The sequence below is a fragment of the Streptomyces sp. NBC_01341 genome, assembly GCF_035946055.1.
Lineage (GTDB): Bacteria > Actinomycetota > Actinomycetes > Streptomycetales > Streptomycetaceae > Streptomyces.
In genome coordinates this window covers 965,155-1,426,527 of the sequence record NZ_CP108364.1, presented here as the reverse complement: position 1 = coordinate 1,426,527, position 461,373 = coordinate 965,155, and the positions used below count along the sequence as shown (strand labels likewise).

Sequence of the window (461,373 nt, the reverse complement as noted above, 5' to 3'; positions counted from 1 at the left end):
GACCGCTACCACCTGCTCGTCTTCCCGCTCCTGCTGGGCGCGGGCAAGCGTCTGTTCAGCGGCACGGACAAGGACACCCAGAAACTGCGGCTCGTCGAGCACGAGACCTACGCCAACGGTCTGCAGAAGAACGTCTTCGACGTCATCCACTGACCGCGCCCGCCTGACGGGGGGAACGGCGCCGTGGGCCCGCCGGTCCTCAGCCCTCAGCGCAGACGCAGGGCTTCCGGCCCTGCCGTTTCCGTGATGATGGAGACGAGTCGGCCGAACAGGGTCGGCCCCCGTCCGGCACGGGCCTCGGCGATCTCCCGTTCGACGCGCGCCCGATTCGACGGATGCACGCGGGGCAGCCGCTCGTCCAGTCTGCGAGCGGTCTCCGCATGACCGAGAGCACGGGCGGAGGCGGCGTGGTCGCGCCATTCGATGACGAAGCGACCGTCGTCCGGGGTGCCGAAGCCACCGCGCAGACAGTCCGCGAAGGCGTCCAGCCCACGGCCGAAATAGCCTCCGGGGCCGTTCACGGCTTCACCGATCCGATCCCAGAAGTCGTCAAGGCCGGTGATCCCGGCGCCGTCGATCACATAGGTCACGGTCATGCCCGGAGCCTACAAGCGCGTCTCCCGGAAGTGCCGGTGCCGGCCGGAGGCCCGCGTCGCAGGTGGGGGACTGCGGCGCGGGCCGGACCGGGGGTGCGGATCAGCAGTCGTGGTCGACGAGGTCGAACGACTCGTAGTGGTCCGCGGTGTAGTAGTCCTCCCGGACTTCCTCGCCCGTCACGATCCGGCGGGCCCCGCGGGTGGGGGAGCCGGGCGTGACGACCGTGTACTCGTGGTAGTAGCCGGTGCTCCGACTGGGCAGGACGGCCTCCCGGTTCTGGAAGACCGTGCCGTCCTCCTCGTACGGGAACGGGCCGCCGTCCTCGATCAGGCCGAGCGTGTCATGTGCCTCGGAAGGCAGCGCGGAGTAACAGACGCTGCCCACCGCCGTGGTCGAGGGAACGGTCGCGGCCGACGCCGTCACCGGTCCCGAGACGAAGAGGACGGACAGGAGGGCGGCGACGCCGCCGAGCGTGGTGATCCGTGGGGGGATTCGCATGCCCACCATGATGACGCGCGTAGATGCCCGTCCGTCAACGGCAACTCATGTGAATTTTCCGCATGTTAACAGTGAGTGCGCATCCTGATCCGCTCGTCCGCGGTGGGTCCTGAGCGGCCGTGTGTTCATCTGTTGACGCCCGGAATAGCTTGACCGCTCGCCGATGGGGAATGCATCGGGGGCAAGCGTTCGAGACATGACGGAGCGAAGCGAATCCGAGAGGGGCCGATTCATCGTGCGTGCGGGGGACATGACGAAGCGACGGGAGGGTCCGCCGGCGCGGCTGCATCGCAGACTCGGGCACGCCGACCTGTCGGCCGTGGGGGAGATACGCGGGGCGCTGCGGGATTTCCTGCGCTACCGGCGGCGGCCGGAGGACACCGAGGTCGCTGAACTCCTGCTCTCCGAACTGGTGACGAACGCGCTGATCCACACGCGGAACGGGGCCGTGGTCACCGTGACGTCCGCACCCGCGCGTTTGCGCGTGGAGGTGCGTGACTTCATGACGGAGCAGGAACCCGCGCCGTACGTACCGAACGCCGACGACGGTACGCACGGCAGGGGTTTGCTCCTCGTCCAGAGCCTGGCGGACTCCTGGGGAGTCACGACTCAGGCGCTGGGCAAGGTGGTCTGGTTCGAGCTGAGCGGCGGCATGGCATGACGCTCAGCCGAACTGCTGTTCCAGGTCCTTGAGTTTCTGCTCCAGCGAATCGAGCCGGGGCAGGGCCTGTGTGTCGTCCTCGGCGGTGAGGTCGACGGGCGCGGGTTCACCGCTGGTGGTCTGTGCCGAAGTACTCCTGGATTTCGGGCCGTTCACGGCTTGCAGGGATGGACGGGGGCGCAGGGGCAGTTGTCCCGGCCCTGCTATGGCGGGTTCCGCGACGGCCGGTGGGCCGCCCCCTGCCGCCGGGGCGATGGCCTGGACGTCCATCTGGCGGCCCGACCGTCCGCCGCGCCCCCATACCCGGTTCTGCCGGTTCAGGGCCTTGATGTGGGCCCGGTCCAGTTTGGCCTGATCCTTCCTGCGGTGCCGGTCCTGTTCTCTCTCCCGGCGGTCCTCGCGCACCTCGTCCACCGCCTCGTCCAGGGTCCGGACGCCTTCGAGGAGCATCAGCGACCAGGCGCCGAACGTCTCCCTGGGGGCGCGCAGCCACCGTACGATCCGGATCTGCGGCAGCGGACGGGGCACCAGGCCCTGCTCGCGGAGTGCCGCACGGCGTGTCTGCTTCAGCGCGCGGTCGAACAGCACCGCGGCCGAGAGCGACATGCCCGCGAAGAAGTGCGGAGCGCCCGCGTGGTCCATGCCGCGCGGCGCGTGCACCCAGTTGAACCAGGCGGCGGCACCGGCGAACGTCCACACCAGCAGTCGCGAGCCCAGAGCCGCGTCGCCGTGGCTGGCCTCACGTACGGCGAGCACCGAACAGAACATCGCGGCCCCGTCGAGGCCGAAGGGCACGAGGTACTCCCAGCCCCCGGAGAGGTTGAGGTTTTGCCGGCCGAAGCCGACGAGCCCGTGGAAGGAGAGGGCGGCGGCGACCGCGGCACAGCAGAACAGCAGGACGTACGAGGCGGTGGCGTAGAGCGCCTCCTTGCGCCGGCGGCGCTCCTCGCTGCGTTCCCAGCTGTCGTCGGCCCCGGCCTTCTCAGCGGCGCGCTTGCCGCGCGCGACCACCGTCACCGCCGCCATGACCCCCACGAGCAGCACGGCGCCCGGAAGCAGCCAGTCAAGCGATATGTCGGTCAGTCTCATGCACGGTCCCTTGCGTCACGTAGGGCGTTTCGGGCGCCATCGTGACGGAAATTCCGGGCCGCTCAGCGGGTTTCGGGACAAGTGAACGCCATTGGGTCGGCGGGCCTCATCGTTGGACGGAATCTTCTCGAACGTGCGTGAGGGAAGGCCGTGTTGTGTTCGAATTCCGGTCGCCCGGCCGGGTGGTGTGAGCCGCGTGCGGCTCACGCGGTGGCGGCGAGCCTGCGGACGCGGTCGTCGTCGCAGGTGCGGGGGCAGGTCACGCAGGTGTCCTCCGGCCGCAGGGTGTAGAAGAGGCAGCAGCTCGCCCGGTCCCGGGTGGGGAGGGACTCGCCGCCGGGTCCGGTCAGTTCACGGAAGCCCGCCGTACCCACGTACGGCTTGGTCGTGCCCGGGAGCAGCTCCTCCAGCTCGGCCATCGCCCGGTTCTCCTCCCCGAGCAGGTGCGCGATGTACCAGAGACCCTCGACGATCTCGTCGGTCGCCATGCCCCACAGGGCGCGCTTGCCGCGTCGCATGCGGGGCCCGAACCCGTCCAGCACGGGGCCGATGTGCTCGGCCACGGAGTCGCGGACCTCGGCCCGCAGCGCCGCTTCACCGGGCACGACCCGGGCGCCCGGCAGGGCTGCGGCGGGATCACCGGGAAGGCAGGCGAACTCGCCCACCCGCAGGGCCAGATGGCCCAGTCCCCGGTGGAAGGAGACGTCGGCCACGGGGATGCGGGGCACGCGCCGGTGCAGGAACCACGGCACGGTCACCAGGAGGCAGGCCGGCCACGCGTAGCGGTGGAGTCCGAAGCTCGCCACGACGTCGGGGCGGGCGCGGGTGCCGTAGTCCCGGAGCACCTGTGCCTCGTCCCAGGCCAGGAAGTCGTCCAGTGCCGCTCCGCCCTCGGCGAGGTCCGCCGCCCGGACCCAGCCCGCCCCGGAGGGTGCCGGCGCGTCGTGGGCGAGCACCTCGGCCCGCAGCCCCGGGAAGACCTCGGCCAGACGGGTGTACGCCGCCGCGGTCGGAGACGGGGCGGTCGTGGCGAGCAGGACGGGCACGGTCATGAGGGACCACCGAATCACGATCATTTACAGGTAAGCCTTACCTTACCCGAACTGACCGATAGGGGAACCGGCGCCCACTGCGCATATCGTGCACACGGGGCCCGGTGCGCGAGCCGGCCCCTCGTTCCGAGGAGGTCCCGGGTGGAGCAGGGCAGAGTGCGGGACGGCGTGGGCCCGTATGCGCCGGCGGGCACCCCGCCGGACGTCCGTGTGCCCGAACAGGCACGCGGCGAGCACACCCACAGCGAGCGCACCGTGTCCCGCACCGTGCAGCGGCACTCCGTACGCGGCCAGATCCTGCACGCCCTGCGCTCCGCGCTCGTCGGTGGCGAGCTGACCCCGGGGGAGGTCTACTCCGCCCCCGCGCTCGGCGCGCGCTTCGGTGTGTCCGCGACGCCCGTGCGCGAGGCCATGCAGCAGCTGGCGGTCGAGGGCGCCGTCGAGGTCGTGCCGAACCGCGGCTTCCGGGTCAGCCGACGGGGTGCCCGTGAACTGGCCGAGCTCGCGGAGGTGCGCGCCCTGATCGAGGTCCCGGTCATGCTGCGGCTCGCCCGCACGGTCCCGGCCGACGACTGGTACGCGCTGCGCCCGCTGGCCGACGCCACGGTCGCCGCGGCGGCCGTCGGTGACCGCGCGGGATACGCCGAGAGCGACCGCGCCTTCCACCGTGCGGTGCTCGAACTGTCCGGCAACCTGCAGCTCGTGGAGGTCGCCGACGATCTGCACCGCAGGTCCCAGTGGCCCCTGGCCGCCGGCCCGGCGGGCCGGCGGGCGGAGCTGCTCGCCGACGCCTCGGAGCACACCGCGCTGCTCGACGCGCTGATCGCCCGGGACCTCACGGTGGTGCGGTCCCTCGTGCGCGAGCACTACAACGGCGCCGACGTGTGACGCCCCGGGCACCCCGACGGGTGCCCGGCCGCCATGCCTCGGTCCGGCCCCTCAGTTCGCCTCGACCGTCTCCGGGGCCGGAGGCTCCAGCCGGGGCGCCAGCCAGGTCGGTACGCCGCCGAGGAGCCGGAACAGCCGCCCCGCCTCGGCCCGCAGCCGGGCCGCGGCCTCGGGTTCGGTCTCGGCGTCGGCGAGCGAGATGAGCGCCGGGGCCGTGCCGACGAGGTAGCCCAGCTCCTCCCGTATCCGCAGTGACTCGGCGAACCCGTGCCGCGCCTCGGCGAGCTCGCCCTCGCGCAGGGCGAGCGAGGCGAGATGGCGCCAGGTGAAGGAGAGCAGGAGTTCGTCGCCCCGGGCGGTCGCCCCGGCGTGTGCCCTGCGGTAGGCGGCACGGGCGGACTGGGGGGAATCGGCGATGTTCTGGGCGATCAGACCCCGGCGGAAGTCCAGCAGGGGCCGGCCGGGTGCAGCGGGGGAGAGCAGTGCGGCGGCCCTGCTGAGCGCCACGCTGGCCTCGTCGGCCCGGTCGCGCGCTCCGAGCAGTGTCGAGGCGTAGGCGAGATAGCCGCGCTCGCAGGCGGCCGCCCCACGCTCCGAATCCCCGTGCGCGAGCGCCTCCGCCGCGCGCAGGGCGTCCTCGGCGTCGGTCCACCCGGTGCCCGTGTACAGGCACCGCTCGGTCAGCAGCGAGGTCCGCTGGAGTGCGGCCGCGTGGTCCGTGGCCGCGTGGGGTTCGAGCAGCGCGGCCGCGTCCGTCCAGCAGGCTCGTGAACGCAGCCGCCATACCGCGGTCTGGAGCGGCGGATCGTCATCTGCAGTCGTTCCGGAACCAGACATGGCGGTATGCGCCACGTTGCCCTCCCCGAGCGCGCCGTCGAGCTGTGGAGGCCGGCGGCGAACGCCCGCCGGCCAGGGTCTGCGCGCATCTCAGCACGGAATGGCACGCCGGGCCAAGGGGTGGGATCAATGTCAGGTGAAAGATTTCACAATCACCCGGAGCCCGGCCGGGCCACGATTGGGCCGGGAAGTCACCTCATGCGCAGGGCGAGGAAGAAGTCGAGCTTGTCCTCGAGGCGCGAAAGGTCACGTCCCGTCAACTGCTCGATACGTCCGACGCGATAGCGCAGTGTGTTGACGTGGAGGTGCAGCCGGGCCGCACAGCGGGTCCAGGAACCGTCGCAGTCCAGGAATGCCTCCAGCGTCTCCATGAGTTCCGCGCGGTGACGCCGGTCGTAGTCGCGCAGGGGGTCCAGGAGCCGCGCGGTGAACGCCCGGCGCACGTCGTCCGGCACGAAGGGCAGCAGCAGGACGTGGGAGGCGAGCTCGTGGTGGCCGGCCGCGCAGACCGGGCCCGGCCGGGCCGCGGCGACGCGGCGGGCGTGCCGCGCCTCCTCGAGCGCTCCGCGCAGCCCTTCGGCGGAGTGCACGGCGGCGCTGACACCGAGTGTCAGGCGCCCGTCGTCGGCCAGCCCGGCGGAGAGCGGCGCGCGGACGGTCTGGAGCAGGGCATCGGCGTGCAGGGCGGCGTCCCGCCGCTCCGGCTCGTCCGCCGCGGCCTCGTCCTCCGCACCTGCGCCGGTGGCGGGCGGTGCGGGGAGCGCGGTCAGCGGCACCAGCGCGACGGCCTCCTCGCCGGTGTACGCCACGGCGATCCGGTCCGCCGAGTCGGGGCCGGCCACCGCGGGGTCGACCAGGATCTCCTCCAGCACCGCCTGGGCGGCCCGGCCGCCCGGGAGGTCCGTGTCCTCGCCCGCCCATTCGACCCGGGCCACGACGACCTGCCAGTGCGGCGCTGTGCCGAGACCCGGCAGCAGGACGGGGGCGGCGACCCGGAGCCGGGCCGCGATCTCGGCCGGGGCGGCGCCCGCCTGGACCAGCTCCAGGACCTCCTGGGCGAGCCTCCGGCGAACCGCCCGCGCCGCGTCGCGGCGGTCCCGCTCGACCGCGATCAACTGCGTCACGCCCTGGAGCAGGTCCAGGCGTGCGGCCGGCCAGTCGCCCGCGTCCGCCTCGACGGCCAGCAGCCAGTCCGAGAGGACGGACTCCCGCACGTCCCTGGACGGGAGCGGGGCGGCTCCCCGGCCGGTGTTCCGGATCGGGAACAGTGAATACGCCGTACCGTCCACCTCGGCCCGGTGCGGCCCCCGGCGGCCCGAACGGGTCGCGGCGAGGTGGTGGCCGGCCAGTTCCGCGCCGACGTGCGGGGGCAGCGGCTCACCGGCCCCGGCGATCCGGCGGCCCGTGGGGGAGAGGACCCAGGCGCGCAGGTCCAGGTCGGAGGTCAGCAGATCGAGGACCACCTCGGGGCCGCCGCCCGCCGGACCCGAGGTCATCAGGCGGCGGTGCCGGTCGACGACCGCGGCGAGGTCGCCGGCCCGTTCACCGGACACCTGCCGGACCACGTGCTCGGTGATCATTGCGAACGCGACGGTCTCGTGCACGGCGAACAGCGGCAGCCGGTGCCTCAGGCACGCCTCGACCAGGTCGTCCGGGATGTCCCCGAGTTCGGCCTCGCCGGCGGCCAGACCCGCGACGCCCGCGCCCGCCAGGATCCTGACGAAGGGCTCGGAGTCGGCGGCGTCCCGCCGCCAGGCGAGCCCGGTGAGGACCAGTTCCCCGCCGGAGAGGTAGCGGCTGGGGTCGCGCAGGTCGGTCGTCATGACGCCGCGGACCGACCGGTCCAGCTCGTCCTCGCCGCCGAGCAGCCGCAGGCCCAGCGCCTCGGTGTCCAGCAGTGCGCGCAGCCGCATCGTCGATTGCCGCCGATCTCTTCGTTGGTGCGGGGGACGTCAGGGGTTACCTGTGAATTGCGGTGAGGTCACCGGTACCCGCCATTCGTTCGAATCTACAAGACGGGGACGGGGACCAGCCAACTCCTTCATGGTTTCGGTGACTGCACCGAGTGGAGCAAGACTTGTGTACTGGGCCACACACCGCGTCAAACAACACAGGAACGACCAGTAATGGGCCGGCCGCACCCCGCCCCCAGCCGAACGACCCGATTGAGAAGAAGAGAGCCACTCATGGACTTCCTTCGCCCCGCCAGCTGGGAGGAGGCGCTCGCCGCCAAGGCCGAGCACCCGACGGCTGTGCCCATCGCGGGTGGCACCGACGTCATGGTCGAGATCAACTTCGACCACCGCCGGCCCGAACACCTCATGGACCTGAACCGCATCGGTGAGCTGTCCGAGTGGCAGGTGGGCCCGGACACCGTACGCCTCGGCGCCTCCGTGCCGTACAGCGCCGTCATGGAGAACCTGAGGGCCGAGCTGCCCGGCCTCGCCCTCGCCTCGCACACGGTCGCCTCGCCGCAGATCCGCAACCGCGGCGGTGTCGGCGGCAACCTGGGCACCGCGTCCCCCGCGGGGGACGCCCACCCCGCGCTGCTCGCCGCGGGAGCCGAGGTCGAGGCCGCGTCCGTACGCGGGACGCGGATGATCCCGATCGACGACTTCTACACCGGCGTGAAGCGCAACGCCCTCGCACCGGACGAGCTGATCCGGGCCGTGCACATCAAGAAGGCGGACGGTCCGCAGCAGTACTCGAAGGTCGGCACGCGCAACGCGATGGTCATCGCCGTGTGCGCCTTCGGTCTCGCCCTCCACCCCGGGACGCGCACGGTACGGACCGGTATCGGCTCCGCCGCCCCGACCCCGGTCAGGGCGAAGGAGGCCGAGGACTTCCTCAACGCCGCACTGGAGGAGGGCGGGTTCTGGGACAGCGGGAAGATCATCACCCCGTCCGTCGCCAAGCAGTTCGCCCAGCTCGCCGCGGGGGCCTGCAACCCCATCGACGACGTACGGGGAACCGCCGCCTACCGCAGGCACGCGGTCGGCATCATGGCCCGCCGCACGCTGGGCTGGACCTGGGAGCAGTACCGCGGAGCGGGACGCACCCTCGAAGGAGCTGCCTGATCATGCGAGTCAATTTCACGGTCAACGGCCGGAAACAGGAAGCCGACGACGTCTGGGAGGGCGAGTCACTCCTGTACGTCCTGCGTGAGCGCATGGGCCTGCCCGGCTCCAAGAACGCCTGTGAGCAGGGCGAATGCGGCTCCTGTACGGTCCGCCTCGACGGTGTGCCCGTCTGTTCCTGTCTCGTCGCGGCCGGCCAGGCGGAAGGCCGCGAGATCGTCACCGTCGAAGGGCTGGCCGACTACGCCAGGCACCGCGACGACGCCCACCCCGGAACCGGATGCGCCGCGGGCGCCTGCGGCACGTCTGTCGACGCGGCCCAGCGCTGGCAGGCCAAGCCCGCCGACGCGCAGAGCGCCGACGCGGCCGACCTCTCACCCGTCCAGCAGGCGTTCATCGACGCGGGGGCCGTCCAGTGCGGCTTCTGCACCCCCGGCCTGCTGGTCGCGGCCGACGAGCTGCTCGAGACGCACCCCTCGCCGTCCGACCAGGACATCCGCGAGGCGCTCTCCGGCAACCTCTGCCGGTGCACCGGCTACGAGACGATCCTCGACGCGGTCCGCCTCGCGGCCGCCCGTCAGGAAGAGGCGGTCCGATAGCCATGGCGCTGCACCCACGAGCCGCGACCGTACCGGCCGGCACCCCCGCCAAGATCACCCAGGGCTCCCACACCCGGGGCGGCATCGGCGAGTCCACCCTGCGGCCCGACGGGACCCTCAAGGTCACCGGCGAGTTCGCCTACTCCTCGGACATGTGGCACGAGGACATGCTGTGGGGCCACACGCTCCGCTCCACCGTCGCCCACGCCGAGATCCGGTCGATCGACATCGGCGAGGCCGTCGCCACGCCCGGCGTCTACGCCGTGCTGACGTACGACGACCTGCCCGCCGAGATGAAGAACTACGGGCTGGAGATCCAGGACACCCCCGTACTCGCCCACGGCAAGGTCCGTCACCACGGCGAGCCCGTGGCGCTCGTCGCCGCCGACCACCCGGAGACCGCGCGCCGTGCCGCCGCCAAGATCCGGATCGACTACGCGGAACTGCCGGTCATCACGGACGAGGAGTCCGCGACGGCGCCCGGCGCGGTGCTGATCCACGAAGGCCGCGACGACCACCACATCGGGCACGTACCGCACCCCAACATCGTCCACCGCCAGCCCGTCGTCCGCGGCGACGCCGACGCGGCCGCCGCGCGGGCCGACGTGATCATCACCGGTGACTACGTCTTCGGCATGCAGGACCAGGCATTCCTCGGCCCTGAGTCGGGCCTCGCGGTTCCTTCCGAGGACGGGGGCGTCGAGCTGTACGTCGCCACCCAGTGGCTGCACTCCGACCTCCGCCAGATCGCCCCCGTGCTCGGCCTGCCCGAGGACAAGGTGCGCATGACGCTCTCCGGCGTCGGCGGTGCGTTCGGCGGCCGCGAGGACCTGTCGATGCAGATCCACGCCTGCCTGCTGGCCCTGCGCACCGGCAAGCCCGTCAAGATGGTCTACAACCGCTTCGAGTCCTTCTTCGGACACGTCCACCGGCACCCGGCCAAGCTCCACTACGAGCACGGTGCCACCAAGGACGGCAAGCTCACCCACATGAAGTGCCGGATCGTGCTGGACGGCGGCGCCTACGCGTCCGCCTCCCCGGCGGTCGTCGGCAACGCCTCCTCGCTCGCGGTCGGCCCGTACGCCGTCGAGGACGTCGACATCGAGGCGATCGCGCTCTACTCCAACAACCCGCCCTGCGGCGCCATGCGCGGCTTCGGCGCGGTCCAGGCGTGCTTCGCCTACGAGGCGCAGATGGACAAGCTCGCCGCGGCCCTCGACATGGACCCGGTCGAACTCCGGCAGCTGAACGCCATGGAGCAGGGGACCCTGCTCCCCACCGGCCAGCCCGTCGACTCCCCGGCCCCGGTCGCCGAACTGCTGCGCCGCGTCAAGGCCAGGCCCCTGCCACCCGAGCAGCAGTGGCTCTCGGCCGACGCGGAGGGCAGCTCCGTCGACGTACGCGCGCTTCCCGGGGGTCTGTCCAACACGACCCACGGCGAGGGTGTCGTGCGGGGCGTCGGCTACGCCGTCGGCCTGAAGAACGTCGGCTTCTCCGAGGGCTTCGACGACTACTCGACCGCCCGGGTGCGCATGGAGGTCATCAACGGCGAGCCGGTCGCCACCGTGCACACCGCGATGGCCGAGGTCGGGCAGGGCGGTGTCACCGTCCACGCCCAGATCGCCCGTACCGAACTCGGGGTCAACCAGGTCACCATCCACCCGGCGGACACCCGGGTCGGCTCCGCCGGCTCCACGTCCGCCTCCCGCCAGACGTACGTCACCGGCGGCGCCGTCAAGAACTCCTGCGAGGCGGTCAGGGAACAGGTCCTGGAGATCGGCCGCCGCAAGTTCGGCACGTACCACCCGGCCTGGGCCACCGCCGAACTCCTCCTGGAGGGAGGCAAGGTGGTCACCGACGGCGGCGAGGTGCTCGCGTCGCTCGCCGACGTGCTGGAGGAGGAGTCCGTCGACGTCGAGCTGGAGTGGCGGCACAGGCCCACCGAGGCCTTCGACCTGCGCACCGGACAGGGCAACGGCCACGTCCAGTACTCCTTCGCGGCCCACCGCGCGGTCGTGGAGGTCGACACCGAACTCGGCCTGGTCAAGGTGATCGAACTGGCCTGCGCCCAGGACGTGGGCAAGGCACTCAACCCGCTGTCCGTCGTGGGTCAGATCCAGGGCGGCACCACCCAGGGGCTGGGCGTCGCCGTCATGGAGGAGATCATCGTCGACCCGAAGACGGCGAAGGTGCGCAACCCGTCCTTCACGGACTACCTGATCCCCACCATCCTCGACACCCCGACCATCCCGGTCGACGTGCTCGAACTCGCCGACGACCACGCCCCGTACGGGCTGCGCGGCGTCGGCGAGGCCCCGACCCTGTCGTCCACCCCGGCCGTGCTCGCGGCGATCCGGGCGGCGACGGGACTGGAGCTCAACAGGACCCCGGTGCGCCCCGAGCACATCACCGGTACCTGACGGCTCGTCAAATCCCTCCGGGCGGTGCGTGCCTGCAGTGAACGTCACGCTTCCCCGCGCCCACGCACCGTCCGGAGCCACCGCACAACCGATCCATCTGCACGAAGAGTTCGCCTCGGGCCGTCCCCCGGGTCGTGCGCCTCGCAGTCATCCCAAATCCCGCAGTCACGACAGCTCCACGCGGGTGCCCCTGTGAACCTTGGGAGTCAGGCAACATGACCCAGCAGTCAGTGGAACCCAGGACGAGCGCGGAGGACGCGGGCCCCGGCACGCGTGTCCCCGCCGGACGGTCCTGGCTCGACCGGTACTTCCACATATCCGAACGCGGATCGACCGTCGCACGCGAAGTGCGCGGCGGCGTCACGACCTTCATGGCCATGGCGTACATCCTCCTGCTCAACCCCCTCATCCTCGGCGGCAAGGACGTCGACGGCCGGCTGCTCGGGCAGTCGGGACTGATCACCGCGACCGCGTTCGCGGCCGCGGCCACCACCCTGCTGATGGGCTTCGTCGGCAAGGTGCCCCTCGCCCTCGCCGCCGGACTGAGCGTCTCGGGGGTCCTCGCCTCGCAGGTCGCACCGGTCATGACCTGGCCGCAGGCCATGGGCATGTGCGTCGTCTACGGGGTGGTGATCTGCCTCCTGGTCGTCACCGGCCTCCGCGAGATGATCATGAATGCCATCCCCCTCGCGCTGAAGCACGGCATCACCATCGGAATCGGCCTCTTCATCGCCCTCATCGGCCTCTTCAAGGCCGGCTTCGTGCACCAGGGCACCGCGACCCCGCTGTCCCTCGGTCCCGCCGGTGAACTCGCCGGCTGGCCGGTCCTCGTCTTCGCCGCGACCCTCCTGCTGATCTTCATGCTGCAGGCGCGCAACGTCCCCGGCGCCATCCTGATCGGCATCGTCGTCGGCACCCTGGCGGCGGTCGTCGTCAACGCCGTCGGCGACATCGACCCGAAGGCGTGGAGCAGCGGCCCTCCCGAGCTGAGCGGCAGCGCGGTCTCCTCACCCGACTTCTCGCTCTTCGGGAACGTCGAGTTCGGCGGCTGGGGCGACGTCGGCGTGATGACGGTCGGCATGATCGTGTTCACTCTCGTCCTGGCCGGCTTCTTCGACGCGATGGCCACCATCATCGGCGTCGGCACGGAGGCCAACCTCGCGGACGACAAGGGCCGGATGCCGGGCCTGTCCAAGGCGCTGTTCATCGACGGCGCGGGCGGTGCGATCGGCGGCGTCGCCGGAGGCTCCGGCCAGACCGTGTTCGTCGAGTCGGCGACCGGGGTCGGGGAGGGGGCCCGCACCGGGCTCGCCTCCGTCGTCACCGGGCTCTTCTTCGCCGCCTGCCTCTTCTTCACCCCGCTCACGGCGATCGTGCCGGCCGAGGTGGCCTCCGCCGCCCTGGTCGTCATCGGCGCCATGATGATGCAGAACGCCCGGCACGTGGACTGGGCGGACCGCTCGGTCGCCGTACCGGTCTTCCTCACCGTCGTCCTGATGCCGTTCACGTACACCATCACCACCGGCGTCGCCGCGGGCGTCATCTCGTACTCGGCCATCAAGCTCGCCCAGGGCAGGGCGCGCGAGGTCGGCGCGTTCATGTGGGTCCTGACCCTCGTCTTCGTCGTCTACTTCGCCCTGCACCCCATCGAGAGCCGGCTGGGCGTCAACTGACGTCCCCGCCCTCCGCACCTCAGCACGCAGAAGGAGACACGCCATGCTGGACATCGCCGAAGAGCTCCACCGGTGGGTCGGGCAGGGACGCGCCTTCGCCGTGGCCACCGTGGTGGCCGTCGGCGGCAGCGCGCCCCGGCAGCCGGGAGCCGCCCTCGCCGTGGACAGCGACGGCACGGCCATCGGATCGGTCTCCGGAGGATGTGTGGAGGGCGCTGTGTACGAGCTGTGCCGGCAGGCCCTCGCGGACGGCACCACCGTCCGTGAGAGCTTCGGCTACAGCGACGACGACGCCTTCGCGGTCGGCCTGACCTGCGGCGGCGTCATCGACGTCCTGGTGACACCGGTGCGCGCGGACGACCCCGCGCGCCCGGTGTTCGCCGCCGCCCTCGCCGCCGCCGCGACGGGCCGGGCGGCCGCGGTCGTCCGGGTCACCGAGGGGCCCGACGGCCTGCTCGGCAGGCCCCTGCTCGTCCACCCCGACGGCACCCACGAGGGCGGTCTCGGAGGCCACCCCGACCTGGACCGCACCGCGGCCGCGGAGGCCCGCGCGATGCTCGACGGCGGCCGTACCGGACAGATCTCCGTCGGTGCCGAGGGCTCCCGCTGCGGCAGCCCCCTGACGCTGCTCGTCGAATCGAGCGTCCCCCCGCCCCGGATGATCGTCTTCGGGGCCATCGACTTCGCCGCGGCCCTGGTGCGGGCCGGCCGTTTCCTCGGCTACCACGTCACCGTCTGCGACGCCCGGCCCGTCTTCGCCACGGCGGCACGTTTCCCGGACGCCGACGAGATCGTCGTCGACTGGCCGCACCGCTACCTCGCCGCCACCCGCGTGGACGCGCGGACGGTGCTCTGCGTGCTCACGCACGACGCCAAGTTCGACATCCCGCTGCTGGAACTGGCGTTGCGGCTCCCGGTCGCCTACGTCGGCGCGATGGGCTCGCGCCGCACCCACCTGGAGCGCAACGAACGGCTGCGCGGAGCCGGCGTCACCGATCGTCAACTGGCCGCGCTCCACTCGCCGATCGGGCTCGACCTCGGAGCGCGTACGCCGGAGGAGACCGCACTCTCCATCGCCGCCGAGATCGTCGCCGACCGGCGCGGCGGCAGCGGACTGCCCCTGAAGGGCGCGCACACCCCGATCCACCACGAGGACGGACGGCCGCTCGTCCGGGTGGCCTGATCGCGTCAGCGAGCAGCTGGTCACCGCGGGGCGGGTTGCCGCCACGGCGGTTTCACGCCAGGGGCGAAGCCGTCCGCAGTCCCGGATTTACCGGTAGATCAGCTGCATGACATTTTCCCTCTCCTCCGTTCCCGGTCGGGCGAGACCCGCTCGCGCGGGACGCAGGGCTCTGCTCATGGCGACCTCGGTCGTGCTTCTGAGCGGGGCCGTGCTCCCGGCGGCGGGCTCCGCCACCGCCGCTCCCCAGCCGTCGACCGCCGGGGCCCGCCACGGCTCCGAGGTCCGCGATCACGACGTCACCCTGATCACCGGCGACGTCGTCCACTTCGCGGACGGCGCGGGAAATCAGGACACCGTCACCGTGGACCGCCCCGACGGCGCGCGGGGCGGCGTACACGTGCAACAGGCCGGGAAGGACATCTACGTCATCCCCGACGAGGCGAGCTCCCTCCTCGCGGCCGGCAAGCTGGACCGCAGGTTGTTCAACGTCTCGGCTCTCATCGCGATGGGGTACGACGACCAGCACTCGGCCGGCATCCCGCTGATCGCCACCTACCCGCCGGACAAGGCACGTTCGCTGCCCGCGGCCCCGGACGGCAGCAGCACGGTCCGCCGGCTCGACTCGATCGACGGCGCGGCGCTGAAGGCCGACAAGGACGAGGCCCGGGCCTTCTGGAGCGACATCTCCCGCACGGAGAAGAGTCGTTCGCTGGACAGCGGGATAGCCAGGCTGTGGCTCGACGGCAAAGTCGAGGCCACGCTCAAGGACTCCGTGCCCCAGGTCAACGCCCCTCAGGCCTGGGCGGCCGGCTTCGACGGCAAAGGCACGACCGTCGCCGTGCTGGACACCGGCATCGACGCGGACCACCCCGACGTGAAGGACCGCGTCAGGCGGTCCAGGAGCTTCGTCCCGGGCGAGGAGGTCGACGACCGGAACGGCCACGGCACCCATGTCGCCTCCACCATCGCCGGCTCGGGCGCGGCGTCGGACGGGGTCAACGAGGGTGTCGCCCCCGGCGCCGACCTGATCGTCGGCAAGGTCCTCGACGACCAGGGGTCCGGCGCGGACTCCGGCATCATCGAGGCCATGGAGTGGGCGGAGGCCGAAGGAGCCGACGTCGTCTCGATGAGCCTCGGCTCCAGCACCCCCGACGACGGCAGCGACCCGATGTCGCAGGCGGTGGACGCGCTGTCGGCCGACGGAGGACCGCTGTTCGTGATCGCCGCCGGCAACGCCTACGGCGCGGGCACGATCGGTTCGCCCGGCTCGGCCGCGGAGGCGCTCACCGTCGCCGCGGTCGACAAGAGCGACGAGCGCGCGGCCTTCTCCTCGATGGGACCGCTCGTCCGCTCGTACGGTCTGAAGCCCGACCTGTCCGCCCCCGGCGTCGACATCAACGCCGCGGCCTCGCAGTCGGTCCCGGGCATCGAGGGCATGTACCAGCAGATGTCCGGCACGTCGATGGCCACTCCGCATGTGGCGGGCGCGGCGGCCATCCTGAAACAGCGTCACCCCGAGTGGTCCGGCCGGCGCATCAAGGACGCGCTGATGAGCTCCTCGAAGGAGCTGCCCGGCTACACACCGTACGAGCAGGGCACCGGCCGGCTGGACGTGAAGGCGGCCGTCGACACCACGATCGAGGCCACCGGCTCCGTCGAGGTCGCCGCCTACTCCTGGCCGCACAGCGCGTCCGACCCGGTGGCCGAGCGCACCCTCACCTACCGCAACACGGGTGACGAGGACGTCACGCTCGACCTGTCCACCGGTACGGACGGCGAGGCGTACACCCTGTCGGCGCGGAAGCTGACCGTTCCGGCCGGATCCACCGCCGAGGCCGTCCTCTCGATCGACCCGTCGAAGGTCGCGAACGACACCCGGTTCTCGGGCCAGGTCGTGGCCAAGGACGCGTCCGGCGCGACGCTGGCCCACACCGGTTTCGCCGTGTACAAGGAACAGGAGCTCCACGACCTGACCCTCCGGCTGCGGGACCGCTCCGGCGCGCCGATGGACGGCACCGTCGTCTTCGCCGCGCTCGGCGACACGCAGCTCGGCCTGGTCCAGGTCTCCGGCGAGACCACGCTGCGGCTGCCTCCGGGCAACTACACCGCGTGGACGTCCGCGGACATCGACGGTGACCGGGCCGACTCCAAGGCCGTGGCGTTCCTCGCCGCCCCCGAGACGATACTGAACAAGGCCACGACGGTCACCCTCGACGCCTCGAAGGCCCGCAAGGTCAGCGTGCGCACCCCGAAGGAGACCGAGACCCGGCAGCTGCGCTACGACATGGCCCGCACCTCTCCCGAGGGCGTGGTCCAGCGTGACGCCTACCAGATCCCGCTGACCTACGACCAGCTGTGGGCAGCCCCCACGAAGAAGGTCACCCAGGGCGGCTTCAGCTTCCTGACGCGCTGGCGTCAGGGCGAGAAGCTGATCGACCTGACGGCCGACGGCCACGACGTCCCGGTCACCGTGCAGGGCGGATCGGCCGTCGCCGAGGACACCGTGCAGAGACTGACGGCCGTCTTCGCCGGCGACGGCGCCGCGGCGGACTACGAGGGCCGCAGCGTCAAGGGCAGGGCGGTCGTGATCACGCGCAGCGACGCCGTCCCGCCCGCCGAGCGGCTGGCGAACGCCCTCGCCGCCGGTGCGAAGGCCCTCTTCGTCGTCAACGACGGCCGCGGGGTCACGATGGAGTCCTACGCCCCGTACGGCGAGCGGACCACCATCCCGGTCGCCTCGGTGCAGCGCCTCGCCGGCGCCACGCTGATCAAGGCGGCACAGCGAGGCAAGCAGGTCACCCTGGACCAGAAGAAGTACGCGGACTACCTGTACGACCTGGTCGACCGGCACGACGGCACCATCCCGGACCGCTCGCTGGCCTTCGCGCCCTCGGCCCGGCAACTCGCCACGGTGGAGAACACCTTCTACGGCCACAAGGCGACGCTCGGCGGCGGCTACCGCTACGACATCCCGGACTACGGCCCGGGGCTCGGCTTCGAGGAGTACGAGAAGTTCCCGGGCACCCGCACCGAGTGGGTCAACCCGCTGCCGGGCGCGTCCTTCTGGTACGAGAACCACTCCGTGCTGAACGCCGACGCGAGCGACACCGCCCAGGAGATGCGCAGCGCCGAGCTCGACTACACGGCGGGCCGCACCTACCGCGACGAGTGGTTCGCCCCGGTGGTCGGGCCCCGGCTCGGCACCGCCTACTGGGGGCCGTTCCGTACCGCCTACAACGACGTGCAGTTCAACATCACGCCGTGGACCGACTCGGGCGAGGGCCACTCCGGTTCGATGCCCGCGGACGAGTACGACACCACGTCGTACGCCTTCTACCAGGGCGAGAAGCTGATCAAGAAGGGTGCGGGCAGGGCGGGCAACGCCTGGGACCTGCCGGCCGAGAAGCTTCCGTACCGGCTCGTCATCGACTCGGCCCGGGACGACGTCACGTGGAAGACGTCGACACGGACGCACACGGAGTGGAACTTCCTGTCCGGCGCCCTGCCGGAGGGCACCGAACAGGCCGACATTCCGCTGCTGCAGCTCGACTACGACGTGGACACCGACCTCGCGGGTGACGTCAGGGCCGGCACGTGGGTAAAGGTCGGACTGGAGTCCGGCACCCAGGCGTGGCTGGACGGCGCGGTCAAGGCGACCGGCGCCGCACTGTCCGTCAGCTACGACGAGGGCGGGAACTGGAACGCGGTGGAGCTGCGCAGGAGTTCCTCGGGGGAGTGGACCGCCAAGCTGCGGACGCCCGCGAAGGGCGCGTCCTCGGTGTCGCTCAAGGTCCGTGCGACGGGTCCCGCCGGCCTGACCGTCGAGCAGGAGATCATCAAGGCCTTCGGCCTGAAGTGACCCGCCCTGCGGACTGACCGAGGGGGTTGTGCGTCCCGGCACGGGATGCGCAACCCCCTCGCTGCCGTGATCACTCAGCGGCCGAAGCGCGCCAGACAGTGCCACACCTTCTTCAGGTCCTGCGGGTCGTACAGATTCCGGCGGGCGGCCTCGCCGATCATCCGCGGGTCGAGGAAGCCGTCGACCGCGAGCGACGCGCCCAGTTCGACGTACTCCTGGCCCCGGTATTCCGGATGACGCCCCAACTCTACGGCGGAGAGCCGGAATCCGCCGTGCCACTCCACCGGGAACGGCAGCCGGGACGCGGCCTCCTCCACCGCCGTGCCTCTGAAGCACGGATCGAGGACCACAGCCTCCACATGACGGTCGAGCCGGACCGGGCCGTGCACATGTGCCTCGACGTAGTCGTCGAGGGCGTCCCTGTCGTCCGTCTCGGCGAGCGAGACGAGCCTGCTCCCGGTCGCCGCCACGCCGAAGTCGGACGGTTCGGCGGCGCTGTCCGGGTAGCAGTACGTGGACCGCGCCAGCGCCGGGGCGGTCAGTCTGAAGTGAGCGGAACCGAACCGTGGGGCCGCACCGAAGGCATGGCGCCGGAAGTTCAGCGCACCGTAGACGGGGCGCTCGTGAGCGTGCGCGCGGTCGTAGGCGCCACGGAAGATCCGGCTCTCCCAGTGCCACCGGTCACCGCCGGGACGGGCGGTGAGCCCGCCGTTGCTCGTGCCCGTCACGAACTGGGACAGGTAGAAGCCGTCGCCGGCGAGTCCGTCCAGGATTGTGCGGCCACCACTGACACGGTCCGGGTGGAAGTTCAGTGTCACCCGCAGGGAGGGGTCGAGAGGTGCTCCCCTCGACAGCGACGCCACGTGGTCGTGGGCGAGGGCAGGCGCGGGCGGATCGTCGACGCTCATCGGCACAGTCTGCCCCAACTCCGGCTCCGTCTGCCCGGACTCCGGGTCCGCCCGCGCGCAGCCCCTCCCCCCGGCGTCAGCTCCGACGGGCTGCCCGCGCCTTCGCCTTCCGCCGTGCGACGGTGTACGTGGACCAGTCGCCCCGGTGCCGGTCGCACCGGGACGCGTCCTTCATCGCCAGCCGTCGGCAGCGAGTGCCCTTCTGGGTGATTGCTCCGCATGCGGACTGCGTACGAGCCATGTGCGACCGCCCCCTGGTTTCCACCGGCCCGGTGCCGGCAGGGCCCAGAATTCCCGAGACCGGGCACCGGCGGAAGGCGCACCCGGGCCGTCCGGGTGCGCTCCGGAGCGCGGGGGGTGGGCCGGGGGTGCTGTCGGTGCGGGTGTCTTCGCCGGGTGCGCGGCGCCCGGCCGCAGGGAAGCTGGTGCCGGCACCGAGCCGTCCCGGCCCTCTCGTCTGGATCATGCGGGGGTCGCGTGCCCTGGTGGCCTGATCCAGCCTGATCCGAACGAACGACCCGAGGTCAGCGACCGGACTGCAGCGCCGCCCAGGTGTCTGGGCCCACGCTGCCGTCGGCGGTGAGACCGCGTGCGCTCTGGTAGGCGCGCACGGCCGTGTCCGTCGCGGTGCCGAAGGCCCCGTCGACGGCCACCGTTCTGCCCAGCGCCGCCGTCAGTGCCCGCTGCACCCGCTTCACGGCGTCACCTGAGCCGCCCTTGACCAGCGTCTCGGTGGTGCCGGCGGAGAGCAGCGCGGTCCAGGTCTTCGCGCCGACCACGCCGTCGGCGGAGAGGCCGCGCGCGGTCTGGAAGGCCCGGACGGCGCTCGTGGTGGCGGCCCCGAAGGCGCCGTCGACGGTTCCCGCCTCGTAACCCTGCTGGTTGAGCAGCGTCTGCACTGCCTTGACCTGGGCGCCGGTCGATCCCGCGGACTGCGTCGTGTAGGAGCCGAAGGTCAGGCCGTCGCTCCCGCTGCTGCTGCCGGACCCGCCGACCAGCTGCATGTAGTAGGTCCAGTTCCAGTTGGCGCCCGGGTCGGTGTGGTCGTTTCCGGGAGCCTCGCTGTGCCCGATGACGTGCGACCGGTCCTTGGGGATGCCGTACCGGTCGCAGAGGTACGCGGTCAGGGCGGCCGAGGAGCGGTACATCGGGTCGGTGAACCACGACGCGTCGTCGATGAAGCCCTCGTGCTCGATGCCGAGCGCCGAGGGATTGGCGGTCTTCGCGTGATAGGCGGTGTCCTTGTCGCGCACCATCTGGGTGATCTGCCCGTCCGAGGAGCGGACGACGTAATGGGAGCTGACCTTGGACGTCGCGTTCTGGAACCAGCTGATGGTTCCGGCGTACGAGCCCTGGGCGACGTGAATGACCACCTTGTCGATCGTCGCCGTACGGCCAGTGGCGTAGTTGGCGGAATTGGCGGCCACCCACAGGGCCGGGGAGTAGTCGGGGCTCTGTGCGGTGACGTCGGCCTTGGCCAGCGGGCCCTTCTCGGGCGCGACCGGGCGGGAGGTGACCGAGACGCGTTCGCCGCCCTGCACGGTGGTCCGCAGGCCCTCGGCGAGGAAAGTGTAGACGGTGTCCGCGTAGAGGGCGGCGATGGAACCGTCGGCGCCGCTGTAGCGGGCGACCGCCGGGTACCAGGCGTTGATGTCGGCCCGTTCCGACTTCTCCAGGCCCAGCGCGTCGGCGTGGTCCCGCAGCACGGCCGCGCCGCCCAGGATGTTGGTCCCGGTGTCCCGGCGCAGGTCGGCGGTGGACTCGCCCGTGAGCGCTGCGGCCTTTTCGAGGGAGTGGCTGACCGGGTTGCTGACGAGGTGCATCACCCCGTAGCCGTTGTCCTGGCTGGGGCGTCCGGAGTGTCCGTCGAGGTGGGTCTCGCCGTAGCCGACGGCGGCGAGCAGGTCGCGCGGTACGCCGTACGCCTCGGCGGCCCGTGTCAGGGCAGCGTTCATGGACATGCCCGCGGGGGCGGCGGTCGCCGGGTGGCCGGTGGCGAGGAGGACGGTGGCCGTGAATGGGGCCAGTACGGCTGCGCGTCCACGGGTGTGGCCGGCGGGACGTCGGGGCATACCTGCTCCTGGTTCGTGGGGGAGAGGGCGACCGCGGGCCGGGGTGGGGTGGGCCGGGGCCGTCGAGCCCGCACAGGCTATGCTTCTGGTCAGGGCATGACAACGACGCTGTTCGCGTGTCCAAAACCCCTTCACTCCAATGGAGTTGCCTGCCGGGAGCTGGCTTGCGGCGCTCTCGGGGGCCGGCCGCTCCTGCGGGCCGGCGCGTTCCGGGAAGGTGACGGCCCGGGAGCCTGCCCCCTGCTGGGCACGTGGTCCCTCGGCCCCGGATGCGGGTCAGCGTCGCCGCAGCCGTACCACCGGGATCTCGCGGTCGGTCTTCGCGCGGTACTCGGCGTACCGGGGGAAGACCTCCACCAGGTGCGGCCACACCCGTTCCTTCTCCCCGGGCGGGAGCGCCTCGGCGAGGGCCGGGAAACGCTCGGTGCCCACGCGGACGTCGACCGCGGGGTCGGCCAGCAGGTTCAGGTACCAGAGCGGGTGCCGGTCGGAGCCCCCGTTCGATCCGACGATCAGATAGTCGTCCCCGTCGCGCCCGTACATCAGGACCGTGCGTCGCAGGGTGCCACTGCGCCTGCCGACGTAGTCCAGCAGCAGGCAGGGCACGCCGAGCTGGGTGGTTCCCTTCGTCCCGCCCGAGGCCTCGTACAACTCGGCCTGCTTCGCGACCCAGTTGGCCGGGCTGACCTGTATCTCTCCGTCGCGCCGCTGCTGCGTCATGGCTTCGCCGTCCTCCGGTGCCGTCGTCCTGTCCGTACGTCCGTGCCCATGGTGTCACCCGTCCCCGCCGCGCGTCGGAATCGCACACCTGCCCGGCCTCCCTCCTCACGGGGGAACGGGGCGCGGAAATCCGGCCGCGAAGGCGTATAAAGGGTCCCTCCCGAGCAGCCGGCGTCCCCGATGGCCATCTCACCCACCACGCGGCCGGCGTCACCGCGTACCGAGAGCGGAGGAGCGTCCCCATGAGCACCTCGGAAGAGATCAGCGCCTTGCTCGTCACCAGGTTCGGAACCGATCCGCGGGACATCCGGCCCGAAGTGCCGCTCCGTCAGCTGCGCCTGGACTCCCTTGCCCTGGAGGAGCTCAGGCTGCTCATCGAGGACCGCATGGAGATCGACCTGGAGGACGTCGTCCTGTCCTCGCGCGACACGGTCGGCCATCTGGTCGCGGCCGTCACCGGCAAGGCCGGCGCGTGACGGGGCGGGGGCCGTTCGCGCGGCGGCCCGCCCGGCCGGGTATCCAGCCCTTCAGCGCGGCGGTCACCGGCGTCGGCCTGGTCACCGCCGCCGGAGTGGGAGCCGAAGCGGCCTGGCGAGGTGTGTGCGACACCGCGCTCGCCCCGTCGGTGCCGCACCTCCCCGAACTCGCGGGACTTCCCTGCGACTTCATGTACACCGTGAGCGGCCTGGACATGAAGGCGGTCCTGGGCGTCGCGGCGCAGAGGCTGATGGACCGGTTCTCACAGCTCGCCGTCATCGCGGCCCGCGAGGCGGTCGCCGACGCGGGCCTCGACCCCTCGGTCTGGGACAGCGGCAGAGTGGCCGTCGTCATCGGTTCCGCCCACGGCGGACTGCCGTTCTACGACGAGCAGCACACCCTCCTCACCGAGCGCGGAGCACGGCGGGTCTCGCCGAAGCTCGCGCCGCTCAGTGTCGTCAACGGCGCCGCCAGCAGTGTCGCCATGGACCTGGGCGTGCACGGGCCGAGCCAGGCGGTCTCCACCGCCTGCTCGTCGGGGACGGTGGCCATCGGCACCGCGCACCAGATGCTCCGCACCGGTGCCTGCGACATCGTCGTCGCGGGCGGCGCCGAATCGGTCCTGTCCCGCCTGCTGATCGCCAGCGCCTGCCAGATGCGTGCCGTCTCCACCCGCCGCGACGACCCGCAGGCCGCCTGCCGCCCCTTCGACTCGCACCGCGACGGGTTCGTCGTCGGCGAGGGCGCAGGCCTCCTCGTCATGGAGCACCCCGAGCACGCCCGGGCCCGCGGTGCCACGGTCCGCGCCCGGGTCGCCGGCTACGGGGCGTCCAGCGACGCCCACTCCGCCGTCGCGCCCGATCCCGACGGGCTCGGCATCGAGCGGGCACTGCGCACCGCACTGGCCGACGCGGACATCGACGCCCCGGACGTGGGACACGTCAACGCCCACGGGACCTCGACCGTCGCCAACGACATCATCGAGACGACGATGCTCCGCCGCGTCCTCGGCGAGGGCCCTCTCGTCACATCGACGAAGGCCATGACCGGGCACACCCTGGGCGCCGCCGGAGGCATCGAGACGGCGCTCACCGTCCTCGCGCTGCAGCACCAGATCGTCCCGCCGACCGCGAACCTCGACGCCCCGGACCCCGCGATCCCCGTCGAGGTGGTGAGCAAGGAGGCCAGGCACGCCTCGTTCGAGTGCGCGGTCAAGACGTCGCTCGGCTTCGGCGGACACAACGCGGCACTCGTGCTCACCAGGGCCTGACAGAAGACGAGGACACCATGCCCGAGGAGATCATCCGGTCCCTGACCGTGGACGGAGTGCGCTTCGCCTACCGGGTCATGCCCCGCGACCCGGCCGGGGGCGCACGGCCGGGCACCGAGCCGGTCCTCGTCATCGGAGGCGCGCTCCAGGGCATGTTCGGGTGGCCGCAGATGGACGACCATCTGGGCCCGCTGGCCGACGTGGTGACCGCCGACCTGCCGGGCATGGGCACGGCGGACCCCCTGCCGCCCGGCCCCAGCGCCCCGGTCCTGCGCGCCGCGGTCGGCGCGATCGTCGACGACCTGGGGGCGTCGCGGATCAACCTCTTCGGCTTCTCCTACGGCGCCGCCCTCGCCTTCGGATACGCACAGCACGATCCGGGGCGTGTCGCCCGGCTCGTCCTCGGAGGAGTGCCCGTGCACATCGGTGATGAGCGCCGGAACTACTGGCACCGTGCCACGGCGGCACTGGCGGAGGGTGACGCGGAAGGCTTCGCGGCGCTGGCCGCCGACGGCCTGATGTGCCTGGACCCGGAACGTCCCGTGCACCGCAGGGAGCTGGCACGGCGTTACGTCCGCAGGTCGTTCCTGCACGCACTCGCCCACTCCGGGCACGCCGCCGACTCGCTGCGGCGGGCGCTGGGCGACCGGCCGGACTTCTCCGGCGGGCTCTCGGGCGTACCGGCCCTGGTCTTCGCGGGGGAGCACGACACGGTCACCTCGCCCGGACTGCAGCGGGAGTTCGCCGCCACGATCGAGGGCAGCCGCTTCCTCACCCTGCCGGAGTCCGACCACTGGGTCGTGCTGGAGCGGTCCGACGAGGTCGCCGCCCTGGTGACCCGCTTCTTCACCGACCGGCCGCTCGAACACGCCGCGGCCCTTCTCCCGCACCAGCACGGGGCGCCGGCCGCCGCGGAACCCTCCCCCGCGTGAAGCCCGGCCGGGAGACCGGGCCGGGTGGCGGCCCCGTGGGGCCGCCACCCGGGGGCGTCAGTGCCGGTGCCCGTGGCCCTTCACGTCGATCCGCACGATCTGCGGGTCGTGGTCGCTCGCCTGGTCGGCGAACTCCGCGTTGATGTGCACCACGTCGTAGTCGAAGCGACGCACCGCGGGGCTGGTCAGGATGTGGTCCAGCGTCTGCGAGTTGCCGTCGTACACGTAGCTGTACTGCTCGCCCACGGGCAGCGTCGTGATGAGCGGCTTGAGCACCTTGCCGCTGGTCAGCGCCTTCATGGTGGGGGAGAACGCGAAGTCGTTCAGGTCGCCCAGGGCGACCACCCGGGCCGACTTGTCCGCCTCCAGCAGCGAGGTGACGAAGGTGTTGACCTCCGCCGCCTGCCGTACGCGCTGCGTCTCGGAGCTGCGTGCCGGCTCCTGGTAGCGGCCGTGCAGGGACTGGTCGCCGCCCTTGGACGCGAAGTGGTTCGCGATGACGAAGACCGGCTCACCGCGGAAGCGGAACTCGCCCACCAGCGGCTTGCGGCTGCTGTCCCAGGCCGTGCTCGTGGGGTTGATCCGGCCGGGAGAGACGGAGAGGGTGGCGCCCTTCCTGGTCCTGACCGCCGCCACCGCGGTGGTGGCGTCACCGCCCGGGCGGTCCACGAAGTCGACCCGTCCGGGGTTGAAGAGGAAGACGTTACGGATGTTGCCGCCGGGCTCACCGCCGTCCTTGCCGTCCTGCGGGGCCACATAGCGCCAGGAGTAGCGCGGGCCGCCCGCCGCGACGATCGCGTCCGTGAACCGCTTCAGAGTTGCCTCGGAGCCCACGGTGCCGTCGTCGACCGCCCCGTTGTCGTCCTGGATCTCCTCCAGCGACACGACGTCGGGGCCCGCGAGACCGGCGGCCACACCCCGGGCGAGCGTGTCGAACTTGTCCTGCGCGTCGCCCGCGTCCAGGTTCTCCACGTTGTACGTGGCGACGGCCAGCTCCTTGCGTTTCTGCTTGCGCGTCACCTCGCGCTTCAGGCCGTTGTCCTTCAGCGCGCCGAGCTCGGTGGCCTGGACGTTGTAGCCGCCGAAGGAGGCATAGTCGACGACGCCCGTGGTGCTGCCGGTCAGCACGTCGCCCACGTCGGCGACCGGGACGGGCCGCGCCGCGTCCAGCGACATCACCTTGAGGCGGCCGGTGTTCTGGTCCTCGTAGGAGGCGTAGAGCGTGCCGCCGCGCCGCGTGGGGTTCTCCCCCGGCTTCACCGTCACCCACACCTCGGCGTACGCGGTCGTCGCCCCCGTCACCCGGGTGTCCGCCATCGTGACGCGGGCGCCCTCGAGCGACTCGTAGAGGTCCAGGGCGTATGCCGACGGGTCCAGGGCCAGCGCCTCGATCGACCCGCCGCCGGCCGTGGGCACGTACGCGTCCGGTACCGAGGAGGCGCCGAGCACGACCGCGTCGGGCAGCACGTTGCCTGAGGAGAGGACCGTGACGAGCGGGGCGGTGATCTGGGTCAGTGACTGCGCGCCGGTGGCCGGGTAGTACTCGGCCACCTTGCCGCTGACCAGGACCGAGTCGCCGACGGCGACCGCCGGTGCCGCGGAACCGGTGTAGACGAACACGCCCTCGCTCGTGCGCGGGTCGGCGTCCGGCGCGGTGTCCTGGATCCAGAAGCCGCGCGATCCGGTGGTCCGCACGCCCGTGACGACGCCGGGGACACCGGTCACCGGCTGTCCCGCGAGCGGGGAGAGGCGGGTCGTGCCCTGGATGTCGTGCACCCGTACGGTGCCCGGCTCGGTCGGTCCGCCGGGCTCGCCGGGGCCCGTGCCGCCGGAGGTCTCGCCGGCCGCGTTGACCGGAGTCGGGGCGCCCGCGGTCAGGTCGGCGGCGTTGTCGTCCGTGTCCGCCAGGGCCGTGCCACGTGCCACGGAGGCTGTGGCGGAGGCACCCGCCGCCGGGCCGCTGCCCTCGCGGACGACAGCGGAGCCGTAGCCCACGAGGTCGACGATTCGGGTGTCGGCGGCGCATTCCGCCGGGGTCTTGCAGGTCAGCGGCGTGGTGCCGGAGACGAGCGCGACAGTGCCGCTCGCCGCGGACATCGCGACGCTGCCGGTCGCGTCGGGGGCCGGCAGGGCCACCGTGCCACCGGTGCCCGCCGCCTGGGCCACGAGGTAGCGGCCGCCGGGCGCGACGGTGCCGGACAGCGCGGAGACCTGCCACAGCGATCCGGCGGAGGGGGTCCCCGGCAGGTACTGGACGCTGAAGCCCGACAGGGCGAAGGCGCTCCCGCCGGCGTTGGCCAGCTCGATGTAGTCGCGGGTGAGCGTCGCACCGGAGTTGCCTCCGCCGCCGTACACCTCCGCGATGACGGCCGACGACGACGGTGCCGCGAAGGCGGCGGGCAGCGCGGTCACCGAAAGGGTCACGGCGACGGCGGTGGCCAGCAGGGCGGAGCCGGGTCTGACTATGTGCACGGGAACTGCCCCCAAATGTGTGGTGAGGGGCCAAAAGCTATGCGCGTAGACCGGTCGTGGCAAGAGACCCGAGGTTAATTCCGGACGTCATCGCCCGCCTTTCGGACGGGATTTCGGTCTCGGTCGGTGCCCGTCACTGCGTCGCGGCGGCGTCAGGGGACCCTTGACGCCACCGGCGTCTCCGCAGGTCCGCGCCTCCCGGTCAACGGCTCTCCGGGGCGCGGGCCGGGTAGACGGACAGGGAGAACGAGTGTCCGGCCGGGTCGGTGTAGACGCGGACGTCGCGCGGGCCGCTGTTGCTGTCGCCCGTGTCCACGGGCCGGGCTCCGAGTCCTATCGCCTCGCGCTCGGCCTCGTCCATGTCCCCCGCGTCCACCAGAATGCGCAGATGGGCCTGCTGGGAGTCCTCCGGGCGCGGCCAACTCGGCGGCGCGTAGCCGTGGTCGCGGCGTACGGCCAGGTGGACCCCGGTGTTGCCGACGATCTCGACGAAGTCGGGATCGCTGCCGATGCGCGTCTCCGCTTCGAGGAGGGACGCATAGAAGTCCGCGAGCTCCAACGGCTCGGCGCAGTCCAGGACCAGAACACTCGTTTTCCCGACAGTCATGCTCCATCGGTACCCCCGATGAGGCGTCACACGCCGGGTGTGCGTCACAACGTACCTGCTGGGTAGTCGAGTTGCTGAGCGCGAAGCGGAGAGGGTTCGTGGGGCGTCCCTGATCGTCTTCGCGATTTCAACCCATCGACTTCACCATATCTTCACTGGCAGCATGAAGGGATGACCCGTATAGCCAAGGGCGCCAACACCCCCGTGCCTGCCGCGCCGCTCCGTGTGGCTGTCTGCCGCCGCCACATCTCCGGCGGCCCCGTGGTGGATGCGTCCGTCCTGCTGCTCGACGAGGACGGAAAGGTCCGTGGCGACCGGGACCTGGTCTTCTACAACCAGCCGGTCCATCCGTCGGGCACCGTCCGGCACATGGGCACGGTGGAGGGCGACGGGCGGATCGCCGAGTGGCTGGAGATCGACCTCCCGCGGATCGAGCCCGCGGTGCGGCGTCTGGTGGTGGCGGGTTCCTGCGAGGGCGGTGTCTTCGGGCAGGTGGCGGACCTCGCCCTGCAGGGCATGACGCCGGACGGGGCGACGGTGGTGTCCTGCTCGGTCACGGAAGCGGCCACGGAGACGGCCTTCGTCCTGGGGGAGTTCTACCGGCGTGACGGCGGATGGAGGTTCCGCGCCGTGGGCCAGGGCTACGCCTCCGGACTCGCCGGTCTCGCCACAAACTTCGGGATCACCGTGGAGGAGGGCACCCCCGCGCAGCCCCCGGCGCCGGTTCCGCAGCCCCCGGCTCCGCGGCCCCCGGTGCCGCACGCCCCGTCCGCATCGGCCCGGCCCACGGCCCCGCGCCCACCGCAGACCCCGGTCCCGTTCGCCTTCGGTCCGGAGTTCGCTCCCGTCGTACGCCGGGGCAGGGGCGGCGACGTCGTCACCGTCCACGAGCCCATCGGGCGCGGACCGGTCGTGGTCGAGGCGTGGCACGAGGGCGACGGCTACTTCGCGACCCACACGCTCGACGCGCGCAACCGGGAGGACGAGCTCCTCTTCGACACGACCGTCCCGGGTTTCCGGGGGCGGGTACTCATCCACCACACGGCTGAGCACGCGCTGCGTCTGCGCGTCGAGGCCGACGACGCCTGGACCCTGGTCGTCCAGCCGGTCTCCGCCGCCCGGCACCTCACCGACGGAGTCCAGGGCAACGGTCCCGAGGTGCTGGTGTACCACGGGACCGCCGCCGACGTGGACGCGGCGCACTTCGGCGACGAGGACGACGGCGGCTCCTTCGCCGTCCGGTGCGTCGTACCCGCCCGGAACCCCGGACCCGACATCGGGGACCCGCTCATCAACGGGATCGGCACGGTGCGCCGCACCGTGCCGATCCCGGACGGCCCCCTGCTGCTGCGTGTCGAGGCGGACGGCCCCTGGTCCCTCGGCGTCCGGCCCCTGCCCGTACCCGACCCGGCCGCACAGGCGGCGGGCGTCCACACCGGCCGTGGCCGGGGCAGCGTCACGCTCTCCAATCCCGCCCCCGGCCGGCCCGCCCTCCTCGACTACGCCATCGACAGCGACGGATCGGTGTTCGGTCACACGGTCCGGATCATCGACGAGTACGGCGACGGCGAGCAGCTCCTGCGCGGCAGCCAGGACGGCGCACGTGGCAGGACCCTGCTGTTCCGCAACGGCGAGAGCGAGGTGGTCCTCGGGATCGAGGACGCCGTCGACTGGCGGCTGAGCCTGCTCCCCGTCGAGACGGCCCCCGCGCTCACCGGTCCCGTGCAGGGCACCGGCAGCGAGGTGTTCCGCTACGCGGGGCCGCCCGCGCTGCTCGGGCTGCGAAGACTCACCGGCGACGAGGACCGGCTGGCCATCCGCACGGTGCAGGCGCACGGCAGGACCGTCGTGTGCGCGGACACCGGCGGCCGCCGCCGCCCCGCCGTCGGGCCCCTGTGGGTGTCGGGCGCGGGTCACTGCTACCTCCTGGTCAACGCCCCGGACCACACCGGCTGGCACATCGAGCCGACGCCCCTTCAGGAGGCCCCCGCGTTCGGCCGCTCGGTGTCCGGCCACGGGTACGGCGTCGTCCACCACTCCGGGCCGGAGACCGACGTCATCCTCCGCCACGAACCCTGCGGAGGGCTCGACGTGCTCGTCGTCTGGGCACTCGACGAGCGGCTCGAACCCGTGCGCAGGGTGAGCATCGGCGGCGGCCTCCAGCGGATGCCCACCGGTTACCTCCAGATCAGGACCATGGGCCGCTGGACGTTCGAGGAACGCGGCTGACAGAAGCACGCGGCCCCGTGCCACGGCGCGCCCGGGGCCGTGATGGGCGTACCGCGGCCTAGGGTGCGGACCATGGCAGCGAGCGCGGGGGACCGGGACACAGCCACTTCCGGGCCCGGGGCCTCCGACCCCCGCCGCTGGCGCGCCCTCGCGGTCTGCCTGGTGGCGGGCTTCATGACGCTCCTGGACGTGTCCATCGTCAACGTGGCGCTGCCGTCCATCAAGGAGGGGCTCGACACCCCGGAGTCCGACCTCCAGTGGGTGCTGTCCGGCTACGCGCTCGCCTTCGGGCTGGTCCTCATCCCCGGTGGGCGACTGGGTGACGCCCGGGGCCGCCGCGCCGTGTTCATGGCAGGGCTGACCCTCTTCACCCTGGCGTCGGCAGCATGCGGCGCCGCCCAGTCCAGCCTCTGGCTCGTCGTCGCACGGCTGCTCCAGGGAGCGGCGGGCGGACTCCTCTCGCCGCAGATCTCCGCGCTGATCCAGCAGATGTTCTCCGGACGCGAGCGGGGCCGCGCCTTCGGGATGTTCGGGACCGTCGTCGGCATCTCCACAGCCGTCGGCCCCCTCCTCGGCGGGCTCCTGATCCAGACGGCGGGGGCCCAGGAAGGCTGGCGGTGGGTGTTCTACGTCAATCTGCCGATCGGCGCCGTCTGCCTCGTGCTGGCCCGGCGGCTGCTCCCCGACACGCCGTCCGCCACCCGGGTTCGGCCCCGCGACCTGGACCCCGTCGGCGTACTGCTGCTCGGCAGCGGAGTCCTCGTCCTGCTGCTGCCCTTCGTCCAGGCCCAGCAGTGGCCGGGCGACGACAAGTGGCTGCTCGTGCCGGTGGCCATCGTCCTGCTCACCGCGTTCGTCGCCTGGGAGTCCCGCTGCGCCGGACGCGGGGTCCAGCCGGTCCTGGACCTGGCGCTGTTCCGGCTGCGGTCCTTCTGGCTCGGCTGCCTGATGATCCTTCTGTACTTCGCGGGATTCACCTCGATCTTCTTCATCAGCACGCTCTACCTCCAGTCCGGGCTGCGCTACAGCGCACTCGAGGCCGGCCTCGCGATCACCCCGTTCGCCCTCGGCGCCGGCGGTTCCGCGAGCATCGGCGGACGGCTGGTGGGCCGCTTCGGGCGGCCCCTCATCGTCGTGGGGCTCACGATGGTCGCGGCCGGACTCGGCCTCACCGCGCTGGCCGCACACCTCGTCCCGGGCCGGGGCGCCGGGCTCGCCATGGCCGCACCGCTGCTGCTCGCGGGCCTGGGCAGCGGACTCGTCATCGCCCCCAACCAGACCCTCACCCTCTCCAGGGTTCCGGTGCACAACGCCGGCAGTGCGGGCGGAACCCTCCAGACCAGTCAGCGCGTCGGATCGGCCATCGGCATCGCCGCCGTCGGCTCGGTCTTCTTCGCACGGCTGGGCCCGGGCAACTGGGCGTCGGCGTACGACCACGGGCTCCTCGTCTCGGTCGCCTTCGTCCTCGCGGCCCTGGTCGTGGCGCTGGCCGACGTGGGAGCGGGCAGGCGGGAGAAGAAGCGCGCAGCGGAGTCCCACGCCACCGACCAGCTGAGGAGCAGACGATGAACGACACGAGCGCCGGGGAGAAGGACGGGAACACCGCGTACGGCCACAAGCCGTTCAAGCGTTCCCGCAGCCACTTCGCCGACCGGATCACCGCCGACGGCCGGGACGGCTGGCCCGTCGAGGCCGGGCGCTACCGGCTCGTCGTCAGCCGGGCCTGCCCCTGGGCCAGCCGTGCACTGGTCTCGCGGCGCCTGCTCGGCCTGGAGCCCGTCCTCTCACTGGCCGTCACGGACCCCATCCAGGACGACCGCAGCTGGCGCTTCACCCTCGACGAGGGAGGCAGGGACCCCGTGCTCGGACACCGCTACCTGAGCGAGGCCTACGACGCGCGGGAACAGGGCTACCCCGGCGGGGTCAGCGTGCCCGCGATCGTCGACGTGCCTACCAAGTCCCTGGTCACCAACGACTTCCAGCAGATCACGCTGGACCTGGCCACCGAATGGACCGAGCTGCACCGGCCCGGGGCACCCGACCTCTACCCGGAGCCGCTGCGCGACGAGATCGACACGGTGATGGAGGGCATCTACCGGGACGTCAACAACGGCGTCTACCGCACCGGATTCGCCAGTGGGCAGGACGAGTACGAGGCCGCCTTCACCGGGCTCTTCCGGCGCCTCGACCTGGTCTCGGAGCGGCTCACGGACCGGCGCTACCTCGTCGGCGACACCATCACCGAGGCGGACATCCGGCTCTTCACCACGCTGGTGCGCTTCGACCCCGTGTACCACGGCCACTTCAAGTGCAACCGCGCGAAACTGTCCGAGGACCCCGTCCTGTGGGCGTACGTACGCGACCTCTACCAGACCCCCGGCTTCGGCGACACCGTCGACTTCGACCACATCAAGCGGCACTACTACCAGGTGCACACCGGCATCAACCCGACCGGCATCGTGCCGCTGGGACCGGACCTGTCGGGCTGGCTGACACCGCACCACCGGGAGCAGCTGGGCGGCCGGCCGTTCGGCGACGGGACCCCGCCCGGGACGGTGCCGGCCGGCGAGGAGGTCCCCGCCGCCGGGCGCCCCTGACCGTCTCACTTCACCCGGGGCGGGGGCTGCGGCCCCCCCACCGCCAGGGGGGAATGCGCCAGGGCCACGCAGCCGACGGCGATCATGGCCAGTCCGGCCAGCTCGGGCACCAGCCACCACCCGGTGCGGATCGACTCCCCGAACAGGGTCAGACCGTACGCGATGCTGATCAGCGCGTCCCCCAGCGTCAGCATCGGCTGCACCGCCACGAGGGTGCCGGCCTGGAGGGCGTTCTGCAGGAGGAACAGCGCGCCCACCCCGGCCACCGCCGTGGCGTAGAGCTGCCACGCGGTGAGCAGGCCGGGTACGCCGTCGGCGTCGAGCCTGCTCATGGCGTCCTTCATCAGCGCGGCCGTAAGGGCGTAGCCGCACGCGGCGGAGAGTCCCAGGAGGGCGCCCCTCGTGTTGCCCGACGTGCTGAGCGCGGTGCCGATCAGCACGGCCTCGAAGATCACGGTCGCCACCAGGGCCGGGATCCAGGCCGTGTCCTGCACGTCGTCGCTGCCGCCGACCGGCGATGCGGCGATCATGCCCACGGCGAGTCCGACCGTCACGGCGGCGACGCCCGCCCAGACCGCACCCGGCATCCGGGTCCGCAGCACGAACCCGGCGATCAGCAGGGTCGCGGGCAGCTCGATCACGAAGATCGGCTGGACGACGGCGATGGGCCCCGTGGCCAGCGCCACGGCCTGGCAGACGGCCGCGACGACCACGAGGGCGATCCCGGCGAGCCACACCTTCTGGCGCAGCAGATGCCGGATGAGCGACAGGTGCATCGCCTCGCTGTCGGGCACGTCGAGGGCGGCACGGCGTTGGAGGACCGAGGCGGAGCCGTTGCTGAGCGCGGTCAGGACGGCGAACAGGACACTGATCACCGCCCCATCATGAGGGCCCGGACCCCCAGGTCCGCGGCGCCGCGGACCGCGCGAGTGTCGCCGTTTCCGGACCGCCGCACCCCGGCCCGCGTAACCTGCGGTCCATGGCCGCCCACAACGCTCCCGTGCTCTCCGACCGCGCGCTCAACAGGGCCACGCTGGAACGCCAGTTGCTTCTGAGGCGCTCGCCCGTGCCCGCGAAGGAGGCCGTCGGCGCGCTCGTGGGCCTGCAGGCGCAGAACACCCGGCCTCCGTACTTCCAGCTGTTCGCACGGCTGCGGGGCTTCGACCCGGCGGAGCTCTCGGGGCTGATGGAGTCCCGTGAGGTGGTCAGGATCGTCACCCTGCGCTCCACCATCCACACCCACACGGCCGAGGACGCGCTCACGCTGCGGCCCCTCGTCCAGCAGGCGCGCGACCGGGAGCTGAACATATTCCGGCGCGGGCTCACCGGCGTGGACCTGGAGCGGCTGGCCGCGCTCGCCGCAGAGCTCGTCGAGGAACGGCCGCGCACCATGAAGGAGCTGCGGGAAGAGCTGCTCGAGCACTGGCCGGACGCCGACCCCAGGGCCCTGGCGGTGGCCGCGCGCTGCCGCCTTCCGCTGGTCCAGGTGACCCCCCGCGGACTGTGGGGGCGCAGCGGACAGGTCGCCCTGACGACCGTCGAACACTGGCTCGGCAGGCCGCCGGAGCAGGCGGCGTCGCCCGACGCCACGGTCCTGCGCTACCTCGGCGCCTTCGGACCGGCGTCCGTGAAGGACATGCAGACGTGGGCTGGCCTCACCCGCATGCGAGAGGTCTTCGAACGGCTGCGCCCCCGGCTCGTCACCTTCCGCGACGAGCGTGGAACCGAGCTCTTCGACCTGCCCGACGCTCCCCGCCCCGACCCCGCCACGCCGGCGCCGCCCCGGTTCCTGCCCGAGTTCGACAACGTACTGCTCGGCCACGCCGACCGGACGCGGATCATCCCGCCCGCGTTCAAGGGGCGCAACGGCGTGGGCAACCAGTCCTACGGGACCGTCCTGGCCGACGGTTTCCTGGCGGCCCTCTGGCGCCTGGACGAGACGGCGGACGACGCGGTCGTCACCGTGCAGGCGCTGGGCACCCTCACACCGTCCGCGCGCGAGGAGATCACGCGGGAGGCCGTCGAGATGCTGATGGTGATGTCCACGGCGCCGGCCCACGACGTCCGCTTCGGCACCTTCATCGACTTCGGCGGCTGACACCCGCGGGAACGGTACGTCGCCCGGGGCGCGGAGGGCCCCGGCCGGCTCTCAGGGCAGCAGCCCCGCGCGGCGCGCGGCCACCACCGCCTCCAGCCGGGTGTGCGCCCCCAGCTTCCGCATCGCCGACCGCAAGTAGCTCTTCACCGTCTCCGGTCGCAGGCCGAGCCGCTCGGCGGCCGCTCCGTTCGTCGTGCCCGAGGCGACACACGCGATCACGTCGACCTCGCGCGGCGCCAGCCGCACCCGCCGGACGGCGGAGTCCGTGCCCGCCCCGCCCCCGCCCGCCGAGGCGAGCCGGCCGCACACGGCGAGCAGTTCGTCGCGCAGCACCGGGTCGAGGACCTTCGGGACCAGGGCACGCAGGTCGCGGTGCGCCTCGCGCACGTCCTCCCAGGTGCCGGGCCGCTCGTCGCTCTCGGCGGCCCGCTGCCGGGTGGACGCGAGGAGCCGCTGCACCTCGTCGCGGACGGCCAGGGCCTGTTCCACGTCCCGGGCGGCCGACACCGCCACGTCGAACGTGCGGTCACCCAGGGCGAGGGGCTCGCGCAGCGCCCCGTACAGCACGCCCCGCACCGTGCGGCCCACGACGACAGGCACGGCGACCACCGAACGCAGCCCCTCGGCGGCGACCGCGGTGTCGTACTCGTGGCTGATGTGACGGGACGCCCTGTAGTCGGTGACCGCGCACGCCCTGGACAGGGCCATCGCCTTGCCTCCGAGCCCGCTGCCCGCCGAGATGACGAGCCCGCGCAACGCGGGGGTCTGCGCCCCGCTCAGCTCCGCGATGCGCGCGTGGCGGGTGTCGGACAGCAGGCCGCCGAACACCACCGGCAGACCACTGGTGCGGCGCAGCCTCAGCAGGGCCGCCCGCAGCTCCGTCGCCTCGCCCGTGTCCGGCACGCCGATGTCCCCGCCCTTCCGGCCGTACCCCCGTCCGGGGGTGGTGAGATCCGGGTCACTGTTTACATGATGCTAAAGGACGCGTCCGCAACGAGGAGGGCACATGCCGGCAACCAGTGCGACGGAGACGTTCCGGGCGGCCCGGGACTTCCTGATCGAGCACCGCGAGGACTACACCGCGGCCTGCGAGGGCTTCAGCTGGCCCAGGCCCGACCACTTCAACTGGGCGCTCGACTGGTTCGACGTCATCGCCGAGGGCAACGACCGCACCGCCCTGTACATCGTGGAGGAGGACGGCGGGCGCACCGAGGTCTCCTTCGCCCGCATGGCCGCCCGATCCGCCCAGGCCGCGAACTGGCTGCGGGAGCAGGGGGTGTCCGAGGGCGACCGCGTCCTCGTCATGCTCGGCAACCAGGTCGAGTTGTGGGAGACGGCACTGGCGGCGATGAAACTGCGCGCCGTCGTCATCCCGGCGACCCCGCTGCTGGGACCGCTCGACCTGCGGGACCGGGTGGAGCGCGGCCGGGTCCGCCACGTGCTCGTACGGGCCGAGGACACCGCGAAGTTCGACGAGGTGCCCGGTGGCTACACGCGGATCGCCGTGGGCGCCGACGTCGACGGCTGGCTCTCCTACAGTGGGGCCGACCACGTGCCGGAGGACTTCACCGCGGACCGGCCCACGGACGCCGACGAGCCCCTCATGCTCTACTTCACCTCCGGGACCACGGCGAGCCCGAAGCTGGTCGAACACACCCACGTCTCCTATCCGGTCGGCCACCTGTCCACGATGTACTGGATCGGCCTCAAGCCCGGAGACGTGCACCTGAACATCTCCTCGCCCGGCTGGGCGAAGCACGCCTGGTCGAACCTCTTCGCACCGTGGAGCGCCGAGGCCACCGTCTTCATCTTCAACTACACCCGGTTCGACGCCACCCGGCTGATGGCGGAGATGGACCGCTCGTCCGTGACCAGCTTCTGCGCCCCTCCGACGGTCTGGCGGATGCTCATCCAGGCCGATCTCGGACAGCTGAAGACCCCGCCGCGCGAGGTCGTCGCGGCCGGTGAGCCGTTGAACCCCGAGGTCATCGAGAGCGTCCGGCGGGCGTGGGGCGTGACCATCCGCGACGGCTTCGGCCAGACGGAGACCGCCGTGCAGGTCGCCAACACCCCGGGACAGCTGCTCAAGGCCGGTTCCATGGGACGGCCCAGCCCCGGTTTCGACGTCGTCCTGCTCGACCCCGTCTCCGGGGAGCCGGGCGCGGCCGAGGGCGAGATCTCGCTCGACCTGTCGCACGCCCCCGTCGGGCTGATGACGGGCTATCACGGCGATCCGGAGCGCACCGCCGAGGCGATGGCGGGCGGCTACTACCGCACCGGCGACATCGGTTCCCGGGACGAGGACGGCTACATCACGTACGTGGGCCGGGCCGACGACGTGTTCAAGGCGTCGGACTACAAGATCTCGCCGTTCGAGCTGGAGAGCGCCCTGCTGGAGCACGAGGCGGTGGCCGAGGCCGCGGTGGTGCCCGCCCCCGATCCCGTCCGGCTCTCCGTCCCGAAGGCGTACGTCGTGCTGGCCGAGGGCTGGGAGCCCGGACCGGCCACGGCCAAGGCACTGTTCGAGCACTCGCGGGCGGTCCTCGCTCCGTACAAGCGCGTCCGCCGGCTCGAGTTCGCCGAACTGCCGAAGACCGTCTCCGGCAAGATCCGCAGGATCGAACTGCGGGAGCGCACCGCCCGGGGCACCGGCACCGAGTACGACGAGGGAGACCTGCGATGAGTGAGCTGTCCTACGCGCACGGCACCCGTGACACCCCGCTGCTCCGCGACACGATCGGACGGAACCTGGACCGCGCCGTCGCCGCCTTCGCGGAGCGGGAGGCCCTGGTCGACGTGGTGTCCGGACGCCGTTGGACCTATGCCGAGTTCGGGGCCGCCGTGAAGGAACTGGCCCGCGGGCTGATGGCGTCCGGGGTGGCCAGGGGCGACCGGGTCGGCATCTGGGCGGTCAACTGCCCGGAGTGGGTCCTCGTCCAGTACGCCACGGCCCGCATCGGCGCCGTCATGGTGAACATCAATCCCGCCTACCGGGCCCACGAGCTGAAGTACGTGCTCGACCAGGCCGGGGTCTCCCTCCTGATCGCCTCGCTCACCCACCGCACCAGCGACTACCGGGCGCTCGTCGGCCAGGTCCGCGCTGACTGCCCCGGGCTGCGGGCCGTCCACTACATCGGCGACCCGTCCTGGGACGAGCTGACACGGGCGGCGGACGCGGTGAGCGTCGAGCAGCTCACCGCGCGGGAGGCGGAGTTGTCCTGTGACGACCCGATCAACATCCAGTACACCTCCGGCACCACGGGTTTCCCCAAGGGTGCGACGCTCTCGCACCACAACATCCTCAACAACGGCTATTTCGTGGGGGAGATGGTCGCCTACACCGAGCACGACCGCGTCTGTCTGCCGGTGCCGTTCTACCACTGTTTCGGCATGGTCATGGGGAACCTCGGCATCACCTCGCACGGTGCCTGCATCGTGATCCCCGCCCCGTCCTTCGAACCCGCCGCGGTGCTGGCCGCCGTGCAGCAGGAGCGCTGCACCTCGCTCTACGGTGTGCCCACCATGTTCATCGGGGAGCTGGACCTCCCCGGTTTCTCCTCGTACGATCTCTCCTCGCTGCGCACCGGGATCATGGCCGGCTCGCCCTGCCCGGTCGAGGTGATGAAGAGGGTCGTCGCGGAGATGCACATGGAGGAGGTGTCGATCTGCTACGGCATGACGGAAACCTCCCCGGTGTCCCTCCAGACGCGCCGGGACGACGATCTGGAACGCCGCACGGGCACGGTCGGCCGCGTGATGCCGCACATCGAGGTGAAGGTGACCGACCCCGCGACCGGGGTGACGCTGCCGCGCGGTGCGGCTGGTGAGCTGTGCACCCGTGGGTACAGCGTCATGCTCGGTTACTGGGACCAGCCGGAGCGGACCGCCGAGGTCGTCGACGCGGGGCGGTGGATGCACACGGGGGACCTCGCGGTGATGCGGGAGGACGGATACGTCCAGATCGTCGGCCGGATCAAGGACATGATCATCCGCGGGGGTGAGAACGTCTATCCGCGCGAGATCGAGGAGTTCCTCTACGGCCATCCCAAGATCGCGGACGTGCAGGTCGTGGGCGTGCCGGACGCCGTGTACGGCGAGGAGATCCTGGCCTGCGTGATTCCCCGTGACCCGGCCGATCCGCCGACCCTGGACGAGGTGGCGGCCTACTGCCGCGAGCAGTTGGCCCACTACAAGGTCCCGCGGGCGCTGCGGATCCTGGACGCGTTCCCGATGACGGTGAGCGGCAAGGTCCGGAAGATCGAACTGCGGGAGGGTTACGGCGCCTAGGACCGGAGCCGTCGCGCGGGCCGGAGGGTCAGGCGGCTTCGGCGACGCCGAAACCGATGCCCTGGGTGGCCGCCGCCCACTCGATGAGCAGCACCTCGTACTCCGCGGCCTCCACCGGCGTCCAGTCCTGGCCCGCGCGCGCGTCGACGAGTGCGCGGATGGCGTCGTTGGCCTCGACGGCGGACGGGTGTGCGGGCTGGGTGAGGAAAACAGGGGTGGAGTGGGTGGGATGCCGAGGAGTTAAGACCATGCCTTCACTCTACGTCCTCATACTGACAACAGACCGAACATATGCGGCTCGGGGGGCACAGGTGACCGAAATCATCCTGCGGGAACTCGGCGGGCCCGGGGGAAGGCGTGTGTGGTGACATCCCGTCAGGGGCCTCTGCTTATCAGCTCGTCGGCGGATCCGTTCACGGGCTGCGGCGTCCCGGTGAGATCCAGGACGAACAGGGGGATGGCGAGCCCGTCCGCCCGGGAGCGCGCCTCGTCGGTGTAACCGGCCAGCGAGAAGAGCACGCCGGACACGGAGGAGTTGAGGGCGTTCAGCCATAAGCACTCGACGTCACGGAGGGGGGTCGGCCGCGTCGTCGCGTCGACCTGGGCGATGAGGCCGGCGGCCCTGAGGTCGATCCGGGAGCTGGGCCGCGCCTCGGGCTGCACCACGTCGCGGTAGCCCAGCCACCGCAGATACAGCGCGGCCGTGCTCACGGCGTCCCTGGCGGTGCGTATCACCAGGGGCCGGAACGACGGGCGCGGATGCGCGGCCGTGCGGGGCAGCGGTATGTGGGAGGGCCCGGGGGTGGTGGGCGGTGCCACCCCGTGCGTGGCCACGGGGCGTACGGGGATCCGCAGTACCGCGCCGCAGGGGCAGCAGAGCTCGGGGTGGGGCCACTGGTCGCGCCGCCCGCAGGAGTGGCAGCGCACGCTCACCCAGTCGTCGTCCCACGTGCGGTGCGTGAGGGGCACGGCCGGGGCGCCGCGCATGAGCGGCGGGGCCGTCGGGGCGCCGCAGGGGCAGGGGTACACCGGCGTGATGTAGGCGTGGTCCCGGCGGCAGACGGGGCATCGCACCGGTACGGACTCCACGTGTCGCCCCTTCCTTCGCCGCTCCCGCGGCGGTTGCGTTCCGTGCTCCCATCGTCCACCAGGAGCGACCCTCCGGGCGGAGAAACGGCGCACTCCGCCGCGCCCCGGTGCCGCGTTACCGCCCTCTCTTGACGGCTGCGCGAGGCCCCTCTAAGTTGATTCCGTATAGCAGAAGTAGATTTCCATAATGCGGAATTGGTGCTCTCAGGTGGCGCGACAGAGCCCGACTCCACCAGGTCCGAGCAGGAGCACTCATGCCTCGTATGACCGCTGCCCGAGCGGCAGTTGAGATCCTCAAGCGCGAAGGCGTCAGCAACGCGTTCGGTGTGCCGGGTGCGGCGATCAACCCGTTCTACGCGGCTCTCAAGGCGTCCGGAGGGGTGCACCACACCCTCGCCCGCCACGTCGAGGGCGCCTCCCACATGGCCGAGGGGTACACGCGTGCCGCGGCCGGCAACATCGGCGTCTGCATCGGTACGTCGGGGCCCGCCGGCACCGACATGATCACCGGCCTGTACTCCGCCATCGCCGATTCGATTCCGATCCTCTGCATCACCGGCCAGGCGCCGACCGCCGTCCTCCACAAGGAGGACTTCCAGGCCGTCGACATCGCGTCGATCGCCGCCCCGGTGACCAAGGCCGCGACGACCGTCCTGGAAGCCGCGCAGGTCCCGGGCGTCTTCCAGCAGGCCTTCCACCTGATGCGCACGGGCCGGCCCGGACCGGTCCTCATCGACCTGCCGATCGACGTGCAGCTCACCGAGATCGAGTTCGACCCCGAACTGTACGAGCCGCTGCCCGTCCACAAGCCCTCCGCGAGCCGCAAGCAGATCGAGCGGGCCGTCGAGATGCTCAACGCCTCGGAGCGGCCGCTGCTCGTCGCCGGCGGCGGCATCATCAACGCGGACGCCTCCGCGCTGCTGGTGGAGTTCGCGGAACTGACCGGGGTTCCGGTCGTCCCCACCCTGATGGGCTGGGGCATCCTCCCCGACGACCACGCGCTGAACGCGGGCATGGTCGGCCTGCAGACCTCGCACCGCTACGGCAACGCGAACTTCCTGGAGTCCGACTTCGTCCTCGGCATCGGCAACCGCTGGGCGAACCGGCACACCGGCAAGCTCGACGTCTACACGCGTGGCCGCACCTTCGTCCACGTGGACATCGAGCCCACCCAGCTGGGCAGGATCTTCGCCCCGGACCTCGGCATCGCCTCCGACGCGAAGGCGGCCCTCGCGCTCTTCGTCGAGGTTGCGCGGGAGCTGAAGGAAGCCGGCAGGCTGAAGGACCGCTCGGTGTGGGCGGCCTCCACGCAGGAGCGCCGGGCCACGCTCCAGCGCCGTACGCACTTCGACAACGTGCCGCTGAAGCCCCAGCGCGTGTACGAGGAGATGAACCGGGCGTTCGGCCCCGAGACCCGTTACGTCAGCACCATCGGCCTCTCCCAGATCGCCGGCGCGCAGATGCTGCACGTCTACCGGCCGCGCCACTGGATCAACTGCGGCCAGGCCGGCCCCCTCGGCTGGACGATCCCGGCCGCGCTGGGTGTCGCCACAGCCGACCCCGACGGCTCCGTCGTCGCGCTCTCCGGCGACTACGACTTCCAGTTCATGCTGGAGGAGCTCGCGGTCGGGGCGCAGCACCGCATCCCCTACGTCCACGTGCTGGTGAACAACTCCTACCTCGGGCTCATCCGGCAGGCGCAGCGCAACTTCGACATCGACTTCCAGGTCAACCTGGAGTTCGAGAACCAGAACTCCCCGGAGCTGGGCGTCTACGGCGTGGACCACGTCAAGGTCGTCGAGGGCCTGGGCTGCAAGGCGATCCGGGTCACCGAGCCGGACCAGTTGCTGCCGGCCTTCGAGGAGGCGAAGAAGCTCGCGGCCGAGCACCGGGTGCCGGTCGTCGTCGAGGCGATCCTGGAGCGGGTCACGAACATCTCGATGAGCGGGAGCGACATCGCGTCGGTCAACGAGTTCGAGGACATCGCGACAGAACCCGGCCACGCCCCCACGGCGATCCGCCCCCTGACGGTCTCCTGACCCCGCGGTCACCGCCGAGCCCGAGACCGGGGCCCGGCCCGCCGGTCCCCGCGAGGGACTGAGCGGGCCGGGCCCCGGTGCGTCGACGAGGGTTCCCTGCGGGCCGGACGGGCCGGGTGCGCCTCACTCCCAGTCCTGCACGGTCCTGCCGTCCTTGGACACGCTGTAGTACTCCACCGCGGACAACTCCAGGCGGAACACCATGCCGTGGTGTGCGCGGACGTCCGCCACCGTCGTCGACGCCGGCTCACGCAGGTGCCGGCTCACGGGAGGATCGCTCGCCGCCGGCCTACCCGGTTCTGCCGTCCGCGTCGGCGGGTCGCTGCGCACGGTGTCCCAGGAAAGGGTCTGCGAGGGGTCGGACACCTGGGCCGGTTCGGGCGCGTCCGGGCCCGTCGGGTTCGGGCCGCGCCCCTCGTAGTACGCGACGAGGCGCTCGCGGTGCTCGTCGTGACCGAACGGGATCGCGCCCGCCGCCCCGCCACCGGAGGCTTCGCGGTCGCCCGCTGTGAAAACGCCCTCCAGCGCGTTCGCGATCCGCTTCGGATCCCCTCCGTAGTACGCCGTCATCCGCACCGTGCACCTGATCCTGTAGCGGTCGTCCTCCGAGGACGGGAGCCACTCCTCGGCCGCACCGCCCGCGCACGTGTCGTCCAGGGACACCAGGCCGAGCGCGAGGGGCGTCTCCTCGTCGTACGCGCGCACGACGGACCTGAGATGTTCCTCGGCGCCCTCACGGGAGTGACGCGCCCGGGTGCTTCCGGCGAGTTCGCGTACCTCCTCGGGACCGGTGGCCCGGTCCTGCGCGGAACAGCCGGTGAGGGCCAGGAAGAGGCCGAGCGGGAGTGACAATGCGGCACGGACACGCGTCTTGGTCATGCGGCCAGTCTCGCCGCGGGAGCCGCGGTGTCCATCCGTCCGCGTACTCATCCGGCCGCGCCGGGGGCCGGACGAGTACGCGGGCGGCGAGCACACGGAACAGGGGTGCGGCGCACGCCGACCGGCGTACACCGCACCCCTGTTCCCCGTTCACAGCGACCGCGGCGACGGACCGTGGGCGTGGGCGGCCGGCTCCTTCAGGTCTGGAGCGGGCCGCCCGGCCCTTCGCCACCGCACTGGCGTCGTCCGCCGCCGCGGTCCCGTCCTGCCGGTGCCGCGCGCTGCCCCTCATCCGGGTACGCGGCACGGGCAGGGCCCCGGTAAGGAGGCTCAGTCCTCGCGCAGGGCGCGGACCGCCTCCTCCACGCGCTTGCCGTAGTCGGCGTCGGCGGCGTGGAAGTGGGCGAGGTTCTTCTCGATGACGTCGTCGCGGGTGACCTGGGAGAGGCCCCCGGCGATGTTGGCGACCAGGCGGTCCTTCTCGTCCGCCGACATCAGCCGGTACAGCTCGCCCGCCTGGAAGAAGTCGTCGTCCTTCGTATGGGCGGGTGCCTCGTGCGTACCCGTCCAGCCGTGGACGGCGATCGGGGCGGCCAGTGGCAGCCCGGTCTGCGCGGGACCGGCGTACGAGTTGGGCTCGTAGTTCTTGTCCTGGCGCGAGCCGTAGCGGGTCGCGTGGAGGCCGTCCCGGCCGTAGTTGTCGACGACGGCCGCCTTCGGCGCGTTGACCGGGAGCTGGGTGTGGTTGATGCCCAGGCGGTAGCGCTGCGCGTCGGCGTAGGCGAACAGCCGGCCCTGGAGCATCTTGTCCGGGGACGGGCCGATGCCGGGCACGAAGTTGTTCGGCGAGAACGCCGCCTGCTCCACCTCGGCGAACACGTTGTCCGGGTTGCGGTCCAGTACCAGACGGCCGACCCGCCGCAGCGGGTAGTCGGGGTGCGGCCACACCTTCGTGACGTCGAACGGGTTGAAGCGGTAGTCCGCGGCCTCGGCGGCGGGCATCACCTGCACGTGCAGCGTCCAGGACGGGTTGACGCCCCGCTCGATGGCCTGGAGCAGGTCCGTCTGGTGCGAGTTGGCGTCCTTGCCGACCTGCTCCGCGCCCTGCTCGGCGGAGAGCGAGCGCACGCCCTGGTTCGTTTTGAAGTGGTACTTGACGAAGAAGGTCTCGCCCTCGGCGTTCGTCCACTGGTAGGTGTGCGAGCCGAAGCCGTTCATGTGCCGGTAGGAGGCAGGGATGCCGCGGTCGCCCATCAGCCAGGTGATCTGGTGCGTCGACTCGGGGGAGTTGGCCCAGAAGTCCCAGACGTTGTCCGGCTCCTGGCGTCCCGTGAACGGGTCGCGCTTCTGTGAGTGGATGAAGTCGGGGAACTTCACCGGGTCCTTGATGAAGAAGACCGGCGTGTTGTTGCCCACGAGGTCGTAGTTGCCCTCGTTCGTGTAGAACTTCAGCGCGAAACCGCGGGGGTCGCGTACGGCGTCGGCGCCACCCAGCGAGTCGGCGACCGTGGAGAAGCGTATGAACGTCTCGGTGCGGCGGCCCACTTCGGAGAGGAAGTCGGCGCGGGTGAAGCCGGTGACGTCGTCCGTCACCTCGAAGTAGCCGTACGCGCCGGAGCCGCGGGCGTGGACCACGCGCTCCGGGATGCGCTCACGGTTGAAGCGGGCGAGCTTCTCCAGCAGGTGCTGATCCTGGAGGAGGACCGGCCCGCCGGCGCCGGCCGTGGCGGAGTTCTGGTTGTCGGCGACCGGGGCGCCTGACTCGGTCGTGAGCACACGCTGGGACATGGAGGCCTTCCGTACGGGGCTGCTGACGGCTTCAGGAGCGTAGATAAGCCGGGAACGGCACGTCAACAGTTTGTTGAAATTGGAGGATTGGATTCCGGGCCGCGGCGGCGCCTGGGCGCGACAGGACAGGTGTCAGCGCCACCGCGACCCGGAGTTCAGGGGCCCCTGGAAGGGCCGGGGTGTCAGACCTGGGAGCCGGAGAGCCGCTCGACCGAGCGCAGCAGTGCCGAGTGGTCGAGCCCGCCGTCGCCCTGGGCGCGCAGCGAGGCGACCAGCTGGGCCACGACCCCGCCGACGGGCAGGGCCGCGCCGACGTTGCGTGCGGCGTCCGTGACGATGCCCATGTCCTTGTGGTGCAGGTCGATCCGGAAGCCCGGAGCGAAGTCACGCTTGAGGAAGTTGTCCTTCTTGCGCGTCAGGACCGTCGAGCCCGCGAGCCCGCCGTTCAGGACGTCCAGGGCGGCGCCCAGGTCCACGCCCGACTTCTCGAGGAAGACCACGGCCTCCGCGCAGGCCTGGATGTTGACCGCGACGATCAGCTGGTTGGCGGCCTTCACCGTCTGGCCGGAGCCGTGGGGTCCGCACAGCACGATCGTCCTGCCCAGCACCTGGAGCAGCGGCTGCGCGGCGTCGAAGTCGGTCTGCTCGCCGCCGACCATGATGGACAGGACGGCCTCGATCGCGCCCGCCTCGCCGCCCGAGACCGGGGCGTCCAGCACGCGGATGCCCTTCTCCTTCGCCCGTGCGGCCAGGTCCACGGAGGTCTGCGGGGTGATCGACGACATGTCGATCAGCAGGGCGCCCTCGCGGGCGTTCTCCAGGATGCCGTCGGGGCCGTACGCGATGGCCTCGACCTGGGGGGACGCCGGGACCATCGTGACGACGACGTCGGCGTCGCGCACCGCATCGGCGATCGAGCCGGCACCCCGGCCGCCCGCTGCGACGAGCCGGTCGATCTTGTCCTGCTCCAGGGTGTAACCGGTGACCTGGTATCCGGCCTCGACCAGGTTCTCGGACATGGGGGAGCCCATGATGCCGAGCCCGATCCAGGCGACCTTGGGGAGGTTGCTGCTCATGAGGGTGCCTTCCGGTAAGCGTGTGTACGTGGGGCGGGGCCGTCAGCGGGCCGGCCGGTGCGCGGCCGCGAGCCAGGCGAACGACTCGGCGCTCTGGCGGTCGCCCGGCTTGTACTCCAGGCCGACCCAGCCGTCGTAACCGGCTTCGGTCAGCTCGTCGAGGAGCCTCTCCAGCGGGAGCGAGCCGGTGCCGGGCGCGCCGCGCCCCGGGTTGTCGGCGATCTGGACGTGGCCGGTCTTCGAGGCGTACGCCTTGATCACCTGGCTGAGGTCCTCGCCGTTCATCGACAGGTGGTACAGGTCCAGCAGGAACGTGGCGTTGCCCAGGCCCGTCGCCTCGTTGACGCGGTCGACGACCTCGATGCCGGCCGGTGCGCTCACCAGCGGATAGAGCGGCGACTCCGTGCCGTTGAGGGTTTCGATCAGGAGGGCCGCCCCGATCCGGTCGGCCGCGCGGGCGGCCAGGACCAGGTTCTCCAGGGCGAGTTCGTCCTGGGCGGCGGGGTCCACGCCCTCGACGCGGTTGCCGTACAGCGCGTTGAGCGCCCTGCAGCCGACCGAGGCCGCGAAACCGGCCGCCACCTCGATGTTGGCGCGGAAGCGGTCCGACTCGTCGCCGGGCACCGAGACCGCGCCGCGGTCGGGGCCGGGCAGCCGGCCCGCGTAGAAGTTCAGCCCCACCAGCTGCGTTCCCGCGTCGTCGAGCGCCTTCTTCAGGGCGTCGAGCTCGGCCTGCGCCGGGGTGGGGGTCTCGATCCAGGGCCACCAGAGCTCGACCGCGGTGAAGCCCGCCGCGGCTGCCGCCGCCGGACGCTCCAGGAGCGGGAGTTCGGTGAAGAGGATCGAGAGGTTCACATCGAAGCGCTGGTCCGAGAAACCCATTCTGCGCTCCTTCCGTATCGCGGAAGTTCGTTTCTGCTTAACGGAAGATTGCCCGGCGGGTGGCGCGGCTGTCAAGAGGCCACCCGAATTCCGGACACACGGAAGCGGGGTGGAGGCCCGCCCGGCCCACCACCCCGCCCCTGCTCACACCTGCCTGGTCAGACGCCCGGTACCGTGTCCCGGAAGGCCGTCCCGGCCGCCCGGTAGCCGCTCACCAGAGCCGACACCTGCGCGGGGGAGAGGACCTGGTCCTTCACGTGAAGGACGTAGTCCACCTGCTGGTCGTACGCCCGCGGAGCGGTGCTGCTCTGGCCCGCCAGATCGATGAGCCACTGGTTGAAGTTGATCGACATGGGCCGCTCCGGGAGGTAGGCCGCCCCGTGCGTGCCGAACGGCTGTCCGTCGACGTAGTACGTGATGGCGCTGTTGTCGATCGTCACCACCAGGTCGTGCCACCCGGCGTAGCTCTGGCGGGCCTCGCTGTGCTGGTTCACGGCCTCCCACGGATCGGGCCGGTAGGTCTCCCAGGACGTGGTGTAGAGGATGTTGGACGGCTCGCCCCAGCCGCCGTTCGGCAGGTACTCGAAGTCGTACTCGGCGTAGTCGTCGGCCATCGGCGCCTTCAGGTCGTTGATCGTGAAGAAGGTCTGCACGAGGTGGTCGCCGTCCGGACCGGACTTCGGGGCGTCGCTGAACTTCACACGTGCCGCGTAGGTGCCGTTGCGGAACTTCGACGAGCGGGTGAGGATCTCCGTCTGCACGGTCGAGGCGCCCGTGCCGGCGGTCGACGTCTCCAGATTCATGATCGAGTTGCCGCTCTGGCTCGCGAAGGTGACCTTCTCGGGCGCCCACACGGCACCCGGCACACCGGGGCCGCCCGAGTTCGAGCGGACGCTCCAGCCGTTCGCCGCGATCTTCGGGTCCGTGTGGCCGGAGTAGTTGAAGTCGTCGAAGAGCGTGGGCCCGTCGGCCGGCGGGTCGGTGGGGGGATCGGTCGGATCCGTCGGGTCGTCGCCTCCCGGGGCCTCACCCCAGGCCGTGACGCCCCCCAGCTGGGCCGTGATCCGGGACCAGTCGGCGTAGGTGCCCCGCTCGGCCCCGAAGGAGTAGTCGTCGCTCTGCCGCAGCGTCTGCCAGTCCGCGCGGTAGAAGCGCAGCTGCATGTCCCCGGTGTCCGCCCCCGGGGCGAGGCTGCCCGCACCGCCGCTGAAGGCGATCTCCAGGTAACGGTCCGCGGTGGCCGTCGGATTCGGCAGGGTCTTGAAGGTCCCGGTGATGTTCCCGCAGCCCTTGACCGCCCACGAGCAGGCGAAACGGTACGCGGCCGACGCCGAATCGGCCTTGAAGTAGTACCTCACCTTGACGTCGGCGAGCGGCACGCTCGTGCTGCCGGTGTTGCGGACCTTGAGCCACGGCTCGCTCTGGTCGGCGGTGGCCCCGGACGCGCTCGTGCGGTACTGGACGGCCAGCCCGGCCGCGGCCGCCGCGGCACCTGCCGTCGTGGGCAGTGCGGCCAGGGCCGTACAGCCCATGGCCAGGGTGACGGCGGCGGCCGCCGCCGCGCGGACACGGCTTCTGCGGAAAGCACTCATGGCGATGTTCCTCTCCGGAACGGTGGGAGATCGGGCTAAAGAGGGGGTCGCGCTGTACCTGTTGACGCGGTCGCGAGGGACCGCGCGGTCAGAGGCCGGTACCGGACACCGAGGGCGTCCAGCCGGGCGGTGTGATGGCGCAGGCGCTCGACGAAACCGGACCAGTCGCCGTTCCCGCCGGACCAGGCGCGGTCCGCCAGTGCGCACAGCCGGGGGTAGGTGAGGTACTCGATGCGGTCCGGCGTCGTCACGTACTCGGTCCACAACTGCGCCTGTGTGCCCAGGACACGGGACGCCTCGTCGGCCTCCCAGTCCAGCGGCACGGGTTCGTTGGCGTGGACCGCGTGCAGGGGGACCGGGTCGCCCGGCTGGGCCGGGGGCTCGTCCGGATCCGTGGACTGGGCGTAGTCGAGGTAGGTGGCACGGTGGTGCGCGGTCACCACGTGGTGACCGCGCCGCGCGGCGGTGCGGGCGTGGGCCGGGTCGCGCCACGTCATCACCGTGAACTCGGGCGGCAGTTCGCTGCCGCTCTCCGCCCAGCCCGTGGGCCGGCGGCCGTGCTCCACCAGGAACGAGCCGACGCGGCCCATGAACCAGCCGTGCAGCTCACCGGGGCCGTCGAGCCCCTCGGCCGCGGCACGTTCCCGGGCCGCCGGGCTGTTCTCCCACTCGGTCGTGGGGCACTCCTCGCCGCCTATGTGGATGTAGGGGGAGGGGAAGACGCCCATGACCTCCTCCAGCACGGCCCGGCAGAAGTCGAAGACCCCCTCGTGCACCCCGAGCACCGTGTCGCAGACGCCCCACCTGGTCCAGACGTCGAGCGGGCGCTCCGGGTGGTTGCCCAGCGAAGGGTAGGCAGCCAGCGCCGCGCGCACATGACCGGGCATCTCGATCTCCGGCACGACGGTCACCCCGCGCTCCGCCGCGTGGCGGACCAGGCCGCGGAGCTCGGCCTTGGTGTAGGAACCCCCGTGCGGCACCCCGTCGGACAGGGACTCGGCGCGCAGCCCGCCCACCGAGGTGAGCCGGGGGAAGGCGTCGACCGGCATCCGCCAGCCCTGGTCGTCCGTGAGGTGCAGATGGAGGACGTTCAGCTTGTGCAGTGCCATCAGGTCGACGTACCGGTGCAGATAGGAGACCGGCTGGAAGTGCCGGGCGACGTCGAGCATCGCACCGCGCCAGGCGTACCGGGGTACGTCGCTGATCTCCACGCACGGCAGCTCCCAGGCCGGGCGGTGCACACCGCCCGACAACGCCTCGGGGGGCAGAAGCTGACGGATCGTCTGGACACCACGGAGCAGACCCGCGGGCCGGGCGGCGCGCAGCAGCAGGGCCTGCGGTCCGACGGTCAGGCCGTACCCCTCGTCGCCGAGCCCGCCGAGGTCCGGGTCGAGGGCCAGGACGACGCGGCCCTCCGCCGACGGCGGCAACGGCAGCCCGGTGGTGGGGCCGACGAGCGCGCGCAGCAGGTCCGCCGCTCCCTCCGCACCCGGCAGGGCGCGTACGGAGGTGTCCTGGCCGAGGACGAACCGGCCCGGGCGTGGCGAGACCTTGTGGGGACGGGGGAGGAGTGAGGGCTCGGGGCGTGGTGCGGGCACGGGGGCCTCCGGGTTCGGGGGTCGGGCGGTTCGCGTGTGCGGGTTCGCGGGGGAGGCCCGGCGGGGCTCAGCCCTTGACCGCGCCGGCGGCGAAGCCGGAGGTCACATGGCGCTGGAGCAGCAGGAAGATGACGAGCGCGGGCAGGGCGAACAGAGTGGAGGCGGCCATGGTGGCGCCCCAGTCGGTGCCGAAGGTGTTCTGGAACGAGGAGAGCCAGACCGGCAGGGTGCGGTTGTCCTGCTGCTTGATGATCAGGAAGTTGGCGTACGCGAACTCGTTCCAGGCGGTGATGAATCCGAAGAGCGAGGTCGCCATCAGGCCGGGGGCGAGCAGCGGCAGCGCGACCCTGACGAAGGCGCCGGTCCGGGTGCAGCCGTCGACCTGGGCGGCTTCCTCCAGTTCCGGCGGGATGGTCGCCAGGAACCCCCTCAGCACCACGATCGTGAACGGCAGGGTGATCATGAAGTAGACGAGGGTGAGCGTCGGCAGCCGGTCGAGCATGTCCGTGTCGCGCGAGATGATGTAGATCGGGATGATCAGGGACTCCCAGGGCGCCATCTGGGCGATGAAGACCAGCAGCATGAACTGCCGCCGGCCCTTCCACCGCAGCCGTGCGACGGCGAACGACGCCCCGAGCGCGACGACGAGCGAGAGCAGCACGGCGCCCAGGGTGACCAGGACGCTGTTGCGCCAGAAGAGTTCGAAGCCGTCCGCCTGCACGGCCCGGCGGAAGTGGTCCAGCGTCCAGGTGTAGGGCACGAGCCGGGGCTCCGCGGACCGGATGTCCTTGGACGGCTTGAAGGCCGTCGACACCATCCAGTACACGGGGAACAGACAGACCGCGACGGTCACGACGGCGGCGGCGTTCAGCGGGATCCGCCGGACGCGGGGGCTGAGCAGGGTCATCGCGGGTCGTCCTCCTGGCGGAACATCTGGCGGAAGTAGGCGACCAGCACCCCGGACATCAGGACGACGGTGATCATCGACGCGGCGGACCCCAGGTCGTAGCGCTGGCTGGAGAGCGCCGTCTGCACCGCGTACACGGGCAGGATCGTCGTGGCGTCGCCCGGACCGCCGCGGGTCATCACCCAGATCTGGACGAACGCCTTGAAGGTCCAGATCACCTCCAGCGACAGGACCAGCATGAAGATCGGCCGCAGCATCGGGAAGGTGATCGAGCGGAAGATCCGGGAACCCGACGCGCCGTCCAGCCGGGCCGACTCGTACAGCTCGGCGGGCACGGTGGTCAGGGCCGAGTAGAGCGTCACCGCCGCGAACGGCACCGACTGCCAGACGATCAGGGCGACCAGGATCGTGAAGGCCGCCGTGCCGTTCGCGAACCACGGGTAGCGGTCGAACGAGTGGAAGCCGGCCGCGGTCAGCAGCTGGTTGACGATGCCGGACTCCGAGTGGAACAGCCACTGGAAGACCGTGGTCGCCGCGACCACCGGCATGGCCCACGCAAGCACCAGCGAGCAGAGCACGACGGTACGCCCGGCCCGGCGCAACCGCTCCGTCATGAGGGCGACCAGAGTCGATATGGCCATGATCAGTACGACGTTGACCGTCATGAAGACGAAGGTGCGGCCGGTCACCTCCCAGAAGCGCGGATCGGACAGCAGCGTCCGGTAGTTCCGCAGCCCCACGAACTCGGCGTCCCCGCTGATCAGCTGGCGGAGCCTGAAGTCCTGCAGGGAGATGACCACGGCCCGCACCAGCGGATAGACGAGCAGGTAGAGCATCCCGCCGATCGCGGGTGCGATCAGCGCGTACGGCCAGAAGCCGTGCGGGGGCCGCCCGGGCCGTCGCCGCGGCGGTGCGGATGCGGGGTGCCGCACACGTGGCGCGGTCCTTTCACGGACGACCTGCACGGCCGGCCTCCTCTCATCGGTGGAAGCCATCGGCCGGGATCAGGAACCGGCGTTCATGGCGCGGGTGATGTCCTCGGAGGCCTTCGCCGCCTCCTTGGCCGCGTCCCCGCCGGTCAGGACGGCGGTCATGTAGTCCTTGATCGGGTTCTCGGCCTCGACGGCGGCCCAGCCCGGCGTGTTCGGCGTCGCGTGCCCGTTTGCCGCGCCGACGGCCATCGCCGACGCGCCGGGGTCCTTCGCGACCGCGGGAGCCAGGGTCGTCCGGTTGGGCACGTAGCTCATGGCCACGGCGAGCTTCTGCTGCCAGGCGTCGCCCGTCAGCTCCTTGATGAACGTCAGGGCCGCGTCCGGGTGGCCGGCCGCGGCGGGGACGACCAGGTCGGAACCGCCGGTGAACACCGCCCCCGGAGTACCGGCCGTCTTCCCTGGGATGGGGAAGAAGCCCAGCTCGTCCTTGAGTTCGGGATTGTTCTCGGCGACCACCTTGGCCCCGCCCGGCGTGGAGATGACCTGGGCGACCTGGCCCTGCGCCATCACCTCGGCCTGCGGCGGGTCGTCCTCGTCGGAGTCCTTCGGTCCCTTGCCGAGCGCCTGGAGCTGCGCGTAGAAGGCCATGCCGCGCTGGGCCTCGGGTGTGTCGAGCGCCCCCTTCCACCGGCCCCCGGACTCCGTGGCGAAGTCGCCGCCCTCGTCCCAGATGAAGCCTGCGAGGGCGTACCAGAGCTGGCCCGGCAGGTAGATGCCCTGCGTGCCCCCCGTGTTGAGCTTCGTGGTGGCCGCGATCCACTGCTCGCGCGTGGTGATCGCGGCCGGGTCGACCCCGGCCTTCTCGAAGAGGTCCTTGCGGTAGATCACGACCCGGTTGGCCGCGTAGTAAGGGATGCCGTACTGCTTGCCGTCGTACGCACCCGGCTCGGCCAGGCCCTTCAGCCAGTTGTCGCCGTTCAGCTCGTCCTTCTTGTCGCTGAGGTCCAGCAGACCGCCGCTCTCCGCGAACTGGGCGACCTGGGTGTTGCCGGCCTCGATCACGTCCGGGGCGTCGTTGCTCGCCAGCGCGGCGGTGATCTTCTGGCCGATGCCGTCCCACTCCTGGATCTGGATCCGCACGTCGATGTCCGGGTGCGCGGCCTCGAACCCCTCGGTGAACTCCTTCTGGAACGCGGCCGACACGCTGTCGCGCATCAGCCAGACGTCGACCCGGGTGACGCCTCCGGCCTCGTCGGCGCCGTCCCCACCGGAACTGCAGGCACTGAGAGCGGCGGCTGTCACGAGCGCGGACACGCCGGCAAGCAAGCGGTACTTCACGGTTCACCTCAACGGGAGCAGGACCTGACCACCTGACCAGTGAAGTCCACTGGACAGCTCACCTCTTGATGGTGGATGAAGGTGGCATAGACCAATGGGGCCGTCAACCCCCTGTGTACAAAGGGGTTTTCGCGATACCTTGCCGACTTCCCCTGGTCTTCGGGGTGCAGCTGGTTACACTTTCCCTGACCAGTGGCCGTAAGGCGCCGAACTGGTAAAGCGAGCGGAACGCCGGAAAGGTCCTGCATGAAAGCCGATGTGCCGGGGACGGTGCTCAAGCGTGAACGGACCCGTGACGCGGTCCTCGAACTGATCGAGAGCCGCAGTCCCGGTGACGCGATCCCGTCCGAGCGTGCTCTCTGCGCCCTGCTCGGCGTGTCCCGGCCCACCGTGCGCGCGGCCGTCGACGAGCTGGTGGCGGCCGGGCTGCTGGTCCGTGAGCACGGGCGGGGAATGTTCGTCGCGCCGGAGAAGATCACCCAGGAACTGGTCTCCGCCGACCTCGCCCTGACCCTGCCCAAGGCGGCCGGGGCGTGGTCCAGCCGGCTGCTGGAGTTCACCACCCTCCAGGCCGGCGCCCGGGTCGGCCGCAAGCTGCGGATGTCCCCCGCCGAGGAGATCGTCTACGTCGCACGGCTCCGCCTGGTCGACGGCACCCCGATGGCGATCGAGCACCTGCACATCAGGGCCGCGCTGGTGCCCGGCCTGTCGGCGCAGGAGCTGGAGGACGGAGACCTCTACGAGCACCTGCGCCACACCCACGGAGTGCACGTCCGGGAGGCGGTGCAGGCGATCGAGCCCACCGTCGTTACGCGGGCGGAGGCCCAGCTCCTGGAAGTCCCCGAGCTCTCGCCGGCGCTGCTCTTCGAGCGCCTGACCTCGGACACCGGCGGACTGCCCGTGGAGTACGTCCACTCGCTCTACCGGGGCGACCGCTACCGGATCGTCTCCCGGCTCGCCCTCGGCCCGGCGGCCGCCGGCGCCCCACTGGTCAGGGACGGGCACCACCCGGGGATCCCGCCCGGGGACTTCGCGCACGGCGACCCGATCACGTCGTCCACCCGGGGGGACATCCAGGCGGCGCCATGAGGTGCGGGCGTGAGTGCCCGCGGTCAGGCCGCCGGGCCTCGGAGTCCCGTGCCGCGAGGCGCGGCCGGGTGAGCCGCCGGCACTGCCCCGGGCGCCGCGCCCTGCCCCCGGGGCCCCGTACGTACGTGCCATAGGGTCGGGGCGAGCCGTGCGAGCCGATGGACGCGGCGGGACATGAGGGAGGCACCGTGCGCTTGAGGGTGGAATTCACCACCGAGCCCTTCGATCTCGACGAGGCGCCCGCTCACGCGGTCGTGGCCCGGGAGGTCATCCAGGCGGCCGACCTCGACGCCGTGGACGTGGGCCCCTTCGGGAACACGGCCGAGGGAGGCGCCGACCAGGTCCTCACGGCCGTGGACTCCTTGCTGCGCAAGGCCCTGGCCTCGGGCGCCACCAGGGTGTCCCTCCAGGTCAACGTGATCGGGGAGGACACTCCGTGACCGAACCGGCCGACCACCCCCTGGTCTCCGCGGTGAAGCCGCTCGTCGACGCCATGGGCGCCGAACTGCTGGACCCGGGGCAGGCCGCCGCCGACGACGTGGTCCTCGCCTGGGAAGGGTCCGACGTCATCGCCGTACGTCTGCCGCAGCTCTCGGAATCGCTGGACCACATCCTGGCCGCGCTGGAGCGGCGGCACGGGATGCCGCTCGCCGACCTGGACAGGAAGACCAAGCAGGGTGTGGTGCGCACGCTGGAGGCACGCGGTGCCTTCTCTGTGCGACACGGTGTCGAGACGGTGGCCGGGGCGCTCGGCGTCAGTCGTTTCACCGTCTACAACTACCTGAACCGGGACAACTCGGCCAAGGGAGAGTAGCCGAGCGCAATGCGGGTCAATGCCGTCGTCCGGGAATCCGGGCGGCGGCATCATCTGTTCGTGGAATTTCAACAAACTGTTGACGTGGTGTTGCGAAGGGCGTTAGCTATCCGCAGCCCGACAACGCACAGCGAAAAACCGCCACGGAGGCTCCCGTGACTTCGAGCTCCACACCGGGCCTCGCCCGGTTCAACACCCTGGCGGCCTGCGAGGCCACAGCCGCGCTGCACGAGGTGTGTGCCAGTGCGGCGTGGGGGAACTTCGTCCTCGCCCACCGGCCCTACGCCGACGTGGACGCCCTTCTCTCCGCGAGTGACGCCGCCACGGCCGACCTCTCGGCGGAGGACCTGGCCGAAGCGATGGCGGGCCACCCGCCCATCGGCCGCCCGAAGCCCGGGGACCCGGCCTCCGCCCGTGAGCAGCGGGGGATGGCCGGTGCGTCCGAGGAACTCAGGACCGAGATGCTCGAACTGAACCTGGCCTACCAGGAGCGGTTCGGACACGTCTTCCTGATCTGTGCCACCGGTGCCACCGGTGAGCAGATGCGCGACGCGGTGAAGTCCCGGATCGGGAACTCGCCCGGTGAGGAGCGCGGACACGTGCGCACCGAACTGGGCAGGATCAACCGCATCCGCCTGACCCGCCTCGTGCAGGACTCCCCAGAACAAGGAGCGTGACGGTCTTGAGCACCGACACCACCGCATCGGTGTCCACCCACATCCTGGACACCAGCACCGGCCGCCCCGCCGAAGCCGTCGCCGTCTCGCTCGCCGCGCGCGGCCGCAGTGGCGACTACGTGACGCTCGGCGGATCCGCGACCGACGCGGACGGGCGCTGCAAGGACCTGCCGGCACTGCCGGAAGGCACCACCCACGTACGGCTCGCGTTCGACACCGAGTCGTACTTCACAGCCAAGAAGCAAGCCGAGGCGCAGCAGGACGCCCCCCGCGTAAGGGACAGCGGCGCGTTCTTCCCGGAGGTGGCGGTCGCGTTCGCCGTCACCCCGGGTGAGCACTTTCACGTACCGCTGCTGCTCAACCCGTTCGGCTACTCCGTTTACCGAGGGAGCTAGCAGACAATGCCCACGATTCTCGGCCAGAACCAGTACGGCAAAGCAGAGAACCGCGTCGTCAGGATCACGCGGGACGGCGACACCCACCACATCAAGGACCTCAACGTCTCGGTCGCCCTCTCCGGCGACATGGACGACGTCCACTACTCCGGCTCCAACGCCAACGTCCTGCCGACGGACACCACCAAGAACACGGTGTTCGCCTTCGCCAAGGAACACGGCATCGAGTCGGCCGAGCAGTTCGGCATCCACCTCGCGCGGCACTTCGTCACCTCGCAGGAGCCGATCAAGGTCGCCCGTATCCGGATCGAGGAGTACGGCTGGGAGCGCATCGCGACCGCGGACGGCAACTCGAAGTTCATCGGCGCCGACGAGGTCAAGCACTCCTTCGTCCGCACGGGCCAGGAGACCCGCGTCACCCAGATCACCTTCGACGGGACGAAGTGGGAGGTCGTCTCCGGCCTCAAGGACCTCACCGTCATGAACTCCACCAACTCGGAGTTCTGGGGCTACGTCAAGGACAAGTACACGACGCTGAAGGAGGCGTACGACCGCATCCTCGCGACCGACGTCTCCGCCCGGTGGCGCTACAACTGGACCAGCGACGAGGAGCGGATGCCCAACTGGGAGAAGTCCTACGAGCAGACGCGCAAGCACATGCTCCAGGCCTTCGCGGAGACGTACTCCCTCTCGCTCCAGCAGACCCTGTACCAGATGGGTTCGCGCATCATCAACAACCGCAGCGAGATCGACGAGATCCGCTTCTCCCTGCCGAACAACCACCACTTCCTCGTCGACCTGGAGCCCTTCGGCCTCAAGAACGACAACGAGGTCTACTTCGCGGCCGACCGCCCCTACGGCCTCATCGAGGCGACGGTGCTCCGGGACGGCGTCGAGCCGAAGATCCCGGTCGACATGACCAACCTCTGACGCGGAGCTGAACCGGCCCCCGCCTCCCAGCGGGGCGGGGCCCGGTCATCCCGGAGGGAAAATCCATGGCACAGCCTGCAACGGGGCCGGCGAAAGGCCCGTGTACCGCACCATCGACCGCTGCCGGTAGGGCAGTTCATCCGGTCGACGAAAAACTCCCCCTCTCGCGGCTCGTCCCCGCCGCGCTCCAGCACATCGCCGCCATGTACGCGGGCGTCGTCACCCCTCCGCTCATCATCGGTCAGGCCGTCGGCCTCGGCACGGCCGGCATGACCCGGCTCATCGCGGCGAGCCTCCTGATCGCCGGCCTCGCCACCCTCCTGCAGACCATCGGGGCCCGCGGCTTCGCCGGGAACCGGCTGCCGTTCGTCAACGCGGCGTCCTCCGCGGGCATCGCGCCGATGCTCGCCATCGCCGAGACCAGCGCGCCCGGCCACCAACTCCCCGCGATCTACGGGGCCGTGATCGTCGCCGGTGTCTTCTGTCTCGCCGTCGGACCCTTCTTCGGACGGCTGCTGCGCTTCTTCCCGCCGCTCGTCACCGGCGTCGTGATCACCCTCATCGGCGTCACGCTGATGCCGGTCCCCGTCGGCTGGGCGCAAGGGGGCGACGCGACCGCGGACGACTTCGGTGCCATGAAGTACCTGGCCCTGGCCGCCTTCACCCTCGTCGTGATCCTGTTGATCCAGCGCTTCGGGCGCGGCTTCGTCAAGCAGACCGCCCTGCTGGCGGGCATGTTCGCCGGCACCCTGGCGGCCGTCCCCTTCGGACTCGCCGACTTCTCCGCCCTCGGGTCCGCCCCCGTGGCCGCCCTGCCCACCCCCTTCGCCTTCGGCGCCCCCGAGTTCCGTCCTGCCGCGATCCTGTCCCTCTGCATCGTGATGCTCGTGCTCATGACGGAGTCCTCCGCCGGCATGCTCGCCCTCGGAGAGATCTGCGAACGGCGCACCGACGGGGCCACCATCACGCGCGGGCTGCGCACCGACGGCATCGCCACCCTCCTCGGCCCCGTCTTCGGAGGCTTCCCGACCAGCGCGTTCGCGCAGAACGTCGGCGTCGTGTCACTGACCCGGGTGCGCAGCCGCTATGTCGTCGCCGCGGCCGGAGGCGCCCTGCTGGTCCTGGGCGCCTTCCCCGTGCTCGGAGCCGTCGTCTCGCTCGTGCCGATGCCCGTGCTCGGCGGCGCCGGCATCGTCCTGTTCGGCTCGATCGCCGTGAGCGGCATCCGGACCCTGGCCGAGGCCGGGCTCGACGACAGCTCCAACATCATCCTCGTGGCGGTGGCACTCGGCGCGGGCATCATCCCGCTCGCGGCACCCGCCTTCTACGCCGGATTCCCCTCCTGGGCACAGACCGTGCTCGGCTCCGGGATCAGTGCGGGAGCGCTCGTGGCGGTCCTGCTCAACCTGTTCTTCCACCATCTCGGCACCCACGGCCGTAACGCTGTGGCACTCAAATCCTCCTAGGGTCCTGCCGTGCCCACATCGCCAGAGACAGAAGAAGGAAGCACCATGGCAGCTTCGGCGGACCTCAGGCCCACGCAACGCATCGTCATCGAGAACTGTTCGATCGCCACGGTCGACGCCCACGACACGGAGTACGCCTCGGGGCACGTCGTCGTCGCGGGCAACCGCATCGAGTCCGTCGGCGCGGGGAACGCGCCGCAGCAACTCGCCGACGTCGCACGCCGGATCGACGGCACCGGACACCTCGTCACACCCGGTCTGGTCAACACCCACCACCACTTCTACCAGTGGATCACCCGGGGCCTCGCGACCGACCACAACCTCTTCGACTGGCTGGTCGCGCTCTACCCGACGTGGGCCCGCATCGACGAGCCGATGGCCCGCGCCGCCGCGCAGGGCTCCCTCGCCATGATGGCCCGAGGCGGTGTCACCACCGCGATGGACCACCACTACGTGTACCCCCGCGGTTCCGGCGACCTGTCCGGCGCGATCATCGGTGCCGCCCGCGACATGGGTGTGCGGTTCACGCTAGCCCGCGGCTCCATGGACCGCAGCCAGAAGGACGGCGGTCTGCCGCCGGACTTCGCCGTGGAGACCCTCGACGGCGCCCTCGCAGCGACGGAGGCGACCATCGACGAGCATCACGACGCCTCGTTCGGCGCGATGACGCAGATCGCCGTCGCGCCCTGCTCGCCGTTCTCGGTCTCGACCGAACTACTCAGGCAGGGTGCGGTGTTGGCTCGGCGACGCGGTGTACGGCTGCACACGCACGGTTCGGAGACCGTCGAGGAGGAGCAGTTCTGCAAGGAACTGTTCGGCATGGGCCCGACCGACTACTTCGAGTCCACCGGCTGGCTCGGCGACGACGTGTGGATGGCGCACTGCGTCCACATGAACGACTCCGACATCGCCGCTTTCGCCCGCACCGGCACCGGCGTCGCCCACTGCCCGTCCTCCAACGCCCGCCTCGCCGCCGGAATCGCCCGCGTCCCCGACATGCTCGCCGCCGGTGTCCCGGTCGGGCTCGGCGTCGACGGCACCGCCTCCAACGAGTCCGGCGAACTGCACACCGAACTGCGCAACGCCCTCCTCATCAACCGTCTCGGCGCCCACCGCGAGAAGGCGCTCAACGCGCGCCAGGCGCTGCGACTCGGCACCCACGGCGGAGCCAGGGTCCTCGGCCGCGCCGACGAGATCGGCTCGCTGGAGCCGGGCAAGCTCGCCGACCTGGTGCTGTGGAAGCTGGACACCCTGGCCCACGCCTCCATCGCCGACCCGGTGACCGCCCTGGTCTTCGGTGCGGCGGCCCCCGTGGCCCTCTCCCTCGTCAACGGCAGGCCCGTAGTCGAGGACAACCACCTCACCACCGTCGACGAGGACGCGATCGCCCGGGCCACCCGCGACGAGGCCAGGCGCCTCGCACAGATCGCCGCCGGGGCCTGACGGCCCGGCACACCCCCATGAACAGGCCGGCCGAGGGGGACGGCCCTCGGCCGGCCGCTGTGGGCCGCACAGGCCCGCGGCAGCCCGTGCGGGTGCGCGTACGAGCCGTACGCGCACCCGCCACGGGTGAGCCCGAAGCTGCCCGCACCAGCTGCACGACCTGCACCAACGCACCACTCAGCACCACCTCCCTGACACCCACGTCGACCGACGTGTACCCGACCGGAGGAAGCCGTGGCAGCTACGCCCAGGTTTCGCAAGAACGCAGTCGAAGGAAAAGCGGCCGGAGCACGCGCGGTCCAAGAGCCCGGCCGGAAGCATCCGGTCGACGAGAAGCTTCCGCCCCTCAGGATGTTCACCAGCGGCCTCCAGCACGTGGCCGCCATGTACGCGGGCGTAGTGGCGCCGCCCATGATCGTGGGGCCCGCCGTGGGCCTCAGTGCGAAGGAGACCGCCTTCCTGATGGGGGCGAGCCTCTTCACCGCGGGGATAGCCACCCTGCTCCAGACCCTCGGCTTCTGGCGCATAGGCGCCAGGCTGCCGTTCGTCAACGGGGTCTCGTTCGCCGGGGTCACCCCGATGATCGCGATAGGCAAGGACCGGGGGCACGACGGCATCGCCGTCATCTTCGGCGCGATCGTCGTCGCCGGCCTGCTCGGCTTCGTGCTCGCCCCGTACTTCTGCAAACTGGTGCGGTTCTTCCCGCCCGTCGTCACCGGCACCGTGATCACCCTGATCGGTGTCTCGCTCCTCCCGGTCGCCTTCAACTGGTCGCAGGGCGGCAACGCCGGCGCCGACGACTACGGCTCGATGACCAACATCACCATGGCCGCCGTCACCCTCGTGATCGTGCTCGCCCTGCGCAAGCTGCTGCGCGGCTTTCTCCAGCAGATCGCGATCCTGCTCGGTCTCGTCGTCGGCACCCTGATCGCGATCCCCGCCGGCATCACCGACTTCGGGGCGCTCGGCGACGCCGGCCTGATCGGCTTCCCGACGCCCTTCCACTTCGGTGCACCGCGGTTCGAGATCGCGGCCATCGTCTCCATGTGCATCGTCATGCTCGTCTGCATGACCGAGTCCACCGCCGACATGCTGGCCCTCGGAAAGATCGTGGGCCGCCCGGCCGACGAGCGGACCATCGAGGGCGGCCTGCGCGCCGACACCCTCGGCAGCGCCGTCAGCCCGCTCTTCAACGGATTCATGTGCAGCGCGTTCGCCCAGAACATAGGGCTGGTCGCGATGACCAAGGTGCGCAGCAGGTTCGTCGTCGCCGCGGGCGGCGTCATCCTGGTGCTGCTCGGCCTGGTGCCCGTCGCCGCGTCCGTCATCGCCCTCGTCCCGCTGCCCGTTCTCGGCGGAGCCGGGATAGTGCTCTTCGGGTCGGTCGCCGCGAGCGGCATCCAGACCCTCGCCACCGCGGCCCTGGAGAAGGGTGAGAACGCCCTGATCGTCGCGGCGGCCGTCGGCGTCGGCCTCGTCCCGATCGCCGCGCCGGACTTCTACCACGCCTTTCCCGAGGACATGCTCGTGGTCCTGGACTCGGGCATCTCCACCGGCTGCGTCGTGGCGATCGTCCTCAACCTGGCCTTCAACCACTGGGGCCGCGAGCCGGACGCGGAGCCGGAGGCCGAAGTCGGGGCCGACGCACAGCCGAAGGATCCGATGGCCGTACCCGTGGCCCACTGACCCCACCGGTGCGCGTACGGGAACCCCGCGCGGGGAACGCGTACGCGCACCGGGCCGCAGGGCGTCAGCCGATGTGGAAGGCGTCGCCGTAGACGTGCCAGTCCAGTGGCGGATCGAGATTCAGGTTGCCGGCGCGCAGGAAGACACGCTGGGCGGTGTCCACCCGGCTGGTGTTCGAGTGGGCCTCCTCCTGCCTCATCGCCCAGACCCGGGCGTCCAGGAACGCGTCGAGATAGGCGACCTCGTCACCGCCCTGCGACGGAGGCCGGGCCTCTGACAGGGCCATGTCGCGAATGGCCCAGAAACCGGTGCGGTCGCCGCCGCCCCCGTGCATGACGATGGCGTCGTAGTAGGCGAACTGCCCCAGCGTCCCGATTCCGTCGGCCTTGCCCTGTTGCACCGCCGGGTTGAAGTACACCCGGTCGCGCTCGTCGTTCTGCGCCTGCTGGAAGGCGGGGTCCGACGCCGCCCTGGCCCAGGCCCCGGTGAATCCGGGGTCGAGCCCGTCGTGCGAATCCGTGCCGTCCACCTCGCGCAGGGCGGGCAGGTAGCCGGCCAGCGCGTTGCCGGGGACGCGCTCGGTGTACAGCTCGACCAGGTCGAGCATGTCGCCGGTTCCGGAGCAGAATCCGATGATTCCGGCGGTGTATCCGCGGCCGTCGTCGATGTCCTCGATGTAGCCGTACTGGCCCTTCCAGTCCAGCGTCGAGTTCTCGGCGCTGGATACCAGCTGCATGGCGATGTCCTTCTTCGCGGGGTCGTCGAGTCCGGTCGCGGCTGCCTCCAGGTGTGATGCCGCCGGCGTGGGGGCGCCGGCCTGGGCGGTCGCCGGAATCGCCGTGAAGGCGAGCCCGAGGGCCAGCACGGCGAATCCGACGCTGCGGGTGAGTCGGGTGGTGCGACGTGAGGTGCTGGTGTGGGGGTGATGCACCGGTCCTCCAACAGGAGTTCGTCGTTCCGATGTTCTGTTAGGAAACTTTCCTACCAGAGGTCGGAGCGCGTGGTAACCCCCTGTGCGCGTACCTGCCCCGCTCGTCAGCTCCCGTCGATGCGGTAGCTCTCCCCGTAGACCTTCCACTCCAACGGGGTCTCCAGCTGCAGTTTTCCCTGGCGGACGAACACGCGTTGCGCGGTTTCCACCCGGCTGGTGTCACTGTGCGAGGGTTCTTTCCGGATGGCCGCCACCCGGGCGTCGAGGAACGCGTTCAGATACGCCTCCTCGTCCCCGCCCTCGGCAGGTGCATCCTGCTCGGCGAGGGCCTGGGCACGTATCGTGCGGAAGCCGACCGTGCCCGCCGAGTCGGCGCCGCCGTGCATCACGTAGGCGTCGTAGTAGATGAACTGCCCCAGCGCGCTCAGCCCGTCGGCCTCGGCCCGCTCGACCGCGGGGCCGAAGTAGGTGTGGTCCCGCTCGGCGTCCTGGGCCGACCGGAAGAGCGGGTCGTCCGCCGCCTTCGCCCACGCCGACGCGTAGGCGTCGCCCAGCCCTTCGTGCGAGTCACTGCCCCGCACGACGCGCAGCGCGGGCAGGAAGGGCGCCAGGCCGTTGCCGGGGCGCTTCGCCGTGTAACGCTCGACCACCTTCAGCATGTCGCCGGTTCCGGAGCAGAATCCGATGATGCCGGCGGTGTATCCGCGGCCGTCGCCGATGTCCTCGATGTAGCCGTACTGGCCCTTCCAGTCCAGCGTCGAGTTCTCGGCGCTGGACACCAGCCGCATCGCGATGTCCTTCTTCGCCGGGTCGTCGAGCCCCTTCTCGGAAGAGCCGGGACCGGAGGCGGAACAGCCGGTGAGGACGAGGGCCGCGGCCGCGGCGAGGGCGAGACGTCTGTGCTTCACGCACCAAGCGTGCCAGGTCGGGGGGCGGGGCCGCCTGGGGTCCGTCGCCTGTAGCGTTCGGGATATGGAAGATCAGTCTGTTGTGGACGTCGGCGATGTACGGCTGGCGTACCGGACCTGGGGCGACCCGTTCGGCTCACCCGTGGTGCTGTTGCACGGCCTGGGCGGCTCGTCCCTGAGCTGGGAGGCGGTGGGCGGCCTGCTCGGCGAGGAGTGGCGGGTGTACGCCGTCGACCTCCGCGGCCACGGCGGGAGCGACTGGCCCGACGAGTACGGCTTCGAGCAGATGCGGGACGACGTCCTGGAGTTCCTGGACGCCTGCGAGCTCGACCGGGTCGGCCTCGTCGGCCACTCGATGGGCGGGGTGGTCGCGTATCTGCTCGCCGAGGAGCACGCGGACCGCGTGGAGCGGCTGGTGCTGGTGGAGACACCGCCGCCGTTCCCGGGGCAACCGGCCGGCGACGGCCGCCCGGGCGGCCCGGTGGACTACGACGAGAACGCCGTGGACGAGGTCCGGGGCCAGATCGCCGAACCCGATCCCCGGTGGGCGGAGGAGCTGGGCCAGATCGTCGCTCCGACGCTGATGATCGCGGGGGGCCCGGAGAGCACCATGCCGCAGGGGAGGCTCGCCGACATGGCCTCGCTCATCCCCGACTGCCGGCTCATCACCCTCGGCGGCGGTCACCACGTGCACAAGAAGCACGCCGACCAGGTGGCCCAGCAGATCAGCGAGTTCTTCACCAGCTGACGGGTACCTCGGGGCGGGGCAGGGGCGTCCGGGGCGCCCGGGCCGGCGGCGACCTTGCCGCCGGCCCGGGGCCCGGGCGCGCCCTGTGGGTCCGCGTGACGCGGCGTCCGGCACGCCGTGCGGGGTCGGAATGACGCCGTCACGCCGTGCCGGGCCGATGTCACATCGTCATGCCGGAGTGCATGCCCTTCGTTCCGCTCGTCCCCATGGCCCCGTTCATGGCCATCGACATGGCGTGGATCTCGTGGATCGCCGGCGGCATGATCACGAACGGCCGCATCATCCCCTCGTCCTCGTGGGACATGATGTGGCAGTGGTACATCACCTTGCCGGTCTGGTCGGCGAGGCGTCCGGCCACCGTGACAAGGCTGTTGGCGGTGACCGTGATGGTGTCCTTCCAGCCCGACTCCTCGGGAGCGACGGGCATCGGCGCACCCAGGGTCAGAGGCTTCTTCGTCCGGCCGGCGCTGACGTCCAGGCCCGAACCGTCCACGGCCCGCCGGTCGATGACCTGGAAGTTCATCAGGTGGATGTGCATCGGGTGGTAGATCGGCAGCTCCGCCGGACCCGCGCTGATGAAGTGCCACTTCTCCCAGGTGCCCGCGGCCGCGAAGAAGGTGGTGGTGTCCTCGAACATGGCGGCCGTACGGCGCAGCGTCCGGGTCCTGCCCGCCATCACGATCTGCACGATGCCGTCCTCGGACGGCGTGTCCGACGCCACCTCCTGCATCTCCCAGAGCTGCGGCATCCCGCCGGTCCTGTCGAAGGCCGTCATGACGAACCGCTCGGTGGCATTCGACGGGATGTCGGATGCCTTGAGCTTGCGGAACGATCCTGACAACGTTGTCGGAAGAGGGGTCGGCGCGTGTCGCTTCTTGCTGACGCGGAACTGCATGACTTCGGGGTAGGGGATGGCGAAGTCCGGAAGGGGCGCTCCGGGCTGCTGTCCCGCGATGGTGTTGACGAGCTTGAGCCGCTTTCCGGGGAAGGCGGCGAAGTCGATCACGACGTCCGCGCGCTCGGCGGGGGAGAGGGAGATCGCCTCCTCGACGGTCTGCGGCTTCCCGAGGAGACCCATGTCGGTGCCGATCAGCTTCATGGCGCCGGGGACGGCCTTCCCGGTCTCCTCGTCGACGACGACGAGCCGGTAGATCCGGGTGTCCGATGTGTTGACGGCGCGGAAGCGGTAGGCGCGGGCCTCCACTTCGAGGTGCGGCCAGACGACGCCGTTGACCAGGGTGAAGGGAGCGAGGACGGACAGCGCCGACGGCAGCGTGCCGGGTTCGGGGGCGCCGGACCCGCCGATGATCCGCTTGAAGACGACCTGCCCGTTGAGCCGTCCCTTCGTGTCCGTGTCGAAGTTGACGTCCTGGATCGCCAGCGGGATCTCGTAGTCACCGCTGGGCAGGTCCAGTCGGGACTCCTCCTTGTCGCGGACGATGTAGTTGCCCACGAGGCCCGCCGCCACGTTGAGCGCGGTCACCGCCATGGCGTGATCGTGGTAGAAGAGGTGCGTCGCCGCCTGGTCGTTGGCGTACTCGGCCAACTGTGTGGAGCCGGGGCCGACTCCGTACTCGGCCGCGCCGTCGTTGATGGCGTTCTGGTGTCCGCCGTGCAGGTGCACCGTCGTCCACGCGGTGAGCTTGTCGACCTCGGGGCGCGGGTACGCGCCCTCGGTTCCCGGGCGGTTGTAGGGCAGGAGGCCGGGGCCGGGGCCCTCGCCGTGCACCCAGACGGCCTTCACGGGCGTGGTGCCGGCCAGCCTGTTGTTCCAGGCGATCCGGAACGTGTGCCCGCGGCGCGCCTCGATCGTGGGGCCGGGGAAGTGTCCCTTGTAGGTCCACAGACGGGTGGTGGGCATCTGCGAGTGCAGGCGGAGACGGGCCTCGACGAGATCGATCTCCGTGACGCCCTTCTTCCCGGGCCTCAGCGTGGGAGGGATCCGCAGCGGGTCCGTGAACGGGGCCAGCGTGGAGTGTGTCGGCTCGCTCACGCCCGGGAGGACGCTGGCTGCCAGCACCGCGTCGTCGCCGGAGTCGTTCGAGCGGAGGATGCCGGTTCCGGCTACGGCGACGGCTGCCGTAGTGAAGCCGGCCATGCCCAGAATGGACCGCCTGGACGTGCCAGTCATGTGTGTGCTTGTCCTCAATCAGTAGTCGACGCGCGTGAGCGCATCCATGCAGAAGCCGTCATGGCCGCAGCGCCGGGATTGGCAGTGCGACAGGGAAGCGGGCAGCGCGCGACCACAGGGGTGCGTGGTGCGGCCTGCCCGGGCGATCGGTGCCAGGGTTTCGCCATGATTGTACGATTTTCCGGGTTCCGTTCGGGGGGAAGTAGACCATAGGCATGTTGAACGTGCAAATAAAGTGTGGTTCTCATGGAGACGTCCCACGCATCCCGCGCCCCGAACGGCAGTGGCAGAGGTGGTCGGAGTGCCCTGAACTGCCGCCCTGGCCTTCCGGGTTGAGGCCCTGGCGCGTTCGCATTCGCCTCCGGCCCTCTCTCGCGTGGCGAACTCGCCCCAGGTGTCGTGGAACGTTTCGATCCGCCCTCTTGTCCGCACCCCCGTCCCCGTGGGATATAGGTCTGGACCATTGCTCCGGATGGAAGGCATCACCGTGCAACGCCCCCACGCACGCACCGCGTTGACCTGCTCCACCGCGCTGCTCATAGCCGCGCTCACCTCCTGCGCGGGGTCCGCCGAAGCGGACACCGGAAAGCCGACCGCCCCCCAGGGGGTGACCGCGCAGGCCGGCAGCGCGACCACCGCCCACGTCATGTGGGAGCGGGCCTCCGACAACAAGGGGATCACCGGCTACGACGTCTACCGCGAGGGCGAGAAGGTCGCCACGGTGCCCGCCGCGAAGCTGATGACGGACGTCGACGGCCTGACCGCCTCGACCGCGTACACCTTCACGGTCCGGGCCCGCGACGCCGCGGGGAACCTCTCCGACCCGAGCGCCGCCGTCCCCGTCACCACGCCCGCTCCGACCCCCGCCGACGAGGAACCCCCCACGGCACCCGTCGCGTTGCGGGGAAGGGCGGACGGCAGCCGGACGGTCACGCTCTCCTGGGGCGGCTCCACCGACGACGTGGGCGTGACGTCGTACGACATCTACCAGGAGGACTCCAGGATCCACAGCGTCTCCGGCACGCGGACCACGGCCCGGCTCACCGGGCTGCGGCCCGGCACGGTCTACACGTTCACCGTGCGGGCCCGGGACGCCGCGGACACGTCGTCCCCGGACAGCGGCGCCCTCGACCTCACCACCCCGGCCGCTCCCGGCGCCCCCGCGAGCACGGCGCCCACCGGCCTGCGGGCCGAGACGCAGCCGGACGGCAAGGAGTTCCTCGTCGACCTCACCTGGGACCAGCCGGACACCGGCGGCACGATTCCCGCGTACCAGCTGTTCCTCAACGGGAGGATGACGACCACGATCGTCTGGGGCGGCACTCCGCCCGCGGGGCGGGCGACGTACCGGCTCACTCTCGCCGACCCGCCCGGCACCCGCTACTCGCTCAAGATCCGCCCCAAGCTCCCGGACGGCACCTGGGGCGACTTCTCGGCACAGCGGACGGTGGTGCTGCCGGGCTGAAGCCGACGGGGCGGTGCCTACCGGCGCCGGTTCCGGAGCACTCCCGAGAACAGGAAGGCGAGCAGTCCGGCGAGCGGGACCACGAGCAGCCCCACCCGGAGGCTTGTCGCGTCGGTGACCAGACCGACGACCGGCGGTGAGGCGAGGAAGCCCAGGCGCATCAGCCATGACACGATCGCCAGCCCCGAACCGGGCTTCAGGCCCGGCAGTTCATCGGCCTCGTGCATCGCGGCGGGCACCAGGGTCGCCACGCCGAACCCGGCCGCCGCGAAGCCGAGTACGGTCCCGGATACCGTCGGCACGGCCAGGGCCAGCCCCATGCCGCCCGCGGCGACGATCCCCCCGGCCCGTGCCACGGTGCGCTGCCCGAACCGGTCGACGAGCCTGTCGCCGATGCTGCGGCCGATGAACTGCGCCCCCACCAGGGCGATGTAGCCGAAGGCCGCCAGGGTCACCGACGCGTGCAGCGAGCCGGACAGGTAGAGCGTCGCCCAGGAGCTGCCCGCGTCCTCGACCAGCGTCCCGGCGGTGGCGATCAGGACGAGTGCGGTCAGCACCCACACGGTGCGGCGTCCCCGGGCGGCGGCCCCCGCCGCCCGTTCCGGTATGCCGTCGGTGGTGGACCCGGACACCGGATCGGTGTCGGGGCCGGAGAGGCAGAACCGCAGGGCGACGCACGCGGCGACGGCGAAGACGACGGCCGAGAGGGTCAGATGCTGCCCGCGCGACAGGCCGAGTGCGATGGCCGCCGCGGCCATGGAACCGCCGGTGACGGCACCGATGGACCAGATCGCGTGGAACGAGTTGATGACGGAGCGCCCGTAGCGGCGCTGCACCCGCAGACCGTGGGCATTCTGCGCGACGTCCGTGATCGCGTCCATCGCGCCGGCCAGGAACAGGGCCCCGGCGAACAGGGCGACGGAGTCGGCAAGGCCCGCTGCCAGGATCCCGGCCCCGGTCACAAGGGTCCCGGCCACCGCGGCCCGCGCCGACCCCAGCCGCCGTACGACCACTCCGGCGGCCGGCCCCGCGGCGATCGCCCCGGCGGGGAAGGCGGCGACGGCCAGCCCGTAGGCCGCGTTGCTCAGACCGAGGTCCGCCTTGATCTGGGGATACCGCGGCAGGAGGTTGGCGAACAGGGCGCCGTTGGTGAAAAACAGCACGGCGACGGCGATACGGGCATGCCGATCGGCCGTGGTCGGCCGACTCAGTACGTCGACAGTCATGCGGGGAGCCTACAGCCAGAGCGTACGAACGTACACTCCTGGTCGTGCGTCCTTTCCGGGGTGGCCGCCCCGTCCTTCGGAACGCCGCACCCCCGCCCGTCGCCCGGCGGGGGTGCGGCGCTCCGGGCCGCGCGTCAGCCCAGCTGCTCGTACGCCGGCAGCGTCAGGAAGTCCGCGTAGTCCTGGTCCAGGGAGACCTGGAGCAGCAGGTCGTGGGCCTGCTGCCACCTGCCGGAGTCGAAGGCCTCGTCGCCGATCTCCGTGCGGATCGCGGCCAGTTCCTCGGCCGCGACCTTGCGGGCCAGGTCCGCCGTGGCGTGCTCGCCGTTCTCGAAGACCACGTCCGCGTTGATCCACTGCCAGATCTGCGAGCGCGAGATCTCGGCGGTGGCCGCGTCCTCCATCAGGTTGAAGATGGCGACCGCGCCCATGCCCCGCAGCCACGCCTCGATGTAGCGGATGCCGACCGCGACCGCGTTGCGCAGGCCGTCGTACGAGGGCTTCGCGTCCAGCGTGTCGATGGCGATCAGGTCGCCGGCCGCCACGGAGACGTCCTCGCGCAGGCGGTCCTTCTGGTTCGGGCTGTCGCCGAGGACGGCGTCGAAGGAGGCCATGGCGATCGGGACGAGGTCCGGGTGGGCCACCCAGGAGCCGTCGAAGCCGTCGTTCGCCTCGCGGTCCTTGTCGGCCTTGACCTTCTCGAAGGCGACCTTGTTCACCTCGGCGTCGCGCCGTGAGGGGATGAAGGCGGCCATGCCGCCGATGGCGTGCGCGCCGCGCTTGTGGCAGGTACGGACGAGGAGTTCGGTGTACGCCCGCATGAACGGGGCGGTCATCGTGACCAGGTTGCGGTCCGGCAGGACGAACTTCGAGCCGCCGTCACGGAAGTTCTTGACGATGGAGAAGAGGTAGTCCCAGCGGCCCGCGTTCAGCCCGGAGGCGTGGTCGCGGAGCTCGTAGAGGATCTCCTCCATCTCGTACGCGGCGGTGATCGTCTCGATCAGGACGGTCGCGCGGACCGTGCCCTGCGGGATGCCGGCGTAGTCCTGGGCGAAGACGAAGATGTCGTTCCAGAGGCGCGCCTCCAGGTGGGACTCCGTCTTGGGGAGGTAGAAGTACGGGCCCTTGCCGAGGTCGATCAGGCGCTGCGCGTTGTGGAAGAAGTACAGGCCGAAGTCGACCAGGGCGCCCGGCACCGGGGTGCCGTCGAGCTGGAGGTGGCGCTCGTTCAGGTGCCAGCCGCGCGGGCGGGTGACGACGGTCGCGAGCTCGTCGGCGGGCTTGAGCGCGTAGGACTTGCCCGACTTCGGGTCGGTGAAGTCGATGTTCCGGTTGTACGCGTCGATCAGGTTGAGCTGGCCGGTGATCACGTTCTCCCACGTGGGGGCGGACGCGTCCTCGAAGTCCGCGAGCCAGACCTTGGCGCCCGAGTTCAGGGCGTTGATGGTCATCTTGCGGTCGGTGGGACCGGTGATCTCGACCCGGCGGTCGTCCAGCGAGGCCGGGGCCGGGGCGACCTTCCAGGTGTCGTCCACGCGGACCGCTTCCGTTTCCGGCAGGAAGTCCAGGGTGGAGGTGCGGGCGATCTCGGCCCGGCGCTCGCCTCGGCGGGCGAGCAGCTCGTCACGCCGGGGCGTGAACTGCCTGTGCAGCTCGGCCACGAACGCGAGGGCCGCATCGGTCAGGACCTCGTCCTGCCTCGGCAGGGGCTCGGCGTCGACGATGGCCAGCGGGGACGGCGCTGGTGCGGACATGAGCTGTCACTCCTTCAGCGGGGCGGCGCGGGCGACGTCCCACGGCCGCCGGGTCGCCTGAAGTGGCACGGGGTGCCCTGGCTCCGGGATGCGGCCGTGAGTGCCGTCCAGGTGCGGAAGCGGCGCGGCATCGGTGCCGCGTGCTTCTGATCAGTGGATATTAGTTTCCTCATGGTGGAAGTTCAATGGTTTGTTGATATCGAGATTCTCCGGGTCGACAGAGATGCGGTCCCGATGGCGCGGCGTGCCAGGCCGCGCGCGGTGCTCTCACGCGAGGTGCCTGAGGTCCTCGGCCGTGTCGATGTCGTACGCCTGCGCCACGTCGGAGCACTCGACGAGGGTGATGGCGTCGCGATGCGCCTTCAGATAGGCGCGCGCCCCCTGGTCGCCGACCGCGCCGGCCGTGATGTCCGTCCACCGGTCGGCACCGAACAGCACCGGATGGCCGCGCCTCCCGTCGTACGAGGCGGCCGCCAGGGTCATCCGCGAACGGTAGGCCGAGCGGACCCTGGCCACCGCCTCCGGCCCGATGCCGGGCTGGTCCACGAGGAGTACGAGCGCCGCGTCCGCCTCCAGCCCGGTGAGGTCGCCCAGGCCCGCCCGGAGGGACGAGCCCATGCCCTCCTCCCACAGGCTGTTCACCGTCACCGCGCACGCGGACAGGTCCGCCCGCGCCCGGACCTCCTCCGCCGCGGCGCCCAGCACGACGCGGACGGGCCCGCACCCGCCGTTGCGCAGGGAGCGCACCGCATGCTCGACGAGGGGACGGCCGTGATGTTCCAGCAGTGCCTTCGGCCGTCCGCCCAGGCGCCGCCCGCCGCCCGCCGCGAGCAGTACCCCTGCGACCACGGGGATCCGTTGTGTGTGAGCCATGCGCCCTGGATACCACTGTGCCCCTCGGATCCGCTTCATGGGCGTCACTCCTCGGGGACCCGGGTTCCGCGTCCGGAGAGTGGCGCGCGTCACCTTTCATAGCGTTAACTGACGGACACGCCCAGGCATTTGGCCGCCGTGGGGGGCGGGTCGACACACCGGCACGATGTTGTGCGAGGGGGAGTGCTTTGTTGCGAAGCGTGGGGCAGGAGCGATTGACCGGAAGCGGTGGGGATCCGAGGGCCGCGGAGTTGCGCACCGCCGTCTCCAGGCTCCGCCGGGAGCTGGCCGGACACCGGGCCGAGTTCCCGGACCGGGGCATCGCCGAGGACGAGCTGGCCGCGCTGGACTCGATGGCGGCCGGTGGCGCGCCCGAGGTTCCCCGGTTACGCCGCTCGCTGCTGCTGGTCGCCGGGGCCATCGGCTCGGTCAGCGCACTGGCCCCTGGGCTGCGCGAGGTGCGGAACGCCGTCGATCTCTTCGGGGAGTCACCGAAGACCTGACCTGACGATACGCCGAGGCGAACCGGGAGCCCCGGGCCGGAGGGGGTCTGCCGATCGCCCGGGAGCCCCGGTCCTGACGGGGTGTACCGCCGGCGCCGCGCCCTCGGGGCGCCCCCCGGGGGCGCGTCCACCTGGGCTGCATGCGGCCGTCGGCCCGGGGGGTGACGTCAGGAGGCGGGTCCGCTGCTGGCCAGGGCCTCGGACAGCTCCTTCGCGATCTGCTGCAGGATCGGCACGATCCGCTCGGTCGCCGTCTCGGTCACCCGGCCCGCAGGCCCCGAGATCGAGATGGCCGCCGAAGTGGGTGAGTCCGGGACCGGGACCGCGAGGCAGCGCACCCCGATCTCCTGCTCGTTGTCGTCCACGGCGTAGCCCGCCCTGCGCACCTGTTCCAGGGCGTCGAGGAAGCCGTCCGGAGTGGTGATCGTCTTCTCGGTGGCGGCCGGCATGCCCGTACGCGCCAGCAGGGCGCGTACCTCCTCGGCGGGGGTGTGCGCGAGGAGCGCCTTGCCCACGCCGGTGGAGTGCGGGAGCACGCGGCGGCCCACCTCGGTGAACATGCGCATCGAGTGCTTCGACGGTACCTGGGCGACGTACACGATCTCGTCGCCGTCGAGCAGCGCCATGTTCGCCGTCTCGCCGGTCTCCTCGACCAGGCGCTGGAGGTAGGGCCGCGCCCACGTGCCCAGCAGCCGGGACGCGGACTCGCCGAGCCGGATCAGGCGCGGGCCGAGGGCGTAGCGGCGGTTGGGCTGCTGGCGTACGTACCCGCACACGACGAGGGTGCGCATGAGCCGGTGGATGGTGGGCAGCGGGAGGCCGCTGCTCGCGGCGAGCTCGCTGAGTCCGACCTCGCCCCCGGCGTCCGCCATGCGCTCCAGCAGATCGAAGGCGCGCTCGAGGGACTGGACCCCGCCACTGGGACCGGCGGGCTTGGAGTCGGAAGTGCTGGCGTGGGACGGCGGCACGTCAACGGTCCTTTCGAAGCGGAGGCAAGGCAGCAGCCTACCGGGCCGTTCCCGATCGGCCCACTGCTCCCGGTGCGGCGTCCTTGCCGGTCAGGACCTGTTTTGTCCTGGTGTCGACGGTCCGGCGCGCGTTCGGCCGGCAGCCGGGTGACGCCTCTCCTGGTCCATTCTACGTTCCGTCTGGCGAAAATGAACTTTTACTTCGTGGAAATGTCCAATCGAGACGGTGTGCTTTCCAGGTTGCCGTCCGGCAGGGAGGGGGGCTCTTGACGGGTCGCTTCCCCGAGTGAAGACTCCTTCAACAGTTCGTTGAATTTCTGCGTGAGGAGCACAGGTGCCCGGTGTGGACCCGAAACTGGTACTCCGCTCGACGCGTGTCGTCACCCCTGAGGGAACCCGCGCCGCAGCGGTGTCCGTCGCGGACGGGGAGATCGAGGCCGTCCTGCCCTACGACGCCGAGGTGCCGGGCGGCGCCCGAGTCGAGGACTTCGGCGACGACGTGATCCTGCCGGGCCTGGTCGACACCCACGTCCATGTGAACGACCCCGGGCGCACCGAGTGGGAGGGCTTCTGGACCGCCACGCGCGCGGCCGCGGCGGGCGGCATCACGACCCTCCTCGACATGCCCCTGAACTCCCTCCCGCCGACCACCACGGTCGAGCACCTGCGGGTGAAGCAACAGGTCGCCGCCCCCAAGGCGCACGTCGACGTCGGTTTCTGGGGCGGCGCGCTGCCGTCCAACGTCAAGGATCTGCGTCCGCTGTACGAGGCGGGGGTCTTCGGCTTCAAGTGTTTCCTGTCGCCGTCCGGGGTGGAGGAGTTTCCCGAGCTGGACCAGGAGCAGCTGGCCCGGTCCATGGCGGAGATCGCCGGTTTCGGCGGTCTGCTGATCGTGCATGCCGAGGATCCCCACCACCTGGCCGACGCTCCGCAGCGGAGCGGGGAGAAGTACGCGGACTTCCTGGCGTCCCGGCCGCGTGACGCGGAGAACGCCGCGATCGAGGGTCTGATCGCCCACGCGAGGCGCCTGAACGCCCGGGTCCACGTGCTGCACCTGTCCTCCAGCGACGCTCTCCCGCTGATCGCGGCCGCCAGGCGTGAGGGTGTGCGCGTCACGGTGGAGTCCTGCCCGCACTTCCTCACGCTGACCGCCGAGGAAGTCCCGGACGGGGCAACGGAGTTCAAGTGCTGCCCGCCGATCCGTGAGGCCGCCAACCAGGACGCCCTCTGGGAAGGGCTCGCCGACGGCACGATCGACTGCATCGTCTCCGACCACTCCCCGTGCACCACCGACCTCAAGACGCCCGACTTCGCCTCCGCCTGGGGCGGGATCTCGTCGCTCCAACTGGGCCTGCCCGCCATCTGGACCGAGGCGCGCCGGCGTGGACACACCCTGGACGACGTCGTCCGCTGGATGTCCGCCGCCCCCGCCGCCCTCGCCGGACTGACCCGCAAGGGCGCCATCGAGGCGGGCCGGGACGCCGACTTCGCCGTGCTCGCACCCGACGAGACCTTCACCGTCGACCCCGCCGGACTCTTCCACCGCAACCAGGTCACCGCCTACGCCGGACGGACCCTGCACGGTGTCGTCAAGTCCACCTGGCTCCGCGGCAGCCGGATCGCGGCGGACGGCGAACTCGCCGAACCGGCCGGCCGTCTCCTGGAGAGGAACCACTGACCATGACAGCGACACCGCACTTCACCGGCGACGCGCACCCGTACGCGGGCGGCGACCCGTACGCCGACTACCGCACCGCCGACTTCGCCTTCACCTCCCTCGTGGACCTGGCCGACCGGCGGCTCGGCGGCGGCGTCATCGCCGCCAACGACGAGTTCTTCGCCGAACGCGAGAACATGCTGAAGCCGGAACCGGCGGAGTTCGACCCGGAGCGCTTCGGACACAAGGGCAAGATCATGGACGGCTGGGAGACCCGCCGCCGGCGCGGCGCGAGCGCCGCCGAGCCGCACCCCACCGACGCGGACCACGACTGGGCTCTCGTGCGCCTCGGCGCACCCGGCGTCGTACGGGGCATCGTCGTCGACACCGCCCATTTCCGCGGCAACTACCCGCAGTCCGTCTCCGTGGAGGCGACCTCGCTGCCGGGCTCCCCGTCCCCCGAGGACCTTCTGGCCCCCGGAGTGGAGTGGACGACCCTGCTCCCCCGTACACCCGTCGGCGGACACGCGGCCAACGGCTTCGCGGTCGACGCCGGCCGGCGCTTCACCCATGTGCGCGTCAACCAGCACCCCGACGGAGGCATCGCCCGGCTGCGGGTCCACGGCGAGGTCGCCCCCGACCCCGCGTGGCTGGCGGCCCTCGGCACGTTCGACCTCGTCGCCCTGGAGAACGGCGGGCAGGTCGAGGACGCCTCCGACCGCTTCTACTCCCCGGCGACCAACACCATCGCGCCGGGCCGCTCCCGCAAGATGGACGACGGCTGGGAGACCCGCCGCCGCAGGGACAAGGGCAACGACTGGATCCGCTACCGGCTGGCCGAGGAGTCCGAGATCCGGGCGCTGGAGATCGACACGGCCTACCTGAAGGGCAACGCGGCCGGCTGGGCGACGGTCTCCGTGAGCGAGGGGGAGGACGCGCCGTGGACCGAACTCCTGCCCCGCACGCGGCTGCAGCCGGACACGAACCACCGGTTCGTGCTGCCCGCACCGGTGCGTGGTACGCATGTCCGGATCGACATCCACCCTGACGGCGGGATCTCGCGGCTCCGGCTCTTCGGCTCGCTCACCGAGGAGGGCGCGGCGCGGCTGACCACCCGTCACGAGGAGCTCGGCGGGTAGCGCCCGTGGGCTGGTGTGCCGGTTCGTGCCCGTCCTGCGGGCATATGGGACCCTGGCCGGAACGCCGCCCTACCGACCTGGAGACGCCATGATCTTCATCGCCGTCAAGTTCACCGTGCGTACCGCCGAGCGGGACAACTGGCTGCCCGCCATGGAGGCATTCACCCTGGCCACCCGTCAGGAGCCGGGCAACCTCTTCTTCGACTGGTCCTACAGCGTCGAGAATCCGGACCAGTTCGTCCTGCTCGAAGCCTTCGCCTCCCAGGAGGCGGGCGTGGCACACGTGAACTCGGAGCACTTCAAGGCGGCGATCGACACCATGTCCGATCTCGTCACGGAGGTTCCGGAGATCATCAACGTCGACGTGCCCGGCGACGACTGGTCCCGGATGGCGGAGGTCACCCCGCGCAACCGGTGACCCCGGGTGCCCGCGGCGGGCCCCGGCGGCCCGGCACGGTGGGCCGCCGGGCCGGCCGGGTCAGAACTCCTCGTGCGTGTCGGGGTCCCCGCCGAAGCGGTGCGGGGGCCGGGCCCCGATGAGGTCGAGTTCCCGCTGTGTGAGCTCGAACCCGAACAGGTCGAGGTTCTCCCGCTGCCTCCCCGGGTCCGCGGACTTGGGAATCGGCACGGCACCCAGCTGGGTGTGCCACCTCAACACCACCTGGCCGGGCGTCACGCCGTGGTTGGTGGCGGCCGCGATCACCTCGGGGGTCTCCAGGACCTGACGCCCCCGGGCCAGCGGGCTCCAGCTCTCCGTGACGATGCCCTTCGCCGTGTGCACGGCCCGCAGCTCCTCCTGCGGGAGCAGGGGGTGCATCTCGATCTGGTTCACCGCCGGCAGGACGCCCGTCTCGCGCTCCAGCCGGTCCAGGTGGGCCGCCGTGAAGTTGGAGACGCCGATCGAGCGGACGAGTCCGTCCCGGCGAAGCTTGATCATGGCCTTCCAGGTGTCCACGTACCTGTCGACCCGGGGCAGCGGCCAGTGGATGAGGTACAGGTCGACGTACTCCAGTCCCAGGTTGCTCCGGGACTCCTCGAACGAGGCCAGCGTCTCCTCGTAGCCGTGGTGCCGGCCCGGGACCTTCGTCGTGACGAACAGCTCCTCCCTCGGTACCCCCGCGCGGGCGATACCGCGGCCCGTGCCCCGCTCGTTGCCGTAGTTCAGCGCCGTGTCCACGAGCCGGTAGCCGATGCCGAGCGCTCCGGCCACGGCCTTCTCCGCGTCCTCGTCGTCGAGCGGCCAGGTGCCGAGGCCCACGGCGGGGACGGTGCTTCCGTCGCGGAGGTTGCGGACCGGGGTCGGTGTCTGGCTCATGGTCTCCCGTTTCGTTCGCGTGCCGTCCCCGCCAGCGTAGGCCGGGTCACCGGGGGACGCGGCGCGGGGAACCGCCACCGGACGGGTGCGGTGGAGCCCCGCCGGGCGCACCGATGAGTTCCGCCCGACAGTGGGGTCATGACAAGCACAGGCGCGCGGACTGCCGGACACGCGGCAGCGAGGTGAAGGAGCAGGATCATGGCGAAGCTGACGCTCACCACGTTCGTGTCACTCGACGGCGTGATGCAGGCCCCCGGGGGACCGGACGAGGACACCACCGGAGGATTCGAGCACGGCGGATGGCTGGTGCCGTTCGCGGACGCGGACATGGGCGCCTTCATCGGAGAGGTCTTCGACCGCTCGGGTGCCTATCTCCTGGGGCGGCGCACGTACGACATCTTCGCCTCCTACTGGCCCCGGGTCACCGATCCGGAGGACCCGGTCGCCTCCCGGCTCAACACTCTGCCCAAGCACGTCGTGTCCACCACCCTCACCGACCCGGACTGGGAGAACACCACCGTCATCGCGCGTGACGTGCCCGCCGAGATCGCCGGACTGAAGGAACGGACGGAGGAGGGCGAGCTGCAGATCCACGGCAGCGGCGCCCTCGCGCAGTCCCTGATGGCGCACGGCCTGATCGACGAGTACAACCTGCTCGTCCACCCGGTCTACCTGGGCACGGGCCGACGGCTCTTCCCGGAGGGCGGACAGCCGACGGAGTTCGAACTGCTGGATGCCAGGACCACCGGCAGTGGCATCGCGATCCAGACCTACCGGGCGGGGGGCCGCGCACGGTTCGGGACCTTCGAGCGCGACCTCTGAGCGGGCGTGTGCGCCGTCCGGACGAGGCCCTCCGGCGGTTCGCGGGGAGCGTCTCAGGGGGCCGGAGGAAGCAACGCCGGGTCGGGGGCGGCGGCGCGCAGCCGGCCCAGGATGGCCCGCGCAGCCTTCGCGTAGCCGGGGCTGTTGTTGTGCAGGACCGACTCCGCATTGGCCAGTTCCATGAACGCGATGAGCTCGAAGGCGAGTTGGGAGACGTCGGTGTCCGCCGCGAGCTCGCCCCGCACCCGGGCCTCCTCGATCGTCTCCTCCACGAAGGTGACCCAGCCGGTCTGCGTGGAGGCCAGGGCGTCGTGCACCTTGCCCTCCCGGGAGTCGAACTCGGCGATGGTCGCGTAGAAGAAACAGCCGCCGCTGAACACCCGGCGCTGCGAGTAGGAGAGCCAGCTCTCGCACATGCGCCAGACGCGGCCGAGTCCCGGCGGCGCCGCCCGGGTCGGTGTCAGCACGTGCTCGACGAAGACGCTCACGGCGGCGCGGACGGTGGCGAGCTGCAGTTCCTCCTTGGAGCCGAACAGGGCGAACACACCGCTCTTGCTCAGTTTGAGCTCGGTGGCCAGCCGACCGAGCGACAGCCCCTCCAGCCCCTCGGTCGAGGCGACGTGGACCGCGCGCCCCAGCACCAGTTGCCTGGTCTGGTTCCCCCGCTCGACCCGTCCGTCCAGCCGCGCTCCACCCATGTGCCCAACTCCGTGTGTCCGAGCGTCCCAAGGCCGACATTCTAGGAGGAGCCGGCGCCGCGGGGACACCGGTTCGGGCCGGTGACAACCCCCTGGGCCGCGCGCCGGGGCCATCCTTCGGACTGCGGTTCCCGGGGCGTCCGTCCGTTCGGTACGGTGATCGCTCCCCGTGCGAGCCGGCGAAGTCTCCACACCGATCCCGCTGTGGAGAACCAGGAGAACAACGTGTCGTCCGCCGTCCTGCCCGCCCGCGCCCCCTCGCGCCGCGCGTTCGTCGCCGACCTTCCGCTGCTGCTCGTCGCCGCGGTCTGGGGCGCCAGCTATCTCGCGGCCAAGGGCATCACCACCACCCACACCGTGGTAGCCGTCCTCGTCCTCCGCTTCGCGATCGTGCTGCCGGTCCTGGCCGTCGCCGGGTGGCGCGGGCTCCGCACCCTGCGGGTGGCCCAGTGGCGCGGCGCAAGTCTCCTGGGCCTCGTCCTCAGCGTCATCTTCCTGCTGGAGACGTACGGCGTCGTGCACACCTCGGCGACCAACGCCGGACTCATCATCAGCCTCACGATGATCTTCACCCCGCTCGCGGAGGCCGCGGTGACCCGGGTCCGCCCGCCGGGGCCCTTCCTCGCTGCCGCCGGGCTCTCGGTCACCGGCGTGATGCTGCTGACCCAGGGCGGCGGCTTCACCCGCCCCTCGGGGGGTGATCTCCTGATGCTGCTCGCGGCGCTCGCACGGACCGTCCACGTCCTGGCCATGGCCCGCATCAAGGCGGTCCAGGACGCCGACTCGCTGTCCCTGACCACCGTGCAACTGGGCGGCGCGGTCGCCGTCTTCGCCGTACTGGCTGCCGTCCCCGGCACCGGTGAGGCGCCCTGGACGGTGGCGGCGGGGTTCGGCGCCGCCGAGTGGACCGGGCTGGTCTTCCTCTCGGTCTTCTGCACGCTGTTCGCGTTCTTCGTGCAGATGTGGTCGGTACGCCGCACCTCGCCGTCCCGGGTCAGCCTCCTGCTCGGTACGGAACCGCTCTGGGCTGCCGCGGCCGGCATCGCGATCGGCGGCGAACGCCTCGGCGCGCCCGGGCTGCTGGGCGCCGTGCTGGTGCTGGCGGGCACCGCCTGGGGACGTCGTCACGCCGGCGTCACGTCCTGATGGAGTCCGCCGCGATCATCACGGCTGCGCCGGTCACGACCAGCACGATGCTGACGAAGATCCCGTAACCGCCGAGGACATCGAGCCGCGCCACCAGCGCCCACAGCCGGAACCAGCCGGTCCACTCGTGCAGCAGCCCGGCCACACCCTGCGCGAACACGATGAACCCGGCCGTCTCCACGAATTTCTTCATGGACCGAGGCTCGCGCGGCCCGCCGCACGCCCGCGTCCGCCGTCGGTCTGCGGGCGCACGGCGAAAGTCTCGGATCGTGCGACTTTGGTGTCTCCCTGGCCGGCAACCGTCTTTTCGTGTCCCCCGCCTGAGTAGATTCGTCGACATGACACGCACGGAGTACCGCTGGCTGCTGCCCTCGGCCCTGGCCGACGACGAGTTGCCCGGCGACCGGGGCAGGGCGCGCCGGACCGTGCGGGACTGGGCCGTCGACATCACGGCCTTCCTGTGCGCCGCCGGCATCGGGGTGCTCGCCCTCGCGGCGATCGAGGCCGATCCGACCACGTCCGACAGCGTCGTCTTCGCGGACTCGCTCGTCGGCGCCGCGGCGTGCTGCGGACTGTGGCTCCGGCGGAGGTGGCCCGTCGGAGTGGCCGCGGCCCTGACGGCCGTCAGCCTCGTCGAGCCGGCGGCGGCCGGGGCCACGCTGGTCGGTCTGTTCAGCCTGGCCGTGCACCGGCCGTTCCGGCCGGTGGCCGTCGTCGGCGCGGCCGCCCTCGCCATCACCCCCCTGCAGCCGATGCTGCGGCCGGACCCCGAGACCTCCTTCGTCGTCTCCGTGGTCATCGGTGCCCTGCTGATCCTCCTCGTCCTCAGCTGGGGCATGGCCGTACGCTCACGGCGCCAGCTGGTCGTCTCCCTGCGCGAACGGGCACGCCGGGCCGAGACCGAGGCGGCACTCCGCGCGGAGCAGGCGCAGCGGCTGGCCCGTGAGGCCATCGCCCGGGAGATGCACGACGTGCTCGCCCACCGCCTGACACTCCTCAGCGTCCACGCCGGCGCCCTCGAATTCCGGCCCGACGCACGACCGGCCGAGGTCGGCCGTGCCGCCGGAGTCATCCGGGACAGCGCACACGAGGCCCTCCAGGACCTGCGCGAGATCATCGGTGTCCTGCGCGCCCCCGGGGAGGGCGACGAGGGGAACAGGCCGCAGCCCACCCTGGTGACGCTGGAGGCCCTGATCGAGGAATCCCGTGCGGCCGGCATGGAGGTCACCCTGGACAACCGCGTGTCCGAACCGGCCCGGGCACCGGCCGCCACCGGGCGCACCGTCTACCGCATCGCCCAGGAGGCCCTGACCAACGCCCGCAAACACGCGCCCGGCGCCCCGGTCCGCGTCACCGTCGCCGGCGGCCCCGGCGACGGGCTGACGATCGAGGTCGGCAACCCCGCCCCCGACGCCGCCTTCGAGCCCGTCCCCGGATCCGGCCAGGGGCTCATCGGCCTGACCGAACGCGCGACCCTCGCCGGCGGAAGCCTCGACCACGGATCCCGGCCCGACGGCGGTTTCACGGTGCGCGCCCGGCTACCGTGGCCGGCATGAGCACTCCCACGCCCCCGGAGACACCACCGGTCCGGCTCGTCGTCGTCGACGACGACCCGCTCGTGCGCGCCGGGCTCGCCCTGATGCTGGGCGGGGCCGACGGCATCCTCCTGGTGGGGGAGGGCGCGGACGGCACCGAGGTCGGGGCCCTGGTCGACCGGGTGCACCCCGACGTCGTGCTCATGGACATCCGGATGCCCGGCATGGACGGCCTCGCCGCGACCGAGGCCCTGCGGAGCAGGCCCGGCGCCCCCGAGGTCGTCGTCCTCACCACCTTCCACGCCGATGAGCAGGTGTTGCGCGCCATCCGCGCCGGCGCCGCGGGCTTCGTCCTGAAGGACACCCCGCCCGCGCAGATCGTCGAGGCGGTCCGCCGGGTCGCGGCCGGAGAACCCGTCCTGTCGCCCGCCGTCACCCGCCGGCTCATGGCCCGCGCGGCGGGGGACCCGGCGGATGACGGCAGGGCCCGCAGAGCCCGTGCGCGGCACAGGTTCGCCGGACTCGGTGAGCGCGAGCAGGACGTCGCGGCCGCCGTCGGACGCGGCAGCTCCAACGCGGAGATCGCCGCCGCGCTGCACCTCAGCGTCGCCACCGTCAAGACGCACGTCTCCCGCATCCTCGCCAGGCTGAACCTCAACAACCGTGTCCAGATCGCCCTGTTGGTGCACGACGCGGAACTCCTCCATGAGGACGCGGACGAGGACGAGGCGCGGGGCACCGGCCCAGGCTGAACCCGGCAGACCGGTGGAGGGAGTGGCGCGACTCAGGTGCCGGGAATCTCCGCCATCCGCACGGGGCGGTGTTCCCGGCGCGACAGCTCGCACGCCTCGGCGACGCGCAACGCGTGCAGTGCCTCCCTGCCGTCGCACGGGTTCGCCAGCTCCCCGCGTACGACGCCGAGGAACGCGTCCAGCTCGGCCTCGTACGCCGGGGCGAACCGCTCCAGGAAGCCGGGCCACGGCTTCGCCGGGGCGGGCGGGCCCGCCGGCTCGGCGGACGTGAGGGGGGTCCGGTCGCCGAGGCCGACCGCGATCTGGTCCAGCTCGCCGGCCAGCTCCATGCGCACGTCGTAACCGGCGCCGTTGCAGCGGGTCGCGGTGGCGGTGGCGAGCGTGCCGTCGTCCAGGGTCAGCAGCGCCGCCGCCGTGTCCACGTCGCCGGCCGCGCGGAACATCGCCGGGCCGGCGTCCGACCCGGTTGCGTACACCTCCGTCACCTCACGGCCCGTCACCCAGCGCAGGATGTCGAAGTCGTGCACGAGGCAGTCCCTGAACAGCCCGCCGGAGAGCGGCAGATAGGCGGCGGGCGGGGGAGCGGGGTCGGAGGTCGACGCCCGTACGGTGTGCAGCCGCCCCAGGGCCCCGCTCCGCACCGCGGTCCGCGCGGCGGCGTACCCCGCGTCGAACCTGCGCATGAATCCCAGCTGGAGCACGCTTCCCGCGCGCTCGACCTCGTGCAGGGCGCCCAGGGTTCCCCGCAGGTCCAGAGCGACCGGCTTCTCGCAGAAGGCGGGCAGGCCCGCCCGCGCCGCCCGCCCGATGAGGTCCGCGTGGGCCGAGGTCGCCGATGTGATCACCACGGCGTCCACCCCCGCGCCGATGACCTCCTCCGCGGAGGCGAGCGCGGTGGCGCCCGTGCGCTCCGCGACCTCCGCGGCCCGGACGGCATCGGGGTCGGCCACCACGAGGGAACCGACGCCGGGGTGGCGTGCCAGGACGCCCGCGTGGAAGGAACCGATCCTGCCCGTGCCGATGAGTCCGATGCGCATGGACTCAACGTGCCGCCCGGCCGACGCACTGTCAACTATATGTCCTGACAAATTGGAGGGTGCGGCGCGAAGGTACGCGGTACGCTCCCTGCCGTGCCCAAACCCGCCGCCGACTCCGCCGCTCTGGGGCTCGGCGTGGACCGCACCAGCCCCGTCCCGCTCTACCACCAGCTGGCCCAGCAGCTGGAGGCGGCCATCGAGCAGGGGCGGCTCGCACCCGGCAGCCTCCTCGGCAACGAACTGGAGCTCGCCGCGCGGCTCGGCCTCTCCCGGCCCACAGTCCGCCAGGCGATCCAGTCACTCGTCGACAAGGGCCTGATGGTGCGCCGGCGCGGCGTCGGGACCCAGATCGTGCACAGCCGCATCAAGCGCCCGCTCGAACTGAGCAGCCTGTACGACGACCTGGAGACCGCCGGCCGGCAGCCCTCCACCCGGGTCCTGCGCAACACGGTCGAGCCGGCCGGGCCGGAGATCGCCGCCGCGCTCGGCGTCGAGGAGGGCACCGACGTCCATCTCGTCGAGCGGGTGCGTTACGCGCACGACGAGCCCGTGGCCCTGCTGCGCAACCACCTCCCGCCACGGCTGCTCGACCTCGGCACGGAGCGGCTGGAGACGACAGGTCTCTACCGGATGATGCGCGGCGCGGGGATCACCCTGCACAGCGCGCGCCAGACCATCGGCGCCCGGGCCGCCACCGCCGAGGAGAGCGAGTCGCTCTCGGAGCCGGTGGGGGCCCCGCTGCTGACGATGGAGCGCACGACCTTCGACGACGGCGGCCGGGCGGTCGAGTTCGGCTCACACGTCTACCGGGCCTCGCGGTACGCCTTCGAGTTCCAGCTGCTCGTGCGCCCCTGAGGCCCTCCGGGCGGCTCCGCGTAAGAATGTTCGGACAAAAGCATTGACGAGGTCATGCTACGTCGCTAGAACGTCGGGAGGGCGCGGCCCGCGCCCCTGCCGGGCCACGCCGGTCCGGGCTCGGGGATACTTGGCCCGGCCGGGCGGCGAGTCCGCTCTCCCGGTCTCACCAGGCAGCACAGCGAGCAGCACTAGAAGGGCACGGCGTCGTGGCAAGGGTTCGGACAGGGGTACGCGTGATGGGCGCCGTGCTGGCAACGGTACTGGCGGCCTCCCTCGCGGGATGCAGCAGCACCGGCGGCAAGCGGGCGGAGGAGCGCGCGGCCAAGGAAGCCGCCGAGGGCCGGTCCGCGGTGAACACGCCCCGCTGGACATTCGCCATGGTCACCCACTCAGGTGATGGCGACACCTTCTGGGACATCGTCCAGAAGGGCGCCGAGCAGGCGGCCGGCAAGGACAACATCAACTTCCTGTACTCGCACAACGCCGAGGGACAGCAGCAGGCCGAGCTCGTCCAGACCGCGATCGACAAGAAGGTCGACGGCCTGATCGTCTCGCTGGCCAAGCCCGACTCGCTGAAGGCGGTCGTGACCAAGGCCGTCAAGGCGGGCATCCCCGTCATCACGGTGAACTCCGGTTCCGCCGAGTCCAAGGCCTTCGGCGCGCTCACCCACATCGGCCAGGACGAGTCCATCGCGGGCGAGGCCGTCGGTGACGAGCTCGGCAAGCGCGGCCGCAAGAAGGCGCTGTGCGTCCTGCACGAGCAGGGCAACGTCGGCCACGAGCAGCGGTGTGCCGGCGCCAAGAAGTCCTTCGACGGGACGATGGAGAACCTCTACGTCGACGGCACGAACCTGCCCGACGTCCAGGCGTCGATCGAGGCCAAGCTCGGCGCGGACCAGGACATCGACGCCGTCGTCACCCTCGGCGCGCCGTTCGCCGCCGCGGCCGTCAAGGCGAAGAAGACCGCGGGCAGCAAGGCGGAGGTCGACACCTTCGACCTCAACGCGAGCGTGGCCGCCGGACTGCAGGACGACTCGCTCGGCTTCGCCGTCGACCAGCAGCCCTACCTCCAGGGCTACGAGGCCGTCGACCTGCTCTGGCTCTACCGCTACAACCAGAACGTGCTCGGCGGCGGCCTGCCCGTCCTGACCGGCCCGCAGATCATCACCGCCGACGACGCCGACGCCCTTGCCGAGTACGCGAAGCGGGGAACCCGATGACCGCGACCGGGCAACCGGCGGTGCCCGGCGCCGACGAACGCCTGCTGCACACCTCACCGCTGCGCAAGCTGCTCGGCCGGCCCGAGCTCGGCTCGGTCGTCGGGGCCGTGGCCGTCTTCCTGTTCTTCGCGATCATCGCGGACAGCTTCCTGCGGCCGTCCAGCCTGGGCACGATCCTGTACGCGGCCTCCACCATCGGGATCATGGCGGTGCCGGTGGCGCTCCTGATGATCGGCGGTGAGTTCGACCTCTCCGCCGGTGTGATGGTGACCAGCTCGGCGCTGATCTCCTCGATCTTCAGCTACCAGCTGACCGCCAACGTCTGGACGGGCGTCTTCGTGTCGCTGCTCGTCACCCTGGGCTTCGGTGCGTTCAACGGCTTCATGCTGACCCGCACCAAACTGCCCAGCTTCATCATCACGCTGGGCACGTTCCTGATGCTGACCGGCCTCAACCTGGGATTCACCAAGCTCATCAGCGGAACGGTGTCGACCAAGGCCATCGGTGACATGGAGGGCTTCGAATCGGCCCGCAAGGTCTTCGCGTCCTACCTCACCATCGGCGGCGTCGAGCTCAAGGTCACCATCCTGTGGTGGGTGGTGCTCATCGCCGTCGCCACCTGGATCCTGATCCGCACCCGCTTCGGCAACTGGATCTTCGCCGTCGGCGGCCAGGCCGACGCGGCCCGCGCGGTCGGCGTCCCGGTGATCCGCACGCGCATCGGGCTCTACCTCGGTGTCGCCTTCGCCGCCTGGGTCTCCGGGCAGCACCTGCTGTTCTCCTACGACGTGGTGCAGTCCGGCGAGGGTGTGGGCAACGAGCTGATCTACATCATCGCTGCCGTCATCGGCGGCTGCCTGATCACCGGTGGCTACGGCTCCGCGATCGGATCGGCGATCGGCGCCCTCATCTTCGGCATGACCAGCAAGGGCATCGTGTACGCGGAGTGGAACCCCGACTGGTTCAAGTTCTTCCTGGGAGCGATGCTGCTCCTGGCCACCCTGCTCAACGCATGGGTACGCAAGCGCGCGGAGGCGACGAAATGACGGCCACCAAGGCTCCCGCACCCCGGGACACGGCCGGTCCCGCGCTGATCGAGCTCGACGACGTCAGCAAGTACTACGGCAACATCAAGGCCCTGGAGAACGTCTCGCTGGAGGTCCGGGCGGGGGAGATCTCCTGCGTCCTCGGTGACAACGGCGCAGGCAAGTCGACCCTCATCAAGATCATCGCAGGCCTCCACAAGCACGACGCGGGAAGCTTCCTCGTCGAGGGGGAGGAGACGACCCTCGCCAATCCGCGCGACGCGCTGGACCGGGGGATCGCCACCGTCTACCAGGACCTCGCCGTCGTGCCGCTCATGCCGGTCTGGCGCAACTTCTTCCTGGGCTCGGAGCCGACGAAGGGCACCGGCCCCTTCAAGCGCCTCGACGTCCGGCGGATGCGCGAGACGACGCGTGCGGAACTGCTGCGCATGGGCATCGACCTGCGTGACGTCGACCAGCCCATCGGAACCCTCTCCGGGGGCGAGCGGCAGTGCGTCGCCATCGCCCGCGCCGTGTACTTCGGCGCCAAGGTCCTCGTCCTGGACGAGCCGACCGCGGCGCTCGGCGTCAAGCAGTCGGGGGTCGTCCTCAAGTACGTCGCGGCCGCCAGGGACGCCGGACTCGGCGTGGTTCTCATCACGCACAACCCGCACCACGCCTATCTGGTGGGCGACCGGTTCGTCCTGCTCAAGCGGGGCGCGATGTCCGGCAGCCACACCAGGGACGACGTCACCCTGGACGAGCTGACCCGCCAGATGGCTGGTGGGAGCGAGCTCGAAGAGCTCAGTCACGAGCTCGAGCGTGCGCCCTCCCCGGACCACCTCGGTGGCCGCCAGGTCGGGGAAGACACCCCTTAAGTCACGTTCTGCACCCCGCGCTCCTGATCCGGAGACCGGCTCCAGGGGCGCGGGAATGGCAGAATCGTGCACAGCGGACGCCGTCCGCCGCCGGATCGAGCACCGACCGGCCCCCCGACCTGCGCAGGGACGATGAGCACGTACCGCGACTTCACACACCGCGGCTCCGCCCGCGCCACCGTCCTGCGGACCGTCGGCACCAGGGAGCGGCGTTCGCACCTCACGGCGCCACGCGTCCCCACCGTCGGCATCGACATCGGCGGGACGAAGGTGATGGCGGGCGTCGTCGACGCCGACGGCAACATCCTGGAGACCCTCCGCACGGAGACCCCGGACAAGTCCAAGAGCCCCAAGGTCGTCGAGGACACCATCGTCGAGCTGGTCCTGGACCTCTCCGACCGGCACGACGTGCACGCCGTCGGCATCGGCGCGGCGGGCTGGGTCGACGCGGACCGCTCCAAGGTGCTCTTCGCACCCCACCTCGCCTGGCGCGACGAACCCCTCCGGGACGCCATCGCCTCCCGGCTCGTCGTCCCCGTCATGGTCGACAACGACGCCAACACGGCGGCCTGGGCGGAATGGCGCTTCGGCGCGGGCCGGGGCGAGGACCACCTGGTCATGATCACGCTGGGCACCGGCATCGGCGGTGCCATCCTCGAGGACGGTCACGTCAAGCGCGGCAAGTACGGCGTCGCCGGTGAGTTCGGCCACATGCAGGTGGTACCCGGCGGTCACCGCTGCCCGTGCGGGAACCGCGGCTGCTGGGAGCAGTACAGCTCGGGCAACGCCCTGGTGCGCGAGGCCAGGGAACTGGCCGCGGCGGACTCCCCGGTGGCGCACGGCATCATCGAGCGGGTCAAGGGCAACATCCCCGAGATCACCGGGCCGCTCATCACCGAACTGGCCCGCGAGGGCGACGCGATGTGCGTGGAACTGCTCCAGGACATCGGGCAGTGGCTCGGCGTGGGGATCGCCAACCTCGCCGCCGCGCTGGACCCCTCGTGCTTCGTCATCGGGGGCGGAGTCAGCGCGGCCGACGACCTGCTGATCGGCCCGGCCAGGGACGCCTTCAAGCGCCACCTCACGGGCCGCGGATACCGCCCCGAGGCCCGGATCGCGAAGGCGCAGCTCGGCCCCGAGGCCGGTATGGTCGGTGCCGCCGACCTCGCCCGCCTGGTCGCCCGGCGCTTCCGCCGCACGAACCGCCGCCGGGTCGAGCGCTACGAGCGCTACGCCCAGTTCTACGACCAGGCCGCCAGCACCATCAGGAACACGCGCGGCACCCGCAGCTCCGCCGACTGACCCACCGCCGCACGACGCGGCACATCCGGCCACCCGCACTCCGTACCGCAGCTTCGAGGGATCACCGACCATGACCGCAGCCGAGCACCACATCGTGCCGCGCCAGCCCCCTTCGTCGGGTGCCGCGGGGTCCTCCGGTTCCTCCGGCTCGGCGGGCACCCCCGGTTCCCCGGACTCTCCCGGGGGCGACGACGGGACGCCTCCGCACGACGGGCGCAGGGTGATGCGCCGCCGCCTGATCACCCTGACGATCATCGTGCTGCTGATCGGTATCCCGGCCGGCTATCTGGTGATCTCCGCGGGCCAGAGCCGCCGGTCGGGCAAGGACAAGGAGGCGGAGGCCGCGGCCCAGGGGCTGCGCGAGGACTGGCCGTCCGGAATGCAGCGCCGCATCTTCGAACTGCCCGTGCCGGGCAACGCGGTCGGGGTCCAGTACTACGAGACCAACAACTGGAAAGCCAGCAGGATGTACCTGAAGTTCCGTACGACCTCCGCCGGCCTCGACCGCTTCCTGAGCGGTGTAGGGACCGGCCGGGCGGCGCTCGAGACCGGCAAGGTCACGATCGGCGCGCGGGACCTCAAGGTCACCGGGTGGTTCTTCGGACCGGGCGTCGACTGGGCGGGCACGGTCCACAAGAACAAGGACCCGCGCCCCACCCAGAACATCACCGTCAACATGACGGATCCGGCGGCTCCGGTCGTCTACGTGGTGTCCGCGGCGACCCCCTGACGGGGAGCGGGCGGGCCGCTCATTACCCTGGAGCGAGTGAGTGAAGTGAGCGAGACGACCCCGCAGCCCGCCCGGCCCCCGCAGACGGCCCACCCCGAGCCCCTGCAGGGCGAGGTGATCCGGCAACTGCCGCAGCCGCCCGGACCCGTACCGGGACAGCCGAACGCGCAGACCCCCCACGCCGTCCCCGGCCCGCCGCCACAGATGCCCGACCCGCTGTCGCAGCCCCCGGCCGACCGGGCCGGGCACCGTATGCCCGACCCGCTGTCGTCGCAGGTGACCGCCCAGTTCCCGCAGGCGGCTCCCGGCCCGCACCACGGCCGGCCCGAGGCCGACGACCGGCCCCTGCCCGGCTTCGCCCCGCAGGGGCAGCAGCCCGGTTTCGCCCCGCAGGCGCAGCAGGGCGGCTTCGCCCCACAGCGCCCGCAGCCCGGTCCCGCCCCGCAGGGACATCAGGCTCCGCAGCCCGGCTTCGCCCCACAGCGCCCGGAGCCCGGTCTCGCCCCGCAGGCTCCGCAGCCGGGCTTCGCCCCGCAGGGACAGCAGGCCCCGCAGCCCGGACCCGCCCCGCAGGGCACCCGCCCAGGGCCCGCCGCCCCGCAGAACCCGCACCCCGGACAGGCTGGTCAGGCCCCGCAGGCATCGCACCCCGGCAGGCTGCTCCAGTACCGCTTCGACGGACCGGAGGACGCCCCGGTCCTCGTCATCGGGCCCTCCCTCGGCACCACCTGGCACAGGTAGGCAGAACCGTCTTCTGACGTCCACCTGGTCCAATTCGATGCTGTTCACGCGGGTTTGCACTTAGTGGTACAGGTGCGTCGACGGTGTTGGTGACAGGCGTGTGACAGGACGTGTGTGACGGCATCGTTGATAGGGCGAGGGAGTTGCCGGTGGGCAAGGCGGGGCCTCTCCTGGAGCCATGAGGAGAGCCCCGCTGGAGCGCTCTGGTTGGGCTTCGCCGTGAGTTCGACCGTGCTTGAACGCCTGACGCGTTCGGCTTTTCACACAGTCCGTGAAGGTCCGCGGCGGGCGGGCGAGGTGGAGTTGGGTGTGCGCGACGATCAGGATCCAGGTCGGGCGGTCCGCAGCCTCGGGAGTGTGGAGTTTCGGAGTGGTCCAGCCCAAGGACTGCTTCGCGAAGCGGAAGGTGTGCTCCAGACCGCGGCGGAGAAATCCCTGCCAGAGCGGTCCACGTCGTCCGGGGTGGGGCCGGTCTTGGAGGACCATAACCACACCGGCGGGGCATCCCGGTCCTTCGATGGATGCTTGACCTTTAGTCGCGTCAACGTACCCTCGACCACAGGTAGTTCACCGGTGTGGTCAAATGGCGGGCGTGCGGGGCGCGGGGTAGGCATGGTTCGTGGACGCCTTGTACCGCGACCACGCTGAGGTCGAAGACCGCGCAAAGGCGATCAAACGGGTCGGACTCGGGCTCCTGTCGTCCAAGTCTTGGCAGCTGAACGTTGCCTGGGTGCTGGCCGCGGCCATCGTCGCCGATGTCGGTACCTGGACCCGGATCCTCCTCCTGCGCGACGAGCTCGAACTCGCCGCCGCAGAAACGGAAACGATCCGCAGGAAGCTCTACCACCTGCCCGCCCGCCTCGCCATGCACGCCCGTAGGCGCATCCTCCACCTGGACCCGTCCTGGCCTGGGCGACGGCCTTCAGCGCGGCCTGTCAGTACCTCACAGACCTCCCGGCCATCACCTGACGGCCGGCCCCGACCCCCGAGGAAGACCAGGGCGGATGACCTCCCGCACCACCCTCGGCCCGTGGAACCCGGCGCAGCTCACCAGACAGCGATCACCGCTGAAGAATCGAGGTCGCTGATCTGGGCACCATGGCCTGCGAACCCCGGCGCATGCGCGCCCTCCCGCTCGTCCGGCCGACGGCGACGGTTGGATACCGGCCCGTCATTTCCTTTCGGTCAAATCTCGTCAAAAACTCCGAGCCAGCGGCCCCCTTCCCGGGGCTTCACACCTGAGGGAGTGGCAAAAGGCGCACCTAGACAAGTGGTACGTGTATACATCAATCACCTTTCGGGAAGGCGTCGGCTACCCGCACCTTTCGTCACCTAAACACCCTCCGGCGCACCTTCCCCCTGACCTTTCACCACCTTTGAGATGCACTGCGGCCACATGTCCAACTTCGACATCTGCGCAGGTGGGGGAGCAATAACTCCACATAGTCCCGGGCGCGTTCACATAGGCTGCGCCTGCCTCTCCGCACCCGGAGCGGCATGGAATGTCTGAGGTGATGTGTGTGCACGGCATACGTAGATGGGGACCGAGGACAGCAGCACTGGCGCTGCTGGCCGGAGTGCTCCAAGGAATCACGGCCTCACCGGCCGCGGCGGAATCCGACTGCTTTCGGGACACGTGCTCGGGAAAGGACCCCATTGCGATGGGGTGCGACAATGACGCCGAAATTCTTCAACAGGTGACTATGGCGGACGAGTCGGTCTCGGTACGGCTGCTCTGGTCGCCGACGTGTCAGGGCGTATGGGCAAAGGTCTCACGCGATCTCGATTCGTCGCCCGCCTCCGTGTATCTGACACTGTGGACGACACGCGATCCCGACGGCGGTGTTCAGGCCGGTGACAGTCCGGCCGTTCTCGGCAGCGGCGTGGCAGGCGCCTACACCAAGATGCAGAACTGGAAGAAGACGACGGCGAAGGCGTGCTGGAACGACGTCGATACCGCCTTCGACCCCGCACCGACGAAGTACACCATCCAGAGCCCCGCCAAGAGTAACGACTGGCCGGTCGACGCGAGCCTCGCGGTCCTGCACGGCAGCTGCACGGACTGGATGTGAGGAGCAACATGCGGAAAAGACGTCTCATACGCCACTTGTCCATGAATCCGCTGGTCATCATGAGCGTGGTGGCGGCATCCGCCGCGCTGGTCCCGATGGCTTCCGTGGATCCCGCACCGGCCCCCACCGCCGCGGAGAACACGACGCGCATGTTCTCCGCGCCCGGCAAGGACCTGGGGGCGGACTACACCTCCTCGGCCGATGAGATCGTGCAGGCCACCGGCGACGCCGAGGGGCTGCACATCCTTTCGGCGCGGGAGAGCGACGGGTTCTCCTTCTACGAGATCGCCCGGCTCAAGCGCAAGGAACTGTCCGACGTCGGCCCGTGGACGGGCTACGTCTGCACCACCGGCTCGGGGAACTACGCGGCGGCGGTCTACGCCCCGTCGGTCTGGTCCAACAAGCCCGGTGCCTACGCGAGCGGCGCGTTCGCCGCGGTGATCCGCCTGTCGGACGGCAAGGTCACCGAGATTCCCGACGGAGTGCAGCTCGCCTACTTCTCGCCGGGCTGCGGTGCGGGCGACGACGTGGCGTTCACCTCCAGTTCCGCCACGGACACGTCGGCCGGCCGGACCACGGTGATCTCGGTCGACGCGACCACCGGATCGGTCTCCTCCCGCCGCACCGTCGACGGCTTCCTGACACACGTCACCCCCACGGGGAAGGGCACCGTCGGCGTTCTTTCCGGCAACCTGGTCGACCTCAAGGACGACGGGAGGACGAAGCTGTCCGCCCGTACGCTCTCCAAGGTGCCCGGCCCCATGTTCGCGCTGGCCGCCTCGGCGAACGGTGCCGTGGACATCGGCACGGTCGACGGCGGGAAGAGCGTCATCTCCCGCTTCGGCGGCAAGAAGTTCACCGAGTTGGGCCGCGCGCCAAAGGGTAAGGTGAAGCTGCTGCGTGTGGCCAAGGGCGACGCGGTCGTCGGTGACGTGAAGGCCATCGACACCGGCAAGGCCCCAGGGCTCGCCAAGCACGCCGTGGACGGCCGGGTGGCCGGGATCTCGCGCCTCGGTCATCTGGTGACCCACTCGGTGTTCTCCGAACAGATGAAGGGCGTCACCGAGGGCGTCGGCTCGTCCCTGGCCAAGGGCGCCGGATCGCTCACCGTCAAGGCGACCGCGTTGAGGACGGGCACGAAGGCCACCACGCGCGTGGATGCCGACCGCAAGCGGCCGAAGTCGGACACGACGCTGACGATGGGCCCGACCGCGTTCGCCATGTCCGATGACGACGATCCGCTCACCTGCGGTGACGGTGCCCCCGAGACCCAGTGCCTGTCCGGGAACGGCGCGGCCGTCATCGGCAAGATCCCGCGCATGGAGACCCCCTGCATCGTCAAGCGCAACGACCCCAAGCGCCAGGCCCTCCAGGCCAGCGCCAACCAGGTCGAGTGGGCGGTTGACCAGGCGGTCCATGGCCAGCTGACCCTCTCGCGTCCGGCCGACTGGCACGACACCGGCCTCGGCGCCTACACCCCGCAGGGGCTGTTCCCCAAGCCGGCCCTGACCGGCGGAGGGGAGATTCCCGCGCAGGTCATGCTGGCCATCCTCGCCCAGGAGTCCAACTTCAAGCAGGCGTCCTGGCACTCCATGAACGGTGACTCGGGCAACGTCACCCGGTCCGACTGGCTCGGGAACGGGAACGGCATCCACGGCTACCCCGACGTGACAGCGGCCGACTGCGGCTACGGCATCGCCCAGGTCACGACCGGCATGGACTCGGCATACCCGGACCAGCTGGACACCGTGCACGCGGGCGCCGTCACCACGGACTACGCGGCGAACATCGCCGCCGGTCTGCGTATCCTGGGCGAGAAGTGGAACCAGCTCAAGGGTCTGGGCATGAACGCCAACAGCGGCAGTGCGGCCTACATCGAGAACTGGTACATGGCGCTCTGGGGCTACAACTCCGGCGTCTACACCGTCGGGTCCAACGCCGGCCTGGGCTTCTTCAACAACCCGATCAACCCGAGCTATCCGGCGGACCGCGAGCCGTTCCTGCGGTACAGCTACGACGACGCGTCCCGCCCCGGCGAGTGGAACTATCCCGAGAAGATCCTCGGCTGGGCGGAGAACCCCCAGCGGACCTGGAACAACGAAGAGTCCTACGTCCGGCCCGTCATGCCGCTGTCCGTCCTCAAGACGCCCCCGTACGGCACCTTCTGCGACGCGTCCAACGCGTGCGACCCGGCCGCGGCCGACCCGTGCCCGAGCTGGAACAACCTGTGCTACTGGGGCAAGAGCGCGGAGTGGATCGGCTCGCAGAGCGGCAGCAACTCCAGCACCGAGAAACTCCGCTACTCGCTCGGCTCGTCGGAACCCGAGTTGCAGAGCAAGTACGACCACGGCAACTGCTTGGACAGGCCGAATGGTAATTCCAACGCCATCGTCATCGATGACCTCGGAGAGCACGAGGACACCTACGACTGCGGGGACTTCGAGGGGGCCTGGGACGGCAAGTTCACCCTCCAGTCCGGTGACAACTTCACCATGCAGAGGGACGACAGCACCTACCGCGCCACCCCCTACATCGCCAACATCGACCTGCACCAGCTAGGCGCCGGGTACGACCACCACGTGTACTTCACACACAGCTACCCCTACGGGGAGATCTTCCACAAGGTCACCGGCCGGTGGCAGATCAACCCGAAGCTGCTTCCCTCCGGCGACCAGCCCGGCAACCGCTACCGGGTCTTCGTCCACCTGCCGGGCCACGGCGCCGAAGCGGCCATCGGGTACGACTTCATCCCGGGCGAGAACACGGCCGGCGCCGAGCCCGACCATTGCAGCATCAACCAGGGAACTCGCAGTGCGGGCGAGGAGACCTGGGTCGAGATGGGCACCTTCACCTTCTGGAAGGGCGGCCGGATCGAACTGGACAACATCCAGAAGGGTGCCACCGGAGACGACAACGTGGTGTTCGACGCGGTCGGCTTCATTCCGGCCACCTCCGCCGACCCCGGCATCTGCAGCCTCAACGACGGGGGCCTGTGATGCGCACCGCCCTCCGCGTACCCGTCGTACTGATGGCGGTCGCCATCGGTGCGGCGGGAGCCGTCTCCTGTAGCCGGAGCACCCCAGAGAGGACGGCGGCATCCGAGCGTCCGACAGCCGCGGCGCCCAAGGCCGCAGCCACGCCGTCCGGCAAGCCGGCCGAGACGCCGACCGTGACGCCTGCCACCGACTTGCCGAAGCACGCGGTGGCCGGAATGGACCGGCCCAGCATCGGCGCAGGGGTCACGATAGCTGCCGGGTACACCGGGAAGGATTTTCTCTCCCGGCTCGCGAAGGACTGGAGGCTGAACCTGGACAAACCCGTCAAGCAGGAAATGCCCAATGGGAAGATGAGAACGTACATCCACGGACGCGGCGGAACCAGAAGCGGCACCGGAACGACGGTGTCAGCCGGATTCGCCGACCACACGAACCTGTCGTCCCTGCTGTGCGGGACCGGCACGGACAAGTCCGGCGCTCTCGACTTCCTCGCGGCCTGCACCGAGCTGGACGTGGCGGGAATCGATAACGCCAAGGCGTCCTCCTGGCTCAAACAGGCCAAGAGGGAAACCGACTCCCTGTACAAGGAGCGGGCTGCCGAGACCAAGAACAAGAAGGAGTACGTCGTCAGCGGAGTATTCATCTCGGGCCCCGTGGTGATGGTCCTGCACCGGACGTACGACACGTATTCGCTGCGCATCCTCGGACACGCGGCGGCCTAGCAAGCCCATGACCGGAAGCGAGAAGCCCTGCCGGCTGCGGCAGGGCCTCTCGCCCCGCGCAGGCACGCGATCTGGAATCCGGGTGCTGGTGACCCGGCCGAAACTCCCCACTCGACAGAATGCGGAATCATGCGCACCGCACAACGCGTTCTCGTCCGCTTTGTCGCCCCGGCGGCAACCGCCCTCCTCGCCACGCTCGGCTCCGGGCCTGTGGCCTCGGCGACGCCCGCGCGGACCTCGGCCGGGGTCTGCGACAACATATGCTTCGACGGGGTGCGCGCGGCCACCCACGACGGCTACGACCGCGTCGTCTTCGATCCGTACGTGCGGGCGTCAAAATCGGACCGCTGCTTGGTAATGATGTGGCCAGGGCTCGCGAGGTGAACCAGTCGTCGTCGTTCGGACGCTGCCTGCACGGCGTGGCGAAACAGGTTGACCAGCGTGGTGTCGCCCATTAGCGCACGGCGTCGGCGTCACCACGCTCATGCTTGTAGGCCGCGCCCCCAGCAACCCGGCGGCGCCCGCCTCAGTGCGGGCGCCGCACTCCTCACAAGGTGCCGGGAAGGCGCAGGTTCTCGTACTTCGGGTTGGGTTCCCCGCGCACCGCGTTCGCGACCTCGCCCGGGCACCCCTGCGGCGGGTAGCCTGGGACGTCGCGGACCTTGTAGTAGACGCAGACTAGCCGGGGCTCCTTCGTACCGCTGCCGTAGGGCAGCATCCGCGTTTCGCCGCAGGCCGGGCAGTGCGCCTCCGCGTGGAGGAGCGTCCTGGGCTCCGTGAACACGTGAGGCAGGCGGTTCTCCGTCACGGCGGTCCGGGGCAGGGAAAGGCCATAGTGGTCGCCCAGGATCCGGTAGACGTGCGGTATCCCGGTGTCCTCGGATGCGTCGTCCCGGAAGATGCCGTGGGGGTAGCTGAGGAACCCGGCCTCCGCGACCAGACGCCGGCTCACCGGGTGCTCGACGTGGCGGGTGCCGTTCTCCCGTAGCGTCCACTCTGTCTCGCCGCCCACGGTCACCGTGACGTTCGGCGGGTCCATGGTGGTGTCGAGGATGTCCACGACCGTGTGGCGCGCCCTGAGGTCTCTTCCGGGGGCCAGGCGGTCGTCCCGGTGCCCGGCCTCGGGCGTCTCCAGGGCGAACGCCCAGCCGTCGGCCGCCTGGCCCACCATCGCCCAGTCCGGCAGCTTCGACGATCCCGGTCCGTGAAAGAACTCCAGGGCTCCCGGGGTGGTGTCCGGATCGATGAGCGTGCCCGGCCGCGCGCCCAGATACACGGCGAGGGCCTCGGGGGTGATGCCCTTCACCATGGTGAGGGCGTAGCCATTCCGGCCCAGTTCGTCGTCCAGCCAAGCGATTCCATCGTTCATGGAGGGAACCCTAGCCTGGTGTCTGCACGCCGCAGGGGCCCGGCCATGGCGGCCGGGCCCCTGCTTTCCGTTCCGGTCAAGCGGTCACGAAGGACGCTTGGCCTCGAGCCAGTAGTCGTCCCCTTCGAGGACGCGGTTCTGCTTGCGCCAGCCTGGCATGTAGCTCATGGACTGGGTGTTCTGGTTGTTCGACATGCTGGAACGTCCACACGGCTCGGTCCAGGTCGGCACGTGGGAGCGCGGGTCGGGCTGGAGGCTCCACCGGCCGTCCGTGCCGCGGATGGCGATCGTGTTCAGGCATTCCTCGCCCGAGGACACCTCCTTCAGGTTCTGCCCACCCCAGTCCTTCTTTATCGCGGCGCTCTGCCAGCTAGCCGCGAAGGGGAACTCGTCGCAGCTGGGCACGTCACCGGTACCGAGTTCGGGCGACATTGTCGCCAGCTTGCTGCGCTCCCATGCCTGCGGGCAGATCACGTCGCGGTTGTGACTGACGAGGCTCTTCGTGCTCGTGGGAGGATCGGGCACGAGGACGTCCTCGGTCAGGAAGGTGAGCGGGTTGTTGCCCCGCAGCCCGTAGTGTCCGGGCAGCTTGTTCTGGATCAGCCAGGCGTGCGCGGCCGCCGCCGGGAACTTCTTCTCGTTCATGACGTACGTCGGCCTGTACGAGCTGAAGACGCAGCCCGGAGTGGCCTTCACGTCTCGGTCGCACCGGACGTCCAGCTCCGACTTCTCAGCCGTCATTGGGTTGCTGGTATCACTGCCCGCGGTTCCCTTGACCGTCAAGTACGGGCTGATGCGGCCGTCGGAAGCGGTGGCGTTGTTCCACTTGATCTTCTGAGTGACCGTGGCCGTGTGGAGGTCGCCCGCGACGAAGGTCTTTGAACCGCTCCACACCGGAGTCTGTTTTTCACAGTAGCCACGGCAGCCGAAGTCGATGTCCAGGGTCAGCGAGGGAATGGAGATCGACGTCAGCTTGACCGACACGGTCTGGGTAAAGGTGTCACTGTCCGGGTCGAGCTGGAATTCGTGCCGGAGGTCGAAGCTCGCCTTCGGCGTGCCGGTCGTGGTCCCCGTGAACTGCAGGTCGTCCCCGAGACACGCCTCGGTCCGGGTGTAGTCCAAGGACCTTGTACCGATGGAGCAGCTCAGAGCCGAAGTGGTGGACACCGAACCGACTGACGCCTTGGCGAACTTGAGGTCCTTCGCTGGCGCGGACGACAGGCGCATCCCCTCCTGCCCGGTCGCGGAGCGTGCGGCGCCGGAGAGACCGGAGACGGTGGGGAGCACACTGAAGTAGTCGCCCGAAATGCTCTGGGGCGGCTCCACCGGTGCCGGGTCCGGAGCGGTGATGTCCGGGTCGCCGAAGGTCAGGTCCGAGGGAATGCCGGAGTAGTCGCCGGGTACGAACGCGATGGCGTCGAAGGCGATGTCCGCGGAGCCGTCACCGCCGTTGAAGTTGTGCAGGCTGACCTCGGGGGTCATGCCGTTGAAGAAGTACGCGCCGAGATCGACCCACTTGTTGGACTGGTTGGAGCTCTGGTCGATCGCCTTCACCGTCTCACCGGCGGAGTGCTTGATGCGGTACTCGGCCTTGGAGGTCTGCGCCCCGTGGTCGGGGATGAAGGCATAGACCTTGGCCTGCCCGCTGTAGTCGGTGATTTCCTTGCCCAGCTTCCAGGTACCGGTCACCTTCATCCGGTCACCCGGCGGCGGGTAGGACTCGGCGCTGCGGGTGTGGGTGAACCAGAAGTGGTTGCCGTAGCCCGCGCCGATCTGGTGGGTGTCGATCTTTCCGGGGTATGTGGTGATGGTCTGCCCGGTGTCGGAATCAATGATGTCGGAGGACTGATAGGTGAGAGTGAACGCACCATCCGACTTCGCTGCCCCGCATCCGCGCGAACCCGAGCCCGCCGGGGCTGTGCCGTTGGGAACGTCGTCCACTACAAATGCGTTTGACGGCAGGCCGGTGCTGCACTGCGGCGGGTAGGAGTTGGCGTCAGGCTGTTCCGGATAGCTGGTGTTGAACCGGTGGACCTGGTGTCCGCATTCGGCCCGGGTGTCGCAGTTCTTCCACTCGGCCGACTTGCTCCACCAGCAGTGCAGCCAATGTGGATTGGTGTCGCTGTCACCGGAGTCCAGTGCGCAGGCGCCCATGCCGGGGTCGTTGGAGTCGTTGTCCGTGATCTTCGACGGGTCGCAGGAGTTCGAGGCGTCGCAGAAGGTGTCCAGCGGCGGCTTCACCGTGGAGCGCTGTGCGTCGCTGTTCCACCAGGCGGCCAGGTAGCCGGCCCGGAAGTCTCCGGGCCCGAACATGGCGGAGATCGGACGTGCGGCCCAGCCCAGGACCTTCTCCTCGTAGGGCCAGTCCTGCGGGTGCGCCGCGTGGGAGTAGTCGTCCAGGTGCGGATCGACGGCGTGCTGGAGGAAGGGGACCCGGTTGGCCTTCCACAGCGGGTTGGCCGGGTTGTTGGTCCAGCCGAGGCCCTTGTGGCCGGAGGAGTCGGCGGCCGGGTAGAAGCCCGAGTTGTACGCCCACAGGGCGAAGAACCAGTTCTCGATCCACTGCGGGTGACCGTTGTTGACCTGTATCTCCTGGCCGTGGAGATCATTCCACTTGCGGGACAGGATCGTCACGCCGTAGGCGATGTTGGCGGCGTAGTCCAGAGCGACGGCCTCCTGGGTGGAGGGCGGCAGCGCCGTCTCGCCGTCCTTGGTCTTGCCCGCCAGCCGCATGCCGTCGGTGGCCTGGGTGATGCCGTAGCCGCAGTCGGCCTCGGAGAAGTTGATGCGCCAGGGGTCGGCCTGGTCACCGTCGGCGGTGTACTGGGTGCCGTAGTAGTTACCGATCAGGCTGTTGGATGTGACGCCGGGAACGGCGAAGCGGGTCGCCTGCCACATGTTGGATTCCTGCGCGGTGACGCCGAGCATCACCTGCGAGGGTATGTGCCAGCGGTCGGTGACGTCCGGGTCCTCGTCGTCGAGGGTGCCGTTGGGGTCGCCGGCGAGAGTGATCGGCGGGAACAATCCCTGGGGGGTGTAGGAGTCCATCCCCGTGTTCTTCCAGTTCACGGGCCGGTTGACATGCAACTCGCCGACGACAGCCTGGTCCACGGCCCACTCGACCTGACGCGGTGTCGGCTGGAACGCCTGCTTCTTCACATCGTTCCGGGCCACCGCGCAGTAACGCTCATCGGTGCCCTCGCTCGGACCGTTCGGTGACGCCGCCAGCAGCTGAGCCCCCAGCGTCTGCGTGGACATACCCCCGCTGTTGCCGCTGTCCGCCGGCATCGCGGACGACTTCTTCCCAGTCGAGATGCCCAGAGCAGGGGAGGGTCGGCTCCCGGCCGCGGCGCGCTCCGCGGTCAGCTGAGGTGTGGCGTCCAACTCGGTGTGCTTGCCGGTGGCGACCACGTCCAGACTGATTCGCGCGTCACGGGCCTGTGTGGCCTCCTCGGGCGCAATCAGGCTGGTCTTGCCATCCGCCCAGGACGTGGACACGCCCGCGTGGCCGAGACTCGACATGCGGGAACCCTTGGCGAGATGGCCCGGGTTCTTCACCGGGCCCGGCAGAGTCCCCTTGTTTTTGGCCTTACCCGTGAGGAACACCGTGCCGCCAGGGGTGGCGGACAGGTCCCAGTCGGTGAGCTTTCCTTCCGCCACCGTCTTCGGGGTGGTGTTCTTGCCCTTGACCTGTGTGGCGTCGAGGTGCTTGGCCCAGGATTTCGCTCCGGTCTTCTTGGTGTCGGCTTCCCGGTCGATGAAGGTCACGCCGTCGCTGCTGTCAGCCGCTATCTGGAATGGCACGTGTTTTGTGGTGGCGAGGACGGTTTCCTTCTGCCCGTTGATGCGGACGAGCTTGTTGCCGTGACCGGCCACGATGCCGTGCCGGGTCGGAACAGCCGAGGTGATCTGACCGGGGAAGGCGACCGGCTGAGACTGCTTGCCGGTGGCCGCATCCACGGCAATCAGCCGGGTCTTTTGCTGTTTGTCCCCGTCGTAGCTCAGCTGCGTGAACACCACATCGTCCCCCGTGCCGCAGCCTGGGGAAAAGTAGGCGAGCGAAGCGGTGAGCGGCAGCTTAGTCACCTTGCCGCTGCTCAGGTCGACGACGGCGGTGAACGCGCCGCGCACCATCAACTCGGGGTTGTTGGTGAATGTCCGGGGCGCGTAGGCGACGGCCGCGTATTTCCCGGATCCGGTCACGCACGCGTTACCTATCCAGGTATCCGCATCGAATCCGACTTCGCGCAGGGTGGCTAAGGTACTGAACTCGTAGCCCTCCTTCTCTTTGCCCGTCAGGACGTGGAAGCCCGTGCCGTCACCGGAGGTGGACAGGGCCACGTCCTGGGAGAAGGAGTAGTTCTCACCCAGGACGGAGGTGCGGTTCTTCTTACCGACTGCGTGAGGTTTGCTCGTTGCTTTGGGCAGGCTCTTGCCGCCTTGGACGGAATTCTCGGGGACCTTCGGTCCCTGGGCCTGCGCGGAAGCGGATAGCGACGAGGCGAGAATCGCCGTCGCTGCCGCTATCACCACCGCGTATTTCCTCTGTCTTGCACGCACAGCGAATTATTTCCCTTTTCTACTTCTGATCGACGAGAGGATCGAATTCGTCGACGTAAATCTTCGGAACCTGCGGAATCGGTCCCATGTCCTTGGAGCCGATCACCGCTTCATCACGCCCGGTTTCGCCAGAAGGGACGTCCTGAAGCCAGAATCGGTTGTAGGCGGTCCAGCCCTTACCATCAGCGATGCTGATCTTGACCGAGTACGTTGCGTTCCGTTCGTAGGTATTGGATACCTCGATCTCAGTCCGCACGCCGCCGCTTTCCGGCGTGGCACGCACGATCAGATCTCCGTACTCCAGGACGCGCACACGTCCTTCGGAGTGCACCGACGGCACAGGCGAGGAACGCGATGGAGGAGTGCTCTGCACCACGCTCGAAGTCGCTGGCCGCGGTGACTCGGGGGCGCGGTCAGCGGCCTCGTCCGTACAACCGGCGATCAGCACAGACGCCGCCAGCAGACACATCGCCCTGGCCATGCGAAGTCCGGGCAGTACTGCTTTAGCACTCACTGGGAGGAGGCAGCCATCTGCTCGCGCGCGGCAGCGACTTCCTTGCCGTGCTGCGACTTGATTCCAGTCAGTCGGCTCTTGTTGCCGGCGATCTGACTGTTCTGGGTCGCGGTCTCCACATCGGACCAGACCTTGACGAGATCTGTCTGCGTCTTGCAGTCGATGTCGTCAACCGCCAGGGCGATGGACTGCTGCGACGGCTTCCCATCGTTCGTGACGCCCTGGTCCATCGCCTTGTACGGATCGGCAAGTCCCGCATGCCCCTTGCCGTCCATGCACGAAGACCACGCACCGATGGCCTTGATGACCTTGGTGTCCTGCATCGACTGCATCAGGCTGTCCCCGGCGAGCTCCGCCACGACGGTCGGGTCGGCTTCCTGCACGCCGAGTTGATCCTTGGACCAGCCAATGCAACCGCCCGTCTTCAACTTCTTCCCGTTGTGCTCGGCCCGAGCGGGCTTGGTGCCCTGGCCGGGGCTGCTCAACGTCACTCCCGCTTTGGTTCCCTCGGGGGCCTTGGGCGGTTCGGGCTTGGTGTGGCCGGTCAGGACCTCGACCTCGACATCGGACAGATCACGCAGGGGCTGCTCGGTGTGCTCCCGCAGCGCCGGAGCGAGCTCGTAGCCGTACTTCTGCGCTTCGGCCCGGTTAGTGATGCCATAACGGCGTTCGATGTTGGCATCGTTGTCGCTGGGAGGGGGGTTGGCGCCCGCTCGTGGCAACGTCAGCTCGATGCCGTACTCCTTCATGCAGGACTGCTGGAGTTTGGTGGCAGCCTGCTCAATGGCGACCTGATCCTCGTAGGAGGCCATGTACTCCTCCAGCGGAAGGGTCAGGTTCTTGGTCAGGCCACTCGTGGGGATCTTCTCGGGCCAGTTATCCTTGTTCACAATCGATTTGCCGTCGGCCACGATCTTCGTGGTGTCTTCCGGAGTAGTGCCGGAGGAACAGGCACTGACCAGGAAGGCCGAAGCGGTCAGGGCTACTGCGGTGGATATCCGCTTGGTGTGCTTCACGTGGGATCCTTCTTAACCGAAGTGGGAAGATGCGTTGTTGTTGTGCAAAGCGGAGATCAGGTCGGTGAGGTTGCAGTCTCCGTAGGGCCCGTTCTTCGCGAAATACTGAGACGTGCCGCCGTAGCCGGAGTTGTAGTACACGCGGTAGTTGTCATCCCGGGCGCAGTTCTGCACCGACCCGGCATTGTTCTTCATGTACTCGCCGTTTCCGTTGCCGCCGTTACCGAAGACATACCGGTAGGTCGTCAGTGACGATCCCTGGTACTGGCTTGTACCCGAGTGGTCGGACACGTTGCTGTAAAAGGTCGTGTACGCCGACTTGATATAGCCGTCCTGGACGGCGAATTGCTTCGTGTTGTAGAACAGCCACAGATCACCGTACGAGCAGGTGATCCACGGAACATCACAGTTGTCGCTGACCTTGAACTCCGCCGCATGGGCCGGACCGGCGGCCGTCATCACAGCCACCACGGCCGCGAAGGACGTAGCGAAGGCGGCTGCCTTCTTCTTGAAGCGGATGCTCTTCATCACATCTCCATCGGTAGATCGTTAAGCGAAGAAGATCTTCACACCCGACCGGCCGCCCTGGCAACCATGTTCATGACCAGGTCAGGGCTCGTGCCAACGTGATGTCCGGTTTGTGAATGCCGAGGCCGAAGGGGACGAGGGTAGCGACTGGGGACGTGGGTGGTGCGTTGGAGGCCGGCGGCGATGAGCTTCGAGCGGCTTGTTCAGCGGTTACGGCAGTGATGTTGCGTCAGTCTGCCATCTGATGCGGTCGGTTGTAGGTCCGTACTCGTGGGCGCGGCGTGTAGGGACCGGCAAGGCCCTGGCTTGCCGCGATACGAACTGTGACTGTCGTCGTCTGCGGGGCATGAGGCCAGAACGAAGTTGCCGGGTGCGCTGCGGGTGGGCCGTAGTCGCGAGCGGACCGCCGGACGCGCCCAGGCGGATTTCCTCGCGTGCTCGCTCAGACATGGCATCGCGGTGCGGTACGTACGGCAGGGGGCTGTTTCCGGACTCAGGGACGACCGCGTGTAGTCCGTCCCGTCGTGTCGGCATGCATCGCCGCGTCCTGCCCGGGGTCGAACAGGAGGTCACTGGCTGCCGAACGGGTTGGTGCTCCCAGGTTCAGTGAGCCGTGCCGGCGCGTAGAGGGCCGGCGGTGTGGCGGACGCCCTGCTCAACCGGGTGCGGAACATACACCGAGAGGGCCGGTTACCGAAACCGGGGATCTTGACGACCATGGGAATTGCTCGCGTTCGGTCCTGGAAGGCCGAGGCACGCAAGGAAGGCGGCGTTTTCGCTGGCATCTTGCTGCGGGCCCAGGGATGGAGTGTGTTGAGGACCATGCCTGTGCGAGCGGTCCCGCGCCCTTGAGGAGAGTGAAAGTCGTGTCTGTTCCGATCAAGAAACTGTCCCCCGATGCGAAGGGGCATGCCCGGTACCGGTTCGTGGTCGACGTAGGAGCTCACCCTTCGACTGGGAAGCGGCGGCAGGTGTCCCGCACTTTCGGCACGCTGAGGGAAGCGAAGGCTGAGTATGCGCGTATCACGCACCGTCGCTACGAAGCAGCGGCCGTGCCGTTCGATGCCCAAACGCTGGACGAGTGGCTCGATGAATGGCTGGCCATGAAGGCCGAGGACCTGGAGGAGAGCACTGTCTGCAGCTACACCATGACTCTGGGGCGTCTTCGGGGAATGCTCGGTCACATCCGCCTCCAAGAACTCACTGAGGACGATGTCGAGGCGTGGATGAAATGGGCACTGCGAGAGGGCCGGGTGCGAGGTGGCAAGGCGGGTACCGGTCTGGGGGTGGCCTCGGTCGAGATGTCCCTGGCGCGGCTGAAGGAGGCGCTCGACCGGGCGGTGGCGCGGCGTCTCGTCGAGGTGAACGTCGCCAGGGAGGTGAAGGTCCCTCGTAACCTTCGGAAAGCGGAGCGGCGGGCGAAATCCGCGATTCCTCCCTGGAACATCCAGGAGGTACGCGCCTTCGTGCGCGCGGTCAAGGACGACCGCCTGTACGCCGTCTTTCTCCTGTCCCTGATGGGACTGCGGCCGGCAGAGATCTGCGGCATGCGCTGGGGCGACGTCGACCTGACCGGGGCCATCCTGACCGTCACTCGCACCCGGACGCTGATGGGCAACAAGTCCGTGGTCGAGAAGGATACGAAATCGCTTGCCGGCCAGCGGCAGCTTCCGCTGCCCGACCTGGTGAAGGATGCTCTCGCCGAGTACAAGGCTACGCAGATGGCCGAGAAACTCGCGGCAGGGGAGCGGTACGAGGACAACGGGTACGTGCTCGTGGATGGTCTCGGCAGGGCGCTCAACGGGCGGCAGTTGCGTGAGCGGGCGTACACGGTCATGGCCGAGAACTCGCTGCGCCGGGTCCGTTTGTACGACGCTCGCGCGAGCTGCCTCACTCACCTTGCGAACAATGGTGTGCCCGACCATTTGCTCGCTCGTTGGGCCGGGCACAGCGACGTCCGCACGACGAAGCGCTGGTACGTGAAGCCGGATGTGGAGGATCTACGGCCGGCCGCGGATACGTGGGGAGAGATGGCGAGCGTCCCAGCCCCCGCCCCAGCCCCCGCTGACGGAGCGAATGTGAGATGTGGGAGCGTGAGCGGGTGAGCGAGAAGAACCTTGAAACCCTGCGATACCGCTTTGACGGGCCAGAAGACGCACCGGTCCTCGTCCTGGGGCCCTCCCTCGGTGTTACATGGCACATGTGGGACCGCCAGATACCCGAGCTCTCGCAGCACTGGAGGATCTTCCGCTACGACCTGCCAGGCCACGGCGGAGCCCCCGCGCATCCCGCCGCCGCCGTAAGTGACCTCGCCGACCGGCTGCTCGCCACCCTGGACAGCGTCGGAGTCCAGCGCTTCGGTTACGCGGGCTGTTCCATCGGCGGCGCCGTCGGCGCCGACCTGGCCCTGCGCCACCCCCACCGGATCGCCGCGCTGGCGCTCGTCGCCGCGTCACCGCGCTTCGGCACCGCGGACGAGTTCCGGCAGCGCGGGGTCATCGTCCGCAGCAACGGCCTGGAGCCGATCGCCCGCACCTCCCCGGAGCGCTGGTTCACCCCCGGCTTCGCGGCGGCCCAGCCCGCCATCGTCGAGTGGGCCGTCCAGATGGTCCGCACCACCGACCCCGGCTGCTACATCGCCTCCTGCGAGGCCCTGGCCGCCTTCGACATCCGTACGGAACTCTCCCGCATCGGCGTCCCGACCCTCGTGCTCGTGGGAGCGGACGACAAGGTCACCGGCCCCGCCGAGGCCCGGAACCTGGTCGCCGGCATCCCGGACGCCCGTCTCGCCCTCGTGCCCGGCGCCTCGCACCTCGCTCCGGTCGAGCAGCCGGCCGCGGTCACCGACCTGTTGTTCATGCACTTCTCGACTGCGTGGCAGGACACCCTGGCATCGATCCCCGTGCCGCCGTCCCCCGGCTTCGCGACCCCGTTCGCCCCGGTCGTGCCGGTCGCGGAGATCGCCTCGGCCGGCGAACTGCCCGACGCCTCGACGACGGGGCGCGGCGATCCGCGCGAGCGCGGGATGAAGGTGCGGCGCGAGGTGCTGGGGGATGCCCACGTCGACGCCGCGACGGCCGCGTCCGACGGCTTCACCGACGACTTCGAGGAGCTCATCACCCGCTACGCGTGGGGGGAGATCTGGTCGAGGGAAGGTCTCGACCGCCGGGCCCGCAGTTGTGTCACCCTCACCGCCGTCGTCGCCTCGGGGCACCTCGGCGGACTCGCCCAGCACGTCAGGGCGGCCCTGCGCAACGGGCTCACCCCCGTCGAGATCAAGGAAGTCCTGCTCCAGACGGCTGTCTACTGCGGCATTCCGGCGGCCGGCGCCGCGTTCGAGATCGCGCAGTCCGTGATCCAGGAGGAAACCACCCCGCCCGCGTAGCAGGATGGGGACATGAACGCTTCGCCTCTGACGCTCACCAAGAAGACCCACTCGTGCGTCCGCCTGGAGCGGGACGGGCAGTCGCTCGTGATCGACCCGGGCGGGTTCACCGAGGACGACGCAGTCGTCGGTGCCGACGCGATCCTGGTGACGCACGAACACCCGGACCACTTCGACGAGGCGCGACTGCGCGCCGCTCTCGAAGCCGATCCGGCGCTGCGGCTGTGGACCCTGCGCAGTGTGGCCGAACGGCTGTCCGCCGCGTTCCCGGGGCGGGTGCACACCGTGGGCCACGGTGACACCTTCAGCGCCGCCGGGTTCGACGTACAGGTGCACGGCGAACTGCACGCGGTGATCCATCCGGACATTCCCCGGATCACCAACATCGGCTTCCTCGTGGACGGTTCGGTCTTCCACCCGGGTGACGCGCTCACCGTGCCGGACCGGCCGGTGGACACACTGATGCTGCCGGTGATGGCCCCCTGGAACAAGATCTCGGAGGTCATCGACTACGTACGCGAGGTCAAGCCACGCCGGGCCATCGACATCCACGACGCGCTGCTCACCGATCTCGCCCGTCCGATCTACGACACGCAGATCGGCTCCCTGGGCGGAACGGACCACGGGCGCCTGACACCGGGCGACGCGACCCGTCTCTGACCCGGCTGTCAGTGGGAGCGGCTAGGTTTACCGCATGCGCATCGCCACCTGGAACGTCAACTCGATCACCGCCCGGCTTCCCAGGCTGCTGGCCTGGCTGGAGAGCAGCGGCACCGACGTGCTGTGCATCCAGGAGACCAAATGCACGCTCGAACAGTTTCCCGCGGAAGCCCTGCGCGAGGCGGGTTACGAGTCCGCGGTCAACGCCACGGGCCGGTGGAACGGGGTGGCGCTGCTCTCCCGCGTGGGCCTGGCCGACGTCGTGACCGGTCTGCCCGGCGGCCCCGACTACGAGGGAGTGCAGGAGCCGAGGGCGATCTCGGCGACCTGCGGGCCCGTCCGCGTCTGGTCCGTCTACGTACCCAACGGCCGCGAGGTCGCCCACGAGCACTACGCCTACAAGCTGCGCTGGCTCGAAGCGCTGCGGGAGGCCGTCGCCGGCGATACGGCCGGAGCGCTGCCCTTCGCCGTCCTCGGCGACTACAACATCGCGCCCACCGACGAGGACGTCTGGGATCCGGCCGTCTTCGAGGGGGCCACCCACGTCACGCCCGCCGAGCGGGACGCCCTCGCGGCACTCCGTGAGCAGGGGCTCTCGGATGTGGTGCCGCGCCCCCTCAAGTACGACCGCCCCTACTCCTACTGGGACTACCGCCAGCTCGCCTTCCCGAAGAACAGGGGCATGCGCATCGACCTGGTCTACGGCAACGCCCCCTTCGCGGCGGCGGTCAAGGACAGTTACGTCGACCGCGAGGAGCGCAAGGGCAAGGGAGCGTCCGACCACGCTCCGGTGGTCGTCGACCTCGACGTCTGACGGGCCCTGAGCCGGTTCTTCGGGACCGGCTCCGCCGGACCGGCTCTACGGAACCCGCTTCGTGCGCAGCAGATGCGGCGCGCGTTCGACGACGGCCCGCATCACCTGGCGCTTGGACGGGTTGACCATGGAATACCCCGCGACGGTGACTGTCGGCACCGTCTCGTTGCCGTCGGCGACCGAGCGGACGAAGGCCGCCGCATCCTTGTCCCGCCAGATGTTCACCTCGGTGTAGGTCAGCCCGGAGAAGCGGAGGCGCAGCCGCAGCTTCATGCAGTAGGGGCAACCGGGCCGCCAGTGGACGACCATGCCGTCGCGGTCCTCTGTCATCAGGTGTCCTTCGGATCACATGCACGGTGGCTCGAACCTCCGGCCACTGACAGCCAACCGCCCGCGTCCGCCGTGCGCAAGGCCTTGTGCGTCGATGCCGGGCCCACGAACCGGGCATCGGGCATCGGGCGGTCAGTGCACGGAAAAACCGCCATCGACGAAGATCGACTGGCCGGTCACATAGGCCGAGGCGGCGCTCGCCAGGAACACGGCGGCGCCCGCGAAGTCCCCGGCGAGCCCGTTGCGCCCCACCATCGTGCGGGCGGCCAGCGCCGCGACCCGCTCCGGGTCCGAGGACAGCCGCTCGTTGAGCGGGGTCATGACGAAACCGGGTACCAGCGTGTTGCAGGTGACGCCGTGCGCTGACCAGGCCTCGGCCTGTGAACGTGCCAGTGATTCCAGCGCGCCCTTGGACACTCCGTAAGCGCCGCTCTGTACGAAGGCGCGGTGCGCCTGCTGTGAGGTGATGTGGATGATGCGGCCGAATCCACGCTCGGCCATGGCGGGCCCGAAGCGCCGTCCGAGGAGGTAGGGCGCCTTGAGGTTCACCGCCATCGTGGTGTCCCAGACGTCCTCGTCCAGTTCGCTCATCGGGGGCCGCAGGTTGATGCCCGCGGAGTTCACGATGATGTCGGGCTCGCCGAACGCGTCCGTCGACGCCTCCGCCGCGGTCCGTACCCCTTCGGTCGTCCCGAGGTCCGCGCTCACCCACGCCGCCCGGCATCCCTCGGCGGTGAGTTCGCCGACGGTCCGCTCCAGTTCCGCCTCCCCGCGCGCCACGACCACCACACGCGCGCCCGCGTGCGCGAGCGCCCCGGCGATACCGCGCCCGATGCCGGAGCTGCCACCGGTCACCAGGGCGACCCTGCCTTCCAGCGAGAAGAGTTCGGAGAGATAGGTCTGCGAGGTCATCCTCGTACCCTAGAGAGAACGCTGCCCGGAGGGGGTGGCCGGGGGGTCACGTCGTTCATCAGCCGACCTCGCCGCGGACGCTGCCGCCGGTGATGCCGTCGACGAAGGTCACGTAGGCCGGGGTGAACGTGCCCTTCCCCGTCACGGTGCCCGTCACGTTCTCGCCGGGAGCCAGGTCGACCGTGGCGATCTGGTTCTCGTCCACGGCCAGTTCGGCCGGGTGCTTGCTCCCGTCGGTGCCCGTGACCGAGAAGTACAGCGGGTTGACGCCGACGTCGGTCCTTCCGTTGTTCGTGACCGTGACCCGCACACTGGTGTAGTCGGTGCCGTCGGCAAGGGCACTTCCCTGGAAGTCCGTCCTCGTCGCCGCGATCTCCACGGGCTCGTCGGCGGGCTTCCGCGTCTCCTGTCCGCCCGTCTCCGCGTCGCCGCCCGTCTCCGCGTCGCCGCCCGTGTCCACGGTGGCGGCCGACGGGGTGGCGGCCGACCCGGTTGCGGCAGGCTCGGCGCCGCGTGGCGTAGGGTCCTCGTCACCGCCGAGCAGGGCCGCACTGCCGATGGCGAAGACCAGGACGAGTCCGACGATGCCGAGGCAGCTGAATCCCACGATCCGCCCGGCGTTGCCTCCCCTTTGCCGTTGGGGCTGCTGAGGCGTGTGAGGTTGTGGGCCTCCGCCCGGCTGTTGCGGACGGTCGGACTGCGGCTCCTGATGCGACATGTGCCCCCCAAGGACGGATCACCGGGGCAAGACCGTAGCGGTGTGGTGCACCACAGGGGAGGTCGATGTTCCGTTGGTGATGGAGCTGTGACCGACGGGTGGTGATGACGAGTGAAGGACACCGTGTCCGGCGGAACGGCCGGGGTACACGGCGCTCCGGGTCTCGCCCCGAGGCTCTCCGGCATACGCTGCAAGCAGGAACTACCTGCCGAATGTCGAACCTGTGTGCACACCGTGGGTGGCCGAACGTGCCCGATCCGATCCCCGGGCGCCTCGCGCGTCCAGGGTCGTCGTCCACGCCTCCGGGGTGCGGCGACCCGGAGCCGGATTTGTGTCATGGTGATCCTGAAGGCGGCGCTTCAGAGGGAGTTGTTCCCGTGAGCGACGGGGGAGCGAGTGGGAGTCGACTGAGAGATGGTCATGGAGAAGACAGGATCGCCGGAAGCGGCCGGTACGCGGAGCGGGTACGGTCCGCCCGCATCTCCGCACGTTCCGAGAAACGACGTCGACGCTCCCCGAAGGACCCGGTCATGAACATTCCCTTCCTGGACAACTGGCGCAAACGACACGGCGGTACGCGGGCGGTGGCACTCAAGGAGGCCGTCAGGACCGATCCTGACGGCGTGGCGGAACTGCTGGCGGAATGCGAGCTGCTGCGCGCACGTGCGGGACAGTGCGGACTCGAACTGGACGACAGCCCCGCCTCGTTGTCGGCCCTCGACCAGCTGCCGCCCATCTGGCGCGACGACCCGGAGGAGCTGCCCTGGGTGGGCAACGACGCGGGCCTCTACCTCGGCACCGTGCTGGTGCGCACCGTGCCCGGCGCCGCATGGGACATTCTGGCCGGCGGACGGCCCGTGGTGCGGCTGGCATCGGGGCGGGAGATCGACGTCGTTGCCGCGGGTCTCGACTGGGCGGTCTCGGGAAGTCCCGAGCTCTCCGAGATGTACGCGGAATCGGCGGAGAGCGGCCCGGAGGTCAAAGCGCGATAAACAGCCTTATCCGCGGCCGGTGCGTGTCGGCCCGAAGCGTGTGTCCGCCCCGGATAGTTTGCGCTGACCTCGACACCATCGACAAGTGGGCAGGGCAGCGTATGGCCGTCGATCCGTTGATCGAACTGCGGGACGTCAACAAGCACTTCGGAAAGTTGCACGTACTGCGGGACATCAATCTCACCGTCGGCCGCGGGGAGGTGGTGGTGATCATCGGCCCCTCCGGATCGGGCAAGTCGACCCTCTGCCGGACCATCAACAGACTCGAGACGATCGAGTCCGGTCACATCACCATCGACGGAAAGCCGCTCCCCGAGGAGGGGAAGGGCCTTGCGCAGCTCCGGGCCGAAGTCGGCATGGTCTTCCAGTCGTTCAACCTGTTCGCCCACAAGACCGTGCTGGCCAACGTCACTCTCGCCCAGCTCAAGGTCCGCAAGCGCGGGAAGGGCGAGGCCGACCAGCGCTCCCGGGAGCTCCTGGAGCGGGTCGGGCTCGCCTCGCAGGCCGACAAACTCCCCGCCCAGCTCTCCGGCGGCCAGCAGCAGCGCGTCGCCATCGCGCGCGCCCTCGCGATGGACCCCAAGGCGCTCCTCTTCGACGAGCCGACCTCCGCGCTCGACCCGGAGATGATCAACGAGGTCCTGGAGGTCATGCGGCAGCTCGCGCGCGAGGGCATGACCATGGTCGTCGTCACGCACGAGATGGGGTTCGCCCGCTCCGCCGCCAACCGTGTGGTCTTCATGTCCGACGGATGCGTCATCGAGGACCGCACCCCGGAGGACTTCTTCACCGCCCCGGAGAGCGACCGCGCCAAGGACTTCCTGTCCAAGATCCTCAAGCACTGACAGGGGCACCGTGTTGCGTACGAGGAACATCGCGGCCGTACTGGTCTGCCTCCTGCTCGCCGCGTTCGCCGCGGGGTGCGGCAGGGAGGGCAGCCCCCCCGTCGAGGGCCCGAAGGCGGGTGCTCTGCCCCGGTACACCGTCGACACCGGATTCCGCCTTCCGGAGTCCAGGACGTGGACGAAGGCCAAGAGGCGCGGCTACCTCGCCGTCGGGGTCAAGGAGGACCAGCCGTACCTCGGTGAGAAGGACCCGGCCACCGGCGTCTACTCCGGCTTCGACATCGAGATCGCCCGCATGATGGCGGCCTCCCTCGGCTTCCGGCCCGACACGATCCGCTTCCGCACCATCGCTTCCGCGAACCGGGAGACGGCACTCCAGAACGGTCAGATCGACTACTACGTCGGCACCTACACGATCAACGACATGCGCAAGAAGCTCGTCGGCTTCGCCGGGCCCTACTACATGGCGGGTCAGGGGCTGCTGGTCCGCACCGACGAAAACGACATCCACGGCCCGCAGGACCTGGCGGGCAAGACCGTGTGCTCGGCCGCCGGATCGACCCCGTACCAGCGCATCGCCGCCGACTACCCCGAGGCGGACCTGGTTGCGTACGACACGTACTCGATCTGCGTCGACAACCTGCTGACCTTCCAGGTCGACGCCGTCACCACCGACGACGCCATTCTCCTCGGCTTCGCGGCCAAGGCACCGGACGAGATGAAGGTGGTCGGCAAACCCTTCTCCGAGGAGCCCTACGGCATCGGCGTGCCGCGCGGCGACACCGCGCTGCGCCTCGCACTCGACGACGCGCTGGAGGCGAACGAGAAGAACGGGAACTGGAAGAAGGCGTTCGAAGCGACCCTGGGCCTCTCCGGGGTACCCGCGCCGACACCGCCGCCCATCGACCGCTACCCGGCGAACTGAGGGGCCCTGCCACCACCATGGACGTACTGACACAGAACTTCTCGCTCTACGCCAAGGGATTCCTGGGCACCCTGGAGCTCACCGTCTACGCCTCGATCCTGGCGCTCGTGCTCGGGTTCGTCATGGCCTCCTTCCGGGTCGCTCCCGTCGGCTCGCTCCGGGTGATCGGCACCGTCTGGGTCGCGGTGCTGCGGAACACCCCGCTGACCCTGCTGTTCTTCGCCGTACTCCTCGGCCTGCCGCGCTTCGGACTCGTCCTGCCCTTCCAGGTGTTCGCGGTCCTCGCCCTCGGCTGCTACACCTCCGCCTTCATCTGCGAGGCCCTGCGCTCCGGGATCAACACCGTGCCCACCGGTCAGGGTGAGGCGGCCCGCAGTCTCGGCATGTCCTTCGGGCAGACGCTGGGCAGCGTGGTGCTGCCCCAGGCATTCCGCTCGGTGATCCCGCCGGTGGGGTCGACGCTCATCGCTCTCGCCAAGAACTCCGCGATCGCCGGGGCGTTCAGCGTCACCGAGCTGCTGGGCACCTACAAGACCCTCAACGAACTCGGCTACAGCATCATCTGGTCCTTCGTCTGGATCGCCGTCGGCTACCTCATCATCACCCTCGCGATCAGCGCACTCTTCAACCTGATGGAGAAGCGCTGGGGAGTCGCCCGATGACCCACTCCACCGCCTCCGCCTCCGCGCTCTACGACATCCCGGGGCCGGCGACGCGCAAGCGTCACCTGGCCTACGGCATCGCCGCGACGGCCGTGATCATCTGCCTGCTCGGCTGGATCCTCTATCTGCTCTTCGACACGAACCAGTTCACCAGTCAGAAGTGGACGCCCTTCATCTACGTGGGCATCCAGGAACTGCTGCTGCGCGGGCTCGGCAACACGCTCAAGGCCTTCGCCTACGCGGCGGTCCTCTCCCTGGCTCTGGGCGCCGTGCTCGCGGTCGGGCGGCTGTCCGACCACCGGCCGGTGCGCTGGCTCGCGACCCTGCTGGTCGAGTTCTTCCGGGCCATGCCGGTGCTGGTGATGATCTTCTTCATCTTCGTGGCCCTCAAGGTCCAGCCCCTCCCGGCGCTCGTGGCAGGGCTGACCCTCTACAACGGCTCGGTGCTCGCCGAGGTCTTCCGCACGGGCGTCAACTCCGTGGAGCGGGGGCAGCGGGAAGCGGCGTACGCCCTGGGGATGCGCAAGACGCAGGTCACCACGCACGTACTGGCGCCCCAGGCGGTCCGCGCGATGCTGCCGACGATCATCAGCCAGCTGGTCGTCGCGCTCAAGGACACCTCGCTCGGCTACCTGATCACCTACGAGGAGTTCCTCCACGCCGGCAAGCTCATCGCCTCGAACCTCGACTACGGGCTGCCGTTCATCCCCGTGGTCATGGTGATCTCACCCATCTACATCGGGATGTGCATGCTGCTCTCCTGGTTCGCCACATGGGTGGCGAAACGCGAACGCCGCAACCCCAAGGCGGAGGGAGCGGGCGTGACTCCCGCCGAGCCGGGACCGCTGCTGCCGGGCGTCCGCTAGCCGTCGGCCGGACCCGCCCGGCAGCAGCCGGTGATCACCCCTCGCACCGCGGTACGGGAGACGACCCACCCGTGCCCGGTCGGGGAGAAGGTCAGCTGTGTGCCGGCCGGGAACGGCCGAAGTGATGAGGACCGGCACCGCCGGTCGCCAGGGCGACACAGGACCGGCCGGGAGCCGTGGGCGCGGGACACGAGTCCGCGCCGACGGCGAAGGCCGTTCCGATGCCCGTCCGCACAGAGGATGAGGGGGCGTTGCCGACCAGATTCCACATTCATCCGGCCCCGCGTCGCGTCGCACAGACGGGCGACGCGGGGCTGCTGACACCTCGCGGGCCACAGCCCGCAGCTCCGGTCAGGCCGCGCCGGGCAACTCCTCGAGCACGGAGACGATCTCCTCCGTGGTGACGATGGAGTGGGCGAACGTGGGCCCGTTCAACTCGTGTGCGGCATGCATCATGTCGGGGGAGAACGCCGCGGTGGCGTCGCGCACGAGCGTCACGTGGTAGCCGAGCTCCATGGCGAACCGGCCGGTCGACTCGATGCAGGTGTTCGCCAGCACGCCGATCAGGATCACGTGGCTGATGTCGTGCTGCTGCAGCATCAGGTTCAGGTCCGTGTTGGCGAACCCGCTCTGCGACCAGTGTTCATGGGCGACGAGCTCACCCTCCTGTGGCTGGAAGTCGGGGTGGAACTCCCCGCCCCAGGTGCCACGGGCGAAGCTGTGCTTCTTCTGGATGGCCCGGTGCGTCGGGTTCGGGTAGGACCAGGTGTCGTAGTCCCCCGGTTCCCAGCGGCGGTGAGGGACGAACACCACTCGCACGCCGGCCCCGCGGGCGGCCGCGACCACGGATCGCAGGTGGTCGACGAGGCCGACGTCCAGGGCCACCGGCGCGAGCCGCTCCCAGTTGAGGCCGCCCTCGGAGATGAAGTCGTTGTAGGGGTCGACCAGCAGTACAGCAGTGTGTCGGGGGTCGTAGCTCTCGGACACGGGCTTCTCCTCATGGTCCGGATGACGAGCGGCGGACCCGTGGCGGGACCGGCGCGCGATGGGGCTTCGTGGGCCGCCCCGGCCTTTGCGGGAGGGCCCGACGAGGGGGTGCGGCCCGGGCGCGGTGGGGCGGCGGCCGGGGGCGGCGCGACCCGGAAATCAGCGCTCCGCTTCGGACCGGTGCCGATGACCGGAATTCCGGGGGATTCGCGCGTCGAATCCATGCGCTTGCCTTTCCGTGCGGGATCGCTCACCCGCTGCGTGATTTCCGCGTCAGATAATCGTCGCACGAGGCATCGTCCACTGCCAGACCGATTGGTTGTGCCGTCCACCCGGCGCCACTGCGTCCCGACGGGGAATTCCGGTGCGCAGTTCTGTGGTCTCCTCGCACGCGGCCTCGCGCAGGCACGGCGAATTAACGGCGGAGCGACGTGAGCGTAGTGTCGTAATGTGACCCGATGACGCGCCGTGCGGACGTCGTCGGCATGCGTGCGCGCGGAAAGGACGAGCTGGAATCCGCGGTCCGAGGCCCCGCGTGCGCAGCCGGAGACCGACCGGCCGGGGCTGCCTGTGCGCCACGCGTTTCCGGAGGAGCTGAGCCCCTGTGCTGGACATCGCCGAAGAGCTGTCCCGCTGGTGCGAGCGGGGCATGCCGTTCGCCGTCGCCACCGTGGTCTCCACCGGTGGCAGCGCTCCGCGGCAGCCCGGGGCGGCGCTCGCGGTCGACGGCGGCGGCAACGTGATCGGCAGCGTGTCCGGGGGATGCGTCGAGGGAGCCGTCTACGACCTGTGCGTGCAGGCACTGTCCGGCGAGGGTCCCGCCACCGTCCACGAGGAGTTCGGCTACTCCGACGAGGACGCTTTCTCGGTCGGCCTGACCTGTGGCGGCCGGATCGGGATCCTGGTCCAGAGGATCGACCCCGGCGAACGCCCCGAAGTCGTGCACGCCCTGACCGCCGCCGTCGCCCGCGAGGCGGCGGCCGTGGCCCGGATCGTCGTCGGCCCCGCCGAACTTCTCGGCCGGGCCCTTCTGGTGCTGCCCGACGGCTCCTACGAGGGTTCCCTGGGTGATGCCGAACGCGACCGCACCACCGCGCAGGGCGCAGCGGCGATGCTCGCGGCCGGCCGCACCGGCGCGCTCGTGGTCGGTGCCGACGGCAGCCGCTGCGGGACGCCGCTGACCCTCCTGGTGGAATCCAGCGTGCCGCCGCCCCGGCTTCTGGTCTTCGGTGCGATCGACTTCGCCGCTGCCCTGGTCCGCGCCGGGACGTTCCTCGGCTACCGGGTCACCGTCTGCGACGCCCGGCCGGTGTTCGTCACCCGCCTGCGGTTCCCCGGCGCCGACGAGATCGTCGCGGACTGGCCGCACCGCTATCTCGACCAGGAAGCGGCCGCGGACCGGGTGGACGGACGCACCGCCATCTGCGTGCTCACCCACGATGCGAAGTTCGACGTCCCTCTGCTGGAGGTGGCTCTGCGCCTGCCTGTCGCGTACGTCGGTGCGATGGGCTCGCGGCGTACCCACCTCGACCGTCTCGACCGCCTGCGGGACGCGGGCCTGACCGAGACGGAGCTGGCTCGCCTGCATTCCCCGATCGGTCTCGACCTCGGCGCCCGTACGCCGGAGGAGACCGCGCTGTCGATCGCCGCGGAGATCGTCGCCCACCGGTACGGAGGGTCCGGCGCCCACCTCAGCGGCGCGTCCACGCCCATCCACCGGAATGTCTGAAGCCTCCCGCTGCCATCGACCGGGCGGTCCGGAAGGGCAAGCGGATGCGATGACGTCCCGGTGCTCGTACCGTTGCCGTACGAACAATTCCGTGTGCGGTAAACAGGTGCGGGGCTGTATCGGCGTTCTGTCGACGGTGTCGCCGCAGTCGGGTGAATGTACGCCGCTTGTCCATGGGCGTGCGTCGTGCGGAGGTACCTGGCGGCAGAATTCCCTCACTCCAGTGTTCGGCGCCCGGTCATCACCGGGAAGCCGGTAACGGATGGGCGCCGAATTCGAGGCGTCGCAGGAACGCAGGTTTCTTTTCACAGTGGTACCGGAGACGAGGTGCAATGACATCGCGAGCGGAACCCACCGATTCGCAGTCCGTCCCACAGGCAGAGTTCGCTCTGAGGGTCAACGGTGACGTGCATGACCTGCGTACGGACTGCCGGGTCACGCTGCTTGACGCACTGCGTGACGAGCTGGGTCTCACCGGCACGAAAAAGGGATGCGACCAGGGAACATGCGGTGCGTGCACCGTGCACGTGGACGACAAGCGCGTGTTGTCCTGTCTGACCCTGGCGGCGCAGTGCGACGGGCGCGAGGTGACCACCGTCGAAGGACTGGCGGACGGCGACGATCCGCATCCGATGCAGGCCGCGTTCCTCAAGCACGACGGATACCAGTGCGGGTACTGCACGCCGGGCCAGATCATGTCCGCCCTCGGGCTGCTGTCCGAAGGACGGGCCGGCTCGCCCGACGAGATCCGCGAGTACATGAGCGGGAACATCTGCCGGTGCGGCGCCTATCAGAACATCGTCGCCGCGATCCAGGAAGTGGCCGGTGATCACGAATGAGGCCGTTCGACTACGTTCGGGTACGTGAGGTGGCCACTGCCCTGGCCGAAGCCGGGGCCGACAGTGATGCCAGCTTCCTCGCAGGCGGCACGACCCAGCTCGACCTGATGAAGGACGGGGTGCTGCGACCCGGCCGGCTGATCGACATCACACGTCTTCCCCTCGGCGGTGTCGAACTCAGGGGCGGGAACCTCTTCGTGGGAGCGCTGGCCACGATGGAGGAACTCGCGGCCGACCCCGTCGTCACCGAGCGCCTGCCGCTGGTGCGGGAGGCGCTCCTGCGCAGCGCCTCGGTCCAGCTGCGCAACATGGCGACCATCGGTGGAAATCTCCTGCAGCGCACCCGCTGCCGGTACTTCCGCGACCCGTCGGTCGCGGCATGCAACAAACGGAAGCCCGGCACGGGGTGCGCGGCCCTGACCGGTGCGCACCGCACGCACGCGGTTCTCGGGACCAGTGACCACTGCATCGCCACAAGCCCGTCCGACCTCGCCGTGGCGCTCATCGCTCTGGACGCGGTGGTCCACGCCAGCGGCCAGGACGGGGACCGCACGATCCCGCTCACGGGCTTCTACCGGCCCCCGGGGGACACCCCGGACGTGGAGAACGTGCTGAAGCCCGGTGAACTCATCACCGCGATCGAGGTGCCGCTCCTGCCGGACGGCGCGCGCTCGGACTACCTCAAGGTGCGCGACCGGGCGAGCTACGAGTTCGCGCTGGCGTCCGCGGCCGTGGCGGTGGTGCTGGACGACGCCCAGGTCATCACCTCGGCCCGGGTGGGCCTGGGCGGAGTCGCCACGCATCCGTGGCGCGCCCTCGAGGCCGAAGAGGTCCTGACCGGTGGCGCGGCGAGCACCGACGTGTTCCGCGCGGCCGCACGTGCCGCGCTGGCCGGGGCCCAGCCGCGTCCCCAGAACGCGTTCAAGGTGGAACTCGCGCAGCGCACGCTGGTCCGTGCGCTGGAGACAGTCACGGGAGTCAGCTCATGACGACGACCTCTCGCCCCCTCCTCGGCCCGGGGATCAACCGCGTCGAGGGGCCATTGAAAGTGGCCGGGAAGGCCGACTACCCGAACGACTACACGTATCCGAACATGGCGCACGCCGTGCTCGTGCGCGGCACGGTCGCGGCGGGACGCATCACCGGCATCGACACCACGGCTGCCGAACGGGCCCCCGGAGTCATCCGTGTGATCACGCACCACAACGCCGGTCTTCTCGAGCGGGCGCCCGTCACGCCACTGGGTGTGTCACCGCCGGCGCCGCTCCAGGACGATGTGCTCCTCCACTACGGCCAGCACGTGGCCGTCGTCGTGGCGGAGACCTTCGAAGAGGCCACGGAGGCCGCCGGCCTCGTCCGGGTCGACTACGCGCCGGGCGAAGCCGTCCTGGACCTGGAGGACCCGCGCGCGGAGCGGCGTACGAATCCCTGGAAGCGAGACGTGCAGAGAGGCGACGCCGCCGCTGCGCTGTCCGACGCCGACGTGACGATCGACCGTACCTACACCACTGTCGACAACACGAACAATCCGATGGGGCCGCTCACCACCGTCGCCCGGTGGGAGGGCGACACGCTGTTCGTCAACAACTCGACGCAATGGCCGACCCTCGAGCGCACGTCGCTGGCGGCGGTCTTCGGCCTTCCCGAGGAGTCCGTGCACGTCATCGCGCCCTACGTCGGGGGAGGGTTCGGCGCGGGTCTCCGGGTCTGGGCCCACGTCGTCCTGACGGCCCTGGCCGCACGGGAGACGGGGCGCCCGGTGAAGCTGGTGCTGACACGGCCGCAGATGTTCACGGCCTGCGGTCACCGGCCCAAGGGGAAGCAGCGCCTGCGGATCGGCGCCACCCGTTCCGGCGAGCTCGTGGCCATCGAGCACGATGCGCTCACGTCGACCGCGATCGACGACGACAACTTCGAGCCCACCGCGACCGCTTCGGGCACCTCGTACGCCTGCCCCAACGTCTCGACGAGGGACGTCCAGGCCCGTCTCAACATTCCGGTCCCCAACTCCATGCGCGGCCCGGGGGCGACGACGGGCAACTACGCGCTGGAGTGCGCGATGGACGAGCTCGCGGTCGAGCTCGGGATGGACCCGCTGGAGTTGCGCCTGCGCAACGACGCGGCGGTACACCCCCAGTTGGGGCTGCCCTGGTCCAGCCGTGCGCACAAGGAATGCCTCGAGCACGGCGCGGAACTCTTCGGATGGTCGCGGCGCAACCCCGAACCGGGCTCCATGCGCCAGGGCAATCTGCTCGTGGGCTACGGTCTGGCCGCCGTCGGCTACCCCTGGTTCCGGGCGCGCTGCCAGGCGCGCGCGACGGTCCGGCAGGACGGGACCGCCTACGTGCGCAGCGCCGGAACGGAGATCGGCAACGGCGCGTACACCGTGTTCACCCAGCTGTCGGCGGAACTGCTGGGCCTGGACGTCGGGCAGGTCACGTTCGGGCTGGGTGACGGCTCCATGCCCTTCGCCCCCCAGACCGGAGGCTCGGGCCTGACGGGTTCCATCGGCAGCGCGGTGTACGAGGCGTGCCGCCGGCTCATCGGGGACTTCCTGGAACTGACGGCGAATGACGCGGACTCCCCTCTGCGAGGATGCTCGGTCGACGACGTCGACGTCGACGGCGGGTACATCCGCCGCCGCGACGACCCGTCGAAGGGTGAGTCGTACGCCGAGATCCTCAGGCGGCATGCCGTCGAGGAGCTGACCGCGGACGGCGAGAGCACCCCCGTGCAGCCGCAGGACCTGGGCATGGCACCGGCCGGTGCGTTCGGGGCGAAGTTCGTCGAGGTCCACGTCGACCGCGACCTGGGGCGACTGCGGGTGGCCCGCGCGGTCTCCGTCATCGACGGTGGCCGCATCCTCAACGAGAAGACCGCCGCCAGCCAGATCATCGGCGGAACCGTCGGTGGCATCGGGATGGCCCTCTTCGAGGAAGCCATCAGCGACGACGTCACCGGACGCATCGCGAACGCCACGCTCGGCGACTACATCGTCCCCGTCAACGCCGACGTCCCCGACATGCAGGTCGCCTTCGTCGGCTCGTACGACCGCGCCAACCCCATCGGTACCAAGGGCATCGGGGAGATCGGCATCGTCGGCATCGCTCCCGCGATCGCCAACGCGGTCTTCCACGCCACAGGACGGCGCATCCGCTCCCTCCCCATCACCATGGACCAACTGCTGTGAGCGGCGCAGACACCATGACGCCTGACGACCTGCGCGCCGCCCTGGTCGGCGCGTGGCGCCTCGTGTCGTACGAGGCGCGCAGCGTGGACGACGGAGAGGTCGTACGCCCCTTCGGGGACCGGCCGCTCGGTCTCATCATCTATTCGGCCGACGGCTACATGTCGGCTCAGATCACGCGGCCGGACCGGCCGCTGTTCGACACGGACCGTCTGGAGTCGGGCCGCCCGGAGGAGCTGACCGAGGCGGCCCGCAACTACCTCGCCTACGCCGGGCCCTTCCGTGTTCCGGACGGTGCGACCGTCATCCACGACGTCGCGTTGAGCCTGTTCCCCAACTGGATGGGAGGGGCGCAGCTACGCGTGGCGCGACTCGACGGCGAGGTGCTGCAACTGGCGCTGGCCACCCCCACACGCATCTGGGGAGAGATGCGCACGGGTGTCCTGTCCTGGGAGCGGGTGGGGCGCGGAGGCGGGTGACACGGGTGCGGTCCTGAGGGCCGGCCCCCAGGACAGGAGAACGTGCAGTCCGACCCGAGGCGACGCGGCGATGTGCCGCGTCGCCTCGGCGTTCCCGCAGGTGCCGCCTTCGACGGCGAGCGCGTCCGAAATCTCCTCGATGCCCGAAGAGGGGCTGCTCGCGGGCGAGTTGAGGAGCAGCCGCGAGTGGAGGGGAGCCATTCGCACCCATGGCCGAGGCGGTCCTGACGGGCCGGGTGGTGCGGCGTTACCCTGCGCGGACGATCCTTCACTGGAGGTACGGATGCGTCATTCCGTCGGCCGGAATGTGTCGTTCCTGAGCGTGATCGCCGTCCTGGGCTCGTTCGGTGCCGCCGCACCCGCGGCATCTGCGCCCCCCGTGCCGCCCCCCAAGTCGCCGGTGGCGGTGGGATACGGGGGAGCCGTGTCGAGCGTCGACGCGGACGCGTCCGCCGCGGGAATCGAGGTCCTCCGCAAGGGAGGCAACGCCGTCGACGCCGCCGTCGCCACCGCGGCGGCACTGGGGGTGACCGAGCCGTATTCTGCGGGAATCGGCGGCGGGGGCTACTTCGTCCACTACGACGCCGCCACCCGCACCGTCCGGACGATCGACGGGCGCGAGACCGCCCCTCGGAGCGCCGACGCCTCGCTCTTCCAGGAGAACGGGGTGCCGATCGCCTTCAACGACGCCGTCACCAGCGGCCTCGGAGTCGGCACCCCGGGCACCCCCGCCACCTGGCAGGAGGCCCTCGACGCCTGGGGCAGCAAGCCGCTCGGAAAGCTGCTCGAACCCGCCGAGCGGCTGGCCCGTGACGGATTCACGGTGGACGAGACCTTCCGCTCGCAGACGGCCGCCAACCAGGCGCGCTTCGCCGACTTCCCCGCGAGCGCCGAGCTCTTCCTGCCCGGGGGGCAGCCGCCTGTGGCCGGCTCGGTCTTCAAGAACCCCGATCTCGCCCGTACGTACCGGACCCTCGGGCGCAAGGGTGTCGACGAGCTGTACCGCGGCGCTCTGGCGCGCGACATCGTGTCGACGGTGCGCAAGCCCCCCGTGGACCCGGCGGCCGCACGGGTCGTGCGCCCGGGAGACCTGACGACCGGTGACCTCAGGGCGTACCGTGCGCTGCACCGGGCCCCCACCAGGGTCGGTTACCGGGGACTCGACGTGTACGGCATCGCGCCTTCGTCGTCCGGCGGGACGAGCGTCGGCGAAGCGCTCAACATCCTGGAGTCCACCGACCTCTCGAAGGCCAGCGAGACGCGGTACCTCCACCGGCTCATCGAGGCGAGCCGCATCGCCTTCGCCGACCGGGGACGGTGGGTCGGCGATCCGGCTTTCGAGGACGTGCCCACCCGTGAACTGCTCGGGCAGCGATTCGCCGACTCGCGGGCCTGCCTCATCAAGGACGACGCCGTCCTGACCAGCCCCCTCGCACCGGGCGATCCCCGCGACCCCGCCCGGTGCGCCCAGGGTGAGGTGGCGGCCCCGACGACGTACGAGGGCGAGAACACGACGCACCTCACCACGGCCGACAGGTGGGGCAACGTCGTCGCCTACACCCTGACGATCGAGTCGACGGGCGGCAGCGGCATCACCGTGCCCGGGCGCGGCTTCCTGCTCAACAACGAGCTGACCGACTTCTCCTTCGCCCCGGCGAACCCGGCGGTCCACGACCCGAACCTGCCGGGGCCGGCCAAGCGCCCGCGCTCGTCGATCTCGCCGACCATCGTGCTGGAGCACGGAAAGCCCCTGCTGGCCCTCGGCTCACCCGGCGGGGCCACGATCATCACGACCGTCCTGCAGTCGCTGACCGGCCATCTGGACCGCGGGCTGCCTCTGGTCGAGGCGATCGCCGCGCCCCGCGCCAGCCAGCGCAACTCGGCGACCACCGAGATCGAGCCCGGCCTGTGGAACAGCCCCGTGCGGGCGGAACTGGAAGCACTCGGCCACGTCTTCAAGGCTAACCCGGAGATCGGCGCGGCCACCGGTATCCAGCGGCTGCCGGGCGGGCGCTGGCTGGCGGCCGCGGAAAAGGTGCGGCGCGGCGGTGGCTCGGCCATGGTGGTGCATCCGAGCGGCCGTTCCTGACGGCTCGCCGCTCCTCGGCCCCGGTGCCGGTACGACGCCGACTGCGCGCCCGTACCGGCCCCGGGGCCTCGCGGCGGCCCTGCCCGTGGGGCGCCGCGTCGGCCAGGGTGGACCCGCCAGGGCCCGCCGTGTCCAGTGAAAGGCATCTCCTACGGTGCGTACGCGCATGCTCGCCCTCGTCGCCGCCTCGGGCGCGGCCGTCCTCGCTGCCGCGGCACTGCCCGCCTCCGCTCTTCCCGCGCAGTCTTCCGGTGCTCCGAGCGAGGGTGTGGTCCGGGCCGCCGAACTGCTGGACCGGGTGAAGACCTGCGACCGGATCTCCCACGGGATGTACCGGACGGACCAGGGGGGCCCGGCGAAGATCCCCGTGTGCGGGACCAAGAGCGCCGTGTTCTGGACGGCGGACATGGACATCGACTGCGACGGCCGCACCACCGCCGTCTGCAACAGGAAGACGGATCCCGCCTTCCAGCCCGGGACGGCGTTCCAGACGTCGGCGGGCAAACCCCTGGACTCGAGCGCGCTGCCCTACATCGTCGTACCCGGCCCCGGCCCGCTCTGGAAGTACGCCGACCACGGGATCAGAGGAGGTTCCGTGGCCGCCGTCGTGCACGGCGGCAAAGTCCTGTACGCCGTCGTCGGTGACACGGGGCCCACCGGGATCATCGGGGAGGCGTCGTACGCCGCGGCGAAGAGGCTCGGGATCGACCCCGACCCGAAGACCGGCGGAACCGCGTCCGGCGTCACGTACATCCTGTTCCGCGACTCAGCGGTGTCACCCATCGAGGACCATGACGCGGCCGTCGCCGAGGGCGAGGCCCTCGCCGCGAAGTTCGTGGCCGGCGACTGAAGGACTGCCGCGGTCGTGGGGTGACACATCACCGCCGGACCGATTCACCGCCGGACCGCACCACCTCGATGAGGACGGCCACTCCCGGCCAATTACTATACCGATCCGGTCGGTATTAGAATGACGGCATGGTACGAAACCCACTGACACCCGAGGAGCGCCTGCGTGGCGAGCGTCTCGGTGAGCTGCTGCGCGAGGCGCGCGGCGGACGCAGCATGGTCGCCGTCGCCGCGGACGCGGGCATCTCGGCCGAGACGCTCCGCAAGATCGAGACGGGCCGGGCGCCCACCCCGGCGTTCTTCACGGTGGCCGCACTCGCGGGAGCCCTGGGCCTGTCGATGGACGAGCTGCTGCCGCGTGTCCTGGCGGTCGCCGTGCCCGTGCCGGACGCGGGGAACCTGCCGCTCACGGCATAGGGCGAGTAGGGTCGCGCCCGTGACCCTCCAGGACTTCGCCCGCAGTGAATACGTCAGCCTGACGACGTACCGGAAGAACGGCACACCCGTCGCCACCCCCGTGTGGGCCGCGGCCGGCGACGGCGTGCTGTACGTCTGGACCCGTTCCGACAGCTGGAAGGTCAAGCGGCTGCGCAACGACAGCCGGGTGCGCGTCACGGTCTGCGACGTCCGCGGCAGGATCGCGGAGGGTGCGCCGAGCGCGGAGGGGGAAGCGCGGCTGCTCGACGGCGAAGGGACCCGCGCGGTGCGCACGTTGCTGTCCCGCAAGTACACCTGGAAGTTCTGGCTGGTGGACTGGCCGGCCATGGTCGCCCGCCTCGGCAAGCGGCCCCACACGGGCATTGCCGTCACCTTCTGAGGGGGCGCGCGGAGCCGTTCGGCGCTTCGGACGCACCACGCCGGAAAAGCGCGCGTAGTCCCGTCGTAACACGCCTGCGGTCGAATGCCTGCGGACTGGAGTGCTCCAGTCGGGCGGCCGGCGAGGGCGACGGTGACAGTGCATCAACATGCTTTGGCAGTAAGGGTGTTCGCACAATACCTACGAGACCTGGCCGCGCTGCTCGATCCCGGCCGGGGCTGGTACGCGGTCTTCGGCACGCGCGATCCCGAGGGTATGCGCGCCTGCTTCGAGGGGGCCGAGGTACCGCCCTGGGACGTGGTCGAATCGCTGCTCCAGGATCTCGCCGCGGTGCGGGGCACGGCGTTCGCCGCCGAGGAATCCGTACAAGCAGCCGCCCTGTGGGCCGCGTCCGTCACCGCGCACGACGGGCGCCCCGGCGGACGGGAGGCACTCGCCGGACGGCTCGGAGTGATGCTCCGGGAACAGGCCGGTGCGGCCTGGCGGCTGCGGGAGACCGGAGCCGGAGCGGCGGACGGCGACGCGGACGCGGTGGCCTGGGCGCGGGACGACCACGCCCGAGCCTCGGCCCGCTGCGCGGAACTGCGGAACAGGCTCGCAGCCGTGGAACGGGCCGCGTCCGAAGGGCGGTTCGGCGCCCAGGGGGCGGAACGCCCGGAAGCCGGCGGCGAGCCCACGATCGCCCCTCCCCACCTGCCCTCAGGGCCCTCGGCGAGCGGGGTTGACCCCGGCGCGGGGAAGAAGACCGGAACCAAGCGGAGGAGATCGCGCGGGGCGCGCTTCGCGGGGCTGGACATCGAGGACGAGCTGGAGGCGAACCCGGTCCCGGCGGGCACGACCGAACCGCAGGCGCCCGCACCGGAGGCGGCCCGCCCGCGCGGGGCCCGCTTCGGGGGCGCTCCGGCCGGGGACGGCGCCGGGCGCGCCGGCCCGCGCCCCGCCCCTCCCGACCTCGCGGCGAGGCGCGCCGCCGAGGATGCCGTCGCGCTGCTGGTGCGGCTTCGCGCGGACGGCCGCAGCGGTGAGGCGCACGTCGTGCTCTGCGAGGCGGCCGGCCGGCCCGCCGCGCATCTGCCGGTGCTCGCCGACGCGCTGGACGGGGCCGGGCTCGCGGCCGACCGGGCCACCCTCCTGTGGGAGGTCTCCTCCCTCCCGCCCGCCGAACTCGCCGCAGCGGCAGGCGCGCTGGCGGCCGCCGGCCGGACCGAGGACTGCGGGCACCTGCTGCGGCAGGGGGTGGCGCGGCCCGCCGAGGAGATCGCCGACGCCGTGGTCGCGCTCGACCGGGCGGGCCTGGAACCGGAGGCGCGGGCGCTGCTGGGCGCGTTCGTCCGTGCGCGCACCCCGCAGGACGCGGCCCGTGTCGCGGAGGGCGGCCCACACCACCTCGTCCCCCAACTGCTCGCTGCCGCGCGTGAGGTGTCGGCGGCGCGGGAGTGGGACCTGGTCCACGCCCTGCGGGTCGCGGGTATTCCGGCACCCTGAGGGCTGTCCCGCAATCCCTGGCGGGCGCGCGACGACAGCTACGGCGCCTCGCCGCGTTGTCGGAACGCCCGAATGCATCCAGTATGCGAACGTCTCTCCGCCTTGCGATGCACCGCATCTGACGCCGCGCGCTGATCCACCCGACAGGCTCTCAGGGGCGTCGTCCCGGAACGACGGGGCGGCAGGGCCAGGGAGGTTACGCCGTCGCGACATCCGATGTCCGGCCCCCGGCCGTCCGGGGGCGGCCCGCTGGGGCAGGATCGGAGCATGCCGAACGAGCCGGGGACGATCGAACTGGGCCAGCACGAACTGCGCGAGATCGCGGGTTACGCGGCCGAATGTGCGCGCAGGACGCTGTCCGTCTTCGAGCGGAGCCGTCCCGCCGACGCGCGCCCACGCGAAGCCGTCGAAGCGGCGGACGCCTTTGCCCGGGGCGGGCGGCGCACACGCGATCTGCGTGATCGCGCGTGGGCGGCTCACCGGGCGGCGCGGGAGGCGGAGCCGGGCGCGGCGGCCGATGCCGCACGCGCGGCCGGCCACGCGGCGGCCGCCGCCTACCTCCATCCGAAGGCGAGCGCGCACCAGGTGAAGCACGTCCTCGGTGCGGCGGCCCACGCGGCGCGGGTGGAGGAACTGGCGTCCGGGGACGACGCGGAGGCCGCCTCCGGCACCTTGACGTGGGCGCGCGATCACGCGCCGGCCGCGGTCACCGCCGTCCTCGGGCGCCTGCCCGCGGCGCCTCCCGGAGGCGGGCGCGTGGGGGAGATCATCCGCGACCTCGACGCCGCACTCCGCTCCTGAGGGCCCGCCGGCTGTACCGGATTCCCCGCCTGCGGGCGGCGGGCGGCTTCTGCCCTGGGTGTGGCCCATGCACGTCGCCAGTGCACACGGTCTTGCCGAGAGAAATCCCCCTCCACCCCCTAGGGTCGGTCGAGGCATAACCACACAAGTGGTACATGTCAGCCCAGTGAAGTGGAGGCACCATGCTTACGCAGGAGATCACTCTCACCGCGACCCCGGCCCAGACCACCACGCTGAGTGCCCTGATGGCGGAGCCCGAGGCGGTAGTCAGTGACGCCCCGCTCTACACCCCCGAAGCGGCGGGCTTCCTGCTCGCGCTTCTCCTCCTGTCTCCCAAGGAGCCGAAGGAGTCCCGGGGCAAGTGAGTTCCCACTCCGCTTTCGCCGAGGCGGCTGACGCCCTGGCAGGCAGCGTCCTCGGTGCCCTCAGTGGTACCGGGGGCGCTGTGCAGCCGGCGCGATTCGTCGACGACGCCCCCGACACGCTCGCGGCGCTCGCCGCCGTCCGGGTCCTCGGGGCCGACCTCTTCAGCCCTCACCTCCTGACCGGACAGCCCTTCGAGACGCAGGACGCTGCCGTGGTCGCCAAGGCGTTCGACGCCTTTCCCGCGTCCGACACCACCGAGGAGCCGGTGGTAGCCCTGCGGGACAACGCCACCGCGGTCCTGCTCGCCCGGCTCTCCGGTGACGAAACCCTGCGCGCACCCGCCCCCGAACCGCAGGCCACCGCGCAGCTCACCAGCACGGGGGACTGGAGCACCTGGTCCGTCCGCATGTCCCAGCTCGCCCCGCTCGCCACGGCCGGTCTCGACGGCCCGGTGCACGAGGCCGCCCGCCGCGGAGCCCTGCCGCTGAGCCGGGGCGTCAGCCGCTCGATCCTGCGCCGCGACTTCCCCACCGCCGTACGCCTCGTCCGCTGGCTGGCGTGGCTCCGGCACGAGGGCGTGGCCCTCCCTCTGGACCCGGACATCGCGGCCGAGCACGTGCAACTGGTGGGCGGTCCGGGCCCGCGTGCCGCGCTGGACCTGGCGATCGCCCGTCACTTCCTCGAATCCCGGCCCGGCACACCCCCTGAGGCGGCACGCACATGACGACGATCCCCGAGCCCGTCACCCGGGCGGCCCGCAGCATGGCGGACAGGGCCCTCTCATGGCTGCACGCCAACCGGGACCTCGGCGGTCTCCCGCCCGGCACCACCGAGACGATGGCCGACCCCGACAGCGTCTACAAACCCCTCGGGGAGACCACGCTCGCGGCCTCCCTCATCCTGCGTGACGGCGTCGCCGGGCCCGGCCGCCTGGCCGCCGCCCAGAGCCTGATGGACTTCACCTGGGAGCAGTTCCGCCAGGGCGACATGATCTACGAACGCCAGCTCCGCCACACGCTGATGACGGACCCGCTGGAGATGTACGCCCCCTTCGTGCGCTGCGGCTACCGTCACGCCGAACTCGACCGGCTCCTCGCCCACCGGTCCCGCATGCGGTCGGTGCACAGCGTCGAGGTGCTTCCCAACCGCAGGCTCGCCGTCGCCAACGCCGCCCGGGTCGTCGGACTCGACCACCCCGACGACCCGAGGGCCCTCGCCGCTGCGACCTGGCTCGGGGCGCGGCCGGAGCCGTGGGCCATGAACTGGATCACCGCCTACGCCGTGACGCACACGGTCTTCCACCTCACCGACTGGGGCGGGAACCCGGGCGGTCTGCCGCCCGAACTCGCCGACTACGTACGCACCTGGCTCCCCGTCTGGATCGACGTCTGGCGTGAGGTGGGCCAGTGGGACCTCGTGACGGAACTGCTCGTCGTCGGCGCCTCGATCGAGGATCCCTACTGCCGTCCGGAGGACTGGGAGGCCGTCGCGGCGCTCCAACACGAGGACGGCCTCGTACCCCGCGACGGCGACCCCGTCGACGACGACCCGCAACAGCGGTTCACCGACCACCAGCACACGGTGGTGGTCGCCGCCGTCGCCGGCTCCGTCGCACTCGCCCGGGCGGCCGGACAGGGGTGAAGGCGTGACACGACCCCCGCTCAGCGAGCGTCTCCGACCCCTCCTGACGGCCGCCGACGGACCGGCGGCCGCGGTCGCCGCCGTGCGGGGCGCCGAGCGCGCGGTGCTGTGCCGCGGCCCGGTGGACGAGAACAGCCGATTCGAGACGGGCTCGCTGACCAAGACGTTCACCGCCCTGCTGCTCGCCGAACTCGCCGCGCGGGGCGAAGTCCGCTACGGCGACCGGGCCGACCGCTATCTCCCCTTCCGGCTCCCCGGGCCGCCCCTCACCCTCCTGCATCTGGCCACCCACACCTCCGGCCTGCCCCGGCTGCCCCCGGGGCTGCTGGCCCGGGCGGTCCGAAGCGGCTGGCTCAGCAACCCCTACGCCGGCTTCTCCGAGGGCGACCTGCTCGCCTCGCTGCGCCGCACCCGGCCGCGCCACCGGCCCGGCACCCGGGTGCTGTACTCCAACTTCGGCGGAGCCCTGCTCGGCCATGTCCTCGCCAGGGCGGCAGGTGGCGACGGGGGCGACTACGCCGGCCTGCTGGCCGACCGGATCACCGGACCGCTCGGTCTGTCCCGCACCGACTGCGACCCCAACAGACCTCAGGTGACCGGGCATTGGCACGGCCGTGCCCGTCCGGTGATGCTGATGCCTGGGCTGGCCGGCGCCGGCGCCGTGCGTTCCAGCGCCCGCGACCTGCTGCGCCTCCTGGGGCTCCTGCTCGACCCCGGCTCCGTATCCGATCCCTTCCTGCGCACCGCGCTCACGGAGGTCCAGCGGCCCCGGCTCGGCGTACCGAGGACCGGTTCGCGCATCTGCCTCATCTGGAACCTCCGTCCGCGCCCCGACGGCGCGCTGCTCCATCACTCCGGGGGCACACGGGGATTCACGGCGTTCGCGGGGTTCCTCCCGGCCTCCGGCACGGCGCTCGTCGCGCTGAACAACTCGGCCCCGACACCCCTCGCGCCCTTCGTCCAGGCCGCATACGGGGCCCTGGGCGCACTGGGTCGGGGGCCCGTGGACCCAGATGGACCGCTCGGGTGTGAAACATGATCGACTCCGCCGGTTCACGGCGATGGTCTTGCCCCGCTGTGTGACGGGGCTTACGTTCTCCTCCTATGCACCGTGTCTACGGGCGTAGAGAACGCGTAGAGGCTCTCTGACGCCGCGTCGAAGGAGCAGCTCATGTCCCACGTCGTACGCGCCGCACTCGTCCAGGCGTCCTGGACCGGCGACACCGAATCCATGATCGCCAAGCACGAGGAACACGCTCGCGAGGCAGCCCGGCAGGGCGCGCGGATCATCGGGTTCCAGGAGGTTTTCAACGCCCCCTACTTCTGCCAGGTGCAGGAACCCGAGCATTACCGCTGGGCCGAACCCGTGCCGGACGGTCCGACGGTCCGCCGCATGCAGGAGCTGGCCCGCGAGACCGGCATGGTGATCGTGGTGCCGGTCTTCGAGATCGAGCAGTCCGGTTTCTACTACAACACCGCGGCCGTGATCGACGCCGACGGCTCGTACCTCGGCAAGTACCGCAAGCACCACATCCCGCAGGTCAAGGGGTTCTGGGAGAAGTACTACTTCAAGCCCGGCAACGCCGGCTGGCCGGTCTTCGACACGGCCGTCGGCAAGGTGGGCGTCTACATCTGCTACGACCGGCACTTCCCCGAAGGGTGGCGTCAACTCGGACTCAGCGGAGCCCAGTTGGTCTACAACCCCTCGGCGACCTCACGGGGGCTCTCCGGTCATCTGTGGCAGCTGGAACAGCCGGCCTCGGCCGTCGCCAACGAGTACTTCGTGGCCGCGATCAACCGCGTCGGCCAGGAGGAGTACGGCGACAACGACTTCTACGGCACCAGCTACTTCGTCGACCCGCGCGGGCAGTTCGTGGGGGACGTCGCGAGCGACAAGGAGGAGGAACTCCTGGTGCGCGACCTCGACTTCGGGCTGATCGAGGAGGTCCGCAAGCAGTGGGCCTTCTACCGGGACAGAAGGCCCGACGCGTACGAAGGGCTGGTGGAGCCGTGACCGGGCTGCACGAGCGGCACCTCGCCGTCAGCCCCGAGTGGCTGGCGCTCTACTACCGGCAGCCCCTCGAACTCACCCACGGCGAGGGCCGCCACGTCTGGGACGCGGACGGCAACCGCTACCTCGACTTCTTCGGCGGCATCCTCACCACGATGACGGCGCACGCCCTGCCCGAGGTGACCAAGGCCGTCACCGAGCAGGCCGGCCGCCTGATCCACTCATCGACCCTCTACCTCAACCGCCCGATGGTCGAGCTGGCCGAGCGCATCGCCGCACTCTCCGGAATCCCCGACGCCCGGGTCTTCTTCACCACCTCGGGCACCGAGGCCAACGACGCCGCCCTGCTGCTCGCCACCGCCCACCGCGGGTCGAACCAGATCCTGGCGATGCGCAACAGTTACCACGGCAGGTCCTTCTCGGCGGTGTCCATCACAGGCAACAAGGGCTGGTCCCCGACGACCCTGTCCCCGCTGCAGACGCTGTACGTCCACGGCGGGGTCCGCAGCCGCGGACCGTACGCCGAGCTCAGCGACGAGCGGTTCATCAAGGCGTGCGTCGCCGACCTGGAGGACCTGCTCGGGCACACCCGGGAGCCCGCGGCGCTGATCGCCGAACCGGTCCAGGGCGTCGGCGGATTCACCGCACCCCCGGACGGGCTGTACGCCGCCTTCCGCGAGGTCCTGGACCGGCACGGCATCCTGTGGATCTCCGACGAGGTGCAGACCGGCTGGGGCCGTACCGGAGACCACTTCTGGGGCTGGCAGGCGCACGCCGAGAACGGACCGCCGGACATCATCACCTTCGCCAAGGGCATCGGCAACGGCATGTCCATCGGAGGAGTCGTCGCCCGGGCCGACGTCATGAACTGCCTGGACGCCAACTCCATCTCGACGTTCGGCGGATCCCCGGTCACGATGGCCGCAGGGCTCGCCAACCTCTCGTACCTCCTGGAGCACGACCTCCAGGGCAACGCCCGGCGGGTGGGCGGGCTGCTCATCGAGCGGCTCCGCGCGGTCGGAGCGGCCTCGGAGGCCGTGAAGGAGGTCCGCGGCCGGGGGCTCATGATCGGTATCGAGCTGGTGAAGCCCGGTACCGACGAGGCGAATCCGGAAGCGGCCGCCGCCGTCCTGGAAGCGGCCCGCGCCGGCGGGCTGCTCATCGGCAAGGGCGGCGGTCACAACACCAGCGTCCTGCGCATCGCGCCACCGCTGTCGCTCACCGTCGCCGAGGCGGAGGAGGGTGCGGCGATCCTGGCCGACGCCCTCCACGCGGCGATCTGACGGCAGGGCCCCCGCGGCGGACGTCCCCGCCGCGGGGCGCACCACGTCCACGTACGTCATCGAGCAGCCGGTCCACGGGTACAGGCCCGTTCCGCCACCGCGAGGAGGGGCACATGAGCCGCACCGTCATCCACGGCGGACTCGTCGTCACCGCGTCCGACGAGATCCACGCCGACGTACTGATCGAGGGCGGCCGCATCGCCGCTCTCGCCGCCCACGGCACCGACGCCGCGGCGAGCTGGAGTGCCGACCGCAGGATCGACGCCACGGGAAAGTACGTCATCCCCGGTGGCGTCGACGCGCACACGCACATGGAGATGCCCTTCGGCGGGACGTACGCCGCCGACACCTTCGAGACCGGCACCCGGGCCGCGGCCTGGGGCGGGACCACGACGATCGTCGACTTCGCCATCCAGACCATGGGCCGCTCGTTGCAGGAAGGGCTCGACACCTGGCACGGGAAGGCGGACGGCAACTGTGCCATCGACTACGCCTTCCACATGATCATGTCGGACGTGAACGCCTCCTCGCTCAAGGAGATGGACCGCCTGGTGGCGGAAGGCGTCACGTCGTTCAAGCTCTTCATGGCCTACCCGGGCGTGTTCTACAGCGACGACGGCCAGATCCTCCGGGCCATGCAGCGCGCTTCCGGCAACGGCGGCCTGATCATGATGCATGCGGAGAACGGCATCGCCATCGACGTCCTGGTCGAACAGGCGCTGGCCGAAGGACGCACCGACCCGCGGTACCACGGCGACGTCCGCAAGGTGGCCCTGGAGGCCGAGGCCACGCATCGCGCCGTCCAGCTCGCCCGGGTCGCGGGATCGCCCCTGTACGTCGTACACGTCTCCGCCGACGAGGCCGTCGCGGAGATCGCGGACGCGCGCCACAAGGGCCTCCCGGTCTTCGGGGAGACCTGCCCGCAGTACCTCTTCCTCTCCACGGACAACCTTGCCGAACCCGGCTTCGAAGGCGCGAAGTACGTCTGTTCGACCCCGCTGCGTCCCCGGGAGCACCAGGAGGCGCTCTGGCGCGGACTCCGCAACAACGAACTCCAGGTGGTCTCCACCGACCACTGCCCGTTCTGCTTCTCGGGCCAGAAGGAGATGGGGCGAGGGGACTTCTCCAAGATCCCCAACGGCATGCCGGGCGTCGAGAACCGGCTGGACCTCCTCCACCAGGCCGTCGTGGACGGCCACATCTCACGCAGGCGGTGGATCGAGATCGCCTGCGCCTCCCCGGCCAGGATGTTCGGGCTCTATCCGAAGAAGGGCACCATCGCACCGGGCGCCGACGCCGACATCGTCGTCTACGACCCCGGCGCTGAGCAGACCATCTCCGCCGAGACGCACCACATGAACGTCGACTACTCCGCCTACGAGGGCAAGCGCGTGACGGGACGCGTGGAGACGGTCCTGTCGCGCGGGAAGCCGGTGATCGAGGACCGCGCCTACGTGGGGCACGCGGGCCACGGGACGTATCTGCCGCGGGGGACCTGCCAGTACCTGTGACGCGCCGGCGGGGCGGCGGACGCCGACGCGGTGTCGGTGTGCGCGGCCCCGGGAGCGGGACGAACCGCGGGACGGTTTCCCGCCGGTCCCTCCGGCGCTACTTCGGGTCGCGGTTGTACAGCGAGGTGGACCAGAAGTACCCGAGCGCGGCCAGTCCGAGGCACCAGGCGACGGCGATCCACCCGTTGTCGCCGATCTCGGTACCGAGGAGGAGCCCGCGCAGGGTCTCGATCGCGGGCGTGAAGGGCTGGTACTCCGCGACCGGCCGGAACCAGCCCGGCATCGCGTCGAGCGGGACGAACGCGCTGGAGAGCAGCGGCAGGATCATCAGCGGCATGGCGTTGTTGCTCGCCGCTTCGACGTTCGGGCTGGACAGGCCCATCCCGACCGCGATCCAGGTCAGCGCCAGGGCGACGAGCGTGAGCAGGCCCAGGGCCAGCAGCCACTCCACGGCGGTGGCGCCGGTGGACCTGAACCCGATGGCCACCGCGACGGCTCCGACGGTGACGATGCTCATCATGCACTGCAGGACGCTGCCGACGACGTGCCCGATCAGCACGGACCCGCGGTGGATCGCCATCGTGCGGAAGCGCGCGATGACCCCCTCGGTCATGTCCATGGAGACCGACACCGCGCTGCCGATCGTGGTGCCACCGATCGTCAGCAGCAGGATGCCCGGGACGAGGTACGAGAGGTACTCGGACCGGTCCGCGCCGCCGCCCCCGATGCCCGCGCTCATCGTGTCGCCGAAGACGTAGACGAAGAGCAGGAGCAGCATGACCGGGGTGAGCAGCAGGTTCAGGGTGAGGGACGGGTAGCGCCGTACGTGCAGGAGGTTGCGGCGCAGCATGGTGGTCGAGTCGCGGACGGCGAGGGTGAGGCTGCTCATCGGGCGTTCTCCTTGGGCTGGTTGGGCTGTGTGGGGAGGGTGGGGGCGGTGAGGGCGAAGAAGACGTCGTCGAGGTCGGGGGTGTGGACGGTGAGTTCGTCGGCGTGGATGTGGTGGGTGTCGAGGAGGTCGAGGAGGGTGCGCAGGTCGCGTTGGCTGCCGTCGGAGGGGAGGGTGAGCCAGAGGGCTTCGTCGTCGTGTGTGGTGGGGGTGAGGGTGGTGGTGGCGGTGCGGTAGGCGGTGGGGTCGGTGAAGCGGAGCCGGATGTGGCCGCCGGGGACGAGGCGTTTGAGTTCGTCGGGGGTGCCTTCGGCGGCGATGGTGCCGTTGTGGAGTACGGCGATGCGGTCGGCGAGTTCGTCTGCTTCCTGGAGGTACTGGGTGGTGAGGAAGACGGTGACGCCGTCGGTGACGAGTCGGCGGATGATCTGCCACATGGTGTGGCGGCTGCGGGGGTCGAGGCCGGTGGTGGGTTCGTCGAGGAAGATGACGCGGGGGCTGCCGACGAGGGTCATGGCGATGTCGAGGCGGCGTTTCATGCCGCCGGAGTAGGTGGAGGCGGGTTTCCTCGCCGCGTCCGTCAGGTCGAAGCGTTCGAGGAGTTCGGCGGCGACGCGGCGTCCCTCGGCCTTGGGCAGGTGGTGCAGGTCTGCCATGAGGAGCATGTTCTCCTCGCCGGTGATGAGTCCGTCGACGGCGGAGAACTGCCCGGTCACCCCGATCGCCGCACGGACCCCGTCCGGTGACGTGGCGATGTCGTGGCCGGCGACCTGGGCCTGTCCGCCGTCGGCGCCGATGAGGGTGGAGAGGATCTTGACGGCTGTGGTCTTGCCGGCCCCGTTCGGACCGAGCAGGGCGAATACGGACCCGGTCGCGATGCGCAGATCGATGCCGTCGAGCACCGTCCTGCCGCCGTACGACTTGCGCAGTCCGACAGCGGAGACGGCGGGCGGGGCAGGGTGTTGTCCACCGGCAGTTTTGGACGTGGGCATGACAGGACTGGGCATGTGGCCCTCCGGGGCGAAGGATGAAGTCGGGGCGAAGGATGAAGTGGCAGGCGAACCGCGTGCGTCGGGGAACGCTCGTGCGGGGTCAGACCTTGGCGCGACGGATGTCGATGTTTCCGAACCGGGTGCGGGCGTGGACCTTGACGGTGTCCTCGGTCGTCTCCGGCGTCTCGGACGCGGTGAGGGTGTTGCGTACCTGTCCGGCGCCCGAACTCGCGTCGATCCACGCTGCCGTGCCCTCCCGGACTCCGACCTCGATCGCGCCGTAGGACGTCTCCAGCCGAACCGTGCCGCGGGCTACTTCGCCCACACGAAGGGTTCCGTGTGCCGTGGTCGCGGTGACCGAGTCCCCGGCGCGCCGGACCTCGATGTCGCCGTTGGCGCCGCTCACCCGCAGTTCGCCGGTCGCGGCGTCGACGGTCGTGGTGCCGTGCGAGTTCTTGAGGACGGCGGGGCCGTCGACGAGACCGACGCGCATGCTGCCGGAGCTGGTGGTGATCTCGGCTGCGCCGTCGATCCGGTCCACGGCGATCGAGCCGTGCGACGCGGTCAGTTTCAGCCGGCCGGTGGTGTCGAGGCGTACGTCGCCGGACGAGGTCTTCACGCGGACCTCGCCGAGCCGGCCCTCACCGACGACCTGGGTCCAGGCGCCCGTCACGTCGACGCTCGACCCCGTCGGCAGTTCGACCGACACGTCCACGGTGCCCGTGCGGCCGAACAGATTGCCCTTGGGGGTCCTGATGTTCAGGGTCCCGCTCGCGCAGACCACCTCGGTCTGCTCGGCCGCCCGTACGTCCTGGTCGCGCTTCGGATCGCGGGGCCGTACCTCGACGACGGTGTCGAGGCGGTCGCCCGCGGTGAACCCGATGGAACCGGCATGCACGTGAGCTGTGGCCGTGATCGGCGCGGGAGTGTCGTAAGAAGGCATGGCTGTACCGTCCTCTGGGGTTTCGGAGCGTTCCTGCTGGTGGGAGGGGTGCGGGTGATGACGCTGTGCGGGCGCGTGCGCGACCAGGGCTCGCGAGCCCTGGCGTGATCCGAACAAGAGGCCCTAGCGAACCCAGCCCGTGAAGCTCTGTCCGATGGTCCGGGTCTTCTCCGTCGCGCGCGGCCGGGCCCCGCCGTCGACCGCGGCCGACACCGCGCGCACCAGCCACGCGTTGACCGACAGGCCCTCACGGTTCGCGGCCTCCTCGGCGCGGGCCTTGAGGTGGGTGGGCAGACGCAGATTGACGCGGGCCGTGCCGCCGCCCTCGTCGCCGTCCACCGGTGACGGGGCCTGGAGCGGTTCGGCCACCGCGGCCGGCCGGTCGCCTGCGCCGCTGTCGGCGGGCGGCCGTGTCACCACGAAGTCGGGGTCGAGCCCGCGCAGCCGTACGTCGACCGAGCCCGGGGCGAGTTCGCGGGTGATCTCGTCCGTGGCGGCGGAGAGCACGTTCAGCATGGCCAGCCGGGTCGCCGACTCCAGGGGGGCGGTGAGCCGCTCCGCCAGTGCGCGGGCTTCGTCGCCGCCGGCCTCGGCGGCCACCGCAAGTTCGCGGCGGAGGGTGTCGACATACGGGGTCAGGTCCATGACGCCATCATGGCACCACTTTGGCGCTATGTGCAAGCTCTCCGTGGCCCCTTCGGGAGATGTCAGCCCTCTTGGTGCTCTGAACTGCGCATATGAGACGGCACCGCTCTGTGCGGGTGTGGCATGCCCCGTCCGGTCGCGGGCCCGTGGCTGCACTATGGCGTCATCTGGCGCCTGCGTGGCACCACGTGACGTCACGTGGTGCCACGGTGTGCTCCGTTCGTGCCATCTGGTGCCACACGTGAACCGGAAGGGCTTTGGGCGCACCGAACCGGATCCGCCTTCGAGGTGGATCCGGTTCGGGAAGCAGCGCGCCGGGGTGCCGCGTTCTCCTCCTGCTACTCCTGCTACTCCTGCTACTCCTGCTACTCCTGCACGAACGCGAGGAGGTCGGGGTTGAGGACCTCGGGATGCGTCGAGAGCATTCCGTGGGGATAGCCCTCGTAACTCTTCAGCCGGCCGTGGGGCAGCAGTTTCGCGGAGAGGGGGCCGGCATCCTCGTACGGCACGATCTGGTCGTCGGTGCCGTGGGCCACCAGGACCGGCACGTCGATCTTCTTGAGGTCCTCGGTGAAATCGGTCTCCGAGAAGGCCTTGATGCACTCGTAGTGGGCGTTGGCCGCGCCCCGCATGCCCTGCCGCCACCAGTTGTCGATGAGCCCCTGCGACACCTTGGCCCCGGGCCGGTTGAATCCGTAGAACGGACCCGAGGGCACCTCGATGTAGAACTGGGCGCGGTTGGCGGCGAGGGCGGCGCGGAAGCCGTCGAAGACCTCGATCGGCAGTCCGCCCGGATTGGACTCGGACTTCACCATGACGGGCGGGACGGAGCTGACGAGCACGGCCTTGGCGACCCGCCCGGCCTCGGCGCGGGCGACGTACCTGGTCACCTCGCCGCCGCCGGTGGAATGGCCGATGTGCACGACTCCCCGCAGGTCGAGGGCTTCCACCACCGCTGTCACGTCGGCGGCGTACGTGTCCATGTCGTGGCCGGTGGCGCTCTGGGAGGAGCGCCCGTGCCCCCTCCTGTCGTGGGCGATCACGCGGTAGCCCTTGGAGAGGAAGAACAGCATCTGGTTGTCCCAGTCGTCCCCGCTGAGCGGCCAGCCGTGGTGGAACATGATCGGCTCGCCGTCGCGCGGGCCCCAGTCCTTGTAGTAGATGGTCGTGCCGTCGATGGTGGTGACCGTGCCCATGGTCGATCCTTCCGCTTGAACCGCTGGTGCGAGTTGAACCGCTGGTGCGGGGAGGGGGGCGTGCGGCAGTGCGTCGGATTTCGGGGGCGGTTTGCCGCTGCCGAAGAATCCAGGGCCACACCCAAACGCCACAAACGATACCGCTAAGTGGCATAAGTCTCATTTCACACTCCGCGGCCGTCGAACTGACCTCCGGCCCGGGGTGCGAGCGAGTTCGCGGCGCGGGCCGAGCCACCGCCAACCCGCTGCGTGGTCTGTCCGGCGACTACGCCCGTCTCGCGGCCCGGCTCGAGACGATCAAGGGACCGATCGTCCTCGTCGGCCCCTCCCACGGGGGCGCCGTCATCACCGACGCGGCGCCGGCAACCCCGATAGTCGAGTCGCTCGTCTCGAAGTGGCCCTGGGGGCGGGGCGGGGTCGTGCACGGACACGCCGAGTCAACGCCCGCCGAGCGCCGCTCCCGTCTGCACCGTCGCCCGCCCGGTGCTCCCTTCGGGCACCGCGTCGCCGCGCCTCGCGCCCATGCCCGGACACCGGACGCATCGCGCGTAGAGTGCCCCTTCCCAAAGCCCGCCGACGGGTCCAGGATTGTCCCCCCGCGACTCGCCTTCGGGCGGGCCGCGGTACCGGGCCGGCCGCCGCCCCGTGTGGAAAGCTCACCCGGAGCGCACCACCGAGGGGCGCCCCGCAGTCCTCCTCCGGCGTGCCGCCGCCCGGGCGGCGTACGACGGCGGGAAGCGCGTCCGTCGGCCCGGCACGTCAGTCTCACCCGCGCGCCATGTGTCAGTACTTCGACTAGGAGCATCTGTCATGGATTTCGGACTCGTCCTCCAGACCGACCCGCCCGCCTCCGCCGTCGTCGGGCTCATGCGCCGCGCCGAACGGAACGGATTCCGTTACGGCTGGACCTTCGACTCCGCGGTGCTCTGGCAGGAGCCCTTCGTCATCTACAGCCGGATCCTGGAGCACACCGAACGGCTCGTCGTGGGTCCGATGGTGACCAATCCGGGCACCCGCACCTGGGAGGTCACCGCCTCGACCTTCGCCACGCTCAACGACATGTACGGCAACCGGACCGTCTGCGGCATCGGGCGCGGAGACTCCGCTATGCGCGTCGCCGGCCGCAGGCCCAACACTCTTGCCAGGCTCGGCGAGGCCATCGACGTGATCCGGGACCTCGCGGAGGGCCGTGAAGCCACCGTCGACGGGCAGCCGGTACAGATCCCCTGGGTGAAGGACGGCAGTCTGCCGGTCTGGATGGCCGCCTATGGGCCCAAGGCTCTCGCGCTGGCCGGGCAGAAGGCCGACGGCTTCATCCTCCAACTCGCCGACCCGTACCTCACGGAGTGGATGATCAAGACGGTGCGGCAGGCGGCCGCCGACGCCGGACGCGATCCGGACTCCGTCACCATCTGCGTGGCCGCGCCCGCCTACGTGGGCGAGGACCTGGACCACGCCCGCGAGCAGTGCCGCTGGTTCGGCGGGATGGTCGGCAACCACGTGGCCGATCTCGTCTCCCGCTACGGGGAGCACTCGGACCTCGTGCCCGAGGCGCTCACGGCCTACATCGCGGGCCGGTCCGGATACGACTACAGCCATCACGGACGCACCGGAAATCCGGACACGGCCTTCGTCCCCGACGAGATCGTGGACCGTTTCTGTCTGCTCGGACCGCCCGAGGCGCACATCGAGAAGCTCCGGGTGCTGCGCGATCTGGGTGTCGACCAGTTCGCCGTCTACAACATGCACGACGCGCGCGAGGCGACCATCGACGCCTACGGCTCCACGATCATCCCCGCGTTGTCCGCCTGACGCCCTCCTCGAACCCGCAGCGGCTGTCCGAGCACCACACCCCCGCGCCCCGCACGGCACTTCTCCCGAGCGAAGGGTCACGCCACCATGACCGCTACCGTCCCACCTGTTCCACCGGTCCCGCCGACCCCCTCAGAGGGGCGGATAGCCGACCCGTCGGGCCGGATCGAACTCGCCCCGGGTTCGCTCCCCGACGACCCGCGCTTCGTCAATGACGATCTGCTGCCGGTGCCTCTGGAGCGGCGCCGCTGGACGACGTACAACTTCGCCGCCCTCTGGATCGGGATGGCGCACAACATCCCGTCCTGGCTGCTGGCCTCCGGACTCGTCGCGCTCGGGATGGACTGGAAGCAAGCCGTCCTCACGATCGCGCTGGCCAACCTGATCGTGCTCGGCCCGATGCTGCTCACGGGACACGCCGGCCCCAAATACGGCATCCCGTTCCCCGTCCTGGCCCGTGCGTCGTTCGGGCTGCGCGGTGCCAATCTTCCGGCCCTGATCCGGGCGGGTGTCGCGTGCGCGTGGTTCGGCATCCAGACGTGGATCGGTGGCGTCGGAATCTTCACGCTGCTGGGCAAGATGTTCGGCGGCTGGGCGCGGGCCGGTGAGATCGGCGGCCAGCCCTGGACGCTCTGGCTCTGCTTCGTCCTGTTCTGGGTGCTCGAACTCGCCATCATCTACCGGGGCATGGACACCCTGCGCCGGTTCGAGAACTGGGCGGCGCCGTTCGTCATCGTCGGTGCGGTGGTCCTGCTCGTCTGGGTCGCGGTCAAGGCGGGCGGTTTCGGACCGCTGCTGGACCAGCCCTCCGCCCTCGGGTGGGGCGCGGACTTCTGGCCGGTCTTCTTCCCCTCGCTGATGGGCATGATCGCCTTCTGGTCCACGCTCTCGCTGAACATCCCCGACTTCACACGCTTCGGCGCCGGTCAACGGGCGCAGATCCGTGGGCAGTCGCTCGGGCTGCCCACGACCATGACCTTCTTCGCCCTGCTCTCCGTCCTCGTCACGTCCGGCTCGCAGGCCGTGTACGGGGAGGCGATCTGGGACCCGGTGCAGCTGGTGGCCAGGACGGACAACGTCTTCGGGCTGCTCTTCGGCCTGATCACCGTGCTCGTCGCGACGATCTCCGTGAACCTCGCGGCGAACGTCGTCTCACCGGCGTACGACCTGGCCAACCTCGCGCCGAAGCTCATCAACTTCCGTACGGGCGCCCTGATCACGGGGGTCGTCGGTGTCCTGATCATGCCGTGGAAGCTCACCGAGACACCCGAGCTGTACATCTTCACCTGGCTGGGGCTGGTCGGCGGTCTGCTCGGCACGGTCGCAGGCATCCTCATCGCCGACTACTGGATCGTCCGGCGTACGGTCCTCGACCTGCCCGACCTCTACCGGCCCGGAGGCCGCTACTGGTACACGGGCGGATGGAACTGGCGTGCCGTGGCCGCGTTCGTGGCCGGGGGCGTGCTCGCCGTCGGCGGTTCCCACTCGGCGCCCGGCAAGGGGCCGTTCCCCGCCGACGGGCTGATCCCGTTCCTGAAGCCGCTCGCCGACTACGGGTGGGCCGTCGGCCTCGTCTCCTCGCTGGTGCTCTACGCACTGCTGAGCCCGGGCGTCAGGAAGGAAGCGGTGTCCGGCCCGGCAGCGCGCTGACGCGGACCGTCTCCTCCGGGGACGGAGTGGCCGTGGGCACCGGTGCGCCGAAGCCGGACAGGTCCACGGCCGCGTCCGCCCCGTCGCCCCTCACGGTGATACGCGGCGGGTGGTGTTCGATCGTCCCGGTGTCGCGGTTGTCGTCCGCAACCGGCCCGCGGAAGGTGTCCGGGTCGCACTTGCGCTCGGTTGCGTGCGCGGCGGGTGGGGTGTACGGAGGGTGAGGTTCGGCGCTGTTTTCGGCTACGGAACGTGGGGGAGGGGTGCCCTGAAGATCACCGGAACTCACCGGGAACACCGGAACTCACCGGAAACAGGGGAGAGATGAACAAGCACATCAAGGGGAACACCTTCCGCGGGCTCGCGCGCATCGCCGTCGCGGGCCTGACCCTTGCACTCGCCGTCCCGGCCACGTCGGCGGTGGCCGTCGCGCCCGCCGCCACACCCCCGGGGCTGTCCTGTGACACGGGCAAGCACGCGATCGACGACTACACCGGCTACGCGCTCTGCAGGAACAACGGCTCGGTCACGCAGACCTTCTGGGTCCATCTGGTCTGCGGCTGGTCCCCGGACGTGGACGGGGAGCACGTCACCCTGAGCCCGGGCCAGTCCGGTCAGTCGACCGCCCACTGCGCGGGGATCGGCACGGGCATCGGCGAGATCCACGTCCGTCCGTAGGACGCGCCGGACGCCGCGCGCCCGTCTTCCGCAGGGGCACGGGGAGACGGGCCGTGTGCCCGGTGCGGTGTGCTTGAGTGGGCCCCCACGCCTCGTTACTCTCCAGTAGATCCGCTCGGGCGGTCCCGGGGCGGCCCCGGGACCGGTGCACGGGCGCACGCGAGGAGGCGGCAGCGATGTCCTCAGCAGACCCCACGGAGCGGACCGGGCCGATCAGGCCGGAAGAGCCGTACGCCGCGGAACCCGGCCTCACCGACAGCGCGCGGGAACTGGCCGAGGGCAGGATGACCTCCTCGGCCCTGGTCGCCGCGGCACTCGCCCGCATCGAGGCGAGCCGCCACACCCTGAACGCCTTCCGCCAGCTGCGTACGGACGCGGCACTCAAAGAGGCCGCCGACGCCGACCGGCGGCTCGACGCCGGAGAACGGCTCCCGTTGCTGGGGGTGCCGGTGGCCGTCAAGGACGACACGGACGTCGCGGGCATGCCGACCTTCTTCGGCTGCGACGGCGCGCTGCCGCCGGCCACCGCCGACAGCGAGGCGGTCCGCAGGCTGCGCGCCGCCGGGGCCGTCATCGTCGGCAAGACCAACTCCTGCGAACTGGGCCAGTGGGCCTTCACGGAGGGGCCCGCCTTCGGCTGCACCCGCAACCCCTGGAACACCGCGCACACCCCCGGGGGCTCCTCCGGCGGCTCCGCTGCCGCCGTCGCCGCCGGGCTGGTCCCCGCCGCGCTGGGTTCGGACGGTGCGGGCTCCATCCGCATCCCCGCGGCCTGGACCCACCTCGTCGGGATCAAGCCCCAGCGCGGCCGGATCTCCGTCCATCCCCAGAGCGACGCCTTCCAGGGACTCACCGTCAACGGCCCCCTGGCCCGTACGGTCGCGGACGCCGCCCTCCTCCTGGACGCCGCGGCCGGACCGCACCCCGCCGACCCGCACCGCCCGCCCAGGATCGACGCGTCCGCCGCCGCACGGCGGGACCCCGGCAGGCTGCGCATCGGTGTCGCCCTCCGGGCGCCGCTCACCCTCACCCGCAACGCCCCCCACCCCGAGGTCCTGCGCGCCGTCACCGCACTCGCCGAGGTCCTCGCCCGGCTGGGCCACGACGTCGAGGAGGCCCGTCCCCGCTACGGGCTCATCGGCCTCTCCTTCGTCCCACGCGCCACCGCCGGCATCGCCGAACTCGCCGCGCGGCACCCCGAGCCCGGCCTGCTCGACCCCCGAACCCGCAGCGCCCTCCGCACCGGAACCCGGCTCGGCGGCCGGGTCGTGCGCGCCGCCCGTGCACGGGAGGTCCGCCAGCACGCGAGGCTCGGAGCCTTCTTCGACACGGGGCGCGGCGGCAACGGTTACGACGTCCTGCTCACCCCCACGACGGCCACTCCGCCGCCGCGGGTCGGCGAGTTCGACCGCCTGAGCGCCTGGCGCACCGACCTCGCCATGACGTCGGCCTGCCCCTACGCGTGGCCCTGGAACGTCCTCGGCTGGCCCGGCATCAACGTCCCCGCAGGCTTCACGCACGACGGCCTGCCCATCGGGACCCAGCTCCTCGGCCCCTCCCGCGGCGAGGCCCGGCTCATCTCGCTCGCCGCGCAGCTGGAGGCCGACCGGCGCTGGTACGAGCACCGCCCGCCGGCCCCGGGCGCCCCGTCGTCCGGCGCGGACGGCGCCCGCTGAGCAGATCAGCCCCGGCCCTCCCCGTGCCGGGGCCCGCGTCTTCCCGCCGAAGGGCGCGGGCCACTGTGGAGAGGGGGGCGGTCAGGAGATATCTTGATGTCAAGCAATGTTGCAGACGTGGAGCGGAGCACCCGGTGACTGACTCGACCATCATCTATACGCACACCGACGAGGCCCCTGCCCTGGCGACGTACTCGTTCCTGCCCGTCATCGAGGCCTACGCCTCGACCGCGGGTGTCACGGTCGAGCGCCGCGACATCTCGCTGGCAGGCCGGATCATCGCCGGCTTCCCGGAGCGTCTCGAGGCCGGCCAGCGTATCGATGACGCGCTCGCCGAGCTCGGCGAGCTGGCCAGGACTCCCGGCGCGAACATCATCAAGCTGCCCAACATCTCGGCCTCGATCCCGCAGCTGAAGGCCGCGATCGCGGAGCTGCAGGCGCAGGGCTACGCGCTTCCGGACTACCCGGACGACCCGCGGACCGACGAGGACAAGGACGTCCGCGCCCGCTACGACAAGGTCAAGGGCAGCGCGGTGAACCCCGTCCTGCGCGAGGGCAACTCCGACCGCCGCGCCCCCGCGTCGGTCAAGAACTACGCCAAGGCCCACCCCCACCGCATGGGTGCCTGGAGCGCCGACTCGAAGACGAACGTCGCCACCATGGGCGTCGACGACTTCCGCTCGACGGAGAAGTCCGCCGTCATCGGTGAGGCCGGTTCGCTGCGCATCGAGCTCGCGGGCGACGACGGCACCACCACCGTGCTGCGCGAGTCCGTACCCGTCCTGAAGGGCGAGGTCGTTGACGCCGCCGTCATGCGCGTCGCGGCGCTGCGCGAGTTCTTCACCGCCCAGGTCGCCCGTGCCAAGGCCGAGGACGTCCTGTTCTCCGTGCACCTCAAGGCCACGATGATGAAGGTCTCCGACCCGATCATCTTCGGCCACGTGGTCCGTGCCTTCTTCCCGAACACCTTCGCCAAGTACGGCGAGGCGCTCGCGGCGGCCGGCCTCACCCCGAACGACGGCCTCGGCGGCATCCTCAAGGGGCTCGACTCCGTGGACGCCGGCGCCGAGATCAAGGCGTCCTTCGAGGCCGAGCTCGCCGAGGGCCCGGCCCTGGCGATGGTCGACTCCGACAAGGGCATCACCAACCTGCATGTCCCGAGCGACGTCATCGTCGACGCGTCGATGCCGGCCATGATCCGCACCTCCGGTCACATGTGGGGCCCGGACGGCAAGGAGGCCGACACCATCGCGGTCCTCCCGGACAGCAGCTACGCCGGTGTCTACCAGGTCGTCATCGACGACTGCCGCGCCAACGGCGCCTTCGACCCCTCGACCATGGGCTCGGTGCCCAACGTCGGTCTCATGGCACAGAAGGCCGAGGAGTACGGCAGCCACGACAAGACCTTCGAGGTCCCCACCACCGGCACCGTGCGGGTCGTCGACGGCAAGGGCGACGTCGTGCTGGAGCAGGCCGTCGGCGCCGGCGACATCTTCCGGATGTGCCAGACCAAGGACCTTCCCATCCAGGACTGGGTCAAGCTCGCCGTCACCCGCGCCCGCGCGACCGGCAACCCGGCCGTGTTCTGGCTCGACGAGGGCCGCGCGCACGACGCCAACCTCATCGCCAAGGTCAACACCTACCTGGCCGACCACGACACCGACGGCCTGGACATCTCCATCCGTACGCCCGAGGAGGCCACCGCCTTCTCCCTGGAGCGCATCCGCCGGGGCGAGGACACCATCTCGGTCACGGGCAACGTGCTGCGCGACTACCTCACCGACCTCTTCCCGATCCTCGAGCTGGGCACCAGCGCGAAGATGCTCTCGGTCGTCCCGCTCATGAACGGCGGCGGACTGTTCGAGACGGGCGCCGGCGGTTCCGCGCCCAAGCATGTCCAGCAGCTGGTCAAGGAGAACTACCTGCGCTGGGACAGCCTCGGTGAGTTCCTCGCGCTCGCGGTCAGCTTCGAGCACCTCGCGACCACCACCGACAACGCGCGCGCCCGGGTGCTCGGTGACACCCTGGACCGCGCGACGGGCACCTTCCTCAACGAGGACAAGTCCCCGAGCCGCAAGCTCGGCGGCATCGACAACCGCGGCAGCCACTTCTACCTGGCGCTCTACTGGGCCCAGGAGCTGGCGCGGCAGACCGACGACGCCGCGCTCGCCGAGGCGTTCGGGCCGCTCGCCAAGACGCTGGCCGAGCAGGAGCAGGCCATCGTCGACGAGCTGACCGCCGTGCAGGGCACCTCGGTCGACATCGGCGGCTACTACCAGCCGGACCCCGCGAAGGCGGAGGCCGTCATGCGTCCGTCGGCCACCTTCAACAAGGCCATCGCGTCGCTGGGCTGAGCCCGGCCGCCGCGTCCGCGGACGCGGCACCACGCATACGGCCGCCCCGGCAGGTGAATACCTGCCGGGGCGGCCGTTCGCGTTCCCGGGGAACGGGCACGGCGTGTGGTGTCCGCCTCGGGTGAGCACTGCCCGATGTGTGCGGCGGCACACGGCTGGGCGGGCCTCGGCAGGATCGTCCACGCCCATGCCTCGGCAGCGCACCCCCGGCTGGTCAGAACGCGTAGCGAATCGGCATCCAGGGCGTGTGCGTGTGCACCAGGCGGCGGACCGTCTCGACCGCCTCCGCCTTGACGGCGCTGCGGTACCGGACGTTCAGGCTGCCGTTCTCCGAGCGCTTGGCCTGCTGGATCTCCGGCCGCCAGATCGCCTCCTCGGCGCGCGGGTGCCAGGCCATGTTGACCTCGTGGAGGTCCCGGTTGTGGGTCAGCATGATGGCCTCGGCCGCGGCCTGCTCCTTGACCGACCGCGGCAGGACGTCGTCCATCTGCCGGAGCAGCTCCGCCCACGCCTGTTCCCACCCGGGCCTGATGACGACGGGGGAGAGGTTGAAGTGCACTTCGTAGCCCGCCTCGACGAAGTCGGCCGCGGCCTCGATGCGCCGGGCGACCGGACTGGTCCGGATGTCCAGGAGGCGTGAGTCGTCGTGCGGCATCAACGAGAAGCGCAGGCGCGTGCGTCCACGGGGGTCGAGTCCCAGCAGATCGGGATTCACGAACTTGGTCGCGAACGAGGCCTTCGCCGTGGGCCAGCGTGTGAAGGCGCGCACGAGGTCGGCCGTGTTGTCGCTGATCAGCGCGTCGACCGAGCAGTCGTTGTTCTCGCCGATGTCGTAGACCCACGCGACCGGGTCGCACTGGTTCGGTTCCTTCTTGGGACCCTGCGCGATCACATGGCGCCGCAGCCGGCCGATCAGTGCGTCGATGTTCGTGAAGACGGTGATCGGGTTCGCGTAGCCCTTGCGGCGGGGGACGTAGCAGTAGGCACAGGCCATGGCGCACCCGTTCGCCGCGCCGGGAGCGATCCAGTCCGCCGACCGGCCGTTGACCCGCACGGTCAGTGTCTTCTTCTCGCCGAGGACGAGGACCGTGCTCTTGATGCGCACCCAGCGGTCAGCGTTGCCCTTGCTGCCGTGGAGATCCGGGATGCGCCAGTGGGAGTCCGCCGGGATGATCTCGGCGTCCGGATACCGCGCGATGATCTCCCGGCCCCGCGGGGACGCGGCCGCGGCCGACTCCGCGTGGATCTCCCTGACCTCGAGCATCCTGCGGGCCTCGTCCGAGTCCCGGAAGAGCGGTCCCGACGGCCCGGGCGCCTCCGGTCCGACGCGGAGGACGTCGAGACCGAACAGCCCGTCCTGCTGCACGTCCGTGCCGCCGGACGTGTGGGGTGTGTGCATGGCTGCTCCAGGCTGGGTGGCGTCAGGACCCCCACGGTACGAGGAGTGACGCGGGGCCGCGCCGCGTGTTCTCCGCCGGGGCCGGGCGGGGCGCCTGCCCCCCTCACGCCGCGCGGGCGTCACCGGTCCGCCGCCCTCGTCCGCTCGCGACGCCCCGCCCCGGCGGACGAGTCCCCCGAAGGAGGCCGCGCGCTGGAGCCGCCTCGCCCACCGCCGGCGCAGGGCGGGCAGTTCGTGCTGCCGTCACGACCGGAACCGGACCGCGGACAGCCGGTCCTCAGAGCTGGAACTCGGCCGGCGAGAGCCCCAGCGCCGCGCATGCCTCCTGGAGCACCATGTGCTCGGCCTGTGAGAAGTCGCCGTCCGCCCCGGCGACGATGATGCCCGTCTGGACGACGGCCCGGGCCTCGGTCGGCTTCTTGGCCGCCTTGGCGATCTCCTGCATCGCCTCCGCCTTGCCCTGGTGGAAGTCCCGGCTCAGCTGGTCCACATGCTTGTTGAACCGCTGGCGCAGCTGCTCCGGCGGGAAGTTCTGCAGGACGTCGTTGCCCAGGATCAACGACTCGACGTGCTGGCGCTCCGCCGGGTCCACGTGTCCGTCCGCCGCCGCGACGAGGGCGCACATCGCCATGCTCGCGTCCCGGTAGGCGCCGCTCTTGAGCTCGGTCTTGAGTGAGGTGAGCTGATTCTTCAGGGTGCCGACCAGCTGGGCGCGCGAACCGCCGCCCGACCGGGACCCTCCGCGTCCGCCCGCCTGGGCGCGTCCCTGCTGTCCCTGCTGCAGAGTCCTGGCCTGGTCCTTGAGCCGATCCCACACTGCCATCTGACGTCACCTCGGTCATCGTCTGAACTGCCGGTCGCGAAGCCTCGCGTCTACCCGGCCCAACGGTCCGCGACGGGTAAAGGTTCCGCAAAGTGATCCGGATGGCGGTGCGCAGCATCGGAGAACCCGCCGAAGCGCGCGCCGGACGTGTGCGAACTGCTGATTGCCGGCGAACCGCCGGCCGCCCGGTGCCTCACCGTCACTCGCCGTCCGTCGCCCGCCGCACGGCTTCCTCCCGCTCGTATCCTCGGCGCATGACGTCAGGAACCAACGGGAGCGGAACGGACCACGTCACCCTCAGACAGATCCTCGACCACGACGAGGAAGGCGTCCTGCGCCTGCTGCTCGCTCCCGCGGGACAGGACGTGACGGTCCTCGGCGTGATCATCGGCGACGAGGGTCCGGGCCGTGCGCATGCCGGGCGGATCGTGCTGGCGGCGGGACTGCCACCGGATCCGGCCACCGCCGGCACGGCCGTGCGCGAAGCGGCGCGGCGCGGCGCGGCGGCGGTCGTGCTCCGGGAGCAGGAGGGCGCGCCGGTACCGGCGGAGGCCCGGGCAGCGGCCGGGGAATGCGGCATCGCCCTGCTCGTCCGCGCCGCATGGGCGGACTGGGACGACGCACTCGCCTTGCTCCGGTCTGCGACAGCTTTCGCCACGGCCGGGCGCGACGACCTCATGGCGGATGCCACCACCGGGGGCCTGGCGGCGCTCGCCTCGGCCACCGCACGGCACTGCCGCGGCTCGATCACCGTGGAGGACCCTCAGTTCCGGGTGCTCGCGCACTCCGCCACGGGGCCCGACGCCGACGGGCTGCGACGGTCCACGATCCTGGGTGGCCGCGTACCGGACTGGCGCGTCGCCGAACTGCGCCGCAGCGGGCTGCTGCACACGCTCCGGACATCGGGGGACGTCATCCACCGGGCCGCCGACGGTGAGACCCCCGAACGTCTTGTCGTGGCCGTGCGCAGCGGCGGCGAGACGCTGGGCTCGCTGTGGGCCGCCGCCGACGGGCAGCGGCTCTCGCCCGACGCGGCCCAGGTGCTCCGGCGTGCCGCCGCGCTCGCCGTGCCCCATCTCCTGCGCCACCGGATGCGCGAGAGCGGCACCGCGCGCAGAGAGGCGCACGCCCTGCGCGGCCTGCTCCACGGAACCGGTGACCGGCGGGCCCACCTGTGGTCGCTCGGCCTGGCACCCGACGTTCCCTGCGCGGTCGTCGTCGGCGTACTCACGCCCCCGGACGAGCGCGGGCCGAAGGACCGCACCCTGGAGTCGCTGGCGCTCCAGGCCACCGCTCTCCGGCCCGCTGCTCGTGTCCTGCGCGAGGAGGACATGGTCGCTGTGCTGCTGCCCGGGCCCGAGAGCGGGCAACCGGGCGACGCACTCGCCCTGGCCCGCGAACTCGACACATTCGCCGCCCGGGTGCCCGGTACGGAGTCTGTGCGGATCGGCGCCGGACCGACGGTGGGGTCGGGTCTCGACGCGTCGCTGTCGTACGCGGAGGCGCTGCTGGTCGTGCGCGCACTGCGGGACCGCGAGGGACGGGGCCGCGATGCGCGCCCCGTGCGGAGCGCCGGACCGGACCAGGTCGGAGCGACGGTCGAGGCGCTGCGCATGCTCGACGCGGTGCGGCCCGTATGGGAGGCGGGCACCGGCCCCGTGCACGAGCTGATCCGCGCGGATCTCGCAGCGGGCGGCGAACTGGTGCGTTCCCTCGGCGCCTACCTCGATACGCCGGGGGACGTCGCGGCGGCCGCCCGGCGTCTGACACTGCACCCGAACACGCTCAGGTACCGGCTGCGGCGCATCCGTGAACGCTTCGGCGTCGACCTCGACGACCCCGACACACGGCTCGTCCTCACGCTCGCCGTACGGCTGAGCGGGATGCCGTGAGGCGTTCTGCCACGGCCTGTGTCCGTCTCGCCAAACCGCCGGCGGTGCTTTGTGCGGGCCGACGAAGACGTGCGGGGGGGAGGCGGATCAGTCTTGATCCGTCCCGCCACCCGCTCGCCGGCGGTGTGGTACCGCCCCACCGGAAAGCCCTGCCGTGACCTCAGTGAGCACGTTCCCGACCGGACCCGCCGTCCCCCCTGCCGCGCACCGCGTCCCCGCGGTGCTGCGCCGGGCCGTCGCCACCGGGCTGGTGGCGGAGGGGCACCCCGTCGCCGGGTTCCTCGACACGGACGGCATCCGCGCCTCGGTCGCGGCCCTCCAGGAGGCGTACGCCCAGGCCCCCGACGTACTTCACACGTTCGCGGTCAAGGCGGCCTCTCTGGTCCCCGTGCTCCGGCTGCTGGCCCGGCTCGGCATGGGATGCGAAGTGGCCGGCCCGGGAGAACTGCGCCTCGCGCTCGACGCCGGTGTCGCCCCGTCGCGGATCGTGCTCGACTCGCCGGCCAAGACCCGGCAGGAGATCAGCGAGGCGCTCACCCTGGGGGTGGCGCTCAACGCCGACAACCTCGACGAGCTGCGCCGCATCGACGCGCTGCGCCCCGCCCACAGCGCCTCCGTCATCGGTTTGAGGGTCAACCCCCAGGTCGGCAGCGGTTCCATCGGTGCCATGAGCACCGCGACCGCGACATCGAAGTTCGGCGTGGCGCTCCGCGACCCGGGCGCACGCGACCGGGTCGTGGCGGCGTTCGCCGAGCGCCCCTGGCTGACCCGGCTGCACGCACACGTCGGTTCCCAGGGGTGCCCGCTCGAACTCATCGCCGAGGGCATCGCGGAGACGTACCGGCTGGCCGAGGAGATCAACGCCACGCTCGGCGTACGGCGGGTCACCAGCCTCGACATCGGTGGCGGGCTCCCCGTCAACTTCGAGGACGACATGACGCGCCCGACGTTCGCCGACCACGTCCGGGTGCTCGGCGAAGCCGTGCCGGGTCTCCTCGACGGCCGCTACGCGCTCGTCACGGAGTTCGGCCGGTCGCTGCTCGCCAAGAACGGGTTCATCGCCGCGCGCGTGGAGTACACCAAGGAAGCGGGCGGCCGGCGCATCGCCGTCACCCACGCGGGAGCGCAGACCGCCACGCGCACCGTCCTCATGCCCGACGCCTGGCCGCTGAGGGTGGGCGCCTTCGACGCCCACGGCGATCCGCTGACGGGACCGCCCCTGCGCCAGGACATCGCCGGGCCGTGCTGCTTCGCCGGTGACGTCGTCGCCCACGGCCGCGAACTGCCGGAGCTGGCGGAGGGCGACCACGTCGTCCTGCACGACACCGGGGCCTACTACTTCTCGACGCCCTGGGCGTACAACAGCCTTCCCCGGCCTGCCGTGTACGGCTTCACGACCGGACAGGACGGCGACGTGCGGCTGGTCACCGTGCGAGCGCCGCAGACGCTCGACGAGATCGCCGCTGAGAGCGGACTGGCCCACGCCGACGCGCTGGCCGGCCCGGACGCTCCCGACGGGACCTGAACCCCGCCACCCACCTCTACGGCACGCGCGCCGTCCAGTCCGGGCTGCTGAACTTCGTGGCGGCCAGTTCCTCGGCGCGCGCCAGCTCAGCTCCGGTCACCAGGCCGGAGGCGAGCCCGTAGCGTTCGCGGAAGGACTCCACCATGCGGTCGATCACCGTCTCGCGGGGCAGGCCGGTCTGCCGGCGCAGCGGATCGACGCGCTTCTTCGCGGACGCGGTCCCCTTGTCGGACATCTTCTCCTTGCCGATGCGGAGGACCTCCAGCATCTTCCCGGTGTCGATGTCGTAGGACATGGTGACGTGATGCAGGATCGCGCCGGGCCCCCCGTCAGGTCCGACCATGCGCTTCTGCGCGGCCCCCGCGATCTTCCCGACGTCCGTCGCGATGTCGTTCAGCGGCTGGTACCAGGCCTTGATCCCCATGTCTCCGAGCGCCTCGAGCACCCACTCGTCGAGATAGGCGTACGAGTCGGCGAACGAGAGCCCCGAGACCAGGGAGGCGGGTACCGAGAGGGAGTACGTGATGGTGTTGCCGGCCTCGACGAAGGTCGGACCGCGAAGACACTACAAGCCTGCGTGATCATGGGCAAGCGCCTGCTCCCGCCGGTTGCCACTCACACCTGGCGGGTTGCTTACGGCACCCGCGCGGTCCACTCCTCAGTGGCGAACTTCGTCCGCACCAGCTCCTCCGCCCTGGCCATCTCTGTCGCTGTGACACTGCCGGTGGTCAATCCGTGGCGGTCACGGAAGGAGGAGATCATGTTCTCGATCACCTGCTCCCGGGCGAGGCCCGTCTGGCGGCGGAGAGGGTCGACGCGCTTCTTGGCGCTCTTGGTGCCCTTGTCGGACATCTTCTCCTTGCCGATGCGCAGGACCTCAAGCATCTTGTCGGCGTCGATGTCGTACGACATGGTTACGTGGTGCAGGACGGCTCCAAGACCACCGTCAGGGCCGACCATCCGCTTCTGGGCGGCACCGGCGATCTTGCCGGCGTCGGTGGCGATGTCGTTGAGGGGCTGGTACCAGGCCTTGATGCCCATGTCGCCGAGTGCACCCAGGACCCAGTCGTCCAGGTAGGCGTAGCTGTCGGCGAAGGAGAGGCCCGAGACCAGCGACTCCGGCACGGACAGTGAGTACGTGATCGTACTCCTGGGCTCTACAAACATGGCACCACCACCAGAAACGCGGCGAACCACGGTCATACCGTGCTTTGCCGCCCCATCGGGGTCCACCTCGTTCCGCAGCGACTGGAAGCTGCCGATGACCACAGCAGGTGAGGCCCATTCCCAGACCCGCAGAGTGGGGGCTCGTCGCCCGGCGGCAACCTCTGCGGTGAGGACCTCGTCCAGTGCCATGTGCAGGGCCGGGGCCTGCGGCTCCATGTGCACCAACTGCCAGTCGTAGTCGCTCCACTCGGTCGCATGGGCCAGTGCTCGCCGGACAGCGATACCAACACCCTCTGCGGTCAGCCCGAGCATCACGGTCGACTCCGGCAGCGCCGCCGTGATCCGGGCCGCCAGGCCTTCGGCGTCCGTCGAAGAAGGTGCGCTCTCCAAGGCCCTGTTGATCGACATGATCGCCTCGTCGGGCTCCAGGAAGAAGTCCCCTGCGACCCTCACGTTGCGGAGGGCACCCTCTTCGACATCCAGATCTACGACGACTAGCTTGCCGCCGGGCACCTTGTACTCGCCATGCACGACTTCGTTCCCTTCCAGCGCGCGGTGTGGATCCTCTGTCTTTGCTCCGACATCCGGAGAGACGCGCACATACTTCGTATTGCACCCTAATGCTCGCTCGCGACAAACGGTTATGCAGCTGCTGGGGCGGCATCGGAAGCATGACCGTCAGGCTGGGTATACGCCTGCGGGTAGAGCAGAACCCGGCGTACGGCCCGACTCGTCTGCCGCCACCTTCGGCTTTGCCTCGGAAAGGGCATCTGACCAGCGTCGGAGGCCCTTTCCGGTCCTTCGGTGGCTTGCCGCGTGACGCGGCAGAAGGTCTCTCGAAAGTCCCTCGGACAGCGCTGAAAGTCCCTGAAAAGTCCCTGGGACGGAGGAGCGGTCCAAGCCTCGGAGCTTGATCGGATCGAGGGGCTGGCACAGCGCTGCTGTTCCTGTCATGCAGCCAGTGCTGTGACCGCTGTTGGCGCGCCGGGTTGAGAGGGGACCGGGGTGTTCGTCGAGATCGTCTTCGTGGGGCTGCCAATCGATCGTGACGAGGTACGCAAGGCGATCTCCTTCGAACTCGACGAGCGGCTCCGCCACACCCTGCTTCTCCGCGAGGTCGCTGGGCTCAACGTCGGGGAGGTCGTGCAGATCGCGCAGGCACCCGGGGTCTTGAGCGTCAGGGTTGTATTCGCGCCACGCCAGCAACCCGTCAAGGTCAACGGCAGCCGCTCCCTGCGCCTCTAGCCTCGGTCGTATGGGATGCCGCACACCAGCTCAAAGACTGTCGCCGCTCGTGCCCCTGGCGCGCGACGAGAGTTGGATCTACTCTCTGCGCACCGCGCTCGTCTGCACCGTCACTCTGCTGGGGCTCCTGTTGTTGGTCGACAGCCTGCACGGGGCCCTCACACCGATCCGTGCCGCCCTGTGGAGCGGACTCTCCGTCCTGCTGTTCGTAGTGCTTGTGCCGGATCGGGTCACCGCCGGGCGAGGTTGGCTAGCCTCCCGCGGGCTGGTGCGCGAACGACGTGTCCGGACAGACCGTCTGGTTCGCGTGCGCTGGCGGGCCGGGGCCCTGAATCACGTCGTCCTTGAGGACGTCCATGGCACACGCATCGAACTTCACGCGAACCTGCTCGCCGACAACCCGGCGCTCTGGCGGCTCCTGGAAGACGGCGCCACCGCGTCCTCCGAGCAAGCCTTCCTGCTCAGCGGTAGATCGGACATGGGGCGTCTGTCCCGACATACCGACAGTGAGTCCGCGCAGCTCGTGTTCAAAGTCTCTGGCCTGGAGTAGCGGCACCGTCGACGACCTTGATGGCCGCATCGGAGACCGCGGCGCCAGGAGTTCCCCTGTCAGTAAAAGCATCAGCGCACCGGACGCCGTTCACAGGCCGCGATGTCAAGGCCGGATCAAGCGCGGCTGTCCGCTTGGGCGAAGTTCTGCGGTGTGACGTGGACGGGGTTCGGCCCCCCGGAACGCTTTGTCCAGGCAGCCCCGGCTACGCCCGACGGGAGGATCTTGACGCTTTCCTGACGCTCCTGCCCAGGTGGGCGATGAGTCCACTGCTTACGCTGGCCCGGCCGTCCGCAAGACGGCTGGAAGCCGCCACAGCAGGACACCAGGAGTACTCCATGGCCGCCCCGACCGACACGCACACGAGTCGTCTGCGGGCGTGGATGCTGGCGGGGCTGTCCGACATGGGCAAAGGCCGGCCTTCGCAGGCCGCGCCGGCGCCGAAACATCAGGGGCAGCGCTGGTGGCGGGTGATGTGTTTGACCGGTGTCGACTACTTCTCCACCCTCGGTTACCAGCCGGGCATCGCCGCCCTGGCTGCCGGACTGCTCTCCCCTGTCGCGACAGTCGTGCTGGTGATCGTGACCCTGGCCGGTGCGCTGCCCGTCTACCGCAGGGTGGCCGAGGAGAGCCCGCACGGCGAGGGCTCGATCGCGATGCTGTCGCGGCTGCTGCCCTTCTGGAAGGGCAAACTCTTCGTCCTGACCCTCCTCGGCTTCGCCGCGACCGACTTCCTCATCACCATCACCCTGTCGGCCGCCGACGCCTCCACCCACCTCGTGGAGAACCCCCATCTGGAAGAGGCCCTGCACAACAAGCAGCTCCTGATCACCCTGGTCCTCGTTGCGCTGCTCGGCGCGGTGTTTCTGAAGGGATTCCTGGAAGCCATCGGTGTCGCCGTCGTGCTCGTCGGGATCTATCTCGGGCTCAACGTGGTCGTCGTGGTCACCGGTCTGTGGCACGTCCTCACCGAGGGACATCTGGTCACCGACTGGAGCACGGCCCTCACCGCGGAGCATGGCAATGTCTTCGCCATGATCGGCGTCGCCCTGCTCGTCTTCCCCAAACTCGCGCTCGGCCTCTCCGGGTTCGAGACGGGCGTGGCCGTGATGCCGCACGTACAGGGCGATCCCGATGACATCGAGGCGAACCCCGCAGGGCGTATCCGCGGCACCAAGAAGCTGCTCACCACCGCCGCGCTGATCATGAGCGTATTCCTGATCACCACCAGTTTCATCACCACCGTGCTCATCCCTCACGAGGAGTTCGAGTCCGGAGGTGACGCCAACGGCCGCGCCCTCGCCTATCTGGCGCACGAGTACCTGGGCAACACCTTCGGCACGGTCTACGACGCCTCGACCATCCTCATCCTGTGGTTCGCGGGGGCGTCCGCCATGGCCGGCCTGCTCAACCTGATGCCCCGCTACCTGCCCAAGTACGGCATGGCCCCGCACTGGGCCCGCGCCGTGCGCCCCATGGTCATCGTCTTCACTCTCGTCGCCTTCCTCGTGACCTGGATCTTTGACGCGGACGTCGACGCTCAGGGCGGCGCCTACGCGACCGGGGTCCTCGTCCTGATCTGCTCCGCAGCCATCGCCGTGACCATCTCGGCCCGAAAGGCCGGCCAGCGCAGCTGGAGCATCGCCTTCGGTATCATTTCCGCCGTCTTCCTGTACACCACCGTCGTCAACGTCATCGAACGCCCGGACGGCGTGAAAATCGGTGCCTGCTTCATCGCCGGCATTATCCTCATCTCCCTCCTCTCACGCCTCGGCCGTGCCTTCGAACTGCGCGTGACCCACATCGAGCTCGACGAGACTGCGCAACGCTTCGTCCGGGACACGGCAAGCCGTAGGGCCCGCTTCGTCGCCAATGAACCGGATCAGCGTGACCTCGCCGAGTACCGCGAGAAGGTCGAGCAGATCCGAGCCGACAACGACGTACCCGCGCAGGACGACTTCGTCTTCGTCGAGGTGACGGTCACCGACCCGTCCGAGTTCGAGGCCGGGCTGACCGTGAGGGGCGAAGTACTGACGGTCGCTACCGGGTCCTCACGGTGGAGAGCTCCTCGGTCCCGAACGCCCTCGCAGCCCTGCTGTTGCACATCCGCGACACCACCGGCACCCGGCCACACATCTACTTCGAATGGACCGAGGGAAATCCGTTCGCCAACTTTCTCCGGTTCTTCCTTTTCGGCCAGGGCGAGGTCGCTCCGGTGACCCGCGAGGTCCTACGCGAGGCGGAACCGGACCGCTCCCGACGCCCCCGCGTCCACGTCGGCTAGGCGGGGCGTTCAGCCCGAGATCCGGCCGCGCCGCCACGTCAGCCATCGAGCTGGTTCTCAGCGTTTGCCTCGCAGCAGGCTTCGGCCTTTCTGCCTCGGCCATCTCGCGCACGCGCACCGGTTCGGCCACCCCAGCCGCCCGAACGGGGGCGCCAGCTGAGGACTTGAACAGGGCGGGCAGCCAAGGCATCGCGGACCAGGAGACCGGGGCCCGTCGGGTCGACGATGACGGCATCTTCCTTGGTCGCGAAGTAGCGGAAGAAGCTAAGACCGAACGGCAGCGCGTCTTGACGTAACCAGCAACGCACCGTGGACGCCGAGATGGTGTCGGAGATCCCGCGCGCGGTCAGCTCGGCGGCCAGTTCCGGGCACGACCAGCGCGACAGCGGTGTGCCGGTCCCGGCCGGGAGCTGGCAGGCCAGGGCCTTGGCCTAAGCGACTTGCACGGGGTTGAAGCGGGCCGGGCGCCCCGAGCGCCTGCGGTCTGCCAGGGCCGGCAGCCCGCCGCCGGCGAACCGGTTCCGCCGGGTCCGCACCGTGTCCACGTGCAGGCGGGTCTCGGTGGCGATACGGGCATTGGAGCGTCCCTGGGCCGTGTGCAGCACGATGTGCGCGCGCATCCGGGCCCGGTGCCCGGTCTTGTGGCCGTAGGCCGCCTTCTGCAGCCGGTGCCGGTCGGAGGCGGTCAGGATGATCGGGCAGACGATGGCAGCAGGCAAGGAGGGCAGCGGTCAATCTCGAGAAGGTCGTTCAGGACGGTCGAGCACCAGCCAAGGCCCCGAAGTTAGTGGCCGCACACCCTCGGCGGTCATTGCGGCCGGTCAGATCCTCAATCCCGATGACCGTCGGCCGGTGCCTTGAGCAGTCTGTTCAGATTGTCGCCGGCCCGTCGTACCCGGCGTCGGCGATCCGTTGGAGCGCGTGCAGGTCACCGGTCGAGGCCGCGCGTTGAGTGAGCAGAAACCCAGCGTGCATGGATCCCTCGTCCAACAGCTCGCTCAGTTCCCCGAGATCGCCAGCTGCGTCGGCGAGGTCGGCCAGCCGGTCCAAAGCGGTCTCGTTGCCTGCGTCAGCCAGCTCGCGCAGGGATCCCCGATCAATATTCGTGTTCTCCATGATGCCATCCTGCAACCCTGCCCTAGGGGAAAGGTCAAGTGGGACGATGGGCGCGTGATCACCATCGGGCAGCTGGCAAGGTACGTCGGAGTATCGAACAAGACCATCCGCGTTTATCACGACAAGGGGCTGCTGCCCGAGCCTGACCGCGATGCGTCCGGCTACCGCCGGTACGGAGCGAACGACGCCATCGACCTGATCAAGATCCGGACGCTTGCCGACGCCGGCGTACCTCTGGCCCGTATCAGGGGCTTGAGATCAGCGACCGACGATGAGTTCCAGCGGGCGTTGCGCGAGATAGACGACGAGCTCACCGACCGCATCCGTGGCCTGCAGGCAACGCAGGGGCGCCTGCGCCAGCTCGCCGCCGGGCAGCTGGCACCGCTGCCCACCGAGGTCGGCGACCATCTGGCGCATCTGGCCCGCTCGGGATTCACCCCTCGATGGGTGGACCTGCAGCGCGACCTGTGGATCCTCGTGTTCGCCACCCATCCGGACCTCGCGAGCACGCTGTTCCACGACCAGGCCGAGGCTCTGGCCGACCCGGAGCTGCGGCAGTTCTTCCTCGACTACGACCACGCTCACGACCTTGAGCCCGACGACCCCCGGATCGACGACCTCGCCCGCAGGATCGCCGAGGCGACCCGGGAACGCTACGGCCCCGACAACCTGCCCGGGCAGAATACGGACTCCCAGATCCCGGCCCTCGTGCAGGGCACGGTCAATGCGTCGTCCCCGGCATGGCAGCGACTCGACATACTCATCCGGTCTCAACTGGATGCGTGACTCGATGTTGGGGACGCACCGTCCCAGCTGACGTGTGGAAATGATGCGGCACTATGTCGCCGACCAGGGCTCAGCACGGCCCGGACCCTCACGTCTACCCCCGAAGGACTTCCCGAGCCGAGGAGATGCCGGCTGCGGCAAGCGGAGTCTGCGGGCGCGTCACAGTTCGGGCAGTCGTGACGTTCTGCCGCCAATGCGGCCCGACCGGGTGTGAGATCCACCCAGGAGGCCTCTCAGAAGTGCGTCGCACAACATGCGAGTTTCGAGAGGACTTTCGCGAACGGCAACCTGCGGAAGTTTGATCACTCCGGGGGCTCTCGCGGATGATCATTTATGGGAAGCGCGGATGCGGTGCATCAGAGCCACTTGTTGCGGCGCAGAGCTCGGTAGATAACGGTGCAGGCGACGGCGATGACGGTGAGGACGGCAGGGTAGCCGTAGGGGGACTTGAGTTCGGGCATGTGCTCGAAGTTCATGCCGTAGATGCCGACGACCATGGTGGGGACGGCGATGAGGGCGGCCCAGGCGCTGATGCGGCGCATGTCGGCGTTCTGCTGGACGCCGAGCTGGGCGATGCTGGCGTTGAGCATGCCGGTGATGAGTTCGTCGAAGGTGAGGATCTGCTCGCTGACCCGCTGGTGGTGGTCGGCCACATCGCGGAAGTAGGTGGCCACCTTCGGCGGGATCTGCGGGAGAGATTCCTCGCTGAGGCGTTGCAGTGCGGGGACGAGGGGCATGACAGCGCGCTTGAATTCGAGGAGTTCCCGCTTGAGCTGGTAGATGCGGCCGGCGTCGACGGGGAGGTCGGGGGAGAAGACTTCGTTTTCCAGGGTGTCGACGTCGCCGGCGAAGGCGTCGGAGACCTCGACGTAGCGGTCGACGACCATGTCGGCGATCGCGTGGAGGACGGCGGCGGGTCCACGGCCGAGGTGCTGTGGGTCGTCCTGGAGCTGGCGGCGTACGACGTCGAGGGGCGGGGCGCTGCCGTGTCGGACGGTGATCGCGAAGCCGGGCCCGGCGAAGACCATAATCTCTCCGGTGTCGACGATCTCGCTGGTCGCGGTGACCTTCTCGTGGTCGACGTAGACGATGGTCTTCAGGACCAGGAACAGCACGTCGCCGTAGCGTTCCAGCTTGGGACGCTGGTGGGCGTGTACGGCGTCCTCGACGGCAAGGGGGTGCAGGTCGAAAGCTTCGGCACCTGCTGGAACTGCTCGGCGGTGGGCTCGTACAGACCGATCCACGCGAAGCGCCCGGCCTGCGGGTCTATCCGCCTCATGATCGTGTCCAAGCTCACCTGACCGGGAACGCGGCGCCCGCTCTCGTACAGGGCGCAGTCCACCACCGTCGACGGCAGACCAGCGCCGTCCTTGCTGTCCTGCGCCGCCATGTGCTTCCTCTTGCCCTCGTTCGACCGGTAGGGGCAACCTACCCGCGAGCACCGAGGTGCCCACCCCCAGGCCCTGGAACGGTGCGGTGCCGGACATCTGGCAGGAGCGTCTCGCAGCGGGTATACCCTGATCAATGGCTCAGTTCCGTACGCGTCCGAAAGGCAGGTGAGATCCACAATGTGTGGTGAACCTCCCAGTCGTGCGCCGCGGGACGCTGCCACGCCCGGCTCGTAGCCCGGGATTCGCAGGCGGCGTCTGCGGCATGCTCAAGCATCCCCACGCCTTCCACTCCTGCCTGCGGAGGATTTTGTCGTGTCCGAGCGTCGCCGTCGTACCCTGCGCGCATTTAGCAAGCCCGTCCAGCGCCCGGCCGGGGCCGGCCCCATTGCCGACGATCCCGCCCCGGCCGAGCAGGCGAAGCAGCAGCAGCCCCGTGAAGGCGCAAGCAGCGTGGTCACCGCCGCGATCTACCACGACGGGGTCCGCACCAGCACCCATGACTCGCTCGCGGAAACCTTCGGCAAGCTCCGTGAGGCAGACGGCGGGATGGCGTGGATCGGCCTGCACCGCCCCACCGAGCCCGAGCTGCTCTCCGTCGCCGAAGAGTTCGACCTGCACCCCCTCGCCGTCGAGGACGCCCTCGAGGCCCACCAGCGCCCCAAGCTGGAACGCTACGGCGACACCCTGTTCGCGGTCCTGCGCGCCGCCCGCTACCTGGACGACGCCGAGGAAGTCGACTTCGGCGAGCTGCACATCTTCGTCGGACCCGACTTCGTGATCACCGTCCGCCACGGTGCCGCCCCCGACCTGGCCGCCGTCCGACGCCGCATGGAGAACAGCCCTGACCTGCTCAAGCGCGGCCCCGAAGCAGTGCTGTACGCGATCCTCGACGCCGTCGTCGACGGCTATGCACCCGTGGTCGCCGGCGTGGAGAACGACGTCGACGAGATCGAGACCGAAGTCTTCAGCGGCGACCCGAAGGTCTCCCGCCGCATCTACGAACTCTCCCGTGAAGTGGTGGAGTTCCAGCGCGCCACCCGCCCCCTGACCCGGATCCTGGACGGACTCTCGGCGGGGTTCGAGAAGTACGGCATCGACGAAGAACTGCGCCGCTACCTGCGCGATGTGGCCGACCACGCCACCCACGTCACCGAACGCGTCGACGGCTTCCGCCTTGCCCTGCAGGACATCCTCGCCGTCAACGCCACCCTGGTCACACAGCAGCAGAACGAGGAGATGAAGCAACTCGCGCAGGCCAGCCACGCCCAGAACGAGGAGATCAAGAAGATCTCCTCATGGGCGGCGATCCTCTTCGCCCCAACCCTGGTCGGCACCATCTACGGCATGAACTTCGACCACATGCCCGAACTCGGCTGGGTCCTCGGATACCCCTTCGCACTGGCACTGATGGCCATGGTGTGCGGCGGCCTGTATGTGGTGTTCAAGCGCCGGGACTGGCTCTGAACCCATAGAAAAGGTGCCTCTATGGTTTTCGTCAAGCCGTTGCTGGTGTGGGTGGTTGGTAGAAGGTTCCGTCTCGGAGCATGGCGAAGAGGACGTCGATGCGGCGTCGGGCGAGTGCGATGAGGGCGGCGATGTGGTGTTTCCCCTCGCGGCGTTTGCGGTCGTAGTAAGCGCGTGACTCGGGCTGGGAGAGCGAGGCGAACGCAGCGAGGTAGAAGGCCCTCTTGAGTTGTTTGTTGCCTCGCCGGGAGGGATGTTCGCCGCGGATGGAGGAGCCGGAGTTCCTGGTCACGGGCGCGAGGCCGGCGTAGGCGGCGAGGTGTCCGGCGGTGGCGAAGCCGCTGCCGTCGCCGACGTCGATGAGGATGCGGGCCGCGGTCCTGATCCCGATGCCGGGCATCGAGATCAGGACCTGGGAAAGAGGGTGGGCGTCCAGGAGTTCCTCAATCCGGGCAGCGAGGAGTTTGCGCTGTTCAAGGACGGACTGGAGTGAAGTGGCGAGGCTGGGGACGATCAGCGCGGCAGCGTCGGTGCCGGGGACGACGACGGTCTGTTCGTCGAGTGCGGTGAAGATGTCCTCGATCAGTCGCTCGGCCATCCTGGGTGCCTTGGGACGTATCAGGGTCACGAGGCGACGGCGTCCGGCTTTGCGGATCTGGGCCGGGGAGCCGAACTGGTCCAGCAGCTTGAGCGCGGCCGGGTGCTGGATCCGCGGTCCCAAGACTCGTTCCAGGGACGGGTGGATCTGGGTGAGAAGGCCACGAAGCCGGTTGGCGATCCGTGTGGACTCGCCCGCGAGATCATCGTCGAACCCGGCGATCATCGCGAGCTCGGCAACGGTCTCGTCCGCGAGATCGATCGTCCTCAGGGTATGAGGCATCGCTCGGGCGGCGTCCGCGATGATGAACGCGTCGCGGGCGTCCGTTTTCGCCTCGCCAGGGTAAAGATCGGCGATCCGCCGCATCGTGAGTCCGGGCAGGTAGGCGACCTGACATCCTGCGTCCCGGGCGACCGCCAGCGGCAGGGCCCCGATGGAAGCCGGCTGGTCAACGACCACCAGTACCGTTCCGTGCTTGGCCTGGAGCTTGTCGAATAGCTCCCGCAGCCTTGGTTCGCTATTGGGCAGCGGCTTGTCGAACACCTTCTTCCCCGCCCGGTTCACAGCGGTGGCGTGGTGATCGCTCTTCCCGACGTCCAGGCCCAGATAGATGTCGATGCCACTCTCGTCCGTCATGTCCTTCGCTCCCGTGCTCGCGTTCTCCCCGGCCTCACCTGCGGCATCAGCGTGCCGGCATCCACGTTACGAAGAGACTGCCCAAGGGCGCTCGTGCCTCTAATCAGCGGTCTGCCAATGCCTCCGGCACCGGCGACACCACCTTTTCGATCATCATCGACTGGGGGACCGAGTCATACCGGGGCCGGAGGCCGGGAGCCCTGTTTCAGGGCCACGAAGACGGTAACGGGAGACCGTCAGTGCGCCCGCTCCTTCCGAAGCTGTTCAGCGCCGCGATTCTGGTCTGGATCGCGTCCATCACCCTCTGGCTCTACCTCGACCAGTAGAGTCGGGCCCCCTCTGGTCAGTTCCTGCGCTCCGTCCTCGTCCAGCCCGGACGAGTCTGGGACATCCAGTGGCCGGCAGGCCGCCGCCCGCCGGGGCGGAGGCGATGAAGCTGTAGCGACCCAGGACGTCGATGTCGGTAGGTGTTGTCGCGGCCAAACATCCGCCCGGTGGTAGACGATCGCCATCGGGACCCCGTTGACGTGTGCAAATGCCCGCCGGGAGCAGTCGAAGAACGTCTGGAGGTTCAGGGGCTGGTGGCGAAGCAGCAGAACGGATCGCGCGACTACGACTTCCCAGTTTCTCCGAGATTCTCGGGCGGGTCTCCTGCATGCAGAGCTTGACCCGCTGGTAGTTCCCGGTGATCCCGCACTCCGTGGTCGGCCGCTCGTGCCGCTCGTGAGTCACCGCGGACTTCGCCAGAATCTCCGTCCGCAGCATCGCGTCGATCAGCGGAGCGACCCCTTCGGCCACCCGCTTGCGCGGCTGGCCACTCGCCCTTCGCGCGGAGCCGTGGACAGGTCGGCAGACAGGTACTTGCTGACCGTACGCCTGTTCAGCCTGGTCTCCTTGGCAACCTCCGACAGGCTCATCGCCCTGGACTCCACCAAGCCGCGAAAACGCCGGAGCTCGCGCCAGCGCTGCGGGTCCATGACCATGACCTACCCCTCTCTGCGACCTTCGGCAACAGGCAGCAGCGTTCCGGGGCTGACACTCACTGCATCAAGAATCCTGTACGTCCATCCGTACGCGGCATGTGCGTTCACATGTACGCCGACACCAGGATCAGAGTCGCGTCAAGGTCGCCGGGCCGGGCCCCTGAACCGTCGTCCACAGCCGATGCTGGTCACCAGCACCCGTAGCCGCAGCCGCGCAGGAACGCCCCCGCCACCGGCACGCGTGCGGCGTGAGGAGGCGCCTGCGGTGACGGAATCAGAAGTCAGACGGGGAAAGCTCAAGGTCTTCCTCGGAGCGGCCCCCGGCGTGGGCAAGACTTACCGGATGCTCGACGAGGGGCACCGCAGTGTGCAGCGGGGCACCGATGTCGTGGCGGCCCTCGTGGAATGTCACCGGCGCCCTCTCACCGAGGATCGGCTCCGCGGACTGGAGGTGCTCCCTCGCGACGCAGACTCGCACCGGAGTTGTGAGCCCGTCGAGCTGGACTGTGAAGCCGTGCTGCGGAGACGCCCTCAGGTGGCACTGGTCGACGAGCTCGCCCACTCCAACCTTCCCGGCGGCCGGCGCGCCAAGCGCTGGCAGGACATCGAGCTGCTTCTGGCCGCCGGCATCGACATCGTCACCACCGTCAACATTCACCACCTGGAGTCCCTCAACGATGTCGTCGAGAGGATCACCGGTGTTCCGCAGAGGGAGACCGTTCCCGACGACGTGGTGCGCCGCGCCGATCAGATCGAGCTCGTGGACATGCCGGCCGAGGCGCTGCGCCGCCGGATGGCACACGGGAACATCTACGAGGCGGAGAAGATCGATGCCGCGCTGTCCAACTACTTCAGATTGGGAAACCTCACCGCCTTGCGGGAGTTGGCGCTGCTATGGGTGGCTGGACGAGTCGACGAGGCGTTGCAGAAGTATCGCTCCGAACAGGGCATAGACCATGTCTGGGAAACGCGCGAACGAGTCGTCGTGGCACTGACGGGTGGTGCCGAAGGCGAGACACTCATCCGGCGTGCGGCTCGGATCGCCGACCGCAGCGCAGGCGGTGACCTGCTGGCCGTGCACATCGTCCGCAGTGACGGGCTGACCGGCGGTGTCTCATCGGCTTCACTGGCGCGCCAGCGGGCGCTCGTCGAGAGTCTTGGCGGCAGTTATCACTCCGTCGTGGGTCACGACGTGGCCATCGCGCTCACCGAGTTCGCGCATGCCGAGAACGCTACGCAGCTGGTGGTCGGCACCAGCAGACGCAGACGCCTGGAGCGGTTCTTCACCGGTCGCGGCGTCGGCGAGACGATCGTCGAACTTTCGCAGGACATCGACGTGCACTTGGTCACCCACGAGCGCTTCGGCGGAGGCCGGCTTCTGCCCTCCCGGCGGCGCACCCTGCCGACCACACGACTCGTCGCAGGACCGGTCTCAGGCCTGGTTCTGCCGGTGGTCCTGACGTTCCTGCTGGCCGGCAGCAGGGGCGGCCTCAATCTGACGAGTGAGGCCCTGCTGTTCCTCGTGGTGGTGGTCGGGGTGGCCTGTGTCGGCGGGGTGGTGTCCGCGCTTGTCGCATCGGTGACGGCGTCGCTCCTGCTCAACTACTGGTTCATACCGCCGATCGGTGAGTTCACGATCGCCGAGCCCAACAACATCCTCGCGCTCCTGGTGTTCGCGGTCGTCGCGGTCACGGTGGCCGTCATCGTCGACCGGTCGCTGCGGCTGTCGCGCCGCGCGGCCCGAGCCACCGTCGAGGCGGAGACGCTTTCCTCGCTGGCTGGGTCCATCGTCCGTGGGGACCACACAGTCCCGGTCCTGCTCGAACGCACACGAGAAACCTTCTCCATGGCCTCCGTCGAACTGCTCGACCATCCGGTGGCGGACGACGACGCCATCAACGTACCGGTCGGTCCGGACACTCACCTGGTCCTGCGGGGCCGCACCCTGCCCGCATCCGAACTGCGCGTCCTCACAGCCTTCACCGCCCATGTGGCTGCGGCCCTCGAACGCGCTCGTCTCGTCGAGGCCGCCGCCGAGGTCGAGCCCGTGAGAGCTGCGGACCGAATGCGTACGGCGCTGCTCGCCGCTGTAAGCCACGATCTGCGCACACCGCTGGCCGCCGGCTGGGCAGCCATCAGCTCCCTGCGTAGCACCGAGGTCGACTTCAGCGACGAGGACCGGGCCGAGCTGCTGTTGACAGCCGATGAGTCCATGGCCCGGCTGAACCGACTGGTCGACAACCTTCTCGACATGAGCCGGCTCCAAGCGGGGGCCCTCACCCTGAAGCTGCGCGCGACCACGCTCGACGAGGTGCTTCCCGCCGCTCTGGACTCGCTGCCCTGCGACCCCGCCAGTGTGACCGTGCGCATCCCCCACGGTGTGCCTCCCGTCGTGGCGGACCCGCCTCTGCTGGAACGCATCATCGCCAACGTCGTCGGGAACGCCGTCCGGTACACCCCGCCGGGCCGACCGGTCGTGATCACCGCAAGCGCGCTGGCCGACCGGGTCGAGTTCCGCGTCATCGACCGCGGCCCCGGCCTGCCCGTCACCGAACGTGAACAGGCTTTCGTGCCCTTCCAGCGGCTGGGCGACACCGACAACACGACCGGGGTCGGGCTCGGCCTGGCTCTCGCCCGGGGCCTGGCCGAGGCCATGAGCGGAACCCTTACTCCGGAAGACACTCCTGGTGGCGGCCTGACCATGACTCTCTCCCTCCCCGCGTCGATGCAGGGGGACTCGTGAAACACGTGCTCCTCGTCGACGACGAACCTCGGATGCTCGATGTCGTGAGCACCGCGCTCCGGGCCCGCGATTACACGGTGTCCACCGCGCCGAACGCCGGAGCAGCCCTGAAACTCGCCGCGAGTTGTCCGATAGACGTTGTGGCCCTCGACCTGTCCCTTCCCGACCTTCACGGTCTCGACGTCATCCAGTCCCTGCGAGCCTGGAGCTCGGTGCCCATCATCGTCGTTTCGGGAAGGACCGGCATCAGCGACCGCGTCCAGGCATTGGACGCTGGAGCGGACGACTACCTCACCAAACCCTTCGCAGTCGACGAGCTGGCCGCCCGAATCCGCGCCGTCCTGCGCAGGTCCCAGTACCTGGAAACCCCCGGCCCCGTGGCCTTCGGCCCGTACGCCGTCGACCTGGCTGAATACACCATCACCCGCAGACCGGGCACGGCTGCCGAACCGGCAACCGCGCACAACGTGCAGTTGACACCGACAGAATGGCGGCTCCTGCGCGCGCTGTTGCGCGCCCCAGGGCGGCTGGCGACGCGACGATCGCTCCTCGTCGAGGTCTGGGGGGACGCGCACCGCAGCAAGTCCCACAATCTGGCCGCCTACATGGCCACGCTGCGGCGAAAGCTGGAAGCTGATCCCGCTCATCCGCAGCACTTGATAACAGAACCCGGTCTCGGATATCGCTTCCGGCGATGAGGAGTGTGGGCGGCAGACAGAGCGCGGGAGACATTCGTCGCCGCGCTACACCGCCGACCATGCTGAGTGGGGAGGAAAGTCTCCCGGCATCCGGTGACCTCTCCGGCGTTCACCCACCTTGAGTGACGTACGGAGTCCATGCGATCCCAGGGCGCATGCATCCTGCGACGGTTCCGACTAACGAAACCCTCCGACCGCCCGGACGGCCTAAGAGCAGCGAATCTCCCGAAGGCGGGCGCAGCAGCGTCAGGGACTCGTCAAGGACACATCGAGGGCCGTAAGGAACCTGTCAACGGAAGGGACAAGGAATCCTTGCGGGGCTTTGCTCTAGGTGTACGAGTGTCCGGATCTCACCTAGGAGCACACGATGGGCGACGTGGTCTTCATCGTCACCACGATCGCGGTCTTCGCGCTGGTGGCTCTTGTAGCCAGGGGGGTATCCAAGCTATGACCGTCGAAAACATCGTCGGCCTGGTCGTGGCCGTTTCCCTGCTTGGCTACCTCGTCCTCGCCCTGCTTTATCCAGAGAAGTTCTGAGCCCGATATGAGCCCCGTCCTCGCTGGGGTGCTCCAGGTACTCGCGCTCGTCTTTGCGCTGGGTCTGGCGTACCGCCCGCTCGGTGACTACATGGCCGGCGTCTATTCCTCTCCGACGCATTTGCGGGTGGAGAAGTGGATATACAAGGCCATCGGCGCCAATCCGAACACGCAGATGCGCTGGCCCGCGTATCTGCGCGGTGTCCTCGCCTTCTCAGCCGTGAGTGTCCTCTTCCTCTATCTGCTGCAGCGGCTCCAGGGATCCCTGCCCGGTTCGCTCGGCTTCTCCTCGATCGACCCCGACCAGGCGTTCAACACGGCGGCCTCGTTCGCCGCCAACACGAACTGGCAGTCGTACTACGGCGAGCAGGCCATGGGCCACGTCGTACAGACCGGCGGCCTCGCGGTGCAGAACTTCGTCTCGGCCGCCGTCGGCATCGCCGTCGCCGTAGCCCTGGTACGTGGCTTCGCCCGGTCCCGCACAGGTGAGCTGGGCAACTTCTGGTCCGATCTGGTGCGCGGCACGGTACGGATTCTCATTCCGATATCCGTGATCGGGGCGCTCGTCCTGGTGGCGACCGGCGTGATCCAGAACTTCTCCGGCATCCATGAGGTCGGCCAGTTCATGGGCGGAACCCAGGAGTGGAACGGCGGCGCGGTAGCCTCACAAGAGGCCATCAAGGAGCTGGGCACCAACGGCGGCGGCTACTTCAACGCCAACTCAGCCCACCCTTTCGAGAACCCCAACGGCCTATCGAACCTCTTCGAGATCTTCCTGATCCTCGTCATCCCGTTCGCGCTAACCCGCACGTTCGGCAGGATGGTCGGATCCCTGAAGCAGGGGTACGCGATCCTGGCGGCCATGGGTGTCATCTGGCTCGGCTTCACCGCTCTGATGATGTGGACCGAATTCGCCCATCGCGGACCGGCCTTCGATATTGCCGGTGGGGCTACGGAGGGCAAGGAGACCCGGTTCGGCATCGCCGGCTCGTCCATCTTCGCGGTGGCCACCACGCTGACATCGACCGGCGCGGTGAACTCGTTCCATTCCTCGTTCACGGGCTTCGGTGGCGGCATCACGATGCTCGGCATGCAATTGGGCGAGATCGCGCCCGGTGGTACAGGTTCGGGACTCTACGGAATTCTGATCATGGCGATCATCGCAGTTTTCATCGCAGGCCTGATGGTCGGCCGTACGCCAGAATACCTGGGAAAGAAGATCGGCACGCGTGAGATCAAGCTCGCCGCCTGCTACATCCTGATCACGCCGGCTCTGGTGCTGTGTTTCACGGGCGCTGCGATGGCTCTGCCCACGCCTGCCAATTCGATGACGAATACCGGGGCGCACGGCTTCTCGGAGATCCTCTACGCCTACACATCGGGCGCCAACAACAACGGATCGGCGTTCGCCGGCCTCAACGCGGACACCCAGTGGTTCAACACAACCATCGGACTCGCGATACTACTGGGCCGGTTCCTGCCCATCGTATTCGTCCTCGCCCTGGCCGGTTCGCTCGCCGAACAGAAGCCCGTACCGGCGACGGCAGGGACTCTGGGCACGCACAAGCCGCTCTTCAGCGGGCTGCTGGTCGGCACGATCCTGATCATCACCGGCCTGACCTACTTCCCGGCCCTCGCGCTGGGGCCGCTGGCCGAGGGGCTGGCGTCATGACCAATCGTCCGAAGCGAGAAGACTCGATGTCCACAGCCACCCCTTCCCGGGCACCGCACCAGGACGCTCCCACAGGTCACCCCGGGGCAGGACGCGTCGGCGGGGGCTTGTTCGATCCCACACAGCTGCTCAAGTCCCTCCCCGACGCGGTCCGCAAGCTCGATCCCCGGGTGATGGTCAAGTCCCCCGTGATGTTCGTGGTGCTGGTCGGTTCGGTGCTCACCACCGTGCTCGCGGCACTGCATCCGACCGACTGGTTCGGCTGGGCCATCACCGTCTGGCTGTGGCTCACGACGGTCTTCGCCAACCTGGCCGAGGCGGTCGCCGAGGGCCGTGGCAAAGCGCAGGCCGCCACCCTGCGCAAGGCGAAGACCGACACCATCGCCCGTCGGGTTGTCGGCACGAACGAGGAGCGGGTGCCCGGCGCCGAGCTGCGCATCGGTGATCGGGTCGTCTGCGAGGCTGGTGACAGCATCCCCGGTGACGGGGATGTCGTGGACGGCGTGGCCTCGGTCGACGAGTCCGCGATCACGGGCGAGTCCGCACCCGTGATCCGCGAATCGGGCGGTGACCGCTCGGCGGTGACCGGCGGGACGAAGGTGCTCTCCGACCGGATCGTCGTCAAGATCACCGCCAAGCCGGGTGAAACGTTCATCGACCGGATGATCGCCCTGGTCGAGGGCGCCGCCCGGCAGAAGACTCCCAACGAGATAGCCCTGAACATCCTCCTGGCGTCTCTCACCATCGTGTTCCTGCTCGCCGTCGTCACCCTGCAGCCCTTCGCGATCTACGCGGGCAGTGAGCAGTCGATGATCGTGCTGGCCGCGCTGCTGGTCTGCCTGATTCCGACCACCATCGGGGCGTTGCTCTCGGCGATCGGTATCGCCGGTATGGACCGGCTGGTCCAGCGCAATGTGCTGGCCATGTCGGGACGTGCCGTCGAGGCGGCGGGCGACGTGTCGACGCTGCTGCTCGACAAGACCGGCACCATCACCCTCGGCAACCGGCAGGCGGCCGAGTTCCTTCCGGTCTCGGGCACGAACGAGGGCGAACTGGCGGACGCCGCCCAGCTCTCCTCGCTGGCTGACGAGACGCCCGAAGGGCGTTCGATCGTCGTCCTGGCGAAGGAGAAGTACGGGCTGCGTGAACGGAACCAAGGCGAGCTGTCCGGTGCCGACTGGGTTGCCTTCACCGCCCAGACCCGCATGTCGGGTGTCGACCTCACCGAGAACGGCGCCTCACGCAGGATTCGTAAGGGTGCGTCGGGATCAGTGCTCACCTGGGTCCGCGACCAGGGGGGTGCGGTCTCGGCAGACGCCGGGCGGCTGGCCGACGCGATCTCCGAAGCCGGCGGTACACCGCTCCTGGTGGCCGTTCACGATGACCGAGGGGCACGGGTCCTGGGTGTCGTCCATCTCAAGGACGTCGTCAAGGACGGCATGCGCGAGCGGTTCGACGAGCTGCGCCGCATGGGCATCAGGACCGTCATGATCACCGGCGACAACCCGCTGACGGCGAAGGCCATCGCCCAGGAGGCCGGGGTCGACGACTTCCTCGCCGAAGCCACCCCGGAGGACAAGATGGCCCTCATCAAGCGGGAGCAAGCGGGCGGCAAGCTCGTAGCGATGACTGGCGACGGCACGAACGACGCCCCGGCGCTTGCCCAGGCTGATGTAGGCGTGGCGATGAACACCGGCACCTCGGCCGCCAAAGAGGCCGGGAACATGGTGGACCTGGACTCCAACCCGACCAAACTGATCGAGATCGTCGAGATCGGCAAACAGCTCCTCATCACCCGCGGCGCACTCACGACGTTCTCCATCGCCAACGACGTCGCGAAGTACTTCGCGATCATCCCCGCGATGTTCGCCGTGGTCTACCCGGGCCTGGACAAACTCAACATCATGGACCTGTCTTCGCCTCGGTCCGCGATCCTGTCCGCCGTGATCTTCAACGCGCTGATCATCGTCGCGCTGGTGCCACTCGCCCTGAAGGGCGTGCGCTACCGGCCCAGCAGTGCCGACTCGATGCTCCGCCGCAACCTCGGCATCTACGGGCTCGGTGGGCTCGTCGCCCCGTTCATCGGTATCAAAATCATCGACCTGCTCATCTCCCTCATCCCCGGAATCGGCTGACCTGCCATGAACGCCTCTTTGAAGAACTCCGCACGGCTCTTCGGGGCTGGGTTGCGTGCCCTGCTCGTCCTCACCTTGGTATGCGGCGTCATTTACCCACTCGCCGTCACCGGTCTCGCCCAGGGCCTCATGCCCGGCCACGCGAACGGCTCCGAGATCACGGCGAACGGCAAGGTCGTCGGCTCCGAACTCATCGGCCAGCGCTACGACCTCCCCCTCAAGAAGGGCCAGGAGACCCCGGACCCGGACCTCAAATGGTTCCAGCCCCGCCCCTCCAACGGCCTCGGCACCAACAGCGTCAACACCCAGTACAAGCTGCTCCTCTCCGGCGCGACCAACCGCTCCGGCGACAATGAGGAACTCATCGACTGGGTGACCAACGCCAAGGCCGCCGTCGTCAAGGACAACTCCGTCCCCGGCCACCCCATCACCCCCTCCCAAGTGCCCGCCGACGCCGTCACCTCCTCCGGCTCGGGCCTCGACCCCGACATCTCCCCTGCCTACGCACAACTCCAAGTCCGCCGCGTCGCGGAGCGCAACCACCTCGACACCGCACAGGTCGAGAAGCTCGTCGAGCAACACACCGACGGCCGCATCCTCGGCTTCGTCGGCGAACCCCGCGTCAACGTCCTCCAACTCAACATCGGCCTCAAGGCCCTCGTGGACCAGTGATCGGGCTGGAGCAACGGGCGCCGCGAACCGGGTCTGCGCGCACAAGCGCCGGAACCCCGGTTCCCGCCCTCCGTCCCCACTCCACGGCTCACGCGATGCAGAAAGGCGGCAGACCGATGACTCGGGTGCTGGTGGTGGAGGACGATCCGCAGCTCGTCCGGGCTCTCTCAATCAATCTGCACGCCGGCCACTACGACGTGGCCGCCGCGACCACCGGAAGGACAGCACTGCGGCTTGCCGCATCGCACTTTCCTGACGCGGTTCTCCTGGACCTCGGGCTGCCGGACATGGACGGCATAGAGGTGATGCAAGGGCTGCGGCGATTCTCCCAGGCGCCGATCCTGGTGGTCTCCGCGCGAAGCGCGTCCGCAGAGAAGGTCAGAGCACTCGATGCGGGTGCCGACGACTACCTCACCAAACCGTTCAGCATGGACGAGCTCCTCGCCCGGCTGCGGGTCGCTACCCGGCGTACAGGCTCCACGTCTGCTGCGGGTGACAACGCGACCGTCACCACCGAGGGGTTCGCTCTCGACATGGTCGCGAAGGAGGCCAGGCGCGGTGGCCACACCGTCAGGCTCACCCCGACCGAATGGCAGTTGCTGGAGATCCTGGTCCGAAACACCGGCCGACTCGTCAGCCAGAGACAGCTGCTGGACGAGGTGTGGGGGCCCGCACACCGGACGCACAGCAATTATCTCCGCGTCTATATGGCCCAGTTGCGACGGAAACTCGAGCCCGACCCCGCCCACCCTCGCCATTTCATCACCGCCCCGGGCATGGGATACCGCTTCGAGAGGTGAGGGCCGGCACCCACATCCCCTCACTCCTCTCCTCCAATCCAGTCGACTACAGAGAACGGAACCTGTCGGAAATGGGACGCGGGAAGCTCCGGATATACCTCGGCGCTGCGCCGGGGGTGGGCAAGACGTATGCCATGCTCTCGGAGGCGCACCGCAGGACGGAGCGGGGCACCGACTGCGTCGTCGGCTTCGTGGAACACCACGACCGACCGCGCACCGAGGTGATGCTGCACGGCCTGGAGCAGGTCCAGCGGCGCACGGTCCAGTACCGCTCCGCCGTCTTCACCGAGATGGACGTCGACGCCGTCCTGGAACGCGCTCCGGCGGTCGCGCTGGTGGACGAGCTGGCACACACGAACGTGCCCGGCTCCCGCAACGCCAAGCGCTGGCAGGATGTGGAAGAGCTGCTCGACGCCGGCATCGACGTAGTCTCGACCGTCAACATCCAGCACTTGGATTCACTCGGCGACGTCGTCGAGTCGATAACCGGCGTACGACAGCGTGAGACCGTCCCCGACGACGTGGTCCGCCGGGCCGACCAGATCGAGCTGGTCGACATGTCCCCCCAGGCCCTGCGCCGACGGATGGCCCACGGCAACATCTACAAGCCGGACAAGCTCGACGCCGCCCTGGCGAACTACTTCCGTCCGGGCAACCTCACCGCCCTGCGGGAGCTCGCCCTCCTCTGGGTCGCCGACCGGGTCGACGAGTACCTCCAGCAGTATCGCGGCGAGCACAACATCCGCACCACCTGGCAGGCCCGTGAACGCATCGTCGTCGGACTCACCGGCGGCCCCGAAGGTGCCACGCTGATCCGCCGGGCCGCACGGCTGGCCGAGAAGGGGGCCGGCGGGGAAGTACTCGCGGTGTACATCACCAGAAGCGACGGCCTGACCTCCGCCTCGCCCAAGGACCTTGCCGTCCAGCGCAATCTGGTCGAGAACGTCGGTGGCACGTTCCACCACGTCATCGGCGACGATGTGCCGCAGTCCCTGCTGGAGTTCGCGCGCGGTGTGAACGCCAGCCAGATCATTCTCGGCTCCAGCCGGCGCAAGGCTTGGCAGTACGTCTTCGGACCTGGCGTCGGCGCAACCGTCGCCAGGGACTCCGGACCCGACCTGGACGTCCACATCGTCACGCACGAAGAGGTCTCCCGCGGGCGGAGGCTGCCCGTGACCCGTCATGCCCGCCTGAGCACGGCCCGAAGTGTCTGGGGCTGGGTGGTAGGTGCGGGCGGACCTGCCCTTCTGGTCGCATTGCTCACCAACATCGAAGCGGATCTTGGCCTCGCCAACGACATGCTTCTGTTCCTGTCGCTGACGGTGGCCGCCGCACTGGTGGGTGGGCTGCTCCCGGCGCTCGGCTCCGCCGCGCTCGGATCGCTCCTGCTGAACTACTACTTCACACCGCCCTTGCACCGGCTGACCATCGCCGATCCGAAGAACATCCTCGCCATCGCCATCTTCGTGAGTGTGGCGGTCTCGGTCGCTTCTGTGGTGGATCTCGCGGCCCGCCGCACCCAGCAGGCTGCGCGGCTGCGCGCCGAGTCCGAGATCCTGTCCTTTCTCGCAGGCAGTGTCCTGCGCGGCGAGACCACCCTGGACGCGCTGCTGGAGCGGGTTCGGGAGACCTTCGCGATGGAGTCCGTCGCCCTGCTGGAACGGCAGAGCGAGGTCGAGCCTTGGACCTGCACCGGGAGCGTCGGGCCGTCGCCCGCCGCTCGCCCCGAGGACGCCGATGTCGACCTGCCCGTAAACGACGAGATGGCGCTGGCCCTCTCGGGACGTGTGCTGCCGGCTGAGGATCGCCGCGTGCTCGGCGCCTTCGCCGCCCAGGCAGCCGTTGTCCTGGACCGTCAGCGCTTGCGCGGAGAGGCCGAACAGGCGCGGAAGTACGCGGAGGGCGACAGGATCCGCACGGCACTCCTGGCCGCAGTGAGCCACGATCTGCGCACTCCCCTGGCGACCATCAAGGTGTCCGTCACGTCGCTGCGCTCCGCCGACGTGGAGTGGTCCGCTGAAGACCGGGCCGAGCTGCTGGCCGGAATCGAGGAGGGTGCCGACCGCCTCGACCATCTGATAGGGAACTTGCTGGACATGTCCCGGCTGGAGACAGGTACGGTTCGGCCGCTGATCCGGGCGACGGACCTCGACGAGGTCGTTCCCAAGGCGCTCGGTGGCGTCCCGGACGGGAGTGTCCGACTGGACATCCCGGAGGACCTGCCACTGGTGGCTGTCGATCCGGGGCTGCTGGAGCGCGCCGTCGCCAACGTCGTCGAGAACGCGGTGAAGTACAGCCCGCAGAACGAACAGGTACTGGTAGCGGTCAGTGCCATGGCCGACCGTGTAGAAGTCCGGGTGGCAGACCGCGGACCGGGCGTACCGGACGAGGCCAAGGGCAGGATCTTCGAACCCTTCCAACGCTATGGCGACGCACCAGGCGGCGCCGGTGTCGGCCTGGGCCTCGCGGTGGCCCGTGGCTTCGTGGAGGCGATGGGGGGAGTGCTTGCCGCGGAGGACACCCCGGGAGGAGGCTTCACCATGGTGTTCACCCTGCGCGCCGCAGACGGCGGCCCCCCTGTCGAACGCGATCTTCCTGCCACGATGACGTCATGACGCCTGCCCCCATGCCGGGGCTCGGTGGCACGGGGCCGGTCAGCGCCCGTGCGTCCAGCGGTAGCCGCCAAGTGATCCTGCGGCGGACAGCGACGAGCTTCTTCCCCAGAGGTGACGGCGGTACAGCCAGTAGCGGGAACGACGCGTGGACGAGGCAGTAGCGGGCCACCGACCGGCACAGGAATCGGTGCGGCCAACGGCGAGATCCGGTGCCGACGATCAGGAGGTCTTGCTCCTGCCCTACGGTCCCCACCAGTACCCGTCCCGGTGCGGCGGACTGGGCAGGCTGCGGTGCCCGCGTTCGCCGCCGGGCGGCTCCCAGGCAAGCACGACCCAGAGCTCGCCCTCGATGCGCCGGGCTTCGGCCGCTGCCCGGTGCAGAGGTGCCAGGCTCCCTGCGTACAACTCACGCTGACCACCACACGTCTGCAGGCGACTTCGTCCATGGGACACCACTTCCGAGTCGATTCGGTTTCTCCCCTCTCATCGAAGCCCGAAGGGGTTCACCGTCCAGCAGCTGTTGGCGCATCCCTGACGGCGGCGGCGCAGACCTATACGGACTCCTGCCTGACACCTTCGATGCCGTCCTGTCCACCGCGTCAAGAACACGGGAAGAGTTCGGCACATGGCGCCAAGAACGCGCCAGTATCCGGTTCGGCCGGCCGGTGACGAGCGCACTCTGAGCGGACCTGCAATGAAGGAGCTCGAACCGCATGTCCGTCCGCACCTCAGAATCCGGCACAGCGCCGAGCGTCGAGGCACCCCTTGACGACGGGGGCCGGCACAAGCTGACGACCGTGACCGGGCTGGCTGCCCTGTCGCTCGACGCGATGGCGTCGGTCGCGTACGGGCCGGAGGCCATCGTCCTGGTCCTGGCAGCCGCGGGCGGCTACGGGCTCGGCTTCACTCTCCCCGTCACCGTCGCGATCGCCCTGCTGCTGGCCGTTCTCGTCGCCTCGTACCGACAGGTCATCGCGGCTTTCCCGGACGGTGGAGGAAGTTACGCGGTCGCCAAGGCTCATCTGGGCCCCCGCACGAGCCTCGTAGCGGCTGCTTCCCTTGTACTGGACTACGTGCTGAACGTGGCAGTCGCCGTGACCGCCGGCGTGGCAGCGCTGACCTCCGCCTTCCCGGATCTGTACGGGGATCGTCTGGGGCTGTGCCTCGGTACTCTGGCCCTGATCACTGTCGTCAATCTGCGCGGGATCGTGGACTCGGCGCGGGCGTTCATCGCGCCGACCGTGGTGTTCGTCGGAGCGATCTTCGTCCTCATCCTGGTCGGCCTGTTCCGTGACACCCCGGTGAGTACGGAAGCCGCTGCCGGCCATGCTTCCGTACTCGGCACCAACGCAACCACCGTCGGTGCGCTGCTCCTCCTCAAAGCCTTTGCCTCCGGCTGCTCGGCGCTGACAGGTGTCGAAGCCATCGCCAACGCCGTCCCCTCCTTCCGCGCACCCGCCGCACGCCGCGCGCAGCGTGCCGAAATCGCCCTCGGTGCGCTGCTCGGTGTGATGCTGATCGGCCTGTCCGTACTGATCTCCCGGTTCGGGCTCCAGCCCGTCGAAGGTGTCACGGTCCTGGCGCAGCTCGCCGACGCATCGTTCGGACACGGCATCGCGTTCTATGTCGTGCAGTTCGCCACCATGATGCTGCTGGCACTGTCCGCCAACACCTCGTTCGGTGGCCTGCCGGTGCTCCTCAAACTGCTGGCCCGCGACAACTACCTGCCCCATGTCTTCGGGCTCAAGGCCGACCGGCAGGTCCACCGCCACGGAGTCCTCGCTCTCACCGCAGTCTCCGCCGTGCTGCTGGTCTTCTCCGGGGGCGACACCAACACCCTCGTCCCGCTCTTCGCGATCGGCGTGTTCGTCGGCTTCACGATCGCCCAGACCGGCATGGTCATCCACTGGCGATCGGTCCGCGGCCCCAGGTGGGCCGGCAAGACATTGCTCAACCTCCTGGGCGCCCTCCTGACCGGGGTCAGCGCGGTCGTCGTCACAGCAACCAAGTTCTACGACGGTGCATGGCTGATCGTGGTCGCACTGCCTCTGCTCGTGGCCGGCTTCGAGTCCGTACACCGCGCCTACGCCCGTATCGGCCGAAGCCTGGAGGTCGGCCGCATCCCGGAGCCACCGCACCGCGACCGTTCACTGATCGTGGTTCCGATCTCCTCTCTCACCCGGCTCACCAGCGAGGCCCTCACCGCCGCCGTGTCCCTCGGCGATGAGGTCCACGCGGTGACGGTCTGCCACTTGGACTCCGAGGACCGTGCGCAGAGCGAAGCACTCGAGCGGGACTGGGCCCTGTGGAATCCGGGCGTTCCTCTGATCCGTATCGCCTCCGCCCGCCGCACGATCGGCCGCCCGGTCGCCGCCTATGTACGTAAGTTGACTGCCACCGACCCGGGCGTACGGATCACCGTGCTCATCCCGGAAGTCGAACCTGCCCATGTCTGGCAGCGGCTGCTGCAGAACCAACGTGGGGCCGTCGTCGCCCACGCCGTGCGGCGTGAAACAACGGCGGTCATCTGTCGCCTGCGATTCCGGCTCTTGGACGAGTCAGCAGAACGCTACACAGGCCGAAACTCGCGTTAGCCCCCGCGCGCACCTCTGGGGCTGATCAGAGCCGGTCCTGGGCATGCACGAAGATTCCGGGTTCGAGTGGGGCCGCGCTGCGGGCCGCCCGATCGCGTAGCGGACGTACTCGCGGTGCAGCCGGAATCCGGCCGTCCAGGCACGGAGGTGACCAGCACCCGGTCGTCGCGCCTGCGGGAAAGGGTCGCGGTTCGGCCGCGGGCATCGATGTCCGCATATGACCGGTCACTCGGGCGTGCGAGAGAAGCTCGCATCGGAGGTCCTGGCCCGTGGCACACGCGATGTCCTCGTACAGGCTGCCCCGGAAATTCGTGCAGGCCTTGGCGAGAATCTGGCCGTTGCAAGCGGGCGTACCATCACACCACGCATGGGCCGCAGCATGGGTGAGGACGCGAGAGCGTGGCGGACGTAGACCATCCGCTCCTCCGGCACGATGCTGTCGAACGTGGCACGCATGACACGGAGGAAGTGAGGCGGCGCCTCCACCTAGCTGTCGGCGAACGGGGCGAGTTAGCCCAGTGCAAGGGCGTGAGGATCGCCGGGCAGGACGCCTCGGATCGCGCAACTCACTGCGACGACCTGCGGCTGGAGAACGCTTCCTGCCCGGCGAGACTGTTGCGGCTGGCTTTGGATCATGTACGGCACCACCTGATCTCGAGTACGGGGCGGCCCCCGAAGGGGCCGCCCCGTGAACTCTGAGCATTGGACGGCGGCTCGGACCGTCGCGTGGTTCTGTCGGACCGGTCACGAGATCACGCGACGCGGCCAGGCCGATGGCTGCCCAGCGCCGCACGCGACCGACACGCGGAGTCGGCGTCAGAAGCGATCCGGATACTTGACGGCGAGCACGAGGTATCCGACGAGGCTCGTGGCCACGATCAGACCGACGATGTTCTCAGTGGTCACGGCGGTCACCACAGGACGCATTACGGTTACTGAGCACGACAGTTCCTTCACGGTCGGGGGAGGGGCGGAGCGGACTTGGACGGTTCACATTCCGATGTCGCGGCCGTTGATGTCGGCGAGGGATTCGCGGCGTATCAGAAGCCTGGCGCGGCCCTCGTGGACGGCGACCACGGGTGGTCGGCCGACTGCGTTGTAACTGGATGCCATGGAAAGGTGGTAGGCGCCCGCGACCGGTATGGCGACCAGGTCGCCCGGATGGATGTCGGCCGGCAATACAGCGTCGGTGGCGAGAACGTCGCCCGCCTCGCAGTGCCGGCCGACGACGGTCGCCGTGCAGGACTCGGCCGTTGAGCGGCGGCCGATGAGCCGGGGCGCGTAGCGGGCACCGTACAGGGCGGGACGCGGGTTGTCGCTCATTCCACCGTCCACGGCCACGAAGCGACGGTCGCCCGTCATCTTCACGGCGAGCACCCGGTACAACGCCACACCTGCGGGGCCAACCAGGGCGCGGCCGGGTTCGATGGCGAGCCGGGGCGTAGGGATGCCGGCTGCGGTGCAGTTCGTGGCCAGTTCGCGGCGGATTCGTTCGCCTAGGTTGGGGATATCGAGCGGGGTCTCCCCCGGCCGGTAGGCGACCGCGTGCCCGCCTCCCATGTCCAGTTCGGGGAGCACGACTCCGTGCTGCTCGCGCACCTGGGCCAGCAGCCCGACCATGCGCCGGAGCGCGGTCAGGTAAGGCTTGACCGTGGTGATCTGCGAGCCGATGTGGCAGTGCAGCCCGACGAGTTCCAGGTGCGGCTGGCCGAGAATCCTGGAGATTGCGTGCTGAGCGCTCCCATCGATGAGGGAGAGCCCGAACTTCTGGTCCTCCGTGCCGGTGCGGATCGCGGTGTGCCCGCCCGCACTGACGCCTGGGAGCACGCGGACCAGCACCTTCTGACGAGCGCCTTCCGAGACCAGCGCGGACAGTTGGGCGATCTCCCACGGGCTGTCGATGACAATCCTTCCGACACCCAGACGCAGGGCGGCTCTCAGATCGTCCGGGCTCTTGGCGTTGCCGTGCAGCACGATGCGCTCGGGAGGAAATCCGTTGGTGACCGCGAACTCCAGCTCACCAGATGAGCAGACGTCCAGGCCGAGGCCCTCCTCCTGCACCCAGTGCAGGAGGGCGCGGCACAGGAACGCCTTCGCCGCGTAGACGACGTCGGTGTCCGGGAAAGCTCGAATGTAGGTCCGGCAGCGGTCCCGCACTTCGCCCTCGTCCAGGAGGTAGACCGGGGTCCCGAACCGCTCGGCCGCCTCGACGAGGGAGACACCTCCCACCGCTACATCGCCGCGGGAAGTGAGCCGTGCAGAAGTGGGCCAGACGGACAGACCTGCGGCATTGCTCGGCGGCACGGAAGCTGCTGCTTGCGGCGTGATCGGCACCGACGTCGAAGTAGGAAGTGCTGTGTGCATGGTGTTCCCCCAGCCGGTCAAGAGTTTGTTGCAGAAGACAACGACGGTGTGCCGCTCGCGCGCAGCGGGTCGACCGCTCGCGGGCAGCGGGCCGGCCCATACGTGCGCCGTGGCTCACAGGCCGTGCGGCCCCCGAGCCTGGCGACAGATGCCTCGCCAGGACTAGCGGCCACCAGAAATGGGTCGACGGTGAGGTCGACGACACCCAAGGGCGCGACGAACGCGCGTACAGCCGGCTCGCTGAGCCGAATCCAGATCTGCTGCTGCCCGAGCGTGCGGGGCAATTGCCTTTCATCGGTAAAGGCGACTGCGGTGCGCACGCCGAGAGGCGTACGGACGAGGCGGGCACAGCAGCCCCCGGGCCCCTGCCGGACCGGAACGAACAATGCCCCGGCCCGGTGCGGATGAAGGGGTTCAGGGTCCTCGGTGCACGGGTTGGCGTTCATGGCACTCCTTGTGGAGGCGGATCGGTGCCCCGCACTACTGGCCAGCCGGGCATGCCAGTGACGCTATGCCCGCTCCTACCGGGCCGGACATGTCCGTTAGCGAACCCTTGATCCCGGCCGCCAAACCCTTGACGCGCGATTGACAGCAGCTACTCGCAACGTGTTCAGCTCAGTGCCGGACGCTGCGGGCGCTCTGGCAGCGCTGAATGGGGGCGCACCCACCGGAACGCTCCGGGGCGTGTCACCGACTGGACTCTCACGACAGTGAGCAGGGTCGAGGGGAACACGGCCAGGGCGCCCACGCAGATGCATACCGCCCCCCAAGCACGCCCACAGCGCCACATCTCAATCGCGCCCCGACCGGTACCAGGTCGCACTTGACCTCGGGGTCGGGTGCGGCCTCCCGGGTTCAGCCCGGGCGACGTTGGTGGCGACTTCGTGCACGTGGAGCGGCAGATCCTCATGTACAAGTCGCGGCTGTACTTCGGTCCGCCCAAGGTGGCAAGGAGCGCGACGCCCCCCTGCCGAAGGTGCTCGCGAAGCGCCTCCTCGCACACCAGGAGCGGTTCGAGCCGATCGCCGTGACCGTGCCCTGGCTGGATCCCGAAAAGCCCGACTTCGCACGCGAGCACCGTCGCAAGGTGACCGTCCCCCTGCTCGTCTACACGTGGCGTCGCGGCGCGATCAACCCCACCACCTGAAACACCAAGCCTTAGGGCTTGCCGGGAATCAACACGTCGGTTTGATCTTGGTCGTGTCGAGGTCGAGGAACCTCGCGATGTCGACTGGTGTGCGGAATCGGGCGGTCGAGGCAGGGATGTGAATGCCGTGGGCTTTCAGGAGGGGGCGGACGTCTTTCGCTGCGCGACTGATGGTCATGGCGGTGGTGTTGAAGAGCTGCCCCAGGAGGTCCATGGTTGCGAGTTTTCGCAGGTGAAGCACGGTGACCAGGACCCGGTCGGCTGAGGTGAGCTTGGCCTTGGCACCGGTGCCGGGGGCCACCAGGCGCTCGTGGCCCCGGCGTGCGCGGAGCACTTGTTCGCGTTGGTCCTCCATCGCTGGTGTCAATGAGTCGATGAGTTCGCTGAGCTGTCGGCGGGCCATCCCGGTCAGTTCCGGGTCCTGGAGTGAATGCCGCGTGAGGTGAGTCGGTCTGCTCGCCAGGGCCTCGCCCGGTGTGCTGCTGGCGGTCGCCGTGTCCATCGGATGCTGGGGGTGGAGGGTGTAGTTCCAGTCGCCGTGGAAGCGGTGGCGGGTGATGGGCAGGGCGGCGATCTCGTCGTCGCTGACGCGGATGCCGGTGGGGTACTCGCCGCTGTCGAGTTCGGCCTGGACGGTGAGGCCGGTGTGGCTGGTGGTCGCGGCGATGGTCTGGAGCATGACTTCGTGGCTGGTCAGGGGTCTGCCTCGCCAGTTCATGGTGATGTGGGAGAACAGCCGGTGCTCGATCTTGTTCCACTTAGAGGTTCCGGGCGGCAGATGACACACCGTGATTTCAAGGCCGGTCTCTGCAGCGAGGTCGGCGAGGTGGACCTTCCAGCCGCGGGTGCGGTAGCCGTTGGAGCCCCCGCCGTCAGCGGTGATCAGCAGCCGGCGGGCACGGGCATAGTCGTGTCGGCCGCGAGCCTGCCACCAGCGTCGGATCGAGGCGACGGCGAACGCAGCAGTGTCGTGATCGGTGCCGATGCTGACCCAGCCGGTGTTCGCTGCCATGTCATAGATCCCGTACGGAATCGCCTTCTCGGCCTGGCCTGGGAAGTCGTGGGTCTTGACCCTGACGGGTTGCCCTGCGGGCTGCCATTCGTGCCCGGCGTTCTTGTAGTCGCCGATCAGTTCCTTCTTCTTGCTGTCCACACTGATCACCGGGTCACCGGCGTCCCTGTGGTCTCGTGCCCGCTCGTTGAGGTAGCGGAACTGGGCATCCCTGTCGGGGTGCTGAGCACCCTCGATGGTCTTGGCGTTGGCCTGCAGACTGAAGCCTTCCTCCCGCAGCAGGCCGGCGACCGTGTCGGCGGAGACCCGATGGCCCTGCCGGGTCAGCTCCGCTGCCAGCTTCCGGGTCGACTTCGTCGTCCACCGCAGCGGCGACATCGGGTCGCCCCGCTCGTCGGGCTCGACCAACCCAAGCAAAGCCGGCCGCAGCCCGGGATCAAGGTCCGCTGCCCTCTTCCGGCCCCCACCAGGACGACGAACTCGCCCCAACAACACCTGCCCAGACTCCAGTTCGGCCACTCCGCGCGTCCGCTCGGCCAACTACCCCACATCCGGCTACGCGCCGAAACTCACTGTCACCTACAACTCCTACCCCGCGAAGCCGAGTGCGGCGACGATCGCGCCGTCACAGGTCAACGCCTACAACGGCTCCCGGTACGTCACCTCGCTCACCCCGACGTTGTCGGCGAACGTCATCGACCCGGACGGTTCTAGTACCAAGGGTCAGTTCGAGATCACAGCGGACCCAGCCTACGCGGACACCACGTACTCCTACACGGCTGTATCCTCCTCGGTCTCCTCCGGTTCGACGGCCAAGCTGACGATTCCACCGGCGAGCTCCTTCCCAGCAGGCACCCACCTGCGCTATCGCGTCCGCGCCTATGACGGCGCCGACTACGGCTCCTGGACCGGCTACTCCACGTTCGTGATGAACACCGGCCTACCCGCCGCCCCGACGGTCACCTGCGACACGTACGAGCAGAACGGCTGGACGGCCAAGGCGAGTGCGGCCGTGTCCTGCACCCTTGACACGACCTCCACGGACGGTGCCGGATTCCAGTGGGGCCTGGACAACTCTTCCCTGCCGAATAAGAAGCTGGACATCAGCAACGGGAACGGCGGCGACGCGCAGACGGTCAGCATCAACCCGGCCGACGGCTGGCACACGCTGTACGCGCGGACCATCGACTCCGGCGGCAACCTGTCGACGGCAACTACCTCTTACGCCTTCGGGGTCGGCGCCGACGGGGCAGCGATCCTTTCCCCGGCCGACGGCGACACCACCGCCCGCCGCCTCACATTGTCGGCGAAGGGACTCACCTCCTACACCGGGGTGACCTGGCAGTACCGGCGCGGCGAGACCGACGCCTGGCATATCGTGCCAGCCACCGACGTCACTGCCTCCGGCGCGGTGGTCTCCGCCTGGCCGGTCGCCGTCACCAGCGGCACCGCCACCAAACTGGTCTGGAACACCGTCAACTCGCTGTCCGAGGACGGCGTCATCGAACTGCGCGCCGCGTTCACGGACGGCACCACAACAGGCCACTCACAGACCACCGACGTCACCCTCGACCGGGACGCGGGCACCGCCCCCGGCGCCCAGGTCGGCCCGGGTTCGGTCAACCAGCTCACCGGTGACTTCACACTGTCGGCCACGGACGCGACTGCCTTCGAGGCGAGCGTAGTGCGGACGTACTCCTCGCGTGCCAACGACACAGACACCGAGGGCCAGGCGCAGATCTTCGGCCCTGGTTGGACCTCCACCGTCGCCGGTGAGGCGAGCGGGTACACAGAGATCCGCAGGACCTCCGCCACTTCGGTGGAGCTCCTGTCCGGCGACGGCAGCTCGATCGCCTTCACTTTGAACTCGGACGGCAGCTGGGCGCCTCAGCCAGGGGCCGAGGAACTGACTCTGACGGGCGCGGTCAGCGGGTCGACGTTCACCCTGACCGACACCGACGCGAACGCCACGGTGTTCGCCAAGGCCGCGACCGGTGTGGCCACCTGGACGCTAGCCTCCTCGGCCTCGGCAGTCGATGACACCACGCTCACCACCGTCTCGGAGACCGTCACAGTCGGCGGCTCGACGCTGGCCCGTCCGAAGTACGTGATCTCCCCGACCGCGGCGGTCACTCCCGCGACCTGCCAGGCCACCCCGGCCACCAAGGGCTGCCGCGTCCTGGAGTTTATCTACTCGACCTCCACCACCGCCACATCCGGCGCGGTCGGCGACTACACGGGCCAAGTGAAGGCGCTCAAGCTGTGGGCCACCGGCCCCGGCGCCTCCGCCGCGACCGCCGAGACCGTCGAGTCCTACACCTACGACAGCTCCGGCCGGCTTGCGCAGGACTGGGACCCGCGAATCAGCACCCCGCTGAAGACGGCGTACACCTACGACACCGACGGTCGCGTCGCCACCCTCACCGAACCCGGTGAACTCCCCTGGACGTTCAAATACGGCAAGGCCGGCTCCGCGCTGACCTCGGGCGCGGGCATGCTGCTCAAGGTCTCCCGCCCGGCACTCGTCGTTGGCTCCGCGAGCACCACGTCCGGTACGGCGGCCACCACCGTCGTCTACGACGTGCCGCTCTCCGGTTCGACCGCCCCGCACCAGATGGACGCCACCACCGTGGCGGCCTGGGCGCAGGACGAGGCACCTACCGACGCGACCGCCGTCTTCCCGGCCGACAGCGTCCCTCCGGGCAACACCGGCAGCGGCCTGACGTCGTCCTCGTACGACCGGGCCGTCATCACCTACATCGACGCGAACGGCGAGGAGACCAACACCGCGAACCCCGGCGGCTCGCTCACCACCACCGGGTACGACGACTACGGCAACCAGGTCATCGACCTGGCAGCCACCAACCGGGAGCTGGCCCTCGGCACCAGCACGGGAGCATCCGGCAAACTGGCGGCACTCGGCCTAGCCGACCTGTCCACTGCGGACCGTGCCCGGCAGTTGGCCACCGTCTCCCGGTACTCAGCCGACGGTCAGAAGCTCGTGGACGAGTACGGACCCCTGCACGAGGTCACCCTCACCAAGGAACTCACCGGTAGCACCGCGGAGTCCACGATGGCCCCCGGTACAGTGACCCCGGCACACACCCACACCGCCTACAGCTACGACGAGAACCGGCCCAGCGGCGCTAAGGTCTCCGGCCTGGTCACCTCCACGGCGACCGGCGCCGCCGTCGCGGGATACGTGAACGACGCCGACACTCGTGCGGTGACCACCACCTACGACTGGTCGACCGGCCAGGAGAAGGCCAGCAGCGGCGCTGACACCACCGGCATCATGACGACGTACGACAGCACCGGGCGGGCGTCCACCACCCGCACAGCCGGCTCGACTGGCTCGGACGCAAACACCGTGAACTACACCTATTACACGGCCTCCGGCACCGGCACCTGTGTCTCCGCCATCTCGACCGGACTGCTCTGCAGGACGGCGCCTGCGGCCACCATCACGGGCGGCGGCACCAACCCGGCGGAGGCCGTCACCACCGTCTACACCTACGACCGCTGGGGCCAGCTCGCCACCAAGGCCGAGACCGCCAACAGCGTGACCCGCACCACCACCAACACCACCGACGGCGCGGGCCGCGTCACCAGGACCGCAATGACCGGCGGCATCGGCACGGGCACCCCGGACACGACGGTCACGTACGACGAGGACAACGGCCAGACGGCCACCCAGACCTCGAACGGTCTGACCATCGCCTACACCTACGACGACCTGGGACGTCGGACGGAATACAACGACGGCGCGGGCAACACCACGATCACGTCCTACGACATCCTCGACCGGCCGGTGAAGACCACCGACTCGGTACCGTCCGCCAGGACGTACGCCTATGGCGCCACAGGCAACGTGACGACGCTGACCGACTCGGTGGCCGGCACCTTCACGGGCACGTACGACGCCGACGGCACGCTCACGTCCGAGACCCTGCCCGGCGGCTACACCCTGGCCGTCACCAGTGACACCACCGGCCAGGAGACCAACCGTACGTACGTCACGGCGGACGGCACCACCGTCGCCTCCGACGCCGCCGGATACACGGTGCACGGCCAGCAGGCCGGCCATACCCAGACCGACGGTTCGACCACGCAGTCCGACTACACCTACGACAGCGCCGGCCACCTCACTCAGGCTATTAACTCGTCCACCGCCGGCTGCACCACCCGCGCCTACACCTTCGACGTGAACAGCAACCGCAAGTCGTTGAACGCCAGTTCGGATGACTGCGACAGCAGCACCGTCGACACCACCACGGCGACCACGTCGTACGCCTACGACAGCGCCGACCGACTGGTGAACGCCGGCTACGTCTACGACGCCTTCGGCCGCACCACCACCAGCGGAGCCACAACCCTGTCGTACTTCACCAACGACCTGGTCGCCACCGAGACCGTCGGCACCAGCCGCAACACCTGGGCCCTGGACGCCGCCGGACGTCTCGCCGTCCAGACCGCCCAGACCCAGTCCGGCAGCACCTGGACGACCAACACCACGACGACCAACCACTACGGCGACTCGTCGGACAGCCCCACCTGGGCCAAGACGGGCAGCAGCACCACCATCCGCAACGTCACCGACCTGACCGGCGGCCTGGCCGCCACAACGACGGACGCCGGCGACACCGTCCTCCAACTCGCCAACATCCACGGCGACATTACGGTCCAGCAGCCGCTGGACACCAGCGTCGCCAGCACAGTCCAGCACTTTGACGAGTACGGCAACACGCTCGACGACACGGAGGACGCCACCTATGGTGCCTTCGGCTCCTACCAACGGTCGTCTGGCACAATCAGCGGCTACACCCTCATGGGCGTCCGCCTGTACGACCCGACGACTGGCCGCTTCCTCCAGGTCGACTCCATCTACGGTGGAAACGCGAACGCCTACGACTACTGCACGGCGGATGCCGTCAACTGCTATGACCTCGACGGCCGATTCGCGGCGGTAGCGGCACTCGGATTCTTCGCCGTGGCCGACTGGTGGAATCCCATTGGCTGGATCGTCGCCGGTCTGATCGCGCTGGGTATCCTGACCTACGGTGTCTACCAGGCGGGTGTGTGGATCGCCCACTATAACCATCACACTGCGAAGTCCACTCCTTCGAACTCCCCGTACTGGAAGAAGCTGACCCCACACAAGGGCAAGACCAAGAGCAACGGTAAATCAGGGTCGAAGAAGCGGTACTTCGAATGGGACTACACCCACGGTGATATCGAGGTATACGACAAGAACGGTAAGCACCTCGGGAGCGCAGATCCCAACGGGGGACACATCTACAAGCCGCCAGTGAAGGGCCGGAAGATCAAGCCATGACATTCGTTGAGGACGTCCTGAATGGCCGAGCATCACTCGATGACATCGACACCTATCGGGATGAGTGGGATGAATCCGGGGATGACGGTGTGGATTATCACACGTTCCTCGGACTCCTCTGGCCCGAGTACGCAATGTACGCAGAGGACGACGACGTGCTGGCACACGTCATTGAGGCCCGCCGCTCAGGCCAGAACTTGCGTAGCTACCTCTCATCGAAAACGGACATGAGTCCGACAATATTCGAACTGCGGCTCCTCGCCGAACGGTACGCAAAAGAGTGGGAAGCCATTCAAGAATAGAACCACATAGATGAAGGGGATGTCCTACAAGCCCCTTCTCGCCGCCGGGTGGGGCCCTCCGAAGGGCCCCACCCGACTCCTAAGAGGAGACATCGTGGCGCTGGTCTCCGGCGACAGCACCTTCGACGAATACGGCAACACGCTGGATTCCTCGGCAGTTGCACCCGCGGATGGCTCGGCCGGTACCAGCGGCCATCCAATACTCTCGGCGGCGCCGTCCTCTGGGAGTCCGTCTCTGCACCCCAGCGACTGGTCGCTTCGTGTCCACCGACCCGTCGACGGCGACAACTCCGACGCCTACACCTACCCGAGCGCCCCCGTGAACGAACTCGACCTGACCGGACGTCTGAAGTTCCCATGGCATTACTACGGTCTGCGAATTCGCTTCAACAAGCATGCGACTGTACAGGTCGAAAGCTAGTGGCTCGTCTCGGATCCTTGGTCGGGTATCTCTGTAGGCTGCTGCGCCCGCAGGGCCTTCTCCCCGGAGGCCGCGAGGGTGTCGATAAGGCGGGAGACGGTCGGGTCGGAGGCCACCGACCCGAACACGGACAGCCCGGCCCGCAGCATGGCGACATCCGCGAGACAGTCCCCGCCCAGCGCGACCGCCAAGGCCACGTCCAGCAGGATCTTGCCCGGATCGTGCACCGCCCGAGCCTTCCGCCACGGCGCCAGCGACGCTGATATCGCGGTGTCCAAGCCGGCCTTGCGGACCGTCTCGACCAGCAGCACGCCCCCGGCCTGCGCGACCACTGCCCGGCCGCCACCCTCGATGCGGACACGCGGGTACGACCCGATACGCTTCTTTACCTGAGAAGTGCCTCCGGCTGGAGCAGGAACAAGGACCACGATAATCCTCATTCTTGCTGGTCAGAGGCACTTTTCGCTACCTGCCCACCCGTCGGACAGCCCGCTTCATGAAAGCGCGAGGCTAGCACTCACCGCTGCGGCGGCCGTGTCGATCGGCCTGTGGACGTGGCCGGGCGACGAAACGCCGGCCACGGCTGGCAGGGGCCCGGCCAGGTCGGCGTCACCGAGCGCGCATGCCATGGACGCCGACGGTCCCGACGCTGATACCTCGCCCGTGTCAGGCAGCCTGAACGGAAATCACCGATGCGGAAGAACGCGGAGCGCGGGGACGGTGGTGTGGAAGACATGCCTGCTTGTCGCTGACGAGGCGACGATGGCTGTCCTCGTTCAGTTCACCAACACCTCGGGCAAGGCGATGACAGTGAAAGCGAAACTCGCCTACGTCCAAGCCTCCGTGGAGCAGACCTGCCCTGCTCCCTGGGGAACCTCGGCGACCATCACCATCCCAGCCAGGGGCACTCGAATCAGCCCGCTTGACACCTGCACCGCTGCACTGACACCGATTCAGGCATTCCAGGCCAAAGCCTGGGTAGCGCCGCACGACGGGGTGCAGTGGGCATATCGGGAGCATTCGCCAACCCTGCACGTGCAGGAAGCCAGCAGTCCAGTGTGGGCCGACCAATCCTAGAAGCGGCCCTACCGAGGCGGCCAGGACGAGGCCGATGACGGCCGGACCACGCGAGGCGATGGACGGAGGCGATGGGCGACGTCCGGCGCTCCGTGGCGTGCTTCGCCTTACCGAGTACGGCAAGGCCGCCCTTGCCTGTTCGGCGCGGGCGTCCTTCCGGTTAGTAATGGACGAGTTGATTTGAGAGGTCGAGGGCGGCGGTCGCGATGGTGAGGGCGGTGCACAGGCCGAGTGCTTCGTGGATGGTCGGGTGGATCAGACGCGGCCGGTCGTCCGGTGCGCCGGGCCAGGAGGTGAGGCGTACCTCGGTGGTGGCCAGGCTCAGGTGGGCGGTGACGTTCCAGCCGGCGGGGGAAGTCGGCTGCCGGCTGGAGGCGGATGCGTCCGCGAGGGAGTCTGGGGGATTCGGTGGCGAGCCGGGTGACAACTGGGAGCGGTAGATCTGTGGCGGTGGGCCGAGGACGGCGCGAAATGTCGCTGAAAGTCCGGTGTACTGACACCGCGTCGGCTCCATAGAGTTGTAACCCGAGCCGGATCGAGGGAAGGCAAAGGACGAGCACCTACTGCCGCAGGCCTGGGAGGAACACTGGCCGCTTTCCGACGGCGGAGGCCGCGGAAGCGTCGAGGCTCATGAGCGCAGGCAGTCCCTCCTCCACACCGTAGGAAACCTGACTCTGCTCACCGGCAGACTGAACACATCGGTTTCCAACGGTCCCTGGGAGCGCAAGAGGAACGACATCCTCGTGCACAGTGCACTTTCGTTGAACCGTTCCCTGCCTGCTCAGTGGGACGAGGAGACCATCCTGGCCCGGGCTGACCATCTGTCCGAGGCGTTCTCCCGGCGCTGGCAACGCCCGGATGGAGGCGCGCCCACCTTCTCAGTTGCAGGCTTCCCGGCACCCCGGCTGAGGGAGCGGGAGGCTACTCCCGTCGGTAGGCCGGCGACGGTTCAGATGCCCCGGTCCCGGCGCGATGTCGCCCGCCACATGCGAGAGGCCTTCTCCGGGCTGCCGGCCGGAAGCGTTCTGACGGTGTCGCAGATAACGGCGGTCCCCACGAGTCAGTACCAGGCCGGTGAGATCAGCCCCGGTGCTGTGGCCGCCAGACTTCGCGCCGACAACGTTCCCGGTATCCGGGCCGTACCTGGTTCCAGCCCACTTTCCGCCCGCAAGACCAGCTGAACCGTCCCGCACTCGTGCGGGGTGCACTTCCGCGGGACAGAATCCGTCACGAACTGGTGATGCCTGCCGTCGCGGCGAACTGGTGGAACCAAAGGAGAGGCTTTGGATGGAGTGGCGAGAGGGCGCCGGGGAACTGGACGCGCGGATGCTCGAGCGTCCGCTTCCTTCGGATGCAATGGGAAAGCTGGGAGCCTGGCTGGCCGGAGACGGGGCGCCGTACGCGGACGGGACCGGCGAGCACGCCGTTCGTTACATCCCGGGGTCCTGGGCCGGCATCCGGCCGTGGCCCTCGGGGTTGGCAGAGCAGGTCGGACGTAAGCCAACTTCGCTGAGCCGGGCGCAGGTGCTGGCGGTGGCCCGGACTGGGGCAGCAACGGCGAGCTGGACCGAGACACTCGTCGCCAGCTACGTCTGGGGACAGGGTGACATCGGCTACGGGGCCCACCGGCTGGGTGAAATCCTGCGCCCAGCGCCGGTTGAGGCGGTGCTGGCACAGGCTATTGCGCTGATGGCGACCGATGGCGCCGTGGTGGGCTACCGCAGGCTGAGCGGCGCGATCGCAGGCCTTGGACCGGCGTTCTTCACCAAGTTCCTCTACTTCGCCGGCGGCGCCGTAGTGGATGCGCCGGGGCCGCGCCCGCTCATTCTCGACCAGCGCATAGCTCGTGTTCTGCGCGCGTACACGACACGACTGGGGGAGGAGATCGGGCTCGAGGAACCCGCGAGGCTCGCTGCCTGGCTGTGGAGCGACGGCGGGTGGACCCCGCACCGCTACGACGTCTACCTGAGATGGGCACACGGTGCCACCGGGCAGCTGGCCGGGTCCACGCACTGGCCGCTCGCTCCCGACCTACTGGAATTGGCACTGTTCAGCGGCGCATGGACCTCGTAGAAGGCTCGCCTTGGGCCTCCGCCGACTCGGCGGCACCGCGTCCACTGCCCCTTTGGGTCCAGCCCGTGACCAAAATCCCGGGCCGTCACGAAGCAGCGTTCGACTGTCTGGCCAGCTTGCACCCCTGACCGAGTGCTCGTGGTCCGAATCGCAAGCTCAGAGCCGAGGGTGACGCCGGTGATGGCGAGTGCCTTGCGGAGTCCCCTTATGCTCACGAGGCAGTTGGTATGAACAGTCCATTCAGGGGGCGCGGAGCCGCATGACCGACGAGATCAAGTACGAGCACGAGACCGTGCAGACAGTTCGCGGCACCGACGGCTTGGTGATCTCGAAGATGGAGAAGGATGGCTGGGAGCTCGTTGAACAGACCCAGGGCATGCTTCGCTCCACCCTCGAATTCCGTCGGCCGAAGAAGCCGCAGCCGTGGCTCCTGATCGGCTCGGTAGCCGCCGTCCTCGTGATCCTGGCCATCGTCATCGGCGTTGCCTCTGCGCTCAGTGACGGAGACGCGAAGAAGGACGATGCAGGCAAGTCGATGACCGCTGTTAGCGAGAAGCCTTCCACTACGCCGACGCCGACCGCGGCCGAGTCGGCTGCCGCCGAGTTGATCACGCTTGAGAACAACCCGGAGTTTGCGGCTCTGCTGAAGGCGGACTCGTGCGACGACGTGAACCTGGACTTCGCGACCAGGTATGAGGGCCAAACGGTCGCGTTCAACGGTTCGATCAGGCACATGGCGCCCCACGGTGACTACGAGACCCGCTACGACTTCCTTCTGGGCCCAGGCGACGAGGGGCCGAATACGACGATCGGCCCGGCCTTCAAGTACGAAGACGTCAACGCCGGGGACCTGAACCTGACCGGCAAGAAGATTCCCGCTACCGTCGGCGTGGGCGACAAGTTCCGCTTCATCGCTGAGGTGCGCGAATTCAAAGCGGCCCAGTGCCTCTTGTTCCTGCATCCGGTCTCAACGGAAGTCCGGTAGCCAAGATGGGCAGCCGCGTCATGATGGGGCACTGTTCCCGACCAGTTAGCGCCTTAGTCAGCATCATCCTGACGGCCTACACGCTCGGCCACCCGTCGAATCTGTGAGCCGTCGAACCGCCGAACTGCCGGGCCGGTGTTCCGCCAGGTGCAGTCAGTTGTGGTGAGTTGCCGCGGCGCCCGGAGTCGGCCGACGCAGAGTCAGTGTGGGAGAAGGGGAGCGCGGACCCCTCTGGACGAGCCGACATAGGACAACATGAGCGCCCCTAACCAGTGCCTTCTGACCAGGCGAAACGACATCTGGCGGCACTCCCGGGCACGGTGTGTCGGGATCGCTCGCGTACTCGCGATCCGTAGGTCCCGGGTCCGAGTCGCCAGGGACTTTTCAGGGACTTTCAGCTCTGTCGGAGGGACATCCGAGGGAGTTTTCGCAGTACAAGCACGGAAGGCTGCGACAGCGCTGAAAGGCTCAGGTCTTCGGGCTCGCGCATCCGCGCAGTCGCTCCGTAGCGCTCCGGCAGGGCACCGGGTCGGCAGTAGAAGAAGAGGCCCTTCGGGGCCGCACACGGTCCTGACCTCGGAGAACGTGTCCTGGCGGGCCCGGCGGTGTGAGCGCCGGGCCCGCGGACAGGCGGTCAATCGTACGGGTAGAAGCCCGACCCCGTCTTACGCCCGAGCTGCCCCGCGTCCACCATCCGCTGGAGCAGCGGGGGAGCGGCGTACAGCGGTTCCTTGTACTCCGCGCACATGGAGCACTGGCATCGATGTCTTCTGCCGTAGCACCAGAATCCGGCCGGAGCAAAACGGAAGGATGCCGAATCTTGGAGGGACGGCCAGTCAACGCCGCCCCTCCAAGCAGGAGGGCCAGTCAACGCGTCATGGAGAGCGAGATGGTGATGAGGGCCGACATTCTGAGCAGGGAAGAGTGCCTCGAGGACTTCTGGGACCTGGCGGTCGTATTGGCTATTCGCTACGGAGTCGGAGCTGGCGGTCAGGAACCGGAAGGTGAGTCATCAGGGATCCATGGTGGCGGCGCTTCCCAGAGGGGGTAGACACCGATCTTGCCGGGGCCGCTCCTGCCCTTGAAAACGCGGATCTCGCGGATGAGTTTCGACGCAAGCTCGCGCCGGTCGGCCTGGCCCGCGGCCAAGTAGATCTTGCGGGCGGTGAGCAGATCCTCCTGGGGTGGTCGGGGCTGCTGCGTCGGCCTCTCCTTCAACTTCGAGCGCAGCTGCGACTGTTCTCGGAGCAGCGCTTGCCTCTGCACGTCCAGCTCGGCCCGCTTGCGTCGGGCCGAATCTTCAGGCACCAAATCGGCGAGGACTGCGTCGGTCAGCTTGTCGTCCTTGGTGCGGAGTCCTTCCAACTGGCCCTGGATCCTGTCAAGGCGGGCCAAAAGCGCTTGGTCGCCATCGCTCTGTGTCCTGATCGCGGCCATCCTCGCCGTGATCGCTTCAGCTTCTTGTTCACTCGTCTGCGCTTCGCGGTCGAGCCACTCGAGGAACCACTTCTCCGCGACAGCCAGAGAGATGTACGTGCCATTTGTCGGGCATGACTTCGAGTCGATGTGATTGGCGCAGCGAAACGTCACGTCGAGAGGGTTGGGGAGGCCGTCGACCAGAGGGCGTCGATACCGCTTGTTACGCAGAGCGGTTTGCATTCGGCCGCCGCAACCCGAGCAACGGAGGTGCCGGGAGAGGGAGTAGCGAGGCCGGTTCGAGAAGAAGCTCTGGCCGCTCTGGGTCATGCGGCGCTTGGTGTACGCATCCCAGATGCGCTCACACTCGGTCGGATCGTCGATGACCGAGTTGTGGGCGCCACCGTAATACAGGAACGCCGTGACGTCGCGCTGCCGGTTCATCCGCCTTTTCTTCGTGCTGCCGTCGTCGTTCGTGACGACCTGGTGGGACAGCTCGGGTATGAGGTAGCGGACGTAGCCGAGGCCGAAGCCGCTGTCGAGGACGTTGTGGAGGTCACCGGAGTTGAAGGGCCTGCCTGTGAAGGTCTTGATTCCCCGCTGGTTGAGGTCGACCAGCAGCCTGCGGACCGATGTGCCGGCGGCGTAGTCACGGTAGAGTTGGCCCAGAACAGGACCGGTCACCGGGTCGATCTTCAGGATCCCGTTGCGGCACTTGGGGCAGGTGTCCAGCTTCCTGCCGAACTCCCACTTGGGGCAGGTTTCGCAACGGTAGTACCCGAACCTGCCGCGGTTGGAGTGGGGGAGTCCCTTATTCCGCCGGCGCTCGAAGATGTCACGCCAGGAGTCAGCCTTCTGGTTCGACTCCAGCTCGGCGATGTTGAGCATCTGGGCGATGGCGAAGCGGCCGATGGTTGTCTTGCCGTCGAAGTCCTCCTTGGCGGCGCGGACTTCGACCCCGTAGTCCATGAGCGCGTCGAGGTGCTGGAGAGACTCGCGAAGGTTGCGGCCGAACCTCGACCAGATCCACAGGATGAGCACATCGAACTGCTTGTCGCGCGCCATCTGCTTGATCTCTTCGATCCGGCGCTCTTCGAACTCGCGCCCCGATTCGCCGAGATCCATGATCGGGTCGGCCATGATATCGATGTTCTCGGCCCTGGCGAGAGTCAAGGCGTGACCGACCTGCAGTTCGGGACTGATCATGTCGTCCCGGGCCTTCGAGACCCGGACATAGATCAGGCCGCGCTTGCGGCGGCCGACGGTGGCTGGCTGCTCTTCGACGGGGCGTAGCCGGAGTGGTCCGGTTGTCACAATGGTGCTCACAATCGCGCAGAGTAGGTCGTTTTTCCGGCCGACCTTTGTCGCAATTGCCGCACTTCGCGGTTATTGAGTGCCGCGGGAAGGCTAAGAGGCGAGCTTGTAGTGCTTGAGCATTGCGACGAACATGGCCCCGCCGCCCGAGATGCGGCGCACCACCGTGACGCCGTGGCGTGCCGCCCCCTGCGGATCCACCTCGTTGCGCAACGACTGGAAGCTGCCGATGATGACGGCCGGCGCGCCCCACTCCCACACGCGCAGGGTGGGCGGCCGGCGCCCCGCGGCGACCTCGGCGGTGATCACCTCGTCGAGGGCCATGTGCAGCGCGGGGGACTGCGGACCTTCGCGGATGAGCTGCCAGTCGTAGTCGTTCCAGTCGGTGGCCTGTGCGAGCGCCCGGCGCACCGCCACGGCGACGCCTTCCGCGGTGATCCCGTACATCACGGTGCCCTCGGGCAGCATGGCCTCGACGCGGGCCGCCAGTCCGGCGGCGTCGGTGTCGGCCGGCGCACCTTCCAGGGCCTCGTCGATCGCGGTGATCGCCTCGTCGGGTTCCAGGAAGAAGTCTCCCGCCACCCGGACGTTGCGCAGTACGCCCGCCCGGTTCTCCAGATCGACCACGACGAGCTTGCCGCCAGGAACCTTGTATTCGCCGTGCATCGCCGGGCCTCCGCTGAGTGGAATCACCTCCACCTCAGCGCACCGGGGCCCCGATATCTTCCCGGCGTGCCGCCCGGTGCGGACCGGTGCGGCTCCGGGCGTGAGCGGACCCCCGCCCGTCGGCACGGCTGCATGCGAACCCCCGGGTGGACCGGTGGCGCGGCAGCGAGGCCACGACAGCCGGCGTTCCGCCGTTCCGTACGATCCGCGAACGCCCCACCGAATTCCGGACGCCCGACCTGAAGAACCCGAACTCCGCACCCGAACTCCGAACGCCGCAGCAAGGAGCAGCACCCGTGTTCACCACCCGCCCCACCCTTCAGGGCACCTTCGGCATGGTGTCCTCCACCCACTGGCTCGCCTCGCAGTCCGCGATGGCCGTCCTGGAGAACGGTGGCAACGCCTACGACGCGGCCGCGGCCGCCGGATTCGTCCTGCACGTCGTGGAGCCGCACCTCAACGGGCCGGCGGGCGAGGTCCCGATGATCCTCGCCCCGAAGGACGGCGAGGTGCGGGTGCTCTGCGGGCAGGGCCCCGCTCCCGCCGGTGCCTCGGCGGCGCACTACCGTTCGCTCGGCCTCGGCCTGGTCCCCGGCACAGGGCCGCTCGCCGCCGCCGTACCGGGGGCCTTCGACGCCTGGATGCTCCTGCTGCGCGACCACGGGACGAAGACCGTCGCGGAGGTCCTTCGGTACGCCATCGGGTACGCCGAGGACGGCCACCCGCCCGTCGAGCGCGTGGGCCTGACCGTGGAGGCCGTCCGTGAGCTGTTCGAGACAGAGTGGCAGAGCTCCGCCGACGTCTACCTCCCCGGCGGGAAGGCGCCGACGCCGGGAGAGCTCTTCCGCAACCCCGCGCTCGCCGCGACCTGGCGCCGCCTCATAGCCGAGGCCGAGGAGACGGGCGGCGACGACCGCGTCTCCCAGATCGAGGCCGCCCGTGCCGTGTGGCGCACGGGCTTCGTCGCCGAGGCGCTCGTCCGCCAGGCCGGTGTCCCCACCCTGGACACCAGCGGGAGCCGTCACACCGGCACGCTCACGGCCGAGGACCTGGCCGGCTGGTCCGCGTCGTACGAGGCCCCCGCCACGTACGAGTGGAACGGCTGGACGCTGGCCAAGGCCGGCGGCTGGAGCCAGGGCCCCGCCTTCCTCCAGCAGCTCGCCCTCCTCCCCGCAGAGCTCCCGGCACACGGCTCCGCCGCCTACGTCCACCTGCTCGCCGAGGGCTGCAAGCTCGCGATGGCCGACCGCGAGGCCTGGTACGGCGACGCCGCCGACGTGCCGCTGGAGACCCTGCTCTCCGAGGCGTACAACGACGAGCGCCGCACGCTGATCACCGGCACCGCGTCCCTGGAGCTGCGCCCCGGCAGCCCCGACGGCCGTACCCCGGTCCTCAGTGCGCACGCCCGCGCCGCCGCCTCCGGGGAGGCGGATTTCGACGCGACGGGCGTGCCGGCCGCGGGGGCGGGGGAGCCGACGGTCGCCAGGGACGGCGCGACCCGCGGTGACACCTGCCACCTCGACATCGTCGACCGCTGGGGCAACATGGTCGCCGCGACCCCCAGCGGCGGCTGGCTCCAGTCCAACCCGGTGGTGCCGGAACTCGGCTTCCCCCTCGGGACCCGCCTGCAGATGGCGTGGCTCGACGAGGGCCTTCCGAACACACTGACCCCCGGACGCCGACCGCGCACCACCCTCAGCCCCTCACTCGCCCTGCGCGACGGGGTCCCCGTCATGGCGTTCGGGACGCCCGGCGGCGACCAGCAGGACCAGTGGCAGCTGCACTTCTTCCTCGCCGTGGCACTCCGCGGCACCGTGCGCGGAGGCTTCGACCTCCAGGGGGCCATCGATGCCCCGAACTGGCACAACGACAGCTTCCCCGGCTCCTTCTTCCCGCGCGGGATGCGGCCGGGGAGCCTCACGGTCGAGGAGGGCATGGCCCCCGGGGTCGTCGAGGAGCTGCGCCGCCTCGGCCACGACGTGACGGTCGGCGAACCCTGGTCCGAGGGCCGCATGTGCGCCGTCGCCCGGGCCCCGGAGACCGGCATCCTGTCCGCCGCCGCCAATCCGCGCGGGATGCAGGGCTACGCGGTGGGCCGCTGACCTCCTGCCCGGAGTGCCCCCGGCGGACCGTGCTTAGCTGGAGGCATGATCGATGACTTCCTCTACGGGACCGCCGGGACCGCCGGACAGCTGACCGAGGTGGAAGCGGCGGTGCGGGCAGCGGTCGCCGCCGAGATCCTGCCGCGCTACCAGCAGCTCGCCGCGCACGAGATCGTCGAGAAGAGCGGCCCCCACGACCTGGTCACCGCCGCCGACCGCCTGGCCGAGGAGCACCTCACCGCGTCCCTGACCCGGCTGCTGCCCGGTTCGGTCGTCGTCGGCGAGGAAGCGGTCCACGCCGACCCCTCCGTCTACGACGCGCTCGGAGGCGACGCGCCCGTGTGGATCGTCGACCCGGTCGACGGCACCCGCCAGTTCGTCCGCGGCGAGCCCGGCTTCTGCACCCTGGTGGCCCTCGCCCTGCGCGGAGAGGTGTACGCCTCATGGACGTACGCCCCCGTCCTCGGTGAGATGGCCGTCGCCCTGAAGGGACGTGGTGCCACACTCAACGGCACCCGGCTGCACAGTGGTTCGCCCGCACCCGGCGCGGTGCTCAAGGTGGCCATGTCCCACCCGGACTACACGTCGGACGCCCAGAAGCGGGCCCTGCTCGGCCTGCGCACCGACGGCATCGACGCCCGCGCGTGCGGATCGGCGGGCCTGGAGTACCTCGCCGTCGCCTGCGGCGCCCAGGATGCCGTCGCCTTCAACTGGGAATTCGCCTGGGACCATGCGGCGGGGCTCCTGCTGGTCACCGAGTCGGGCGGTGCACAGTCCACCCTGTCCGGTGTCCCCTACCGCCTCACAGGCGGCAACGACCTGCCGTTCACGGCGGCCAGGGACACGGCGACGGCCGAGCGCATTCTCGACGCGCTGCGGTCCGGACGGCAGGGACCGGACCCCGTCGGGGGCTGAGGAACCGCCCTCGGCCGAGGGATCTTTCACGGCGTCCGGGGGCGGTTCCTCAGCCCCCGTGCCGTACGAGCATCCCGTACGACGCCGACCGCGAGCGGCCCAGTTGCCCGGTCCAGGGCTGGGCCGCTGCCGGGTGAGTGGCCGACGTGGCCGCTGGGGGCCGATCGCAACAGGCCCTTGATATGGCGTCAACTCGTGCTGCCTCAGCGTTCCTTCGGCCGCGACGCAACTCCGGCGGGCGATGCGGCCCTTGCGTGCTTTCGTCTCGGACCCGGCCCTTCCCGGCAGGGCGGCAACGCCGCGTGCCGCGAGCAGCGCGCTCCTGCCTCCGCGCCGGGCGCCACGCGCCTCGGTGGCGACTTCGGGACGCCGCTCCGAACGGGCCAGGCATCCCCGGCCCCGCGAGCCCGGACGGTCACGTCCTCCCTCCGCTTGTCCTCGCAGGCTGCGCCGTTCCCGCCCGCACCCTGTCCGGCTGTGCGGTGGACCTCGAGGCATTTATTTGACGTGCCAAATAATCCAATGCATCATTCCACTAGTTCATAGGTTCATGCGGAACGAGGTATCGGTGTTCGTCTTCAGGATCGATCGGCGCAGCGGAGTGCCCAGCTACGTCCAGATCATCCAGCAGGTCCGGCAGGCGCTCCGGCTCGGGCTGCTCGAGCCGGGAGACCGGCTGCCCACCGCGCGGGCGGTGGTCGAGGCGACCGCGCTCAACCCCAACACCGTCCTCAAGGCATATCGCGAGCTGGAGTCCCAGGGCCTGGTCGAGACCCGGCGAAGACACGGCACGTTCGTGACCGGAACGCTCGGTGCCGCCTCGGCCGGCTCGCCGTGGCGGGCCGAGCTCGCGGACGTGGCCGGCAGGGCCGCTGCGGCGGGCGCCGAGCGGGACGATCTCGCCGCGCTGTTCGCCGACGTACTGGAAGATCTATACACCCCGAAGGAATCCGATGCCGTCCCCGATCAGTAGTCCCGACGCGGTGCTCGCCGCCCACGGGGTCACCCAGACATACCGGCGCGGAGGCCGCGCCGTCCTCGACGGCTGCACCTTCACCGTCCCCGCCGGAGTAGTGTCCGCACTCGTCGGACCCAACGGGGCGGGCAAGTCCACCCTGCTGGAACTCGCGGCCGGCATGCGACGGCCCGTCTCCGGGGCGGTCGAGGTCTTCGGCGGCTCCCCGCGGGCCGGGCACCCCCGGGTCGCGTACCTGGCGCAGCACCGCCCCCTCTTTCCCCGGTTCACGGTCGCCGAGACCATGCGCCTCGGCGCCCGCCTGAACGGGCACGGCTGGGACGCGGAACTCGCGGGCCGGGTCCTCGGCTCGTTGCACGACCGCCTCGACGACCGTGTCGGGGATCTGTCCGGCGGTGAGCGTACCCGGGTCTCCCTGGCCCTCACCCTCGGCAAGGGCGCCGGCCTGCTCCTGCTGGACGAGCCGATGGCCGATCTCGACGTGCTGGCGCGACAGGACGTGATGGGGCTGTTGATGGCACATGTCGCGGACACCGGCGCGACCGTGGTGATGTCGTCGCACATCATCTCCGAGCTGGCGGACGTCTGCGACCACCTGCTCCTGCTCCAAGAAGGCACGACCCGGCTGTGCGGCGGCATCGACGAACTGACAGCGGCCCACGCCGTCGTCGCCCTGCCCGGCGGCTCCGACCGCCTCGCGGGTCACACGGTCGTCGAGAGCCGCCCCGCCGGACGCGGCACGAGTGCCCTCGTCCGCCCCGCCGGCCCCCTGCCGGCCGAATGGGACGTACGCACCCCCTCGCTGGACGAGCTGGTCCTCGCCCATCTCACCGCCGCCGGGGCCACGGGTCCCGCCCTCGCCCCGACCCGTCCCAGCAAGGAAAACGCCGCATGAGCGCCCTCGTCTCCCCGCCCACCGGAAACACCGCAGCGGGCCCCGGAGAGCGGTGGCCGCTCGCCCGCGTCGCCCTGCGGCAGTACCGGATACCCGCTCTCATCCTCCTGCTGCTGGCCGTGCGCACCGGCGTCCCGCTGGTGTACCACTACGGCGGCTGGGCCGACGCCCTGACCCTGCGCGACCACGTCGGCAGCCAGGCCTACCGCTTGGGCCGCTACGCCCACGACGCCCACAAGCAGACGGCGACGCTCCTGGCGAACGGTTCTCCCCTCGCCTTCCTGCCGGCCATGATCGCCGCGCTCCTCACCGGTACGCTGACCGCACGGGAGTGGGAGACCCGCCGTGTCGTCCTCGCGCTGACCCAGTCGGTCACTCCCCGGCGGTGGTTCACCGTCCGCTGGGCGACCCTCGCGACGATCGTCGCGGCGTTGACGATCCCTCTGGTCGCGCTGTACCGGATGAACGCCGTCCACGCCTTCCGCCTCGACCTGTTCACCTACGGCATCGACCGGCAGACCGCGTACTACACCATCGGCCCGGTGACCGTCGCCTACGTCCTTCTGGGGGCCGCGGCCGGCGCGCTGACCGGAACGGTCCTGCGCCGTGCACTGCCCGCGCTCGTCGCCGCGCCCCTGCTCACCTGGCTGGCCGTCGCCGTGCTGGTCCGCTCCCGGGCGGTGCTGCTGCTCGACTTCCCGCTGTTCTCCAAGGTCCACGGTGTCCACCCCGGCGGTGTGCTGGGCCTCCAGTTCTACGACGCCTTGCCCCAGGACAACTACCTCATCAGTTCCCTCGACGCCACCGACTACTGGGGATACCAGATCGCGTCCACCGTCCTGGCGCTCGCTGCCGCGGCACTGTTCACCTTCGCCGCGCTCCGTGTCCTGCGCCGCCGCCTGGCCTGACCACACGGATCCGTCCGCCCTGCCGCCCGGTTCCCGACCGGTCGGCGGGGCGGACCCGGTTCGCGGTCGCCTTCACGACCGGGCCGCCCTCAGGGGCGCGGGACGCGTCGCGCGCCGGGACTGAACGCACCCGGAGGTCCGCTGTCGGTGCGCCCGAATATCCTGGGTGCCCTGGCCATCGGCTGACGAAGGAGTCCGAAGGTGCCATCGATGCTTGATGCCGTCGTCGTCGGGGCGGGGCCCAACGGCCTCACGGCCGCGGTCGAGCTGGCCCGCCGGGGCTTCTCCGTGGAGGTCTTCGAGGCGCGGGACACCGTCGGGGGCGGTGCCCGCACCGAGGAGCTGACCCTCCCGGGCTACCGCCACGACCCGTGTTCCGCCGTACACCCGCTCGGCATCGGCTCCCCGGCATTCCGGGCGATGCCGCTGGCCCGGCACGGCCTCGAGTGGCTCCACGCACCGCTCGCGCTGGCCCATCCCTTCCCGGACGGCTCCGCGGCGGTGCTCACCGGGTCGGTCGGCGAGAGCGCGATGTCGCTAGGCCCGGCCGACGCGGGCGCGTACCGCAGGCTCGTCGCTCCCTACACGGGCCACTGGGACACCCTCGCGGCGGACATGCTGCGCACTCCCTGGGACGGGCTGCCCCGTGACCCGTACCGCTGGGCGCGGTTCGGGATGGACGCGGTGCAGCCGGCCTCGCTGCTCTCGCGCCGCTTCCGGGGGGAGAAGGCGCGCGGTCTCGTCGCCGGGCTCGCCGCCCACGCCATCGCTCCGGCCAGTGGCCTCGCGACGGGCGGAATCGCCCTGATGTTCGCGCTCGCCGCGCACGAGAACGGCTGGCCGATGCCCCGGGGCGGCTCGCAGGCCGTCTCCGACGCCCTGGCCTCCTACCTGCGCGAGCTGGGCGGTGCGATCCGTACGGGCACGGAGGTCAAGCGGCTCGACGAACTCCCGCCCGCCCGCGCCTACGTCTTCGACACCTCGCCGACCGCGCTCGCCCGGATCGCGGGCCTCGGCGGCGCCTACGACCACTACCGTTACGGCCCCTCCTGCTTCAAGGTCGACTACGCGCTGTCGGGTCCGGTGCCCTGGACGGCCGAGGAGGCCCGGCGCGCCGGCACGGTCCACGTCGGTCCCACGGCCGCCGAGATCGACGCCTCCCTGCGCGCCGCGGGGGCGGGCCGCGACCCGAGCGTCCCCTTCCTGATCACCGCGCAGCCCAGCCTCGTCGACCCGGGCCGCGCCCCCGAGGGCCGCCACGTCTTCTGGGTCTACGGGCACGTCCCGGCCGGCTGGGAAGGCGACGCCACCGACGTGATCGAACGTCAACTGGAGCGCTTCGCACCCGGGTTCCGCGACCTCGTGCTGGCCCGTGCCGTGTCCGGACCGCCGCAACTCGCCGCACGGAACGCCAACTACGTCGGCGGGGACATCGCCACCGGCGCGTTCGCGGGGCTGCAGACGGTGATCCGGCCCCGGCTCGCCCGGGTGCCGTACGCCACCGCCCACCCCGCGGTCTACCTCTGCTCGTCGGCCACGCCGCCCGGTCCCGGTGTGCACGGCATGTCGGGGCACCACGCGGCCAAGGCGGTGTGGCGGCGCCTGCGAGCGGCGTGAACGCGGGCCCGGCGGCGCGCCCTCAGCCGGTGGGCGCCAGCACCGCCGTCCGGCCGCCGAGCACCGCCGAGAAGGTGTCCGTGACCTGGGCCAGGGCTTCGGCGGCAGCCGTCGCGACACCCCCGAGCTCCGCGCGCAGCCTGCGGAACGCCGGCTCCGAGCCCCACGCCCAGGGGCACATCGGGTCGGTGAACTCCACCACCTCCAGCAGCGGTTCGTCCGGGGTGCCGGTCACGCGGCACCGGGCACGGGCTGACGTGCACGCGGCTCGGCGGGCAGCAGGGAGGCCACCGTCAGCCCGCCGAGGATCGCCGCCGCGTCCGCCTCCACCCGGCGCCAGACCCCGGGCAGACCCGCGGCCGGGCCGGGGTAGTCGAGCCCCGCCAGCGACTCACCCCGAAGGGTGATCAGTTCACCGTCCACGGTGCGCACGACGTCCAGCAGCGGGATCTCGTCGGCCGGCCTGCCGAGCCAGTAACCGCCCTCGCAGCCGCGCTGACTTCGCACCAGCCCGGCCCTGCGCAGCTCGCCCACCACGGACTTGAGGAACCTGAACGGAATCTCCTGCGAGGAGGCGATGGCTTCACAGGAGAGCGGACGGCCGGGATCACTCGCGAGCTCCAGAAGGGCGCGCGTGGCGTAGTCCGCCTTCGCGGAGATATGCATGCCCACATCATGCCCCGGAGCGGGAGGCCGGGCGAGGCTCGCCCTCGGGCAGGCCGATGCGTTGCGGGGACATTGCCCCAGGTGAAGGGCAAAGGACACCTCTTGACATCCTTTTCTTCGCGCCTCTAGCGTCCCTGCCATGAGCGAGCCGTCGACCACCCCCGGTGAAGGGTTCCACCCTCATCTCCACGACGCCCCGGGCAGTCCCGCGGGGCCCCTGCGCAGCCGTCTGCACCACATCCGTGCGGACGCACTCGACGGCGACACGGCACAGACCGGCGGGATGCGCAGATTCAGCGCCGTCAGCGGGAAGACCGTCGGCTCCGAGAAGCTGTGGATGGGTCAGACCCACGTCGCGCCCTCGACCGCTTCGTCGGACCACCACCACGGCGAGTCCGAGACCGCCATCCATGTGGTGAGCGGACACCCGGAGTTCGTCTTCATCGACGACTCGGGGGGCGAGCCGGAGGAGATCCGGCTGCGCACGTCACCGGGCGACTACATCTTCGTCCCGCCGTTCGTGCCGCACCGCGAGGAGAACCCGGACCCGGCGGAAGAGGCCGTGGTGGTCATCGCGCGCAGCACCCAGGAGGCGATCGTCGTCAATCTGCCCGGCCTCGACGCGCTCCGGCCCGACGGGACGCACTGACCCCGTACCGCCCGCACCGCCGGAAGGCTCCTGTGCGCCGCACGGGGACGGAACGCCGAACCCACCCAGCCCCGTTCAGGGCGCAAGTCATCCGTGAAGCGGGCGGCCCCCGCGCCGGGCCGACGCTGACGGGGACCGCCCACCCGTCACAGGGCGCCGGGACCGCGCTCGCCCGTGCGCACCCGCACGGCCGTCTCCACGGGCAGCGCCCACACCTTGCCGTCGCCGATCTTCCCCGTCCGTGCGGCGCGGACCACCGCGTCGATGACCGGCTCCGCGTCCGAGTCCTCGACGAGCACCTCTATACGGACCTTGGGTACCAGGTCCACGCGGTACTCGGCCCCGCGGTACACCTCGGTGTGGCCGTGCTGACGCCCGTAACCGCTGGCCTCGGTGACCGTCATCCCGTGCACGCCGAGGTCCTGCAGGGCGGTCTTCACCTCGTCGAGGCGGTGCGGTTTCACGACTGCGGTGATGAGCTTCACGGGGCAGTGCTCCTGTTCCTGGAGAGGGGTACGGAGTGGCCCGGAGCGAGCGAAGCGGCGTGTCCCGGGCCGCCGTGATCGTAGGCGCTCTCCGCGTGCACCGCCTGGTCCAGGCCCGTGAGTTCGTCGTCCTCGGAGGCACGCACCCCCATGACCGCGTCGATGGCCCTGCCGATCCCGTACGTCACCAGGAACGTGTACCCGGCCACCGCCAGGACGGCGACGGCCTGCCGCGCGAGCTGCCCCGCCCCGCCGCCGTAGAACAGGCCCTCCGTGCCGCCGGTCATCGCGGCCGTCGCGAACAGACCGACGAGGAGGGTTCCGATGACGCCTCCGACGAAGTGCACGCCGACGACGTCCAGCGAGTCGTCGTAGTCGTAACGGAACTTCCACGCCACCGCGTAGGAGCAGACCACACCGGCCACGAGGCCCACGACGGCGGCGCCGAGGACGCCGACGGTGCCGCAGGCGGGCGTGATGGCGACCAGACCGGCGACGACCCCGGACGCCGCACCGAAGGTGGTCGGATGGCCGTCGCGCCGCTGCTCGACGAAGAGCCAGCCGAGCAGGCCGGTGCACCCGGCGACCAGGGTGTTGAGGACCGAGGCGGCCGCCATCCCGTTGGCGCCGAGAGCCGAGCCCCCGTTGAAGCCGAGCCAGCCGAACCAGAGCAGGCCGGCACCGAGCATCACCATCGGCAGGTTGTGCGGCCGCATCGCGTCCTTCCTGAAGCCGATGCGGGGGCCGATCACCAGGGCGAGAGCGAGACCGGACGCCCCGCACGCGATCTCGACGACGAGTCCGCCGGCGAAGTCCAGGGCGCCGAGCGAGTCCGCGATCCACCCGCCGGGTCCCCACACCCAGTGGGCGACGGGAACGTATACGAGGAGGGTCCACACCGGCACGAACACCAGCCACGCCGCGAATTTCATGCGGTCCGCGACCGCACCGCTGATGAGCGCCGCGGTGAGGATCGCGAAGGTGAGCTGGAAGGTGGTGAACAGCAGGGTGGGAACGCTGCCGGTGAGGTCGTCGGGGCCGATGCCGGCCATGCCCACCTGGCCGATGCCACCTATGAGCCCGGCGAACACGTCGTCACCGAACGCCAGTGAATACCCCGCCACCAGCCAGACGACGGTGACCAGCGCGATCGACACGAAGCTCATCATCAGCATGTTGAGGACGCTCTTCGTGCGGACCATGCCACCGTAGAACAGGGCCAGTCCCGGCGTCATCAGCAGCACGAGGGCGGTGGCGGCGAGCAGCCAGGCGGTGTCGCCTGTGTCGAGGCCCGCCGAGGCCAGGGGCACGGGATTCAAGAGAGGTTTCCTCCTCGGGGCGGCGTGGGGTCCGGCCCTGAGAGGGTTGCGGGCGCGCGTTTCGCCGAGGACGCCGTCAGGTTTCCGGCATGTTTCATTGCGGCGAGGTGACCGAAACCTCACGGTGTACGCGCCCCGTCTCCGACACGGCGGAGGCGGCCGTCCGGTGCCGCGCGGGAGGGAGACGGCCGAGGGCCGGCGGGCAGGCGCGCACCGGTGGCAGCGCGAGGCTCATGTCGGATTTCCGCCAGCCGCAGCGTCTCCGGTGCCCGATCCTGGATACATGCACACCGACACCGAGCGCTGCGTGCGAGCCGTGCGGTCGAAGGACTCCCGATTCGACGGCTGGTTCTTCACCGCGGTCCTGACCACCCGCATCTACTGCCGGCCCAGCTGCCCGGTCGTGCCGCCCAAGGTACGGAACATGACCTTCTACCCGAGCGCCGCCGCCTGCCAGCAGGCCGGTTTCCGGGCCTGCAAGCGCTGCCGCCCCGACACCAGCCCCGGTTCTCCGGAGTGGAACGCCCGCGCCGACTCCGTGGCCCGTGCCATGCGGCTCATCCAGGACGGGGTCGTCGACCGGGAGGGCGTCACCGGGCTCGCTTCCCGGCTCGGCTACTCCACCCGCCAGGTCGAGCGCCAGCTCCTCGCCGAACTCGGCGCGGGCCCGTTGGCGCTGGCCAGGTCCCAGCGTGCCCAGACCGCGAGGGTCCTTATCGAGACGACCGCGCTGCCCATGGCCGAGGTCGCCTTCGCCGCCGGGTTCTCGTCCATCCGTACGTTCAACGACACCGTGCGCGAGGTCTTCGCACTGGCCCCGGGCGAACTGCGCACCCGGTCCGCACGCGGGGCGAGGAAGCCCGGGACGCCGGGTGTCATCGCCCTCCGGCTGCCGTACCGCGCCCCGCTCAACCCGAGCAACCTGTTCGGTCACCTGGCCGCGACCGCCGTGCCCGGAGTCGAGGAATGGCGCGACGGTGCCTACCGCCGCACGCTCACCCTCCCGCACGGGCACGGCATCGTGGCGCTCACCCCCCGCTCCGGACACATCGAGTGCAGGCTCTCGCTCACCGACCCCCGCGACCTCGCCCAGGCCATCAGCCGCTGCCGCCGTCTGCTCGACCTGGACGCCGACCCCGTGGCCGTGGACGACCAACTGCGTGCCGATCCGCTGCTCGCCCCGCTGGTGGACGCGGCTCCCGGCCGCCGGGTGCCGCGCACGGTCGACGCGGCGGAGTTCGCCGTACGCGCGGTGCTCGGCCAGCAGGTGTCCACGGCCGCCGCCCGGACCCATGCGGCCAGGCTGGTCCGCGCCCACGGGGTGCCGGTCGACGACCCCGACGGCGGGCTGACCCACCTCTTCCCGGCCCCCGACGCGCTCGCCGGACTCGATCCCGAGGCGCTCGCCCTGCCGCGCAGCCGCCGCGCCACGCTCACCACCCTCGTGCGAGCCCTTGCCGACGGGTCGCTGCACCTGGGGGAGGGCACCGACTGGGACAGGGCGAGGGCGGAACTGACCGCGCTCGCGGGATTCGGCCCCTGGACGGTCGAGGTGATCGCCATGCGTGCCCTCGGGGACCCGGACGCCTTCCTCCCCACCGATCTGGGGATCCGCAGGTCGGCCGCCCGCCTCGGCCTCCCCGCGACCCCGGCGGCCCTCACCGCCCGCGCGGCGCGGTGGCGCCCCTGGCGCGCGTACGCCGTGCAGTACCTGTGGACCGTCGACGACCACCCGATCAACCATCTGCCCGCCCGAGGGCGGGAGGACGAACCCATGACCGCAGCGAGGACGAACCCATGACCCCCGCATCCACGACGACGCGGCAGCACACCGTCGTCGACAGCCCCTACGGCGCGCTCACCCTGGTCGCCACCGACGGGACGCTCTGCGGCCTCTACATGACCGGGCAGCGGCACCGCCCGCCCGAGGAGACCTTCGGCCTGCCGGACCCCCGGCCCTTCGGGGAGGCGATCAGCCAGCTCGACGCCTACTTCGCGGGCCGGCTGAAGGAGTTCGACCTGCCGCTGCGACTGGAGGGAACCCCGTTCCAGCGCAGCGTGTGGGCCGAGCTCGCGCGGATTCCGTACGGCGTGACCCGCTCGTACGGCGAACTGGCCGAGATCCTCGGCAAGCCCGGTGCCTCGCGCGCGGTGGGCCTGGCCAACGGGAAGAACCCGGTCGGGATCATCGTCCCCTGCCACCGTGTCATCGGCGCCTCGGGGAGCCTCACGGGGTACGGCGGCGGCCTGGAGCGCAAGCAGCGGCTGCTGGCCTTCGAGAGGGGCGCGGAGGCCGAGGCGCCAGTGCTGTTCTGAGCCCGCCGGCGGGCGGGCGCCGCGGCACGGGTGGCCCCAGGAGCCGCCGCCCGCGCCGACGGTGCCGCTCAGCCCGCTCAGCCCGCGAAGATCTCGACCACCGACCAGATCGCCAGCCCGAGCATGCACACACCGCCGATGCGCTGCACCGTCTTCAGCGGGACCCGCTTGGCGATGAAACGGCCGGCCAGCAGCGCCAGCGCGGACACCGACATGAGCGCGGCTGCCGAGCCGATGGCCGTGGACCAGGCCCCGTTGCTCGCGGCGAGGTTCGCCGTCGTGATCTGTGTCAGGTCGCCCCACTCACTGATGAACACCGCCATGAAGGCCGTCGAGTAGACGGGCCAGAAGCCGGTGACCGTCTTGACCTCCTCGTCCTCGTCGTCGTCACCGCTGCCGCGCAGCAGCATGAAGGCGCCGAAGGCGAAGAGGACCGCCGAGACGAGCTTGACGATCCAGTCGGGGAGCATGCCGATCAGCCCGCCCGCGCCGACCGCGATGGCGACGTGGACGATGAAGGCGGACGAGGTGCCGAACCACACGTAGAGCGGACGCATGCGCGTGCCCATGGCCAGCGACGCGAACATCGTCTTGTCGGGGAGCTCCGCGAGGAAGATCAGCCCGAAGGCGGTGAGGATCGCCAGGAGGTCGAGATGCATTCCGGGTGGCTTTCTGTGAGAGCCGGGCCCCGGGTCTTTCCGCGAAGTGCCGTACGGGCTTTTCGGAGGACCACTCGGCCCGGCATGACCGCAGCGCCCGCAGGGCGCGGGCGTGTCATACCTGACCGAAGGTCTCGCCCACCCGTAAGCATCTACGAGCCCGGCCACCGGGAACCCGAAGGCTCCAGTGTGTCGACGACCGGTTTGCGGGGCTACTCCCCTTCGCAGCCGTCAACACTACCCCACACGCGCTGCGGGGCAGCCGGCCGGTACAGTCCTGCGGTGATCATCGCCGCAGACCGCCGGAGCGTCCCCGCATGAGCCGCCGTCCCCGTGAGCCCGCCGGTACGGGGCCGTCGAGACCCACCGTGAGCGTGTGCCGCGGCTGCTGCTGCGGCACGGCGAAGATCCCCGGTGTGGACCACGCCGGTCAGCTCGCGCGGCTGCGTCAGGGCGTCGGCGGCGCCGCCACCGTGCGTGCGGTGGAGTGCCTGGACGCCTGCGAGCACGGCAACGTGATCGTGGTGCAGCCCTCGGCCGAGGGCCGGCGGGCGGGTGGCCGCCCGGTCTGGCTCGGGCTGGTCAACGACCCTCACGCCGTCGCCGACATCGCCGCCTGGGCGGGCGCCGGCGGGCCCGGCGTCGCGGAGGCGCCGGAGATCCTCGACCTGTACGCGTTCAGCCCGTCGCGCCGGATCCGGGCGGGTCTGGACGGCTGAGCCGGGCCGCGGCGCGCCCGGGCCGGACGGGTTGTCCTCCGCAACCCGTCTCAGCGCGCACCGTGCTGCGCCGACAGGCGTTCGAGCAGAGCGGGCAGGGCCGTCCCGATGGGCTCGCGCACGATCTCCTCTGCCAGCTCGTCGTACGGCGTCGGCTCCGCGTTCACCACGACGAGCCGCGCCCCGTGTTCCACCGCGATCCCCGCCAGCGAGGCCGCGGGCTGCACCTGGATCGTCGTGCCCACCGCGATGAACACCTGGCTCGCCCTGGCGATCGCCGTCGCGTCCGCGAGCACCTGGGGGTCGAGGCGTTCGCCGAACATCACCGTCGCCGACTTCAGGATCCCGCCGCAGACCGTGCACGGCGGATCGGCCTCGCCCGCCTCGACCCGGACCAGGGCGGCCGCCATGGGCGACCTGGCGTGGCAGCGCGTGCAGACCACCTGGTGTGCCGTGCCGTGGAGTTCGACGACCTTGCGGGCGGGGAGGCCGGCCCGCTGGTGGAGACCGTCGACGTTCTGGGTGATCACCCGGACCGGGGTGCCCGAGCGTTCGAGCGCGGCCACGGCGCGGTGTGCCGCGTTCGGCTCGGCGCCCAGGGCCGCGCCCGCACGGCGCATCCGCCAGGAACGGCGGCGGATCTCCGGGTCGGACATGTAGGGGGCATAGGTGACGAGCTTCTCCGCCTCCGGGTCCTGCCGCCAGAGGCCCCGCGGCCCGCGGTAGTCGGGAATGCCGGAGTCCGTGGAGATGCCGGCGCCGCTGAGGATCGCGACGAGAGTCATGGCCCGAGCGTACGCATCACCCCGGGTACCCGCGATCACATTATTCCGGTGCAGCGCCGCTGCTGCATTGCCCCTCATGGCCAAGGTGACCGTAAGTCTCGACGCGGAACTCGTCGTGGAAGCGATGGTGCTCGCCGGCGTCGGCAGCGCCCGGGACGCGGTCGAACTCGTCGTGCGCGACTACATCGCGCGCGGGCACCGGACCGAGGCCCGGATCGCCGCCCGCGACGACGCGCTGCGCGAGACCGCGCAGCGGCCGCAGGAGCCGCAGGGCTGACCGCGCGGCTCCCGGCGCGGTGGTCACCCCACTGTCCGGCCGTGCCGTCGGTGCCCCGCGCGGCCGGCCCGCCGCCCTCAGTCCATGACCGGTACGCCGTCCTCCAGTTCGGCCGCCCCGGTGCCGTTGTCGAGCACCTCCAGGGCGGCGAGGACACGCTGCAGGAGCCGGTCGGGCAGGAAGCGGGGAAGCGCGCCGCGGTCCACGAGGCGCCAGGAGAGCAGTTCGGCCTCCTGGAGTTCGATCGCGTCGAACCGCTCCCTGCTGAGGACGCCGCCGTCGTACAGGTAGGCGACGATCGGGGGACGGTCGGCGCCCCGTGCCCAGTCGACCGCGAGGAGCCGCCCCGGCGCGATGTCGAGACCGATCTCCTCCGCCGTCTCCCGCCGCGCCGCCTGCCGCGGCGTCTCGCCCTCGTCCGACTCGACCGTCCCGCCCGGCAGCGCCCACCCCTCCCGGTAGTTCGGCTCGACGAGCAGAAGCCGTCCCTCCTCGTCCCTGAAGAGGGACGCGGCCCCGGCGAGCACGCGGGGCAGGCCGGCGATGTACGTGGCGTAGTCCGAGAGAGTCACAGGGGCAGCGTAGGGGCCCGGCCGGTGGTTCTGGACAGGTATGGGCAGATCAGGGGTGGTGCGGATAAGGTCGGAGCGGCGCGACTGCCTGTTCGAATGCAAAGGGATACATGGTGACGGACGGAGCAGCGATGGAGACCGCCCACGTGCTCGTGGCGGCGGACAAGTTCAAGGGCTCGCTCACGGCCGTACAGGTCGCCGAGCGGGTGACGGCCGGACTGCGGCACGTCGTTCCCGGCGTGCGGGTGGAGACATTGCCCGTCGCGGACGGCGGCGACGGTACGGTCGCGGCGGCCGTGGCCGCCGGTTTCGAGCGCCGCGAGGCGCGGGTCACCGGGCCGCTGGGGACCCCGGTCACCGCGGCGTACGCGGTGCGCGACACCACGGCCGTGGTGGAGATGGCCGAGGCCTCGGGCCTCCAGCACCTCCCCGAGGGAGAGTTCGCCCCGCTCACGGCGACGACGTACGGCTCGGGCGAACTCCTGGCCGCGGCGCTCGACGCGGGCGCCAGCACGATCGTGTTCGGCGTCGGCGGCAGCGCCACGACCGACGGCGGCGCGGGCATGCTCGCCGCGCTCGGAGCGCGCTTCCTGGACAAGGACGGCGAACCCGTCGGCCCGGGTGGCGGCGGACTCGCGGAACTCGCCGAGGCCGACCTGTCGGGCCTCGATCCCCGGCTCGCCGGAATCGACCTGATCCTGGCCAGCGACGTGGACAACCCGCTGACCGGCCCGAAGGGCGCCCCCGAGGTCTACGGGCGGCAGAAGGGCGCCACCGAGGACGACATCGCGGTCCTCGACGCGGCACTGGCCCACTACGCGTCCGTCCTGGGACCCGAGCACGCCGGACTGCCCGGCGCCGGCGCCGCGGGAGGCATCGGCTACGGCGCGCTCGTCGCGCTCGGCGCCCGGTTCCGGCCGGGCATCGAGGTCATGCTCGACGTCCTCGGCTTCGCCCCCGCACTGGCGAAGGCCACACTCGTCGTCACCGGGGAGGGCTCCCTGGACGAGCAGACCCTCCACGGCAAGGCACCGGCGGGCGTCGCTGCGGCGGCACGCGCGGCCGGTGTGGAGGTCGTCGCCGTATGCGGACGCCTCGTCCTGCCGCAGGAAGCCCTCGACGGAGCCGGTATCCGGCGGGCCTACCCCCTGACGGACCTGGAGCCCGACCCGGCCGTCTGCATGGCGCAGGCCGGTCCCCTGCTGGAACGCGCGGCCCAGGCGATCGCCCGCGACTTCCTGTCCTGACGCGACGGCGTGAGGGGAGCCCCTTCCCGGGCTCCCCTCACGGCTGCGGCACCGTCAGCGTGAAGGCGTCGAGCGCCAGCGTCATCTCGGTCAGTTCGCGCGGGCGCGACAGCGACCGGGAGGTCAGGCGCTCCAGCCTGCGCAGGCGGTTGAGCACGGTGTTGCGGTGGCAGTACAGCCGCCCGGCCGCCCGGCCCGCGGAACCCCCGCACTCCAGCCACGCCTCCAGGGTCCCCACCAGCAGGGCCCGGTCCGCCGGGTCCAGCGCCAGCAGCGGTCCGAAGACACCGGTGAGAAGCCGGTCCGACAGCTCCGGCTGGCTCACCACCAGCGCCGCGGGCAGCCGCTCCTCCAGCCGTACGATCCCCGTCGTGCCCGGCGGACACGTCGCCAGGGCCACCTCGGCCAGCCGGCGCGCGGTGCCCAGTCCGGCCAGGCCGTCCGCCACCGGCCCGATCCCCCCGGGCCCCGGGCACCACCGCCCCAGACGCGTGGCGAGCCCCGCCATGTCCCCGTCGCCCAGGGAGACGACGGCGATCTCGCGTTCCCCCCGCCTCCGCCACAGGACCCGCAGGCCCTGCACGTCCGGCCGGGTTCCCGGAGCCGCGCCGCCGCCCGCCGGGAACACCGCCACGGCGTAACGCCCCGACTCCGGCAGGCGGAGAGCGGTCGCCGCCCGTGCCGCGAGGCCCGGCTCCGGCCGGCCCTCCAGCAGGGCGTCGAGCAGCGCCCGGCCTCGCTCGTCACCGCGCCGCCCCATGTCCTCGCTCCGTCCCGCGGCCGAGCCGCTCATGGCTGGTGAGGATGCCACCGGCCGCGCGGCGGGCGGCAGTCCTCCGCCTCCCTCTGTGCGCGTGCACAACGGGGCCGTTCCTTCACTGGTCAGCCGCAGCGGAAGCGCCCGGGACCGTGGACGCGCGGCGCGCCCGCTGCTGGTCTGTGGCACCACGACGACCAGTCGGAAGGAGGAGGACGCATGGCAACGCTCGAGATCCGCGAACTGTCCGTGGGCTACGGCCCGGTACGGGCACTGCGCGACGTCTCCGTCGACGTGCCGGCCGGCGCGATCACCGCTGTACTCGGTGGCAACGGCGCCGGCAAGACCACGCTGCTGCGGGCCGTGTCGCGGACCCTCGGCTTCCACCGCGGGACGGGCACGGGCACCATCCGCTTCGACGGCCGCCCCCTGGAAGGGCTCCGCCCCGCCCAGGTGGTGGCGGCGGGAGTGGTCCAGGTACCGGAGGGCCGGCAGGTGTTCGCCCGGATGACGGTGGCCGACAATCTGCGGGCGGGCGCGCTCGGGGCGAGCGGCGGGCGACGGACGACGGCCGCGGCCCTGAAGCGCGTGCACGAACTGTTCCCCGTGCTGGCCGAGCGCGCGCACCAGCGGGCCGGGCTGCTGTCCGGCGGTGAGCAGCAGATGCTGGCGATGGGCCGCGCCCTGATGGCCGGGCCCCGGCTGCTGCTGCTCGACGAGCCGTCCCTCGGCCTCGCCCCGCTGATGGCGGCGAGGATCGCCGAGACGGTCCAGGAGATCAACGCGGGCGGAACCTCCGTCATGCTCGTCGAGCAGAACGCGGCCATCGCGCTGCGCCTCGCCTCCACCGCCTACGTCCTGGACGTCGGCGAGGTCGCGCTGAGCGGGCCGGCCGGCGAACTCGCCGCCTCCGACGAGGTACGCCGCCGCTACCTCGGCGTCGTCGACGAGACGGCAGCCGAGGACGCCGCGCAGGCGGTGGACACCACCCGCGTCCTGAGCAGGTGGTCCGCGTGACGACCGCCCCGGCCCCGCTCACCGTGCGGGACGTGACCGTGCGCTTCGCCGGGCTCACCGCCCTCGACGCGGTGTCCTTCACCGTCGAACCGGGCAGTGTGCACGCCGTCATCGGACCCAACGGCGCGGGCAAGTCCACCACCTTCAACGTGCTGTCGGGCGTCTACCGTGCCACCTCGGGCAGCGTGCACCTGGGCGCGACCGAACTCACCGGCCTCGCACCGCACAGGATCGCCGGACTCGGCGTCGCCCGTACCTTCCAGAACATTGCCCTCCCTCCGCACGCCACCGTCGCCGACAGCCTCATGCTCGGCCGGCACCGGCTCACCCGGGCGGGCTTCCTGGCGACCGGGCTGCGGCTGCCCTCCGCGACCCGTGAGGCGCACCGGCACCTCGAACGGGTGCGGGAGATCGCCGGGTTCATCGGCCTGGACAAGGAACTCGACCGCCCCGCCGGGGCCCTTCCGTACGGCAAGCAGAAGCTCGTCGAGCTCGGTCGCGCCCTGTGCATGGAACCCGAGGTCCTGCTCCTGGACGAGCCGATCGCCGGCATGACCGCGGACGAGAGGCGCCGTACCGCGGCCGTCGTCGCGGGTGTACGCGACAGCCTCGGCATCTCGATCGTCATGGTCGAACACGACATGGGGGTGGTGATGCGGCTCGCGGACGCGGTGACCGTACTCGACTTCGGACGCAGGATCGCGGGGGGCACGCCCGCCGAGGTGCAGAACGACCCGGCCGTCGTGCAGGCCTACCTGGGGGCACAGGAATGACCACGTTCATCGAACTCCTCCTCGGCGGCCTGTCCATCGGCTCGGTGTACGCCTTGATCGCCCTGGGCTTCGTCGTCATCTTCAAGGCGACCGAGGTCGTCAACTTCGCCCACGCCTCCCTGCTGCTGGCGGGCGGCTACGTCACCGCCGTCCTCCACGACGACATCGGGTTCTGGCCCGCGCTCGGCGTCGGGATCGCGGGCGCCGCGGTCGTCGGGTCGGCCGTCGAGTTCTTCGTGATGCGCCGCTACCGGGGGAGCGACCAGAGCGTCCTGGCGATCGTCACCATCGGCGTCGACATCCTCCTCACCACGGAACTCACCCGGCGCATGGGGACGGACGTCATGGCGCTGGGCGACCCCTGGGGCGACGACGTGGTCACCATCGGCGGTGTCACCCTCGCCGAGACCCGCATCGCGGCCTTCCTCGTCGCGGGGCTGCTCATCACGGTGTTCCTGCTGGCCTTCCGCTTCACCACCTGGGGCGTCTCCATGCGGGCCGCGGCCGAGAACCCGCAGACGGCCGCGCTGATGGGCATCCGGCTCGGCCGGGTCTCCCTCTCCGCCTGGGCGGTGGCAGGCGCGCTCGCCGCCGTCGCCGCGCTCTTCCTCACGGTGTTCCCGACACCCGGCCTCGAACGGGCCACCTCGCTCGCCGCGCTCAAGGCGTTCCCCGCCGCGATCCTCGGGGGCCTCGACTCGACGACCGGGGCCCTCGTCGGGGGGCTTGTCGTCGGAGTCACCGAATCACTCGCCACCGGTTACCAGAGCGACCTCTCCTTCCTCGGCCGCGGCATCGGCGATCTCGCCCCGTACCTCGTGATGGTGGTCGTCCTGCTCGTCCGGCCGGCGGGACTCTTCGGTACGAAGGAGCTGTCCCGTGTCTGAAGCCACCAAGGACGTCACCGCACCCGCCCCGGCGGGCGCAGCGACACCTGTGACGGGCGCCCCGCTCGCGGGGCGGCTGCGCCGGCCCGCCCCCTACCTCTGGCTCGCCGGCTCGGTCGTGCTCCTCCTGGTCCCGTTCTACCTGGACCGATTCTGGCTCCAGGCCGGACTGTTCGCCATGGCCGCCGCGATCGGGGCGATCGGTCTCAACCTGCTGACCGGCTCCACCGGACAACTCTCCATGGGGCACGCCTTCTTCCTCGCGGTGGGCGCCTACGGCTACTGCATCCTCGCGGGCGAGAGCAGTAAGGAGAACGGGCACGTCCTCACCGGACTGGGGCTTCCCACCTGGCTGGCGGCGATCCTCGCCGTACTCCTGGCGGGGGCGGCCGGCGGCCTCTTCAGCCCCATCGCGGGGCGCCTCAGCGGCGCCTACCTCGGTATCGCCACCCTCGCGCTGATCTTCATAGGCCAGCACGTGCTCTTCAACGCGGACTCGCTCACCGGCGGGTTCAACGGCCGCCCCGTGCCGCCGCTGTCCCTGTTCGGGTTCACCTTCGACGACGCCGAGGTGGTCGTGGCGGCGGTGCCCTTCCAGTCCTCGGAGAAGCTCTGGTACCTCGGTCTGGCCGCGCTGCTCGCCGGCGGGCTCTTCGCCCGCGGGGTGCTCCGCGGCCGGCCCGGCCGGGCACTGAACGCCATCAGGGACCACCGGATCGCCGCCGGCGTGATGGGCGTCCCGGTGGCGCGCTACCGGGCCGGTGTCTTCGTCCTGTCCTCCATGTACGCGGGCCTCGCGGGCGTCCTGCTCGCGCTGGTCTTCCAGCGGACCGTGCCGGAGTACTTCGGCATGATCCTGTCCCTCGAATACCTCGCCATGATCGTCATCGGCGGGCTCGGCAGCGTCGCGGGAGCCGTCATCGGCGCCGCGTTCGTGTCGCTGCTCCCTCAAGTGCTCACCCACTACAGCGACTCCCTGCCCCTGGTGTCCGCCCCAGGTACGGGCGGAATCGCACCGGGTGAGGCGTCCCGCTATCTGTACGGCGCCGCGGTCGTCGCGGTCGTCCTGTTCCTGCCCGGCGGCATTGCGCGTCTGAAGAATCCAGGGGAGAAGAAGAAATGAAGCTACGTGTTGTCGGAGCCGTCGTCGCGGCTCTCACCCTCACTCTCGCGGGATGCAGCGAGAAGGCGAAGTCGTCGGACGGCGAAGCCGCGGACAAGGGCGGTGTGAAGACCGGGGAAGGGGTCACCGACTCGAAGATCACCCTCGGTGCCCTCACCGACATGACCGGGGTGTACGCCTCGCTCGGGAAGAGCGTCACCCAGGCCCAGCAGCTCTGGGTGAAGGAGACCAACAAGGCCGGCGGTATCTGTGAACGGCAGATCGAGCTGACCGTGCGCGACCACGGGTACGACCCGCAGAAGGCGATCGGCGCCTACACCGAGCTGGAACCGAACGTGCTGGGCTTCACCCAGTTCATCGGCTCCCCGTTCGTCGCCGCCGTCGAGTCGCGGATCGACGGCCAGGACAAGGGCATCGTGCTCCCGCAGGCATGGTCGGCGAATCTGGTCGGGTCGAAGTACATCCGCGTCATCGGCGCCACGTACGACGTCGAGACGATCAACCTGATCGACTTCCTGCTGTCCGAGAAGCGCATCGCCAAGGGCGACAAGATCGGCCACGTGTATTTCGAGGGCGACTACGGCGAGAACGCCCTGGCCGGCTCCAAGCACGCGGCGAAGGAGGCGGGCCTCACCGTCGTCGAGCAGAAGATCAAACCGACGGACAACGACATGACCGCCCAGGTCTCCGCGCTCAAGCAGGCCGGCGTGAAGGCGATCGTGATCAGCGCCGGACCGCGCCAGGCCGCCTCGCTGGTCGGTGTCGCCGCGGCCACCGGGTTCGACGTACCGGTCGTGGGCAACAACTCGGCGTACGCCCCGCAGCTCCTGGCGACCCAGGCGGGTGCCGCGCTGCAGAAGGACTACTACATCGGCTCCTCCACCCTGCCCATCGGTGACACGGGGGCAGGCCCGGCCAAGCTCGCCAAGGCGTACGCCGCGTCGTACCCGAAGGACGGTCTCGACAACGGCGTCATCGCGGGGTACAACGCCGCGTCCGTCTTCGGAGAGGCGCTGAAGAAGGCCTGCGAGTCCAAGGACCTCACCCGCGAGGGTGTCGACAAGGCCCTGCTCACCATCAAGGGCTTCGGCGCCGACTTCGGCATCTCGCACGACTTCACCGACCCGTCGGCGCCGTCCACCCGGGAGACCGTCGTCATGAAGCCCGACGCCAAGACGCCCGGTGGTCTCAAGGTGGTCCGCCCGGCCGAGGTGTCCGCGGCGGCCGAGTCCTTCGCGCCCGCGTCCTGACCTCCCCGCACAGCGACGGGCCCGGCCTCCTCGGCCGGGCCCGTCCGTGTGCGGTCAGGAGGTGTAGGCCTCCAGTTCGGACAGCTGACCGGCGGGCCAGCCCGTGTTCGCGGTGAACGTGAGGCGCAGGTACCGGACCGGTGTTCCGGTGAGGGACACCGTCGCGGTGTTGCCGCTGGACGGGTTGAAGGTGTAGCCCGCGGACGCCTTCAACGAGCTGTACGTGGAGTTGTCGGTGCTGCCCGTGACGCCGATGGTCTGTGTGCGCGTCGCCCAGGCGGAGGCCGGGGGCAGCTTCAGGACCAGTCGCTTGACTGCCTTGGCGGCACCGAGATCAACGGTGACGGACTGCGGGAACGCGTTGTTGGCGCTTTCCCAGTAGCTGTTGGCGTTGCCGTCGACCGCGTTGCCGGCGCCGTACACGTCGGCGTGGCTGGTCTCGGTGATCGGCCGTCCCTGGGCGAGGTTGCCCGTCTCCTCGGGCGGGTCGGTCGGGTCCGTGGGGTCGGTCGGGTCCGTGGGGTTGCCGCCCCCGGGTACCCCGCCGTTGGTCCACACCGGATCGGGCCAGACACCCGTGCAGGCGGGCGGGTTGGCGTACCAGCCCGAGTTGCCTGTGCCCTGGGTGATCTGGAAGCCGCTGCCGACACAGTTGTGGATCGGGTTGGACTGGGCGATGTGGGTGGCGACGACCTTGTTGAAGGACGCCGTGCCCGGAGCCTGGATCTGGAGGGCGTAGGTACCGGCGCCGTCGATCTTGATGTTGTCGAAGTGCAGTCCGTTGCTGGCGCCCTCGATCAGGTGGATCGCGGCGTAGGAGCTGTCCAGGACCTCGCTGTCGGTGATGTTGACGGTGGCGTTGTTGATCGGCTCGTTGAGTCCGCTGAACCAGATCGCGCCGACGCCGAAGCGCCAGTTGTAGTCGTTGTTCCCGGTGCGGATCAGGGTGTTGCGGGCCGCGGTGTGCGTACCCGAAACAGCTGTTCCCTGGCCCGAGTTGACGCCCGGGTACCGGTTCGCGATGTGCAGACCGCCACCGTTGGTGATGGTGTCCGACATGACGTTGTCGGAGATCGTGATGTCCCTGCCGCCGTACGTGACGATGTTGTTCGCGAGGATCGGCAGGATCACGGTGTTGAACGTGAACTTGTTCTTCACGTTCGGGACGTTCTCCGCCCACATCGCCAGACCGTCGTCGCCCGTGTTGCGGACGAAGGTGTTGGTCACCGTGGAGTTCGTGACGCCGTAGTGGAAGTTCACGCCGTCGGCGGTCTGGTCCAGGATCCTGCTGTTCTTGATGGTGAAGTTGTCCATCGGGCCGTCCATCCAGGCGCCGCACTTGGTGTGCTGCATCCAGACGTTGTCGACGACCGAGTTGGACATGGCCCCGCCGATGGCGTTGACCTGGTCGTTGTCCTCGCGCTCACGGATGTCTCCGATGATGGCGAAGTCCTTGAGACCGACGTTGCTGCTGCCGCCCTGGGCCGAGTACTTCCCGTAGACCCCGACCGCCTTGCTTCGGTCCGTGGGGTGACGACCGGTCAGCACGCTGTACCAGGGGCCCGCGCCGCGCAGGGTCACCTTGTCCACGATGATGTGGTCCTGGACCTTGAAGGTGCCCTGCGGGATGTACACCTCCTTGCCCTGGGTGCGGCCCGCGTCGACCGCCGCCTGGATCTTCGCCGTGGAGTCCGCGGCGCCCGTCGGGTCGGCGCCGAAGTCGCTCACCACGTCCAGCGCGCCGGAGGGCCTGCCGACCGGTGCCGCGACCTGCTCGAAGTCCGCCAGGTCGATGGTGAACGACGGCGAGGCGGCGGTGGAGGTGACCTGGAGCCTGACCTTCGTGCCCGCGGCCAGGGTCGACCCGAACATGGTCCGGGTCTCGTCGTAGAAGTGGTGCGGGTTGGTGTCGCCCGGGTTGTTGTTGAAGGGGTAACCCCCGTAGTACCAGCCGTACTTCGACGTCACCGGCACGCTCTTGAGGGAGGAGCCGTTGACCCGCAGGTCGAGGGAGGCGTCCCGGCCCGTCCCCGCCGCGTTGTCCGGCAGCGAATAGCGGAACGTCATCGCGTTCGCCGGTGCGGTGAGCGTGAACTCGACGTACTCGCCCGTGGCGTCGAGCGTGACGGCCTGGCGGCCCGACGCCTCGGACGGCAGCGTGCCGTACAGGCGGTTCGGGCCGATCAGGGCACCGTTGGTGGCGGCGTACTCGGCCTCCTGCTCCTTGAACGGGACGGAGGCGCCCCGGCCGGATATCCCTACGGGGGACGGGGCGGGAACGGCTGCGGCCTGGGCGGGGGGAGCGCCGGCCAGCACGACCGCTGCGGCGGTGCCCGCAGCGGCGAGTGCCACGGACAGAGAGGCGGAGAGGGAGCGTCTGAACAGACGCGGTCCTGGGAGTGGTGGGGTCACGTGTGGGACGTCCTTGCGGCTCGAGGGGCTCTTCGGACGCCCCACAGGCTAGGAGAGTGGGAGTAAAGAAGTCCACGGTGCTGCGCAAGATTTCGTCTTCATCGCTCAAATAAGTGACTCATGTGCGGGAATACCGAGCGATGACAACGGGCATCCCTCATCGAGGTGTCCAGGACAGGCCCCGCGGAAGCCACCCCCGCCGAACCTCGACGAGCCACAGGGAGGAACCGCCGTCAGCCGTCCGGCCGCAGGGCGTTGATGAGCAGCAGGGCGATGTCGTCGGTGCCCGGCGTGGCTCCCCGTGCGTACCGTACGAGCGCGTCGGCGACCGACTCCATGTCCTGGTCCAGGGCCAGGGCGAAGTGCTCGGCCAGATCCTCGGTGGCCTCGTCGAGGTCCGTGCCCGGCGCCTCCACGAGCCCGTCGGTGAACAGGGCGAGGGCCGTACCCAGCGGGAGAGGCACCTCCGCCACGGGATAGCGGGCCGCCGGGTCGATGCCGAGCAGAAGGCCGGGCGGCAGGCGCAGCGCTTCGGTCTGGCCGTCCGGCTGCCGCAGCAGTGGCGGCGGATGACCGGCGGTGGCCAGTACCGCGCGCCGCCCGGCCAGGTCGAGATGGATGTAGAGGCAACTGGTGAACAGACCTGGGTCGAGGTCCGTGAGCAGCCGGTTGGTGCGTGCCAGTACCTCGTCGGGCGGCGCACCCGCCGAGGCGTGCACGGCGGTGCGGACCTGCCCCATCAGTGCGGCGGCGTTCTCGTTGTGCCCCTGTACGTCGCCGATCGCCGCGGCCACGGTGTTCTCGTCGAGCCGGATCAGGTCGTAGAAGTCCCCGCCGATTCCCATGCCGCGGGTGGACGGGAGGTAGCGGGCCGCGACGTCCAGCCCCGGGACTTCGGGGAGGGTCTGCGGCAGGAGGTGGGCCTGCAGGCTGTGCGCCAGCCGGTCCTTGGCGTCGTAGAGGCGTGCCCTGTCGAGAGCCTGGGCCACCAGCCCGGCGATCGAGGTCAGCAAGGCACGTTCCTCGTCCCCGAAGAAGTGGGGCCGGTCGTACGCGAGGACCAGCGACCCGATGGGCCGCCCGGAGACCACCAGCGGAAGGAAGGCGCAGGCGGCGACGGCGTGGCGCAGATCCGCGGAAGGATAGGCGCGCCGCAGCTCGTCGAAGCTCGCGTAGAAGTCGGGGCTGCCCGTCGTCAGCACGTGCGCCGCCGGTGTCCGCGAGGTGAGCGGTGCACCGTCGAAGCGGTCCATGAGCGCCGGCCGGCTGCCCCGGCTGCCCTCCACCCGCAGCCGGCCCTCCGCCGACGTCATCACCACGAGGGTCTGGATCCGGAAGGCGGGTATCAGCTGGTCGCAGGCCAGCTCGATCACGTCCTTGGTGGCGACCGCCTCGGTGAGGGTCGCTGCCAGATGCATCAGGTGGTACAGCGCGCCGGCCCGGCTGGGGGCGGCCGAGATCGGGGGCAGCGGAGGTGCCGGATCATCCGTGGGCCCCGGCTCCGTGGCGGGGATGATCCGGACGCTGATGCCGGTGTCGTCCGGGAAGAGGTGAAACGTCAGCCACCGGTCCGGGGGCCGCAGCACGGTGAAGGACGTCTGCTGACGGCCGATGACGGCAGCCCGGTAGTGGTCTTCGACGGCCGGAATGTCCAGCCAGGGGAGCGACACCCAGGGGAGGGTCCCCAGCAGGTCCTCGGCCGGGGCCCCCAGCAGGGCCGAGGCGGCGTCGTTGACGTAGGTGATCGAACCGTCCATGGCCAGCGCGCAGCTCCCTCCGGGCAGCCGGGTGACGAACTCCGAGGCCGCCCTGGCCTCGGCCGGTCCGGGCGGCACCGGTTCCGGCCGGGGCAGCACCCGCGGCTGGGCGCCGGGAAGGACCGGGGTGCCTGTGCTCTCGGCCTGCTGCAGGAGCATGCCGATGGAGTGGGAGCCCGCGAGGACGGCGCGGCGCTCCTGGGACGACAGCTCCGGTGAGTGGGAGCCGGGCCACAGCAGGACCACTCCACCCCGGTCAGCGGCGCCGGTTCGGACGGGGGCGGCGCAGAGCGTGAAACGGTACGGCAGGACGAGAGCGGTACGCGGATAGCGTCGGGCGAGCTCCTCCTGGCTGCCCAGCCAGATCAGACAGCGCTGGCGCACGGCGTCGGCCACCGGCATGGGTGCGGACAGCGGGACCCTGGTCCACAGGGTGGCGAGCTGAGCCGGTACCCCGGCCAGCACCGTCAGGTGCAGTGTCGTGCCGTTCCCCGGCAGCAGGTACAGCATGGCCACGGAGGCGCCGGCGTCGCGCACCAGACGGGCCACGGCGCTGTCCAGCAGCTCCGTAACCGAACCGGTGGCGGCGACAGGGGTCGGGTGGTCCTGCACGTTCTCCAGCGTCCCCCGGCGGAGGCGGCCCCGCACCCGCTGCCCCGTGGAGCGCGTGCGGACCGTGAGCCGGCGCGCCCGGTTGTGGCCCGGGTACGCGAAAGGGCCCGGATGCCGGGGAGCATCCGGGCCCCTTCACAGGGTCACAGGAGGTTACGGGAGCTGAGCCGCCCGTGACTCACGCCTGTTGTCACGGAAGGTGTTCACCCGCCGCGCCGTGGCGAAGAGCGGGATCACCGCCCCCAGGACGACCTGGAGCGCACAGCCGGTCTGCAGGAGCAGCTGGCCACCCGGTGCGTCGAACGCCCAGGCGGCGAGGAGCCCCATCGCGGACACGATCCAGCTCAGCATGGCCACCGCGAGGACACCCCGCGGCTTCGGGTACTCGACCCGGCTGACCATCAGCCACGCCACTCCGACAATGGCGAGCAGCGTCGGCACGAAGGGCAGCTCCAGGAGCACGATCGAGACGACCGTGAGCGCTCCGAAGGGGCTCGGCATGCCCTGGAACATGCCGTCCTTCAAGGTCACACAGGAGAATCTGGCGAGCCTGAGCACCACGGCCAGCAGCACCACGATCGCCGCGAGCGCCGACACACGCTGGTGCGCGTCGTCGGCGACCATGCCGTACACCAGCACGAAGTACGCCGGTGCGAGGCCGAAGCTGATCAGGTCGGAGAGGTTGTCCAGCTCCGCACCCATCGGCGAGGACCGCAGCTTGCGCGCCACGAGCCCGTCGAAGAGGTCGAACACCGCCGCCATGAGCATGAGGATCACGGCGGTGGCGGCGGAGTGCCGGGCCATGCCCGACTCGTCACTGCCGGTGAGGTGCGGGATGAGGATCCCCGTGGTGGTGAAGTACACCGCCATGAAGCCGCACGTGGCGTTACCGAGTGTGAGGGTGTCCGCTATCGACAGCCGCATCGAGAGCGGCATGTCCTCGGCATCGTCCTCCTCGGCCTCCGGCACCCAGCCGGCTTGCGTCTCAGGATCAACTACGGTCAATTCGAGTCACCCCCGCGGTCGTGGCCTGGCCGACCTCGACCGCGACCTCGACACCTTCCGGAAGGTAGATGTCGACGCGCGAGCCGAAGCGGATCAGACCGATGCGTTCGCCCTGCTCCACCTTCGTACCCTGCGGGATGTAGGGGACGATGCGACGGGCGACCGCTCCCGCGATCTGCACCATCTCGATGTCGCCGAGCTCGGTGTCGAAGTGCCAGACAACGCGTTCGTTGTTCTCGCTCTCCTTGTTGAACGCCGGAACGAACCCGCCCGGGATGTGTTCGACCGAGGTCACGGTGCCGGCCAGGGGGGCCCGGTTGACGTGAACATTCAGCGGGCTCATGAAGATCGCGACGCGGGTGCGCCCGTCCTTCCACGGCATGATGCTCTGCACCACGCCGTCGGCCGGCGAGATGACGCGGCCCTGGGTGATCTCGCGCTCGGGGTCGCGGAAGAACCACAGCATGCCCGCCGCGAGCGCGGTGGTGGGCACGGCCACGGCCGCCCAGCGTCCGGACCGGCGGGCCCGGACGAGGCTGAGCGCCGCGGTTGCGACGGTCGGGAGGAGCCACGGCGATGCTCCGCGGGCAAGGCGGACCCCGCCGCGGGATGCAGAGTTCTGACTGTCGGGCATGGATGACCTTCGTAGCGGATGATGCCGCGCTGGCAACGGGGGGACGGCGGCTTTCCGGCGATGCTATCGGGTGCGAGCGGCAACTGGGCAAGCCAGCAGCCGAGTCGGACAGCTGAAAGGCTCCGCACGAGGTTGACCGGGTGTGATGTTCTTCGCCACCAAATCGTCTCGAAGGGGACAATCAGCCCTGGAGTCGGTACTCCTCGAGCAGTCGGCGGCCGATGATCATTTTCTGGATCTCAGCGGTACCTTCACCGATCAGCAGCATCGGGGCCTCACGGTAGAGGCGCTCGATCTCGTACTCCTTGGAGAAGCCGTAGCCGCCGTGGATACGGAAGGCGTCCTCGACGACTTCCTTGCAGTACTCGGAGGCGAGGTACTTCGCCATCCCTGCCTCCAGGTCGTTCCGCTCCCCGGAGTCCTTTTTGCGTGCTGCGTTGACCATCATCGCATGGGCCGCTTCGACCTTGGTGGCCATTTCGGCCAGTTTGAACTGGATCGCCTGGTGCTGGGCGATCGGTTTTCCGAAGGTCTGGCGCTGCTGGGCGTACGAAACACCCAATTCGAATGCACGTTGCGCGACACCGCAGCCACGTGCGGCGACATTCACCCGTCCTACCTCGACACCGTCCATCATTTGGTAAAAACCTCGACCGGTGGTGCCCCCCAGCACGCGATTGGCCGGAATGCGCAGTCCGTCCATGATGAGCTCGGTCGTGTCGACACCCTTGTAGCCCATCTTGTCGATCTTCCCCGGGATTGTGAGTCCGGGGCGGACCTCGCCGAAACCCGGCTCCTTCTCGACCAGGAAAGTCGTCATCGACTTGTGCGGAGCCGTCCCCTCGGGGTGTCCTTCGTCACTCCGGCACAGGACGGCGACCAGCGTGGACGTGCCGCCGTTCGTCAGCCACATCTTCTGGCCGTCGAGGACGTACTCCTCGCCGTCACGGACGCCCTTCGACGAGATCGCCGACACGTCGGAACCCAGCGCCGGCTCGGACATCGAGAACGCGCCCCGCACCTCGCCCAGCGCCATGCGCGGGAGGAACGTGTCCTTCTGCTCCTGCGTGCCGTGCTGCTTGAGCATGTACGCCACGATGAAGTGCGTGTTGATGATGCCCGACACGCTCATCCAGCCGCGGGCGATCTCCTCGACGCACAGCGCGTAGGTGAGGAGCGACTCGCCCAGGCCGCCGTACTCCTCGGGAATCATCAGCCCGAACAGGCCGAGTTCCTTGAGCCCTTCGACGATTTCCGTCGGGTACTCGTCGCGGTGCTCCAGCTGGGTCGCGACAGGAATGATCTCCTTGTCCACGAAATCACGGACCGTGGAGAGGATTTCCTGCTGGACATCCGTCAGGCCGGCGGTCTGCGCGAGTCGGCTCATGGCTACTTCTCCACGTTCTTCTGCGGCGGCTGGATCGGCTCCGGGCGGCCCGGCTGCTCGCCACCCCGCTCCTTGATGTACGTCTCGGTGGGAACCATCACCTTGCGGCGGAACACGCAGACCAGGGTGCCGTCCTGCTTGTACCCCTTCGTCTCGACATGGACGACGCCCCGGTCGCTCCTGGACCTCGACGGGGTCTTGTCGAGCACGGTCGTCTCGCCGTAGATCGTGTCGCCGTGGAAGGTGGGCGCGACGTGCTTCAGCGATTCCACCTCCAGATTGGCGATCGCCTTGCCGGAGACGTCCGGTACCGACATGCCGAGCAGCAGCGAGTAGATGTAGTTGCCCACCACGACGTTCTTGCCGAAGTCGGTCGTCTTCTCCGCGTAATTGCTGTCCATGTGCAGAGGGTGGTGATTCATGGTCAGCAGGCAGAAGAGGTGGTCGTCGTATTCGGTGACCGTTTTCCCGGGCCAGTGCTTGTAGAGGGCACCGACCTCGAACTCCTCAAAGGTGCGGCCGAACTGCATATCAGGCCTCCGGGGCTTCGAACTTGGAGGTGCGCTGCATGCCGGCCGCGCGGCCCTTGCCCGCGATGACCAGAGCCATCTTGCGGCTGGCCTCGTCGATCATCTCGTCGCCGAGCATCGCGGAGCCCTTCTTGCCGCCCTCCTCGGACGTGCACCAGTCGTAGGCGTCCAGGATGAGCTCGGCGTGGTCGTAGTCCTCCTGCGAGGGCGAGAACACCTCGTTCGCCGCGTCCACCTGACCGGGGTGCAGCACCCACTTGCCGTCGAAGCCCAGCGCCGCGGCACGGCCGGCGACCTCCCGGTAGGCGTCCACGTCGCGGATCTGGAGGAACGGACCGTCGATCGCCTGGAGGTCGTGCGTACGGGCTGCCATGAGGATGCGCATCAGGATGTAGTGGTACGCGTCCGCCGGGTAGCCGGGCGGCTGCTGGCCGACGACCAGCGTCTTCATGTTGATCGAGGCCATGAAGTCGGCCGGGCCGAAGATCAGGGTCTCCAGACGCGGCGAGGCGGCGGCGATGTCGTCGATGTTCACCAGGCCCTTGGCGTTCTCGATCTGCGCCTCGATGCCGATCCTCCCGACCTCGAAGCCCATCGTCTTCTCGATCTGGGTCAGCAGCAGGTCCAGCGCGACGACCTGCTGCGCGTCCTGGACCTTCGGCAGCATGATGCAGTCGAGGTTCGGGCCCGCGCCCTCGACGACCGTGATGACGTCCCGGTAGGTCCAGTGGGTCGTCCAGTCGTTCACCCGGACGACCCGGGTCTTGCCGGTCCAGTCACCGTCGTTGAGCGCGTCGACGATGTGGTGCCGTGCGCCCTCCTTCGCGAGCGGCGCGCACGCGTCCTCCAGGTCCAGGAACACCTGGTCGGCCGGGAGGCCCTGGGCCTTCTCCAGGAACCGCGGGTTGGAGCCGGGCACCGCCAGACACGAGCGGCGCGGCCGGAGCCGGTTCACGGGGGCCGAGTGGCCCGGGACCGGGGTGGTGGCGGGCGACGGGCTGGGCGTGGTCATGCGGGGACCTCCAGAGGGTCGAGCTTGTTCGCTTTCCGGATCTCGTCGACGATACGGCCGATGATCTCGGTGATGCCGAAGTCCTTCGGGGTGAAGACGGCGGCGACGCCGGCCTCGATGAGAGCCCGTGCGTCGGCCTGGGGGATGATGCCGCCGGCGATCACCGGAATGTCGGTGGCGCCCGCCTCGCGCAGCCGGTTCAGCACGTCCGGCACGAGCTCGGCGTGCGAGCCGGACAGGATGGACAGCCCCACGCAGTGCACGTCCTCGGCCAGCGCGGCGTCCGTGATCTGTTCGGGCGTCAGCCTGATGCCCTGGTAGACCACCTCGAAGCCGGCGTCCCTGGCTCGCACGGCGATCTGCTCGGCGCCGTTGGAGTGCCCGTCGAGTCCCGGCTTGCCGACCAGCAGGCGCAGCCTGCCCACCCCGAGGTCGTCGGCGGTGCGGGAGACCTTCTCGCGCACCAGGGCGAGCGGTGTGCCGGGCTCCGCGGTCACCGCGACCGGTGCGGACGAGACGCCCGTGGGCGCCCGGAACTCGCCGAACACGTCGCGCAGGGCCCAGGCCCATTCGCCCGTGGTGACGCCCGCCCGGGCGCACTCGACGGTCGCCTCCATCATGTTCCCGGTGCCCGCCGCGGTCTTCTTCAGGGCGGTCAGCGACTCGGTGGCGCGGGCCTCGTCGCGGTTGTCGCGCCACTCGTGCAGCGCGGCCACGACCCTGGCCTCGTTCTCGGGGTCCACCGTCATGATGGCGGCGTCGAGATCGGCGGTCAGGGGGTTGGGCTCGGTCGTCTCGTAGACGTTGACACCGACGATCTTCTCGTCGCCGGCCTCAATCCGGGCACGCCGGGCGGCGTGCGACGAGACCAGCTCCGACTTGAGGTACCCGGACTCGACGGCGGCCATCGCGCCGCCCATCTGCTGGATCCGGTCCATCTCGGCCAGCGACTCGGTGACCAGCTCGTCCACCTTGGCCTCGATGACGTGCGAACCGGCGAAGATGTCCTCGTACTCCAGCAGGTCGCTCTCGTGCGCGAGGACCTGCTGGATGCGCAGCGACCACTGCTGGTCCCACGGGCGCGGCAGTCCCAGGGCCTCGTTCCAGGCCGGCAGTTGCACGGCGCGGGCGCGGGCGTCCTTGGAGAGGGTGACGGCCAGCATCTCCAGCACGATGCGCTGGACGTTGTTCTCCGGCTGCGCCTCGGTCAGCCCCAGGGAGTTGACCTGCACCCCGTAGCGGAAGCGGCGCTGCTTGGCGTTCGCGATGCCGTAGCGTTCGCGCGTCACCCGGTCCCAGATGCGGCCGAACGCCCGCATCTTGCACATCTCCTCGATGAACCGGACGCCCGCGTTCACGAAGAAGGAGATGCGGGCGACGACGTCACCGAACCTCTCCTCGGGCACCTGGCCGGAGTCGCGCACCGCGTCGAGGACCGCGATGGCCGTCGACATGGCGTAGGCGATCTCCTGGACCGGCGTGGCTCCCGCCTCCTGCAGGTGGTAGCTGCAGATGTTGATGGGGTTCCACTTCGGGATGCGGTTGACCGTGTACGTGATCATGTCCGTCGTCAGCCGCAGCGACGGCCCCGGGGGGAAGACGTGCGTGCCCCGGGACAGGTACTCCTTGACGATGTCGTTCTGGGTCGTGCCCTGGAGCCTGTCCGGATCGGCGCCCTGTTCCTCGGCGACCACCTGGTAGAGCGCCAGCAGCCACATGGCGGTGGCGTTGATCGTCATCGAGGTGTTCATCTGCTCTAGGGGGATGTCCTGGAACAGCCGCCTCATGTCACCGAGGTGCGAGACGGGCACGCCGACCCGGCCCACCTCGCCGCGGGCGAGGACGTGGTCCGGGTCGTAGCCGGTCTGCGTGGGCAGATCGAAGGCGACCGAGAGACCCGTCTGGCCCTTGGCGAGGTTGCGCCGGTAGAGCTCGTTGGACGCTTCGGCGGTCGAGTGACCGGCATAGGTCCGCATGAGCCACGGACGGTCCTTCTGACGTTCGGTCATGGTGGACCTCAGACGTTACGGCTGGATGGAATGGCCCGCTCCGCTGACGCGTCACGGAACAGGTTGATGGCGTCGGCGTGCTGCTCGCGCAGCTCGGTGTCACGGACGCCGAGGCCCTCCCGGGGAGCGAGCGCGAGGACGCCCACCTTGCCCTGGTGGAGGTTGCGGTGCACGTCGTACGCGGCCTGGCCGGTGTCCTCGAGGGAGTAGACCTTGGAGAGCGTCGGGTGGATCTTGCCCTTGGCGATCAGGCGGTTGGCCTCCCACGCCTCACGGTAGTTGGCGAAGTGCGAGCCGATGATCCGCTTCAGCGACATCCACAGGTAGCGGTTGTCGTACTCGTGGTTGTAGCCGGAGGTCGAGGCGCAGGTGACGATCGTGCCGCCCTTGCGGGTGACGTAGACGCTCGCGCCGAAGGTCTCGCGGCCCGGGTGCTCGAAGACGATGTCCACGTCCTCGCCGCCGGTGAGTTCGCGGATGCGCTTGCCGAAGCGCTTCCACTCGCGCGGGTCCTGGTTGTGCTCGTCCTTCCAGAACTTGAAGCCCTCGGCGTTGCGGTCGATGATCGCGGTCGCGCCCATCTTCCGGCAGATCTCCGCCTTCTGGTCGCTGGAGACGACGCAGATCGGGTTGGCCCCGCCGGCCAGTGCGAACTGCGTGGCGTAGGAGCCGAGTCCGCCGCTGGCGCCCCAGATCAGCACGTTGTCGCCCTGCTTCATGCCGGCGCCGTTGCGCGAGACGAGCTGGCGGTACGCGGTGGAGTTGACCAGGCCCGGGGAGGCGGCCTCCTCCCAGCTGAGGTGCTTCGGCTTCGGCATCAGCTGGTTGGACTTGACGAGCGCGATCTCGGCGAGGCCGCCGAAATTGGTCTCGAAGCCCCAGATGCGCTGCTCGGGGTCGAGCATCGTGTCGTTGTGGCCGTCGGAGGACTCCAGCTCGACCGAGAGGCAGTGCGCGACGACCTCGTCGCCCGGGTTCCAGGCGTTGACGCCCGGGCCGGTGCGCAGGACGACCCCCGCCAGGTCGGACCCGATGACGTGGTACGGCAGGTCGTGGCGCTTGCTGAGGTCGCTGAGCTTGCCGTAGCGCTCCAGGAAGCCGAAGGTCGAGACCGGCTCGAAGATCGAGGTCCAGACGGAGTTGTAGTTCACCGAGCTGGCCATGACGGCGACCAGGGCCTCGCCCGGGCCGAGCTCGGGCACCGGCACGTCCTCCACGTGGAGGGACTTGCGCGGATCCTTGTCGCGACTGGCGACCCCGGCGAACATCTCCGCCTCGTCCTTGTGCACGGTCACCGCGCGGTACGACTCGGGGATGGACAGGGCGGCGAAGTCCGCGGCCGTGCTGTCCTGCGATTGGATCGCGTCCAGGATTTCCTTCACGGTGATGCCTCCGGCAGATCGGGTCTCCGGCGTCGAGGGAACGCCGGAGGGACCCCTATGGACAGGGGAGCGGTGCGGTGTGGAGGTGTGCCGTCGGTTCGGCGGGTGGTGCGGGGCCTGCTCGGTGGAGCAGAAGGGTTTGCCTGTGACGCAGGCGCCCGGGCGCGCGGACACGTGGTCTGCGGGGACAGCCGGCGTACGAGAGATCTCTGCACGCCGGCCGCCCGGACTCCTTCAACGTATGGCACTCCGTGACAGGTGGCAAGGCACCCAGTGCCAACATTTTCTCTCAGTTGTCATCTCGTAGGCACGCATGAGCAACATCATGGCCGGTATGCCTGGTTGATCCCGTGGGCGACGGCTCTACGGCGTGGTGCGGTACACGTACGGCGTCGTCGTGCCGAGGGCGGTGAAGCCGAGCCGCCGGAGGATCGGGGCCGACCGGTCGGTCGCGTCGACCTGCAGGAAGCGGTACCCGAGGCCGGCTGCGATCCGGGCCCGGTGGGCGACCAGGGCGCGGTACACACCCCGGCCGCGCCAGGGAGCCGCTGTACCCCCTCCCCAGAGTCCGGCGAAGCCGGTGCCCGGGTACATCTCCATCCGCGCGGAACTCACCGGCTCGTCACCGGCCGTCACCACCACCGCGACGAACGTGTCCGGAGCCTCCGTGAGCCGGGCCAGGGTCCGGTGCCGCAGCCGCGAACCGTCCGTGCCGAACGCCAGCTCATGGGCCCGGACCATCAGCTCCACCCCGGCCGCGTCCGTCACCGTCCGCAGCGTCAGGCCCTCGGGGAGCTCCGCGGGCGCGGCCAGCTCCGCCGCCGGCGCGACCACCAGGGACTCCGGCGGCTCCGCCACGAATCCGGCGGCCGACAGGAGCGCGCCGAGGCCGGGCGGGCCGTCGTGCGCGTACAGCTTCCACTCGAACTCGGGGATTCCCAGGGCGGTGTAGTGCTCCACCTGCGCCGCGATCTCCGCCTCCGCGCGGCCGGCGGAGAGGCCAGGGGCCGTCCACACCACGCCGTTCCAGTCATCGGCGCCGCCGGTCTGCCGCACGACGTCACCCGCTCGCTCGACCCGTGTGCCGGGACCGTCGGGCCGGGCGTGTTCGCGCATCTCGCGGTCGAACACGGCCAGCATCTCATCGGATTCCATGGGCGCATCCGAGCACGTCCGCACCCGCCAGACCACCGGTTTTCCCCTTCGGCGGCGTCAACCCGCGGGTTCGGGGCAGGTGGAAGTGATCTTGATCGGGCACGGCGGACAGGGGTGGGTACACGATGGCGATACGGGTGCGGAGACACGTCGGTGAAGGGCGCGGCCACGCGTTCGACCTCCGGCGGACAGCGTTCGGGTTCACGCTCCTCGCCGTCCTCGTCTGCGGCGCTGGACTGACGGTGCGGGCGGTCCTGCGCAGCGCCGAACGGCACCCGGCCGTCGCCGTCGTCTCCGCCGCCCTGCTGGTGGCCGGGACCGTGGCGCTCCTGCGCGGACGTCGCAGCCGGAGAACGGCCGCCGACGCGGCGGCGGCGGCGCTGGAGTCCGCGTACGAGGTCGTGGACGCCACTCTGGAGGAGCTGGCCGCCGCCGAGCCCGTCGCGGTCACCGAGGTGCTGCGGCGCCCCGTACCGGTCGACTACGCGGCCATGGACCCGTACGAGTTCGAGGAGGCCGTGGCCGGGCTCTGCCGGCGCGACGGCTGCCCGGACGCCGAGGTCGTCGGAGGCGCCGGTGACCTCGGCGCGGACGTGGTCGCCACCATGCCGGACGGCCGCCGCCTGGTCGTCCAGTGCAAGCGGTACACGGCCGACAACAAAGTGGGTTCGCAGGACCTCCAGCGCTTCGGGGGCACCTGCTACGCGGTGCACGGGGCGGAGGCCGCCGTGGTCGTCACCACCGGCGAGTTCACCGAGCCCGCTCTGGAGTACGCCGAGCAGTGCGGGATCCTCTGCGTCGATCTCGACGGGCTCACCGCGTGGAGCGAGGGCAGCGCGCCGCCGCCCTGGCACGCCACAGCCGCAGCGGAGTCCGCCGGGGGGTGAGGCGCCTCCGCGAGCAGCCGCTCAGTGCTCCTTCAGTGCCTTCTGGATCGTGCGCATGACCTCGTCGAGCGGTGCGTCGACGCGGGCCACGGCCACCAGAACCCCGCCCTCCGCCGACACGGAGGCCACGGGGGCCGCGCCTGAGTTCTTCCCGGGGTCGCCGCCCACGGTGCGACCCGCTCCGATCCCGGTGCCGAAGGTCTCGCGCACGATCGCGAACGCGTGGTCGAGCTGGGCTTCCACGTCACCCTGGCCGCCTGCCCGCAGCCAGCGCCGCAGCACATGGTTGTGCGCGGTCACCACCGCGGAGGCGGCCACCTCGGCGAGCAGGGGGTCGTCGTTGCCGACGTGGTGGTCGCGCTCATCGAAATGGCCCAGAAGATACCGGGTGAACAGCCGCTCGTAACGGGCCACCGAGGCGATCTCGGCCTCCCGGAGCGTGGGTACTTCGCGGGTCAGCTTGTAGCGCGCCACGGATACCGCCGGCTTCGCCGCGTACATCCTCATGACCTCCTTGATGCCGCGGCACACGGTGTCGAGCGGGTGCTCGTGCGCCGGTGCGGCGTTCAGGACGGCCTCGGCCCTGACGAGGGTGTCGTCGTGGTCCGGGAAGATGGCCTCTTCCTTGGAGCGGAAGTGGCGGAAGAACGTACGCCTGGCCACCCCGGCTGCCCCCGCGATCTCGTCGACCGTCGTCGCCTCGTACCCCTTCGTGGAGAAGAGCTCCATGGCCGCGGCAGCCAGTTCGCGGCGCATCTTCAGCCGCTGGGCGGCGGCCCGGGTGCCGGCGGCGCTCTCCGGGGCGTCCGTCGCGGCGGAGGAACGGGGGGACTTGGCGGGTTGGGACATGGTGTGAACGTAACCCATCGTCGCGGGGGAGTGCGCCCGCGGGGGCGGGTCGCCCGAGGGCCCGAGCAACCCGCCCCACCTGGCCCCCGGCTCAGCGCCGGGCATATTCGCGGAAGCCGCGCCCCGTCTTGCGGCCGAGGCAGCCCGCGGCCACCAGGTGCTCCAGCAGCGGCGCCGGAGCGAGCCCCGGGTCGCGGAACTCGCTGTGCAGGACCTTCTCGATCGCGAGCGAGACGTCCAGACCGACCACGTCGAGCAGTTCGAACGGGCCCATGGGGTAACCGCCGCCCAGCTTCATGGCCGCGTCGATGTCGTCGAGCGTCGCGTAGTGCTCCTCGACCATCTTGATCGCGTTGTTCAGGTAGGGGAACAGCAGCGCGTTCACGATGAAACCGGCCCGGTCGCCGCAGTTCACCGGGTGCTTGCGCACCTTCACGCAGACCTCGCGGACCGTGGCGTGCACGTCGTCGGCGGTCAGCACCGTGCGGACCACCTCGACCAGCTTCATCGCGGGCGCGGGGTTGAAGAAGTGCATCCCGACGACGTCCTCGGGCCGCGAGGTCACCCTGGCGACCGCCACGACCGGCAGGGACGACGTGGTCGTCGCCAGCACCGCACCCGGCTTGCAGACCTTGTCCAGGGTCTGGAAGAGCTGACGCTTGATGTCCAGGTCCTCGGCGACCGCCTCGACCGCGAGGTCGACGTCGGCGAAGGAGTCCAGCGAGCCCGACGCGGTCACCCGGGCGAGGGTCTCGTCCCTGGCCTCCTCGGTCAGGCGGCCCTTGGCCACCGAACGTCCCAGGGACTTGGCGATCCGCGCCTTGGCCGTGTCCGCCTTCTCCTGGCTCCGTGCGGCGAGGACCACGGAGTAGCCCGCCTTCGCGAAGACCTCCGCGATGCCCGAGGCCATCGTGCCCGAACCCGCCACGCCCACGGACGCGACCGCGCGACCGGCGACCGCGCCGGTGCTCTCCGCCGGCGTCAGGGCGTCCGCCACCACGGTCTGGCCCCCGGGCGCGTCGTACGTGTAGAAGCCGCGTCCCGCCTTGCGTCCGGTCAGGCCCGCCTCGGTCAGCTGGCCCAGCACCGGTGCCGGCGCGTGCAGCCGGTCGTGCGACGCCGCGTACATGGCCTCCAGGACCGTGCGGGCGGTGTCGATGCCGATGAGGTCGAGCAGCGCCAGGGGGCCCATGGGCAGTCCGCAGCCCAGCTTCATGGCCGCGTCGATGTCCTCACGGGAGGCGTAGTTCGCCTCGTACATCGCGGCGGCCTGGTTCAGATAACCGAAGAGCAGGCCGTCCGCGACGAATCCCGGACGGTCGCCGACCGCGACCGGCTCCTTGCCCAGTTCACGCGCGAGCCGGGTGACGCTCTCCACGGCGGGCGGGGCGGTCAGCACGGAGGAGACCACCTCGACGAGCTTCATCGCCGGCGCGGGGTTGAAGAAGTGCAGGCCGAGGACGCGTTCGGGGTGCTGCGACTCGGCGGCCAGCCGGGTCACGGACAGGGCGTTCGTGCCCGTCGCCAGAATCGCGGCGGGGGAGACCACCGCGTCCAGCTCGCGGAAGACCTGCTGCTTGATCTCGTACGTCTCCGGCACGACCTCGATCACCAGCTCCGCGTCCGCGGCGGCCTGCAGATCGGAGAACGTGCGGAAGCGGGCCAGGATGTCGCGCCGCTCCTGCTCGGTGATCCGCTCACGGCTCACGGCGCGCGCGGTGGAGGCTTCCAGAGAGGCGACCGCCTGACGTGCGGCGGCTTCGCTGACGTCGATGCCGATGACCTCGCGGCCCGCCCGGGCCAGGACCTCGGCGATGCCGGTTCCCATGGTGCCGAGGCCGACGACGGCAATGGTGCTGAGGGGGATGTCCATCACGGGACTCCAGGGTGAGTGACGACTGTGAGGAGCACGGCGGGGCGCGTGGTCCGGATCGACCGGCGCTCGGTGTGCGGAAATCGCGTGTCGTGGTGCACGGGTCCCGGGCGCTCGCGCACACCGGGGGGAAAGGTGACGGGCTCTGTCCCGGAGCCACGTCTCACGAACTGCCGAACCGACAAGCACTCCAGGTGGCTGCGTCACCAGGCCACCGGAGCCGGCGGGTGTGTGTGTCCCGCTCACCTGAGCTTAACCGGCGAGTAACGAGCGCGCCAGCCCTGGCCGGCTGTGCACTGGCACACAGTTCGCCGGACACGTTGCGTGTGCACGGTTAAACTCAGCGTCATGGATGAGGAGTTCCGCTCGCTGACGGACCGGATCGTGGGCGAGGCGGGCGAGTCGGAGGCCCTGCGCCTGCTGCTCGCCACCGAGGACCACGAGGAACTGGCCCAGGTCCTCGTGGAGCGTGAACACCCCTTGTGGGCCCGCGAGATCGCGGCGTTCCGCCTCGGCTGCCGAGGTGACCGCCGGGCCTTCGAGGCGCTGGTCCTCCTGCTCAACCACCGCGATCCCGAGCGCTGCGTCTCCGCCGCGCACGCGCTCCGGCTCCTCGGCGACCCCCGGACACCCAGGGCGGCGGCCGCGCTCGCCACCAACAGCATGCGGACCGCCTACGCCCTGCATCCGGTGCGGCTGTTGACCGCCCTGCGCGCGCCCGAGTCGGTACCCGCCCTCGTCAGCACCCTGCACCGGCTGCTCAATCCCGACGAACCGCACTGGCGCGTCGCGCTCGCCTGCGTCGAGGGCCTGGGGGACCTGGAGGACGGGAGAGCCCGCCCGGTCCTGGAGGCGGCGCTGCCCCACCCGCGCCTCGGCACGGCGGCGGCAGCGGCCCTCAGCCGGCTTCCGGCGGGTTGAGCGGGCGCACGTACCTGACCTCGGGCACCAGGGCGCCGCACGTCTCGACGGCTTCCTCCGCACCGTCCGGCCGGAATCCCGCCCGCTCGTAGAAGCGCCGCGCGCGCGTGTTCCCCTTCAGGACCCAGAGCGCCATCTCGCGGAAGCCGTCCGACCCGGCCCGGGCCGTCGCCCGCTCCAGGAGCGTGCGTCCGGCGCCCGTGCCGATGCGGTCCGGGTCCACGTAGAGGGCGTAGAGCTCGGCGCGCGCCGGCCTGCCGGTGCTGTCGCGGCACGGGCCGTGGCACGCCCAGCCGGTCACGGTGGCGTCCGGAGCCACGGCCACCAGGTTCACCGGCCCGCCCGCCGACGCGAGGCCGGCGCGGCGCCGCTCGGCGTCCCGGGCGACGTCCATCGCGTCGAGGTGGGCCTGCGGGACGAGACCGGCGTAGGCGTGCCGCCAGCCGCGCACCCGTATCTCCGCCACGGCGTGGCAGTCGGCGAGGGTCATGTCGCGTACGCGCACACCGGGGGCGTGCGTGGGAGTGGGCCGTGTGATCACGCGGCCCATCCTGGTGCACGCCCCCGGATCGGGGCACCGTGATTTCTCAGCCGCGGAAGCCGAGGAGGCCGTGCAGGGTGCTGCCCTTCGTGTTCGCCGCGGCCTTCGTGGACGCGACCGCCTTCGGCTCCGGCAGGGCGTCGCAGACCGCGTCCGCGCCGCTGCCGCCGCCCTTCGGGAGGGCGCCGTCGGTCAGATAGTCCGCCAGGTACGTGTCCAGGCAGTCGTTGCCGCTGAGCGTGATGCCGTGGTTGCCGCCGCCCTGTTCCACGACGAGGCGGGAGCCCTTGAGCCGGCGGCTCATCGTGACACCGCCCTCGTACGGGGTGGCCGCGTCGTCCGTCGCCTGGAAGAGGAGGGCCGGCGGGATGCTGTCGTTGGTGACCCGCAGGGGCTCCAGCGGTTCCACCGGCCAGGTGGCGCACGGGGCGTTGTACCAGGTGTTGTTCCACGACATGAACGGCGACTTGCGGTGGGCGTCCCAGGTGTCGTCGCGCCACGCGCTCCAGGTCCGGGGCCAGCCCGCGTCGCGGCACTGCACGGCCGTGTAGACGGAGTAGCCGTTGTCGCCGCTCCGGTCGACCGCGCCGAAGTCCTCGTACGCGGTGGCGAGCGCGTCCTGGTCGCCGTCGTTCACGTACGCGGCGAACGCCTCGGCCAGGCGGGGCCAGTATCCGTCGTAGTAGCCGCCGGGCATGAAGGTGTCCTCGAGTTCACCCGGGCCCACCTTGCCCGCCGCCGGGTGCTCCTTGACCTCGGCGCGCATCCAGTACCACGCGCTCTCGACCTGGGCCGGGTCGCTGCCGAGACCGTAGGTGGCGTCGTTCTTCGCGACCCACGCGGTGAAGGCCTTGTGGCGGGCGTCGAACGCGTGGTCCTGGCCCAGGTTGTCCTCGTACCAGACGCCGTCCGGATCGACGACCGAGTCCAGCACCAGGCGGCGCACGCGCTCGGGGAAGAGCTTGGCGTAGACGGCGCCGAGGTAGGTGCCGTACGAGTAGCCGAAGTAGTTGATCCGCTTGGCGCCGAGAGCGCCGCGGATGACGTCGAGGTCCTTGGCGGCGCTGACCGTGTCCATGTACGGCAGCAGGTCGCCGTGCTTCTCGCCGCAGGCGGTGGCGAAGGACGCGGCCCTGTTGCGTGCGGTCTGCTCGGCCTCGTCGGAGTCCGGCACGCTGTCGGGGCGCACCGGGGCGAAGTACTTCGGCAGGCAGTCCAGGGCGGGGGTGCTCTTCCCGACCCCGCGCGGGTCGAACCCGATCACGTCGTACTGCGCGGCGACGGCCTTCGGCAGCGAGGCCGCGACGAAGCCCGCCATGGAGAGACCGCTGCCCCCGGGACCGCCCGGGTTGACCAGGAGCGGGCCCTGCGAGGTCTTCGCGGTGTGCGGGATGCGCGAGAGGGCGAGTGTGATCCGCCTGCCCGACGGGTTGTCATGATCGAGCAGGGAGCGGACGGTCGCGCACTGCAGGGCCGGATACGCCTTCGTCCCGCAGCCCTTCCACTTGAGGGACGCGGCCGCGCGCGGGACGGCCCCGCCCGCCCCGGTGGACGGCGCCGACGCGGTGGACGGGGCCGCGGTCACCAGGCCGGCGACCGTGGCACCCACCGCGACCAGAATTCCTGCACGTTTCGTCATACGGCCTCCCGGCACAGTGCGATGCGGCTGTGGGTGGCACAGCCCCGGCCGCATGCTTCCCGGATCCGGCCGCGGAAGGACACGTGACGCCGTGAGTTGACCCGTTCGGGCAGGGAGACGGGTGAGGTCAGAGCAGGGTCAGCTGGGTGGGGCCGTCCGTGAGGGCCTCCGGCGCGTCCGGGGTGCCGGGCCGGGGGATCCGGCGGGCGCCTCCCCGGTCTGCGGGCCCGATGCCGAACTCGGCGGCCAGCTCGTGCACCCGCCGGGTGATGCCCCGCTGGTACCAGGTGGGGGCGTACGCCCCGTCGGCGTACATCCGCTCGTAGCGCGGTACCAGGTGGGGGTGGTGGCGCGCCAGCCACTGCATGAACCACTCGCGGGCCCCCGGGCGCAGATGCAGCACGAGCGGGGTCACCGACGTCGCTCCGGCGTCGGCCACGGCCCGGACCGTGGCGCGCAGCTGGTCGGGGTGGTCGCCGAGGAACGGGATGACCGGTGCCATCAGCACCCCGCAGCCGATCCCGATGTCGGCCAGGGCGCGGACGACGTCCAGGCGCCGCTCGGGGGCGGGTGTGCCCGGCTCGACCGTGCGCCACAGCTCGCGGTCGGTGAAGCCGACGGAGACGGAGACGCCGACCTCGGTGACCTGGGCGGCCTGCCGCAGCAGGTCGAGGTCGCGCAGGATCAGCGTGCCCTTGGTGAGGATCGAGAACGGGTTCGCGTGATCGCGCAGGGCCGCGATGATGCCGGGCATCAGCCGGTAGCGGCCCTCGGCCCGCTGGTAGCAGTCTACGTTCGTGCCCATCGCTATGTGCTGGCCGCGCCACCGGTGCGAGGCGAGGTGGCGGTTCAGCAGTTCGGTCGCGTTGACTTTGACGACGATCTGGGAGTCGAAGCCGAGGCCGGTGTCCAGGTCGAGGTAGCTGTGCGTCTTGCGGGCGAAGCAGTAGACGCACGCGTGGGAGCAGCCCCGGTAGGGGTTCACGGTCCATTCGAACGGCATGCGGGAGGCGCCGGGCACCTGGTTCACGATCGAACGGGCCCGGATCTCGTGGAAGGTGATGCCCTGGAATTCGGGTGTGTCGAAGGTGCGTGTGGTCACCGCGTCGGCAGCGAAGAGCGCGGCATTGCCCTGTCCCGTGGTGTTTTCTGTCAGATTGTCCCAGCGCATGGACGCCTCCTCGGTAGTACTGCGCCGAGAATAGAACATATGTTCCCTTGATCGTGCGCGGCGGAACGTGGGCAGTCGCACACCGGGCCCGCGTGCGTGGTGCGTCCCCACGCCGGGCGCCACCGTCGGCGTGGGCCCCGGCGGACCCGTCACCCGACCTGGAGGTTCCGAAATGACCAGCAGGTTCACCGAGCTGGGGATCGACTGCGCAGACCCCGGCGCGCTCGCCCGGTTCTGGTGTGCGGTCCTGGGTTACGAGGTGCGCGACACGGGTGAGGGACTCGTCACCATCGGGCCGCCGGCGGCGCCCGGAGGCGAAGAGCGCCCCGGCCCGGTGCCGCCGACGCTCACCTTCGCGCGCGTGCCCGAGGGCAAGACCGTCAAGAACAGGCTCCATCTCGACGTCAGTCCGGCCGACAGGGAGCAGGGCGAGGAGGTGGTCCGCCTGATCGGCCTGGGCGCCCGGCGCTCCGACGTGGGACAGGGTGACGAGAGCTGGGTCGTGCTCGCCGACCCGGAGGGGAACGAGTTCTGCGTCCTCGCGGCACGGCGCCCCTGAACGGCCCCCGCGCAGGCCCTCCTTGCCGCCTGTCGCCCTCCCGTGCCCCGGGTGATCGCGTCCGGGGGCCCGGCGGCGTACGAACCCGGCCCGGACGGCGCGGACTTCGCGCGTTTCCCGCCCATGCACACCCGCTCCCTCCCGGGGCCCGATTTTGAGCGGTCGTACCCGAGGTGGTTGGCTCATCAGCACCCCGAACACCCGAGTGCTGGAGGAACAGGCATGGCGCAGGTCGAGGCCACCACAGAGCGGATCATCGCGGCGGACGCAGAGACGGTGTTCGACGCGCTCGCCGACTACAAGGAGGTCCGGGGCAAGGTGCTGACCGGGCACTTCAGTGAGTACGAGGTGCGCGAGGGCGGGGACGGCGAGGGCACGCTCGTCCACTGGAAGCTTCAGGCGACGAGCAAGCGGGTCCGCGACTGCCTGCTCGAGGTCACCGAGCCCACCGACGGACAGCTGGTCGAGAAGGACCGCAACTCCTCGATGGTGACCACCTGGACGGTGACCCCGGCCGGTGAGGGCAGCGCCAAGGCCGTCGTGTCGACCGTGTGGGACGGTGCCGGCGGCATCGGCGGATTCTTCGAGAGGACCTTCGCGCCCAAGGGGCTCGGCCGGATCTACGGCGAGGTGCTGCAGAACCTCGCCGCCGAGGTCGAGAAGTAGGCCTGCTCCTCCTGCTGTTGGCGTCGCACCGGCCTCACCGGAACGAGTGGTTTTCCGGGGAGGCCGGTGGTGCGCCGTAGCGCCTCCCACCGGCGCATAAGCTCTCAACGTGCGCCGTGAGTGCGCCCGGTCGCGTTTGCCCCGCCTTGCTGCCTGATGCGACAAATGGTCGGCGCAGCTGCGACGAGGGGAGCGTCACGTGGTGGGTGGGATCACTCTGGTGAAGGACGAGCCGGGAGGCACCGAGTGCGGGCCGCCCGGCACCGTGACGGAGTCCGTACCGCACGGCGCGGCGACAGAACCCCCGTCCCCTCCGCCGCCGTCCGGCGGGAGCACCCTGACGGCCGGTGAGATCAGTCCCCGCAGGATCCGCATGGTCTTCCTCGGGCTGATGCTCACCCTGCTGCTCGCCGCGCTCGACCAGATGATCGTCGCCACGGCCCTGCCGAAGATCGTCGGTGAACTGCACGGCCTGGACAAGATGTCCTGGGCGGTCACCGCCTATCTGCTCGCCTCCACGATCGGCCTGCCGATCTACGGGAAGCTCGGGGACCTCTTCGGGCGCAAGGGTGTCTTCCAGTTCGCGATCGTCGTCTTCGTCATCGGCTCCGCCCTCGCCGGCTGGTCCCGCACGATGGACGAACTCATCGCCTTCCGGGCCGTCCAGGGCATCGGCGGCGGCGGTCTCATGATCGGCGTCCAGGCGATCATCGCCGACATCGTCCCGCCCCGTGAACGCGGGCGCTACATGGGGCTCATCGGGGCGGTCTTCGGCCTCGCGTCCGTCGCGGGACCCCTCCTCGGGGGCTTCTTCACCGACCACACCTCCTGGCGCTGGTGCTTCTACATCAACGTGCCGTTCGGCCTGGTCACCCTCGCCGTCATCGCCCTCGTCCTGAAGCTCCCCAAGCCGTCCGTACGCCCCCGGCTCGACGTCCTCGGCGCAACTCTGCTCGCCGCCGGATCGACCTGTCTGGTGCTGCTCACCAGCTGGGGCGGCACCGAGTACGCCTGGGGCTCGCGCACCGTCCTCGGGCTCGCCGCCGGGGCCGTCGGATCGGCGCTGCTCTTCGTCGCCGTCGAGCACCGCGCGGCCGAACCCGTCATCCCCCTGCGGCTGTTCCGTGACTCGGTCTTCAACGTCACGGCACTGGTGGGCGCGGTCGTCGGGGTCGCCCTCTTCGGCGCCGCCAGCTACCTGCCGACCTACCTGCAGATGGTCGAGGGTGCGAGCGCCACCGAGTCCGGTCTGCTCATGCTCCCCATGATGGGCGGCATCGTGGGCGCCTCCATCGTCTCCGGCCAGCTGATCTCCAGGACCGGCCGCTACCGGATCTTCCCGCTGCTCGGCAGCGCCGTCTCGGCCGTGGGCATGTGGCTGCTGTCCCGGCTCGAGACCGGGACGTCCGCGACCGAGTACGGCATCTGGCAGGCCGTGCTCGGCATCGGCATCGGACTGGTGATGCCGGTGCTCGTGCTCGCCGTGCAGAACTCCGTGCGCCCCAGCGACCTCGGCAGCGCCACCAGCGCCAACAACTACTTCCGCCAGATCGGCGGCAGCGTGGGGGCGGCGATCTTCGGGACCCTCTTCGCGGGGCGGCTCGCCGACGCGCTGGCCGTGCGGCTGCCCGACGGAGTCGGCCTCCCCGACGCGGAGTCCATCACCCCGCAGTTGGTCCACGCCATGGAACCCGCGCTGCGCGACGCGTACATCCGGGCCTACGCCGACGCGATGCCCCGCATCTTCCTGTACCTCGTGCCGGTGCTCCTGCTCGGCCTGTTCCTCGCCTTCTTCCTCAAGGAGAAACCGCTGGTGTCCCACCACACCCCCCAAGCCGCGGACCCCTCGACGACGCATTCCGCGATCCCGGCGGCCCGCACCGACCCCGGCCCGCCTCCCGCCGGCGCACTGCCGGGGATCCCGGTCCGCGGGAGCGTCCAGCACTCCGACGGCACGAAGGTGGGGCGCGCCGCGCTCACGCTCATCGACGTGCAGGGGCAGCAGGTCGGCCGGGGCGCGAGCGACGACGACGGGCGGTACGCGCTGGCCGCACCGGGCGCCGGGTCGTACGTGCTCATCGCCGCGGCGGGCGGGCACCAGCCGCAGGCCGTCAGCGTCACGGTGGGCGAGCGGCCGGTGGACCTCGACGTGGTGCTCGGAGGCGCCGGACGGCTCGCCGGTGCCGTGCTCACCCCCGACGGTGCCCCGGTCCGCGACGCGGCGGTCACCCTCACCGACGTACGCGGCGAAGTCGTCGCGACCACCCGCACCGGGCGGGAGGGCGCCTATGTCATCAGCGAGCTTGTGGCCGGTGAGTACACCCTGGCCGCCAGTGCCCCGGCCTTCCGGCCCGCAGCGCTCCCGGTGAGCGTCCAGGCGGCCAGGGAGACCCGCCAGGACATCGAACTGGCGGGCGGCGCCGTGCTGCGCGGCATCGTGCGGGCCCCCGGTGGCAGGGCCGTCGAGGACGCACGGGTCACGCTGCTCGACGCGGCGGGCAACGTGGCCGGCACGCTCACCACCGGCGCGGACGGGGCGTTCCGCTTCGTGGACCTGTCCACCGGCGAGTACACCGTGATCGCCGCCGGCTACCCGCCGGTGGCCACCGTGCTGCAACTCCCGGGCGGCGGACGTACGGAGCGCGATCTGCAGCTGGGGCACGAGGACTGAACACGGGACCCGGCAGGCGGCGCCCGGCCGGCCTGTGCGCCCCGCCGGTCCCGCACACCATCCGTTCCCGCCCCGGACCACGCGCCCGGCAGGGCGAGGGGACGGCGGGGGCGGGGCCGGCTCCCGTCAGCGCACCGGCGCTTCGCGGACCAGCGCCATCAGGGCCCGCGCCCCCGGGCTCATGGTCCCGGCGGGCGGGAGCACCACCACGCTGCGGTACACCGCCGGCTGCGTGCCGTCGACCTCCACCGTGACCAGGCCCCGCGCCTCCGGCTTACGGGAGAAGTGGTGCGGCACGACGGCGATCCCCAGGCCCTGGTGCACCAGCTCCAGCAGGCTGTGCACATCGCTGACCTCCAGCGCCACCGTGCGGCGCACCCCCGCGGCGGCGAAGGCCTCGTCCGCTGCCCGCCTCGGCCCCCAGTCCGGGTGGAAGTCGATGAACGACTCGCCGTCCAGGGCGCTCCAGGCGACCGGCGGCGTCCCCTTCGCGGCCAGCCGGTGCCCGGGGGCGCACAGGACGATCATCGGCTCCCGCGCCAGCGGCACGAGATCGCCCCGCCACTCCGGCGGGCTGACCGTCGCGGCGAACGCCAGGTCCAGCCTGCCGCCCGCGACCCCCTCCAGCAGGCTCGACGTGCCCTCCTGCCGGAGCCGGATCTCCATGTGCGGGTGCTCCCGGCGGAAGGCCGCCAGCAGCCGTGCGGGGCTCACCCCGGCCACGCACTGCTCCACCCCGAGCGTGAGCGTGCCGCGCAGCAGCCCCCGTACGGCGTCGACGGCGTCCCGCGCGGCCCGCGCGCCCGCCAGTGTGCGCTCCGCCTCGACGAGGAGTGCCTGCCCGGCCTCGGTCAGCCGGACCGAGCGCGTCGTACGGCTGAACAGGGGCGCCCTCAGTTCCTGCTCCAGGGCCCGTACTGACGCGGACAGTCCGGACTGGGAGACGGCCAGTCGCTCGGCCGCGCGGGTGAAGTGCTGCTCCTCCGCCACGGCGACGAAGTGCTCCAGCTGACGCAGTTCCATGATTGAGCAATGTAATCGATGAATCCCAGCGGAATCTCCTGTTGGACCGCTGGATCATTCTGCGCAAGGCTGGAGCACGCGCACCAGACCTGGCGCGCCGACGCCATGTCCCGTGGAGTTCCCGCATGTACCTTCCGTCCGCCGACCGCTACTCCTCCATGCCCTACCGGCGCACCGGGCGCAGCGGCCTGCTGCTGCCGGCGCTCTCGCTCGGCCTCTGGCACAACTTCGGAGGCGACCGCACGCCCGAGAGCCAGGCCGCGATCCTGCGCAGGGCCTTCGACCTGGGCATCACCCACTTCGACCTCGCGAACAACTACGGCCCCCCGCCCGGTTCGGCCGAGATCGCCATGGGCCGCGCCCTGAAGACGGACTTCGCGGGCCTGCGGGACGAGATCGTCGTCTCGACCAAGGCGGGCTACCACATGTGGGAGGGGCCGTACGGGGAGTGGGGCTCCCGCAAGAACCTGCGCGCCTCGCTCGACCAGAGCCTCACCCGGCTCGGCCTCGACTACGTCGACATCTACTACTCGCACCGCTTCGACCCCGACACGCCGCTCGAGGAGACGATGGGTGCCCTCGACACCGCGGTCCGCCAGGGCAAGGCGCTGTACGCCGGCGTCTCCAACTACTCGGCCGAGCAGACCCGCGAGGCCGCCCGCATCCTCGGCGAGCTCGGCACCCCTCTCCTGATCCACCAGCCGCGCTACTCGATGCTGGACCGCTGGGTGGAGGACGGGCTGCTGGACGCCCTGGACGAGCTGGGAACCGGTTCCATCGCCTACTCGCCGCTGGAGCAGGGCATCCTGTCCGACCGCTACCTGCGCGGCATCCCCGAGGGTTCGCGCGCGGCGGGCACCAGCCCCTTCCTCTCGGCCGAGGCCGTCACCCCGGACCTGGTCGCCCGGCTCGGCGAGCTGAACGAGGTGGCGCGTGAGCGCGGCCAGTCCCTGGCCCAGATGGCACTGGCCTGGGTGCTGCGCGGCGGCCGGGTCACCTCCGCCGTCGTCGGCGCCAGCAGCGTCGCCCAGCTGGAGAACAGCGTCGAGGCCCTCCGCGACCTGGAGTTCGGCGACGACGAGCTCGCCCGTATCGAGCAGCTCCTCAAGAGCACCTCCCGCCCGTGATCCAGGAGCCGTCCGCCGCCGTGCACCGCGCGGAGGCGGACGGCTGTCACGGGTCCGGCGCCCGCCGGCCGGACGACTGTCACCGGACTGGACCAGTGACAGATCACGGAGGCTCTGGTCCGGTGCTGCTGCGGCGCGTACCGTGATGCGGCACGAAGATCCTCTTCCCGGAGACGGGCGGGGGACCGACCGACCAGCGACAGGACCGCGCACCGTGAAGATCCTCGTCAGCGCCGACATGGAGGGCGCCACCGGAGTGACCTGGCCGGCCGATGTGCTGCCCGGGACACCGCAGTGGGAGCGGTGCCGGTCGATGTTCACCTCCGACGTGAACGCGGCGGCTCTCGGCTTCTTCGACGGCGGCGCCGACGAGGTGCTCGTCAACGAGGCGCACTGGACCATGCGCAACCTGCTCCTGGAACAGCTCGACGAGCGCGTCCGGATGATCACCGGCAGACACAAGTCCCTCTCGATGGTCGAGGGCATCCAGCACGGGGACGTCGACGCGGTCGCCTTCGTCGGCTACCACACGGGCGCCGGCGCGGAGGGCGTGCTCGCCCACACCTACCTGGCCAACTCCATCACCGGGGTCTGGCTGGACGGCGTCCGCGCGAGCGAGGGACTGCTCAACGCGCATGTCGCCGCCGAGTACGGCGTACCGGTCGTCCTGGTCACCGGGGACGACCTGACCTGCGAGGACGCCGGCCTCTACGCCCCGGACGCCCGCAAGGTCGCGGTGAAGGACCACGTCTCGCGGTACGCGGCCGTGTGCCGCACCCCGGCCCGCACCGCCGCCGACATCCGTGCGGCGGCAGCAGGCGCAACCTCGATCGCGGTCCGCCACGCCCCGGTGACGGGCGGTCCCCGCACGGTGGAGCTGGAGTTCGACGCCGCACATCTGGCGGCGGCCGCGACCGTGGTCCCCGGCGTGGCGCCGAGCGGCGAGCGGCGCGTCGCCTATACCAGCGGGACGATGTACGAAGGAATTCGCACGTTCAAGGCGGTGACGACGATCGTGTCGGCCGCCGTGGAGGAACAGTATGGCTGAGACGGGCAACCCGGACGGACCGGTCGACGAGCGGGCGCTCGACGAATCGGTGAGGTTCACCTCCGAACTGATCCGGATCGACACCACCAACCGCGGGGACGGCACCTGCCGGGAACGTCCTGCCGCCGAGTACGTCGCCGAACGGCTGGCCGACGCGGGCCTGGAACCCGCCCTCCTGGAGCGCACACCGGGCCGGACGAACGTGGTCGCCCGGATCGAGGGCACCGATCCGTCGGCCGACGCCCTGCTCGTGCACGGACACCTCGACGTGGTGCCCGCCGAGGCCGCGGACTGGACGGTCCACCCCTTCTCCGGTGAGGTGCGCGACGGTGTCGTGTGGGGACGCGGCGCCGTCGACATGAAGAACATGGACGCGATGGTCCTCTCCGTCGTCCGGGCCTGGGCCCGCGCCGGCGTCCGCCCGCGCCGTGACATCGTCATCGCCTACACGGCCGACGAGGAGGCCAGCGCGAACGACGGGGCCGGGTTCCTCGCGGACCGGCACGCCGAACTCTTCGAAGGCTGCACCGAGGGCATCAGCGAGTCCGGCGCGTTCACCTTCCACGCGGGCCCCGGCCTGGCGCTCTACCCCGTGGGGGCCGGCGAGCGCGGGACGGGCTGGCTGAAGCTGACCGCGGAGGGCAAGGCCGGCCACGGTTCCAAGGTCAACAGGTCCAACGCCGTCAGCGCCCTCGCGGCCGCCGTCGCGCGCATCGGCGAGCACGAGTGGCCGGTGCGGCTGACACCGACCGTACGCGCGGCACTCGTCGAGATCGCCGCACTGCACCACATCCGCGTCGACCCCGACGCACCCGGCTTCGACGTGGACGAACTCCTGGGCAAGCTCGGCCCGGCCGCCGCGCTGATCGAGCCGACCATACGCAACAGCAGCAACCCGACCATGCTGGAAGCCGGTTACAAGGTCAACGTGATCCCCGGACACGCCACCGCCCACATCGACGGGCGCATGGTACCCGGTGGTGAGGACGAGTTCCGCGAGACCCTCGACCGCCTGACCGGGCCCGGTGTGACGTGGGAGTTCGACCACGAGGAGGTCGCCCTGCAGGCGCCGGTCGACTCACCGACCTACGCCGGGATGCGGGCCGCGCTGGAACTGTTCGACCCGGACGCCCACGTCGTCCCGTTCTGCATGTCGGGCGGCACGGACGCCAAGCAGTTCTTCCGGCTCGGCATCACCGGCTACGGCTTCTCACCGCTGAAGCTGCCCGTCGGCTTCGACTACCAGGCGCTGTTCCACGGGGTCGACGAGCGCGTCCCCGTCGACGCCCTGCACTTCGGCGTCCGGGTCCTGGACCACTTCCTGCGCAACGCCTGACCGACTACGGGGGGAATCCACATGGTGACCACAGCGGCGTACGGCACGTGGCCGTCACCGGTCGACGCGGCACTCGCCGCCTCGCACGACGGCAAGCCCGAGTTCGTCGGCACCGTCGGCGACGAGATCTGGTGGACGGAACCGCGCCCGGCCGAGGACGGCCGCCGGGCGCTCGTGCGCCGCCGGGCCGACGGCGGCACCGAGTCCGTGCTCCCCGCACCGTGGAACCCGCGCAGCCGCGTGATCGAGTACGGCGGCACCCCGTGGGCCGGCACGGCACGCGACGAGGGCGGGCCCCTGGTCGTGTTCGTCCACCACGCAGACCAGCGGCTGTACGCCTACGAGCCGGACGGACAGGGCGGGCCGCGGCCGCTCACCCCCGTGTCCGGCACCGGCGAGGGGCTGCGCTGGGTGGACCCGGAGGTGCACCTCGACCGCGGTGAGGTGTGGTGCGTGCTGGAGGAGTTCACCGGCGACGCGCCCACCGACGTACGCCGGGTGATCGCCGCGGTGCCGCTCGACGGATCGGCGGCGGACGACCGTGCCGCGGTACGTGAACTCAGCGACGGCCGGCACCGCTTCGTCACGGGGCCCAGGCTGTCGCACGACGGCCGGCGCGTCGCCTGGATCGCCTGGGACCACCCGGAGATGCCGTGGGACGGCACCGTCGTGATGTTCGCCGAGGTCACACCGGAGGGCGCGTTCACCGGGGCGCGCCCCCTCGTCGGGGACACGGACGAGTCGGTCGTCCAGGTGGAGTGGGACCGGGACGGCTCGCTGGTCTTCGTCTCGGACCTCGGGGGCTGGTGGGAGCTCCAGCGCATCAGGCCGGACGCCGCGGCCGGCGGCGTCGTGCCCAGCACCCGGCTCTGCGCCGTGCACGACGAGGAGTTCGGCGGGCCGTTGTGGAGGATCGGCCTGCGCTGGTTCCGGCTGCTGGACAACGGCCTGATCGCCGTCATCCACGGCCGGGGCACCACCGCCCTCGGAGTCCTCGATCCCGAGACCCGTGAACTGGTCGACGCGGTGGGGCCCTGGACCGCCTGGGCCGAGACACTCGCCGTGCAGGACACCCGGGTCATCGGGATCGCCGCGAGCCCCCACACGTCGTACGAGGTGGTCGAGCTGGACACCGCCACCGGCCACACCCGGACCATCGGCTCGGCCCATCAGGACGCGGTCGACCCCGCCTACTGCCCCGAGCCCGTGATCCGCACCTTCATGGGGCCGGGCGGGCGCGAGATCCACGCACACGTGTACCCGCCGCGCCACCCCGACCGCACCGGGCCCGAGGGTGCGCCGCCGCCGTTCGTGATCTGGGCGCACGGCGGGCCCACCGGCCGCTCCCCACTGGTGCTCGACCTGGAGATCGCCTACTTCACCTCCCGGGGCTTCGGTGTCGCCGAGGTCAACTACGGGGGCTCGACCGGATACGGCCGCGCCTACCGCGAACGGCTCCGCGGGCAGTGGGGCGTGGTCGACGTCGAGGACTGCGCCGCCGTCGCGCTGGGCCTGGCCGAGGAGGGCTCGGCGGACCGTGACCGGCTCGCCATCCGGGGCGGCAGCGCCGGAGGATGGACGGCCGCCGCGTCCCTCACCCGGACGGATGTCTACGCCTGCGGGGCCATCAGCTACCCGATCCTCGACCTGGAGGGGTGGGCGACCGGCGAGACGCACGACTTCGAGTCCCGGTACCTCGAATCGCTCGTCGGCCCGTACGCCGAGGTGCCGGAGCGCTACCGCGAGCGTTCACCCGTCAACCGCGTCGACGGTCTCACCGCCCCGTTCGTGCTGCTCCAGGGGCTCGACGACCCGATCTGCCCGCCCGCCCAGTGCGACCGCTTCCTCGCGGCGATCGAGGGCCGCGGGGTGCCCCATGCCTACCTCGCCTTCGAGGGGGAGAGCCACGGCTTCCGGCGCGCCGACACCGTGCGGCGCGCACTGGAGGCAGAACTCTCCCTCTACGCGCAGACGTTCGGCATCGACCTGCCCGACGTGCCGCTGCTGGAGCTGAAGCCGTGACCCTGGAACCGCTCGTCCGTCCGGCGCGGCTGAGGCCCGGAGCCCGGGTCGCCGTCGTCGCACCCAGCGGGCCCGTGCCCGCCGACCGTCTGGAGCGCGGCCTCGACCTGCTGCGGGGCTGGGACCTCGACCCGGTGGTGGCCCCCCACGTGCGCGACACGCACCCGGAGCTGGGCCACCTCGCGGGTACGGACGAGAACCGTGCACGCGACCTCCAGGAGGCGTGGTGCGACCCGTCCGTCGATGCCGTGCTGTGCGCGCGGGGAGGGTACGGCGCCCACCGCATGGTCGATCTCCTGGACTGGCCGGCGATCCGGGCCGCCGGGCCCAAGGCCTTCGTCGGCTACAGCGACATCACCGTCCTGCACGAGGCGTTCGCACTCCGGGCCGGATTCTCGACCTTGCACGGCCCGATGGTCGCCACCGAGGTGTTCCTGAAGGACGAGGCCACCCAGGCCGGCCTGCGGTCCACGCTGTTCGAACCCGACACGGTGCGCACCCTGGGGCTGGACGGGGCGGCCGCGCTGGTTCCCGGCAGCGCCCGCGGCGTCACCTACGGCGGCTGCGTGAGCCTGCTCGCCGCCGACGCGGGCACCCCGGGAGCCCGGACGTCCGCCCGCGGCGGCCTGCTCATGATCGAGGACATCACCGAGGACGCGTACCGCCTCGACGGCATCCTGACGCGGCTGCTGCGCATCGGTGCGCTGGACGGGATATCGGGTGTGGCCTGCGGATCGTGGCAGGACTGCGGGCCGTACGAGCAGGTGCGGGCGGTACTCGCCGACCGGCTCGGCGGGCTCGGTGTGCCGGTGGTCGAGGAGTTGGGCTTCGGCCACGGCCCCACCGCGCTGACCGTCCCGCTCGGCGTGCCCGCCGTGCTCGACGCACCCGCCGACGGCGGCCGTTGCACGCTCACGGTGCAGGTTCCGGCGCTGATCTGAGGCCGCGTCAGTCGTTGCCCGTCCCGGCGTCGGTCCGTGGCGGGCCCCGTGCCGGTTCCGCCGCGCGCCGGCGGAATCATCCTGCGAAACCCCGCTCCAGTGCGTTGACATCGGTATGAGCCGTGTCACAGCATGGGCCGGGCCCGGTACTTACCAGTCGGTAAGGTGTCCTCGGTGTGGAGGTCCATGTGTCGCGTGCCGTGTCCAGATTCCGCCGTCCGCTCACCTTGCTCGCCGGGGTGGCACTGCTCGCCCCCCTCGCCCTGACGTCCGCCCCCGAGGCGTCGGCGGCGGACCGGTACACCGTCACCCCACTGGAGTTCACCGTGCGTGCGGGCGGCCGCACGTGCACCGTGGACGCCGACCTCTACCGGCCCGCCGGTGTCGACGCGCAGCACCCGGCTCCGGCCGTTCTCGCCACCAACGGCTTCGGCGGCAGCAAGTCCGACGGCTCGACCGACGCCATCGGCAGGGCCTTCGCCGAACGCGGCTACGTCGGTCTCGTCTACTCCGGCCTGGGCTTCGGCAAGTCGGGCTGCCTCATCACGCTGGACGATCCCGCGATCGACGGCAGGGCCGCCTCCGGCCTCGTCGACTTCCTCGCCGGGACGCGGGCCGCCGACGACGGGACCAGGGCCGACTACGTCACCACGGACGCGCCGGGCGACCCCGTGGTCGGCATGATCGGGGGCTCGTACGGCGGAGCGGTCCAACTCGCCACCGCCTCCGCCGACGGCCGCGTGGACGCGCTCGTCCCGCTGATCACCTGGAACGACCTGGCGTACTCGCTCGCCCCCAACGCGGCCGGGGCGGACGGGGGTGTCTCCTCCGGCACGCCCGGTGTGTTCAAGTGGCAGTGGACCAACGGCTTCTACCTCATGGGCGAGGGGCAGCCACTGCTGGTGCCGAGCCTCGACCCGTCCCGGTTCGGCAGTCCCGCCTGCCTGCACTTCGCCGCGCAGGCGTGCCGGACCATCCGCCTCCTGAACTCCGGCCGCTACCCGGACGCCGCGACCCGGGACATGCTGACGTACGCGCGGAGCGTCTCACCCGTCTCCTACCTGTCCGGCGTCACAGCGCCGACCCTGCTCGTGCAGGGCCAGGCCGACAGTCTGTTCAACCTCAACGAGGCCACCGCCACCTACCGCGCCCTGAAGGCGCGGGGCACGACGACGAAGATGATCTGGCAGGCCTGGGGCCACAGCGGCGGATCGGTGCCCGGCGAACTCGACCTCGCCACCGGCAACCTGGAGACCAGTTACGTCGGACAGCGGATCCTCGCCTGGTTCGACCGCTACCTCCGGCACGACGACTCCACCGCCACGGGACCCGAGTTCGCCTACTACCGTGACTGGGACTCCGGTTACGGCACCGCGGCGGCCGTGCCCGGCACCTCCCGCACGATGTACCTCTCCGGTGACGGCGCCCTCGTGGACAGCCGCACGGACGTCGTCCGGGGGAGCCGCACGTACACCAACTGGCTCCTGCCGAGCAGCCACTCCGAGAGCTCCCTGGCCGGCCTCATCGGCCTGCCCGACCGGGCACCGTACGACATCAAGGGCACCTACCTCGACTGGACCGGCGCACCCCTGACCGCCCCGCTCGACGTGGTCGGCGCCCCGAGGGCCACGCTGAAGGTCGTCTCACCGAAGGCGCAGCGGGCCCAGGGAAGCGGTGACGCCGCCGACAGGCTCGTGCTGTTCACGAAGGTCTACGACGTGGCACCGGACGGGACCCAGAAACTCGTCAACCGCCTGGTCGCGCCCGTACGCGTCCCGGACGTCACCCGCCCCTTCACCGTCGAGCTGCCGGGCATCGTGCACCGGTACGACACCGGGCACCGGCTGCGGTTCGTGATCGCCGCGAGCGATGACGCGTACTTCGGCAACCGGGGCGTCAAGCCCGTCACCGTCGTCAGCGCCCCCCAGGACACCGGGGTCCTGGAGCTCCCCGTCGTCGGCTGACCCTCCTCACCCGTACGGCCCGCTCCACCGCCCACCGGACCGGCGGTGGATGCATCCTGGGGGCCGGGGACCGCCGCTCCCGGCCCCGGAACCCCATGACCCAGCGAAAGGGCCGCGCATGAGCCCCAAGGACGTATCCAGAGGCACCGGGGCCTTCACGCCCGCGCGGATCGCCGTCACCCTCCTCGCGGTGCTGGCTCTCGTCTTCATCTGCGTGAACACGGACGAGGTCACCATCCGTGTGATCATCCCCGAGGTCACGATGCCGCTCTGGGCGGCGCTGCTCGGCGTCTTCGTCGCCGGACTGCTCTGCGGGGCCTACTTCTTCCGCAGGAGGGCCCGCCGGTAGACGCTTCCCGCACCGACGGGCCGGAGAACCCGGCCGGAACGACGCCTCCGGCCGCGCACCCCGAAAGCGCACACTTGAAAGGGACCCCCCGGGGTACCCGCCGGTGTGAACGGGGAGCAGGCGGCAAAAAAAGGGGTGCGAAGGTGCGGACTGTCGGTGTCGAGGAAGAGCTGCTGCTCGTGGACGCGGAGAGCGGCGAGCCGCAGGCACTGTCGACGGCCGTGCTGGCCCTGGCCGAACGGCGGGCCGAGGGGGAGTCGGCCTTCGAGTCCGAGCTCCACGACCAGCAACTGGAGTTCGCCACCCGGCCGTGCGCCACGATGACGGACATCGCCGAGGAGATACGCCGCTCGCGGGCCGAGGCGGCGCGCAGCGCCGCGCACGCGGGCGCCGGTGTGGCGGCCCTGGCCACCTCGCCGCTCCCGGTGAGCCCGTCCATCGGGGAGGACGAGCGCTACCGGTGGCTGGCGGAGCGGTTCGGCCTGACGGCGCAGGAACAGCTGACGGGCGGCTGCCACGTGCACGTGTCGGTGGACTCCGACGAGGAGGGCGTCGCCGTACTCGACCGGATGCGTCCCTGGCTCCCGGTCCTGCTCGCCCTGAGCGCGAACTCCCCTTTCTGGCAGGGCAGGGACACCTCCTACGACAGCTACCGGAGCAGGGTGTGGGGGCGCTGGCCGTCCGCCGGACCGGTGGAGGTGTTCGGATCCGCCGACGCCTATCACGACAGAGTGCGCGCCCTGGTCGCCACCGGGGTGCTGCGCGACGAGGGGATGATCTACTTCGACGCCCGGCTTTCGTACCGCTACCCCACGGTGGAGATCCGGGTCGCCGATGTGTGCCTGGACCCCGCCGACACCGTGCTGCTGGCCACCCTCGCGCGCGGTCTCGTCGAGACGGCCGCACGCGACTGGCGGACGGGGACGGAGCCGGACCCGGTGGCCGTGAGCACGCTCCGCATGGCCGCATGGCAGGCCGGCCGCTCCGGCATGGACGGACAGCTGCTCGACCCCCGCACCATGTGCCCCGCTCCGGCGGCCGATGTGGCACGCGCCCTGCTCGCCCATGTGAGCGACGCGCTGGAGGAGAGCGGCGACCTCGGGCCGGCGGAGAAGGCGCTGCGGGACGTGGAGACGCGGGGGACAGGGGCGCGGATCCAGCGTGACCTGCTGGCTCGCTCGGGCAGCCTGCGCACCGCCGTGACGGAGTGCGCGGCCAGGACACGGGGCTGACGCCGGGCCCGGGGCCCGGTTCCGGGCAGCGTCGTCACCGGGGCCCGTCGAGGCCCTTCGCGCGGGCGTCGACCACGTCGCCCAGCCGGGCCAGCATCGCCCGGTGCCGGATCTGGAGTGCGGCGTCGACGACGACGTTGTGCAGGATGCCGCCGAGACCCTGCAAGGGGTGCTCGTTCAGGATCACGAGCGTCTCGTCGCCCCAGGGGCGGATGTCGAAGGCGATCCGCGCCGTGCCCAGCGGGCCGCTGTGCGCCTCCAGTTCGAGGGCGCCCGGGCGCTCCAGGCGGCGCACGGTCGTCCGGCCCCGGAAGTCCTTCGGGCCGAGTCGCAGGGTGTACTCGATGGACGAGCCGACGTCCGGCCACCGCCCTTCCAGCAGACGGGAGTCCTGCGTGCCCACAACCCAGGCGCTGTACAGGCCGGGTTGCTCCAGGACCGCCCACAGGGCCGAGGGCGGGTGGTGGATCACATGCTGGCGCATGGCCATGGACGCCTCCGCGCTCGGACATCGGGACGGACGGGGACGGTGGGCGAAGTCTCCGCCGATCGTACGCCGCGGACCTCCGGCCCACATCTCGTGAGTCCGCCCGCCCGCGCCGAGGCCGGCCCCGACGGCCGGGGACGCCCCGCCACCCGACAGGCTCCGAGGCGGGGCGGCGCGGGGGCCCATGCGGTCCGGAGGCCCTGTCAGGCGGTCACGTTCCGGTCGACGTACTCGAAGACCGAGCCGTCCGGATGCAGTGCGATCAGATTGCGTCCGGCCGGAGTGGGCACCGGTCCGGCGATGACCCTCGCGCCCACCCGGTTCAGTGCCGCGTGGGCCTCGTCGACGTCCTTGACCGCGATCGTCGCCGAGACCTTGCGCAGCACCTCCAGTTCGGACTCCGGGCCGCTCATGAGCAGGAAGCAGCCGATCGCGGCCACCGAGACCCCGCCGCGCTCGAAGCGCAGGGCCGGGGTGCTGGTCAGGCCCTCGTAGAAGGCCACCGAGGCCTCCAGGTCGTCGACGCAGATACGCAGCGTGGTTCCCAGGATCTCCATGCCCACGAGGGTAGTTGCCCGGCTCGCGGTGTGTGATCGGTTCGGCGGGTAGCCCCTGTTCCCGTCCGTACGGCCCGCTGTTCCCGTCCGCCGGGCCCGGGCGGGTGCGCGCCCGGAGCCACGCCCGCGATCACGCCCGCGATCACGCCCGGCAGAGAATCTCGCCGTGCGGCACCATGAACCACCCGTCCGGCTCCTCGCCCCAGGCGCGCCAGGCCCGCGCGACTGCGGTCAGCTGTTCCGGGCTCGCGTGCCCGCCGTCCACCGCCAGCTCCCCGTAGCGCGACGCCGTCGTACGGTCGGCCCACAGTCCGCTCCACCAGGCGCGGTTCTCCGGGGTGGCGAAGCACCAGGCGGCGGCCGTCGGGGTGATGTCGGTGAAGCCGGCCCGGCGGGCCCAGGAGAGCAGCCGGCGCCCCGCGTCGGGCTCACCGCCGTTGGCGCGTGCCACCCGTCCGTAGAGGTCCAGCCATTCCGGCATCCCGGGAACCTCCGGGTACCAGGTCATGGCCGCGTAGTCGCTGTCGCGGGCCGCCACGACGCCGCCCGGGCGGCAGACCCGCCGCATCTCGCGCAGCGCCTGCACCGGGTCACCCACGTGCTGAAGGACCTGATGCGCGTGGACCACGTCGAAGGAGTCGTCGGGGAAGTCGAGGGCATGGACGTCGGCGGCGGCGAACCGGACGTTCTCCAGCCGTCGTTCGACCGCGACCCGCGCCGCCCCCTCCAGGACCTCCAGGCTCGTGTCGACGGCGGTGACCCGGCCCGGTGCCACCAGCTCGGCGAGATCCGCGGTGATGGTGCCGGGCCCGCAGCCCACGTCCAGGACGGCCATGCCGGGTCGGAGCTCACCGATCAGGTACGCCGCCGAGTTCGCGGCGGTCCGCCACCGGTGCGAGCGCAGCACGGACTCGTGGTGACCGTGGGTGTAGACGGCGCTCTCCTCGGGCATGGCCGTACGTCCTCTCTCGGACATCGTTCACTGGCGACGGTGGCACCGTACGCCGTGGTGTCGCATCTTGAGACATGCGTATCACCATGCGATACGGTCACACCGGCATCGGGCAGTACACGGTGAGCGCCTCGGGCAGCTTGTCGATCATCAACTCCGTATCGGAATGGGCGACTTCACCGTCGAACGCGTACGGGGTGCCCGGTGTGAGACCCGAGAGCCGCACCCTGCGGCGGCGTACGGCCGCGTGCACGGGTGAACGGGACAGGGGCCCGGCGAACGCCGCCGCGAGCAACCGGAGCCCGGGCGTACGGCCGCCGTGCACGACGCGTACGTCGAGCAGGCCGTCCGCCAGGTTGTGCCGGCGGCCGGGGTTGGGGCCCACTCGCTGGAACAGTCCGTTGCCGACGAAGAGCAGCCACAGCGGCCGCCGCTTCCCCTGGAATTCGGCGGTCAGCGGGCGCGAGCCGCGCAGCGCCTCGAAGGCCGCCAGGACGCCCGCGGGCCAGCCGCCGATCCGTGGCGACCAGTGCTCCCGGGTCCGGACGAGCTCGGGATAGACGCCCAGGCTGAAGGCGTTGAGGAAGTACCCGGGAGACCCGCCCGGTCCCTGAGGGCCCGGCCGGAAGCGGCCCACGTCCACCCGGACCGCGTCACCGGCGGTGAGCGCCGCGACAGTGTCCTGCACCGTCTCGATGCCGAGGTCGTAGGCGAAGTGGTTCAGGGTCCCGCCCGGGAACACGGCCAGGGGCACGCCGTGGGTCGTGGCGACGGCCGCCGCCATGTTGACCGTGCCGTCACCCCCGCACACTCCCAGGGCCTTGCCCTGTTCCGCGGCCTTCTCCAGGCACCCCGGCAGGTCCGCCGGCGCGCACTCGACCGTCGCCGCGAGCGGCAGGGCGTCGCGGATCACGGCCGCCGCAGCGGTCGCCGAGCCGGACTCCCGGTTCACGACGACCACCAGGTCCTGCCCGGCCGGGAGGGCCGGCGCCTCGGCCGGCGGTCTGCCGGGTGCGGGCAGCTGTCCGCGGGTGGGTACGACCCCCCGCAGCGCGAATGCGGCCCCCACGCCCAGCAAGGCACCGGCTACCACGTCGCTCGGATAATGGACCCCCGTGTAGACGCGGGAGGCGGCCACGGCCGCCGCCACCGGGGCGACGGCGGCGCCCCAGCCCTTGGACTCGAGCGCCACCCCGGTCGCGAAGGCCGCGGCGGACGCCGCATGTCCGGACGGGAAGGACGTGGTGTACGGCTGCCGCTTCAGCTGCCTCATGACCGGGACGAGATCCACTATCGGGCGTTCCCTGCGGACGGCCCCCTTGCCCACGGTGTTGATGGCGGCCGAGGCGACGGCCAGCGAGGCGACCCCGCGCAGCGCCGCCCTGCGGGACCGGGCGCTGCCGCCCAGCGCCGCCATGCCGGCCGCGGCCCCGAACCACAGCAGGCCGTGGTTGGCGCCGCGGCTGAGGCGCGGCAGCAGGGGGTCGGCGCCCGGCCAGTGCCGGTCGGCCACGCGCTGGAACGCGGCGAGGTCGCGCTGGTGGAACCAGGTCCGCCAGCCGCCGGGCGGGGAGAAGCTGCTCGATGTCGACATGGGACAGCGAATACCCTGCGACCGGGCCGTGAACCAGGAGGCGCGCACATGGCTCTGCGTCGAATTCGGGTGGATCATGCCTGATAGGCCGTTCTGTCCCCGCTGCGCCCGCTCCGTCTCGTGGAAAGCGTTGCCCTGGCAAGTTCCGTGCGGCTAGCCTGCGTTCGTAATTCCGGTCATTGACCGGAGTGTCGAACAAGATTGGCGGGCGATCATGGGGCGACTCGTCCCCGCGGTATCCAGGGCTCTGGATGTCCTCGAGCTCTTCCTCCAGGGTGAGGGAACTCTCTCCGCACCCGAGGTCACCCGCAAGCTCCAGCTGCCGCGGACCACGGTCCACGAACTGCTCACCACGCTGGCGGCACGTTCCTACCTGGTGGCCGTGCCCGAACAGCCCGGCCGCTACCGGCTCGGCGTGCGCACCTACCAGCTCGGCAGCCGGTATGCCGAGCAGCTCGACCTCGCGGCCGAGGGGCAGCAGGTGGCCCGCGAGGTCGCCGAGACCTGCGGCGAGACGGTCCACGTGGCGATCCTGGAGGGCACCGAGGTCATCTACATCGCGAAGGTGGACTCCACCCACGCCGTCCGCATGGTCTCGGCCGCGGGCCGCAAGCTGCCCGCCCACTGCACCTCCGTCGGCAAGCTGCTGCTCGCCGCCCTGCCGGAGGCCGAGCTCGACGCGCGACTCGACGGACGCGAGCTGGTCGCCATGACCGACAACAGCCTCACCGACGCCGCGGAACTGCGGGAGGCGCTCGCGGCGGTGCGCCGACGGGGCATCGCCGTCGAGCACCGCGAGTCGAACCCCGACGTCAGCTGCGTCGCCGCGCCGGTGCGTGACCGGTCCGGACGCGTCGTCGCCGCGCTCTCCATCTCCGTACCGATGATCCGCTGGAGCGAGGAGCGCGAGGCGGAGCTCGCACGGCTCGCGGCGGGCGGCGCCGACGCGCTGTCCGGCCGGCTCGGCCACCACGGGGGGCAGGCGTGACACCCCGTCCGGAGGTCGCCGTGCGCGCATGCGCCGAGCTCGGTGAGGGGCCGACCTGGGATGCCGCGGCCGAGCGGCTGATCTGGGTCGACATACTCTCGGCCCGGGTCCACACCTACCACCCCTCGACCGGCCGGCGCACGGTCATGGCCACCGGACAGCACGTCGGTGCGGCGAAGCCCCGGGCCGGCGGGGGCCTCGTGACCGTCCTGCGCGACGGCATCGGCCTGTACGACGACCGGGGCGCCTTCTCGTGGCTGGTCCATGCCCCCGTCCCCGGACGGCGCGGCAACGACGCCGCCGTGGCGCCGGACGGCGCGCTCTGGGCGGGCAGCATGCGCTACGACGAGACGGAGGGGGGCGGCAACCTGGCGCGCATAGCGCCCGACGGGTCCGTGACGGGTGTCCTGGACGCCGTGACGGTCAGCAACGGCACCGGATGGAGTCCGGACGGCCGGCTCATGTACTACATCGACACACCGACGCGGCGCATCGACGTCTTCGACGTGGACGGTGAGCGCGTCACCGGCCGGCGCCCGTTCGCCGTCGTCGAATCCGGATCGGGGTGGCCCGACGGGCTGACCGTGGACGCCGAGGGCTGCGTGTGGGTGGCCTTCTGGGACGGCGCCGCCGTCCGCCGGTACCTGCCCGACGGCAGGCTGGACCGGGTCGTGGAACTGCCGGTCCGGCGGCCCACGGCCTGCGCGTTCGGCGGGCCCGGCCTGCGTGACCTGTACATCTCCACCGCCCGCACGGGCCTGGACGCGCCCCACCCGCTGTCCGGCTCCCTGCTCGTGCTCCCGGACGCGGGGCAGGGGCTGCCGGGAACGCCGTTCGCCGGGTGAGCGCTGCCGGGAACACCGGGTGAGCGGGGCGCGCGTGGCCGGTGGGGCGCCCGGTGCGCCACGGGCGCGTCTCACCGCCGCTGTCCGGCCCCGGTGCGCGGGCGCGACCCGGAGAACCTCCGTATAAAGGGCCCAGAGGGCGACGCAGGCGGAGGAGGCCCCGGGATGGCTCGGAGCGAGCGGATGCAGCCCCACCCCCTCGGGGGAGACCGGGGTCCGGTCAGATACGGGCCGCCCGCACCCGACCCCGGCCTTCCCGTTCTGCCCGACCTCGCCGGGGTCCTCGCCGCATCGGCCGCCCGCACCCTGCCCGAGCCACCCGGCGGCGGAACGATTCTGCGCGAGGCCGCACGCGGCTACTGGGGCCGCCGGGGCCTGCACGGCGACGCCGAGGCCGTGGTGGCCGCGCCCGGCCCCCAGCCCCTCCTGCTCGCGCTGATCGCCGCGCACGGCGGCGACGTCCTCATGCCCCGGCCGTGCCCGGCCGGCTGGATGCCCCAGGCGCGGCTGCTGGGCCGCCCCGCCTACCACGTGCCGACGCCGGCCGAATGCGGCGGAATCCCCGACCCCTACGCCCTGCTGGAGACCGTGCGGAGGGTGCGCGCAGAGGGAGGCCGGCCCCGGCTCCTCCTGATCTCCGTGGCCGACGATCCGACCGCCACCCTCGCCCCGCCGGAGCTCGTCCGCGAGGTCTGCGAGGCGGCAGCCGCCGAAGGTCTCCACGTCGTCAGCGACGAGACCTGGCGCGACACCCTGCACCGTCCCCACGACACGGTCCTGCTCAGCCCCGCCGAGATGTGCCCCGACGACGTGACCGTCGTCAGTGACCTGGCGGGAGCACTCACCCCGTCGGCCTGGCCGGTGGCCGTCGCTCGGTTCCCCGACACCGCCCGCGCGGCCGCACGCCGAGCCCGGGTCCTCGACATCCTCACCGCGCTCGGAGCCCTCGTCGCGGAACCGGTCGCCAGGGCAGCCGCCCACGCACTCGGTGAGCCCGAGGCCGTCCGGGACCGGATCCGGCGGGCGGCGGCCCTGCAGGCGCACGTGGCTTCCGCCGCGCACCGCGCGGTCCTCAGCGCTGGTGCCCTGGCCAGACCCCCGCAGGCGGGCCGCCACCTCTACGCCGACCTCGGCCCGCTGCGCGGCCGCCTGGCGGCCAGGGGCGTCACGGACTCCATGGAACTGGAGGAGTACCTGACCGGGCGCCTCGGTGACCCCGCCCCCGGCGGACACCGCTTCGGCGACGAACTGGGCGCCCTGCGGGTACGGCTGAGCACCGGCCCCCTGCTCGGAGCAACCCCGGAGCAGCAGATCGAGTCCCTCACTGCGGTGGAGCCCTTGAAATTGCCCCATGTCGCCCAAGCGCTGAGCATTTTCGAAGCAGCCCTCGATGAACTCCGATGACAGGAGCCTCTCGATGACGGAACAGACCGAGCGCCCGATCGCAGGAGCCGGCGCCGCGCCCACGGGCCGTCCCGCCACCGCTCCGCGCCGCCTCGGCGAGCTCCGGTCGTGGCCCCGCTCCTTCGCCGACCGGCTCACGGCGCCGCTTCCGGGTGTCAGGGGCATGACCCGCCTGGCCAGGGAGCGCGCCTTGCGGCCCAACGCCGAGGGACTCCGGGGCATCCACCGTCTGCCGTACGCCCCCCGGCCGCTGCCCGCGGCCGGCCCGGACACCGTCGCCGTGACCTGGGCCGGGCACGCCAGCTGGATCGTCCGTATCGGCGGGCTCACGGTCCTCACCGACCCGGTGTGGTCGCGCCGCATCCTCGGCACCCCGGCCAGGATCACCCCGGTCGGCGTCCGGTGGGAGGAACTGCCCCCCGTCGACGCGGTCCTGATCAGCCACAACCACTACGACCACCTCGACGCCCCCACGCTCCGCCGGCTCCCGAGGGACACCCCGCTCCTCGTGCCCGCCGGACTCGGCCGCTGGTGCCGGCGCCGTCGCTTCACCAGCGTCACCGAGCTCGACTGGTGGGAATCGGTGGAACTGGGTGGTGTCACGTTCGACTTCGTGCCCTCCCACCACTGGTCCAAGCGCACCCTCCTCGACACCTGCCGGTCCCTGTGGGGCGGCTGGGTGCTCGGCGACGGCGACGGGCGGCGGCTCTACTTCGCCGGGGACACCGGCTACGGCCACTGGTTCAAGGAGATCGGCCGCCGCTATCCGGGCCTGGACCTCGCGATGCTCCCCATCGGGGCGTACGAGCCCCGCTGGTGGCTGTCGGACGTCCACACCGATCCCGAGGAGGCCGTGCAGGCGTACGAGGACCTGGGAGCGCGCGCCATGGCCCCCATGCACTGGGCGACGTTCCTCCTGTCGGCGGAACCCGTGCTGGAACCGCTGACCCGGCTGCGTACCGCCTGGCAGCGGGCCGGGCACCCGCGCGCCGACCTCTGGGACCTGCCGGTCGGCGGCTCCCGTGTCCTGGGCGCCTGACCCCGCCCGGCCCGTGCCCGGGGCCTCAGTCCGCCATGCGGGTCCGCAGCCGCCGCCAGAGCGCCGGCGTCCCGCTGATCAGCAGCGTCAGCACGACCGCGGCCAGCACTCCCTGCCACGGCTCCCGGAAGAGCGAACCGCCCAGGATCCCGATCAGCTGATACGTCGCGGCCCACGCGAGGCAGGCCGGCACGTCACCCCGGGCGAACTGCTTCAGCGGCATCCCCCCGAGCAGACAGGCCAGCATCACCGGGATGCGACCGGCCGGTATCAGCCGGGACAGCACCAGCACGGTCGTCCCGTGCTCCTCCAGCTTCCGCTGGGCCTGCTCGAGCCGCTCGGGCGCGGCGCGCCGGGTTATCGCCTCCAGCCACTTCGACCCGTTCTTCGACCGGACCCCCCGCTGCCCCAGCCAGTACAGGCAGATGTCGCCGAGGAACGCCGCACCCGCGGCCACCGCGAAGGTGACCAGCAGGGTGAACGGTGACATCCGGTGGAACGCCACCACGGCGGCCGAACTCACCAGCGCCCCCGTCGGCACCACGGGCACCAGCGAACCGAGAGCCACGAGGACGAACAACGACGGGTAGGCGACGGCCTGCTGCGTCGACTCCGTCGGCAGCTGCCCCAGTACTTCCTCTATCACCTACGGGCCTCCGGCCTCACACGCTCTCCGTGCCCCAGCCGGTGCACCGCCACCTCCGGCGCCAGCCTGGCCGCCTGCCGCACGAACTCGTCGCCCGGCGCGTGGAACTCGTGCGGCCGGACACCGTCCATCCCGATCGGCCAGTACGTCCCGTAATGCACCGGGACCGCCGAGCTGGGCTCCAGCATCGTCAACACCTGTGCCGCGCGCGTCGCGTTCAGATGGTGGTGGCCCAGATTCGGCCCCCAGCCGCCGACCGGCAGGAGCGCCACGTCCACCGGCCCCACCGCATCGGCCATGTCGTCGAACAGCCCGGTGTCACCGGCGAAGTACGTGCGGGCCTCGCCCTCGACGACGTATCCCAGGGCGGGTACCCGGTGCGGGCCGAACGGCAGCCGGCGTCCGTCGTGCAGTGCGGGCACCGCCCGGACCAGGACCTCGCCCACCCGCACGACGTCCCCGGGGCCGACCTCCGAGATCCGCAGCCCGCGGAGCCGGCGCAGCACCCGCAGGCCCGGGACGGCCCCGACCGCGCCGCGGGGGACGATCAGCAGGCTGCCGGGGGCGAGCCGGGCCAGGGAGGGCAGATGAAGGTGGTCGGAATGCAGGTGCGAGATCAGGACCGCGTCCGCGACCGCGGCCTGCGGGGGCGGGACCTCGCCGCGGCGGCGGCGCAGATGCGCGAAGCGGCGTACGAACAACGGATCGGTCAGCACCCGGACCCCGGAGTCCTCGATCGTGCAGGTGGCATGACCCCACCACGTGACCTCCATCGCTCCGCCTCCTCGTCCCTGCCGCCGACATGGCTGTGCGCGTACGAGCGTAGGCGCTCCGCGCCCTCCCCACGCCGGAGTGCTCCTTCACACCGGTTCCGGCACGGGCAGGAACGGTTACACAGGGCTACCGCCGGGGTAGGGTCGTCGCCAGCATCCGAGCACGGGGGGATCCGTTCATGGGGGACGTCGTCGGGGACGTACGGGTGGCGGCCATCGCCAGTCTCACGCCGCTGGAGGAACTCGACGGCGACCCGTTCCTCGTCGACACCCGCAGCCAGCACGCCATGTGCGCGCGCTGGGCCGCGGACCGGGGATACGTCGTCACCCACCAGCTGCGCGTGTACGGGCTGCGCCCCGACCACCACGCCCTGTGGGGTGGCGCGGGCGGGCGGGTCGAGCTGTTCGTGGCCCCCAACGACCGGGTGCTCGAGCGGGCACTCGTCTCCGTGCCCGGCTTCGAGGCGGAGTGCCGCAGGCGCGGCGTCCGGCTCGAACTCGCGGGTCTGGAGGAGCCGGTGTACACGGCACGCTCCAAGGCCGGCGTCCACCGCAGGCTCTCCATGCCCACCGCCGGCTACGACGGCTGCTGACCACGGGGGAGCCCATCGGCTGCCCGGCCCCGGGCCCGGTGCGGGGGCCCGGGGAGCCCCTCGGCGGCTATGACAGGCTTGACGCGGGTCCGTGACGAACACCGGGCCCTGACGTGAGGTGGGACGGCGTGAGTGACGGGCGATGGCGGACGGCGGGCGGAGCCCTCCTGCGCGTGATCTCGGTGTGGGCCGTGTCCACCCTCACCCTGCTGGCGCTCGCGGGCATCCTGCCCGATTTCCGGCTCCAGTCCGACGACGGGGACAGCGTCACGCGGACCGCGTTCACAGCGGCCTGGGGCGCGGGGGCCTTCGGACTCCTTTCCGCCCTCGTGTGGCCCGTACTCGTCAGAGCCCTGCTCATCGTGCCCGCCCTCGTCCTGGGTGCCCTGGTCTTCTTCCTCAACGGCTCGCTGCTGCTGATCGCCCTGCGGCTCATCCCGGACGGACGCGGTGACGCCGACCCGGAGACCGCCGTCGTCGTCGCGGCGGTCATGTCCGCCGTCGCCTCAGCGGCGTCCACGGCGCTCGCGGTCCGTGACGACGATGCCTACCGGCGCAGGCTCTCCCGCCTCGCCGACCGGCGCCGCAGACGCGACGGCACCCCCGGATCCGCGGACCGCGGCCGCGGCGGGCCGCCCGGCATCGTGTTCGTCCAGCTCGACGGCGTCGGCCACCGCGTCCTCGAACGGGCGGCGGCCGACGGCGTCATGCCCACCGTGGCCGGACTGCTGGCCGACGAGGCGGGCCACCGGCTGACCCCCTGGACGACCGACTGGTCCAGCCAGACGGGTGCGAGTCAGCTCGGCATCCTCCACGGCACCAACCACGACGTGCCCGCCTTCCGCTGGTTCGAGAAGGAGACCGGCACCGTCATGGTCTCCAGCAGACCGGCGAGCGCCCTCGAACTCCAGCGCAGAGCCATAGCCCACACCCGCTACGGCGGCCTCCTCACGGTGGACGGCGCGAGCCGGGGCAACCTCTTCAGCGGCGGCGCGGACCAGCTCGCCCTGGTCCTCTCGATGGCCGCCAGGCGCGGCAAGGGACGCCGTTCCAGGGCGGGCTACTTCGCCTACTTCTCCGACCCCGCCAACGCGGTCCGCACCTTCCTGTCCTTCGTCGCCGAGGTGGGCCGGGAGATCGGCCAGTCGACCCTGGCCCGGGCGCGCAAGGAGTTCCCCCGGGTCAAACGCGGCGGGCTCTACCCGTTCATCAGGGCGTTCGCGACGGTCGTCGAGCGTGATGTGGTGGTCTCCGCGCTGATCGGCGACATGTTCGCCGGACGCACCGCGGTCTACGCGGACCTGGTCGCCTACGACGAGGTCGCCCACCACTCCGGACCGCACAGCAGGGACGCCGAGAAGGTCCTCGCCCGGCTCGACCGATCGCTGGGCCTCATCATCAAGATCGCGGACCACACCCCGCGCGACTACCGGGTCGTGCTGCTCTCCGACCACGGCCAGAGCCCGGGGGAGACCTTCGCGGGGCGGTACGGCCTGACGCTCAGGGATCTCGTACGGGCCGGCTGCGGGCTGCCCGTCCCACGCAGGGCGCAGCGCACCCGGAGCGCCTCGGAGGCCCGGGACGCCGTGCGCACGGCGCTGCACAGGCCGGTCGGCGGGCGGGAGGCGGAGCACCCGGCGAAGTCCTCCGACCCGGTCGTGCTGGCCTCGGGGAACCTCGGCCTGCTGTCCTTCCCGGACATCGAGGGCCGCGCCTCGCGCGAACAGATCGACCGCCGCTGCCCCGCACTGCTCGGCACGCTCGCCGCACATCCGGGCGTCGGCTTCCTGCTCGTGCGGAGCGAGAGACACGGGTCGGTGGTGCTCGGCCCGGGCGGGGAGGAGACCCCGGTCGCCGAGCTGACCGACGGGCAGGGGCCGATAGCCGTCTTCGGTGACGGTGCGGCGGACGCGGTGCGCCGCACCGACACCTTCCCGCACGTCGCGGACGTCATGGTCAACTCGATGTACGACCCGGTCACCGGGCGGGTGCACGCCTTCGAGGAGCAGATCGGCTCGCACGGGGGGCTGGGCGGCGAACAGTCCAAGCCGTTCCTGCTGTGGCCCCGCACACTGGCCGACCCCCTGGACGCGGTGGCGGCCGACGTCCCGCGCACGCAGGGCGCCGTGGCCGCCGACAGTCTGCGGGGCACGGCCGCGGCCGGTCTGGTGGGGGCCGAGGCGGTGCACCGGGTCCTCGCACGCTGGCTGCGGGAGCTCTCCGGCCCGCAGGTGCCACTGCAGCCGGGCGGCGTCGACGGGGCCGCCCGCGCGGACGGAGCCGTCCCGGACGGGCCCGTCCGCCTGCTCGACGGCCGGTTGCCGGACGGGCCGCCGCACGAGGAGTCCTCGCGCGCGGTGACCTCCCGGGGAGAGCCGCTCCACGGCGACGTGCCGAGGCAGTCCGTGCGGGACGAGCCCCTCACGGACTCCGACGACGCCGTTCGCGGTGCACGCGGCTGACCGGGGCGGGCGTCACGCGGACTCGCGCCGCACCAGCGTCGGATGGAAGACCACGGACGGCTCGGGACGACCGGACTTGCCGATCTGCTTCAGGAGCAGCCGTGCCATCTCGGATGCCATCTCCTCCACCGGCTGACGGACCGTGGTGAGCGGGGGATCGCAGGCGAGCGCAGCGCTGCTGTCGTCGAAGCCGACCACCGCCACGTCCCCGGGCACGTCCCTGCCCGCCCGCAGCAGCACGGGCAGGGCGCCGAGGGCCATCAGGTCCGACGCGATGAACACCCCGTCCAGCCCCGGGCGGTCGTGCAGCAGCTTCCGCATCGCCGAGGCACCGCCCGTGTGCGTGAAGTCGCCTTCGGCCACCTCCACGTCCCCGATCCCGTGCGCCGCCAGCGCGTCCAGGAACCCGTCCAGCCGTGCTTGTCCGGCGGGCCTGTCCTGGGGGCCCGCGATGCTGGCGATGTGCCGCCTTCCCAGCGACACGAGCAGGTCGGCGGCCATCCGCGCACCCGCGCGCTGATCGGCCTCGACGTAGGTGAGCGGCGAAGGGCGGAGCGGCCGGCCGGCCAGCACGGCGGGCAGCCGCGTGTCGTGGAGCAGGGCGGGGAGCGGATCGTCGGCGTGCGAGGAGATCAGCACCACGCCGTCGACGTGGCCCTGACGCAGATACGACAGCAGCTGGTTGCGCGAGGTCTCGTCGTCCGCCAGCATCAGCACCATCTGGATGCCCGCGGGGCGCAGCACGTCGAGCACTCCGCCCACGACCCGTCCGAAGTGCGGGTCGGAGAACATCCGGCCGACGAACGGCTCGGCGACGGGACGCCGTTCACGCTCGGACACGACCAGGGCGATCGAGTCGGTCCGCCGGGTCACCAGGGATCGCGCGGCGCGGTTGGGCACGTAGCCCGTCGTGGCGACCGCCTCCTCCACCACACGTCGCAGGGCAGGGTCCACCGTGGTCGCACCGTTGATCACCCGGGACACCGTGGCCCGGGAGACGCCCGCCACCGCGGCCACATCCTCCAAGGTGGCGGGGCGTACGGGCGGTGAAACGTCGGCTGTCATGCAGTCTTTATACCGGGTGATCCGACGGGCAGGCGAAGGGTTCCGGCACGTCAGTGGGCCTGCCCGTACAAAGGGCGGCCGGAGCGGCCAACTGCCCGTCGCGGGCGGTCGCGAGAGTCCCGGCCCGCTCCCCGGCCTCCGCCCAAACGTGACGCATGCATGTCAATGGGCTGCGCCATGCCTGCAATTACCCTCTGTTTCCACGGAGTTGCGGTCCCCGAATGGGTGAGAGCGTTCTTTCCTTCCTCTGTGCGACCGTGGGTCCGGCGGCGTTGTCAGTGGTGCACGGCAGGATGGTGTTCATGACGACGAACTCAGTCGGCGCGCCCGCCGACACCGCCGCCTACGCGGCCGCCGTGGAAGAGGCGAAGCGTGCCGCCGCCGCGTACTACGCCGCAGGTGAGAGCAGGCTCGACGACGACGCGTACGACCGCCTGGTGCGGGGGATCGCCGCCTACGAGGAGGAGCACCCGCTGGAGGTGCTGGACGCGTCGCCGACCGGCAAGGTGGCGGGCGGCGCCGCCTCGGGGGACGTGCCGCACACCGTTCCCATGCTCTCGCTGGACAACGTCTTCTCCGCCGAGCAGTTCGTCGCCTGGACCGCGTCCGTGGAGCGACGGATCAAGCGGCCCGTCGCCGCCTGGAGCGTCGAGCCCAAGCTCGACGGCCTGGCCGTCGCCGCGCGTTACCGGCAGGGCCGCCTGGAGCGGCTGATCACCCGGGGGGACGGGACGGCGGGCGAGGACGTCTCCCATGCGGTGGGTGCGGTGCTCGGCCTTCCCGCGCGGCTCGATGCGCCGGTCACCATGGAGGTGCGTGGCGAGATCGTCATGACCGACGAGCAGTTCGAGCAGGCGAACGCCGTGCGCACGGAGCACGGCGCGGCGCCGTTCGCCAATCCGCGCAACGGGGCGGCGGGAACCCTGCGGGCCAAGGACCGCCCGTACCGCGTGGAGATGACCTTCTTCGCCTACGGCGCGCTCGCCCTTCCGGACTCCGGAGAACTGACAGCCACCCTCGCCGAACTCCCGCACAGCGAGGTCCTGTCGTACGTCGCGGAGCTCGGTGTGCACACGGCGGCGGACACCGCGGTCGCGCCGTGCACCGTCACCACGGCCGAGGAGGTACGGGCGGGAGTGGAGGACATCGCCGCCCTGCGCCCCTCCCTGCCGTTCGGGATCGACGGCATCGTGATCAAGGCGGACCTCGCGGCGGACCGGCGTGACGCCGGCTCCGGCACCAGGGCGCCGCGATGGGCCATCGCCTACAAGCTGCCGGCCGTCGAGAAGGTCACCCGGCTGCTCGGCGTCGAATGGAATGTGGGCAGGACCGGCATCATCGCGCCGCGCGCCGTCCTGGAGCCCGTCGAGATCGACGGATCCACCGTCGGGTACGCCACGCTGCACAACCCGGCCGACATCACCCGACGCGATCTGCGCCTGGGCGATCACGTGATGGTCTACAAGGCCGGCGACATCATCCCCCGCATCGAGGCCCCCGTCGCGCATCTGCGGACGGGTGACGAGAAGCCGATCGACTTCCCCGAGGTCTGCCCGCAGTGCGGCTCGGAGATCGACATGAGCGAGCAGCGCTGGCGATGCACCCGGGGCCGCGACTGCCGTGTGGTCGCCTCCGTCTCGTACGCCGCCGGGCGCGACCAGCTGGACATCGAGGGCCTCGGCGCCACCAGGGTCGTCCAGCTCGTCGATGCCGGCCTCGTCCAGGACTTCGCCGACTTGTTCACCCTGGAGCGGGATCAGCTCCTGTCGCTGGAGCGGATGGGGGAGACCTCCACCGACAACCTCCTGGCGGCGATCGACGCGGCCAGGGCGCGGCCGCTGTCCCGCGTCTTCTGCGCCCTCGGTGTGCGTGGCACGGGACGCTCCATGTCCCGTCGAATCGCCCGGTACTTCGCCTCCATGGACCGCGTCGTCTCCGCGGACGCAGAGGTGCTCCAGCGGGTGGACGGCATAGGCAAGGAAAAGGCGGCGGCCGTCGTCACGGAGCTCGCCGAGCTCCAGCCACTGATCGGCAAACTCATCGCCGCCGGGGTCAACATGACCGAGCCCGGCGCGACACCCCCGCCGGAGCCGGGAGCGTCGGAGGGCGAAGCCACCGAGGGTCGGGAGTCCACCGGTCTGCCGCTCGACGGCATGACGGTCGTGGTGACCGGTGCCATGACCGGCGTCCTGGAGAAGCTCTCGCGCAATCAGATGAACGAGCTGATCGAGAGGGCGGGCGGCAAGTCCTCGTCCAGCGTCTCGAAGCGCACGAGTCTGCTGGTCGCAGGCGAGAAGGCCGGGTCGAAGCGGGCCAAGGCGGAGGATCTCGGGGTCGAGATCGCCGCGCCCGAGGCGTTCGCTGCGCTGGTGGAGGCCTATCTCGTCACAGAGGGATAGAAGGTCCACATGAAATTGGACCTTGGAATCATCAAGGAGGTGGCGTTTCTTTTCCCCGTATTGCATAGTGAGGGTTCGATCGAACCTCGCAATCAGCGGGTCCTGCACCCGACGGGCGGGTGACGGCCGCGCCGGCGGTCCGGAGGGTGTTGGGCATGCGTTCTTCGTGTGACGGTCTGCGGCGTGGTCGGCGGGCCCCCGGAGGGTGGGGGGCGCCCGACGGCGACACCCGCCGTCGCGGGATCTCCCGCCTGCCGGCCGTAGACCTGGGCGGTTCGGGCACGCGTGCCTGGGTCCCCGGGCACGGGCTCCTGTCCGGAGGGCCGGTCTCCGACGACAGCGCCAGCCGGCCGGTCCGCCGGGGGCGCATCGTCGACGCGGAGTCCTGCGTCAGGCTGCTCGCACGCATCGCCGACACGGCGTTGGGCGCCGACCTGCGCGACAGCGTGGTCGTGCTCAGCCGGCCCGTCCTGGCCGGGCAGGACCACCGCGCGCAGGCGCAAGAACTCCCCGCCCGCCTCGGTCCCGCCACCGCCGTGGTCCTCAACAGCGCGGAGGCCGCCGCCGCGTGCGCCGGGCAAGCGGCCGGCGGTCCCGTGCCCGTCGTCGACGGAGTGATCGTGGACGCCCGTCAGGCGGACACGGGGCTCACCGACCTGGAACCGGACGCCCTTCCTAGGCGTGCCGCGATCAGGCCGGTGACATCGGTGCGCAGCGCGCCGCCACCGGTCAGCACGTTGCGCCACATGGCCACGATCATCTCGAGGACACCGCCCGCGAGTTCGGCACGGCCGAGGTGAACCACCCGACAGGGGCGTACCGGAGCAACGCGCCTCCCCGGCACCCGTACCCACGGCCGTCCGCAGCCCTGGCGGGGCACGTCCTCATCGCGCTGCTCCTGGCGGTGCTCACCCTGCTCGGCGGCGGGCCCACCCCTTCCGGAACGGTACTGCCCGCTCCGGTCGCAGCGGCGATACCTGTTCCGGCGGCCTCCGCGCCGGTCCCGGCCGCACTGTCCAGCGCTGAGCGCCAGGCCGGTGACGCTCCCGCACACGCCGTCGCAGCGGATCCGGTGGCGCCGTACGGCCCCGGCCTCAGCGCCGGCCCAGGTTCCGGCTACCCCGCCGCGCAGATCTCCGGCTCCCCGGCGACCGACGTGACCGTCCCCGGGTGGCTCACCGAGGCCGTTCCCCAGCCCGGGCCGCGTGCCGGCGTCGACCGTCCGCCCGCCCCGCACCCCTTCCCACCGCCCGGCCACGGCACACTGCCGGCGCTGCCCCCGGAGCTCGCCCCGCTCCGTGGCGCCGGGGCGGGGCCTGCCGGAGGCGGTCCGTCCGCGCGCGGACGGAACAGGGCCGCACTGCCCGGGGTGCGCGGTCCTCCCGAGGTGACGGCCGGACAGCCGGTCGTACACGAGCCCTGTTCCACAGACCTGGCGTCCCGCCCCGTCCGACCTCTCTGAGTCCGGGGCGGCCGACGCCTGCCCGGGAGGACTCCCATGACTCGCGCCACCACGGTGCGGGCGGTTCTGGCTGCTGCCGCGCTGCTCGTCTCCGTGTTCATCACACTGACCATGTCCCCCAGACTCGGCCTGGACCTCCAGGGCGGCACCCGCATGGTGCTGCAGGCCAAGGACTCGGACACCGCCGAGGCCGACCGGGAGAGCACCGATCGCACCATGGAGGTCCTCCGCAAGCGCATCGACTCGCTCGGTGTCGCCGAACCCGTCCTGACCCGGTCGGGAGAGGACCGGATCATCGTCGAACTCCCCGACGTCCAGGACCCGCGCCAGGCCGCCGACGTCATCGGCAGGACGGCCCAGCTCGGATTCCACGCGGTGCGCGGCCCCGGCGAGACCGGACCGGACGACGGGCCCACGGCCGGGCAGCGGGAAGGCAGCGGGCCGACGCTGCCGGACGAACAGGGCAGCCCCCTGTCCCTCGGTCCGGTCCACCTGTCCGGCGCGGGAGTCGCGGACGCCACTGCCGGCTTCGACGCGCAACAAGGCTCCGGCTGGAGCGTCGCCCTCGACTTCCACAAGGACGCGGGTGAGCGGTGGACCCGGCTGACCGGGGACGCGGCCTGCCATCCGGCCGGAGACGAGCGACGCCGCGTCGCGATCGTGCTCGACGGAAAGGTCATCTCCTCGCCCCAGGTCGATCCGTCGGTCGCCTGCGAAGCAGGTCTGCCCTCCGGATCCACGCGCATCACCGGTTCGTTCAGTGCCGACGAGGCGCGCGATCTCGCCCTGCTCGTCAAGGGCGGTGCCCTCCCCGTGCCCGTCGAGATCGTCGAACAGCGGACGGTCGGCCCGACACTCGGCGCCGCAGCCATCGACGCCGGCGCCACGGCGGCGCTGATCGGCGCCGCCGCCACGGCGCTCTTCATCACCTGCGTGTACCGCCTCTTCGGGGCCCTGGCGGCTCTCGCCCTCGCGGCCTACGCGGTCATCTCGTACGCCGTGCTCGTCGCCCTCGGAGTCACCCTGACCCTGCCGGGGCTCGCCGGGTTCGTCCTCGCCATCGGGATGGCGGTCGATGCCGACGTCCTGGTCTTCGAACGGGCCCGCGAGGAGTACGCGGCCGGCCCCGGCCGTTCGCTGCGCTCCGCACTGACCGCCGGCTTCCGGAACGCCTGGAGCGCCGTGGCCGACTCCAACGTCACGACCCTGATCGCCGCCGCGCTCCTGTTCTTCCTCGGCTCGGGACCGGTCAAGGGCTTCGGGGTGACACTGGCGATCGGGGTGCTGGTCTCGATGTTCTCGGCACTCGTCATCGCCCGGGCCCTCACCGAGATCGCGGCCGGTTCCCGGTTCGTCAGCGACTACCGGGAGGTGAACGGGATCGGCATGCCCGGCCGGGTCCGTACCTGGATCGAGGCACGGGACCCCCGGCTCTTCCGGTCGCCGCGCCGCTGGCTGCTGACCTCGCTCGCGCTCGTCCTGATCGCCGTGACCGGCATCCTCGTGCGTGGGGTGGATCTGGGGGTGGAGTTCACCGGGGGCCGGCTGGTGGAGTACTCCACCAGCCGGCCCGTCGACGTCGAGACCGCCCGCGACACCATCGCCGCGGCGGGTTTCGAGGACGCCGAGGTCACCACCGCGGGTGGCGGCGACCTGTCCGTGCGGACCGGGGGCCTCGACAACGACGGGGAGCACGCTCTGCGTTCGGCCTTGGCGGAGGAGGGCGGCGAGACCACCAAGGTGCGCGACGAGCTGATCGGCCCCAGCCTCGGCGACGAGCTCCGCCGTCACGCGCTGATCGCGCTGGGTGTCGCCGTCTTCGTGCAACTCGCCTACCTGGCCGCGCGGTTCCGCTGGACGTTCGCCGTGGCGTCCGTCGGGGCGCTGGTGCACGACGTCGTCGTACTGGTCGGCGCCTTCGCCTGGCTCGGACGCCCCGTCGACGGGATCTTCCTCGCCGCCCTGCTCACCGTCATCGGCTACTCCGTCAACGACTCGGTGGTGGTCTTCGACCGGGTACGGGAACTGTGGGCGCGCAACCGCCGCTCACCCGTCTTCGAAGTGGCCGGTCACGCCGTCCTGCAGACCGTGCCCCGTACGGTCAACACCGGGGCGGGCGTCCTGTTCATCCTGGTCGCCCTGGCGGTGCTCGGCGGCGACTCGCTCGCGGACTTCGCGCTCGCTCTGCTCATCGGCGTCTGCGTGGGCACGTACTCCTCGGTGCTGACGGCAGTCCCCGGGGCACTTCTGCTGGAGCGGAGCAGCAAGGCGCCACCGCCCGCGGCGAAGCGGTCGCGGAGCGGGGCGAAGCCGGGCCGCCGCCGTGACCCTGCTGACAACGGGGCGCGGGTGTAGCACCGTGCGCGGCCGGGGCACGGGCACGGCGCCCCCGCGCCCGGCTGTTCGCGGGTGCGATCCGTGGTGCGATCCGCACGCGCCGGGCAGGACGAATCCGCTCCTGCCCGGCGCGTACGGGCCGGGCAGGCGCACGGCTGCGGCACAATCCCGAGCACGCCCAGCGATCGGAGTCCGCCGCTCATGCCCGTCGTGCTGCGTGACGCCTGGGCCACACTCGTACCGGACCTGGACGGACCGGACGGGCCGCTGCCGCCGCTCCTGCTGGCGCTGACCGTGCTCACCGGGCTCGTCGACGCGTTCAGCTATCTGCTCCTGGGGCACGTCTTCGTCGCCAACATGACCGGCAACGTCGTCTTCATGGGTTTCGCCCTCGCGGGCGCCCCCGGGTTCTCGGTGCTCGCCTCGGCGGTGGCCCTGGCGTCGTTCGTGGCCGGGGCCTGGTCCGGCGGGATCGCGGTGCACAGGACCCGGGCCGACCGGGGCCGCCGGCTGCGGAACGCACTCCTCGTCGAGACGGCCTGTCTGGCCGCCGCCCTCGTCGTCTCCCTCGTGTCGGGCGGCCCCTACACCGGAGGCGCCCGCTTCGCGCTCATCGCGCTGCTGGGTCTCGGCCTCGGCGTGCAGAACGCCGCTGTCCGGGCCATGGCAGTCCCCGACTTCACGACCACGGTGCTGACCCGGACGCTCACCGGCACAGTCGCCGACAGCCGGCTCGCCAAGGGGCCGGGAAGCAGGGTGGGCCGACGGGGCCTCTCGCCCGCGGCGATGCTGGCCGGCGCCGTGGCGGGAGGGGCCGCCGTGCTGGGCGGCCCACGCGAACTGCCCCTGCTGGCCGCCGTGGTGATCCTGCTGGGGGTCGTCGCCGTCACGGTGCTGCTCGGCAGGGGCGACGCTCCGTGGACACGGGTGGACGCCACCTGACGGCGACGCTCCGTGGATTCGGCCGGACGCCACCACCGGACGCGGCGGTCGCGCTCCGCGGGGAGCGGCCTCGCCGTTCTCCGCGCCGTCCCCGCCGGCCACCGCGCCGGTGGCGCGTTCCGTGTCGGGCGCGACAGCGGGCCCCCCGGACCGTAACGTCACGGGCACCGCTGACCGCGCCGGCCCCCGAGGAGCCCCCCTGTGCCCACCGAACCGCTGTCCGCGCACGACGTCGAGGCCGGACTGGGTGAACTGCCCGGCTGGCGGCTGGAGGGGGACCGGATCACCCGTACCTACCGGCTGCCGTCCCACTTCGCCGCCGCAGCGCTGACCGTCCACGTCGCCCGGATCCAGGACGAGCTCAATCACCATTCGGACCTGACACTGGGGTACAACACCGTGGCAGTCTCGGTGCACACGCACGACGCGGGTGGTGCCGTCACGGCGAAGGACCTCGGACTCGCCGCCCGGATCGAGGCCGTCGCCCCTTCGCACGGCGCGGAGTAGCGCCTCGGAACACGACGGCGCCCCCACCGCGCGTAAAGCAGCGGTGGGGGCGCCGTCGGACAGCGCGGGTCAGGCGCCGGCGCTGAACTCGGCCGGGTCGGGGCCGAGGCGCTTGCCCTCGTCGAGAGCGGCGAAGGCGGCGAGGTCGTCGGCGTCCAGCTCGAAGTCGAAGACGTCGATGTTCTCCGCGATCCGCGACGGCGTCACGGACTTGGGGATCACCACGTGTCCGGTCTGCAGGTGCCAGCGGAGCACCGCCTGCGCGGGGGTCCTGCCGTGCTTGTGGGCGACGGCGGCCACCGTCGGGACCTCCAGGAGGCCCCTGCCCGAGCCCAGCGGCGACCAGGCCTCCGTGACGATGCCGTGCCGGGCGTGGAAGGCGCGTGCGTCGGCCTGCTGGAGCTGCGGGTGCAGTTCGATCTGGTTGACCGCGGGCACGACGGACGTCTCGCCCATCAGGCGCTCCAGGTGCTCCGGGTGGAAGTTCGACACCCCGATGGACTTCGCGCGGCCGTCGGCGAGGATCCGCTCGAAGGCCTTGTACGTGTCGACGTAGGCGTCCTTGGCCGGCACGGGCCAGTGGATCAGGTAGAGGTCGACGTAGTCCAGGCCCAGCTTGTCCAGCGACGCGTCGAACGCGCGGAGGGTCGAGTCGTGCCCCTGCTCGCCGTTCCACAGCTTGGTGGTGACGAAGAGCTCCTCGCGGGGGACACCGGAGCCGGCGAGAGCCTTCCCGGTGCCCGTCTCGTTCCCGTAGATCGCGGCGGTGTCGATGCTCCGGTACCCGGCCTCCAGGGCCGTGGTCACGGCCGCCGTGGCCTCGTCGTCCGGCACCTGCCAGACACCGAAACCGAGCTGCGGCATCTCGAGGCCGTTGTTGAGGGTGATGGTGGGGACCTGGCTCACGAGCAGTCGATCCTAACGTTGTGGGGTTGGTACTCCCGAGGACAACGATCGGGGAGCCCCACGCATTCCCGTCCGCGGTGTCCCGTCCGTGGATCCGCCGAAATGGACCGGCCGGACCTGACGCAACATCAGGTTCGGGATCACCGGCCTCAGCGGTACAGGGCGTCGACCTCCGCCGAGTACGCCGTCTCGATCGCCTTCCGCTTCAGCTTCAGCGAGGGTGTCAGCAGCCCGTGCTCCTCGGTGAACTGGTGCGCCAGTATGCGGAACGTGCGGATCGACTCCGCCTGGGACACCGCGGTGTTGGCGGCCACCACCGCCCGGCGCACCTCCATCTCCAGATCCGGGTCCCGCACCAGGTCCACCGCCCGCATCGGCGCCCGGCCCTGCATGGCGAGCCAGTGCTCCACCGCCTCCGTGTCCACGGTCACCAGGGCCGCGATGTAGGGCCGGTCGTTCCCGACGACGATGCACTGTGCGACCAGGGGGTGGGCGCGGACCCGCTCCTCCAGGCCTGCCGGGGCGACACTCTTGCCGCCGGACGTCACGAGGATCTCCTTCTTGCGCCCGGTGATGGTCAGATAGCCGTCCTCGTCGAGCGTTCCCAGGTCGCCGGTGGCCAGCCAGCCGTCGTTCAGCACCGCGTCGGTGGACTTGGGATCGCCGAGGTAGCCGGAGAACACGTTCGCCCCGTGCACCCACACCTCGCCGTCCCGGGCGATGTGCACGGTGGAGCCGGGGATCGGCTGGCCCACGGTGCCGTAGCGGGTGCGCTCGGGGGGATTGGCGGTGGCCGCGGCGGTCGTCTCGGTGAGTCCGTAACCCTCGAAGACGCTCACACCCGCACCGGCGAAGAACAGCCCGAGTCTTCTGTCCATCCCGGAGCCTCCGGACATCGCGTGCCGTACCCGGCCGCCCATCGCCTCGCGCACCTTGCGGTAGACGACCTTGTCGAAGAACTGGTGCTGCATCCGGAGGCCAGCGGACGGCCCGGGGCCGGTCCCGAAGGCCCGCTCCTCCAGCGCCTCCGCGTACTTCACCGCGATCTCCACGGCCTTGTCGAACGCGCCGGCCCGGCCCTCGGACTCCGCCTTGCGCCGGGCACCGTTGAACACCTTCTCGAAGATGTACGGCACGGCGAGGATGAAGGTGGGCCGGAAGGAGACCAGGTCCGGCATGAGCGCCTTCGCCGACAGCTCCGGCTGGTGTCCCAGCTTCACGCGTCCCCTCAGCGCGGCGATCTCCACCATGCGGCCGAAGACGTGGGCGAGAGGCAGGAAGAGCAGCGTGGCCGCCTCCTCCCCGGGCTTGGAGAGGAACACCGGATGCCAGCGCGAGACCATGGTGTCCGCCTCGAACATGAAGTTGGCGTGGGTGATCACGCAGCCCTTGGGGCGCCCCGTCGTGCCCGAGGTGTAGATCACGGTGGCCACCGACTCGGGCGTCACCGCGCGGCGGTGCCGGTGTACGACCTCGTCGTCGACCAGGGTCCCGGCCTCGGAGAGCTCCGTCACCGCGTCGGCGTCCAGCTGCCACAGCCGCAGGAGCTTCGGCAGCCGGTCGATGACCGAGCCGATGGTCATGGCGTGGTCCTCGTGCTCGACCATGACGGCCACGACCTCGGCGTCGTGGAGCATCCAGAGCACCTGGTCGGCCGACGAGGTCGGGTAGACCGGCACCGACTGGGCGCCCACGGTCCAGAGCGCGAAGTCGAACAGGGTCCACTCGTAGCGCGTACGCGACATGAGGGCGACCCGGTCGCCGAACCGGATGCCCTGGGCGATGAGCCCCTTCGCGAGGGCGAGCACCTCGTCACGGAACGCGGCGGCGGACACGTCGTGCCACTGGCCCTCCGCGTCCTTGCGGCCGAGGGCCGTCCGCTGGGGGTCCTCCTCCGCGAAGTCGAAGACGGTATCGGCAAGACCGCCGACTTGAGGGGCAGCGGCCATGGGGGGGACGGTGAACTCGCGCAATGACCTGCTCCTTGTGGGGCTCCGCACGGCGCCGCGACGCTACCTCACGGGGCAAGCCCGCGGGAGGGTCCGAAGTCTCCTGAAAACGTGGCATCCGGCCAGGCCTACCGTGTAAATCGGGCCAGATGGGCCGGGCTCGGGCGGACATCCGGGCGAGTGGTAAGTGGCTCGGAAGGGAATCTCCACGGAATCTGTACGCGGCACTTACGCCGGTTCGGAGTGCCGCGGGTCGCCGGGACTGCGGTGCAGCCGGTCGCCGCTGGCCAGGATCGCGGCCGCGAGGGCGTCCGCCGCCCCCTGGGCGGTGCCGCCGCGCCGCCCGTGCAGCAGCACGAAATCCACATCTCCGAGCTCCGGAAGTCCCGCCCTCGCGGGCACGGGGACGAGCCCCGGGGGAATGAGCCCACGGGTGTGCGCCATGACCCCCAGGCCCGCGCGCGCGGCCGCGACGAGCGCGCTCAGGCTCGCGCTCGTGCACGCGAGCCGCCAGGACCTGCCGTGCTGCTCCAGCACCTCGAGGGCGCGGGCCCTGGTGATGCCGGGCGGCGGGAAGGCGATCAGCGGCAGCGGGCGGTCGGGGTCGACGCGCAGCTGCGGGGCGCCGATCCAGGCGAGGGTGTCGTGCCAGACCAGCTCGCCGTGGGTGTCACCGGCGCGGCGCTTGGCGAGGACCAGATCGAGCCGGCCCGCCGAGAGCTGCCGGTGCAGTGTCCCGGACAGCTCCACCGTCAGTTCCAGATCCACGTCGGGGTGCTCGCGGCGGAAGGACTCCAGGATCTCCGGCAGCCGGGTCAGGACGAAGTCCTCGGACGCGCCGAAGCGCAGCCGCCCGCGCAGCCGGGTCCCGGTGAAGAACGCCGCCGCCCGCTCGTTGGCCTGCAGGATCGTCCGCGCGAAACCCAGCATGGCCTCGCCGTCCTGGGTCAGATCGACCCGGTGCGTGTCACGGCTGAAGAGCCGGCGCCCCGTCTCCGACTCCAGACGGCGCACGTGCTGGCTCACCGTCGACTGCCGGACGCCGAGTCGGCGTGCCGCCCGGGTGAAGCTCAGGGTCTGCGCGACGGCCAGGAACGTGCGGAGCTGGACGGGGTCGTACATGGGCAGAGGCTATCGCGAAACGTGATGACAGTAAGTTCGGTATGCCGGATTCCCGATTCACCGGATGAGGAGCAGGGTGGGGAGGCCACGATTCCACCGAGAGGGCACGGAGCACATGAGCCGCCGTACCAGCCGCCGTATCCCCGTGCCGCCGACCTGGCTGCCGGTCGACCCGTACATACTGGCGCTGATCGGCACGGTGGTTCTCGCGGCTCTGCTGCCCGCCTCGGGGACGGGGGCGGCCGCGGCGGGCGGGGCGTCGACGGGGGCGGTGGCCCTGCTCTTCTTCCTCTACGGGGCGCGCCTCTCGACCGCGGAGGCACTCGACGGGCTGAAGCACTGGCGGCTCCACCTCACCGTCCTGGCCTGCACCTTCGTGGTGTTCCCCCTGCTCGGGCTCGCCAGCCACGGGCTCGTGCCGTACGTCCTGACCCCGCAGCTCCAGGACGGCTTCCTCTTCCTGTGCCTGGTGCCCTCGACCATCCAGTCGTCGATCGCCTTCACCTCGATGGCCCGAGGCAACGTGCCGGCCGCCATCTGCGCGGGCTCGTTCTCCAGCCTCGCGGGGATCGTGCTGACCCCGCTGCTGGCAGCCGTGCTGCTCGGCGGCAGCGCGGCGGGTTTCTCCCTGGACTCGCTGGTGAAGATCGTCCTCCAGTTGCTGGTGCCCTTCATCGCCGGGCAGGTGCTGCGCCGCTGGATCGGAGGCTTCCTCACCCGGCACCGCAAGGTCCTCGGCCTCGTCGACCGCGGCTCGATCCTGCTCGTCGTCTACACGGCGTTCAGCGAGGGCATGGTGGCCGGAATCTGGCACCAGGTCACCCCGCTGCGGCTCGGCGCCCTCCTCGCGGCGGAGGCCGTCCTGCTGGCCCTGATGCTCACCGTCAGCCGGCGGGGGGCGAAGCGGCTGGGCTTCGGGCGCGAGGACGCCATCGCCATCCAGTTCGCCGGATCGAAGAAGAGCCTCGCCGCGGGGCTGCCGATGGCGAGCGTCCTGTTCGGCGCGCACGCGAGCCTCGCCGTGCTGCCGCTGATGCTCTTCCACCAGATGCAGCTCATGGTCTGCGCGGTCATCGCGAAGCGCCGCTCACGCGATCCGCTCCCGGACGACGCGACCCTGTCGCAGCAGCCCGTCCCGGTGGGCTGAGGCAGGCAGGAGAGGGCCCGGCCGGCGCAGGGGGCGCTCCCCGTCGGCCGGACCCCTGCCCCGTGCAGCGGGCGGGCCGGATCAGCCCTGGCCCACCGTCGCCCCGAGGGCGATGCGGTGGTCACCCGCGTACACGTTCATGGACTGCCCCCGCAGGAAACCCACGAGGGTCAGTCCGCTCTCGGCCGCGAGGTCCACGGCCAGCGACGACGGCGCCGAGACCGCCACCAGCATCGGGATCCCCGCCATCACCGCCTTCTGCGCCAACTCGAAGGAGGCGCGCCCCGACACCAGAAGGATCGACTGGGAGAGGGGCAGCCGGTTGTCGGTGAGGGCGCGCCCCACGAGCTTGTCGACCGCGTTGTGCCGGCCGACGTCCTCCCTGATGTCCAGCAGTTCGCCCTCCGCCGAGAACAGTGCCGCGGCGTGCAGGCCCCCGGTCCGGTCGAACACCCGCTGCGCCTCGCGCAGCCGGTCGGGGAGAGCGGAGAGCAGCTCGGGTGTCACCCGGACCGGGGGAGTGTCGGAGACGGGATGGCGGGTCGTGGTGCGGACCGCGTCGAGGCTGGCCTTGCCGCACAGGCCGCAGGACGACGTGGTGTACACGTTGCGCTCCAGCGTGATGTCGGGGACCACGACGCCGGGCGCCAGCTTCACGTCCACCACGTTGTACGTGTTCACGCCGTCGGCCGTCGCCCCGGCGCAGTACACGATCGACTGCACCTCGGAACCCTCGCCGATCACACCCTCGCTCACCAGGAAGCCCGCCGCGAGCGCGAAGTCGTCGCCCGGGGTGCGCATGGTGATGGCGAGCGGCTTGCCGTTCAGCCGGATCTCCAGGGGCTCCTCGGCGACGAGGGTGTCGGGACGGGTCGTGACCGCCCCGTCCCGGATGCGGATGATGCGGCGACGCTCCGTGACCCGTCCCATAGCCGTCAATCCCGATTCTGTACGTGTTGGAAGCCGAACCGGCCCTTGATACAGAGGTTGCCATGGGTCACGGGGTTGTCGTGCGGCGAGGTGACCTTGACGATCTCGTTGTCCTGCACGTGGAGGGTCACGTTGCAGCCCACCCCGCAGTACGCGCAGACGGTCGTGGTCTGCGTCTGCGCGGGCTCGTCCCACGTTCCCGCCGCCCGCATACCGAACTCCGTGCTGAACGAGAGAGCCCCCGTGGGGCACACCTCGATGCAGTTCCCGCAGAAGACGCAGGCGGAGTCGGGGAGCGCGGCATCGTGCTCGGTGGAGATGCGTGCGTCGAAACCGCGGCCCGAGACGGCGATGGCGAAGGTGTTCTGCCACTGCTCGCCACAGGCGTCGACGCACTTGTAGCAGAGGATGCACTTGTCGTAGTCGCGGACGTACAGATCGTTGTCGATCTTCGGCTGTTCGTCCACCCGCGCGGCGTCCTCGCCGAAACGGTCGGGCTTCGCCTCGTACTCCTTGATCCACTCGGCGGCCCGGGGGGTCGTCGACAGGTCCGTCGAGGAGGCCAGCAGCTCCAGGACCACCTTGCGGCTGTGCCTCGCCCGCTCGGTGCCCGTGCGGACCGTCATCCCCGGCTCGGCCCGCCGGGAGCAGGCGGGAGCGAGTGTGCGGGCGCCCTCCACCTCGACCACGCACACCCGGCACGCGTTCTTCGGTGTGAGCGTGTCCCCCTGGCACAGGGTCGGGATGTCGGTGCCGGCCGACCGGCAGGCGTCCAGGATCGTCGAGCCCTCCGGGACGCGGGTCTCTTCGCCGTCCAGCGTGAACGAGACGAGGCGGCGCGGCGGCTGGAGCGGGACAGCGGTCACTTGTAGACCCCCAGACGGTCGATGGCGGATTCCACGGCGTTCCACGCGGTCTGGCCCAGACCGCAGATCGAGGCGTCCCGCATGGCCTGCCCCACCTCCCGCATGAGCGCGATGTCCTCGTCGGCGGCCGCGCCCGTCCGGTCCACGATCCGGTGCAGGGCCTCCTCCTGCCGCACCGTGCCCACCCGGCAGGGCACGCACTGGCCGCACGACTCGTCGCGGAAGAACTCCGCGATGCGCAGGAGCACACGGGGGAGCTCCACCGAGTCGTCCAGGACCAGGACGACACCCGAGCCGAGTGTCGTCCCCGCGGCGCGTGTTCCCTCGAAGGTGAGCGGGACGTCCAGCTCGTCGGGGCGGACGAAACCGCCCGCCGCGCCGCCGAGCAGCACGGCCCGCAGGCGCTCGGGCGGCCCCGCGAGGTCGAGCAGTTCCCTGAGGTTCGCGCCGAAGGGCAGTTCGTAGACGCCGGGGCGGGCCACCTGCCCGGAGACGCAGAACAGCTTGGTGCCGGTGGACGTCTCCGTCCCCGTCGCCGCGTAGGCGGCGGCCCCGTGCTCCAGGATCGGCAGCACGTTCACGAGCGTCTCGACGTTGTTGACCGCGGTCGGCTTGCCGAAGAGCCCCTTCTCCACGGGGAAGGGGGGCTTGGAGCGCGGCTCGCCGCGCTGCCCCTCGATCGAGTTGAAGATCGCGGTCTCCTCGCCGCAGATGTAGGCACCCGCGCCCCGCCGGATCTCGATGTCGAAGGCGTAGCCCTGCCCGAGGACGTCGGGGCCGAGCAGCCCCCGGGTGCGGGCCCCGGTCAGCGCACGGCTCAGCCGTTCGTACGCGCGGGGGTACTCGCCGCGCAGATAGATGTAGCCCTGCTGGGCGCCGATGGCGTAACCGGCGATCGTCATCGCCTCGATCAGGGCGTACGGGTCGCCCTCCATCAGCACCCGGTCCTTGAAGGTGCCGGGCTCGCTCTCGTCCGCGTTGCACACCAGGTAGTGCGGGCCGTCCGCCTGCTGGGCGGTGGCCTGCCATTTGCGTCCGGTGGGGAACGCGGCGCCGCCCCGTCCCACGAGCCCGGCGTCGAGGACCTCGCGGATCACTCCGGCCGGCCCGAGCGCGAAGGCGCGGCGCAGAGCGGAGTACCCCCCGGTGGCACGGTAGTCGTCCAGGGACTCGGGGTCCACGGTGCCGACGCGCCTGAGGAGGACGAGCGCCGGGTCTCCGGCCTGGGGGACCGCCACGGCGGCGGAGGGCTCCGCGGGCGCGTCCCGGGGGGAGCGTGCCGCGGCGACGAGAGCCGGGGCCGTGGCGGGGGCGACGACCGCGCAGTGGCGCGGGGCGTCCCCGGCCGCCGTGCCGTCCGGGCCGGAGGGGGCCTCCGGCCCGGCCTGGAGCAGCAGCGCCGCCGGCGCCCGTTCGCACAGCCCCAGGCAGGGGCTCTCCTGCCAGACCGCACCTTCGGCCGGGGTGCCCGGCGGGCCCAGCCGGTCGGTGAGGTCCGCGGACACGGCCGCCGATCCGCGGGCCGCGCAGGCCAGGTCCGTACAGACGTGGAGCACCTTCGCCGGGCGGGGGCGTACGGAGAACATGGCGTAGAACGTCGCCACGCCGTACGCCTCGGCGGGGGCCACCGTCAGCCGCCGGCAGATGTAGTTCAGCGCGCCCTCGCTGATCCAGCCCACCCGGTCGTTCACCGTGTGCAGTGCGGGGAGCAGTTGGTCGCGGCGGTCCTTGGCCGCGGCGGCGCCGCCCCTGGCCCAGCGCAGGTCCTCGTCCGTGCGCTCGGTGCCGCCCTCCCAGCCGGACGGTGGCGACCCCAACAGGGCGTCGACTGCTTCGCGTTCGGCGTCGGAGGGGACGGCGTCGGTGTACCTCAGGTCCATGCGGGCACCAGCTTCTCTATCCGTACGGCGGAGGCCTTGAACTCGGCGGTGCCCGCGATCGGGCAGTTCGCCTCGATGGTCAGCTGGTTCGTGTCCACCTCGTCGGGGAAGTGCATCGTCATGAACGCCAGACCCGGACGCAGCGCGGGGTCGATCCAGACGGGAGCGGTGACGCTGCCCCGGCGTGACGAGACCCGCACCTCCTCGCCGCGCTCGACGCCGTAGGTCCGCGCGTCCTCCGGGCAGAGCTCGATGTACTCGCCGCGGCGCAGTGGTGAGGCGTAACTCCCGCTCTGTACACCGGTGTTGTACGAATCCAACCGGCGCCCCGTGGTCAGTCGCAGCGGGTAGGCCTCGTCGGTGAGATCGACCGGGGGGTCGTGCTGCACAAGGCCGAAGGGAGCGGCGGGACCGCGCCGCTCCGGGTCGGTCTCCCAGAGCCTCGCGTGCAGGAAGCCCGAGGGCAGCTTCTCCGTGTCGGGGCAGGGCCACTGGAGCCCCTGGTGCTCGGCCAGCCGCTCGTACGTCATCCCGAAGTGGTCGGGGGACAGGGAGCGCAGCTCGTTCCAGACGGTCTCGGCGTCCTCGAACTTCCAGTCGTGGCCCAGGCGTCCGGCCATCGCGCAGATGATGTCGATGTCCTCGCGGGCCTCGCCCGGCGGGGTGAGTGCGGCGCGCACCCGCTGCACCCGCCGTTCGCTGTTGGTGGTGGTGCCGTCGGTCTCGGCCCAGGCGGCCGTGGCCGGCAGGACGACGTCGGCCAGTTCGGCGGTCTTCGTCAGGAAGATGTCCTGCACCACCAGGTGGTCCAGGGCCTGCAGCCGCCGTATCGCCTGGTCGCTGTCGGCCTCCGACTGGGCCGGGTTCTCCCCGATGCAGTACACCGCCCGCAGGTCGCCGGTCTCCATCGCCTCGAACATCTCGGTCAGCGTCTTGCCGTACCTCGGCTGGATGACGGTGTCCCAGGACAGCTCGAACTTCCGCCGTACGGGCGGGTCGAGGATGTCCTGGAAGCCGGGCAGCCGGTTCGGGATGGCTCCCATGTCGCCGCCGCCCTGCACGTTGTTCTGTCCGCGCAGGGGCTGGACCCCGGAGCCGTAACGCCCGACATGGCCGGTGAGCAGGCAGAGGTTGATCAGCGCGCGGACGTTGTCGGTTCCGTTGTGGTGCTCCGTGATGCCCAGGGTCCAGCAGAGCTGGGCCCGTTCGGCCGTGGCGTAGGCGTGGGCGAGGTCGCGGATCGCTTCGGCCGGCACCCCGGTGACCTTCTCGGCGGCGCTCAGGGTCCAGGGTTCGACGAGGGCCGCGTACTCCTCGTAGCCGCTGGTCGCACGGTCCACGAAGGCACGGTTGACCAGCCCGGCGTGGATGATCTCCCGGCCGATGGCGTGCGCCAGCGGTATGTCGGTGCCGACGTCGAGGCCGAGCCAGCTCTCCGCCCACTCGGCGGTCGACGTGCGGCGGGGGTCGACCACGTGCATGCGCGCCCCGTTGCGGATGCCCTTCAGCACGTGCTGGAAGAAGATCGGGTGGGCGAAGCGGGCGTTGGAGCCCCACATCACGATCAGGTCGGTGTGTTCCACCTCTTCGTAGGACGAGGTGCCGCCTCCGGATCCGAAGGCGGCGGAGAGCCCGGCGACGCTCGGTGCATGGCACGTGCGGTTGCACGAGTCCACGTTGTTCGTGCCCATCACGACCCGGGTGAACTTCTGCGCCACGTAGTTCATCTCGTTGGTGGCGCGTGCGCAGGACAGCATCGCGAAGGCATCGGGTCCGTACGCCTCCCGGGTGCGCCGGAAGCCCTCGGCCGCCCTGCTCAGAGCCTCGTCCCAGCTCGCGCGGCGCAGCACCCCGTCCTCGGAGCGGACGAGGGGGTGGGTGAGGCGTTCGTACGTCTTCGGCTGCCGGCCCCTGCGCTTCCCGCCGGGGTTCCTGCCGCCTGTGCGGTCGCTGGTCATGGTGCGCTCCCTGCTGGGGCGGAGGAGGTGGTGGCGAGGAGATCCGCGAGCGCGTGCACGGCGCGCAGCGTCGGTACGGGCGTGCCGGCCAGCTCGGCCAGCTCGACGACGGCCGCGAGCAGCACGTCGAGTTCGAGGGGTTTGCCCTTCTCCAGGTCCTGGAGGGTGGAGGTCTTGTGGTCGCCGACGCGCTCGGCGCCGGCGATGCGCCGCTCCACGGAGATCTCGGGCCGGCAGCCGACGGCCGCCGCCACGTCGAGGGTCTCGCGCATCATCGCCTCGACGAGCGCGCGGGTGTCCGGATGGCGGCAGATCTGGCCCATGGTGGCGCGGGCCAGCGCGCTGATCGGGTTGAAGGAGATGTTGCCGAGCAGTTTGATCCAGATGTCCTTGCGGAGATCGGACTCCACGGGGCACTTGAGCCCGCCCGCGACCATGGCCTCGCTGAACTCCAGGCAACGGCTCGACACGGACAGGTCCGGCTCGCCGATGGAGAACCGGGTGCCTTCGAGGTGGCGTACGACGCCCGGTGCCTCGATCTCGGTGGCGGCGTAGACCACGCACCCGATGGCGCGTTCGGGCGGGAGGGTGGCGCTGACCGAGCCCGCCGGGTCGACGCTGTCGAGGCGGCGTCCGGTGTAAGGGCCCGTCAGGCCGTGGAAGTACCACCACGGGATGCCGTTCTGAGCGGCTATCACCGCGGTGTCCTTGTGCATCAGCGGGTGGACCAGCGGGCCCGACGCAGCGTACGAGTTGGCCTTCAGGCCGAGGAACACGTAGTCGACGGGGCCGACGTCCGACGGGTCGTCGGTCGCGGCGGGACGTGCGGTGAAGTCACCGCGGGGGCTGAGCACGCGCACGCCGTCACGGCGCATGGCCGCCAGGTGCGGGCCCCGGGCGATGAGGTGGACCTCGGCGCCTGCGCGGTGGAGCGCGGCCCCGACATAGGCACCGATGGCTCCGGCACCGACAACTGCGACTTTCACGGGGCTCTCCGTTCGGTGAGAGGACCGAGCGAGGGTGTCAAGTCGACAGAATATTGTCTACAGTATGCGCTTGGAGGGGGTCAAGACTCGTGACAGCGAGTGCCTTCTCCGTCTGTGATTCGGGTGTGCCGACGGTGTGTCGCCGGAGTGTCGGCTCGGGTTCCCGGTGAGCTGTTCGAGACGCTCCAACCCCGGGGCCTTAATCCTGTGGGATCACGTGCCCCTGTACCGGTCGGTAGCAACCAAGACTGGATAGTTCCTGCCAAACGTAGCGAGGGGAACCCGTACATGACCGGCTCACGTGTCGTGGCGCTCGGCCACTACCAGCCCGCCAAGGTCCTCACCAACCAGGACCTCGCGGCGATGGTCGACACCAGTGACGAGTGGATCACCAGCCGGGTCGGCATCAGGACCCGGCACGTGGGCGGCCCGGACGAACCCGTGGACGAGCTGGCCGCGCACGCCGCGGCCAAGGCGCTGGCGGCGGCAGGGCTGCAGCCGGCGGACATCGACATGGTCCTCGTCGCCACCTCCACCGCGATCGACCGTTCGCCGAGCATGTCCGCCCGGGTCGCCGCACGGCTGGGCCTGGGATCGCCCGCCGTGATGGACATCAACGTGGTCTGCTCCGGCTTCACCCACGCGCTCGCCACCGCCGACCACGCGATCCGGGCCGGCGCCGCCGAACGCGCCCTCGTCATCGGCGCCGACAAGATGGGCGACATCGTCGACTGGACCGACCGGTCCACCTGCGTCCTGATGGGCGACGGTGCGGGGGCCGCCGTCGTGACCGCTGACCCGGACGCGGGTGACCGGCCCGGAATCGGGCCCGTCCTGTGGGGTTCGGTGCCCGGCATGGGCAACGCGGTGCGCATCGAGGGCACACCCCCGCGGTTCGCCCAGGAGGGCCAGTCCGTCTACCGGTGGGCGACCACGCAACTGCCGCCGATCGCCCGCAAGGTCTGTGAGCGCGCCGGTGTCACGCCCGAGGAGCTCGCCGCCGTGGTGCTGCACCAGGCCAACCTGAGGATCATCGAACCCGTCGCCAGGAAGATCGGTGCCGTCAACGCCGTCATCGCCAAGGATGTCGTGGATTCGGGCAACACCTCTGCGGCCTCGATCCCCATGGCCCTGTCCAAACTGGTGGAACGGGGAGAGGTGGAGAGCGGGGCGCCGGTCCTGCTCTTCGGCTTCGGAGGCAACCTCTCGTACGCGGGTCAAGTGATCCGCTGCCCCTGATGCCCCCCACGGAGGCATTGTGCTCGGTAGACTGTAGACGATAAGCAATGGCTGCCCGGGCGCCCGGAGGGGGACCGCGATGTTGTCCGCAGGACTGCCGCAAGGAACGGTGCCGAGGCTCGAACGGCCCGGGCCGCTGCGCGAGCGCGTCTACGAGGCGCTCCTCGAGCTGATCACCACACGCGCCCTCAGGCCCGGCCAGCACCTCGTGGAGAGCGAACTGGCCGGGCACCTGGGCGTATCGCGGCAGCCCGTGCGCGAGGCGCTGCAGCGGCTGAACACCGAGGGCTGGGTCGATCTGCGTCCCGCCCAGGGGGCGTTCGTCCACGAGCCCACGGAGGAGGAGGCCGACCAGCTCCTCTCGGTGCGCACGCTGCTGGAGGCCGAGGCCGCCAGGCTTGCCGCCGCCCACTCCGGCCGGCCCGGCATCGAGGCGCTGGAGGAGCTCTGCTCCCAGGGGGAACGCGCCGTCGCCGCCGACGACGTGGACCTCGCCGTCGCGACGAACGCCGCGTTCCACGCGAAGGTCATGGAGCTGGCGGGCAATGTCGTCCTGTCCGAGCTCGCGGGGCAGGTGGACCGGCGGGTCCGCTGGTACTACACCCCGGTGGCCCGCCAGCGCGGCACCCAGTCCTGGATCGAGCACCGCGCCCTCATCGCCGCGATCGCCGACCGGGACGAACAGCGGGCGACCGAGATCATGCGAGCCCACACCGAGCACACCCGTCAGACCTATCACCGCCGCGAGCAGGCCTGACCGCTACGGTCACCTCACATCGACGAAGGCCGGGGCCGGAGCCCCGGCCTTCGTCGTGCGGTCCGCCCGCCGCCCGCCCCTCACGTCTGCGGAAAGGCGGGCTCACATGCGCCGACTCTCTTCGCGGCCGCATCTTTGTCCTGAGTGTGGAGAAAGTTGGAGCGGATTCATGCGCAACTTCTTCCCACTCGGGTAAACCGCTGCTACGTTCCCCTCGAAAGCCCGACGGACTGGCCGATGTGGCGGGGAGGGACGCGTGAGACGCATGACGGCACGACCCGCGAACACGCACCAGGCGCGGCTACTGCGGCTGTTGCGGGACGGGGGGCCCAACTCCCGTGCACAGCTGGGTGACCAGGTCGATCTTTCGCGTTCCAAGCTCGCCGTCGAGGTGGACCGGCTCCTGGAGACCGGTCTCGTCGTGGCCGACGGACTCGCCGCCTCGCGCGGCGGACGCCGTTCCCACAACATCAGGCTCGCCCCCGAACTGCGCTTCCTCGGGGTCGACATCGGCGCGACGTCCGTGGACGTCGCCGTCACCAACGCGGAGCTGGAGGTCCTCGGACACCTCAACCACCCGATGGACGTACGCGAGGGACCCGTCGCCATCTTCGAGCAGGTGCTGTCCATGGCGGCCAAGCTCCGGGCCTCCGGCCTCGCCGAAGGGTTCGACGGCGCCGGCATCGGAGTGCCGGGACCCGTCCGCTTCCCCGAGGGTGTGCCGGTCGCACCCCCGATCATGCCGGGCTGGGACGGTTTCCCGGTCCGCGAGGCACTGAGCCAGGAACTCGGCTGCCCCGTCATGGTCGACAACGACGTGAACCTGATGGCGATGGGGGAGCAGCACGCGGGCGTGGCCCGTTCCGTGGGCGACTTCCTGTGCATAAAGATCGGCACGGGTATCGGCTGCGGCATCGTCGTGGGCGGTGAGGTCTACCGCGGTACGACGGGCAGCGCCGGGGACATCGGCCACATCCAGGTGGAACCCGACGGGCGCGCCTGCGCCTGCGGCAACCGCGGCTGTCTGGAGGCACACTTCAGCGGCGCGGCCCTGGCCCGTGACGCCGAGGACGCCGCCCGCGCGGGCCTGTCCGCCGAACTGGCGGCCCGCCTGGACTCGGCCGGCAGGCTCACGGCCGTCGACGTGGCGGCCGCCGCGGCGGCGGGCGACCCCACCGCGCTCGACCTGATCCGCGAAGGCGGCAACCGGGTCGGCCAGGTCATCGCGGGACTCGTCAGCTTCTTCAACCCGGGCCTCGTCGTGATCGGCGGCGGGGTGACCGGCCTCGGCCACAACCTCCTGGCCAGCGTCCGTACCCAGGTCTACCGGCAGTCCCTGCCGCTGGCCACCGGCAACCTCCCCATCGTCCTCGGTGAACTGGGGCCCGTGGCCGGGGTGACCGGCGCGGCCAGACTCATCAGCGACCACCTGTTCTCACCGGCCTGATGCCGGAGCCGGTGTGCTGGACGGCAAGCGCCCAGCACTCACCGCAGTAGGCAGCCCGGCCCGAGCCCCGGCCCCGACGTCCGTACGACCGAACCACCGGCACGGCAGCATCACGTTCGGCAAGCTCAGCCCGCACCACGTACGGCGCGTACCACCAGCACCTTCCGCACCGCCCGAACCACGTACGGCAAGCACCACTGGTACCACGAGCACCGTCCGCACCAGGTCAGGCAGCACCACCAGCACCTCGCACGGCAGCACGGCACGCACCACGCAGCTACTCCCGTCAGCAGTACGGCACCGCCGGCACTGCGCCCCTGCCCGCACACCGGCCCTCCCCGGGCTCTCGGCCTCGTCCGAGCAGGGGAGACCCCATTCGCCGAGGGGAATCGTCATGGCACCAGAACCACCCCTGCTCACCATGTCCGGCATCACCAAGTCGTTCCCCGGAGTCCGCGCCCTCGACGGCGTGGACCTCGAGGTCCAGGCCGGCGAAGTCCACTGCCTCCTCGGCCAGAACGGTGCCGGCAAGTCCACCCTGATCAAGGTGCTGGCCGGAGCCCACCAGCCCGACGACGGCGCCATCACCTGGAGCGGCGAGCCGGTCCAGCTCTCCTCGCCGATCACCGCGATGCGCCTGGGCATCGCCACCATCTACCAGGAACTCGACCTGGTGGAGGGGCTGTCGGTCGCCGAGAACGTCTTCCTGGGCCACGAGCCCACCAGTGCCGGCTTCGTCGTCCGCACCCGCGAGGGCCGCACCATGGCCGCCGCGCTCCTGAAGCGCCTCGGCCACCCGGAGATCGACCCGGCCCGCGCGGTCGGCGATCTCTCGGCGGCGCAGCAGCAGATCGTCTCCATGGCCCGGGCCCTCTCCCACGACGTCCGCCTCATCGTGATGGACGAGCCCTCCGCGGCGCTCGACCCGGACGAGGTCGACAACCTCTTCCGCATCGTCGACGGTCTCACCGCCGACGGCGTGGCAGTCATCTACATCTCCCACCGGCTGGAGGAGATCCGCCGCATCGGCGACCGCGTGACCGTGCTCAAAGACGGAAGGGCCGTCGCCGTCGGCCTCCCCGCCAAGTCCACACCCACGCGCGACATCGTTGCGATGATGACCGGCCGCAACGTCGAGTACGTCTTCCCCGAGCGGCCCGCGCCGGGTACCGCGCACACCGCCGACGAACCGGTTCTGAAGGTCGAAGGCCTCAGCCGCAAGGGTGAGTTCGAGCCCGTGGACCTGGAGTTGAGGCCCGGCGAGATCGTCGGCCTGGCCGGGCTCGTGGGCTCCGGGCGCTCCGAGATCCTGGAGACCGTCTACGGCGCGCGCAAGCCGACCTCGGGACGCGTCCTGGTCTCCGGCAGGCCGCTGCGCCCCGGCAGCGTGCGGGCCGCGGTGGCTGCGGGCATCGGCCTGGCGCCCGAGGAGCGCAAGGCCCAGGCCCTGCTGCTGACCGAATCGGTCACCCGCAACGTCTCCGTCTCCTCGCTCTCCCGCTTCGCCCGGGCCGGCTGGATCGACCGTGGCGCGGAGCGCAAGGCCGCCAGGGCGGCGACCCGGGAGCTCTCCCTGCGGCCGGACAACCCGGACGCCGCGGTGCGCACCCTGTCGGGCGGCAACCAGCAGAAGGCGGTCCTCGCCCGCTGGCTGCTCCGCGGATGCCGGGTCCTGCTGCTCGACGAACCGACCCGCGGCGTCGATGTCGGCGCCCGCGCCGAGCTCTACGCCGTGATCCGCCGGCTGGCCGACGAAGGCCTCGCCGTTCTGCTCGTCTCCAGCGAAGTGCCCGAAGTGCTGGGCCTCGCCGACCGGGTGCTGGTGCTCCGGGAGGGCCGTGTCGTGCACACGGCCGATGCCAGGGAGCTCGACGAGCACCGTGTACTCGACCTCGTCATGGAAGGGAGCCCGACGTCATGACACAGCCCGCACCGTCGGCGCAGCACCACGGGCCGGAGAAGGGGGCCGTCGCCGGTCCCGCGACCGCGCCGCCATCGAAGCGGGGTGGTGGCCTGCGCGCACTCGGCCTGCGCGCCGATGTCCGGAACCTGTCACTGCTCGGTGTCCTCGCCGTACTCATAGCCGTCGGCGGTTTCACCGAACCGGACGCGTTCCTGGACACCGGAAACCTCCAGCTGATCCTGACGCAGTCCTCCGTCATCGGGGTCGTCACCGTCGGCGTCACCTTCGTGATCATCAGTGGGGGCATCGACCTGTCGGTCGGCGCGATGGTGGCCCTCGCCTCCGTCTGGGCGACGACGCTCGCCACCCAGGACTTCGGCTTCGCCGGCATCCTGTTCACGGCCGTGGTCGTCGGGCTGGGAGCCGGTCTGGTCAACGGACTCCTGATCGCCTACGGCGGCCTGGTCCCGTTCATCGCGACCCTGGCCATGCTGGCGTCGGCGCGCGGCCTGGCCCTGCAGCTCACCGACGGCAAGACGCAGATCGTCACGGTCCAGTCCGTGCTGGACCTGGGCCTGCCCGACAGCTACGTCCTCGGAATCCCGCCCCTGGTCCTCGTCTTCGCGGCGGTGACCGTGGCAGGGTGGCTGATCCTGAACCGCACCACCTTCGGGCGCCGCACGGTCGCCGTCGGCGGCAACGCGGAAGCGGCACGGCTCGCCGGCATCGACGTACGCCGTCAGCGCCTCTACCTCTACCTGCTCTCCGGACTGTGCTGCGGCATCGCCGCCTTCATGCTGGTCATCCTGTCCGGATCGGGCCAGAACACGAACGGCAACCTCTACGAGCTCGACGCCATCGCCGCCGCGATCATCGGCGGCACCCTCCTGAGCGGCGGCCGGGGCACCATCGTCGGCTCGGTGCTCGGGGTCCTGGTGTTCACCACGATCCAGAACATCTTCGCGCTCAACAACCTGCAGAGCGACGTCCAGCAGATCGCCAAGGGCGCCATCATCGTCGCCGCCGTCCTCGTCCAGCGCCGCACACTGCGCGGCGGCGAGACCTGAGCACCTCTCTCGTGACCGAGCACTGATCACCCACCCGCTGTTCCGTACACACCGCACCGGATGAAGGGTTCGACAGCCATGCCAGAAACCAGCCGCAGAGGACTGCTCTTCGGCACCGCGGCCGTCTCCGCGGGAGCCTTCCTCACCGCCTGCACCAGCAACGAGCCCAAGGAGAAGGCGGTCGCCCAGAGCAACCAGCCCGCCGCCGACGACAAGCCGGGTACGCCCGTCACCATCGGCTTCGCCGGGCCCCAGGCCGACCACGGATGGCTCAACGCGATCAACGTCAACGCCAAGTCGCGGGCCGAGAAGTACTCCGAGGTGACCCTGGAGATCACCGAGGGCTCCAACGACACGGCCACCCAGATCGGCCAGGTCAAGACGCTCATCAACAAGAAGGTCGACGTCCTCGTCGTCCTCCCCGCCGACGGCAAGGCCCTCACCCAGGTCGGGCTGGAGGCCATGAAGGCGGGCATCCCCGTCGTCAACCTCGACCGCATCTTCGCCTCACCGCAGGCATACCGCTGCTGGGTCGGCGGTGACAACTACGGCATGGGCCTCAACGCGGGGCACTACATCGGCGAACAGCTCAAGGACAAGTCGAGCGCCAAGGTCGTCGAGCTCGCCGGCATCGACGCCCTGGAACTCACCAAGCAGCGCAGCCAGGGCTTCGCCGACGCCCTCAAGAACTACCCCAACATCAAGTTGGTGGCCCGTCAGGCCGCCGACTTCACCGTGGAGTCGGGGCAGGCGAAGATGGCGCAGCTGCTGCAGGCGCAGAAGCAGTTCGACGCCCTCTGGAACCACGACGACGACCAGGGCGTGGGCGCGCTGCGCGCCATCCAGCAGGCCGGCCGCGACGAGTTCATCATGGTCGGCGGCGCCGGTGCGAAGTCCGCGATGGACGCCATCAAGGCCGACGACAGCGTCCTGAAGGCGACCGTTCTGTACCCGCCGACCATGGCCGCCTCGGCGATCGACCTGGCCCGTGCACTCGGCCAGAACAAGGGCGTCGCGGGCCTCTCCGAGATGGAGATCCCGACCTCGCTCACGCTGTACTCCGCCGTGGTCACGAAGGAGAACATCGACCAGTACCTGCCGACGGGCTTCAGCTGATCCCGCACCACCGCCGCCACCGAACCACCGACGAGGAGGATGTCCGCATGGCCCGTAGGGAAGAGACGGAGCAGGAGACCGGAGCACCGCCACCGACGGCGACGCTCGGGGTCGGCATGGTCGGATACGCGTTCATGGGGGCCGCCCACTCGCAGGGGTGGCGCACCGCGGGGCACGTCTTCGACCTGCCGGTGAGACCGGCTCTCGCCGCGATCTGCGGACGCGACCGTACGGCCGTCGAGGCCGCCGCCGCCCGGCACGGCTGGGCGGCGGCGGAGACCGACTGGCGTGCGCTCATCGCCCGGGACGACGTGCAGCTGGTCGACATCTGCACACCCGGCGACAGCCATGCGGAGATCGCCATCGCCGCGTTGGAGGCGGGCAAGCACGTGCTGTGCGAGAAGCCGCTCGCCAACACCGTCGCGGAGGCGGAGGCCATGGTGGAGGCAGCCGAACGCGCCTCCGCCCGCGGCCAGGTGGCGATCGTGGGCTTCAACTACCGCAAGGTGCCCGCCCTCACCTTCGCCCGCAGGATGATCGAGGAAGGGCGGCTCGGCACCCTGCGGCACGTCCGGGCCACCTATCTCCAGGACTGGCTCGTCGACCCCGAGTCGCCGCTGACCTGGCGTCTCAAGCGTGAGCACGCCGGGTCCGGTGCGCTGGGGGACCTCGGGGCCCACATCGTCGACCTCGCCCAGTACCTCGCCGGTGAGCCGCTGGTCGGAGTGTCGGCGGTGAGCGAGACCTTCGTCCGGGAGAGGCCCCTGCTCGCGGGTCCGGGTGCGGGGCTCTCGGGCTCCGCGGACCGTGCCCTGCGGGGGACGGTCACCGTCGACGACGCGGCCCTGTTCACCGGCCGCCTCGCGTCCGGTGCCCTGGCCTCGTTCGAGGCGACCCGGATGGCGGCCGGGCGCAAGAACGCCCTCCGTCTGGAGATCAACGGCGAGCTGGGGTCGATCGCCTTCGACCTGGAACGCCTCAACGAGCTCTCCTTCCACGACCACACCGAGCCGGCGACCACCGCGGGCTTCCGGCGGATCCTCGTCACGGAGCCCCAGCATCCCTACCTGGAGGCGTGGTGGCCGCCGGGCCACGGCCTCGGCTACGAGCACACCTTCGTCCACCAGGCCAGGGACGTGGTGTGCACCATCGCCGAAGGACGCCCGCCCGTACCGTCGTTCGCCGACGGGCTCCAGGTGCAGCGGGTGCTCGCCGCGGTCGAGGAGAGTGCCGCCAAGAACTCCGTATACACACCGGTGCCCTTCTAGGAGGTTGCGCGCATGCCCCGTCCCTTCACACTCTTCACCGGTCAGTGGGCCGACCTGCCCTTGGAGGAGGTTGCCCGGCACGCCCGGGACTTCGGTTACGACGGCCTCGAACTCGCCTGCTGGGGAGACCACTTCGAGGTGGACAAGGCCCTCGCGGATCCCGGCTACCTCGACGGGCGGCGGGAGCTGCTCGACAAGTACGGCCTCAAGTGCTGGGCGATATCGAACCACCTGGTGGGCCAGGCCGTCTGCGACAACCCGATCGACGAGCGCCACCAGGGCATCCTGCCCGCCCGCATCTGGGGGGACGGGGAGCCCGAGGGCGTACGCCGCCGGGCCGCGAAGGAGATCGAGGACACCGCCAGGGCGGCCGCCGCGTTCGGCGTCGACACCGTCATCGGCTTCACGGGCTCCTCCATCTGGCACCTGGTCGCGATGTTCCCGCCGGTACCTCCGCACATGATCGAGCGGGGTTACGAGGACTTCGCGGAGCGGTGGAACCCGATCCTCGACGTCTTCGACGCCGAGGGGGTGCGCTTCGCCCACGAGGTGCACCCCAGCGAGATCGCGTACGACTACTGGACCACCCACCGGGCCCTGGAAGCTGTGGGGCACCGGCCGGCGTTCGGGCTGAACTTCGACCCGAGCCACTTCGTCTGGCAGGACCTCGACCCCGTCGGCTTCCTCTACGACTTCCGCGACCGGATCTACCACGTGGACTGCAAGGAGGCGCGCAAGCGACTCGACGGGCGCAACGGACGCCTCGGCTCGCACCTGCCCTGGGGTGACCCGAGGCGCGGCTGGGACTTCGTCTCCGCCGGACACGGTGACGTGCCCTGGGAGGACGTCTTCCGGATGATGCGGTCCATCGGTTACGAGGGTCCGGTCTCGGTGGAGTGGGAGGACGCCGGCATGGACCGCCTGACAGGTGCGCCGGAGGCCCTGGCGTCGCTGAAGCGCTTCGACTTCGACCCGCCCAGCGCCTCCTTCGACGCCGCGTTCGGAGGCGGCGACTGACCTGGCCGGGGCCCTGAGGTCTTTCGGGAGGGCCCCGCCCGCCTGACCGGACCGTCGGACGCCGACGGGGGACCGTGCGCGTCCGCACCCGCCCCCCGGGCAACCGTGTGCGTCCCTTCCGGCCGGTCGGGCCCCGGCAGGCTCAGCCCTCCGGCGGCCGCAGCAGGCGGCCGGGGGGCGGTTCGGCATGCCCGGACACACCTTTGTCCTTCCGCGGGGAAAAGTTCAACGCAGTAGCTGCGCAAGGGCTTTCCGTACGGGACGAACGCGGCTACGGTCCCATTCGTGTACACCACATGACTCGCGTCACCGGGGCCTCACGGCTCCGATGACGAGCGCGGCAGTCCCCGCGCGGAACGGCAGAAACGCACCCGCCCGAACAACCGGCACACTCCGGAGGACGCACGTGCACAGAAGCAGCAGACGGCTCCGCGCCCGAAAGACACTCGCACTCCTCGCCGGCGGCCTGCTCGCCGCCGCCACGCTCACCCTGGGCTCCACGCCCGCCACCGCCGACGCCCCCAAGGCCTCGGCCGCGCAGGACGCTGCCGAGGACTTCCAGCAGGTCACGCTCGCCAAGGGGGCGGCCGAGACAGGCGAACCCATGACGCTGGCGGTCCTCCCCGACCGCAGCGTGCTGCACACGTCGCGCGGCGGCGAGCTGCGCATCACCGACAGTGCCGGCAACACGCGTATCTCCGGCACCATCCCCGTCTACTCGCACGACGAGGAAGGCCTCCAGGGTGTCGGGATCGACCCCGACTTCGCGGAGAACCGGGCGATCTACCTCTACTACGCGCCGCCGCTGGACACCCCCGCCGGCGACGCCCCGGAGAACGGCACCGCCGCGGACTTCGCCAAGTTCGAAGGGGTGAACCGCCTCTCCCGCTTCGTCCTCAACGAGGACGGGACCCTCGACAACGCCAGCGAGAAGAAGGTCCTCGACATCCCGACCACCCGTGGCATGTGCTGCCACGTGGGCGGGGACATCGACTTCGACGCGCAGGGCAACCTCTACCTCTCTACGGGCGACGACTCCAACCCGTTCGCGTCCGACGGCTACTCGCCGCTGGACGACCGGGCTGACCGCAACCCCGCGTTCGACGCCCGCCGCACCGCCGGGAACACCAACGACCTCCGCGGCAAGATCCTCCGCATCAAGGTGGCCGGCGACGGCTCGTACACCGTCCCGGACGGCAACCTCTTCGCCCCGGGCACGGAGAAGACACGCCCCGAGATCTACGCGATGGGCTTCCGCAACCCCTTCCGCTTCAGCGTCGACAAGGCCACCGGAATCCTGTACGTCGGCGACTACGGCCCCGACGCCGGCGCGGCCGACCCGAACCGCGGACCCGCGGGCCAGGTCGAGTTCGCCCGGGTGACGAAGCCCGGCAACTTCGGCTGGCCCTTCTGCACCGGCGACAACCAGGCCTTCAACGACTACGACTTCGCCACCGGGACCTCCGGCCCGCGCTTCGACTGCGCCGCCCCGAAGAACGAGTCGCGGTACAACACCGGTCTTGTGGACCTCCCGCCGTCGCAGGCCGCCTGGATCCCGTACGACGGCGCCTCCGTTCCCGAGTTCGGGACCGGCTCCGAGTCCCCGATGGGCGGGCCCGTCTACCACTACGACGCCGGCCTCGACTCGCCCGTGAAGTTCCCCGAGGCGTACGACGGCGACTTCTTCGCCGGGGAGTTCGGCCGGCAGTGGATCAAGCGCATCGAGCAGGACGGCGACGGAGCCGTGAAGTCCATCAACGACGTCCCGTGGACCGGGACGCAGGTGATGGACATGGCCTTCGGCCCCGACGGGGCACTGTACGTCCTGGACTACGGACTCTCCTGGTTCGGCGGCGACGAGCACTCGGCGCTCTACCGCATCGAGAACGCCACCGGCGGCCGCTCACCCATCGCGGAGGCGACCTCGGACAAGACGTCCGGTGTCGCGCCGCTCAAGGTGAAGTTCTCGTCCGCCGGCACGACCGACGGTGACGGCGACGCCCTGACCTACGCGTGGGACTTCGGCGACGGCGGCACATCCACCGCGGCCAACCCCACCTACACGTACAGGAAGAACGGCACCTACACCGCCACCGTCACCGCCGAGGACCCGACGGGCCGCACCGGCTCGGCGAGCGTCCACGTGACCGTCGGCAACACCGCGCCCACCGTCGTGCTGGACACCCCGCTCGACGGCCGGCCGTTCACGTTCGGCGACGAGGTGCCCTTCAAGGTGACCGTCACCGACCCGGAGGACGGGGCCGTCGACTGCAGCAAGGTCGAGGTCAAGTTCACCCTCGGACACGACAGCCACGGCCACGACATCACCACCGAGCACGGCTGCGAAGGCACCATCACGACGGCCATGGAGGGCGGCCACGACCCCAACGCCAACATCTACGGCGGCATCTCCGCGTCCTACACGGACGGCGGGGGCGGCGGCCAGGCCGCACTGACCGGCCGTGACCAGGCGAAGCTCCAGCCCCGCCACCGCCAGGCCGAGCACTTCGACCGGTCCTCCGGCATCACCACACCCAGCAAGAGCAGCGCCCACGGCGGGAGGACCGTCGGGGACATCGACAACGACGACTGGATCTCCTTCACCCCGTACATCCTCGACGGCACCACCAAGCTCACCGCCCGTACGTCCTCGGCGGGTGCCGGCGGCTTCCTCGAGGTGCGGGCCGGATCGCCCACCGGCAAGATCCTCGGCTCCGCGCCGGTCCCGGTGACCGGCAGCTGGGACTCGTTCCAGGACATCGACGTGCCGCTGCGCGGTGCGCCGAAGAAGGCCACGGAGCTCTTCCTCGTCTTCAAGGGCGGGAGCGGGGCGCTCTACGACGTGGACGACTTCGAGCTGTCGAACAGCCCCGTGGACAAGACCGCCAAGCGTGTCCTCGTCTTCTCCAAGACCGGCGGCTTCCGCCACGACTCGATCCCCGCCGGCGTCGCCGCGCTCAAGGAGCTCGGCAAGGACACCAACATCACGGTCGACTCCACCGAGGAGGCCGGCCAGTTCACCACCAGCAACCTGGCGCGCTACGACGCCGTCGTCTTCCTGTCGACGACCGGTGACATCCTCAACGCCGACCAGCAGAAGGCCTTCGAGAACTTCGTGGCCACCGGCGGCGGATACATGGGCGTCCACGCGGCCGCCGACACCGAGTACGACTGGAAGTTCTACGGCGGACTGGTCGGGGCGTACTTCTCCTCGCACCCGCAGATCCAGCCGGCGACCGTGCGGGTGGAGAACCACGACCACCCGGCGACCGCGCACCTGGACGAGGCCTGGGACCGTACCGACGAGTGGTACAACTACCGCAGCAACCCGCGGGACAAGGCCCAGGTCCTCGCCACGCTGGACGAGACCAGCTACACCGGCGGCACGATGAAGGGCGACCACCCGATCGCCTGGTGCCAGGCCTACGAAGGCGGTCGCTCCTTCTACACCGGCCTCGGCCACACCAAGGAGTCCTACGCCGAACCGGCCTTCCGCCAGCACCTGCTGGGCGGACTGCGCTACGCCTCGGGCCAGGTCAAGGCCAACTGCAAGCCGGACACCGGCTACCGGTCGATCTTCAACGGCAAGACGCTCGAGGGCTGGAAGCAGGCCGGTCCCGGCAAGTTCACCGTCGCCGACGGCGAGCTGCGCTCCGAGGGCGGCATGGGCCTGCTGACCTACCAGGCCAAGGAGCTGAAGTCCTACTCGCTGAAGCTCGACTGGAAGATGGCGGGCGACGACAACTCCGGTGTGTTCGTCGGCTTCCCGCAGTCGGACGACCCGTGGTCCGCGGTGGACAACGGCTACGAGGTCCAGATCGACGCCACCGACGCGGCGGACCGCACGACCGGGGCCGTCTACACCTTCAAGTCCGCCGACATCAAGGCCCGTGACCGCGTCCTGCGGCCGCCCGGGCAGTGGAACAGCTACGAGATCAAGGTCCAGGGCGAGCGCCTCCAGGTGTTCCTCAACGGTGTGAAGATCAACGACTTCACCAACACCGTGCCCGCCCGCAGTCTGAAGGACGGCTTCATCGGTCTCCAGAACCACGGGGCCGACGACCAGGTGTCCTTCCGTGACATCCAGCTGAAGGAACTGCCCTCGACGTAGGGCGGCCACCTCCTGCGCCGACGGTGGGCGGGGATGCCCCGGCTCCCCGCCCACCGTCCACCACCCCTCTACATCCCCCCAGGGAGGCAGCCCGTGACCGCACATGCCGTTCGTACCGGAGTCTGGTTCATCGGAGCCCGCGGATCGGTCGCCACCACCGCGACCGCCGGATGCGCGGCCATCGCGGCCGGCCTCCACCCGCCGACCGGCATGGTCACCGAGACACCCCCCTTCACGGACATCGGGCTGCCACCCCTGACCTCCCTCGTCTTCGGCGGCCACGACACCCTCGACTGCCCGCTGCCCAAGCGGGCCGAGGCCCTCGCGGCCGGCGGCGTGCTCCCGCACGGGCTCCCCTCGGCGGTCGGGGCCGAACTCGCCCGCGCCGACGCGGAGATACGCCCCGGCGGACCACTCGCCGGTGACACGCGCACCGACGAGGAGCTCATCAGCGCCTTCGCCACGGACCTCGAGGACTTCGCCCGCCGCCACGAGCTGGCCCGCACCGTCGTCATCAACGTGGCGTCGACCGAGCCCGCACCCGCCGAGGACGACGACCGGCTCCCGGCCAGCTCCCTCTACGCGGCCGCCGCACTCCGCGCCGGCTGCGCGTACGCCAACTTCACCCCCTCCACGGGCCTGCGCAGCCCCCGCCTCCGGGACGCCGTCGAATCCAGTGGACTTCCCCACGCCGGACGCGACGGCAAGACGGGGCAGACCCTGCTGCGCTCCGTACTCGCCCCGATGTTCGTCCAGCGCGCGCTGCCGGTGCGGGCGTGGTCGGGCACGAACCTGCTGGGCGGCGGCGACGGGGCGGCGCTGGCCGACCCCGCCGCGGCGGCCGCCAAGAACGCGGGCAAGGAGCGTGTGCTGGCCGACACGCTCGGGGCCGCCCCCGAGGGCGAGGTCCACATCGACGACGTGCCGGCGATGGGCGACTGGAAGACCGCGTGGGACCACATCGCCTTCGACGGCTTCCTCGGCTCGCGGATGATCCTCCAGACGATCTGGCAGGGCTGCGACTCGGCCCTGGCCGCACCCCTGATCCTGGACCTGGCCCGGCTGCTCGCCCGCTCCCACGAGGCGGGCCTGACCGGCCCGCTGCCCGAACTGGGTTTCTACTTCAAGGACCCCGACGGAGGGCCGGCCGCACTGTCCGAGCAGTACGCCTCCCTGCTGGCCTTCGCCGGCCGTCTGCGAGCCGCCCGGTGAGGCCGCTCCGGCCGGCCGCCGACACGGCCGGGACACCGCGGGTCCCCGGAGCCCGGCCCCTGGCCGCGGTCCCGGTGCCGCGGCCCTCGGACAGCCTGTCCGGTGCGAGCGGGACTGCGCCCGCACCGGACAGGCCCCGGACCGGTGGCCGCCTGCGCGCCTGGGCGGAACTGCTGCGCGTGTCCGCGCTGTTCAGCGTGCCCGGCGACGCCCTCGCCGGGGCCGCGGCAGTCGGCCGCCGCCCCGGCCGCGGCACGGCACTCGCGGTCGGTGCGTCGCTGTGCCTCTACGAGGCGGGCATGGCCCTCAACGACTGGGCGGACCGCGAGGAGGACGCCCTGGACCGTCCGCACCGCCCGATCCCCTCGGGCCGCGTCGCCCCCGGCGCGGCCCTGGCAGCGGCCGGCGCCCTCACCGCCGCGGGCCTGGCCCTGGCGTCCCGCGCCGGCCGCCCGGCCCTCGCGGTGGCAACGGGCCTCGCGGCCACCGTCTGGGCCTACGACCTGCACCTGAAGCACACGAAGCTGGGCCCCGCGGCGATGGCCTCGGCCCGCGCCCTGGACCTGTTGCTCGGCGCCACGGCGACGGCGGTGCCCGGAACCCCGCAGGCGACGCTGCCGAGTGCCGTCGCGGCACCGGGACGTGGGGGAGAGACACCGAAGGCAGCCGGACCCGGCGGCCGGCCGGCCGCCACGTACCCTCGCCGGGGCGCCGGGAACGCGGGCTCCGCGCGCGCCCTCCGCTCCGCGGTCCCGTCCGCGCTCGTGCTCGGCGCACACACCTACGCCGTCACCGCGGTCTCCCGCCACGAGGCCCAGGGCGGCTCCTCCGCCGCGCCGTCGGCCGCGCTCGCCGGGGTCGCCGCGCTCGGGGCGGCCGTCCTGCGCGCGCGCCCGGCGCCGCGCGGAAGCGGCGACGTGCCGGGGAGCCCCGTGAAGGCCGGCGTCGCCGAACGGCTCCTGCTCCCCGCCTTCACCGGCGCCTACCTGCGCACCTCCGCGGTGCCGCTCCTCCACGCCGCACTCAACCCCTCCCCGCCCCTCACCCAGCGCGCCGTCGGCGGCGGCATCCGGGCGATGATCCCGCTGCAGGCCGCACTGGCCGTCAGGGCGGGGGCACCCGTCAACGGGCTCGCGGCCATGGGACTCGTCCCCCTGACCCGCGCGCTCGCCCGGAAGGTGAGCCCCACATGACGCTCCGCTTCGGCTACGGCACCAACGGACTGACCGACCTCCGGCTCGACGACGCCCTCGGACTGCTCGCCGACCTCGGCTACGACGGTGTCGGGCTGACCCTCGACCACATGCACCTCGACCCGATGGCCCCGGACCTCGCCGCCCGGACCCGCCGGGTCGCCGGCAGGCTCGCGGAACTGGGCCTGGGCGTGACCGTCGAGACCGGAGCACGGTACGTCCTCGACCCCCGGCGCAAACACGGCCCCTCCCTCCTCGACCCGGACCCCGAGGCCCGCGCCGCCCGGACGGCCCTGCTGGTCCGCGCCGTCGACGTGGCCGCCGAGCTGGGGGCCCACGCCGTGCACTGCTTCAGCGGTATCACCCCGCCGGACACCACCACCGACACCGCCTGGGAGCGGCTGACGGAAGCCCTCAGCCCCGTGCTGGACGCCGCCGGGCGCGCAGGCGTCCCCGTCGCCGTCGAGCCGGAACCCGGCCACCTCCTCGCCACGCTCGCGGACTTCCACCGGCTGCGCACCCTCCTCGGAGACCCCGGGCCGCTCGGGCTCACCCTCGACATCGGCCACTGCCAGTGCCTGGAACCCGCACCGCCCGTCGAGTGCGTGAAGGAGGCCGCGCCCTGGCTGCGGCACGTCCAGATCGAGGACATGCGGCGGGGGACGCACGAACACCTGCCGTTCGGCGACGGCGAGATCGACTTCCCGCCGGTGCTGGAAGCCCTGGCCGCCACCGGGTACAGCGGTCTCACCGTCGTCGAACTGCCCCGGCACTCCCACGCGGGACCCGAACTCGCCCGCCACTCGATCGACTTCCTCCGAGCGGCCGCCGGGACCACCGGGCCGGCCCGCGTGAGGACGAGCACGCCCCGGGTCGCGGCCGACCCGGCCACCGGGGCGACGAACGGAGGCGCACCGTGCTGATCGACCACAAGGAACTCGACGGCCTGCTCCCGGGTGCGGCGAGGGCCTGGCTCGACGAGGCGCTCGACGAGGCCGCCCACGCCGCCGCCCACCCCGGCTCCGACAGCGGCACCCCGCCCTGGGAACTGCGGTTCGCCTCCGCGGGCCGGCACTGCGGACTGGATCACGCCGACTCCGTACGCGCGCTGCTGCTCGTCGAGGCGCGGGCCGGGCTGTCCGCGGTCACCCGGCTGTACGAACAGGGCACCGCGGCCGAGCGGCGTGCCGTCCTCCTCACCCTGCACCGGCTCGATCTCGGGGCCCGCGCGCTGCCGCTCGTCGAGGACGCACTGCGCACCAACGACACCCGGCTGGTCGCCGCGGCGGTCGGCCCCTACGGTGCGGCCCACCTCGACGCCCACGGCTGGCGGCACGCCGTCCTCAAGTGCCTGTTCACCGAGGTCCCCGTGGAGGCCCTGGACCGGCTGGCGGCCCGCGCCCGGGGCGACGCCGAACTCGCCAGAATGCTAGGCGACTTCGCCGCCGAGCGCATCGCCGCGGGCCGCCCCGTACCCCCCGGTCTGCTGATCGTCCTCGAACATACGGCCCCCGGTCCCGCCCCCGCCCCCACGGAGGAGTCCTGATGCGCATCTTCGACCCCCACATCCACATGACCTCCCGCACCACGGACGACTACCAGGCGATGTACGACGCGGGTGTCCGGGCCCTGGTGGAACCCTCTTTCTGGCTCGGCCAGCCCCGCACCTCGCCCGCCAGCTTCTTCGACTACTTCGACGCGCTCCTGGGCTGGGAGCCGTTCCGCGCCTCGCAGTACGGCATCGCCCACCACTGCACGCTCGCCCTGAACCCCAAGGAGGCGAACGACCCGCGCTGCACTCCCGTCCTGGACGCGCTGCCCCGGTATCTCGTCAAGGACTCCGTCGTCGCCGTCGGTGAGATCGGCTACGACTCGATGACGCCCGCCGAGGACACCGCCCTCGCCACCCAGCTCCAGCTCGCCTCCGAGCACGGTCTGCCCGCTCTCGTCCACACCCCCCACCGCGACAAGCTCGCCGGGCTGCACCGGACCATCGACGTCGTCCGGGAGTCCGACCTCGCCCCGGAGTTCGTCCTGCTCGACCACCTCAACGAGACGACCGTCGAGGACGCCCTGGACAGCGGCTGCTGGGCCGGCTTCTCCATCTATCCCGACACCAAGATGGACGAGGACCGGATGGTCTCGGTCCTGCGGAACCACGGCAGTGACAGGATCCTCGTCAACTCGGCGGCGGACTGGGGGAAGAGCGATCCGCTGAAGACCCGCAAGGTCGCCGACGCCATGCTGAAGGCCGGGTTCGACGAGGACGAGGTCGACAAGGTGCTCTGGCGCAACCCCGTCGCCTTCTACGGACAGAGCGGCCGGCTCCAGCTCGACACTGTCGCTCCCGGACAACTCCACGAAGGAAACTCCATCCTCCGCGGCGGGGAGTGAGCGATGCGCTTCCGTCACCCCGACGGCTCCGTCGTCCATCTCGCCTACTGCACGAACGTGCACCCTGCCGAAACCCTCGAAGGGGTGCGCGCCCAGCTGCGCGACCACTGCGAGCCCGTACGCAAACGGCTCGGGCGTGACCGCCTCGGCATCGGCCTCTGGCTCGCCAAGGACGCCGCGCGTGCCCTGATCAACGACCCCGCGGCGCTCCGCTCGCTGCGCGGTGAGCTGGAGCGGCGCGGCCTGGAAGTGGTCACCCTCAACGGCTTCCCCTACGAGGGTTTCGGCGCCCAGGAGGTCAAGTACCGGGTCTACAGCCCGGACTGGACCGACCCCGAGCGCCTCGCCCACACCACGGACCTGGCCCGGCTGCTCGCCGCCCTGCTCCCCGACGACGTCACCGAGGGGACCGTCTCGACCCTCCCTATCGCCTGGCGCACCCCGTTCGACGACGACCCCACGGCCGCGGGCACCGCCCGTAAGGCGCTCACCGTGCTCGCGCAGCGGCTCGACGCCCTCGCCGAACTGACCGGCAAGTCCATCGGCATCGGTCTCGAACCCGAACCGGGCTGCACGGTGGAGACCACCGCCGACGCCATCGCGCCCCTGACGGCCGTGGGGCACGAACGCATCGGCATCTGCATCGACACCTGTCACCTCGCGACCTCCTTCGAGGACCCGGACACCGCGCTCGACGCCCTGGGGGCGGCCGGCATCCGTGTGGCCAAGGCGCAGCTCTCCGCCGCGCTGCACGCCGAGCACCCCCATCTGCCCGAAGTCCGCGCCGCTCTCGGCGCGTTCGCCGAGCCCCGCTTCCTGCACCAGACACGCGCGTCGACCGCCGGGGGCCTCCGGGGGACCGACGACCTGGAGGAAGCGGTCTCCGGCGGTGCGCTCCCCGACAGCACACCCTGGCGCTCGCACTTCCACGTCCCCCTGCACGCGCCCCCCGCGCCGCCGCTCACCTCCACCCTGCCCGTCCTCCAGTCCGTGCTGACCCGGCTCGTCGGCGGGACTGTGCCCCTCACCCGGCACCTCGAAGTCGAGACGTACACCTGGCAGGCGCTCCCCGCCGAACAGCGGCCGCGCACCCGCACCCAGCTGGCCGACGGCATCGCCGCCGAACTGACCCTCGCCCGCGACCTCCTCGTCGACCTCGGGCTGAAGGAGCTCCCATGACCGCACCGGAAACCGGTACACGCCCCACCCCACTGCTCGTCCTCGACGTCGTCGGACTCACCCCCCAACTGCTTGCGCACATGCCGAATCTGCGGGCCATGGCCGGGTCGAAGGCACCGCTGTCCACCGTGCTGCCCGCCGTCACCTGCGCCGCCCAGTCCACCTTCCTCACCGGCACGACGCCCTCCGAGCACGGCATCGTCGCCAACGGCTGGTACTTCCGGGAACTCGGCGACGTCCTCCTGTGGCGCCAGCACAACGGACTCGTCGAGGGCGACAAGCTGTGGGACGCGGCCCGGCGGGCGCACCCCGGGTACACCGTCGCCAACATCTGCTGGTGGTACGCCATGGGCGCCGACACCGACTGGACCGTCACTCCCAGGCCCGTGTACTACGCCGACGGCCGCAAGGAACCCGACTGCTACACCAGGCCCCCGGCGCTGCACGACGAGCTGACAGAGAAGCTCGGCACCTTCCCCCTCTTCCACTTCTGGGGGCCCGGTGCCGACCTCGTCTCCTCGCAGTGGATCATCGACGCCACCCGTCACGTCCTCGCGACCCGCACCCCCGACCTGGCGCTCTGCTACCTCCCGCACCTCGACTACGACCTCCAGCGCTACGGCCCCGACGACCCGCGTTCCCACCGGGCGGCGGCCGACCTCGACCGTGCCGTGGCACCGCTGCTCGACGACGCCAGGGCCCAGGGCCGCACCGTCGTCGCACTCTCCGAGTACGGCATCACCCGGGTCGACCGCCCCGTGGACATCAACCGTGCCCTGCGCCGGGCCGGCCTGCTGGAGGTGCACACCCAGGACGGCATGGAGTACCTCGACCCGATGACCTCACGCGCCTTCGCCGTCGCCGACCACCAGCTCGCCCACGTCTACGTGCGCAGGCCGGAGGACCTCGAAGCCACGAGAGAGGCACTCGCCGACCTGCCCGGGATCGCCGAACTCCTGGACGACGAGGGCAAGAAGGCGAACCACCTGGACCATCCCCGCTCCGGCGAACTGGTCGCCGTCGCGGAGAAGGACGCCTGGTTCACGTACTACTACTGGCTCGACGACGCACGCGCGCCCGACTTCGCGCAGCTCGTCGAGATCCACCGCAAACCGGGCTACGACCCCGTGGAGCTCTTCATGGACCCCCAGGACCCCTACGTCCGGGTCAAGGCGGTCTCGGCGGTGGCCCGCAAGAAGCTCGGCATGCGCTACCGCATGGCGGTCGTCCCGCTCGACCCCTCACCTATTCGCGGCAGCCACGGCCGCCTCCCCACGAGCGACGACGAAGGTCCGCTCATCCTCTGCTCCACCCCCCACGCGTTCACCGGCCGAGTCCAGGCCACCGAAGTGAAGTCCCTGCTCCTCCAGCTTGCCGGACTGCACTGACAATCCGCCCGCCCGCACATCCACAGGGAGATACGTGATCATGAGCCGCACCCCGAAGGACCCGGAACTCGCGAGCCGACTCAGCCGTCGCAACGTCCTGGGCGTCGCAGCCGGAACCGCTGCCGCCACACTCATCGGCGGCGCCGCGCAGGCGGCGACCCCGCAGAGCGGGCAGGACAAGGGCCAAGGGCACGGACACGGGCACGGAAACGGCCACGGCAAGGGCCGTCCCGTCCTGCCCCCCGGCCGTCTCGGTATCCAGCTGTACAGCCTGCGGGACAAGGTCTCCACCCTCGGCTTCGCGCCGGTCTTCGCCGAACTGGAGAAGTACGGCTACGACGAGATCGAGTTCGCCGGGTACACCCAGGGCTCGGCCGGCTCGATCACCCTCGCCCAGCTCAGGAAACTGGCCAAGGACCACGGGCTGAACCCCATCGGAAGCCACGTCGGCTACTCCGACGACAACAACCCCGGTGCCTACACCTTCGCCCAGAACCTCACCAAGGTCCTCGACGACGCCGAGGCCCTCGGCCTGAAGCACATCGGCACCGCCTCCGGGCCCTTCCGCTACGGCTCCACCGTCGACGGCTGGAAGCGCGCCGCCGAGGACTTCAACACCTACGGCGCCGCCGCCCGCAAGCGCGGCATGAAGTTCTACCAGCACAACCACGCGGAGGAGTTCTCCTTCGCCACCGACAAGCCGAACGTACGGCTCTACGACGTCCTGCTCGCCGAGACCGACCCCGACCTCGTCTACCTGGAGATGGACATCTACTGGGCCTTCTGCGCCCAGTTCCGCTTCGGCAAGCGCGCGGACGGCACACCGGCGCCCTTCAACCCCATCGACTACGTACTCAAGCAGCCCGACCGCTACCCCCTCTTCCACGTCAAGGACGGCACCCGCAACGACGCCGCCCGCGACGGCTACGACATGACCGACGTCGGCGACGGCGACATCGACTACAAGAACTTCCTGAGCCGGGTCACCGCGCGCACGCACCGCGGCCGCACCTACCACCACTGGCAGACCGAGCACGACAACCCGGTCGAGTCCTTCGCCTTCGCCCGCAAGTCCAGCGAGCACCTGCACTCGCTGCGCGAGAGCCGCTGCGGCGACTGACACCCGACGGCACATACGTGTGGGGCCCGGTTCCGAGAACCGGGCCCCACACGTATGTGCCGTCGCTGTGGTGATCAGTCCGTCTCCCGGCTCACCGGGGCCGGAGCCGGGGCCTTCAGCAGGTTGCCCTTGCGGTCGCGGCCGGGTGCCGCGAGGAACAGGGCGAGGAATCCCGCGAAGAACGAGATGCTGCCCGCCAGGATGAAGGCGCCGTTGAGGCCCCAGGCGTCGACGACCATGAAGCCCATCCCGGCCCCGAGTCCGGAGACGAGCTTGGAGCTGTAGACCATGCCGTAGTTCGTGGCGTTGTTGTTCTCACCGAAGTAGTCCGCGGTCATCGCGGCGAACATCGGGAAGATGGCGCCGCCGCCGAAGCCGGAGATCGCGGAGAAGAGCAGGAACAGCGGCAGACTCTGCATGTCCGCCGACCAGATGATGCCGAACTGGGCGAGCCCCAGGATGACGCAGACGTAGAGCAGGCACTTCTTGCGGCCGTAGAGGTCGGAGAGCCAGCCGATGACGCCGCGCCCGGTGCCGTTGACGATCGCCTTGAGCGACATGGCGGTGGCCACGATCCCCGCCGCGAAGCCCGCGTCCTGGCCGATGTCCACCTGGAAGGCGATACCGAAGATGTTCACGCCGGAGGTGCAGGCGAGACAGACCCACATCAGTGCCACCCGGCCGGTCTTCCACGCCTCGCCCGGGGAGTACTGCTTGATGGCCGGCGGGTTCTTCTCCAGCGAGCGGCGGGCCCGCGGGTCCTCGGGCGGGTTGAGCGGGTCGATCTCGGAGGGCCACCAGTTCTTCGGCGGGTCCCGGAAGAAGAAGCCGGCGCACGCCACCATCACGGCGAGGAAGACACCCACAGAGACCAGGACCCACCTGAAGTTGGTGATGTCCATGTACCCGGTGAAGATGAAGACGAAGGGCACCGAGCCGTAGGCGAAACCGCCGTTGACGAAGCCCGTCTTGCCGCCCCTGCGCTCCGGGTACCACTTGCCGACCATGTTGACACAGGTGGCGTACACCATGCCCGCGCCCATGCCGGAGAACACACTGAAGCCGATGTACGCGAAGATCACGTGCGGCGCGTACGCCAGCGACAGGTAGCCGAGGAGCGTGCCCACCGCCCCCAGCATCATCGCCCAGCGGGCCGGCAGCCTGCCGGTCTCCCGCAGTCTGCCCGCGGGCATCGCGACCGCGGCCTGGAAGAACACCCAGACGGTCATCATCCAGTAGATGTGCCCGCTGTCCCAGTTGTGCGCGTGGTGCAGCGTGTCCTCCGCCGACGCGAAGGCGTACTCGGCCGAACTGATGCCCATCATGCCGACCCACGGCAGGATGACCATCCACTTGCGCTTGCGGCCCAGTATGTCGATGTCGCTCTCGCCGAGCCGGTAGGTGCGGCCGTTGGCGTCCGTCACCTCCCTGAAGGGGACGGATGTGGAGAGGTTTGCAGTCGTCATGTCGATCGAACCCCTTGCGTGGAAGAAGTCTGGCCAGCGCCCCCTGCCCGTTCTCACTTCGCGCCGGGGTCCGCAGCCGAGCGGTACGCCGCGGACCCCGTGGTTCGAGCCGTCGTCATCAGGTCATCGGCCACCGCCCAGCAGACCGGCGGCCCTGGCCCACCTGTACTTCGCGCCGAGCACGGCGACGGGCCGCTCCGTGGTGTACGGATAGGCGACGACACCCCGCTCGAAGAGGTACGCGCAGGCCTCCTCGACCTCGGTGTCACCCGCCAGCGACGCGACCACGGGCTTCTCGATGCCACGCGCCCGGAACTCCTCCACCACCCGGGCCGTCAGCTCGGCGAAGACCATCGGCGGAGTGACGATCGTGTGCCAGTAGCCGAGGACCAGCGCGTGGATCCGCGGATCCTCCATCCCCAGCCGGATCGTCGCCTCGTACGTCGACGGCGGCTCACCGCCCGTGATGTCGATCGGATTGCCGGCCGCGCCGAAGGGCGGGATGAACGCCTTGAACGCCGTGTCGAGATCCGGCGGGATCTCCATCAGGGAGAGCCCGTTGTCGACGATCGCGTCCGAGAGGAGCACCCCCGACCCGCCCGCCCCCGTGATGATCACGACGTTGTCGCCCTTGGGCGCCGGCAGCACCGGCAGCGCCCGCGCGTACTCCAGCATGTCGTTCAGGCCCGGCGCCCGGATGACCCCCGCCTGACGCAGGATGTCGTCGTACACGGCGTCGTCCCCCGCCAGCGCACCGGTGTGGGACCCCGCCGCCCTGGCACCCGCGCTCGTCCGCCCCGCCTTGAGGACCACGACCGGCTTCTTCGGCACGGTCGCCCGGGCCGCCTCCACGAAGGCCCGCCCGTCCTTGAGGTCCTCCAGGTGCATCGCGATGCACTCGGTGTTCGGGTCCTCGCCGAACCAGGTCAGCAGGTCGTCCTCGTCGATGTCCGACTTGTTGCCGAGCCCGACGATCGCGGACACCCCCGTCTTCGTCGACCGTGCGAAGCCCAGGATGGCCATGCCGATGCCACCGGACTGCGAGGTCAGCGCCACCGACCCCTTGACGTCGTACGGGGTGCAGAAGGTGGCGCAGAGGTCCTGCCACGTCGAGTAGTAGCCGTAGATGTTCGGCCCGAGCAGCCGCACGCCGTACTGCTCGCCGACCGCCACGATCTCGTCCTGCAGCGCCTGTTCGCCCGTCTCGGCGAAACCGGACGGAATCAGCACGGCGTTGGGGATCCCCTTGCGGCCCACCTCCTGGAGCGCCGATGCAACGAACTTGGCGGGGATCGCGAAGACCGCCACATCCACCTCACCGGGAACGTCGGTGACACTCTTGTACGCCTTGCGGCCCAGAATGTCATCGGCCTTGGGGTTCACCGGATGGATCTCGCCCGCGAAACCCCCGTCGATGAGGTTCCGCATCACCGAATTGCCTATCTTGCCCTGCTCGTTCGAGGCTCCGATGACCGCGACCGAACGCGGCTCCATCAGCCGGCGCATCGAGACGAGGATCTCCTCCCGGCTGTAGCGGCGCCGCGGCTTCACCTCCTCGGTCGCCAGCAGGATCCGGATGTCGGCGGCGACCGCGCCGTCCGGCGAGGCGATGACCGGGTTGAGGTCCACCTCCGCGATCTCGGGGAAGTCCGTGACCAGTTGCGACACCCGCCGGATCTGCTCCGCCAGCGCCCACCGGTCCACGGCCGGCGCCCCACGCACCCCCTTGAGGATCTCCGCGGCACCGATCGAGTCGAGCATCGACTGCGCCTCGTCCGCGGTCACCGGTGCCAGCCGGAAGGTGATGTCCTTGAGCACCTCCACCAGGACCCCGCCGAGCCCGAACGCCACCACCTTGCCGAAGGTCGGATCGGTGACCGCGCCGACGATGACCTCCTGGCCGGGCGGCACCAGCTGCTGCACCTGCACGCCGTCGATCCGGGCATCGGCCGAATACGCCCGCGCGTTCTTCACGATCCTGCAGAAGGCCGCGCGCACCTCCTGCGCACCCGACACCCCCACCACGACGCCGCCCGCATCCGTCTTGTGCAGGATGTCGGGGGAGACGATCTTGAGGACGACGGGGCCGCCGAGCCGGTCGGCCAGGGCCACCGCCTCGTCGACGTCCGTGGCCAGACCTTCGCCCGGCACCGTGATCCCGTACGCGTCGGCGACGATCTTCCCCTCCGGGGCGGTGAGGGCGCTGCGCCCGTCGCCCCGGACGCGGTCGAGCAGCGCCCTGACGCGTTCCTGCTCCTGTGTCTCGACTGTTCCGGCCATGCTCAGATGACTCCGTTCGTCTTCAGCAGCCGCAGTTCCTCGTCGCCCAGGCCGAGTTCACCCACGTACACCTCCGCGTTGTGCTCACCGAGAAGCGGGGAGGTGACGATGTCGACGGGGGAGTCGGACAGCTTCAGCGGGCTGCCGACGGTGGTGAAGGTCCCGCGCTCGGGGTGTTCGACCTGGACGACCATCTCGTTGGCGGCGAGGGACTCGTCCTCGACGATCTCCTTCGTCGAGAGGATCGGGCCGCAGGGGATGTTGTGCGCGTTCAGCTGCTCCAGGACCTCCCACTTCGGGAGCCCGGCCGACCACTCCTCGATGAGCTGGAACATCTTGCCGAGCTTCGGCAGCCGCGACTCCGGCGTCGCCCACTCGGGGTCCTCCGCGAGCTCCGGGCGTCCGATGAGTGCGGACAGGGGCTTCCATCCGACGGGCTGGACGATGACGTACACGTAGTCGTTCGGGCCGCCCGGCGCGCACTTCACGGCCCAGCCCGGCTGGCCTCCGCCGCTCGCGTTGCCGCTGCGCGGCACCTCGTCGGCCTCCGCCGTGTCCTGGGCGTTCGGGTACTCGGCGAGCGGCCCGTGTGCCAGGCGCTGCTGGTCGCGCAGCTTGACCCGGCAGAGGTTGAGCACGGCGTGCTGCATCGCCACGTTCACCCGCTGTCCGCGGCCGGTGCTCTCGCGCTGGAACAGAGCGGCGAGGATGCCGGCCACCGCATGGATCCCGGTGCCCGAGTCGCCGATCTGCGCGCCGGTCGCGAGCGGTGGGCCGTCCTCGAACCCGGTGGTCGACATCGATCCGCCCATGGCCTGGGCCACGACCTCGTACGCCTTGAAGTTGGTGTACGGGCCCTCGCCGAAGCCCTTGATGGAGGCGTAGACGATCCGGGGGTTGATCTCCTGGATGCGTTCCCAGGTGAACCCCATGCGGTCCACCGCACCCGGTCCGAAGTTCTCGACCATGACGTCGCTGCGGCGGATCAGCTCCGTGAGGATCTCCTTGCCGCGCTCGCTCTTGGTGTTCAGGGTGATGCTCCGCTTGTTGCAGTTGAGCATCGTGAAGTAGAGGGAGTCGACGTCCGGCAGATCGCGCAACTGCTTGCGGGTGATGTCCCCGCTCGGCGCCTCCAGCTTGACGACGTCCGCACCGAGCCAGCCGAGCAGCTGGGTGGCGGAGGGTCCGGACTGTACGTGTGTCATGTCGAGGACGCGTACGCCCTCAAGGGCTTTGGTCATGCCGACGGCTCCTCTACTTGTACATGGTCTGGTTCATCGTTCCGGGGGCGTACGCGTCCGGGTCGACCCAGACGTTGATCAGTGAGGGCAGCCCGGACTCACGGGCCCGCTGCAGAGCGGGGGCGATGTCCGCCGGGTCGCGTACCTCTTCGCCGTAACCGCCGAGCATCTGGGCGAACTTGTCGTAGTGGACGTCGCCCAGGGTGTTGCCGATCCGCTCGCGCTCGTCGCCGTACTTGGCCTTCTGGCCGTAACGGATCTGGTTCATCGACGAGTTGTTGCCGACGATGCCGACGAAGGGGAGGTTGTAGCGGACCAGCGTCTCGAAGTCCCATCCGGTCAGCGAGAACGCGCCGTCACCGAACAGCGCCACGACCTCCTTGTCCGGCCTGGCCTGCTTGGCGGCCAGCACGAACGGCACCCCGACGCCGAGCGTGCCGAGCGGTCCCGGGTCCATCCAGTGGCCGGGTGTGCGGGGCTGGACGACCTGGCCGGAGAAGGTGACGATGTCCCCGCCGTCCCCGATGTAGATGGAGTCCTCGGTGAGGAAGTCGTTGATCTCGCTCACCAGCCGGTACGGATGGATGGGGGAGGCGTCGGACTTCAGCTGCGGCAGCCGCTTCTCGATCGCCGTCTGCTCGGCGGCCCGCAGCTCGTCCAGCCACGCCTTGCGTGACGCCGATCCGCCGTTGAGCCGGCCGCTCGCGGCCTCCGTGACCGCCTTCAGCACCAGCGAGGCGTCACCGACGATCCCGAGGTCGACGTCACGGTTCTTGCCCACGGTGCGGTAGTCCAGGTCGATCTGGACGACCGTGGCGGACGGTGAGAGCCGCTTGCCGTAGCCCATCCGGAAGTCGAAGGGCGTCCCCACGATCACGATGAGGTCGGCGTTGGAGAACGCGTAGCGCCGCGACAGCTGGAAGTGGTGCGGGTCGCCCGGCGGCAGGGTGCCGCGGCCCGCGCCGTTCATGTACGCGGGGATGTTGAGGGTACGGACGAGTTCGGTGGCCGAGTCCGTCGCCCGCGTCGTCCAGACCTGGCTGCCGAGCAGGATCGCCGGTTTCTCGGCGTGGACGAGCAGATCGGCGAGCTTCTCGATGTCCGCCGGGTCACCCGCGGCCCGGGTGGACGCGCGGTAGCGGCCCTCCTCGGGGACGCGTGCCTTGCTCACCGGCACCTTCGCGTCGAGCACGTCGCGCGGGATCTCCAGGAACGACGGCCCCGGCGCGCCGTGGTAGCACTCACGGAAGGCCATCGACACCATGTCCGCCGCGCGTGCGGTGTCCGGCACGGTGGCCGCGAACTTCGTGATGGGCGTCATCATGTCGACGTGCGGGAGGTCCTGCAGCGAGCCCATCTTGTGCTGTGTGTGGGCTCCCTGACCGCCGATCAGAAGCATGGGTGACTCGGCGCGGTACGCGTTGGCGACGCCGGTGACGGCGTCGGTCGTACCGGGGCCCGCGGTGACGACGGCACAGCCCGGCTTGCCGGTGATACGTGCGTATCCGTCTGCGGCGTGGGCGGCGACCTGCTCGTGGCGCACGTCGACGACCTCGATGCCCTCGTCGACGCAGCCGTCGTAGATGTCGATGATGTGGCCGCCGCAGAGGGTGTAGATGCGTTCCACCCCCTCCGCCTTGAGTGCCTTGGCGACCAAGTGCCCACCGGAGATGAGGTTCTGGCTGTCCTGGCTGTCCTCGGGCATGGCGATGTCCTGTCCCTTCGTAGGGGGTGCGGGAGCCGTTCGCCGCTCTCGCGGTACATTGCATACAGTCGACGAATACTGTATGAAGATTGTTATCCCGCATCCGGTGGGTGGTGTCCAGGGGGCGTGCGGCACTTTCACAATCGGCACGATCGGGAGTGGCTATGGATCTGTACGAGCACCAGGCAAGGCAACTCTTCGCGGACCACGGCATCGCCGTGCCGGAGGCCGAGGTCGTGGACCACGCCTCAGCAGCCCACGACGCCGCCGAGCGGCTCGGCGGCCGCGTCGTCGTCAAGGCGCAGGTGAAGACCGGCGGCCGGGGCAAGGCCGGCGGAGTGAAGGTCGCGGCGGACCCGGGGGCCGCCGTCGTCACCGCCCGGCAGATACTCGGCATGGACATCAAGGGCCACCTCGTCAGGAAGGTGATGCTCGCGCAGCCCGTCGACATCGAGGCGGAGTTCTACGTGAGCTTCGTCCTGGACCGGGCCGCCGGCACCTTCCTCGCCATCGCCTCCGCGGAGGGCGGCATGGACATCGAGGAGATCGCCGCCACCCGCCCCGAGGCCGTGGCCCGCATCCCGGTCGACCCGGCCGAGGGCGTCACGGCGGCAGCGGCGGCACTGATCGCCGAGGCGGCCTCGCTCCCGGCGGAGACCGCCCCCGTGATCCAGGCGCTGTGGCAGGTCCTCACCCAGGAGGACGCCCTGCTCGTCGAGGTCAACCCGCTGGTGCGCACGAAGGACGGCCGGATACTCGCACTCGACGGCAAGGTCACCCTCGACGACAACGCGGCCTTCCGGCAGTCCCGTTGGGGCACCGACTCCGCAGACCCGCACGGTGACCCGCTGGAGGCGGCGGCAGCCGCCAAGGGGCTCAACTACGTCAAGCTCGACGGCGAGGTCGGCATCATCGGCAACGGCGCGGGGCTCGTCATGTCCACCCTCGACGTCGTCGCCGGCTGCGGTGCGCGCCCCGCCAACTTCCTCGACATCGGGGGCGGCGCCTCGGCCCGCGTCATGGCCGACGGGCTCACGGTCATCCTCTCCGACCCGTCCGTGAAGTCCGTCTTCGTCAACGTCTTCGGCGGCATCACCGCCTGCGACGCCGTCGCCGACGGCATCGTCCAGGCGCTGGACTCCGTCCACCTCACCAAACCCCTGGTGGTCCGGCTCGACGGCAACAGCGCGGCACGGGGCCGCGCGATCCTGGACGAACGCGCGCACCCGATGGTCCAGCAGGTCACCACCATGGACGGCGCCGCGGACCGGGCGGCCCGACTGGCCCTGGGAGGGCACTGATCATGGCTATCTTCCTCAGCAAGGAGAGCAAGGTCCTCGTCCAGGGCATGACGGGCGCCGAGGGCATGAAGCACACCCGCCGGATGCTCGCCGCGGGCACCCAGATCGTCGGCGGCGTCAACCCGCGCAAGGCGGGCCGGACCGTGGACCTCGACGACCGTACCGTTCCGGTCTTCGGCTCCGTACGCGACGGCATGGAGGCCACCGGCGCCGACGTCACGGTCGTCTTCGTCCCCCCGCCCTTCGCCAGGGCCGCCGTCGTCGAAGCGGCCGACGCGGGGATCGGCCTGGCCGTCGTCATCACCGAGGGGATACCCGTCCACGACGCGGTGGCCTTCCACGCCTACGCGAAAGAGCGCGGCACCCGCATCCTGGGACCCAACTGTCCCGGGGTGATCAGCCCGGGACAGTCCAACGCGGGCATCATCCCGGCCGACATCGCGACGAAGCCCGGCCGCATCGGACTCGTCTCCAAGTCCGGCACGCTCACCTACCAGTTGATGCACGAACTCCGCGACACGGGGTTCTCCACGGCGGTGGGGATCGGCGGGGACCCCGTGATCGGCACGACGCACATCGACTGCCTGGCGGCCTTCGAACAGGACCCGGACACGGAACTGATCGTCCTCATCGGTGAGATCGGCGGCGACGCGGAGGAGCGGGCCGCGGCCTACATCGCCCAGCACGTCAGCAAACCGGTGGTCGGCTACATCGCGGGCTTCACCGCCCCGGAAGGCAAGACCATGGGCCACGCGGGAGCGATCGTCTCGGGCTCGTCGGGCACGGCGGCGGCCAAGAAGAAGGCACTTGAGGCCGTGGGTGTCGCGGTGGGAGCCACCCCCACGGAGACGGCCCGGCTGGCGGAGGACCGTCTCCGCGCCACGACCCGTCCGGGCCGCTGAGCCCCGCACCTCCCGCCCGACGCCCCGTCCCCGTCACCCGCACCCAAGAGCGGAGACCCATGACACCCTCAGCGACCACCACACTCACCCTCAAGCCCGGAACGGCCTGGCAGGACGCCTGGCGCCGCTGTCTGACCACAGCCCCCGAAGCCTTCCAGGACGACCGCGTCAGCAACCTCTGGGGCGCCGCCTGGCGCGTGGACGGGCGTCCCCTTCCCGCTGCCAGCCCCGTCGACGGCACCCCGATCGCCGGACCGCCCCGCCTCGACGCCCCGGCCGCCCGGCAGGCGGTGCGGGCAGCGCTCGACGCCCACCGTGCCTGGCGCCACGTCCCGCTCGCCGAACGGCGCGCCCGCGTCTCGGCCACGCTCGACGCACTCACCGAACACCGCGAACTCCTCGCCCTGCTCCTGGTCTGGGAGATCGGCAAGCCCTGGCGTCTCGCGCAGGCCGACGTGGACCGCGCCATCGACGGCGTCCGCTGGTACGTGGACCACAGTGACCGCCTGCTGGCCGGCCGGACGCCGCTCGCCGGCCCAGTCTCCAACATCGCCAGCTGGAACTACCCCATGTCCGTGCTGGTCCACGCCATGCTGGTGCAGGCGCTCGCCGGCAACGCGGTGATCGCCAAGACCCCCACGGACGGCGGTGTCGCGTGCCTGACCCTGGCCTGCGCCCTCGCCGCCCGTGAGGGGGTTCCGCTCACCCTCCTCAGCGGTAGCGGAAGCGAACTCTCCGAGCCCCTGGTCCGGTCACCCGAGATCGGCTGCGTCTCCTTCGTCGGCGGCCGGGACACCGGCGCACGCATCGCCACCGCCGTCACGGACCTCGGCAAGCGGCACATCCTCGAACAGGAGGGCCTCAACACCTGGGGCATCTGGAACTACACCGACTGGTCCGCCCTGACCGCCGTCATCCCGAAGCTCTTCGACTACGGCAAGCAGCGGTGCACCGCCTACCCCCGATTCGTCGTCCAGCGGACGAGCTTCGCCGAGTTCCTGGCCGCCTACCTGCCCGCCGTACGGTCCCTGCGCACAGGACATCCGCTCGCGGTGCGACACCCCTCCGACCCGCTCCCCACCCTGGACTTCGGCCCCCTGATCAACGCCACCAAGGCCAAGGAGCTGCACGACCAGGTCACCGAGGCGATCGACCGCGGTGCGGTGCCCCTCCATCAGGGATCGGCGACCGACGCCTTGTTCCTCCCGGGCCAGGACACCAGCGCCTACCTCCACCCGGTCACGCTGCTCAACCCCCCGCCCTCCTCCCCGCTCCACCACGCCGAGCCCTTCGGGCCGGTCGACACCATCGTCCTGGTCGACACGGAGGCCGAACTCCTCGCAGCGATGAACGCGTCTAACGGCGCCCTGGTCGCCACTCTGTCCACCGACGACCCGGCGACGTACGAGCGGCTGGCTCCGCAGATCCGGGCGTTCAAGACCGGCCACGGAACGCCGCGTTCACGAGGAGACCGGGAGGAGCTCTTCGGCGGCTTCGGCGCCTCCTGGCGTGGCGCGTTCGTGGGCGGCGAACTCCTCGTGCGTGCCGTGACCGACGGTCCGGGGGAGGAGAGGCCGCCGGGCAACTTCCCGGACTACCACCTCATGCCGTAATCCGGGCGACTCAGCAGATGCCCTGCCGGTCGGGGCGCAGCGCGAAGGCCCGGTCGGCGGCCTCCGGCACCGTGCGCTCCACGGCCTGCACCAGGAGCGCACGGTGCCGGAGGAGCGCTGCCCTCCGCCCCTCCGGGGCGAGCAGCAGCAGATCGTCGAAGGCTGCCAGCAGCCGTCGTGTGACCTGCGGGTTCCCGGCCGCGCACCAGCGGATCTCCTCGAAGGCGAGGTCCACGAGATCGGTCCACCCCGGTACGTCCTGGACCAGCCGAACCCCGCCCCGCCGGTCCCGGTGGAGCAGTGGGCCCAGCGGCAGGTCCGCGGCCGCCGAGAGGAACTGCACGATCCGGTCCAGGCACTGGACGGCGGTCGTCGGATCGTTGACCGCCGGCGACAGGGCACGCAGAGCGATGTCCGACAACTGCCGCAGGCCGAAGGCCGGGTCCTGGTACAGGGCCCGGTCGACCCCGACGAACAGGGTGCGCCCCAGGGCCCGCGAGGACGGCACGGCCCCGCCGTGCACGGACAGGACCGGTGTCCCGGGCACCACGAAATCCCCCGTGCGCGGCAGGAGTCGCAGCACGGTGCCGTGACGCTCCGCTGCCCGCACGAGCCGTGCGACGTGCACTTCGCGCAGCACGCCGGCCCTGCCCCGGTGCATCACCCGTGCGGTGGCCGGCCCCAACAGGGGCTGTGTCCCGGGCCCGCCGGAATGCCGCGCCAGTGCACGGAGGGACTCGCGGGCGATGTGGTCGAGGACCGGGCCCACCTGCATCAGCCGCAGGGTCGCGGAGACGTAGGCCACGAACAGCAGCAGGCTCAGGCCCACCAGACCCAGGGTCAGCAGGCTCTGGAGGAGCGGCACCGAGGTCACGCGCCGGGGGTCGGGGTCCGTCCCGCCCTCGTACGAGGTCAGGACGAGCAGAGAGAACGCGAAGGTGGCCAGGAACACCGTCAGTGTGAGCTTGCTGATCCTGCTCCGCACGAAGATCCGCACCAGGCGAGGGGTCATCTGCCCGCTCGCCATCTGCACGGCCACCAGCGAGATGCTGAAGACGACACCGATGAAGGTCATCATCGCCGCGCTGACGGTGGTCACGATGGTCCGTGCGTCCACGGCGAAGGAGAGGAGATCCCCGAGTTCCGCGTACGCCCGTTCCTTCTTCAGATGCGCGACGATCGCGCTGTCCAGTTCGGCAAGGCCCCACCACAGGCAGAAAGCCACCACCAGCCCCGCCGTCGGCGCGAACCAGAAGCTGTCGCGCAGCCGCTCGCGCAGCGAGGTCAGCGCGCGCGGCGGCCGGTGGACGTGCCTGCCCCGGCCGCTCTCGCCCCGCGGGCCGCTCTTGCCACTCATGCCCGCGAAGGTAGCCCGACGCGACGGTACGCACACGCCACGCCACGGAGAGTGCCAGCGGTGACGTCCTGTGCGTGCGGGTGTCCCAGCACCGCACTGACCACCTAAAACGCAGGTGAGAGGCACCCCGAACCCCTGGTATTGTTTTCTTTGTCGCCACGGGGAACACACCGTGAACGGCAGACACCTTGTCCGGGTGGCGGAATGGCAGACGCGCTAGCTTGAGGTGCTAGTGCCCTTTATCGGGCGTGGGGGTTCAAGTCCCCCCTCGGACACCAGTGAGGACCCCAGTCGATCTGGGGTCCTTTCGCGTTCCCGGGAGTGGGGCGGGGCGGGAGCTCGGCTCCCCCGCATGTTGTTTGGGTCACATCCGACCTCCAGGTACTTGTTTTCGGCCATGTAATCGATTCCAATCAACTTTGTAATCGATTCCACGGCTCGTTCCGTAGGTCTCGATGCTCACGGAAACCACAAGGAGGTGGTCCGGAAATGGCGAGCATCAAGGATGTCGCGGCCCAGGCGGGAGTGTCTGTCGCCACGGTCTCCCGCGTCCTCAACAGCCATCCCTCCGTCAGCCCGGACGCACGCAGACGCGTCCTCGCCGCCGTCGACGCGCTCGGCTACCGGCCCAACGCCGTGGCGCGCTCACTGCGCACCGACCAGACGCGCACCCTCGGCCTCGTCATCAGTGACGTACTCAATCCGTACTTCACCGCCCTGGCCCGCTCCGTGGAGGAGGAGGCCCGCGCGCTCGGGTACAGCGTGATCATCGGCAACGCCGACGAGCGGCCCGCACAGCAGGACCACCACGTCCGCACGCTCCTGGACCGCAGGATCGACGGACTCCTGGTCTCGCCGGCGGACGGCGAGTCCCCGCTGCTGCTGGACGTCGCACGCACCGGCACCCCGATGGTCTTCGTGGACCGCTGGATGCCGGGGGTGGACGTCCCGGTCGTCCGCGCGGACGGGCACCTCGCCATCCAGGACCTGGTGGCCCATCTGTACGCGCTCGGCCACCGCAGGCTCGCCATCATCGCCGGCCCGGCGGCCACCACCACGGGCAACGAACGTGTCGAGGCCTTCAGGGAAGCCATGAGGGCCCATGGGCTCGCGCTGCCCGACGCCTACATCGGGCAGGGCGACTTCCAGGCCGACAGCGGCCGGCGCGCCACCGAGCACTTCCTGTCGCTGCCCGAACCGCCCGAGATCGTCTTCGCCGCCGACAACCTCATGGCGCTCGGCGCCCTGGACGCCATCCGCGCCCGGGGCCTGCGCGTCCCGGAGGACATCGGGATCGCGGCGTTCGACGACATCCCGTGGTTCGTCCACACCGGTCCGCCGATCACCGCGATCGCCCAGCCGACGGGCGACCTCGGCCGCGCCGCCGTCCGCGCGCTCGTCGACATCGTCGAGGGCCGCTCCCCGCAGTCCGTCACCCTGCCCGCGCGCCTCGTCGTACGCAGCTCCTGCGGCGAGCGCATCCCAGTCCCGGGAGCAACGAGTGAGTGAATCGGTCGAGTTGCTGCGCATCGAAGGCGTACGCAAGACCTTCCCCGGTGTAGTCGCCCTGGACCGGGTCGATTTCGACCTCCGCAGCGGCGAAGTGCACGTCCTTCTCGGTGAGAACGGTGCCGGCAAGAGCACCCTCATCAAGATGCTGTCGGGTGCCTACCGCCCGGACAGCGGCCGGATCTTCGCCGGCGGCCAGGAGGTGCGCATCCACGGCGCACAGGACGCCGAGAAGCTCGGAATCGCCACGATCTACCAGGAGTTCAACCTGGTTCCCGATCTCACGGTCGCCGAGAACATCTTCCTGGGCCGTCAGCCGCGCCGCCTCGGCATGATCGACCGTGCGCGCATGGAGGCCGACGCCGAGGTGCTCCTGCGCCGCGTGGGCCTGCACGTCTCCCCGCGGGTCAAGGTCCGTGAACTGGGGATCGCCCGGCTGCAGATGGTCGAGATCGCCAAGGCGCTCAGCCTGGACGCGCGCGTCCTGATCATGGACGAGCCGACCGCCGTACTGACCTCCGAAGAGGTCGACAAGCTCTTCGGGATCGTGCGGCAGCTGCGTGCCGACGGCGTCGGCATCGTCTTCATCACCCACCACCTGGAAGAGATCGCGGCCCTCGGGGACCGCGTCACCGTCCTGCGGGACGGCCGCAGCATCGACCAGGTGCCCGCCACGACACCCGAGGAGGAACTCGTCCAGCTGATGGTCGGCCGCAGCATCGACCAGCAGTACCCGCGCGAGCGGCCCGAAACGGGCGAGGCACTGCTCTCCGTCCGGGGACTCACCCGCGACGGCGTGTTCCACGACATCACCTTCGACGTCCGGGCCGGTGAGGTCGTCGGCCTCGCCGGACTGGTCGGAGCGGGCCGCACCGAGGTCGCCCGCGCCGTGTTCGGCGCCGACACCTACGACTCCGGCTCGGTCGACGTCGCCGGCGAGCGGCTCGGCAAGCACGACGTGACCGCGGCCATGGGAGCCGGCATCGGACTCGTCCCCGAGGACCGCAAGGGCCAGGGGCTCCTGCTCGACGCCTCGGTGCAGGAGAACCTCGGCCTGGTCACGCTGCGCTCGGCGACCCGTTCGGGAATCGTCGATGTCAAGGGGCAGCGTGCCGCCGCCGCCCGCATCGCCGAGCAGCTCGGTGTGCGGATGGCCGGCCTCGGCCAGCACGTCCGCACCCTGTCCGGTGGCAACCAGCAGAAGGTCGTCATCGGGAAATGGCTCCTGGCCGACACCCGGGTCCTGATCCTCGACGAGCCCACCCGGGGTATCGACGTCGGAGCCAAGGTCGAGATCTACCAGCTCGTCAACGAGCTCACCGCCTCGGGACACGCCGTGCTGATGATCTCCAGCGACCTCCCCGAGGTCCTCGGTATGAGTGACCGGGTCATCGTCATGGCCCAGGGCCGCATCGCCGGGGAACTCCCCGCCCAAGAAGCCACCCAGGACGCTGTGATGGCACTCGCCGTCAGCGCCGCCCCCACAACCGCACCCACCGAGAAGGCAGAGGAGAGCCCCCGTGGCCACTGACACGCATCCGAGCACCAAGGGCGCCGGCGGCGCCGGGAACACCCTCCGCCGCCTCCTGCTCGAGAACGGCGCCCTCAGCGCCCTGATCGTCCTCGTGGTGGCGCTGTCGCTGCTGTCCGGCGACTTCCTCACCACCCAGAACCTGCTGAACGTCGGTGTGCAGGCCGCCGTAACGGCGATCCTCGCGTTCGGCGTCACCTTCGTCATCGTCTCCGCCGGCATCGACCTCTCCGTCGGATCGGTCGCCGCACTGTCCGCGACCGTGCTCGCCTGGTCGGCCACCTCGGCAGGCGTGCCCGTCTGGCTGGCGGTCATATTCGCCATCGCCACCGGTCTGGTCTGCGGGCTCATCAGCGGCGCCCTCGTGGCGTACGGCAAACTGCCCTCGTTCATCGCGACGCTGGCCATGCTCTCGGTCGCCCGTGGTCTGTCCCTGGTCATCTCCCAGGGCAGCCCCATCGCCTTCCCCAGCTCCATCTCACACCTGGGCGACACCCTCGGCGGGTGGCTGCCCGTCCCGGTCCTCGTGATGATCGCGGCGGGCCTGATCACGGCGCTCATCCTGGGCCGCACCTACATCGGCCGATCCATGTACGCGATCGGCGGCAATGAGGAGGCCGCACGCCTCTCCGGGCTGCGGGTCAAGAAGCAGAAGCTGGCGATCTACGCCCTGGCCGGCCTCTTCGCCGCCGTGGCCGGCATCGTCCTCGCCTCCCGCCTGACCTCCGCGCAGCCCCAGGCGGCGCAGGGTTACGAACTCGACGCGATCGCGGCGGTCGTCATCGGCGGTGCCAGCCTCGCCGGTGGTGTCGGCAAGGCGTCCGGCACCCTCATCGGTGCGCTGATCCTCGCCGTCCTGCGCAACGGCCTCAACCTGCTCTCGGTGTCCGCCTTCTGGCAGCAGGTCGTCATCGGTGTCGTCATCGCCCTCGCGGTGCTGCTGGACACCCTGCGCCGCAAGGCCGGCTCGGGTGCCCCGTCCGCCGCCGGTTCGTCCGCCGCGGCCGGGTCGCCGGGGTCGAAACGCAAGAAGACGATGGAGCTCGGCATCGCGGTGGTCGTCGTGGCCGCCGTCGTCGCGGCGGTGTCGTTCTTCCACTCCGGCTCCTCCGGAGACACCAAGAAGATCGGTGTCTCGCTCTCCACCCTGAACAACCCCTTCTTCGTCCAGATGAAGCAGGGCGCGCAGCAGGAGGCCAAGAAGGCCGGCGTCGACCTGACCGTCACCGATGCCCAGAACGACGCCTCGCAGCAGGCCAACCAGCTGGAGAACTTCACCAGCTCGGGCCTGGACTCCATCATCGTCAACCCGGTGGACTCCGACGCGGTGGGCCCCAGCGTCCGCAGCGCCAACAAGGACGGCATCCCGGTGGTCGCCGCCGACCGCGGCGTCAACAAGGCCAAGACCGCGACGCTCGTCGCCTCCGACAACGTGGCGGGCGGCAAGCTGGCGGCGAAGACGCTCGCCGAGCGCCTCGGCGGCAAGGGCAGCATCGTCGTCCTGCAGGGCACGGCCGGTACCTCCGCCAGCCGTGAGCGCGGCGCCGGCTTCGCCGCGGGCATCAAGGCCTACCCGGGCATCAGGATCGTGGCCAAGCAGCCCGCGGACTTCGACCGCACCAAGGGTCTGGACGTCATGACCAACGTGCTCCAGGCCCACCCCGGGATCACCGGAGTCTTCGCCGAGAACGACGAGATGGCGCTCGGCGCGGCCAAGGCACTCGGCAGCAAGGCCGGGAAGACCGTGTCGGTCGTCGGCTTCGACGGGACCCCGGACGGCCTCAAGGCGGTCAGCACGGGCACCCTGTACGCCTCCGTGGCCCAGCAGCCCAAGGAGCTCGGGAAGATCGCCGTGCAGAACGCGGTCCGCGCGGCAGACGGCAAGAAGGTCGACAGCACGGTGATGGTGCCGGTCAAGGTCGTCACCCGGCAGAACGTCGCCGACTTCTCCTGATCAAGGAAGGCACGATCCAGATGTACGTCAACGAGGACCCCGCACCCTCCCGGTACGACCTCCTGGTCGTCGGCTCGGCCAACGCCGACCTGGTCGTCGGCGTCGACCGCCGGCCAGGACCCGGGGAGACGGTGCTCGGCTCCGACCTCGTCGTCCACCCCGGCGGCAAGGGCGCCAACCAGGCGGTCGCCGCCGCCCGCCTCGGAGCCCGCACGGCTCTGCTGGCCCGGGTCGGCGACGACGCCCACGGGCGGCTGCTGCTCGCCTCGCAGCAGGAGGCGGGCGTCGACACCGGCGGGGTCCTCGTCGGCGGCGCGCCCACCGGGGTCGCCCTCATCACCGTCGACCCCTCGGGAGACAACAGCATCGTCGTCTCGCCGGGAGCCAACGCGCGGCTGACACCCGGGGACATCAGGGCGTCGGTCCCGCTGTTCGCGGCGGCCCGCGTCGTCTCCGTACAACTGGAGATCCCGCTGGACACCGTCGCCGAGACGGCGCGCGCACTGGGCCCGGACACGCGCCTGGTCCTCAACCCGTCCCCCCCGGCGCCGCTGCCCGACGAGGTGCTGGCTGCCTGCGACCCGCTGGTGGTCAACGAGCACGAGGCGCGGTTCATCCTCGGGGAGGGCGCCGGGGACACCCCGGAGTCCTGGGCACGGGGGCTCACCGGCCTCGGCCCGCGCTCCGTCGTCATCACCCTGGGCGCGGGAGGCGCCCTGGTCTCCGACACCCGCACCGGCGAGGCCGTACGCGTGCCGAGCCCGAAGGTCGCGGCTGTGGACACCACCGGCGCGGGCGACGCCTTCACAGCGGCCCTGGCCTGGCGCCTCGGGCTGGGTGAGGAACTCGTCCGGGCCGCCGGGTTCGCCGTGCGGGTCGGCGCGGCGGCCGTCACCAAGGAGGGCGCACAGGCGTCCTTCCCCACCTCGGAAGAAGTCGCGGCACTGTGAAGAAGACCGGCATACTCAACCGCCACCTCGCGGGAGCCGTGGCCGAACTCGGCCATGGCGACGGCGTCCTGATCTGCGACGTGGGCATGCCCATACCGGCCGGTCCCCGGGTCGTCGACCTGGCTTTCATAGCGGGCGTCCCGACGTTCGCCGAGGTCCTGGACGGACTGCTGGCGGAACTGGTCGTGGAGAGCGCGACGGCGGCCGAGGAGATCGCGGAGGCCAACCCCGAGGCGGCCGGTCTCCTGGCCGCCCGCCTGCCCGCGCTCACGCACGTGTCGCACGAGCGGCTGAAGGAACTCACCCGATCCGCCCGCCTGGTGGTGCGGACGGGTGAGGCGCGCCCCTACGCCAACGTGCTGCTGCGGTGCGGCGTCTTCTTCTGACCGCCCGACCGCCTTACCGCCCGACCGCCGCGGGGCGCATCCGCTCACCCGCGGCGGGCGGGCGCGGGCTCGCGCGCGTCGCCGGCTGAAGACGATGTCGACCACCGGAGCGATCGGGCAGGCCGACTCCGGATCCGACTGCCCCGGCAGCCGGGCGCGGCACGACCTGCGGGGCGCGACGGCGATCGGGTGCGGGCCGCCGTGCGCCGTCGCCCTACGGCGTCAGCACCCCCCGGAAGGTGTACACACCCGAGGGTTCCATCCGTACCAGCGCCATGGGTTTGCGGTCGGGATTGCCGTCCGGGGCGAAGGAGATGGGCCCGCTGAGTCCCGACACCGAGGCGCGTCCGCTGAGCTGGAGCAGCATCTGCAGTGTGGCACCGGTGTTGACCTGCCCCTTGCCGTCCGGGCCCGCCGCGTTCCGTATCGCGATACCCAGGGTCCAGACCGCGTCGTGCCCCATGATCACCTGACCGTCCTGGAGCACCTGCATCGTCTCGTCGGGCGCTCCGCCGAACTCCGTCCTGTACAGGCCCAGGAAGTCCGGCAGCGGGTTGTTCGCCTCGGCGTAGAGGCGGCCCGCGAGAGCCGGGTGGGCGAGCGACGAGTACAGGACGGTCACCCTGCTGTCGGTCCACTCCGTCCGGAACTTCTCCCGCCGCGCCTCGCTCTCCAGCGAGCCGTAGTACGCGCCGACCGCGTCGTCACCCGTGATCAGCGTGACCGGGCACCGGCGGTCGGGGGCGGACATCGAGTAGATGAAGTTACGGATGTTGACGCCCCGGCCGGCGAAGAACACCGCGTCCGGGCGGAGGTCGCACACCTTGTCCGCGACGGACGAGAAGGCGTTGGAGACACCGTCCACCCCGGACAGGAACTCCAGCGGGGTCCCCTCGATCTCCAGGCCCCGCCCGGCCGCCGCCGTCGCGAACGCGGTGGACATCGACGTGTTGTAGATGTCGTCCTCGTTGCGGTCCCGTATGACGGCGACCTTGAAACCGGGATCTTTCTTCTGCTGAGCCCTCAGGTAGTTGACCGCACCGACCGCCTGGTCACGGTTGGGCGCGGAGGTCCGGAAGAAGCCCGGGCGGGCCGCGTCCGACAGACTGTCGGCGGTGACCGTCGCCCCCATCATGGGGATGCCCGCGTCGCGCAGCGCGTCGACGGCGTTCTTGGTTCCGCCCCGGCTCTGGCCGAAGCCCGCGACGGCGACGAGGTGGTTGTCGTCCTTCGCCATCGCCACGAGGTCGCCGGTGAGGGTCCGCCACTGTTCCGAACGCAGACCCAGGTTGCCGACGAGCAGGCGTACCTGCGGGAGATCGCCCCGCCCGGCGCCGAGGTCCGGGTCGTTCAGTTCGCGCTGGGCGAGGTAGGCGCCCATCAGCTCGCCGCGCAGCCCGTACTTCGCCTCCTCCTCGCCCTTGACCGTGGTCAGGGGCTCGATGTACGCCACGGAGACGAACTGCTTGCCGGACTCCTCGACCCGTTCGTTCTCCGCCTCGATCTTGCCCATGACCTCCTTCAGCGAGGGGTCGAAGGCGAAGGAGCCGTCGCTCACGCCGATGCACTCCTCCCGGGCCCCCTTCCTGAGGATGCCCGGAGCGCATTCCGCCTTCTCGTGCTGCCAGGCCCGGTACGCCTCCGCACCGCCCCACACCGCCGCCGCGAGGACCACCGCGCCCGCGATGATCCACGGCGCCTTGCGCCGGGGCGGACGCGGGGGGACGAACGTGCCGTCGTCGGAGCTCACCACCACGGCTTCCTTTCGTAGCGTTGCGCCATGCGCAGCAGCACATGGCGGTCGTGTTCGTCACCGATCGGCCGGCGGAGGGTCAGGAACTCCTCGACGATGTCCGGATACAGCTCCGCGTAGGGGTCGCCGAGCGGATCTCCGTATGGCTGGGCCGCCCCCTCCGGCCGTGGATGCGGGGTGATCCAGCCGGCCGCCAGCAGCCGGGTGATGGCGCGCCGCGGGGCGTCGCCCCCAGCGACACCGACCAGCCGCTCGTACCGGTCGCGGGCCGACTCGGGCAGGGCGCCGTCCCAGCGGCACGGGGCACGCTGCAGCCAGGCCAGGTCCGCGCACCACGCGTCGGCGCCCACCTCGTCGAAGCGGTCCCGGAGATAACCCACGGCCGAGCCGAGGTCGTCCAGCGCCAGGTCGTGATACGCGACGGTGCGCAGGTCCCCCCGCGCGACCGCCGCCGCACGCAGCGCCCGGTGCGCGCCCGTCCACGAGCCGGGCCCGCCGTTCTCCGGGGCGCCGTCGAGGCGGCGCAGCAGCAGGAAGCGGGTCAGCCGGTGCAGGGCGGGGAGTCCGTCGTCGGGTTCGGGCACGGTTCGCAGGTCGTCCGCGCAGTAGCCGACGAACTCCCGGAGCACCGGTTCCTGCCCCTCCCACAGGGACTCGCAGGTCTCCGCCCGGCCGAGGGTGACCCCGGCGGCCGCCCGAGGCATCAGCCGGGCCAGTTGCCCGGAGCAGTCGCGCAGCAGGAGTTCGAGCAGTCGCGGGCCCGCGGACACCGCCGGGACCGGCTCGACACTGCCGTCGAGAGGGGCCAGGCACTGGTGCATGCGCGCGTCCCACGGCATGTCGGCCGGCATGCGGCGCAGACCGTCGAGCACCTCGGCCGTCCCCGCGGGGTGGCCCCGGGTGACCTCGTACACGATCCAGCCCAGCCACTGCACGGCGTTGTCCGTCCGCGGCAGGACGGAGCCCGCGGGCAGCCTGTCGAGGGTGGCGGCGGCATGGGCCTCCACCTCGCGTCGGCTCAGGTCGCGCAGCTGACCGGCCACCACGAGCGGTCCCGCCGACAGCGGCCTGAAGTGGGAGTGCCGCGGCCAGCTCTCGCGGTAGTCGGGACGGTGCCCGCTGCCGGTCTCCGCGCGGACCAGCGTCTCGGGACGCCGGCGTGCGGTCGTCACGACGAGGAGCGGGTCGGGACGGCCCGAGCGCTCGCGCGATTCGAGCAGGAGCGTCAGGAACGCCTCGCCGGCCGGGGAGTCCGCGTTGTCCAGCAGTGCGAGGCAGTGCGTGGTCCGCAGCCGGTCCGCCCGGCCGGAGGCGTACGCGCCGCGCAGGTCGGCCAGGAAGGAGTCCAGCAGGACCCGTTCGGCCTCCGCGCGCTGCGCGGGATAGCCGTGGTACAGCCGGTTCACGCCGACGAGGAAGTCGGCTGTCGCGCCCCGCCCCGGCCCTGCGGCGGACGTCTCGGCGAACCTCCTGCGCAGGCGCAGCCCGAGCCGCAGACGCATCCCGCCCTGGACGAGGGGCATGACGACGGAACTCCAGCCGGGCAGCCCGAGCCCGGCGAGCTGGGCGACGCCGTCGACGATCCCCTGCAGTTCCTCGTACGAGTGCTCCCGGGCCCGCCCCGCTCTCAGCGCCTCGGCCATGTCGCGGACCGCCCGTTCCCGGCTGCCCGCGTCGACGGCCGTGCCCACGGCGGCGAGCAGGGCCCCCAGTGCCGGGAATCCCAGCCGGGGGATGCCGTCGTGGCGGGCGCTGAGCTGGAACGCCATCTCGATCAGTACGTCGATGGGTGTGCCACCGCGCTCGCCGACGGGCTCCAGATCGATGCTCGCCAGCGGTACACGCTGCGCCCAGTCGCGCAGATGACCGGTGAGCGCGGTCTTTCCGCTCCCGCGCGTGCCCAGCAGCATCAGGGCGGGTATCGGACGCAGCGGCCCCTGCTGCCTGCTCAGGGTCTCGGCCACACGTCCGCGCACCGCGATGTCACGCTCTGATCTGCCGGCTCTGCCGTCGGCCATCCACGTCCCCCCGCCGACCGGACGGCGTCCCGCCGGAACGCCGTAACTCGCCTGCGCCACAAGGGTATTCGCAGATGTTTCGGCAGGGAGGGGATCTCGCCACGGGCGCCCCTGGTGAGCCTCCCATGCGCCCCCTGCGCGCCCTGCCCGTACCGTCGGGGGCGCGCGCGGGGCGGTGCGGCGCCCGCTAGGATCACCCCCGTGACTGCCGGGTCGGCCATGGGCCACGTACGAGAGAAGCGCCCGGCCCCTGCGTGAGCGCGTGGCGGGCCCGGGCCCCGCCGTCCTGTCGTGCATTCCGGAGCGCCCTGCCAGGCGCCCCCGTCCCAGCGGAATCCACGACACGGAGACGTATCCGACATGACCCCCGCACAGCAGCAGTACCCGCCCGTGACCGATCAGGGCACCACCGTCGTCCAGTTGAACCACACGGCGGTGTACGCCCGAAACCGCGGCCGGTCGGCCGAGTTCATCGCCGCCGTGCTGGGCCTGGAGGTCGGCGCGCCGTTCGGGCCCTTCCTGCCCGTCGACCTCGGCAACGGCGTGACCCTCGACTACTACGAGCTGCGGGACGCTCCGGTGCAGGCGCAGCACTACGCGTTCCTGGTGCCCGACGCACAGTTCGACGACATGATCGCGCGCCTGCAGATGCTCGGAGTCACCCACTACGCCGATCCCGGGCACACCGAACCCGGGCGGATCAACCGCCTCTTCGGCGGTCGCGGAGCCTACTTCGAGGACCCGGACGGCCACAACATGGAGATCATCACCAGGCCCTACACCCGGCCCCGCTGACCGGGCCCCGGACACCCACCGAGTCCACCAGTGCCGCCAGCGCCGTGGCCAGCGCACCGAGTCCGGGTCCCGCCGGGCCGCCGGGCTCGGACATGTACAGGTCGCGGCGGATCTCGATCATCAGCGCGCCGACCCGGCGGTCCGTCCCGTAGTGCTTCAGCGGGACGTACGTGCCGGGGAACGGACTGTCGAGCCCCGTACCGCCGAATCCGGCGAACGCCGCCTCCGCCCGGGCCAGGAGCCCGGGCGGGGTGTGGAAGCCGTCGGTGCCCAGACAGACGGGCGGGCGGGGCCCGGTGCCGTGGAGTTCGTAGGGGAGAGCGGCGGTCGGATACGAATGGACGTCGATGACGACGGCACGGCCCGTGGCGGCGAGCCGTGCGTCCACCGCGGCGGTCATCGCCTCCGCGTACGGGTGGAAGAAGCGGTCGAGCAGCGGCTGCGGACGGTTCCCCGGAGGGCGCAGGCGCTCGCGGTGGGTGGTGTGCGTATAGACCGCTCCCATGCCGACGGCCAGCATCTCCTCCCGGTCGTCCGGGAAGCGCTCGGGGTCGACGACGAGCCTCGACAGGCCGTTCACGAACGTCCAGGGGGTCACCGCGCAGGCCTCGGAGGCCAGGTCCGCCAGTTCGGCGGTATGGGAGTCCGTGATGTGGTCGAGCTCCGCCTCCAGCGCCTCGTCGTCGAGAGAGATGCCCTCACGTACGTCTGCCGGGACGGCCCGCGAGGAGTGCGGGACGTGCAGCAGCACCGGCGACTCGGCCGCGCCTGCTGTCAGTCGGTACGGTTGTGGCTCTGGGCTCAAGGACCGGTCCTCCGAGGTGTGGCGGGGTGGCGACAGGAGGGGAAAGGCTACGCGGGTCGGAGCCGGATGCGCCCGTACGAGCGGCGGCGGTGTCCCCCCGTGGTCCCCTACAGTCGGCGGATGCCCGAACACTCCTACCTCGCCGCGGTCCGGACGTCCTACGACGCCGTCGCCGCTGACTACTTCGCTCAGGTCAAACCCCCGGAAGAGCTGGATCCCCTGTCGCGCGGGATGCTGAACGCCTTCGCCGAGACGGTGCTGACCACCGGCCTCGGGGCCGTCGCCGACGTGGGATGCGGACCGGGCAAGGTGACGGCGTACCTGGCCGGACGCGGGGTGCCCGCCTTCGGCGTCGACCTCTCCCCGGAGATGGTCGCACTGGCACGGCGGGCTCACCCGGACCTCGAGTTCGCCGTCGGCTCCATGACCGCGCTGGCGATCGACGACGACTCGCTCGGCGGCATCCTGGCCTACTACTCCACCCACCACACGCCACCGGCCCAGCTGCCCGCCGTCTTCGCTGAGTTCCACCGCACGCTCGCCCCGGGCGGCCACGTGATGCTGGCCGGTCATGCGGGAGCCGGAGAGCATCTGCGCCCGACGCGGGCCTACGGCGGTCACCCGGTGTCCTACGAGTCCTACCTGTCACCGCCCGACCGGATCGCCGAGCTTCTGCAGGGGGCCGGGTTCGTCCTCACCGCCCGGCTGGTGGAGGAACCCGCCGAGGGCGCCACGAGGACCCATGCCACGCTTCTCGCGCGGAAGCCCGAACGGGCCTGAGGAGCGCGGTCGTCCGGGGAACGGCGGGTGCGTGAGCGCCCCGAGCCGAGGTGAACCGGGCGGCGGACGCCCTGCCCCGTCCGCCGCCCGGGTGTGCCCGGACCTCAGTCGGCCCAGACGTCCGCGTCGTCGGCCGGCACCGTGGTGGCCAGCTTCAGTTCCTTGCGGGCACCGACCGTCCTGCTGGGGTCGATGCCGGTGAAGGCAAGGTCGTACGCGATGTAGAAGGCGTCCGTGTCCTTGGCCTTGGCGGCGTCGTCCCATGCACCGGCCGTCTCCTCCAGCTTGGTGCGGAGCTTGACGGTCTCCGGCTGCTGGATGCCCTTCATCGCCCTGAGGTGGCTGTCGAGCGCGGCGGCGACGGCCTTGGCCTGTTTCTTGTAGGCGGCCAGGTCGTCCTCGATCAGCTTGGCCTCGGGCTGGTTCGCCCACAGCGCCTCGTATACGGCGTTCGAGCCTTTGAGGTAAGCGAGCTGATCGGCATTCAGGGACTCGTTCTTCAGCGAGCCGGTGACGCTGCCCGATTTCTTGGTGTAGGTACAGCTCACCCCGCGGTCGCCGGTCCGCCAGCTCTGAGCCGTCGGGTAGTAGTAGAAGAGGTCGACGCCCGCCGGGACCGCCCAGGTGTCGGAGACGAACTTCTGGGACTCCACCGGGCAGCGCTCGTCGGCGATCTTCGACGCACCGTCCTCACCGGGGTACTCCGTGAGGCCGTCGATCGAGAACTCGCCCACGACCTGCCCCTTGTGCGGCTCCTTGCACGGGACGATCTCGACGGCGAACTCCTCGCTCGCCGTCGCCTCGCTGTTCGGGTTGAAACAGTCGCCCGGCGTGAGGGTGAAGACGGAACGCTGACGCAGCGCGGTCTTGGCGCCGGCCTTCGCGCTGTCGATGGCGTCGGAGCAGCCCACCGCTCCTACCGCGAGAAGGGCGACAACGGTCGATATACCGCGTACGGAGCGGGACGTGACACCGAAAAGCATGACGTGGGCATCCTCAAACGGAAGGGATGTGAACAGGTGTGCGCATCGTATGGCATAAGTGTGACGGTTCTGTTCATGGATGATTCATCGGCCGATGGCCCCGCGACGAGGGGGCCCGGCGGAAGGGCGCCCGGGCGGCAGCCGACCCGCAGAAGGCTTCGTGGCAGGCCCCGGCCGTCACCGCACCCCGCGACGAACTGACGAGAAAGGGCTGCGCGCGGAGACCGCCGAGACTACGATGCGCTGCGCCAAGGCCCGTGCAGCGAAGACCTGTTCCGGTACAACAGGCCCCGATGGGGGCCGCCATCCTTCACCGAGCGGGCGGCAGCCCCGGAACCGGAGTTTCCGTGAGAGCACTGCAGACCACGACACTGCTGGCGGCGACCGTCGGGGCCGCGCTCATGGCGGGCCTGTTCTGCGCCTTCGCGTACGCCGTCATGCCCGGCCTGTCCCGTACGGACGACCGTGCGTTCGTCCAGACCATGCGGCAGATCAACCGGGCCATCATCAACGGGTGGTTCCTGCTGCCCTTCCTGCTGCCCCTGCCCCTGCTCGTGCTGGCGACGGTCCTCGCGGCCAAGGGGCACAGCCCCGGCACCCTGCCCTGGATCATCGCCGCGCTCGCGCTGTATCTGGCAGCCTTCGTGGTCACCGGCACGCAGAACGTGCCGCTCAACGACGCGCTCGACAAGATCCCCGCGAACGCCGGGTCCGACGCTCTCCGGGACGCACGCGCGGCGTTCGAGGACGGCTGGGTCAGGTGGAACACGGTGCGTGCCGTCCTGCACACCGCCTCCCTCGGCGCCCTGCTCTGGGCGGTCCACCTCCACGGCGTCGCAGTACGGGAGTTGAACGCCTAGGGGAGGCCCTCGCACCCCCTGGTGAGACGTCCGCTCGCGCGATGGCCCGTCAGGCAGCCATGGCCAGTCCCGACGTGCCGGTCGAGGCGCCCGTCGTGGAGACGGGGTGAGCGAAGACGACATTCGCGAGGAGCAGGGGCACCCGGTCGCCGACCAGCACCAACGCCCCGCTCGACGCCAGGCCGACCCCGCCGCCGCAGACGACGAAGCGGAGGAACGCCAGGACGAGCGACGAGGTGGTGCGCTGCGCCTGCCGGCGCGCTGGGGCGGTCACGGAAGATCCTCCGGAAAGGGGTACGGAACGGTGATCCGATTCCACCCCACACGCCAGGGGTGACGCGTCACCCGAGCGGTGCGGTCGGCCCCTGCTTCCTCTGAGGGGTGTCCCCCAGAGGGGACTGGGGGACACCCCTGCCGGGCGGCGCGGAACCCGGTCACGCGAGGCACCAAGTCCACCGCATGTGAGGTGAGTTCGACCCCTTCGGCCCGCGGCGTCCGCCTGTCCGTGTCCTGCCGCGATCCCCCTCGTTGACCAGTGGCGGGCGGTCCCGGGACGGGACGGAGCGGCTGCGATCACGTCCGGCCCTGTGCGGGCGGGCGGGTGATCAGCCGCCACCTGCTCAGATCTTCGGCCCGGCGAGGAGAGCCATGCATGAGACCCGGGTGCGGACGACGGCACCGGAGCCGGCCGTCACCGCGCCGCACGACCGGCCGGGCGGTCCGCTGCCGTGGCTCACGGCCGTCGGCCTGGCCTTCCTCGTCCTGCAACTGGTCGTCGTCGTGCCGGGTTCGGGCCTCGCCTGGGACGAGACCGTCTACGTGAGCCAGGCCGGGGGCAACGCCCCACCCGCGTTCTTCAGCGCGCCACGCGCCCGGGGGATCTCCTACCTCGTCGCTCCGGTCGCCGCACTGACCGCGTCCACCGCCGTACTGCGGATCTATCTCGCCCTGCTGTCCGCAGGTGCGCTGGTCGCTGCGCTGTACGTCTGGCGCAAGGTGCTGCCCACGCCGGTTCTCGTCTGTGCGGGGGCGTTCTTCGCCGGGCTGTGGCCCACCCTGTTCTACGGCTCGGCCGCCATGCCCAACCCCTGGTGCGCCCTCGGAGCCCTGGCCGCAACGGGTTGGGTCGCCAGGCCGGTGCGCGACGGCGCGGCCGGCCGCAGGGAGGCGGTGGGCGCGGGCGCCGCAGTGGCGATCGTCGCCCTGATGCGGCCCGCCGACGGCTTCTGGCTGGCGCTGCCGCTGGTTCTCGCCGTCGTCGTGGTTCCCGGCAGGCGCCGCCCCGGTGTGGGTGCCGCTCTCGTGGCAGGGCTGGTCGCGGGGTGCGCCCCGTGGACCGCAGAAGCGTACGCGCGCTACGGCGGTCTCGGTGCGCGGCTTCACCGGGCCGGTGAGATCCAGGGCGGTCTGGGATGGAACATCGCCGTGGACGACCATCTGCGGGCGCTGGCGGGACGCACTCTGTGCCGCCCGTGCGACATCGGGTGGGAGAGTCCGGGAACGGCGCTCTGGCTGACGGTCCTTCCCGTGCTCGTCGTCGTCGGCGTCGTGGTGGCCCGCCGGTCCGGTCGCGGCGCCGTGGTGCTGCTCGCCGCGCTGACGGGACTGTCCATGGCCGTGCCGTACCTCTTCCTCGTCGGATACGCCGCCCCCCGCTTCCTGCTCCCCGCGTACGCGTTGCTGTCCGTGCCGCTGGCCGAGTGCCTGGTCCACCTCTTCATGCGCGCCCGGCATGCCCGCCGGCCGGGTGGTGTCGCCCTGCTCGCGCTGGTTCTGGCGGCCCACCTCACCGCGCAGTTCCTCGTCGTGAGCCACGTGGTCCGCGTCAGCCGCGCCACGACCGCACGGTTCACCGCGATGGCCGGGGCGCTTAACCGCTCGGGGGTGAAGCCGCCGTGCGTGGTCAGCGGGGCCGACGCCGTGCCGATCGCCTACTACGCGGGCTGCGCGTCACGGCAGACCGCGGGCCATGACGCGAGCACCACCCCCGCAGCGCTCCGGGAGGCCGCCCGGCACGTACCGACGGCGGTTCTCGTGGCCCCCGGCGAGGCGCCGCCGGCGTGGGCCGGCGACCGGCGGACCGTCCCCCTGCCACCGGGCAACGGCGCTGCGAGTTACCGGGGTTACGTGTTGCCGGTGGTCGCACCGGACGGGACGGGCCAGGCCCGGCGACCGCGCTGACCGGTCAGGCGGTCGACGGAGACCTCCGGTTCGTCCCGGCGGGGCAACACGTGCGGGAGAGCCCATTCGGCCCGCCTTCCGGGTTCGCGGGCGGGGCAGCGCGGTGCCACGCCCGGGCGGGGAGAGAGTGGGAGACGAAACCACGGCCGACAGAGGGAAGTTGCACGTGGCGGGTGGGCTGCGGTGATCATAGGGCGCGTCGGCGGCTGCGACTGCTGCACGCGTGTTACGAATGCCCGGACAGTGGATGGCCACCCCGGATCCCATCCGGGTGCCGCCTGAAACGTCCCCGTAATCCGCCCGGCGCGGGAGCTTCCTACTCTCGCTCGGGAATCGTCGGAACAGCGGACGGAGGCGGTGCCGTGGCCGGCGCATCAGCGCGCGGACGACAGGCCGACCACGGTGTGGGGCTGTCCCACCGCGTCATCCACGGCTACCGCCGTGCCTACCGGATCGCGGGGGAGGGCCCCGTCATCCTGCTGATCCACGGCATCGGCGACTCCTCCGCGACGTGGGCCGACGTGATCCCCGAACTGGCCCGGCGGCACACCGTGATCGCTCCGGACCTCCTCGGCCACGGAGCGTCCGACAAGCCCCGCGCGGACTACTCGGTCGCCGCCTACGCCAACGGCATCAGGGACCTGCTGGGGGTCCTCGGTATCGAGCGGGCAACCCTCGTCGGCCACTCCCTGGGCGGCGGCGTGGCGATGCAGTTCGCCTATCAGTACCCCGAGCGGACCGACCGCCTGATCCTGGTGAGCGCGGGCGGCGTGGGGCGCGAGGTGAACCCGGCCCTGCGGGCCGTGTCGCTCCCCGGTGCCGACCTGTTGCTGTCCACGCTGCGCCTGCCCGGCATGCGGCGGCAGGTCGGCCTCTTCACCCGGCTCATCAAGCTCCTCGACACCGACCTCGGCCAGGACGCCGGCGAACTGATCGACCTCGTCGACGCCCTCCCCGACGGCACCGCGCGCAGCGCCTTCATCAGCACTCTGCGCGCGGTGGTCGACTGGCGGGGGCAGGCGGTCACGATGCTGGACCGCTGCTACCTCACCCAGGGCATGCCCACCCTGCTGTTGTGGGGCTCGCGCGACAGCGTCGTACCCGTCCACCACGCCCGCGGTGCCCATGCGGCGATGCCCGGAAGCCGCCTCGAGATCTTCGAGGGCGCGGGCCACTTCCCCTTCCACAGCGACCCCGTCCGCTTCCGGGCCCTGGTCGAGGACTTCATGAGCACCACCGCCCCGGCCGACTGGAGCCCGGAGCGCTGGCGCGAACTCCTCCGCGCCGGCCGCCCGGGCACCGAGGACGGCGCACCGGATCCCGCGTTCGAACGCGCGGTGGACCAGGACCTCAAGGAAGCGAGCGAGCGGAGCGCCACCTGAGGCCGGTCGGAGCACCAGCGGGCCCGGCGCGCACGAGTGTGCGGCCGGGAGGCGAAGCCGGATCCGATCCGATCCGCTCAGTCCTGCCCGCCCACCACCTTGGCCACATGAGCGGCGAGATCCGCTCTCATCCGGTCCTCCGTCATGTGCTTCTCGCCCGCCAGGTGTTCCACCAGATCGGCGCGGGTCGCGGCCAGTAGCGCGTGGGCGGTGAAGTCACCGGCCGGGGCCGAGGGGATCTGCCGGAGGGCGTCGCGCAGTGTGCGGTGCCACCACGCGTAGTGCCCGGCCTCGTAAGGGCTGCCGCTGCCGGCCTCCTCCAGGGCGAGCGCGAGGTGGCGGTTGTCCAGCTTGAAGCGCATGACCGCGTCGAGCAGGGCAGGCACCCGCTCCCTGGGGGGCGTCGAGGGCCCGAGGGGGGCGGGGCCGGATTCCACGGCATCGCGCAGCGGCTGGATGCGGGCCTCGTACAGCGCCTGGATGAGACCGGTGCGGTCGCCGAACCGGCGGAAGAGGGTTCCCTTGCCCACGCCCGCGGCCGCCGCGACGTCGTCCATGGACACTCCGCGAGGGCTGTCGCTCCGGGCGAAGAGGGCATCTGCTGCCGCGAGTACGGCCTCGCGGTTGCGTACGGCGTCGGCGCGCTCCTTGCGCTCGGGCATGGCCGCTCCAGTTGCTAAACGGACCGACGGTCCGTATGGTTTCCAGCGTAAACGGACTTGCAGTCCACATCTTAGGGGTGATTCGGATGACTGACGCACAGGGCCCGGCGGAGCTCTACCGCCGGAGTCTGCGGCTTCTGCTGGACCATGACATCGACGGCTGGATCGCCCTGATCGCCGACGAGGCCGTCTTCGAGTTCCCGTACGCCCCGGCAGGCTTCCCGGCGAAGCTGGAGGGGAAGGAGGCGGTTGCCGCGTACATGCGTGGATATCCCGAAGCCATCGACCTGCGCGAGGTCGTGGGACTGCGCATCCACGAACTGCGCGACCCGGACACCGTCGTCGCCGAGTGGCGCGGAGTGGGCCGCATCGTGGCGACCGGAGCTCCGTACGAGATGCCCTACGTCGCCGTGGTCACGGTCGAGGACGGACGGATCGCCCACTACCGCGACTACTGGAACCCGCTCGCGATCCCCGGGAAGCTGTCCGACGCCGTGTTCTTCGATGCCGCGTGAGGGGGGACGCGCGCGACCACGTACTGGTCACCGGAGCGACCGGCACCACGGGAAGCCGGGTTGCCCGGATGCTCGTCGAGCGGGGGCACGCGGTCACCCTGGCCACCCGCACGCCCGGCCCGCGCACCGGTGCACGAGACGTCCGCTTCGACTGGTACGACACGGACACCCACGACCCCGCGCTGCACGGCGCCGACCGCGCCTATCTCGTCCCGCCGGTCGGCGACCCGCATCCGGTGGACGTCATGCTGCCCTTCCTGGAGCGGGCCCGGTCCGCCGGGGTGCGGCGTGTGGTGCTCCTGAGCTCGTCGGCCATCCCCGCGGGGGGACCTGGAGTGGGGCAGGTGCACGAACTGCTGGCCGACGGGCTGTTCGGGGAGTGGACCGTTCTCCGGCCCTCCTGGTTCATGCAGAACTTCACCGGGCGGCATACGCACGCCGACAGCCTCCGGACGGACGGCGTCGTGTCGAGCGCGACCGGCGGCGGACGGGTCGGATTCGTCGACGCCGAGGACATCGCGGCCGTCGCCGTGCAATCCCTCACCACGCCCGGAGCCCCGGGTGCCGAACTCCTGATCACCGGTCCCGAGGTGCTCAGTTACGAGGAGATCGCGGCCGTCCTGCGCGAGGTCACGGGGCGGCCCGCCGTACATCGTCGGCTCACCTACGAGCAGATGCGTGACCGTCTGGCGGCCGACGGGATCCCGCACGAGTTCGCGGCCATGCTGGCCCGCATGGACCTGGCCATCGCCGAGGGGGCGGAGGACCGGGTCACGGATACGGTCCAGCGGATGACGGGCCGGCCGCCCATCACGTTCCGGGCGCATGCGGAGGCGGCGATGCGGCGGGGGCGCGACGCTCCGTAGAGCGGGCGCCGGTTGTCCCGCCGCCGGCCGTGGTTCCGGCCGGGGCCGCCCCGGTGACCGTGACCTCGGCTGTGCTCCTCACCTGGACCTCGGGCGTGCCCGTCACCTGGTCCTCGGCCGGCGCGGACGGCACGGGTGGGCGGACCAGGCGGCGCTGCGCCAGGCAGGCCCCCACCAGCGTGACCCCCAGCACCGGCCATGCGAGCGCGCCGGTACTCACCGCGACCCCGACGACCACGGGACCCAGGCTGCGCTGCGCCGACTGGGCCAACCCGTGCACCCCGAGGTAGGCACCCTGGGCCTCCCCGGGTGCGAGGGCGAGGGAGAGCTCCCAGGACGCGAGTGCGTGCAGGATCTCCGCCATCGAGAAGGCCGCGGCGGCGACCAGGACGGCAGCCGTCGCGAACCACGGCCCTCCGGCGGCGGACGCCGCCAGCGCGACCCCGCCGGTCAGGAAAGCCGCCCCGATCGGGAGGAGCAGACGGCGGGCGGCGGCGCGGTTCTCTCCGAAGCGGGACAACGGCACCTGGAGCGCGATCACCAGCACGCTGTTGAGGACGAGTACCAGCGGCGCCAGCCCGACGGGGGCCTCGGTGGCGTGGACGATCCACAGGGGGAACCCGACCTGGAGGATGCTGTCGTCCAGGAACAGCCAGACCTCGGTGGCGGTGAACGAGAGGTAGCGGCGGTCCCGCCAGGGATTCGCCTTCCCGGCCGGCGTGGCGGGAAGGCCGGACTCGGCGACGACACGGCTGGGCGCCGGTGGTTCGGCGCACCGGAGTGTCAGTACGCCGATGACCAGGTAGGACGCGACGTTGGCGAGCAGGAGCGCCTGGTAGGCGGTGGTGGTGCCCACCGTCAGCGCGGCGGCGGCACCGGTGGCGCCGACGGCCCAGCCGACGTTCACCGCCGTGCGCTGGATCGCCTGGTAGCGGATGCGCTGCGGCCCGGCGACACGTGCGGCGAACAGCTTGGTCAGGACACTCGACGCACGGTCGGGAAGCGCGCCCAGCGCCGAGAACAGCACCAGCGGCACATAGTCGTCCGTCGTCAGGAGCGCCAGCAGGGCCGCACCACGGGCCAGTTGGGCGACGACGAGGATGCGGGTGACCGGGAAGCGGTCCGCGAGCCGTCCGGCGAGGGGAGGGCCGGCGATACCGAGGACCCCGGACAGCCCCATGAGCAAGCCGATCTGAGAGACCGACAGATGGGCGACGTAGATGAAGTAGAGCGTCGAGGCGCCGCTCCACAGGCCGGTACCCACCTTGTCGATGACGGCTACCACGAGCATTCGCCGTCCGTCGCGGCCGCCCGGCACGGAAAAGCGCCGGACTGCCTGGACGCGGCTCGGTGTGGGTTCCATCCGTTCCCCCTTGACAGGTGCTTTGTATCGGTACAAACTGTCTTCTGTGGCAGAACAATATGGGATCACGGGCGGAACGGCCAGGGACATTTCCGCCTCGGTCGAGAGCCGGGTCGCCGACGGCACGCTCCGGCCGGGCGCCTCGCTGCCTCCGGTGCGGCGGCTCGCCGGTGAACTGGGCGTAGGCGCAGGCACAGTCGCGGCGGCGTACAAGGAGCTTCGCGGGCGGGGCGTCGTGGTGACCCTCGGTCGCGGCGGCACGGTGGTCGCGTCCGCCCCCGCCGTCACCTCGCGGAGGCCGCCCCGCGTGCCGTCCGGCCTGCGTGACCTGGCAGGGGGCCACCCCGATCCCGCCTGCCTCCCGGTGCTGTCGCCGCCGCCGCGCGTCGAACCCGTCCCGGGATCACACCGCGCCTCCCCGAGACTCTCCGCCCTGGAGGACGCCGCCCGCGCGTGGTTCGCCCGGGACGGCGTACCCGCCGGGGCAGTGACGTTCGCGCACGGGGCTCTGGACTGCATCGCCCGGCTGCTCACCACCGAACTCAGACCCGGTGACGCGGTGGCCGTCGAGGATCCCGGCTTCCACCACCTCCTGGACCTGGTCCCCGCCCTCGGGCTGCGCATGCTCCCGGTCGCCGTCGACGACGACGGCATCCGCCCGGAGGCCCTGCGCGGAGCCCTGCGAGCGGGCGCCCGGGCCGTGGTCTGCAGCCCTCGCGGACAGAGCCCGCTGGGCGCGCGCTTCACCCCGGAGCGCAGGGACGAACTCCTGGCAGTACTCGGGGACTTCCGGGACGTGCTCGTGGTCGAGGACGACCACAATGCCGAGATCTCGGGTGCCGGGGCGGTGACGCTCGCGTCCGGCGACCTGCCACGCTGGGCGCAGGTGCGCACCGTCTCCAAGCACCTCGGCATCGACCTGCGCTGGGCCGCCCTGGCCTGCGACCCCGCGACTCTCGCGCGTCACGACGGACGGATGCTGCTCACCTCCGGCTGGGTCAGCCACATCCTCCAGGCGACCGTCGCCGACCTGCTCACCGACCCGGCCGTGACCCGCTTGGTGGCCGGCGCGTCGCGTACGTACACGGCTCGCCGCGACGCACTCGGCGCCGCTCTGGGGGAGTACGGCATCGCGTCCCACGGGGAGAGCGGACTGAACGTGTGGGTACCCGTCCGGGACGAGTCGGCCGTCGTCAACGGCCTGCGCAGCAGGGGCTGGTGGATCGCGGCCGGCACCCGCTTCCGCATCGCGTCCCCGCCCGGGGTGCGCGTCACGACAGCGACCCTGACACCGGCCGAGGCCGGCGTGTTCGCGCGCGACTTCGTGGACACGCTCACGGAGTCACAGGCGGTCTACGGTGGGTAGGTGCGGTTCGGCGGTGCGAGCGCGCGCTGAGGCGCCCTCGCCACCCCGTTCGTCAGGATGCCACCGGGGTGCGGATGGCGGCGATGTCGAACTGCAGCCGGAGCCTCTCGCTGACCATCGCGCCGCCCTCCGCAAGCCTCGTGTTGTACGTCAGGCCCCAGTCGGAACGGTTGATGGTGGTGGTCCCGTCGAAGCCGACACGCTCATAGCCGAACGGGTCGGTGACGTAGCCGATGTACGTGAGTTCCAGGACCACGGGGCGGCTCGTGTCTTTGATCGTCAGTTCGCCGGTCATGCGGTAGACGTCCTTGCCCACGAGCTGCACGACGCTGCTGATGAAGGTCATCCGCGGGTGCCGTCCGGCATCCAGGAAGTCGCGTCCCGTCAGATGCGCGTCCCGCTGCTCCACACCCGTGTCGACGCTCGCCGTGGACACCGAGATCTCGGCGCGGGAGCGCGCGGGGTTGCGCCCGTCGAAGTAGAGCCGGCTCTCGTACTCCGGAAAGGAGCCGCGGACCGTCGTCACCATGGCGTGCCGCACGGAGAAACCGATCCGGCTGTGCGCGGGGTCGATCATCCACTCTCCGGTCAGGGCTGCCAGGGCGGGATCCGGCAGGACGGCCCCACCGGTGGCCGCGGACCCGGCGGACGGCTCCTTGACGGGGGCCTCCGGTCGTCGGAGCAAGGAGCTACGGCTGAAGAGGTTCATGACACACTTAGTTACCTGCGCGTAAGAAGTGCTCGCAAGCCCCGACCGGGAACCCGAACATTGCGGGTCGAACCTTCACAAGGTGGTGCCTGTGCGACGCGATGGCAGAGAACGGTGGGCCCGGGCCGGCCCGGGGGGCCGGTTGCGCAGGCCGCACAGCCGCACTTATCACACGCCGGCCTCAGCCAGGACTCACTAGGGCCGCCCCACCAGGACCTGTACAGCCGGTCCCGGGCAGCGGTGCGAGACCCGCCCGGGGCGGGGGCGGCTGGAGCAGGTGGCCGAACGCCACCGCCGTCCAAGCGCCCCGGCCCTCGGTTCTCAGCCCTTCAGCTGGGTGAAGCGGAGGTGGTTGCCGAAGGGGTCGCGCAGACCGCAGTCGATCCCGTAGGGGCGCTCCGTCGGCTCGTCGGTGAACTCCACGCCCCGGGCCAGCAGCGTCTCGTACGTCTTGCGGCAGTCGTCCGTGGTGAGGATGAGCGCGCTGCCCAGTGCGCCCTTGGTCAGCAGTTCGCGGACCTGCTCGGCCGTTTCTTCGGAGATCGCCGGCGGACCGGGCTTCTCCAGCAGGACCTGGCGGTCGGGGTGGCCGGGGACGCTGACCGTGAGCCAGCGCATGAAGCCCATGTCGACGTCAGCGTTGACCTCCAGGCCGAGCTTGCCGACGTAGAAGTCGAGGGCCTCGTCCTGGTCGAGGACGTAGATCTGTGAGTGTGTGATCGCGTTGAACATGTGGACCACGCTAATCGGCGGGCCGGGAGAAAACTTATCCGAAACTGCTCATCCGGCCGCCCGTGCGGAGGGGCCGCGGAGGCGCTCAGGCGGTCGGCCGCGTCCACGCCTTTGTGAAGCACGTGGGTACGTTCACGGCCGCCGTCTCCTTCCGGTACGTCCTCGGCGACCGGCCGACGATGTCGCGGAACGTGCGGCTGAAGGTACCGGTGCTGCCGAAGCCGACCTCGTAACAGATGTCCGTGACACTGCGGTCGCTCTCCCGCAGCAGGAACATCGCCCGCTCGACCCGGCGGCGCTGCAGATAGCGGTGCGGTGTCTCGCCGAAGGTGGCGCGGAAGGTGCGGGCGAAGTGCGCCGGGGAGACGTGGGCGATCCGCGCCAGGGCCGGTACGTCCAGCGGCTGCGCGTACGCGCGGTCCATCGCGTCCCGGGCCCGGAGCATGCGGCGGTTGGTCTCTTCGGCGGTGCGGCTCACAGAACCATCCCACCACGGGTTCCAGGCCCGTCGACGACGGTTCGGCCGCAGCAGGGGATGCCGGTCGCGGAGCAGAGCGGACGGCTGCGCTCTTCCCACCCTGTCAGAGCACTCGCGGCTGCAGCTCGCTGCTATAGGGGTGCTCGTATTGCCGGCCGCCACTCCGCAGAACCGCCGGTCGGGCTAGCGGGTCAGCGTCGTCAGGGCGTCCAGGGCCTCGGTCGCCTCGGCCGGTGTGCGCCCACGCGTACCCGAAGCGGGCCATGCGGTCGCGCAGCCCCCACTCGTCCAGCGGGTCCCCGTCCAACAGGGCGAGCACCTCGTGCGTGAAGTCGTGCTGCTTGAGCATGCGCCCGAGCTTGAAGGGATCGAGTGCGCGCCTGTTCAGCAGCAGATACGCCAGCTCGTCGAGGTCGAGACGGTCCGGCCGGGACTCGATCCCCGGGCCCCCCGACGCCTCGATCACCTCCTTCGGTGTGGGCGGATCGGGCAGCTCGTAGTTCACGTCACCGACGAACTGGTCGGCCGTCAGCCGCTCCTCACCGATGATCGATTCCGCCCCGAACGGCACCCCGAAGACCTGCTCGGCCACCTCCAGGATCCCGCCGAGCCCACCGGTGCCCTCACCCAGCGTCGCCGACGTCGCCACCGGGCAGATGTCACCGAGCGGCCGTCCCGCCCGTGAAGCCCCGACCGTCGCCCCGAGCCGGCGCAGCAGCTTCGCGACATCGGTGCCCTGCGCCCCGTCGTACGTGTGGAACTCGTCGGGCACCACATACGTGAGGTCGGCGCCCTCCCACAGCGACCGGTCCTCGGCCCGCTGCAGCAGCAGATCCAGCATCTTGTAGTTGGTGACCAGCACATCCGGCGGCGTCCTGCGCATTTCCTCGCGCCGCGTCATCACCCGTCGGAAGTCGGTGTCGGGCCGGTCCCCGATGTACAGCCCGGCCGTGACCTGCGCCAGCTCCGGCTGCGCCAGATACTCGCCGATACGCCCGGCCTGGTCCGTCGCCAGGGCGTTCATCGGGTACAGCAGAACCGCCTTCACACCCTGCCGCCCCAGCGCTCTCTGGCGACGACAGTGATCCAGCACGGGTACCAGGAACGACCCGGTCTTGCCCGAACCCGTCCCTGTCGTCACCAGCGTCGGCGCCGCCGGCCCGCGCAGGGTGCTCAGCCGTTCCCACGCCCTCGCCTGGTGGCGGTACGGCGGTTAACCGGGGTCCCACTCCAGCGCCGACTGCCATCCGTCGTCAGCCGTGTGGAACGGCGTCCGGATCCGCAGGTAGGGACCCCGGAAGATCCCCGACTCCGGGTCTCCGAGGAACCGCTCCAGCGCAAGCCTGGTGTCCTCGTCGGCCAGGGCGTACGTCGTCGTGAGGTACTGGGTCAGACTGCCGCGCAACTGTGCGGCGGCCGAGGTGGGCTTCACGACGGCGCCTTTCGTGTACACGCCCCGCGAGGGGCGGGTGTCGGCGACAGCCGACGATCACGGACCATGCCGAAATCGATGACTTTCGGTCCGTCCGGCGTCAGCAGCACGTTGGACGGTTTGAGATCCCGGTGGACGATTCCGGCCTCATGGATGGCCATGAGCGCCAGAGCCATCCGGTTGGCCAGGACATGCGCGGAGGCCGACGGCAGCGGACCGAAATCGCTGTCCACCACCTGCTGCTCGGTCGCCGGCCAGGGCTGCTCCGCCTCGGGGTCCGCGCCCAGGAAGGCCGCGATGCGCGGGCCCCATACGGTCTTGAGGATCTCGATCTCCTGCGCGAACCGCTGCCGCGACTCGGAGTCCACCACCGTCGGCTTGATGACCTTCACGGCAGCAGGCTCGCCGCCCTGCGATTCACCGAGGAAGACCTGCCCCATACCTCCGTGACCGAATGCTCGGTCTCATGGCGTCGGTTGCGAACGCAGAAGCCTGCACAGAGGGGCGATGTGCTGCACCAGCCGGGAGACGTCGGAGATCCACGGCCCCAAGGTCATCGACTTCGGCCTTGCCGTCTTCGCCGAGTCGAACGTGTCACTCACCGCGCCCAACCAGGTGGTCGGCACCCCGGTCTGCATGGCACCGGAGTGGTCGGCGACGGACTGTCAATGACGCGTAGAGAGGTGCCTCGGGAAAGCCCTCGGCTCGGGCCGGGAGTTGTCGCGCCTGGTCCAGATGCCGCGACCCCGGCCTCACTCTGCGCCTCTCCCCCGCCGGTCCGTAGTTCCGGTCGCTTCGCCGCCAGTTTCTGGTCGGCGAGCCGGCGCAGGCGCGCACAGGCACGGGACGAGCGGGAGCGTGCGGTGCCCACCGGGACCTTGCCCCACTCCGGTGAGGGTTCTGGCGACGCGCACCATGTAGCCCCCCAGCCCCGTCGGCGCTGCGGAGGCGCGGGCCTACGAGCCCGGCCGCCGTGAAGGCTCTCCGCCCGGACCGGCGTCACGATCCGTGCCCAAAGCCTCACGCAACCTCCCTATAGTGGAGCCGCGTTGATCGTATGGCCCCAACGCGCGAAGCCGTCTTCGAGGAGTCCGTACGATGACGAACCCGCACTTATCCGGCGTTCCCGCGTCCGCCGGAGGCTGCCCCGCGCATGCCGCGACCGCTCCCGTTCCCCTCGGCGGACCCGGGTTCGACGTCGAACCGCAGGCTCTGTACCGGAGTGTGCGCCATTCGCACGGCCCCGTCGTGCCCGTCGAACTCCCTGGTGGTCTCCCGGCCTGGCTGGTCGTCGGATACCGCGAGCTCCATCAGGTGACCAGCGACGGGGAACTCTTCCCGAGGGACGTCGGCCTGTGGAACCAGTGGGAGCACGTTCCCGAGGACTGGCCTCTGCTTCCCATGGTCGGCCGGCCCATGCCGTCCATCTACTTCACCGCGGGAGCCGAGCACCGGCGGCACTCCGCGATGGTGGTGCCCGCGCTCGAAGCCGCCGATCCGTTCGAGATCCGCAGTCACTGCGAGCAACTGGCCGACCGGCTCGTGGACGCCGTCTGCGCCCGTGGCGCGGCCGATCTCGTCGCCGAGTTCGCCGAGCCACTTCCCGTGCTGGTGCTCTCCCGCCTCGTCGGCTTCCCCGACGCGGAGGGGGCGGACATCGCCCGCGTCCTGAAGGACCTGGCCGACGGGGGCCCGGGGGCCCAGGAGGCGTACGGTCGCTTCGGCGACCACATGCGGCGGCTGGTGGCGGTCAAGCGGGTCGCGCCCGGTGACGACGTCACCTCCCGGATGCTCGCCGACCCGGAGCCCTTCACCGACGAGGAGTACGCGCTCGACCTGATGGCCGTCACCGCGGCCGGGCACCTCACCACCGCCGACTGGATCAGCAACTCCCTGCGGCTGATGCTCACCGAGGACCAGTTCGCCCAGTCCCTCGCCGGCGGGCGGCGCAGTATCGGCGACGCGATGAACGAGGTCCTGTGGGAGGAGAGCCCCACCCAGATCCTCGCCGGGCGCTGGGCGGTCCGCGACACCCGGCTCGGCGGACGGGCCATTCGCGAGGGTGACATGCTCCTGCTCGGCCTGGGCGCCGCCAACACCGACCCGCTGATACGCCAGGATCTCGGCACCGGCGAGGCCGGCGGCCACGCGAGCAACGGATCGCACCTGGCCTTCAGCCACGGCGAGTACCGCTGCCCGTTCCCCGCGCAGGAGATCGCGGAGACCATCGCCCGTACCGGAATCGAGGTGCTCCTCGACCGGCTTCCAGATCTCGAACTCGCCGTATCCGCCCAGGATCTCGTCCGCAGGCCGTCCGCCTTCCTGCGCGGGACGAACGCGCTCCCCGTCCGTTTCACCCCCGCCGCACACTCGACAGGAGCCCCGCTGTGACATGCCCGTACGCGACGGTGGTCATCGACCCCATGGTTCAGGACCTCGACGGCGAGACCGAGCGGCTGCGCGAGGCCGCCCCGCTCGCCCGCATCGAGCTGCTCGGGGTGCCGGCCTGGACCGTCACCCGGCACGCCGAAGCCAGGCGCCTCCTCGTCGACACCCGCCTGGTGAAGGATCTGGACGCGTGGGGTCTCTGGCAGAGCGGTGAGGTCACCCACGCCTGGCCGCTGATCGGCATGATCGACGCGGGACGTTCCATGTTCACCGTGGACGGGGAGGAGCACCGCCGCCTGCGCGCGAAGACCTCGCAGGCGCTCACCCCGCGCCGGCTGGAGGCCATCCGGCCCGCCATCGAGAAGTTCACCGACGAACTGCTGGACGCCCTCGCGGAACAGGGCGCGCACGGGGCCGTCGATCTCAAGGCCGTGTTCGCCCAGCCGTTGCCGATGCGTGTGGTCGGTCTCCTGATGGGGGTGGACGAGGAGCTGCACCCCATGCTCACCCGGCAGTACAAGGCCTTCTTCTCGATGCTCACCCCGCACGAGGAACGCCTGGCGCTGCTCGCCGAACTCGACGTGTTCTACACCGAACTGGTGCGGGAGAAGACGGCGCACCCCACCGACGACCTCACCAGCGCGCTGATCCTCGCCGACGAGGGCGGGGAGCCGCTCACCGAGGAGGAGGTCGTCGGGAACCTCAAGGCGATGGTCGCCGCCGGGCACGAGACGACGATCGGGCTCGTGCTCAACGCCGTACGCGCCCTGCTCGCCCACCCCGACCAGCTGAGGAGGGTGCTGGACGGAGAGGTCGCGTGGGAGACGGTGATCGAGGAGACGCTGCGCTGGGACACGCCCACCACCCACCTGCTGATGCGTTTCGCCACCGAGGACATACAGGTCGGCGAGCAGGTGATAGCCAAGGGGGAGGGAGTGGTGATCTCCTACCGCGCCATCGGACGCGACACCGCCCACCACGGGGACGACGCAGGCACCTTCGACATCACCCGGCCGACGCCGATACGGCACATGACCTTCGGGCACGGTCCCCACATCTGCCCCGGGGCCGCCCTGTCCCGGGTGGAGGCCGCCATCGCGCTGCCCGCGCTGTTCGAGCGATTTCCCGGACTGAGACTCGCGATCCAGGACGACGAGATCCGCAAGCTGCCGGTGATGACGCAGAACGACATGGAGGCCTTCCCGGTACTGCTGCACGGGTGACGGGTGACGGGTGACGGGTGACGGGTGACGCGTGGCGGGTGGGGGCGGCGGGCCGGTGGGATCGGGGCCGGGGCTCCTGGGCCGCCGACGGGTGGGCGTGTGGGCGTAGGCTCCGGCGGCATGGCCCGCCTCCTCGCCCTCGCCCCGCACCGTTCCGTCACGGCCGCTCTGCTTGCGGAGGCTGCGCGCGGTCGAGGGATGGACGTCGTGGTCGTCCCGGCCGGCGGCGGGACCCTGCCCTCCGGGAGCCGGGCGCACTACTACGGCGGTCCGCGCTTCGCGGACTCGGCCGCCGGCAGACTCGGGATCGCGCTCCTCGAGCCGGAGAGCGGCTGGCTGGACGCCCTGCCGTACGCCTTCACCGGTCGGCGCGTCAGTCGTTTGCCCCTTCCCGAGGCGCGGCGCATGCCGGGGCCGTTCTTCGCGAAGCCGCCCACCGACAAGAGTTTTCCCGTCGGCGTGTACGAGGACGGGCGCGCCCTCAGCGTGCCCACGGGACCGGAGGGCGACGCGGACCCGCTGGTCCAGATCAGTGAAGTCGTCACCTGGGTAAGGGAGTTCCGCCTCCATCTGCTGGACGGGGAGATAATTACGGGGTCGCAGTACGCCGTGTACGGCCGGCTCGATGCCGCGCCGCTCGCCGGGCATGCGGACGAGCAGGCGGTGCGCGCCTTCGTCCGCGAGCTGGTCGGAGTGTGTGCGGACACCCTGCCCAGCGGTGTGGTGGTCGACGTCGGTCTGATGTGGCGGGACGACGGCCCGAAAGCCGGGCGATGGGCGGTAGTCGAGGCCAACATGGCCTGGTTCAGCAACGTCTACGCGGCGGATCCCGCGCGGGCCCTGGATGTCGTGCTGCGCGCCGCCGGCCCGGTGACCGAAGTCGGAGAGGCGGACGTACGTTTTCGCCGAACATGACGCGACGACACGGCAACCTTCGGGGCCCCGGCGGCGACCAAGAGGTGTCTGCGAGGCCTCACCTGGCCGGGTGAGGCCTCGCAGACACCAGGCGGCGCGGAGGGGGAGGGGGAAGCCCTCCTCTTCGCCGGTGCCACGACCAGCGATACGCATGGTGGTCGGACTGTGCGCCGCCGCTGTCATAGCCATTGACCGTTCGGCCATATCGGCGGCTGCAGGAATGTCAGCCTGTTCGAGCATCGTTTCGAGTTGAGGTGACCGGCCGGTCACAGCGTGCCGCGTCTCTCGGATGGGTGTTGATCAGCCGGCGTGGTGCGAGCCTGGTCGATCTTGGTTGGCAGGATTCTCGCCGGGACGCTGGCGCTGGTGCTCCGTACATTGGAAGGGAAGACAGACCTAGCGGGGACTGAGCGGGGACTGGCAGTGATTCGCATGACGGCACCGGAGATCGATTACAAGGCACTTTTCGCTGCCCATCCGAGTCCGTCCCTGGTGCTGGGTCCTGACCTGGTGATCGTCGCCGCTAATCGTGCCTACTGTCGGGTGATAGGGCGTCCGTGGAAAGATCTGGTCGGGCAGTATTTTTTCGATGCGCTACCGGGCAACCCCGCCGACCCGGAAGGCGTGGGGGCTCAGAAGCGAACCGCGGCATCGATACAGCGAGTCCTCACCTCTGGTCAATCGGACGTCATAACGTTGCAGAAATACGACATCCCCGTCGTCCAGGCTTCCGACAGGTTCGAAGAGCGGTGGTGGTCCGTATTCCATATCCCCGTTCCCGGGCCGGACGGCAAGGTGGTATTGATCATCCACCGCGTGGAGGACATGACAGAGTTCGTCCAGCCCCGCCATGCCGACCACGACCGCTCGGGCAGAAGCGGGCGAGTGCAGGATATGAGGGCCGAGCTGTATGCCAGAGCGCAGGAGTCGCGGCGGCTGACCGAGGAACTGCAGGAGGCTCATGCCCGTGAGCGGCGGGTAGCCGTCGCCCTCCAGGAGGCCATGCTGCAATCGCCGGATCTCGCGCAGCACCAGGACGTCGCTGTGCGGTATCTGCCGGCGGTGGCTTCGCTGGATATCTGCGGGGACTGGTTCGACGTGGTCGACTTGCCCGGGAACCGCTTCACTGTCGCGGTGGGTGATGTGGTCGGGCACGACCTTGCGGCTGCGGCCGTCATGGGAATGCTGCGTAGCGCATTGGGCGCCGCGAGCCGGTCGAATTCCGGGCCCGCGCAAGCGCTGGAGGTGTTGGGGAATTATGCCCACTCGGTCGAGGGGGCGTCGGCGGCCACGGCCGTACAAGTGCTGATCGACATCGGCATGCATATGTTGGTGTACAGCACCGCGGGACATCCGCCGCCCATCTTGTTGCACGCCGACGGCAGCTCGGAGCTGCTGGATCACGCCGCCGACCCGCCACTGGGTGTCTGGGCCGAGAACGTCCCCCGCTCGCAAGTCGCTCATATGTACAAGCGTGGCGACGCTCTCGTTCTCTATACTGACGGCTTGATAGAGCGTCGCGGCGAAGACATCGATGTCGGTCTGGCTCGCTTGAGAGCCGTCCTAGCCGCCTGCGCCGGGCTGGATGCAGAGCACCTCGCCGATGTCGCTCTGGATCGACTCGGCGTCAGCGGAAGTTCTGGTGACGACATCACCCTGGTCGTCGCGACCTTGTGACCGGAACCGTCGGGCCGAGGCCACGGGGTTCGCTGCCCTTGGGCCAAAGGGTCCCGGATGTGTCGCCCCGGCCTGACGCGGCAGGGCCGGCCCCGTGGCGCGTACCCCGAGGCAGCTGGACCGGGCGGCTCACCGGCGGGCACGTCACCGGCGAGCCGTCGCCGGTCCGGGGCCCGGTCCCGGGGCACGTGCGCGGTACCGGGCCGGAACAGGCCGACGCGGTGACCGCCGTAGCGTGACACCGGGGCCGCCATGCCCACGGTCGGGCCCCACGATGACGGCCCGCCCGCCCGGCCTTCACGGAGGGTATCCATCCGGTAACGCACGCACCCGCGCCGACGTGTCCACGCGCGCAGGGAGCCCCCGTACGCACGCACGCGGCGGCCGCACCCCGTCCGTAACCCGGTCATTTCTCGGAGGGCTGCCGGCTTCGGGCCGTATCCTCCCGTAATTTTCCCCGGCCTGCGCGGCTCACGTCCCCCCGCCGACGGGTCGCCGCAGTGAGTCGCATCACCCAGGGTGAATTTCTCGGCATACATTCCGCCGGACCGGAGAGGTGTCCGGGCTGCTGGTGTGCCCCCATCCCGGTCCACCGGCGCGGAACAGTGCTCGGCCGGACCGGTGCGGAGCAACTCAGGCACGGAAGGCAGATCGCTCTATGTCGGCTCACCTCTCGTCGGCCAGTCCGGCAGCGGCACTGGAGACCATCCACATCGACGGCACCTGGCGCGCCGCGGCCTCGGGCGACACGCGCGAGATCCTGGACCCCGCCGACGCCACCGTCCTGACCCTCGTCTCCGAGGGCGGCGCCGAGGACACCGACGCCGCGGTGGCAGCCGCGCGCCGCGCCTTCGACGACGGCCCCTGGCCCCACAGGCCCGTGGCCGAGCGGGCCGGACTCCTGCGCCGTGTCGCGGACCTCCTCCAGCGGGACCGGGAGGAGATCGCGATCACCGAGAGCCGTGACACCGGAAAGACCCTGGAGGAGGGCCGCGTCGACGTCGACGACGTGACCAATGCCTTCCGCTACTTCGCCGACCTCGTCATGAACGAGAGCGGCGGCAGGGTCGTCGACGCCGGCGACCCCGACGTGCACAGCATCGTCGTGCACGAGCCGGTCGGCGTCTGCGCCCTGATCGCCCCCTGGAACTACCCCCTGCTCCAGGCCAGCTGGAAGATCGCCCCCGCCCTCGCCGCCGGCAACACGTTCGTGCTCAAGCCCAGCGAGGTGACCCCCCTCTCCACCGTCCACCTGATCCGGCTGCTCGCGGAGGCAGGACTCCCGGCCGGGGCTGCCAACCTCGTCACCGGCGCGGGTGACCCCGTCGGAGCCAGGCTGTCCGAGCACCCGGACGTCGACATGGTCTCCTTCACCGGCGGCCTCGCCAGCGGCACGAAGGTGGCCCAGGCCGCAGCGCCGACGGTCAAGAAGGTCGCCCTGGAGCTGGGCGGCAAGAACCCCAACGTCGTCTTCGCCGACGCGTGCGCCACCGAGAGCGGGTTCGACACCGCGGTCGACCAGGCGCTCAACGCCGCGTTCTTCCACAGCGGCCAGGTCTGCTCCGCCGGTGCCCGGCTCATCGTCGAGGAATCGGTCCGGGAGCGCTTCGTGACCGAGCTCGCCCGTCGCGCCGACGCGATCCGGCTCGGCCGGGGCACCGTGGACGGCGTCGAGTGCGGCCCGCTGGTCTCCTCGCAGCAGCTCGCCAAGGTGGAGGCCTACGTGGCGTCCGCCCGTGAGGAAGGTGCGGTGGTCCGTTCCGGCGGCGCGCGCCCCGAACCCTCGGACGTCCGGCCCGCCGGCGGCTACTTCTACCGCCCGACGGTCCTGGACGGCTGCCACCGGGAGATGAAGGTGGTCCGCGAGGAGACGTTCGGCCCGATCCTCACCGTCGAGACCTTCCGTACCGAGGAAGAGGCCGTCACGCTGGCCAACGACACCGACTACGGACTGGCCGGCGCGGTGTGGACCACCGACGCCGGCCGCGCCCGGCGCGTCGCCGGCCGGCTGCGGCACGGCACCGTCTGGATCAACGACTACCACCCCTACCTCCCGCAGGCCGAGTGGGGAGGCTTCGGCAAGTCCGGCACGGGCCGTGAGCTCGGCCCCGCCGGCCTCGCGGAGTACCGCGAGGCCAAGCACATCTACCAGAACCTCAACCCGCGCCCCCAGCGCTGGTTCGCCGGCTGAACGCAACGCCCCCGCCCGGCTGTACACGACTCGGCCGTCCCACGCGTCTTCCCCCACCCGCCCGGCGTTCCGGGCTGAACGCATCTCCCCCCACCCGCCCGGCTGTTCGCAGCAGCACGCACACGTCAGCACCTTGCAGAAGGAGCAACCGATGCCCCCGTCCCCCAGCACCGCACGCCCCGGACCCGTCGACTTCGTGATCGTCGGAGGAGGCACCGCAGGATCGGTCATCGCCTCCCGGCTGACCGAGGACCCCGACGTCACCGTCACCGTGATCGAGGGCGGGCCGACGGACATCGACCGCGAGGACGTCCTCACGCTCCGCCGCTGGCTCGGCCTGCTCGGGGGAGACCTCGACTACGACTACCCCACAACGGAGCAGCCACGCGGCAACTCCCACATCCGGCACAGCAGGGCCCGGGTGCTGGGAGGCTGCTCCTCGCACAACACGCTGATCAGCTTCAAGCCGCTGCCCGGCGACTGGGACGAGTGGGCCGAGTCCGGCGCCGAGGGCTGGGACGCGGCGTCCATGGACCCCTACTTCGCCCGGCTGCGCAACAACATCGTGCCCGTGGACGAGAAGGACCGGAACGCCATCGCCCGCGACTTCGTCGACGCGGCCCAGGCGGCGGCCGGCGTCCCGAGGGTGGAGGGATTCAACCGCAAGCCGTTCCACGAGGGTGCGGGCTTCTTCGACCTGGCGTACCACCCGGAGAACAACAAGCGCTCCTCGGCGTCCGTCGCCTACCTCCACCCGCACATCGAGGCCGGCGACCGCCCCAACCTCTCGATCCTGCTGGAGACATGGGCGTACCGGCTGGAGTTCGACGGCAACCGTGCCACCGGTGTGCACGTACGCACCAAGGACGGCGAGGAGCAGCTGCTGCGCGCCACGCGCGAGGTCATCGTCTGCGCGGGTGCGGTCGACACGCCCCGGCTGCTCATGCACTCCGGTGTCGGTCCGGCGAAGGACCTGGCGGGGCTCGGCATTCCCGTCGTCCACGACGCGCCCGGCGTCGGCGAGAACCTGCTCGACCACCCCGAGTCGGTCATCGTGTGGGAGACGGACGGCCCCATTCCGGAGAACTCCGCGATGGACTCCGACGCCGGCCTCTTCGTCCGGCGCGACCCCGGATCCCGGGGCCCCGACCTGATGTTCCACTTCTACCAGATCCCCTTCACCGACAACCCGGAGCGCCTCGGCTACGAGAAGCCCGCGCACGGTGTGTCGATGACCCCGAACATCCCCAAGCCGCGCAGCCGCGGCCGCCTGTACCTCACGAGCGCCGACCCCGAGGTGAAGCCCGCCCTGGACTTCCGCTACTTCACCGACGAGGACGACTACGACGGCCGCACGCTGGTCGACGGGATCAAGCTCGCCCGCGAGATAGCGAGGACCGAGCCGCTCGCCCACTGGCTCAAGCGCGAGGTGTGCCCGGGGCCCGAGGTCACGTCCGACGAGGACATCAGCGAGTACGCCCGCAAGGTCGCGCACACCGTCTACCACCCGGCGGGCACCTGCCGCATGGGAGCCGCGGGCGACCCCACCGCCGTCGTCGACCCGCAGCTGCGGATCCAGGGCCTGGAGGGCATCCGGATCGCCGACGCGTCCGTCTTCCCGACCATGCCCGCGGTGAACCCCATGATCGGCGTGCTGATGGTGGGCGAGAAGTGCGCCGAACTGCTCCGAGCGACCCCGACCACCGGAGGCGATGTCCGATGACCGAAGCCCGTACCCCCGTGTTCAGCGTCAAGGACCTCTGGAAGGTCTTCGGCCCCAAGGCCGACCGCATCCCCGGCAGCGAGTACGCCGCCCTGCCGCCCGCCGAACTGCGCGAGCGCACCGGCTGCACCGCCGCAGTGCGTGATGTCTCCTTCGACGTGGAGAAGGGCGAGGTCTTCGTCGTCATGGGCCTGTCGGGATCCGGCAAGTCCACGCTCGTGCGCTGTCTGACCCGGCTCATCGAACCCACCAGCGGCACCCTCGCCATCGACGGCGAGGACGTCCTCGCGATGGACACCACCCGGCTGCGCGAACTGCGCCGCCACCGTGCCGCGATGGTCTTCCAGCACTTCGGTCTGCTGCCGCACCGCACCGTCCTCGACAACGTCGCCTACGGCCTGGAGATCCAGGGCCTCGGCAAGTCCGAGCGGCGCGCCAAGGCCGCCGGACTGGTGGAGAAGGTCGGCCTCGCCGGGCTCGAGGACCGCCGCCCGGCCCAGCTCTCCGGCGGCCAGCAGCAGCGCGTCGGGCTCGCCCGAGCCCTCGCCGTCGACCCGTCCGTACTGCTCTTCGACGAGCCCTTCAGCGCCCTCGACCCGCTCATCCGCCGCGAGATGCAGGACGAGGTCGTCCGGCTGCACCGCGAGGAGGGCCGCACGATGGTCTTCATCACCCACGACCTCAGCGAGGCGCTCCGGCTGGGCACCCGCATCGCGCTGATGCGTGACGGCGGCATCGTGCAGGTCGGGACCCCCGAGGAGATCGTCGGCTCGCCCGCCGACGACTACGTACGCGAGTTCGTCCGCGACGTACCGCGCGAGCAGGTCCTCACCGTCGCCACCGCCATGCGCCCGCCGGCCGCCGGGGACGCGGACGGCGGTCCGGCCGTACGGCCCGGGGCCACCGTCTCCGAGGCCATCGAGGCCGTCTCCCGCTCGGGCGGTTCCGTCGCCCGGGTGATGGAGGACGGCAGGCTGCTCGGGGTCGTCGACCACGCCTGCCTGCTCGATGTGGTCGCGGGCACGGGAGCCCGTGGGGTGACCGTCTGATGGCCACCGCACAAGCGACCACACGCACCGCCGCCGGCCCTCCGGGCAGCGGCCCGCTCGCCGCCCTGCGTGGCCGGCCGGCCCTCGGGAAGATCCTCCTGCTGATGGCGGTCGCCGCAGTCGCGGTCCCCGTCGTGCACGCCCGCTGGGGCGGCGGTGCCTGGCCCGGCGCCCTCACCGTGGACCTGACCGGCCCCCTCGGCGAGGTCAACGACTGGATCATCGGCAACCGGGACAGCCACCCGCTGTTCCTCTACTTCTTCGGGCACATCAGCAACGCCGTCGTCCTGTCGGTGCGCGCCGTCTACCTCACGCTGCTCGCCCTCGGCTGGGCGGGCGTCACCGCCGTCGCCGCGCTCGTCGCGTGGCGGGCGGCCGGATGGCGCCTGGCGCTGACCGCCGGTCTGTCCTTCCTCGTCTGCGGAGTGCTCGGCATGTGGGTGCCGACCATGCAGACCCTGGCCCTGATGATCGTCGCGGTGCTGGCCTCCGTGGTGCTGGGTCTGGTCCTCGGGCTCGCGGGCGGGCTCTCGGACCGTACGTTCCGCGTCCTTCGCCCCGTGCTGGACACCATGCAGGTGCTGCCGGCCTTCGCCTATCTGCTGCCCGTCGTGCTGGTCTTCGGCATCGGCGTGCCCGGCGCGGTCCTCGCGACCGTCGTCTACGCCGCCCCGCCGATGGCCCGGCTCACCGCGCTCGGACTGCGCGGCGCCGACGCGGGAGTCATGGAGGCCGTCGCCTCGCTCGGCGCGACCGGCCGGCAGCGTCTGCTGACCGCCCGGCTGCCACTGGCCCGCAAGGAACTGCTCCTCGGGCTCAACCAGACCATCATGATGGCGCTCTCCATGGCCGTCATCGCCTCCGTCATCGGTGCCGGTGGTCTCGGTGACCGCGTCTACCAGGCGCTGTCCTCCGTCGACGTCGGCGCGGCGCTCGCCGCCGGCATACCCATTGTGCTGCTGGCCGTCGTTCTGGACCGCACGACCGAGGCGGCCGGCCGGAGGATCGGTACGGAGCCCACCGGCCCCGCCGCCCTGCGAGGAGCGCGCGGCTGGGGGATCGCCGCCCTGGCCGCCGCAGTCGTGGCCGTGGCGGGCCGCTTCACCGGGGGCCGTCTCTGGCCCGACGGCGGCGTCGTCGCCGTCGCGGGGCCCGTCAACACGGCCAAGGACTGGATGGTCGACCATCTCTACACAGGCGTCCCCGTCATCGGCGGAACCGCCGACTGGGCCGCGCACTTCACCAGCTGGATCCTCAACCCGCTGCGCAGCGGGCTGCAGGGGCTGCCCTGGTGGTCCGTGCTCCTGATCGTCGCCGCCCTCGCGTGGACGATAGGCACCTGGCGTACGGCGCTCACCGCCGTACTGGCCATGGCGGCCATCGGGGTCCTCGGCGTGTGGGACCTGTCGATGGACACGCTCAGCCAGGTCATCGCCGCTGTCGCGGTCACCCTGGTCCTCGGCTTCGCCATCGCCGTCGGCGCCGCACGCAGCAGGCGCTTCGAGCGGCTGCTGCGACCCGTCCTGGACGTCTTCCAGACGATGCCGCAGTTCGTCTACCTCATCCCGGTCGTCGCCCTCTTCGGGGTCGGCCGCGCCCCTGCCGCGGCGGCCGCGGTGGTCTACGCACTGCCCGCCGTCGTCCGCATCACCACCCAGGGCCTGCGGGGCGTCGACCCCGCCGCGATGGAGTGCGCGCGCTCGCTCGGCGCCACCAGCGGCCAGCAGCTTCGGCAGGTGCAGATCCCGCTGGCCAGGCCCGCGTTGCTGCTGGCCGTGAACCAGGGAGTCGTGCTGGTCCTCGCCGTCGTCATCATCGGCGGACTCGTCGGCTCCGGCGCGCTGGGCTACGACGTCGTGTTCGGCCTGGCGCAGGGCGACCTGGCCACCGGTCTCGTCGCGGGCGCCGCCATCGTCTGCCTCGGACTGATGCTGGACCGTGTCACCCAGCCCACCGCCCGCCGCCAGCGGAAGGAGAGCTGACATGGCTCGCACCCGAACCCGTACCCGTACCCGCGCCCGTCTCCGTACGTCCGCGGTCGTCGCCTCCGCGGCGGCCCTGCTCGCCGTCACCGGTTGCGGCGCCGCGGACATGACCAAGCAGGCGAGCCCGTTCGCGGCGCCCGCCGACATCAAGACCGTCACCCTGTCCGTCCAGTCCTGGGTCGGTGCGCAGGCCAACGTGGCCGTCGCGCAGAAGATCCTCCAGGACGAGCTGGGCTACCGCGTCGACCTAGTGCAGACCGACGAGGTACCCGCCTGGGACGCGCTCAGCCAGGGCCGCGTGGACGCCATCCTGGAGGACTGGGGCCACCCGGACCAGGAGAAGCTGTACGTCAAGGACAAGAAGACCATCGTGCCCGGTGGCGACCTCGGCGTCACCGGCCACATCGGCTGGTACGTGCCCAAGTACTGGGCGGACGAGCACCCGGACGTCACGGACTGGAAGAACCTCGACAAGTACGCCGACGAGCTGCGCACCCCGGAGAGCGGCGACAAGGGCCAGCTGATGGACGGTTCGCCGTCCTACGTCACGAACGACAAGGCGCTGGTGAAGAACCTCGGCCTCGACTACAAGGTCGTCTTCGCCGGTTCCGAGGCCGCGCAGATCACCCAGATGCAGCAGTTCGCCAAGGAGAAGAAGCCCTTCCTCAGCTACTGGTACCAGCCGCAGTGGCTGTTCAACGAGGTGCCGATGGTCGAGGTGAAGCTGCCGGAGTACTCCGACGCGTGTGCGGCGAAGGCCCCGGCGGACATCGACTGCGCCTACCCGAAGACCCCGCTGCAGAAGTACCTGAACGCGGGCTTCAGCAAGCGCGGCGGAGACGCGGCCGCCTTCCTGAAGAAGTTCGAGTGGTCCGAGAAGGACCAGAACGAGGTCTCGGAACTGATCGCCTCCGAGCGCCTGTCACCCGACGAGGCGGCCGGCCGCTGGATCCAGGAGCACCCCGGCACCTGGAAGAAGTGGCTCGGCCGGTGAGCTGAGCCCTGGATCCCCGGCTCACGGCCGGCCGCCTAGGCACCGCCCGCGGCGGCCGGCCGTGAGCCGGGGGCAACCCTCTTGCGGGACCGGTGTTCCGGAGGTCGGGGGAGCGTCGGGCCCCGGAGGGAGGGGGTCGTCGTAGGGTGAGTGGCGCTCAGGTAGACAGACGGCCGAGGGAGCCAAGGATGGCGCGGTACCTGATCTCGTTCGACGATGGCGCGATGACCTTCCCCGAGGGGGAGTTGGCTGCGGTGGCCGAGGCCTCGCACGCGGTGGTGCGGGAGGCCCGGGACGCCGGTGTGTGGGTCTTCGGCGGCGGACTGGAAAGGCAGAGGGCGAGCGTCGTGGCCACCGACGGGGCCGTCGCCGACGGCCCGTTCCCGGAGACCAAGGCAGTGCTCGGCGGGTTCTCGATCGTCGAAGTGTCCACACGTGAGGACGCGCTGGAATGGGCCGCCAGGATCGCTGCCGCGTGCCGGTGCGCGCAGGAGGTCCGGGAGATCATGTCCGACCCGGCCTGACGGAGGACCGGCCGCGCGCCGCGACGACAAGGGTCGCCGCGACGAGCGCCGCGGCGAGGATGCCGGTCACCAGCACGGGCACCGGGGTGAAGGTCGACGCGAGCACGGCGAGGACCGCGACCGGGTGGACGAGGTCGGTGCGGGTGCGGATCTCCGACGCCCGGTGATGCAGCAGCCACACCAGCGTGACGAACACGGCCACCGGGACGGTGAACGCCGCCGCGGCGGCACGGTCCGAGAGGTGGCCGTGACCGGTGGTGTGCGCGACGTTCAGGGCCAGCCCCGCGCCGACGGCCGCGGCCGAGGCGAAGACGAAGTAGTGGCCGTAGCCCCAGAGGAGCGCGGACCTGAGCCCGGTGAGCCTGCTAGGGGCGTTCTGGGCGAAGTAGAGCCACCACAGGGCGAAGACCGTCAGTACGCCGCCGACGACCAGCGTCGCGATGTCGCCGATCGCCGCCTCGTCGTCCAGGGCGGTACGGACGGCGACGGTCGCCGCGGTGATGGTCTCGCCGAGGACGATCAGCGTGAAGAGGCCGTACCGTTCCGCGATGTGGTGGGGGTGCCAGGTGGTGTTGGCGGTGCTCTCCGCCCAGACGGGGACGGCGAGTTCGGCCACGACCAGGACGCCGAAGAGGGGGAGTCCCCAGTCGTCGGGTGCCGCCAGGCGTGCGACCCAGCCGATCTGCACGATCAGGATGCCGGCCGCGTAGCGCATGCAGCTGCGCCGGCGTTCGGGGTCGGAGTGGGCCGCTCGCAGCCACTGGGTGACCATGGCCAGCCGCATGACGACATAGCCCCAGGTGATGACGGTGAAGTCCTCGTGTTCCACGGCCTGCGACACACCCGCGGCAAGGACGAGTGCGCCCGCGATCTGGACCAGGGTGAGCAGGCGGTACGGCACGTCGTCGGTGTCGTAGGCGGACGCGAACCAGGTGAAGTTCATCCAGGCCCACCAGATCGCGAAGAACACCGTCGCGTAGCCGAGGACCCCGTGACCGATGCGCCCCTCGGCGAGTTCGTGCTCGAAGGCTCCCGAGGCCTGGGCGACGGCGGTGACGAAGCAGAGGTCGAAGAACAGCTCGAGGGCGGTCGCGGTGCGGTGCTCCTCGCTGGAGAGGCGGGCGACCATCGGCCGGTGCCATGCGTCGGCGGTGGACTGTGACTGGCTCATGCGTACCCGGTTTCGGCGTGGAGTGCTGTTCGGGCCGGGCCGGCCGCACGGGCCCGGCCCGGTCGGCCCACCCGGCGGCCTCCGGTCACGTTACGAGCGCGCGGCGAGCGGGCGCAACGCCGACAGGCCCGTGACGCGCGCCCGGCGGCGCCGTCCGTGCGCACGCGCACGGACGGGGAGGACCCCGAGGTCAGACGGCCGGTCGCACCTCCTCCGGCTCCGGACGCTCGAACTGGGTACGGTGCAGCTCCTCGTACCGTCCCCCGGCGGCCAGCAGTGCGTCGTGCGTGCCGCGTTCGACGATGCGGCCGTCCTCGACGACGAGGATCAGATCGGCCGACCGCACCGTCGACAGACGGTGGGCGATGACCACCGCCGTACGCCCTTCCAGTGCCTCGGCCAGCGCCTCCTGCACGGCGGCTTCCGAGGTGGAGTCCAGGTGCGCGGTCGCCTCGTCGAGGATCACCACCCGCTGACGGGCCAGCAGCAGACGCGCGATGGTGAGGCGCTGGCGTTCACCACCGGACAGCCGGTAGCCGCGTTCTCCGACCACCGTGTCCAGGCCCTCGGGCAGCGAGGCCACCAGTCCGTCCAGGCGGGACCGGCGCAGCGCGTCCCAGATCTCCTCCTCGGCCGCCTCCGGGCGGGCGAGGAGGAGATTGGCCCGCACCGACTCGTGGAAGAGGTGGCCGTCCTGGGTCACCATGCCGAGCGTCTCCCGGATCGAGTCGGCCGTGAGGTCGGTGACGTCCACGCCGTTCAGCCGGACGGCACCGGCATCGGCGTCGTACAGCCGGGGGAGCAGTTGCGCGATCGTGGATTTGCCGGCCCCGGACGAACCGACGAGGGCGACCATCTGCCCCGGTTCCGCTGTGAAGGTGATGTCGTGCAGCACTCTGACCCCGTCCCCGGAGTCGAGCGTGGCGACCTCTTCCAGTGAGGCGAGGGAGACCTTGTCCGCGGACGGGTAGCCGAACGACACCCCGTCGAACTCCACGGACACCGGTCCGTCCGGCACCCGGCGGGCATCGGGCTTCTCGGCGATCAGCGGCCGGAGGTCGAGGATCTCGAAGACCCGCTCGAAACTGACCAGTGCGCTCATGACCTCGACGCGTGCTCCGGCCAGCGAGGTCAACGGTGCGTAGAGGCGGGTGAGGAGCAGGGCCAGGGCGACGACGGCCCCGGGCTCCAGGGTGCCGCGCAGCGCGTAGTACCCGCCGAGCCCGTAGACAAGCGCGAGGGCCAGTGCGGACACCAGCGTGAGTGCCGTGATGAAGGTGGACTGCAGCATCGCCGTGCGAATGCCGATGTCGCGTACCCGGCCCGCCCTGGCCGCGAATTCCGCGGACTCGTCGGCGGGACGGCCGAACAGCTTGATGAGGGTCGCGCCCGGTGCCGAGAAGCGCTCGGTCATCCGGGTGCCCATGGTGGCGTTGTGGCCGGCGGCCTCCCGCTGGAGAGCCGCCATCCGCGAACCCATCCGGCGGGCGGGGACGACGAACACGGGCAGCAGCACCAGGGCGAGCAGCGTGATCTGCCAGGAGATGGTCAGCATGACGGCCAGGGTCAGCAGCAGGGTGACGAGGTTGGAGACGACACCCGACAGGGTGTTGCTGAACGCCCGCTGCGCCCCGATGACGTCGTTGTTGAGCCGGCTGACCAGCGCGCCGGTCCGGGTACGGGTGAAGAAGGCGACCGGCATCCGCTGCACGTGGTCGAAGACGGCGGTGCGCAGATCGAGGATGAGCCCTTCACCGAGGGTCGCCGACAGCCACCGGGTGAGGAGCCCGAGTCCCGCCTCCGCCACGGCGATCAGTGCGATGAGAAGGGCGAGCCGCGTGACCGTACCCGACTCCTCGCCCCGCACGATCGCGTCGACGACACCGCCCGCCAGCACCGGTGTGGCCACCGCGAGGAGCGCGGTGACCACGCTGAGCAGGAGGAAACGGCCGATCCGGCCCCGGTGCGGCCGGGCGAACTCACCGATGCGGCGCAGGGTGGCGCGGGAGAAGGGCCTGCGGTCCGCCTGCGCGTTCATCGCGCTGTGCAGTGAGTGCCACGCGGTGACTTCCATGTCCATGCGGGTGCCTCCGTAGTCGGTCGGTACGCACCGAACGCTAGGACCTGAAGCGGACTTGAGGTCAAACGTTCACCACGGGCTTCACCCGGCAGTGCGGTCAACGCGCCCGTACGGTCGCCATGACGTCCCGGTCCGGCTGCAGTGTCAGTGTCGGCACGGGGCCGACATCGCCGGGATCCACCCCCAGCTCGAAGCGCCGCGCGAGTACGGCGAGGACCAGGACCGCCTCCACCATGGCGAAGCGCGTTCCCAGGCAGACGCGCGGGCCGCCGCCGAACGGGTACCAGGCGTACTCCGGGATCTCCTCACCGCCCTCCGCGTCCCAGCGCTCTGGGCGGAAGGCCTGCGGCTCGGGGAACCACCGCTCGTCCCGGTGGGTGGCCCACTGGCTGCTCCACACGCGCGTGCCGGCCGGCATCGGCACACCGCCGAGCGTGGCCCCCTCCTTGGCCACGCCCGTGATGAGCCAGATCGTCGGATACAGACGCAGCGTCTCCTTCACCACCGCCTGGGCGTACGTCAGTCGCGCGTAGTCGTCGATGCCGGGGTCGCGGTCTCCGAGCACCCGGTCCAGCTCCTCGGCGAGCGCGGCCCGCGCGTGCGGGTTGCGGGACAGCAGGTACCACACCCACACCAGGGTCGAACTGGTCGTCTCGTGTCCGCCGATGTAAAGCGTGACCGTCTCGTCGCGTATCTCCTCGTCGCTGAGGTGCGCCCCGGTCTCGTCCACGGCCGTGAGCAGCCGGCTCAGCAGGTCGGGGCGCTCGCCGTCCCCCTCGCGGTGCCTGGCGACCACGCGCCCTACCTCCGCGTCGATCACGGCGGCGGCCCTCCTGATCCTCGCGCGCCCGCGTGTGGGCACCCAGTCGGGCAGCACCGCGCCGAGACCGCTGAACTCCTTGCCGATCTCCTGCTGGGCGATGTCCATCGCCCGTCCCATCGACTCCGCGTCGGCCGGAGTGTCCACCCCGAAGATGGTCCGGACGGCAATCCTCTGCGTCAGGGCCGCCATCTCCCGCTTGATGTCGATCCGCTGGCCTCCGGACCACGCGCCCGCCAGTTCCACCGCGCACGCGGTCATCGTGGAGGCGTACGACCTCACCTGCCTGGGCCGCACCGAGGGCTGGACGAGCGACCGCTTGCGCCGCCAGTCCGCTCCTCGCGCGACCACGACGCCGTTGCCCATCACCGTACGGAACGCGATGCCGAGCAGCGGCTGGTCGAAGGTGCGTTCCGTCTCCCTGAGCAGCTCGCCGATGCACTCGGGGTCGGCGACGAAGACGCAGCCGTGGCGGCCGAAGCGCCAGCTCACCATGTCCCCGTAGCCGCGCAGGCGCTCGAAGAAGGCGAGGGGGTTCTTGCCGAACTGCGGCAGACTTCCCAGGAGAGGCACCCCCTTCGGCCCCGGTACGAGCGTGTGAGCGCGGGGGGAGATGCCGAGGACCGCGCCGTCATCCGTGGACATGGCACTCCTGTCATCCGCTGTACGAAAAAGGTGAGTTGACGAGACTAGCGGCTGCCCGTCAGGTCTTCGAGGGTGCGGGAGCGGTATCGGCCGCCACCCCGGGACTCGCCGCTGACGCCCCGTCATGGTCGCCTTCTCCCCGAGCCGACTGCGGGCAGGACGACTCGTCGCCACGCAGGCACGTGTGCGTCCACGCGGGCGCTCCGCCGACGGCCGGCCTGACCGGCGGCCGGTCCGCGGGCCGCTCGGCCGGCCGTCGGGTGAGCAGGGAACGGTGCCACCCGGCTCGCCAGGGTTCGGCCGTCGTGGGCCCGGGGCCGGACAGCACGGCCGGGGCGGTCCCGGGAGGCGAGGCCGGGGGCGGAGGGATCAGCAACGCCGTGCAGAGGCAGGCGAGCAGATGGATGCCGAGCAGGGTGCCGGCCCGCTGCGCGGGGCGCACGCTCAGGACCTGCCCGGGCGAGCGGGCCGTGCCCGGTTCACGGTCGCGGTGTGCGCGCCGCGTGCTGTCGTGCGCGGGCGGTACGCGAAGGGGGTGACGTTCATGGCGCAAGCCTCGCCGCCGCCCCGTCCGCACGAGGCGTTCCTTCATCCGTTCGGCCCAGCGGACGCGCAAAGCGGTACACACCGCAGCCCCGGAGGGTGACCCCTCGCCGAGGCCTCGCCGGCCGCCGGACACGCCGTCACATGCCGGAGGGCCGCAGGCTCGATGCCCGCGGCCCTCCGGCCCGCTGGTCCTCGTCAGACGCCCGGCGGAACCCGGGAGGGGCGGCCGCCGCCCCTGGTCAGGGAATAGCCGAACACGGCCGCCAGCGCGGCGAGTACGCCTCCGCCCACGGTCCACAGCCAGCGGTCGGTCCACCAGCCGGAGGACCAGCCGTCCTCCGGGTCACCGGCGAGCGGCGCATCCGCATCCGATGACACGGACGTCCGGTCGGCCGAGGACGCGCCCGGCACGAGCGGCTTCGCGAGGGCGCCGTCGACGTCGTGCGCGCCGCCCTGGTCGGCGGAGGTGGCCTCGGTCTCGACGTGGACCGGGAGCCCCAGGTCCTCCTCGGCCAGGCCGACCACCGTCAGGCGGATGTAGTAGGTGCCGGGCAGGGGATCCGACGCCCACGGCTCGGACCACGCCCGCACGGTACGCAGCACACAGGACAGCTCGACGGCGCTCGCGTCCGGCGCGGCCTTCCTGGTCTGATGGCCGTACATGCAGGCCTGCCGGCGGCGGAGCCCGTCGTACACGTCCACCTGCCAGGTCGACGCGCCGTGCCGGGTGGCGCTCTCCGGGAGGCTCACCTTCGCCCGCACCGTGGCCCGTTGGCCCGCGTCGGCGGGGAAGGCCCAGTACAGGTAGTCGCCCGTGGAGGCGTCCGCCGTGGCCTTCGTGCCCTGCTGGATCGCCGTCGCCGTGCGGAAGGTGGTGCCCGCCTCGGTCGGCCCCGCGGCCTCGCCTTCGGCCGGGCTCGCGCTCGCCGACGGGTCGTCGGCGACGGCGGTCCCGCCCGAGGTGAGCAGCGCGACTCCCGCGAGCAGGACGCCCACGCAATCGCGCCCGAGCGTGTTTCTACGGGTGGTACGCATCAGTTGGTCCTCCATACGGCGACGCGCCAGCGCGAGATCCAGCCGGTCAGCAGACCGGCGATCAACCCGGTCAGGACCATGACCCCCAGGAGCCACCAGCCCCGCCCGAGGCCGAAGGCCGCGGTGTCGGCGGCCTCGTCGGGTGCGTCCACCAGGTCGATGGTCAGCTCGACGGGCATGCCGGGGGTCGTCTTCACGGACGGGGCCGCGGAGAAGGAATTGCTGAGCTGGAGACACACGGTCTCGGGTGCGGGGGCGGTGCCCTCCTCCGTGTCGTCCTCCTCGGCCTTCGGGTAGCGCAGGCCGGACGAGATCATGTCCGTACGTCCGGTGCCGGACTCCGAGCCACGGACGATCTCGCGCCCGTGCCTGGTCACCGCGCGCAGGAGTACGCCGTAGTCGTCGGCGACCGCGCGGTCCGCGGCCACACTGACGGAGGCACGCAGTTCCTGACCCGGCGCCACATCCACCCGGTACCAGCGGTGCTTGCCGATCTCCTGGCGGTCGGTGTAGAGACCGGCCTTCAGCTCGGGGGCCGCGGAACAACTGGCCGCGCCCTCGGTGGCCACCGGGGTGACGACGGGCTCGGCGGCCCGGTCGACCAGCTGGGTCACCCTGCCCGAGAGTTCGTCGGTGTTCTGGACCGCCGTGTACGTGCCGCCCGTGGCCTCGGCGATGCAGGTCAGCTGCTGGCGGATCTTGGCGTTGGGCACCAGGCCCAGTGTGTCGATGACCAGGTGGATCCCGCGGGCGGCGATGTCGCGGGCGACCTCGCAGGGGTCGAGCGGACCGCAGGTGTCCTCGCCGTCCGTGATCAGGACGATCCTCCGGGTGGAGTCACCGCCCTCGAGGTCGTCGGCGGCACCGAGCAGCGCGGGGCCGATCGGGGTCCAGCCCGTCGGCGCCAGGGTGGCGACGGCGGTCTTGGCCTCCGTGCGGTCCAGCGGCCCGACCGGGTAGAGCTGCTTGGTGTCCTTGCAGCCCACCTTGCGGTCGTCACCCGGGTAGTCGGCGCCGAGCGTACGGATGCCCAGCTCGACCTCCTCGGGCACCGCGTCCAGGACGTCGTTGAACGCCTGCTTGGCGGCGGATATCCGGGACTCTCCGTCCATGTCACGGGTGCGCATGGACCCGCTGACGTCGAGGACCAGCTCGACCTTCGGCGATGCGGCGGTGGGGGGTTCGTCGGCGGCGGCCGGGAGGGCGGTGCCGAGCCCGGCGGCCAGGGTGGCGAGCAGAACGCACACCCCGGCCGTCAGCCGTTTTCTTATGATCATCGCCGGATCCTATTGAAGATCCGCGGTCATCCCCAAAACCGGTCCGCCGGGCGCGATTTCGGGGCAGTCCCCTATCCGCCGAGCAGGGAACCCGCCGCCCTGTCGAGTACCGAGCCGACGCGCTCCCACGTCTCCGTGTCCCGCTCCAGCGGCGGGAGTCCGGCGTCGGTGCTGTCGGCCCCCGTGTTCCACCGGGTCGCGATGGCGACCGGATCGCCGCCGCCTGCCGCGGACGCTGCCAGGGCCGCGGCACCGAGGGCGACCAGTTCCCCGCTGCCGGGCACGATCAGCGGCCGGCCGGAGAGCCGGCGCACCGTCTCCACCCAGGTGCGGCCCTGGGCGCCGCCTCCGATCAGCCGCAGCGGCCTGCCGGCCACCTCGGGGTCGGCCGGGTCCAGACCGCACGCCCGCAGCAGCTCGTCCAGCGCCCGCAGCACGGTGAAGGCCGCGCCCTCGTACGCGGCGCCCAGCAGCTGCTGGGGCGTGGTGTCGTGCCGGAGCCCGGTGAGGAGGCCCGACGAGGTGGGCAGATCAGGGGTGCGCTCGCCGTCCAGGTACGGCAGGAGGACGGCCTCGCCGCCGGGTGCCGCGTCGTCGCGGTGCAGGCCGAGGAGGGTGGCCACCTTGTCGACGGCCAGGGTGCAGTTGAGGGTGCAGGCGAGCGGGAGATACGTACCGTCGGCGGCCGCGAATCCGGAGAGGGCCGCGGATGCGGGCCGGGCCCGGGAGGCGGCGAACACCGTCCCCGAGGTGCCGAGGCTGAGGACGGGGTGGTCCAGCAGTCCGGCTCCGCCGAGGCCGAGGCCGACGGCGGCGCTCATGTTGTCCCCGGTGCCGGCCGCGACCGCGATCCCGGCGGGCAGGCCGAGCGCTTCCGCGGCGGACGCGGACAGCGAGCCGATCCGGGTCCCGCCTCCCGCGGCGACCTCCGGCAGCATCGAGGCGTCCAGTCCCAGGAGTTCCAGGAGCTCGGGGTCGTACGCCCCGGAAGCGGTCGAGTACCAGCAGGTGCCGGACGCGTCGCCGGGGTCCGTCGCGGCCGTGCCCGACAGCCGCTCGGTGAGGAAGTCGTGCGGCAGCCGGATGCCGGCCGCGGCGTCGGCGCTGGCCGGGTCGTTCTCGCGCAGCCACCGCCACTTCGTGGCCGTCATGGACGCGACGGGCACGGTTCCCGTGCGCGCGGTCCAGGCGTCGGGCCCGCCCAGCTCGGCCACGAGCGCCGCCGCCTGCGGGGCGGAACGGGTGTCGTTCCACAGGAGTGCGGGGCGCAGCGGGCGGCCGGACCGGTCGAGGACGACCAGGCCGTGCTGCTGGCCGGCGACACCGATGCCGACGACGGAGGACGGGGAGATCCCCGACTCCTTGAGCCCGGCCGCGACGGCGTCGCACAGCGCGCGCCACCAGATCTCGGGGTCGCTCTCGCGCGCCCCGCCCTCGCCCGTGACCACATGCGGCGCGCGGCCGACGGCGAGCAGCTCACCCGTCTCGGTGTCGGTGACTGCGGCCTTCGTGGACTGGGTGGAGCTGTCCACGCCGATGACGACGGTACGCGGCGGCATGGCCTACCTCTTCTCGTGCGGTTCTTCCGGTGGTGACGATTTTGGGAGTGCGACAAACAAATTACGTGATCGACGTCGCGCCGAACAGGGGCGTCACTCGTTTCGTCGTCCGGGGGGTTACGTCCATCCCGTGCCGCGTGCATAATTAATCATGTCAGTGAACAAATAGGCCCGGGTGAAGGCGACGGTCCCGGACCGCAGTCAGACGAAGGCGGACAGACGATGACGGAACGCTTCACTCCCACTCCTGCGGACAGGTTCACCTTCGGTCTCTGGACCGTGGGCTGGCGTGGCAACGACCCGTTCGGTGAGCCGACCCGTCCCGCACTGGACCCGGTCGAGTCGGTGGAGCGGCTGGCCGAGCTCGGTGCGCACGGAGTCACCTTCCACGACGACGACCTGATCCCCTTCGGGTCCACCGAGAGCGAGCGGGCCCGCCTGATCGGCCGGTTCAAGGACGCCCTGGACCGCACCGGGCTGAAGGTCCCGATGGCCACCACCAACCTGTTCACCCACCCGGTGTTCAAGGACGGCGGCTTCACCTCCAACGACCGCGACGTCCGCCGCTTCGCCCTGCGCAAGGTCATCCGCAACATCGACCTCGCCGTCGAACTCGGCGCCACCACCTACGTCGCCTGGGGCGGACGCGAGGGCGCCGAGTCCGGCGCCGCCAAGGACATCCGCGTCGCCCTGGACCGCATGAAGGAAGCCTTCGACCTCCTGGGCGACTACGTCACCGAACAGGGCTACGACCTGCGCTTCGCCATCGAGCCCAAGCCCAACGAGCCCCGCGGCGACATCCTCCTGCCCACCATCGGCCACGCCCTCGCCTTCATCGAACGCCTCGAACGGCCCGAGATGGTCGGCGTGAACCCCGAGACCGGACACGAGCAGATGGCCGGACTCAACTTCCCCCACGGCATCGCCCAGGCCCTGTGGGCCGGCAAGCTCTTCCACATCGACCTCAACGGACAGTCCGGCATCAAGTACGACCAGGACTTCCGCTTCGGCGCCGGCGACCTGCGCCAGGCCTTCTGGCTCGTCGACCTCCTGGAAACCTCCGACTACGCCGGCCCCCGCCACTTCGACTTCAAGCCCGTACGCACCGACGGCATCGACGGCGTCTGGGAATCCGCGAAGAACTGCATGCGCAACTACCTCATCCTCAAGGAACGCGCCACCGCCTTCCGCGCCGACCCCGCCGTCCAGGAAGCCCTCACCGCCTCCCGCCTGCACGAACTCGCCCGCCCCACCGCCGACGACGGCCTCAAAGCCCTCCTCGCCGACCGCACCGCCTACGAAGACTTCGACGCCACCACCGTCGCCGAACGCACCATGGCCTTCGAAGCCCTCGACCAACTCGCCATGGAACACCTCCTCGGCCTCCGCTGAACCACCCGCCTCCCGGGCTGTCCGACGGTCCCACCGCCGGACACCCCGGGAGCGAGGCACGCGGAGCCCGTCAGGCGTCGGTCCCCGTCGGCGGGGCGTACGCCACCGGGTCGGCCAGCACGTCCTGCACCACCAGCGCCGCCGCGCCCCGCGCCGCGTCGCCCGCGACGGACGACGCGCGCAGCCGGCCGCCGTCGCGCGACCAGAGGCCGGACACCACACGGCCCGTCAGCTCCTCCGCGGCGGGCGGCGACAGCCACGGCATCAGGCAGCGGTATATCCCGCCCAGCACCACCGCGTCCGGGTCGAAGAGGTTCACCGCCCCGGACAGCACCTGTCCCAGCATCCGTCCCGCGTCGGCCACGGCGGCGAGCGCCCGCGGATCGCCGGCCCGCGCGCGCCCTTCCAGTTCCCTCACACCGGCGGCACCGCCGCCCGCCTCGTCGATGCCGGCCGACCGCAACAGGGCCGACTGGCCGGCGTACTGCTCAAGGCAGCCGCGCGAACCGCACCGGCACTCCGGACCGGCCGGATCCACCACCACATGTCCGATCTCCCCGGCGAAGCCGTGCGCACCGCGCAGCAGTTCGCCGTCGATCACCAGGGCGCCGCCGACGCCGATCTCACCCGTGAGGTACAGGAAACTGCGGACCTGGTCGAGCCCGCCGAACCACAGCTCGGCCAGCGCCGCCAGGTTCGCCTCGTTCTCCGAGCGCACCGGCAGCGGCCCGGACCCGGGCCGCAGGGCGGCGAGTGCCTCGGCGAACAGGACCTCCGCGGCGACCTCGTTCCAGCCCAGGTTCGGAGCCTGCCGCACGGAGCCGCCCGACACGAGTCCGGGCAGCGCGAGAGCCGCGCCGACCGGGTACAGGTCCTGCTCCCGCGCCGAATCCAGCGTGCGGGCGGCGATCCGTGCGGCCCTGGCCAGCACCTCGCCGGGCGGAGCCCCGCGGTTGTCCAGGTGCTCGGTCTGCCGGACCCGGCCGGTGCCGGCGAGATCCACGACGCACACAGAGACGTAGTCGATGTTGATCTCCACGCCGAGCCCGGCGGGCCCGGTGCGCGCCACCTTCAGCGCCGTGCCCGGCCTGCCCGCCTGCCCGCTGAACGTCTTGCCCGACTCCGTGACGAACCCGCTGTCGAGCAACTGCTCGACCAGGGACGACACGGCGGCGCGAGTGAGTCCGACCCGGGCCGAGACTCCCGCCCTGGTGGCCTCGCCGGCCTCGCCCTCGTCCCGTACGGCGCGCAGCACGAGGCTCAGGTTGTGCCGGCGCACGGTGTCCTTGTCGGCCTTGGACCCCAGGGGTGTGAGGTAGCTCTTCATATCGTCGACGAGCCTATGTGATGCCCCTGCCCGCGGGGGCCGCGGTACGGGCCGTCACCTCCCCGTCGCGTCCGCCAGCGTCCCCAGGTCGACGAACTTGAAGCCGGTCGCCTCGCGGCCCCCCTCGCCGCCCGCCGCGGAGGTCTCGTGGCCGTCCTGGACCACCAGCAGGCCGTGCGGGTAGCGCGAGCCCAGCGGCTCGGCGAGCGCGGCAGCCCCGTCGCACTCCTCACTGCCGTCCAGGTCGGCCGACACGGCGGTGATCCGGAAGCCGCCCTCGTACGCGTTGCGCCCGGAGATCTTCCGGTCGTACAGGGCGAAACTGTCGTCGCCCTGACCGGACGCCATCAGGTGGCCGTCGCCGCCGGGCTCCCGGAACAGGGTCAGGCCCTCCACGTCCGCCGCGAGGTGCCTGCCGCCGAATCCGGGGTCGGTCCCGGCGGTGCACTCCTCGGTCACCGGGTCGTAGGTGCCGGGGACGCCGTACTCCCGGACCTTGTCCATCAGGACCGGGCGGCCGTTCAGCGCGGCCGGCAGGCGCCAGATCCCGACGTCCTCCTGACCGGCGTAGAGCGTGCCGTTGTCCGGGTCGACGACCATGCCCTCGACCTGCGGCAGTTCGCCGGGCTCGCCGCACGGCGTCCACGAGGTGCCGTCGGGGAGCCGGAAGGCGGAGGGGAGCGACAGGGTCCGCACCGGGCGGTAGCCCACCGTGCCCGCAGCGGTCGGCCTCAGCTCCAGCAGCGCCAGATCGGTGCTGTTGCGCCTGCTCACCAGGGCGTACGAACGCCCGCTCGCCCGGTCCTGCCAGGTGGCCAGGCCGTATGCGGTCCGCTGCTCGTCGATCTCGTCCTGGTCCGCCGAGAAGACGGGGGCCGCGGCCGGATCGGTCACGTCCTTCAGCGGCCCTCCGGGCCGGGAGGGGTCGATGCGGTAGACGCGCAGGCGGTCGTTGCCCCGGTCGCTCACCACGGCGACGTCAGCGCGGCCCGACGGGGTACGCAGCCCCGTGACGAGGTCGACGTTGTTGAACCGGCCGGGTGCGTTCTCCTTCGCCGGGGGCCGCGGAGCCGGGACGGACTGCACCAGGGAGGCGTCCAGACCGTAGACGCGCAGGCCGCCCTCCTTGGCGGTGGCGATGACCAGGCTGCGCCCGGGGTTGGCGTCGTCGCGCCAGATCGCGGGGTCGTCCGCGTTGGCGTTGCCGCCCTGCTCGTCGTCGTACAGTGCGGCCGTTTCCGCCTTCGCGCCGACGGCCGGCAGGGACCGCGCGTGTGCGGGGGACAGCGGGACGAGGGTGATGAGTGCCGTACCGAGGAGAGCGGTGGCCGCCAGGCGGGAGGAGCGCTGTATCCGCACGGATGCTTCCTGTCGTGAGAGGGACATGTCCATGACTCGTCAGGAAGTGTCGGGCGAGGCGGCGGTCTCCGGGTGTCGCGTTCATGAGAACGGCGCGGGCGGCAGGTGAATTCGCGGTGGTGCGGAGTGCGGAGAGGTCCGCCCCGCCTCCGGACGGGGCCGGAGACCGGGCGGTGGCCGGAGACCGGGCGGACCCGGTGACTGACGCCACCGTCCCCGCCCGGTCCCGTGCCGCCGCGGCTCAGGGGTTCGCGCCCCGGGCCTCGAGCATGTCCGCCATGAGCGCGATCTCCGACTCCTGGGCACGGGCCATACCGGCGGCCAGTTCCCTGATCTCGTCCGTGGACGCCGAAGCTGCCGCGGCGCGGGCCATGTCGGCGCCCGCGCGGTGGTGGACGGTCATCAGGTGCAGGAACAGCACCTCGGCCGCCCTGCCCTCCGCCGCCCGCAGCCGGTCGAGCTGGGCATCGGTCGCCATGCCCGGCATGAGGGCCCCGTCCGTCGCGGTGGCGGGGTGGCCCATCCACTCCATGGGCGGACCCTCCGAGCTCTTGGGCATGTCCCAGGCATCCAGCCAGCCCAGCATCATGCCCCGCTGGTTGGCCTGCGTGTTGATGATGTCGTAGGCGAGGCGCCTCACGTCCTCGTCGTCGGTGCGGTCCCGGACGATGAACGCCATCTCCACCGCCTGCTGGTGGTGCACCGACATGTCCCGCGCGAACCCCACGTCGGCCGAACTCTCCGCGGGCGCACCGGCGGATACTCGGGTGGTCCCGGCACCGGAGGGCGAGGCCGCGGAGGGCCGTACGACCATCAGCAGCACCAGTCCAACGGCCACCACGAACACCACGGCCCCCGCCCACACCAGTGAACGGGGAGCGCGCGCCGCCGAGGTCACTTGGCCACCCCGCCGGAGCAGGCGGCGCCCGGCTCCGGGGTCTGCGCGCCCTGGACGTACTTGGTGAAGAACTGGGCGACCCGTGCGTCCGTGGCGCTCTTGACCGTGACCTGCTTGCCCCAGGCGCTGAGGATCAGGGGGTCCTTCTGGTCGGTCACGGGGCTCATGAGGGAGTACGGCGTCTTGGCGACCCGCTCGGCCAGGGCCTTGACGTCGGCGTCCTGCGCCTTGTCGTTGTAGGTGACCCAGACGGCGCCGTGCTCCAAGGAGTGGACGGCGTTCTCCTTCGGTATCGCCTCCGTGTAGACGTCGGCGTCGCAGTTCATCCAGACCGGGTTGTGGTCACCGCCGACGGGCGGGTTCATCGGGTAGTCGACGGGCTTCTGCACGTGGTTCTGGGTCAGCTTGTCCCAGGAGCGTTCGCCGGTGACCGGTGAGGTCTTGGCCTGCGTCTCGGCCTTGTCCTGCTCGTCGGCCTCGGACATCAGGTAACCGCCCCCTGCGACGAGGCCGGCGACCACGACGACCGCGGCGGTGATGGTGATGACGCGGCTGCGGCGCTCGCGGGCCCGCTCCTTGCGGCGGGCCTCGTCGAGCTTGGCCCGGCGCGCGGCGGCAGGGCTGTTCTGGTTCTTGGCGGAAGCCATGTCAGGTCCTCGGGTTCAGCGGATCGCGGGCGTGCGCCCGCGGGGATACAGGGCGTGCGGAGGGACGCCCCGGCGCGTGGGCGACGGAGGCGGCGGGTCCGGGCTCTAGATCCGCTGGATCTGCAGACGCAGACGATCGACGGCGCCCGTGCCGTCGTGGGAGGGGCCCCGGATCGTCCCGGTGCCGGAGAACGGGCCGGCCCCGGGTGCTGCCGAGGGGCAGGGCGGAGCGACGGGGGCGGGATGCCCGGGCAGCACGACCGCCGTCGAATGGTCCGTGGCGCCGTGACAGGAACTCCCGATCCCCCGCTCACCGGGGGCATCGGCCACGACGACCGACACGACGGCCGCCTGCACCGGGGTGAAGGCCCGGACCGCGGTCGCCGAAGGGGCCTCGGCGCGGGGCGCCGCCGTCGCGGAGGTGGAGCAGCAGAGGAGCACGGCCAGGAGCGCGAGTACCCAGCCCACGGCGACGGGCGGGCTGTTCGTGCCCCGCCACCGGTCCGCCCACCCACTCGCTCTGGTCATCGCCGCCATCGTAATGGTGTGTGAATCTTCAAAGACTCCGGCCCACAGCTTGGCAGGATACTGTGCCCCGGTGACGACGCAATCGAACGTACCTGCGGGCTGGCATCCGGATCCTCATGGCGCACCCCAGTTGCTGCGCTACTGGGACGGCTCCCGGTGGACCGAGCACACGCACCCGGCCGAGGGGCAGGCCGCCCCGGCGCCCGCCGCGACTCAGGCCGCGGTGCCGCAGCAGCAGGCCCCGGCCCAGCAGTTCGCACCCCAGCAGGCCCAGCAGGCCCAGCAGCAGTACGCCCCGCAGCAAGGTGCATCGCAGCAGGCGGCGCCCGGCGGCTCGCTGTTCGATCAGCAGGTCCTGGTCGTGAACCAGAAGGCCAAGCTGATCGAGGTCACCAACGAGTACCGCGTCTTCGACCAGCAGGGCAACACGGTCGGTTCCGTCGTCCAGGTGGGCCAGAGCGCCCTGCGCAAGGTGCTCAGGTTCGTCTCCAGCATCGACCAGTACCTCACGCACCGCCTGGAGATCCGCGATGCCCACGGGCAGCCGCAGTTGCTCCTCACGCGCCCGGCGAAGTTCATCAAGTCCCGGGTCCTGGTGCAGCGCCCCGACGGGCAGCCCGTCGGCGAGATCGTCCAGCAGAACGCCATCGGTAAGATCAACTTCGCCATCATGGCCGACGGCCGCAAGGTCGGGGCGATCAAGGCCGAGAACTGGCGCGCCTGGAACTTCGCCATCGTCGACCACAACGACGCCGAGATCGCCCGGATCACCAAGACGTGGGAGGGCCTGGCGAAGACGATGTTCACGACGGCCGACAACTACGTCCTGCAGATCCACTACCAGCTCTCCGAGCCGCTGCTCAGTCTCGTCGTGGCGACGGCCCTGACCGTGGACACCGCACTCAAGCAGGACGCCCGCGGCTTCGGCTGACCGGCCCGGCCCGACGGGACGCGGGCGTGCCGCCACTGGATTCTCCGCGCGCGTCCCGCGGGCCGTCCGAAGCGAACCCGTCCCGACGGATGGGGTCGGCGGCCTCGCGCAGCCATATCTTTTACAGGTGTAACACCTGCTAAATTAAATAGATGAGTGATACAGCCGTACGATCGCGGAAGCCGTCCGTCCGCAGCCTGCCGGTCATCGGGGCCCTGCGGCTGAACAGGCCCGCGGAGATCTGGTACAAGCCCGCGCTGAGCGTGGTCATCGCCTCCGCGGTGCCGAATCTGGTGCTGTACTCCCTCGGCCGTCTCGACCTGGTCATGTACACGATGGCCGGATCGCTCTGCGCGCTCTACGGACACCACCTGCCGTACGCGCGCCGGGCCCACACCGTCGTCCGGGTGGTACTCGGGATGGCCGCCGGCCTCGCGGTCTCCCTGGTGGCCGGGTCACTCATCAGCTCCACCGCCGTGCTGATCGCCGTCGGCGCGCTGCTCGCCGCCGTGCAGAAGACCTTCTGCGACGCCACGCGCATCGGGCCGCCAGGCAACGTGATCTTCGCCTTCGTCACCTCGGCCGCGCTCTTCGCACCGCAGGAGACCGGCCGGGTACCCGGGCACCTCGCGCTCATGCTGGCCGCCGGTGCCTTCGCCTGGCTCGTCACCGCCGGACCGGCGCTGTGGCACAGGGAGGGACCCGAGCGTCTCGCCACCGCCCGCGCGCTCGACGCCGCGGCCGCGTACGCGGCCGCACCCGGCACCCGGACCCGGCACGCCGCAGCCGCAGCGGTTCAGGGCGCCTGGCAGGCACTGCTCGCCGCAGGGCGGCCCACCCCCGTGCGCCAGGCGCTCGAACGGCTCGTGGTCCACGCCGAGCGGGCCCTCGCCGCACCCCCGGCCGACGATGCCCGTCCCGACGAGCTCCGCCGATGGGCGAAGGCGACGCGGGGCCGCGGTCCCGTCCCCGAGCCGCCGGCCGCGTCCGGGACCGTCGAGCAGCTCTTCGGCGCCGACGCCGAGCGTGCCGGGCAGCGGATGCGACGCGGACGGCGGGAGGCCCGGCAGAGGCTGTGGCGCGCACTCGCCCCGGGCTCCCCGGTCCTGCCGGTCGCCTTCCGTACCCTCGTCGGCTGCGCGCTGGCCGGCTACGCCTCCTGGGCGCTGGGGGTCGGGCACCCCTACTGGGCGATCGTGACCGCCGCCTCGGTCTACCAGCCCAACCTCTCCCTCTCCTGGAGCAGAGGCCTGCAGCGGACCGTCGGCAACCTCCTCGGCGTCCTGGTGTTCGCGGCCGTGATCCCCCTGGCGAGGATCAGCCCGCTCGTCCTGGTCCTGTGCGTCCTGTCCTTCAACTTCGCCGCCGAGGCCCTGATCACCCGGAACTACTGGCTCGGCTCCGTCGCCGTGACGCCGATGGCCCTGCTCGTCCTGGAGTTCGGCGGGTCCGCCCCGGCCGGAGGGCTCGTCGCCGACCGGGTTCTGGACACCGTGGTGGGCGTGGTGGCCGGACTGTCGGCCGCCGTCGCCGTCACCAACCGCAGGGCGGCCGGCCGCGTGGAAAAGGCGCTCGCGGCCGCCGAGGAGGCCCGGCTCGGCGCGGAGCGGACCGTCGCCGACCCCTCGGCCGGTGCCCCGGCGCTCGCCACGGCCCGCCGGGAACTGACCTCCGCCCTGGTCGAACTGCGCGACGCCCGTGACGTCGCATCGGGTGAATGGTGGCAGCGCGCCCTGCCGGAGGAAGAGCTGCTCGCCGCCGAGCAGGCGGGACACCGTACGCTCGCGGCGACAGCACAACGGCAGGGGCTCATCACCCTGGTTCGGGCGGACGGAGTGGTGTGACCGACGACATCGTGGCCTCGGTGGTACGGCAGTGGCAGGCCGTCGACCCCGCGCTGGACACCGGGCCGATGGAGCTCATCGGCCGCATCAACCGGTGCGCGGCCCTGCTCCAGCAGGCGGAGGACGCCCCGCTGCGCGCCGCCGGACTCAACCGGGCCGAATTCGATCTCCTCGGAGCCATGCGCCGTACCGGCCGCGAACTCACCCCCGGCGAACTGGCCCGCGAGACCTTCTCGTCGGGCGCCGCTGTCACCAAGCGTCTGCGGGTACTGCAGGACGCCGGGCTGATCGCCCGCCGCAGCGACGCCAGGGACCGGCGGGTCGCCCACGTCGGACTGACCGGGGCCGGACGTGAGCTGGTCGACCGGTTGCTGCCCGAACAGCTGGCCTACGAGCGGTCGGTGCTCTCCGGTCTGGACGAGGCTGCCCGCGGCGCGCTCAGCGGACAGCTCGGTGCGCTCCTGGTGCAGTTGGAGGGGCGTCTCGGGGGCGGCCGCCGCTGATGCCCCGGACCGCCCCCGGGCGGGCTGAGGAGGTCCGGCCGCCGGGTCGGCTTCACTGACGGTCACGACCTTGAGACCGGCGTGGCGGCGCGGGGCCGGCTCCGGTACGCCGATGGCACGCACACGGCCCACGGCGGCGTTCTGTCCGTACACATGTCCGTCGCTCAGGAGTCCGCTCCTTTCGGAGTGGTTCGCGCACCTGTGCGCTTGTCCTGCCCTGCGGTACAAAAAGATTCGCATACGCTCGCGAAGGTCGCTGCAAGACGCGGCCTAGCGGCGGATTTTTGCGCAAATCGACCTGTTCGGTTCGACAGCCCCGGGTTATATCCGTCCCGCTCTGCAGGACATCCCTGTCTGTTTTCGCCCGATTCGACTCCGGCGTCACTCCTCGCGCATGCACGGCGGCGCTGAGTACAAAACTGGTGAGTGTATTACTGCCCGCGTGCTCGCGCAGGGGGTTGGGTGAATGTGCCGAAGCACTGTTCTGATCTGGCTAGGCTCACGCGCAGTGAAGTCGAGTTGTTACGAATCCGAGCACTTGTTCACACCTGTCAGTACACGTGCTGGATCTCCCGAATACCTTCCCGAATCAACCGCCAGAGGGTTTAGATGGTCCGTGTTGAATCACCGCCGACCAACAGAGACGTCCCCGCAATCCGTGCCGCGCTGCCGCCCGTCGTGCTGATGGCCGGAGCCACGGCGGCCGGCGCGGTGCCGGTCACCGGAGGCGTGCGGGCGGCAGTCGTCTGGTGCGGGGCGATCGCCACTGTCGTGGTCGCCGCGCTCACCGTCGTGCTCAACCGCCGGCGCCGCGCGATGCGCGTACAGCGTGCCGAGTACGAACAGCGCATCGCGCTCCTGGAGCACCGCATCGCCTCGTACGACCAGGAGACCGTCCGGCTCACCAAGGAGCTCCTGCCCGCCGCGATCCGCCGGCTGCGTGCGAGCAACTCGCCGCAGGAGGTGATGCGCGACGTCGTCGACGCCGACGCGTCCTACCGCAGCCTCCCCGCGGCGCAGCGCGCCCTGGTCCTCCAGGTCCTCGACATCATCGACAACGAGGAGGCGATGCGTGACTCAGCGCAGCGCGCCTTCGTCAGTGTCGCCCGCCGGGTCCAGGCCATCGTCCACCGGCAGGCCAGTGAACTCCGGGAGATGGAGGACCACCACGGGCGCAACCCCGAGGTCTTCGACGACCTGCTCCGCATCGACCACGGCACCGCGCTGATCGGCCGCCTCGCCGACTCCATCGCCGTGCTCGGAGGTGCCCGCCCCAGCCGTCAATGGCCCAAGGCGGTACCGCTGTTCAGCGTGCTGCGCGGCGCGATGTCGCGGATCCTGGAGTACCAGCGCGTCGATCTGCACTCGATCGCCAAGGTCGCCATCGTCGGCACCGCGGTCGAGCCGCTCATCCACGCCTGCGCGGAGCTCCTCGACAACGCGACCCGCTACTCGCCTCCCCAGACCCGGGTGCACGTCACCGCGGTCGAGGTGCAGACGGGCATCGCGATCGAGATCGAGGACGGCGGCGTCAGCCTCAGCGAGGAGGCCAGGGCGCGGGCCGAGAACATGCTCGCCCAGGCCCAGGCCGGCATCAACATGAACGACCTGGGGGAGTCCCCGCGGCTCGGCATGGCCGTGGTCGGCCGGCTGTCCCGCATGTACCAACTCCAGGTCTCCCTGCGGCAGTCCGCGTACGGCGGGGTCCGAGCGGTGCTCATCGTGCCGCGCGACATGATCACCACCGGTCCCGCTCCCGGCATCGCCCACGGCATCGGTGCCACCTCGCGGCCCCAGAGCTCCCTCGACATGTCGCAGATGCAGCATGTCGTGCCTCCGCGGGGCAAGCACAAGGCGCCCCGTCCCTCGGCGACCGGCCCCGTCCCCTCGGTGGCCGTCCCCGCCGCCCCGGCGCCCTCGGCCTCCACGGCGCGGCCCGCACCCGCGGCCGCCGCCATGGGCGACGACGAGATCGTGGTGACGGAGTGGACCGCCGGCGGACTTCCGCAGCGCCGCAGCCGCGGCCGCGCACCGCTCGGCTCGCACAACCTTCCGCAGCAGTCCGCATCGGCGGCCCCCGAGCCCGCGGCCGCGCGCAACGGGCACGGCGGCGGCACGGCGGCACCGGGCCTCTGGCTGGAGGCCTTCACCCAGGCCGTCAACGGGGTGCCCAAGGAGCCCGACAACGGCGAAGAATCTGACGACGCGTGGGACAAGGGAGACCAGAAGTGATCCAGCAGCGGGGAAACATGGACTGGATGCTCAAGGAACTGGCCGACGACGTACCGAGCATCCACCAGATCGTGGTGCTCTCCGCCGACGGACTGCGCATCGCGCGGCACGGCGGCGACCCGGACGTCGCCGACCGTCTCGCCGCCGCCTGTGCCGGGCTGCAGAGCCTGGCAGCGGCCGTCGCCACCGAGATCCCTTACAGCGACGGCCTCATGAAGCTCGTCGTCATCGAGGTCACGGGCGGGTTCTTCTACCTGATGGCCGCGGGAGCCGGGGCCTACCTCGCGGTGCTGGCCGGCGAGACGGTCGACGCCGGGCTCGTGGGTGCGCGCATGCGGGACATGGTCGTCCGCATCGGTGCGCATCTGACGAGCCCTCCGCGCCATGACGGGCAGGCCGGATGAGTGCTCCCCGCCGAGAACGCAAGAAGGCCGACCCGGCGCTGAGCGATCCGGAACGGCTGTACGTGATCACCGGTGCTCCCGACGGTGAGCGCGCCGCACTCGACCTCGTCACGATGGTGGTGGCACAGGCCGAGCCGTCGCCCATGGTCCAGCCCGAACAGGCCGCGATCCTGCGGCTCTGCAGGGCGCCGTTGTCCGTCGCGGAGATCTCGGCCTACCTGAGCCTCCCCTTCAGCGTGGTCACCTCCCTCCTGACAGAACTCCTGGCGACCGAACTGATCGAGTCGCGCGCGCCCATCGTCCGCGCCGCACTCCCCGACCGGTCCCTCCTCGAAGCGGTGATGCATGGACTTCAGAAGCTCTGACACGGTTCCGGGCCCTCGCGGCGAGGACGTCCTCCCGAGCACGGCCACGGCCGCGGTGAAGGTCGTCGTCGTGGGCGGGTTCGGGGTCGGCAAGACGACCATGGTCGGCTCGGTCAGCGAGATCCGTCCGCTGACGACCGAAGAGACCATGACCCAGGCCGGTGTCGGCGTGGACGACAACAAGGGCGTGGAGGCCAAGACCGCGACCACCGTCGCCATGGACTTCGGCCGGATCAGCCTCAGCGAGGAACTGATCCTCTACCTGTTCGGAACCCCCGGCCAGGAGCGCTTCTGGTTCCTCTGGAACGGACTGTTCGAGGGTGCTCTCGGAGCCGTCGTCCTCATCGACACCCGGCGGCTCCAGACCAGTTTCGACGTCATCGGCAGGCTGGAGGAGCGCGGCGTGCCGTTCGTCGTCGCGGTCAACACCTTCCCCGGCGCGCCGCACCACCCGGTCGAGGCCCTGCGCAACGCCCTCGACCTGCCCGAAGAAGTACCGATGATCGACTGCGACGCCCGGCTGCGCACCTCCAGCCGGGACGTGCTGATGACCCTGATGCGCTATCTGCACAGCCTGGCCGTACCGCTCGCCGGATGACCGCACGCGCACCCTTCCCCCCGAACGGGCCGTGTCCCCCCGCCCGGTCCCGGAACGCCTTATCCATGGAGCCACAGTGACAACCCCCTTCCAGCACGAACCCGGCTCGGCCGCAGGCCCGGTGCCACCCCCGCAGTGCCCCGCGCACGGCATGGGCATCGGCCCCGGGGGACTGCGCCGCCTTTACGGCGCCGAGGCCGAGTCGGACCCCGCGGGCCTCTACGAGAAGCTCCGCGCGGAACACGGGACGGTCGCACCCGTCCTGATGCACGGTGACGTCCCCGCCTGGCTGGTGCTCGGGCACAGCGAGAACCTGCACCTGACCCGCACCCCCTCGCAGTTCTCGCGCGACTCGCGCCGGTGGCACGCCCTGCGCGACGGGAGCGTGGCCCCCGACCACCCGCTGGCCCCGATCTTCACCTGGCAGCCCGTGTGCTCCTTCGCCGAGGGCGAGACCCACGAGCGACTGCGCGGAGCGGTCACCGACAGCATCGCCCGCATCGACACCCGCGGGGTGCGCCGGCACATCAACCGCTACAGCAACCGGCTCGTCAACGAATTCTGTCAGGAGGGCCGCGCCGACCTGGTCAGCCAGTTCGCCGAACAGCTCCCGATGATGGTCATGTGCGCGATCGTCGGCATGCCCGAGGACTACAGCGAACGCCTGGTGGAGGCGGCCCGTGACCTGACACGCGGCACGGAGACCGCCATCGCGAGCAACGCCTTCCTGGTCGACACGCTGAACCGCCTGGTGGAGCGCCGCAGGGAGACGCCCGCCGAGGACTTCGCCACCTGGCTCGTCGAGCACCCCGCGGGGCTCACCGACAAGGAGGTCGCCGAGCACCTTCGCGTAGTGCTCTTCGTCGCGTACGAGACCACCACCAACCTCATCGCGAACGTGCTGCGCATGGTGCTCACCGATCCCAGGTTCCGGGCGCGGCTGAGCGGCGGGCACATGACCGTGCCCGAGGCGGTGGAACAGACCCTGTGGGACGAGCCGCCGTTCACCTCGATCCTGGGACGCTGGGCGGTGGGCGACACCGAGCTCGGCGGGCAGCAGATCAAGGCCGGTGACGCCCTCATCGTCGGGATCGCTCCGGCCAACACCGATCCGGTGGTGCGGCCCGACCTGACCGCGGGCATGGAGGGCAACCGCGCTCACATGGCCTTCAGCAGCGGACCCCACGAGTGCCCGGGCCAGGACATCGGACGCGCCATCGCCGACGTCGGCGTCGACGCTCTGCTGATGCGCCTTCCCGACCTGGAGCTCAGCGTCGACGAGGACAAGCTGACCTGGGTGGGCAACTTCGTCTCCCGCCACCTGGTGGACCTGCCCGCCAGCTTCGCCCCGAGCCCCCAGCAGGAGATCGACGACGAACCGCTGCCCGCGGTGGCGAGGTCCCGTACCGCCACCGACTGGGAGGTGGCTTCGCCCCGGCGCACGAGCCCCGCGGGAGACGTTCCCGCCGGCCACGCACCGGCCGGTGTGCGCACCTCCGAGCCACTCGGGACGCCCGCGCAGGGAGCCCTGATCCCGGCTCAGCGGACCGGGCGGACGAAGATCTGGCACGCCGTCGTGCGGTGGTGGAACGGCCACTGAGGCCGGGCCGCGGGAACGGACCGGCGCCCCGGGCCTTCGGGTCCGGGGTACCGGGCCCCCGCCCCGTACCATCGAGCAGCGTGAAGCTGACAATTCTTGGCGGCGGCGGGTTCCGCGTGCCACTCGTGTACGGGGCGCTGCTCGGGGACCATGCCGAGGGCCGCGTCTCCCGTGTGACCCTGTACGACACGGACGCGGACCGGCTCACCGCAGTCGCCCGGGTGCTCCGTGAACAGGCGGGCGGAGTCGCCGACGCACCCGAGACCGTCGCCACCGACGACCTCGACGAGGCCCTGCGGGGCGCGGACTTCGTCTTCTCCGCCATCCGGGTGGGCGGACTCGAAGGCCGCGCGGCCGACGAGCGCGTCGCACTCGACGAGGGCGTCCTCGGCCAGGAGACCGTCGGGGCCGGCGGCATCGCCTTCGGGCTGCGCACGGTTCCCGTGGCCACCGAACTCGCCCGCCGCATCGCCCGGCTCGCCCCCGACGCCTGGGTCATCAACTTCACCAACCCCGCCGGCCTGGTCACCGAGGCCATGTCCCGGCACCTCGGGGACCGGGTCATCGGTATCTGCGACTCCCCGGTCGGGCTCGGCCGCCGTATCGCCCGGGTCCTCGGCGCGGACCCGAACCTGGCGTGGATCGACTATGTCGGACTCAACCACCTGGGCTGGGTCCGCGGGCTCCGCGTCGGAGGCCGGGACGAACTCCCGCGCCTTCTCGGTGATCCGGCGCTGCTCGGCTCGTTCGAGGAGGGCCGGCTCTTCGGGCCGGACTGGCTGCGCTCGCTGGGCGCGGTCCCCAACGAGTACCTGCACTACTACTACTTCAACCGGGAGGCCGTCCGCGCCTACCGGGAAGCCGAGCAGACCCGCGGCGCCTTCCTGCGCGAGCAGCAGGAGGGGTTCTACGCCCGCATGAAGGACCCGGACGCCCCCGCGCTGGCCACCTGGGACCGTACGCGTGCCGAGCGCGAGGCCACCTACATGTCGGAGAACCGGGACGTGGCGGGGGCCGGCGAGCGCGAGGCGAGCGACCTGGGATCCGGCGGCTACGAGCAGGTGGCCCTGGCCCTGATGCGCGCCGTCGCCCGCGACGAGCGGACCACGCTGATCCTCAACGTGCGCAACCGCGGCACACTCTCCGTGCTCGACGCCGACGCGGTCATCGAGGTGCCCTGCCTGGTCGACGCCAACGGGGCGCACCCGGTCGCCGTCGACCCCCTTCCGTACCACGCGGTCGGGCTGGTCACCGCGGTGAAGGGGGTGGAGCGGGCGGTACTCGACGCGGCCGGGACCGGTTCGCGGGGGGCTGCCGTGCGGGCCTTCGCCCTGCATCCGCTGGTGGACTCCGTCTCCGTCGCCCGGCGCCTGGTCGAGGGATACACCCGGGTCCATCCCGGCCTCGCCTACCTCGACCGGCCGTGAAGGAGACCGCCCGCGCCCCGCGTCAGGGGGCGGAGAGTGCCCTGGGACCGCCGGACGGGTCCCAGGACGGCGCCACACCCGTCACCTGACACACCATCAGAAACAGGGGGATCGGCGGCGTGTACGGCGTGCGGCTGTCCGGTGCGTGGATCAGCCGGGGCCGCCCGGCGGGCACGTAGGCCCCGGTGGCGTACGACGCCTGCTCGGGCCAGTCCAGATCGAGATCGGAACCGGACGGCACGATCCACCACCACTGGTGCGCGTCGGCGAACACGCAACCCGCGCGCGGCAGATGCGACATCAGCCGGAAGCCGTACCGCGCGGGAACCCCCACCGCGTCGCAGCCGAGGCTCGCCGACAGTGCGGGCGGCAGCGGGAGTCGCACCCGGCCCGCGGCGTCGTCCTCCTCGCCGGACCGGGTCCGTCGCGCGCCGAGCAGGTGGGACAGCGCATGCTTCAGCATGCCGCCCCCGTGCCGTCCGGGAGCTCCGCCCACACGATCCGGCCGGAGTGGTCCCCGGCGTCGTGGGAACCCCAGGCGAGGGACATGGAATCGACCAGCAGAAGGCCGCGGCCGTGTTCGCCGTCGGCCGTGAGTGACAGCCGCGGCCCGCCCGGCAGGTGCCCCTGGTCCTGCACGGCGACACGCAACCGCCCCTCGCGGCAGCGGAGCTCGCAGACGACCCGCGCGCTCGCCGTGTGCACGACGGCGTTGGTGACCAGCTCCGAGACGATCAGCACCGCCGCGTCGTGCGTGTCACCCGTCAGTCGCCACTCGGCGAGCCGCGCCCGCGTAAGGCGTCGCGCACCGGCGACCGATTCGGGGTGCGCGGGCAGGGCGAAGCAGTAACGGAGCGCCTCCGTCCCGGGGCTGAGGTCCATGAGCCGGGGGATGAGCGCACTGCCAGGTGCCACGACCGAATCCTCACAGTGGGGGCTGTGTCACGCTTCGCGCCGCCCCGGAACGGGGCGGGAACGATCACGCGAACTGGTTCACCCCCAACTCTCCCTCTGACATGAACACTTGGCAAGGGGCACTCTGAAAATTCCAGAGTGACAGTGTCCTTCGAGCGCACGTGCATGGCACACTGCTGACACACAGTGCATCGGGAGGTCTGAAGTGAGCGAACCGCGGTCCGCCCCGACCGTGGGCCAGGTAGTACTGGGCAAGCGACTGCAGGATCTGCGGGAGCGTGTCGGCCTGAGCCGCGACCAGGCTGCGAAGGTGCTCCGCGTCGCCCCGGGCACCATACGCAGGATGGAGACAGCCGAAGTCGGGCTGAAGATCCCTTACGTCCAACTCCTCCTCAAGGCCTACGGGATCGCCGACGACGAAGCCGACGCGTTCGTCGAGCTCGCGGAGGAGGCCAACAAGCCCGGCTGGTGGCAGCGCTTCCACGACGTGCTGCCCGACTGGTTCAGCATGTACGTCAGCCTGGAGGGCGCGGCGAGCCTCCTGCGCACGTACGAACCCCACTTCGTCCCCGGCCTGTTGCAGACGCAGGACTACGCCCGGTCCGTCCTGCGCACCGGAGCGGTCGGTCAGGCCCGGCCGGAGGACATCGAGCGCCACGTGGCGCTGCGCATGCAGCGGCAGTCCCTGTTGACCGAGGCGGAGGCGCCGAAGCTGTGGGTGGTGATGGACGAGACCGTCCTGCGCCGCCCCGTCGGCGGTCCCGACGTCATGCGTGGGCAGATCGACCGGCTGCTCGAGGCGACGGACCTGCCCAACGTGACCCTGCAGATCGCGGAGTTCGCGACCGGTCACCACCCCGGCACCTACGGGCCGTTCGTCCTCTTCCGGTTCGCGGTCCCGGAACTCCCCGACATGGTCTACAGCGAGTACCTGACCGGCGCCGTCTACTTCGACGCGCGCCCCGAGGTGGCTTCCTACCTCGAGGTCATGGACCGCATGGCGGCCCAGGCGGCGACTGCACAACGCACGAAGGAAATCCTCAGGGACTTCCGCAAGGAGCTGTGATGAACCACATATACAACGGCATGCCGGCCGCCGACCTCGGCACCGAAGGCTGGTACAAGCCGTGGAGCGGTGGGAACGGCGGCAACTGCATCGAGGCCATGAAGCTCGCGGACGGCAGGGTCGCCGTGCGGCAGTCCGCCGACCCGGACGGCCCTGCCCTCATCTACTCCAACGGCGAGATCGCCGCCTTCATCCAGGGTGCCAAGGCCGGCCAGGCCGACTTCCTGCTCACCTGACACACAGCCGCCCCGGACGGCCGGGGCGTCCGGGTGCCTTTACCGGCGCCCGTCTCCGGGCCGCCGGGACAGCAGGCCACAATGGAACCATGTCACGACGTACCTCCCGCCCTCGCGGATCCGCCCCCGCCGGAACGAGCCCCGGCCGGATCACCCCCCAGTCACCGTGCCCGTGCGGCCTGCCGGCCACGTACGGGGACTGCTGCGGCAGGCTGCACGCGGGGACGGCGGCCGCCCCGACGTGCGAGGCGCTGATGCGCTCCCGGTACGCGGCCTTCGTCGTCCAGGACGCCGGCTACCTGCTGCGCACCTGGCACCCGGAGACGCGCCCGCCGTCCGTGGACTTCGACCCGGCGATGCGCTGGACGGGCCTGGACATCCTGGAGACCACGGAGGGGAGCGCGTTCCACACCACCGGCACGGTGACGTTCCGGGCGCACTACACCGACGGCGGCCGCCCCGACGCCCTCCACGAGAAGAGCCGCTTCGTACGGCACGAAGGGGCATGGGTCTACGCGACGGCCGTCTTCGTCGACTGAGGCCCGCCGCCTTGGCACAGGCGCGACGCCCTCCCGGACGTTCGGACGGGGGCCGGCACATGCGCCGTCGACGGCCCGCGCTCCTGCCCGGGTCCTCCGCGAGGAGTGGGCCAGGGGCGCGGAAACAGGTCACGCCCGACGCGGCCGTCACCGGGCCGCATGTTCGGTCGCGAGACCGCACAGGAACGAGCCGGTGTCCCTCGCACCCGCCCACGGCCCGCGCATGCGGGCGCGGGCCCGAAGGGTCAGCTCAGCAGGTCCCTCAGCGACTCCTTCATCCGGGCGACGAACGACTCGCGCGACTCATCGGTGACCCGGTCGAGGGACAGGTACGGATTGAGGTCCTCCAGCTCGACGAGGAGCAGTTCGCCGCCGGCCGTCCGGCAGGCGTCCACCCGCTGGATGCCGTGCGTGAGGGTGTTCCACTCCACGAAGCGGCGCGCGAAGTCCAGGTCCGCCGCACCGGGCGCGTACGGCTCCAGCACCCAGCGCCGTTCCGGATGCGGTGCGTGCAGGGCGTACTGGAAGTCGTGGTCCACGAAGTAGAAGGACACCTCGTAGCGGAAGCCGATCCGGGGCTGCACGAGCAGGGTGTCCCCGGCGTCCGCCGGGAGCTCCGCGGCCGCCGTGAAGCGCAGCCCCACCGAATCCGCGCCGAGCTTCGGCTTGACGACGTACTGCGCCGCGCGGGGGAGCAGCCCGAGGTCCTCGGCACGGTCCACGGTCGGGATGACCGGGAAGCCGTCACGGCTCAGGTCGACCAGGTACTGCTTGCCCGCCATGTCGGCGCGTCCGTCGAGCGTGTTGTAGACACGGACGCCCGACTCCCGCGCCCTGGCCCGGAACGCGTCGTACGCCTCCCGGTAGTGGAGCACCGGACCGCTGTTGCGGACGACGGCGGCGTCGAACCGGTCGAGCAGGGCCGCGGCGTCACGGGGGTGACAGAGCGCGACGTCGAACGACTCGCGCAGGCGCGAGGTCAGGAGGATGTCCTCGTCGCAGTAGCGCCGGCCGCGCGCCTCGTAGGCGAGATCCGTGACGAACAGGACGGAGGGACGGGGTCCGCCGGACGCGGCGTTCAAAGGTACTCCCAAGGGGGTCGGTATCGGGTTGTCGGTCAATGGCCTTGCGAACACTGCCTGTTCACGACCATGAAGCACACTGATCTCTGCCCCACAGGAGTCACACGTGTCCCAGGCATCGTCACCGCCCGATATTCTCCCGCCCGTCTTCGCGGCCGCCCCCTGCAGGGCCTGCCGGCTGATGCGTGTTCGACCCGGTGGCCGCCTGAGGGCGGCTGGGTCCGGTCCGGCGGGCCGCCGCAACGGCCCCCGCCGACGTCAGCGGATGTGGCGCCCCGAGATCGCGCGGGCGATCACCAGGCGCTGGATCTCGCTGGTCCCCTCGAAGATGGTGTAGATCTTGGCGTCGCGGTACATCCGCTCCACCGGATGTTCCCTGCTGTAGCCGGCGCCGCCCAGGATCTGGACGGCCTTCTCCGTGGCCGACACCGCCAGCTCACCCGCGCGCAGCTTGGACATCGAGCCCTGTCCCGCGTCGAAGGTGCGGTCGTTGCGGGCCATCCAGGCGGCCTGCCAGATGAGCAGCCGTACGGCCTCGATCTCGGTGCGGATGTCGGCCAGCGCGAACGCGATCGACTGGTTCTCGATGACCGGCCTGCCGAACGCCTCGCGCTGCCCGGCGTACTCCAGGGCGTACTCGTACGCGGCACGGGCGATGCCCAGTGCCTGCGCGCCCACGGTGGGGCGGCTGACCTCGAAGGTGGCCATGGCGGCCTGGCCCTTGGCGTCGCCGCCCTCGCGGGCACGGGCCAGCCGGGCGTCCAGCTTCTCCTTCCCGCCCAGCAGGCAGTGTCCCGGCACACGTACGTCGTCGAGGAAGAGGTCGGCCGTGTGCGAGGCCCGCAGCCCGAGCTTCTTCACGGTGCGGCCCGGCACGAGGCCCCGGGTGCCCGGCGGCACGATGAACGCGGCCTGTCCGCGCGCGCCCAGGGACGGCTCGACCGACGCCACCACCACGTGCACCTCGGCGATGCCGCCGTTGGTGATCCACGCCTTCTGGCCCGAGAGCACCCACTCGTCGGCGGCCTCGTCGTAGCGGGCCCGAGTGGCCATCGCCGAGACGTCGGACCCCGCCTGCGGTTCCGACACGCAGAAGGCGGCCACCTTCGGGTCGTCCGCGTCGCCGTAGCACTGAGGGACCCACTCGGCGAGCTGGTCGGGCGTGCCCGAGGCGAAGATCCCGGCGACGGCGAGCGAGGTGCCGAAGAGGGCCATGCCGATCCCGGCGTCGCCCCAGAACAGCTCCTCGTTGGCTATCTGGAGGGAGAGCCCGCTGGGGTCGCCGTACATGTCGGCCAGCGACTCGAATCCGTACAGCCCGATCCGGGCCGCCTCCTGGATCACGGGCCACGGCGTCTCCTCCCTGGCGTCCCATTCGGCCGCCGCGGGGCGCACCACCTCGGCGGCGAAGCCGTGCACCCAGTCACGCAGGTCCTGCTGTTCCTCGGTGAGGGCGAGGGAGAAGTAGCTCATCGGCTCAGGCCTTCGGGATGTCGAAGTAGCGGGTGAGGCCGGAGGCCAGGCCGACGTCGCCGGCGATCTTCAGCCTGCGCATCATGAACATCGTCACGGGGTTGCCGTTGCCGGAGACGAGCCGGAGGAAGTCGGCGTCGGCCATCACCAGGGTCGTCCGGGGCTCGGAGTCGGAGCGGCCCGCGCTCACGGTGCAGACTCCGTCGGCGATGGAGGTCTCGTAGACCTCGTCGCTCTCGCCCGTGATCCGCCAGCGGATCAGTGCCTCCAGTCGGCCGGCCGCCTCGGGGCGGAACTGCTGCCGCATCCGGCCGAAGACCTCGCTCAGCACGCGGGTGCGCAGTTCGCCGCGCATCACCTCGCTGAGTTCCTTCGTGGACAAGCCCTTGACGAGCCGCGCGAACTCCTCGGGGGAGACGGTCGCGAAGTCGAGCCCGGACAGGTCGCCGGTGAGGTTGCCGCTGCTGTTGTCGGGCACGCCAAATCCTTACTCCGGAGTAAACTTACTTCAAAGTAAGGTAAGGGTGCCGCAGGGTCTTCGCAAGCGTTACCAGGTGCCGCCCGGACGCACGGCGAGAAGCGGGTCATGAGCCGACAGCACCTTGTTGGCCCACGCGAGCTCGGACAGGGCCTGCTCCCGGTCGGCCTGGTCCTCGATGCCCAGCCTCGGCCCCCGGAACCTGCGCACCTCGCGCGCGGCGCAGTCGGCGTCGAACTCCGCCTGCAGGATGTGCGGCGGGGTGCAGGAGCCGATGAGCGCGGCGACCCGGTCCGGGATCGGTACGGGGACGAGGAGGTGCGAGGCGGTCATGGGGGGTTCCCTCTCGGGTGGTCGGCCAGGAGGCGGTGCTGCGCGGTGACCTGTGGGCCACCACTCCTCCATATGTACGGGACGCAGTTCCTGGTTTCTCGTTGAGAACGTCTCCGTGTCGCAACCGTCTGGGACTGACCGTCTATTTCGCGTTACTTGGAGGTAAGTTGACGCACCGCGTTACGTGTGATGCACCATCAGTTGAGATTCTGGGCGCCGCGAGCCCGTAACTGCAGGGCCCGCAGCACGGCTTCCGTCGAGAAGCGGCTCTCGGGGTCGGTCAGCTGCTCACCGAAGATGGCTTCCAGGCTGCGCATGCGGTAGCGGACCGTCTGCGGGTGCACATCGAGCAGTTCGCCCATCTGTGCGGCGGTGCCGCGGGTGTCGAGCCAGATCCGGAGCGTCTCGATCAGCCGCTCGCGCCGTGTGGCGCTGATGCCGGAGACAGCGGCCAGTTCACGCTCGGCGAGCTGGTCCAGGAGAGCCGGGTCGGAGAGGAGCCACAGCGTGATGAGGTGGTCCTCACAGCGCACGAAGGGGGTGCCCTCGATGACGCCAGCGTCGACCAGTTCGAGGACGCGGCGGGCCCACCGGATCGAGTCGGCCGCCAGTGCGGTCGGCACCGTCAGCCCGATCGCCGCACCCCCGTTGGGGACCGTCCGTTCGAGCATCTGCCTGCGGTCCTCGTCGACGGCGCCGGGGATGAGGAGATGCGGCTGCGGGTCGCCGGGATCGATCAGCACGTCGTGGTCCGCGCTGATCCGGTCCAGGCCGGCCGGGGCGCGTACGGCGACGAGCGTGACCTGTTCGGGCAGCGTCCACCCGGTCTGCTCGCACAGTTCGGCGATGGCGCTGCGGGGCACGGGCCGGCCGGCCAGGACGAGGTGGAGCAGCTGACGCCGCATGGCCTCGCTCTGCTCGCCCGACCGTGACTGCACCTCCAGGAAGCCCTCGCGGGAGAGCGTCTCCAGCTCGTCGACGTAGGCGAAGAGCGCGTCAGCGAAACTCAGCATCAGCGACGGCGAGAAGTTGTACCTCCGGCCGACCTTCTTGGCCCGGCGCAGGGCGACCCGGGCGCCGAGGCGGTAGGCGCCCTGGAGCGTTTCCATGGTGCGGCCCTCGTAGGCCTCGAAACGGCCGAACCGCCGGCAGATGTCGTCGCGCAGCGGTGTGGCGGAGGTCGGTTCCGCGACCAGGTCGACGAATGCGGCGAGGCTCTGCTCCACGCCCACCCGGATGGCCTGCCCGTTGGGTCCCCCGAGCAGACGGGCGTACTCCGGATAGGCCCGGGTGACCTCGACGCCGATCTCCTTGATCAGGCTGGGGAGTTCGGGACGCATGATTGCGGCGAACTCCTGGGGGAGGGGCCCCAGCGGGTCGCCGGTGTCCAGCGGCTGGATGAGTCTCGGCATGACCGTCCCCTCGCTCATCGGTGCCCTGTGCGGGTGAGGCGGTGGAGGGAAAGCGCTCCCAAGGACCGATAGGTGTATACCAACATCGGCGCCGAAGATAGACCAAGTCGGACGGGCAGCACACCGCCTGGACAGGATCGAAGTGCAAGGGGCACACATCGTGGCCCTGTTATGGGGTTCCGGCGCAGGTGGGGCGGTACTGCTCACTTCCGGACAATGTTTTCGGCCTTATGCTCCCCGCGCGGCGCATTAGTGACCCCGGGTGGCGTCCGGGAACGTGCTTTCGTGCACCTGTCGTTGCGTCCGGGCCGACCGCCCGGCGACAAGGCCGGTTCCGTCCCGCCGGCGGCTTTCGAGGGCGCGAAGATCCCGGTCACAGGCCGATCTTCCTCGAATTCTGCGCACCAAGTGACAAGTGCTCCAGGCGAATTAGTGACGTACGGACGAGGAAACAAACTCGCGGCACCAATCTTGACCGGCGGCATTGTGCTCCAAGTTTCCCGCAAGTAACGTCACGCCCTGTCACAGAACGTGTACGGCTGAAAGCGCAGCACGGCCCCCCACGCAACTCGGTTCATCGCGGCACTCCCTGCACCTTTGCAGGATTCCGGGTGCTGTCCCCGCAACAGTGCGCCCGCACTGTCGAATCGGAGGAAATCACTGTGCGCAACTCTCTGAGAAAGATCGCACTGGCGGCCGGTGCCGCCGCAGCCGCCGTCACCCTCGGCGCCACCACCGCCAGCGCCGGCGTCGCGGCTCCGACCTGGACCGTCGGTCCCGCACCCTCTCCGGTGCCGGTCTCGGCGACCTCCACCGGCACCGTCTCGCTCAGTCTCAACGGCATCCCGATGACATGTACGTCATCGGCGGCCACGGCCGTGCTGGCGACCGCCTCCGGTACCTCGAACGTGACGGTCGGCACCATCGCTCCGCTGAGCTGGAGCGGATGCACCAGCCCGTTCGGCCCGGTGACGCCGGCCGCCAACACCTCCCCGGCATGGCAGCTGAAGGCGAACAGCTACAGCGCGGGAACCACCACCGGGTACATCTCCGGGGTACAGGCCACGGTGACGGTCCTCACCTGCACCTTCACGGTGACGGGTAACGTCACGGCGTCCTACAGCAACACCAGCGGGCAGCTCACGATCGGCAACAACGCCACGTACAAGCTGACCGTCGCCACCGTCACCCCGGGCTGCACCGGCATCGCGGCCGTGGGCCAGAACCCGATCTACACCGCCAAGTACAACGCGGTCAAGACGGGTACCACCACCAAGCCGACCATCGTGTACACCCCCTGATCCGGTCGCATCCCGGTCATGGGTGACGAGGGATCGCACGGCGGCGCCGCCCGCCGTGCGATCCCTGTGGGTACATCACCGACTGCCCGGGCCCCGCGGCTCAAGGTGACAACTGGTCGGCCACCACGGGTTGCCCGGTCGCCACGCCGGTACCGAGTGAGCGGGAAGTGTGCGGGGGTCCGTCCGGCGTACGAGGCACGTCAGGTTGTCCGAACAGGGGACATCGCCAGTGGAGGGAAGTCGAATGGCGGGAACGCGCAGGCGCACCGCACGCGGTGCCGCCGTGGCCACCGCTGTGCTGCTCGGGGGGATGCTCCCCGGCGCACAGGCCGCGTCCGGCATGCAGGAGATCGACGCGGGGCTGGCCTACACGTGTGACTTCCCTGAGGGGGAACATCCGGTGAAGGTCCGGATAGCCGTGAAATTCCCCGGATCGGCTCAGGCCGGACAGGTGATCCAGCCCGAGGACATGGCGCTCGACCTGACTCTGCCCGAGGCGGCGACGGCCGGCCTCGCCGGGTCCGGAGCGGCGGCCGTGAGCGCGGAGGCCCGGCTTTCGGTCGACGTCGCCCAGGAGGGCCGGTCGGCCCGGGCGGAGTGGGTCGGGACCGCCGGCGCGCCGGTACCGGTCCCCGAGACCGGCGAGTTGACGTTGAGTACGGCGGGGAGTGTTCCCTACGTGAAACCCGGCGCGCCGGGCGAACTGTCGTTCAAGGCATCGGCCCTCTCGGTGGAACTGGCCGTGAGGAAGGCTGACGGAACTCCGGCGGAACCGCCGAGTGTCTCCGCCACGTGCGTGGTGGACGCGGACCAGGAGACGACCCTGGCGACGGTCGGCGTCGGCGGTGGTGCCGAGACGCCCACACCTGGACCGTCCGCGTCCGATGAGTGGCCCGATGACGAGGAGCAGGGAGAACCCGTAGCGCCGGAGATCGGGAAGCGGGCGAAGGAGTCCGTGTCCGCTTCCGCTCCATCGTGCGTCGGGGACCCGATGAACGAGGAAGGCCGGGACATGGTCGCCTACGTAGCCGGCTACGCGAACGTGACCAAGCTCGACGGCGCCACCAAATTCCCCCCGGCCTGCGCACGGATTCACACGTACGACGGGGAGAACTACTTCGAGTTTCCCTACGTACACGCGATCCTGAACGCGGCGATCGTGCTGGATTACCAGGGAAAGCCGCAACTGCCGCCCACCAGGGGGACGTTCCTGACGTTCGGGTTCATGCCGACGACGGCCACCCTCGAGATGACACAGATACCTCCCGAGCCCGACTCGCCGAAGGACCGCAACGTGGTGTCCCACGGCATCACGGATCTTCTCAACGGTGGCTTCACCAAGACCACCACCACCGTCGACATGGACTTCGTCCTCAGGCTGTACGACGTCGAGGTCAACGGTGTGGCGCTGGACGTGGGGAAGAACTGCCGGACGGAGCGCCCGTTCCGGCTCTCGCTCGCCGGCCTGGGGACCTGGGACGCGGAGAAGGGCAACGTGGGCTACACGGTGGTGACGGGTGGGACGCTGACCGGGTCGGTGACGATCCCACCCTTCAAGGGCTGCGGTGCGGAAGAGGATCTGGACAGTCTCTTCACCGCCTCCCTGTCCGGATCTCCCGGATTCGTCAAGCAGGTACAGGGGGCGCCGTGTGTGCCTTCGACCGGTGGTGCCTGTACGCCCGAGTACCAGCCCCAGGACATCCCCAAGGCGTCGCGCTGACCCCGCGGCCGCCCCTCGACCACCGTCCCGAGCACAGCAATTCCTTCGAGCCCATAACCGAATTGAGGGAACAATGAGATCTGCCCCGAAGACCTGGATCAAGGCCACCGGAGCCGTCGCCGCGTCCGCCGCGCTGGTCATGCCCGTGACCGCGTCGCCGGCCGGTGCAGCCACCGCCGCGGCGACCCAGCTCAACGGCGCCTGGGCCCCGTTCGACCGCTGTCCGGTGGATGCCCCCGCGATGCTCGCGGCGGACGGCGACACCGACGTTCCCCTGTGTGTGACGTCCACCTCGCCCAACGGGTCGATCAAGCTGGGCAACACCGAGGCGACCACCGGCTCGACGAACCTGCAGTTCGGCGTCGTCCAGCACCCGGCCGAGGGGACCTACACGGTCGTCCCGCCGCCCGCCGGCTCCATCATCAGCGGGAAGACCACCATCCCCGGCGGACTGCTGGGCATCATGTGCCCCAGCAACGTCCCCGTGGTCTCCGCCGTGTGCGGGCAGATCACCAACGCCACCCTGAACAAGGTGACCGCCACAGTCGAATCCGCCGGTACGCCCACCGAGTTCAGCCTGGTCGCCGGCATATCCTCCGGGCCCATCGTCAAGCTGCCGGTCAGGATCCGCCTGGAGAACCCGCTGCTCGGCTCCAACTGCTACATCGGAAGCAGCAGCAACCCGGTCGTCCTGCGCCCCGGGAACCTGAGCCAGCCGAGTCTGGCCGCCTCCCGGTACAACGGTGACGGTTCGGAGAACGCGGACGAGGGCTCGCTCATCCAGATCGGCCTGTCCGGGGCCGCGCAGGGCGACAGCCAGTTCTCCGTGCCCAAGGCCGGCGGCTGCGGTCTCGGCGGACTCCTCAGCTGGGCGATCGACCTCAAGGTCGGCCTGCCCGCGGCGGCAGGCTCGAACAATCTCGTACTGAACGACGCCAAGACCTCCACGATCGGTCTCACCGCCCCCGGGCTGTCGGTGCCGGACGCGGGCAAGGAGCTCTCCCAGAACTGGCACTCCGCGGTGAAGTAGCCAATAGGGGAGGCCGGCACGCCGCCTTGTCACTTGGTGCGTGCCGCCACACCGCCCACCCGAGCCCGCCCCGACCGAAGGAATCCTGGTCGGGGTGGGCTTCCGTGTGTCTTCACCGCCTTTCGCCGCAGGGCGCGGACGTCCTCGAATGCCTCACTTATCGATAGGTTTCGCACGGCGGTTACTCATCGGGACACAAGAAAACAAGGCCGTTCCACAGCCTCGGAGAAAGTTCGTGAACCGCTATTGCGGACCGAGGTTACTGACCCGTAGCGTCCCGCTTGAGCGGCTCGGAAAGGGTCCGTAATCGCTCGCCCGACACACGTGGAGTCCTGGTCGCGCCCCTGCTGACCCGGGATTCCGCCGGGAGTTCCTCCGGCCCCGGACCTCCCACACCGGGGCGGGACCGCTCCCACCGCCGGGGTCCCGTGGCTCCGGCCCCGGACCGTGGTGCCCCGGCGGGCACGGAGTGCTTGCGCAGATGACGACAAACCCGCGACAGGGATTTGTCATCCGGTGACAAGTGGGCCGCCCGAAGATCGAAGTCCGGCGAATTCCGCTGCTCAACCGCTTGTCCTGGCGGTTTCGACGGACCTAACGTGCGCCCCTTGGTGCATGTGTGACAAGCCGTCCGTTGCATGTACCGGAGCCGGAGCGCTGACAGATGACGCCGTTCACCACCACCTCGAGGGAGGGCCGATGGGAATCGAAGTAGTCGTCGAAGGCCTCACGAAGTCCTTCGGCAAGCAGAACATCTGGCAGGACGTCAGCCTCACGCTGCCGGCCGGTGAGGTGAGCGTCATGCTCGGTCCCTCCGGTACGGGAAAGACCGTGTTCCTGAAATCCATCATCGGACTGCTGAAGCCGGAAAAGGGACGCGTCCTCATCAATGGCGTCGACATGGTGAACAGCCCCGAGCGGGAGATCATGGAGACCCGCAAACTCTTCGGCCTGATGTTCCAGGACGGCGCACTCTTCGGTTCGATGTCGCTCTTCGACAACATCGCCTTCCCCTTGCGTGAACACACACGGAAGAAGGAGTCCGAGATCCGGCGCATCGTCATGGAACGGATCGACATCGTCGGTCTGCTCGGCGCCGAGGGGAAGCTGCCCGGCGAGATATCCGGCGGGATGCGCAAGCGGGCCGGCCTGGCCCGCGCACTCGTCCTCGACCCGCAGATCATCCTCTGCGACGAACCGGACTCAGGACTCGACCCGGTGCGCACCGCCTACCTCTCGCAGTTGCTCATCGACCTCAACGCCCAGATCGACGCGACGATGCTCATCGTCACCCACAACCTCGACATCGCGGCCACCGTCCCGGACAACATGGGCATGCTCTTCTGCCGCAACCTCGTCACCTTCGGGCCGCGCGAGGTCCTGCTCACCAGCGACACACCCGTGGTCTCCCAGTTCCTCTCCGGACGACGGGAGGGGCCCATCGGCATGTCCGAGGAGAAGGACGCGGCCACTCTCGCGGCCGAACAGACCAACGGCCACGGCCACGCGGCGCCCCGCACCGTCGTCCCGCAGCTGGAGCCCTCGCCGGGCATGCCCGTGCGGCAGGGGGCGCTGCGCCGCCGGGAACGGGTGAACTCGATGATGGGCACACTGCCCGAAGCAGCCCGTACGGCGATCCTGAACAGCTACACGCCGGCTCTGGACGGTGGGCGCCGATGACGGCACCGCTGCCCCTGCGGCCGCCGGGCCCCGGCACCGAGAGGGCCGGGGTGACACCCGCGCAGCGGCCGCCCTCGCGGCTCCTCGCCCCGCTGCGCCAGACCGGTCAGCTCTTCGCCCTCGCCCTGGCGGTCGCCCGCGCGGTCTTCCGCCGGCCCTTCCAGCTACGGGAGTTCATCGAGCAGTTCTGGTTCGTCGCCAGCGTCACCATCCTGCCGGCGGCCCTCGTCTCCATCCCGTTCGGCGCGGTCATCGCCCTCCAGGTCGGCTCGCTCACCGAACAGCTCGGGGCCCAGTCCTTCACCGGAGGCGCCAGCGTCCTCGCGGTCATCCAGCAGGCCAGCCCGCTGATCGTGGCACTGCTCATCGCCGGGGCCGCCGGCTCCGCGATCTGCGCCGACCTCGGCTCCCGCAAGATCCGCGAAGAACTCGACGCGATGGAGGTCATGGGCGTCTCGCCCGTCCAGCGCCTCGTCGTCCCCCGCGTCCTGGCCACGATGCTGGTCGCGGTCCTGCTCAACGGCCTGGTGTCCGTGGTCGGGACACTCGGGGGCTACTTCTTCAACGTGATCATGCAGGACGGGACCCCAGGCGCGTACCTCGCCAGCTTCTCCGCCCTGGCCCAGCTTCCCGACCTCTACGTCGGTGAGATCAAGGCCCTGATCTTCGGCTTCATCGCGGGCATCGTGGCCGCGTACCGGGGACTGAACCCGCGCGGCGGACCGAAGGGCGTCGGCGACGCGGTCAACCAGTCCGTCGTCATCACCTTCATGCTCCTGTTCCTCGTGAACATGATCCTCACGGCGATCTATCTGCAGATCGTCCCCCCGAAGGGGGGCTGACCGATGTCGATGCTCGGCTGGCTCGACCGCTCGGGTGACCAGCTCACCTTCTACGTCAAGGCACTCCTCTGGGTTCCCCGGACCCTGCGCCGCTACCTCAAGGAGGTACAACGGCTCCTCGCCGAGGTCGCCTTCGGCAGTGGCGGACTCGGGGTCATCGGCGGAACCATCGGCGTGATGATCGCGATGACCCTCGCGACCGGCTCGGTCGTCGGACTCCAGGGATACGCGGCCCTCGACCAGATCGGCACCTCCGCCTTCACCGGGTTCATCTCCGCCTACTTCAACACCCGCGAGATCGCCCCGCTCGTGGCAGGTCTCGCCCTCTCCGCCACCGTCGGCGCGGGCTTCACCGCCCAGCTCGGCGCGATGCGGATCAACGAGGAGGTCGACGCCCTAGAAGCGATGGGCGTGCGCTCCATGCCCTACCTCGTCACCACGCGGATCATCGCGGGAGTCGTCGCCATCATCCCGCTGTACGCGATCGGTCTGCTCTCCTCCTACCTGGCGTCCCGCTACATCACGGTCCTGTTCAACGGACAGTCCGCGGGCACCTACGACCACTACTTCAACCTCTTCCTCTCCCCGGACGACGTCCTGCTGTCGGTCCTCAAGGTGCTGATCTTCAGCGTGCTGGTGATCCTCGCCCACTGCTACTACGGCTTCCACGCCACCGGCGGGCCGGCCGGCGTGGGCGTCGCGGTGGGCCGGTCGGTGCGCAACGCCATCGTGCTCATCAGCGTCACCGACTTCTTCCTCTCGCTCGCCATCTGGGGTGCGACGACAACCGTGAAGGTGGCCGGCTGATGCGTACCTCCACGGCGCAGACAGTGCGCCGCAGACTCGCGGGCGTGGCCTTCGTGCTCGTGCCCGCCGTGCTCGTCTGGGTGTCGGTCTCGGTGTACGAGAAGGACTTCGCGGACGACGCCACCGTGACCGTGCGCACCGGGAGCGTCGGCAACGAGATGCATGACAACGCCGACGTGAAACTGCGCGGTGTCGTGATCGGCGAGGTGCGCCACATCGCGGCCGACGGGGACGGCGCGCGTCTCACCCTCGCCATCGAACCCGGCAGGCTCGGCCGGATACCCGCCGACGTCACGGCCCAGATGCTGCCCACCACCCTCTTCGGCGAGCGTTTCGTCGCGCTCGTGCCTCCGGCGGTCCCCTCCTCGCAGCCGCTGAAGGCCGGGGCGGTGATCCCGCAGGACCGGTCCAGCAACGCCGTCGAACTCGAAGAGGTCCTCGACAACGTCCTGCCGATGCTGACCGCGGTCAAGCCCGAGAAGCTGGCCGCCACTCTCAACGCCGTGTCCCAGGCACTCGAAGGGCGGGGCGGCAAGCTCGGCGACACCCTGGTCACCCTCGATGCCCACCTGAAGGAATTCAACCCGCAACTCCCCACCCTGAACGCGGACATCAGGGAACTCGTGAAGGTGAGCACGCTGTACGCCGATGCCGCCCCCGACGTCCTGGACGCGCTCACCGACTTCACCACCACCAGCGGCACCATCGCCGAACAGCAGGCGGAACTCGCCGACCTGTACGGCTCCACCACGGCATCGGCGCAGGACGTGACCTCCTTCCTCCGCAAGAACAAGGACAACCTGATCCGGCTCTCCGCCTCGGGCAGGCCGACCCTGGAACTCCTCGCGGAGTACTCCGACGCCTTCCCCTGCACCCTGCGGACGATGGCCGGCTTCGTCCCCGCCATGGACAAGGCGCTCGGCAAGGGCACCGACGAACCGGGCCTGCACGTCACGCTCAGGCCCGTCGAGTCCAAGGGCAAGTACGTCACCGGCAGGGACACCCCGGTCTACGGCGCGACCGGCGGCCCGCACTGCTACTCGGTCCCCTACACCGGCAGGGCGGTACCGACCGCCGACGCCCGGACCGCGTCCGCCCCCGGCAGCACCGCGGCCAGGTCCGGGGACGCCGAGGCCGACGCCGACGGCACCGCGCTCGGAATGCCCAATTCCCCCGAGGAGAGCCGGCTCGTCAACGAACTGGTCGCCCCCTCACTGAAAGTCCAGCCGCAGAACCTGCCCGACTGGAGCAGCGTGCTCATCGGACCGGCCTTCCGCGGTGCGGAGGTGAAGCTCAAGTGAAGCGCCGCTCCCTCGCGGGTCCCCTCGTGAAGTCCCTCGTCTTCGTCGTGGTGACCGTCCTGGCCACCACCGTCCTCGGGCTGTCCATCGCCAACACGGGCGTCGGCGACACCACCTCGTACAAGGCACGGTTCACCGACGCCACCGGGCTCGTCGTCGGCGACAGCGTCCGGATCGCCGGCGTCGAGGTCGGCCAGGTCGAGTCCATCCGGGTCGCCGACAAGCGCCTGGCCGAGGTCGGATTCGCCGTACGCCGGGGCCGTGACCTGCCCGCCTCGGTCACGGCGTCGATCAAGTACCTCAACATGGTCGGCCAGCGCTACATCGACCTCGACCAGGGCGCCGGGCCCGTCGGCGAGAGCTTCGGAGCGGGCGCGACCATCCCGCTGTCCCGCACCAGGCCCGCGCTCGACCTCACGCAGCTGTTCAACGGCTTCCAGCCGCTCTTCGAGGGCCTGTCGCCACCGGATGTCAACCAGCTGGCCGGATCGATCGTGCAGGTCCTCCAGGGCGAGGGCGGCACCGTCGACAGCATCCTCTCCCACGTCGGATCGCTGACCGGCACCGTCGCGGCCAAGGACAAGGTGATCGGCGAGGTGATCAAGAACCTCAACACGGTCCTGAAGACCGTCAACGACCGCGAGGCCGGCTTCAATGACCTCGTCGTCACCCTGCAGAAGCTCGTCACCGGCTTCTCCGGCGACCGCAAGCCGCTGGGGGAGGCGGTCACGGCGATGGGAGCGCTGACCACCGTCACCGCCGGGCTCCTCCATGACGGCCGCAAGCCGCTCAAGAAGGACATCGCCCAGCTCGGGCGCCTCGGCAACCAGCTGGACAGGAACGCGCCCCAGATCGAGAACTTCCTCCGCCGGACCCCGGCCAAGATGGAGGCGATCACCCGCCTCACCTCGTACGGGTCATGGCTCAACCTCTACCTCTGCGAAGCGAGGATCAGCGGGGTGACGACCGAGGACGGCAGTGCCCCGCCCACCGGCATCACGATCGGTCAGCCGAGGTGCCAGGCATGAGGATCAAGCCCGTGCGGGAACGCAACCCCGTCGCCGTCGGCACCGTCGGACTCCTCGTCCTGGTCCTCGTCGGCCTCGCCGCCTACCGTGCCGACGCGCTGCCCTTCATCGGCGGTGGCACTTCCTACAGCGCCGACTTCACCGAGTCCGCCGGCCTCGACGAGGGCGACGAGGTACGCATCGCCGGGGTGAAGGTCGGCGAGGTCACCGGGGTCTCGCTCGACGGCGCCAAGGTGAAGGTCGACTTCGAGGTCGAGGACGCCTGGATCGGCAACTCCTCCACCGTGGGCATCGCCGTCAAGACGCTGCTCGGCGACAAGTACCTCGCGGTCGACCCGCTGGGCAACGCCCCGCAGGACCCCGGGTCCCGCATCACCGCGAGCCGCACGACCTCGCCGTACGACGTCACCCAGGCCTTCAACGGCCTCGGCGAGACGATCGACGAGATCGACACGGCCCAGCTCGCCAAGAGCTTCGAGACGATCTCCGACACCTTCAAGGACTCCCCGCCGGACGTGCGCAGCGCCGCCGACGGACTGTCCGCCCTGTCCAGGACCGTCTCCGAGCGGGACGCCCAGCTCGCCACCCTCCTCAAGGGCAGCAAGCGGCTGACGAAGACCCTCGCGAACAAGAAGAGCAGCTTCGAGACGCTCCTGGAGGACGGGAACCTGCTCCTCGGCGAGATCCAGGCCCGCCGGGACTCCATCCACCTGCTCCTCACCGGCACGAGGAACCTCGGGACCCAGCTCACCGGGCTCGTCGCGGACAACGACAAGCAGCTCAAGCCGACCCTGGACTCCCTCGGCAGGGTCACCGCCGTGCTGGTGAAGAACCGCAAGAGCCTCGACAAGGTGCTCTCGCTGGCCGGTTCCTACAACCGCCTCGTCGGTAACACCCTCGGCAACGGCCGCTGGTTCGACAACTACGTCTGCGGCGTCGTCCCGAAGAGCTATCTGCCGGCGGGCACACCCCCGGCCGACGGAGGGTGCATGCCACCGAAGCAGGGAGGGAGCTGACATGAGACGCACACGCGTCACCGGCATCGCGGCCGGACTCGCCGTCGTGGCCGTGGCCGCCACCTCCGGGGTGATGGCGATGGACGACCAGGGGAAGACGACCATCACCGCCTACTTCGACCAGGCCACTGGCGTCTACGCCGGATCGGACCTGCGGATCCTCGGTGTGAGGGTCGGCACCGTCGAGTCCGTGGAACCGCACGGCCGGGAGGTCCGGGTCACCCTGCGGCTCGACAAGGGCGTCAAGGTGCCCGAGGAAGCACACGCGGTGGTCGTCGCCCCGAGCCTGGTCGCCGACCGGTACGTACAGCTCGCCCCGGCGTACAGCGGGGGAGCGCTGCTGAAGGACGACGCCGTGCTGCCCGCGGCGGACAACGCCACGCCCATCGAGGTCGACCAGCTCTACGCGTCCATCACCGAACTCTCCACCGCGCTCGGCCCCGACGGGGCGAACACGGACGGGGCGCTCGCCGAACTCCTCGACACCGGGGCCAGGAACCTGGACGGCAACGGAAAGGCCATCGGCGACTCCATCGAGCAGTTCGGCAAGGCCACGAAGACCCTCGACAAGAGCAGCGGCAACCTCTTCGACACGCTGTCCTACCTGCAGACGTTCACCACGATGCTGAAGGACAACGACGGCAACGTACGGGCCGCCGAGCAGCAGTTGAACTCCGTCACCGGCTTCCTCGCCGACGACAGGAAGAACCTCGGCGCGGCACTCAAGGAACTGGGCAAGGCGCTCGGCCAGGTCAAGGGCTTCATCCAGAGGAACCGAGGGGCCCTCAAGGAGAACGTGGACCTCCTGGTGCCCCTCACCCAGACCCTGGTCGACCAGCGCGCCTCGCTCGCCGAGTCCCTGGACACACTGCCGCTCGCCGCGGGCAACGTGCTCAACGCCTACGACCCGGCGAACCGGACCCTGAACGGGCGCACCAACCTCAACGAACTGTCGATGGGCGGACCCCTCACCGGACCCGGAACGGGGAGAGCGGGCCCGGCAGGGCTCGCACCGGTGGACTCGGCCCGTCAGAAGAAGCTGCCCGCGCTGCCGCTGCCGGCCGTAGGCACCGTCTACGGCACCCCGGACAAGACCGGGACGCAGGAGAACAAGAAGGAGGCGACCCGATGAGCCGCGCTCCGCGCAGACCCGGCAACCGCGCGCTCGCGGGCCTGGCCGCCCTGGTCGCCGCCGGAGTCGGCCTCACCCTCGTCGCGACGGGTGTGGGCCTGCCGTCCCTCACGGGCATCGACCAGGTGACGCTGCCGGGCGGCGCCGACCTGGGTGACCACCCGTACGAGATCACCGCCGAGTTCGGCGACGTACTCAGCCTCGCCCCGCAGTCGTCCGTCAAGGTCAACGACGTCGCCGTCGGACGGGTCACCAGGATCGCGCTCACGCCCGGGGGCTGGACCGCGAAGGTCACCATGCGCGTCAACGGCACGATCGACCTGCCCGCCAACGCGTACGCCCACCTCGAACAGTCCAGCCTCCTCGGCGAGAAGTTCGTCCAGCTCTCACCGCCGAGCGCCGGCACCGCCCGCGGCGCACTGGCGGACGGCGACCGGATCCCGCTCTCCCGCACGAACCGCAACCCCGAGGTCGAAGAGGTCTTCGGAGCCCTTTCGATGCTCCTCAACGGCGGCGGGGTCAGCCAGCTCAAGACCATCACCACCGAGCTCAACAAGGCGCTCGCGGGCCAGGAACCCCAGATCCGCTCCATGCTGAAGCGCGTCGACACGCTCGTCACCAATCTGGACGACCACAAGGCGGACATCACCCAGGCACTCGACGGCGTGAACCGGCTCTCCGCCACGCTCGCCACCCGCAAGCAGGACGTCGGCACGGTCCTCACGGGGCTCACCCCCGGCATGAAGGTCCTGGAGAAGCAGCGCGGCTCCCTCCTCACCATGCTGCGCTCGCTCGACTCCCTGTCCACCGTCGCCGTCGACACGATCAACAAGAGCAAGGCGGACATGATCGCCGACCTGGAGGCCATCGCACCCACGCTCACCGCACTCGCCGACTCGGGGGACGACCTGCCGGACTCCCTCCAGGTGCTGCTCACCTACCCGTTCACCGACGAGGTGCTGCGCGGGGTGAAGGGCGACTACCTCAACGTCTACCTCGACGTGACGGCCGTGCCCGGCACCCAGATCATTCCGGCGCTCACGCCGGACACCACACCGGCGGCGTCCGGCACCCGCACGGGAGCGGGTGCGGCGCTGCCCCTCCCGCTGCCCTCGGTCACGGCACCCGGAACGGAAGGCACCCGCTGATGATCACCACAGCCGTCCGCCTCAAGAACGTGGCCTTCCTCCTCATCGCCGTACTCGTCCTCGGCTACCTCGGTGCGCGGTACGCCGACCTCGGCCACTACATCGGCCTGCGCGGCTACTACACCGTCACGGTGCAACTCCCGCAGACGGGCGGCCTGTACACCCACTCCGACGTCAGCTACCGGGGGGTGTCCGTCGGCAGGGTCGGGCCCATCGAGCTCACCGACGACGGGGTAGAGGCGGAACTGCGCATCGAGAACGACGCGCCTCCCATCCCCGACAGCCTCCACGCCGTCGTCGCCAACCTCTCCGCGGTCGGCGAGCAGTACATCGACCTGCGGCCCACCCGCGCGGACGGCCCGTTCCTCGGGAACGGCTCCGTCATCGACCAGGCCGACACGACCATCCCCGCCCCCGTCACCGACGTCCTCACCAGCGTCAACGATCTGACGGCCTCCGTCGACACCGAGGCCCTGCGCACGGTCGTGGAAGAGTTCGGCGCGGCCTTCGAGGGGCGGGGCGACGACCTCCAGGTCCTGCTCGACACCAGTGGCGAGTTCGTCGAGGCGGCCGACGAGGCCCTGCCCACCACCACGAAGCTGATGGCCGACGGCGAGACCGTGCTGCGTACCCAGTCCGAACAGGGCGAGGCGCTCAAGGGGTTCGCCTCCGGAGCGAAGGAACTCGCCGCCGAACTCAAGGGCTCCGACACAGATCTCCGCCGGCTCATCGCCGCGGCACCCGGAGCCACCGAGCAGATCAGCGGGCTGCTGCGGGACCTCGACCCCGAGTTCGGGGTGGTCGTCGCGAACCTCCTCACCACCTCCGAGGTCGCCGTGACCCGGCAGCGCGGACTCGAGGAACTCCTGGTGAAGGTGCCCGCCGTCGCGGCGGCCGGTTCCAGTGCCATCGACGGGGACGGCGCCAGGTTCGGGATGTCCGTCACCTTCTTCGAACCGCTGCCCTGCACCTCCGGATACGGCGGTACCACCTACCGTGAGGGCACCGACCTCTCGCCCGCGCCCGCCGCCAACACCAAGGCCCGGTGCGCCTCCACGCCCGGCAGCGGGATCAACGTGCGCGGCAGCGCGAACGCCCCGGACGGCGGGCCCGTCCCCGAACCGGCCGTACCCGGCTCGACCCTCCCCGGAGCCCTCGGTGCCGCCACCGGCACCCCGCGCGCGGCCGAAGGCATGGCCGGCCTGCTCGGCCTGGGAGGCGGCGCATGAGCGACCGTACGCGAGCCGGGCTCGGCTGGGCGGCGCTGCTCGCCGCCGCACTGGTCTGCGCCCTCGGCGCGTGGTCGTACGCCCAGGCGCGCGGCGACGACACGCTGGCATACGCGAAGGACCGCGACGCCGCGCTCGCCGACGGCAAGCGGCACCTGGCCAGGCTGACCAGCATGGACGGTGGGAGCACCGACGGCGTGGAATCCGGGCTCACGGCATGGCTCGGATCCTCCACCGGGCCGCTGCACGACCGGCTGGAGAGCTCCCGGAAGAAGGACGCGGCCGAACTCACCCAGTCCGGCGCCACCGCACGCGGCAAGGTCACCGACGCCGCGCTCACCGTGCTCGACGACCGGGCCGGCACCGCGGCGCTCATCGCGACGGTGGACGTCGAGATCACCCCGCGCACCGGCAAGGGCGGAACCGAGCGCAAGCGCTTCGAGGCGACCCTCGCGCGGACCGGTCAGGGCTGGAAGGTCAAGGCACTCGAAGCACTACCGGTCGGGAGCGGCTCATGAAGCAGAGCGCGGGCACGACGGCGATCCTGCCGGAGACCGGCCCCGTGACGGAACCCGGGCCGCCGGCCCCTCCGCGCCCGCGGCGATGGCCCCGCGCACTCGCCGCCGTCCTCGCCGTCGCGTTGCTGGCGACGGGCGGCACCCTGTTCGCCCAGGGGCGCCAGCTGCGCGACACCCCGGCCACCTCCAACCACGCGCTGACGGACACCGCCGCGACCACCCGGGTCGTGGGCGACGTGAGCAGCGCGCTGGGCAAGGTCTTCTCGTACAGCCCCCAGGCCACCGCCGCCACCAAGGAGTCGGCGAAGCAGCTGCTCGGCGGCAAGGCACTCCAGCAGTACGCCGCCCTGTTCGGCCAGGTCGAGAAGCAGGCGGCGGCCCAGAGACTGACGCTCACCAGCCAGGTCGTACGCGCCGGGGTCACCCGGCTCAGCGGCGGCAGCGCCCACCTGCTCGTGTTCCTCGACCAGGTCTACGAGCGCGAGGGCAAGGCGGCCACCACGGCGGCGGCCCAGCTGTCCGTCACCGCGGAACTGCGGGGCGGCCACTGGCGGATCGTCGACATCACGTCGAGGTAAGGGGAGAGGCACCGATGGCACGGGTACGGACGACGGGGAACCCCCTGACGGCGGCGGCGGTCGCGCTGACGATCGCGGCGGCCTGCGTCGCGGGCTGGGGCGGCTGGTCCCGCTACGAAGCCGCGCACGACGACTCGGCGGCCTACGCGCAGGCCCGCGACGACGCGCTGGCGGCGGGGGAGCAGGCCGTGCAGAACATGAACACGCTCGACCACGCCGAGCTGGACGAGGGGCTCGACAGCTGGGAGGACTCGACCACCGGCGATCTGCACAGACAACTCGTCGACGGCCGGGACGCGTTCGTCGAGCAGATCGAGGCGGCGAAGACGGTCAGCACCGCGAAGATCCTGTCCGGAGCCGTGACGGAGCTCGACGACCGGGCCGGCAAGGCCGCGGTGATGGTGGCACTCCGGGTCACGGTGACCGCGCCCGAGGGCAAGCCGGCGGTGAAGGAGAGCCGCATGCTCGGGCAGCTCACCCGCACCTCCGCGGGCTGGAAGCTCAGCGCCCTCGGCCAGGCGCCCGTCGGCAGCACGGCCGGCTGACCCGCCCCCTTCGAGAGGACCACCGCACATGTCGACGACCCGTCACCTCGTCAACCGGCGCCGCCGCCTGGCCGTCGCCGCGACCGCGACGCCGCCGCGTACTTCGGCTGCTCCGGCCGACGAACCTGGCCGCGACGAGAGCCGGCAGGAACCGGCGCAGGCCGGGAACACCCCTGAACCACCGTCCCGCGACGGGGCTGCCGCCGAGGAGAAGCCCGCGGGGGACGGACCACCGCGCGGGCGGCTGCCACGCCTGCGCATCCCGCTCCCCGCCCTGCTATGCGCCGCGACCGTCCTCCTCGGGGCCTTCGCCGTCTGGGCGTTCAGCACCGCCGCCGACCTGCGCGACGAACCCGCCCGGCAGAACACCGCCCTCACCGACATCGCCCGCACCAGCGAGGTCAAGGGCCGGATCACGGAGGCGGTCGGAGCCGTCTTCTCGTACGACTACGCCTCACCCGGGAAGTCCGACCGCGCTGCCCGCACGTACCTCGTCGGCAAGGCGGTCCAGCAGCACCGGGACATGCTCGCGGAGGTACGGGCCCAGGCGCCGAAGCAGAAGCTCGTGCTCACCACGACCGTCACCGGGAGCGGGGTCGAAGTACTCGACGGCGACCGGGCGAGGCTGCTGGTGTTCGCCGACCAGAGCAACACGCGTACCGGCAAGGAGGAGGAGACGACCTACGCGGCCGCCATGTTCGCCGTGGACGCCGTCCTGCGGGACGGCGCCTGGCGCATCTCGGCCATCGACACGTTCACCCGGTGACCCGGAGGAGAGGAGCACGCGTGAGGTTCAACGGAAAGATGCGCCGCGGACTCGGCGGCACCGCCACCGCGGTGGCCGCCATGGCGGCGCTGACGGCGTCGCAGGCGCCCGGAATCGCCGCGGGCGCGGACAGCACGGAGACGACGGCCGCGACGGACGAGGTCGTCTGGACCGAAGTGCCGAACGACGACAGCTACCACACGGAGCTTCCGCCCCTGACGTCACCGGAACCCCCCAGGGCCGGCCGCGAGCCGGGCTCCCCGGCCGTCGTGCGGTCCTGGGCCGAATCGGGTATCCCCGCCACCGTCCTGGCCGCCTACCGCAACGCCGAACGCTCGCTCGCCCGCACCGATCCGGGCTGCCGCCTGCCGTGGCAGCTGCTCGCGGCGATCGGCAAGGTCGAGTCGGGCCACGCGAGCGGGGGACGGGTGGACGCTGCGGGCACGACGCTCACACCCATCCTCGGCCCGGTCCTCAACGGCGCGGGTTTCGCCCACATCCCCGACACCGACGGCGGAGCCCACGACGGCGACGCGACGTACGACAGAGCCGTCGGGCCGATGCAGTTCATCCCCTCGACGTGGGCGCACTGGGGCGCGGACGGGAACGGCGACGGACGCAAGGACCCGGGCAATGTCGTCGACGCCTCCCTCGCGGCCGGCCACTACCTCTGCGCAGGCACGCGGAACCTGTCCGTCCGGGCGGACCTGGACCGGGCGGTGCTCAGCTACAACCACTCGGAGACCTATCTGCGGACGGTGCTGTCGTGGCTGGAGTACTACCGCAAGGGCGTCCACAGGGTGGCCGACGGCAGGGGAGTGGTCCCGAGGAGTCCCGGCGCGGGTGGCCCGCACGCGCCCCAGGCCCCGGTCGGCGGCCCCGGCGCCCCCGGCAAGGGCGGAGGCCGCATCGTCGTCGGCCCGCAGCCGACGGGCTCACCGAGCCCCTCCGCCTCGCCCACCACCGGGCCCTCCGGCCCCCCGAGCCCGACCGGTCCGGGCCCGGACCCGACCGGCACCGCCGATCCGACCGATCCGGCCACGCCGGACCCCACGCCCACGCCGGACCCCACCACGTCGCCCGACCCCACGACGTCACCGGAGCCGACGACCTCACCCGACCCGACGACCTCACCGGACCCGGACCCCGGCACCACTCCTCCGGAGTGCCCCACGGACCCAGACGGTCCCGGCCCCTCGCCCAGCAGCTCACCCACGGGCGGGCCGGAGGACGACCCGTGCACCACCCCCGCCCTCTGAGGGATCAGCCCGGCCGGAGCACCTCGGACAGGTCGTAACGCACCACTTCCTCCAACTGCGCGTAGGTGCAGCCGGTGGCCGTGCGGTCCGGCCGCCACCGCCGGAACTGGGTGGTGTGGCGGAAGCGGTCGCCCTCCATGTGGTCGTACGCCACCTCGCAGACCCGCTCCGGGCTGAGCGCCACCCAGGACAGGTCCTTCTTGCCGGACCAGCGGCTGGGTGCGCCGGGCAGTCGCGAGCCCTCGTGCGCCGTCGCGTCCGCCCACGCCGACCAGGGATGCGCGGCGGGGTCGATGCGCAGCGGGTCCAGCTCCTCCAGGAGCTCCGCGCGCCGTTTCATCGTGAAGGCGGCGCACACGCCCACGTGCTGCAGCGCGCCCTGGGCGTCGTACAGGCCGAGCAGGAGCGATCCGACCACCGGGCCGCTCTTGTGGAAGCGGTAGCCCGCCACCACGCAGTCGGCGGTCCGCTCGTGCTTGATCTTGTACATGGCGCGGGTGTCGGGCCGGTACGGCAGATCGAGCGGTTTGGCGACGACACCGTCGAGCCCCGCGCCCTCGTAGCGCTCGAACCAGTCCTGCGCGAGGGCCTGGTCCGTGGTGGCCGGGGCGAGGTACACCGGTGCGGACGCGCCGGCCAGCGCCCTTTCCAGGACCGTACGGCGTTCGGTTTGCGGGGCGGGCAGCAGCGACGTGTCGTCCAGCGCGAGGATGTCGAAGACGACGAGGGCGGCCGGCGTCTCCGCGGCCAGCAGCCGCACCCGGGAATCGGCCGGATGGATGCGTTCGCTCAGCCGGTCGAAGTCCAGACGCCCCTCCCACGGGAGGACGATCTCGCCGTCGATCACGCAGCGGGGCGGCAGGTTCTCCCGCACGGCGGCGACCACTTCGGGGAAGTACCGGGTGAGCGGCTTGCCCGTCCGGCTGCCGATCACCACCTCGTCACCGTCCCGGTGCACGATCGCGCGGAAGCCGTCCCACTTCGCCTCGTACTGCATGCCCGGGGGGATCGCGGACACGGACTTGGCGAGCATCGGCTTCACGGGAGGCATCACCGGCAGGTCCATGACCCGATTCTCACCCCGCGCACCGGGCACGTCTTCCGATATGCGGCATATGTGGGTGCCGCCTACGGTGTTCGGCATGGGCGCAGGAACAGCGGTGGAACTGGATGTGGACGGGCGGACCGTGCGGCTGTCCAACCCGGACAAGGTGTACTTCCCTGACAAGGGCTACACCAAGAAGGACGTGGCCGACTACTTCCTGGCCGTGGGACCCGGCATCCTCCGCGCTCTGCGGGAGCGGCCGACCACGCTCCAGCGGTTCGTCGACGGGGTCGAGGGCGACTTCTTCTACCAGAAGCGCGCGCCCAAGAACCTCCCCGACTGGACCCCCACCGCCCGGATCGAGTTCCCCAGCGGCCGGCACGCCGACGAGATGTGCCCCACCGAGCTCGGCGCCGTCCTCTGGGCGGCCAACCTCGGAACCCTGACCTTTCACCCCTGGCCGGTGCGCAGGGCCGACACCGACCACCCCGACGAGCTCCGCATCGACCTCGACCCGCAGCCCGGCACCGACTACGCCGATGCGGTGAGGGCCGCCCACGAACTGCGCTCGGTCCTGGACGACCACGGCCTGCGCGGCTGGCCCAAGACCTCCGGCGGGCGCGGCATCCACGTCTTCGTGCCGATCGTCCCCGAGTGGACGTTCACCCAGGTGAGGCGGTCGGCCATCGCGGTCGGACGGGAGCTGGAGCGCAGGATGCCCGACCGGGTGACCACCGCCTGGTGGAAGGAGGAACGGGGCGAGCGGATCTTCGTCGACTACAACCAGACGGCTCGCGACCGCACCATCGCCTCCGCCTACTCCGTACGCCCCTTCCCGCACGCCCCGGTCTCCGCACCGCTGCGCTGGGAGGAGGTCGACGACGCCGAACCCCGCGACTTCGACCTCCGGTCCATGCCCGCGCGCTTCGCGGAGGTGGGCGATCTGCACGCCGACATGGACGACCACGCCTTCCGCCTCGACGCGCTGCTGGAACTCGCGCGGCGTGACGAGCACGACCACGAACTCGGCGACCTGCCCTATCCGCCCGAGTACCCGAAGATGCCGGGCGAGCCGAAGCGGGTACAGCCCAGCCGCGCCCGCCACGACGACGGGGGCCTTGCATGACGTCCGGAGCCGACGGCGGACACGGGGCGCACGGCCGGCCACTGACCCGGCGGGAGAAGTGGGAAGCGTACAAGAAATCGCCCTACCTCCCCGCCATGGTCGTGGCCCTCATCATCTCCGCCTCGGCCGGTCTCTTCGCCGCCTCCTACACGTACGCGCTCGCGAACCCGACGCCTCGCGAGATTCCGGCCGCCGTCGTCGACACCCGGGCACCGCACACGAAGGAGTTCATCGCGGGGATGGAGGACGCGCTCGACGCCTCGCTGGATCTCCGCCGGTACCCGGACGCCACGCAGGCCCGCGACGCGCTCGACGACCAGAAGGTCTTCGTGATCTTCCGGACCGCCGGGCAGGGGGTGTTCATGCAGGTCGCCGGCGCCTCGGGCTCGACCGTGGCCCAACTGCTGGAGCAGACCGGGGCGAAGGTGGCGCGCACCACCGGCGTCCCGCTCAAGGTGCAGGACGTCATGCCCCTCCAGAAGGGCGACCCGCGGGGCCTCGCCCTCTTCTACATCTCGATCGCCGCCGTCATCATCGGCTTCCTCGGAGCCATCCAGCTCAGCGTGCACGCGCGCGCCCTCAACCCGCTGGAACGCATCCTGTTCACCGTGAGCTACTCGCTGCTCGGCGGATTCGCGATCGCCGCGATCGTGGACTGGGGGCTCGAGGCGCTCGATCTGCCCTTCGTGCAGTCGTGGGCGATCCTCGCCTTCACCATGTTCACGTCGGGCATGGTCTTCACGATGTTCAACACCCTCATGGGGCGCTGGGCGATCATCCCCACCTGGGGGGTCATGGTGCTGCTCGGCAACCCGTCGTCAGGCGGAGCGGTGTCCTGGCCGCTGCTGCCCTCGGCCCTCGGGCACATCGGCCGCTGGCTGCCGCCCGGCGCCTCGGTCAACGCGCAGCACACGGCGGTCTACTACCAGGGCCACCAGTACGTATTCCCCTACTTCGTGCTGACGATCTGGGCGGTGGTCTCGTGCACGGTCTTCTGGGTGTGGCGCCATCGGCATCCGGGAGGCCGTGGCCGCATGCCCGAGCATGCCGCCACGGCCTCCCGTCCGCGCCTCTGACCTACAGCTCCTTGATGCGGATGTCGCGGTAGGAGATCACGTCCGTGGTGCTGTGGACCTGGAGTCCGACATAGCCGGAGGCGTACCGCCGGCCGTCGGTCCCCGGGTCGTCGCCCCGCGGCGGCTCGAACAGCTGACCGCCGGTGTTGTCGAACTCGTTCAGCAGAACACCGTTGCGGTAGACCGAGTAGTGCTGGTCCACCACCCGGATCTCGTAGTCGTTCCAGGTGCCCTTGGGCGTGACCCCGGCGCCGCCGAGACCCACCCGGTCGAATCCGTAGAGGGACCCGGTCTTGTACATGTCGCCGTCGGGCCGGTCGTTGATCTGGACCTCATGGCCGTACTTGATCGCCGCCCACTCAGGCCGGGACTCCTCCGGCTGCTCGTGGACGTTCGGGAAGCGGACGAACACTCCGCCGTTGGCGTTGCCGGCGCCCGGGGCGTCGTCCCGCCACTGGAGCTTCAGCGAGAAGTCCCCGTACTGCCTGGCCGGGAACCACAGCATCCCCATGCCGTCGACGGTGGTGGAGCTGGTGATCGAGCCGTCCTCGGTGTTCAGCCCGAACTTCCCGCCGCCGACCTGCTCCCACTTCGCGAGGGACGCGGCCGTGCCGTCGAAGAGCTTGGTGTAGCCCTCGTCCTGGCCCGGCTTGCCGATGCCGGACTGCTTGGCCGCCTTGTAGATCTTCTTGTGCTCACGGGTGTCGATGACCCCGTCGGTGAGCAGCTTGTCCAGGACCTTGTCGACGTGCTTGAGGAACAGCGCGTGCGACGACCAGTCCTTCTCGTCCTCGATCAGTTCGTTGATCGTGCAGCGGTTGCCCGTGAGCCGGTTGGGGACTCCCGAGTCGACCGTCCCGACGATGACGGTGAGCCGCTCGTCGTACTCCGGGCAGTTGGGCGGCGGGACTCCGCCGCTCTCGGCGATGGTGAACGAGGACTGCTTCGCCGCCGAGGTGTTGCCGGCCTTGTCCGTCGCCCGGTGGGCGAAGGTGTGGTATCCGACACGGTCCACGATGACGGGGGAGGTGTAGGCCAGATACGGCCCGCCGTCGAGGGAGTACTCGACCTTGTCCACACCCGAGTCCGCGTCCGTCGCGGTCACCGTGGCCTTGGCGCTCGTGATGAACGCGCCGTCCGAGTTCTTGTCGCCCGTCACCGCCACGGAGGTCACCGGCGCCGTCTTGTCCTGCGACGGCGGCTCCACGACCTGGAAGTCGACGGACTTCTCGGCCGCCACGTTGCCGGACTTGTCGGTGGCGCGGTAGCGGACGGCGTGCGAGCCCACCTCGTGCACCATGACGGGAGCGGTGTACGCCTTCCAGGCTCCGTCGGCACCGAGGGCGTACTCGATGGTGTTGACGCCCGAGCCGGTGTCGGACGCGGTCACGGTGACCGTGGCCATGCCGAGGTAGGCGCCGGCGGCGTCCTTCTCGCCCGAGACGGTCGCCGAGGTCTCCGGCGGCGTCTTGTCGTCCGTCGGGGGTGCGGCCACCGCGAAGTCGACGGACTTCTCTGCGGCGGCGTTGCCCGCCTTGTCGGTGGCGCGATAGCGGATCGTGTGGGTCCCCACCTCGTTCACCACGACGGGCGTGGTGTACGGCTGCCAGGCCCCGTCGGCCCCGACCGCGTACTCGACGGTGCCGACACCGGAACCGGCGTCGGTGGCCGCGACGGTGACCGTCGCCTGGCCGATGTACGCGCCGTCGGCGTTCTTGTCGCCGGCCACGGTCGCCGAGGTCTCGGGAGCGGTCGTGTCCTCGCCGCCCCCCTCGGTCACCGTCAGGATGCCCTGCATCGATCCGTGGCCCGGCATCGTGCAGTGGTAGAAGTACCGGCCGGGGGTGAGGTTCACCTGGACGCTGTGCTTGCCGCCCTCGGCGTCACTGGGGTTGGCCAGGATGTTGACCGCGACGTCGTTGTTGAACTCCACGTCCGAGACGCTGAAGGTCAGGGTGTGCGGCATGCCCGTGGTGTTGCCGGTGGCCGCGCTGTTCTCGAAGACGAGCGTCGCGGCGCCGGCCACGGCCGTCTTGGGCGCCGACAGATAGCGGTCGATGGGGTCGCCCGCCGTCCAGGTCAGGACCTGGTCGGCCGCGGCCGCCGCCCGGTCGTCCTCCCGTCCGTAGGCCGCTGTCGAAGCCAGCCCGAGGACCATCAGGAACGAGCCGAACAGGGCGAGCCACCAGTGTGCGGGCCCGTACCGCTGTCGGGCGAGGAGCATGGGTCGTCTCACTGCGCTGCCGCCTTCCTGGCCAGGTCTGCGGCGGCCGGGGTCGGACCGCCGCCCTTGTAGGTCACGCGCCACAGCGCGGACTTGGAGTCGGAGGTGAAGAATCCGCGGCCGTAGTCCAGGACGTAGAGCGAGCCGTCCGGGGCGAACTTCCAGTCCATCAGGTTGCGGATACCGGTCGCGCCGACCGGGATGATCTTTTTCAGGGACTCGGCGTGCGTGGGCAGTCCGCCCTTGCCGACGGTCTTCGGGTCGGTCAGCACGGCGTGGCGGGGCTGGGTGTCGTCGTAGAAGTCACCGACGAACCACTTCCCGTCCCAGTACGAGGGCCACTTGGCCTCGCTGGTGCTCGCCGCGTCGTAGCGGTAGACCGGACCGTTCATCGTGGCCTGGCCGCCGCCCTTGAGCCAGGGAAGGAGCTGCTTCTGGTCCTCGACCTTGTAGCTCGGGATGCCGTTGGCGTCACGCGGGTAGTCGACGCCGCCGCCCTGGGGCGAGTACCAGATGGTGTTCGACGTGACCGGCGGCAGCTTGACCAGGCCGTCGTTGTTCGGCGACTCGTTCCTCGGCGCGTCGCAGTCGTACCAGCCGAGCGGCTTGGACGGGTCGGGCAGGTTGCGGTCCCGGTAGGGCTGCTTGTTGCCCATGCAGTACGGCCAGCCGTGGTTGCCGGCCTTGGTGATCGCGGCGAACGTGTCGTACTTCGCCGGACCCCAGGTGGTGCTGGGAGCGCCGGCGTCGGGGCCGACCCAGCCCGCGTACAGGGTGTCCGTCGACTTGTCGATGGAGATGCGTGCCGGGTTGCGCACGCCCATCACGTAGATCTCGCCACGGGTCTTGCCGCCGCCCTCGTCGGGCTCCTTGCCCGTGAACAGGTTGCCCTGCGGCAGGGTGTACGTGCCGTCGTCCTCCGGGTGGATGCGCAGGATCTTGCCGTTGAGGTTGTTGGTGTTGCCCGCGGTGCGGCGGGCGTCGGCGAAGGACACGCCCTTGTAGTTCGGCTGCGGGTTGTTGCCCGAATAACCGTCGCTGAAGCCGGAGGAGTTGTTGTCCCCGGTGGCGATGTAGAGGTTCTCCTTGGAGTCCCAGGCCATGCCGCCGCCCGCGTGGCAGCAGCTGTGGATCTGGACCGGCCAGGACAGCAGCACCTTCTCCGACGCCAGGTCGAGCTTGTTCGTGGCGTGATCGAAGGTGAAGCGCGAGACCTGGCGCACCGCCATCTGCTTGTCGCGGTCGATCTTCGCGTGCGGGGTGTAGTGCAGGTACACCCAGCCGTTGGTGGCGAAGTCCGGGTCCAGCTCGATGCCGAGCAGGCCCTCCTCCACCTTGACCAGCTCGTCGCCGCCGCCCTTGTTGCCGAAGATGCTCAGCCGGCCGGCGAGGGTGACCTTCTTGGTCGCCGGGTCGTAGACGTGGATCTCGCCCCAGCCCTTGCCGACGTCCGGGTTGTTCCAGTCGGTGACCACGGGCACGCTGCTGTCCGCGCCGCCGCGCCCGATGTAGAAGACCCGCCCGTCCTTCGCCGTCACCAGGCCGTGGGGCTCACCGATCTGGTCGTTCGTGCCGGGCTGGTTGGGCTGGGTGAGGCGCTCGGCTGTGTAGTTGGAGTCGATCGTGGCCTTGCAGTCGGCCTGCGACATGCGGCTCGTCCAGGCCAGGGCGCCGCGCAGGTGGTCCCGGAAATCGGTCTCGGCGAAGCTCGCCGCCGTACCGCCCATGGCGGTGTAGAACGACCGGCCGCCGTCGTAGTCACGGCACCAGGAGACCGGGTGGTCCCAGCCGTTGGCGCTCTTGCCCGGGGTGTAGGTGAGCTCGCGGACCCGGGCCACGGTGTGCACGGCACCGGACGGGTTGGTCTTCCAGTTCAGCCATGTGTCCGGACGTTTCCACTCCAGCGGGAGGTTCTTCGTCGCCGGGTGCTGCCGGTCGCCGATCTCCACGGTCGCGCGCTGGACGGCCGTGGGGCTGTCCGCCGCGGGACGGGCGCCGACGAGGCCGGTGAACCAGTCGGAGTACGGCTCGGTGCGCGCCGCGTCGTGGATGCCGAGGAAGCCGCCACCGGCCTCCATGTACGCCTCCAGGCCCGCTTCCTGCTCCGGGTCGAGGACGTCACCGCCGCCTGTCAGGAAGACGACGGCGTTGTACTTTCCGAGCTGTTTGCCGTTGGTGAAGACCCCGGCGTCGTCGGTGGCCACGGTTTTGAAACGCCCGGCCTCCGGACCGCTGAGCCCGATCTTCTCGATGGCCGCGATCCCCGCGTCGACGGTCGGCGACTCGTCGCCGGCCGAGGCGTGGAACACCAGCACCTTGACGTTGGCCCCGCCCGGCGGCGAGGGAAGGGACAACGTTGTCGCCATCCGTTCCTTCAGCCCCGGATCCGGATACGGGCTCGCGGTGGCGTTCCCGCCCAGCAGGGACGCGGTCAGGGCCCCGATCCCCACCGCCGCCGCGATACCGCGGCGCGATCTGGACCTGTGATGTGGTGTGCGCTGCATGTGGTCACCCACCCCTCTTGGTCGCTTCTCCGGTCACTTCTTCGTCACCGCACCTCTGAGGTCACTGCGACAGCGCACGAAGCTAGACCTCTTTTCGCGGCTCGCCAATAGGTATGGCAGCAATCGAACGAACTTTGTCCTGAGTGTGGATAAACGAGGTTCCCCCGGCTACGGTGTGGGCCGTCCAGGGGGTGCAGTGCGTCAGTTTCCGTATCTCAGTGGGGAGTTCGACATGGACCGAAGGACCTTCAACCGCCGGATGCTCGTGGGCGGCGGCGTTGCGGCGGCGACCGGTGTGACATCGATGTCACTGGGAGCGGTCCAGGCCACCTCGGCGGAGAACCCGGCGAAGACCGCGCCCGCCGGAGGAGTCGTACGCCATCTCAAGCTGTACGCCGAGAAGTTGGCGGACGGGTCGATGGGCTACGGCTTCGAGAAGGGCAAGGCGTCGGTCCCGGGCCCGCTCATCGAGATCGTCGAGGGCGACACGCTGCACATCGAATTCGAGAACACCACGGACGTCGACGCCAGCCTCCACGTCCACGGCGTGGACTACGACATCGCCAGTGACGGCACCCGCATGAACCGGAGCCACGTCGAACCCGGCGGCACGCGCACCTACACCTGGCGCACGCACGCCCCCGGCCGCCGCAAGGACGGCACCTGGCAGGCGGGGAGCGCGGGCTACTGGCACTACCACGACCACGTCGTCGGTACGGACCACGGCACCGGGGGCATCCGCAAGGGTCTGTACGGCCCGCTCGTCGTGCGGCGCAAGGGCGACGTCCTGCCGGACAAGACGATCACCATCGTCTTCAACGACATGACGATCAACAACAAGGCGGCCCACGAGGCCCCGAACTTCGAGGCGACGGTGGGCGACCGGGTCGAGGTCGTGATGATCACGCACGGTGAGTACTACCACACGTTCCACATCCACGGGCACCGCTGGGCCGACAACAGGACGGGCCTGCTCACCGGCCCGGACGACCCCAGCCGCGTCGTCGACACGAAGATCTGCGGACCCGCCGAGTCGTTCGGCTTCCAGGTCATCGCCGGTGAACACGTGGGGGCGGGCGCCTGGATGTACCACTGCCACGTCCAGAGCCACTCCGACATGGGGATGGCCGGGCTGCTGCTGGTCGCCAAGGCCGACGGCACGGTCCCCGGATACGACCCGCCGCACCACGCGGCGGGTGCGGCCGAGGCGCACGAGCACTGAGGGCCGTGGCGGGGCCGGTGCGGTCCCGCCACGGCGCGGACCTGACGGCTGCCCGGCGGGACGCGCGGGTGGTCCCGGAGGTGCGGGCGGGCGCCCGCACCTCCGGGCTTCGGGTGCGGCGGGGCTGCGGTTGTCAGCGCCCGGTGCAAGACTCGGAGGGGGTGGGAAGGCCCGTGCCACGAGGCGCGCGGGTCCACGTGACACGCCCGAGGAGCACACCATGCTCGACCCGTCCTTCGAGACCGGCGCCCCCAACTGGATCGACCTGGGTACCCCCGACATCGACGAGGCCACGGCCTTCTACAAGGGCCTCTTCGGCTGGGAGCTGGTGCCCGGCGGCCCCGAGACCGGTGGGTACGGGATGTACCGGCTGAGGGAGCGCACGGTCGCGGGCGTCATGACCGTGTCCAAGGAGCAGGGCAAACCCGCGTGGTCCGTCTACTTCCAGACCCCCGACGCCGATGCGACGGCGCGGACGGTCGAGCTGGCGGGCGGCAGAGCGGCGTTCGCTCCGATGGACGTGCTGGACTACGGGCGCATGGGCGGCTTCACCGACAGTGCGGGGGCCTACTTCGGGGTGTGGCAGCCCGGCACGAACACCGGCCTCGGCGTGATCATGGAGCCGGGCGCCCTGGTCTGGACCGAGCTGTACACCCCCGACGTACCGGCGGCTGCCGCGTTCTTCCAGACGGTCTTCGGGTGGCAGACCGGGGCGATGCAGTATCCCGGCGGCTCGTACACCATGATCCGTCCCGCCGGCACCGAGGACGACATGTCGTCGTTCGGCGGGCTCGTGCCCCTCGACCAGGCGAAGGACCGGGCAGCGGCCGGACCGCACTGGCTGCCGTACTTCGCGGTGGAGGACGCCGACGCGGCGGTCGCCGACGCGGAGCGCCTCGGCGGCACGGTGACCATGCCCGCCACCGATGTCCAGCAGGTCGGCCGGATCGCCACCCTCGCCGACCCGGCGGGCGCGGCGTTCGCGATCATCAAGCCCGCACCGATGCCCTGACCCGCACACGGCCGTCGGGCGCGGACGTCGAGCGATCGTTGATCACCTGTTTATCGCGACAGGGCACCGTGTCTCTCATGCCGATCAACACCATGACGACCGAAGAGCTCCCCTGGCAGGAGACGGCGCTGTGCGCCCAGGCCGGGCCCGAGTTCTTCTTCCCCGCACCCGGAAGCTCCACCCGCGAGGCCAAGCAGCTGTGCAACGCCTGCGAGGGCCGCACGGCCTGCCTCGAGTACGCACTCACCCACGACGAGCGTTTCGGCGTCTGGGGCGGGCTCTCCGAGAAGGAGCGGGAGCGGATGCGCAGAGGCCGCCGCGACGCGAGCTGACCGCCGGCCCGAACCGGGCACGATCGGGGGCCCTCCGCCGGCCCCCGGCACACCCCGTGCCGCGGTCCGGACGGGGTGAGGGCTCCGGGTGCGCCCGCCGCCCGCCCGCCCGTCAGCCCATGCGGAAGGTCTCGCCGTACACCTGCCACACCAGCGGCTTCTCCAGGCCGAGGTTTCCCTCACGCAGGAACACCCGCTGCGCGGTGTCGATCCGTGTCGTGTCGCGCTGCACCTTCCGCGCTTTGATCGCCGACCTGCTCTCGTCGAGGAAGGCGTTCAGGTACGCCTTCTCGTCGCCGCCCTCCGCGACCGTGTCCGCGGACGCCATCGCGGCGTCGCGGATGCCGTAGAAGCCGTCGGCCCCGACGCCGGGTCCGTGCAGCACCATCGCGTCGTAGTAGACGAACTGGCCCAGGGTGCCGAGGCCGTCCAGCTTCGCCAGCCTGACCGCGGGCTCGAAGTACAGCCTGTCGCGCGTGCGGTCCTGCGCCTTCCGGAACGCCGGGTCGTCGGCGGCCTCGCGCCACGCGTCGGTGAAGCCCGGATCCAGCCCCTCGTGCGAGTCGCTTCCGTCCACCTCGCGCAGGGCGGGGAGGAAGCGCGCGAGCGGATTGTCCGGGTGGCCCTCGGTGTAGGACTCGACCAGCTGGAGCATGTCGTTGGTCCCGGAACAGAATCCGATGATCCCCGCCGTGTAGCCCGTGCCGTCGCCGATGTCGTCGATCGCCCCGTACCGGCTGCGCCAGTCCAGGGTGGACGCCTCGGCGCTGGACACCAGCCGGGACGCGGTCTCCTTCATCGCGGGAGCGGCGAGGCCGGGTGGCAGCGACGCGATCCGCTCCGCGCTCTCGTCCGTCTCCTCGTCCGCTCCGCGCGTTTCCGTGTTCTCGTCCGTGGCTCCGGCGGCCTGCTGGACCACGGTGGGTGGCTCGGAGTCACCACTGTTGAGAATGATCGAAGCAACGATGGCTATCGGCGCGCCGATGAGAACAAGGCGGGTCACAGGTTTCACCCGGACGAGAATACGTTCCGTGAGGCCGTGGGGGTGGCTCAACCGGAGAGGCGGCGCACGCAGGAGCGTGCGCCGCCTCTCGCCGCGGTTCGGGGAGCGGATCCCGGGCCGGAGGGCGGCCGGCCCGGGATGTGTCAGGTCCGGCCGGTGTCAGGCCTGGGCGCGGGCCGCCAAGCGGGCCTTGCGTGCCGCCAGCTTCTCGTCGAACTTCGACGCCTCGCTGTCCAGGCCGCTCATGTAGAGGCCGAGCTCCTCCTGGGCCTTCAGGCCCTCGGGGCCGAGACCGTCGATGTCGAGCACCTTCAGGTAGCGCAGCACGGGCTGGATCACGTCGTCGTGGTGGATGCGGATGTTGTAGATCTCGCCGATCGCCATCTGCGCGGCGGCCCGCTCGAATCCGGGCATCCCGTGGCCGGGCATGCGGAAGTTGACGACCACGTCCCGCACCGCTTCCATCGTCAGGTCCGGCGCGAGCTCGAACGCGGCGGCCAGCAGGTTGCGGTAGAAGACCATGTGCAGGTTCTCGTCGGTCGCGATCCGCGCCAGCATGCGGTCGCAGACGGGGTCGCCCGACTGGTGGCCGGTGTTGCGGTGCGAGACACGGGTCGCGAGCTCCTGGAAGGCGACGTACGCCACGGAGTGCAGCATGGAGTGGCGGTTGTCGGACTCGAAGCCCTCCGCCATGTGCGTCATGCGGAACTCCTCCAGCTTGTCCGGGTCCACGGCGCGGGAGGTGAGCAGGTAGTCGCGCATCACGATGCCGTGCCTGCCCTCCTCCGCGGTCCAGCGGTGGACCCAGGTGCCCCAGGCGCCGTCGCGCCCGAAGAGGGAGGCGATCTCGTGGTGGTAGCTGGGGAGGTTGTCCTCGGTCAGCAGGTTCACGACGAGGGCGATCCGCCCGATGTCGGTGACCTTGGACTGGCCGGACTCCCATGCCTCGCCGTCCTCGAAGACGCCGGGGAAGTTCCGGCCGTCGGAGAACGGCACGTACTCGTGGGGCATCCACGCCTTGGCGACCTTGAGATGGCGGTTGAGTTCCTTCTCCACCACCTCCTCCAGTGCGTACAGCAGCTGGGCGTCGGTCCACGCCTTCGAACTGCCGGGGTGGGGAGAGGTGATCGTCACGGGGAGCTCCTGGGGACGGGAGGATTACCTACGGCTTCGTAGGTTACGTGACCGTAGGTTAAGGCGGCGGTAAGGCCGCAGCCAAGCCCGGTCCTCGCTGTGCTCGCTCACGTACGGTTATCAATGCAGCTCAGGGCCCTGCGGAGACGACAAGTCGGTCCTCTGGTCGAGGTTGTTGGTGGGCTTGTCGAGGAGCAGGACCGGCGGGCGGGCAGGCAGGAGCGCGATGGCATCGAGCGCGGCCCTCTTCGCGGCGATGCCCAGCGCCTCGTCCACCCGGCGCGAGGTGTCCAGGACGAGATCCTGCGGGAGGTGGCCCACGTCGCCCGTCGTGGTGAGGCGTCCGGCCGACGGGATGAGTTCACCCGCGACGAGCCGCAGAAGGGTGGATCTGCCGCAGCCGTTGAGGCCGATGAGACCGGACCGGCCGGGACCCGCGGACAGGTCGAAGCCGTCGAGGACGGTCCGTCCGTCGGGCCAGGCGAACGATGGGCGCTATCGAGGACGCGGCTGGTGGGTGGGGGCACAGGAGTCTCCCTGTTGTGTCGGTGGCTCACGGAGAACGGCTCGGACATCAGGGGTCGCACAGGGCGCGCGCACGTCGGGTGCGCGGCGCGGTGACGGACACCTCAGATGTGGAGCAACGTCCTTCTCCGGTCCGGCGACAACAAGGACTCCGACGACGTCACGAGCGGCTGCCGCGGCCCGCAACCGAATTCCGGCCGGGTCCCGCCTCAGCAGGCCCCGCCGAGGAGATCCGTCAGATCACCGTCGAGATCGAGGAACCGGTACTCGTCGCCCACCGGGACGAGTTCCTGCGCGCGCTTCAGGAAGCGGCGCAGCTCGGCCGTCCGCACGTGCACCATGGCGATGCCTTCGACGGCGTGGAACTCCAGCACCGTGCGGTCGTATCCGAACGGCCGGACTCTGACGTCACCGACACCCGCGGGGGCGTCCATCCCGGTGGCCAGGAGCTCGCGGGAGAACTCCCAGGACACCTCGGTGCCTTCTAGGGTCGCCGGCGCCGGGAACGCCATGCGGACGGCGAAGGGGTCCCCGCGGTCGTAGTGCAGAGTCGCGGGCAGGGTCTCCATCCGCGGCGCGGATGCGACCATGCGGGCCTGCACGGACTGCTCGATAACGCTGGACAAGACCTGCTCCCTCTCGCCTCGGACGAACGGCTCCCGCCATGGGAGTAGACGACGGAACTTCTCCGTCCGTGCACTGCCCGGCAGCGTGAGCTGCGTCACCGCCCGGCGGTCCTCCCCTCGGTCGACTGCCCCGTTTCACACCCCGCACCCTGGACGCCCGCAGCGGGGTGGGTTAGCTTCCAGCGCCATGAGGGCCATGCGGAAGACGAGACTGCTGGTGGCACTGGGACTCTGCGGGGCGGCGGTTGCCGCCGCGTTCGCCGCACCGTCGGCGCAGGCCGGGGAGGTGAAGCACCGTCATGGGACGCCCGTGTGGGAGCTCACGGCCACCGGGGCGGACCCACGGTTCCGCGGCCTCGCCGCCGTGGACCGCGACGCCGCCTGGGTCGCGGGGGCCGGGGGCACGGTGCTGCGCACCGAGGACGGCGGGAGGCGCTGGCGCGACGTGTCGCCGGCCGGCGCGGACGGTCTGGAGTTCCGTGACATCGAGGCCTTCGACCGGCGCAGGGCGGTGGCCCTGGCCATCGGCGAGGGGGAGGCGTCCCGGGTCTTCCGTACCGGCGACGGAGGAAAAACCTGGACGGAGTCCTTCCGCAACGCCGACTCCCGGGCCTTCTACGACTGCCTGACGTTCTTCGACAGCCGTCACGGGCTCGCGATGAGCGACCCGGTGGACGGAAGGTTCCGCATCCTGTCCACCTCGGACGGCGGCCGCAGTTGGCGTGTGCTGCCCGCTGCCGGGATGCCGGCGGCCCAGCCCGGCGAGGCCGGGTTCGCGGCGAGCGGCCAGTGCCTCGCCAGCGCGGGCGGCAGGGATGTCTGGCTGGCCACCGGGGGCGCGGCGACCGCCCGGATCCTGCACTCCGGGGACCGTGGGCTGACGTGGGCCGAGGCGCGGTCGGGCATCCCCGCGGGGGACCCCGCGCGAGGGGTGTTCGGTCTCGCCTTCCGCGACCGGGCACACGGCATCGCCGTCGGAGGCGACTACCGGGCCGACCAGGCGTCGCCGGACGCGGCGGCCGTCACCGCGAACGCCGGACGGACCTGGCGGCGCGCGACCACCCCGCCGCCGGCCTACCGTTCGGGCGTCGCGTGGCTGCCGCACAGCCGGCGGTCGGCACTGGCCGTCGGCCCCACCGGTACCGATGTCACGCGGGACGGCGGTCGCACCTGGCGGACGGTGGACACCGGCTCGTACGACACCGTGGACTGCGCTGCGGACGGCGGCTGCTGGGCCTCGGGAGAGAAGGGGCGGGTCGCACGGCTCGGCCGGCACCCGGGGCGGTGAGGTCCGGCGTGCGGAGCGGGGGCAGCCCTTAGGATGACCCGCCATGACGACATTCCGGATGCCCGCCGACGAGGCCGAGGCCCGCGCCGTGCAGGACGCGTTGCGGCCCCGCGTGGTACTGGACGAGCAGGGACCGCCGCCGGGGGCCGGCCTGGTCACCGGGGTCGACGTGGCCTACGACGACGAGCGGGACCTCGTGGTCGCGGCGGCCGTCGTCCTGGACGCCGCGACCCTGGAGGTGGTCGCCGAGTCGACCGCCGAGGGCCGCGTGACGTTTCCGTACATCCCGGGGCTCCTTGCCTTCCGGGAGCTCCCGGCCGTGCTGACCGCGCTGGAGGGGCTGCCGGTGGATCCCGGGCTCGTCGTCTGCGACGGCTACGGGAGGGCTCACCCGCGCAGGTTCGGGCTCGCGAGCCACCTCGGCGTCCTCACCGGCCTGCCCGTCATCGGCGTGGCGAAGAACCCCTTCACCTTCCGCTACGAGGAACCGGGTCCGCTGCGGGGCGACTTCACCCCGCTCCTGGACGGGGACGAGGAGGTGGGGCGCGCCGTGCGCACGCAGGACGGCACGAAGCCCGTGTTCGTCTCCGTCGGCCACCGCACCGATCTGGCCGGCGCATGCGCTCACACGCTCGCGCTGGCCCGGGACTTCCGCCAGCCGGAGACCACCCGCCGGGCCGACGCGCTGTGCCGCTCGGCACTCCGGGAGGCGGTCGGCTGACGGCGGCTCGGGCGGGTGCCGAGGCAAGGGCGGGGCGGTTCTGTTGCCAAGTGAGTACATGTACGGATGTTCCTCGTCGAACATCAGGGGCAGGCTGGTACACATGATCGACCACCACGCACCGCAGATGAGCACCGGAACCGTACGTCTCTCCCAGCGCGGCGTCGCCGTGGGCATGACCCTGGGCGTCCTCGCGGGAGCCGCCTGGACCGTGTCCATGGTTGTCACGCTGGCGTCCTGGATGAGCTGACCCCCGGGCCACGCCCGGCCCGCCGGCGGTCAGCGCACCGCCGCGACCCGGAAGCGCAGTCCGGCGGCCTTCAGCCGCTCCAGGAGCGCATCGCCCATGGCCACGGCGGTCGTGACCTGGCCCGACGTCGCCGGCAGCTCGTCCAGGGCGAGCGAGAGCGCCGATTCGGCCAGCATCTTCGCCGTCTCGCCGTAGCCCGGATCGCCGCCCGACACCTCGGTGAACACCCGCCGTCCGCCGCCCTCCCCGACGAAACGGACCGTGAACCAGCTGCGCCGCCTGCGCCGTTCGTCCGGGCCCGTGCCCGGCTCGACCCGGCCCGACAGCCAGCTCCGCGCCGCCGGTATCTGGGCGGCTCCCAGCAGCAGGCCCACGGCCGCGGTGCCGCCGAGCGCCATCGGCAGGCGCTTGACCGAGGCGAAGTGCCGGTAGCGGAAGTCGGGTCCGTAGCGCTCCAGCGCCCGCGCCGAGCGCTCCACGACGCGCGGGTCCAGGGTGGGCAGAGGCAGGGCCCAGGTGCCCGTCTCCGGGCTGAAGTGCGGTGAACCCTGCGGGGCGCGGGCGCGGCGGCCGACGATCCGTGGTTCGTGCAGCCTGCGTTCCCTGGCGGCGCGCAGCATCTGCGGGCCTCGCCCCATGGCGGTGAGGGCGGAGGCGAGCGTACCGCCCGAGAAGACCGCGTCGGTGCGTACGAAACCGTCTACGGTGAGGGGTACGCCCTCGGGGAGCTGCTGGACCGTGAAGTAGGCGCCGAGGTCGTGGGGCACGGAGTCGAATCCGCAGGCGTGCACGAGGCGGGCGCCCGTCTCGCGGGCCCGGGCGTCGTGCTCCAGGAACATCCGGTCGACGAACTCGGCCTCGCCCGTGAGGTCCGCGTAGTCCGTGCCCGAGTCCGCGCAGGCGGCGACCAGTTTCTCGCCGTACCAGACGTACGGGCCGACCGTCGAGGCCACCACGTGTGCCGAGCGCGCCAGTTCGCGCAGGGCCTCGCCGTCGTCGGCGTCCGCCGTCAGCAGCGGGAGGTCCGCGCAGTGCGGGTGGTCCGCGGCGAGGCGGTCGCGCAGCTGTTCCAGCTTGGCGCCGTCGCGGCCCGCCAGGGCCCAGCGGCAGCTGTCCGGTGCGTGGGCGGCGAGATATTCGGCCGTGAGTGCCCCCACGAAGCCGGTAGCTCCGAAAAGGACCACGTCGTAAGGGCGTTCTGCCTCGTTCTGCCTGTTCATGAGTGCCTCCGCGGGGGCCGGTGCCGATGTGGCAGGCAGAGGGTAGCCGAGGTGTTCGTGGCGCCGTGCGGCCGGGAGGGCTTCGGTGCGAGAGGATCCCGGGAGAAAGAACTAAGCGCTTGCTCGGCCAAAAGGGTTGTGCGGAGTGCGGCCGGTTCTTAGCATCATCGATGTTACATCAGTTGTGTCATACCGTTGGGGGCTTGATGACAACGACAGGGCTCGGGTCGCAAGGCCCCCTGACCGGGGTGCGCGTCGTCGAACTGGCGGGCATCGGCCCGGGTCCGTTCGCCGCGATGCTCCTCGCCGACCTCGGCGCCGATGTGGTGCGGGTCGACCGCCCGGGGGGTTCGGTGCTCGGCATCGATCCGGCCTTCGACCTCACCAACCGCAACAAGCGTTCCGTCCTCGTCGACCTCAAGGCCGAGGACGGGCCGGGGCAGGTGCTCGACCTCGTCGAGCGCGCCGACGTGCTGATCGAGGGCTACCGGCCGGGCGTCGCCGAACGCCTGGGGGTGGGGCCCGAGGCCTGTCTGGCACGCAACCCGCGGCTCGTGTACGGGCGGATGACCGGCTGGGGCCAGGACGGGCCGCTGGCCGACCGGGCGGGACACGACATCGCCTACATCGCCCTCAGCGGCACGTTGTCCATGATCGGCGGGTCCGGCGAGCCGCCGACCGTGCCGGCCAACCTCGTCGGCGACTACGCGGGCGGCTCGCTCTACCTCGTCGTCGGCGTGCTCGCCGCCCTCCAGCATGCCCGTACGCCCGAGGGGACGGGCCAGGTCGTCGACGCGGCGATCGTCGACGGCGCCGCCCACCTCGCCACGATGATCCACGGCATGCTGGCGGCCGGCAGCTGGCAGGACCGGCGCGGCGCCAACCTCCTCGACGGCGGCTGCCCCTTCTACGGCTGCTACGCCACCGCTGACGGCCAGTACATGGCGGTCGGACCCCTGGAGCCCAGGTTCTACGACGAGTTCGCCACGCTCCTGGAACTCGGCGACGACGCGCCCGACCGCAACGAGCCCGGACAGTGGGAAGCGCTGCGCGCACGCGTCGCCGACCGGTTCGGTACCCGTACCCGCGCCGAGTGGACCACGATCTTCGAGGGCACCGACGCCTGTACGGCCCCCGTGCTCTCGCTCCGCGAAGCCCCCGGCCACCCCCACCTCGCGGCCCGGGCCACCTATGTGGAGCACAGCGGCCTCACCCAGCCCGCCCCCGCGCCCCGCTTCTCCGTGACACCCGTCTCCGTCCGGAGCGGCCCCGCGCTGCCGGGGGCGGACACCGAGGCCGTCGCCGCGGACTGGGACCTGCCGGGCCTGCGGGTACACGGGAAGGAAGCGACCGGCTGATGGAACGCTCCGTGCCGCCGGACCGCGCGCGATCACCGCGTCGACGCGAACGGCTCCGCGATCACCGCGTCGGGCTCCGCGGGGCCGCGGTGACCACGGCCGACGCCACGTCCGCCGGAACCGGTCCGGCGCGCCCGATCTCCACCGTCAAGAACTGGCTCCAGGGGGCTTGAAGTGCAACGGCAGATCTTCACCGAAGAGCACGACGCGTTCCGCGGGACGGTCCGCACCTTCCTGTCGAAGGAGGTCCTCCCGTACTACGAGCAGTGGGAGCAGGACGGCATCGTCTCGCGTGACGCCTGGCTCGCGGCGGGCCGCCAGGGACTCCTCGGCCTCGCCGTGCCCGAGGAGTACGGCGGCGGCGGCACCACGGACTTCCGCTACAGCGCCGTGCTTGCCGAGGAGTTCACCCGGGCCGGGGTCTCCGGGCTCGCGCTCGGACTCCACAACGACATCATCGGCCCCTATCTCACCGGCCTCGCCACCGAGGAGCAGAAGCGCCGCTGGCTGCCCGGGTTCTGCAGCGGCGAGACCATCACCGCCATCGCCATGACCGAACCGGGCGCGGGCTCCGACCTCCAGGGCATCCGCACCTCGGCGGAGGACAGGGGAGACCACTGGCTCCTCAACGGTTCGAAGACCTTCATCTCCAACGGCATCCTCGCCGACCTCGTCGTCGTCGTGGCCAGGACGACACCCGAGGGCGGCGCGAAGGGCCTCTCCCTGCTCGTCGTCGAACGCGGCGCCGAGGGCTTCGAGCGGGGGCGCAACCTGGACAAGATCGGCCAGAAGTCCCAGGACACCGCCGAACTGTTCTTCGACGACGTACGCGTCCCCAAGGACAACCTCCTCGGCGAACGCGACGGCGCGTTCCTGCACCTCATGACCAACCTGGCCCAGGAACGCATGGGCATAGCGGTCGCCGGCATCGCCGCCGCCGAACACCTCCTGGAGATCACCACCGACTACGTCAAGGAGCGCGAGGCCTTCGGACGTCCGCTCTCCACGCTCCAGCACATCCGGTTCGAGATCGCCGAGATGGCCACCGAGTGCGCCGTCACCCGGGCCTTCCTCGACCGGTGCATCGTCGACCACTCCGAGGGGACGCTCGACGCCGTGCACGCGTCGATGGCCAAGTGGTGGGCCACCGAACTGCAGAAGCGCGTGGCCGACCGGTGTCTCCAGCTTCACGGCGGCTACGGCTACATGACGGAGTACCGGGTCGCGAAGGCCTTCACCGACGGCCGCATCCAGACCATCTACGGCGGGACGACCGAGATCATGAAGGAGATCATCGGCCGCTCCCTGCTCGCCTGACCTCCCCGCCCAGCACCGACCCCGAAAGGCAGCTGCCTTGAGTACCGAAGCATTCGTCTACGACGCGATCCGCACCCCGCGCGGCCGCGGCAAGGCCAACGGAGCCCTGCACGGCACCAAGCCGATCGATCTCGTCGTCGGCCTCATCCACGAGATCCGGGGACGCTTCCCGGACCTGGACCCGGCGGCCATCGACGACATCGTGCTCGGCGTCGTCAGCCCGCTGGGCGACCAGGGTTCCGACATCGCCCGTATCGCCGCGATCGCCGCCGGACTGCCGGACTCCGTGGCGGGCGTACAGGAGAACCGCTTCTGCGCCTCCGGTCTGGAGGCCGTCAACCTCGCGGCCGCCAAGGTCCGTTCGGGCTGGGAGGACCTCGTCCTCGCCGGCGGCGTCGAGTCGATGTCCCGCGTGCCGATGGGGTCGGACGGCGGCGCCTGGGCCATGGACCCGATGACCAGCTTCGAGACCGGCTTCGCCCCCCAGGGCATCGGCGCCGACCTCATCGCGACCATCGAGGGCTTCTCCCGCCGCGACGTCGACGAGTACGCGGCGCTGTCGCAGGAGCGCGCCGCCACGGCGTGGAAGGAGGAGCGCTTCGCCCGTTCCGTCGTCCCCGTCAGGGACCGCAACGGCCTCCTCGTTCTCGGCCACGACGAGCACATGCGCCCCGGCACCACGGCGGACTCGCTCGCCGGCCTCAAGCCCTCGTTCGCCGCGATCGGCGAGATGGGCGGCTTCGACGCCGTGGCTCTGCAGAAGTACCACTGGGTCGAGAAGATCGACCACGTCCACCACGCGGGCAACTCCTCCGGCATCGTCGACGGGGCGGCCCTCGTCGCCATCGGGTCGAAGGAGACCGGCGAGCGCTACGGGCTCACCCCCCGCGCCCGGATCGTCTCCGCGGCCGTCTCCGGCTCCGAGCCGACCATCATGCTCACCGGACCGGCCCCCGCGACCCGCAAGGCGCTGGCCAAGGCCGGGCTCACCATCGACGACATCGACCTCGTCGAGATCAACGAGGCGTTCGCCGGAGTCGTCCTGCGCTTCGTGCGGGACATGGGCCTCTCCCTCGACAAGGTCAACGTCAACGGCGGCGCCATCGCGCTCGGCCACCCCCTCGGCGCGACCGGCGCGATGATCCTCGGCATGCTCATCGACGAGCTGGAGCGCCAGGACAAGCGCTACGGGCTCGCCACCCTCTGCGTCGGCGGCGGCATGGGCGTCGCCACCGTCGTCGAGCGTCTCTGACCGTTCCCCTTCCTGCGGAGAAGACGAGCAATTGACTTCCTCCCCTCCCTGACGGGAGGGGATTCCAGCGGTCGCCCGCCGGCTTTCCTGCTTCATCACCGGTTGCCCGTCCGGCGTACGCCGGTCGGGTCTTACACCAGCTCCACAGGCTGTAACCGCCAGTCCGGCGGCCTTCAGGTTCTTCGCGGCGTTCACGTCACGGTCGTGACGGGCACCGCACGCGCATGTCCAGGTGCGGACGTTCAGCGGCATCTCGCCCTGGAGGGTGCCGCAGTTCGAGCACAGCTTCGACGAGGGGAAGAAGCGGTCAACCACCACCACGTCCCGCCCGTACCACCCGGCCTTGTACTCCAGCATGGTGCGGAACTCGGCCCACGACGCATCGCTGATGGCGCGGGCCGGCGAACGGTTTCTGACCATGTTGCGTACGTTCAGATCCTCGATCACGAGCGTTTGGTTTTCACGCACGAGTCGAGTGGTCAGCTTGTGCAGGTGATCCCGGCGCCGGTCGGCGATCCGGGCGTACACCTTGGCAACCTTCATCCGGGCCTTCGCCCGATTGCTGGAGCCCTTCGCCTTCCGGGACAGGTTTCGCTGCGCTTTCGCCAGGCTGGCCCGGTCGCGACGCTCATGCCTGGGGTTCGAAACCTTCTCTCCGGTCGACAGGGTCATCAGGGTGGTGAGGCCCACGTCGATGCCGACCGCAGCGTCCACGGTGGGCAACGCCTTCACCGAGGGGTCTTCGACGAGCACCGACACGAACCAGCGCCCCGCCGGATCCTGCGACGCCGTCACCGTGGACGGCAAAGCACCCTCGGGCAGGGGCCGCGACCACACGATGTCCAGCGGGTCCTTCATCTTCGCGAGAGTGAGACGGCCGTCCTGGTAACGGAAGCCGCTGGTGGTGTACTCCGCCGACCGGCGGGACTTCTTCCGAGACTTGAAACGCGGGTATTCGGCCCGCTTGGCGAAGAAGTTCGCGAAGCCGGATTGCAGGTGCCGCAGGCACTGCTGCAACGGCACCGACGACACATCGTTCAGATACGCCAGTTCGTCGGTCTTCTTCCACGCGGTGAGCACCGCCGGGTTTTGCGTAAAGATCGAACCTGCCGGTCGGAGTACGGCCTTTCGCCTGGCGGCGAAACCTCGCCGTTGCCTGCTCCGCAGGTTTTCGTTTCCTCCCCGGCCTGAAGGCCGGGGTATCCATGAAAGGACTCCGATGACCGAGAGCACGACCATTCGCTGGGAACAGGACGAGACCGGTGTCGTCACCCTCGTACTCGACGACCCCAACCAGTCCGCCAACACGATGAACCAGGCGTTCCGGGACTCCGTCGCGGCCGTCGCCGACCGCGCGGAAGCCGAGAAGGACACCATCCGGGGCATCATCTACACCTCCGCCAAGAAGACCTTCTTCGCCGGCGGCGACCTGAAGGACATGGTCCGGATCGGCCCGGACAACGCCCAGGCAGCCTTCGACGCCGGCACCGCGATCAAGAAGTCGCTGCGCCGCATCGAGACCCTCGGTAAGCCGGTCGTCGCCGCGATCAACGGCGCCGCCCTCGGCGGTGGGTACGAGATCGCGCTGGCAGCCCACCACCGCGTCGCCCTGGACTCCCCGGGGTCCCGGATCGGCCTGCCCGAGGTCACCCTCGGCCTGCTGCCCGCGGGCGGCGGTGTCACCCGCACCGTGCGGCTGATGGGCATCGCGGACGCGCTGCTGAAGGTCCTCCTCCAGGGCACCCAGTACACGCCGGCTCGGGCCCTGGAGAACGGCCTGATCCACGAGGTCGCCGCCACCCGTGAGGAGATGCTCGACAAGGCCCGTGCCTTCATCGACGCCAACCCGGAGTCGCAGCAGCCCTGGGACGTCAAGGGCTACCGCATCCCCGGCGGCACCCCGTCGAACCCGAAATTCGCCGCGAACCTGCCCGCCTTCCCCGCCAACCTGAAGAAGCAGCTGGCCGGCGCCCCCATGCCCGCGCCCCGCAACATCATGGCCGCTGCGGTCGAGGGCGCGCAGGTCGACTTCGAGACCGCGCAGGTCATCGAGGCGCGCTACTTCACCGAGCTGGTCACCGGCCAGGTCGCCAAGAACATGATCCAGGCGTTCTTCTTCGACCTCCAGGCCGTCAATTCCGGTGCCAGCCGCCCCGCGGGCGTCCCGGAGCGGCCGGTGCGCAAGGTGGCCGTCCTCGGCGCGGGCATGATGGGAGCCGGGATCGCCTACTCCTGCGCGCGCGCCGGAATCGACGTGGTGCTCAAGGACGTGTCCGCCGAGGCCGCCGCGAAGGGCAAGGCGTACAGCGAGAAGCTGCTGGCCAAGGCGCTGTCCCGCGGCCGTACCACCGAGGCGAAGCGCGACGAGCTGCTGGCGCGCATCACCCCGACCGGTGACCCGGCCGACCTCGCGGGCTGCGACGCCGTCATCGAGGCCGTCTTCGAGGACACCGCGCTCAAGCACAAGGTGTTCGAGGAGATCCAGGGAATCGTCGAGCCGGACGCGCTGCTCTGCTCCAACACCTCGACGCTGCCCATCACCGTCCTCGCCGAAGGCGTGGAACGGCCGGTGGACTTCATCGGGCTGCACTTCTTCTCGCCGGTGGACAAGATGCCGCTCGTCGAGATCATCAAGGGCGAGCAGACCGGCGACGAAGCCCTCGCGCGGGCCTTCGACCTGGTGCGCCGGATCAAGAAGACCCCGATCGTCGTGAACGACTCGCGCGGCTTCTTCACCTCGCGCGTCATCGGCCACTTCATCAACGAGGGTGTCGCGATGGTCGGCGAGGGCGTGGAGCCCGCATCGGTCGAGCAGGCGGCGGCACAGGCCGGCTACCCGGCCAAGGTGCTCTCCCTCATGGACGAGCTGACGCTCACCCTGCCGCGCAAGATCCGCAACGAGACCCGCCGCGCCGTCGAGGAGGCGGGCGGCACGTGGGCCACGCACCCCGCCGACGAGGTCATCGACCGGATGGTCGACGAGTTCGGGCGGCCGGGCCGCAGCGGGGGAGCGGGCTTCTACGAGTACGGCGAGGACGGCGGCCGGGGCGCCCTGTGGCCGGGACTCCGCGAGCACTTCACGCGCCGGGACGTCGAGATCCCGTTCGAGGACATGAAGGAGCGGATGCTCTTCGCCGAGGCACTGGACAGCGTCCGCTGCCTGGAGGAGAACGTCCTGACGACCGTCGCCGACGCCAACATCGGCTCCATCATGGGTATCGGCTTCCCCGCCTGGACGGGTGGCGTGCTCCAGTACATCAACGGTTACGAGGGCGGCCTGCCCGGCTTCGTGGCGCGCGCCCAGCAGCTGGCCGAGCGCTACGGCGACCGTTTCCTGCCGTCCGGACTCCTGCTGGAGAAGGCGGGCAGGGGCGAGACGTTCCACGACTGACGTCGCCCCCGCGGGCCGTGTTCACTCCTGCTCACCGGCGGTGAACGCGGCCCGCAGCTCCTCCTTGAGCGACCGCTGGAAGGCGGTCAGCAGCGCCTGAAGCACCATCGGCTGCATGTGGGCCGAGAGGGACTTCATCGCCTTCACGTGCTCCGGGTCCGACTCCCGCTCCCGGTAGGGGCTCCACACCTCGTCCCGGAACAGCCGCGTCAGCTCGTGGGCGGCCGACCTGGTGTGCTCCAGCAGGACCGTGCGCGCCGCCAGGATCGTCTCGTGCGCGATGGGCACGTCCAGGAGTTCCACCCCGAGCCGCAGCAGGCCCGGGTCCACCCTGAGCGGCCCCCCTGGCTTCTCCGGGCGCTCCAGCACCCCCATGGCCGCCAGCCGGTCCACGTCCTGCTCGCTGAGCGTCCGGCCCGCGCGCCGCTCCAGCTCGGCGCGCTCCACGTCCTCCGCGGAGTCCGGAGCCCACGAGGCCACCAGCGCGCGGTGGATCGCGAGATCCTGAGCGCTCAGGTCGGGCGGAAGCTGCTGGAGGTAGCGCTCGATGGCGGCCAGCGTCATGCCCTGGTGCTGCAGTTCCTCGATGAGAGCCAGCCTGGAGAGGTGTGCCTGGCCGTAGTGACCGACGCGCCGGGGGCCGATGACCGGAGGCGGCAGCAGGCCCCGGGTGCTGTAGAAGCGCACCGTACGCACCGTCACCCCCGCGCGCGCCGCCAGTTCGTCGACGGTCAGCGTCGGCTCCTCGGTCCCGGTCGCCATGCCTGCTCCTCGTAGCCGGTGCACCTGCCTGCGGGGTTCCGGGGGTCTCCCTCCGGCACGCGGCAGCCTGTGCGTCCCCAGGCGCAACAGTATTGCTGTCTCACCATTGTTGTGAAAGTGGCCCGCGCCATGTGCGTGCGGCCGGATCGCTCATCGTCCACCTCTGCGGCGACCTGGGCGGCTGGGGCGAGGGCTTCGTCGTCGCCCTGTCGCGCCGCTGGCCGCGCAGTTCGTCCGGGTCGATCCGTACGCATGGGTGGGGAACCTGCGGTTCAGGGAAGCAGGCGGGGTAACCCTGTTGCGCAGTCGGTAGGGTGGAGGCGCAACCGCGGACGGGGAGGGCCCATGGCGACACGGAGCGCCGACGAGACCCTGCTGGCCAGGGCGCTCGTCGACACCCCACCTTCCGACGCGCTGAACGAACAGATCCTGGATGCCGCACGCGAGCAGTTCGTGACGTTCGGGCTGCGTCGTTCGACCGTCGACGACGTGGCCAAGCGGGCCAAGGTCTCGCGCGTGACCGTGTACCGCCGGATCGGCAACAAGGACAGTCTGGTCTCCGCGTGTCTGCTCCGCGAGTACCGGCGCTTCGTGGCGGACGTCGACGAGGCCGTGGCGTCGCTGCCGACCATCGAGGACCGGCTCGTCGCCGGCTTCGTGGCCGTGCTCAAGCACATTCGCGAACACCCGCTGGTCGGGGGTCTGTTGCGGCTGGAGCCGGAGACGCTGCTTCCCTTCCTCACGCTGGAGAGCGGGCCCGCCTTCCTCGCGATGCGTGATTATCTGGCCGACCGGCTGCGTCATGCTCAGCGCGCCGAGGGCCGCCCGGAGACGGACCCGACCCCCGTCGCCGAACTGATGGTGCGGATCACCGTCTCCTTCCTCCTCAACCCGGTGAGCTGTTTCGAGCTGGACGACGACGAACAGGTGGGCGCCTTCGCCCGGCGCTACCTGGTACCGCTGCTCAGCGCGCGCTGAGCCGGCCGGGATGCGGGTGTGTGGTGTCGCGGGTCCTTCCGCGCCACTTCCGCCGGACAGGAACCGCGCTCGGCGCCGTCGCGGGTGCTCTCCGGCTCGGGCGGGTCACGGCGTCTCCACGGGCAGGGGTTCCAGTGGACGGCTCTGCGCCCAGTGCGGACCGAGGTCGTCGAGCCGGTAGCCGAAGGGGTAGCTGCGGGGCCTAGGCCTGGAAGGTATCCAGCGTGGCCGGGCGGGGAGCAGGCGTACCCCGTGCGAGCGTGCGCGTACGAGCCGTGCCGCCGCCGCCCGTGCCCACCAGGGCTGTGCGGGGAAGCCGAGCGCCCGCAGCAGCGGTTCGTCCAGCAGGGCGAGCGAGAATCTCGCGACCAGGGGGCGCAGCGGCGCCGGGTACCAGGCCGCCATGACCCGGAAGGTGGCGTTGGCGACGCGACGGTTCGCCGGATCGTAGGCGAACATCCGGGCCTCGTAGGAATCGAGCAGTGCCTCGAAGCCCGCGTAGGTGGCCGGAGCGCCCTCGATGCCCATCATCGCGGCCATGCGTCGCCCCACCTCCGCCAGTGCCGCGGTCTCCTGCTCGCACAGGGGACGCCACCCGAAGCGGTCGATCCAGCGTTTGGGGCCGACCACCGTGGTGGCCAGCACGTAGAGGTAGTCCTCGTTCGGGATGCGGTACTTGCCGTGGATGCGGTTGAGGTGACGGGCCGCCGCCCGCGCCCGCTCCGAGTCGAAGCCTTCGGCCGCCATCTCGTAGCCGAACAGGACGGTGTCGTCGTAGCGCTTCTGTCCGTTGCGTTCGAACTCCTGGGTCCGGTCGAGGAGTACGGAGATCCTCGGGACGCCGTAGTCGCGCAGGAAGGCGACGCTGATGCCCTGCCGGTAGTCCCAGGGGAATTCGTACTGCGACATCAGCCGGAGTATCTCGGCGCAGTCGCGGGCTGGATCCATCCGGCGGATCTCGCGCAGTCGGCTGTAGCGGCCCATGGTGTGCAACCTCCTCGGTGGACGGGAGCCGTTCAGGTGCGGACCCGCGGGGGAGGCCTCCGGTGCGGCCGTCGCGGGCTTCGGGCGGTACGTCGAAGGGAGAACGAATCGGCGTTCGGACAAGCGATGTGACGGGTCTTCGTATCCGGGGCTCTCCGGGTGTCCCGAGCGCCCCGGGCGTCAAAGTTACAAATACTATTGACTTGTTTCATCGGGTGCGTCAACACCGCAGGCACCCCTGCGCACGAGGGGTGCCGGGGTGGGCGCGGACCAGGTGCCGAGCGTCCCGCTCCGGCCCCTCCGGCTCGCCCGTGCTTCCCGGGATCGCATACTGGAAGGCAAGGGGCCGCCTACCGGTCCGCGTCCCGCCGACACCTGGGAGCACCCGCATGGACAGCGCGGGAGACCCCGCCCCGCCCCCGCCGGGCGGAGTCCTGTGGAGCCTCGCCGGCGACATCCGGGGCCTGCTCATGCTGCCCGCGGCCCTCACCCTCCAGGTCGCCCACCCGGCCGTCGGCGCCGGAGTCGACGACCACTCCGTGTTCCGCACCGACCCGTGGGGGCGCGGCGAGCGGTCCCTGCGCTCGCTCCAGCTCTGGGTGTACGGGGGAGAGGCGGCCGCGGAGGAGGGGCGCAGGCTCAGAAAGCTGCACCGCACCATCCAGGGCACCGACACCAGGGGCCGCCGGTACCATGCGCTGACGCCCGCGAACTACGCGTGGGTCCACGCCACGGGGTTTCCCGTCTACCAGCACGCCTCGCGCTACCTGGTCCGCCCGCTCACACAGGCGCAGGAGCGCGCCCTGTACCGCGAGTGGCTCCAGGTCGGCCGCATCCTCGGGCTCAGGGACGAGGACATGCCCGCGACGATCGAGGCGTTCTGGCCCTATTACCGGACCATGCTGGCCGACGAGGTGGAGGCCACCACCGTCGTGCGGGAGCTGGTGGCCGCGGATGCCCGCGTACCGCCCCCCGACCGGGGGCCGCTCGTCCTGCGGCTCGCACTGCGAGCCGCGTGGCCGCTCCTGCTGCCGCCCCTGGCCGTGTTCCGCCGCTTCATCACCGTCGGACTGATGCCGCCCGACGCCCGCGAGGCCATCGGGCTCGACTGGACTCCCCGGCAGGAGCGGCGGCTGCGGCGGTTCGGGGCGGTGGTCCGGGCGATCGTTCCGCTGCTCCCGGAGCGGCTGCGCTATCTGCCGCGGGCCCGCTCCGCCCGCGCCGCGTGGCGGGCCGGGCGAGCGCGGCAGGGGCAGGGAGACGTCAGGCCGACGCCCGGCGGATCAGCTCCGTAGGGGTGACCACGGACTCGGGCCATGTCCCGGTGTCACTGTTCAGCCGCTCCATCAGAAGACGCACCATCAGCCGGCCCATGCCCTCGACGTCCTGACGGATCGTGGTCAGCGGCGGTTCGGTGGCGACGGCGACCGACGTCATGTCGTCGAAGCCGACCACCGCCACGTCCTCCGGCACGCGTACGCCCCGTTCGCGCAGCACGCGCAAGGCGCCCGAGGCCATCAGGTCGTTGGACACGAAGACCGCGTCCAGATCGGGGTGGGCGTCCAGCAGGCCCGCCATCGCCCGGGCCCCGCCTTCGACGGTGAAGTCGCCGTCCGTGATCAGCTCCGTCCCCGCGTCCGGAAGGACATCGTGGTAACCGTCGATCCGGTCGAGGGCCGAGGTCTGGTCACGTGGCCCGGCGATGTGCGCGATGCGCCGTCTGCCGAGCGAGACCAGATGGCGCACGGCCTCGCGTGCGCCGCCGCGGTTGTCGCAGTCGACGTACGGCACCTGGGGTGTGTCCTCGGCGCCCTCCGCGGGGTGCTCGGGACGGCCCCCGTACACCGTGGGGACCCGGAACCGCCTGATGATCGAGGGCAGTTCGTCGTCGGTGTGCAGGGAGAAGGCGAGCACGCCGTCCACGTGCCCGCCGGCCAGATAGCGGGTGACGCGGTCGAAGTCGCCGCTGCCCTCGACCAGCAGCAGGACCAGCTGCGCGTCGTGCGCGTTGAGCTCCCGGCTGATGCCCCGTATCTGGCGGGAGAAGAACGGGTCGGAGAAGACGCGGAACTCGGGTTCGTCGATGATCACCGCGACGGCGCCGTTGCGCCGGGTGACGAGCGTCCGCGCCGCGTGGTTCGGGATGTAGCCGAGTTCGTCGACCGCCTTGCGCACCTGGTCCACCAGGGGCTGGCGCACGCCCGCACCCCCGTTGACGACCCGGGACGCCGTCGCCCGGGACACCCCGGCGCGGGCCGCCACCGCTTCCAGGGTGGGTCGTGCGTCACGCTGCGGTTCAGGGATCGGGTCGGGCAAGGGTTGCTCCTCGTACACGCGTGCCCCGGCGGGGAACGGCTGGAACCGGCGGGTTCGGCACGGACGCTCCAGCCTATCCGCCCCGCCGGACGAGCCCGCGCCGGAGACCGTCGGACCGTTCGGGCTCACCCGGCTCACACGGTCTCGCGCGGTCCTACGGGAGCACTCACACGGTCACAGGTGAACGGCCGCGCGTGAACCGCTCGGCGGTCCCCGTGGATGCGCACCGAGTGTGGTACTGCCTACGGAGAGCGAAATATTCGCATTGCCTGAAAGGTGCCATTTGTGTCACACGACGAGCAGAGAAGGGGTGGGCGAGGGGAGTATCTGCCGGTCACGGCCGAACTGCCCACCGATCCGCACCACGGACGCCGCGCATCGACCGACCGATGGGTGTTCGGCGTCTCCGCGGTCCTCACCGTCGCATTCGTGATCTGGGGCTCCACGGCCACCGACTCGCTGACGGACGTGTCGGACAGTCTGCTCACGGGGCTGATCCACAACGGCGGCTGGGCCTTCATCCTGGCCGCCTCCGGATTCGTGATCTTCGCCCTCTGGCTCGCGATCAGTCGCTACGGGCGGATCTCGCTCGGTCAGGACGGGGAGGAACCCGAGTTCCGCACGGTCTCCTGGGTGGCGATGATGTTCAGCGCCGGCATGGGTATCGGCCTGATGTTCTACGGGGTGAGCGAGCCGCTGGCCCACTTCGTCAATCCACCCCCCGGCACGCACCCCGCCGACGCCGCCGAGGCGGAGCAGACGGCGATGGCGACCACCCTCTTCCACTGGACGCTCCACCCCTGGGCGATCTACGCGGTCGTCGGCCTGGCCATCGCGTACAGCGCCTACCGCCGCCACCGCCGCCAGACCATCAGCGCCGTGTTCATCCCGCTCATCGGTGAGCGGCACTCCCACGGGGTCGTCGGCCGGATCATCGACATCCTCGCGATCTTCGCGACCCTCTTCGGCTCCGCCGCCTCGCTGGGCCTCGGGGCGCTGCAGATCGGCAGCGGTTTCCAGGAACTCGACTGGTTGGAGAAGACCGGGACCGGGCTGCTCGTCGTGATCATCGCGGTCCTCACGGCAGCCTTCGTCGCATCGGCCGTCTCCGGTGTGGAGAAGGGCATCCAGTGGCTCTCCAACATCAACATGGTGCTCGCGCTGATCCTGGTGGTCTTCGTCTTCGTCGTCGGTCCCACCATCATCATCCTGGACCTGCTGCCCACCTCGATCGCGGCGTACTTCGGCGACCTCGCCCAGCTCGTCGGCCGGACCGAGGCGACCGGAGAGGGGGAGGTCGCCGACTGGCTCGCCAGCTGGACGGTCTTCTACTGGGCCTGGTGGATCTCCTGGACGCCCTTCGTCGGGATGTTCATCGCCAGGATCAGCCGCGGCCGCACGATCCGGCAGTTCGTCGGCGGCGTGATCCTGGTCCCCAGCACCGTCAGCCTGATCTGGTTCGCCGTGTTCGGCGGCTCGGCGATCCAACTGCAGCGGGACGGACAGCTCAAGGGCATCGGCGACACCCCGGAGGCCCAGCTCTTCGGCGTCCTGCACGAATACCCGATCGCCACCGTCATGAGCATCCTGGTGATGGTCCTGGTCGGCATCTTCTTCGTCTCCGGTGCCGACGCCGCGTCCATCGTGATGGGCACGCTCTCCCAGAAGGGCGTCCTGGAGCCCGCCAAGTGGGTGGTCATCTTCTGGGGCGTCGTGACCGGCGCCGTCGCGGCGGTCATGCTGCTCATCGGCGACGGGCAGGGGGACGCCCTGGCAGGGCTGCAGAACCTGACCATCCTGGTGGCGGCGCCCTTCACCATCGTGATGATCGGGATGTGCGTCGCGCTCATGAGGGACCTGCGCCAGGACCCGATGATCGTCCGCAGGGAGTTCGGTGTGGAGGCGGTCGAGTCGGCGGTCATCGAGGGCCACGCCAAGTACGACGGCGACTTCGAGATCCGCATCGGCCCCGGGTCCGAGGTCACCAGCGACGAACGCCGGAGGCCCGAACCGCCGGCGTGACCGGGCGGGGCGGCGCGGGGCTCCCGTGACGCCACTTGCTCCGAGGCGGGCGGGCCGAGGCTCAGGGCACCAGCCGGGCCGTGGCCCGGGCGCACCCCCGGGCCACGGTCACGCCCGCGCCACCGTGACCGTAGTTGTGCACCAGCAGCCCGCCGCCCGCCAGTTCCTCCGCCTCGATCCGCACCCCGGCGTCCCTGGCCGGCCGCAACCCCACGCGGTGCCCGATCACACGTGCCCCGGCTATCTCGGGCCGCACCCGCGCGCAGCGCGCCACGATCTCCCCGGCCGTGACCGGGTCGGGATCCGTCCCCTCCTCGCCGGTCTCCGCGGTTCCGCCCAGTACCAGGCGGCCCGGCTGCGGGAAGAAGTACGTCGTCGCACTCGACGCCGGATCCGCCCGGGTGAACCACTCGTCGATGCCGGGGTTCTCCACCACGAGCTGGCCGCGGACCGGGTGCACCCCCGGATCCGGGACGAGCTCCCGGGCACCGAGCCCGGCACAGTTCACCACCACGGGCGCCTCGGAAGCGGCTTCGGTGAAGCCGCCCACCGTGCGCCGTTCGACCACACCCCCGGCCGAGGCCAGCCGTTCCTCCAGCCGGCGCAGATGGACGGGCATGTCGATCAGCGGGAGGGTCACCCTCAGTCCCTGAGGCACCTCGGCGACCCCGACCAGACCGCGCGCCCACGCCCCCAGCGCCGACAGCCGCTCGCCGCCGTGCACCCCGGCGACCATCCGCACGCCGGTCTCCCCGGGGGACGCCGACAGTTCCTCGTACACCCGCAGGGTCTCCAGCGACCACCTGCCGACCAGCTCCTCGGGTTCGATCCGGTACGGCCACCACAAGGCACCCGCCACCGCCGAGGTGGTGGCCGAGGACGCGTCCCGCGACCAGACCCGCACCCGCAGCCCCCGCTCCGCCAGCAGCAGGGCCGTGGTCAGACCGCTGCCCCCGCCGCCCACCACGATCACGTCCGCCACCGTGCCCACCCCGTCTCCGCCCCACCCGCGCCCGCCGGGGCCCGGGCAGGCCATGGTCGCACCCGCGGTCCAGCCGGGAGAACGGCCTCCCGGGTTGGTTAGGATCGTCAGCCTGATGACTGCCACTCTCGTCGCCAAGGAACTCGCCGCCGGGCACGGCGACCGCACGCTCTTCGCCGGACTCGACCTCGTGGTCGCGCCCGGCGACGTGATCGGTCTCGTCGGAGCCAACGGCGCGGGCAAATCCTCACTGCTCCGTCTGCTCGCCGGACTCGACCGGCCGGAGGAGGGGGAGCTGCGGCTCTCGCCGCCCTCCGCCACCGTCGGCCACCTCCCGCAGGAGCCCGAACGCCGTGCGGGAGAGTCCGTACGGGAGTTCCTGGCCCGCCGGACCGGGGTCGCTGACGCCCAGACCGCCATGGACGCGGCGACGCAGGCCCTCGTCGACGGGGCACCGGGCGCCGACGACGCGTACTCCGAGACGCTGGAGCGCTGGCTCGCACTCGGCGGCGCGGACCTGGACGAGCGCGCCGAGGAGGTAGCCGCCGAACTCGGCCTGACCGTCGGCCTCGACCTCCCGATGACGGCGCTCTCGGGCGGGCAGGCGGCCCGCGCGGGCCTCGCCTCGCTGCTCCTCTCGCGCTACGACGTCTTCCTGCTCGACGAACCCACCAACGACCTGGACCTCGACGGTCTGGAACGCCTGGAGCGCTTCGTCTCCGGACTCCGTGCGGGCACGGTCGTCGTCAGCCACGACCGCGAATTCCTGATGCGGACGGTCACCAAGGTCCTGGAACTCGATCTCGCCCAGCAGCAGATCAACCTCTACGGCGGCGGCTACGCGTCCTATCTGGAGGAGCGCGAGCGCGCCCGCACCCATGCCCGCGAGGAGTTCGAGGAGTACGCGGACAAGCGCTCCGCGCTCGAAGGCCGTGCCCAGATGCAGCGGGGGTGGATGGACAAGGGCGTCAAGAACGCCCGCCGCAAGGCGACCGACAACGACAAGATCGGCCGCAAGTTCCGCAGCGAGGCCAGCGAGAAGCAGGCCGCGAAGGCCAAGCAGACCCAGCGCATGATCGAGCGTCTCGACGTCGTCGAGGAGCCGCGCAAGGAGTGGGATCTGCGGATGGAGATCGCCTCGGCTCCGCGCTCCGGCTCCGTGGTCGCCACCCTCCGCGACGCCGAGGTGGTACGCGGTGGCTTCTCCTTCGGTCCGGCCACCCTGCAGATCGACTGGGCGGACCGGGTCGCCATCACGGGTGCCAACGGCGCCGGGAAGTCCACGCTGCTGGCGGCCCTCCTGGGGCGCCTCCCGCTCGACGCGGGCCACGCCACGCTCGGCTCGGGTGTCGTGGTGGGCGAGGTCGACCAGGCGCGCAAGCTCTTCCACGGCACGGAGAGCCTGCTGGACGCCTTCTGCGCGGCAGTCCCCGACACCGAGCCGGCCGAGGTGCGCACCCTGCTGGCGAAGTTCGGTCTGCGCGCCGCCCATGTGCTGCGCCCCGCGACCACGCTCTCGCCCGGCGAACGCACCCGCGCCGGCCTGGCGCTCCTGCAAGGCAGGGGGGTCAACCTGCTGGTCCTGGACGAGCCGACGAACCACCTGGACCTGCCGGCGATCGAACAGCTGGAGTCGGCCCTGGAGTCGTACACGGGCACGCTGTTGCTGGTCACGCACGACCGGCGGATGCTGGAGGCCGTCCGTACGACCCGCCGTGTCGAGGTGGCCGACGGCAAGGTCACCGAGGCCGTCTGACGGACGACGGCCTGCCCGCCCCGGAGCCGGGGCGGGCAGCCTGCTCGCGGGGCCTCAGCGCCTGGACCCGCCCTTGTCGGACCCGCCCGTCAGTCCCGCGCGCCGCAAGGCGTCGGCCATCGCACTGTTGGCCGGTGCCGCGGCGGGCCGTGCGGCGCCTCCGCTGCCGCCGCCCCGCCGGTCCCGACGCTGACCGGCGCCACCCTGACGGTTCTCCTGGCCTTGGCCCTGACCCTGGCCCTGCCGCTGTCGCGGCGGGCGCTCGCCGCCGCCCTGACCGTTCCGCTCGCCGCGTTCGCGCTTCGAGCCCTGTCCGCCGCCCTGTCCGGCCGATGCCTCGTCGTCGAGCCTCAGCGACAGGGAGACACGCTTGCGCGGGATGTCGACGTCCATGACCTTCACCCGCACGATGTCGCCCGGCTTCACGACGTCCCTGGGCTCCTTGACGAACGTGCGCGACATCGCCGACACGTGCACGAGACCGTCCTGGTGCACACCGATGTCGACGAACGCGCCGAACGCGGCGACGTTCGTGACGACCCCCTCCAGCACCATTCCCGGGGCCAGGTCGGCGAGCTTCTCGACACCCTCCTTGAAGGTGGCCGTCCTGAACGCCGGCCGCGGGTCGCGGCCGGGCTTCTCCAGTTCCTTCAGGATGTCCGTGACCGTGGGAAGACCGAACTTCTCGTCGACGAAGTCGTCCGGCCGCAGCGAGCGCAGCGTGTCCGTGTTGCCGATCAGCGAGGCGACGTCCCCACCCGTCCGCTTCACCATCGTCCGCACCACGGGGTACGCCTCGGGGTGCACGCTCGACCCGTCCAGCGGGTCGTCACCGCCCCGGATACGGAGGAAGCCCGCGCACTGTTCGTAGGCCTTCGGGCCCAGCCGCGCCACGTCCTTGAGCGCCCGGCGGGAGCGGAAGGGGCCGTTCGTGTCGCGGTGCGCCACGATGTTCTCGGCCAGTCCGGAACCGATGCCCGACACCCGGGAAAGCAGCGGTGCCGAAGCAGTGTTGACGTCGACGCCCACACCGTTCACACAGTCCTCGACCACGGCGTCCAGGGAACGCGAGAGTTTCACCTCGGACAGGTCGTGCTGGTACTGCCCGACGCCGATCGACTTCGGGTCGATCTTGACGAGCTCGGCCAGCGGGTCCTGCAGCCGACGGGCGATGGACACCGCACCACGCAACGACACGTCCATGTCGGGGAGTTCCTGCGAGGCGAAGGCCGACGCCGAGTAGACCGAGGCGCCGGCCTCCGACACCATCACCTTGGTGAGCTTCAACTCGGGGTGCTTGTCGCACAGTTCTCCGGCGAGTTTGTCCGTCTCGCGGGACGCCGTGCCGTTCCCGATCGCGATCAGGTCGACCTGGTGCTCCTTCGCGAGGCGTTCCAGCGTGGCGAGCGACTGGTCCCACTTGTTCGCCGGCACGTGCGGGTGGATGACGTCCGTCGCGACGACCTTGCCGGTGGCGTCCACCACGGCCACCTTCACGCCCGTCCGGAACCCGGGGTCGAGCCCCAGGGTCGCCCGGGTGCCGGCCGGCGCGGCGAGCAGCAGGTCACGCAGGTTGGACGCGAAGACCCGTACGGCCTCGTCCTCCGCCTCCGTGCGCAGCCGCAGCCGCATGTCGATCCCGAGGTGTACGAGGATCCGGGTGCGCCAGGCCCAGCGCACGGCGTCGCCGAGCCACTTGTCGCCGGGGCGGCCGCGGTCCGCGACGCCGAAACGGCGGGCGATCATGTTCTCGTACGACGACGGCCCGGGCTCCTCCGACGGTTCCTCCGGTTCGAGGACCAGGTCGAGCACGTCCTCCTTCTCGCCCCTGAGCATGGCGAGGACCCGGTGCGAGGGCAGCGCGGTGAACGGTTCGCTGAAGTCGAAGTAGTCCGCGAACTTCGCGCCCGCCTCCTCCTTGCCGTCCCGCACCTTCGCGACCATCCTGCCCCGCGCCCACATGCGCTCGCGCAGCTCGCCGGTCAGGTCTGCGTCCTCCGAGAAACGCTCGGCCAGGATCGCGCGCGCCCCCTCCAGGGCCGCCGCGGGGTCGGCCACGCCCTTGTCCGCGTCGACATACGCCGCCGCCGCGACGAGCGGGTCCACGGACGGGTCGGTGAGCAGCCCGGTGGCCAGGGGCTCCAGGCCGGCCTCGCGAGCGATCTGCGCCTTGGTCCTGCGCTTCGGCTTGAACGGCAGGTAGATGTCCTCGAGCCGCGCCTTGGTGTCGGCCGCACGGATCCGCGCTTCGAGCGCCTCGTCGAGCCTGCCCTGCTCGCGCACGGACTCGAGGACGGCCGCGCGGCGGTCCTCCAGCTCCCGCAGGTACCGCAACCGCTCCTCGAGCGTGCGCAGTTGCGCGTCGTCGAGCATCTCGGTCGCTTCCTTGCGGTAGCGCGCGATGAACGGCACGGTCGACCCGCTGTCGAGCAAGTCGACGGCTGCCTTCACCTGACGCTCGCGTACGCCGAGTTCCTCGGCGATCCTGCCTTCGATGGACGTCGTCACGGTTCTACCGACTCGCCTTCTCGTACTGGCTGTGCCACTGGGGTGCTCCACACTCCCGTGGGCACCTTCGCCTGCATTGTGCCGGGTCGTCGGGTGCCGTGTCGCGTGACCTCGTCGATCACGGCCCGCCCGTCACGGCGGACGGGCCGGTCGGGCGCGGCGGCCCCGCTTCCGCGTGACGCGCCGTGGCGGGGGCCTGTTCCGTACGCCGGTGAGGTCAGCCCCGGCCGACGAGGTCGTCCGGGAACGCGCCGGCGGAGGCCGCGGTGAACAGGAACCCGCGCCCCAGTTCGGTGAGTCGCGCCACGCCGTCGGCGCCCAGGTGCTCGTACGGCGCCGCGTCCATCCGGTCCGTCGCCTCCTCCAGTTCGGCCCTGAGCGCGGTACCCGCGTCGGTCAGGTCGCCTTCGGCGTCCAGGACACCGCGGCTGCGCAGCCGCTCGACCGCCCCGTCCCAGTCCGTGCGCCGCCATCCGCGCGTGGCGAGGATCCAGCGGGGTGCCATGCCCTTGCCGGTGGCGGTGTGGCTGACCAGGGCCTCCAGCGGGTCGAGGCCGGCGGAGAGGAGGGCGGCCAGATGCCCGTCACCGCGGTGCTCGCGCAGCAGCGTCGCCGCGTGCCAGTACGCCAGGTGCGGCTCGTCCGGGACCGCGAGATCGGCCTGCGCGGCGTACAGCGGGCGGGCGTGGCGGGTGCAGGCCTCAGCGGCGCGCAGTGCCAGCCGGGCTGCCTCCGCCATCTCCGCGGAGGCGACGACCTCCTCGCCGAGCACCCGGCGGAGCGTCGAGTCGGCGGCCCTCAGCCGTGCGTCGAGCGCGGCCCCGGGGGTGATCTCCGACCAGACGGCGGGCAGATGCCGGGCCACGAGTTCGTGGCTGAAGTTGTAGAAGGTGGAGGTCACGGTGCCCGCTCCGACCGCGCCCAGGGCCGCGCCGCGCGCGGCGAAGTAGACGGCTCGCGGGTCCTCGACGCCGAGCTCACCGAACTCCTTGCCGAGGTCGGGGGAGAAGTAGACGCACGAGTGCATCGGGTTGAGGGCGTTGTGGCAGCGGCGTCCGGCGCGCGGGGGGAGAGTGGTCATGCCCGCACGTTACCGACTGGTTGGTACGTCCGGTAGCCCCGGGGGTCACGAGGGCCGGACGACACCGGTGCTCGGCACGATCGCGGGCGACGACCACGCCAGGTCCGTCCAGCTGCTGGCCGGGTACGGCCCCCGGCCGCCCTACGACTCGGGCTCCCCGCACACGGCTCCGGCGGCCCTGGGCGAGGAGTGGCGTGCGAAGAGCAGGTTCATCCTGTCGTGGCCCCGGCCTCCGGCTGCCCGGTGGTCCACGTGAAGCGGGGAGTGCGGCGCTCCAGGAAGGCGGAGACCCCCTCGGCGGTGTCACCGCTGTCCTGCGCCTGCGAGGACCAGTAGGCGTCCCGGTCCGCGCGGCCGTCGGCGAACTCCTTCGCTGCCGCCTGCGTCAGCTGAGAGCGCGCGGCCAGGACCCGCGCGAACGCCCGGACCCGGTCGTCCAGCCCGCCCGCAGGCGTGACCTCGTCGACCAGGCCCGTCCGCAGGGCCCGCTCCGTGCCGATGAGCTCCCCGGAGAACAGCAGGTACTTGGCGGTGGAGGGGCCCACCAGTGACACCAGCCGGCGGGTGGAGGACGACGGGTAGACGATCCCCAGTTTGGCGGGGGTGATGCCGAAGGACGCGCCCTCCTCGGCGAACCGCAGGTCGCACGCGGCCGCGAGCTGGCTGCCGCCGCCCACGCAGTAGCCGCGCACGGCGGCCAGCGTCGGCCGGGGGAAGGCGGCGAGAGCGTCCTCGGCCCGGACGGCGAGTGCCTGCGGTCGCCCGCCGGGAGCCCGGAGGGACGCGATGTCCGCTCCCGCGCAGAACGTGTCGCCGGCTCCGGTGAGCACGAGGACGCGCACGGCGGAGTCGCCGGCCAGTTCCTGGAGGAGCACCGGCAGCGCCTGCCACATGTCCGAGGTCATCGCGTTGCGCTTGGCGGGGTTGCTGATGACGACGGTGGCCACGCCGTCCACGACGGTGTGCTCCAGCCGCGGCTCCGTGGGCGCCGGCCGTTCCGTGAGGTCCATGCGCCGGATGCTATCCGCAGCGGTCGAACGTGTGATCAAGCCGGCCGCTGCTCATCGGCTGCCTCGTCGCCCTGGGCGGCCGACGCGTCGTCAGTACGGTGACGGAGCAGATGGTGCCCGAAGAGGACGAGAAGTAGTCCAATCACCTGACGCTGTCATACCCAATCGATCAAATTGGTTCTGTAAGTGACCACTTACGGTCAGTGCTGCGGTCCGGACCATGCTGTTCCCGACACTCATTACTCGATGGTCAGTGAGATGCGAGTCGAGAGCGGGTGCCGGTCTATGGAGAGCCGCGGGAGTGTTCCGGCCCATCCGGTGTCGTACGAGGGGGTATGGCGCTTCACCGCCCCCGCCGTGGACGCCTCGGTGCCCCAGGCCCGGCACGCGGTGCGTGACCTGCTGAACCGGCAGGGGGTACCGGTCGAGGACGAGATCCTCCAGGGCCTGCTGCTCATCGTCTCGGAACTCGTCACGAACGCGGTCCGGCACGCGGCCCTGCTCTCGCCCGAGCTCGCCGTCGAGGTGGCCATCGGCGCGGAGTGGATCCGGGTGTCCGTCGAGGACAACCATCCCTACCGCCCCACGGCCCTCGTCACCGACTACGGGCAGACGGGCGGCCGGGGCCTGCTGCTGGTGCGCGAGATCACCGCCGAGGCGGGTGGCACCTGCGACGTGGAGCACACCGCCGGCGGCGGCAAGATCATCTGGGCGGCGCTGCCCCTCACGACGCAGCTCTGACCGCCCCGGCACCCCCGAGCCCGCGTCACCAGCCCGCGGACGTGCCCGTCAGCTCCCGGATCGCGGGCCGCGCGGCGTCCAGCACGGTCATGAACCACGCCGAGAACGGCGCGGCCTCGTGCCGCTCCGCCAGCTCGGTCGCGCTCACGAAGGCCGTCTCGCCGACCTCCTCGGCGTCCGGCCGCAGCTCCTCCTGCGCCAGCCCGACGAACAGGTGGTTGAACTCCTGCTCGACCAGGCCCGACACGGGATCGGGGTGGTTGTAGCGCACGGTGCCCGCGGTCGCGAGCAGCGAGGGCGAGATGCCCAGCTCCTCGTACGTACGCCTGGCGGCGGCCGCGAACGGTGCCTCCCCGGGGTACGGATGTCCGCAGCAGGTGTTCGACCAGACGCCGGGGGAGTGGTACTTGCCGAGGGCCCGGCGCTGCAGCAGCAGCCGCCCCTGCTCGTCGAAGAGGAAGACGGAGAACGCCCGGTGCAGCTGACCGGGGGCCTGATGGGCAGCGAGCTTCTCCGCGGTGCCGATGGTGGTGCCGCTCTCGTCGACCAGTTCGAGCATGATCGTGTCTGCTGTGCCGTTCGACGCGCTGTGCGCCGCGGTGGCTGGTGTGGTCGGCATACCCATCCTTCGCTTTGGTTCCCGGCCTCGTGCGCCGGACCCCTCGAGTGCGGTCAAGTCTGCCGTACAAAAGCCGCTTGTCCGCGCTTCGGGGGCTGGCATGTCCGTTCCGCCACCCACCCCCGGGGCGGCGGAACGGACATGGCCTCAGACGCCGAAGGCTTCCGGATAATGGATCGTGCCCACCGGGACCTGCGCGGAATCGTCGAGCACCAACGCCATGAACGCCTCGTCGGGCACGTCGAAGCCCGGCACGATCCCGAACCGCGAGGCCGGCACGAAGCCGAAGGCCGGGTAGTACTCGGGATGACCGAGTACCAGAACGAGTGACTCGCCCCCCATCCTCGCCGCGTCCAGCGCCGCACGCACGACCGCGCGGCCCGCACCCCGGCGCTGGTGGTCCGGTGCCGTCGACACCGGTGCCAGCGCGAGAGCGGGCACGTCCCCGACCGTGCACCGGGTCAGCAGCGCGTGGGCCGCGACGGAACCGTCCGGGGCCTCGGCCACGTACGAGAGACCGGGCAGCCACGCGCCCGGATCGGCACGCAGCGCGTCGACCAGACCGGCCTCGGCGGGCGTGGGGAAGGCGGCCGCGACGACGGCGCGCACCGCGTCATGGTCCGCCGGCACCTCCGGACGGGTCCGCCAGCGGGGATCGTGAGGTTGCAGCACATAGCCCGCGTAGCCGTACTCCGTGCCGTGCCGGACACGCACCGCGAGCTCCTCGCGGGTGGCCTCCAGCGCCCCGGCCATGCCCGGGGCCGAGGGATCGGCCGTGGCGACCCGCTCGGCCAGCGGGACGTAGTACTCGTCCCAGTCGCTGTCGGGCTGAACCAGCACTCCGAGTACATGACAGCCCGCCGCCACGGCGGCCGCCGTGTTCCCCGCGACGGGGCGGAGTGAGGCCTGCGGGTCCCAGAAGGCGCGGGCACCCGCCGACGGGGAGCCCGTGGTCCAGACGCACTCGGTGATCACCAAGGAGCCACCGGGCGCCAGGAACCGCTGCCAGTCCCTCACCGCGGTGTCGAAGCCGACGATGTAGGCGGAACCCTCCGCCCAGACCAGGTCGAAGGAACCGTCGGCGAAACGGGGCCCGTCGAGGCCGGCCATGTCGGCCCTGACGGTACCGACGCGGTCGCCGAGACCGCGGGCCCGTGCGGCCTCGGTGAGCTCGTCGAGGAACGGCTGGTGCAGATCGACCGCCGTCACCCGCGCACCCGCCTCGGCGGCGAGCAGCAGAGCAGCCCTGCCCGGGCCGCAGCCCAGGTCCAGGACGCGGGGGCGCGGCGGCAGCGGGCCCGCGAGCGCGAGGAGCCGCCGGGTCGTGGCATCGGATCCCGGGCTCTGCCGGGGCAGCCGGTCATGAAGTGCGAAGAAGGCGTCGTGCATGGGGTCGGTCAACGTCGGAACCCTTGTGTGAGAGGGCCCCGGCCGACACGGGCCGGCGTCAGCCGAGCGGTCGGCCGGTCACCCGGAAGATGAGGAAGGACCGGTTGCTGCGCGGTGCAGCCGTCGTCGTGACGGTCATCGACCTCAGCTCCTTCACTCTTCACGGGCTCCGGACCCGGAGACACGACGCAGACCCTAGCACCGCGACCGGCAGGGGTTCAGTGGCAGAGCCGAGCCTCGTGCTCCGCGTGCCCGCTGGGCTCCAGCTGGAAGGTGCAGTGCTCGACGTCGAAGTGATGTCCGAGGCAGCCCTGCAGGTCGTGCAGCACCTTCTCGTGCCCTATCGAGTCGAGCATCTCCTGGTGCACGACCACATGGGCGGAGACGACGGGCATCCCCGAGGTGATCGTCCAGGCGTGCAGGTCGTGAACGTCCAGGACGCCGGGCAGCGCCGTGATGTGGGCGCGCACCTTCTCCATGTCGACCCCCTTGGGAGCCGACTCCAGCAGCACGTCGAGGGTCTCCCGGAGCAGTCTGACCGTACGGGGGACGATCATCAGCCCGATCAGGAGCGAGGCGATGGGGTCGGCGGCCTGCCAGCCGGTGGCGATGATGACGCCCGCCGCCACGAGCACGGTCACGGAACCGAGGGTGTCGGCGACGACCTCCAGATAGGCACCGCGCACGTTCAGGCTGTCCCGCTGCCCGCGCATGAGCAGGGAAAGCGAGACCACGTTCGCGAGCAGACCCACGGCGGCGAACGCGATGGCCAGACCGCCCCTCGTCTCCGCCGGTGTCATGAAGCGGTCGACTGCCTCGAAGACGAGGTAGCCGCCGACACCCAGCAGGAGCAGGCAGTTCGCGAGGGCGGCGAGGATCTCGGCGCGTGCGTAGCCGAAGGTGCGGTTCGGGCCGGCGGGCTTGTTGGCGAAGTGGATGGCCAGGAGGGCCATGCCGAGGCCCAGGGCGTCGGTCGCCATGTGGGCCGCGTCCGCGATCAGCGCCAGCGAGTCCGCGAGCAGCCCGCCGACGATCTCCATGACCATGACGCCGAGCGTGATGCCCAGGGCCACCCGGAGCCGGCCCCGGTACGCAGCGGCGGCCGTCCCGGTCGGGGCCGGTCCGCCGTGCGCATGCCCGTGGTCGTGGCCTGCCCCCATGAGAACGCCTCCGTACACCCGTCGTGTCCATCGGACAGCTCGGACGCACCTCGCCCGATGCGGCCAGTGAACTACGGGGTCGGGGTACGGGGCAACACGGGACTGAACACCGTTGTCATGTGTTCTGACCTGCGGAAACGTCCGCAGGTCAGAGCGCCGGGCGCAACGTGGGCGCTACTTCGCGGCGCGGGCCCCGGGGTGGAGGAGGCACCAGCCCTCCCAGGCCGACTCCACCATCTCGCGCATCCCCCGCCGGGCCGTCCAGCCCAGTTCCTCCGTCATCCGGGCGGCCGACGCGACGGCCATGGCGGCGTCCCCCGGCCTGCGCGCCTCGACCACGGGCTCCGCGGGCAGACCGGTGACCTCCACCACCAGCTCGGCCAGCCGGCGCACCGAGACGCCCTCGCCCCGGCCGATGTTCACGGTGAGGTCCCCGCCGGCCGCGTCCCGGTCGAGCCGCTTGGCGACGGCCAGATGCGCCTCGGCCAGATCGGCGACGTGGATGTAGTCACGCACGCAGGTGCCGTCCGGCGTCGGGTAGTCGTCACCGAAGATCCGGGGCGCCTCGCCCCTCGTCAGCCGGTCGAAGAACATGGGGACGACGTTGAAGACGCCGGTGTCGGCAAGCTCGGGCTCGCCCGCCCCGGCCACGTTGAAGTACCGCAGGCAGGCCGTCGAGATGCCGTGCGCCCGCCCCGTGGCCCGGACGAGCCACTCCCCGGCGAGTTTGGTCTCGCCGTAGGGGTTGATCGGTGCGCAGGGGGTGTCCTCGGTGATGAGGGCGGTGTCCGGGACGCCGTACACCGCCGCCGACGACGAGAAGAGGAAGCGCCCCACACCCGCGGCGACCACGGCCTCCAGGAGCACCGACAGCCCCGTGACGTTCTCCCGGTAGTACATCAGCGGCTTCTCGACGGACTCGCCGACCTGCTTCTTCGCCGCGAGATGCACCACACCGGTGACCGCGTGCTCGGCCAGCACCCGGTCGACCACCTCGCGGTCGGACGCCGAGCCGCGCACCAGCGTGATGTCCCCGGGCAGCCGGGCGTCGATCCCGGTCGAGATGTCGTCGAGGACGACGACTCGCTCTCCGGCCTCCTTCATGGCTTTCGCCACGTGTGCCCCGATGTATCCGGCTCCGCCTGTGATCAACCACGTCATACGCGTCAGCTTAGGCGCTGTCCGGACGCGGTTTGTGGGGCGAGCCGTTGATCGACGATGATGATCGCGAACGGCTCCGCATCATGGCCGGATCGCCCGAACGGAGCACAAACGGCCGGTGAAATCGGTCTTCCGTTCATCCGATAGCCTCAGCCGACGTGCCGCCGGCCCACCTCGGGGCCGCACTGTCGCGCGCCGTCCCCAGTGCCAAGGAGTGAGTTCGTCTGTCGACCGCCATCCTCACCGGTGCGCCGGTACCCGGGTCGTCGCTCGAGGACGATCTGAGGTCACTCGGCTTCGAGGTGACTGCCGCCGCCGACGCCTCCGAGGCCGCCGCGCTGCTCGCCGCAGTCCCCGCCAACAGACGCGTCGCGCTCGTTGACCCGCGTTTCGTCGGCCATGTCCACGCCCTCAGGCTCGGACTCACCGACCCCAGGTTCCCCGTCGCCGCGATCCCCGGAGCGCTCACCGCACGGCCCGAGGCGCGCGCCGCGGCACTGCGGGCCCTGCACCGGTCCGTGACGCCCGTAGGGGTGGGCAGCCCCGCCCTGCCCGACGGCGCCGGAACCGACGGTGCCGCGACCCCCGCCGAGGACCGCACGGTCCCCGGCCGCCTGGCAGCCGCGCTGGCCGCCGAGGGCGCCGAGGTGAAGCGCCCCGAACTGGGCTCGCTCATCGCCGCGGTGCCCACCGGCCCCGAGGACCGCAGCAGCGCGCAGGCCGCGGTGGACGCGGTCGACGACGAGGCCGTACGGCTGCGCAGCGCGGTGAAGGCCCACGACGGCTTCTTCACCACCTACTTCATCAGCCCCTACTCGCGCTACATCGCCCGCTGGTGCGCCCGCCGGGGCCTCACCCCCAACCAGGTCACCACCGCTTCCCTGATCACGGCGCTCATCGCGGCCGGCAGCGCGGCGACCGGCACCCGGGGCGGTTACGTCGCGGCCGGGGTGCTCCTGCT

At 70.7% G+C, this 461,373-nt stretch carries 394 protein-coding genes, 1 tRNA gene and 12 pseudogenes (2 of these 407 cut by a window edge); 244 read left to right on the top strand and 163 right to left on the bottom strand.

What is annotated here, in order from left to right:
- A protein-coding gene (locus OG206_RS06355) for a dihydrofolate reductase family protein (protein WP_327113101.1) crosses the window boundary here: on the top strand, positions 1-153 show its 3' end. Its footprint begins 420 nt before the window's first position; 153 of the gene's 573 nt are visible here — the last part of the coding sequence; its start codon lies beyond the left edge, outside the window; its stop codon occupies positions 151-153.
- Positions 154-206: 53 nt separating this feature from the next.
- Here the strand turns inward: OG206_RS06355 and OG206_RS06350 are convergent, their stop codons facing one another.
- Both OG206_RS06350 and OG206_RS06345 read right to left on the bottom strand, forming a co-directional pair.
- On the bottom strand, positions 207-596 hold the full coding sequence (locus tag OG206_RS06350) for a barstar family protein (protein ID WP_327113099.1): 390 nt from the start codon (positions 594-596) through the stop codon (positions 207-209).
- Between the two features lie 100 nt (positions 597-696).
- Positions 697-1,095 (bottom strand): ribonuclease domain-containing protein, encoded by a 399-nt coding sequence (locus OG206_RS06345; RefSeq protein WP_327113097.1) that lies wholly within the window; start codon positions 1,093-1,095, stop codon positions 697-699.
- Positions 1,096-1,345: 250 nt separating this feature from the next.
- Here OG206_RS06345 and OG206_RS06340 point away from each other — a divergent pair, with 250 nt between their 5' ends.
- Complete coding sequence (locus OG206_RS06340) at positions 1,346-1,756, top strand: ATP-binding protein (RefSeq protein ID WP_327113095.1); 411 nt, start codon at positions 1,346-1,348, stop codon at positions 1,754-1,756.
- A 3-nt stretch (positions 1,757-1,759) separates the two neighbouring features.
- Here the strand turns inward: OG206_RS06340 and OG206_RS06335 are convergent, their stop codons facing one another.
- Complete coding sequence (locus OG206_RS06335; protein ID WP_327113093.1) at positions 1,760-2,845, bottom strand: DUF2637 domain-containing protein; 1,086 nt, start codon at positions 2,843-2,845, stop codon at positions 1,760-1,762.
- Positions 2,846-3,048: 203 nt separating this feature from the next.
- A complete protein-coding gene (locus OG206_RS06330; RefSeq protein WP_327113091.1) occupies positions 3,049-3,897 on the bottom strand; it encodes a (2Fe-2S)-binding protein in 849 nt (282 codons plus the stop codon).
- Between the two features lie 141 nt (positions 3,898-4,038).
- On the opposite strand from OG206_RS06330, the gene OG206_RS06325 reads away from it, so the two are divergent.
- Positions 4,039-4,785, top strand: coding sequence for a GntR family transcriptional regulator (locus OG206_RS06325; RefSeq protein WP_327113089.1), 747 nt, complete (start codon positions 4,039-4,041; stop codon positions 4,783-4,785).
- A 51-nt stretch (positions 4,786-4,836) separates the two neighbouring features.
- On the opposite strand, the gene OG206_RS06320 is transcribed toward OG206_RS06325, so the two are convergent.
- Positions 4,837-5,622, bottom strand: coding sequence for a hypothetical protein (locus OG206_RS06320; RefSeq protein ID WP_327113087.1), 786 nt, complete (start codon positions 5,620-5,622; stop codon positions 4,837-4,839).
- A 191-nt stretch (positions 5,623-5,813) separates the two neighbouring features.
- The gene (locus tag OG206_RS06315; RefSeq protein ID WP_327113085.1) at positions 5,814-7,535 is read right to left on the bottom strand and encodes a PucR family transcriptional regulator; all 1,722 of its coding nucleotides are present in this window, start codon (positions 7,533-7,535) and stop codon (positions 5,814-5,816) included.
- A gap of 273 nt (positions 7,536-7,808) precedes the next feature.
- On the opposite strand from OG206_RS06315, the gene OG206_RS06310 reads away from it, so the two are divergent.
- The 6 genes from OG206_RS06310 (at position 7,809) to OG206_RS06285 (ending at position 18,433) form a co-directional block, all read left to right on the top strand.
- On the top strand, positions 7,809-8,699 hold the full coding sequence (locus OG206_RS06310) for an FAD binding domain-containing protein (protein WP_327113083.1): 891 nt from the start codon (positions 7,809-7,811) through the stop codon (positions 8,697-8,699).
- Between the two features lie 2 nt (positions 8,700-8,701).
- Positions 8,702-9,298, top strand: coding sequence for a (2Fe-2S)-binding protein (locus tag OG206_RS06305; RefSeq protein ID WP_327113081.1), 597 nt, complete (start codon positions 8,702-8,704; stop codon positions 9,296-9,298).
- A gap of 2 nt (positions 9,299-9,300) precedes the next feature.
- Positions 9,301-11,718 carry a xanthine dehydrogenase family protein molybdopterin-binding subunit gene (locus tag OG206_RS06300; RefSeq protein ID WP_327113079.1) on the top strand — a complete coding sequence of 806 codons (2,418 nt, stop codon included), beginning with the start codon at positions 9,301-9,303 and terminating at the stop codon, positions 11,716-11,718.
- A gap of 215 nt (positions 11,719-11,933) precedes the next feature.
- The gene (locus OG206_RS06295) at positions 11,934-13,391 is read left to right on the top strand and encodes an NCS2 family permease (RefSeq protein WP_327113077.1); all 1,458 of its coding nucleotides are present in this window, start codon (positions 11,934-11,936) and stop codon (positions 13,389-13,391) included.
- A gap of 43 nt (positions 13,392-13,434) precedes the next feature.
- Positions 13,435-14,574, top strand: a complete 1,140-nt coding sequence (locus OG206_RS06290) for an XdhC/CoxI family protein (protein ID WP_327113075.1) — start codon at positions 13,435-13,437, stop codon at positions 14,572-14,574.
- A gap of 175 nt (positions 14,575-14,749) precedes the next feature.
- On the top strand, positions 14,750-18,433 hold the full coding sequence (locus tag OG206_RS06285) for a S8 family serine peptidase (RefSeq protein ID WP_327113073.1): 3,684 nt from the start codon (positions 14,750-14,752) through the stop codon (positions 18,431-18,433).
- 74 nt (positions 18,434-18,507) lie between these two features.
- Here the strand turns inward: OG206_RS06285 and OG206_RS06280 are convergent, their stop codons facing one another.
- The 3 genes from OG206_RS06280 to OG206_RS06270 form a co-directional block, all read right to left on the bottom strand.
- Positions 18,508-19,341, bottom strand: a complete 834-nt coding sequence (locus tag OG206_RS06280) for a DUF3626 domain-containing protein (RefSeq protein ID WP_327113071.1) — start codon at positions 19,339-19,341, stop codon at positions 18,508-18,510.
- 524 nt (positions 19,342-19,865) lie between these two features.
- On the bottom strand, positions 19,866-21,413 hold the full coding sequence (locus OG206_RS06275) for a peptidoglycan recognition protein family protein (protein WP_327113069.1): 1,548 nt from the start codon (positions 21,411-21,413) through the stop codon (positions 19,866-19,868).
- A gap of 276 nt (positions 21,414-21,689) precedes the next feature.
- The gene (locus OG206_RS06270) at positions 21,690-22,133 is read right to left on the bottom strand and encodes a nitroreductase family deazaflavin-dependent oxidoreductase (RefSeq protein ID WP_327113067.1); all 444 of its coding nucleotides are present in this window, start codon (positions 22,131-22,133) and stop codon (positions 21,690-21,692) included.
- Positions 22,134-22,375: 242 nt separating this feature from the next.
- Between OG206_RS06270 and OG206_RS06265 the strand changes: the two genes are divergently transcribed.
- Genes OG206_RS06265 through OG206_RS06255 form a run of 3 tightly spaced genes read left to right on the top strand, consistent with a single transcriptional unit; the run spans position 22,376 to position 24,812 of the window.
- Positions 22,376-22,609 (top strand): acyl carrier protein, encoded by a 234-nt coding sequence (locus OG206_RS06265; RefSeq protein WP_327113065.1) that lies wholly within the window; start codon positions 22,376-22,378, stop codon positions 22,607-22,609.
- Positions 22,606-23,880 carry a beta-ketoacyl-[acyl-carrier-protein] synthase family protein gene (locus OG206_RS06260; RefSeq protein WP_327113063.1) on the top strand — a complete coding sequence of 425 codons (1,275 nt, stop codon included), beginning with the start codon at positions 22,606-22,608 and terminating at the stop codon, positions 23,878-23,880. Before OG206_RS06265 ends, OG206_RS06260 begins: the two co-directional genes overlap by 4 nt.
- Before the next feature lie 17 nt (positions 23,881-23,897).
- Positions 23,898-24,812 carry an alpha/beta fold hydrolase gene (locus OG206_RS06255; protein WP_327113061.1) on the top strand — a complete coding sequence of 305 codons (915 nt, stop codon included), beginning with the start codon at positions 23,898-23,900 and terminating at the stop codon, positions 24,810-24,812.
- Positions 24,813-24,869: 57 nt separating this feature from the next.
- Here OG206_RS06255 and OG206_RS06250 read toward each other — a convergent pair whose 3' ends face one another.
- On the bottom strand, positions 24,870-27,284 hold the full coding sequence (locus tag OG206_RS06250; protein WP_327113059.1) for an endonuclease/exonuclease/phosphatase family protein: 2,415 nt from the start codon (positions 27,282-27,284) through the stop codon (positions 24,870-24,872).
- 202 nt (positions 27,285-27,486) lie between these two features.
- Positions 27,487-27,891 (bottom strand): VOC family protein, encoded by a 405-nt coding sequence (locus tag OG206_RS06245; RefSeq protein ID WP_327113057.1) that lies wholly within the window; start codon positions 27,889-27,891, stop codon positions 27,487-27,489.
- A gap of 171 nt (positions 27,892-28,062) precedes the next feature.
- Between OG206_RS06245 and OG206_RS06240 the strand changes: the two genes are divergently transcribed.
- The 3 genes from OG206_RS06240 (at position 28,063) to OG206_RS06230 (ending at position 32,717) form a co-directional block, all read left to right on the top strand.
- The gene (locus OG206_RS06240; protein ID WP_327113055.1) at positions 28,063-30,120 is read left to right on the top strand and encodes a TerD family protein; all 2,058 of its coding nucleotides are present in this window, start codon (positions 28,063-28,065) and stop codon (positions 30,118-30,120) included.
- Between the two features lie 72 nt (positions 30,121-30,192).
- On the top strand, positions 30,193-31,689 hold the full coding sequence (locus OG206_RS06235; protein ID WP_327113053.1) for an MFS transporter: 1,497 nt from the start codon (positions 30,193-30,195) through the stop codon (positions 31,687-31,689).
- Positions 31,686-32,717, top strand: coding sequence for a glutathione S-transferase family protein (locus OG206_RS06230; protein ID WP_327113051.1), 1,032 nt, complete (start codon positions 31,686-31,688; stop codon positions 32,715-32,717). The genes OG206_RS06235 and OG206_RS06230 overlap by 4 nt, the downstream gene beginning before the upstream one ends.
- A 5-nt stretch (positions 32,718-32,722) precedes the next feature.
- Here OG206_RS06230 and OG206_RS06225 read toward each other — a convergent pair whose 3' ends face one another.
- Entirely contained in the window at positions 32,723-33,592 is an 870-nt protein-coding gene (locus OG206_RS06225) for a DMT family transporter (protein WP_327113049.1), read from the bottom strand.
- Between the two features lie 104 nt (positions 33,593-33,696).
- Between OG206_RS06225 and OG206_RS06220 the strand changes: the two genes are divergently transcribed.
- Positions 33,697-34,815 (top strand): winged helix DNA-binding domain-containing protein, encoded by a 1,119-nt coding sequence (locus OG206_RS06220; RefSeq protein WP_327113047.1) that lies wholly within the window; start codon positions 33,697-33,699, stop codon positions 34,813-34,815.
- 51 nt (positions 34,816-34,866) lie between these two features.
- Here OG206_RS06220 and OG206_RS06215 read toward each other — a convergent pair whose 3' ends face one another.
- Positions 34,867-35,718 carry a response regulator transcription factor gene (locus OG206_RS06215; protein ID WP_327113045.1) on the bottom strand — a complete coding sequence of 284 codons (852 nt, stop codon included), beginning with the start codon at positions 35,716-35,718 and terminating at the stop codon, positions 34,867-34,869.
- 103 nt (positions 35,719-35,821) lie between these two features.
- Here OG206_RS06215 and OG206_RS06210 point away from each other — a divergent pair, with 103 nt between their 5' ends.
- On the top strand, positions 35,822-37,498 hold the full coding sequence (locus tag OG206_RS06210; RefSeq protein WP_327113043.1) for an AMP-binding protein: 1,677 nt from the start codon (positions 35,822-35,824) through the stop codon (positions 37,496-37,498).
- On the top strand, positions 37,495-39,102 hold the full coding sequence (locus OG206_RS06205; protein WP_327113041.1) for an AMP-binding protein: 1,608 nt from the start codon (positions 37,495-37,497) through the stop codon (positions 39,100-39,102). Before OG206_RS06210 ends, OG206_RS06205 begins: the two co-directional genes overlap by 4 nt.
- Positions 39,103-39,130: 28 nt before the next feature.
- Here the strand turns inward: OG206_RS06205 and OG206_RS06200 are convergent, their stop codons facing one another.
- A complete protein-coding gene (locus OG206_RS06200; RefSeq protein ID WP_327113039.1) occupies positions 39,131-39,352 on the bottom strand; it encodes a hypothetical protein in 222 nt (73 codons plus the stop codon).
- A gap of 125 nt (positions 39,353-39,477) precedes the next feature.
- Positions 39,478-40,191, bottom strand: coding sequence for a hypothetical protein (locus tag OG206_RS06195; RefSeq protein ID WP_327113037.1), 714 nt, complete (start codon positions 40,189-40,191; stop codon positions 39,478-39,480).
- Between the two features lie 254 nt (positions 40,192-40,445).
- On the opposite strand from OG206_RS06195, the gene gcl reads away from it, so the two are divergent.
- Positions 40,446-42,230, top strand: a complete 1,785-nt coding sequence (gene gcl / locus OG206_RS06190) for a glyoxylate carboligase (RefSeq protein ID WP_327113035.1) — start codon at positions 40,446-40,448, stop codon at positions 42,228-42,230.
- Between the two features lie 123 nt (positions 42,231-42,353).
- On the opposite strand, the gene OG206_RS06185 is transcribed toward gcl, so the two are convergent.
- From OG206_RS06185 to OG206_RS06145, 9 genes are all read right to left on the bottom strand, one after another.
- Positions 42,354-43,109, bottom strand: a complete 756-nt coding sequence (locus OG206_RS06185; RefSeq protein ID WP_327113033.1) for a hypothetical protein — start codon at positions 43,107-43,109, stop codon at positions 42,354-42,356.
- Positions 43,110-43,439: 330 nt separating this feature from the next.
- Positions 43,440-44,897 carry a catalase gene (locus tag OG206_RS06180; RefSeq protein WP_327113031.1) on the bottom strand — a complete coding sequence of 486 codons (1,458 nt, stop codon included), beginning with the start codon at positions 44,895-44,897 and terminating at the stop codon, positions 43,440-43,442.
- A 182-nt stretch (positions 44,898-45,079) separates the two neighbouring features.
- Entirely contained in the window at positions 45,080-45,973 is an 894-nt protein-coding gene (locus OG206_RS06175; protein WP_327113029.1) for a 2-hydroxy-3-oxopropionate reductase, read from the bottom strand.
- A gap of 42 nt (positions 45,974-46,015) precedes the next feature.
- A complete protein-coding gene (locus tag OG206_RS06170; RefSeq protein ID WP_327113027.1) occupies positions 46,016-46,855 on the bottom strand; it encodes a TIM barrel protein in 840 nt (279 codons plus the stop codon).
- Positions 46,856-47,013: 158 nt separating this feature from the next.
- On the bottom strand, positions 47,014-48,447 hold the full coding sequence (locus OG206_RS06165) for a cellulose binding domain-containing protein (RefSeq protein ID WP_327113025.1): 1,434 nt from the start codon (positions 48,445-48,447) through the stop codon (positions 47,014-47,016).
- A gap of 35 nt (positions 48,448-48,482) precedes the next feature.
- Positions 48,483-50,045, bottom strand: a complete 1,563-nt coding sequence (locus OG206_RS06160; RefSeq protein WP_327113023.1) for a beta-N-acetylhexosaminidase — start codon at positions 50,043-50,045, stop codon at positions 48,483-48,485.
- A gap of 67 nt (positions 50,046-50,112) precedes the next feature.
- Positions 50,113-50,952, bottom strand: coding sequence for a carbohydrate ABC transporter permease (locus tag OG206_RS06155; RefSeq protein ID WP_327113021.1), 840 nt, complete (start codon positions 50,950-50,952; stop codon positions 50,113-50,115).
- Entirely contained in the window at positions 50,949-51,917 is a 969-nt protein-coding gene (locus OG206_RS06150; RefSeq protein ID WP_327113019.1) for a carbohydrate ABC transporter permease, read from the bottom strand. The genes OG206_RS06155 and OG206_RS06150 overlap by 4 nt, the downstream gene beginning before the upstream one ends.
- Before the next feature lie 39 nt (positions 51,918-51,956).
- The gene (locus tag OG206_RS06145) at positions 51,957-53,222 is read right to left on the bottom strand and encodes an extracellular solute-binding protein (RefSeq protein ID WP_327113017.1); all 1,266 of its coding nucleotides are present in this window, start codon (positions 53,220-53,222) and stop codon (positions 51,957-51,959) included.
- A gap of 246 nt (positions 53,223-53,468) precedes the next feature.
- Between OG206_RS06145 and OG206_RS06140 the strand changes: the two genes are divergently transcribed.
- From OG206_RS06140 to OG206_RS06100, 9 genes are all read left to right on the top strand, one after another.
- Positions 53,469-54,311 (top strand): GntR family transcriptional regulator, encoded by an 843-nt coding sequence (locus OG206_RS06140; protein WP_327113014.1) that lies wholly within the window; start codon positions 53,469-53,471, stop codon positions 54,309-54,311.
- 188 nt (positions 54,312-54,499) lie between these two features.
- Entirely contained in the window at positions 54,500-54,751 is a 252-nt protein-coding gene (locus OG206_RS06135; protein ID WP_327113012.1) for a hypothetical protein, read from the top strand.
- Positions 54,748-55,125 carry a helix-turn-helix domain-containing protein gene (locus OG206_RS06130; protein ID WP_327113010.1) on the top strand — a complete coding sequence of 126 codons (378 nt, stop codon included), beginning with the start codon at positions 54,748-54,750 and terminating at the stop codon, positions 55,123-55,125. Before OG206_RS06135 ends, OG206_RS06130 begins: the two co-directional genes overlap by 4 nt.
- Before the next feature lie 155 nt (positions 55,126-55,280).
- Positions 55,281-55,802 carry a 2-oxo-4-hydroxy-4-carboxy-5-ureidoimidazoline decarboxylase gene (uraD, locus tag OG206_RS06125; RefSeq protein WP_327113008.1) on the top strand — a complete coding sequence of 174 codons (522 nt, stop codon included), beginning with the start codon at positions 55,281-55,283 and terminating at the stop codon, positions 55,800-55,802.
- Between the two features lie 5 nt (positions 55,803-55,807).
- The gene (gene uraH, locus OG206_RS06120) at positions 55,808-56,197 is read left to right on the top strand and encodes a hydroxyisourate hydrolase (RefSeq protein ID WP_327113006.1); all 390 of its coding nucleotides are present in this window, start codon (positions 55,808-55,810) and stop codon (positions 56,195-56,197) included.
- 6 nt (positions 56,198-56,203) lie between these two features.
- Positions 56,204-57,127, top strand: a complete 924-nt coding sequence (gene pucL / locus OG206_RS06115) for a factor-independent urate hydroxylase (RefSeq protein WP_327113004.1) — start codon at positions 56,204-56,206, stop codon at positions 57,125-57,127.
- 65 nt (positions 57,128-57,192) lie between these two features.
- Positions 57,193-58,593, top strand: a complete 1,401-nt coding sequence (locus OG206_RS06110; RefSeq protein WP_327113002.1) for a nucleobase:cation symporter-2 family protein — start codon at positions 57,193-57,195, stop codon at positions 58,591-58,593.
- 45 nt (positions 58,594-58,638) lie between these two features.
- The gene (locus tag OG206_RS06105; protein ID WP_327113000.1) at positions 58,639-60,036 is read left to right on the top strand and encodes an 8-oxoguanine deaminase; all 1,398 of its coding nucleotides are present in this window, start codon (positions 58,639-58,641) and stop codon (positions 60,034-60,036) included.
- Between the two features lie 234 nt (positions 60,037-60,270).
- Entirely contained in the window at positions 60,271-61,722 is a 1,452-nt protein-coding gene (locus tag OG206_RS06100; RefSeq protein WP_327112998.1) for a nucleobase:cation symporter-2 family protein, read from the top strand.
- Positions 61,723-61,786: 64 nt separating this feature from the next.
- Here OG206_RS06100 and OG206_RS06095 read toward each other — a convergent pair whose 3' ends face one another.
- A complete protein-coding gene (locus OG206_RS06095; RefSeq protein ID WP_327112996.1) occupies positions 61,787-62,653 on the bottom strand; it encodes a chitosanase in 867 nt (288 codons plus the stop codon).
- A gap of 104 nt (positions 62,654-62,757) precedes the next feature.
- Entirely contained in the window at positions 62,758-63,561 is an 804-nt protein-coding gene (locus OG206_RS06090) for a chitosanase (RefSeq protein ID WP_327112994.1), read from the bottom strand.
- Positions 63,562-63,625: 64 nt separating this feature from the next.
- Here OG206_RS06090 and OG206_RS06085 point away from each other — a divergent pair, with 64 nt between their 5' ends.
- Complete coding sequence (locus OG206_RS06085; RefSeq protein WP_327112992.1) at positions 63,626-64,309, top strand: alpha/beta fold hydrolase; 684 nt, start codon at positions 63,626-63,628, stop codon at positions 64,307-64,309.
- 160 nt (positions 64,310-64,469) lie between these two features.
- On the opposite strand, the gene OG206_RS06080 is transcribed toward OG206_RS06085, so the two are convergent.
- Positions 64,470-66,440 carry a multicopper oxidase family protein gene (locus tag OG206_RS06080; protein WP_327112990.1) on the bottom strand — a complete coding sequence of 657 codons (1,971 nt, stop codon included), beginning with the start codon at positions 66,438-66,440 and terminating at the stop codon, positions 64,470-64,472.
- Positions 66,441-66,912: 472 nt separating this feature from the next.
- On the opposite strand from OG206_RS06080, the gene OG206_RS06075 reads away from it, so the two are divergent.
- The gene (locus tag OG206_RS06075; RefSeq protein ID WP_327112988.1) at positions 66,913-67,905 is read left to right on the top strand and encodes a fibronectin type III domain-containing protein; all 993 of its coding nucleotides are present in this window, start codon (positions 66,913-66,915) and stop codon (positions 67,903-67,905) included.
- 17 nt (positions 67,906-67,922) lie between these two features.
- Here OG206_RS06075 and OG206_RS06070 read toward each other — a convergent pair whose 3' ends face one another.
- The 3 genes from OG206_RS06070 to OG206_RS06060 form a co-directional block, all read right to left on the bottom strand.
- Positions 67,923-69,131 (bottom strand): MFS transporter, encoded by a 1,209-nt coding sequence (locus OG206_RS06070; protein ID WP_327112986.1) that lies wholly within the window; start codon positions 69,129-69,131, stop codon positions 67,923-67,925.
- A gap of 134 nt (positions 69,132-69,265) precedes the next feature.
- Entirely contained in the window at positions 69,266-70,885 is a 1,620-nt protein-coding gene (gene aceB, locus OG206_RS06065) for a malate synthase A (RefSeq protein WP_327112984.1), read from the bottom strand.
- Between the two features lie 267 nt (positions 70,886-71,152).
- Positions 71,153-71,758, bottom strand: a complete 606-nt coding sequence (locus OG206_RS06060; RefSeq protein ID WP_327112982.1) for a nucleotidyltransferase family protein — start codon at positions 71,756-71,758, stop codon at positions 71,153-71,155.
- A gap of 200 nt (positions 71,759-71,958) precedes the next feature.
- Between OG206_RS06060 and OG206_RS06055 the strand changes: the two genes are divergently transcribed.
- Complete coding sequence (locus OG206_RS06055; protein WP_327112980.1) at positions 71,959-72,261, top strand: DUF5955 family protein; 303 nt, start codon at positions 71,959-71,961, stop codon at positions 72,259-72,261.
- 167 nt (positions 72,262-72,428) lie between these two features.
- On the opposite strand, the gene OG206_RS06050 is transcribed toward OG206_RS06055, so the two are convergent.
- Entirely contained in the window at positions 72,429-73,229 is an 801-nt protein-coding gene (locus OG206_RS06050) for an IclR family transcriptional regulator (protein ID WP_327112978.1), read from the bottom strand.
- A gap of 334 nt (positions 73,230-73,563) precedes the next feature.
- Here OG206_RS06050 and allB point away from each other — a divergent pair, with 334 nt between their 5' ends.
- From allB to OG206_RS06035, 3 genes are all read left to right on the top strand, one after another.
- Positions 73,564-74,907: an allantoinase AllB gene (gene allB / locus OG206_RS06045; protein ID WP_327112976.1), complete on the top strand. Its 1,344-nt coding sequence runs from the start codon at positions 73,564-73,566 to the stop codon at positions 74,905-74,907.
- A gap of 2 nt (positions 74,908-74,909) precedes the next feature.
- The gene (gene alc, locus OG206_RS06040; protein ID WP_327112973.1) at positions 74,910-76,025 is read left to right on the top strand and encodes an allantoicase; all 1,116 of its coding nucleotides are present in this window, start codon (positions 74,910-74,912) and stop codon (positions 76,023-76,025) included.
- Positions 76,026-76,113: 88 nt separating this feature from the next.
- A complete protein-coding gene (locus tag OG206_RS06035; protein ID WP_327112971.1) occupies positions 76,114-76,443 on the top strand; it encodes a putative quinol monooxygenase in 330 nt (109 codons plus the stop codon).
- A gap of 60 nt (positions 76,444-76,503) precedes the next feature.
- Here the strand turns inward: OG206_RS06035 and OG206_RS06030 are convergent, their stop codons facing one another.
- Positions 76,504-77,340 (bottom strand): aldo/keto reductase, encoded by an 837-nt coding sequence (locus tag OG206_RS06030; RefSeq protein ID WP_327112969.1) that lies wholly within the window; start codon positions 77,338-77,340, stop codon positions 76,504-76,506.
- Positions 77,341-77,538: 198 nt separating this feature from the next.
- Here OG206_RS06030 and OG206_RS06025 point away from each other — a divergent pair, with 198 nt between their 5' ends.
- Entirely contained in the window at positions 77,539-78,162 is a 624-nt protein-coding gene (locus OG206_RS06025; protein ID WP_327112967.1) for a dihydrofolate reductase family protein, read from the top strand.
- A gap of 53 nt (positions 78,163-78,215) precedes the next feature.
- Here the strand turns inward: OG206_RS06025 and OG206_RS06020 are convergent, their stop codons facing one another.
- Positions 78,216-78,860, bottom strand: a complete 645-nt coding sequence (locus OG206_RS06020; protein ID WP_327112965.1) for a TetR/AcrR family transcriptional regulator — start codon at positions 78,858-78,860, stop codon at positions 78,216-78,218.
- A 225-nt stretch (positions 78,861-79,085) separates the two neighbouring features.
- Here OG206_RS06020 and OG206_RS06015 point away from each other — a divergent pair, with 225 nt between their 5' ends.
- Positions 79,086-80,006 carry a DMT family transporter gene (locus tag OG206_RS06015; RefSeq protein WP_327122197.1) on the top strand — a complete coding sequence of 307 codons (921 nt, stop codon included), beginning with the start codon at positions 79,086-79,088 and terminating at the stop codon, positions 80,004-80,006.
- Here the strand turns inward: OG206_RS06015 and OG206_RS06010 are convergent.
- Positions 79,996-80,199, bottom strand: coding sequence for a hypothetical protein (locus OG206_RS06010; RefSeq protein WP_327112963.1), 204 nt, complete (start codon positions 80,197-80,199; stop codon positions 79,996-79,998). The genes OG206_RS06015 and OG206_RS06010 overlap by 11 nt on opposite strands.
- Before the next feature lie 145 nt (positions 80,200-80,344).
- Between OG206_RS06010 and OG206_RS06005 the strand changes: the two genes are divergently transcribed.
- Both OG206_RS06005 and OG206_RS06000 read left to right on the top strand, forming a co-directional pair.
- Positions 80,345-81,562, top strand: a complete 1,218-nt coding sequence (locus tag OG206_RS06005; RefSeq protein ID WP_327112961.1) for a sensor histidine kinase — start codon at positions 80,345-80,347, stop codon at positions 81,560-81,562.
- Positions 81,559-82,293, top strand: a complete 735-nt coding sequence (locus OG206_RS06000) for a response regulator transcription factor (RefSeq protein ID WP_327112959.1) — start codon at positions 81,559-81,561, stop codon at positions 82,291-82,293. The genes OG206_RS06005 and OG206_RS06000 overlap by 4 nt, the downstream gene beginning before the upstream one ends.
- 32 nt (positions 82,294-82,325) lie before the next feature.
- Here the strand turns inward: OG206_RS06000 and OG206_RS05995 are convergent, their stop codons facing one another.
- A complete protein-coding gene (locus OG206_RS05995; protein ID WP_327112957.1) occupies positions 82,326-83,330 on the bottom strand; it encodes a Gfo/Idh/MocA family protein in 1,005 nt (334 codons plus the stop codon).
- 93 nt (positions 83,331-83,423) lie between these two features.
- Here OG206_RS05995 and OG206_RS05990 point away from each other — a divergent pair, with 93 nt between their 5' ends.
- The 7 genes from OG206_RS05990 (at position 83,424) to OG206_RS05960 (ending at position 90,084) form a co-directional block, all read left to right on the top strand.
- Positions 83,424-84,185, top strand: a complete 762-nt coding sequence (locus OG206_RS05990) for a GntR family transcriptional regulator (RefSeq protein ID WP_327112955.1) — start codon at positions 83,424-83,426, stop codon at positions 84,183-84,185.
- A gap of 209 nt (positions 84,186-84,394) precedes the next feature.
- Positions 84,395-85,408 (top strand): sugar ABC transporter substrate-binding protein, encoded by a 1,014-nt coding sequence (locus OG206_RS05985; RefSeq protein ID WP_442805806.1) that lies wholly within the window; start codon positions 84,395-84,397, stop codon positions 85,406-85,408.
- The gene (locus OG206_RS05980; RefSeq protein ID WP_327112953.1) at positions 85,405-86,454 is read left to right on the top strand and encodes an ABC transporter permease; all 1,050 of its coding nucleotides are present in this window, start codon (positions 85,405-85,407) and stop codon (positions 86,452-86,454) included. Before OG206_RS05985 ends, OG206_RS05980 begins: the two co-directional genes overlap by 4 nt.
- Positions 86,451-87,311 (top strand): ATP-binding cassette domain-containing protein, encoded by an 861-nt coding sequence (locus OG206_RS05975; RefSeq protein ID WP_327112951.1) that lies wholly within the window; start codon positions 86,451-86,453, stop codon positions 87,309-87,311. The genes OG206_RS05980 and OG206_RS05975 overlap by 4 nt, the downstream gene beginning before the upstream one ends.
- Before the next feature lie 132 nt (positions 87,312-87,443).
- Positions 87,444-88,613, top strand: a complete 1,170-nt coding sequence (locus tag OG206_RS05970; RefSeq protein WP_327112949.1) for an ROK family glucokinase — start codon at positions 87,444-87,446, stop codon at positions 88,611-88,613.
- Between the two features lie 70 nt (positions 88,614-88,683).
- The gene (locus OG206_RS05965; protein ID WP_327112947.1) at positions 88,684-89,343 is read left to right on the top strand and encodes a hypothetical protein; all 660 of its coding nucleotides are present in this window, start codon (positions 88,684-88,686) and stop codon (positions 89,341-89,343) included.
- 36 nt (positions 89,344-89,379) lie between these two features.
- Positions 89,380-90,084 carry a hypothetical protein gene (locus OG206_RS05960; RefSeq protein WP_327112945.1) on the top strand — a complete coding sequence of 235 codons (705 nt, stop codon included), beginning with the start codon at positions 89,380-89,382 and terminating at the stop codon, positions 90,082-90,084.
- 291 nt (positions 90,085-90,375) lie between these two features.
- On the opposite strand, the pseudogene OG206_RS05955 reads toward OG206_RS05960, so the two are convergent.
- Positions 90,376-90,662 (bottom strand): annotated as a pseudogene (locus OG206_RS05955) (NF041680 family putative transposase); the annotation flags it as partial.
- A 924-nt stretch (positions 90,663-91,586) separates the two neighbouring features.
- Here OG206_RS05955 and OG206_RS05945 point away from each other — a divergent pair.
- From OG206_RS05945 to OG206_RS05930, 4 genes are all read left to right on the top strand, one after another.
- Positions 91,587-92,156, top strand: a complete 570-nt coding sequence (locus tag OG206_RS05945) for a DUF2690 domain-containing protein (protein WP_327112943.1) — start codon at positions 91,587-91,589, stop codon at positions 92,154-92,156.
- 8 nt (positions 92,157-92,164) lie between these two features.
- Positions 92,165-95,152 carry a hypothetical protein gene (locus OG206_RS05940; protein WP_327112941.1) on the top strand — a complete coding sequence of 996 codons (2,988 nt, stop codon included), beginning with the start codon at positions 92,165-92,167 and terminating at the stop codon, positions 95,150-95,152.
- Positions 95,152-95,874 carry a hypothetical protein gene (locus tag OG206_RS05935; RefSeq protein WP_327112939.1) on the top strand — a complete coding sequence of 241 codons (723 nt, stop codon included), beginning with the start codon at positions 95,152-95,154 and terminating at the stop codon, positions 95,872-95,874. The genes OG206_RS05940 and OG206_RS05935 overlap by 1 nt, the downstream gene beginning before the upstream one ends.
- A 129-nt stretch (positions 95,875-96,003) precedes the next feature.
- Positions 96,004-96,258, top strand: coding sequence for a hypothetical protein (locus tag OG206_RS05930; RefSeq protein ID WP_327112937.1), 255 nt, complete (start codon positions 96,004-96,006; stop codon positions 96,256-96,258).
- Positions 96,259-96,421: 163 nt separating this feature from the next.
- On the opposite strand, the gene OG206_RS05925 is transcribed toward OG206_RS05930, so the two are convergent.
- The 5 genes from OG206_RS05925 to OG206_RS05905 all read right to left on the bottom strand — a co-directional run bounded on the left by OG206_RS05925 (position 96,422) and on the right by OG206_RS05905 (position 103,861).
- Positions 96,422-97,243 carry a hypothetical protein gene (locus OG206_RS05925; RefSeq protein WP_327112935.1) on the bottom strand — a complete coding sequence of 274 codons (822 nt, stop codon included), beginning with the start codon at positions 97,241-97,243 and terminating at the stop codon, positions 96,422-96,424.
- An 84-nt stretch (positions 97,244-97,327) separates the two neighbouring features.
- Positions 97,328-101,776: a golvesin C-terminal-like domain-containing protein gene (locus OG206_RS05920; RefSeq protein ID WP_327112933.1), complete on the bottom strand. Its 4,449-nt coding sequence runs from the start codon at positions 101,774-101,776 to the stop codon at positions 97,328-97,330.
- A gap of 46 nt (positions 101,777-101,822) precedes the next feature.
- Positions 101,823-102,116: a hypothetical protein gene (locus tag OG206_RS05915; RefSeq protein WP_327112931.1), complete on the bottom strand. Its 294-nt coding sequence runs from the start codon at positions 102,114-102,116 to the stop codon at positions 101,823-101,825.
- A 197-nt stretch (positions 102,117-102,313) separates the two neighbouring features.
- Positions 102,314-103,333: a hypothetical protein gene (locus OG206_RS05910; protein ID WP_327112929.1), complete on the bottom strand. Its 1,020-nt coding sequence runs from the start codon at positions 103,331-103,333 to the stop codon at positions 102,314-102,316.
- Positions 103,334-103,345: 12 nt separating this feature from the next.
- Positions 103,346-103,861, bottom strand: a complete 516-nt coding sequence (locus OG206_RS05905) for a hypothetical protein (RefSeq protein ID WP_327112927.1) — start codon at positions 103,859-103,861, stop codon at positions 103,346-103,348.
- 866 nt (positions 103,862-104,727) lie between these two features.
- Between OG206_RS05905 and OG206_RS05900 the strand changes: the two genes are divergently transcribed.
- Genes OG206_RS05900 through OG206_RS05885 form a run of 4 tightly spaced genes read left to right on the top strand, consistent with a single transcriptional unit; the run spans position 104,728 to position 108,720 of the window.
- Positions 104,728-105,966, top strand: a complete 1,239-nt coding sequence (locus OG206_RS05900) for a tyrosine-type recombinase/integrase (RefSeq protein ID WP_327112925.1) — start codon at positions 104,728-104,730, stop codon at positions 105,964-105,966.
- The gene (gene pcaDC / locus OG206_RS05895; protein WP_327112923.1) at positions 105,945-107,246 is read left to right on the top strand and encodes a bifunctional 3-oxoadipate enol-lactonase/4-carboxymuconolactone decarboxylase PcaDC; all 1,302 of its coding nucleotides are present in this window, start codon (positions 105,945-105,947) and stop codon (positions 107,244-107,246) included. The genes OG206_RS05900 and pcaDC overlap by 22 nt, the downstream gene beginning before the upstream one ends.
- Positions 107,247-107,258: 12 nt before the next feature.
- Entirely contained in the window at positions 107,259-107,906 is a 648-nt protein-coding gene (locus OG206_RS05890) for an MBL fold metallo-hydrolase (protein ID WP_327112921.1), read from the top strand.
- A gap of 34 nt (positions 107,907-107,940) precedes the next feature.
- Entirely contained in the window at positions 107,941-108,720 is a 780-nt protein-coding gene (locus OG206_RS05885) for an exodeoxyribonuclease III (protein ID WP_327112919.1), read from the top strand.
- Positions 108,721-108,765: 45 nt separating this feature from the next.
- Here the strand turns inward: OG206_RS05885 and OG206_RS05880 are convergent, their stop codons facing one another.
- From OG206_RS05880 to OG206_RS05870, 3 genes are all read right to left on the bottom strand, one after another.
- Positions 108,766-109,050, bottom strand: coding sequence for a glutaredoxin domain-containing protein (locus OG206_RS05880; RefSeq protein WP_327112917.1), 285 nt, complete (start codon positions 109,048-109,050; stop codon positions 108,766-108,768).
- A gap of 132 nt (positions 109,051-109,182) precedes the next feature.
- Positions 109,183-109,962 (bottom strand): SDR family NAD(P)-dependent oxidoreductase, encoded by a 780-nt coding sequence (locus OG206_RS05875; RefSeq protein WP_327112915.1) that lies wholly within the window; start codon positions 109,960-109,962, stop codon positions 109,183-109,185.
- A gap of 58 nt (positions 109,963-110,020) precedes the next feature.
- A complete protein-coding gene (locus tag OG206_RS05870; protein WP_327112913.1) occupies positions 110,021-110,569 on the bottom strand; it encodes a DUF4352 domain-containing protein in 549 nt (182 codons plus the stop codon).
- Positions 110,570-111,210: 641 nt separating this feature from the next.
- On the opposite strand from OG206_RS05870, the gene OG206_RS05865 reads away from it, so the two are divergent.
- The 5 genes from OG206_RS05865 (at position 111,211) to OG206_RS05845 (ending at position 114,970) form a co-directional block, all read left to right on the top strand.
- A complete protein-coding gene (locus OG206_RS05865) occupies positions 111,211-111,672 on the top strand; it encodes a DUF6278 family protein (RefSeq protein WP_327112911.1) in 462 nt (153 codons plus the stop codon).
- A 101-nt stretch (positions 111,673-111,773) separates the two neighbouring features.
- A complete protein-coding gene (locus OG206_RS05860; protein WP_327112909.1) occupies positions 111,774-112,517 on the top strand; it encodes an amino acid ABC transporter ATP-binding protein in 744 nt (247 codons plus the stop codon).
- A 10-nt stretch (positions 112,518-112,527) separates the two neighbouring features.
- A complete protein-coding gene (locus OG206_RS05855; protein WP_327112907.1) occupies positions 112,528-113,442 on the top strand; it encodes a glutamate ABC transporter substrate-binding protein in 915 nt (304 codons plus the stop codon).
- A 17-nt stretch (positions 113,443-113,459) separates the two neighbouring features.
- A complete protein-coding gene (locus OG206_RS05850) occupies positions 113,460-114,104 on the top strand; it encodes an amino acid ABC transporter permease (RefSeq protein ID WP_327112905.1) in 645 nt (214 codons plus the stop codon).
- Positions 114,101-114,970: an amino acid ABC transporter permease gene (locus tag OG206_RS05845; protein ID WP_327112903.1), complete on the top strand. Its 870-nt coding sequence runs from the start codon at positions 114,101-114,103 to the stop codon at positions 114,968-114,970. Before OG206_RS05850 ends, OG206_RS05845 begins: the two co-directional genes overlap by 4 nt.
- A 351-nt stretch (positions 114,971-115,321) precedes the next feature.
- Here OG206_RS05845 and OG206_RS05840 read toward each other — a convergent pair whose 3' ends face one another.
- Positions 115,322-115,957 carry an isochorismatase family cysteine hydrolase gene (locus OG206_RS05840; RefSeq protein ID WP_327112901.1) on the bottom strand — a complete coding sequence of 212 codons (636 nt, stop codon included), beginning with the start codon at positions 115,955-115,957 and terminating at the stop codon, positions 115,322-115,324.
- Between the two features lie 604 nt (positions 115,958-116,561).
- Here OG206_RS05840 and OG206_RS05835 point away from each other — a divergent pair.
- From OG206_RS05835 to hydA, 18 genes are all read left to right on the top strand, one after another.
- A complete protein-coding gene (locus OG206_RS05835; RefSeq protein ID WP_327112899.1) occupies positions 116,562-117,686 on the top strand; it encodes an XdhC family protein in 1,125 nt (374 codons plus the stop codon).
- A 332-nt stretch (positions 117,687-118,018) separates the two neighbouring features.
- The gene (locus OG206_RS05830) at positions 118,019-118,525 is read left to right on the top strand and encodes a (2Fe-2S)-binding protein (RefSeq protein WP_327112897.1); all 507 of its coding nucleotides are present in this window, start codon (positions 118,019-118,021) and stop codon (positions 118,523-118,525) included.
- Positions 118,522-119,514 (top strand): FAD binding domain-containing protein, encoded by a 993-nt coding sequence (locus OG206_RS05825; protein ID WP_327112895.1) that lies wholly within the window; start codon positions 118,522-118,524, stop codon positions 119,512-119,514. Before OG206_RS05830 ends, OG206_RS05825 begins: the two co-directional genes overlap by 4 nt.
- Positions 119,511-121,715: a xanthine dehydrogenase family protein molybdopterin-binding subunit gene (locus OG206_RS05820; protein ID WP_327112893.1), complete on the top strand. Its 2,205-nt coding sequence runs from the start codon at positions 119,511-119,513 to the stop codon at positions 121,713-121,715. The genes OG206_RS05825 and OG206_RS05820 overlap by 4 nt, the downstream gene beginning before the upstream one ends.
- Entirely contained in the window at positions 121,712-122,191 is a 480-nt protein-coding gene (locus OG206_RS05815; RefSeq protein ID WP_327112891.1) for a lipocalin-like domain-containing protein, read from the top strand. Before OG206_RS05820 ends, OG206_RS05815 begins: the two co-directional genes overlap by 4 nt.
- Before the next feature lie 283 nt (positions 122,192-122,474).
- Positions 122,475-124,280 (top strand): gamma-glutamyltransferase, encoded by a 1,806-nt coding sequence (gene ggt / locus OG206_RS05810; RefSeq protein WP_327112889.1) that lies wholly within the window; start codon positions 122,475-122,477, stop codon positions 124,278-124,280.
- 154 nt (positions 124,281-124,434) lie between these two features.
- Complete coding sequence (locus OG206_RS05805) at positions 124,435-125,130, top strand: glycoside hydrolase family 75 protein (RefSeq protein ID WP_327112887.1); 696 nt, start codon at positions 124,435-124,437, stop codon at positions 125,128-125,130.
- A gap of 128 nt (positions 125,131-125,258) precedes the next feature.
- Positions 125,259-125,546 carry a helix-turn-helix domain-containing protein gene (locus OG206_RS05800; protein WP_327112885.1) on the top strand — a complete coding sequence of 96 codons (288 nt, stop codon included), beginning with the start codon at positions 125,259-125,261 and terminating at the stop codon, positions 125,544-125,546.
- Between the two features lie 19 nt (positions 125,547-125,565).
- Complete coding sequence (locus OG206_RS05795; protein ID WP_327112883.1) at positions 125,566-125,946, top strand: PPOX class F420-dependent oxidoreductase; 381 nt, start codon at positions 125,566-125,568, stop codon at positions 125,944-125,946.
- A 132-nt stretch (positions 125,947-126,078) separates the two neighbouring features.
- Positions 126,079-127,431 (top strand): hypothetical protein, encoded by a 1,353-nt coding sequence (locus OG206_RS05790; protein WP_327112881.1) that lies wholly within the window; start codon positions 126,079-126,081, stop codon positions 127,429-127,431.
- A 267-nt stretch (positions 127,432-127,698) separates the two neighbouring features.
- Positions 127,699-128,232 (top strand): putative immunity protein, encoded by a 534-nt coding sequence (locus tag OG206_RS05785; protein WP_327112879.1) that lies wholly within the window; start codon positions 127,699-127,701, stop codon positions 128,230-128,232.
- A 182-nt stretch (positions 128,233-128,414) separates the two neighbouring features.
- Positions 128,415-128,597: a hypothetical protein gene (locus OG206_RS05780; protein ID WP_327112877.1), complete on the top strand. Its 183-nt coding sequence runs from the start codon at positions 128,415-128,417 to the stop codon at positions 128,595-128,597.
- The gene (locus tag OG206_RS05775; protein WP_327112875.1) at positions 128,594-129,322 is read left to right on the top strand and encodes a hypothetical protein; all 729 of its coding nucleotides are present in this window, start codon (positions 128,594-128,596) and stop codon (positions 129,320-129,322) included. The genes OG206_RS05780 and OG206_RS05775 overlap by 4 nt, the downstream gene beginning before the upstream one ends.
- Positions 129,319-130,239, top strand: coding sequence for a DUF6895 family protein (locus OG206_RS05770; protein WP_327112873.1), 921 nt, complete (start codon positions 129,319-129,321; stop codon positions 130,237-130,239). The genes OG206_RS05775 and OG206_RS05770 overlap by 4 nt, the downstream gene beginning before the upstream one ends.
- A 4-nt stretch (positions 130,240-130,243) precedes the next feature.
- Entirely contained in the window at positions 130,244-131,278 is a 1,035-nt protein-coding gene (locus OG206_RS05765; protein WP_327112871.1) for a serine hydrolase domain-containing protein, read from the top strand.
- Positions 131,279-131,410: 132 nt separating this feature from the next.
- Positions 131,411-132,253: a nitrilase-related carbon-nitrogen hydrolase gene (locus tag OG206_RS05760; protein ID WP_327112869.1), complete on the top strand. Its 843-nt coding sequence runs from the start codon at positions 131,411-131,413 to the stop codon at positions 132,251-132,253.
- Positions 132,250-133,533, top strand: coding sequence for an aspartate aminotransferase family protein (locus OG206_RS05755; RefSeq protein WP_327112867.1), 1,284 nt, complete (start codon positions 132,250-132,252; stop codon positions 133,531-133,533). The genes OG206_RS05760 and OG206_RS05755 overlap by 4 nt, the downstream gene beginning before the upstream one ends.
- Before the next feature lie 113 nt (positions 133,534-133,646).
- Positions 133,647-135,044, top strand: a complete 1,398-nt coding sequence (gene hydA, locus OG206_RS05750) for a dihydropyrimidinase (protein WP_327112865.1) — start codon at positions 133,647-133,649, stop codon at positions 135,042-135,044.
- Between the two features lie 97 nt (positions 135,045-135,141).
- Here hydA and OG206_RS05745 read toward each other — a convergent pair whose 3' ends face one another.
- From OG206_RS05745 to OG206_RS05725, 5 genes are all read right to left on the bottom strand, one after another.
- Complete coding sequence (locus tag OG206_RS05745) at positions 135,142-135,933, bottom strand: ABC transporter permease (protein ID WP_327112863.1); 792 nt, start codon at positions 135,931-135,933, stop codon at positions 135,142-135,144.
- Positions 135,930-136,925: an ATP-binding cassette domain-containing protein gene (locus tag OG206_RS05740; RefSeq protein ID WP_327112861.1), complete on the bottom strand. Its 996-nt coding sequence runs from the start codon at positions 136,923-136,925 to the stop codon at positions 135,930-135,932. The genes OG206_RS05745 and OG206_RS05740 overlap by 4 nt, the downstream gene beginning before the upstream one ends.
- Positions 136,926-137,025: 100 nt before the next feature.
- Positions 137,026-137,868: a DUF4097 family beta strand repeat-containing protein gene (locus OG206_RS05735; protein ID WP_327112859.1), complete on the bottom strand. Its 843-nt coding sequence runs from the start codon at positions 137,866-137,868 to the stop codon at positions 137,026-137,028.
- A 123-nt stretch (positions 137,869-137,991) separates the two neighbouring features.
- A complete protein-coding gene (locus OG206_RS05730) occupies positions 137,992-138,513 on the bottom strand; it encodes a toxin-antitoxin system HicB family antitoxin (RefSeq protein ID WP_327112857.1) in 522 nt (173 codons plus the stop codon).
- 365 nt (positions 138,514-138,878) lie between these two features.
- On the bottom strand, positions 138,879-139,709 hold the full coding sequence (locus tag OG206_RS05725; protein WP_327112855.1) for an alpha/beta fold hydrolase: 831 nt from the start codon (positions 139,707-139,709) through the stop codon (positions 138,879-138,881).
- Between the two features lie 810 nt (positions 139,710-140,519).
- Here OG206_RS05725 and OG206_RS05720 point away from each other — a divergent pair.
- The 6 genes and pseudogenes from OG206_RS05720 to OG206_RS32580 form a co-directional block, all read left to right on the top strand.
- Positions 140,520-141,521 (top strand): TIGR03842 family LLM class F420-dependent oxidoreductase, encoded by a 1,002-nt coding sequence (locus tag OG206_RS05720; protein WP_327112853.1) that lies wholly within the window; start codon positions 140,520-140,522, stop codon positions 141,519-141,521.
- A gap of 87 nt (positions 141,522-141,608) precedes the next feature.
- Entirely contained in the window at positions 141,609-143,171 is a 1,563-nt protein-coding gene (locus OG206_RS05715) for an NCS1 family nucleobase:cation symporter-1 (RefSeq protein ID WP_327112851.1), read from the top strand.
- A 324-nt stretch (positions 143,172-143,495) separates the two neighbouring features.
- A complete protein-coding gene (locus OG206_RS05710) occupies positions 143,496-143,849 on the top strand; it encodes a hypothetical protein (protein WP_327112849.1) in 354 nt (117 codons plus the stop codon).
- 176 nt (positions 143,850-144,025) lie between these two features.
- Positions 144,026-145,525 (top strand): amidase, encoded by a 1,500-nt coding sequence (locus OG206_RS05705; RefSeq protein ID WP_327112847.1) that lies wholly within the window; start codon positions 144,026-144,028, stop codon positions 145,523-145,525.
- A 134-nt stretch (positions 145,526-145,659) separates the two neighbouring features.
- Positions 145,660-147,879: an NADP-dependent isocitrate dehydrogenase gene (locus OG206_RS05700; RefSeq protein WP_327112845.1), complete on the top strand. Its 2,220-nt coding sequence runs from the start codon at positions 145,660-145,662 to the stop codon at positions 147,877-147,879.
- A gap of 69 nt (positions 147,880-147,948) precedes the next feature.
- A pseudogene (locus OG206_RS32580) lies at positions 147,949-148,074 on the top strand (nucleoside deaminase); the annotation flags it as partial.
- Positions 148,075-148,093: 19 nt separating this feature from the next.
- On the opposite strand, the gene OG206_RS05690 reads toward OG206_RS32580, so the two are convergent.
- Both OG206_RS05690 and OG206_RS05685 read right to left on the bottom strand, forming a co-directional pair.
- Positions 148,094-149,278, bottom strand: coding sequence for a spore photoproduct lyase family protein (locus tag OG206_RS05690; protein WP_327112843.1), 1,185 nt, complete (start codon positions 149,276-149,278; stop codon positions 148,094-148,096).
- A gap of 277 nt (positions 149,279-149,555) precedes the next feature.
- The gene (locus OG206_RS05685) at positions 149,556-150,101 is read right to left on the bottom strand and encodes a tellurite resistance TerB family protein (protein ID WP_327112841.1); all 546 of its coding nucleotides are present in this window, start codon (positions 150,099-150,101) and stop codon (positions 149,556-149,558) included.
- Positions 150,102-150,355: 254 nt separating this feature from the next.
- Between OG206_RS05685 and OG206_RS05680 the strand changes: the two genes are divergently transcribed.
- Both OG206_RS05680 and OG206_RS05675 read left to right on the top strand, forming a co-directional pair.
- Entirely contained in the window at positions 150,356-151,993 is a 1,638-nt protein-coding gene (locus OG206_RS05680) for a PucR family transcriptional regulator (protein ID WP_327112839.1), read from the top strand.
- 154 nt (positions 151,994-152,147) lie between these two features.
- A complete protein-coding gene (locus tag OG206_RS05675; protein ID WP_442805805.1) occupies positions 152,148-153,518 on the top strand; it encodes a diaminopimelate decarboxylase in 1,371 nt (456 codons plus the stop codon).
- Positions 153,519-153,534: 16 nt separating this feature from the next.
- Here OG206_RS05675 and OG206_RS05670 read toward each other — a convergent pair.
- Both OG206_RS05670 and OG206_RS05665 read right to left on the bottom strand, forming a co-directional pair.
- Positions 153,535-154,074 (bottom strand): annotated as a pseudogene (locus OG206_RS05670) (lipoate--protein ligase family protein); the annotation flags it as partial.
- 77 nt (positions 154,075-154,151) lie between these two features.
- Positions 154,152-155,216 carry a lipoate--protein ligase family protein gene (locus tag OG206_RS05665; RefSeq protein WP_327112835.1) on the bottom strand — a complete coding sequence of 355 codons (1,065 nt, stop codon included), beginning with the start codon at positions 155,214-155,216 and terminating at the stop codon, positions 154,152-154,154.
- A gap of 474 nt (positions 155,217-155,690) precedes the next feature.
- Between OG206_RS05665 and OG206_RS05660 the strand changes: the two genes are divergently transcribed.
- From OG206_RS05660 to OG206_RS05645, 4 genes and pseudogenes are all read left to right on the top strand, one after another.
- A complete protein-coding gene (locus tag OG206_RS05660) occupies positions 155,691-155,930 on the top strand; it encodes a hypothetical protein (protein ID WP_327112833.1) in 240 nt (79 codons plus the stop codon).
- A gap of 10 nt (positions 155,931-155,940) precedes the next feature.
- Positions 155,941-156,480: a hypothetical protein gene (locus OG206_RS05655; RefSeq protein ID WP_327112831.1), complete on the top strand. Its 540-nt coding sequence runs from the start codon at positions 155,941-155,943 to the stop codon at positions 156,478-156,480.
- Positions 156,481-156,818: 338 nt separating this feature from the next.
- Positions 156,819-158,764, top strand: a pseudogene (locus OG206_RS05650) (amino acid transporter).
- Between the two features lie 309 nt (positions 158,765-159,073).
- Complete coding sequence (locus OG206_RS05645) at positions 159,074-159,199, top strand: hypothetical protein (protein WP_327112829.1); 126 nt, start codon at positions 159,074-159,076, stop codon at positions 159,197-159,199.
- Here OG206_RS05645 and OG206_RS05640 read toward each other — a convergent pair.
- Positions 159,196-159,483: a helix-turn-helix domain-containing protein gene (locus OG206_RS05640; RefSeq protein ID WP_327112827.1), complete on the bottom strand. Its 288-nt coding sequence runs from the start codon at positions 159,481-159,483 to the stop codon at positions 159,196-159,198. The two genes, OG206_RS05645 and OG206_RS05640, sit on opposite strands and share 4 nt — an antisense overlap.
- A 151-nt stretch (positions 159,484-159,634) precedes the next feature.
- Positions 159,635-159,880: a hypothetical protein gene (locus OG206_RS05635; protein WP_327112825.1), complete on the bottom strand. Its 246-nt coding sequence runs from the start codon at positions 159,878-159,880 to the stop codon at positions 159,635-159,637.
- 54 nt (positions 159,881-159,934) lie between these two features.
- On the opposite strand from OG206_RS05635, the gene OG206_RS05630 reads away from it, so the two are divergent.
- Positions 159,935-160,666, top strand: coding sequence for a MerR family transcriptional regulator (locus tag OG206_RS05630; RefSeq protein ID WP_327112823.1), 732 nt, complete (start codon positions 159,935-159,937; stop codon positions 160,664-160,666).
- Between the two features lie 356 nt (positions 160,667-161,022).
- Here the strand turns inward: OG206_RS05630 and OG206_RS05625 are convergent, their stop codons facing one another.
- Positions 161,023-161,850 carry a magnesium and cobalt transport protein CorA gene (locus tag OG206_RS05625; RefSeq protein ID WP_327122195.1) on the bottom strand — a complete coding sequence of 276 codons (828 nt, stop codon included), beginning with the start codon at positions 161,848-161,850 and terminating at the stop codon, positions 161,023-161,025.
- Positions 161,763-162,056 carry a hypothetical protein gene (locus OG206_RS05620; RefSeq protein ID WP_327122469.1) on the bottom strand — a complete coding sequence of 98 codons (294 nt, stop codon included), beginning with the start codon at positions 162,054-162,056 and terminating at the stop codon, positions 161,763-161,765. The genes OG206_RS05625 and OG206_RS05620 overlap by 88 nt, the downstream gene beginning before the upstream one ends.
- 313 nt (positions 162,057-162,369) lie before the next feature.
- Here OG206_RS05620 and OG206_RS05615 point away from each other — a divergent pair, with 313 nt between their 5' ends.
- Entirely contained in the window at positions 162,370-163,521 is a 1,152-nt protein-coding gene (locus OG206_RS05615; protein WP_442805804.1) for a magnesium and cobalt transport protein CorA, read from the top strand.
- 31 nt (positions 163,522-163,552) lie between these two features.
- On the opposite strand, the gene OG206_RS05610 is transcribed toward OG206_RS05615, so the two are convergent.
- Positions 163,553-164,755 (bottom strand): IS110 family transposase, encoded by a 1,203-nt coding sequence (locus OG206_RS05610; protein ID WP_327112822.1) that lies wholly within the window; start codon positions 164,753-164,755, stop codon positions 163,553-163,555.
- 1,248 nt (positions 164,756-166,003) lie between these two features.
- Between OG206_RS05610 and OG206_RS05605 the strand changes: the two genes are divergently transcribed.
- The 9 genes from OG206_RS05605 to OG206_RS05565 all read left to right on the top strand — a co-directional run bounded on the left by OG206_RS05605 (position 166,004) and on the right by OG206_RS05565 (position 180,204).
- Positions 166,004-168,481: an ATP-binding protein gene (locus OG206_RS05605; protein ID WP_327112821.1), complete on the top strand. Its 2,478-nt coding sequence runs from the start codon at positions 166,004-166,006 to the stop codon at positions 168,479-168,481.
- A complete protein-coding gene (locus OG206_RS05600; RefSeq protein WP_327112820.1) occupies positions 168,478-169,179 on the top strand; it encodes a response regulator transcription factor in 702 nt (233 codons plus the stop codon). The genes OG206_RS05605 and OG206_RS05600 overlap by 4 nt, the downstream gene beginning before the upstream one ends.
- A 447-nt stretch (positions 169,180-169,626) precedes the next feature.
- Positions 169,627-169,716, top strand: a complete 90-nt coding sequence (kdpF, locus tag OG206_RS05595; RefSeq protein ID WP_327112818.1) for a K(+)-transporting ATPase subunit F — start codon at positions 169,627-169,629, stop codon at positions 169,714-169,716.
- A gap of 7 nt (positions 169,717-169,723) precedes the next feature.
- Entirely contained in the window at positions 169,724-171,388 is a 1,665-nt protein-coding gene (gene kdpA, locus OG206_RS05590; protein ID WP_327122193.1) for a potassium-transporting ATPase subunit KdpA, read from the top strand.
- Between the two features lie 26 nt (positions 171,389-171,414).
- The gene (gene kdpB, locus OG206_RS05585; protein WP_327112816.1) at positions 171,415-173,523 is read left to right on the top strand and encodes a potassium-transporting ATPase subunit KdpB; all 2,109 of its coding nucleotides are present in this window, start codon (positions 171,415-171,417) and stop codon (positions 173,521-173,523) included.
- 6 nt (positions 173,524-173,529) lie between these two features.
- Complete coding sequence (locus OG206_RS05580; protein WP_327112814.1) at positions 173,530-174,195, top strand: potassium-transporting ATPase subunit C; 666 nt, start codon at positions 173,530-173,532, stop codon at positions 174,193-174,195.
- A gap of 116 nt (positions 174,196-174,311) precedes the next feature.
- Positions 174,312-174,995, top strand: a complete 684-nt coding sequence (locus OG206_RS05575; RefSeq protein WP_327112812.1) for a response regulator transcription factor — start codon at positions 174,312-174,314, stop codon at positions 174,993-174,995.
- Positions 174,996-175,066: 71 nt separating this feature from the next.
- On the top strand, positions 175,067-177,610 hold the full coding sequence (locus tag OG206_RS05570; protein ID WP_327112810.1) for a sensor histidine kinase KdpD: 2,544 nt from the start codon (positions 175,067-175,069) through the stop codon (positions 177,608-177,610).
- A gap of 713 nt (positions 177,611-178,323) precedes the next feature.
- Positions 178,324-180,204: an APC family permease gene (locus OG206_RS05565; protein ID WP_327112808.1), complete on the top strand. Its 1,881-nt coding sequence runs from the start codon at positions 178,324-178,326 to the stop codon at positions 180,202-180,204.
- A gap of 816 nt (positions 180,205-181,020) precedes the next feature.
- Here OG206_RS05565 and OG206_RS05560 read toward each other — a convergent pair.
- The 3 genes from OG206_RS05560 to OG206_RS05550 form a co-directional block, all read right to left on the bottom strand.
- On the bottom strand, positions 181,021-181,110 hold the full coding sequence (locus tag OG206_RS05560) for a potassium-transporting ATPase subunit F (protein WP_327112806.1): 90 nt from the start codon (positions 181,108-181,110) through the stop codon (positions 181,021-181,023).
- A gap of 84 nt (positions 181,111-181,194) precedes the next feature.
- Positions 181,195-182,568 carry a diaminopimelate decarboxylase gene (gene lysA / locus OG206_RS05555; RefSeq protein WP_327112805.1) on the bottom strand — a complete coding sequence of 458 codons (1,374 nt, stop codon included), beginning with the start codon at positions 182,566-182,568 and terminating at the stop codon, positions 181,195-181,197.
- Positions 182,569-182,585: 17 nt separating this feature from the next.
- Positions 182,586-183,014, bottom strand: coding sequence for an SAV_915 family protein (locus OG206_RS05550; protein ID WP_327112804.1), 429 nt, complete (start codon positions 183,012-183,014; stop codon positions 182,586-182,588).
- A 530-nt stretch (positions 183,015-183,544) separates the two neighbouring features.
- Between OG206_RS05550 and OG206_RS05545 the strand changes: the two genes are divergently transcribed.
- Positions 183,545-183,715, top strand: a complete 171-nt coding sequence (locus OG206_RS05545) for a hypothetical protein (RefSeq protein WP_327112801.1) — start codon at positions 183,545-183,547, stop codon at positions 183,713-183,715.
- 28 nt (positions 183,716-183,743) lie between these two features.
- Here the strand turns inward: OG206_RS05545 and OG206_RS05540 are convergent.
- Positions 183,744-185,252 (bottom strand): annotated as a pseudogene (locus tag OG206_RS05540) (ISAzo13 family transposase); the annotation flags it as partial.
- A 154-nt stretch (positions 185,253-185,406) separates the two neighbouring features.
- On the opposite strand from OG206_RS05540, the gene OG206_RS05535 reads away from it, so the two are divergent.
- The 3 genes from OG206_RS05535 to OG206_RS05525 all read left to right on the top strand — a co-directional run bounded on the left by OG206_RS05535 (position 185,407) and on the right by OG206_RS05525 (position 190,785).
- Positions 185,407-190,062, top strand: coding sequence for a colicin E3/pyocin S6 family cytotoxin (locus OG206_RS05535; protein ID WP_327112799.1), 4,656 nt, complete (start codon positions 185,407-185,409; stop codon positions 190,060-190,062).
- A complete protein-coding gene (locus OG206_RS05530) occupies positions 190,059-190,364 on the top strand; it encodes a hypothetical protein (RefSeq protein WP_327112797.1) in 306 nt (101 codons plus the stop codon). The genes OG206_RS05535 and OG206_RS05530 overlap by 4 nt, the downstream gene beginning before the upstream one ends.
- A 94-nt stretch (positions 190,365-190,458) precedes the next feature.
- Positions 190,459-190,785, top strand: a complete 327-nt coding sequence (locus OG206_RS05525; RefSeq protein ID WP_327112795.1) for a hypothetical protein — start codon at positions 190,459-190,461, stop codon at positions 190,783-190,785.
- Between the two features lie 44 nt (positions 190,786-190,829).
- Here the strand turns inward: OG206_RS05525 and OG206_RS05520 are convergent.
- Positions 190,830-191,225 (bottom strand): annotated as a pseudogene (locus OG206_RS05520) (transposase); the annotation flags it as partial.
- A gap of 280 nt (positions 191,226-191,505) precedes the next feature.
- Here OG206_RS05520 and OG206_RS05515 point away from each other — a divergent pair.
- Positions 191,506-191,862 carry a hypothetical protein gene (locus OG206_RS05515; protein ID WP_327112793.1) on the top strand — a complete coding sequence of 119 codons (357 nt, stop codon included), beginning with the start codon at positions 191,506-191,508 and terminating at the stop codon, positions 191,860-191,862.
- A 160-nt stretch (positions 191,863-192,022) separates the two neighbouring features.
- Here the strand turns inward: OG206_RS05515 and OG206_RS05510 are convergent, their stop codons facing one another.
- Positions 192,023-192,289, bottom strand: a complete 267-nt coding sequence (locus OG206_RS05510; RefSeq protein WP_327112791.1) for an esterase — start codon at positions 192,287-192,289, stop codon at positions 192,023-192,025.
- A 136-nt stretch (positions 192,290-192,425) separates the two neighbouring features.
- Here OG206_RS05510 and OG206_RS32575 point away from each other — a divergent pair, with 136 nt between their 5' ends.
- The 3 genes from OG206_RS32575 (at position 192,426) to OG206_RS05500 (ending at position 194,920) form a co-directional block, all read left to right on the top strand.
- Positions 192,426-193,043 (top strand): HNH endonuclease family protein, encoded by a 618-nt coding sequence (locus tag OG206_RS32575; RefSeq protein ID WP_442805938.1) that lies wholly within the window; start codon positions 192,426-192,428, stop codon positions 193,041-193,043.
- A 175-nt stretch (positions 193,044-193,218) separates the two neighbouring features.
- Entirely contained in the window at positions 193,219-193,935 is a 717-nt protein-coding gene (locus OG206_RS05505; protein ID WP_327112789.1) for an 8-oxoguanine DNA glycosylase OGG fold protein, read from the top strand.
- A 259-nt stretch (positions 193,936-194,194) separates the two neighbouring features.
- Positions 194,195-194,920, top strand: a complete 726-nt coding sequence (locus OG206_RS05500; RefSeq protein WP_327112787.1) for a DUF4839 domain-containing protein — start codon at positions 194,195-194,197, stop codon at positions 194,918-194,920.
- 634 nt (positions 194,921-195,554) lie between these two features.
- Here OG206_RS05500 and OG206_RS05495 read toward each other — a convergent pair.
- From OG206_RS05495 to OG206_RS05485, 3 genes and pseudogenes are all read right to left on the bottom strand, one after another.
- A pseudogene (locus OG206_RS05495) lies at positions 195,555-195,671 on the bottom strand (3-hydroxyacyl-CoA dehydrogenase family protein); the annotation flags it as partial.
- A 239-nt stretch (positions 195,672-195,910) separates the two neighbouring features.
- Positions 195,911-197,662, bottom strand: a complete 1,752-nt coding sequence (locus OG206_RS05490) for a recombinase family protein (RefSeq protein WP_327112785.1) — start codon at positions 197,660-197,662, stop codon at positions 195,911-195,913.
- Between the two features lie 65 nt (positions 197,663-197,727).
- Positions 197,728-198,316: pseudogene (locus tag OG206_RS05485) on the bottom strand (lipoate--protein ligase family protein); the annotation flags it as partial.
- Positions 198,317-198,612: 296 nt separating this feature from the next.
- On the opposite strand from OG206_RS05485, the gene OG206_RS05480 reads away from it, so the two are divergent.
- The 6 genes from OG206_RS05480 to OG206_RS05455 all read left to right on the top strand — a co-directional run bounded on the left by OG206_RS05480 (position 198,613) and on the right by OG206_RS05455 (position 205,729).
- Positions 198,613-200,418 carry a gamma-glutamyltransferase family protein gene (locus tag OG206_RS05480; protein ID WP_327112783.1) on the top strand — a complete coding sequence of 602 codons (1,806 nt, stop codon included), beginning with the start codon at positions 198,613-198,615 and terminating at the stop codon, positions 200,416-200,418.
- Between the two features lie 45 nt (positions 200,419-200,463).
- Positions 200,464-201,333, top strand: a complete 870-nt coding sequence (locus OG206_RS05475; RefSeq protein ID WP_327112781.1) for an inositol monophosphatase family protein — start codon at positions 200,464-200,466, stop codon at positions 201,331-201,333.
- 550 nt (positions 201,334-201,883) lie between these two features.
- A complete protein-coding gene (locus OG206_RS05470) occupies positions 201,884-202,306 on the top strand; it encodes a GntR family transcriptional regulator (protein ID WP_327112779.1) in 423 nt (140 codons plus the stop codon).
- The gene (locus OG206_RS05465) at positions 202,287-203,204 is read left to right on the top strand and encodes an ABC transporter ATP-binding protein (RefSeq protein WP_327112777.1); all 918 of its coding nucleotides are present in this window, start codon (positions 202,287-202,289) and stop codon (positions 203,202-203,204) included. The genes OG206_RS05470 and OG206_RS05465 overlap by 20 nt, the downstream gene beginning before the upstream one ends.
- The gene (locus tag OG206_RS05460) at positions 203,201-204,112 is read left to right on the top strand and encodes a hypothetical protein (RefSeq protein WP_327112775.1); all 912 of its coding nucleotides are present in this window, start codon (positions 203,201-203,203) and stop codon (positions 204,110-204,112) included. Before OG206_RS05465 ends, OG206_RS05460 begins: the two co-directional genes overlap by 4 nt.
- Positions 204,113-204,313: 201 nt before the next feature.
- On the top strand, positions 204,314-205,729 hold the full coding sequence (locus OG206_RS05455) for a phytoene desaturase family protein (RefSeq protein WP_327112773.1): 1,416 nt from the start codon (positions 204,314-204,316) through the stop codon (positions 205,727-205,729).
- Between the two features lie 22 nt (positions 205,730-205,751).
- Here OG206_RS05455 and OG206_RS05450 read toward each other — a convergent pair.
- Positions 205,752-205,847 (bottom strand): annotated as a pseudogene (locus OG206_RS05450) (NADPH-dependent FMN reductase); the annotation flags it as partial.
- A gap of 113 nt (positions 205,848-205,960) precedes the next feature.
- The gene (locus OG206_RS05445) at positions 205,961-206,395 is read right to left on the bottom strand and encodes an RrF2 family transcriptional regulator (protein WP_327112771.1); all 435 of its coding nucleotides are present in this window, start codon (positions 206,393-206,395) and stop codon (positions 205,961-205,963) included.
- A gap of 139 nt (positions 206,396-206,534) precedes the next feature.
- Here OG206_RS05445 and OG206_RS05440 point away from each other — a divergent pair, with 139 nt between their 5' ends.
- Positions 206,535-207,044, top strand: coding sequence for a cupin domain-containing protein (locus OG206_RS05440; RefSeq protein WP_327112769.1), 510 nt, complete (start codon positions 206,535-206,537; stop codon positions 207,042-207,044).
- A gap of 146 nt (positions 207,045-207,190) precedes the next feature.
- On the opposite strand, the gene OG206_RS05435 is transcribed toward OG206_RS05440, so the two are convergent.
- Together OG206_RS05435 and OG206_RS05430 are read right to left on the bottom strand one after the other, a co-directional pair.
- Positions 207,191-207,529 (bottom strand): P-II family nitrogen regulator, encoded by a 339-nt coding sequence (locus OG206_RS05435; protein WP_327112767.1) that lies wholly within the window; start codon positions 207,527-207,529, stop codon positions 207,191-207,193.
- Positions 207,526-208,848: an ammonium transporter gene (locus OG206_RS05430; RefSeq protein ID WP_327112765.1), complete on the bottom strand. Its 1,323-nt coding sequence runs from the start codon at positions 208,846-208,848 to the stop codon at positions 207,526-207,528. The genes OG206_RS05435 and OG206_RS05430 overlap by 4 nt, the downstream gene beginning before the upstream one ends.
- A 283-nt stretch (positions 208,849-209,131) precedes the next feature.
- On the opposite strand from OG206_RS05430, the gene OG206_RS05425 reads away from it, so the two are divergent.
- Positions 209,132-210,649 carry an AlkA N-terminal domain-containing protein gene (locus OG206_RS05425; protein ID WP_327112763.1) on the top strand — a complete coding sequence of 506 codons (1,518 nt, stop codon included), beginning with the start codon at positions 209,132-209,134 and terminating at the stop codon, positions 210,647-210,649.
- Entirely contained in the window at positions 210,646-211,164 is a 519-nt protein-coding gene (locus tag OG206_RS05420; RefSeq protein ID WP_327112761.1) for a methylated-DNA--[protein]-cysteine S-methyltransferase, read from the top strand. The genes OG206_RS05425 and OG206_RS05420 overlap by 4 nt, the downstream gene beginning before the upstream one ends.
- Positions 211,165-211,241: 77 nt before the next feature.
- On the opposite strand, the gene OG206_RS05415 is transcribed toward OG206_RS05420, so the two are convergent.
- A complete protein-coding gene (locus OG206_RS05415; protein WP_327112759.1) occupies positions 211,242-211,823 on the bottom strand; it encodes a TMEM165/GDT1 family protein in 582 nt (193 codons plus the stop codon).
- A 317-nt stretch (positions 211,824-212,140) separates the two neighbouring features.
- Here OG206_RS05415 and OG206_RS05410 point away from each other — a divergent pair, with 317 nt between their 5' ends.
- The gene (locus tag OG206_RS05410) at positions 212,141-212,542 is read left to right on the top strand and encodes a (2Fe-2S) ferredoxin domain-containing protein (protein WP_327112757.1); all 402 of its coding nucleotides are present in this window, start codon (positions 212,141-212,143) and stop codon (positions 212,540-212,542) included.
- Positions 212,543-212,592: 50 nt separating this feature from the next.
- On the opposite strand, the gene OG206_RS05405 is transcribed toward OG206_RS05410, so the two are convergent.
- The gene (locus OG206_RS05405) at positions 212,593-213,327 is read right to left on the bottom strand and encodes an SIR2 family NAD-dependent protein deacylase (protein ID WP_327112755.1); all 735 of its coding nucleotides are present in this window, start codon (positions 213,325-213,327) and stop codon (positions 212,593-212,595) included.
- A gap of 76 nt (positions 213,328-213,403) precedes the next feature.
- Between OG206_RS05405 and OG206_RS05400 the strand changes: the two genes are divergently transcribed.
- Positions 213,404-213,604 carry a type II toxin-antitoxin system VapB family antitoxin gene (locus OG206_RS05400; protein WP_327112753.1) on the top strand — a complete coding sequence of 67 codons (201 nt, stop codon included), beginning with the start codon at positions 213,404-213,406 and terminating at the stop codon, positions 213,602-213,604.
- A gap of 77 nt (positions 213,605-213,681) precedes the next feature.
- Here OG206_RS05400 and OG206_RS05395 read toward each other — a convergent pair whose 3' ends face one another.
- Positions 213,682-214,176: an NUDIX hydrolase gene (locus OG206_RS05395; RefSeq protein WP_327112751.1), complete on the bottom strand. Its 495-nt coding sequence runs from the start codon at positions 214,174-214,176 to the stop codon at positions 213,682-213,684.
- A 131-nt stretch (positions 214,177-214,307) separates the two neighbouring features.
- Here OG206_RS05395 and OG206_RS05390 point away from each other — a divergent pair, with 131 nt between their 5' ends.
- Entirely contained in the window at positions 214,308-215,423 is a 1,116-nt protein-coding gene (locus tag OG206_RS05390) for a glycerate kinase (RefSeq protein ID WP_327122192.1), read from the top strand.
- A 37-nt stretch (positions 215,424-215,460) separates the two neighbouring features.
- Here OG206_RS05390 and OG206_RS05385 read toward each other — a convergent pair whose 3' ends face one another.
- The gene (locus tag OG206_RS05385) at positions 215,461-216,216 is read right to left on the bottom strand and encodes a helix-turn-helix domain-containing protein (protein ID WP_327112749.1); all 756 of its coding nucleotides are present in this window, start codon (positions 216,214-216,216) and stop codon (positions 215,461-215,463) included.
- 183 nt (positions 216,217-216,399) lie between these two features.
- On the opposite strand from OG206_RS05385, the gene OG206_RS05380 reads away from it, so the two are divergent.
- Genes OG206_RS05380 through OG206_RS05360 form a run of 5 tightly spaced genes read left to right on the top strand, consistent with a single transcriptional unit; the run spans position 216,400 to position 221,230 of the window.
- Positions 216,400-217,197, top strand: coding sequence for an ABC transporter ATP-binding protein (locus OG206_RS05380; protein WP_327112747.1), 798 nt, complete (start codon positions 216,400-216,402; stop codon positions 217,195-217,197).
- Positions 217,185-217,970, top strand: coding sequence for an ABC transporter ATP-binding protein (locus OG206_RS05375; protein WP_327112745.1), 786 nt, complete (start codon positions 217,185-217,187; stop codon positions 217,968-217,970). The genes OG206_RS05380 and OG206_RS05375 overlap by 13 nt, the downstream gene beginning before the upstream one ends.
- On the top strand, positions 217,967-218,857 hold the full coding sequence (locus OG206_RS05370) for a branched-chain amino acid ABC transporter permease (protein ID WP_327112743.1): 891 nt from the start codon (positions 217,967-217,969) through the stop codon (positions 218,855-218,857). The genes OG206_RS05375 and OG206_RS05370 overlap by 4 nt, the downstream gene beginning before the upstream one ends.
- Positions 218,850-219,980, top strand: a complete 1,131-nt coding sequence (locus tag OG206_RS05365) for a branched-chain amino acid ABC transporter permease (protein WP_442805803.1) — start codon at positions 218,850-218,852, stop codon at positions 219,978-219,980. Before OG206_RS05370 ends, OG206_RS05365 begins: the two co-directional genes overlap by 8 nt.
- The gene (locus OG206_RS05360; RefSeq protein ID WP_327112741.1) at positions 219,977-221,230 is read left to right on the top strand and encodes an ABC transporter substrate-binding protein; all 1,254 of its coding nucleotides are present in this window, start codon (positions 219,977-219,979) and stop codon (positions 221,228-221,230) included. Before OG206_RS05365 ends, OG206_RS05360 begins: the two co-directional genes overlap by 4 nt.
- A gap of 54 nt (positions 221,231-221,284) precedes the next feature.
- Here the strand turns inward: OG206_RS05360 and OG206_RS05355 are convergent, their stop codons facing one another.
- From OG206_RS05355 to OG206_RS05310, 10 genes are all read right to left on the bottom strand, one after another.
- Positions 221,285-223,642, bottom strand: coding sequence for a discoidin domain-containing protein (locus tag OG206_RS05355; RefSeq protein ID WP_327112739.1), 2,358 nt, complete (start codon positions 223,640-223,642; stop codon positions 221,285-221,287).
- Between the two features lie 233 nt (positions 223,643-223,875).
- Positions 223,876-226,011, bottom strand: a complete 2,136-nt coding sequence (locus OG206_RS05350) for a SpoIIE family protein phosphatase (RefSeq protein ID WP_327112737.1) — start codon at positions 226,009-226,011, stop codon at positions 223,876-223,878.
- Positions 226,012-226,164: 153 nt separating this feature from the next.
- A complete protein-coding gene (gene pssA / locus OG206_RS05345; protein ID WP_442805802.1) occupies positions 226,165-227,016 on the bottom strand; it encodes a CDP-diacylglycerol--serine O-phosphatidyltransferase in 852 nt (283 codons plus the stop codon).
- Entirely contained in the window at positions 227,003-227,650 is a 648-nt protein-coding gene (locus OG206_RS05340; RefSeq protein ID WP_327112735.1) for a phosphatidylserine decarboxylase, read from the bottom strand. The genes pssA and OG206_RS05340 overlap by 14 nt, the downstream gene beginning before the upstream one ends.
- A 181-nt stretch (positions 227,651-227,831) precedes the next feature.
- Positions 227,832-229,037 (bottom strand): acyl-CoA dehydrogenase family protein, encoded by a 1,206-nt coding sequence (locus OG206_RS05335; RefSeq protein ID WP_327112733.1) that lies wholly within the window; start codon positions 229,035-229,037, stop codon positions 227,832-227,834.
- Positions 229,038-229,039: 2 nt separating this feature from the next.
- Complete coding sequence (locus OG206_RS05330; RefSeq protein ID WP_327112731.1) at positions 229,040-229,567, bottom strand: MaoC family dehydratase; 528 nt, start codon at positions 229,565-229,567, stop codon at positions 229,040-229,042.
- Position 229,568: 1 nt separating this feature from the next.
- Positions 229,569-230,579: an HpcH/HpaI aldolase/citrate lyase family protein gene (locus OG206_RS05325; protein ID WP_327112729.1), complete on the bottom strand. Its 1,011-nt coding sequence runs from the start codon at positions 230,577-230,579 to the stop codon at positions 229,569-229,571.
- The gene (locus tag OG206_RS05320; protein WP_327112727.1) at positions 230,576-232,588 is read right to left on the bottom strand and encodes a protein meaA; all 2,013 of its coding nucleotides are present in this window, start codon (positions 232,586-232,588) and stop codon (positions 230,576-230,578) included. Before OG206_RS05320 ends, OG206_RS05325 begins: the two co-directional genes overlap by 4 nt.
- 8 nt (positions 232,589-232,596) lie before the next feature.
- Positions 232,597-233,970, bottom strand: a complete 1,374-nt coding sequence (gene ccrA, locus OG206_RS05315; protein ID WP_327112725.1) for a crotonyl-CoA carboxylase/reductase — start codon at positions 233,968-233,970, stop codon at positions 232,597-232,599.
- A gap of 363 nt (positions 233,971-234,333) precedes the next feature.
- Positions 234,334-235,125, bottom strand: coding sequence for a GNAT family N-acetyltransferase (locus OG206_RS05310; protein ID WP_327112723.1), 792 nt, complete (start codon positions 235,123-235,125; stop codon positions 234,334-234,336).
- A 125-nt stretch (positions 235,126-235,250) separates the two neighbouring features.
- Here OG206_RS05310 and OG206_RS05305 point away from each other — a divergent pair, with 125 nt between their 5' ends.
- Positions 235,251-236,012 carry a restriction endonuclease gene (locus tag OG206_RS05305; RefSeq protein ID WP_327112721.1) on the top strand — a complete coding sequence of 254 codons (762 nt, stop codon included), beginning with the start codon at positions 235,251-235,253 and terminating at the stop codon, positions 236,010-236,012.
- A gap of 21 nt (positions 236,013-236,033) precedes the next feature.
- Here OG206_RS05305 and OG206_RS05300 read toward each other — a convergent pair whose 3' ends face one another.
- The gene (locus OG206_RS05300) at positions 236,034-236,861 is read right to left on the bottom strand and encodes a TetR family transcriptional regulator (RefSeq protein WP_327112719.1); all 828 of its coding nucleotides are present in this window, start codon (positions 236,859-236,861) and stop codon (positions 236,034-236,036) included.
- 91 nt (positions 236,862-236,952) lie between these two features.
- On the bottom strand, positions 236,953-238,734 hold the full coding sequence (locus OG206_RS05295) for a 3-hydroxyacyl-CoA dehydrogenase family protein (RefSeq protein ID WP_327112717.1): 1,782 nt from the start codon (positions 238,732-238,734) through the stop codon (positions 236,953-236,955).
- 348 nt (positions 238,735-239,082) lie between these two features.
- Here OG206_RS05295 and OG206_RS05290 point away from each other — a divergent pair, with 348 nt between their 5' ends.
- Positions 239,083-239,655, top strand: coding sequence for an adenylosuccinate lyase (locus OG206_RS05290; RefSeq protein WP_327112714.1), 573 nt, complete (start codon positions 239,083-239,085; stop codon positions 239,653-239,655).
- Here the strand turns inward: OG206_RS05290 and OG206_RS05285 are convergent.
- From OG206_RS05285 to OG206_RS05275, 3 genes are all read right to left on the bottom strand, one after another.
- Positions 239,633-240,145 carry a GNAT family N-acetyltransferase gene (locus OG206_RS05285; protein ID WP_327122189.1) on the bottom strand — a complete coding sequence of 171 codons (513 nt, stop codon included), beginning with the start codon at positions 240,143-240,145 and terminating at the stop codon, positions 239,633-239,635. The genes OG206_RS05290 and OG206_RS05285 overlap by 23 nt on opposite strands.
- Before the next feature lie 97 nt (positions 240,146-240,242).
- The gene (locus tag OG206_RS05280; protein ID WP_327112712.1) at positions 240,243-241,835 is read right to left on the bottom strand and encodes an alpha/beta hydrolase; all 1,593 of its coding nucleotides are present in this window, start codon (positions 241,833-241,835) and stop codon (positions 240,243-240,245) included.
- Positions 241,836-241,962: 127 nt separating this feature from the next.
- A complete protein-coding gene (locus tag OG206_RS05275; protein ID WP_327112710.1) occupies positions 241,963-243,006 on the bottom strand; it encodes an Rv2578c family radical SAM protein in 1,044 nt (347 codons plus the stop codon).
- Between the two features lie 172 nt (positions 243,007-243,178).
- On the opposite strand from OG206_RS05275, the gene OG206_RS05270 reads away from it, so the two are divergent.
- The 3 genes from OG206_RS05270 (at position 243,179) to OG206_RS05260 (ending at position 246,902) form a co-directional block, all read left to right on the top strand.
- Positions 243,179-243,565 carry a VOC family protein gene (locus OG206_RS05270; RefSeq protein WP_327112708.1) on the top strand — a complete coding sequence of 129 codons (387 nt, stop codon included), beginning with the start codon at positions 243,179-243,181 and terminating at the stop codon, positions 243,563-243,565.
- A 222-nt stretch (positions 243,566-243,787) separates the two neighbouring features.
- Complete coding sequence (locus OG206_RS05265) at positions 243,788-244,231, top strand: SRPBCC family protein (RefSeq protein WP_327112706.1); 444 nt, start codon at positions 243,788-243,790, stop codon at positions 244,229-244,231.
- A gap of 199 nt (positions 244,232-244,430) precedes the next feature.
- Positions 244,431-246,902: an MFS transporter gene (locus OG206_RS05260; RefSeq protein ID WP_327112704.1), complete on the top strand. Its 2,472-nt coding sequence runs from the start codon at positions 244,431-244,433 to the stop codon at positions 246,900-246,902.
- A 126-nt stretch (positions 246,903-247,028) separates the two neighbouring features.
- On the opposite strand, the gene OG206_RS05255 is transcribed toward OG206_RS05260, so the two are convergent.
- Complete coding sequence (locus OG206_RS05255; protein ID WP_327112702.1) at positions 247,029-247,925, bottom strand: LysR family transcriptional regulator; 897 nt, start codon at positions 247,923-247,925, stop codon at positions 247,029-247,031.
- Positions 247,926-248,050: 125 nt separating this feature from the next.
- Here OG206_RS05255 and OG206_RS05250 point away from each other — a divergent pair, with 125 nt between their 5' ends.
- The 8 genes from OG206_RS05250 to OG206_RS05215 all read left to right on the top strand — a co-directional run bounded on the left by OG206_RS05250 (position 248,051) and on the right by OG206_RS05215 (position 257,944).
- Positions 248,051-249,052 carry an aldo/keto reductase gene (locus tag OG206_RS05250; protein ID WP_327112700.1) on the top strand — a complete coding sequence of 334 codons (1,002 nt, stop codon included), beginning with the start codon at positions 248,051-248,053 and terminating at the stop codon, positions 249,050-249,052.
- A gap of 214 nt (positions 249,053-249,266) precedes the next feature.
- The gene (locus tag OG206_RS05245; RefSeq protein ID WP_327112698.1) at positions 249,267-250,100 is read left to right on the top strand and encodes a M55 family metallopeptidase; all 834 of its coding nucleotides are present in this window, start codon (positions 249,267-249,269) and stop codon (positions 250,098-250,100) included.
- On the top strand, positions 250,093-251,436 hold the full coding sequence (locus OG206_RS05240; protein WP_327112695.1) for a M20/M25/M40 family metallo-hydrolase: 1,344 nt from the start codon (positions 250,093-250,095) through the stop codon (positions 251,434-251,436). The genes OG206_RS05245 and OG206_RS05240 overlap by 8 nt, the downstream gene beginning before the upstream one ends.
- 21 nt (positions 251,437-251,457) lie before the next feature.
- A complete protein-coding gene (locus tag OG206_RS05235; RefSeq protein ID WP_327112693.1) occupies positions 251,458-253,458 on the top strand; it encodes a S9 family peptidase in 2,001 nt (666 codons plus the stop codon).
- Positions 253,455-254,399: a S66 peptidase family protein gene (locus OG206_RS05230; RefSeq protein ID WP_327112691.1), complete on the top strand. Its 945-nt coding sequence runs from the start codon at positions 253,455-253,457 to the stop codon at positions 254,397-254,399. Before OG206_RS05235 ends, OG206_RS05230 begins: the two co-directional genes overlap by 4 nt.
- A 176-nt stretch (positions 254,400-254,575) precedes the next feature.
- On the top strand, positions 254,576-256,363 hold the full coding sequence (locus OG206_RS05225) for a CocE/NonD family hydrolase (RefSeq protein WP_327112689.1): 1,788 nt from the start codon (positions 254,576-254,578) through the stop codon (positions 256,361-256,363).
- A gap of 118 nt (positions 256,364-256,481) precedes the next feature.
- Positions 256,482-256,712 carry a LapA family protein gene (locus OG206_RS05220; RefSeq protein ID WP_327112687.1) on the top strand — a complete coding sequence of 77 codons (231 nt, stop codon included), beginning with the start codon at positions 256,482-256,484 and terminating at the stop codon, positions 256,710-256,712.
- Positions 256,713-256,855: 143 nt separating this feature from the next.
- Positions 256,856-257,944 carry a glutamate--cysteine ligase 2 gene (locus tag OG206_RS05215; RefSeq protein WP_327112685.1) on the top strand — a complete coding sequence of 363 codons (1,089 nt, stop codon included), beginning with the start codon at positions 256,856-256,858 and terminating at the stop codon, positions 257,942-257,944.
- 34 nt (positions 257,945-257,978) lie between these two features.
- On the opposite strand, the gene OG206_RS05210 is transcribed toward OG206_RS05215, so the two are convergent.
- The 4 genes from OG206_RS05210 to OG206_RS05195 form a co-directional block, all read right to left on the bottom strand.
- Complete coding sequence (locus OG206_RS05210) at positions 257,979-258,434, bottom strand: SRPBCC family protein (RefSeq protein ID WP_327112683.1); 456 nt, start codon at positions 258,432-258,434, stop codon at positions 257,979-257,981.
- Positions 258,435-258,634: 200 nt separating this feature from the next.
- On the bottom strand, positions 258,635-258,988 hold the full coding sequence (locus tag OG206_RS05205; RefSeq protein ID WP_327112681.1) for a VOC family protein: 354 nt from the start codon (positions 258,986-258,988) through the stop codon (positions 258,635-258,637).
- Between the two features lie 142 nt (positions 258,989-259,130).
- Positions 259,131-259,940: a class I SAM-dependent methyltransferase gene (locus tag OG206_RS05200; RefSeq protein WP_327112679.1), complete on the bottom strand. Its 810-nt coding sequence runs from the start codon at positions 259,938-259,940 to the stop codon at positions 259,131-259,133.
- Positions 259,941-260,037: 97 nt separating this feature from the next.
- A complete protein-coding gene (locus tag OG206_RS05195) occupies positions 260,038-261,534 on the bottom strand; it encodes a bifunctional phosphatase PAP2/diacylglycerol kinase family protein (protein ID WP_327112678.1) in 1,497 nt (498 codons plus the stop codon).
- Positions 261,535-261,748: 214 nt separating this feature from the next.
- Here OG206_RS05195 and OG206_RS05190 point away from each other — a divergent pair, with 214 nt between their 5' ends.
- From OG206_RS05190 to OG206_RS05175, 4 genes are all read left to right on the top strand, one after another.
- Complete coding sequence (locus tag OG206_RS05190; protein ID WP_327112677.1) at positions 261,749-262,522, top strand: IclR family transcriptional regulator; 774 nt, start codon at positions 261,749-261,751, stop codon at positions 262,520-262,522.
- On the top strand, positions 262,519-263,367 hold the full coding sequence (locus OG206_RS05185) for an SMP-30/gluconolactonase/LRE family protein (protein ID WP_327112676.1): 849 nt from the start codon (positions 262,519-262,521) through the stop codon (positions 263,365-263,367). Before OG206_RS05190 ends, OG206_RS05185 begins: the two co-directional genes overlap by 4 nt.
- A gap of 165 nt (positions 263,368-263,532) precedes the next feature.
- Positions 263,533-264,771, top strand: a complete 1,239-nt coding sequence (locus tag OG206_RS05180) for an aminotransferase class I/II-fold pyridoxal phosphate-dependent enzyme (RefSeq protein WP_327112675.1) — start codon at positions 263,533-263,535, stop codon at positions 264,769-264,771.
- Between the two features lie 13 nt (positions 264,772-264,784).
- A complete protein-coding gene (locus OG206_RS05175; RefSeq protein WP_327112673.1) occupies positions 264,785-265,810 on the top strand; it encodes an MBL fold metallo-hydrolase in 1,026 nt (341 codons plus the stop codon).
- Positions 265,811-265,835: 25 nt separating this feature from the next.
- Here the strand turns inward: OG206_RS05175 and OG206_RS05170 are convergent, their stop codons facing one another.
- Both OG206_RS05170 and OG206_RS05165 read right to left on the bottom strand, forming a co-directional pair.
- A complete protein-coding gene (locus tag OG206_RS05170; RefSeq protein ID WP_327112671.1) occupies positions 265,836-266,456 on the bottom strand; it encodes a DedA family protein in 621 nt (206 codons plus the stop codon).
- On the bottom strand, positions 266,453-267,229 hold the full coding sequence (locus OG206_RS05165) for an MBL fold metallo-hydrolase (protein WP_327112669.1): 777 nt from the start codon (positions 267,227-267,229) through the stop codon (positions 266,453-266,455). The genes OG206_RS05170 and OG206_RS05165 overlap by 4 nt, the downstream gene beginning before the upstream one ends.
- A gap of 179 nt (positions 267,230-267,408) precedes the next feature.
- Here OG206_RS05165 and OG206_RS05160 point away from each other — a divergent pair, with 179 nt between their 5' ends.
- Both OG206_RS05160 and OG206_RS05155 read left to right on the top strand, forming a co-directional pair.
- Entirely contained in the window at positions 267,409-267,822 is a 414-nt protein-coding gene (locus OG206_RS05160; RefSeq protein ID WP_327112667.1) for a hypothetical protein, read from the top strand.
- 128 nt (positions 267,823-267,950) lie between these two features.
- Positions 267,951-270,284, top strand: coding sequence for a phage holin family protein (locus tag OG206_RS05155; protein ID WP_327112665.1), 2,334 nt, complete (start codon positions 267,951-267,953; stop codon positions 270,282-270,284).
- 12 nt (positions 270,285-270,296) lie between these two features.
- Here OG206_RS05155 and OG206_RS05150 read toward each other — a convergent pair whose 3' ends face one another.
- Complete coding sequence (locus tag OG206_RS05150) at positions 270,297-271,349, bottom strand: LacI family DNA-binding transcriptional regulator (RefSeq protein WP_327112663.1); 1,053 nt, start codon at positions 271,347-271,349, stop codon at positions 270,297-270,299.
- 302 nt (positions 271,350-271,651) lie between these two features.
- Between OG206_RS05150 and ligA the strand changes: the two genes are divergently transcribed.
- The 6 genes from ligA (at position 271,652) to OG206_RS05120 (ending at position 278,996) form a co-directional block, all read left to right on the top strand.
- Positions 271,652-273,748 carry an NAD-dependent DNA ligase LigA gene (gene ligA, locus OG206_RS05145; protein WP_327112661.1) on the top strand — a complete coding sequence of 699 codons (2,097 nt, stop codon included), beginning with the start codon at positions 271,652-271,654 and terminating at the stop codon, positions 273,746-273,748.
- Between the two features lie 155 nt (positions 273,749-273,903).
- The gene (locus OG206_RS05140; RefSeq protein ID WP_327112659.1) at positions 273,904-274,548 is read left to right on the top strand and encodes a hypothetical protein; all 645 of its coding nucleotides are present in this window, start codon (positions 273,904-273,906) and stop codon (positions 274,546-274,548) included.
- The gene (locus OG206_RS05135) at positions 274,545-275,210 is read left to right on the top strand and encodes a hypothetical protein (protein WP_327112657.1); all 666 of its coding nucleotides are present in this window, start codon (positions 274,545-274,547) and stop codon (positions 275,208-275,210) included. The genes OG206_RS05140 and OG206_RS05135 overlap by 4 nt, the downstream gene beginning before the upstream one ends.
- 36 nt (positions 275,211-275,246) lie before the next feature.
- The gene (gene secD / locus OG206_RS05130) at positions 275,247-277,565 is read left to right on the top strand and encodes a protein translocase subunit SecD (protein ID WP_327112655.1); all 2,319 of its coding nucleotides are present in this window, start codon (positions 275,247-275,249) and stop codon (positions 277,563-277,565) included.
- A gap of 183 nt (positions 277,566-277,748) precedes the next feature.
- Complete coding sequence (locus tag OG206_RS05125) at positions 277,749-278,489, top strand: YoaK family protein (RefSeq protein ID WP_327112653.1); 741 nt, start codon at positions 277,749-277,751, stop codon at positions 278,487-278,489.
- Between the two features lie 201 nt (positions 278,490-278,690).
- Positions 278,691-278,996 (top strand): 4a-hydroxytetrahydrobiopterin dehydratase, encoded by a 306-nt coding sequence (locus OG206_RS05120; RefSeq protein WP_327112651.1) that lies wholly within the window; start codon positions 278,691-278,693, stop codon positions 278,994-278,996.
- A gap of 69 nt (positions 278,997-279,065) precedes the next feature.
- Here OG206_RS05120 and OG206_RS05115 read toward each other — a convergent pair whose 3' ends face one another.
- From OG206_RS05115 to OG206_RS05105, 3 genes are all read right to left on the bottom strand, one after another.
- Positions 279,066-279,902, bottom strand: a complete 837-nt coding sequence (locus OG206_RS05115) for an aldo/keto reductase (RefSeq protein ID WP_327112649.1) — start codon at positions 279,900-279,902, stop codon at positions 279,066-279,068.
- Between the two features lie 149 nt (positions 279,903-280,051).
- Entirely contained in the window at positions 280,052-281,851 is a 1,800-nt protein-coding gene (locus OG206_RS05110; RefSeq protein ID WP_327112647.1) for an AMP-dependent synthetase/ligase, read from the bottom strand.
- A 228-nt stretch (positions 281,852-282,079) separates the two neighbouring features.
- Entirely contained in the window at positions 282,080-282,973 is an 894-nt protein-coding gene (locus OG206_RS05105; RefSeq protein ID WP_327112645.1) for a LysR substrate-binding domain-containing protein, read from the bottom strand.
- Positions 282,974-283,088: 115 nt separating this feature from the next.
- Here OG206_RS05105 and OG206_RS05100 point away from each other — a divergent pair, with 115 nt between their 5' ends.
- Positions 283,089-284,120, top strand: a complete 1,032-nt coding sequence (locus OG206_RS05100) for a bile acid:sodium symporter family protein (RefSeq protein WP_327112643.1) — start codon at positions 283,089-283,091, stop codon at positions 284,118-284,120.
- 81 nt (positions 284,121-284,201) lie between these two features.
- Here OG206_RS05100 and fdhD read toward each other — a convergent pair whose 3' ends face one another.
- From fdhD to OG206_RS05075, 5 genes are read right to left on the bottom strand one after another with little or no spacing between them, the layout of a single operon-like run.
- Positions 284,202-285,050: a formate dehydrogenase accessory sulfurtransferase FdhD gene (fdhD, locus tag OG206_RS05095; RefSeq protein WP_327112641.1), complete on the bottom strand. Its 849-nt coding sequence runs from the start codon at positions 285,048-285,050 to the stop codon at positions 284,202-284,204.
- A 5-nt stretch (positions 285,051-285,055) separates the two neighbouring features.
- Positions 285,056-285,916 (bottom strand): 2Fe-2S iron-sulfur cluster-binding protein, encoded by an 861-nt coding sequence (locus OG206_RS05090; protein ID WP_327112639.1) that lies wholly within the window; start codon positions 285,914-285,916, stop codon positions 285,056-285,058.
- Entirely contained in the window at positions 285,913-287,796 is a 1,884-nt protein-coding gene (locus OG206_RS05085; RefSeq protein ID WP_327112637.1) for an NAD(P)H-dependent oxidoreductase subunit E, read from the bottom strand. The genes OG206_RS05090 and OG206_RS05085 overlap by 4 nt, the downstream gene beginning before the upstream one ends.
- Complete coding sequence (locus OG206_RS05080; protein ID WP_327112635.1) at positions 287,787-289,754, bottom strand: molybdopterin oxidoreductase family protein; 1,968 nt, start codon at positions 289,752-289,754, stop codon at positions 287,787-287,789. Before OG206_RS05080 ends, OG206_RS05085 begins: the two co-directional genes overlap by 10 nt.
- Positions 289,751-290,740 (bottom strand): 2-dehydropantoate 2-reductase, encoded by a 990-nt coding sequence (locus OG206_RS05075; RefSeq protein WP_442805801.1) that lies wholly within the window; start codon positions 290,738-290,740, stop codon positions 289,751-289,753. The genes OG206_RS05080 and OG206_RS05075 overlap by 4 nt, the downstream gene beginning before the upstream one ends.
- 288 nt (positions 290,741-291,028) lie before the next feature.
- On the opposite strand from OG206_RS05075, the gene OG206_RS05070 reads away from it, so the two are divergent.
- From OG206_RS05070 to OG206_RS04990, 17 genes are all read left to right on the top strand, one after another.
- Entirely contained in the window at positions 291,029-291,979 is a 951-nt protein-coding gene (locus tag OG206_RS05070) for a beta-ketoacyl-ACP synthase III (protein WP_327112633.1), read from the top strand.
- Between the two features lie 79 nt (positions 291,980-292,058).
- Entirely contained in the window at positions 292,059-292,736 is a 678-nt protein-coding gene (locus tag OG206_RS05065) for a GntR family transcriptional regulator (RefSeq protein ID WP_327112631.1), read from the top strand.
- Positions 292,737-293,001: 265 nt separating this feature from the next.
- Complete coding sequence (locus OG206_RS05060; protein ID WP_327112629.1) at positions 293,002-294,183, top strand: ROK family transcriptional regulator; 1,182 nt, start codon at positions 293,002-293,004, stop codon at positions 294,181-294,183.
- A gap of 394 nt (positions 294,184-294,577) precedes the next feature.
- Positions 294,578-296,104, top strand: a complete 1,527-nt coding sequence (locus OG206_RS05055; RefSeq protein WP_327112627.1) for a sugar ABC transporter ATP-binding protein — start codon at positions 294,578-294,580, stop codon at positions 296,102-296,104.
- Positions 296,101-297,153 (top strand): ABC transporter permease, encoded by a 1,053-nt coding sequence (locus tag OG206_RS05050; RefSeq protein ID WP_327112625.1) that lies wholly within the window; start codon positions 296,101-296,103, stop codon positions 297,151-297,153. Before OG206_RS05055 ends, OG206_RS05050 begins: the two co-directional genes overlap by 4 nt.
- A gap of 78 nt (positions 297,154-297,231) precedes the next feature.
- Positions 297,232-298,269: a substrate-binding domain-containing protein gene (locus tag OG206_RS05045; protein ID WP_327112623.1), complete on the top strand. Its 1,038-nt coding sequence runs from the start codon at positions 297,232-297,234 to the stop codon at positions 298,267-298,269.
- Between the two features lie 47 nt (positions 298,270-298,316).
- Positions 298,317-299,537 carry a Gfo/Idh/MocA family protein gene (locus OG206_RS05040; protein WP_327112621.1) on the top strand — a complete coding sequence of 407 codons (1,221 nt, stop codon included), beginning with the start codon at positions 298,317-298,319 and terminating at the stop codon, positions 299,535-299,537.
- A gap of 12 nt (positions 299,538-299,549) precedes the next feature.
- Positions 299,550-300,554 (top strand): sugar phosphate isomerase/epimerase family protein, encoded by a 1,005-nt coding sequence (locus tag OG206_RS05035; protein ID WP_327112620.1) that lies wholly within the window; start codon positions 299,550-299,552, stop codon positions 300,552-300,554.
- A gap of 406 nt (positions 300,555-300,960) precedes the next feature.
- Complete coding sequence (locus OG206_RS05030) at positions 300,961-304,665, top strand: ThuA domain-containing protein (protein WP_327112618.1); 3,705 nt, start codon at positions 300,961-300,963, stop codon at positions 304,663-304,665.
- A gap of 93 nt (positions 304,666-304,758) precedes the next feature.
- Complete coding sequence (locus tag OG206_RS05025) at positions 304,759-305,877, top strand: inositol-3-phosphate synthase (RefSeq protein WP_327112616.1); 1,119 nt, start codon at positions 304,759-304,761, stop codon at positions 305,875-305,877.
- Positions 305,878-305,972: 95 nt separating this feature from the next.
- A complete protein-coding gene (locus OG206_RS05020) occupies positions 305,973-307,070 on the top strand; it encodes an SCO3242 family prenyltransferase (protein WP_327122187.1) in 1,098 nt (365 codons plus the stop codon).
- Complete coding sequence (locus OG206_RS05015) at positions 307,067-307,993, top strand: sugar phosphate isomerase/epimerase family protein (protein WP_327112614.1); 927 nt, start codon at positions 307,067-307,069, stop codon at positions 307,991-307,993. Before OG206_RS05020 ends, OG206_RS05015 begins: the two co-directional genes overlap by 4 nt.
- On the top strand, positions 307,987-308,616 hold the full coding sequence (locus OG206_RS05010; protein ID WP_327112612.1) for an EboA domain-containing protein: 630 nt from the start codon (positions 307,987-307,989) through the stop codon (positions 308,614-308,616). Before OG206_RS05015 ends, OG206_RS05010 begins: the two co-directional genes overlap by 7 nt.
- Entirely contained in the window at positions 308,616-309,464 is an 849-nt protein-coding gene (locus OG206_RS05005; RefSeq protein ID WP_327112610.1) for a TatD family hydrolase, read from the top strand. The genes OG206_RS05010 and OG206_RS05005 overlap by 1 nt, the downstream gene beginning before the upstream one ends.
- A 3-nt stretch (positions 309,465-309,467) precedes the next feature.
- Positions 309,468-310,643, top strand: a complete 1,176-nt coding sequence (eboE, locus tag OG206_RS05000) for a metabolite traffic protein EboE (RefSeq protein ID WP_327112608.1) — start codon at positions 309,468-309,470, stop codon at positions 310,641-310,643.
- Positions 310,640-312,031, top strand: coding sequence for a nucleotide pyrophosphatase/phosphodiesterase family protein (locus OG206_RS04995; RefSeq protein ID WP_327112606.1), 1,392 nt, complete (start codon positions 310,640-310,642; stop codon positions 312,029-312,031). Before eboE ends, OG206_RS04995 begins: the two co-directional genes overlap by 4 nt.
- 40 nt (positions 312,032-312,071) lie before the next feature.
- Complete coding sequence (locus OG206_RS04990) at positions 312,072-313,151, top strand: sugar phosphate isomerase/epimerase family protein (protein WP_327112604.1); 1,080 nt, start codon at positions 312,072-312,074, stop codon at positions 313,149-313,151.
- A gap of 74 nt (positions 313,152-313,225) precedes the next feature.
- Here the strand turns inward: OG206_RS04990 and OG206_RS04985 are convergent, their stop codons facing one another.
- The 4 genes from OG206_RS04985 to OG206_RS04970 all read right to left on the bottom strand — a co-directional run bounded on the left by OG206_RS04985 (position 313,226) and on the right by OG206_RS04970 (position 319,843).
- Positions 313,226-314,617: an OFA family MFS transporter gene (locus OG206_RS04985; protein WP_327112602.1), complete on the bottom strand. Its 1,392-nt coding sequence runs from the start codon at positions 314,615-314,617 to the stop codon at positions 313,226-313,228.
- Between the two features lie 123 nt (positions 314,618-314,740).
- On the bottom strand, positions 314,741-316,897 hold the full coding sequence (locus tag OG206_RS04980) for an acetate--CoA ligase family protein (RefSeq protein WP_327112599.1): 2,157 nt from the start codon (positions 316,895-316,897) through the stop codon (positions 314,741-314,743).
- Between the two features lie 2 nt (positions 316,898-316,899).
- Entirely contained in the window at positions 316,900-318,138 is a 1,239-nt protein-coding gene (gene frc / locus OG206_RS04975; protein ID WP_327112597.1) for a formyl-CoA transferase, read from the bottom strand.
- A 13-nt stretch (positions 318,139-318,151) separates the two neighbouring features.
- On the bottom strand, positions 318,152-319,843 hold the full coding sequence (locus tag OG206_RS04970; RefSeq protein ID WP_327112595.1) for a thiamine pyrophosphate-binding protein: 1,692 nt from the start codon (positions 319,841-319,843) through the stop codon (positions 318,152-318,154).
- A gap of 164 nt (positions 319,844-320,007) precedes the next feature.
- On the opposite strand from OG206_RS04970, the gene sucC reads away from it, so the two are divergent.
- Genes sucC through OG206_RS04955 form a run of 3 tightly spaced genes read left to right on the top strand, consistent with a single transcriptional unit; the run spans position 320,008 to position 323,659 of the window.
- Entirely contained in the window at positions 320,008-321,144 is a 1,137-nt protein-coding gene (gene sucC, locus OG206_RS04965; protein ID WP_327112593.1) for an ADP-forming succinate--CoA ligase subunit beta, read from the top strand.
- A gap of 2 nt (positions 321,145-321,146) precedes the next feature.
- Complete coding sequence (gene sucD, locus OG206_RS04960) at positions 321,147-322,046, top strand: succinate--CoA ligase subunit alpha (RefSeq protein WP_327112591.1); 900 nt, start codon at positions 321,147-321,149, stop codon at positions 322,044-322,046.
- A 59-nt stretch (positions 322,047-322,105) separates the two neighbouring features.
- Positions 322,106-323,659, top strand: a complete 1,554-nt coding sequence (locus tag OG206_RS04955) for an aldehyde dehydrogenase family protein (RefSeq protein ID WP_327112589.1) — start codon at positions 322,106-322,108, stop codon at positions 323,657-323,659.
- Between the two features lie 10 nt (positions 323,660-323,669).
- Here OG206_RS04955 and OG206_RS04950 read toward each other — a convergent pair whose 3' ends face one another.
- A complete protein-coding gene (locus tag OG206_RS04950; RefSeq protein WP_327112587.1) occupies positions 323,670-325,016 on the bottom strand; it encodes a DUF2254 domain-containing protein in 1,347 nt (448 codons plus the stop codon).
- A 190-nt stretch (positions 325,017-325,206) separates the two neighbouring features.
- Between OG206_RS04950 and OG206_RS04945 the strand changes: the two genes are divergently transcribed.
- The 6 genes from OG206_RS04945 (at position 325,207) to rbsD (ending at position 331,346) form a co-directional block, all read left to right on the top strand.
- A tRNA-Leu gene (locus OG206_RS04945) sits at positions 325,207-325,294 on the top strand.
- 211 nt (positions 325,295-325,505) lie between these two features.
- A complete protein-coding gene (locus OG206_RS04940; RefSeq protein WP_327112585.1) occupies positions 325,506-326,525 on the top strand; it encodes a LacI family DNA-binding transcriptional regulator in 1,020 nt (339 codons plus the stop codon).
- On the top strand, positions 326,518-328,056 hold the full coding sequence (locus OG206_RS04935) for a sugar ABC transporter ATP-binding protein (RefSeq protein ID WP_327112583.1): 1,539 nt from the start codon (positions 326,518-326,520) through the stop codon (positions 328,054-328,056). Before OG206_RS04940 ends, OG206_RS04935 begins: the two co-directional genes overlap by 8 nt.
- The gene (locus OG206_RS04930; RefSeq protein ID WP_327112581.1) at positions 328,046-330,010 is read left to right on the top strand and encodes an ABC transporter permease/substrate-binding protein; all 1,965 of its coding nucleotides are present in this window, start codon (positions 328,046-328,048) and stop codon (positions 330,008-330,010) included. Before OG206_RS04935 ends, OG206_RS04930 begins: the two co-directional genes overlap by 11 nt.
- A 20-nt stretch (positions 330,011-330,030) precedes the next feature.
- The gene (locus OG206_RS04925; protein WP_327112579.1) at positions 330,031-330,960 is read left to right on the top strand and encodes a ribokinase; all 930 of its coding nucleotides are present in this window, start codon (positions 330,031-330,033) and stop codon (positions 330,958-330,960) included.
- On the top strand, positions 330,957-331,346 hold the full coding sequence (rbsD, locus tag OG206_RS04920) for a D-ribose pyranase (protein WP_327112577.1): 390 nt from the start codon (positions 330,957-330,959) through the stop codon (positions 331,344-331,346). The genes OG206_RS04925 and rbsD overlap by 4 nt, the downstream gene beginning before the upstream one ends.
- 214 nt (positions 331,347-331,560) lie before the next feature.
- On the opposite strand, the gene OG206_RS04915 is transcribed toward rbsD, so the two are convergent.
- Positions 331,561-333,096 carry an ABC transporter substrate-binding protein gene (locus tag OG206_RS04915; RefSeq protein ID WP_327112575.1) on the bottom strand — a complete coding sequence of 512 codons (1,536 nt, stop codon included), beginning with the start codon at positions 333,094-333,096 and terminating at the stop codon, positions 331,561-331,563.
- Positions 333,093-335,117, bottom strand: coding sequence for an ATP-binding protein (locus tag OG206_RS04910; protein ID WP_327112573.1), 2,025 nt, complete (start codon positions 335,115-335,117; stop codon positions 333,093-333,095). Before OG206_RS04910 ends, OG206_RS04915 begins: the two co-directional genes overlap by 4 nt.
- A 360-nt stretch (positions 335,118-335,477) precedes the next feature.
- On the opposite strand from OG206_RS04910, the gene OG206_RS04905 reads away from it, so the two are divergent.
- Positions 335,478-335,912 (top strand): VOC family protein, encoded by a 435-nt coding sequence (locus OG206_RS04905; protein ID WP_327112571.1) that lies wholly within the window; start codon positions 335,478-335,480, stop codon positions 335,910-335,912.
- On the opposite strand, the gene OG206_RS04900 is transcribed toward OG206_RS04905, so the two are convergent.
- Positions 335,884-336,717, bottom strand: coding sequence for an N-formylglutamate amidohydrolase (locus OG206_RS04900; protein ID WP_327112569.1), 834 nt, complete (start codon positions 336,715-336,717; stop codon positions 335,884-335,886). The two genes, OG206_RS04905 and OG206_RS04900, sit on opposite strands and share 29 nt — an antisense overlap.
- A 120-nt stretch (positions 336,718-336,837) precedes the next feature.
- On the opposite strand from OG206_RS04900, the gene OG206_RS04895 reads away from it, so the two are divergent.
- Positions 336,838-337,497 carry a class I SAM-dependent methyltransferase gene (locus tag OG206_RS04895; protein WP_327112567.1) on the top strand — a complete coding sequence of 220 codons (660 nt, stop codon included), beginning with the start codon at positions 336,838-336,840 and terminating at the stop codon, positions 337,495-337,497.
- 104 nt (positions 337,498-337,601) lie between these two features.
- On the opposite strand, the gene OG206_RS04890 is transcribed toward OG206_RS04895, so the two are convergent.
- Positions 337,602-338,480 carry a septum formation family protein gene (locus OG206_RS04890; RefSeq protein WP_327112565.1) on the bottom strand — a complete coding sequence of 293 codons (879 nt, stop codon included), beginning with the start codon at positions 338,478-338,480 and terminating at the stop codon, positions 337,602-337,604.
- A gap of 347 nt (positions 338,481-338,827) precedes the next feature.
- Here OG206_RS04890 and OG206_RS04885 point away from each other — a divergent pair, with 347 nt between their 5' ends.
- On the top strand, positions 338,828-339,340 hold the full coding sequence (locus OG206_RS04885; protein ID WP_327112563.1) for an anthrone oxygenase family protein: 513 nt from the start codon (positions 338,828-338,830) through the stop codon (positions 339,338-339,340).
- A 49-nt stretch (positions 339,341-339,389) separates the two neighbouring features.
- Here the strand turns inward: OG206_RS04885 and OG206_RS04880 are convergent, their stop codons facing one another.
- Positions 339,390-339,614, bottom strand: a complete 225-nt coding sequence (locus tag OG206_RS04880; protein WP_327112561.1) for a hypothetical protein — start codon at positions 339,612-339,614, stop codon at positions 339,390-339,392.
- 374 nt (positions 339,615-339,988) lie between these two features.
- On the opposite strand from OG206_RS04880, the gene OG206_RS04875 reads away from it, so the two are divergent.
- Both OG206_RS04875 and OG206_RS04870 read left to right on the top strand, forming a co-directional pair.
- Entirely contained in the window at positions 339,989-341,521 is a 1,533-nt protein-coding gene (locus OG206_RS04875) for a hypothetical protein (RefSeq protein WP_327112559.1), read from the top strand.
- Between the two features lie 362 nt (positions 341,522-341,883).
- On the top strand, positions 341,884-342,903 hold the full coding sequence (locus OG206_RS04870) for an alpha/beta fold hydrolase (protein ID WP_327112557.1): 1,020 nt from the start codon (positions 341,884-341,886) through the stop codon (positions 342,901-342,903).
- Positions 342,904-342,980: 77 nt separating this feature from the next.
- Here OG206_RS04870 and OG206_RS04865 read toward each other — a convergent pair whose 3' ends face one another.
- The gene (locus OG206_RS04865; protein WP_327112555.1) at positions 342,981-343,565 is read right to left on the bottom strand and encodes a TetR/AcrR family transcriptional regulator; all 585 of its coding nucleotides are present in this window, start codon (positions 343,563-343,565) and stop codon (positions 342,981-342,983) included.
- 86 nt (positions 343,566-343,651) lie between these two features.
- Here OG206_RS04865 and OG206_RS04860 point away from each other — a divergent pair, with 86 nt between their 5' ends.
- Together OG206_RS04860 and OG206_RS04855 are read left to right on the top strand one after the other, a co-directional pair.
- The gene (locus OG206_RS04860) at positions 343,652-344,080 is read left to right on the top strand and encodes a nuclear transport factor 2 family protein (protein ID WP_327112553.1); all 429 of its coding nucleotides are present in this window, start codon (positions 343,652-343,654) and stop codon (positions 344,078-344,080) included.
- Positions 344,077-344,946 carry an NAD(P)H-binding protein gene (locus OG206_RS04855; protein ID WP_327112551.1) on the top strand — a complete coding sequence of 290 codons (870 nt, stop codon included), beginning with the start codon at positions 344,077-344,079 and terminating at the stop codon, positions 344,944-344,946. Before OG206_RS04860 ends, OG206_RS04855 begins: the two co-directional genes overlap by 4 nt.
- Here the strand turns inward: OG206_RS04855 and OG206_RS04850 are convergent.
- Positions 344,891-346,237: an MFS transporter gene (locus OG206_RS04850; protein WP_327112549.1), complete on the bottom strand. Its 1,347-nt coding sequence runs from the start codon at positions 346,235-346,237 to the stop codon at positions 344,891-344,893. The two genes, OG206_RS04855 and OG206_RS04850, sit on opposite strands and share 56 nt — an antisense overlap.
- A 118-nt stretch (positions 346,238-346,355) precedes the next feature.
- Here OG206_RS04850 and OG206_RS04845 point away from each other — a divergent pair, with 118 nt between their 5' ends.
- Complete coding sequence (locus OG206_RS04845; protein WP_327112548.1) at positions 346,356-347,675, top strand: GntR family transcriptional regulator; 1,320 nt, start codon at positions 346,356-346,358, stop codon at positions 347,673-347,675.
- 52 nt (positions 347,676-347,727) lie between these two features.
- Here the strand turns inward: OG206_RS04845 and OG206_RS04840 are convergent, their stop codons facing one another.
- The 6 genes and pseudogenes from OG206_RS04840 to OG206_RS04815 form a co-directional block, all read right to left on the bottom strand.
- A complete protein-coding gene (locus tag OG206_RS04840) occupies positions 347,728-348,384 on the bottom strand; it encodes a YceI family protein (protein WP_327112547.1) in 657 nt (218 codons plus the stop codon).
- 321 nt (positions 348,385-348,705) lie between these two features.
- Complete coding sequence (locus tag OG206_RS04835; RefSeq protein ID WP_327112545.1) at positions 348,706-349,116, bottom strand: VOC family protein; 411 nt, start codon at positions 349,114-349,116, stop codon at positions 348,706-348,708.
- Between the two features lie 85 nt (positions 349,117-349,201).
- On the bottom strand, positions 349,202-349,594 hold the full coding sequence (locus OG206_RS04830; protein WP_327112544.1) for an AraC family transcriptional regulator: 393 nt from the start codon (positions 349,592-349,594) through the stop codon (positions 349,202-349,204).
- Between the two features lie 103 nt (positions 349,595-349,697).
- Positions 349,698-350,738, bottom strand: a complete 1,041-nt coding sequence (locus OG206_RS04825) for a DEAD/DEAH box helicase (RefSeq protein WP_327122186.1) — start codon at positions 350,736-350,738, stop codon at positions 349,698-349,700.
- A 69-nt stretch (positions 350,739-350,807) separates the two neighbouring features.
- Positions 350,808-351,026: a hypothetical protein gene (locus tag OG206_RS04820; RefSeq protein WP_327112543.1), complete on the bottom strand. Its 219-nt coding sequence runs from the start codon at positions 351,024-351,026 to the stop codon at positions 350,808-350,810.
- A pseudogene (locus tag OG206_RS04815) lies at positions 351,023-351,472 on the bottom strand (protein kinase domain-containing protein); the annotation flags it as partial. The gene OG206_RS04820 and the pseudogene OG206_RS04815, both read right to left, overlap by 4 nt.
- Positions 351,473-351,533: 61 nt before the next feature.
- Between OG206_RS04815 and OG206_RS04810 the strand changes: the two are divergent.
- From OG206_RS04810 to OG206_RS04760, 11 genes are all read left to right on the top strand, one after another.
- Positions 351,534-351,698, top strand: a complete 165-nt coding sequence (locus OG206_RS04810) for a hypothetical protein (protein WP_327112542.1) — start codon at positions 351,534-351,536, stop codon at positions 351,696-351,698.
- Positions 351,699-352,124: 426 nt separating this feature from the next.
- A complete protein-coding gene (locus tag OG206_RS04805; RefSeq protein ID WP_327112541.1) occupies positions 352,125-353,417 on the top strand; it encodes a cytochrome P450 in 1,293 nt (430 codons plus the stop codon).
- Between the two features lie 32 nt (positions 353,418-353,449).
- Positions 353,450-354,637, top strand: a complete 1,188-nt coding sequence (locus tag OG206_RS04800; protein WP_327122185.1) for a cytochrome P450 family protein — start codon at positions 353,450-353,452, stop codon at positions 354,635-354,637.
- A 120-nt stretch (positions 354,638-354,757) separates the two neighbouring features.
- Positions 354,758-355,552, top strand: coding sequence for an ATP-grasp domain-containing protein (locus OG206_RS04795; RefSeq protein ID WP_327112539.1), 795 nt, complete (start codon positions 354,758-354,760; stop codon positions 355,550-355,552).
- 432 nt (positions 355,553-355,984) lie between these two features.
- A complete protein-coding gene (locus OG206_RS04790; protein WP_327112537.1) occupies positions 355,985-357,229 on the top strand; it encodes a SpoIIE family protein phosphatase in 1,245 nt (414 codons plus the stop codon).
- Positions 357,230-357,887: 658 nt separating this feature from the next.
- A complete protein-coding gene (locus OG206_RS04785) occupies positions 357,888-359,420 on the top strand; it encodes an aldehyde dehydrogenase family protein (RefSeq protein ID WP_327112535.1) in 1,533 nt (510 codons plus the stop codon).
- A 151-nt stretch (positions 359,421-359,571) separates the two neighbouring features.
- Positions 359,572-361,143: a GMC family oxidoreductase gene (locus tag OG206_RS04780; protein ID WP_327112533.1), complete on the top strand. Its 1,572-nt coding sequence runs from the start codon at positions 359,572-359,574 to the stop codon at positions 361,141-361,143.
- Positions 361,140-362,192 carry a quaternary amine ABC transporter ATP-binding protein gene (locus OG206_RS04775; RefSeq protein WP_327112531.1) on the top strand — a complete coding sequence of 351 codons (1,053 nt, stop codon included), beginning with the start codon at positions 361,140-361,142 and terminating at the stop codon, positions 362,190-362,192. The genes OG206_RS04780 and OG206_RS04775 overlap by 4 nt, the downstream gene beginning before the upstream one ends.
- Complete coding sequence (locus OG206_RS04770) at positions 362,192-364,174, top strand: ABC transporter permease (protein ID WP_327112529.1); 1,983 nt, start codon at positions 362,192-362,194, stop codon at positions 364,172-364,174. Before OG206_RS04775 ends, OG206_RS04770 begins: the two co-directional genes overlap by 1 nt.
- 1 nt (position 364,175) lies before the next feature.
- On the top strand, positions 364,176-365,171 hold the full coding sequence (locus OG206_RS04765) for an ABC transporter substrate-binding protein (protein WP_327112526.1): 996 nt from the start codon (positions 364,176-364,178) through the stop codon (positions 365,169-365,171).
- A gap of 188 nt (positions 365,172-365,359) precedes the next feature.
- A complete protein-coding gene (locus OG206_RS04760; protein ID WP_327112524.1) occupies positions 365,360-365,695 on the top strand; it encodes a YciI family protein in 336 nt (111 codons plus the stop codon).
- Here the strand turns inward: OG206_RS04760 and OG206_RS04755 are convergent.
- From OG206_RS04755 to xylB, 6 genes are all read right to left on the bottom strand, one after another.
- Positions 365,676-366,866: a low temperature requirement protein A gene (locus OG206_RS04755; RefSeq protein ID WP_327112522.1), complete on the bottom strand. Its 1,191-nt coding sequence runs from the start codon at positions 366,864-366,866 to the stop codon at positions 365,676-365,678. The two genes, OG206_RS04760 and OG206_RS04755, sit on opposite strands and share 20 nt — an antisense overlap.
- Before the next feature lie 190 nt (positions 366,867-367,056).
- Positions 367,057-368,946: an ABC transporter ATP-binding protein gene (locus OG206_RS04750; RefSeq protein ID WP_327112520.1), complete on the bottom strand. Its 1,890-nt coding sequence runs from the start codon at positions 368,944-368,946 to the stop codon at positions 367,057-367,059.
- A 97-nt stretch (positions 368,947-369,043) separates the two neighbouring features.
- Positions 369,044-370,411, bottom strand: a complete 1,368-nt coding sequence (locus tag OG206_RS04745; RefSeq protein ID WP_327112517.1) for a cytochrome P450 — start codon at positions 370,409-370,411, stop codon at positions 369,044-369,046.
- A gap of 741 nt (positions 370,412-371,152) precedes the next feature.
- Positions 371,153-371,992: a hypothetical protein gene (locus OG206_RS04740; protein ID WP_327112515.1), complete on the bottom strand. Its 840-nt coding sequence runs from the start codon at positions 371,990-371,992 to the stop codon at positions 371,153-371,155.
- Positions 371,992-373,269, bottom strand: a complete 1,278-nt coding sequence (locus tag OG206_RS04735; protein WP_327112513.1) for a VWA domain-containing protein — start codon at positions 373,267-373,269, stop codon at positions 371,992-371,994. Before OG206_RS04735 ends, OG206_RS04740 begins: the two co-directional genes overlap by 1 nt.
- 71 nt (positions 373,270-373,340) lie before the next feature.
- Positions 373,341-374,828, bottom strand: coding sequence for a xylulokinase (gene xylB / locus OG206_RS04730; RefSeq protein WP_327112511.1), 1,488 nt, complete (start codon positions 374,826-374,828; stop codon positions 373,341-373,343).
- Between the two features lie 222 nt (positions 374,829-375,050).
- Between xylB and xylA the strand changes: the two genes are divergently transcribed.
- Positions 375,051-376,220 carry a xylose isomerase gene (gene xylA / locus OG206_RS04725; RefSeq protein ID WP_327112509.1) on the top strand — a complete coding sequence of 390 codons (1,170 nt, stop codon included), beginning with the start codon at positions 375,051-375,053 and terminating at the stop codon, positions 376,218-376,220.
- A gap of 70 nt (positions 376,221-376,290) precedes the next feature.
- On the opposite strand, the gene OG206_RS04720 is transcribed toward xylA, so the two are convergent.
- From OG206_RS04720 to OG206_RS04700, 5 genes are all read right to left on the bottom strand, one after another.
- A complete protein-coding gene (locus OG206_RS04720) occupies positions 376,291-377,547 on the bottom strand; it encodes an ROK family protein (RefSeq protein WP_327112507.1) in 1,257 nt (418 codons plus the stop codon).
- Between the two features lie 54 nt (positions 377,548-377,601).
- On the bottom strand, positions 377,602-378,906 hold the full coding sequence (locus OG206_RS04715) for a phytase (protein ID WP_327112505.1): 1,305 nt from the start codon (positions 378,904-378,906) through the stop codon (positions 377,602-377,604).
- A gap of 241 nt (positions 378,907-379,147) precedes the next feature.
- Positions 379,148-379,804 (bottom strand): DUF305 domain-containing protein, encoded by a 657-nt coding sequence (locus tag OG206_RS04710; protein WP_327112503.1) that lies wholly within the window; start codon positions 379,802-379,804, stop codon positions 379,148-379,150.
- A complete protein-coding gene (locus OG206_RS04705) occupies positions 379,801-380,451 on the bottom strand; it encodes a DUF3105 domain-containing protein (protein WP_327112501.1) in 651 nt (216 codons plus the stop codon). The genes OG206_RS04710 and OG206_RS04705 overlap by 4 nt, the downstream gene beginning before the upstream one ends.
- 105 nt (positions 380,452-380,556) lie before the next feature.
- Entirely contained in the window at positions 380,557-380,979 is a 423-nt protein-coding gene (locus tag OG206_RS04700) for a hypothetical protein (RefSeq protein WP_442805800.1), read from the bottom strand.
- A gap of 70 nt (positions 380,980-381,049) precedes the next feature.
- Between OG206_RS04700 and OG206_RS04695 the strand changes: the two genes are divergently transcribed.
- The 9 genes from OG206_RS04695 (at position 381,050) to OG206_RS04655 (ending at position 390,883) form a co-directional block, all read left to right on the top strand.
- Positions 381,050-381,910 carry a phospholipid scramblase-related protein gene (locus OG206_RS04695; protein ID WP_327112497.1) on the top strand — a complete coding sequence of 287 codons (861 nt, stop codon included), beginning with the start codon at positions 381,050-381,052 and terminating at the stop codon, positions 381,908-381,910.
- Between the two features lie 152 nt (positions 381,911-382,062).
- Complete coding sequence (locus OG206_RS04690; RefSeq protein ID WP_327112495.1) at positions 382,063-383,754, top strand: FUSC family protein; 1,692 nt, start codon at positions 382,063-382,065, stop codon at positions 383,752-383,754.
- Entirely contained in the window at positions 383,751-384,257 is a 507-nt protein-coding gene (locus OG206_RS04685; protein ID WP_327112493.1) for a MarR family winged helix-turn-helix transcriptional regulator, read from the top strand. Before OG206_RS04690 ends, OG206_RS04685 begins: the two co-directional genes overlap by 4 nt.
- Before the next feature lie 609 nt (positions 384,258-384,866).
- Positions 384,867-386,489, top strand: a complete 1,623-nt coding sequence (locus OG206_RS04680) for a sensor histidine kinase (protein ID WP_327112491.1) — start codon at positions 384,867-384,869, stop codon at positions 386,487-386,489.
- Entirely contained in the window at positions 386,486-386,893 is a 408-nt protein-coding gene (locus OG206_RS04675; RefSeq protein WP_014152870.1) for a roadblock/LC7 domain-containing protein, read from the top strand. Before OG206_RS04680 ends, OG206_RS04675 begins: the two co-directional genes overlap by 4 nt.
- Positions 386,890-387,258: a DUF742 domain-containing protein gene (locus tag OG206_RS04670; protein ID WP_327112472.1), complete on the top strand. Its 369-nt coding sequence runs from the start codon at positions 386,890-386,892 to the stop codon at positions 387,256-387,258. The genes OG206_RS04675 and OG206_RS04670 overlap by 4 nt, the downstream gene beginning before the upstream one ends.
- Positions 387,239-387,856 carry a GTP-binding protein gene (locus tag OG206_RS04665; RefSeq protein ID WP_327112470.1) on the top strand — a complete coding sequence of 206 codons (618 nt, stop codon included), beginning with the start codon at positions 387,239-387,241 and terminating at the stop codon, positions 387,854-387,856. The genes OG206_RS04670 and OG206_RS04665 overlap by 20 nt, the downstream gene beginning before the upstream one ends.
- A gap of 76 nt (positions 387,857-387,932) precedes the next feature.
- Positions 387,933-389,456: a cytochrome P450 gene (locus OG206_RS04660; RefSeq protein ID WP_327112468.1), complete on the top strand. Its 1,524-nt coding sequence runs from the start codon at positions 387,933-387,935 to the stop codon at positions 389,454-389,456.
- Positions 389,457-389,536: 80 nt separating this feature from the next.
- Entirely contained in the window at positions 389,537-390,883 is a 1,347-nt protein-coding gene (locus OG206_RS04655) for a 6-phospho-beta-glucosidase (protein WP_327112466.1), read from the top strand.
- A 22-nt stretch (positions 390,884-390,905) separates the two neighbouring features.
- On the opposite strand, the gene OG206_RS04650 is transcribed toward OG206_RS04655, so the two are convergent.
- Both OG206_RS04650 and OG206_RS04645 read right to left on the bottom strand, forming a co-directional pair.
- A complete protein-coding gene (locus OG206_RS04650) occupies positions 390,906-391,346 on the bottom strand; it encodes a hypothetical protein (protein ID WP_327112464.1) in 441 nt (146 codons plus the stop codon).
- Complete coding sequence (locus OG206_RS04645) at positions 391,340-391,798, bottom strand: ATP-binding protein (RefSeq protein WP_327112462.1); 459 nt, start codon at positions 391,796-391,798, stop codon at positions 391,340-391,342. The genes OG206_RS04650 and OG206_RS04645 overlap by 7 nt, the downstream gene beginning before the upstream one ends.
- 205 nt (positions 391,799-392,003) lie before the next feature.
- On the opposite strand from OG206_RS04645, the gene OG206_RS04640 reads away from it, so the two are divergent.
- The 3 genes from OG206_RS04640 (at position 392,004) to OG206_RS04630 (ending at position 393,639) form a co-directional block, all read left to right on the top strand.
- A complete protein-coding gene (locus OG206_RS04640) occupies positions 392,004-392,864 on the top strand; it encodes a helix-turn-helix domain-containing protein (RefSeq protein WP_327112460.1) in 861 nt (286 codons plus the stop codon).
- Complete coding sequence (locus tag OG206_RS04635; protein ID WP_014049581.1) at positions 392,864-393,100, top strand: DUF397 domain-containing protein; 237 nt, start codon at positions 392,864-392,866, stop codon at positions 393,098-393,100. The genes OG206_RS04640 and OG206_RS04635 overlap by 1 nt, the downstream gene beginning before the upstream one ends.
- Positions 393,101-393,189: 89 nt before the next feature.
- Entirely contained in the window at positions 393,190-393,639 is a 450-nt protein-coding gene (locus OG206_RS04630; RefSeq protein ID WP_327112447.1) for a YchJ family protein, read from the top strand.
- 245 nt (positions 393,640-393,884) lie between these two features.
- Here OG206_RS04630 and OG206_RS04625 read toward each other — a convergent pair whose 3' ends face one another.
- The 5 genes from OG206_RS04625 to OG206_RS04605 all read right to left on the bottom strand — a co-directional run bounded on the left by OG206_RS04625 (position 393,885) and on the right by OG206_RS04605 (position 398,417).
- Positions 393,885-394,721 (bottom strand): hypothetical protein, encoded by an 837-nt coding sequence (locus OG206_RS04625; RefSeq protein ID WP_327112445.1) that lies wholly within the window; start codon positions 394,719-394,721, stop codon positions 393,885-393,887.
- Between the two features lie 258 nt (positions 394,722-394,979).
- Positions 394,980-396,194 (bottom strand): acyl-CoA dehydrogenase family protein, encoded by a 1,215-nt coding sequence (locus OG206_RS04620; protein ID WP_327112443.1) that lies wholly within the window; start codon positions 396,192-396,194, stop codon positions 394,980-394,982.
- A 4-nt stretch (positions 396,195-396,198) separates the two neighbouring features.
- Positions 396,199-396,672 carry an SCP2 sterol-binding domain-containing protein gene (locus OG206_RS04615; protein WP_327112441.1) on the bottom strand — a complete coding sequence of 158 codons (474 nt, stop codon included), beginning with the start codon at positions 396,670-396,672 and terminating at the stop codon, positions 396,199-396,201.
- 69 nt (positions 396,673-396,741) lie between these two features.
- Entirely contained in the window at positions 396,742-397,005 is a 264-nt protein-coding gene (locus tag OG206_RS04610) for a hypothetical protein (protein WP_327112439.1), read from the bottom strand.
- A gap of 197 nt (positions 397,006-397,202) precedes the next feature.
- Positions 397,203-398,417, bottom strand: a complete 1,215-nt coding sequence (locus tag OG206_RS04605; protein WP_327112437.1) for a helix-turn-helix domain-containing protein — start codon at positions 398,415-398,417, stop codon at positions 397,203-397,205.
- Positions 398,418-399,079: 662 nt separating this feature from the next.
- On the opposite strand from OG206_RS04605, the gene OG206_RS04600 reads away from it, so the two are divergent.
- From OG206_RS04600 to OG206_RS04520, 17 genes are all read left to right on the top strand, one after another.
- Positions 399,080-399,718 (top strand): hypothetical protein, encoded by a 639-nt coding sequence (locus OG206_RS04600; protein WP_327112435.1) that lies wholly within the window; start codon positions 399,080-399,082, stop codon positions 399,716-399,718.
- 244 nt (positions 399,719-399,962) lie between these two features.
- Positions 399,963-401,438: a DUF6801 domain-containing protein gene (locus tag OG206_RS04595; protein ID WP_327112433.1), complete on the top strand. Its 1,476-nt coding sequence runs from the start codon at positions 399,963-399,965 to the stop codon at positions 401,436-401,438.
- Between the two features lie 73 nt (positions 401,439-401,511).
- Entirely contained in the window at positions 401,512-402,468 is a 957-nt protein-coding gene (locus tag OG206_RS04590) for a hypothetical protein (RefSeq protein ID WP_327112431.1), read from the top strand.
- Between the two features lie 699 nt (positions 402,469-403,167).
- The gene (locus tag OG206_RS04585; protein ID WP_327112429.1) at positions 403,168-404,148 is read left to right on the top strand and encodes an ABC transporter ATP-binding protein; all 981 of its coding nucleotides are present in this window, start codon (positions 403,168-403,170) and stop codon (positions 404,146-404,148) included.
- Positions 404,145-404,990, top strand: coding sequence for an MlaE family ABC transporter permease (locus OG206_RS04580; protein ID WP_327112427.1), 846 nt, complete (start codon positions 404,145-404,147; stop codon positions 404,988-404,990). The genes OG206_RS04585 and OG206_RS04580 overlap by 4 nt, the downstream gene beginning before the upstream one ends.
- Positions 404,991-404,993: 3 nt before the next feature.
- Positions 404,994-405,797, top strand: a complete 804-nt coding sequence (locus tag OG206_RS04575; protein ID WP_327112425.1) for an MlaE family ABC transporter permease — start codon at positions 404,994-404,996, stop codon at positions 405,795-405,797.
- Positions 405,797-407,098, top strand: a complete 1,302-nt coding sequence (locus tag OG206_RS04570; protein ID WP_327112423.1) for an MCE family protein — start codon at positions 405,797-405,799, stop codon at positions 407,096-407,098. The genes OG206_RS04575 and OG206_RS04570 overlap by 1 nt, the downstream gene beginning before the upstream one ends.
- Complete coding sequence (locus OG206_RS04565) at positions 407,095-408,126, top strand: MCE family protein (protein WP_327112421.1); 1,032 nt, start codon at positions 407,095-407,097, stop codon at positions 408,124-408,126. The genes OG206_RS04570 and OG206_RS04565 overlap by 4 nt, the downstream gene beginning before the upstream one ends.
- Positions 408,123-409,142: an MCE family protein gene (locus tag OG206_RS04560; protein ID WP_327112419.1), complete on the top strand. Its 1,020-nt coding sequence runs from the start codon at positions 408,123-408,125 to the stop codon at positions 409,140-409,142. Before OG206_RS04565 ends, OG206_RS04560 begins: the two co-directional genes overlap by 4 nt.
- 1 nt (position 409,143) lies before the next feature.
- On the top strand, positions 409,144-410,274 hold the full coding sequence (locus OG206_RS04555; protein ID WP_327112417.1) for an MCE family protein: 1,131 nt from the start codon (positions 409,144-409,146) through the stop codon (positions 410,272-410,274).
- Complete coding sequence (locus tag OG206_RS04550; protein WP_327112415.1) at positions 410,271-411,422, top strand: MCE family protein; 1,152 nt, start codon at positions 410,271-410,273, stop codon at positions 411,420-411,422. The genes OG206_RS04555 and OG206_RS04550 overlap by 4 nt, the downstream gene beginning before the upstream one ends.
- Positions 411,422-412,651 carry an MlaD family protein gene (locus OG206_RS04545; protein ID WP_327112413.1) on the top strand — a complete coding sequence of 410 codons (1,230 nt, stop codon included), beginning with the start codon at positions 411,422-411,424 and terminating at the stop codon, positions 412,649-412,651. Before OG206_RS04550 ends, OG206_RS04545 begins: the two co-directional genes overlap by 1 nt.
- Entirely contained in the window at positions 412,648-413,169 is a 522-nt protein-coding gene (locus OG206_RS04540; RefSeq protein WP_327112411.1) for a hypothetical protein, read from the top strand. Before OG206_RS04545 ends, OG206_RS04540 begins: the two co-directional genes overlap by 4 nt.
- Complete coding sequence (locus OG206_RS04535) at positions 413,166-413,747, top strand: hypothetical protein (RefSeq protein ID WP_327112409.1); 582 nt, start codon at positions 413,166-413,168, stop codon at positions 413,745-413,747. The genes OG206_RS04540 and OG206_RS04535 overlap by 4 nt, the downstream gene beginning before the upstream one ends.
- A gap of 14 nt (positions 413,748-413,761) precedes the next feature.
- Positions 413,762-414,292, top strand: a complete 531-nt coding sequence (locus OG206_RS04530; RefSeq protein ID WP_327112407.1) for a nuclear transport factor 2 family protein — start codon at positions 413,762-413,764, stop codon at positions 414,290-414,292.
- A 28-nt stretch (positions 414,293-414,320) separates the two neighbouring features.
- Entirely contained in the window at positions 414,321-415,058 is a 738-nt protein-coding gene (locus OG206_RS04525; RefSeq protein WP_327112405.1) for a hypothetical protein, read from the top strand.
- A gap of 20 nt (positions 415,059-415,078) precedes the next feature.
- Positions 415,079-416,317 (top strand): lytic transglycosylase domain-containing protein, encoded by a 1,239-nt coding sequence (locus OG206_RS04520; protein ID WP_327112403.1) that lies wholly within the window; start codon positions 415,079-415,081, stop codon positions 416,315-416,317.
- Between the two features lie 4 nt (positions 416,318-416,321).
- Here OG206_RS04520 and OG206_RS04515 read toward each other — a convergent pair whose 3' ends face one another.
- Positions 416,322-417,383 carry an ATP-dependent DNA ligase gene (locus tag OG206_RS04515; protein ID WP_327112401.1) on the bottom strand — a complete coding sequence of 354 codons (1,062 nt, stop codon included), beginning with the start codon at positions 417,381-417,383 and terminating at the stop codon, positions 416,322-416,324.
- Positions 417,384-417,477: 94 nt separating this feature from the next.
- On the opposite strand from OG206_RS04515, the gene ligD reads away from it, so the two are divergent.
- Together ligD and OG206_RS04505 are read left to right on the top strand one after the other, a co-directional pair.
- Positions 417,478-418,488 (top strand): non-homologous end-joining DNA ligase, encoded by a 1,011-nt coding sequence (gene ligD / locus OG206_RS04510; RefSeq protein ID WP_327122184.1) that lies wholly within the window; start codon positions 417,478-417,480, stop codon positions 418,486-418,488.
- Positions 418,485-419,564, top strand: coding sequence for an ABC transporter permease (locus OG206_RS04505; RefSeq protein ID WP_327112399.1), 1,080 nt, complete (start codon positions 418,485-418,487; stop codon positions 419,562-419,564). Before ligD ends, OG206_RS04505 begins: the two co-directional genes overlap by 4 nt.
- 1 nt (position 419,565) lies before the next feature.
- Here OG206_RS04505 and OG206_RS04500 read toward each other — a convergent pair whose 3' ends face one another.
- Both OG206_RS04500 and OG206_RS04495 read right to left on the bottom strand, forming a co-directional pair.
- Positions 419,566-421,800 carry an OmpL47-type beta-barrel domain-containing protein gene (locus tag OG206_RS04500; RefSeq protein WP_442805799.1) on the bottom strand — a complete coding sequence of 745 codons (2,235 nt, stop codon included), beginning with the start codon at positions 421,798-421,800 and terminating at the stop codon, positions 419,566-419,568.
- Positions 421,797-424,292, bottom strand: coding sequence for a ThuA domain-containing protein (locus OG206_RS04495; RefSeq protein ID WP_327112397.1), 2,496 nt, complete (start codon positions 424,290-424,292; stop codon positions 421,797-421,799). The genes OG206_RS04500 and OG206_RS04495 overlap by 4 nt, the downstream gene beginning before the upstream one ends.
- A 232-nt stretch (positions 424,293-424,524) precedes the next feature.
- On the opposite strand from OG206_RS04495, the gene OG206_RS04490 reads away from it, so the two are divergent.
- The 3 genes from OG206_RS04490 (at position 424,525) to OG206_RS04480 (ending at position 426,858) form a co-directional block, all read left to right on the top strand.
- A complete protein-coding gene (locus OG206_RS04490) occupies positions 424,525-425,514 on the top strand; it encodes a multicopper oxidase domain-containing protein (protein WP_327112395.1) in 990 nt (329 codons plus the stop codon).
- A 220-nt stretch (positions 425,515-425,734) separates the two neighbouring features.
- A complete protein-coding gene (locus OG206_RS04485; RefSeq protein ID WP_327112393.1) occupies positions 425,735-426,526 on the top strand; it encodes a VOC family protein in 792 nt (263 codons plus the stop codon).
- A 77-nt stretch (positions 426,527-426,603) separates the two neighbouring features.
- A complete protein-coding gene (locus tag OG206_RS04480) occupies positions 426,604-426,858 on the top strand; it encodes a WhiB family transcriptional regulator (RefSeq protein WP_327112391.1) in 255 nt (84 codons plus the stop codon).
- A gap of 112 nt (positions 426,859-426,970) precedes the next feature.
- Here OG206_RS04480 and OG206_RS04475 read toward each other — a convergent pair whose 3' ends face one another.
- The 4 genes and pseudogenes from OG206_RS04475 to OG206_RS04460 form a co-directional block, all read right to left on the bottom strand.
- Positions 426,971-427,861, bottom strand: coding sequence for a chitosanase (locus OG206_RS04475; RefSeq protein WP_327122182.1), 891 nt, complete (start codon positions 427,859-427,861; stop codon positions 426,971-426,973).
- Between the two features lie 159 nt (positions 427,862-428,020).
- Positions 428,021-428,995, bottom strand: coding sequence for an acyl-ACP desaturase (locus tag OG206_RS04470; protein WP_327112390.1), 975 nt, complete (start codon positions 428,993-428,995; stop codon positions 428,021-428,023).
- A gap of 165 nt (positions 428,996-429,160) precedes the next feature.
- A pseudogene (locus tag OG206_RS04465) lies at positions 429,161-429,484 on the bottom strand (ATP-binding cassette domain-containing protein); the annotation flags it as partial.
- A 245-nt stretch (positions 429,485-429,729) separates the two neighbouring features.
- The gene (locus tag OG206_RS04460) at positions 429,730-430,146 is read right to left on the bottom strand and encodes an SsgA family sporulation/cell division regulator (protein ID WP_327112388.1); all 417 of its coding nucleotides are present in this window, start codon (positions 430,144-430,146) and stop codon (positions 429,730-429,732) included.
- A 187-nt stretch (positions 430,147-430,333) separates the two neighbouring features.
- On the opposite strand from OG206_RS04460, the gene OG206_RS04455 reads away from it, so the two are divergent.
- From OG206_RS04455 to mmpA, 3 genes are all read left to right on the top strand, one after another.
- Positions 430,334-431,434, top strand: a complete 1,101-nt coding sequence (locus OG206_RS04455) for a WD40/YVTN/BNR-like repeat-containing protein (protein WP_327112386.1) — start codon at positions 430,334-430,336, stop codon at positions 431,432-431,434.
- Between the two features lie 43 nt (positions 431,435-431,477).
- Entirely contained in the window at positions 431,478-432,155 is a 678-nt protein-coding gene (locus OG206_RS04450; RefSeq protein ID WP_327112384.1) for an endonuclease V, read from the top strand.
- Between the two features lie 103 nt (positions 432,156-432,258).
- Complete coding sequence (gene mmpA, locus OG206_RS04445) at positions 432,259-432,405, top strand: morphogenic membrane protein MmpA (RefSeq protein WP_327112382.1); 147 nt, start codon at positions 432,259-432,261, stop codon at positions 432,403-432,405.
- A gap of 29 nt (positions 432,406-432,434) precedes the next feature.
- On the opposite strand, the gene OG206_RS04440 is transcribed toward mmpA, so the two are convergent.
- Positions 432,435-433,625, bottom strand: coding sequence for a saccharopine dehydrogenase family protein (locus OG206_RS04440; RefSeq protein WP_327112380.1), 1,191 nt, complete (start codon positions 433,623-433,625; stop codon positions 432,435-432,437).
- 206 nt (positions 433,626-433,831) lie between these two features.
- On the opposite strand from OG206_RS04440, the gene OG206_RS04435 reads away from it, so the two are divergent.
- From OG206_RS04435 to OG206_RS04425, 3 genes are all read left to right on the top strand, one after another.
- Positions 433,832-434,983, top strand: a complete 1,152-nt coding sequence (locus tag OG206_RS04435) for a CaiB/BaiF CoA transferase family protein (protein WP_327122181.1) — start codon at positions 433,832-433,834, stop codon at positions 434,981-434,983.
- Between the two features lie 174 nt (positions 434,984-435,157).
- Complete coding sequence (locus OG206_RS04430) at positions 435,158-436,300, top strand: acyl-CoA dehydrogenase family protein (protein ID WP_327112378.1); 1,143 nt, start codon at positions 435,158-435,160, stop codon at positions 436,298-436,300.
- Positions 436,301-436,337: 37 nt separating this feature from the next.
- Complete coding sequence (locus OG206_RS04425; RefSeq protein WP_327112376.1) at positions 436,338-437,552, top strand: acetyl-CoA C-acetyltransferase; 1,215 nt, start codon at positions 436,338-436,340, stop codon at positions 437,550-437,552.
- Positions 437,553-437,627: 75 nt separating this feature from the next.
- Here OG206_RS04425 and OG206_RS04420 read toward each other — a convergent pair.
- Positions 437,628-438,692 (bottom strand): annotated as a pseudogene (locus OG206_RS04420) (RNA-guided endonuclease InsQ/TnpB family protein); the annotation flags it as partial.
- A 79-nt stretch (positions 438,693-438,771) separates the two neighbouring features.
- Between OG206_RS04420 and OG206_RS04415 the strand changes: the two are divergent.
- Positions 438,772-440,943 (top strand): 3-hydroxyacyl-CoA dehydrogenase NAD-binding domain-containing protein, encoded by a 2,172-nt coding sequence (locus OG206_RS04415; protein WP_327112374.1) that lies wholly within the window; start codon positions 438,772-438,774, stop codon positions 440,941-440,943.
- Between the two features lie 21 nt (positions 440,944-440,964).
- Here OG206_RS04415 and OG206_RS04410 read toward each other — a convergent pair whose 3' ends face one another.
- On the bottom strand, positions 440,965-441,705 hold the full coding sequence (locus OG206_RS04410) for a MerR family transcriptional regulator (RefSeq protein ID WP_327112372.1): 741 nt from the start codon (positions 441,703-441,705) through the stop codon (positions 440,965-440,967).
- Between the two features lie 345 nt (positions 441,706-442,050).
- Between OG206_RS04410 and OG206_RS04405 the strand changes: the two genes are divergently transcribed.
- Positions 442,051-442,683 carry a TetR/AcrR family transcriptional regulator gene (locus OG206_RS04405; RefSeq protein WP_327112370.1) on the top strand — a complete coding sequence of 211 codons (633 nt, stop codon included), beginning with the start codon at positions 442,051-442,053 and terminating at the stop codon, positions 442,681-442,683.
- Between the two features lie 105 nt (positions 442,684-442,788).
- On the opposite strand, the gene OG206_RS04400 is transcribed toward OG206_RS04405, so the two are convergent.
- The gene (locus OG206_RS04400; protein WP_327112368.1) at positions 442,789-443,667 is read right to left on the bottom strand and encodes an oxygenase MpaB family protein; all 879 of its coding nucleotides are present in this window, start codon (positions 443,665-443,667) and stop codon (positions 442,789-442,791) included.
- 389 nt (positions 443,668-444,056) lie between these two features.
- Between OG206_RS04400 and OG206_RS04395 the strand changes: the two genes are divergently transcribed.
- Positions 444,057-444,962, top strand: a complete 906-nt coding sequence (locus tag OG206_RS04395) for an oxygenase MpaB family protein (protein ID WP_327112366.1) — start codon at positions 444,057-444,059, stop codon at positions 444,960-444,962.
- On the opposite strand, the gene OG206_RS04390 is transcribed toward OG206_RS04395, so the two are convergent.
- Positions 444,931-445,983 (bottom strand): LacI family DNA-binding transcriptional regulator, encoded by a 1,053-nt coding sequence (locus OG206_RS04390; protein ID WP_327112364.1) that lies wholly within the window; start codon positions 445,981-445,983, stop codon positions 444,931-444,933. The two genes, OG206_RS04395 and OG206_RS04390, sit on opposite strands and share 32 nt — an antisense overlap.
- A gap of 285 nt (positions 445,984-446,268) precedes the next feature.
- Here OG206_RS04390 and OG206_RS04385 point away from each other — a divergent pair, with 285 nt between their 5' ends.
- A complete protein-coding gene (locus tag OG206_RS04385; RefSeq protein ID WP_327112361.1) occupies positions 446,269-448,005 on the top strand; it encodes a BCCT family transporter in 1,737 nt (578 codons plus the stop codon).
- 61 nt (positions 448,006-448,066) lie between these two features.
- On the opposite strand, the gene OG206_RS04380 is transcribed toward OG206_RS04385, so the two are convergent.
- Positions 448,067-448,996 carry an FAD-dependent oxidoreductase gene (locus OG206_RS04380; RefSeq protein ID WP_327112359.1) on the bottom strand — a complete coding sequence of 310 codons (930 nt, stop codon included), beginning with the start codon at positions 448,994-448,996 and terminating at the stop codon, positions 448,067-448,069.
- A gap of 106 nt (positions 448,997-449,102) precedes the next feature.
- Here OG206_RS04380 and OG206_RS04375 point away from each other — a divergent pair, with 106 nt between their 5' ends.
- On the top strand, positions 449,103-450,743 hold the full coding sequence (locus OG206_RS04375; protein ID WP_327112356.1) for an ABC-F family ATP-binding cassette domain-containing protein: 1,641 nt from the start codon (positions 449,103-449,105) through the stop codon (positions 450,741-450,743).
- 54 nt (positions 450,744-450,797) lie between these two features.
- Here OG206_RS04375 and OG206_RS04370 read toward each other — a convergent pair whose 3' ends face one another.
- A complete protein-coding gene (locus OG206_RS04370) occupies positions 450,798-453,251 on the bottom strand; it encodes a Tex family protein (RefSeq protein WP_327112354.1) in 2,454 nt (817 codons plus the stop codon).
- 217 nt (positions 453,252-453,468) lie between these two features.
- Entirely contained in the window at positions 453,469-454,332 is an 864-nt protein-coding gene (locus OG206_RS04365) for an SCO6745 family protein (protein WP_327112352.1), read from the bottom strand.
- Between OG206_RS04365 and OG206_RS04360 the strand changes: the two genes are divergently transcribed.
- Entirely contained in the window at positions 454,331-454,588 is a 258-nt protein-coding gene (locus OG206_RS04360; RefSeq protein ID WP_442805798.1) for a hypothetical protein, read from the top strand. The genes OG206_RS04365 and OG206_RS04360 overlap by 2 nt on opposite strands.
- On the opposite strand, the gene OG206_RS04355 is transcribed toward OG206_RS04360, so the two are convergent.
- Positions 454,542-455,342, bottom strand: coding sequence for an enoyl-CoA hydratase/isomerase family protein (locus OG206_RS04355; protein ID WP_327112350.1), 801 nt, complete (start codon positions 455,340-455,342; stop codon positions 454,542-454,544). The genes OG206_RS04360 and OG206_RS04355 overlap by 47 nt on opposite strands.
- Positions 455,343-455,627: 285 nt before the next feature.
- On the opposite strand from OG206_RS04355, the gene OG206_RS04350 reads away from it, so the two are divergent.
- Positions 455,628-456,083, top strand: coding sequence for an ATP-binding protein (locus tag OG206_RS04350; protein ID WP_327112348.1), 456 nt, complete (start codon positions 455,628-455,630; stop codon positions 456,081-456,083).
- 25 nt (positions 456,084-456,108) lie between these two features.
- On the opposite strand, the gene idi is transcribed toward OG206_RS04350, so the two are convergent.
- The 4 genes from idi to galE all read right to left on the bottom strand — a co-directional run bounded on the left by idi (position 456,109) and on the right by galE (position 460,412).
- Entirely contained in the window at positions 456,109-456,702 is a 594-nt protein-coding gene (gene idi, locus OG206_RS04345) for an isopentenyl-diphosphate Delta-isomerase (protein ID WP_327112346.1), read from the bottom strand.
- A gap of 147 nt (positions 456,703-456,849) precedes the next feature.
- The gene (locus OG206_RS04340; RefSeq protein WP_327122180.1) at positions 456,850-458,091 is read right to left on the bottom strand and encodes a bifunctional class I SAM-dependent methyltransferase/N-acetyltransferase; all 1,242 of its coding nucleotides are present in this window, start codon (positions 458,089-458,091) and stop codon (positions 456,850-456,852) included.
- A gap of 218 nt (positions 458,092-458,309) precedes the next feature.
- The gene (locus OG206_RS04335; RefSeq protein ID WP_327112344.1) at positions 458,310-459,251 is read right to left on the bottom strand and encodes a cation diffusion facilitator family transporter; all 942 of its coding nucleotides are present in this window, start codon (positions 459,249-459,251) and stop codon (positions 458,310-458,312) included.
- A 174-nt stretch (positions 459,252-459,425) separates the two neighbouring features.
- The gene (gene galE / locus OG206_RS04330; protein WP_327112342.1) at positions 459,426-460,412 is read right to left on the bottom strand and encodes a UDP-glucose 4-epimerase GalE; all 987 of its coding nucleotides are present in this window, start codon (positions 460,410-460,412) and stop codon (positions 459,426-459,428) included.
- A gap of 302 nt (positions 460,413-460,714) precedes the next feature.
- On the opposite strand from galE, the gene OG206_RS04325 reads away from it, so the two are divergent.
- A protein-coding gene (locus OG206_RS04325; protein WP_327112340.1) for a DUF5941 domain-containing protein crosses the window boundary here: on the top strand, positions 460,715-461,373 show its start. The gene runs 1,111 nt beyond the window's last position; 659 of the gene's 1,770 nt are visible here — the first part of the coding sequence; its start codon is at positions 460,715-460,717; its stop codon lies beyond the right edge, outside the window.

What these genes read in the sequence shown, in the direction of transcription:
- OG206_RS06350 (WP_327113099.1), bottom strand. Translation starts at nt 596, where the DNA reads ATGACCGTGACCTATGTGATCGACGGCGCCGGGATCACCGGCCTTGAC.
- OG206_RS06345 (WP_327113097.1), bottom strand. Translation starts at nt 1,095, where the DNA reads ATGCGAATCCCCCCACGGATCACCACGCTCGGCGGCGTCGCCGCCCTC.
- OG206_RS06340 (WP_327113095.1), top strand. Translation starts at nt 1,346, where the DNA reads ATGACGAAGCGACGGGAGGGTCCGCCGGCGCGGCTGCATCGCAGACTC.
- OG206_RS06335 (WP_327113093.1), bottom strand. Translation starts at nt 2,845, where the DNA reads ATGAGACTGACCGACATATCGCTTGACTGGCTGCTTCCGGGCGCCGTG.
- OG206_RS06330 (WP_327113091.1), bottom strand. Translation starts at nt 3,897, where the DNA reads ATGACCGTGCCCGTCCTGCTCGCCACGACCGCCCCGTCTCCGACCGCG.
- OG206_RS06320 (WP_327113087.1), bottom strand. Translation starts at nt 5,622, where the DNA reads ATGTCTGGTTCCGGAACGACTGCAGATGACGATCCGCCGCTCCAGACC.
- OG206_RS06315 (WP_327113085.1), bottom strand. Translation starts at nt 7,535, where the DNA reads ATGCGGCTGCGCGCACTGCTGGACACCGAGGCGCTGGGCCTGCGGCTG.
- OG206_RS06310 (WP_327113083.1), top strand. Translation starts at nt 7,809, where the DNA reads ATGGACTTCCTTCGCCCCGCCAGCTGGGAGGAGGCGCTCGCCGCCAAG.
- OG206_RS06305 (WP_327113081.1), top strand. Translation starts at nt 8,702, where the DNA reads ATGCGAGTCAATTTCACGGTCAACGGCCGGAAACAGGAAGCCGACGAC.
- OG206_RS06300 (WP_327113079.1), top strand. Translation starts at nt 9,301, where the DNA reads ATGGCGCTGCACCCACGAGCCGCGACCGTACCGGCCGGCACCCCCGCC.
- OG206_RS06295 (WP_327113077.1), top strand. Translation starts at nt 11,934, where the DNA reads ATGACCCAGCAGTCAGTGGAACCCAGGACGAGCGCGGAGGACGCGGGC.
- OG206_RS06290 (WP_327113075.1), top strand. Translation starts at nt 13,435, where the DNA reads ATGCTGGACATCGCCGAAGAGCTCCACCGGTGGGTCGGGCAGGGACGC.
- OG206_RS06285 (WP_327113073.1), top strand. Translation starts at nt 14,750, where the DNA reads ATGGCGACCTCGGTCGTGCTTCTGAGCGGGGCCGTGCTCCCGGCGGCG.
- OG206_RS06280 (WP_327113071.1), bottom strand. Translation starts at nt 19,341, where the DNA reads ATGAGCGTCGACGATCCGCCCGCGCCTGCCCTCGCCCACGACCACGTG.
- OG206_RS06275 (WP_327113069.1), bottom strand. Translation starts at nt 21,413, where the DNA reads ATGCCCCGACGTCCCGCCGGCCACACCCGTGGACGCGCAGCCGTACTG.
- OG206_RS06270 (WP_327113067.1), bottom strand. Translation starts at nt 22,133, where the DNA reads ATGACGCAGCAGCGGCGCGACGGAGAGATACAGGTCAGCCCGGCCAAC.
- OG206_RS06265 (WP_327113065.1), top strand. Translation starts at nt 22,376, where the DNA reads ATGAGCACCTCGGAAGAGATCAGCGCCTTGCTCGTCACCAGGTTCGGA.
- OG206_RS06255 (WP_327113061.1), top strand. Translation starts at nt 23,898, where the DNA reads ATGCCCGAGGAGATCATCCGGTCCCTGACCGTGGACGGAGTGCGCTTC.
- OG206_RS06245 (WP_327113057.1), bottom strand. Translation starts at nt 27,891, where the DNA reads ATGACTGTCGGGAAAACGAGTGTTCTGGTCCTGGACTGCGCCGAGCCG.
- OG206_RS06240 (WP_327113055.1), top strand. Translation starts at nt 28,063, where the DNA reads ATGACCCGTATAGCCAAGGGCGCCAACACCCCCGTGCCTGCCGCGCCG.
- OG206_RS06235 (WP_327113053.1), top strand. Translation starts at nt 30,193, where the DNA reads ATGGCAGCGAGCGCGGGGGACCGGGACACAGCCACTTCCGGGCCCGGG.
- OG206_RS06230 (WP_327113051.1), top strand. Translation starts at nt 31,686, where the DNA reads ATGAACGACACGAGCGCCGGGGAGAAGGACGGGAACACCGCGTACGGC.
- OG206_RS06220 (WP_327113047.1), top strand. Translation starts at nt 33,697, where the DNA reads ATGGCCGCCCACAACGCTCCCGTGCTCTCCGACCGCGCGCTCAACAGG.
- OG206_RS06210 (WP_327113043.1), top strand. Translation starts at nt 35,822, where the DNA reads ATGCCGGCAACCAGTGCGACGGAGACGTTCCGGGCGGCCCGGGACTTC.
- OG206_RS06205 (WP_327113041.1), top strand. Translation starts at nt 37,495, where the DNA reads ATGAGTGAGCTGTCCTACGCGCACGGCACCCGTGACACCCCGCTGCTC.
- OG206_RS06200 (WP_327113039.1), bottom strand. Translation starts at nt 39,352, where the DNA reads ATGGTCTTAACTCCTCGGCATCCCACCCACTCCACCCCTGTTTTCCTC.
- gcl (WP_327113035.1), top strand. Translation starts at nt 40,446, where the DNA reads ATGCCTCGTATGACCGCTGCCCGAGCGGCAGTTGAGATCCTCAAGCGC.
- OG206_RS06185 (WP_327113033.1), bottom strand. Translation starts at nt 43,109, where the DNA reads ATGACCAAGACGCGTGTCCGTGCCGCATTGTCACTCCCGCTCGGCCTC.
- OG206_RS06180 (WP_327113031.1), bottom strand. Translation starts at nt 44,897, where the DNA reads ATGTCCCAGCGTGTGCTCACGACCGAGTCAGGCGCCCCGGTCGCCGAC.
- OG206_RS06175 (WP_327113029.1), bottom strand. Translation starts at nt 45,973, where the DNA reads ATGAGCAGCAACCTCCCCAAGGTCGCCTGGATCGGGCTCGGCATCATG.
- OG206_RS06170 (WP_327113027.1), bottom strand. Translation starts at nt 46,855, where the DNA reads ATGGGTTTCTCGGACCAGCGCTTCGATGTGAACCTCTCGATCCTCTTC.
- OG206_RS06165 (WP_327113025.1), bottom strand. Translation starts at nt 48,447, where the DNA reads ATGAGTGCTTTCCGCAGAAGCCGTGTCCGCGCGGCGGCGGCCGCCGCC.
- OG206_RS06155 (WP_327113021.1), bottom strand. Translation starts at nt 50,952, where the DNA reads ATGACCCTGCTCAGCCCCCGCGTCCGGCGGATCCCGCTGAACGCCGCC.
- OG206_RS06140 (WP_327113014.1), top strand. Translation starts at nt 53,469, where the DNA reads ATGAAAGCCGATGTGCCGGGGACGGTGCTCAAGCGTGAACGGACCCGT.
- pucL (WP_327113004.1), top strand. Translation starts at nt 56,204, where the DNA reads ATGCCCACGATTCTCGGCCAGAACCAGTACGGCAAAGCAGAGAACCGC.
- OG206_RS06110 (WP_327113002.1), top strand. Translation starts at nt 57,193, where the DNA reads ATGGCACAGCCTGCAACGGGGCCGGCGAAAGGCCCGTGTACCGCACCA.
- OG206_RS06105 (WP_327113000.1), top strand. Translation starts at nt 58,639, where the DNA reads ATGGCAGCTTCGGCGGACCTCAGGCCCACGCAACGCATCGTCATCGAG.
- OG206_RS06085 (WP_327112992.1), top strand. Translation starts at nt 63,626, where the DNA reads ATGGAAGATCAGTCTGTTGTGGACGTCGGCGATGTACGGCTGGCGTAC.
- OG206_RS06080 (WP_327112990.1), bottom strand. Translation starts at nt 66,440, where the DNA reads ATGACTGGCACGTCCAGGCGGTCCATTCTGGGCATGGCCGGCTTCACT.
- OG206_RS06075 (WP_327112988.1), top strand. Translation starts at nt 66,913, where the DNA reads ATGGAAGGCATCACCGTGCAACGCCCCCACGCACGCACCGCGTTGACC.
- OG206_RS06070 (WP_327112986.1), bottom strand. Translation starts at nt 69,131, where the DNA reads ATGACTGTCGACGTACTGAGTCGGCCGACCACGGCCGATCGGCATGCC.
- aceB (WP_327112984.1), bottom strand. Translation starts at nt 70,885, where the DNA reads ATGTCCGCACCAGCGCCGTCCCCGCTGGCCATCGTCGACGCCGAGCCC.
- OG206_RS06060 (WP_327112982.1), bottom strand. Translation starts at nt 71,758, where the DNA reads ATGGCTCACACACAACGGATCCCCGTGGTCGCAGGGGTACTGCTCGCG.
- alc (WP_327112973.1), top strand. Translation starts at nt 74,910, where the DNA reads ATGACAGCGACACCGCACTTCACCGGCGACGCGCACCCGTACGCGGGC.
- OG206_RS06035 (WP_327112971.1), top strand. Translation starts at nt 76,114, where the DNA reads ATGATCTTCATCGCCGTCAAGTTCACCGTGCGTACCGCCGAGCGGGAC.
- OG206_RS06030 (WP_327112969.1), bottom strand. Translation starts at nt 77,340, where the DNA reads ATGAGCCAGACACCGACCCCGGTCCGCAACCTCCGCGACGGAAGCACC.
- OG206_RS06025 (WP_327112967.1), top strand. Translation starts at nt 77,539, where the DNA reads ATGGCGAAGCTGACGCTCACCACGTTCGTGTCACTCGACGGCGTGATG.
- OG206_RS06020 (WP_327112965.1), bottom strand. Translation starts at nt 78,860, where the DNA reads ATGGGTGGAGCGCGGCTGGACGGACGGGTCGAGCGGGGGAACCAGACC.
- OG206_RS06010 (WP_327112963.1), bottom strand. Translation starts at nt 80,199, where the DNA reads ATGAAGAAATTCGTGGAGACGGCCGGGTTCATCGTGTTCGCGCAGGGT.
- OG206_RS06005 (WP_327112961.1), top strand. Translation starts at nt 80,345, where the DNA reads ATGACACGCACGGAGTACCGCTGGCTGCTGCCCTCGGCCCTGGCCGAC.
- OG206_RS06000 (WP_327112959.1), top strand. Translation starts at nt 81,559, where the DNA reads ATGAGCACTCCCACGCCCCCGGAGACACCACCGGTCCGGCTCGTCGTC.
- OG206_RS05995 (WP_327112957.1), bottom strand. Translation starts at nt 83,330, where the DNA reads ATGCGCATCGGACTCATCGGCACGGGCAGGATCGGTTCCTTCCACGCG.
- OG206_RS05980 (WP_327112953.1), top strand. Translation starts at nt 85,405, where the DNA reads ATGACCGCGACCGGGCAACCGGCGGTGCCCGGCGCCGACGAACGCCTG.
- OG206_RS05975 (WP_327112951.1), top strand. Translation starts at nt 86,451, where the DNA reads ATGACGGCCACCAAGGCTCCCGCACCCCGGGACACGGCCGGTCCCGCG.
- OG206_RS05970 (WP_327112949.1), top strand. Translation starts at nt 87,444, where the DNA reads ATGAGCACGTACCGCGACTTCACACACCGCGGCTCCGCCCGCGCCACC.
- OG206_RS05965 (WP_327112947.1), top strand. Translation starts at nt 88,684, where the DNA reads ATGACCGCAGCCGAGCACCACATCGTGCCGCGCCAGCCCCCTTCGTCG.
- OG206_RS05945 (WP_327112943.1), top strand. Translation starts at nt 91,587, where the DNA reads ATGTCTGAGGTGATGTGTGTGCACGGCATACGTAGATGGGGACCGAGG.
- OG206_RS05940 (WP_327112941.1), top strand. Translation starts at nt 92,165, where the DNA reads ATGCGGAAAAGACGTCTCATACGCCACTTGTCCATGAATCCGCTGGTC.
- OG206_RS05935 (WP_327112939.1), top strand. Translation starts at nt 95,152, where the DNA reads ATGCGCACCGCCCTCCGCGTACCCGTCGTACTGATGGCGGTCGCCATC.
- OG206_RS05930 (WP_327112937.1), top strand. Translation starts at nt 96,004, where the DNA reads ATGCGCACCGCACAACGCGTTCTCGTCCGCTTTGTCGCCCCGGCGGCA.
- OG206_RS05925 (WP_327112935.1), bottom strand. Translation starts at nt 97,243, where the DNA reads ATGAACGATGGAATCGCTTGGCTGGACGACGAACTGGGCCGGAATGGC.
- OG206_RS05905 (WP_327112927.1), bottom strand. Translation starts at nt 103,861, where the DNA reads ATGAAGAGCATCCGCTTCAAGAAGAAGGCAGCCGCCTTCGCTACGTCC.
- pcaDC (WP_327112923.1), top strand. Translation starts at nt 105,945, where the DNA reads ATGTGGGAGCGTGAGCGGGTGAGCGAGAAGAACCTTGAAACCCTGCGA.
- OG206_RS05890 (WP_327112921.1), top strand. Translation starts at nt 107,259, where the DNA reads ATGAACGCTTCGCCTCTGACGCTCACCAAGAAGACCCACTCGTGCGTC.
- OG206_RS05885 (WP_327112919.1), top strand. Translation starts at nt 107,941, where the DNA reads ATGCGCATCGCCACCTGGAACGTCAACTCGATCACCGCCCGGCTTCCC.
- OG206_RS05880 (WP_327112917.1), bottom strand. Translation starts at nt 109,050, where the DNA reads ATGACAGAGGACCGCGACGGCATGGTCGTCCACTGGCGGCCCGGTTGC.
- OG206_RS05875 (WP_327112915.1), bottom strand. Translation starts at nt 109,962, where the DNA reads ATGACCTCGCAGACCTATCTCTCCGAACTCTTCTCGCTGGAAGGCAGG.
- OG206_RS05865 (WP_327112911.1), top strand. Translation starts at nt 111,211, where the DNA reads ATGAACATTCCCTTCCTGGACAACTGGCGCAAACGACACGGCGGTACG.
- OG206_RS05860 (WP_327112909.1), top strand. Translation starts at nt 111,774, where the DNA reads ATGGCCGTCGATCCGTTGATCGAACTGCGGGACGTCAACAAGCACTTC.
- OG206_RS05850 (WP_327112905.1), top strand. Translation starts at nt 113,460, where the DNA reads ATGGACGTACTGACACAGAACTTCTCGCTCTACGCCAAGGGATTCCTG.
- OG206_RS05845 (WP_327112903.1), top strand. Translation starts at nt 114,101, where the DNA reads ATGACCCACTCCACCGCCTCCGCCTCCGCGCTCTACGACATCCCGGGG.
- OG206_RS05830 (WP_327112897.1), top strand. Translation starts at nt 118,019, where the DNA reads ATGACATCGCGAGCGGAACCCACCGATTCGCAGTCCGTCCCACAGGCA.
- OG206_RS05825 (WP_327112895.1), top strand. Translation starts at nt 118,522, where the DNA reads ATGAGGCCGTTCGACTACGTTCGGGTACGTGAGGTGGCCACTGCCCTG.
- OG206_RS05820 (WP_327112893.1), top strand. Translation starts at nt 119,511, where the DNA reads ATGACGACGACCTCTCGCCCCCTCCTCGGCCCGGGGATCAACCGCGTC.
- ggt (WP_327112889.1), top strand. Translation starts at nt 122,475, where the DNA reads ATGCGTCATTCCGTCGGCCGGAATGTGTCGTTCCTGAGCGTGATCGCC.
- OG206_RS05800 (WP_327112885.1), top strand. Translation starts at nt 125,259, where the DNA reads ATGGTACGAAACCCACTGACACCCGAGGAGCGCCTGCGTGGCGAGCGT.
- OG206_RS05785 (WP_327112879.1), top strand. Translation starts at nt 127,699, where the DNA reads ATGCCGAACGAGCCGGGGACGATCGAACTGGGCCAGCACGAACTGCGC.
- OG206_RS05780 (WP_327112877.1), top strand. Translation starts at nt 128,415, where the DNA reads ATGCTTACGCAGGAGATCACTCTCACCGCGACCCCGGCCCAGACCACC.
- OG206_RS05770 (WP_327112873.1), top strand. Translation starts at nt 129,319, where the DNA reads ATGACGACGATCCCCGAGCCCGTCACCCGGGCGGCCCGCAGCATGGCG.
- OG206_RS05760 (WP_327112869.1), top strand. Translation starts at nt 131,411, where the DNA reads ATGTCCCACGTCGTACGCGCCGCACTCGTCCAGGCGTCCTGGACCGGC.
- hydA (WP_327112865.1), top strand. Translation starts at nt 133,647, where the DNA reads ATGAGCCGCACCGTCATCCACGGCGGACTCGTCGTCACCGCGTCCGAC.
- OG206_RS05745 (WP_327112863.1), bottom strand. Translation starts at nt 135,933, where the DNA reads ATGAGCAGCCTCACCCTCGCCGTCCGCGACTCGACCACCATGCTGCGC.
- OG206_RS05740 (WP_327112861.1), bottom strand. Translation starts at nt 136,925, where the DNA reads ATGCCCACGTCCAAAACTGCCGGTGGACAACACCCTGCCCCGCCCGCC.
- OG206_RS05735 (WP_327112859.1), bottom strand. Translation starts at nt 137,868, where the DNA reads ATGCCTTCTTACGACACTCCCGCGCCGATCACGGCCACAGCTCACGTG.
- OG206_RS05730 (WP_327112857.1), bottom strand. Translation starts at nt 138,513, where the DNA reads ATGGACCTGACCCCGTATGTCGACACCCTCCGCCGCGAACTTGCGGTG.
- OG206_RS05725 (WP_327112855.1), bottom strand. Translation starts at nt 139,709, where the DNA reads ATGGGCACGGTCACCACCATCGACGGCACGACCATCTACTACAAGGAC.
- OG206_RS05720 (WP_327112853.1), top strand. Translation starts at nt 140,520, where the DNA reads ATGGATTTCGGACTCGTCCTCCAGACCGACCCGCCCGCCTCCGCCGTC.
- OG206_RS05715 (WP_327112851.1), top strand. Translation starts at nt 141,609, where the DNA reads ATGACCGCTACCGTCCCACCTGTTCCACCGGTCCCGCCGACCCCCTCA.
- OG206_RS05710 (WP_327112849.1), top strand. Translation starts at nt 143,496, where the DNA reads ATGAACAAGCACATCAAGGGGAACACCTTCCGCGGGCTCGCGCGCATC.
- OG206_RS05705 (WP_327112847.1), top strand. Translation starts at nt 144,026, where the DNA reads ATGTCCTCAGCAGACCCCACGGAGCGGACCGGGCCGATCAGGCCGGAA.
- OG206_RS05690 (WP_327112843.1), bottom strand. Translation starts at nt 149,278, where the DNA reads ATGCACACACCCCACACGTCCGGCGGCACGGACGTGCAGCAGGACGGG.
- OG206_RS05685 (WP_327112841.1), bottom strand. Translation starts at nt 150,101, where the DNA reads ATGGCAGTGTGGGATCGGCTCAAGGACCAGGCCAGGACTCTGCAGCAG.
- OG206_RS05680 (WP_327112839.1), top strand. Translation starts at nt 150,356, where the DNA reads ATGACGTCAGGAACCAACGGGAGCGGAACGGACCACGTCACCCTCAGA.
- OG206_RS05655 (WP_327112831.1), top strand. Translation starts at nt 155,941, where the DNA reads ATGGGATGCCGCACACCAGCTCAAAGACTGTCGCCGCTCGTGCCCCTG.
- OG206_RS05635 (WP_327112825.1), bottom strand. Translation starts at nt 159,880, where the DNA reads ATGGAGAACACGAATATTGATCGGGGATCCCTGCGCGAGCTGGCTGAC.
- OG206_RS05620 (WP_327122469.1), bottom strand. Translation starts at nt 162,056, where the DNA reads ATGGCGGCGCAGGACAGCAAGGACGGCGCTGGTCTGCCGTCGACGGTG.
- OG206_RS05610 (WP_327112822.1), bottom strand. Translation starts at nt 164,755, where the DNA reads ATGACGGACGAGAGTGGCATCGACATCTATCTGGGCCTGGACGTCGGG.
- kdpF (WP_327112818.1), top strand. Translation starts at nt 169,627, where the DNA reads ATGACCGTCGAAAACATCGTCGGCCTGGTCGTGGCCGTTTCCCTGCTT.
- kdpA (WP_327122193.1), top strand. Translation starts at nt 169,724, where the DNA reads ATGAGCCCCGTCCTCGCTGGGGTGCTCCAGGTACTCGCGCTCGTCTTT.
- kdpB (WP_327112816.1), top strand. Translation starts at nt 171,415, where the DNA reads ATGTCCACAGCCACCCCTTCCCGGGCACCGCACCAGGACGCTCCCACA.
- OG206_RS05580 (WP_327112814.1), top strand. Translation starts at nt 173,530, where the DNA reads ATGAACGCCTCTTTGAAGAACTCCGCACGGCTCTTCGGGGCTGGGTTG.
- OG206_RS05575 (WP_327112812.1), top strand. Translation starts at nt 174,312, where the DNA reads ATGACTCGGGTGCTGGTGGTGGAGGACGATCCGCAGCTCGTCCGGGCT.
- OG206_RS05570 (WP_327112810.1), top strand. Translation starts at nt 175,067, where the DNA reads ATGGGACGCGGGAAGCTCCGGATATACCTCGGCGCTGCGCCGGGGGTG.
- OG206_RS05565 (WP_327112808.1), top strand. Translation starts at nt 178,324, where the DNA reads ATGTCCGTCCGCACCTCAGAATCCGGCACAGCGCCGAGCGTCGAGGCA.
- lysA (WP_327112805.1), bottom strand. Translation starts at nt 182,568, where the DNA reads ATGCACACAGCACTTCCTACTTCGACGTCGGTGCCGATCACGCCGCAA.
- OG206_RS05550 (WP_327112804.1), bottom strand. Translation starts at nt 183,014, where the DNA reads ATGAACGCCAACCCGTGCACCGAGGACCCTGAACCCCTTCATCCGCAC.
- OG206_RS05530 (WP_327112797.1), top strand. Translation starts at nt 190,059, where the DNA reads ATGACATTCGTTGAGGACGTCCTGAATGGCCGAGCATCACTCGATGAC.
- OG206_RS05505 (WP_327112789.1), top strand. Translation starts at nt 193,219, where the DNA reads ATGGGAAAGCTGGGAGCCTGGCTGGCCGGAGACGGGGCGCCGTACGCG.
- OG206_RS05500 (WP_327112787.1), top strand. Translation starts at nt 194,195, where the DNA reads ATGACCGACGAGATCAAGTACGAGCACGAGACCGTGCAGACAGTTCGC.
- OG206_RS05475 (WP_327112781.1), top strand. Translation starts at nt 200,464, where the DNA reads ATGATCGATGACTTCCTCTACGGGACCGCCGGGACCGCCGGACAGCTG.
- OG206_RS05470 (WP_327112779.1), top strand. Translation starts at nt 201,884, where the DNA reads ATGCGGAACGAGGTATCGGTGTTCGTCTTCAGGATCGATCGGCGCAGC.
- OG206_RS05465 (WP_327112777.1), top strand. Translation starts at nt 202,287, where the DNA reads ATGCCGTCCCCGATCAGTAGTCCCGACGCGGTGCTCGCCGCCCACGGG.
- OG206_RS05460 (WP_327112775.1), top strand. Translation starts at nt 203,201, where the DNA reads ATGAGCGCCCTCGTCTCCCCGCCCACCGGAAACACCGCAGCGGGCCCC.
- OG206_RS05445 (WP_327112771.1), bottom strand. Translation starts at nt 206,395, where the DNA reads ATGCATATCTCCGCGAAGGCGGACTACGCCACGCGCGCCCTTCTGGAG.
- OG206_RS05440 (WP_327112769.1), top strand. Translation starts at nt 206,535, where the DNA reads ATGAGCGAGCCGTCGACCACCCCCGGTGAAGGGTTCCACCCTCATCTC.
- OG206_RS05425 (WP_327112763.1), top strand. Translation starts at nt 209,132, where the DNA reads ATGCACACCGACACCGAGCGCTGCGTGCGAGCCGTGCGGTCGAAGGAC.
- OG206_RS05420 (WP_327112761.1), top strand. Translation starts at nt 210,646, where the DNA reads ATGACCCCCGCATCCACGACGACGCGGCAGCACACCGTCGTCGACAGC.
- OG206_RS05415 (WP_327112759.1), bottom strand. Translation starts at nt 211,823, where the DNA reads ATGCATCTCGACCTCCTGGCGATCCTCACCGCCTTCGGGCTGATCTTC.
- OG206_RS05410 (WP_327112757.1), top strand. Translation starts at nt 212,141, where the DNA reads ATGAGCCGCCGTCCCCGTGAGCCCGCCGGTACGGGGCCGTCGAGACCC.
- OG206_RS05405 (WP_327112755.1), bottom strand. Translation starts at nt 213,327, where the DNA reads ATGACTCTCGTCGCGATCCTCAGCGGCGCCGGCATCTCCACGGACTCC.
- OG206_RS05400 (WP_327112753.1), top strand. Translation starts at nt 213,404, where the DNA reads ATGGCCAAGGTGACCGTAAGTCTCGACGCGGAACTCGTCGTGGAAGCG.
- OG206_RS05390 (WP_327122192.1), top strand. Translation starts at nt 214,308, where the DNA reads ATGGAGACCGCCCACGTGCTCGTGGCGGCGGACAAGTTCAAGGGCTCG.
- OG206_RS05385 (WP_327112749.1), bottom strand. Translation starts at nt 216,216, where the DNA reads ATGAGCGGCTCGGCCGCGGGACGGAGCGAGGACATGGGGCGGCGCGGT.
- OG206_RS05380 (WP_327112747.1), top strand. Translation starts at nt 216,400, where the DNA reads ATGGCAACGCTCGAGATCCGCGAACTGTCCGTGGGCTACGGCCCGGTA.
- OG206_RS05370 (WP_327112743.1), top strand. Translation starts at nt 217,967, where the DNA reads ATGACCACGTTCATCGAACTCCTCCTCGGCGGCCTGTCCATCGGCTCG.
- OG206_RS05360 (WP_327112741.1), top strand. Translation starts at nt 219,977, where the DNA reads ATGAAGCTACGTGTTGTCGGAGCCGTCGTCGCGGCTCTCACCCTCACT.
- OG206_RS05340 (WP_327112735.1), bottom strand. Translation starts at nt 227,650, where the DNA reads ATGCCCGACAGTCAGAACTCTGCATCCCGCGGCGGGGTCCGCCTTGCC.
- OG206_RS05335 (WP_327112733.1), bottom strand. Translation starts at nt 229,037, where the DNA reads ATGAGCCGACTCGCGCAGACCGCCGGCCTGACGGATGTCCAGCAGGAA.
- OG206_RS05330 (WP_327112731.1), bottom strand. Translation starts at nt 229,567, where the DNA reads ATGCAGTTCGGCCGCACCTTTGAGGAGTTCGAGGTCGGTGCCCTCTAC.
- OG206_RS05325 (WP_327112729.1), bottom strand. Translation starts at nt 230,579, where the DNA reads ATGACCACGCCCAGCCCGTCGCCCGCCACCACCCCGGTCCCGGGCCAC.
- OG206_RS05320 (WP_327112727.1), bottom strand. Translation starts at nt 232,588, where the DNA reads ATGACCGAACGTCAGAAGGACCGTCCGTGGCTCATGCGGACCTATGCC.
- OG206_RS05310 (WP_327112723.1), bottom strand. Translation starts at nt 235,125, where the DNA reads ATGGAATCCGATGAGATGCTGGCCGTGTTCGACCGCGAGATGCGCGAA.
- OG206_RS05305 (WP_327112721.1), top strand. Translation starts at nt 235,251, where the DNA reads ATGGCGATACGGGTGCGGAGACACGTCGGTGAAGGGCGCGGCCACGCG.
- OG206_RS05300 (WP_327112719.1), bottom strand. Translation starts at nt 236,861, where the DNA reads ATGTCCCAACCCGCCAAGTCCCCCCGTTCCTCCGCCGCGACGGACGCC.
- OG206_RS05295 (WP_327112717.1), bottom strand. Translation starts at nt 238,734, where the DNA reads ATGGACATCCCCCTCAGCACCATTGCCGTCGTCGGCCTCGGCACCATG.
- OG206_RS05290 (WP_327112714.1), top strand. Translation starts at nt 239,083, where the DNA reads ATGGATGAGGAGTTCCGCTCGCTGACGGACCGGATCGTGGGCGAGGCG.
- OG206_RS05285 (WP_327122189.1), bottom strand. Translation starts at nt 240,145, where the DNA reads ATGACCCTCGCCGACTGCCACGCCGTGGCGGAGATACGGGTGCGCGGC.
- OG206_RS05280 (WP_327112712.1), bottom strand. Translation starts at nt 241,835, where the DNA reads ATGACGAAACGTGCAGGAATTCTGGTCGCGGTGGGTGCCACGGTCGCC.
- OG206_RS05275 (WP_327112710.1), bottom strand. Translation starts at nt 243,006, where the DNA reads ATGCGCTGGGACAATCTGACAGAAAACACCACGGGACAGGGCAATGCC.
- OG206_RS05270 (WP_327112708.1), top strand. Translation starts at nt 243,179, where the DNA reads ATGACCAGCAGGTTCACCGAGCTGGGGATCGACTGCGCAGACCCCGGC.
- OG206_RS05265 (WP_327112706.1), top strand. Translation starts at nt 243,788, where the DNA reads ATGGCGCAGGTCGAGGCCACCACAGAGCGGATCATCGCGGCGGACGCA.
- OG206_RS05255 (WP_327112702.1), bottom strand. Translation starts at nt 247,925, where the DNA reads ATGGAACTGCGTCAGCTGGAGCACTTCGTCGCCGTGGCGGAGGAGCAG.
- OG206_RS05250 (WP_327112700.1), top strand. Translation starts at nt 248,051, where the DNA reads ATGTACCTTCCGTCCGCCGACCGCTACTCCTCCATGCCCTACCGGCGC.
- OG206_RS05240 (WP_327112695.1), top strand. Translation starts at nt 250,093, where the DNA reads ATGGCTGAGACGGGCAACCCGGACGGACCGGTCGACGAGCGGGCGCTC.
- OG206_RS05235 (WP_327112693.1), top strand. Translation starts at nt 251,458, where the DNA reads ATGGTGACCACAGCGGCGTACGGCACGTGGCCGTCACCGGTCGACGCG.
- OG206_RS05220 (WP_327112687.1), top strand. Translation starts at nt 256,482, where the DNA reads ATGAGCCCCAAGGACGTATCCAGAGGCACCGGGGCCTTCACGCCCGCG.
- OG206_RS05210 (WP_327112683.1), bottom strand. Translation starts at nt 258,434, where the DNA reads ATGGCCATGCGCCAGCATGTGATCCACCACCCGCCCTCGGCCCTGTGG.
- OG206_RS05205 (WP_327112681.1), bottom strand. Translation starts at nt 258,988, where the DNA reads ATGGAGATCCTGGGAACCACGCTGCGTATCTGCGTCGACGACCTGGAG.
- OG206_RS05200 (WP_327112679.1), bottom strand. Translation starts at nt 259,940, where the DNA reads ATGCCCGAGGAGAGCGCCGTCTACACCCACGGTCACCACGAGTCCGTG.
- OG206_RS05195 (WP_327112678.1), bottom strand. Translation starts at nt 261,534, where the DNA reads ATGTCGACATCGAGCAGCTTCTCCCCGCCCGGCGGCTGGCGGACCTGG.
- OG206_RS05190 (WP_327112677.1), top strand. Translation starts at nt 261,749, where the DNA reads ATGGGGCGACTCGTCCCCGCGGTATCCAGGGCTCTGGATGTCCTCGAG.
- OG206_RS05180 (WP_327112675.1), top strand. Translation starts at nt 263,533, where the DNA reads ATGGCTCGGAGCGAGCGGATGCAGCCCCACCCCCTCGGGGGAGACCGG.
- OG206_RS05175 (WP_327112673.1), top strand. Translation starts at nt 264,785, where the DNA reads ATGACGGAACAGACCGAGCGCCCGATCGCAGGAGCCGGCGCCGCGCCC.
- OG206_RS05165 (WP_327112669.1), bottom strand. Translation starts at nt 267,229, where the DNA reads ATGGAGGTCACGTGGTGGGGTCATGCCACCTGCACGATCGAGGACTCC.
- OG206_RS05160 (WP_327112667.1), top strand. Translation starts at nt 267,409, where the DNA reads ATGGGGGACGTCGTCGGGGACGTACGGGTGGCGGCCATCGCCAGTCTC.
- OG206_RS05150 (WP_327112663.1), bottom strand. Translation starts at nt 271,349, where the DNA reads ATGACAGCCGACGTTTCACCGCCCGTACGCCCCGCCACCTTGGAGGAT.
- ligA (WP_327112661.1), top strand. Translation starts at nt 271,652, where the DNA reads ATGACGACGAACTCAGTCGGCGCGCCCGCCGACACCGCCGCCTACGCG.
- OG206_RS05140 (WP_327112659.1), top strand. Translation starts at nt 273,904, where the DNA reads ATGCGTTCTTCGTGTGACGGTCTGCGGCGTGGTCGGCGGGCCCCCGGA.
- secD (WP_327112655.1), top strand. Translation starts at nt 275,247, where the DNA reads ATGACTCGCGCCACCACGGTGCGGGCGGTTCTGGCTGCTGCCGCGCTG.
- OG206_RS05125 (WP_327112653.1), top strand. Translation starts at nt 277,749, where the DNA reads ATGCCCGTCGTGCTGCGTGACGCCTGGGCCACACTCGTACCGGACCTG.
- OG206_RS05110 (WP_327112647.1), bottom strand. Translation starts at nt 281,851, where the DNA reads ATGGCCGCTGCCCCTCAAGTCGGCGGTCTTGCCGATACCGTCTTCGAC.
- OG206_RS05105 (WP_327112645.1), bottom strand. Translation starts at nt 282,973, where the DNA reads ATGTACGACCCCGTCCAGCTCCGCACGTTCCTGGCCGTCGCGCAGACC.
- OG206_RS05100 (WP_327112643.1), top strand. Translation starts at nt 283,089, where the DNA reads ATGAGCCGCCGTACCAGCCGCCGTATCCCCGTGCCGCCGACCTGGCTG.
- fdhD (WP_327112641.1), bottom strand. Translation starts at nt 285,050, where the DNA reads ATGGGACGGGTCACGGAGCGTCGCCGCATCATCCGCATCCGGGACGGG.
- OG206_RS05085 (WP_327112637.1), bottom strand. Translation starts at nt 287,796, where the DNA reads ATGGACCTGAGGTACACCGACGCCGTCCCCTCCGACGCCGAACGCGAA.
- OG206_RS05080 (WP_327112635.1), bottom strand. Translation starts at nt 289,754, where the DNA reads ATGACCAGCGACCGCACAGGCGGCAGGAACCCCGGCGGGAAGCGCAGG.
- OG206_RS05070 (WP_327112633.1), top strand. Translation starts at nt 291,029, where the DNA reads ATGACCGGCTCACGTGTCGTGGCGCTCGGCCACTACCAGCCCGCCAAG.
- OG206_RS05065 (WP_327112631.1), top strand. Translation starts at nt 292,059, where the DNA reads ATGTTGTCCGCAGGACTGCCGCAAGGAACGGTGCCGAGGCTCGAACGG.
- OG206_RS05060 (WP_327112629.1), top strand. Translation starts at nt 293,002, where the DNA reads ATGACGGCACGACCCGCGAACACGCACCAGGCGCGGCTACTGCGGCTG.
- OG206_RS05055 (WP_327112627.1), top strand. Translation starts at nt 294,578, where the DNA reads ATGGCACCAGAACCACCCCTGCTCACCATGTCCGGCATCACCAAGTCG.
- OG206_RS05050 (WP_327112625.1), top strand. Translation starts at nt 296,101, where the DNA reads ATGACACAGCCCGCACCGTCGGCGCAGCACCACGGGCCGGAGAAGGGG.
- OG206_RS05045 (WP_327112623.1), top strand. Translation starts at nt 297,232, where the DNA reads ATGCCAGAAACCAGCCGCAGAGGACTGCTCTTCGGCACCGCGGCCGTC.
- OG206_RS05040 (WP_327112621.1), top strand. Translation starts at nt 298,317, where the DNA reads ATGGCCCGTAGGGAAGAGACGGAGCAGGAGACCGGAGCACCGCCACCG.
- OG206_RS05035 (WP_327112620.1), top strand. Translation starts at nt 299,550, where the DNA reads ATGCCCCGTCCCTTCACACTCTTCACCGGTCAGTGGGCCGACCTGCCC.
- OG206_RS05015 (WP_327112614.1), top strand. Translation starts at nt 307,067, where the DNA reads ATGACGCTCCGCTTCGGCTACGGCACCAACGGACTGACCGACCTCCGG.
- OG206_RS05005 (WP_327112610.1), top strand. Translation starts at nt 308,616, where the DNA reads ATGCGCATCTTCGACCCCCACATCCACATGACCTCCCGCACCACGGAC.
- eboE (WP_327112608.1), top strand. Translation starts at nt 309,468, where the DNA reads ATGCGCTTCCGTCACCCCGACGGCTCCGTCGTCCATCTCGCCTACTGC.
- OG206_RS04995 (WP_327112606.1), top strand. Translation starts at nt 310,640, where the DNA reads ATGACCGCACCGGAAACCGGTACACGCCCCACCCCACTGCTCGTCCTC.
- OG206_RS04990 (WP_327112604.1), top strand. Translation starts at nt 312,072, where the DNA reads ATGAGCCGCACCCCGAAGGACCCGGAACTCGCGAGCCGACTCAGCCGT.
- OG206_RS04985 (WP_327112602.1), bottom strand. Translation starts at nt 314,617, where the DNA reads ATGACGACTGCAAACCTCTCCACATCCGTCCCCTTCAGGGAGGTGACG.
- OG206_RS04980 (WP_327112599.1), bottom strand. Translation starts at nt 316,897, where the DNA reads ATGGCCGGAACAGTCGAGACACAGGAGCAGGAACGCGTCAGGGCGCTG.
- frc (WP_327112597.1), bottom strand. Translation starts at nt 318,138, where the DNA reads ATGACCAAAGCCCTTGAGGGCGTACGCGTCCTCGACATGACACACGTA.
- OG206_RS04970 (WP_327112595.1), bottom strand. Translation starts at nt 319,843, where the DNA reads ATGCCCGAGGACAGCCAGGACAGCCAGAACCTCATCTCCGGTGGGCAC.
- sucC (WP_327112593.1), top strand. Translation starts at nt 320,008, where the DNA reads ATGGATCTGTACGAGCACCAGGCAAGGCAACTCTTCGCGGACCACGGC.
- sucD (WP_327112591.1), top strand. Translation starts at nt 321,147, where the DNA reads ATGGCTATCTTCCTCAGCAAGGAGAGCAAGGTCCTCGTCCAGGGCATG.
- OG206_RS04955 (WP_327112589.1), top strand. Translation starts at nt 322,106, where the DNA reads ATGACACCCTCAGCGACCACCACACTCACCCTCAAGCCCGGAACGGCC.
- OG206_RS04950 (WP_327112587.1), bottom strand. Translation starts at nt 325,016, where the DNA reads ATGAGTGGCAAGAGCGGCCCGCGGGGCGAGAGCGGCCGGGGCAGGCAC.
- OG206_RS04940 (WP_327112585.1), top strand. Translation starts at nt 325,506, where the DNA reads ATGGCGAGCATCAAGGATGTCGCGGCCCAGGCGGGAGTGTCTGTCGCC.
- OG206_RS04925 (WP_327112579.1), top strand. Translation starts at nt 330,031, where the DNA reads ATGTACGTCAACGAGGACCCCGCACCCTCCCGGTACGACCTCCTGGTC.
- OG206_RS04910 (WP_327112573.1), bottom strand. Translation starts at nt 335,117, where the DNA reads ATGGCCGACGGCAGAGCCGGCAGATCAGAGCGTGACATCGCGGTGCGC.
- OG206_RS04905 (WP_327112571.1), top strand. Translation starts at nt 335,478, where the DNA reads ATGACCCCCGCACAGCAGCAGTACCCGCCCGTGACCGATCAGGGCACC.
- OG206_RS04895 (WP_327112567.1), top strand. Translation starts at nt 336,838, where the DNA reads ATGCCCGAACACTCCTACCTCGCCGCGGTCCGGACGTCCTACGACGCC.
- OG206_RS04890 (WP_327112565.1), bottom strand. Translation starts at nt 338,480, where the DNA reads ATGCTTTTCGGTGTCACGTCCCGCTCCGTACGCGGTATATCGACCGTT.
- OG206_RS04875 (WP_327112559.1), top strand. Translation starts at nt 339,989, where the DNA reads ATGCATGAGACCCGGGTGCGGACGACGGCACCGGAGCCGGCCGTCACC.
- OG206_RS04865 (WP_327112555.1), bottom strand. Translation starts at nt 343,565, where the DNA reads ATGCCCGAGCGCAAGGAGCGCGCCGACGCCGTACGCAACCGCGAGGCC.
- OG206_RS04860 (WP_327112553.1), top strand. Translation starts at nt 343,652, where the DNA reads ATGACTGACGCACAGGGCCCGGCGGAGCTCTACCGCCGGAGTCTGCGG.
- OG206_RS04850 (WP_327112549.1), bottom strand. Translation starts at nt 346,237, where the DNA reads ATGCTCGTGGTAGCCGTCATCGACAAGGTGGGTACCGGCCTGTGGAGC.
- OG206_RS04840 (WP_327112547.1), bottom strand. Translation starts at nt 348,384, where the DNA reads ATGAACCTCTTCAGCCGTAGCTCCTTGCTCCGACGACCGGAGGCCCCC.
- OG206_RS04835 (WP_327112545.1), bottom strand. Translation starts at nt 349,116, where the DNA reads ATGTTCAACGCGATCACACACTCACAGATCTACGTCCTCGACCAGGAC.
- OG206_RS04810 (WP_327112542.1), top strand. Translation starts at nt 351,534, where the DNA reads ATGTGCTGCACCAGCCGGGAGACGTCGGAGATCCACGGCCCCAAGGTC.
- OG206_RS04805 (WP_327112541.1), top strand. Translation starts at nt 352,125, where the DNA reads ATGACGAACCCGCACTTATCCGGCGTTCCCGCGTCCGCCGGAGGCTGC.
- OG206_RS04800 (WP_327122185.1), top strand. Translation starts at nt 353,450, where the DNA reads ATGGTTCAGGACCTCGACGGCGAGACCGAGCGGCTGCGCGAGGCCGCC.
- OG206_RS04795 (WP_327112539.1), top strand. Translation starts at nt 354,758, where the DNA reads ATGGCCCGCCTCCTCGCCCTCGCCCCGCACCGTTCCGTCACGGCCGCT.
- OG206_RS04790 (WP_327112537.1), top strand. Translation starts at nt 355,985, where the DNA reads ATGACGGCACCGGAGATCGATTACAAGGCACTTTTCGCTGCCCATCCG.
- OG206_RS04785 (WP_327112535.1), top strand. Translation starts at nt 357,888, where the DNA reads ATGTCGGCTCACCTCTCGTCGGCCAGTCCGGCAGCGGCACTGGAGACC.
- OG206_RS04780 (WP_327112533.1), top strand. Translation starts at nt 359,572, where the DNA reads ATGCCCCCGTCCCCCAGCACCGCACGCCCCGGACCCGTCGACTTCGTG.
- OG206_RS04775 (WP_327112531.1), top strand. Translation starts at nt 361,140, where the DNA reads ATGACCGAAGCCCGTACCCCCGTGTTCAGCGTCAAGGACCTCTGGAAG.
- OG206_RS04770 (WP_327112529.1), top strand. Translation starts at nt 362,192, where the DNA reads ATGGCCACCGCACAAGCGACCACACGCACCGCCGCCGGCCCTCCGGGC.
- OG206_RS04765 (WP_327112526.1), top strand. Translation starts at nt 364,176, where the DNA reads ATGGCTCGCACCCGAACCCGTACCCGTACCCGCGCCCGTCTCCGTACG.
- OG206_RS04760 (WP_327112524.1), top strand. Translation starts at nt 365,360, where the DNA reads ATGGCGCGGTACCTGATCTCGTTCGACGATGGCGCGATGACCTTCCCC.
- OG206_RS04755 (WP_327112522.1), bottom strand. Translation starts at nt 366,866, where the DNA reads ATGAGCCAGTCACAGTCCACCGCCGACGCATGGCACCGGCCGATGGTC.
- OG206_RS04750 (WP_327112520.1), bottom strand. Translation starts at nt 368,946, where the DNA reads ATGGACATGGAAGTCACCGCGTGGCACTCACTGCACAGCGCGATGAAC.
- OG206_RS04745 (WP_327112517.1), bottom strand. Translation starts at nt 370,411, where the DNA reads ATGTCCACGGATGACGGCGCGGTCCTCGGCATCTCCCCCCGCGCTCAC.
- OG206_RS04740 (WP_327112515.1), bottom strand. Translation starts at nt 371,992, where the DNA reads ATGCGTACCACCCGTAGAAACACGCTCGGGCGCGATTGCGTGGGCGTC.
- OG206_RS04735 (WP_327112513.1), bottom strand. Translation starts at nt 373,269, where the DNA reads ATGATCATAAGAAAACGGCTGACGGCCGGGGTGTGCGTTCTGCTCGCC.
- xylB (WP_327112511.1), bottom strand. Translation starts at nt 374,828, where the DNA reads ATGCCGCCGCGTACCGTCGTCATCGGCGTGGACAGCTCCACCCAGTCC.
- xylA (WP_327112509.1), top strand. Translation starts at nt 375,051, where the DNA reads ATGACGGAACGCTTCACTCCCACTCCTGCGGACAGGTTCACCTTCGGT.
- OG206_RS04720 (WP_327112507.1), bottom strand. Translation starts at nt 377,547, where the DNA reads ATGAAGAGCTACCTCACACCCCTGGGGTCCAAGGCCGACAAGGACACC.
- OG206_RS04705 (WP_327112501.1), bottom strand. Translation starts at nt 380,451, where the DNA reads ATGGCTTCCGCCAAGAACCAGAACAGCCCTGCCGCCGCGCGCCGGGCC.
- OG206_RS04700 (WP_442805800.1), bottom strand. Translation starts at nt 380,979, where the DNA reads ATGACCAGAGCGAGTGGGTGGGCGGACCGGTGGCGGGGCACGAACAGC.
- OG206_RS04690 (WP_327112495.1), top strand. Translation starts at nt 382,063, where the DNA reads ATGAGTGATACAGCCGTACGATCGCGGAAGCCGTCCGTCCGCAGCCTG.
- OG206_RS04680 (WP_327112491.1), top strand. Translation starts at nt 384,867, where the DNA reads ATGGTCCGTGTTGAATCACCGCCGACCAACAGAGACGTCCCCGCAATC.
- OG206_RS04670 (WP_327112472.1), top strand. Translation starts at nt 386,890, where the DNA reads ATGAGTGCTCCCCGCCGAGAACGCAAGAAGGCCGACCCGGCGCTGAGC.
- OG206_RS04665 (WP_327112470.1), top strand. Translation starts at nt 387,239, where the DNA reads ATGGACTTCAGAAGCTCTGACACGGTTCCGGGCCCTCGCGGCGAGGAC.
- OG206_RS04650 (WP_327112464.1), bottom strand. Translation starts at nt 391,346, where the DNA reads ATGCTGAAGCATGCGCTGTCCCACCTGCTCGGCGCGCGACGGACCCGG.
- OG206_RS04635 (WP_014049581.1), top strand. Translation starts at nt 392,864, where the DNA reads ATGAACCACATATACAACGGCATGCCGGCCGCCGACCTCGGCACCGAA.
- OG206_RS04630 (WP_327112447.1), top strand. Translation starts at nt 393,190, where the DNA reads ATGTCACGACGTACCTCCCGCCCTCGCGGATCCGCCCCCGCCGGAACG.
- OG206_RS04620 (WP_327112443.1), bottom strand. Translation starts at nt 396,194, where the DNA reads ATGAGCTACTTCTCCCTCGCCCTCACCGAGGAACAGCAGGACCTGCGT.
- OG206_RS04610 (WP_327112439.1), bottom strand. Translation starts at nt 397,005, where the DNA reads ATGACCGCCTCGCACCTCCTCGTCCCCGTACCGATCCCGGACCGGGTC.
- OG206_RS04605 (WP_327112437.1), bottom strand. Translation starts at nt 398,417, where the DNA reads ATGCCGAGACTCATCCAGCCGCTGGACACCGGCGACCCGCTGGGGCCC.
- OG206_RS04595 (WP_327112433.1), top strand. Translation starts at nt 399,963, where the DNA reads ATGGCGGGAACGCGCAGGCGCACCGCACGCGGTGCCGCCGTGGCCACC.
- OG206_RS04590 (WP_327112431.1), top strand. Translation starts at nt 401,512, where the DNA reads ATGAGATCTGCCCCGAAGACCTGGATCAAGGCCACCGGAGCCGTCGCC.
- OG206_RS04585 (WP_327112429.1), top strand. Translation starts at nt 403,168, where the DNA reads ATGGGAATCGAAGTAGTCGTCGAAGGCCTCACGAAGTCCTTCGGCAAG.
- OG206_RS04580 (WP_327112427.1), top strand. Translation starts at nt 404,145, where the DNA reads ATGACGGCACCGCTGCCCCTGCGGCCGCCGGGCCCCGGCACCGAGAGG.
- OG206_RS04575 (WP_327112425.1), top strand. Translation starts at nt 404,994, where the DNA reads ATGTCGATGCTCGGCTGGCTCGACCGCTCGGGTGACCAGCTCACCTTC.
- OG206_RS04570 (WP_327112423.1), top strand. Translation starts at nt 405,797, where the DNA reads ATGCGTACCTCCACGGCGCAGACAGTGCGCCGCAGACTCGCGGGCGTG.
- OG206_RS04560 (WP_327112419.1), top strand. Translation starts at nt 408,123, where the DNA reads ATGAGGATCAAGCCCGTGCGGGAACGCAACCCCGTCGCCGTCGGCACC.
- OG206_RS04555 (WP_327112417.1), top strand. Translation starts at nt 409,144, where the DNA reads ATGAGACGCACACGCGTCACCGGCATCGCGGCCGGACTCGCCGTCGTG.
- OG206_RS04550 (WP_327112415.1), top strand. Translation starts at nt 410,271, where the DNA reads ATGAGCCGCGCTCCGCGCAGACCCGGCAACCGCGCGCTCGCGGGCCTG.
- OG206_RS04545 (WP_327112413.1), top strand. Translation starts at nt 411,422, where the DNA reads ATGATCACCACAGCCGTCCGCCTCAAGAACGTGGCCTTCCTCCTCATC.
- OG206_RS04540 (WP_327112411.1), top strand. Translation starts at nt 412,648, where the DNA reads ATGAGCGACCGTACGCGAGCCGGGCTCGGCTGGGCGGCGCTGCTCGCC.
- OG206_RS04535 (WP_327112409.1), top strand. Translation starts at nt 413,166, where the DNA reads ATGAAGCAGAGCGCGGGCACGACGGCGATCCTGCCGGAGACCGGCCCC.
- OG206_RS04530 (WP_327112407.1), top strand. Translation starts at nt 413,762, where the DNA reads ATGGCACGGGTACGGACGACGGGGAACCCCCTGACGGCGGCGGCGGTC.
- OG206_RS04525 (WP_327112405.1), top strand. Translation starts at nt 414,321, where the DNA reads ATGTCGACGACCCGTCACCTCGTCAACCGGCGCCGCCGCCTGGCCGTC.
- OG206_RS04515 (WP_327112401.1), bottom strand. Translation starts at nt 417,383, where the DNA reads ATGGACCTGCCGGTGATGCCTCCCGTGAAGCCGATGCTCGCCAAGTCC.
- OG206_RS04505 (WP_327112399.1), top strand. Translation starts at nt 418,485, where the DNA reads ATGACGTCCGGAGCCGACGGCGGACACGGGGCGCACGGCCGGCCACTG.
- OG206_RS04495 (WP_327112397.1), bottom strand. Translation starts at nt 424,292, where the DNA reads ATGCAGCGCACACCACATCACAGGTCCAGATCGCGCCGCGGTATCGCG.
- OG206_RS04490 (WP_327112395.1), top strand. Translation starts at nt 424,525, where the DNA reads ATGGACCGAAGGACCTTCAACCGCCGGATGCTCGTGGGCGGCGGCGTT.
- OG206_RS04485 (WP_327112393.1), top strand. Translation starts at nt 425,735, where the DNA reads ATGCTCGACCCGTCCTTCGAGACCGGCGCCCCCAACTGGATCGACCTG.
- OG206_RS04480 (WP_327112391.1), top strand. Translation starts at nt 426,604, where the DNA reads ATGCCGATCAACACCATGACGACCGAAGAGCTCCCCTGGCAGGAGACG.
- OG206_RS04455 (WP_327112386.1), top strand. Translation starts at nt 430,334, where the DNA reads ATGAGGGCCATGCGGAAGACGAGACTGCTGGTGGCACTGGGACTCTGC.
- OG206_RS04450 (WP_327112384.1), top strand. Translation starts at nt 431,478, where the DNA reads ATGACGACATTCCGGATGCCCGCCGACGAGGCCGAGGCCCGCGCCGTG.
- mmpA (WP_327112382.1), top strand. Translation starts at nt 432,259, where the DNA reads ATGATCGACCACCACGCACCGCAGATGAGCACCGGAACCGTACGTCTC.
- OG206_RS04440 (WP_327112380.1), bottom strand. Translation starts at nt 433,625, where the DNA reads ATGAACAGGCAGAACGAGGCAGAACGCCCTTACGACGTGGTCCTTTTC.
- OG206_RS04435 (WP_327122181.1), top strand. Translation starts at nt 433,832, where the DNA reads ATGACAACGACAGGGCTCGGGTCGCAAGGCCCCCTGACCGGGGTGCGC.
- OG206_RS04415 (WP_327112374.1), top strand. Translation starts at nt 438,772, where the DNA reads ATGACCGAGAGCACGACCATTCGCTGGGAACAGGACGAGACCGGTGTC.
- OG206_RS04410 (WP_327112372.1), bottom strand. Translation starts at nt 441,705, where the DNA reads ATGGCGACCGGGACCGAGGAGCCGACGCTGACCGTCGACGAACTGGCG.
- OG206_RS04405 (WP_327112370.1), top strand. Translation starts at nt 442,051, where the DNA reads ATGGCGACACGGAGCGCCGACGAGACCCTGCTGGCCAGGGCGCTCGTC.
- OG206_RS04400 (WP_327112368.1), bottom strand. Translation starts at nt 443,667, where the DNA reads ATGGGCCGCTACAGCCGACTGCGCGAGATCCGCCGGATGGATCCAGCC.
- OG206_RS04395 (WP_327112366.1), top strand. Translation starts at nt 444,057, where the DNA reads ATGGACAGCGCGGGAGACCCCGCCCCGCCCCCGCCGGGCGGAGTCCTG.
- OG206_RS04375 (WP_327112356.1), top strand. Translation starts at nt 449,103, where the DNA reads ATGACTGCCACTCTCGTCGCCAAGGAACTCGCCGCCGGGCACGGCGAC.
- OG206_RS04360 (WP_442805798.1), top strand. Translation starts at nt 454,331, where the DNA reads ATGCCCGCACGTTACCGACTGGTTGGTACGTCCGGTAGCCCCGGGGGT.
- OG206_RS04365 (WP_327112352.1), bottom strand. Translation starts at nt 454,332, where the DNA reads ATGACCACTCTCCCCCCGCGCGCCGGACGCCGCTGCCACAACGCCCTC.
- OG206_RS04355 (WP_327112350.1), bottom strand. Translation starts at nt 455,342, where the DNA reads ATGGACCTCACGGAACGGCCGGCGCCCACGGAGCCGCGGCTGGAGCAC.
- OG206_RS04350 (WP_327112348.1), top strand. Translation starts at nt 455,628, where the DNA reads ATGGAGAGCCGCGGGAGTGTTCCGGCCCATCCGGTGTCGTACGAGGGG.
- idi (WP_327112346.1), bottom strand. Translation starts at nt 456,702, where the DNA reads ATGCCGACCACACCAGCCACCGCGGCGCACAGCGCGTCGAACGGCACA.
- OG206_RS04340 (WP_327122180.1), bottom strand. Translation starts at nt 458,091, where the DNA reads ATGCACGACGCCTTCTTCGCACTTCATGACCGGCTGCCCCGGCAGAGC.
- OG206_RS04335 (WP_327112344.1), bottom strand. Translation starts at nt 459,251, where the DNA reads ATGGGGGCAGGCCACGACCACGGGCATGCGCACGGCGGACCGGCCCCG.
- galE (WP_327112342.1), bottom strand. Translation starts at nt 460,412, where the DNA reads ATGACGTGGTTGATCACAGGCGGAGCCGGATACATCGGGGCACACGTG.